Source organism: Psychrobacillus sp. FSL K6-2365 (assembly GCF_038003165.1).
Classification (GTDB): Bacteria; Bacillota; Bacilli; order Bacillales_A; family Planococcaceae; genus Psychrobacillus; species Psychrobacillus psychrodurans.
In genome coordinates this window covers 2,249,187-2,710,559 of the sequence record NZ_JBBOOO010000001.1, presented here as the reverse complement: position 1 = coordinate 2,710,559, position 461,373 = coordinate 2,249,187, and the positions used below count along the sequence as shown (strand labels likewise).

General features: G+C 35.4%; 537 protein-coding genes, 1 other RNA gene, 9 pseudogenes, 1 riboswitch and 4 other annotated features (2 of these 552 running past the window's edge). Of the genes and pseudogenes, 463 read left to right on the top strand and 84 right to left on the bottom strand.

What is annotated here, in order from left to right; translation table 11 throughout:
- A protein-coding gene (locus tag MKY29_RS13535; protein ID WP_340880072.1) for a valine--tRNA ligase crosses the window boundary here: on the top strand, positions 1-214 show its 3' portion. It extends 2,429 nt beyond the left edge of the window; only the last 214 of its 2,643 coding nucleotides appear in the window; its start codon lies off the left edge, out of view; its stop codon occupies positions 212-214.
- Positions 215-403: 189 nt separating this feature from the next.
- Here the strand turns inward: MKY29_RS13535 and MKY29_RS13530 are convergent, their stop codons facing one another.
- Positions 404-1,216, bottom strand: a complete 813-nt coding sequence (locus tag MKY29_RS13530) for an ATP-grasp domain-containing protein (RefSeq protein WP_340880071.1) — start codon at positions 1,214-1,216, stop codon at positions 404-406.
- Complete coding sequence (locus MKY29_RS13525) at positions 1,213-2,091, bottom strand: ATP-grasp domain-containing protein (RefSeq protein ID WP_340880070.1); 879 nt, start codon at positions 2,089-2,091, stop codon at positions 1,213-1,215. Before MKY29_RS13525 ends, MKY29_RS13530 begins: the two co-directional genes overlap by 4 nt.
- A gap of 86 nt (positions 2,092-2,177) precedes the next feature.
- Between MKY29_RS13525 and MKY29_RS13520 the strand changes: the two genes are divergently transcribed.
- The 31 genes from MKY29_RS13520 to pheA all read left to right on the top strand — a co-directional run bounded on the left by MKY29_RS13520 (position 2,178) and on the right by pheA (position 29,928).
- A complete protein-coding gene (locus MKY29_RS13520) occupies positions 2,178-3,401 on the top strand; it encodes a bifunctional folylpolyglutamate synthase/dihydrofolate synthase (protein ID WP_340880069.1) in 1,224 nt (407 codons plus the stop codon).
- Positions 3,402-3,497: 96 nt separating this feature from the next.
- A complete protein-coding gene (locus MKY29_RS13515; protein ID WP_093496513.1) occupies positions 3,498-5,201 on the top strand; it encodes a sensor domain-containing diguanylate cyclase in 1,704 nt (567 codons plus the stop codon).
- A gap of 96 nt (positions 5,202-5,297) precedes the next feature.
- On the top strand, positions 5,298-5,744 hold the full coding sequence (locus MKY29_RS13510) for a type IV pilus modification PilV family protein (protein WP_340880068.1): 447 nt from the start codon (positions 5,298-5,300) through the stop codon (positions 5,742-5,744).
- Positions 5,745-5,747: 3 nt separating this feature from the next.
- Entirely contained in the window at positions 5,748-6,197 is a 450-nt protein-coding gene (locus MKY29_RS13505; protein ID WP_340880067.1) for a PilW family protein, read from the top strand.
- Between the two features lie 2 nt (positions 6,198-6,199).
- The gene (locus MKY29_RS13500; RefSeq protein ID WP_340880066.1) at positions 6,200-7,849 is read left to right on the top strand and encodes a pilus assembly PilX N-terminal domain-containing protein; all 1,650 of its coding nucleotides are present in this window, start codon (positions 6,200-6,202) and stop codon (positions 7,847-7,849) included.
- A 221-nt stretch (positions 7,850-8,070) separates the two neighbouring features.
- Positions 8,071-9,408 (top strand): VanW family protein, encoded by a 1,338-nt coding sequence (locus MKY29_RS13495; protein WP_340880065.1) that lies wholly within the window; start codon positions 8,071-8,073, stop codon positions 9,406-9,408.
- Positions 9,409-9,443: 35 nt separating this feature from the next.
- Positions 9,444-11,108, top strand: coding sequence for a GspE/PulE family protein (locus MKY29_RS13490; protein WP_093496518.1), 1,665 nt, complete (start codon positions 9,444-9,446; stop codon positions 11,106-11,108).
- 10 nt (positions 11,109-11,118) lie between these two features.
- Positions 11,119-12,159 (top strand): type IV pilus twitching motility protein PilT, encoded by a 1,041-nt coding sequence (locus MKY29_RS13485; RefSeq protein ID WP_340880064.1) that lies wholly within the window; start codon positions 11,119-11,121, stop codon positions 12,157-12,159.
- Between the two features lie 83 nt (positions 12,160-12,242).
- Positions 12,243-13,364, top strand: coding sequence for a type II secretion system F family protein (locus MKY29_RS13480; protein WP_340880063.1), 1,122 nt, complete (start codon positions 12,243-12,245; stop codon positions 13,362-13,364).
- A gap of 31 nt (positions 13,365-13,395) precedes the next feature.
- The gene (locus tag MKY29_RS13475) at positions 13,396-13,908 is read left to right on the top strand and encodes a prepilin-type N-terminal cleavage/methylation domain-containing protein (protein WP_340880062.1); all 513 of its coding nucleotides are present in this window, start codon (positions 13,396-13,398) and stop codon (positions 13,906-13,908) included.
- Between the two features lie 117 nt (positions 13,909-14,025).
- The gene (pilM, locus tag MKY29_RS13470; RefSeq protein WP_340880061.1) at positions 14,026-14,994 is read left to right on the top strand and encodes a type IV pilus biogenesis protein PilM; all 969 of its coding nucleotides are present in this window, start codon (positions 14,026-14,028) and stop codon (positions 14,992-14,994) included.
- A gap of 2 nt (positions 14,995-14,996) precedes the next feature.
- Positions 14,997-15,584 (top strand): PilN domain-containing protein, encoded by a 588-nt coding sequence (locus MKY29_RS13465; RefSeq protein WP_340880059.1) that lies wholly within the window; start codon positions 14,997-14,999, stop codon positions 15,582-15,584.
- The gene (locus MKY29_RS13460) at positions 15,581-16,270 is read left to right on the top strand and encodes a potassium transporter (RefSeq protein WP_340880058.1); all 690 of its coding nucleotides are present in this window, start codon (positions 15,581-15,583) and stop codon (positions 16,268-16,270) included. The genes MKY29_RS13465 and MKY29_RS13460 overlap by 4 nt, the downstream gene beginning before the upstream one ends.
- An 18-nt stretch (positions 16,271-16,288) precedes the next feature.
- Positions 16,289-17,044 carry a prepilin peptidase gene (locus MKY29_RS13455; RefSeq protein WP_340880057.1) on the top strand — a complete coding sequence of 252 codons (756 nt, stop codon included), beginning with the start codon at positions 16,289-16,291 and terminating at the stop codon, positions 17,042-17,044.
- 85 nt (positions 17,045-17,129) lie between these two features.
- On the top strand, positions 17,130-17,771 hold the full coding sequence (locus tag MKY29_RS13450) for a hypothetical protein (RefSeq protein WP_093496525.1): 642 nt from the start codon (positions 17,130-17,132) through the stop codon (positions 17,769-17,771).
- Positions 17,772-17,865: 94 nt separating this feature from the next.
- Entirely contained in the window at positions 17,866-18,468 is a 603-nt protein-coding gene (locus MKY29_RS13445; protein WP_093496526.1) for a Maf family protein, read from the top strand.
- A complete protein-coding gene (gene radC, locus MKY29_RS13440; RefSeq protein WP_340880056.1) occupies positions 18,465-19,163 on the top strand; it encodes a RadC family protein in 699 nt (232 codons plus the stop codon). The genes MKY29_RS13445 and radC overlap by 4 nt, the downstream gene beginning before the upstream one ends.
- Before the next feature lie 95 nt (positions 19,164-19,258).
- Positions 19,259-20,278 (top strand): rod shape-determining protein, encoded by a 1,020-nt coding sequence (locus tag MKY29_RS13435; protein WP_241596654.1) that lies wholly within the window; start codon positions 19,259-19,261, stop codon positions 20,276-20,278.
- A 13-nt stretch (positions 20,279-20,291) separates the two neighbouring features.
- Positions 20,292-21,194 (top strand): rod shape-determining protein MreC, encoded by a 903-nt coding sequence (gene mreC, locus MKY29_RS13430; protein WP_090564018.1) that lies wholly within the window; start codon positions 20,292-20,294, stop codon positions 21,192-21,194.
- A complete protein-coding gene (mreD, locus tag MKY29_RS13425; RefSeq protein ID WP_090564016.1) occupies positions 21,191-21,718 on the top strand; it encodes a rod shape-determining protein MreD in 528 nt (175 codons plus the stop codon). Before mreC ends, mreD begins: the two co-directional genes overlap by 4 nt.
- A 35-nt stretch (positions 21,719-21,753) precedes the next feature.
- The gene (gene minC, locus MKY29_RS13420; protein ID WP_090564014.1) at positions 21,754-22,425 is read left to right on the top strand and encodes a septum site-determining protein MinC; all 672 of its coding nucleotides are present in this window, start codon (positions 21,754-21,756) and stop codon (positions 22,423-22,425) included.
- Between the two features lies 1 nt (position 22,426).
- Positions 22,427-23,227, top strand: a complete 801-nt coding sequence (gene minD, locus MKY29_RS13415) for a septum site-determining protein MinD (RefSeq protein ID WP_340880054.1) — start codon at positions 22,427-22,429, stop codon at positions 23,225-23,227.
- Between the two features lie 1,015 nt (positions 23,228-24,242).
- A complete protein-coding gene (locus tag MKY29_RS13410) occupies positions 24,243-24,788 on the top strand; it encodes a peptidoglycan DD-metalloendopeptidase family protein (RefSeq protein ID WP_093496530.1) in 546 nt (181 codons plus the stop codon).
- Positions 24,789-24,813: 25 nt separating this feature from the next.
- Positions 24,814-25,377, top strand: a complete 564-nt coding sequence (locus tag MKY29_RS13405) for a metalloprotease (RefSeq protein ID WP_340880053.1) — start codon at positions 24,814-24,816, stop codon at positions 25,375-25,377.
- Positions 25,378-25,428: 51 nt separating this feature from the next.
- Positions 25,429-25,507: a sequence feature (ribosomal protein L21 leader region), on the top strand.
- A 12-nt stretch (positions 25,508-25,519) separates the two neighbouring features.
- Positions 25,520-25,828 (top strand): 50S ribosomal protein L21, encoded by a 309-nt coding sequence (gene rplU, locus MKY29_RS13400; protein ID WP_090564007.1) that lies wholly within the window; start codon positions 25,520-25,522, stop codon positions 25,826-25,828.
- A 1-nt stretch (position 25,829) separates the two neighbouring features.
- Positions 25,830-26,165 carry a ribosomal-processing cysteine protease Prp gene (locus MKY29_RS13395; RefSeq protein WP_093496532.1) on the top strand — a complete coding sequence of 112 codons (336 nt, stop codon included), beginning with the start codon at positions 25,830-25,832 and terminating at the stop codon, positions 26,163-26,165.
- A 12-nt stretch (positions 26,166-26,177) separates the two neighbouring features.
- Positions 26,178-26,468: a 50S ribosomal protein L27 gene (gene rpmA / locus MKY29_RS13390; RefSeq protein WP_090564003.1), complete on the top strand. Its 291-nt coding sequence runs from the start codon at positions 26,178-26,180 to the stop codon at positions 26,466-26,468.
- A gap of 216 nt (positions 26,469-26,684) precedes the next feature.
- Positions 26,685-27,218, top strand: coding sequence for a Spo0B domain-containing protein (locus MKY29_RS13385; protein WP_093496533.1), 534 nt, complete (start codon positions 26,685-26,687; stop codon positions 27,216-27,218).
- A 5-nt stretch (positions 27,219-27,223) separates the two neighbouring features.
- Complete coding sequence (gene obgE / locus MKY29_RS13380; RefSeq protein ID WP_090563999.1) at positions 27,224-28,513, top strand: GTPase ObgE; 1,290 nt, start codon at positions 27,224-27,226, stop codon at positions 28,511-28,513.
- Between the two features lie 18 nt (positions 28,514-28,531).
- A complete protein-coding gene (locus tag MKY29_RS13375; protein WP_090563997.1) occupies positions 28,532-28,987 on the top strand; it encodes an ACT domain-containing protein in 456 nt (151 codons plus the stop codon).
- Between the two features lie 62 nt (positions 28,988-29,049).
- Positions 29,050-29,928 carry a prephenate dehydratase gene (pheA, locus tag MKY29_RS13370; RefSeq protein ID WP_340880052.1) on the top strand — a complete coding sequence of 293 codons (879 nt, stop codon included), beginning with the start codon at positions 29,050-29,052 and terminating at the stop codon, positions 29,926-29,928.
- A 70-nt stretch (positions 29,929-29,998) separates the two neighbouring features.
- On the opposite strand, the gene MKY29_RS13365 is transcribed toward pheA, so the two are convergent.
- A complete protein-coding gene (locus MKY29_RS13365; protein ID WP_276517579.1) occupies positions 29,999-30,133 on the bottom strand; it encodes a hypothetical protein in 135 nt (44 codons plus the stop codon).
- Positions 30,134-30,522: 389 nt separating this feature from the next.
- Complete coding sequence (locus MKY29_RS13360; protein WP_241596648.1) at positions 30,523-31,053, bottom strand: transcription repressor NadR; 531 nt, start codon at positions 31,051-31,053, stop codon at positions 30,523-30,525.
- A gap of 136 nt (positions 31,054-31,189) precedes the next feature.
- Here MKY29_RS13360 and safA point away from each other — a divergent pair, with 136 nt between their 5' ends.
- The 8 genes from safA to MKY29_RS13320 all read left to right on the top strand — a co-directional run bounded on the left by safA (position 31,190) and on the right by MKY29_RS13320 (position 37,933).
- The gene (gene safA / locus MKY29_RS13355) at positions 31,190-31,933 is read left to right on the top strand and encodes a SafA/ExsA family spore coat assembly protein (RefSeq protein ID WP_340880051.1); all 744 of its coding nucleotides are present in this window, start codon (positions 31,190-31,192) and stop codon (positions 31,931-31,933) included.
- Positions 31,934-31,936: 3 nt separating this feature from the next.
- Positions 31,937-32,785, top strand: a complete 849-nt coding sequence (locus tag MKY29_RS13350) for a hypothetical protein (protein WP_093496537.1) — start codon at positions 31,937-31,939, stop codon at positions 32,783-32,785.
- Between the two features lie 93 nt (positions 32,786-32,878).
- Positions 32,879-33,499: a Holliday junction branch migration protein RuvA gene (ruvA, locus tag MKY29_RS13345; protein WP_093496538.1), complete on the top strand. Its 621-nt coding sequence runs from the start codon at positions 32,879-32,881 to the stop codon at positions 33,497-33,499.
- Positions 33,500-33,522: 23 nt separating this feature from the next.
- Positions 33,523-34,536 (top strand): Holliday junction branch migration DNA helicase RuvB, encoded by a 1,014-nt coding sequence (gene ruvB, locus MKY29_RS13340; protein WP_340880050.1) that lies wholly within the window; start codon positions 33,523-33,525, stop codon positions 34,534-34,536.
- A gap of 14 nt (positions 34,537-34,550) precedes the next feature.
- Entirely contained in the window at positions 34,551-35,591 is a 1,041-nt protein-coding gene (gene queA / locus MKY29_RS13335; RefSeq protein ID WP_093496540.1) for a tRNA preQ1(34) S-adenosylmethionine ribosyltransferase-isomerase QueA, read from the top strand.
- Positions 35,592-36,731 (top strand): tRNA guanosine(34) transglycosylase Tgt, encoded by a 1,140-nt coding sequence (tgt, locus tag MKY29_RS13330; protein WP_090563979.1) that lies wholly within the window; start codon positions 35,592-35,594, stop codon positions 36,729-36,731.
- Positions 36,732-36,775: 44 nt separating this feature from the next.
- Positions 36,776-37,045 carry a preprotein translocase subunit YajC gene (gene yajC / locus MKY29_RS13325; protein WP_090563977.1) on the top strand — a complete coding sequence of 90 codons (270 nt, stop codon included), beginning with the start codon at positions 36,776-36,778 and terminating at the stop codon, positions 37,043-37,045.
- Positions 37,046-37,294: 249 nt separating this feature from the next.
- A complete protein-coding gene (locus MKY29_RS13320; protein ID WP_093496541.1) occupies positions 37,295-37,933 on the top strand; it encodes a DUF421 domain-containing protein in 639 nt (212 codons plus the stop codon).
- Positions 37,934-37,941: 8 nt separating this feature from the next.
- Here MKY29_RS13320 and MKY29_RS13315 read toward each other — a convergent pair whose 3' ends face one another.
- Entirely contained in the window at positions 37,942-39,468 is a 1,527-nt protein-coding gene (locus MKY29_RS13315; protein ID WP_241596624.1) for a putative polysaccharide biosynthesis protein, read from the bottom strand.
- A gap of 92 nt (positions 39,469-39,560) precedes the next feature.
- Between MKY29_RS13315 and MKY29_RS13310 the strand changes: the two genes are divergently transcribed.
- The 7 genes from MKY29_RS13310 to dtd all read left to right on the top strand — a co-directional run bounded on the left by MKY29_RS13310 (position 39,561) and on the right by dtd (position 48,578).
- Positions 39,561-39,875: a post-transcriptional regulator gene (locus MKY29_RS13310; RefSeq protein ID WP_090563970.1), complete on the top strand. Its 315-nt coding sequence runs from the start codon at positions 39,561-39,563 to the stop codon at positions 39,873-39,875.
- 77 nt (positions 39,876-39,952) lie between these two features.
- Positions 39,953-42,229, top strand: a complete 2,277-nt coding sequence (secDF, locus tag MKY29_RS13305; RefSeq protein WP_340880049.1) for a protein translocase subunit SecDF — start codon at positions 39,953-39,955, stop codon at positions 42,227-42,229.
- Positions 42,230-42,314: 85 nt separating this feature from the next.
- Positions 42,315-42,665 (top strand): LapA family protein, encoded by a 351-nt coding sequence (locus MKY29_RS13300; RefSeq protein ID WP_241596618.1) that lies wholly within the window; start codon positions 42,315-42,317, stop codon positions 42,663-42,665.
- Positions 42,666-42,918: 253 nt separating this feature from the next.
- The gene (gene recJ / locus MKY29_RS13295) at positions 42,919-45,273 is read left to right on the top strand and encodes a single-stranded-DNA-specific exonuclease RecJ (RefSeq protein WP_340880048.1); all 2,355 of its coding nucleotides are present in this window, start codon (positions 42,919-42,921) and stop codon (positions 45,271-45,273) included.
- Complete coding sequence (locus MKY29_RS13290) at positions 45,264-45,776, top strand: adenine phosphoribosyltransferase (RefSeq protein ID WP_090563954.1); 513 nt, start codon at positions 45,264-45,266, stop codon at positions 45,774-45,776. Before recJ ends, MKY29_RS13290 begins: the two co-directional genes overlap by 10 nt.
- Before the next feature lie 130 nt (positions 45,777-45,906).
- A complete protein-coding gene (locus MKY29_RS13285) occupies positions 45,907-48,099 on the top strand; it encodes a RelA/SpoT family protein (RefSeq protein WP_093496158.1) in 2,193 nt (730 codons plus the stop codon).
- Positions 48,100-48,140: 41 nt separating this feature from the next.
- Positions 48,141-48,578, top strand: coding sequence for a D-aminoacyl-tRNA deacylase (dtd, locus tag MKY29_RS13280; RefSeq protein WP_340880047.1), 438 nt, complete (start codon positions 48,141-48,143; stop codon positions 48,576-48,578).
- Positions 48,579-49,253: 675 nt separating this feature from the next.
- Here dtd and MKY29_RS13275 read toward each other — a convergent pair.
- Entirely contained in the window at positions 49,254-50,804 is a 1,551-nt protein-coding gene (locus tag MKY29_RS13275) for an SH3 domain-containing protein (RefSeq protein WP_340880046.1), read from the bottom strand.
- A 113-nt stretch (positions 50,805-50,917) separates the two neighbouring features.
- Positions 50,918-51,155, top strand: a binding site (T-box leader).
- Positions 51,156-51,210: 55 nt separating this feature from the next.
- Between MKY29_RS13275 and hisS the strand changes: the two genes are divergently transcribed.
- The 4 genes from hisS to MKY29_RS13255 all read left to right on the top strand — a co-directional run bounded on the left by hisS (position 51,211) and on the right by MKY29_RS13255 (position 55,115).
- Positions 51,211-52,506 (top strand): histidine--tRNA ligase, encoded by a 1,296-nt coding sequence (gene hisS, locus MKY29_RS13270; RefSeq protein WP_241597150.1) that lies wholly within the window; start codon positions 51,211-51,213, stop codon positions 52,504-52,506.
- Positions 52,499-54,274 (top strand): aspartate--tRNA ligase, encoded by a 1,776-nt coding sequence (aspS, locus tag MKY29_RS13265; RefSeq protein ID WP_241596600.1) that lies wholly within the window; start codon positions 52,499-52,501, stop codon positions 54,272-54,274. Before hisS ends, aspS begins: the two co-directional genes overlap by 8 nt.
- A gap of 17 nt (positions 54,275-54,291) precedes the next feature.
- Positions 54,292-54,435, top strand: coding sequence for a hypothetical protein (locus tag MKY29_RS13260; protein WP_241596597.1), 144 nt, complete (start codon positions 54,292-54,294; stop codon positions 54,433-54,435).
- A gap of 407 nt (positions 54,436-54,842) precedes the next feature.
- On the top strand, positions 54,843-55,115 hold the full coding sequence (locus MKY29_RS13255; protein ID WP_340880866.1) for a YqhV family protein: 273 nt from the start codon (positions 54,843-54,845) through the stop codon (positions 55,113-55,115).
- 48 nt (positions 55,116-55,163) lie between these two features.
- Here the strand turns inward: MKY29_RS13255 and MKY29_RS13250 are convergent, their stop codons facing one another.
- On the bottom strand, positions 55,164-56,402 hold the full coding sequence (locus tag MKY29_RS13250; RefSeq protein ID WP_241596594.1) for an MFS transporter: 1,239 nt from the start codon (positions 56,400-56,402) through the stop codon (positions 55,164-55,166).
- A gap of 74 nt (positions 56,403-56,476) precedes the next feature.
- On the bottom strand, positions 56,477-57,103 hold the full coding sequence (locus MKY29_RS13245) for a LysE family transporter (protein WP_093496152.1): 627 nt from the start codon (positions 57,101-57,103) through the stop codon (positions 56,477-56,479).
- A gap of 191 nt (positions 57,104-57,294) precedes the next feature.
- Here MKY29_RS13245 and ssrS point away from each other — a divergent pair.
- From ssrS to MKY29_RS13230, 3 genes are all read left to right on the top strand, one after another.
- Positions 57,295-57,479: non-coding RNA, 6S RNA (ssrS, locus tag MKY29_RS13240), on the top strand.
- An 87-nt stretch (positions 57,480-57,566) separates the two neighbouring features.
- Positions 57,567-58,328, top strand: a complete 762-nt coding sequence (locus tag MKY29_RS13235) for a tRNA threonylcarbamoyladenosine dehydratase (protein ID WP_090563936.1) — start codon at positions 57,567-57,569, stop codon at positions 58,326-58,328.
- Positions 58,329-58,387: 59 nt separating this feature from the next.
- Positions 58,388-58,582, top strand: a complete 195-nt coding sequence (locus MKY29_RS13230) for a hypothetical protein (RefSeq protein WP_090563934.1) — start codon at positions 58,388-58,390, stop codon at positions 58,580-58,582.
- A 705-nt stretch (positions 58,583-59,287) separates the two neighbouring features.
- On the opposite strand, the gene MKY29_RS13225 is transcribed toward MKY29_RS13230, so the two are convergent.
- Positions 59,288-60,574, bottom strand: coding sequence for a replication-associated recombination protein A (locus tag MKY29_RS13225; protein ID WP_241596592.1), 1,287 nt, complete (start codon positions 60,572-60,574; stop codon positions 59,288-59,290).
- A gap of 137 nt (positions 60,575-60,711) precedes the next feature.
- Between MKY29_RS13225 and cymR the strand changes: the two genes are divergently transcribed.
- From cymR to mtnN, 17 genes are all read left to right on the top strand, one after another.
- Positions 60,712-61,134: a cysteine metabolism transcriptional regulator CymR gene (gene cymR / locus MKY29_RS13220; protein WP_093496149.1), complete on the top strand. Its 423-nt coding sequence runs from the start codon at positions 60,712-60,714 to the stop codon at positions 61,132-61,134.
- Between the two features lie 10 nt (positions 61,135-61,144).
- Positions 61,145-62,275: a cysteine desulfurase family protein gene (locus MKY29_RS13215; protein WP_340880045.1), complete on the top strand. Its 1,131-nt coding sequence runs from the start codon at positions 61,145-61,147 to the stop codon at positions 62,273-62,275.
- Between the two features lie 88 nt (positions 62,276-62,363).
- The gene (gene mnmA, locus MKY29_RS13210) at positions 62,364-63,476 is read left to right on the top strand and encodes a tRNA 2-thiouridine(34) synthase MnmA (RefSeq protein ID WP_093496147.1); all 1,113 of its coding nucleotides are present in this window, start codon (positions 62,364-62,366) and stop codon (positions 63,474-63,476) included.
- A 14-nt stretch (positions 63,477-63,490) separates the two neighbouring features.
- Entirely contained in the window at positions 63,491-64,147 is a 657-nt protein-coding gene (locus tag MKY29_RS13205; RefSeq protein WP_093496146.1) for a tetratricopeptide repeat protein, read from the top strand.
- Between the two features lie 21 nt (positions 64,148-64,168).
- The gene (recD2, locus tag MKY29_RS13200) at positions 64,169-66,586 is read left to right on the top strand and encodes an SF1B family DNA helicase RecD2 (protein WP_340880044.1); all 2,418 of its coding nucleotides are present in this window, start codon (positions 64,169-64,171) and stop codon (positions 66,584-66,586) included.
- A gap of 36 nt (positions 66,587-66,622) precedes the next feature.
- Positions 66,623-66,833 (top strand) — a binding site (T-box leader).
- 244 nt (positions 66,834-67,077) lie between these two features.
- A complete protein-coding gene (gene alaS / locus MKY29_RS13195) occupies positions 67,078-69,711 on the top strand; it encodes an alanine--tRNA ligase (protein WP_340880043.1) in 2,634 nt (877 codons plus the stop codon).
- A 78-nt stretch (positions 69,712-69,789) separates the two neighbouring features.
- On the top strand, positions 69,790-70,056 hold the full coding sequence (locus MKY29_RS13190; RefSeq protein WP_090563918.1) for an IreB family regulatory phosphoprotein: 267 nt from the start codon (positions 69,790-69,792) through the stop codon (positions 70,054-70,056).
- 2 nt (positions 70,057-70,058) lie between these two features.
- Entirely contained in the window at positions 70,059-70,478 is a 420-nt protein-coding gene (gene ruvX, locus MKY29_RS13185; protein WP_090563915.1) for a Holliday junction resolvase RuvX, read from the top strand.
- An 11-nt stretch (positions 70,479-70,489) separates the two neighbouring features.
- Positions 70,490-70,786: a DUF1292 domain-containing protein gene (locus MKY29_RS13180; RefSeq protein ID WP_211894702.1), complete on the top strand. Its 297-nt coding sequence runs from the start codon at positions 70,490-70,492 to the stop codon at positions 70,784-70,786.
- A 323-nt stretch (positions 70,787-71,109) separates the two neighbouring features.
- Complete coding sequence (mltG, locus tag MKY29_RS13175) at positions 71,110-72,228, top strand: endolytic transglycosylase MltG (RefSeq protein WP_241596569.1); 1,119 nt, start codon at positions 71,110-71,112, stop codon at positions 72,226-72,228.
- Positions 72,229-72,343: 115 nt separating this feature from the next.
- Entirely contained in the window at positions 72,344-72,979 is a 636-nt protein-coding gene (locus MKY29_RS13170) for an O-methyltransferase (protein ID WP_340880042.1), read from the top strand.
- A gap of 5 nt (positions 72,980-72,984) precedes the next feature.
- A complete protein-coding gene (locus MKY29_RS13165) occupies positions 72,985-73,914 on the top strand; it encodes a peptidase U32 family protein (protein WP_241596563.1) in 930 nt (309 codons plus the stop codon).
- Positions 73,915-74,138: 224 nt separating this feature from the next.
- Positions 74,139-75,413, top strand: coding sequence for a peptidase U32 family protein (locus tag MKY29_RS13160; protein WP_241596560.1), 1,275 nt, complete (start codon positions 74,139-74,141; stop codon positions 75,411-75,413).
- Positions 75,413-76,051 carry a uridine kinase gene (gene udk, locus MKY29_RS13155; RefSeq protein WP_090563900.1) on the top strand — a complete coding sequence of 213 codons (639 nt, stop codon included), beginning with the start codon at positions 75,413-75,415 and terminating at the stop codon, positions 76,049-76,051. Before MKY29_RS13160 ends, udk begins: the two co-directional genes overlap by 1 nt.
- 111 nt (positions 76,052-76,162) lie before the next feature.
- Positions 76,163-76,636: a transcription elongation factor GreA gene (greA, locus tag MKY29_RS13150; protein WP_093496139.1), complete on the top strand. Its 474-nt coding sequence runs from the start codon at positions 76,163-76,165 to the stop codon at positions 76,634-76,636.
- Positions 76,637-76,997: 361 nt separating this feature from the next.
- Positions 76,998-77,684, top strand: coding sequence for a YrrS family protein (locus MKY29_RS13145; RefSeq protein WP_340880041.1), 687 nt, complete (start codon positions 76,998-77,000; stop codon positions 77,682-77,684).
- A gap of 93 nt (positions 77,685-77,777) precedes the next feature.
- Positions 77,778-78,470 carry a 5'-methylthioadenosine/S-adenosylhomocysteine nucleosidase gene (gene mtnN / locus MKY29_RS13140; RefSeq protein ID WP_241596552.1) on the top strand — a complete coding sequence of 231 codons (693 nt, stop codon included), beginning with the start codon at positions 77,778-77,780 and terminating at the stop codon, positions 78,468-78,470.
- A 196-nt stretch (positions 78,471-78,666) separates the two neighbouring features.
- Here the strand turns inward: mtnN and sigK are convergent, their stop codons facing one another.
- Positions 78,667-79,395: an RNA polymerase sporulation sigma factor SigK gene (gene sigK / locus MKY29_RS13135; RefSeq protein ID WP_090564485.1), complete on the bottom strand. Its 729-nt coding sequence runs from the start codon at positions 79,393-79,395 to the stop codon at positions 78,667-78,669.
- Between the two features lie 223 nt (positions 79,396-79,618).
- The gene (gene pssA / locus MKY29_RS13130; RefSeq protein WP_090563892.1) at positions 79,619-80,158 is read right to left on the bottom strand and encodes a CDP-diacylglycerol--serine O-phosphatidyltransferase; all 540 of its coding nucleotides are present in this window, start codon (positions 80,156-80,158) and stop codon (positions 79,619-79,621) included.
- A gap of 91 nt (positions 80,159-80,249) precedes the next feature.
- Here pssA and MKY29_RS13125 point away from each other — a divergent pair, with 91 nt between their 5' ends.
- The 12 genes from MKY29_RS13125 to MKY29_RS13070 all read left to right on the top strand — a co-directional run bounded on the left by MKY29_RS13125 (position 80,250) and on the right by MKY29_RS13070 (position 89,988).
- Positions 80,250-81,032: a phosphatidylserine decarboxylase gene (locus MKY29_RS13125; RefSeq protein WP_093496136.1), complete on the top strand. Its 783-nt coding sequence runs from the start codon at positions 80,250-80,252 to the stop codon at positions 81,030-81,032.
- A gap of 38 nt (positions 81,033-81,070) precedes the next feature.
- Complete coding sequence (locus MKY29_RS13120) at positions 81,071-81,592, top strand: YqeG family HAD IIIA-type phosphatase (RefSeq protein WP_090563888.1); 522 nt, start codon at positions 81,071-81,073, stop codon at positions 81,590-81,592.
- On the top strand, positions 81,589-82,692 hold the full coding sequence (yqeH, locus tag MKY29_RS13115) for a ribosome biogenesis GTPase YqeH (RefSeq protein ID WP_093496135.1): 1,104 nt from the start codon (positions 81,589-81,591) through the stop codon (positions 82,690-82,692). Before MKY29_RS13120 ends, yqeH begins: the two co-directional genes overlap by 4 nt.
- A gap of 10 nt (positions 82,693-82,702) precedes the next feature.
- Entirely contained in the window at positions 82,703-83,533 is an 831-nt protein-coding gene (gene aroE / locus MKY29_RS13110) for a shikimate dehydrogenase (protein WP_241596548.1), read from the top strand.
- Entirely contained in the window at positions 83,520-83,825 is a 306-nt protein-coding gene (gene yhbY, locus MKY29_RS13105) for a ribosome assembly RNA-binding protein YhbY (RefSeq protein ID WP_090563882.1), read from the top strand. The genes aroE and yhbY overlap by 14 nt, the downstream gene beginning before the upstream one ends.
- Positions 83,822-84,394: a nicotinate-nucleotide adenylyltransferase gene (locus MKY29_RS13100; RefSeq protein WP_241596545.1), complete on the top strand. Its 573-nt coding sequence runs from the start codon at positions 83,822-83,824 to the stop codon at positions 84,392-84,394. Before yhbY ends, MKY29_RS13100 begins: the two co-directional genes overlap by 4 nt.
- A complete protein-coding gene (gene yqeK, locus MKY29_RS13095) occupies positions 84,384-84,959 on the top strand; it encodes a bis(5'-nucleosyl)-tetraphosphatase (symmetrical) YqeK (RefSeq protein ID WP_093496132.1) in 576 nt (191 codons plus the stop codon). Before MKY29_RS13100 ends, yqeK begins: the two co-directional genes overlap by 11 nt.
- The gene (gene rsfS, locus MKY29_RS13090; protein WP_090563876.1) at positions 84,956-85,309 is read left to right on the top strand and encodes a ribosome silencing factor; all 354 of its coding nucleotides are present in this window, start codon (positions 84,956-84,958) and stop codon (positions 85,307-85,309) included. The genes yqeK and rsfS overlap by 4 nt, the downstream gene beginning before the upstream one ends.
- Positions 85,309-86,043 carry a class I SAM-dependent DNA methyltransferase gene (locus MKY29_RS13085; protein WP_241596540.1) on the top strand — a complete coding sequence of 245 codons (735 nt, stop codon included), beginning with the start codon at positions 85,309-85,311 and terminating at the stop codon, positions 86,041-86,043. The genes rsfS and MKY29_RS13085 overlap by 1 nt, the downstream gene beginning before the upstream one ends.
- 411 nt (positions 86,044-86,454) lie before the next feature.
- Positions 86,455-87,072: a helix-hairpin-helix domain-containing protein gene (locus MKY29_RS13080; protein ID WP_340880039.1), complete on the top strand. Its 618-nt coding sequence runs from the start codon at positions 86,455-86,457 to the stop codon at positions 87,070-87,072.
- Positions 87,073-87,142: 70 nt separating this feature from the next.
- Positions 87,143-87,724, top strand: coding sequence for a ComE operon protein 2 (locus MKY29_RS13075; protein ID WP_340880038.1), 582 nt, complete (start codon positions 87,143-87,145; stop codon positions 87,722-87,724).
- 173 nt (positions 87,725-87,897) lie between these two features.
- On the top strand, positions 87,898-89,988 hold the full coding sequence (locus MKY29_RS13070) for a DNA internalization-related competence protein ComEC/Rec2 (RefSeq protein WP_340880037.1): 2,091 nt from the start codon (positions 87,898-87,900) through the stop codon (positions 89,986-89,988).
- A 237-nt stretch (positions 89,989-90,225) separates the two neighbouring features.
- Here MKY29_RS13070 and MKY29_RS13065 read toward each other — a convergent pair whose 3' ends face one another.
- A complete protein-coding gene (locus tag MKY29_RS13065; protein ID WP_090563866.1) occupies positions 90,226-90,360 on the bottom strand; it encodes a YqzM family protein in 135 nt (44 codons plus the stop codon).
- 155 nt (positions 90,361-90,515) lie between these two features.
- Here MKY29_RS13065 and holA point away from each other — a divergent pair, with 155 nt between their 5' ends.
- The gene (gene holA / locus MKY29_RS13060; RefSeq protein ID WP_093496127.1) at positions 90,516-91,520 is read left to right on the top strand and encodes a DNA polymerase III subunit delta; all 1,005 of its coding nucleotides are present in this window, start codon (positions 90,516-90,518) and stop codon (positions 91,518-91,520) included.
- A gap of 422 nt (positions 91,521-91,942) precedes the next feature.
- Here the strand turns inward: holA and rpsT are convergent, their stop codons facing one another.
- The gene (gene rpsT / locus MKY29_RS13055) at positions 91,943-92,191 is read right to left on the bottom strand and encodes a 30S ribosomal protein S20 (RefSeq protein WP_090563860.1); all 249 of its coding nucleotides are present in this window, start codon (positions 92,189-92,191) and stop codon (positions 91,943-91,945) included.
- Positions 92,192-92,339: 148 nt separating this feature from the next.
- Here rpsT and gpr point away from each other — a divergent pair, with 148 nt between their 5' ends.
- From gpr to lepA, 3 genes are all read left to right on the top strand, one after another.
- On the top strand, positions 92,340-93,356 hold the full coding sequence (gene gpr, locus MKY29_RS13050) for a GPR endopeptidase (RefSeq protein WP_090563858.1): 1,017 nt from the start codon (positions 92,340-92,342) through the stop codon (positions 93,354-93,356).
- Positions 93,357-93,410: 54 nt separating this feature from the next.
- Positions 93,411-94,229, top strand: coding sequence for a stage II sporulation protein P (gene spoIIP / locus MKY29_RS13045; protein ID WP_241596533.1), 819 nt, complete (start codon positions 93,411-93,413; stop codon positions 94,227-94,229).
- A 309-nt stretch (positions 94,230-94,538) separates the two neighbouring features.
- Positions 94,539-96,368 (top strand): translation elongation factor 4, encoded by a 1,830-nt coding sequence (lepA, locus tag MKY29_RS13040; RefSeq protein WP_090563854.1) that lies wholly within the window; start codon positions 94,539-94,541, stop codon positions 96,366-96,368.
- A 90-nt stretch (positions 96,369-96,458) separates the two neighbouring features.
- Here the strand turns inward: lepA and MKY29_RS13035 are convergent, their stop codons facing one another.
- The 3 genes from MKY29_RS13035 to MKY29_RS13025 all read right to left on the bottom strand — a co-directional run bounded on the left by MKY29_RS13035 (position 96,459) and on the right by MKY29_RS13025 (position 98,607).
- Complete coding sequence (locus MKY29_RS13035) at positions 96,459-97,616, bottom strand: tyrosine-type recombinase/integrase (protein WP_340880036.1); 1,158 nt, start codon at positions 97,614-97,616, stop codon at positions 96,459-96,461.
- Positions 97,617-97,726: 110 nt separating this feature from the next.
- The gene (locus MKY29_RS13030; RefSeq protein ID WP_241596530.1) at positions 97,727-98,161 is read right to left on the bottom strand and encodes an ImmA/IrrE family metallo-endopeptidase; all 435 of its coding nucleotides are present in this window, start codon (positions 98,159-98,161) and stop codon (positions 97,727-97,729) included.
- A 14-nt stretch (positions 98,162-98,175) separates the two neighbouring features.
- On the bottom strand, positions 98,176-98,607 hold the full coding sequence (locus tag MKY29_RS13025) for a helix-turn-helix domain-containing protein (RefSeq protein WP_340880035.1): 432 nt from the start codon (positions 98,605-98,607) through the stop codon (positions 98,176-98,178).
- Positions 98,608-98,946: 339 nt separating this feature from the next.
- Here MKY29_RS13025 and MKY29_RS13020 point away from each other — a divergent pair, with 339 nt between their 5' ends.
- The 19 genes from MKY29_RS13020 (at position 98,947) to MKY29_RS12930 (ending at position 110,924) form a co-directional block, all read left to right on the top strand.
- Entirely contained in the window at positions 98,947-99,129 is a 183-nt protein-coding gene (locus MKY29_RS13020; protein WP_340880034.1) for a helix-turn-helix domain-containing protein, read from the top strand.
- 19 nt (positions 99,130-99,148) lie between these two features.
- Positions 99,149-99,361 carry a helix-turn-helix domain-containing protein gene (locus tag MKY29_RS13015; RefSeq protein ID WP_241596521.1) on the top strand — a complete coding sequence of 71 codons (213 nt, stop codon included), beginning with the start codon at positions 99,149-99,151 and terminating at the stop codon, positions 99,359-99,361.
- 394 nt (positions 99,362-99,755) lie between these two features.
- Positions 99,756-100,544: a Rha family transcriptional regulator gene (locus tag MKY29_RS13010; RefSeq protein ID WP_340880033.1), complete on the top strand. Its 789-nt coding sequence runs from the start codon at positions 99,756-99,758 to the stop codon at positions 100,542-100,544.
- A 208-nt stretch (positions 100,545-100,752) separates the two neighbouring features.
- Complete coding sequence (locus MKY29_RS13005) at positions 100,753-100,914, top strand: DUF6906 family protein (protein WP_241596505.1); 162 nt, start codon at positions 100,753-100,755, stop codon at positions 100,912-100,914.
- A 19-nt stretch (positions 100,915-100,933) separates the two neighbouring features.
- Positions 100,934-101,143 carry a hypothetical protein gene (locus tag MKY29_RS13000; protein WP_340880032.1) on the top strand — a complete coding sequence of 70 codons (210 nt, stop codon included), beginning with the start codon at positions 100,934-100,936 and terminating at the stop codon, positions 101,141-101,143.
- Between the two features lie 93 nt (positions 101,144-101,236).
- Positions 101,237-103,192 (top strand): AAA family ATPase, encoded by a 1,956-nt coding sequence (locus tag MKY29_RS12995; protein WP_340880031.1) that lies wholly within the window; start codon positions 101,237-101,239, stop codon positions 103,190-103,192.
- Complete coding sequence (locus MKY29_RS12990) at positions 103,193-103,447, top strand: hypothetical protein (RefSeq protein ID WP_340880030.1); 255 nt, start codon at positions 103,193-103,195, stop codon at positions 103,445-103,447.
- A 174-nt stretch (positions 103,448-103,621) separates the two neighbouring features.
- Positions 103,622-103,900, top strand: coding sequence for a hypothetical protein (locus tag MKY29_RS12985; protein WP_340880029.1), 279 nt, complete (start codon positions 103,622-103,624; stop codon positions 103,898-103,900).
- Positions 103,900-104,835: a RecT family recombinase gene (locus MKY29_RS12980; RefSeq protein WP_340880028.1), complete on the top strand. Its 936-nt coding sequence runs from the start codon at positions 103,900-103,902 to the stop codon at positions 104,833-104,835. The genes MKY29_RS12985 and MKY29_RS12980 overlap by 1 nt, the downstream gene beginning before the upstream one ends.
- Complete coding sequence (locus tag MKY29_RS12975; RefSeq protein WP_340880027.1) at positions 104,835-105,536, top strand: MBL fold metallo-hydrolase; 702 nt, start codon at positions 104,835-104,837, stop codon at positions 105,534-105,536. The genes MKY29_RS12980 and MKY29_RS12975 overlap by 1 nt, the downstream gene beginning before the upstream one ends.
- Positions 105,537-105,566: 30 nt before the next feature.
- A complete protein-coding gene (locus tag MKY29_RS12970) occupies positions 105,567-106,481 on the top strand; it encodes a replication protein (protein ID WP_340880026.1) in 915 nt (304 codons plus the stop codon).
- Positions 106,474-107,088, top strand: coding sequence for a hypothetical protein (locus tag MKY29_RS12965; protein WP_340880025.1), 615 nt, complete (start codon positions 106,474-106,476; stop codon positions 107,086-107,088). The genes MKY29_RS12970 and MKY29_RS12965 overlap by 8 nt, the downstream gene beginning before the upstream one ends.
- A complete protein-coding gene (locus MKY29_RS12960) occupies positions 107,085-107,345 on the top strand; it encodes a hypothetical protein (protein ID WP_340880024.1) in 261 nt (86 codons plus the stop codon). Before MKY29_RS12965 ends, MKY29_RS12960 begins: the two co-directional genes overlap by 4 nt.
- 2 nt (positions 107,346-107,347) lie before the next feature.
- The gene (locus MKY29_RS12955; protein ID WP_340880023.1) at positions 107,348-108,187 is read left to right on the top strand and encodes a hypothetical protein; all 840 of its coding nucleotides are present in this window, start codon (positions 107,348-107,350) and stop codon (positions 108,185-108,187) included.
- Complete coding sequence (locus MKY29_RS12950) at positions 108,187-108,753, top strand: dUTP diphosphatase (protein WP_340880022.1); 567 nt, start codon at positions 108,187-108,189, stop codon at positions 108,751-108,753. Before MKY29_RS12955 ends, MKY29_RS12950 begins: the two co-directional genes overlap by 1 nt.
- A gap of 180 nt (positions 108,754-108,933) precedes the next feature.
- Entirely contained in the window at positions 108,934-109,329 is a 396-nt protein-coding gene (locus MKY29_RS12945; RefSeq protein ID WP_340878934.1) for a replication terminator protein, read from the top strand.
- A gap of 52 nt (positions 109,330-109,381) precedes the next feature.
- Positions 109,382-110,092 (top strand): hypothetical protein, encoded by a 711-nt coding sequence (locus MKY29_RS12940; RefSeq protein WP_340880021.1) that lies wholly within the window; start codon positions 109,382-109,384, stop codon positions 110,090-110,092.
- 45 nt (positions 110,093-110,137) lie between these two features.
- Positions 110,138-110,584: a DUF1064 domain-containing protein gene (locus tag MKY29_RS12935; RefSeq protein WP_340880020.1), complete on the top strand. Its 447-nt coding sequence runs from the start codon at positions 110,138-110,140 to the stop codon at positions 110,582-110,584.
- Positions 110,585-110,678: 94 nt separating this feature from the next.
- A complete protein-coding gene (locus tag MKY29_RS12930; protein ID WP_340880019.1) occupies positions 110,679-110,924 on the top strand; it encodes a hypothetical protein in 246 nt (81 codons plus the stop codon).
- 116 nt (positions 110,925-111,040) lie between these two features.
- Here the strand turns inward: MKY29_RS12930 and MKY29_RS12925 are convergent, their stop codons facing one another.
- Positions 111,041-111,658 carry a DUF421 domain-containing protein gene (locus MKY29_RS12925; RefSeq protein WP_340880018.1) on the bottom strand — a complete coding sequence of 206 codons (618 nt, stop codon included), beginning with the start codon at positions 111,656-111,658 and terminating at the stop codon, positions 111,041-111,043.
- 669 nt (positions 111,659-112,327) lie between these two features.
- Here MKY29_RS12925 and MKY29_RS12920 point away from each other — a divergent pair.
- The 35 genes from MKY29_RS12920 (at position 112,328) to MKY29_RS12750 (ending at position 136,551) form a co-directional block, all read left to right on the top strand.
- Complete coding sequence (locus tag MKY29_RS12920) at positions 112,328-112,540, top strand: hypothetical protein (protein ID WP_340880017.1); 213 nt, start codon at positions 112,328-112,330, stop codon at positions 112,538-112,540.
- Positions 112,530-112,943: a hypothetical protein gene (locus MKY29_RS12915; RefSeq protein WP_340880016.1), complete on the top strand. Its 414-nt coding sequence runs from the start codon at positions 112,530-112,532 to the stop codon at positions 112,941-112,943. Before MKY29_RS12920 ends, MKY29_RS12915 begins: the two co-directional genes overlap by 11 nt.
- Positions 112,940-113,293 (top strand): hypothetical protein, encoded by a 354-nt coding sequence (locus MKY29_RS12910; RefSeq protein ID WP_340880015.1) that lies wholly within the window; start codon positions 112,940-112,942, stop codon positions 113,291-113,293. Before MKY29_RS12915 ends, MKY29_RS12910 begins: the two co-directional genes overlap by 4 nt.
- Position 113,294: 1 nt before the next feature.
- Positions 113,295-113,696: a hypothetical protein gene (locus MKY29_RS12905; RefSeq protein WP_340880014.1), complete on the top strand. Its 402-nt coding sequence runs from the start codon at positions 113,295-113,297 to the stop codon at positions 113,694-113,696.
- A gap of 16 nt (positions 113,697-113,712) precedes the next feature.
- Positions 113,713-114,105: a hypothetical protein gene (locus MKY29_RS12900; RefSeq protein ID WP_340880013.1), complete on the top strand. Its 393-nt coding sequence runs from the start codon at positions 113,713-113,715 to the stop codon at positions 114,103-114,105.
- Between the two features lie 21 nt (positions 114,106-114,126).
- Positions 114,127-114,288 (top strand): hypothetical protein, encoded by a 162-nt coding sequence (locus MKY29_RS12895; protein WP_340880012.1) that lies wholly within the window; start codon positions 114,127-114,129, stop codon positions 114,286-114,288.
- A 235-nt stretch (positions 114,289-114,523) separates the two neighbouring features.
- Entirely contained in the window at positions 114,524-115,114 is a 591-nt protein-coding gene (locus MKY29_RS12890) for a hypothetical protein (RefSeq protein WP_340880011.1), read from the top strand.
- A gap of 79 nt (positions 115,115-115,193) precedes the next feature.
- Complete coding sequence (locus MKY29_RS12885; RefSeq protein WP_340880010.1) at positions 115,194-115,514, top strand: HNH endonuclease; 321 nt, start codon at positions 115,194-115,196, stop codon at positions 115,512-115,514.
- A gap of 4 nt (positions 115,515-115,518) precedes the next feature.
- Complete coding sequence (locus MKY29_RS12880) at positions 115,519-115,830, top strand: hypothetical protein (protein WP_340880009.1); 312 nt, start codon at positions 115,519-115,521, stop codon at positions 115,828-115,830.
- A gap of 109 nt (positions 115,831-115,939) precedes the next feature.
- Positions 115,940-116,302: a hypothetical protein gene (locus MKY29_RS12875; protein WP_340880008.1), complete on the top strand. Its 363-nt coding sequence runs from the start codon at positions 115,940-115,942 to the stop codon at positions 116,300-116,302.
- A gap of 31 nt (positions 116,303-116,333) precedes the next feature.
- A complete protein-coding gene (locus MKY29_RS12870; protein WP_340880864.1) occupies positions 116,334-117,926 on the top strand; it encodes a terminase TerL endonuclease subunit in 1,593 nt (530 codons plus the stop codon).
- A gap of 14 nt (positions 117,927-117,940) precedes the next feature.
- Positions 117,941-119,083 carry a phage portal protein gene (locus MKY29_RS12865; protein ID WP_340880007.1) on the top strand — a complete coding sequence of 381 codons (1,143 nt, stop codon included), beginning with the start codon at positions 117,941-117,943 and terminating at the stop codon, positions 119,081-119,083.
- Positions 119,084-119,815: a head maturation protease, ClpP-related gene (locus MKY29_RS12860; RefSeq protein ID WP_340880006.1), complete on the top strand. Its 732-nt coding sequence runs from the start codon at positions 119,084-119,086 to the stop codon at positions 119,813-119,815.
- Between the two features lie 44 nt (positions 119,816-119,859).
- Positions 119,860-121,035 carry a phage major capsid protein gene (locus tag MKY29_RS12855; RefSeq protein WP_340880005.1) on the top strand — a complete coding sequence of 392 codons (1,176 nt, stop codon included), beginning with the start codon at positions 119,860-119,862 and terminating at the stop codon, positions 121,033-121,035.
- A 41-nt stretch (positions 121,036-121,076) separates the two neighbouring features.
- Positions 121,077-121,268, top strand: coding sequence for a termination factor Rho (locus MKY29_RS12850; RefSeq protein WP_340880004.1), 192 nt, complete (start codon positions 121,077-121,079; stop codon positions 121,266-121,268).
- Positions 121,269-121,274: 6 nt separating this feature from the next.
- Complete coding sequence (locus tag MKY29_RS12845; protein WP_340880003.1) at positions 121,275-121,589, top strand: phage head-tail connector protein; 315 nt, start codon at positions 121,275-121,277, stop codon at positions 121,587-121,589.
- Positions 121,573-121,923: a phage head-tail adapter protein gene (locus MKY29_RS12840; RefSeq protein ID WP_340880002.1), complete on the top strand. Its 351-nt coding sequence runs from the start codon at positions 121,573-121,575 to the stop codon at positions 121,921-121,923. The genes MKY29_RS12845 and MKY29_RS12840 overlap by 17 nt, the downstream gene beginning before the upstream one ends.
- On the top strand, positions 121,916-122,320 hold the full coding sequence (locus MKY29_RS12835; RefSeq protein WP_340880001.1) for a hypothetical protein: 405 nt from the start codon (positions 121,916-121,918) through the stop codon (positions 122,318-122,320). The genes MKY29_RS12840 and MKY29_RS12835 overlap by 8 nt, the downstream gene beginning before the upstream one ends.
- Positions 122,310-122,726: a hypothetical protein gene (locus MKY29_RS12830; RefSeq protein ID WP_340880000.1), complete on the top strand. Its 417-nt coding sequence runs from the start codon at positions 122,310-122,312 to the stop codon at positions 122,724-122,726. The genes MKY29_RS12835 and MKY29_RS12830 overlap by 11 nt, the downstream gene beginning before the upstream one ends.
- Positions 122,727-123,317 carry a phage tail protein gene (locus MKY29_RS12825; RefSeq protein ID WP_340879999.1) on the top strand — a complete coding sequence of 197 codons (591 nt, stop codon included), beginning with the start codon at positions 122,727-122,729 and terminating at the stop codon, positions 123,315-123,317.
- Between the two features lie 51 nt (positions 123,318-123,368).
- Positions 123,369-123,866 (top strand): hypothetical protein, encoded by a 498-nt coding sequence (locus MKY29_RS12820; RefSeq protein WP_340879998.1) that lies wholly within the window; start codon positions 123,369-123,371, stop codon positions 123,864-123,866.
- A gap of 188 nt (positions 123,867-124,054) precedes the next feature.
- On the top strand, positions 124,055-126,841 hold the full coding sequence (locus tag MKY29_RS12815) for a phage tail tape measure protein (RefSeq protein ID WP_340879997.1): 2,787 nt from the start codon (positions 124,055-124,057) through the stop codon (positions 126,839-126,841).
- Positions 126,842-126,876: 35 nt separating this feature from the next.
- A complete protein-coding gene (locus MKY29_RS12810; RefSeq protein ID WP_340879996.1) occupies positions 126,877-127,605 on the top strand; it encodes a phage tail domain-containing protein in 729 nt (242 codons plus the stop codon).
- A gap of 15 nt (positions 127,606-127,620) precedes the next feature.
- The gene (locus tag MKY29_RS12805; protein ID WP_340879995.1) at positions 127,621-129,855 is read left to right on the top strand and encodes a glycosyl hydrolase family 28-related protein; all 2,235 of its coding nucleotides are present in this window, start codon (positions 127,621-127,623) and stop codon (positions 129,853-129,855) included.
- Positions 129,856-129,981: 126 nt separating this feature from the next.
- Positions 129,982-131,265, top strand: coding sequence for a hypothetical protein (locus MKY29_RS12800; RefSeq protein WP_340879994.1), 1,284 nt, complete (start codon positions 129,982-129,984; stop codon positions 131,263-131,265).
- 65 nt (positions 131,266-131,330) lie between these two features.
- Positions 131,331-133,025, top strand: coding sequence for a phage tail protein (locus MKY29_RS12795; RefSeq protein WP_340879993.1), 1,695 nt, complete (start codon positions 131,331-131,333; stop codon positions 133,023-133,025).
- Positions 133,026-133,037: 12 nt separating this feature from the next.
- A complete protein-coding gene (locus MKY29_RS12790) occupies positions 133,038-133,394 on the top strand; it encodes a hypothetical protein (protein WP_340879992.1) in 357 nt (118 codons plus the stop codon).
- 61 nt (positions 133,395-133,455) lie between these two features.
- The gene (locus tag MKY29_RS12785) at positions 133,456-133,755 is read left to right on the top strand and encodes a hemolysin XhlA family protein (protein WP_340879991.1); all 300 of its coding nucleotides are present in this window, start codon (positions 133,456-133,458) and stop codon (positions 133,753-133,755) included.
- Between the two features lie 12 nt (positions 133,756-133,767).
- Positions 133,768-134,016 (top strand): phage holin, encoded by a 249-nt coding sequence (locus tag MKY29_RS12780; RefSeq protein WP_340879990.1) that lies wholly within the window; start codon positions 133,768-133,770, stop codon positions 134,014-134,016.
- Between the two features lies 1 nt (position 134,017).
- The gene (locus MKY29_RS12775) at positions 134,018-134,812 is read left to right on the top strand and encodes a M15 family metallopeptidase (protein ID WP_340879989.1); all 795 of its coding nucleotides are present in this window, start codon (positions 134,018-134,020) and stop codon (positions 134,810-134,812) included.
- Positions 134,813-134,917: 105 nt separating this feature from the next.
- Positions 134,918-135,244, top strand: coding sequence for a hypothetical protein (locus MKY29_RS12770; protein ID WP_340879988.1), 327 nt, complete (start codon positions 134,918-134,920; stop codon positions 135,242-135,244).
- Between the two features lie 134 nt (positions 135,245-135,378).
- Positions 135,379-135,600, top strand: a complete 222-nt coding sequence (locus tag MKY29_RS12765; RefSeq protein ID WP_340879987.1) for a transcriptional regulator — start codon at positions 135,379-135,381, stop codon at positions 135,598-135,600.
- Positions 135,597-135,971: a YolD-like family protein gene (locus MKY29_RS12760; protein ID WP_340879986.1), complete on the top strand. Its 375-nt coding sequence runs from the start codon at positions 135,597-135,599 to the stop codon at positions 135,969-135,971. Before MKY29_RS12765 ends, MKY29_RS12760 begins: the two co-directional genes overlap by 4 nt.
- 53 nt (positions 135,972-136,024) lie before the next feature.
- A complete protein-coding gene (locus MKY29_RS12755) occupies positions 136,025-136,327 on the top strand; it encodes a hypothetical protein (RefSeq protein WP_340879985.1) in 303 nt (100 codons plus the stop codon).
- A gap of 29 nt (positions 136,328-136,356) precedes the next feature.
- Positions 136,357-136,551, top strand: coding sequence for a hypothetical protein (locus MKY29_RS12750; protein WP_340879984.1), 195 nt, complete (start codon positions 136,357-136,359; stop codon positions 136,549-136,551).
- Positions 136,552-136,576: 25 nt separating this feature from the next.
- Here the strand turns inward: MKY29_RS12750 and MKY29_RS12745 are convergent, their stop codons facing one another.
- Positions 136,577-136,777: a hypothetical protein gene (locus tag MKY29_RS12745; RefSeq protein WP_340879983.1), complete on the bottom strand. Its 201-nt coding sequence runs from the start codon at positions 136,775-136,777 to the stop codon at positions 136,577-136,579.
- Between the two features lie 290 nt (positions 136,778-137,067).
- Between MKY29_RS12745 and hemW the strand changes: the two genes are divergently transcribed.
- The 22 genes from hemW (at position 137,068) to recO (ending at position 158,806) form a co-directional block, all read left to right on the top strand.
- Entirely contained in the window at positions 137,068-138,201 is a 1,134-nt protein-coding gene (gene hemW, locus MKY29_RS12740; RefSeq protein WP_340879982.1) for a radical SAM family heme chaperone HemW, read from the top strand.
- Positions 138,202-138,296: 95 nt separating this feature from the next.
- A complete protein-coding gene (hrcA, locus tag MKY29_RS12735) occupies positions 138,297-139,334 on the top strand; it encodes a heat-inducible transcriptional repressor HrcA (RefSeq protein ID WP_340879981.1) in 1,038 nt (345 codons plus the stop codon).
- Positions 139,335-139,349: 15 nt separating this feature from the next.
- Entirely contained in the window at positions 139,350-139,877 is a 528-nt protein-coding gene (gene grpE / locus MKY29_RS12730; RefSeq protein WP_445677875.1) for a nucleotide exchange factor GrpE, read from the top strand.
- Positions 139,878-139,918: 41 nt separating this feature from the next.
- Positions 139,919-141,745: a molecular chaperone DnaK gene (gene dnaK / locus MKY29_RS12725; protein WP_340879979.1), complete on the top strand. Its 1,827-nt coding sequence runs from the start codon at positions 139,919-139,921 to the stop codon at positions 141,743-141,745.
- Positions 141,746-141,974: 229 nt separating this feature from the next.
- Positions 141,975-143,099, top strand: a complete 1,125-nt coding sequence (gene dnaJ / locus MKY29_RS12720) for a molecular chaperone DnaJ (RefSeq protein WP_093496122.1) — start codon at positions 141,975-141,977, stop codon at positions 143,097-143,099.
- A gap of 14 nt (positions 143,100-143,113) precedes the next feature.
- Positions 143,114-144,058, top strand: a complete 945-nt coding sequence (prmA, locus tag MKY29_RS12715) for a 50S ribosomal protein L11 methyltransferase (protein ID WP_090563842.1) — start codon at positions 143,114-143,116, stop codon at positions 144,056-144,058.
- 11 nt (positions 144,059-144,069) lie between these two features.
- On the top strand, positions 144,070-144,810 hold the full coding sequence (locus MKY29_RS12710; protein WP_093496120.1) for a 16S rRNA (uracil(1498)-N(3))-methyltransferase: 741 nt from the start codon (positions 144,070-144,072) through the stop codon (positions 144,808-144,810).
- A 15-nt stretch (positions 144,811-144,825) separates the two neighbouring features.
- Positions 144,826-146,166: a tRNA (N(6)-L-threonylcarbamoyladenosine(37)-C(2))-methylthiotransferase MtaB gene (mtaB, locus tag MKY29_RS12705; RefSeq protein WP_269922984.1), complete on the top strand. Its 1,341-nt coding sequence runs from the start codon at positions 144,826-144,828 to the stop codon at positions 146,164-146,166.
- A 722-nt stretch (positions 146,167-146,888) separates the two neighbouring features.
- Complete coding sequence (gene deoC, locus MKY29_RS12700) at positions 146,889-147,560, top strand: deoxyribose-phosphate aldolase (protein ID WP_090563837.1); 672 nt, start codon at positions 146,889-146,891, stop codon at positions 147,558-147,560.
- A 294-nt stretch (positions 147,561-147,854) separates the two neighbouring features.
- Positions 147,855-148,028, top strand: coding sequence for a 30S ribosomal protein S21 (rpsU, locus tag MKY29_RS12695; RefSeq protein ID WP_016426884.1), 174 nt, complete (start codon positions 147,855-147,857; stop codon positions 148,026-148,028).
- Positions 148,029-148,288: 260 nt separating this feature from the next.
- A complete protein-coding gene (locus MKY29_RS12690) occupies positions 148,289-149,617 on the top strand; it encodes an NfeD family protein (protein WP_418939822.1) in 1,329 nt (442 codons plus the stop codon).
- On the top strand, positions 149,614-150,612 hold the full coding sequence (floA, locus tag MKY29_RS12685) for a flotillin-like protein FloA (protein WP_090563835.1): 999 nt from the start codon (positions 149,614-149,616) through the stop codon (positions 150,610-150,612). Before MKY29_RS12690 ends, floA begins: the two co-directional genes overlap by 4 nt.
- A 22-nt stretch (positions 150,613-150,634) precedes the next feature.
- The gene (locus tag MKY29_RS12680; RefSeq protein ID WP_093496118.1) at positions 150,635-151,063 is read left to right on the top strand and encodes a hypothetical protein; all 429 of its coding nucleotides are present in this window, start codon (positions 150,635-150,637) and stop codon (positions 151,061-151,063) included.
- A gap of 50 nt (positions 151,064-151,113) precedes the next feature.
- Entirely contained in the window at positions 151,114-151,356 is a 243-nt protein-coding gene (locus MKY29_RS12675) for a hypothetical protein (RefSeq protein ID WP_090563831.1), read from the top strand.
- On the top strand, positions 151,353-152,459 hold the full coding sequence (locus MKY29_RS12670; RefSeq protein ID WP_340879978.1) for a sporulation protein YqfD: 1,107 nt from the start codon (positions 151,353-151,355) through the stop codon (positions 152,457-152,459). Before MKY29_RS12675 ends, MKY29_RS12670 begins: the two co-directional genes overlap by 4 nt.
- The gene (locus tag MKY29_RS12665; RefSeq protein ID WP_090563828.1) at positions 152,456-153,409 is read left to right on the top strand and encodes a PhoH family protein; all 954 of its coding nucleotides are present in this window, start codon (positions 152,456-152,458) and stop codon (positions 153,407-153,409) included. The genes MKY29_RS12670 and MKY29_RS12665 overlap by 4 nt, the downstream gene beginning before the upstream one ends.
- Before the next feature lie 303 nt (positions 153,410-153,712).
- A complete protein-coding gene (locus MKY29_RS12660) occupies positions 153,713-155,815 on the top strand; it encodes an HD family phosphohydrolase (protein ID WP_093496116.1) in 2,103 nt (700 codons plus the stop codon).
- A 20-nt stretch (positions 155,816-155,835) separates the two neighbouring features.
- Positions 155,836-156,321: an rRNA maturation RNase YbeY gene (gene ybeY, locus MKY29_RS12655; protein ID WP_090563824.1), complete on the top strand. Its 486-nt coding sequence runs from the start codon at positions 155,836-155,838 to the stop codon at positions 156,319-156,321.
- Positions 156,308-156,673, top strand: a complete 366-nt coding sequence (locus MKY29_RS12650; RefSeq protein WP_241599991.1) for a diacylglycerol kinase family protein — start codon at positions 156,308-156,310, stop codon at positions 156,671-156,673. The genes ybeY and MKY29_RS12650 overlap by 14 nt, the downstream gene beginning before the upstream one ends.
- A gap of 23 nt (positions 156,674-156,696) precedes the next feature.
- The gene (locus tag MKY29_RS12645) at positions 156,697-157,095 is read left to right on the top strand and encodes a cytidine deaminase (RefSeq protein WP_416235970.1); all 399 of its coding nucleotides are present in this window, start codon (positions 156,697-156,699) and stop codon (positions 157,093-157,095) included.
- Positions 157,079-157,999 (top strand): GTPase Era, encoded by a 921-nt coding sequence (era, locus tag MKY29_RS12640; RefSeq protein WP_090563818.1) that lies wholly within the window; start codon positions 157,079-157,081, stop codon positions 157,997-157,999. Before MKY29_RS12645 ends, era begins: the two co-directional genes overlap by 17 nt.
- Positions 158,000-158,017: 18 nt before the next feature.
- The gene (gene recO / locus MKY29_RS12635; RefSeq protein WP_241599993.1) at positions 158,018-158,806 is read left to right on the top strand and encodes a DNA repair protein RecO; all 789 of its coding nucleotides are present in this window, start codon (positions 158,018-158,020) and stop codon (positions 158,804-158,806) included.
- 1,421 nt (positions 158,807-160,227) lie between these two features.
- Here the strand turns inward: recO and MKY29_RS12630 are convergent.
- A complete protein-coding gene (locus MKY29_RS12630; RefSeq protein WP_241599994.1) occupies positions 160,228-161,610 on the bottom strand; it encodes a glycine--tRNA ligase in 1,383 nt (460 codons plus the stop codon).
- Positions 161,611-161,936: 326 nt separating this feature from the next.
- On the opposite strand from MKY29_RS12630, the gene MKY29_RS12625 reads away from it, so the two are divergent.
- The 9 genes from MKY29_RS12625 to MKY29_RS12585 all read left to right on the top strand — a co-directional run bounded on the left by MKY29_RS12625 (position 161,937) and on the right by MKY29_RS12585 (position 171,106).
- Positions 161,937-162,575 (top strand): helix-turn-helix transcriptional regulator, encoded by a 639-nt coding sequence (locus MKY29_RS12625; protein WP_241599995.1) that lies wholly within the window; start codon positions 161,937-161,939, stop codon positions 162,573-162,575.
- Positions 162,576-162,586: 11 nt separating this feature from the next.
- A complete protein-coding gene (locus tag MKY29_RS12620; RefSeq protein WP_093496110.1) occupies positions 162,587-163,396 on the top strand; it encodes a pyruvate, water dikinase regulatory protein in 810 nt (269 codons plus the stop codon).
- A gap of 215 nt (positions 163,397-163,611) precedes the next feature.
- Positions 163,612-165,441: a DNA primase gene (gene dnaG, locus MKY29_RS12615; protein ID WP_340879977.1), complete on the top strand. Its 1,830-nt coding sequence runs from the start codon at positions 163,612-163,614 to the stop codon at positions 165,439-165,441.
- A 28-nt stretch (positions 165,442-165,469) separates the two neighbouring features.
- Positions 165,470-166,594, top strand: a complete 1,125-nt coding sequence (rpoD, locus tag MKY29_RS12610; protein ID WP_090563807.1) for an RNA polymerase sigma factor RpoD — start codon at positions 165,470-165,472, stop codon at positions 166,592-166,594.
- 86 nt (positions 166,595-166,680) lie between these two features.
- The gene (locus MKY29_RS12605; RefSeq protein ID WP_340879976.1) at positions 166,681-167,238 is read left to right on the top strand and encodes a hypothetical protein; all 558 of its coding nucleotides are present in this window, start codon (positions 166,681-166,683) and stop codon (positions 167,236-167,238) included.
- Between the two features lie 304 nt (positions 167,239-167,542).
- A complete protein-coding gene (locus tag MKY29_RS12600) occupies positions 167,543-168,682 on the top strand; it encodes an acyl-CoA dehydrogenase family protein (protein WP_241599998.1) in 1,140 nt (379 codons plus the stop codon).
- Between the two features lie 151 nt (positions 168,683-168,833).
- Positions 168,834-169,205, top strand: a complete 372-nt coding sequence (cccA, locus tag MKY29_RS12595) for a cytochrome c550 (RefSeq protein WP_340879975.1) — start codon at positions 168,834-168,836, stop codon at positions 169,203-169,205.
- An 89-nt stretch (positions 169,206-169,294) separates the two neighbouring features.
- Positions 169,295-169,984, top strand: coding sequence for a tRNA (adenine(22)-N(1))-methyltransferase (locus MKY29_RS12590; protein WP_090563799.1), 690 nt, complete (start codon positions 169,295-169,297; stop codon positions 169,982-169,984).
- 3 nt (positions 169,985-169,987) lie between these two features.
- Positions 169,988-171,106 (top strand): Nif3-like dinuclear metal center hexameric protein, encoded by a 1,119-nt coding sequence (locus tag MKY29_RS12585; protein ID WP_340879974.1) that lies wholly within the window; start codon positions 169,988-169,990, stop codon positions 171,104-171,106.
- Positions 171,107-171,146: 40 nt separating this feature from the next.
- Here MKY29_RS12585 and MKY29_RS12580 read toward each other — a convergent pair whose 3' ends face one another.
- Positions 171,147-172,124 (bottom strand): 4-hydroxy-3-methylbut-2-enyl diphosphate reductase, encoded by a 978-nt coding sequence (locus MKY29_RS12580; protein WP_340879973.1) that lies wholly within the window; start codon positions 172,122-172,124, stop codon positions 171,147-171,149.
- A 67-nt stretch (positions 172,125-172,191) separates the two neighbouring features.
- Positions 172,192-172,692 (bottom strand): VrrA/YqfQ family protein, encoded by a 501-nt coding sequence (vrrA, locus tag MKY29_RS12575; RefSeq protein WP_093496103.1) that lies wholly within the window; start codon positions 172,690-172,692, stop codon positions 172,192-172,194.
- A gap of 104 nt (positions 172,693-172,796) precedes the next feature.
- Here vrrA and MKY29_RS12570 point away from each other — a divergent pair, with 104 nt between their 5' ends.
- Together MKY29_RS12570 and MKY29_RS12565 are read left to right on the top strand one after the other, a co-directional pair.
- Entirely contained in the window at positions 172,797-174,095 is a 1,299-nt protein-coding gene (locus tag MKY29_RS12570) for a DEAD/DEAH box helicase (RefSeq protein ID WP_093496102.1), read from the top strand.
- A gap of 12 nt (positions 174,096-174,107) precedes the next feature.
- Positions 174,108-174,992: a deoxyribonuclease IV gene (locus MKY29_RS12565; RefSeq protein ID WP_340879972.1), complete on the top strand. Its 885-nt coding sequence runs from the start codon at positions 174,108-174,110 to the stop codon at positions 174,990-174,992.
- A 173-nt stretch (positions 174,993-175,165) separates the two neighbouring features.
- Here MKY29_RS12565 and MKY29_RS12560 read toward each other — a convergent pair whose 3' ends face one another.
- On the bottom strand, positions 175,166-175,327 hold the full coding sequence (locus MKY29_RS12560; RefSeq protein WP_241600005.1) for a hypothetical protein: 162 nt from the start codon (positions 175,325-175,327) through the stop codon (positions 175,166-175,168).
- 201 nt (positions 175,328-175,528) lie between these two features.
- Between MKY29_RS12560 and MKY29_RS12555 the strand changes: the two genes are divergently transcribed.
- From MKY29_RS12555 to MKY29_RS12525, 7 genes and pseudogenes are all read left to right on the top strand, one after another.
- Positions 175,529-176,296, top strand: a complete 768-nt coding sequence (locus MKY29_RS12555; protein WP_090563787.1) for a metal ABC transporter ATP-binding protein — start codon at positions 175,529-175,531, stop codon at positions 176,294-176,296.
- Positions 176,293-177,141 carry a metal ABC transporter permease gene (locus MKY29_RS12550; RefSeq protein WP_090563783.1) on the top strand — a complete coding sequence of 283 codons (849 nt, stop codon included), beginning with the start codon at positions 176,293-176,295 and terminating at the stop codon, positions 177,139-177,141. Before MKY29_RS12555 ends, MKY29_RS12550 begins: the two co-directional genes overlap by 4 nt.
- Positions 177,138-177,548, top strand: coding sequence for a Fur family transcriptional regulator (locus tag MKY29_RS12545; protein WP_090563782.1), 411 nt, complete (start codon positions 177,138-177,140; stop codon positions 177,546-177,548). Before MKY29_RS12550 ends, MKY29_RS12545 begins: the two co-directional genes overlap by 4 nt.
- A gap of 138 nt (positions 177,549-177,686) precedes the next feature.
- Positions 177,687-177,890, top strand: a complete 204-nt coding sequence (locus MKY29_RS12540) for a helix-turn-helix transcriptional regulator (protein WP_093496099.1) — start codon at positions 177,687-177,689, stop codon at positions 177,888-177,890.
- A complete protein-coding gene (locus MKY29_RS12535; protein WP_340879971.1) occupies positions 177,890-178,276 on the top strand; it encodes a hypothetical protein in 387 nt (128 codons plus the stop codon). The genes MKY29_RS12540 and MKY29_RS12535 overlap by 1 nt, the downstream gene beginning before the upstream one ends.
- A 555-nt stretch (positions 178,277-178,831) precedes the next feature.
- Positions 178,832-179,392, top strand: a pseudogene (locus MKY29_RS12530) (sigma-70 family RNA polymerase sigma factor).
- Positions 179,355-180,332, top strand: a complete 978-nt coding sequence (locus MKY29_RS12525; RefSeq protein WP_340879968.1) for a DUF4179 domain-containing protein — start codon at positions 179,355-179,357, stop codon at positions 180,330-180,332. Before MKY29_RS12530 ends, MKY29_RS12525 begins: the two are co-directional and overlap by 38 nt.
- A gap of 183 nt (positions 180,333-180,515) precedes the next feature.
- On the opposite strand, the gene MKY29_RS12520 is transcribed toward MKY29_RS12525, so the two are convergent.
- From MKY29_RS12520 to MKY29_RS12505, 4 genes are all read right to left on the bottom strand, one after another.
- A complete protein-coding gene (locus MKY29_RS12520; protein ID WP_241600013.1) occupies positions 180,516-181,094 on the bottom strand; it encodes a hypothetical protein in 579 nt (192 codons plus the stop codon).
- 12 nt (positions 181,095-181,106) lie between these two features.
- A complete protein-coding gene (ispG, locus tag MKY29_RS12515; protein ID WP_090563774.1) occupies positions 181,107-182,231 on the bottom strand; it encodes a flavodoxin-dependent (E)-4-hydroxy-3-methylbut-2-enyl-diphosphate synthase in 1,125 nt (374 codons plus the stop codon).
- A gap of 93 nt (positions 182,232-182,324) precedes the next feature.
- Positions 182,325-182,645 carry a hypothetical protein gene (locus tag MKY29_RS12510; RefSeq protein ID WP_093496097.1) on the bottom strand — a complete coding sequence of 107 codons (321 nt, stop codon included), beginning with the start codon at positions 182,643-182,645 and terminating at the stop codon, positions 182,325-182,327.
- 49 nt (positions 182,646-182,694) lie between these two features.
- The gene (locus tag MKY29_RS12505; protein ID WP_340879967.1) at positions 182,695-183,195 is read right to left on the bottom strand and encodes a DUF1189 family protein; all 501 of its coding nucleotides are present in this window, start codon (positions 183,193-183,195) and stop codon (positions 182,695-182,697) included.
- Between the two features lie 173 nt (positions 183,196-183,368).
- Here MKY29_RS12505 and MKY29_RS12500 point away from each other — a divergent pair, with 173 nt between their 5' ends.
- The 9 genes from MKY29_RS12500 (at position 183,369) to phoU (ending at position 193,699) form a co-directional block, all read left to right on the top strand.
- Positions 183,369-185,000 (top strand): Na/Pi cotransporter family protein, encoded by a 1,632-nt coding sequence (locus tag MKY29_RS12500; protein WP_241600015.1) that lies wholly within the window; start codon positions 183,369-183,371, stop codon positions 184,998-185,000.
- Positions 185,000-185,479 (top strand): DUF456 domain-containing protein, encoded by a 480-nt coding sequence (locus tag MKY29_RS12495; protein ID WP_241600046.1) that lies wholly within the window; start codon positions 185,000-185,002, stop codon positions 185,477-185,479. Before MKY29_RS12500 ends, MKY29_RS12495 begins: the two co-directional genes overlap by 1 nt.
- A gap of 217 nt (positions 185,480-185,696) precedes the next feature.
- Complete coding sequence (locus tag MKY29_RS12490) at positions 185,697-186,305, top strand: superoxide dismutase (RefSeq protein WP_340879966.1); 609 nt, start codon at positions 185,697-185,699, stop codon at positions 186,303-186,305.
- A gap of 126 nt (positions 186,306-186,431) precedes the next feature.
- Positions 186,432-188,633, top strand: a complete 2,202-nt coding sequence (locus MKY29_RS12485; RefSeq protein WP_340879965.1) for a peptidoglycan D,D-transpeptidase FtsI family protein — start codon at positions 186,432-186,434, stop codon at positions 188,631-188,633.
- A 665-nt stretch (positions 188,634-189,298) separates the two neighbouring features.
- Positions 189,299-190,279: a PstS family phosphate ABC transporter substrate-binding protein gene (locus MKY29_RS12480; protein ID WP_241600018.1), complete on the top strand. Its 981-nt coding sequence runs from the start codon at positions 189,299-189,301 to the stop codon at positions 190,277-190,279.
- A gap of 64 nt (positions 190,280-190,343) precedes the next feature.
- On the top strand, positions 190,344-191,312 hold the full coding sequence (gene pstC / locus MKY29_RS12475) for a phosphate ABC transporter permease subunit PstC (protein WP_420877839.1): 969 nt from the start codon (positions 190,344-190,346) through the stop codon (positions 191,310-191,312).
- 1 nt (position 191,313) lies between these two features.
- Positions 191,314-192,192: a phosphate ABC transporter permease PstA gene (gene pstA / locus MKY29_RS12470; protein WP_241600019.1), complete on the top strand. Its 879-nt coding sequence runs from the start codon at positions 191,314-191,316 to the stop codon at positions 192,190-192,192.
- A 27-nt stretch (positions 192,193-192,219) separates the two neighbouring features.
- Entirely contained in the window at positions 192,220-193,020 is an 801-nt protein-coding gene (pstB, locus tag MKY29_RS12465; RefSeq protein ID WP_090563758.1) for a phosphate ABC transporter ATP-binding protein PstB, read from the top strand.
- A gap of 19 nt (positions 193,021-193,039) precedes the next feature.
- Positions 193,040-193,699 carry a phosphate signaling complex protein PhoU gene (gene phoU, locus MKY29_RS12460; RefSeq protein ID WP_093496844.1) on the top strand — a complete coding sequence of 220 codons (660 nt, stop codon included), beginning with the start codon at positions 193,040-193,042 and terminating at the stop codon, positions 193,697-193,699.
- Between the two features lie 1,046 nt (positions 193,700-194,745).
- Here the strand turns inward: phoU and MKY29_RS12455 are convergent.
- Positions 194,746-195,213, bottom strand: a complete 468-nt coding sequence (locus MKY29_RS12455) for a hypothetical protein (RefSeq protein WP_090563751.1) — start codon at positions 195,211-195,213, stop codon at positions 194,746-194,748.
- Positions 195,213-195,563: a hypothetical protein gene (locus MKY29_RS12450; RefSeq protein WP_090563749.1), complete on the bottom strand. Its 351-nt coding sequence runs from the start codon at positions 195,561-195,563 to the stop codon at positions 195,213-195,215. Before MKY29_RS12450 ends, MKY29_RS12455 begins: the two co-directional genes overlap by 1 nt.
- Before the next feature lie 174 nt (positions 195,564-195,737).
- Here MKY29_RS12450 and rpmG point away from each other — a divergent pair, with 174 nt between their 5' ends.
- From rpmG to MKY29_RS12425, 5 genes are all read left to right on the top strand, one after another.
- The gene (rpmG, locus tag MKY29_RS12445; protein ID WP_090563747.1) at positions 195,738-195,887 is read left to right on the top strand and encodes a 50S ribosomal protein L33; all 150 of its coding nucleotides are present in this window, start codon (positions 195,738-195,740) and stop codon (positions 195,885-195,887) included.
- Positions 195,888-195,950: 63 nt separating this feature from the next.
- The gene (locus MKY29_RS12440; protein ID WP_340879964.1) at positions 195,951-196,535 is read left to right on the top strand and encodes a 5-formyltetrahydrofolate cyclo-ligase; all 585 of its coding nucleotides are present in this window, start codon (positions 195,951-195,953) and stop codon (positions 196,533-196,535) included.
- Between the two features lies 1 nt (position 196,536).
- Positions 196,537-196,731 (top strand): YqgQ family protein, encoded by a 195-nt coding sequence (locus MKY29_RS12435; protein WP_090563743.1) that lies wholly within the window; start codon positions 196,537-196,539, stop codon positions 196,729-196,731.
- A gap of 222 nt (positions 196,732-196,953) precedes the next feature.
- Positions 196,954-198,858 carry an LTA synthase family protein gene (locus MKY29_RS12430; protein WP_090563741.1) on the top strand — a complete coding sequence of 635 codons (1,905 nt, stop codon included), beginning with the start codon at positions 196,954-196,956 and terminating at the stop codon, positions 198,856-198,858.
- Positions 198,859-198,947: 89 nt separating this feature from the next.
- Entirely contained in the window at positions 198,948-200,051 is a 1,104-nt protein-coding gene (locus MKY29_RS12425) for a YqgU-like beta propeller domain-containing protein (protein WP_340879963.1), read from the top strand.
- A 52-nt stretch (positions 200,052-200,103) separates the two neighbouring features.
- Here MKY29_RS12425 and MKY29_RS12420 read toward each other — a convergent pair whose 3' ends face one another.
- Entirely contained in the window at positions 200,104-200,283 is a 180-nt protein-coding gene (locus tag MKY29_RS12420) for a DUF2759 domain-containing protein (protein ID WP_090563737.1), read from the bottom strand.
- Positions 200,284-200,437: 154 nt separating this feature from the next.
- Between MKY29_RS12420 and MKY29_RS12415 the strand changes: the two genes are divergently transcribed.
- Positions 200,438-201,076: an MBL fold metallo-hydrolase gene (locus MKY29_RS12415; protein ID WP_340879962.1), complete on the top strand. Its 639-nt coding sequence runs from the start codon at positions 200,438-200,440 to the stop codon at positions 201,074-201,076.
- A 366-nt stretch (positions 201,077-201,442) separates the two neighbouring features.
- Here MKY29_RS12415 and MKY29_RS12410 read toward each other — a convergent pair whose 3' ends face one another.
- Positions 201,443-201,685, bottom strand: coding sequence for a DUF2626 family protein (locus tag MKY29_RS12410; RefSeq protein WP_090563733.1), 243 nt, complete (start codon positions 201,683-201,685; stop codon positions 201,443-201,445).
- 141 nt (positions 201,686-201,826) lie between these two features.
- The gene (locus tag MKY29_RS12405) at positions 201,827-202,507 is read right to left on the bottom strand and encodes a helix-turn-helix transcriptional regulator (RefSeq protein ID WP_093496629.1); all 681 of its coding nucleotides are present in this window, start codon (positions 202,505-202,507) and stop codon (positions 201,827-201,829) included.
- Positions 202,508-202,682: 175 nt separating this feature from the next.
- On the opposite strand from MKY29_RS12405, the gene comGA reads away from it, so the two are divergent.
- From comGA to MKY29_RS12345, 12 genes are all read left to right on the top strand, one after another.
- Entirely contained in the window at positions 202,683-203,699 is a 1,017-nt protein-coding gene (comGA, locus tag MKY29_RS12400; protein WP_340879961.1) for a competence type IV pilus ATPase ComGA, read from the top strand.
- Complete coding sequence (gene comGB, locus MKY29_RS12395; protein ID WP_340879960.1) at positions 203,686-204,744, top strand: competence type IV pilus assembly protein ComGB; 1,059 nt, start codon at positions 203,686-203,688, stop codon at positions 204,742-204,744. The genes comGA and comGB overlap by 14 nt, the downstream gene beginning before the upstream one ends.
- Positions 204,745-204,754: 10 nt before the next feature.
- Positions 204,755-205,090, top strand: coding sequence for a competence type IV pilus major pilin ComGC (gene comGC, locus MKY29_RS12390; RefSeq protein ID WP_093496632.1), 336 nt, complete (start codon positions 204,755-204,757; stop codon positions 205,088-205,090).
- Positions 205,017-205,517 (top strand): competence type IV pilus minor pilin ComGD, encoded by a 501-nt coding sequence (comGD, locus tag MKY29_RS12385; RefSeq protein ID WP_340879959.1) that lies wholly within the window; start codon positions 205,017-205,019, stop codon positions 205,515-205,517. The genes comGC and comGD overlap by 74 nt, the downstream gene beginning before the upstream one ends.
- A complete protein-coding gene (locus MKY29_RS12380; RefSeq protein WP_093496634.1) occupies positions 205,507-205,815 on the top strand; it encodes a hypothetical protein in 309 nt (102 codons plus the stop codon). The genes comGD and MKY29_RS12380 overlap by 11 nt, the downstream gene beginning before the upstream one ends.
- Entirely contained in the window at positions 205,812-206,246 is a 435-nt protein-coding gene (gene comGF, locus MKY29_RS12375) for a competence type IV pilus minor pilin ComGF (RefSeq protein ID WP_241600027.1), read from the top strand. The genes MKY29_RS12380 and comGF overlap by 4 nt, the downstream gene beginning before the upstream one ends.
- Entirely contained in the window at positions 206,224-206,421 is a 198-nt protein-coding gene (locus tag MKY29_RS12370) for a hypothetical protein (protein WP_090563715.1), read from the top strand. Before comGF ends, MKY29_RS12370 begins: the two co-directional genes overlap by 23 nt.
- Before the next feature lie 116 nt (positions 206,422-206,537).
- Positions 206,538-207,050 carry a shikimate kinase gene (locus tag MKY29_RS12365; RefSeq protein WP_090563713.1) on the top strand — a complete coding sequence of 171 codons (513 nt, stop codon included), beginning with the start codon at positions 206,538-206,540 and terminating at the stop codon, positions 207,048-207,050.
- 115 nt (positions 207,051-207,165) lie between these two features.
- Positions 207,166-207,260, top strand: a riboswitch (glycine riboswitch).
- 157 nt (positions 207,261-207,417) lie between these two features.
- Positions 207,418-208,521, top strand: a complete 1,104-nt coding sequence (gene gcvT, locus MKY29_RS12360) for a glycine cleavage system aminomethyltransferase GcvT (RefSeq protein WP_340879958.1) — start codon at positions 207,418-207,420, stop codon at positions 208,519-208,521.
- A gap of 24 nt (positions 208,522-208,545) precedes the next feature.
- Complete coding sequence (gene gcvPA / locus MKY29_RS12355; RefSeq protein WP_340879957.1) at positions 208,546-209,892, top strand: aminomethyl-transferring glycine dehydrogenase subunit GcvPA; 1,347 nt, start codon at positions 208,546-208,548, stop codon at positions 209,890-209,892.
- A complete protein-coding gene (gene gcvPB, locus MKY29_RS12350; RefSeq protein ID WP_340879956.1) occupies positions 209,885-211,345 on the top strand; it encodes an aminomethyl-transferring glycine dehydrogenase subunit GcvPB in 1,461 nt (486 codons plus the stop codon). Before gcvPA ends, gcvPB begins: the two co-directional genes overlap by 8 nt.
- Before the next feature lie 114 nt (positions 211,346-211,459).
- Entirely contained in the window at positions 211,460-211,984 is a 525-nt protein-coding gene (locus MKY29_RS12345; protein ID WP_340879955.1) for a DinB family protein, read from the top strand.
- Between the two features lie 240 nt (positions 211,985-212,224).
- Here the strand turns inward: MKY29_RS12345 and MKY29_RS12340 are convergent, their stop codons facing one another.
- The 3 genes from MKY29_RS12340 to MKY29_RS12330 all read right to left on the bottom strand — a co-directional run bounded on the left by MKY29_RS12340 (position 212,225) and on the right by MKY29_RS12330 (position 214,373).
- On the bottom strand, positions 212,225-212,629 hold the full coding sequence (locus tag MKY29_RS12340; protein ID WP_340879954.1) for a ribosomal maturation YjgA family protein: 405 nt from the start codon (positions 212,627-212,629) through the stop codon (positions 212,225-212,227).
- An 18-nt stretch (positions 212,630-212,647) separates the two neighbouring features.
- Positions 212,648-213,922 carry an AAA family ATPase gene (locus MKY29_RS12335; RefSeq protein ID WP_241600034.1) on the bottom strand — a complete coding sequence of 425 codons (1,275 nt, stop codon included), beginning with the start codon at positions 213,920-213,922 and terminating at the stop codon, positions 212,648-212,650.
- Between the two features lie 67 nt (positions 213,923-213,989).
- Positions 213,990-214,373 carry a rhodanese-like domain-containing protein gene (locus tag MKY29_RS12330; RefSeq protein ID WP_090563703.1) on the bottom strand — a complete coding sequence of 128 codons (384 nt, stop codon included), beginning with the start codon at positions 214,371-214,373 and terminating at the stop codon, positions 213,990-213,992.
- A gap of 102 nt (positions 214,374-214,475) precedes the next feature.
- Between MKY29_RS12330 and MKY29_RS12325 the strand changes: the two genes are divergently transcribed.
- From MKY29_RS12325 to spo0A, 24 genes are all read left to right on the top strand, one after another.
- Entirely contained in the window at positions 214,476-215,312 is an 837-nt protein-coding gene (locus MKY29_RS12325; RefSeq protein WP_093496640.1) for a lipoate--protein ligase family protein, read from the top strand.
- A gap of 159 nt (positions 215,313-215,471) precedes the next feature.
- Complete coding sequence (locus MKY29_RS12320) at positions 215,472-218,033, top strand: vitamin B12-dependent ribonucleotide reductase (protein WP_340879953.1); 2,562 nt, start codon at positions 215,472-215,474, stop codon at positions 218,031-218,033.
- Positions 218,034-218,397: 364 nt separating this feature from the next.
- A complete protein-coding gene (locus MKY29_RS12315) occupies positions 218,398-218,820 on the top strand; it encodes a hypothetical protein (RefSeq protein WP_093496642.1) in 423 nt (140 codons plus the stop codon).
- A 72-nt stretch (positions 218,821-218,892) separates the two neighbouring features.
- On the top strand, positions 218,893-219,954 hold the full coding sequence (locus tag MKY29_RS12310; RefSeq protein WP_093496643.1) for a M24 family metallopeptidase: 1,062 nt from the start codon (positions 218,893-218,895) through the stop codon (positions 219,952-219,954).
- A 15-nt stretch (positions 219,955-219,969) separates the two neighbouring features.
- The gene (gene efp / locus MKY29_RS12305; RefSeq protein WP_090563694.1) at positions 219,970-220,530 is read left to right on the top strand and encodes an elongation factor P; all 561 of its coding nucleotides are present in this window, start codon (positions 219,970-219,972) and stop codon (positions 220,528-220,530) included.
- Between the two features lie 353 nt (positions 220,531-220,883).
- The gene (locus tag MKY29_RS12300) at positions 220,884-221,093 is read left to right on the top strand and encodes a SpoIIIAC/SpoIIIAD family protein (RefSeq protein WP_090563692.1); all 210 of its coding nucleotides are present in this window, start codon (positions 220,884-220,886) and stop codon (positions 221,091-221,093) included.
- 3 nt (positions 221,094-221,096) lie between these two features.
- Positions 221,097-221,480, top strand: coding sequence for a hypothetical protein (locus MKY29_RS12295; protein ID WP_139219710.1), 384 nt, complete (start codon positions 221,097-221,099; stop codon positions 221,478-221,480).
- Between the two features lie 14 nt (positions 221,481-221,494).
- Positions 221,495-222,406, top strand: coding sequence for a stage III sporulation protein AE (locus tag MKY29_RS12290; protein WP_090563688.1), 912 nt, complete (start codon positions 221,495-221,497; stop codon positions 222,404-222,406).
- Positions 222,407-222,910: 504 nt separating this feature from the next.
- Complete coding sequence (locus MKY29_RS12285) at positions 222,911-223,048, top strand: hypothetical protein (RefSeq protein ID WP_241600037.1); 138 nt, start codon at positions 222,911-222,913, stop codon at positions 223,046-223,048.
- 1 nt (position 223,049) lies between these two features.
- Complete coding sequence (locus tag MKY29_RS12280) at positions 223,050-223,580, top strand: SpoIIIAH-like family protein (protein ID WP_241600038.1); 531 nt, start codon at positions 223,050-223,052, stop codon at positions 223,578-223,580.
- Between the two features lie 640 nt (positions 223,581-224,220).
- Entirely contained in the window at positions 224,221-224,718 is a 498-nt protein-coding gene (gene accB, locus MKY29_RS12275; RefSeq protein ID WP_241600039.1) for an acetyl-CoA carboxylase biotin carboxyl carrier protein, read from the top strand.
- A 13-nt stretch (positions 224,719-224,731) separates the two neighbouring features.
- Positions 224,732-226,084: an acetyl-CoA carboxylase biotin carboxylase subunit gene (gene accC / locus MKY29_RS12270; protein WP_093496647.1), complete on the top strand. Its 1,353-nt coding sequence runs from the start codon at positions 224,732-224,734 to the stop codon at positions 226,082-226,084.
- 15 nt (positions 226,085-226,099) lie between these two features.
- Entirely contained in the window at positions 226,100-226,492 is a 393-nt protein-coding gene (locus tag MKY29_RS12265; RefSeq protein ID WP_093496648.1) for an Asp23/Gls24 family envelope stress response protein, read from the top strand.
- 116 nt (positions 226,493-226,608) lie between these two features.
- Positions 226,609-226,983, top strand: a complete 375-nt coding sequence (nusB, locus tag MKY29_RS12260; protein ID WP_090563681.1) for a transcription antitermination factor NusB — start codon at positions 226,609-226,611, stop codon at positions 226,981-226,983.
- A 30-nt stretch (positions 226,984-227,013) separates the two neighbouring features.
- Complete coding sequence (folD, locus tag MKY29_RS12255; RefSeq protein WP_241600744.1) at positions 227,014-227,871, top strand: bifunctional methylenetetrahydrofolate dehydrogenase/methenyltetrahydrofolate cyclohydrolase FolD; 858 nt, start codon at positions 227,014-227,016, stop codon at positions 227,869-227,871.
- A 569-nt stretch (positions 227,872-228,440) separates the two neighbouring features.
- A complete protein-coding gene (xseA, locus tag MKY29_RS12250; protein WP_241600743.1) occupies positions 228,441-229,799 on the top strand; it encodes an exodeoxyribonuclease VII large subunit in 1,359 nt (452 codons plus the stop codon).
- Between the two features lie 5 nt (positions 229,800-229,804).
- Positions 229,805-230,026 (top strand): exodeoxyribonuclease VII small subunit, encoded by a 222-nt coding sequence (xseB, locus tag MKY29_RS12245; RefSeq protein ID WP_241600742.1) that lies wholly within the window; start codon positions 229,805-229,807, stop codon positions 230,024-230,026.
- Complete coding sequence (locus MKY29_RS12240; RefSeq protein ID WP_340879952.1) at positions 230,019-230,903, top strand: polyprenyl synthetase family protein; 885 nt, start codon at positions 230,019-230,021, stop codon at positions 230,901-230,903. The genes xseB and MKY29_RS12240 overlap by 8 nt, the downstream gene beginning before the upstream one ends.
- An 87-nt stretch (positions 230,904-230,990) precedes the next feature.
- Positions 230,991-232,886 carry a 1-deoxy-D-xylulose-5-phosphate synthase gene (gene dxs / locus MKY29_RS12235; RefSeq protein ID WP_241600745.1) on the top strand — a complete coding sequence of 632 codons (1,896 nt, stop codon included), beginning with the start codon at positions 230,991-230,993 and terminating at the stop codon, positions 232,884-232,886.
- The gene (locus MKY29_RS12230) at positions 232,883-233,701 is read left to right on the top strand and encodes a TlyA family RNA methyltransferase (protein ID WP_340879951.1); all 819 of its coding nucleotides are present in this window, start codon (positions 232,883-232,885) and stop codon (positions 233,699-233,701) included. The genes dxs and MKY29_RS12230 overlap by 4 nt, the downstream gene beginning before the upstream one ends.
- A gap of 102 nt (positions 233,702-233,803) precedes the next feature.
- Positions 233,804-234,253 carry a transcriptional regulator AhrC/ArgR gene (gene ahrC, locus MKY29_RS12225; RefSeq protein WP_093496654.1) on the top strand — a complete coding sequence of 150 codons (450 nt, stop codon included), beginning with the start codon at positions 233,804-233,806 and terminating at the stop codon, positions 234,251-234,253.
- 16 nt (positions 234,254-234,269) lie between these two features.
- Positions 234,270-235,973, top strand: coding sequence for a DNA repair protein RecN (recN, locus tag MKY29_RS12220; protein WP_340879949.1), 1,704 nt, complete (start codon positions 234,270-234,272; stop codon positions 235,971-235,973).
- Positions 235,974-236,159: 186 nt separating this feature from the next.
- Positions 236,160-237,116, top strand: coding sequence for a SpoIVB peptidase S55 domain-containing protein (locus tag MKY29_RS12215; RefSeq protein WP_093496656.1), 957 nt, complete (start codon positions 236,160-236,162; stop codon positions 237,114-237,116).
- Positions 237,117-237,341: 225 nt separating this feature from the next.
- Entirely contained in the window at positions 237,342-238,133 is a 792-nt protein-coding gene (spo0A, locus tag MKY29_RS12210) for a sporulation transcription factor Spo0A (RefSeq protein ID WP_093496806.1), read from the top strand.
- A 386-nt stretch (positions 238,134-238,519) separates the two neighbouring features.
- On the opposite strand, the gene MKY29_RS12205 is transcribed toward spo0A, so the two are convergent.
- Positions 238,520-238,750 carry a helix-turn-helix transcriptional regulator gene (locus MKY29_RS12205; protein WP_340879948.1) on the bottom strand — a complete coding sequence of 77 codons (231 nt, stop codon included), beginning with the start codon at positions 238,748-238,750 and terminating at the stop codon, positions 238,520-238,522.
- 102 nt (positions 238,751-238,852) lie between these two features.
- Entirely contained in the window at positions 238,853-239,212 is a 360-nt protein-coding gene (locus MKY29_RS12200) for a helix-turn-helix domain-containing protein (RefSeq protein WP_340879947.1), read from the bottom strand.
- A gap of 187 nt (positions 239,213-239,399) precedes the next feature.
- On the opposite strand from MKY29_RS12200, the gene MKY29_RS12195 reads away from it, so the two are divergent.
- The 28 genes from MKY29_RS12195 to MKY29_RS12060 all read left to right on the top strand — a co-directional run bounded on the left by MKY29_RS12195 (position 239,400) and on the right by MKY29_RS12060 (position 252,727).
- Positions 239,400-239,588 (top strand): helix-turn-helix transcriptional regulator, encoded by a 189-nt coding sequence (locus tag MKY29_RS12195; RefSeq protein WP_340879946.1) that lies wholly within the window; start codon positions 239,400-239,402, stop codon positions 239,586-239,588.
- Between the two features lie 143 nt (positions 239,589-239,731).
- The gene (locus MKY29_RS12190; protein ID WP_340879945.1) at positions 239,732-240,433 is read left to right on the top strand and encodes a hypothetical protein; all 702 of its coding nucleotides are present in this window, start codon (positions 239,732-239,734) and stop codon (positions 240,431-240,433) included.
- Positions 240,421-240,600, top strand: a complete 180-nt coding sequence (locus tag MKY29_RS12185) for a hypothetical protein (protein ID WP_340879944.1) — start codon at positions 240,421-240,423, stop codon at positions 240,598-240,600. The genes MKY29_RS12190 and MKY29_RS12185 overlap by 13 nt, the downstream gene beginning before the upstream one ends.
- Positions 240,593-240,814, top strand: a complete 222-nt coding sequence (locus MKY29_RS12180) for a hypothetical protein (RefSeq protein WP_340879943.1) — start codon at positions 240,593-240,595, stop codon at positions 240,812-240,814. Before MKY29_RS12185 ends, MKY29_RS12180 begins: the two co-directional genes overlap by 8 nt.
- 13 nt (positions 240,815-240,827) lie before the next feature.
- Positions 240,828-241,049 carry a hypothetical protein gene (locus MKY29_RS12175; RefSeq protein ID WP_340879942.1) on the top strand — a complete coding sequence of 74 codons (222 nt, stop codon included), beginning with the start codon at positions 240,828-240,830 and terminating at the stop codon, positions 241,047-241,049.
- A gap of 2 nt (positions 241,050-241,051) precedes the next feature.
- Complete coding sequence (locus MKY29_RS12170; protein WP_340879941.1) at positions 241,052-241,648, top strand: hypothetical protein; 597 nt, start codon at positions 241,052-241,054, stop codon at positions 241,646-241,648.
- A gap of 6 nt (positions 241,649-241,654) precedes the next feature.
- On the top strand, positions 241,655-241,846 hold the full coding sequence (locus MKY29_RS12165) for a hypothetical protein (protein ID WP_340879940.1): 192 nt from the start codon (positions 241,655-241,657) through the stop codon (positions 241,844-241,846).
- 85 nt (positions 241,847-241,931) lie between these two features.
- Complete coding sequence (locus tag MKY29_RS12160) at positions 241,932-242,405, top strand: siphovirus Gp157 family protein (RefSeq protein ID WP_340879939.1); 474 nt, start codon at positions 241,932-241,934, stop codon at positions 242,403-242,405.
- A 16-nt stretch (positions 242,406-242,421) separates the two neighbouring features.
- Positions 242,422-243,363: an AAA family ATPase gene (locus tag MKY29_RS12155; protein WP_340879938.1), complete on the top strand. Its 942-nt coding sequence runs from the start codon at positions 242,422-242,424 to the stop codon at positions 243,361-243,363.
- Positions 243,356-243,802, top strand: coding sequence for a DUF669 domain-containing protein (locus MKY29_RS12150; RefSeq protein ID WP_340879937.1), 447 nt, complete (start codon positions 243,356-243,358; stop codon positions 243,800-243,802). Before MKY29_RS12155 ends, MKY29_RS12150 begins: the two co-directional genes overlap by 8 nt.
- A 97-nt stretch (positions 243,803-243,899) precedes the next feature.
- On the top strand, positions 243,900-244,151 hold the full coding sequence (locus tag MKY29_RS12145; protein WP_340879936.1) for a hypothetical protein: 252 nt from the start codon (positions 243,900-243,902) through the stop codon (positions 244,149-244,151).
- Positions 244,138-244,932 carry a hypothetical protein gene (locus MKY29_RS12140; RefSeq protein WP_340879935.1) on the top strand — a complete coding sequence of 265 codons (795 nt, stop codon included), beginning with the start codon at positions 244,138-244,140 and terminating at the stop codon, positions 244,930-244,932. The genes MKY29_RS12145 and MKY29_RS12140 overlap by 14 nt, the downstream gene beginning before the upstream one ends.
- Positions 244,929-245,228 carry a hypothetical protein gene (locus tag MKY29_RS12135; RefSeq protein ID WP_340879934.1) on the top strand — a complete coding sequence of 100 codons (300 nt, stop codon included), beginning with the start codon at positions 244,929-244,931 and terminating at the stop codon, positions 245,226-245,228. Before MKY29_RS12140 ends, MKY29_RS12135 begins: the two co-directional genes overlap by 4 nt.
- 143 nt (positions 245,229-245,371) lie before the next feature.
- Positions 245,372-245,677 carry a hypothetical protein gene (locus MKY29_RS12130; protein ID WP_340879933.1) on the top strand — a complete coding sequence of 102 codons (306 nt, stop codon included), beginning with the start codon at positions 245,372-245,374 and terminating at the stop codon, positions 245,675-245,677.
- Positions 245,678-245,719: 42 nt separating this feature from the next.
- Positions 245,720-245,881, top strand: coding sequence for a hypothetical protein (locus MKY29_RS12125; protein WP_340879932.1), 162 nt, complete (start codon positions 245,720-245,722; stop codon positions 245,879-245,881).
- Positions 245,878-246,054: a hypothetical protein gene (locus MKY29_RS12120; protein WP_340879931.1), complete on the top strand. Its 177-nt coding sequence runs from the start codon at positions 245,878-245,880 to the stop codon at positions 246,052-246,054. The genes MKY29_RS12125 and MKY29_RS12120 overlap by 4 nt, the downstream gene beginning before the upstream one ends.
- Positions 246,051-246,221, top strand: coding sequence for a hypothetical protein (locus tag MKY29_RS12115; protein ID WP_340879930.1), 171 nt, complete (start codon positions 246,051-246,053; stop codon positions 246,219-246,221). The genes MKY29_RS12120 and MKY29_RS12115 overlap by 4 nt, the downstream gene beginning before the upstream one ends.
- A 9-nt stretch (positions 246,222-246,230) precedes the next feature.
- Complete coding sequence (locus MKY29_RS12110) at positions 246,231-246,524, top strand: nucleotide modification associated domain-containing protein (RefSeq protein WP_340879929.1); 294 nt, start codon at positions 246,231-246,233, stop codon at positions 246,522-246,524.
- The gene (locus tag MKY29_RS12105) at positions 246,517-246,651 is read left to right on the top strand and encodes a hypothetical protein (protein ID WP_340879928.1); all 135 of its coding nucleotides are present in this window, start codon (positions 246,517-246,519) and stop codon (positions 246,649-246,651) included. Before MKY29_RS12110 ends, MKY29_RS12105 begins: the two co-directional genes overlap by 8 nt.
- 19 nt (positions 246,652-246,670) lie before the next feature.
- On the top strand, positions 246,671-249,055 hold the full coding sequence (locus tag MKY29_RS12100) for a phage/plasmid primase, P4 family (protein WP_340879927.1): 2,385 nt from the start codon (positions 246,671-246,673) through the stop codon (positions 249,053-249,055).
- Positions 249,056-249,330: 275 nt separating this feature from the next.
- A complete protein-coding gene (locus MKY29_RS12095; RefSeq protein WP_340879926.1) occupies positions 249,331-249,759 on the top strand; it encodes a hypothetical protein in 429 nt (142 codons plus the stop codon).
- A 2-nt stretch (positions 249,760-249,761) separates the two neighbouring features.
- Positions 249,762-250,217 carry a YopX family protein gene (locus MKY29_RS12090; protein WP_340879925.1) on the top strand — a complete coding sequence of 152 codons (456 nt, stop codon included), beginning with the start codon at positions 249,762-249,764 and terminating at the stop codon, positions 250,215-250,217.
- Entirely contained in the window at positions 250,214-250,381 is a 168-nt protein-coding gene (locus MKY29_RS12085) for a hypothetical protein (RefSeq protein WP_340879924.1), read from the top strand. The genes MKY29_RS12090 and MKY29_RS12085 overlap by 4 nt, the downstream gene beginning before the upstream one ends.
- Positions 250,378-250,917, top strand: a complete 540-nt coding sequence (locus tag MKY29_RS12080; protein ID WP_340879923.1) for an ERCC4 domain-containing protein — start codon at positions 250,378-250,380, stop codon at positions 250,915-250,917. Before MKY29_RS12085 ends, MKY29_RS12080 begins: the two co-directional genes overlap by 4 nt.
- A gap of 13 nt (positions 250,918-250,930) precedes the next feature.
- Positions 250,931-251,311, top strand: coding sequence for a hypothetical protein (locus MKY29_RS12075; protein ID WP_340879922.1), 381 nt, complete (start codon positions 250,931-250,933; stop codon positions 251,309-251,311).
- Positions 251,312-251,731 carry a transcriptional regulator gene (locus MKY29_RS12070; RefSeq protein WP_340879921.1) on the top strand — a complete coding sequence of 140 codons (420 nt, stop codon included), beginning with the start codon at positions 251,312-251,314 and terminating at the stop codon, positions 251,729-251,731.
- On the top strand, positions 251,731-251,886 hold the full coding sequence (locus MKY29_RS12065) for a hypothetical protein (RefSeq protein WP_340879920.1): 156 nt from the start codon (positions 251,731-251,733) through the stop codon (positions 251,884-251,886). Before MKY29_RS12070 ends, MKY29_RS12065 begins: the two co-directional genes overlap by 1 nt.
- Before the next feature lie 664 nt (positions 251,887-252,550).
- A complete protein-coding gene (locus tag MKY29_RS12060) occupies positions 252,551-252,727 on the top strand; it encodes a hypothetical protein (protein ID WP_340879919.1) in 177 nt (58 codons plus the stop codon).
- 29 nt (positions 252,728-252,756) lie between these two features.
- On the opposite strand, the gene MKY29_RS12055 is transcribed toward MKY29_RS12060, so the two are convergent.
- Positions 252,757-253,281: a site-specific integrase gene (locus MKY29_RS12055; protein WP_340879918.1), complete on the bottom strand. Its 525-nt coding sequence runs from the start codon at positions 253,279-253,281 to the stop codon at positions 252,757-252,759.
- 185 nt (positions 253,282-253,466) lie between these two features.
- Here MKY29_RS12055 and MKY29_RS12050 point away from each other — a divergent pair, with 185 nt between their 5' ends.
- The 30 genes from MKY29_RS12050 (at position 253,467) to MKY29_RS11905 (ending at position 273,690) form a co-directional block, all read left to right on the top strand.
- A complete protein-coding gene (locus tag MKY29_RS12050; protein ID WP_340879917.1) occupies positions 253,467-253,652 on the top strand; it encodes a hypothetical protein in 186 nt (61 codons plus the stop codon).
- A gap of 5 nt (positions 253,653-253,657) precedes the next feature.
- Positions 253,658-254,929, top strand: coding sequence for a hypothetical protein (locus tag MKY29_RS12045; RefSeq protein ID WP_340879916.1), 1,272 nt, complete (start codon positions 253,658-253,660; stop codon positions 254,927-254,929).
- Positions 254,930-254,961: 32 nt separating this feature from the next.
- A complete protein-coding gene (locus tag MKY29_RS12040; RefSeq protein WP_340879915.1) occupies positions 254,962-255,216 on the top strand; it encodes a hypothetical protein in 255 nt (84 codons plus the stop codon).
- A gap of 38 nt (positions 255,217-255,254) precedes the next feature.
- Positions 255,255-257,015, top strand: coding sequence for a hypothetical protein (locus MKY29_RS12035; RefSeq protein WP_340879914.1), 1,761 nt, complete (start codon positions 255,255-255,257; stop codon positions 257,013-257,015).
- Positions 257,016-257,028: 13 nt separating this feature from the next.
- Positions 257,029-257,289, top strand: coding sequence for a hypothetical protein (locus MKY29_RS12030; protein ID WP_340879913.1), 261 nt, complete (start codon positions 257,029-257,031; stop codon positions 257,287-257,289).
- Positions 257,290-257,319: 30 nt separating this feature from the next.
- Positions 257,320-257,781: a phBC6A51 family helix-turn-helix protein gene (locus tag MKY29_RS12025; protein WP_340879912.1), complete on the top strand. Its 462-nt coding sequence runs from the start codon at positions 257,320-257,322 to the stop codon at positions 257,779-257,781.
- A complete protein-coding gene (locus tag MKY29_RS12020) occupies positions 257,782-259,302 on the top strand; it encodes a phage portal protein (RefSeq protein WP_340879911.1) in 1,521 nt (506 codons plus the stop codon). It abuts the gene before it with no gap.
- A 92-nt stretch (positions 259,303-259,394) separates the two neighbouring features.
- Positions 259,395-259,739: a hypothetical protein gene (locus MKY29_RS12015; protein ID WP_340879910.1), complete on the top strand. Its 345-nt coding sequence runs from the start codon at positions 259,395-259,397 to the stop codon at positions 259,737-259,739.
- 15 nt (positions 259,740-259,754) lie between these two features.
- Complete coding sequence (locus MKY29_RS12010) at positions 259,755-260,678, top strand: phage minor capsid protein (RefSeq protein ID WP_340879909.1); 924 nt, start codon at positions 259,755-259,757, stop codon at positions 260,676-260,678.
- 90 nt (positions 260,679-260,768) lie between these two features.
- Positions 260,769-261,362, top strand: coding sequence for a phage scaffolding protein (locus tag MKY29_RS12005; RefSeq protein WP_340879908.1), 594 nt, complete (start codon positions 260,769-260,771; stop codon positions 261,360-261,362).
- 13 nt (positions 261,363-261,375) lie between these two features.
- Positions 261,376-262,188, top strand: coding sequence for a N4-gp56 family major capsid protein (locus tag MKY29_RS12000; RefSeq protein WP_340879907.1), 813 nt, complete (start codon positions 261,376-261,378; stop codon positions 262,186-262,188).
- 57 nt (positions 262,189-262,245) lie between these two features.
- A complete protein-coding gene (locus MKY29_RS11995; protein ID WP_340879906.1) occupies positions 262,246-262,380 on the top strand; it encodes a hypothetical protein in 135 nt (44 codons plus the stop codon).
- 28 nt (positions 262,381-262,408) lie between these two features.
- The gene (locus MKY29_RS11990; protein ID WP_340879905.1) at positions 262,409-262,804 is read left to right on the top strand and encodes a hypothetical protein; all 396 of its coding nucleotides are present in this window, start codon (positions 262,409-262,411) and stop codon (positions 262,802-262,804) included.
- A complete protein-coding gene (locus MKY29_RS11985) occupies positions 262,804-263,148 on the top strand; it encodes a hypothetical protein (RefSeq protein ID WP_340879904.1) in 345 nt (114 codons plus the stop codon). Before MKY29_RS11990 ends, MKY29_RS11985 begins: the two co-directional genes overlap by 1 nt.
- Positions 263,148-263,561: a hypothetical protein gene (locus MKY29_RS11980; protein ID WP_340879903.1), complete on the top strand. Its 414-nt coding sequence runs from the start codon at positions 263,148-263,150 to the stop codon at positions 263,559-263,561. The genes MKY29_RS11985 and MKY29_RS11980 overlap by 1 nt, the downstream gene beginning before the upstream one ends.
- On the top strand, positions 263,558-264,019 hold the full coding sequence (locus tag MKY29_RS11975; RefSeq protein ID WP_340879902.1) for a hypothetical protein: 462 nt from the start codon (positions 263,558-263,560) through the stop codon (positions 264,017-264,019). The genes MKY29_RS11980 and MKY29_RS11975 overlap by 4 nt, the downstream gene beginning before the upstream one ends.
- A gap of 20 nt (positions 264,020-264,039) precedes the next feature.
- Positions 264,040-265,086, top strand: coding sequence for a phage tail sheath subtilisin-like domain-containing protein (locus tag MKY29_RS11970; RefSeq protein ID WP_340879901.1), 1,047 nt, complete (start codon positions 264,040-264,042; stop codon positions 265,084-265,086).
- A gap of 31 nt (positions 265,087-265,117) precedes the next feature.
- Positions 265,118-265,537, top strand: a complete 420-nt coding sequence (locus MKY29_RS11965) for a phage tail tube protein (protein ID WP_340879900.1) — start codon at positions 265,118-265,120, stop codon at positions 265,535-265,537.
- Positions 265,538-265,593: 56 nt separating this feature from the next.
- Entirely contained in the window at positions 265,594-265,995 is a 402-nt protein-coding gene (locus MKY29_RS11960) for a phage tail assembly chaperone (protein ID WP_340879899.1), read from the top strand.
- Between the two features lie 146 nt (positions 265,996-266,141).
- Positions 266,142-267,722 carry a hypothetical protein gene (locus tag MKY29_RS11955; protein WP_340879898.1) on the top strand — a complete coding sequence of 527 codons (1,581 nt, stop codon included), beginning with the start codon at positions 266,142-266,144 and terminating at the stop codon, positions 267,720-267,722.
- Positions 267,719-268,375 carry a LysM peptidoglycan-binding domain-containing protein gene (locus tag MKY29_RS11950; protein WP_340879897.1) on the top strand — a complete coding sequence of 219 codons (657 nt, stop codon included), beginning with the start codon at positions 267,719-267,721 and terminating at the stop codon, positions 268,373-268,375. The genes MKY29_RS11955 and MKY29_RS11950 overlap by 4 nt, the downstream gene beginning before the upstream one ends.
- A complete protein-coding gene (locus MKY29_RS11945) occupies positions 268,372-269,442 on the top strand; it encodes an XkdQ/YqbQ family protein (protein ID WP_340879896.1) in 1,071 nt (356 codons plus the stop codon). The genes MKY29_RS11950 and MKY29_RS11945 overlap by 4 nt, the downstream gene beginning before the upstream one ends.
- Before the next feature lie 15 nt (positions 269,443-269,457).
- Positions 269,458-269,823 (top strand): DUF2577 family protein, encoded by a 366-nt coding sequence (locus tag MKY29_RS11940; RefSeq protein WP_340879895.1) that lies wholly within the window; start codon positions 269,458-269,460, stop codon positions 269,821-269,823.
- On the top strand, positions 269,823-270,236 hold the full coding sequence (locus tag MKY29_RS11935; RefSeq protein WP_340879894.1) for a DUF2634 domain-containing protein: 414 nt from the start codon (positions 269,823-269,825) through the stop codon (positions 270,234-270,236). The genes MKY29_RS11940 and MKY29_RS11935 overlap by 1 nt, the downstream gene beginning before the upstream one ends.
- On the top strand, positions 270,233-271,324 hold the full coding sequence (locus MKY29_RS11930) for a baseplate J/gp47 family protein (RefSeq protein WP_340879893.1): 1,092 nt from the start codon (positions 270,233-270,235) through the stop codon (positions 271,322-271,324). Before MKY29_RS11935 ends, MKY29_RS11930 begins: the two co-directional genes overlap by 4 nt.
- Positions 271,321-271,899, top strand: coding sequence for a putative phage tail protein (locus tag MKY29_RS11925; protein ID WP_340879892.1), 579 nt, complete (start codon positions 271,321-271,323; stop codon positions 271,897-271,899). Before MKY29_RS11930 ends, MKY29_RS11925 begins: the two co-directional genes overlap by 4 nt.
- Before the next feature lie 15 nt (positions 271,900-271,914).
- The gene (locus MKY29_RS11920; protein WP_340879891.1) at positions 271,915-272,967 is read left to right on the top strand and encodes a hypothetical protein; all 1,053 of its coding nucleotides are present in this window, start codon (positions 271,915-271,917) and stop codon (positions 272,965-272,967) included.
- Positions 272,968-272,978: 11 nt separating this feature from the next.
- A complete protein-coding gene (locus tag MKY29_RS11915; RefSeq protein ID WP_340878980.1) occupies positions 272,979-273,365 on the top strand; it encodes a hypothetical protein in 387 nt (128 codons plus the stop codon).
- Positions 273,366-273,503 carry a hypothetical protein gene (locus tag MKY29_RS11910; RefSeq protein ID WP_340879890.1) on the top strand — a complete coding sequence of 46 codons (138 nt, stop codon included), beginning with the start codon at positions 273,366-273,368 and terminating at the stop codon, positions 273,501-273,503. It begins immediately after the preceding gene.
- A gap of 31 nt (positions 273,504-273,534) precedes the next feature.
- Complete coding sequence (locus MKY29_RS11905; protein ID WP_340879889.1) at positions 273,535-273,690, top strand: CD1375 family protein; 156 nt, start codon at positions 273,535-273,537, stop codon at positions 273,688-273,690.
- Positions 273,691-273,743: 53 nt separating this feature from the next.
- Here MKY29_RS11905 and MKY29_RS11900 read toward each other — a convergent pair whose 3' ends face one another.
- A complete protein-coding gene (locus MKY29_RS11900; protein WP_340879888.1) occupies positions 273,744-273,923 on the bottom strand; it encodes a hypothetical protein in 180 nt (59 codons plus the stop codon).
- Positions 273,924-274,087: 164 nt separating this feature from the next.
- Here MKY29_RS11900 and MKY29_RS11895 point away from each other — a divergent pair, with 164 nt between their 5' ends.
- The 5 genes from MKY29_RS11895 (at position 274,088) to MKY29_RS11875 (ending at position 276,214) form a co-directional block, all read left to right on the top strand.
- Complete coding sequence (locus tag MKY29_RS11895) at positions 274,088-274,291, top strand: hypothetical protein (protein WP_340879887.1); 204 nt, start codon at positions 274,088-274,090, stop codon at positions 274,289-274,291.
- 79 nt (positions 274,292-274,370) lie between these two features.
- Complete coding sequence (locus MKY29_RS11890; RefSeq protein WP_340879886.1) at positions 274,371-274,736, top strand: hypothetical protein; 366 nt, start codon at positions 274,371-274,373, stop codon at positions 274,734-274,736.
- Positions 274,737-274,748: 12 nt separating this feature from the next.
- Complete coding sequence (locus tag MKY29_RS11885) at positions 274,749-275,000, top strand: phage holin (protein WP_340879885.1); 252 nt, start codon at positions 274,749-274,751, stop codon at positions 274,998-275,000.
- 1 nt (position 275,001) lies between these two features.
- A complete protein-coding gene (locus MKY29_RS11880; RefSeq protein ID WP_340879884.1) occupies positions 275,002-275,736 on the top strand; it encodes a peptidoglycan recognition protein family protein in 735 nt (244 codons plus the stop codon).
- 127 nt (positions 275,737-275,863) lie between these two features.
- The gene (locus tag MKY29_RS11875; protein ID WP_340879883.1) at positions 275,864-276,214 is read left to right on the top strand and encodes a hypothetical protein; all 351 of its coding nucleotides are present in this window, start codon (positions 275,864-275,866) and stop codon (positions 276,212-276,214) included.
- Between the two features lie 37 nt (positions 276,215-276,251).
- Here MKY29_RS11875 and MKY29_RS11870 read toward each other — a convergent pair whose 3' ends face one another.
- The 6 genes from MKY29_RS11870 to MKY29_RS11845 all read right to left on the bottom strand — a co-directional run bounded on the left by MKY29_RS11870 (position 276,252) and on the right by MKY29_RS11845 (position 280,636).
- Entirely contained in the window at positions 276,252-276,794 is a 543-nt protein-coding gene (locus MKY29_RS11870) for a hypothetical protein (protein ID WP_340879882.1), read from the bottom strand.
- Between the two features lie 14 nt (positions 276,795-276,808).
- Positions 276,809-277,402 carry a replication-relaxation family protein gene (locus MKY29_RS11865; protein WP_340879881.1) on the bottom strand — a complete coding sequence of 198 codons (594 nt, stop codon included), beginning with the start codon at positions 277,400-277,402 and terminating at the stop codon, positions 276,809-276,811.
- Entirely contained in the window at positions 277,341-278,642 is a 1,302-nt protein-coding gene (locus MKY29_RS11860) for an FtsK/SpoIIIE domain-containing protein (RefSeq protein WP_340879880.1), read from the bottom strand. Before MKY29_RS11860 ends, MKY29_RS11865 begins: the two co-directional genes overlap by 62 nt.
- A 161-nt stretch (positions 278,643-278,803) precedes the next feature.
- Positions 278,804-278,965 carry a hypothetical protein gene (locus tag MKY29_RS11855; RefSeq protein ID WP_340879879.1) on the bottom strand — a complete coding sequence of 54 codons (162 nt, stop codon included), beginning with the start codon at positions 278,963-278,965 and terminating at the stop codon, positions 278,804-278,806.
- A 133-nt stretch (positions 278,966-279,098) separates the two neighbouring features.
- Positions 279,099-279,539 carry a hypothetical protein gene (locus MKY29_RS11850; RefSeq protein ID WP_340879878.1) on the bottom strand — a complete coding sequence of 147 codons (441 nt, stop codon included), beginning with the start codon at positions 279,537-279,539 and terminating at the stop codon, positions 279,099-279,101.
- A gap of 62 nt (positions 279,540-279,601) precedes the next feature.
- Positions 279,602-280,636, bottom strand: coding sequence for a tyrosine-type recombinase/integrase (locus MKY29_RS11845; protein ID WP_340879877.1), 1,035 nt, complete (start codon positions 280,634-280,636; stop codon positions 279,602-279,604).
- 118 nt (positions 280,637-280,754) lie between these two features.
- Here MKY29_RS11845 and MKY29_RS11840 point away from each other — a divergent pair.
- From MKY29_RS11840 to MKY29_RS11830, 3 genes and pseudogenes are all read left to right on the top strand, one after another.
- A pseudogene (locus MKY29_RS11840) lies at positions 280,755-280,847 on the top strand (sporulation transcription factor Spo0A); the annotation flags it as partial.
- Positions 280,848-281,552: 705 nt separating this feature from the next.
- A complete protein-coding gene (locus MKY29_RS11835; RefSeq protein WP_340879876.1) occupies positions 281,553-283,124 on the top strand; it encodes a DUF342 domain-containing protein in 1,572 nt (523 codons plus the stop codon).
- Positions 283,117-283,839, top strand: coding sequence for a glycerophosphodiester phosphodiesterase (locus tag MKY29_RS11830; protein WP_340879875.1), 723 nt, complete (start codon positions 283,117-283,119; stop codon positions 283,837-283,839). Before MKY29_RS11835 ends, MKY29_RS11830 begins: the two co-directional genes overlap by 8 nt.
- A 156-nt stretch (positions 283,840-283,995) precedes the next feature.
- Here MKY29_RS11830 and MKY29_RS11825 read toward each other — a convergent pair whose 3' ends face one another.
- On the bottom strand, positions 283,996-284,247 hold the full coding sequence (locus tag MKY29_RS11825; RefSeq protein ID WP_090563660.1) for a DUF2627 domain-containing protein: 252 nt from the start codon (positions 284,245-284,247) through the stop codon (positions 283,996-283,998).
- A gap of 128 nt (positions 284,248-284,375) precedes the next feature.
- Here MKY29_RS11825 and MKY29_RS11820 point away from each other — a divergent pair, with 128 nt between their 5' ends.
- The 9 genes from MKY29_RS11820 to MKY29_RS11780 all read left to right on the top strand — a co-directional run bounded on the left by MKY29_RS11820 (position 284,376) and on the right by MKY29_RS11780 (position 297,518).
- Positions 284,376-286,397, top strand: a complete 2,022-nt coding sequence (locus tag MKY29_RS11820) for a sigma 54-interacting transcriptional regulator (RefSeq protein ID WP_241600641.1) — start codon at positions 284,376-284,378, stop codon at positions 286,395-286,397.
- A gap of 74 nt (positions 286,398-286,471) precedes the next feature.
- Positions 286,472-287,566 (top strand): branched-chain amino acid dehydrogenase, encoded by a 1,095-nt coding sequence (gene bcd / locus MKY29_RS11815; RefSeq protein WP_093496802.1) that lies wholly within the window; start codon positions 286,472-286,474, stop codon positions 287,564-287,566.
- Between the two features lie 95 nt (positions 287,567-287,661).
- The gene (gene lpdA, locus MKY29_RS11810) at positions 287,662-289,092 is read left to right on the top strand and encodes a dihydrolipoyl dehydrogenase (RefSeq protein ID WP_340879874.1); all 1,431 of its coding nucleotides are present in this window, start codon (positions 287,662-287,664) and stop codon (positions 289,090-289,092) included.
- A gap of 170 nt (positions 289,093-289,262) precedes the next feature.
- Positions 289,263-290,273: a thiamine pyrophosphate-dependent dehydrogenase E1 component subunit alpha gene (locus tag MKY29_RS11805; protein WP_241600638.1), complete on the top strand. Its 1,011-nt coding sequence runs from the start codon at positions 289,263-289,265 to the stop codon at positions 290,271-290,273.
- On the top strand, positions 290,273-291,256 hold the full coding sequence (locus MKY29_RS11800; protein ID WP_090563651.1) for an alpha-ketoacid dehydrogenase subunit beta: 984 nt from the start codon (positions 290,273-290,275) through the stop codon (positions 291,254-291,256). The genes MKY29_RS11805 and MKY29_RS11800 overlap by 1 nt, the downstream gene beginning before the upstream one ends.
- A gap of 145 nt (positions 291,257-291,401) precedes the next feature.
- A complete protein-coding gene (locus tag MKY29_RS11795; protein ID WP_241600637.1) occupies positions 291,402-292,709 on the top strand; it encodes a dihydrolipoamide acetyltransferase family protein in 1,308 nt (435 codons plus the stop codon).
- A 1,413-nt stretch (positions 292,710-294,122) separates the two neighbouring features.
- Positions 294,123-296,063: a ribonuclease YeeF family protein gene (locus tag MKY29_RS11790; protein WP_340879873.1), complete on the top strand. Its 1,941-nt coding sequence runs from the start codon at positions 294,123-294,125 to the stop codon at positions 296,061-296,063.
- Positions 296,064-296,075: 12 nt separating this feature from the next.
- Positions 296,076-296,543, top strand: a complete 468-nt coding sequence (locus MKY29_RS11785) for a hypothetical protein (protein WP_340879872.1) — start codon at positions 296,076-296,078, stop codon at positions 296,541-296,543.
- A gap of 651 nt (positions 296,544-297,194) precedes the next feature.
- Entirely contained in the window at positions 297,195-297,518 is a 324-nt protein-coding gene (locus tag MKY29_RS11780; RefSeq protein WP_340879871.1) for an antibiotic biosynthesis monooxygenase family protein, read from the top strand.
- Between the two features lie 246 nt (positions 297,519-297,764).
- On the opposite strand, the gene MKY29_RS11775 is transcribed toward MKY29_RS11780, so the two are convergent.
- Together MKY29_RS11775 and MKY29_RS11770 are read right to left on the bottom strand one after the other, a co-directional pair.
- The gene (locus tag MKY29_RS11775) at positions 297,765-298,433 is read right to left on the bottom strand and encodes a YqeB family protein (protein WP_071220738.1); all 669 of its coding nucleotides are present in this window, start codon (positions 298,431-298,433) and stop codon (positions 297,765-297,767) included.
- 188 nt (positions 298,434-298,621) lie between these two features.
- A complete protein-coding gene (locus tag MKY29_RS11770) occupies positions 298,622-299,218 on the bottom strand; it encodes a TetR/AcrR family transcriptional regulator (RefSeq protein ID WP_071220739.1) in 597 nt (198 codons plus the stop codon).
- Between the two features lie 359 nt (positions 299,219-299,577).
- On the opposite strand from MKY29_RS11770, the gene MKY29_RS11765 reads away from it, so the two are divergent.
- Both MKY29_RS11765 and MKY29_RS11760 read left to right on the top strand, forming a co-directional pair.
- The gene (locus MKY29_RS11765) at positions 299,578-300,147 is read left to right on the top strand and encodes a recombinase family protein (protein WP_076315855.1); all 570 of its coding nucleotides are present in this window, start codon (positions 299,578-299,580) and stop codon (positions 300,145-300,147) included.
- A 1-nt stretch (position 300,148) separates the two neighbouring features.
- Positions 300,149-303,094, top strand: coding sequence for a Tn3 family transposase (locus tag MKY29_RS11760; RefSeq protein ID WP_340879870.1), 2,946 nt, complete (start codon positions 300,149-300,151; stop codon positions 303,092-303,094).
- Positions 303,095-303,261: 167 nt separating this feature from the next.
- Here the strand turns inward: MKY29_RS11760 and MKY29_RS11755 are convergent, their stop codons facing one another.
- Genes MKY29_RS11755 through MKY29_RS11745 form a run of 3 tightly spaced genes read right to left on the bottom strand, consistent with a single transcriptional unit; the run spans position 303,262 to position 306,924 of the window.
- A complete protein-coding gene (locus tag MKY29_RS11755) occupies positions 303,262-304,389 on the bottom strand; it encodes a Ger(x)C family spore germination protein (protein WP_340879869.1) in 1,128 nt (375 codons plus the stop codon).
- The gene (locus MKY29_RS11750) at positions 304,386-305,843 is read right to left on the bottom strand and encodes a spore germination protein (protein WP_340879868.1); all 1,458 of its coding nucleotides are present in this window, start codon (positions 305,841-305,843) and stop codon (positions 304,386-304,388) included. The genes MKY29_RS11755 and MKY29_RS11750 overlap by 4 nt, the downstream gene beginning before the upstream one ends.
- Entirely contained in the window at positions 305,836-306,924 is a 1,089-nt protein-coding gene (locus tag MKY29_RS11745; protein ID WP_340879867.1) for an endospore germination permease, read from the bottom strand. The genes MKY29_RS11750 and MKY29_RS11745 overlap by 8 nt, the downstream gene beginning before the upstream one ends.
- 476 nt (positions 306,925-307,400) lie before the next feature.
- On the opposite strand from MKY29_RS11745, the gene MKY29_RS11740 reads away from it, so the two are divergent.
- A protein-coding gene (locus MKY29_RS11740) for an IS3 family transposase (RefSeq protein ID WP_340878887.1) occupies positions 307,401-308,734 on the top strand; the annotation gives its coding sequence in 2 pieces (ribosomal slippage) (positions 307,401-307,788 and positions 307,788-308,734; 1,335 coding nt in all).
- 258 nt (positions 308,735-308,992) lie between these two features.
- Positions 308,993-310,195, top strand: a complete 1,203-nt coding sequence (locus MKY29_RS11735) for an IS110 family transposase (protein WP_340879856.1) — start codon at positions 308,993-308,995, stop codon at positions 310,193-310,195.
- 286 nt (positions 310,196-310,481) lie between these two features.
- Here MKY29_RS11735 and MKY29_RS11730 read toward each other — a convergent pair whose 3' ends face one another.
- The gene (locus MKY29_RS11730; protein ID WP_340879866.1) at positions 310,482-311,045 is read right to left on the bottom strand and encodes a GNAT family N-acetyltransferase; all 564 of its coding nucleotides are present in this window, start codon (positions 311,043-311,045) and stop codon (positions 310,482-310,484) included.
- 30 nt (positions 311,046-311,075) lie between these two features.
- A complete protein-coding gene (locus MKY29_RS11725; RefSeq protein ID WP_340879865.1) occupies positions 311,076-312,446 on the bottom strand; it encodes an MFS transporter in 1,371 nt (456 codons plus the stop codon).
- A 153-nt stretch (positions 312,447-312,599) separates the two neighbouring features.
- Between MKY29_RS11725 and MKY29_RS11720 the strand changes: the two genes are divergently transcribed.
- Positions 312,600-313,373 carry a MerR family transcriptional regulator gene (locus MKY29_RS11720; protein WP_340879864.1) on the top strand — a complete coding sequence of 258 codons (774 nt, stop codon included), beginning with the start codon at positions 312,600-312,602 and terminating at the stop codon, positions 313,371-313,373.
- A 186-nt stretch (positions 313,374-313,559) separates the two neighbouring features.
- Here the strand turns inward: MKY29_RS11720 and MKY29_RS11715 are convergent, their stop codons facing one another.
- Positions 313,560-314,783, bottom strand: coding sequence for an IS110 family transposase (locus MKY29_RS11715; RefSeq protein WP_340879725.1), 1,224 nt, complete (start codon positions 314,781-314,783; stop codon positions 313,560-313,562).
- Between the two features lie 430 nt (positions 314,784-315,213).
- On the opposite strand from MKY29_RS11715, the gene MKY29_RS11710 reads away from it, so the two are divergent.
- Both MKY29_RS11710 and MKY29_RS11705 read left to right on the top strand, forming a co-directional pair.
- A complete protein-coding gene (locus tag MKY29_RS11710; protein ID WP_241600708.1) occupies positions 315,214-315,480 on the top strand; it encodes a hypothetical protein in 267 nt (88 codons plus the stop codon).
- On the top strand, positions 315,477-315,995 hold the full coding sequence (locus MKY29_RS11705; protein ID WP_241600709.1) for a hypothetical protein: 519 nt from the start codon (positions 315,477-315,479) through the stop codon (positions 315,993-315,995). The genes MKY29_RS11710 and MKY29_RS11705 overlap by 4 nt, the downstream gene beginning before the upstream one ends.
- A gap of 1,187 nt (positions 315,996-317,182) precedes the next feature.
- Here MKY29_RS11705 and MKY29_RS11700 read toward each other — a convergent pair.
- Both MKY29_RS11700 and MKY29_RS11695 read right to left on the bottom strand, forming a co-directional pair.
- Positions 317,183-317,914 carry an SDR family oxidoreductase gene (locus tag MKY29_RS11700; protein ID WP_241600671.1) on the bottom strand — a complete coding sequence of 244 codons (732 nt, stop codon included), beginning with the start codon at positions 317,912-317,914 and terminating at the stop codon, positions 317,183-317,185.
- Positions 317,914-318,183, bottom strand: a complete 270-nt coding sequence (locus tag MKY29_RS11695; RefSeq protein ID WP_340879863.1) for an Atu4866 domain-containing protein — start codon at positions 318,181-318,183, stop codon at positions 317,914-317,916. The genes MKY29_RS11700 and MKY29_RS11695 overlap by 1 nt, the downstream gene beginning before the upstream one ends.
- Positions 318,184-318,435: 252 nt before the next feature.
- On the opposite strand from MKY29_RS11695, the gene MKY29_RS11690 reads away from it, so the two are divergent.
- From MKY29_RS11690 to MKY29_RS11630, 13 genes and pseudogenes are all read left to right on the top strand, one after another.
- The gene (locus MKY29_RS11690; RefSeq protein WP_340879862.1) at positions 318,436-319,317 is read left to right on the top strand and encodes an AraC family transcriptional regulator; all 882 of its coding nucleotides are present in this window, start codon (positions 318,436-318,438) and stop codon (positions 319,315-319,317) included.
- Positions 319,318-320,314: 997 nt separating this feature from the next.
- Positions 320,315-320,692 carry a hypothetical protein gene (locus tag MKY29_RS11685; protein ID WP_340879861.1) on the top strand — a complete coding sequence of 126 codons (378 nt, stop codon included), beginning with the start codon at positions 320,315-320,317 and terminating at the stop codon, positions 320,690-320,692.
- 209 nt (positions 320,693-320,901) lie between these two features.
- Positions 320,902-321,492 (top strand): hypothetical protein, encoded by a 591-nt coding sequence (locus tag MKY29_RS11680; protein ID WP_340879860.1) that lies wholly within the window; start codon positions 320,902-320,904, stop codon positions 321,490-321,492.
- 140 nt (positions 321,493-321,632) lie between these two features.
- Positions 321,633-321,860 (top strand): hypothetical protein, encoded by a 228-nt coding sequence (locus tag MKY29_RS11675; RefSeq protein WP_340879859.1) that lies wholly within the window; start codon positions 321,633-321,635, stop codon positions 321,858-321,860.
- 904 nt (positions 321,861-322,764) lie between these two features.
- Entirely contained in the window at positions 322,765-323,229 is a 465-nt protein-coding gene (locus MKY29_RS11670; protein ID WP_340879858.1) for a tetratricopeptide repeat protein, read from the top strand.
- Between the two features lie 190 nt (positions 323,230-323,419).
- Entirely contained in the window at positions 323,420-323,776 is a 357-nt protein-coding gene (locus MKY29_RS11665; RefSeq protein WP_340879857.1) for a cupin domain-containing protein, read from the top strand.
- Positions 323,777-324,044: 268 nt separating this feature from the next.
- Positions 324,045-325,247 (top strand): IS110 family transposase, encoded by a 1,203-nt coding sequence (locus MKY29_RS11660; protein WP_340879856.1) that lies wholly within the window; start codon positions 324,045-324,047, stop codon positions 325,245-325,247.
- Positions 325,248-325,631: 384 nt separating this feature from the next.
- Positions 325,632-325,926: pseudogene (locus MKY29_RS11655) on the top strand (sigma factor-like helix-turn-helix DNA-binding protein).
- A complete protein-coding gene (locus MKY29_RS11650; RefSeq protein WP_340879855.1) occupies positions 325,923-326,957 on the top strand; it encodes a DUF4179 domain-containing protein in 1,035 nt (344 codons plus the stop codon). The pseudogene MKY29_RS11655 and the gene MKY29_RS11650 overlap by 4 nt, the downstream one beginning before the upstream one ends.
- 596 nt (positions 326,958-327,553) lie before the next feature.
- Complete coding sequence (locus MKY29_RS11645; RefSeq protein ID WP_340879854.1) at positions 327,554-328,219, top strand: HAD family hydrolase; 666 nt, start codon at positions 327,554-327,556, stop codon at positions 328,217-328,219.
- An 84-nt stretch (positions 328,220-328,303) separates the two neighbouring features.
- The gene (locus MKY29_RS11640) at positions 328,304-328,435 is read left to right on the top strand and encodes a hypothetical protein (protein ID WP_269915870.1); all 132 of its coding nucleotides are present in this window, start codon (positions 328,304-328,306) and stop codon (positions 328,433-328,435) included.
- 220 nt (positions 328,436-328,655) lie between these two features.
- A complete protein-coding gene (locus MKY29_RS11635) occupies positions 328,656-328,862 on the top strand; it encodes a helix-turn-helix transcriptional regulator (protein ID WP_093496836.1) in 207 nt (68 codons plus the stop codon).
- On the top strand, positions 328,859-329,341 hold the full coding sequence (locus MKY29_RS11630; RefSeq protein WP_340879853.1) for a hypothetical protein: 483 nt from the start codon (positions 328,859-328,861) through the stop codon (positions 329,339-329,341). The genes MKY29_RS11635 and MKY29_RS11630 overlap by 4 nt, the downstream gene beginning before the upstream one ends.
- A 264-nt stretch (positions 329,342-329,605) precedes the next feature.
- Here the strand turns inward: MKY29_RS11630 and MKY29_RS11625 are convergent, their stop codons facing one another.
- Entirely contained in the window at positions 329,606-330,829 is a 1,224-nt protein-coding gene (locus MKY29_RS11625; RefSeq protein WP_340765914.1) for an IS110 family transposase, read from the bottom strand.
- Between the two features lie 344 nt (positions 330,830-331,173).
- Here MKY29_RS11625 and MKY29_RS11620 point away from each other — a divergent pair, with 344 nt between their 5' ends.
- Entirely contained in the window at positions 331,174-331,740 is a 567-nt protein-coding gene (locus MKY29_RS11620; RefSeq protein WP_340879852.1) for a hypothetical protein, read from the top strand.
- A 333-nt stretch (positions 331,741-332,073) separates the two neighbouring features.
- Here MKY29_RS11620 and MKY29_RS11615 read toward each other — a convergent pair whose 3' ends face one another.
- The 3 genes from MKY29_RS11615 to MKY29_RS11605 form a co-directional block, all read right to left on the bottom strand.
- Complete coding sequence (locus tag MKY29_RS11615; protein ID WP_269915879.1) at positions 332,074-332,202, bottom strand: hypothetical protein; 129 nt, start codon at positions 332,200-332,202, stop codon at positions 332,074-332,076.
- Between the two features lie 123 nt (positions 332,203-332,325).
- Positions 332,326-333,033 carry a polyphosphate kinase gene (locus MKY29_RS11610; RefSeq protein ID WP_340879851.1) on the bottom strand — a complete coding sequence of 236 codons (708 nt, stop codon included), beginning with the start codon at positions 333,031-333,033 and terminating at the stop codon, positions 332,326-332,328.
- Positions 333,026-333,616, bottom strand: a complete 591-nt coding sequence (locus MKY29_RS11605; protein ID WP_241600600.1) for a sigma-70 family RNA polymerase sigma factor — start codon at positions 333,614-333,616, stop codon at positions 333,026-333,028. Before MKY29_RS11605 ends, MKY29_RS11610 begins: the two co-directional genes overlap by 8 nt.
- Positions 333,617-334,159: 543 nt before the next feature.
- Between MKY29_RS11605 and MKY29_RS11600 the strand changes: the two genes are divergently transcribed.
- The 7 genes from MKY29_RS11600 to MKY29_RS11570 all read left to right on the top strand — a co-directional run bounded on the left by MKY29_RS11600 (position 334,160) and on the right by MKY29_RS11570 (position 339,928).
- Positions 334,160-334,603, top strand: a complete 444-nt coding sequence (locus MKY29_RS11600; protein ID WP_241600601.1) for a reverse transcriptase domain-containing protein — start codon at positions 334,160-334,162, stop codon at positions 334,601-334,603.
- A gap of 443 nt (positions 334,604-335,046) precedes the next feature.
- On the top strand, positions 335,047-335,631 hold the full coding sequence (locus MKY29_RS11595) for a hypothetical protein (RefSeq protein WP_340879850.1): 585 nt from the start codon (positions 335,047-335,049) through the stop codon (positions 335,629-335,631).
- 101 nt (positions 335,632-335,732) lie between these two features.
- Positions 335,733-336,002, top strand: coding sequence for a hypothetical protein (locus tag MKY29_RS11590; RefSeq protein WP_241600603.1), 270 nt, complete (start codon positions 335,733-335,735; stop codon positions 336,000-336,002).
- Positions 336,003-336,390: 388 nt separating this feature from the next.
- A complete protein-coding gene (locus tag MKY29_RS11585; RefSeq protein ID WP_241600604.1) occupies positions 336,391-336,990 on the top strand; it encodes a hypothetical protein in 600 nt (199 codons plus the stop codon).
- A gap of 298 nt (positions 336,991-337,288) precedes the next feature.
- Positions 337,289-338,059, top strand: a complete 771-nt coding sequence (locus tag MKY29_RS11580) for a Cof-type HAD-IIB family hydrolase (RefSeq protein WP_340879849.1) — start codon at positions 337,289-337,291, stop codon at positions 338,057-338,059.
- A 530-nt stretch (positions 338,060-338,589) separates the two neighbouring features.
- Positions 338,590-339,393 carry an alpha/beta fold hydrolase gene (locus MKY29_RS11575; RefSeq protein WP_340879848.1) on the top strand — a complete coding sequence of 268 codons (804 nt, stop codon included), beginning with the start codon at positions 338,590-338,592 and terminating at the stop codon, positions 339,391-339,393.
- Between the two features lie 184 nt (positions 339,394-339,577).
- Entirely contained in the window at positions 339,578-339,928 is a 351-nt protein-coding gene (locus MKY29_RS11570; protein WP_093496699.1) for a VOC family protein, read from the top strand.
- Positions 339,929-340,146: 218 nt separating this feature from the next.
- On the opposite strand, the gene MKY29_RS11565 is transcribed toward MKY29_RS11570, so the two are convergent.
- Positions 340,147-340,512, bottom strand: coding sequence for a MerR family transcriptional regulator (locus MKY29_RS11565; protein ID WP_340879847.1), 366 nt, complete (start codon positions 340,510-340,512; stop codon positions 340,147-340,149).
- Positions 340,513-340,629: 117 nt separating this feature from the next.
- On the opposite strand from MKY29_RS11565, the gene MKY29_RS11560 reads away from it, so the two are divergent.
- Positions 340,630-341,280 carry a nitroreductase family protein gene (locus MKY29_RS11560; protein ID WP_241600725.1) on the top strand — a complete coding sequence of 217 codons (651 nt, stop codon included), beginning with the start codon at positions 340,630-340,632 and terminating at the stop codon, positions 341,278-341,280.
- 425 nt (positions 341,281-341,705) lie between these two features.
- Here MKY29_RS11560 and MKY29_RS11555 read toward each other — a convergent pair.
- Positions 341,706-342,300, bottom strand: a pseudogene (locus MKY29_RS11555) (arginase family protein); the annotation flags it as partial.
- Positions 342,301-342,470: 170 nt separating this feature from the next.
- Here MKY29_RS11555 and MKY29_RS11550 point away from each other — a divergent pair.
- From MKY29_RS11550 to tatA, 10 genes and pseudogenes are all read left to right on the top strand, one after another.
- Complete coding sequence (locus MKY29_RS11550) at positions 342,471-343,025, top strand: GNAT family N-acetyltransferase (protein ID WP_241600644.1); 555 nt, start codon at positions 342,471-342,473, stop codon at positions 343,023-343,025.
- A gap of 568 nt (positions 343,026-343,593) precedes the next feature.
- Positions 343,594-343,971, top strand: a complete 378-nt coding sequence (locus MKY29_RS11545; RefSeq protein ID WP_093496702.1) for a CopG family transcriptional regulator — start codon at positions 343,594-343,596, stop codon at positions 343,969-343,971.
- A 123-nt stretch (positions 343,972-344,094) separates the two neighbouring features.
- Positions 344,095-344,835, top strand: coding sequence for a CPBP family intramembrane glutamic endopeptidase (locus MKY29_RS11540; protein WP_340879846.1), 741 nt, complete (start codon positions 344,095-344,097; stop codon positions 344,833-344,835).
- Between the two features lie 352 nt (positions 344,836-345,187).
- Entirely contained in the window at positions 345,188-345,748 is a 561-nt protein-coding gene (locus tag MKY29_RS11535; RefSeq protein WP_241600786.1) for a helix-turn-helix domain-containing protein, read from the top strand.
- A pseudogene (locus MKY29_RS11530) lies at positions 345,709-346,575 on the top strand (IS3 family transposase); the annotation flags it as partial. The gene MKY29_RS11535 and the pseudogene MKY29_RS11530, both read left to right, overlap by 40 nt.
- Positions 346,576-346,963: 388 nt before the next feature.
- Positions 346,964-347,515: a cysteine hydrolase family protein gene (locus tag MKY29_RS11525; RefSeq protein ID WP_340880863.1), complete on the top strand. Its 552-nt coding sequence runs from the start codon at positions 346,964-346,966 to the stop codon at positions 347,513-347,515.
- Positions 347,516-348,033: 518 nt separating this feature from the next.
- Positions 348,034-348,669, top strand: a complete 636-nt coding sequence (locus tag MKY29_RS11520) for a DUF1232 domain-containing protein (protein ID WP_093496705.1) — start codon at positions 348,034-348,036, stop codon at positions 348,667-348,669.
- 37 nt (positions 348,670-348,706) lie between these two features.
- Entirely contained in the window at positions 348,707-349,684 is a 978-nt protein-coding gene (locus tag MKY29_RS11515; protein ID WP_340879845.1) for an LCP family protein, read from the top strand.
- A gap of 359 nt (positions 349,685-350,043) precedes the next feature.
- Complete coding sequence (gene tatC / locus MKY29_RS11510) at positions 350,044-350,799, top strand: twin-arginine translocase subunit TatC (RefSeq protein WP_340879844.1); 756 nt, start codon at positions 350,044-350,046, stop codon at positions 350,797-350,799.
- Between the two features lie 50 nt (positions 350,800-350,849).
- The gene (tatA, locus tag MKY29_RS11505; RefSeq protein ID WP_241600649.1) at positions 350,850-351,053 is read left to right on the top strand and encodes a twin-arginine translocase TatA/TatE family subunit; all 204 of its coding nucleotides are present in this window, start codon (positions 350,850-350,852) and stop codon (positions 351,051-351,053) included.
- Positions 351,054-351,392: 339 nt separating this feature from the next.
- On the opposite strand, the gene MKY29_RS11500 is transcribed toward tatA, so the two are convergent.
- Positions 351,393-352,205: a DUF368 domain-containing protein gene (locus MKY29_RS11500; protein ID WP_340880862.1), complete on the bottom strand. Its 813-nt coding sequence runs from the start codon at positions 352,203-352,205 to the stop codon at positions 351,393-351,395.
- Between the two features lie 489 nt (positions 352,206-352,694).
- Between MKY29_RS11500 and MKY29_RS11495 the strand changes: the two genes are divergently transcribed.
- Positions 352,695-353,117, top strand: coding sequence for an HIT family protein (locus tag MKY29_RS11495; protein ID WP_093496709.1), 423 nt, complete (start codon positions 352,695-352,697; stop codon positions 353,115-353,117).
- Between the two features lie 105 nt (positions 353,118-353,222).
- A complete protein-coding gene (locus tag MKY29_RS11490; RefSeq protein WP_093496710.1) occupies positions 353,223-353,402 on the top strand; it encodes a hypothetical protein in 180 nt (59 codons plus the stop codon).
- Positions 353,403-353,693: 291 nt separating this feature from the next.
- On the opposite strand, the gene MKY29_RS11485 is transcribed toward MKY29_RS11490, so the two are convergent.
- The gene (locus MKY29_RS11485; protein ID WP_241600657.1) at positions 353,694-353,861 is read right to left on the bottom strand and encodes a hypothetical protein; all 168 of its coding nucleotides are present in this window, start codon (positions 353,859-353,861) and stop codon (positions 353,694-353,696) included.
- A 35-nt stretch (positions 353,862-353,896) separates the two neighbouring features.
- Positions 353,897-354,019 (bottom strand): hypothetical protein, encoded by a 123-nt coding sequence (locus MKY29_RS11480; RefSeq protein WP_256363930.1) that lies wholly within the window; start codon positions 354,017-354,019, stop codon positions 353,897-353,899.
- 1,125 nt (positions 354,020-355,144) lie between these two features.
- Between MKY29_RS11480 and MKY29_RS11475 the strand changes: the two genes are divergently transcribed.
- From MKY29_RS11475 to MKY29_RS11405, 15 genes are all read left to right on the top strand, one after another.
- Positions 355,145-355,426: a colicin immunity domain-containing protein gene (locus tag MKY29_RS11475; protein WP_340879843.1), complete on the top strand. Its 282-nt coding sequence runs from the start codon at positions 355,145-355,147 to the stop codon at positions 355,424-355,426.
- A gap of 527 nt (positions 355,427-355,953) precedes the next feature.
- Positions 355,954-356,184 (top strand): hypothetical protein, encoded by a 231-nt coding sequence (locus MKY29_RS11470; RefSeq protein ID WP_241600662.1) that lies wholly within the window; start codon positions 355,954-355,956, stop codon positions 356,182-356,184.
- A 246-nt stretch (positions 356,185-356,430) separates the two neighbouring features.
- Positions 356,431-357,426: a phosphotransferase gene (locus MKY29_RS11465; protein WP_340879842.1), complete on the top strand. Its 996-nt coding sequence runs from the start codon at positions 356,431-356,433 to the stop codon at positions 357,424-357,426.
- 140 nt (positions 357,427-357,566) lie between these two features.
- Positions 357,567-358,871 carry a serine hydrolase domain-containing protein gene (locus tag MKY29_RS11460; protein WP_340879841.1) on the top strand — a complete coding sequence of 435 codons (1,305 nt, stop codon included), beginning with the start codon at positions 357,567-357,569 and terminating at the stop codon, positions 358,869-358,871.
- Between the two features lie 184 nt (positions 358,872-359,055).
- Positions 359,056-359,238: a hypothetical protein gene (locus MKY29_RS11455; RefSeq protein WP_340879840.1), complete on the top strand. Its 183-nt coding sequence runs from the start codon at positions 359,056-359,058 to the stop codon at positions 359,236-359,238.
- A 187-nt stretch (positions 359,239-359,425) separates the two neighbouring features.
- Positions 359,426-359,866, top strand: coding sequence for an NUDIX hydrolase (locus MKY29_RS11450; RefSeq protein ID WP_340879839.1), 441 nt, complete (start codon positions 359,426-359,428; stop codon positions 359,864-359,866).
- Between the two features lie 238 nt (positions 359,867-360,104).
- The gene (locus MKY29_RS11445) at positions 360,105-361,112 is read left to right on the top strand and encodes a DUF2268 domain-containing protein (RefSeq protein WP_340879838.1); all 1,008 of its coding nucleotides are present in this window, start codon (positions 360,105-360,107) and stop codon (positions 361,110-361,112) included.
- Positions 361,113-361,365: 253 nt separating this feature from the next.
- Entirely contained in the window at positions 361,366-361,686 is a 321-nt protein-coding gene (locus MKY29_RS11440) for a hypothetical protein (protein WP_241600664.1), read from the top strand.
- Between the two features lie 173 nt (positions 361,687-361,859).
- The gene (locus tag MKY29_RS11435; protein WP_340879837.1) at positions 361,860-362,294 is read left to right on the top strand and encodes a hypothetical protein; all 435 of its coding nucleotides are present in this window, start codon (positions 361,860-361,862) and stop codon (positions 362,292-362,294) included.
- 295 nt (positions 362,295-362,589) lie between these two features.
- Positions 362,590-362,931, top strand: a complete 342-nt coding sequence (locus tag MKY29_RS11430; protein ID WP_241599802.1) for a hypothetical protein — start codon at positions 362,590-362,592, stop codon at positions 362,929-362,931.
- Positions 362,932-363,135: 204 nt separating this feature from the next.
- The gene (locus MKY29_RS11425) at positions 363,136-363,366 is read left to right on the top strand and encodes a hypothetical protein (RefSeq protein WP_340879836.1); all 231 of its coding nucleotides are present in this window, start codon (positions 363,136-363,138) and stop codon (positions 363,364-363,366) included.
- 110 nt (positions 363,367-363,476) lie between these two features.
- Positions 363,477-363,980: a hypothetical protein gene (locus MKY29_RS11420; RefSeq protein WP_340879835.1), complete on the top strand. Its 504-nt coding sequence runs from the start codon at positions 363,477-363,479 to the stop codon at positions 363,978-363,980.
- A 96-nt stretch (positions 363,981-364,076) separates the two neighbouring features.
- The gene (locus tag MKY29_RS11415; protein ID WP_340879834.1) at positions 364,077-364,313 is read left to right on the top strand and encodes a cold shock domain-containing protein; all 237 of its coding nucleotides are present in this window, start codon (positions 364,077-364,079) and stop codon (positions 364,311-364,313) included.
- Positions 364,314-364,386: 73 nt separating this feature from the next.
- Positions 364,387-365,079, top strand: coding sequence for an aspartate/glutamate racemase family protein (locus MKY29_RS11410; protein ID WP_340879833.1), 693 nt, complete (start codon positions 364,387-364,389; stop codon positions 365,077-365,079).
- An 82-nt stretch (positions 365,080-365,161) separates the two neighbouring features.
- Positions 365,162-366,297 (top strand): IS3 family transposase gene (locus MKY29_RS11405; protein ID WP_340879647.1). Its coding sequence is split into 2 segments (ribosomal slippage): positions 365,162-365,387 and positions 365,387-366,297, totalling 1,137 coding nucleotides; the frame shifts between segments, so codons are not numbered across the junction.
- Positions 366,298-366,975: 678 nt separating this feature from the next.
- Here MKY29_RS11405 and MKY29_RS11400 read toward each other — a convergent pair.
- A complete protein-coding gene (locus tag MKY29_RS11400; RefSeq protein ID WP_269915841.1) occupies positions 366,976-367,128 on the bottom strand; it encodes a hypothetical protein in 153 nt (50 codons plus the stop codon).
- 229 nt (positions 367,129-367,357) lie between these two features.
- Between MKY29_RS11400 and MKY29_RS11395 the strand changes: the two genes are divergently transcribed.
- Both MKY29_RS11395 and MKY29_RS11390 read left to right on the top strand, forming a co-directional pair.
- On the top strand, positions 367,358-367,618 hold the full coding sequence (locus tag MKY29_RS11395) for a hypothetical protein (RefSeq protein ID WP_093496316.1): 261 nt from the start codon (positions 367,358-367,360) through the stop codon (positions 367,616-367,618).
- A gap of 297 nt (positions 367,619-367,915) precedes the next feature.
- Positions 367,916-368,110 (top strand): hypothetical protein, encoded by a 195-nt coding sequence (locus MKY29_RS11390; RefSeq protein ID WP_340879832.1) that lies wholly within the window; start codon positions 367,916-367,918, stop codon positions 368,108-368,110.
- Positions 368,111-368,418: 308 nt separating this feature from the next.
- On the opposite strand, the gene MKY29_RS11385 is transcribed toward MKY29_RS11390, so the two are convergent.
- A protein-coding gene (locus MKY29_RS11385; protein ID WP_340879647.1) for an IS3 family transposase occupies positions 368,419-369,554 on the bottom strand; the annotation gives its coding sequence in 2 pieces (ribosomal slippage) (positions 368,419-369,329 and positions 369,329-369,554; 1,137 coding nt in all).
- A gap of 777 nt (positions 369,555-370,331) precedes the next feature.
- Between MKY29_RS11385 and MKY29_RS11380 the strand changes: the two genes are divergently transcribed.
- From MKY29_RS11380 to MKY29_RS11370, 3 genes are all read left to right on the top strand, one after another.
- Entirely contained in the window at positions 370,332-370,667 is a 336-nt protein-coding gene (locus tag MKY29_RS11380; RefSeq protein WP_093496318.1) for an ArsR/SmtB family transcription factor, read from the top strand.
- A 41-nt stretch (positions 370,668-370,708) separates the two neighbouring features.
- Positions 370,709-371,707 (top strand): NADP-dependent oxidoreductase, encoded by a 999-nt coding sequence (locus MKY29_RS11375; protein ID WP_340879831.1) that lies wholly within the window; start codon positions 370,709-370,711, stop codon positions 371,705-371,707.
- Positions 371,708-372,098: 391 nt separating this feature from the next.
- Entirely contained in the window at positions 372,099-373,340 is a 1,242-nt protein-coding gene (locus tag MKY29_RS11370; RefSeq protein WP_340879830.1) for an MFS transporter, read from the top strand.
- 161 nt (positions 373,341-373,501) lie between these two features.
- Here the strand turns inward: MKY29_RS11370 and MKY29_RS11365 are convergent, their stop codons facing one another.
- Positions 373,502-373,876 (bottom strand): hypothetical protein, encoded by a 375-nt coding sequence (locus MKY29_RS11365; RefSeq protein ID WP_340879829.1) that lies wholly within the window; start codon positions 373,874-373,876, stop codon positions 373,502-373,504.
- Between the two features lie 91 nt (positions 373,877-373,967).
- Here MKY29_RS11365 and MKY29_RS11360 point away from each other — a divergent pair, with 91 nt between their 5' ends.
- The 20 genes from MKY29_RS11360 (at position 373,968) to MKY29_RS11265 (ending at position 387,798) form a co-directional block, all read left to right on the top strand.
- Positions 373,968-374,177, top strand: a complete 210-nt coding sequence (locus MKY29_RS11360) for a hypothetical protein (RefSeq protein WP_340879828.1) — start codon at positions 373,968-373,970, stop codon at positions 374,175-374,177.
- Between the two features lie 128 nt (positions 374,178-374,305).
- Positions 374,306-375,004, top strand: a complete 699-nt coding sequence (locus tag MKY29_RS11355) for a polysaccharide deacetylase family protein (RefSeq protein WP_340879827.1) — start codon at positions 374,306-374,308, stop codon at positions 375,002-375,004.
- Positions 375,005-375,293: 289 nt separating this feature from the next.
- Complete coding sequence (locus tag MKY29_RS11350; RefSeq protein WP_340879826.1) at positions 375,294-375,620, top strand: hypothetical protein; 327 nt, start codon at positions 375,294-375,296, stop codon at positions 375,618-375,620.
- A gap of 205 nt (positions 375,621-375,825) precedes the next feature.
- Positions 375,826-376,365, top strand: coding sequence for a type II toxin-antitoxin system HicB family antitoxin (locus tag MKY29_RS11345; protein ID WP_340879825.1), 540 nt, complete (start codon positions 375,826-375,828; stop codon positions 376,363-376,365).
- 110 nt (positions 376,366-376,475) lie between these two features.
- Positions 376,476-377,069 (top strand): GNAT family N-acetyltransferase, encoded by a 594-nt coding sequence (locus tag MKY29_RS11340; RefSeq protein ID WP_340879824.1) that lies wholly within the window; start codon positions 376,476-376,478, stop codon positions 377,067-377,069.
- A gap of 181 nt (positions 377,070-377,250) precedes the next feature.
- Positions 377,251-377,538 carry a hypothetical protein gene (locus MKY29_RS11335; protein ID WP_093496325.1) on the top strand — a complete coding sequence of 96 codons (288 nt, stop codon included), beginning with the start codon at positions 377,251-377,253 and terminating at the stop codon, positions 377,536-377,538.
- A 164-nt stretch (positions 377,539-377,702) separates the two neighbouring features.
- A complete protein-coding gene (locus tag MKY29_RS11330; protein WP_340879823.1) occupies positions 377,703-378,044 on the top strand; it encodes a hypothetical protein in 342 nt (113 codons plus the stop codon).
- 344 nt (positions 378,045-378,388) lie between these two features.
- Positions 378,389-378,865, top strand: coding sequence for a DUF3888 domain-containing protein (locus MKY29_RS11325; protein ID WP_340879822.1), 477 nt, complete (start codon positions 378,389-378,391; stop codon positions 378,863-378,865).
- 292 nt (positions 378,866-379,157) lie between these two features.
- A complete protein-coding gene (locus MKY29_RS11320) occupies positions 379,158-380,150 on the top strand; it encodes an LLM class flavin-dependent oxidoreductase (protein WP_093496327.1) in 993 nt (330 codons plus the stop codon).
- Positions 380,151-380,262: 112 nt separating this feature from the next.
- Positions 380,263-380,634, top strand: coding sequence for a YolD-like family protein (locus MKY29_RS11315; RefSeq protein ID WP_093496328.1), 372 nt, complete (start codon positions 380,263-380,265; stop codon positions 380,632-380,634).
- 135 nt (positions 380,635-380,769) lie between these two features.
- Positions 380,770-381,429, top strand: coding sequence for a VC0807 family protein (locus MKY29_RS11310; protein ID WP_093496329.1), 660 nt, complete (start codon positions 380,770-380,772; stop codon positions 381,427-381,429).
- Between the two features lie 14 nt (positions 381,430-381,443).
- On the top strand, positions 381,444-382,130 hold the full coding sequence (locus MKY29_RS11305) for an HAD family hydrolase (protein WP_340879820.1): 687 nt from the start codon (positions 381,444-381,446) through the stop codon (positions 382,128-382,130).
- 406 nt (positions 382,131-382,536) lie between these two features.
- Positions 382,537-382,800, top strand: coding sequence for an NAD-dependent epimerase/dehydratase family protein (locus MKY29_RS11300; protein ID WP_340879819.1), 264 nt, complete (start codon positions 382,537-382,539; stop codon positions 382,798-382,800).
- A complete protein-coding gene (locus MKY29_RS11295; RefSeq protein WP_340880860.1) occupies positions 382,779-383,345 on the top strand; it encodes a sugar nucleotide-binding protein in 567 nt (188 codons plus the stop codon). The genes MKY29_RS11300 and MKY29_RS11295 overlap by 22 nt, the downstream gene beginning before the upstream one ends.
- 135 nt (positions 383,346-383,480) lie before the next feature.
- Entirely contained in the window at positions 383,481-384,329 is an 849-nt protein-coding gene (locus MKY29_RS11290; protein ID WP_340879818.1) for a GNAT family N-acetyltransferase, read from the top strand.
- A gap of 122 nt (positions 384,330-384,451) precedes the next feature.
- Complete coding sequence (locus MKY29_RS11285; protein WP_340880858.1) at positions 384,452-384,952, top strand: DUF3267 domain-containing protein; 501 nt, start codon at positions 384,452-384,454, stop codon at positions 384,950-384,952.
- A 28-nt stretch (positions 384,953-384,980) separates the two neighbouring features.
- A complete protein-coding gene (locus MKY29_RS11280; RefSeq protein ID WP_340879817.1) occupies positions 384,981-385,169 on the top strand; it encodes a hypothetical protein in 189 nt (62 codons plus the stop codon).
- The gene (locus MKY29_RS11275) at positions 385,166-386,053 is read left to right on the top strand and encodes an ABC transporter ATP-binding protein (RefSeq protein ID WP_340879816.1); all 888 of its coding nucleotides are present in this window, start codon (positions 385,166-385,168) and stop codon (positions 386,051-386,053) included. Before MKY29_RS11280 ends, MKY29_RS11275 begins: the two co-directional genes overlap by 4 nt.
- Positions 386,050-386,859 (top strand): ABC transporter permease subunit, encoded by an 810-nt coding sequence (locus tag MKY29_RS11270; protein ID WP_241599775.1) that lies wholly within the window; start codon positions 386,050-386,052, stop codon positions 386,857-386,859. Before MKY29_RS11275 ends, MKY29_RS11270 begins: the two co-directional genes overlap by 4 nt.
- An 81-nt stretch (positions 386,860-386,940) precedes the next feature.
- Positions 386,941-387,798 (top strand): alpha/beta fold hydrolase, encoded by an 858-nt coding sequence (locus MKY29_RS11265; RefSeq protein ID WP_340879815.1) that lies wholly within the window; start codon positions 386,941-386,943, stop codon positions 387,796-387,798.
- A gap of 13 nt (positions 387,799-387,811) precedes the next feature.
- On the opposite strand, the gene MKY29_RS11260 is transcribed toward MKY29_RS11265, so the two are convergent.
- A complete protein-coding gene (locus MKY29_RS11260; protein WP_340879814.1) occupies positions 387,812-388,018 on the bottom strand; it encodes a hypothetical protein in 207 nt (68 codons plus the stop codon).
- A 112-nt stretch (positions 388,019-388,130) separates the two neighbouring features.
- Between MKY29_RS11260 and MKY29_RS11255 the strand changes: the two genes are divergently transcribed.
- The 5 genes from MKY29_RS11255 (at position 388,131) to MKY29_RS11235 (ending at position 391,222) form a co-directional block, all read left to right on the top strand.
- The gene (locus MKY29_RS11255; protein WP_340879813.1) at positions 388,131-388,253 is read left to right on the top strand and encodes a hypothetical protein; all 123 of its coding nucleotides are present in this window, start codon (positions 388,131-388,133) and stop codon (positions 388,251-388,253) included.
- Positions 388,254-388,327: 74 nt separating this feature from the next.
- Complete coding sequence (locus MKY29_RS11250) at positions 388,328-388,795, top strand: YjdJ family protein (protein ID WP_340880857.1); 468 nt, start codon at positions 388,328-388,330, stop codon at positions 388,793-388,795.
- 159 nt (positions 388,796-388,954) lie between these two features.
- Positions 388,955-389,947 (top strand): zinc-dependent alcohol dehydrogenase family protein, encoded by a 993-nt coding sequence (locus MKY29_RS11245; protein ID WP_340880855.1) that lies wholly within the window; start codon positions 388,955-388,957, stop codon positions 389,945-389,947.
- Positions 389,948-390,109: 162 nt separating this feature from the next.
- Positions 390,110-390,595: a GNAT family N-acetyltransferase gene (locus tag MKY29_RS11240; RefSeq protein ID WP_340880854.1), complete on the top strand. Its 486-nt coding sequence runs from the start codon at positions 390,110-390,112 to the stop codon at positions 390,593-390,595.
- Between the two features lie 201 nt (positions 390,596-390,796).
- Positions 390,797-391,222 carry a DUF4279 domain-containing protein gene (locus tag MKY29_RS11235; RefSeq protein WP_340879812.1) on the top strand — a complete coding sequence of 142 codons (426 nt, stop codon included), beginning with the start codon at positions 390,797-390,799 and terminating at the stop codon, positions 391,220-391,222.
- An 80-nt stretch (positions 391,223-391,302) separates the two neighbouring features.
- Here the strand turns inward: MKY29_RS11235 and MKY29_RS11230 are convergent, their stop codons facing one another.
- Positions 391,303-392,184 carry a GNAT family N-acetyltransferase gene (locus MKY29_RS11230; RefSeq protein ID WP_340879811.1) on the bottom strand — a complete coding sequence of 294 codons (882 nt, stop codon included), beginning with the start codon at positions 392,182-392,184 and terminating at the stop codon, positions 391,303-391,305.
- Between the two features lie 652 nt (positions 392,185-392,836).
- Here MKY29_RS11230 and MKY29_RS11225 point away from each other — a divergent pair.
- A pseudogene (locus MKY29_RS11225) lies at positions 392,837-393,141 on the top strand (cupin domain-containing protein).
- Between the two features lie 791 nt (positions 393,142-393,932).
- Here the strand turns inward: MKY29_RS11225 and MKY29_RS11220 are convergent.
- Positions 393,933-394,697 (bottom strand): GNAT family N-acetyltransferase, encoded by a 765-nt coding sequence (locus tag MKY29_RS11220; RefSeq protein WP_340879810.1) that lies wholly within the window; start codon positions 394,695-394,697, stop codon positions 393,933-393,935.
- Between the two features lie 113 nt (positions 394,698-394,810).
- On the bottom strand, positions 394,811-395,281 hold the full coding sequence (locus tag MKY29_RS11215) for a DinB family protein (protein ID WP_090570391.1): 471 nt from the start codon (positions 395,279-395,281) through the stop codon (positions 394,811-394,813).
- 413 nt (positions 395,282-395,694) lie between these two features.
- On the opposite strand from MKY29_RS11215, the gene MKY29_RS11210 reads away from it, so the two are divergent.
- The 13 genes from MKY29_RS11210 (at position 395,695) to MKY29_RS11150 (ending at position 405,512) form a co-directional block, all read left to right on the top strand.
- Positions 395,695-396,189 (top strand): DinB family protein, encoded by a 495-nt coding sequence (locus MKY29_RS11210; protein ID WP_241599759.1) that lies wholly within the window; start codon positions 395,695-395,697, stop codon positions 396,187-396,189.
- A 145-nt stretch (positions 396,190-396,334) separates the two neighbouring features.
- Positions 396,335-396,805 (top strand): GNAT family N-acetyltransferase, encoded by a 471-nt coding sequence (locus tag MKY29_RS11205; RefSeq protein ID WP_340879809.1) that lies wholly within the window; start codon positions 396,335-396,337, stop codon positions 396,803-396,805.
- 482 nt (positions 396,806-397,287) lie between these two features.
- Positions 397,288-398,082 (top strand): MerR family transcriptional regulator, encoded by a 795-nt coding sequence (locus MKY29_RS11200; protein WP_340879808.1) that lies wholly within the window; start codon positions 397,288-397,290, stop codon positions 398,080-398,082.
- A 109-nt stretch (positions 398,083-398,191) separates the two neighbouring features.
- Complete coding sequence (locus MKY29_RS11195; protein WP_340879807.1) at positions 398,192-399,019, top strand: CPBP family intramembrane glutamic endopeptidase; 828 nt, start codon at positions 398,192-398,194, stop codon at positions 399,017-399,019.
- A gap of 412 nt (positions 399,020-399,431) precedes the next feature.
- Positions 399,432-399,749, top strand: a complete 318-nt coding sequence (locus tag MKY29_RS11190; protein WP_340879806.1) for a PadR family transcriptional regulator — start codon at positions 399,432-399,434, stop codon at positions 399,747-399,749.
- Positions 399,746-400,462 carry a DUF2812 domain-containing protein gene (locus tag MKY29_RS11185; protein ID WP_340879805.1) on the top strand — a complete coding sequence of 239 codons (717 nt, stop codon included), beginning with the start codon at positions 399,746-399,748 and terminating at the stop codon, positions 400,460-400,462. Before MKY29_RS11190 ends, MKY29_RS11185 begins: the two co-directional genes overlap by 4 nt.
- Positions 400,463-400,628: 166 nt before the next feature.
- On the top strand, positions 400,629-401,282 hold the full coding sequence (locus MKY29_RS11180; protein ID WP_340879804.1) for an HAD hydrolase-like protein: 654 nt from the start codon (positions 400,629-400,631) through the stop codon (positions 401,280-401,282).
- Positions 401,283-401,509: 227 nt separating this feature from the next.
- Positions 401,510-402,049 carry a cysteine hydrolase family protein gene (locus tag MKY29_RS11175; RefSeq protein WP_340879803.1) on the top strand — a complete coding sequence of 180 codons (540 nt, stop codon included), beginning with the start codon at positions 401,510-401,512 and terminating at the stop codon, positions 402,047-402,049.
- A 97-nt stretch (positions 402,050-402,146) separates the two neighbouring features.
- Positions 402,147-402,638: a YxiJ family protein gene (locus MKY29_RS11170; RefSeq protein ID WP_340879802.1), complete on the top strand. Its 492-nt coding sequence runs from the start codon at positions 402,147-402,149 to the stop codon at positions 402,636-402,638.
- Positions 402,639-402,729: 91 nt separating this feature from the next.
- A complete protein-coding gene (locus MKY29_RS11165) occupies positions 402,730-403,068 on the top strand; it encodes an NIPSNAP family protein (protein WP_241599742.1) in 339 nt (112 codons plus the stop codon).
- 344 nt (positions 403,069-403,412) lie between these two features.
- Positions 403,413-403,748: a hypothetical protein gene (locus MKY29_RS11160; RefSeq protein WP_241599740.1), complete on the top strand. Its 336-nt coding sequence runs from the start codon at positions 403,413-403,415 to the stop codon at positions 403,746-403,748.
- Between the two features lie 585 nt (positions 403,749-404,333).
- On the top strand, positions 404,334-404,771 hold the full coding sequence (locus tag MKY29_RS11155) for a hypothetical protein (protein WP_340879801.1): 438 nt from the start codon (positions 404,334-404,336) through the stop codon (positions 404,769-404,771).
- 108 nt (positions 404,772-404,879) lie between these two features.
- A complete protein-coding gene (locus MKY29_RS11150; RefSeq protein WP_340879800.1) occupies positions 404,880-405,512 on the top strand; it encodes a chloramphenicol acetyltransferase in 633 nt (210 codons plus the stop codon).
- Between the two features lie 160 nt (positions 405,513-405,672).
- Here the strand turns inward: MKY29_RS11150 and MKY29_RS11145 are convergent, their stop codons facing one another.
- Positions 405,673-406,044, bottom strand: coding sequence for a DUF5367 family protein (locus MKY29_RS11145; protein ID WP_340879799.1), 372 nt, complete (start codon positions 406,042-406,044; stop codon positions 405,673-405,675).
- A gap of 320 nt (positions 406,045-406,364) precedes the next feature.
- On the opposite strand from MKY29_RS11145, the gene MKY29_RS11140 reads away from it, so the two are divergent.
- Entirely contained in the window at positions 406,365-407,345 is a 981-nt protein-coding gene (locus MKY29_RS11140; RefSeq protein ID WP_340879798.1) for an NAD(P)-dependent alcohol dehydrogenase, read from the top strand.
- A gap of 347 nt (positions 407,346-407,692) precedes the next feature.
- Positions 407,693-408,067, top strand: a pseudogene (locus MKY29_RS11135) (hydrolase); the annotation flags it as partial.
- A gap of 195 nt (positions 408,068-408,262) precedes the next feature.
- Here MKY29_RS11135 and MKY29_RS11130 read toward each other — a convergent pair.
- Positions 408,263-409,398, bottom strand: a protein-coding gene (locus tag MKY29_RS11130; protein WP_340879647.1) for an IS3 family transposase whose coding sequence is annotated in 2 segments (ribosomal slippage) — positions 408,263-409,173 and positions 409,173-409,398 — 1,137 coding nt in all. Because the reading frame shifts where the segments join, the coding sequence is not laid out codon by codon here.
- A 50-nt stretch (positions 409,399-409,448) separates the two neighbouring features.
- Here MKY29_RS11130 and MKY29_RS11125 point away from each other — a divergent pair.
- The 12 genes from MKY29_RS11125 (at position 409,449) to MKY29_RS11070 (ending at position 419,309) form a co-directional block, all read left to right on the top strand.
- Positions 409,449-409,715: a hypothetical protein gene (locus tag MKY29_RS11125; RefSeq protein WP_340879797.1), complete on the top strand. Its 267-nt coding sequence runs from the start codon at positions 409,449-409,451 to the stop codon at positions 409,713-409,715.
- Positions 409,716-409,864: 149 nt separating this feature from the next.
- Entirely contained in the window at positions 409,865-410,401 is a 537-nt protein-coding gene (locus MKY29_RS11120) for a hypothetical protein (RefSeq protein WP_340879796.1), read from the top strand.
- 163 nt (positions 410,402-410,564) lie between these two features.
- Positions 410,565-411,104 carry a GNAT family N-acetyltransferase gene (locus MKY29_RS11115; protein WP_093496364.1) on the top strand — a complete coding sequence of 180 codons (540 nt, stop codon included), beginning with the start codon at positions 410,565-410,567 and terminating at the stop codon, positions 411,102-411,104.
- Positions 411,105-411,264: 160 nt separating this feature from the next.
- Positions 411,265-411,669, top strand: a complete 405-nt coding sequence (locus tag MKY29_RS11110) for a hypothetical protein (protein WP_093496365.1) — start codon at positions 411,265-411,267, stop codon at positions 411,667-411,669.
- Positions 411,670-411,788: 119 nt separating this feature from the next.
- Entirely contained in the window at positions 411,789-413,054 is a 1,266-nt protein-coding gene (locus tag MKY29_RS11105; protein ID WP_340880852.1) for an MFS transporter, read from the top strand.
- 192 nt (positions 413,055-413,246) lie between these two features.
- Complete coding sequence (locus tag MKY29_RS11100; RefSeq protein ID WP_090570356.1) at positions 413,247-413,573, top strand: four-helix bundle copper-binding protein; 327 nt, start codon at positions 413,247-413,249, stop codon at positions 413,571-413,573.
- A gap of 257 nt (positions 413,574-413,830) precedes the next feature.
- On the top strand, positions 413,831-414,163 hold the full coding sequence (locus MKY29_RS11095) for a metal-sensitive transcriptional regulator (RefSeq protein ID WP_090570353.1): 333 nt from the start codon (positions 413,831-413,833) through the stop codon (positions 414,161-414,163).
- Positions 414,164-414,257: 94 nt separating this feature from the next.
- Positions 414,258-414,464 (top strand): copper chaperone CopZ, encoded by a 207-nt coding sequence (gene copZ / locus MKY29_RS11090; protein WP_090570350.1) that lies wholly within the window; start codon positions 414,258-414,260, stop codon positions 414,462-414,464.
- Positions 414,465-414,546: 82 nt separating this feature from the next.
- On the top strand, positions 414,547-416,964 hold the full coding sequence (locus tag MKY29_RS11085; protein ID WP_340879795.1) for a heavy metal translocating P-type ATPase: 2,418 nt from the start codon (positions 414,547-414,549) through the stop codon (positions 416,962-416,964).
- A gap of 180 nt (positions 416,965-417,144) precedes the next feature.
- A complete protein-coding gene (locus MKY29_RS11080) occupies positions 417,145-417,762 on the top strand; it encodes a nitrite reductase (protein WP_241599715.1) in 618 nt (205 codons plus the stop codon).
- A 123-nt stretch (positions 417,763-417,885) separates the two neighbouring features.
- Entirely contained in the window at positions 417,886-418,167 is a 282-nt protein-coding gene (locus MKY29_RS11075; protein ID WP_340879794.1) for an MFS transporter, read from the top strand.
- Between the two features lie 11 nt (positions 418,168-418,178).
- Entirely contained in the window at positions 418,179-419,309 is a 1,131-nt protein-coding gene (locus tag MKY29_RS11070; protein WP_340879793.1) for an MFS transporter, read from the top strand.
- Between the two features lie 145 nt (positions 419,310-419,454).
- Here the strand turns inward: MKY29_RS11070 and MKY29_RS11065 are convergent.
- Positions 419,455-419,605 (bottom strand): annotated as a pseudogene (locus MKY29_RS11065) (MBL fold metallo-hydrolase); the annotation flags it as partial.
- 24 nt (positions 419,606-419,629) lie between these two features.
- On the opposite strand from MKY29_RS11065, the pseudogene MKY29_RS11060 reads away from it, so the two are divergent.
- Positions 419,630-419,761, top strand: a pseudogene (locus MKY29_RS11060) (carbonic anhydrase); the annotation flags it as partial.
- Between the two features lie 86 nt (positions 419,762-419,847).
- On the opposite strand, the gene MKY29_RS11055 reads toward MKY29_RS11060, so the two are convergent.
- The gene (locus MKY29_RS11055; RefSeq protein WP_241599711.1) at positions 419,848-420,399 is read right to left on the bottom strand and encodes a cysteine hydrolase family protein; all 552 of its coding nucleotides are present in this window, start codon (positions 420,397-420,399) and stop codon (positions 419,848-419,850) included.
- Positions 420,400-420,519: 120 nt separating this feature from the next.
- Here MKY29_RS11055 and MKY29_RS11050 point away from each other — a divergent pair, with 120 nt between their 5' ends.
- The gene (locus tag MKY29_RS11050; RefSeq protein ID WP_340879792.1) at positions 420,520-420,960 is read left to right on the top strand and encodes an Lrp/AsnC family transcriptional regulator; all 441 of its coding nucleotides are present in this window, start codon (positions 420,520-420,522) and stop codon (positions 420,958-420,960) included.
- Between the two features lie 144 nt (positions 420,961-421,104).
- Here the strand turns inward: MKY29_RS11050 and MKY29_RS11045 are convergent, their stop codons facing one another.
- Positions 421,105-421,440 carry a winged helix-turn-helix transcriptional regulator gene (locus MKY29_RS11045; RefSeq protein WP_241599706.1) on the bottom strand — a complete coding sequence of 112 codons (336 nt, stop codon included), beginning with the start codon at positions 421,438-421,440 and terminating at the stop codon, positions 421,105-421,107.
- A gap of 96 nt (positions 421,441-421,536) precedes the next feature.
- Between MKY29_RS11045 and MKY29_RS11040 the strand changes: the two genes are divergently transcribed.
- From MKY29_RS11040 to MKY29_RS10975, 13 genes are all read left to right on the top strand, one after another.
- Positions 421,537-421,701 (top strand): hypothetical protein, encoded by a 165-nt coding sequence (locus MKY29_RS11040; RefSeq protein WP_340879791.1) that lies wholly within the window; start codon positions 421,537-421,539, stop codon positions 421,699-421,701.
- A gap of 41 nt (positions 421,702-421,742) precedes the next feature.
- Complete coding sequence (locus MKY29_RS11035) at positions 421,743-422,744, top strand: LLM class flavin-dependent oxidoreductase (protein ID WP_340879790.1); 1,002 nt, start codon at positions 421,743-421,745, stop codon at positions 422,742-422,744.
- A gap of 707 nt (positions 422,745-423,451) precedes the next feature.
- Complete coding sequence (locus MKY29_RS11025; RefSeq protein ID WP_090570339.1) at positions 423,452-423,712, top strand: metal-sensitive transcriptional regulator; 261 nt, start codon at positions 423,452-423,454, stop codon at positions 423,710-423,712.
- A gap of 79 nt (positions 423,713-423,791) precedes the next feature.
- Complete coding sequence (locus MKY29_RS11020) at positions 423,792-424,019, top strand: sulfurtransferase TusA family protein (protein ID WP_340879789.1); 228 nt, start codon at positions 423,792-423,794, stop codon at positions 424,017-424,019.
- A gap of 67 nt (positions 424,020-424,086) precedes the next feature.
- Positions 424,087-424,449 carry a rhodanese-like domain-containing protein gene (locus MKY29_RS11015; RefSeq protein WP_340879788.1) on the top strand — a complete coding sequence of 121 codons (363 nt, stop codon included), beginning with the start codon at positions 424,087-424,089 and terminating at the stop codon, positions 424,447-424,449.
- A gap of 20 nt (positions 424,450-424,469) precedes the next feature.
- Positions 424,470-424,766 (top strand): rhodanese-like domain-containing protein, encoded by a 297-nt coding sequence (locus MKY29_RS11010; RefSeq protein ID WP_340879787.1) that lies wholly within the window; start codon positions 424,470-424,472, stop codon positions 424,764-424,766.
- Between the two features lie 88 nt (positions 424,767-424,854).
- Positions 424,855-425,100, top strand: coding sequence for a glutaredoxin family protein (locus MKY29_RS11005; RefSeq protein WP_269923178.1), 246 nt, complete (start codon positions 424,855-424,857; stop codon positions 425,098-425,100).
- Positions 425,101-425,496, top strand: a complete 396-nt coding sequence (locus MKY29_RS11000; protein ID WP_340879786.1) for a DsrE/DsrF/DrsH-like family protein — start codon at positions 425,101-425,103, stop codon at positions 425,494-425,496.
- A 93-nt stretch (positions 425,497-425,589) separates the two neighbouring features.
- Complete coding sequence (locus MKY29_RS10995) at positions 425,590-426,717, top strand: MBL fold metallo-hydrolase (protein WP_340879785.1); 1,128 nt, start codon at positions 425,590-425,592, stop codon at positions 426,715-426,717.
- Positions 426,718-426,810: 93 nt separating this feature from the next.
- A complete protein-coding gene (locus tag MKY29_RS10990) occupies positions 426,811-427,599 on the top strand; it encodes a sulfite exporter TauE/SafE family protein (protein ID WP_340879784.1) in 789 nt (262 codons plus the stop codon).
- A gap of 190 nt (positions 427,600-427,789) precedes the next feature.
- The gene (gene ytxJ / locus MKY29_RS10985) at positions 427,790-428,116 is read left to right on the top strand and encodes a bacillithiol system redox-active protein YtxJ (protein WP_340879783.1); all 327 of its coding nucleotides are present in this window, start codon (positions 427,790-427,792) and stop codon (positions 428,114-428,116) included.
- A 115-nt stretch (positions 428,117-428,231) separates the two neighbouring features.
- A complete protein-coding gene (locus MKY29_RS10980; RefSeq protein WP_340879782.1) occupies positions 428,232-428,567 on the top strand; it encodes a thioredoxin family protein in 336 nt (111 codons plus the stop codon).
- Between the two features lie 78 nt (positions 428,568-428,645).
- Positions 428,646-429,257 carry an SAM-dependent methyltransferase gene (locus tag MKY29_RS10975; RefSeq protein WP_340880851.1) on the top strand — a complete coding sequence of 204 codons (612 nt, stop codon included), beginning with the start codon at positions 428,646-428,648 and terminating at the stop codon, positions 429,255-429,257.
- A 373-nt stretch (positions 429,258-429,630) separates the two neighbouring features.
- Here MKY29_RS10975 and MKY29_RS10970 read toward each other — a convergent pair whose 3' ends face one another.
- The gene (locus MKY29_RS10970) at positions 429,631-430,518 is read right to left on the bottom strand and encodes a DUF421 domain-containing protein (RefSeq protein ID WP_340879781.1); all 888 of its coding nucleotides are present in this window, start codon (positions 430,516-430,518) and stop codon (positions 429,631-429,633) included.
- Positions 430,519-430,923: 405 nt separating this feature from the next.
- Between MKY29_RS10970 and fosM the strand changes: the two genes are divergently transcribed.
- The 8 genes from fosM to MKY29_RS10930 all read left to right on the top strand — a co-directional run bounded on the left by fosM (position 430,924) and on the right by MKY29_RS10930 (position 436,586).
- Positions 430,924-431,352, top strand: coding sequence for a FosM family fosfomycin resistance protein (fosM, locus tag MKY29_RS10965; RefSeq protein WP_445677874.1), 429 nt, complete (start codon positions 430,924-430,926; stop codon positions 431,350-431,352).
- A gap of 45 nt (positions 431,353-431,397) precedes the next feature.
- Positions 431,398-431,922, top strand: coding sequence for a YfiT family bacillithiol transferase (locus tag MKY29_RS10960; protein ID WP_340879779.1), 525 nt, complete (start codon positions 431,398-431,400; stop codon positions 431,920-431,922).
- A gap of 167 nt (positions 431,923-432,089) precedes the next feature.
- The gene (locus MKY29_RS10955) at positions 432,090-432,548 is read left to right on the top strand and encodes a GNAT family N-acetyltransferase (protein ID WP_241599676.1); all 459 of its coding nucleotides are present in this window, start codon (positions 432,090-432,092) and stop codon (positions 432,546-432,548) included.
- Between the two features lie 514 nt (positions 432,549-433,062).
- Positions 433,063-433,251: a hypothetical protein gene (locus MKY29_RS10950; protein WP_340879778.1), complete on the top strand. Its 189-nt coding sequence runs from the start codon at positions 433,063-433,065 to the stop codon at positions 433,249-433,251.
- A 305-nt stretch (positions 433,252-433,556) separates the two neighbouring features.
- Positions 433,557-434,345 (top strand): lipid II flippase Amj family protein, encoded by a 789-nt coding sequence (locus tag MKY29_RS10945; RefSeq protein ID WP_340880850.1) that lies wholly within the window; start codon positions 433,557-433,559, stop codon positions 434,343-434,345.
- Between the two features lie 173 nt (positions 434,346-434,518).
- The gene (locus MKY29_RS10940) at positions 434,519-434,791 is read left to right on the top strand and encodes a hypothetical protein (protein WP_340879777.1); all 273 of its coding nucleotides are present in this window, start codon (positions 434,519-434,521) and stop codon (positions 434,789-434,791) included.
- Between the two features lie 125 nt (positions 434,792-434,916).
- Positions 434,917-435,879 (top strand): helix-turn-helix transcriptional regulator, encoded by a 963-nt coding sequence (locus tag MKY29_RS10935; protein WP_241599673.1) that lies wholly within the window; start codon positions 434,917-434,919, stop codon positions 435,877-435,879.
- A gap of 74 nt (positions 435,880-435,953) precedes the next feature.
- Complete coding sequence (locus tag MKY29_RS10930) at positions 435,954-436,586, top strand: type 1 glutamine amidotransferase family protein (protein ID WP_340879775.1); 633 nt, start codon at positions 435,954-435,956, stop codon at positions 436,584-436,586.
- 668 nt (positions 436,587-437,254) lie between these two features.
- On the opposite strand, the gene MKY29_RS10925 is transcribed toward MKY29_RS10930, so the two are convergent.
- Positions 437,255-438,967 (bottom strand): methyl-accepting chemotaxis protein, encoded by a 1,713-nt coding sequence (locus tag MKY29_RS10925; protein WP_340879774.1) that lies wholly within the window; start codon positions 438,965-438,967, stop codon positions 437,255-437,257.
- 926 nt (positions 438,968-439,893) lie between these two features.
- Between MKY29_RS10925 and MKY29_RS10915 the strand changes: the two genes are divergently transcribed.
- The 9 genes from MKY29_RS10915 to glpK all read left to right on the top strand — a co-directional run bounded on the left by MKY29_RS10915 (position 439,894) and on the right by glpK (position 448,317).
- Positions 439,894-440,709 (top strand): undecaprenyl-diphosphate phosphatase, encoded by an 816-nt coding sequence (locus tag MKY29_RS10915; RefSeq protein ID WP_340879773.1) that lies wholly within the window; start codon positions 439,894-439,896, stop codon positions 440,707-440,709.
- Between the two features lie 266 nt (positions 440,710-440,975).
- Positions 440,976-441,392 (top strand): hypothetical protein, encoded by a 417-nt coding sequence (locus tag MKY29_RS10910; RefSeq protein ID WP_340879772.1) that lies wholly within the window; start codon positions 440,976-440,978, stop codon positions 441,390-441,392.
- Positions 441,393-441,517: 125 nt separating this feature from the next.
- Positions 441,518-441,787 (top strand): HIT family protein, encoded by a 270-nt coding sequence (locus tag MKY29_RS10905; RefSeq protein ID WP_340879771.1) that lies wholly within the window; start codon positions 441,518-441,520, stop codon positions 441,785-441,787.
- A 178-nt stretch (positions 441,788-441,965) separates the two neighbouring features.
- Positions 441,966-442,439 (top strand): 8-oxo-dGTP diphosphatase, encoded by a 474-nt coding sequence (locus tag MKY29_RS10900; RefSeq protein ID WP_340879770.1) that lies wholly within the window; start codon positions 441,966-441,968, stop codon positions 442,437-442,439.
- A 12-nt stretch (positions 442,440-442,451) separates the two neighbouring features.
- Entirely contained in the window at positions 442,452-443,009 is a 558-nt protein-coding gene (locus MKY29_RS10895; protein WP_340879768.1) for a GNAT family N-acetyltransferase, read from the top strand.
- Positions 443,010-443,317: 308 nt separating this feature from the next.
- Complete coding sequence (locus MKY29_RS10890; protein WP_340879767.1) at positions 443,318-444,976, top strand: glycerol-3-phosphate dehydrogenase/oxidase; 1,659 nt, start codon at positions 443,318-443,320, stop codon at positions 444,974-444,976.
- A 215-nt stretch (positions 444,977-445,191) separates the two neighbouring features.
- Positions 445,192-445,746, top strand: a complete 555-nt coding sequence (locus MKY29_RS10885; protein WP_340879766.1) for a glycerol-3-phosphate responsive antiterminator — start codon at positions 445,192-445,194, stop codon at positions 445,744-445,746.
- A gap of 222 nt (positions 445,747-445,968) precedes the next feature.
- Complete coding sequence (locus MKY29_RS10880; RefSeq protein ID WP_241599659.1) at positions 445,969-446,799, top strand: MIP/aquaporin family protein; 831 nt, start codon at positions 445,969-445,971, stop codon at positions 446,797-446,799.
- A gap of 27 nt (positions 446,800-446,826) precedes the next feature.
- Complete coding sequence (glpK, locus tag MKY29_RS10875) at positions 446,827-448,317, top strand: glycerol kinase GlpK (protein WP_340879765.1); 1,491 nt, start codon at positions 446,827-446,829, stop codon at positions 448,315-448,317.
- Between the two features lie 90 nt (positions 448,318-448,407).
- Here the strand turns inward: glpK and MKY29_RS10870 are convergent, their stop codons facing one another.
- Complete coding sequence (locus MKY29_RS10870; protein WP_340879764.1) at positions 448,408-449,289, bottom strand: LysR family transcriptional regulator; 882 nt, start codon at positions 449,287-449,289, stop codon at positions 448,408-448,410.
- A gap of 102 nt (positions 449,290-449,391) precedes the next feature.
- Between MKY29_RS10870 and MKY29_RS10865 the strand changes: the two genes are divergently transcribed.
- The 5 genes from MKY29_RS10865 (at position 449,392) to MKY29_RS10845 (ending at position 452,745) form a co-directional block, all read left to right on the top strand.
- A complete protein-coding gene (locus MKY29_RS10865; RefSeq protein WP_241599653.1) occupies positions 449,392-450,462 on the top strand; it encodes a citrate/2-methylcitrate synthase in 1,071 nt (356 codons plus the stop codon).
- 116 nt (positions 450,463-450,578) lie between these two features.
- Positions 450,579-450,806, top strand: coding sequence for a hypothetical protein (locus tag MKY29_RS10860; RefSeq protein ID WP_340879763.1), 228 nt, complete (start codon positions 450,579-450,581; stop codon positions 450,804-450,806).
- Positions 450,807-450,893: 87 nt separating this feature from the next.
- Entirely contained in the window at positions 450,894-451,079 is a 186-nt protein-coding gene (locus tag MKY29_RS10855; protein ID WP_340879762.1) for a hypothetical protein, read from the top strand.
- Positions 451,072-451,830 (top strand): class I SAM-dependent methyltransferase, encoded by a 759-nt coding sequence (locus MKY29_RS10850; RefSeq protein ID WP_340879761.1) that lies wholly within the window; start codon positions 451,072-451,074, stop codon positions 451,828-451,830. Before MKY29_RS10855 ends, MKY29_RS10850 begins: the two co-directional genes overlap by 8 nt.
- Before the next feature lie 363 nt (positions 451,831-452,193).
- The gene (locus MKY29_RS10845; protein WP_340879760.1) at positions 452,194-452,745 is read left to right on the top strand and encodes a biotin transporter BioY; all 552 of its coding nucleotides are present in this window, start codon (positions 452,194-452,196) and stop codon (positions 452,743-452,745) included.
- Positions 452,746-453,064: 319 nt separating this feature from the next.
- Here MKY29_RS10845 and MKY29_RS10840 read toward each other — a convergent pair whose 3' ends face one another.
- A complete protein-coding gene (locus MKY29_RS10840; RefSeq protein ID WP_269915672.1) occupies positions 453,065-453,208 on the bottom strand; it encodes a hypothetical protein in 144 nt (47 codons plus the stop codon).
- A 101-nt stretch (positions 453,209-453,309) separates the two neighbouring features.
- Positions 453,310-453,570: a binding site (T-box leader), on the top strand.
- Between the two features lie 55 nt (positions 453,571-453,625).
- Here MKY29_RS10840 and metG point away from each other — a divergent pair.
- Positions 453,626-455,269: a methionine--tRNA ligase gene (metG, locus tag MKY29_RS10835; RefSeq protein WP_340879759.1), complete on the top strand. Its 1,644-nt coding sequence runs from the start codon at positions 453,626-453,628 to the stop codon at positions 455,267-455,269.
- Between the two features lie 52 nt (positions 455,270-455,321).
- Here the strand turns inward: metG and MKY29_RS10830 are convergent, their stop codons facing one another.
- The 4 genes from MKY29_RS10830 to MKY29_RS10815 form a co-directional block, all read right to left on the bottom strand.
- Positions 455,322-456,890 carry a YndJ family protein gene (locus MKY29_RS10830; RefSeq protein WP_340879758.1) on the bottom strand — a complete coding sequence of 523 codons (1,569 nt, stop codon included), beginning with the start codon at positions 456,888-456,890 and terminating at the stop codon, positions 455,322-455,324.
- A complete protein-coding gene (locus tag MKY29_RS10825) occupies positions 456,880-457,491 on the bottom strand; it encodes a DUF4166 domain-containing protein (protein WP_340879757.1) in 612 nt (203 codons plus the stop codon). The genes MKY29_RS10830 and MKY29_RS10825 overlap by 11 nt, the downstream gene beginning before the upstream one ends.
- Before the next feature lie 11 nt (positions 457,492-457,502).
- Positions 457,503-458,405, bottom strand: coding sequence for a DoxX-like family protein (locus MKY29_RS10820; RefSeq protein WP_340879756.1), 903 nt, complete (start codon positions 458,403-458,405; stop codon positions 457,503-457,505).
- 64 nt (positions 458,406-458,469) lie between these two features.
- Positions 458,470-458,970, bottom strand: coding sequence for a GNAT family N-acetyltransferase (locus tag MKY29_RS10815; RefSeq protein WP_340879755.1), 501 nt, complete (start codon positions 458,968-458,970; stop codon positions 458,470-458,472).
- 81 nt (positions 458,971-459,051) lie between these two features.
- Between MKY29_RS10815 and MKY29_RS10810 the strand changes: the two genes are divergently transcribed.
- The 4 genes in view from MKY29_RS10810 to MKY29_RS10795 are tightly spaced (at most 54 nt apart) and all read left to right on the top strand, a layout consistent with a single transcriptional unit that may run on beyond the window.
- Complete coding sequence (locus MKY29_RS10810; protein ID WP_241599630.1) at positions 459,052-459,498, top strand: MarR family winged helix-turn-helix transcriptional regulator; 447 nt, start codon at positions 459,052-459,054, stop codon at positions 459,496-459,498.
- A 54-nt stretch (positions 459,499-459,552) separates the two neighbouring features.
- A complete protein-coding gene (locus tag MKY29_RS10805) occupies positions 459,553-460,875 on the top strand; it encodes an NAD(P)-binding domain-containing protein (protein ID WP_340880848.1) in 1,323 nt (440 codons plus the stop codon).
- A gap of 14 nt (positions 460,876-460,889) precedes the next feature.
- A complete protein-coding gene (locus MKY29_RS10800) occupies positions 460,890-461,090 on the top strand; it encodes a hypothetical protein (protein ID WP_241599629.1) in 201 nt (66 codons plus the stop codon).
- 24 nt (positions 461,091-461,114) lie between these two features.
- A protein-coding gene (locus MKY29_RS10795) for an arsenic transporter (RefSeq protein ID WP_340879754.1) crosses the window boundary here: on the top strand, positions 461,115-461,373 show its start. It continues 1,037 nt past the right edge of the window; 259 of the gene's 1,296 nt are visible here — the first part of the coding sequence; its start codon is at positions 461,115-461,117; its stop codon lies off the right edge, out of view.

The following is a 461,373-nucleotide window of genomic DNA, read 5'->3' as shown; positions in this document are numbered from 1 at the left end:
ATTAATTGATATAGATGCTGAGAAAGCTCGCTTAACAAAAGAGTTAGAGAAATGGGCAAAAGAAGTAAAGTTAGTACAAGGAAAACTTTCTAATGAGCGCTTCGTTTCAAAAGCACCTGAAGCAGTAGTTGCAGAGGAACGTGCAAAAGAAGCGGACTATCTAGAAAAACACGCTGCTGTGTTGAAGCGTATGGAAGAATTGAATAGTCTATAAGAATGGAGCGCACACTCGTTAATCTGAGTGTGCGCTTATTTATATGGTGAAAAGTTTCTTCAGATTCTAGTGATTCTTCATTTCATTCTAGCGATTCTCATTTGTATTCTAGTGATTTTTCTCTACATTCGAGTGATTCTCGGAAACATTCTAGTGATTCTTATCATATGCCAAAAAAGAGAGGACGATTTAAATCTCGTCTCTCTCATTTTTTGTAAGTTTATTATTGATATATTCCATAATAGGTTCTGCAATATTTTGCTTAGTAGTTTCAAAATAGGACCTTGCACCAACGGGATCTTCTATTTCATTGAAAAGCCAACTCTCATCAGGTAAGAGTAAAAAATCGATACCAATATAATCACTTTTTAAAGCTTTAGCAATTTTCTCTACCTCTGTGCGTTGTTGTGAGTTAAGTGTATATTTTTCAACCGTTCCACCTAATGTGAAATTAGATTTAAAGCTATCTTTTGGACCGGTTCTTTTTACTGCACCCACTACTTCTTCACCAAGCATGAATATTCGAACATCGGTAGCATTTGTTTCTATATAATGTTGTGCGATAATCGTATTCTCGGAAAATGTATTAAAAAAAGTAGATGCCTCTTTTTCTGTGTGTACTAATTCGACTTGTTTTCCACCGTGACCATTTATCGTTTTTAGTACTACAGGATATTCTTTTATTTCAGAAACAGTTGTTATCTTTTTAGTTGGAACAGTTGCGATTCCTAGAAGTTGAACGAGCTGTATTGCTTTTAATTTGTCATTAGCAATAACATTCACTTCTGCACGATTGAACATTGGTATATTTCGTTGTTCTAATTTCTTTGATAATTGTGGATTTCTTGTACGGAAAAATATAAAATCTGCTTGTGGAATGGGCTCCTTGTCATCTACTACTGTTAAGGTATGCGAAAAAGTACTTGCAGCCTTTATTAATCGGTCGATAAAGCTACGATTTCGTTCTATTTCTGCCCTCTCGTATATGAGTAACCCTTTCATACAACAGCAGCTCCAATTTTTGATTGAATATAATCGATCATAGCATCTCCAACATTTATTCCTGTTACATTATAGATATTTCTAATATGGGCAACCCCATTTACTTCACAAACTAGAGGTTCTTCATTTTCCCCAAACAACAAATCGACTCCCGCGAACTCTGCGCCTAAAGCTTCCGCAGCTTGAATCGCCACATCTTTTTGTCTCTGTGTGAGAATAATAGGAGAGGCAGAGCCGCCATTTGTTATATTGGCACGGAAATCTGTTTGTGATTCACGGAGCATACATGCAACGACTTGCCCGCCCACTACATTTACACGGATATCTCTACCTTTACTATTTTCGATAAATTGTTGGAAGACATATTCAATACCTGCTAACTCCTCTACTTTTGCAAAGAACTGTTCCCTAGTTTCAATTAAATATACTTTCATACCAAATGAGCCGTGTGCCTCTTTAATAATCATAGGTAAAGGAAGTATTTGGAGTACCTGCTCGTAATAGCCCGATTCTTTAATAGAAAACCCTGGATACACTTTAGGTGCAACAATTGTTGTTGGCATTGGCACTTGAACATTTGCTAACATCATGTATTGCCTTGCTTTATTATCACAAATTTCAATTACGTTTGGATCATTAAATACTGGTATACCTTCGTTTTTCAAATACTGGGCAAGCAAAATATCTTTGTCAAGAAACACGACAAAATCTGGTTTGGCATGTAACTTTTGCTGGACATTCATTAGCAATTCATAATTTTTCACTAGAATGGCATGAATATCATGTCTGTCCGCAGCTTCTTTCAATAGAAGTGCTTGATCGATAAATTTATCATGTGTAAGACTACCGTTATAAACGATCCAACATGTTTGCATAATGAATGACCTCCACTAGTACGTGTTATAATGTGTTCACAAGAAGTTTAGCACGAAATTTAATCAGACGGAATAGGGTGAACTACGTGGAAATAAAAAATTTTAATAAATACAAAATAAAATGGAATATAGAAAGTGAAACGGTTATAAAACCAGGTCTTGAAACGATACAAGCTGCACTACAAAAACTTGGAAATCCCCAGGACAAGCATAAAGTGATTCATGTAGCTGGAACAAATGGTAAAGGATCTACTATTGCTTTTTTATCGGCGCTAGCAAAGGAACATAGCTTGTCCTACGCCTCGTTTACTAGCCCGAGTATCTTTGATGTCCATGATCAAATTCAGATAAATAGTATACCTGTTACAGAAAAACAAATGGATAAAGCATTTTTACATATGCAAAAACGTGGAATTAGTGGAATGTTAACAGATTTTGAATTACTAACCGTTACAGCCTTTGTTGTCTTTGAAGCGCTAGAATTAGATATTGTATTCATAGAGGCAGGTATGGGTGGAAGATTAGATAGTACAAATGTTATGAAAAAATCAGTGGCTGTTATACCTAGCATCTCCATAGATCATACAAATTTCTTAGGAGATACAATTGAAAAAATTAGTTGGCATAAAGCAGGAATCTTAAAGAATAATAGCCAATTAGTTATAGGGTCCTTTTTAGATTCAGCAAAAACTGTCGTGTATAAAGAAGTGGAAGATAAAAAAGCTGATGTCATTGAGTACAGTGAAAATTTTCATATAAAAAATCATCAATATACTTATAAAGAATATTCATTTTCTAATTTAAGTCCTCAAATGATAGGAATGCACCAACAATCAAATATGGCTATAGCCATTACAGCATTATTAATAAGTGGTTTTAAACTAGTAGAACCTAATGTGCAAGCAGCTGTGAAAAAAGCAAGATTGCCAGGTAGAATGGAGAAAATAAGGGATAACCTTTATTTGGACGGTGCTCATAATCTAGCGAGTATTGATGCATTGGTGAAAACTATTAATGAAAATTTCTTTAACAAAAATATACATTTTATAGTAGGGATTTTAAAAGATAAGGATTATGTCTATATGTTAAGGAAGTTAGAGGAAATTGCTAGTTCTTTTGAATTTGTAAACTTCCAACACGAAAGAGCTTTAAATGCTAATATTTTGTATAAACACTGTACGCATAGTGTAAAGAGTATAACTTTAGATGCATATGAAGTTGATTTGCTTAAGGATTTTGAAAATGATGTTACAATAGTCACTGGCTCTTTTTATTTCATCGCTGAATTGAAGGAAAAAACAGGAATTTAGTATTTGAAACTTTCAGAGAACTTAGTGATATAATAATTTAAGTAAAAATATGTATATAGTAGTAGTTATTTAGATAGAAAGGAGATTAATAGTCAGATGAATTTTACAAAAAAAGCACAAAGAATTATGTTTGCTTTGTGGCTATTATTTGTTCCGCCTGGAACTCTCTTAATGTATTTATATTCTCCCACTAGACCTGGTGAATGGGAAGGTTACGGAGCTTTTTTACTGTTAGCGTTACTTTCAAGTATTTTTCCATTTTTTATAGCTGGAACTACTTTTGTTTTGGTCATATGGGTTCAAATTGCAATCTTTTTAAAGTATGGAATTTTAGCGGAGCTTATCTCTATGCAAATTTGTATGATACCGCTTTCATATCATTTGAAAATTTCCAGAGACTCCTTATATAAATATTTTTTTAATTCGTTTATGTTTTTTTCCCTTTCTGTCATATGCGGTACTTTAATAGTCTTATTAGGCTATGAAATAGGTAGTGTAAGAATAAGGGATGTAATTATGTATGGTTCTATTTTTGCGATATCTTATTTAATAATCAATCATCTGTTCCTTTATATGAGGGAATATTTATGTAATATGAAAGTTATATTTTTCTCGAAAGATTTCTACTGGGAATTTGCATGTCTGTTTATAACATTACCGTTTGGTTTAGGTTTATATCTATTTGAACACTCCACGGGTAATACTGCCTTGTGGTTATTAGGACTACCCTTAATATCGATCACATTGTTAATACGTATGTATAGTGATTCCGAAAAAGTAAATGCCGATTTAAATGAGGCAAGTGAATTTGGACATCAGCTTGCGGAGCGCATGACTTCGACAGAAATATTGGATATGTTCTTGAAAAGATTATCTGATATGTTCCCATTCAATGCGGGGTACATTGTAGATAATGTTGAAAATAATTTTTTTGTTTTACGAGCAAGGGAAGACGGAGAAAATAAAGAACTAGAATATGTACATGATGATATAAAATATAGCCTTGCTGGTAAAGGATATGAAAAAGGAGAACCAATTCTTTACAATAAGCAGACAGAATGGACACATATGAAACCGCCTTTTTTAGCAGATGATATGCAAAGTGTCATGTGTGTGCCTATCTATAGAAATCAAAGAATTGAAGGTGTTCTTGTTTTGGCTGCAAGAGAGAAGTTTGCATTTGAATCGTATCAACTAAAAATTGTCCATCTTCTTTGCTCCTATTTTGCTGTTTCATTAGAAAAAGCTAGGTATGTAAAAGAAGCAGTAGAGAAAAGTGAAATTTGCGATCTAACGAAGATTTATAATTATAGGTATTTAGACAAGCAATTGAAGTTAGATATCTCAAGATTGAATAATGGAGCTTTTAGAACAGTTTCCCTAATCATGATGGATATCGATAAATTTAAAGCTGTCAATGATACGTATGGCCACCATAGTGGAAATATTATCTTACAGGAATTTGCAAATATTATTAAAGAGGAAATTGGTTCCAGTGGGACGGTTGGAAGATACGGCGGAGAAGAATTCGTTATTATCTTACCTAATTATTCAAAATTGCAGGCGATGAATGTAGCAGAGCAACTTCGAAGAAAAATTGAGCAAACTCCATTTATGGTACCTCTCGATTTAGGAGAAATATCACGAGAAGAAATAATATTCATTACCGCAAGTATTGGTGTTTCTACGGCACCAGAAGACAGTGACGAAGGACTGTCTTTACTTCGAAATGCAGACCGTGCCTTGTATATTGGAGCGAAGCAAGCGGGTAGGAATCGAGTTGCGGAGTATGTGAGATAGATGTTATAGTGATAGTGAATTAGGACCAATTAGATTAAGCTAATTGGTTTTTTTTTATTAGAAATAACAAACTGATAGGCAAAGGGAATGAAAAAAATGATAAATAAAGTAAGTAAACATTTCAATAATAAAGGCTTAACACTAGTCGAAGTTCTAGTATCCATCATTCTAATCTCGTTAGTTTTGTTTACATTTTTTTCATTTTTAATTCAATCTGCAAAAACTGGGAAAACTTCAGAAGAAGTAGTGGATGGAACATACTTAGCGCAACTAGAAATGGAAAAATTATATGAGGTAAGTAGAAAAGGAGATTTCAACTCTGGTATCGATGAAATAGTAGATAGTTTAAAATATAAACAAATTACTTCAACTACACAGGATGAATATGTATTTGAAAAGAGTATTGATGGTAAATACATTAAGTTGAAATTAAAAGAACATTCATATCCAGGAATGTCGTATTTAGTTATAGAAGTTTTTGACCAGGAAAATGGAACAAGGCCTAGAGCTAAAATGGAAACTATTTTAGAATGGGGGTCATAATTGATGTGGAAACAATGGAATAACGAGAAGGGTATCACGCTCGTTGAACTTCTTGCAGCTGTTGTACTTGCTAGTATAGTAATGTTATTAGTTTTCAGTGTGCTGATGTCGGGTACCAAACAATACAAAGGTCAACTTGAAAAAAACAACCAACTAACGGATATTTCTTATGCATTAAAAATGATTACAAAAGATATTAGAAAGACAAAGGAACCTCAAATAATAAGTGTTAGTGAAATAGAGCTGAACGGCATTAATTATTCAAAAGTTGGCAATACGATTACTAGAAATGGTGATGTTATTGCTCGCAACATTGAAATATTTAAAGTTAAGGATAATTATGGCACAGAACATTATGATGAAAAAAATATTAAATGGTTTATTGAAGTAAAGAGTTTAGACCAGAAAGAAACCAAAAAGACTGAAATTTATCTAAGGAAAGGAGATGAATAAGTTTGAAGTCCAATAACGAGGGAAATCTCAGACTATTAAATGCTAGAGGTTTTACGCTCTTAAGTGTATTAATGTTAGTAGTTCTAATTACTGTTCTAGGAGTAAGTATACTAGCAGTAACGAGTAATAGCTTGAAATTATCTGCAAATGAACGGACTGATCAATCTACGTTTTATATAGCCGAAGCTGGTATTGTTGTTGCTAGAAAAGATACGGAGAATAAATTGCAACAAGCCTATAGTAATGCTTATAATGAGACGCTTAAGGATTATAAGAAAGCAGAAGAAGATTACTTTCGGAAACCTATTAAAGAGCAAACAGGGTTTATATTTCATTTTGCAGGTGTATTAGAAAAGTATTACGCAGAATATGTGGGAAAAGTTCTACCTGAATCATGGAGTATACATTCTGATAGTGAAAGTTACAAAAGCAGATTTAAATTTGAATCTAATTATAGTGAGGGTAATTCAAAAATTACTCCGATTGCAAGAGTACTAGTCACTAGAGAGAGTGAAAGTGATGAGGAAGTAGAATATAATCTGACTTCAATTGGTACGATTGGCAACAAGGAGCGTACCGTATCCCAGAAACTAATCGTCAATCTAAAAGTAGGAAACTTGGGGGAACCAGGAACACCAGGAACTCCGGGAACTCCAGGGACACCTGGTCATGGCGGAGGGCCAGTAGAAGGTTTGCCAGAAGATACAGCTATAATTGTGAAGAATGGAATAAAAATAAAAAGTTCAACGGTTATAGGGAATATTGGTACTTTGAAATCAGGTACTGGAAGTATAGTTATAGATTGGGGGGTACCAACTGTAAATGGGGAGTTTTATGTACCAAGTGGCTCGGAAACGACAGCATTAACAAAACCAGGACAAATGGGGTTTACCACTAAAGTAAATGGAGGAGCGGCAGGAACTATTCCAGAACTACCTTCATTCCCTTCTCCACCAATCTATACTTCTTTAGGTAACTATACACCTCTTGACTATGGATCTTCTTCCTTAAGAGTGCAAAATAATGCATCAATAGGAAATTTGAAAGTTTCTGGGAGTCATACTTTAACAATAGATATAGGAGACGAGGATAAAGAACTTGTTCTAGACAACTTAGAAATAAGTGGTGATGCACAAGTAATTATTAAAGGAACTGGGAAGTTAACACTACATGTAAAAAATAAACTTTATATTACAGGCAGCGGGAAGTTTAATGTACAATCCTCTAACAAAAATGCAGAAATCTTTTATTCAGGAAATGAAGTTCTTGGTAAGAACTTTGGTGGAGGGGCAGAAATACATGCTTCTATATATGCCATGAGAGCAAATGTAGATATCTCCTCAAGTACGAAAGTATATGGGAATATTCTTTCTGGTGGTAGTTCATTTATTGTACGTGGGGAGGGAAAGGTAGGTCCTTCCTTATACTTTGCTCCTAATGCACATTTTGAAGTTAGAAATAGTGGGAAAGTAACCGGAACAATTATTGGTAATTCTATTAGTATGGAGGGAGAGGGATTAGTTCGTTATGGAGAACCTCAATTTACTACTTGGGTTCCTGGAATTCCTAGTACACCAGGTACGCCTGGGACACCTCCAACAGAATCCAAAAATCCTGAATTAACAAAAACAGAACCATTAATTGAAATCTAGTATCCCTGCCTAGGTCGGAATCATCACCATAAATAATTCTAAAGACTTATCTTTATTTTCGATTAATAAAACTAAAGTTTTAGTTTTATTTTGGTGATTTGTTAATTTTAAATGAACTTATGAAAAAAGTCATATACAATAGGTGGCGCTATATTGTATTATGATTACAATAAATATTAAACTTAAACTAAATAGAGTAAGTATTAATCGGAGGAATGATTATGAAAATACTCACAAAAAACTTCATCTTTATATGTTTCATTACATTGTTTATCTATGTATTGTTACCAAATAATAATCTAACATTCTTATCCGTAGACGCTGAATCAATAAGTTCAACTATAGGTGGGGTAGAAATAGGAGATTTAGAGGGAGAAGAAATAACTAATCACCTGAAAAAAGCTATAGAAAATTGGAAGAGAGATAGCGAGATTTTGATAGAAGGTGTGGGTGTACATTTACCTATAGATTCTACTTTTTTTGTTTTTGATGTGGAAGCTTCTGTAAATGAATATATAAATATTACTGAAAAGCCATGGTATGCTTTTTGGAAATCAGATTCAATCGTACATATACCTCTCCAACTTACATTAGAGCCTGAACTGATAACTACTATAGAAGAGAATTCACAATTGGATACGGAAAAGACAATAAATAACATCAAGCAGCAAGTAAGCATGTTATCAGAGGAACCTATCGAAGCTGTTTTAATGGACTTGTCAGCTCTGGAATCTGAGCGTATTGCTTTTTCAATTGAAGAAGTTTCTGTAAATCTAGCAGGTTTATCAGAGGTTACAGAAGCGTTGAATGACCAGGTCATTTCTACTGGAGAAGTTTTTTCTTTTTTAAATCAAACTAGTGAAATAAGCAATTCTTTTAGTGATGAGACTGCAGATTTTATTGGTTCAATGTTATACAGCCTCATTCTACAAACAGATTTTGATATTGTGGAAAGGCATTCCCAAGGAGTAATTCCACCTTACTTAGAACCGGGAATAGAAGCAGATATTGACCTCTCGCTTAACAAAGATATAAAGTTTGTAAATAATAATAGTCCTGCACTATTAAAAGTAAGTTTAAAAGATTCGAGCTTGTTAATCGAACTATATTCACTTTCTAATAAAACAATTAGTAAGTATGAGGTTCGTGATAGCCAAGTTGTTAAACCAAGAACAATTTATCGCTACTCTCCAGATTTAAAACCGGATGAGGAAAGCCTCATACAAGAAGGTTCTACTGGATTGAGGGTGACCATTTATCGTGTTGTTTCAGATAAAAAAGGACCGTTTAATAAAGAAGAGAATATCGGTGAGGACTACTATCCACCGACACATCGAATTATATTAAAATCATCTATCGCTTCTGAAGCTGTTACGAAGGACCCTGACTTGGAAATAGATTTGAATGGGGACGGATTAGCAGATATGAATGCAAATGAATCTACTAACTTTACGAAACCTGAAAAAGATTCTGAGAATCCAACCATAGAAGAGGATTCGGATACGTTGCCAGAGGGTAGTTATTATGATAAGGCAGGAAATATTATTTCAACAAAGTAGTAATAATGAATTATAGAGTTAAGGGTGGGAGTGTATTGAAAAAAAACACACGTAAACTACTTGGAGATTTATTAGTAGAATCAAGCGTAATAGGATATGAACAACTTGAATATGCCTTAACTCATAAAAACAAAAATGAGAAATTAGGTGATTATTTAATAAGTGAAAATTTAATCACTGAACAACAACTCATAGAAGTATTAGAATTCCAATTAGGTATTCCGCATGTAAATCTAAATCAATACTCAATTGATCCTGAACTTATCCAATTAGTACCTAAGGAATTAGCGAAAAGAACAAATATAATGCCTCTGAAAAAAACTAAAAATAGGTTGTTAATAGCTATGGCTGATCCTATGGATTATTTCGCTATCGAAGAAGTACGCATGGCGACAGGATGTCAAATTGAGACAAGTATTGCTGCGAAAGATGATTTATATCGAACAATAACTAAGTACTATGATTTACAAGAATCAATGGATCAAGCTTTAATAGACATGACACCGACAGAAATAGAAAAAGACAACCAAATTCTGGATGAAGATTCCCCCATTGTTCGGTTAGTGAATCAGATTATCGTAAATGGAGTGGCGCAACGTTCTAGTGATATACATTTTGATCCACAAGAGACAGAGCTTAGAGTTAGATATCGTATTGATGGAATGTTAAAAACAGAGCGGGCACTTCCTAAATATATGCAAAATGTTATTTTGGCTCGCATTAAAATTATGGGTAACCTCAATATTACAGAGAACAGAGTACCACAAGATGGACGTATTAAAATGACGGTTAATATGAGGGCAATAGATATTCGACTTTCTACATTACCAACCATCTATGGTGAAAAAGTTGTTATGCGAATTCTAGACATGGGTAATGCGTTAAATGACTTAAACAAATTAGGCTTCAATGATAAAAACTTAACGGCATTTACTAAAATGATTGAACATCCGAATGGAATTGTTCTACTTACGGGACCAACTGGATCAGGAAAATCCTCCACGTTGTATGCGGCTTTAAATAAACTCAATGATGAAAATGTAAATATCATCACTGTGGAAGATCCGGTTGAGTATCAATTAGAAGGTATCAACCAAATACAAGTACGAGATGAGGTTGATCTTACTTTTGCGGTCGGACTTCGGTCCATATTACGCCAAGATCCAGATATTGTAATGGTCGGAGAAATAAGAGACTTAGAAACCGCTCAAATTGCTGTTAGAGCCTCTTTAACAGGACATTTGGTATTAAGTACACTTCATACAAATAGTGCAGTTGAGTCCGTTTCAAGATTAAGAGACATGGGTATTGAGCCGTTTTTACTGTCATCATCATTGGTAGGTATAGTGGCGCAACGTCTAGTAAGAAAAGTTTGTAGAGATTGTGGAGTATATATTGAACCAAACGGAAGGGAAATAGAAATTTTCTCAGAACATGGAATGACGGTGGAAAAAGTCCGTCGAGGAAAAGGGTGTCCGGCTTGTAATCAGACGGGATATCGAGGAAGACTTGCAATCCACGAAGTATTAATAGTAGATTCTCTTGTAAAAGATATAATCCTAACAGGAAAAAGCCCAGCTCATTTGAGAAATCATATGAAGAATACTGGATATTTAAGTTTACTAGAAGATGGATTGTTGAAAGTAAAAGAAGGTCTTACAACAACAGAAGAAGTTCTTCGTGTAGCTATAGTTAACTGAGGTGAGTTAAATGGAATTCGATATCATTCAATTATTAGAAAAAACCTTTCAAGATAAAGCTTCAGATTTACATTTAACAGTAGGAGTAACTCCAGTTTTTCGTGTGAATGGAAAACTAAAATCTTATGGAGATTATTTATTAAAAAAATTGGATACGAAAAGAATGTTAGAAGAGTTGTTATCTCCAGACAAGATGATAGAGTTCGAATTAAAGGGAGAAATAGATTTCAGTTATGCTTTACCTGAACAATGTCGCTTTCGTATTAATGCATACCGCCAACAAAACCATATAGCTATTGCCATAAGAATGATTGAATCTCAGATTCCCTCAATAGAATCTTTAGGTATGCCCAATATACTTTATACACTTGCCGATAAACCTCAAGGGCTTATTTTAGTGACAGGTCCTACTGGTTCTGGTAAATCTACTACTTTAGCTTCAATGATAGACTATATAAATTCTACTACATCTAAGCATATAATCACTCTAGAAGATCCAATTGAATATGTGCATAAACACAAAAAATCTATTATCAATCAGAGAGAAATAGGGTCTGATACTCAAAGTTTTTCGAATGGATTAAGAGCTGCTTTACGACAAGACCCAGACGTGATTCTTGTAGGAGAAATGCGAGATTTAGAAACGATATCTACTGCAATAACAGCTGCAGAGACAGGGCATTTAGTCATGGCGACTCTTCATACTAGCAGTGCACCAACAACCATTGATCGAATTATTGATGTATTTCCCCCTCATCAACAAGGTCAAATTAGAATACAACTAGCAAACGTACTGCAAGGAATTGTTTCGCAGAGATTATTTATTAGTAAAAATGAAACTAGCCGTGTAGCTGCTACTGAAATTCTCATGCAAACACCATCCGTTGCGAATCTAATACGTAATGAAAAAGTGCATCAAATACAAAATGTTATGCAAACAAGTCGCGCTCTCGGTATGCACACACTAGAAACATCTATACAGCAATTAATCACAGCTGGCAAGATTTCTATAGATGTTGCACGACCCTATTTGAACGTTGGTGATTTCTAATGGTAGTTTATAAGTATATTGGTAGGACTTCCAGGGGGACCGTAAAAAAAGGTGTTGTGGATGCTTCTAATAAGCAGATGGCTATGACAAAATTACGGACTCAAGGAATAAATCCTCGGGAAATAGAGGAATCAAAAAGTATTTTTCATAAGGAACTGTCTTTAGGTGGTAAAGTGCGCAATCAGGACTTTGTAGTATACAGTCGACAATTTGCCACTCTCATTAGAGCTGGGGTATCCATTTTAGAATCTACTAAAATTTTAGCAGAACAAACTTCAAGTAAGCCATTGAAAAAAGGTTTACAGGCTGTGGAAGAGGATGTACGTTCAGGTGTGTCTTTTTCGGACGCAGCGGCTAAAAATTCAAAAGTGTTCCCTGCTTTGTTTGTAAATATGATTCGAGCAGGTGAAGCTACTGGAAATCTAGATGAATCCCTGGAACGGTTGGCATTTTCTTATGAAAAACAGTTTAATTTGAAAAAAAAGGTTCAATCTACGTTGGCATATCCTGTGGTTTTATTATTTCTCACGCTAGTTGTTTCGGTATTTTTAATGCTTACAATAGTTCCGCAGTTTGTATCAATGTTTGAAGATATGGGAGCAGAATTACCTATGATAACAAGATTGGTTATGGGGGTAAGTGAATCCCTTCAATCTTTCTGGTATATATTCTTGATATTTTTCTTAATTATAGCTATTATTTTTAACTTTTTATTTAAGAAAAATGAACAATTCAATTATTCAGTTCATTTACTATTACTGAAAGTACCTATATTTGGTAAGTTACTTCAAAAGTCTGCGATTGCTCGTATGACCAGAACACTATCTTCACTTTTCAGCAGTTCAGTGCCTATCTTGCAAGCATTAACAATTGTTGAAAAAGTAATGGGAAATCCAGTCGTTGGTAAGGTTGTAAGAGAATCGAGGACAAGCCTTGAACAAGGGAGTACATTATCAGCCCCTCTAGCAAAGAGTTGGATATTTCCACCGTTAGTTACTCAAATGACATCGATAGGGGAATCCACAGGGTCTCTTGACTATATGCTTGAAAAAATAGCAGACTTTTACGAGGATGATGTCGACCGTACTGTAGATACGCTGAAGGCACTAATAGAACCGCTAATGATTGTGTTTTTAGCTGCCATTATAGGGACAATCGTCATGGCCATTATGATACCAATGTTCAGTATGTATGAACAAATTTAATATATTGCTATTTGAAGGAGGTGAAAAATGCATGATGAACGAAATGAATGAACTAAATGAATCAAATGAAATAACAAATAAAGGAGCTAATCATATGAAAAAAATGAAGCAATTATTAAAAAATCAAAAAGGTATGACACTTATCGAGCTTTTAGCCGTAATCGTTATCCTTGCTATTGTAGCTGCAATTGCAGTGCCGGCTATTGGGAATATTATTGAGAATAGCAGATATAATGCTGTTAAAGCAGATGCCACTAATGTACTAAGTTCGGCTCAATTATATTTTACGGATAATTCATCTGAAACTGAAGTAAATATAGAAGAATTAATAGATCAAAATTTCTTAGAATCTGAAGGTAAAATACCAACTGATGCTGTAGTAAAAAAAGCTAGCCCTAATACTTTAACAACTAATGCTATTGATTATTCAGGTAGTAAAAAAGTAACATTTAATAATGCTACTTTAAAACAAATAAATGATGATGATAATAAAGGAAGCGAAGAAGGACCATTTACAATTGGTACAGCTACTACAACACCTTAATTAATTCGCTACAGCAGCCCACCGCTGCTGTAGTCCCTTAGTTTTATCTTTGAGCAAATGAATACTTCATTTCCTGAACCATAAAACTAATTACAGCTATGTATAGGGGAGAAGAAAATGTTTAAAAAGAAAACAAAGCGCTATGTGGCTTTAGATTTGAATGAATATATAGTAAGAGCCATAGTGATGGCTGGTTCTGATATCGAGCAAGCAGCCGTTTATGAGTACCCTTTAAATAAAGATATTTTTGAAAACGATATATTAGTAGATGAAATGGCACTATATGAGACTCTGAAGACAATTATAGAATTATGGGGTATCAAGCGTTATAATGTACGATTCTTTGTCCCGGACAGTACAGTTATGATGAAAACGTTTGAGCATCCTTCCGATGTGACATCCGCAAAATTAAAAGGCTATGTGGAGATGGAGCTAGGGCAAACTATACATTTGCCTTTCTCTCAACCACTTATAGATGTATATGATTTCAAACCGGATGACGGAGAGGCGGTCTTGTTTGCAGCGCCTTCTGAAGAAGTAAATAAAATTGCAGGCTTATTAGACGATTTGCATCTAAACCCGACAACTGCAGATGTTAGGTCATTAGCAACAATTCGTTTTTTAGAGAAGACAATCGGTTTGGAAGAAAGATTGAGTTATTTAATCGCAGAATGGTCTATCTCTGGTGTTTCTATTAGTATTTACACTGGAGGAAAAGTAGAATTCCTACGCTATCAAACAATCGATACATTTAAAGAGAAGTGGCAAAGTAAAGAAGAAAATAATGAAACTAGTTTTAGTTATGAGGGACAAATGGAAGAATACCAGTCTCAATTGATCGATCAAATTGCTGAGATAGATCGAATTCTTAACTTTTATCGATTCTCTCTATATAAAGGAGAGAAAGCAGTAGACGAGATAATTATTTTAGGTGATTCACCTGAAATGGATTATATTGCGTCAGAAATGATTGCAAATTTTGTTACACCAGTAAAACACATAGATGATTCTCAAGTACAGGTCTATCATCCAAATTTGAAATCTAAGCATATTCCACTTATTGGACTTGTGTATAGGGAGGCATGATGATGGTTCCAGAAATAAATTTATTGCCTAAAATGGAACGACAAAAGTCCAATTCTATTTTAATTACTGCTATTGGTTTAATTTTATTTATAACGGTAATTCTTTTGTTTTTTGTCCAATATTTTTCTATTAAAGGAGATATAGATACTCTTACAGCTGAAGAAACATACTCAGTAGCTGAAAGAGAAGATTTGACACAATTGCTGAACGATATAAATATGTCCGGGCAAGGGAATATACAGACTTCTGTTTCTTTTGCTGAAAGTGTTTCAAAACCTGTGAGCCCTTTACTAATAGAAATGAATTCTTTATTGGAAGAACATACATATCTTCGGGAATATGAATTTACGAACCAGAGTATAAATATAACAATAGATGTAGAAACGATGATGACTTTGTCTAAATTCGTAGACAAGTTATTAGTAAGTGAATATTTTTCGGATGTGAAGGTAGAGAGTGTCACTCACTTTGAACTCTCTAATTCTACAGAAAGTATAGGAGAAAGGTTTGAGATTATTCCGCGCTACTCAGCAATAATAAATTTAGATGTAAATCAATCTTATTTGGAAAATGGAGGTGTCACTCCATGAACGAATTAGTTAGTGACAAAAAAACTGCATATATATTAATATCTGCTCTTGTAGTAGTTTTGTTGGGGGCAGTTTACTATTTTGTTCTACATCCTCTCAAAAATGAAAAGGAGTCCAAGGAAGTAAGTATAGAAGTTTTACAAGGAGAAGTTGCTGCTTTGAAGGAAGAATATTCTTCTTCTCGATTACAGGACGATTCTACAGAGAATGCATTCTATTTAAAAACGCAAGTTCCATTGACTCGTGAGTTGAATGAACTTATTCGTTCAATAGAAGAAGTTGAATTACTTAGTGAATCTAAAATTCTTTCTGTCGAGTTTAATAATTATGATGGTACGATAGAGGATGCGCAGTTATTACCTGAGACGAGTGAGGAAAATACAGAAACTGAAACGCAAAGTGAGGATGTGTTAACTGATGAACTATCAGAAGAACCACCAGTTTCACCTGTTGCTGAAGCGAGTCTTCCGGAAAAATTAAAATTAATCACTTTCAATATTTCTATTTTAACAAAAAACTACGACTCACTAGTTCTGTTTGTGGAAGAAATTGAGCATTTAAAACGAATATATCGTGTCGATCAAATTACTTTGTCAGCTCCAGGCGAGGAGCAACTTTTGGACGAGGAAGTAGTAAATGACATTGCTGCTAAGATACAACTGACTACATTCTATCATGACGAATAGAAGTAATGGAGAGTTAAAATGACTATTATCTATATGTTCTTATTTTTTTTATACGGTTTAATTTTCGGTTCCTTCTTCAATGTAGTTGGCTTGCGTATTCCGAAAAAGGAATCGATCGTTTGTCCGCCTTCACATTGTACGGTTTGTGATCGTCGCTTAACGATTAAAGACTTAGTGCCTGTCTTTTCCTACGTATTTTTAAAGGGGAAATGTCGAGGGTGTGGGACGAAGATACATTGGGTTTATCCAGTGATGGAATTAGTCACAGGTCTTCTATTTGCGTTTGCTTACTATCAATTAGGTTTCACTTTGGAACTAGCAGTGGCACTATTGTTTATATCACTCTTAGTCATTATTACGGTGTCGGATATTGCATATATGCTAATTCCTGATAAAATCCTAATATTCTTTTTGACTCCTTTAATAGTATTAAGAGTATTTATACCACTTAGCCCTTGGTGGGATAGTATTATCGGGGCGTTTGTTGGTTTTGGTGTTTTATTCCTGATTGCCGTTGTGTCTAAGGGTGGCATGGGTGGAGGGGATATTAAATTATTCTTTGTTATCGGTTTGGTTTTGGGCTGGATTCCGACTTTGTTGACTCTATTTTTAGCTTCTATTATTGGTACGGTTGTCGGTATTATTTCTTTAAGAAGAACTAAACAAGGCAGAAAAACGCCTATTCCTTTTGGACCATCGATTGCTATAGCGGCTATTATTTCTTATTTTTACGGTGAGATGCTTGTCGATTGGTATGTGAATTTGTTTTTTTAACTCGATAACTTTTTTGGACGAGCCGACATAGGTCTCGTCTTTTTTTATAATCTTCGTGATAAGGTTATGAAAAAGAGGTGATTCTATGCCAATTGGTAGACGCAATAATACGAGAAAAAAAGTAATATTAGCTGGTATACAAGGATTGATCATTGGAGTTGTCGGAGTGCTATTGTTCGGATTATTATTAAATTTAGCTAATGATAAAAAGGCTGAAAGTGAAGAGACTGAAATAACAAAACCAAAAGATGAAGACAAAAAGGTAGAGGTCACAGGGGAAGTTGAGGAAAAATCTCTACCTTTTCAAGCAAAACAATACGGCATGTTCACTTCCAAAGAAAGTGCGATGGCTTTTATTGGATCACAGCCTTCCCTTGCAAAAGCGAGCATTTTCCAAGTGGAAAACCAGTTTTTTGTTTGGAGTGATCTATATGTTACAACTATTCCTACACAAGAAGCAGAAGTACTACCTACCTTTATAAAGAGTTTGTATGTTTCGACGGACAGTTGTGATGATCCTAAAGTAATAAAAGTTATGGAGTTAATACAACAAGAGAATTTAAGTAAAAAATTTTTCGAGTCTATCGAAAAAAAGGAAGATTATCCGGATGATTTAATGGAAATAGTTCAAGCTATATCAGCATTTTCGGAAGTTCCTTCTGTCATGAGATCACATATTTTTTCGCATTATGTTGCGACGAACAATTGTCTAAAATTGAATTTTTAACGCTTATTTGTGGTGAAAATTCAATTGTTGTTTTTTATACACAATTCCCTTATTTTCAATTGTTTTGTATGCTATTGAAAAGGAGGAATAGAAATTGAAACTAACAACTAATCATCGCTTTATCTTAGCTAGTGAGTCGCCTAGAAGAAAGGAACTCTTTAGTAAACTCGGTATCCCATTTGAAGTGAAAGCTTCAGGAGCTGCAGAAATAGTGGAAGAAAATCTTAGTGTAGAAAAAGTAGCGATGAACATCGCTATTGGCAAAACAACCTCTATAATAAATGAAAATCCTTCAGCAATTGTCATTGCCGCAGATACAATTGTGAGTTTTGGGGATGAATTATTGATGAAACCGATAGATAATGCTGAAGCGAAGAAGTATCTACAAAAACTTTCTGGAAATACACACCAAGTGACTACTGGTGTTGCTATTTATGGCGAGGGCTGTTCGATTAGTTTTGCGGAAACTACTTCGGTAAAGTTTTTTGATCTCCCTGAAGATCAAATTGATGCTTATGTAGCAACAGGAGATTCTTTAGATAAAGCTGGCGCTTATGGAATTCAAACGATGGGTGGGTTATTCGTCGAGAGTATTCAGGGAGATTATAATAATGTCATTGGACTTCCAATCAGTCGTTTGTTTAAAGCATTATTGTCACTGCGTTTGATAGAAATTGAGCGAGTGGTGAATTCATGAATTCTAAGTTACCGGACTCCCTTATGATTCGCGATGTTCATGTGTCTGATCGACCTAGAGAACGACTACTCAGACAAGGTGCCTCAAGTTTATCAAATCAAGAACTGATTGCAATCCTGCTTCGTACTGGTACGAAGCAGGAGTCTGTTCTCCATCTCGCAAACAGTGTCCTCAATTACTTTGAACAAATTCAAGAACTAAAAAATGCTTCAATCGAAGAAATAACAGCAGTTAAAGGAATTGGACAAGCGAAAGCCGTTCAATTGCTTGCAGCAGTTGAGTTAGGGAAAAGACTTTCTCAGCAAAAGACAGATGACAAATTTACGATTCGTTCTCCGAAAGATGCCGCTACATACTTAATGCATGATATGACCTCACTGAAACAAGAACATTTTGTTGTCCTTTTTTTGAATGTCAAAAACCAAATACTTCATAAGCAAATAATTTTTATTGGATCTCTTAATGCTTCTATAGTTCATCCAAGAGAAATTTTCCGCGAAGCTGTAAAGCGTTCAGCTGCCTCGATAATTTGTGCTCATAATCATCCCTCCGGCAATCCGACACCATCAACAGAAGATATTGATGTGACTAAAAGACTATATGAAGCAGGTATACTCATGGGCATAGAATTGCTCGATCACGTTATTATTGGTGATCATCAGTTTATTAGCCTAAAAGAAAAAGGGTATATGTGACACTGTGCATTTTCCGTTCTATCAGTTATAATGAGAGTTATGACTTTATGACAACGAAGTAAAACTTGTTTGAGATAGAAAGGGAGTAAATAATTGTGTTTGGATTTGGATCAAGAGATTTGGGTATAGACTTAGGGACAGCGAATACGCTAGTTTTCATTAAAGGAAAAGGGATTGTACTTAGAGAGCCGTCAGTTGTAGCAAAAAATGTACAAAACGGTGCTATTGTTGCTGTAGGGAACGATGCGAAAAATATGATCGGCCGTACGCCAGGTTCAATAGTTGCGATTCGCCCTATGAAGGATGGAGTTATCGCAGATTTTGATACAACTTCTGCAATGATTGAATATTATTTAAAAAATGCGATGAAGGCATCTGGAATGTCATGGAGCAAACCAAATGTGATGATTTGTGTGCCATTTGGTATTACTTCTGTGGAGCAACGAGCAGTAATTGACGCTGCTAAGCAAGCAGGCGCACGTGATGCCCTAACTATAGAGGAGCCTTTTGCGGCTGCAATTGGTGCAAATTTACCTGTGTGGGAACCTACTGGAAGTATGGTCGTTGATATAGGTGGAGGTACTACAGAAGTTGCGGTAATATCATTAGGCGGTATTGTTACAAGTGAATCAGTTCGTGTTGCAGGGGATTCAATGGACCATGCAATTACTGCATATATACGAAAAACGTATAACTTAACGATTGGTGAACGAACAGCTGAAGCGATTAAAATTGAAATTGGTTCTGCGAGAGTAACCGATCAAATCGATAAAATGGATATTCGCGGACGTGATTTAGTTACTGGATTGCCGAAAACAATTGAAATTACCTCAAAAGAAATTTCAAATGCGTTACGTGAGTCAATTTCTTCCATTATTGATGGAGTGAAAAAGACATTAGAGCAAACTCCCCCTGAACTATCTGCGGATGTAATGGAGAGAGGTATCATGTTAACCGGCGGTGGTGCTTTACTGAAAAACCTAGATAAAGTTATCAGTGAACAAACGAATATGCCTGTATTTATTGCGGAAGATCCTCTAGATTGTGTCGCAATTGGTACTGGGAAAGCGTTAGATCATATGAATATATTGAAACGTCAACAAACGAAACACTAAGGAGAAGTGTGATATGCCACAATTTTTTTCGAATAAGCGATTAATATTGCTGCTTGTAGGGATGATTTTTCTTGTGGCGCTCATCAGCTTTTCTTTGCGAGATCGAAATCATGCATCCCTGCCTGAACAGCTGATAAAAGATGTGGTCGGTTTTGGACAATCTATGTTTTCCAAACCGACCCAATATATAACGGGTGTTTTTGATAATGTAGAATCTTTACTTAATACATATGATGAAAATAAACGATTAAAAGTAAGATTAGAAGATTATGTAACACTACAAGCCTCCGTAAATGATCTACGTCTTGAAAATGATGAGCTTCGCAAAATTGTCGATAAGGAAGAGAATCTTCGTGCTTATAATCCTATCCAATCGACTGTAATCGCTAGAAACCCCGATCAATGGGAAGAAAAAATTATAGTTGATAAAGGCGAGATTCATGGAGTAATGGAAAATATGGCAGTAATGACTGCTCAAGGGTTAATTGGGAAAGTAATATTAACCACACCTTATACTTCTACTGTGGAACTTTTATCTACACAAAATCCAAACTATCGGGTTTCTGCTGTAATTGCTGAAGGTGAAGAAGTTTTTGGACTTATTGAAGGATATGATGAAAAGCGTAAAGAATTAATACTAAAAAGAATCGATTCCGAATATGAAGTGAAAGTAGGTCAAAAAGTAACTACTTCTGGCCTAGGTGGTATCTTCCCGAAAGGTATTCTGATTGGGGAGGTAACAGAAATCACAACGGATGATTATGGCTTAACTAAATTAGCATATGTCAAACCTGCTGCTAGCTTTTCTATTTTAGATCATGTGATTATTTCTAAACGTACAATTACTAATGTGGATGGTACAGATGGAGGAAATACAGGTGCTGATTTATTAGAAGGTGAAGGGGACGGCTCATGATTCGTTTTCTAGTTATTGCAATTTCGGTTCTATTGTTTTATTTAGAACCGATTTTTGGTCTTTTTTCTCCCGTTGAATTGAATAGTGATTTTTATGTATTAGTTCCACGTTTTCTTATCATTTATCTGATCTTTGTAGCCATCTATTATGACCGAAAACGCGCAATGCTCTATGGATTGTTTTTTGGGCTCTTGTATGATGTCTTTTTCATTGATATTATTGGATTATATTCTTTTATTTATCCTCTAATGTGTTTGGTTGCTAGTTATACTGTTAAATACATTCACCAACATCTATTGGTTTCTACTATTCTAACCTTGCTTCTAGTAGCAGGGGTAGAGTTATTATTGTTCTTATTTTATACTTTCATCGGTATTAAAACGATGACCTTTACTTATTTTTATCAACATAATCTCATTCCTACAATGATTGCAAATGCAGTATTTTTATTGATGTTCGGATGGGCTTTTAAATATATTCTTCTAAATAGGTTTAATCAAAAAGCCTTATTGCTTCAAAAATAGCTTGTTGATTTAACAGTAAATCTGAGGTGACTTGATTGACAAAAAAGCAGTTAATATTTATTAAAGGAACGAAAGAGGGCCTTGTATTACGCCTAGACGATCAGTGTTCATATGCAGAGCTTTTAGATGAATTAACAAAAAAGGTTTCTGATGAAGGTTTTGAAGGTCAAGCGGAAGTACTTTTACATTTAGGTTATCGTTATTGTAACGATGAACAGACGAAAGAAATTATATCTTGCGTCCAACAAACTGAACATCTACGGGTGACTAAAATCCAAAGTGAAGTTATGACAGTAGAAGATTGTAATAGAAGATTACTAGAAAATCAGTCAGAAACTTATGTAGGGATTGTTCGGTCAGGACAAGTCATTACTGCTTTGGGGGATTTGGTTGTTGTCGGTGATGTGAATCCAAATGGAAGAGTCGTTGCTGGAGGGAATATTTTCGTCCTTGGTCGTCTGAAAGGAATAGCCCATGCAGGATCATCTGGTAACAAAGATGCAGTTATAGCTGCTTCTTGGCTAGAAGCCACGCATTTAATCATCGATAGTGTGGTTGAAACAATGACGGATGAGCTGACTGTTCTATCGGAACAACCCGAAATGGAATGTGCTTATTTACATACTAATGGTTCAATCGCAATTGATCGATTACAGGATCTTCGTCTGTTAAGACCAAATTTATCAACATTTAAAGGAGGAAGCTAATGTGGGAGAAGCAATCGTTATAACTTCAGGTAAAGGTGGGGTCGGTAAAACGACAACAACAGCTAACCTTGGAACTGCATTGGCCCTGCAAGGGAAAAAAGTTTGTTTAATGGATACGGATATTGGATTACGTAACTTGGATGTTGTTCTTGGTCTTGAAAATAGAATTATCTATGATCTAGTAGACGTTATAGAAGGCAGATGTAAGATTCATCAAGCGCTAGTGAAAGATAAGCGCTTTGAGGATAGACTTTATCTTCTTCCTGCAGCTCAAACTGTGGACAAAAACGCCGTAAATCCAGAACAAATGAAAGAACTTGTTTTAGAGTTAAAACGTGAATATGATTATGTCTTAATTGATTGTCCAGCTGGAATTGAACAAGGCTATAAAAATGCGATTGCAGGTGCGGATAAAGCAATTGTAGTTACTACACCGGAAATTTCGGCAGTACGTGATGCAGATCGTATTATTGGGTTACTTGAGCAAGAAGAAACAATCGATCCACCAAAGCTAATCATCAATCGAATTCGTCAGCATTTGATGAATAAAGGAGATGCACTGGATATAAATGAGATTACTACTCACTTATCCATTGATTTATTAGGAATTATAGCGGACGATGAAAGTGTTATTACTTCATCTAACAAAGGTGAACCAATCGTTATGAATCCGGCAAATAGAGCTGCTCTTGGGTACCGTAATATCGCTCGTCGTATTTTAGGTGAATCGGTGCCATTAATGTCCATGGACCTTCCTAAAACAGGTGTTCTTACTAAAATTAAATCTATTTTTTCTAAATAATATAGAAGACCGACTGCAGAACTTTGATGCAGTCGGTTTGTTTTTAGTATACAAATATGTATCGTGAAAACTGGGTTATTGATTATTAAAAAATGATTACCCCCGCTGGAGTCGCCGTCTTGCGCTCTAATCAATTATGTGGGTAGCTACTATCCATTCATTAAAATCACGCTATTATGGAAAACACGGTGAATATGCAGGGTCATATAAAGTCACTAACCATTGCTCTCGACTCAGTGAGTAGAAAGCAACTTTTAGTAATTCGATTCTATATATTTAGGCTGTGCATTAGTAGTGTAATTTAGTAAAATTACCCATTACGCAAGTAAAAGGTAATTGTTCGCAAGTAAATATAGGCATAGAGCGAATAAAACGTTTAAGACCGCAAGTAAGCAGCGAGTAGGAGCAAGTAAAGATAAACTAAGAATAAATCATCATTAAATATATGTATATGCTTCTTGAGTATTTAAAACAGTATTTCCGGTATTTTGAATGATATAGAATAAAAGGATTGCATGCAAAGTAGAGGTTCTGGATTTGTTATCAAGCATCTTAAAAGGCATTTCTTATCTATTTCTCACCTAGTAAAACAGTATATGACTTAAAGTATCTATAGAGTAACGTTAGAGCTCCCGAAATTGTATCTTCGGGAGGCTATCTCTATGAATAGGAAAGTATCTTTTCTCTAGTTATACAAAATCGCTCTTACCTGTTTCTAATCGTTGTAGAAGGGCGACGTACAGATAAACACCATAAGCTTACCGAAAAAAGGATGCTGGTTGGTTGTAACGAACGCTACAACCAACCAGCATCACTAAAAATTCACTCGGTAATCATATAGAAAAAACGTCTGTCCAAAGCGCTTCGGAAACGCTAGAAACTGGTTTTGACCTTAAAGAGCGAACTGTACTTTTTTTATAAAGAAAATATCAACTATTTCCTCAGAAACTCTTAATTAAAGGATGTATTCATTAAATAACCTCGTCCTTCATATATTCTTCTTAGGGGGAATGTTATGCTTACGAAAAGAAAATGGGTACTTTCATTTGTATTTGTATTATCATTTATTTTATTAGCAAAGTTAGAGGGAAATAGTACCTTATCAACCAATTATGCAAGCCTATTATTAGAACCACAAAAACCAACAGAAATATATAAACAAGCAGTTGCTTGGATTACACGCTCAGATGAATTAATCAGTGTTAGTGCACCTGTATCTAATCCTCCATTAATCGAATATAAATCGATTCAGCCTTTAGAAGACGGTGCAGTTCTATCGATTGATAAATCGCAAGATCTGTATGCGTCTGAGGATGGACTAATTGTCTTTACTGGTTATAGAAAGAAGACTGGTAAAACGTTGTCTATTTTATATGATACAGGAGAAACTGCCACATACGGTTTTGTAGATGAGTTTAGTCAATTGCCATATACGACTGTAAATGCGGGAGACATCTTTGGGACTATTGAAAATGAAATTCTATATGTTCAGGTGGAGAAAGAAGGAGAGATGTTGGAAACGGATGAGCTTATTGAGTGGCTTGCCGTAACCTATGAATAAACAACTATTTCGTGTCCACCCTATAATGATTCCTTTTTTTCTTTTCTTTTATCTATCCGGTGAAATAGCTATGTATGCACTCGTGTTTAGCTCGTTGTTGGTTCATGAGCTTGGGCATCTATTCGTTGCAGTATGTATGGGTGCAAAAGTTCAATCTTGCACTATCTTACCATATGGCGGCGAAATAAAGATGGAGCAATTCTCTAAGCACTCGAAAACAATGCAGGTTTGTGTAATCTTGGGTGGACCATTTTTTACGCTTCTTTTGCTCTTGTTTGGTATGCTTGTAGATTTTCCGCAGGCTAATATATTTATCATGACTCAAATTCTTATTTTAGGCTTAAATCTCTTGCCAATCTTTCCTTTAGATGGAGGGCGAATCATACATTCTATTTTTCCTGATAGGTATGAGGGGCTGATTGGCTTTTCAGGATGTATTTGTGTTGTCATTTTTACGATAAGTTGTTTTTATTTTCCGAAAGGTTTGGTTTTTACGCTTATATTTTTGTTTCTTGCCTTTCAAAACTTATCTTATTGGAGATTTCGTAAGTACAAGCTTGCATTTGATTGGATAACGAAAAGTGCTTGACTAAGAATTTTATGTGTGATAATATTTTAATGTTATTGTTTGTAGCAGCACCCGTTGCTACAACCGCTCTGAAAAGGTTCAAGTATTCGAGTTTCGAATCACCTTTTGGAAGGCGAGTCTTAGTCTAAGAGGAGGTGCAAGTATGTACGCAATTATTGAAACTGGTGGTAAACAAATCAAAGTTGAACAAGGGCAAGAAATCTACATTGAAAAATTAGATGCTAATGCTGATGAAGTTGTAACTTTTGAAAAAGTTTTATTCGTAGGTGGAGAAGATGTTAAAGTTGGCGCTCCATTCGTGGAAGGTGCTAAAGTTACAGCGAAAGTTGTAAAAAATGGCAAAGCTAAAAAAATTACAGTCTTCAAATACAAAGCGAAAAAGAACTATCACAAAAAACAAGGTCACAGACAGCCATACACTAAATTAGTAGTAGAATCTATTAGTTTATAAGATGATTAAAGTGACTATAACAAAAGACCAATCGGGTCATATTCATTCTTTCGAGATGAAAGGCCATGCTGATTTTGCGGAACACGGAAAAGATTTAGTATGTGCAGGAGCTTCTGCTGTATCCTTTGGTGCAGTTAATGCTGTAATCGCACTTACGGAAATCACGCCCATTATTAAGCAAAAAGGGGACGGAGGCTATTTATATGTCGAGGTTCCAAGCATATCAAATTTAGAAAAGGCTGCTCAAATACAGCTAATTCTAGAAGCGATGATTGTTTCTTTACAAACGATTGAGCAAGATTATGCCAAGTATATAAAAATAACCTTCAAAAAGTAGGAGGTGGAACATATGTTAAAATTAAATCTTCAGTTTTTCGCATCCAAAAAAGGAGTAGGTTCGACTCGTAACGGTCGTGACTCTCAATCGAAACGTCTAGGCGCTAAACGTGCTGACGGACAATTCGTATCAGGTGGATCAATTTTATACCGTCAACGCGGGACTAAAATTCATCCAGGTGAAAACGTTGGACGTGGTGGAGATGACACACTTTTTGCGAAAGTTGACGGTGTAGTGCGCTTTGAGCGTTTCGGCCGCGACAAGAAAAAAGTAAGTGTATATCCTGTAGCTCAAGAAGCTTAATGAATAATAAAAGGACTGCATTTATGCAGTCCTTTTTGATTTCTTAGGAAATTTTAATTTATGGCATATAGATAACTTTTCACATGTGATTCTCTGTCTAGACTCCAGTGCTTTTGTTATTTCAAAAATTTCATATAAGTAAGATATACTCTAAAAGCAAAATAGAACTATTCCTGTTATACTAGTAAAGATAGTAAATGTTGGGATGTGTCTAATATGGATCATAACGAAATTACTTTAAATGAAGTACTTCGGCATACAATGCATGATTTTTTAAATAATATGCATATATTACAGATGAACATAGATATGGGAAAGCCAGAGGAAGCTAGGGCTTTAATACAAAAGTATTCCCAAAAATGCAATCAATTTTTTGATATAAATAATATTGGCTTATATAAAACCAATGAATGGTTACAAACGTTTGGTATTAAATATAATCAATTAACTTTAGATGTTCAAACATCTCTTCTAAATAGAAAAGCAGAAAAATACGATGATGCTTTAAAAGATTATCTAAATAGATTTGTACAAGCTATTTACCCACATTTTAGAGGATATCAAGAGCAGTTACTGAAAGTTCATATCATTTCAGATGAATTTTTGGAAATACTAATAGATATTCGGGGAGATTGGTCTAATAATAAGTGGCAGGATGAATTAACAGGAGAGTTATTTCAACTGCAAGTATTAGAAACTACCGACAATTCGATAAAAGTAAAACTAATTGCAAGTGGAAGATTGGAGTGAGGTAAATGTTTGTTGATCACGTGAAAGTATATGTCAAAGGTGGCGACGGCGGAGATGGTATGGTTGGATTCCGACGTGAAAAGTATGTTCCTTTAGGAGGCCCAGCAGGTGGGGACGGAGGAAATGGTGGCGACGTTATCTTCGAGGTAGAAGAAGGTCTTCGTACATTAATGGATTTCCGCTATAAGAGAATTTTTAAAGCTGATAGAGGAGTACATGGCGGTAGTAAGAATATGCATGGTGCCAATGCGGATGATTTAATCATTAAAGTACCACCTGGAACAGTAGTTAAAAATGAAGAAACTGGAGAAGTAATTGCAGATTTAGTTGAGCATGGCCAAAAAGCTGTAATTGCAAGAGGTGGACGTGGTGGTAGAGGGAACTCTCGTTTCGCAACACCCGCTAATCCGGCTCCAGAGCTATCTGAAAAAGGAGAGCCAGGTTTCGAGTTAAATGTGGAGTTAGAGCTAAAAGTATTAGCGGACGTCGGTTTAGTTGGATTCCCAAGTGTCGGAAAATCAACGTTATTATCCGTTGTATCAGCAGCTAAACCTAAAATTGCTCCATACCATTTTACTACAATTGTACCGAACCTTGGAATGGTAGAAACTGAAGATCATCGTAGTTTTGCGATGGCGGATCTACCAGGATTAATCGAAGGTGCACATGAAGGAGTAGGGCTTGGTCACCAATTCTTACGCCATATTGAGCGTACGCGTGTAATTGTACATGTCATCGATATGTCTGGTATGGAAGGTCGTGATCCTTACGAGGATTATTTGACTATTAACGAGGAGTTAAAACAATATAATCTACGTTTAACGGAAAGACCTCAAATTATTGTAGCCAATAAAATGGACATGCCAGATTCTGAAGAAAATTTAAAAGCTTTTAAAGAAAAAGTCGGATCTGATATGAAAGTATTCCCGATTTCAGCAATTTCTCGTCAAGGTTTACAAGAGTTATTATTTGCTGTAGCCGATATGTTAGAGGTTGCGCCTGAATTCCCACTAGAGGAATTGATGGAAGAAGAAACAGAAACATCTGTAATGTACAAGTATCAAGCTAAACAAGAAGATTTCACAATTTCAAGAGATGATGATGGAGCCTTCGTACTTGCTGGAGGATCAGTTGAAAGATTATTTAAAATGACTGACTTTAGCAGAGAGGATTCTATCCGTAGATTCTCTAGACAGCTACGTGGAATGGGAATTGATGATGCCCTTCGTCAGCGTGGAGCTAAAGATGGGGATACAGTACGATTATTGAAATTTGAATTTGAATTTATCGAATAGTAGAAAGTAGGGAACCGCATGAAAGATGTGACAAGCCAGAGATTTTTTTTAGTCCGGGAGGATGTGCTAACAGAGGCGATGCAAAAAACCTTGGAAGCAAAACACCTCTTGCAATCTGGGAAGGCATCTTCGATATGGGATGCAGTAAAAGAAGTAGACCTATCTAGAAGTGCTTTTTATAAATATCGTGATGCGGTTTTTCCTTTTCATTCGATTGTTCAAGAACGGATTTTAACTGTATTTTTACAATTAGAGGATAGAGAAGGGACACTTGCTAGACTATTGCAATTAGTTGCTGAATCTACTTGTAATGTATTGACGATCCATCAAACGATACCAATTCAAGGTAGAGCTAGTGTTACTTTGTCACTCGATGTAACAGCGATGAACAAGGAATTAGAAGAATTTATAAATGAAATGAAGCGACTGGACTTTGTGGAATCTGCAGAAGTAATTAGCTCTGGTGCTTTATAAGAAAAGTTCCAGCGCCTGCGAGGGAGAATTTGCTGGAGCTAGACAATGGGGAGGTATTTCTAATGAAAACCAAACAGGTTGCTTTTCTAGGGCCAGAAGCTTCTTTTACACATTTAGCAACTAAGTCATTATTTCAACAAGAAGTGTTAGTGCCAATTCGTACTATACCTGAATGCATTGAAGCTGTTGCAAATGGTGAAGTAGATATAGCGGTAGTTCCTTTGGAAAATGCTTTAGAGGGCACAGTTCCGTTAACGATAGATTATTTATTCCACGAGGCAGAGCTGTACGTTATTGCAGAGCTATTATCTCCAATCGAACAGCATTTGATGGTCCATCCAAATAATGCGGGTCGATGGGAAAACATGACAACCGTTTACTCCCATCCGCATGCTTTGGCACAATGCCACAAATATTTGTTTTACCGATTTGGTAAAGTACCGTTAGAGCAATCATCTTCTACCGCTGCAGCAGCAAAATATGTTTCTGAAAACGAAGACTTATGTATAGCTGCGATTGGAAATACTTCTGCTGCATCAGAATATGGTTTGAAAATTGTGGAACAAAACATACATGATTTTCAATTTAATCACACACGATTTTTTGTGATTTCTAAAAAGAATTATTGTATCGAGCAAGAAGGTCATACAGATCAAGTGAAAACAACTGTCATGATCACCTTACCTAAAGATGATCGTTCCGGAGCCTTACATCAGGTGCTTTCCGTTTTTGCATGGAGACAGCTCAATTTAAGTAAAATTGAGTCACGACCATTAAAAACAGGTCTAGGGCATTATTTCTTTATCATGGATGTTCTAGAGAACGAAAAGATGCCAATGATGGTTGGTGCAATGGAAGAGTTAAAGGCACTGGGCTGTGGTGTGAAATCATTAGGCTCGTATTATACATACGAAACAAAAAAAGAAGCAATCCGTTCATAAATGGATTCGCTTCGTTTTTTGTTTGAAAAAAGTATATAAAAAGTTCCCGTGAATACTGTTTCATGTGACTTTAAATAATAGTAGTGATTTCGGGTTCAGGTGCACCTTCCGCAGGGTGCGATGAGCTATCGCCGTTGCTAATGCATCGTTGTGTTAGGATCAAATTATTTGTAACCTCTTTTGAATTATATATGCTATTATCCATTAATAGATGAAGACAGCAGACCTCCATTTCCACTCGTGGAAATAAAGAGAGACAGAAAGTGTTTTTACCATAATGAAGCCTTATTGCGAACGAAAATAGTATCTTCGAGATCTTGCTCATTATATAGAATAGTGTATTTTCCCTAGTTATCCAAAAACGCAATGACCTGTTTCTTAGTGTTATAGAAAGGGGAAGGAAAGACAAACGCCATAAGATTACCGAAAAAAGTGATAAAGGTTGTGATTGACGTCACAACCTTTATCACTAAAAATTTACTTGGTAATAATATAGCACACACGTCTATCCAAAGCCCTTCGAAAACAATAGAAACAGGTTTATTTTCTTAAAGGATTTTTTATCTTTTCTTTTTACGATAGTACATGAAGAAATTATCCTTCCATCAAATAACCCTTTTCCCTAATTGCACTAATACCCCTATTTAAAATTTCTTCAGTTGGCGCGGACAATAAATGCAAATGAATTCCAGCAGTAAGTTCCAATAAAAATGGAGCATCCGTATCTCGGACCTTCTTTAAAAACATTTCAACGTCGTGTCGATTGGCAACCATGATAGAGGACGTGATTTCTCCATAAACAGGGTGTTCAATGGTAACGTTTTCTACAGTGACTCCAGCATCAACTAAGGTTAGAAGCTCGTCCTCAGAGTGAATGGATTGATGATTGCAAGCGACTCGTCTTTGAATATATGAAGTACCTTCTTTATCAGACAGTACAATATAGCCTTGACTGGTGGACATAATTGAGGCATTCATTGCTTTTAATAATGTTATATCATTAACAATAACCTGCCTGCTAACATTAGTAAGTTTTGCTAACTCAGTGCCAGTCACAGGTGCCTGTTGCTGCTTTAAATAGGAAAAAATCCAATCCCTACGATCCCCGCCTTTTAACTTTTTCAAGATTAACCCCTCCGAACTTGCATAATGACTTGGTTCCTATTCATAAGTTTAACATGAAGGGGTGGTTGTTTGTTTAAAATCTGTGACCATTTTAAGATACTACACATAATTTAAAGGAGAAGGAAGGAGGAAGACCGTGCAAACTCATATTGTTGTTAAAGGGGACACTTTGTGGAAAATTTCCAGGAATTATGGTGTTTCTTTTGAGGAATTAAAGAAAGTAAATGCGCATCTAGCTAATCCGGAATATATTGTGCCAGGTATGAAAATCTTTATTCCGAATTCGAAAAAAATGGAGTCGACAACACATCCATACAGTGACAATAGACCAGTGAAGAAAGAGATGGTCAAAAATGAAATGGTGAAAAAGGAGGAAGTAAAAATCCCGCAACCAATCGACAAAACGAAAACAAAACCAGCGCCACCAGTAATGCCAACACCACCACCACCAGCACCACCTACGTATCAGCAGCCAAAACAACCTGTGCAACCATCACCATCCTATACATTCCCATTTCATATGATGCCTGTCCCTGATATTGATACGACCCCATCACCACAAGGTTGGAGATTAATGGAGTCCACTTCTATTCACATTCATAACCATATCGAGAATTATGATATAAATGTGGATAAAACACCAGTTGCACAACCAACACCACCACCCGTACAACCACAACCAATTCAGCCAACACCGCAGCTAACTAGTCCGATAACTGAGGATGCTTCACCTACATTCCCGACAATGTATCCGTGTCCACCACCAGTTCACCAGTTTCCATACATGCAGCACCAAGCAGATTTCGGAGGATGTCCTTGTATACAGATATGTTATGTTCCTGTATATCCATGTCCTCCATATCCCTATCCACATTATTAAAACGTGAGTACGTATATACGACAAATTAAGAAAAATGTATGGAAATGGAAAAATGAAAACGGCATATTCTCTGTAAAAAAGTATCCAACCGTTGAACAGGCGGAAAAAATTCGCCTAATTCATAAAGAATTAGAATACATCGATAAACCTTTTATACTTCCAATTATTGAATCGACACAAGAAGATTTTATTATTCAACCGTGGTATAAGGGGACTCACACAGTTTCCTATCGTTTTAAAGAAGATAGAAAAGCAGTCTACTCTCTTCTAAGTCAGATTCATGAGACCAATAATATAGTTGACTGGGAAGATAGTAATTTATTTTATTCTTTTAATCTTATTTCTAAATGGCAGAATCGGAAATGGAAGATGAATGAAATTTCTTTTTTCATCGAGTCGCATATAGGATGTAATCAGACAAAATTATTATTACTTTGTGGTGATGTTGCATTACGTAATATGAAACCATTTAATATGGAGAAACGTACCCTGCTGCATGGAGATGTTGTTCACCATAACTTTTTATCGGATAGTTCTGATTATAAAATAATTGATTTTGATTTGGCTGTGATCGGTCCAAGAGAAATGGAAAATATTCTATGGATGCACCGAGTACTTCCGGAAATTGATTATGATATTTTGTTGCTTATCTCAGAATTTCCACATCTTGAAAAAGTAGTTCGGCGATACAAAGAAGCGATGATGTATCCAAATGAGCTATACCGAGAGTGGCTGTACGCGTACTCATTACCAAAAGAGCGTAAACAAAAATTTATCGATCAGTTAATACCCTATACGAATAAAGCACTAACAGAATGGCCCAATTTATGCTATACTTTAAGTAAATTATAATCGTACTTTTAAGGAGTTGGTCGCTCGTGCTTTGAGCGGCCATCTTTGTTTGTTATGCTATAATAATAGTATGAATTGCGAGGGATTTAAAGGATGTATGATTACATAAAAGGACAAGTAACTCGAGTAACACCAGAATACGTAGTAGTAGAACAGCAGGGGATTGGTTATCAACTATTTACACCAAATCCATTTGCCTTCAGAAAAAGTGAGGAAATGGTCCAAGTATATACGCATTTTCATGTACGTGAGGATGCACAACAGCTAATGGGATTTCCAACGCTTTCACAGAGGGAGTTATTTCGAAAGCTCATTTTAGTTTCCGGAATCGGTCCCAAAGGTGCTTTGGCTATATTAGCAAGTGGTGAGCCGACTCATGTTATTCAAGCAATTGAGAGAGAAGACGAAACATTTTTAGTGAAATTTCCTGGGGTAGGAAAGAAAACTGCTCGTCAAATGATATTAGATTTAAAAGGAAAACTAAATGATTTAATAGATTTTGAAGAACTGGAATTCGAAGACGATGGACCTAACTTATTTGACAATGGGGAATCCGATCATGAACTAGAAGAGGCAATGCTAGCATTAACAGCTTTAGGCTATTCAGAAAGAGAATTAGCTAAAATTCGTCCATTACTTAAAGCAGATGCTGGACTTCAAACAACCGATCAATTTATGAAAAAAGCCTTACAGTTATTATTTTTAGGTAAATAAACATAAGAAAGGAGGTTCTAGCTATGGATGAACGTGTCATTTCAAGCGGAATTTCCAATTTTGACGAACCTTTCGAACAATCTCTTCGTCCTCAGTTTTTACAGCAATATATTGGGCAAGATAAAATTAAACATAATTTAGAGATATTCATCGAAGCAGCTAAAATGAGAAGTGAAAGTTTAGATCACTGTCTTTTGTACGGACCTCCTGGACTTGGAAAAACAACACTTGCTGCTGTAATTGCAAATGAAATGGACGTACAAATTCGAATGACAAGTGGCCCTGCTATCGAGCGTCCAGGTGACCTAGCTGCAATTGTTAGTTCTTTGGAGCCTGGAGATGTATTGTTTATAGACGAAATTCATCGGTTGAATCGATCCATCGAGGAAGTACTTTATCCTGCTATGGAAGACTTTTGCTTGGATATCGTAGTAGGAAAAGGTCCTGCTGCCAGAAGTGTGCGTCTTGACCTCCCACCGTTTACCTTAATAGGTGCGACTACTAGGGCAGGTGCATTATCTGCACCTTTACGTGATCGCTTTGGAGTATTACTGCGACTAGATTATTATGATGAAGATGCATTAACCTCCATTGTGGCACGTAGTTCAGAGTTATTTAATGCATCCATTGACCACGAATCTGCTGGAGAAATCGCTAGAAGATCTAGAGGTACTCCACGTATTGCTAACCGTTTGTTAAAAAGAGTACGTGATTATGCACAGGTTCGTGGAAATGGGCATATCTCTCTTGATATTGCTAATGAAGCATTGGAGTTGCTTCAAGTAGATCCACGTGGATTAGATCATATAGACCATAAACTAATTTTGTCCATGATTGAACGATTTAGAGGTGGCCCTGTTGGATTAGATACCATTGCAGCTAGTATTGGAGAAGAATCTACTACAATTGAAGATGTGTATGAACCGTACCTGCTGCAAATTGGATTTATCCAACGTTCGCCTAGAGGAAGAATTGTTACCCCACTTGCTTATGAACATTTCGGTATTCCATTGCCAGTGGAAAGAAAAGAATTATAAAGGATGTCCTATATATGAGAGTAGAAGATTTTGATTTTGAATTACCAGAAGAACTAATTGCACAAACTCCGCTGTTAGACAGAACGAGTAGCAAACTATTGATAGCAGATTTTGAAAAACAGTCGTATACACATACTCACTTTAAGGAAATACTAAATGAATTAAATGAAGGAGATTGCCTTGTATTGAACGATACGAAGGTAATGCCTGCTCGCTTAATGGGTATTAAAGAGGAAACAGGAGCTAATGTAGAAGTTCTTTTATTGACACAAATAGAAGGGGATCATTGGGAAACACTTGTGAAACCTGCAAAACGGGTCAAAATAGGCACTGAAATTACATTTGGTGAAGGTTTGTTGAAAGCTGTCTGTACAGGCATCAAAGACCATGGTGGACGAATTTTCCGTTTTGAATATACGGGAGTGTTTTTTGAAGTATTAGACCAATTAGGAGAAATGCCACTTCCCCCATACATTCACGAGAAGTTGGAAAACAAGGATCGCTATCAAACGGTCTATGCAAAAGAGCAGGGTTCTGCTGCAGCTCCAACAGCAGGCCTACATTTTACAGATGCATTATTAGATGAAATTCGCTTAAAAGGTGTTAAAATAGCATTTGTAACATTACATGTAGGACTTGGAACTTTTCGTCCGGTTAGTGTAGATTCTATCGATGACCATGAAATGCATTCTGAATTTTATCGGATTACACAAGAAACAGCAGATGTAATTAACAAAGTGAAAGCCATTGGAGGAAAAGTTGTAGCAGTTGGGACCACTTCTACTAGAACATTGGAAACAGTGGCAACTAAATTTGATGGACAACTTCAAGCAGATAGTGGATGGACTTCGATATTTATCTATCCAGGTTATGAATTTAAATGTATAGATGGAATGATTACGAATTTCCACTTACCTAAATCTACTTTAGTAATGCTTGTTAGTGCACTTACTTCAAGAGATTTTATTTTGAGTGCCTATAAAGAAGCAGTTGACTTAAAGTATCGCTTTTTCAGTTTTGGCGATGCAATGTTTATAAAAGGAAGGAATTATTAAATGACAGCAATTACGTATGAACTTATAAAAAAAGATAAACAAACAGGTGCTAGGTTGGGTATTGTACACACTCCTCACGGTTCCTTTGAAACACCAGCATTTATGCCAGTAGGTACACAAGCTACTGTAAAAACAATGGCTCCAGAAGAAATAAAAGAGATGAATGCTGGTATTATTCTTAGCAACACGTATCACTTGTGGCTTCGTCCTGGAAATGAAATTATTCGTGAAGCAGGCGGACTTCATAAGTTTATGAACTGGGATCGTGCAATTCTTACAGATTCTGGCGGATTCCAAGTTTTTAGTTTAAGTGATATGCGTAAAATTGAAGAGGAGGGTGTTCATTTTCGCAATCATCTCAATGGGGATAAACTATTCCTAAGTCCTGAAAAATCAATGGAGATTCAAAACGATTTAGGTTCTGATATTATGATGGCCTTTGATGAATGCCCACCTTATCCTGCATCTTTTGAGTATATGAAAGCGTCTGTAGAACGTACATCACGTTGGGCAGAACGTTGTTTAAATGCTCATACGAATACAGATAAGCAAGGGCTATTTGGAATCATCCAAGGTGGAGAGTATGAGGAATTACGTCGTCAATCTGCACAAGATTTAGTTTCTTTAGATTTCCCTGGATATGCAATTGGAGGGTTATCGGTTGGTGAGCCAAAAGATGTAATGAACCGTGTACTTGATTTTACTACTCCAATGATGCCTGACAACAAGCCGCGTTATTTGATGGGTGTTGGATCGCCTGATTCATTAATAGATGGTTCTATTAGAGGCGTAGATATGTTTGACTGTGTATTACCAACACGTATTGCGCGTAATGGTACATTCTTTACTCATCAAGGTCGCCTAGTTATTAAAGGAGCAAAATATGCTCGCGATTTTGGTCCTATCGATGAAAAATGCGATTGTTACACATGTAAAAATTATTCACGTGCTTATATTCGCCATTTATTCAGAGCTGATGAAACGTTTGGCTTACGCCTAGCATCCTATCATAACCTACATTTCCTAATGAAATTAATGGAAAATGTACGACAAGCTATACGTGAAGATCGTCTGCTTGATTTTAAAGAAGAATTTTTTGAAGAATATGGGTATAACAAACCAAATGCAAAAAACTTCTGATTCTTGTATACTAGATAAAGAGGTAAAGGAGGGGAAATAAAAATATGGGTAATTTAGCAGGTTTGTTGCCAATTGTTGCTATGTTCGCTGTAATGTGGTTCTTCATCATTCGACCAGCACAAAAGCGTCAAAAAACAACTTCACAAATGCAAAGCAATCTTAAGCGTGGAGACGATATCATAACTGTTGGTGGTTTACACGCCAAGGTAGATGCAGTAGATGATCAAACAATCTTTGTTACTGTTGCAGACGGAACTCGCTTACAATTCGAGCGCGTAGCAGTAGGACGAGTAGTTTCAGAGTCAAAGTTATAATAAAAAGTGAATGGGTCTATGATAGTCATGTTAGGCACTGGAAGGATTTTGAGTAAAAGTGTAACTTGTTTACTCAAAATCCTGAAGCACTAAATAAGTGCTTCAAATGCCTGGACAAAACACATAAATTCGCAGTATTCTAGGTTTAGATACATAATATTTTATCTTTACTAAAATACATAAAAAAGAACTTGCTCAATATATGAGTAAGTTCTTTTTCTTTGGGCATGGTAATTATGAGGTGATTATGTGCAGGACATACTCATAATAATAATTCGGACATTTATTTTGTACTGGTTTATTTTACTGATTTTTCGTTTGATGGGAAAACGAGAAGTGGGTGAGTTAAGTATTTTTGACTTGGTTGTTTTTCTTTTAATAGCCGAGGTTGCAGGCTTTTCATTGGATGATCCTCAAAGTAGTTTTATCAATGCAATTGTCCCAGTTCTTATGCTATTTTTCATCCAGATGGGCGTTTCCTACTTTTCATTAAAAAGCAAAAAGTTTCGGGATGTCATGGAAGGTGAACCTTCTATACTAATAAGAGATGGAATAATCGTTGAAAAAGAGATGAGAAAACAACGTTATAATTTAGATGACTTGCTTCAACAATTACGTGAACAACAGATTGGTTCTATTCAATCAGTCTCTTATGCTTTTTTGGAGTCATCAGGTAACTTATCTGTTTTTAAAAAAGAAGAAGAACAATATGTATTTCCTCTCATTATCGATGGCGAAATACAACATAGACATTTAGAGCATATTGGTAAAAATGAAAAATGGTTGATACAAGAACTAGAGCAAAAGCAAATTTTGAACTATAAAAAAATATTTTACTGTAGTTATGAGAATGAGAATCTCTATATTCAACTAAAGACATCATTTTAGTTCTTACATTAAAACCTATTTTTTGATGATTTGGCAATCTTGAAAATGACACTAATCTCTTTGCGTTTAATCTGTCTAAAAAGTACCAGAGCGACTGTTAAATATACCAAGGTGAGTAGACAATCGATTAGTAATGGTTGACTTCCAATAGAAATAACCAATGGTCTTGAGATAATTGTTATTAAGAATACTGCATAGGGAATTACAAAAAAAGAGAAGCCAATTTGTGCTTCTTTTTTTTCTTTCAAAGAAGCGATATGTAAAAAAGAAGTAATCAATACTCCAAATCCAATCGCAACGACAGCACCTTTTTCTTGAATAGTAGCTTGGGAAGCAAGAAAAAATAGTAACAATAGTTTTCCTACGCCACCATATAAGGAATTGAGAAATGCAGCCTTTGAATTATTTAATGCCTGCAAAATAGAAAATAAAGGGCTTTGAATATAATAAAAGAAAAAAATCGGTGACAGAATTTTCATATAAACCGTTGCGTTTTCAACATGAAATAGTGACTCAACTAGTTCCCCACCGTGTAAATAAAATAACGTTGCTGCATAACAGCCCGTTAAGGTAGAAAACTTTAGAGATAGGTGAATTCTTTCTTTTAATAGCGTTAAATTTTTTCGTGCAAATGCATCACTAACTGCAGGTATTAGGACGATAGAAAGTGCGTACGGTATGAATGAAGGAAACAATAACAAAGGAACTAACACACCTGAAATAACTCCATAAAGAGTAGTAGCTGCAACTGCAGTAATTCCAGTAATAGCTAAAGCTTTGATAAAAATGATTGGCTCCAAAAACCATGTAAATGATCCGAATAACCGACTTCCTGAAGATGGTAGAGCAATTGCGAAGAGAGGTGATAATGGATATGCTTTAGATTTTTTATTATAGGTTTGCTTAGTTTTCCATCTGTCATATTTCCATTTTAAGTAAAGCAAAGCGATAAGTTCAGCGACAAGAGCTAAAATCATTGCATAAGCAGCGGCTTCTTGTGGAGAAGCAGATGTAAGAAAAAATGGAAGTAAAAAGGTAATTAATAAAATACGCACAATTTGTTCCATTAATTGGGCTACTGCGGTTTCTTCTAATCTTGCTATACCTTGAAAAAATCCTTTTAATATTCCTCCAGCTGCAGCAATTGGAACGATTGCGATGGAAACATACAAAGTCATAGTGATTGCATCATTTTTTAATAGACTACCCGAGATATAAGGAGTTACGAAGATAAATAATGGTGTGAATATTAAAATCGAAATAACTGTAACAATAACAGAGGTTCGCATAACAGAAAAATAATCCGATGTGGCACTTCTTGCGCGTAACTCTGCAATAATTTTAGCCATTGCAATTGGAATACCAAGTTGTACCAAAGAAAGGAAAAAGATGAAAGCTGGATAAGCAGTCATATAAATCCCAACTGTTTCTTCACCTGTTAAACGAACAAACTGCATACGATAAATAAATCCTAAAAACTTAGACAAAAAAATAGAAATCATTAACACAATGGACCCTTTTAAAAATGTTGACAACTAAACACTTCCTTCTCAAATACAGGAACTTCGTATACAATAACAATATGCATATTGCTTAGTACATTATTCTTTAAAAGAGGTGCGATATTATGGAAAATAATTATGAAGATATTTTTACGCACGTACTACCAGCTATAGAAAGTAAGAGAAATGAGTTTGTCGTTTATCAATACAATACAGTTACAGAAATGGATATTTGGAAATTTTGTGTGACAAAAAAATGGAGAAAAAAAGAAATATCTTCGTTGCCTCTTTATCAAATCATAAATGATATTTTAACTATTTCTCCCGCTGAATTTATGACATTTGAGCAAATTGAAAATCAAAGAACATCTAATTGGTTTTCTGAGATTAATCAAGACGAATTGCAATTGTTATTAAATCCCATTTCTGAAGAACATTAAATGCATCGTTATTTGACAGTGAGCGCAACGTGTTTCATAATAAACTTGTTGCTTTTTTTTGAGGAGGAAATCTACATATGAAAACTAGAGGACGCATAGTTGCGTTTTTATTGTTACTCGTTATTTTTGCAGGAACAATCAGTCCCACTGCTACAGGCGTACTGAACAATATTAAACTCGGTCTAGATCTTCAAGGTGGTTTTGAGGTTCTTTATCAAGTAAATGAATTAAAGGATGGACAGAAAATAACGGAAGACGTTGTAGCAGATACCGCTTCAGCACTTACGAGCCGTATTGACGTATTGGGTGTAAGTGAGCCTAGTATTCAAATTGAAGATGGCAACCGTATTCGAGTACAGCTTGCTGGTGTGGATGATCAGAATTCTGCCAGAGAGTTACTTTCAACACAAGCGAATTTAACATTCAGAGATTCCGATGATAATATAATGCTAGACGGGATGGACTTGAAAGAAGGCGGTGCTAAGGGAGCTTTTGATCAACAAGGACAACCTATCGTAACATTAGAATTAAAAGATGCGAATAAATTTGCAGAAATTACTTCAGAGATTGCTGCTAAACCAGCGCCAGACAATGTGCTAGTTATTTGGTTAGACTTTGAAGAAGGTGTGGATTCATACAAAGAGGAAGTTTTGAAGCCTGAAAAAGAGCAAAAATTCACTTCAGCTCCACGAGTTTCTCAGCGTATTAACTCAGATAGCGTTGAAATTTCCGGTGCATTTACAGTAGATGAAACAAAAAATCTATCGGGAATTTTAAATGCTGGTGCTCTTCCAGTTGAGTTAGAAGAAATCTACTCCACCTCAGTAGGTGCACAATTCGGAGAAGAAGCATTAAACAGTACAATTTTGGCTAGTATTATAGGTGTTGCGGCAATTTTCATATTTATGATTGCATATTATAGATTGCCTGGTATTATTGCAGTTATTTCATTGGTTGTGTATATTTTCTTGATCTTAGTAATTTTTGATTGGATTAATGGTGTACTAACACTTCCAGGAATTGCAGCAATTGTTCTTGGGGTAGGGATGGCAGTAGATGCAAACATCCTAACTTATGAGCGAGTACGAGAAGAGTTACGTGTAGGTAAGTCGGTGAAGAAAGCATTTGATGCTGGAGCGAAAGAATCCTTTACTGCTATTTTCGATGCAAATATTACTACTTTATTAGCAGCTGCGGTATTATTCTTCTTCGGCACAAGTTCTGTAAAAGGATTTGCTACACTGTTAATCATTAGTATTTTAGTTATATTCATTACAGCAGTATGGGCTTCGCGTATTTTACTTGGACTACTTGTTCATAGTGGCTACTTTGATAACAAACCAGGTTGGTTTGGTATTCCGAAGAAAAGAATGCATGCTCCAGAAGAAGAAACGGATACGTTAGATTTAACAACAAAATTTGATCGATTTGATTTTGTTCGTAGTCGTAAAGTTTTCTACATCGCATCTATAACACTAACGATTGCAGGAATTATAATTTTAAGTGTGTTCAAGTTAAATCTTGGTATTGATTTTTCTTCTGGGACACGTGTTCAAATTAATTCCACTCAGCCATTAACAAATGCACTTGTTACGGAGAAAATAGAAAGTATCGGCTTGCCTTCAGATGATATTGTAATTTCTGGTGATAACGGAGATAGTGCAGTCGTACGCTATAAAGACGACTTTACACAAGAAGAAATTAAAACATTAAAAACAGAAATGAATGAGCAGTTTGGGAAGGAACCATCTGTGAGTACGGTTTCACCAACTGTAGGACAAGAACTTGTCAAAAATGCATTAAAAGCATTGGCGTTTGCTGCTCTTGGAATAATCATTTATGTCGCATTCCGATTTGAGTGGAGAATGGGGCTAGCATCGATCGTTTCGCTACTTCATGATGCATTCTTAATGGTTACTATATTCAGTATACTGCGGTTAGAAGTAGATATTACATTTATCGCAGCAGTCTTAACGATAGTCGGTTATTCTATAAACGATACGATTGTAACATTTGACCGTATTCGAGAAAACCTACATCGTAGTGCTAAAATTACATCCGAAGATGAGCTTGCAACGATTGTAAATAAATCATTACGACAAACGCTAGGTCGTTCTGTAAATACGGTTCTTACAGTAATTTTAGTTGTTGTAGCACTATTGATATTCGGTGCAGAAGGTATACGTAACTTCTCTATTGCTTTATTAATTGGGTTAATAGCCGGAACGTATTCTTCCATTTACATTGGAGCACAAATTTGGTTTGACTTGAAAGTGAAAGAAATGCGTAAAAATGGCGGTATTGATGTGAAAAAAGAAGAGAAAAAATGGGGTTCTGATGAGCCAGTCGTATAATGTTTAAGTATAATATGGAGCAGGGTATAACTTTTATATACTCTGTTCCATATTTTTCTATACTACAAAGTAAAGGAGTGCCACTATGAAATTTCAATGGTCATTATTATTTGGATTGCTTTTTGCTATTATTATTGCTTTATTTGCCATTTACAATGTAGACACGGTTCCGGTCAATTATGTATTTGGAACTGCACAATGGCCACTTATCCTCGTTATCTTGGGCTCAGCTTTATTAGGAGCGCTCCTAAGTGGGTCTGTTGCAATTTATCGATCATTTATATTATCAAGGAAAGTTAAGCACTTAGAGAAAGACCTTGAAAAGAAAGAGGCTACCATTAATGTTCTACAAAACGAGGTAGTAGCCCACAAAGAAAAACCAGTAGATTTTTTTGAAGAACCAGTTACTGTAAAAGATGAAAATTCAACTATTTAAAGAGAAAACCTTCTGACGAAAGTCAGAAGGTTTTTTTAAAATAATATATAAAAATGTATCGTGTACACTCGATTCAAGATACTTTTTAGCATGAGATATACTGCTGATTGATTTTAAAGTTTTGATCTTAAGAGACCGAGCATTTTTTTTCACAGTTTTTCTTATTGAGAGGGTATTCGTACATAGATGTACTGCTTTTTCACAACGTTACAACTACAGATAAGGTATAATAGATTACAAGGAAGTGAATAAAATGATTAAATCTCAAAAAAAATGGCAAGTTTCAAGGCCTAATATAAATGTAGTAGAAATGTTAGAAAAGGAGCTTTCAATTCCGAGAGTTTGTGCAAAGGTATTAGCTTCTAGGGGATTTGAGCGCGTTGAGGATGCAAAATCATTTTTACATGTAACAGCAGACCAATTACATAATCCGTTTTTATTTCCAGGTATGGAGGCGTTGGTTGCTCGTGTGCATCAAGCAATAGATGCAGAAGAACGTATTATGGTTTATGGAGATTATGATGCGGATGGCATTACAAGCACAACTATCATGGTGAAGACGTTAGAGTCACTAGGTGCTGATGTCATCTATAAGATTCCAAATAGATTTATAGATGGCTATGGTCCGAGTGAGCGCTTGTTTCAAGAAGCTTTTGATGAAGGGGTTAAACTAATAATAACTGTTGATAACGGTATTTCTGGTTTAAAGCCTATTGAGTTTGCGAAAGGGTTAGGGATGGACGTTATTGTAACAGATCATCATGAGCCTGGTGAAAATCTCCCAATGGCGGATATTATTATTCATCCGAATTTAAGGGATTCTACCTATCCTTTTCCGCACCTAGCAGGAGTAGGTGTTGCTTTTAAAGTAGCTCATGCATTATTAGAGGAAATTCCAAAGGAGTTCTTTTATCTAGTTGCAATCGGTACAATCGCGGATCTTGTTTCTTTAACAGGGGAGAATCGTTATTTAGTTCAACAAGGTTTAAAACAAATGCAGCAGACAGATTCTGTAGCGATAGAAGCACTAGCAAACATAAGTGGAGTAGAGCTAAGTTCTATTGATGAAGAGACAGTTGGATTTATGTTTGGTCCACGCATTAATGCGGTAGGAAGACTAGGAGAAGCTGCGCCTGGTGTAGATTTGTTCTTAACGGAAAACCCTAACCACGCACTAGCATTGGCTAATATGCTAAATGAAAAAAATAAAGAACGACAAGCAATCGTTAAGCAAATTACAGATGAAGCAATGGAACAACTAGAGCAATTTTCTCCAACGGAAGGACCAAGTGTCATAGTAGTAGGGAAGGTCGGTTGGAATCCAGGAGTGCTTGGTATTGTTGCATCTAAGCTGGTAGAAAAATACTATAGACCAGCTATTGTTTTAGGATTTGATGAAGAAAAAAATATTGCAAAAGGTTCCGCTCGTAGTATTGAAGGATTCCATATGTATAAAGAGCTTGCCAAGAATCAGGATATTGTCCCGCATTTTGGTGGGCATCCTATGGCTGCTGGTATGACATTACCTTTAGAAAATGTGGATGAGTTGCGGGCAAGACTAAATGATCAAGCCAAAACAAGTTTAACAGAGGAACAGCTAATACCGATTGTATCTATAGACGTTCCATTAGAGATGGATGAAATATCTACAGAATCTATTGAATCCCTAAAAAAACTAGCTCCGTTTGGTATGGACTTTGCAAAACCTGTTTACTGCATAGAAAACGTAGAGGTTTCATCCATTCGAAAAATTGGCTCTGCACAAAATCACTTGAAAATGGAATTAAAACAAGATGCCGTCTTATTAGATGCAATTGGATTTGGAAAAGGACAACTAGCAGATGAAATTGCACCAACGACCAAATTGTCATTTATTGGAGATTTGCAAATAAATGAATGGAATGGACGAAAAAAAGCCCAATTGATGATACAGGATGTAAAAACTGATGAATGGCAGCTTTTTGATATTAGAGGAATCCGCCAAGTGAATCGCTGGAAACCACTAATTCCTGTAGAGGATACAGTATATATTGCTTTTAATGAACAAACGATTAAGCATTTTAGTTCTACCATCGACAGCAAGCTCTATTTGGTAAATGAATTACTAGAACAGCCGATTCAAGCTCAATTTGCCGTACTATTGGATTTACCAGAAGATGAGCAAACTTTGGTTAAACTAATGCAATATCTTTCTTTTAAACGAATATACGCACACTTTTATACAAATGAATCTTCTTATTTTGAGGGATTACCTACAAGAGAACAGTTTAAATGGTATTTCTCTCTACTAACAAAAAGAAAATCATTTGCATTGAAACAGCATGTACACGAATTATCCAAACATACAGGTTGGAGCCAAAATACATTTAATTTTATGTCGAAGGTGTTTTTTGAACTAAATTTTGTTAGAATAGACAATGGGATGTTAGTGCTTAATGAAAATCTAGCTAAAAAAGATTTATCCGAGGCACCATCATATAAGAATAGAGAGAAACAGATGGAACTTGAACAGAAGTTATTATATGCCCCGTATATAGAGCTGAAACAATGGTTTGAAGAGCGTAGAGCAGTACAAACCGTTCCTGAGGAGGAGCAAATATGGATTTAAAGCAGTATGTAACAACAGTAGAAGATTGGCCAAAACCAGGTATTAGTTTTAAAGATATTACAACAATTATGGATAATGGAGAAGCATATAAATATGCAACTGACCAAATTGTAGAATATGCAAAAAAAGTGGATGCTGAGCTAATTGTAGGACCAGAAGCACGTGGATTTATCACTGGATGTCCAGTTGCATATGCGCTAGGTATTGGTTTTGCTCCAGTTCGTAAAGAAGGTAAACTACCTCGTGAAGTAGTTCGTGCTGAATACGGCTTAGAATATGGAAAAGATGTTTTAACGATGCACAAAGATGCTGTTAAACCAGGTCAACGTGTATTAATCGTCGATGATCTATTAGCGACAGGTGGTACTATTGATGCTACAATTCGATTAGTAGAAGAAATGGGCGGAGTAGTTGTAGGTTGTGCATTTTTAATAGAACTTACTTATCTAGAAGGACGTAACAAACTAGATAACTATGATATTTGTACATTGATGCAGTATTGATCATTCTGTGGACAATTGTTCTCAGGTAAGAAAGCTTATTTAGGGTGGACTTTACAAGTCCCTCTTTTTTTTTATACAATATAGCTTATATACTATTTTAGAAATATAAAACGAAATCAGGTGGGTTAGCATGGCTAAAGATCAAGTGAAGACGGCAGAAGATGTGTTTGAAACACTCTTTACTTATATGAATGAAGAACATGTGAACTTTGTGAAAAAAGCCTATGAGCTAGCAGAGCACGCGCATAGAGAACAATTCCGTAATTCGGGTGAACCATATATTCTACATCCTATTCAAGTAGCTGGTATTCTTGCTGACCTTCAAATGGATCCAGAAACCGTTGCTGCTGGTTTTTTACATGATGTCGTAGAAGATACAGAATATACCCGTGAAGATATAGTAGAGCAATTTAACGAAGAAGTGGCTTTATTAGTAGAGGGAGTTACTAAACTAGGTAAGATTAAGTACATGTCAAAAGAAGAACAACAAGCAGAAAATCATCGGAAAATGTTTATAGCAATGGCGCAGGACATACGAATTATACTCATTAAACTAGCAGATCGCCTACATAATATGCGCACATTGAAACATCTTCCAGAAGAAAAGCAACGTAGAATCTCCAATGAAACCTTAGAAATATTCGCACCACTTGCTCATCGACTTGGTATTTCTGCAGTGAAATGGGAGCTAGAAGATACTGCATTACGATACCTGAATCCTCAACAATATTATCGAATTGTTAATTTTATGAAGAAAAAACGTACAGAACGTGAATCCTATTTAAATAATGTTATGGAAGATATTCGCAAACAGTTAGTTGAAATGGAAGTTGACGCCGATATATCAGGTCGTCCAAAGCATATTTATAGTATTTATCGTAAAATGGTCGTACAGAATAAACAATTCAACGAAATTTATGATTTACTTGCGATGCGAATTATCGTGGATAGCATAAAAGATTGTTATGCCGTTCTAGGAGTTATTCATACGCTTTGGAAACCAATGCCTGGTCGTTTCAAAGATTATATAGCTATGCCTAAACAAAATTTATATCAATCATTGCATACTACTGTTATAGGTCCAAATGGTGAGCCTTTAGAAGTCCAAATCCGTACTGAAGAAATGCATAATATTGCAGAATTCGGTGTAGCTGCTCACTGGGCTTATAAAGAAGGTAAAAAAGTAGAAGCCGATAAAAAAACGGTTGACTCTCAGTTGAATTGGTTTAGAGAAATCTTAGAATATCAGCATGAATCTTCGAATGCGGAAGAGTTCATGGAGTCGTTAAAGTTTGATTTGTTTTCCGATATGGTATATGTTTTCACACCTAAAGGGGATGTTGTAGAACTTCCTGCTAGCTCAGTTCCAATAGACTTTGCTTACCGAGTGCATTCGGAGGTCGGTAACAAAACAATTGGTGCGAAAGTCAACGGTAAAATGGTTCCACTTGACACAAAACTAAAAACCGGTGATATTATCGAAGTATTGACTTCCAAACAATCATTTGGCCCTAGTAGAGATTGGATTAAAATAGCTCAATCATCCCAAGCGAAAAATAAGATCAAGCAATTCTTTAAGAAACAGTTGCGTGATGAGAATGTTATCAAAGGAAAAGAACAAGTAGAGAAAGAAATTAGATCCCAAGAGTTTGATCTAAAAGAAGTACTTACTCCAGAAAATATAAAACGCGTATGTGATAAATATGCTTTTGCAGGTGAGGAAGACTTATACGCAGCTGTAGGATTTAATGGTATTACCGCACAGCAAGTGGTTAATCGACTAGCTGAAAAAATGCGGAAAATCCGTGATCAGGAAGAAGCATTAGAGAAAATAACAACCGAAATGCAAACTCCTACGGTTAACAAAACAACAGAATCAGGAGTTATCGTTAAGGGAATTGAGAATATGCTCATCCGTTTATCGCGTTGCTGTAGCCCGGTTCCAGGAGATGATATAGTTGGATTTATAACAAAAGGTCGAGGAGTTTCAGTCCATCGTGCTGATTGTCCGAATGTACACAACGATGATACGAATTCCCGGATTATAGAAGTAGAATGGGTAAAACATGATTCTCCAACGAAAAAAGAGTATCAGGTTGACATTGAGGTTTCAGCATATGATCGATCAGGCTTATTGAATGAAGTTTTACAAGTGGTAAATGAATCTAAAACCAATATCGCTGCAGTGAGTGGAAAATCAGAAAATGATATTGCTATCATTCATTTAACTATTCTAATTTCAAATACAGCACACTTAAACAGGATAGCAGATCGAATAAAGCAATTGCCTGATATATATTCTGTTCAACGGATTATCAATTAATAAGTTTTTCTATGTTTTCAGTTAAAAGGAGTTAATTTTATATGAAGGTTTTGTTGCAACGATGCAAAAATGCTAGTGTGACCGTGGATGGACAAGTCACTGGAAAGATAGACAAAGGCTATTTATTATTAGTTGGTATTACTACAACTGATACCGAGAATGAACTAAATTACCTAGTAGAGAAAGTTGCAGGGTTACGCTTATTTGAGGACGCTGAAGGCAAAATGAATCACTCTATCGAAGAAGTTGGTGGGAGTATTTTATCGGTTTCTCAGTTTACTCTGTATGCTGATACGAGAAGAGGTAGAAGACCAAGCTTTACCGATGCAGCCAGACCAGAAATTGCAAAGCCTTTATGGGAACTTTTCAATGAAAAACTACAAGCAAAAGGTCTGCTAGTAGAAACAGGTGTATTTGGTTCTATGATGGACGTTACCTTTACGAACGATGGTCCAGTAACGATTATGTTAGAAGCTTAAAAAAGTTGTATAAATTACTCAAATTTGGAGTAATTTGTACAACTTTTTTTTATATGGAATAATCCTGTAAGTTTCTGCTATATATAGACGTTTTCCATAGGCTTTGAATAAAGTATTTTGGAAAAAGTATCCATTTCACAAGTAAAAGCCATCCGACCGCAAGTAAATATAAAGTTAGAGCAAGTAAACTTTTCATGGCCGCAAGTAAGCCGGGGATAGAAGCAAGTAAACAATAGGCGAGAGCAAGTAAAGATAAAATACAATCCAATGTTAGTAGAAGAAAGTAGATTTTCTTTTACACTAGTGGAAATAAAGAGAAATAGTGAGTATTGGCACTATAAAGAAGTGAATAGCGGACGATATTGCACCTTCGGGGGCTAACTCTAGGAATGAAAAGTAGCTTTTCTCTAGTAATCAAACAGTGTAATAACTTTTTTCAAAAGTTGTAGAAGGGAGACGGACAGACAAATTCAATAAGATTACAGAGAAAAAGAGCAGCTGGTCGTGATTTTAGTCACGACCAACTGCTCTAAAAAACATTTGGTGATTATATAGCGCCAAGTCTGTCCAGAGCAATTCGAAAACATTAATGGTTTTGAACTATAAAGACTGGGCGATTTTTGTACAGTCTTTCATATTATGTTAGAAGATTAGGAACATGGATTTTTAGTTAATTTAATCTAATTGAGCATTAAAGTAATTAATAATACCATTATAAATACCGTGTGTAGCTTGTTCTCGGTAGTTTTGAGTAGTCACATTCCTTTCTTCGGAAGGATTACTTAAATAACCTAATTCTATTAAAATAGCTTTCTGTTTATTTTCTCGGAGTACTAAATAATCCCCTGGTTGAGTTCCTCTATCCTTTAAAGAAATCATATTTCCAAGCCCATTATGGACATACTTAGCCAATTCTTTTTGGTAACCATGCATGTAGTAGGTCGTGAAACCTCTAACTGAACTATTATCAATTGCATCATAATGTAGGCTAATGAACGCATCAGCATCAACCTGGTGCCCAATTGATACTCGTTTGCGAAGATCTACATACTCGTCTGATTCTCTTGTCATAATTACATTGGCACCAGCGGCTTGCAATTTGGATGATAGTAATTCTGAAGTAATTAATGTGATATCTTTTTCATCTGTTCCAAGAGCACCAGTTGTCCCACGGTCATTCCCACCATGCCCAGCATCGATGACAATAGTTAGTCCTTTTAAAGTGCCTTTTTTACGAGCGACATCCTTCTTATCCTGTTTTTCCACCTTAGTTTTATCGCCTGATTGCTCAGTTTCATTTGAAGTGGTGGACGAAGCAGAAACTACCCAACTAGCAACATATGCAGCTTGTCCATCATCTAATATGATTTTATACCAATCTTCTACTTTTTCAGCTATTGGAAATGTAGTGCCAGCATCAGCTCTTGAAACTACATCGCTACTCGTTGTGCTATTAGAACGAAGGTTTGTTCCATTATAGAGAATGGTGATGGTTTCATTTGTTTGGGTAGATGTTATTGATGAAGAACTAGTAGTAAATGTTCCATAGAAGCTGTACAACCATCCCTTTTCTCCGTTTTCTAGTTCTACTTGCACCCAATTATGATCGGAGTCAATAATTGAAAATTGATCACCCTTATTTACTAGTCCAATTTTTTTAGAAGTTAAATCAGCTTTTGAACGAACATTTAGTGCATCGACGGATACTTCAAATATATTTTCAGTAGTATTTGTATTTTTACTTACTGTTTGCTCAGTCAAAGTGATATACGATTCATTGATCCATCCTTTTCGACCTTGGAAATCTATTTCAATCCAATCTCCTTGAGATTTGTAAGCATCTGCAGAATCACCCTCTTGTAATTGGCCAATAACTGCTGAAGAAGTTGTAGGTTCGGTTCGAACGTTTAATTGATTTACTTTTGAAACAATCTGTTTGTTTGTTAACTCAAGAGATTCTGTTGTTGTGTACCAACTAGCTACCCAACCAGTAGAATTCCCAAAATTAACTTGTAGCCAATCTTTTTCTTTGCTAATTACGTCTAGTTTGTCATTTTTTGTAACAGCACCGATAATGTTGTATGTAAGACCGGGACCTGATCGGACTTTTAATGAATTAACATTTACAGTAACTTCATTCCCCTGTGCATCTACCTGCAAGTATGGTATTAGTAAACATACAGACAAAAAAATAATGGTTATTTTATGTATAATTTTAGCGTTCATTGAATCACTCCTATCTCTATTGTAAATAGTCTGATAAAAAAATTCTACCTTTTATTCAAAAGGGTTGACTTATTTGTCTTGCGTCATTAAGATAAAGTATAATCAAAAACTAAAACAAACCGATGACCGAAAAAGTAGCTGTTTAAAACGGATGACAAGAGAAGGAAAGACGTGGCTGAAATCTTTCCTACATACGCACTCAGTGAACAACATTCGAGAGGATTTTTGTCGAAAGGGATTTTTCTCTAGTAGGCAGAAACGGAACTGGTCGTTATCCAGAATTGAGAGGGTCAATATTTTTGACCAACTAGGGTGGAACCGCGGAAGCTTATATAAGCTCTCGTCCCTTGCTATTTATAGCAGGGGATGAGGGCTTTTTTATATGCAATGGAAAGGGGCAATTGCCATGGATATTAAAGTACCTAGAGGAACACAAGACATTTTGCCAACGGAAACTGGTAAATGGCAAGCTGTAGAAGAACTAATAAGAGAACAATGTCGTATGTATCAATACAAAGAGATTAGAACTCCTGTTTTTGAGCATACTGAATTATTTACTAGAAGTGTTGGAGACACTACAGATATAGTTCAAAAAGAAATGTATACATTCCAAGACAGAGGAAATCGTTCTCTCACGTTGCGACCAGAAGGCACTGCATCAGCGGTAAGAGCATTTGTAGAGCATAAAATGTTTGGTTACCCTGATCAACCTGTGAAGCTTTACTATATGGGACCAATGTTCCGATATGAACGTCAACAGGCAGGTCGATACCGTCAATTCGTTCAATTTGGTATTGAAGCAATAGGTAGTGCTGACCCAGCAATCGATGCGGAAGTTATCTCATTAGCAATGTCAGTCTATCAAAATGCAGGACTGAAAAAGCTTAAGCTTGTTATAAATTCGCTTGGAGATAAGGAAAGTCGAGTTTCTCATAAAACAGCTTTAGTTAGTCACTTTGAACCGCATATTGAAGAGTTTTGCTCGGATTGTCAAAATAGATTACAAAAAAATCCACTTCGTATTTTAGATTGCAAGGTAGATCGTAACCATCCGTTAATGGAAACAGCACCTTCCTTAGCAGATTTTTTAAATGAAGAATCAGCTGCTTACTTCGAAAAAGTAAAAGAATATTTAACAATATTAAATATTCCATTTGAGGTAGATCATAATCTAGTCCGTGGATTAGATTATTATAACCACACTGCTTTTGAAATTATGAGTGCTGCAGAAGGCTTTGGAGCAATCACAACGCTAGCAGGTGGAGGGAGATACAACGGGCTGGTAGAAGAGCTTGGTGGGCCAGATGCTCCTGGAATTGGATTTGCAATGAGTATTGAAAGACTATTGTTAGCTATTGAAGCAGAAAACAATGTCTGGTCTGATAAGTCGACATTAGATGTCTATGTAATTGGACTTGGTGAAGCAGCTAAGAAAAAAGCAGTTGAACTTACCTATCAACTTAGACAGGAAAAAATTACAGCAGAGATGGATTATTTAGATCGTAAAATGAAAACTCAAATGAAATCAGCCGATCGCCTAAAAGCAAAATTTGTATTAGTAATTGGCGATGACGAATTAGAAAAAGAAAGTGCTATGTTAAAGGAGTTAGCAACAGGTACTCAAAACTTAGTTCCATTTAGTTCATTAATAGATCAAATAAAGACGAGTTCAACACAGTTGGAGGCAGAGGAAAATGAGTAGAACACACACAAGTGGACAATTAAATGAACAGCAAATCGGTGAATCAATCCAATTAATCGGCTGGGTACAAAAACGTAGAGATTTAGGAGGATTAATATTTGTTGATGTACGTGATCGCACAGGGCTAGTTCAAGTAGTTTTCAACCCTGAAATTTCGGAATCAGCTATTCAAATAGCAGATAAATTACGAAATGAATACATCATAGAGGTAAAAGGTACAGTAGTTGCACGTGCAGCGAACCAAGTGAACAAAAATATATCATCTGGCGCGATTGAAGTACATGCTAGTGAAGCTCGTATTATTAACGAAGCTAAAAACCCGCCTTTTGCGATTGAAAACCAAACGGATGTAGGGGAAGATATTCGTTTAAAATATCGCTACCTAGATTTAAGAAGACCGGTAATGTATGATACATTCAAAATGCGTTCAGATATTACTAAAACAGTAAGACGTTTCTTAGATGATGAAGGATTTTTAGAAGTAGAAACTCCGATATTAACTAAATCTACACCTGAAGGAGCACGCGACTATTTAGTGCCAAGTCGTGTCCATGACGGAGAATTCTATGCACTTCCTCAATCTCCACAGTTGTTCAAGCAACTTTTAATGGTTGGTGGATTTGAAAAATATTATCAAATAGCTCGATGCTTCCGTGATGAAGATTTACGTGCAGACCGTCAACCAGAATTTACTCAAATTGATATGGAAATGAGCTTCCTATCGATGGATGAAATTTTGGAAATGAATGAACGTATGATGAAAAAGGTTATGAAGGACGTTAAAGGCGTAGATGTCAACATTCCTTTCAACCGTATGAATTACGATGAGGCTATGAACCGCTTTGGGTCAGATAAGCCGGATGTTCGTTTCGGATTAGAACTTGTTGATCTTTCGGAAATTGTAAAAGACAGTTCATTTAAAGTTTTTGCTTCGGCTGTAGAATCTGGAGGACAAGTAAAAGCAATTAATGTTAAAGGAGCAGCAGCTAATTATTCTCGTAAGGATATTGATGCACTGGGGGAATTCGCTGGAGTTTATGGTGCTAAAGGACTTGCATGGTTGAAAGTAGATGAAGAAGGTTTAAAAGGACCGATAGCTAAGTTCTTCGAAGGCGAAGCAGCTACAAGCCTTATACAAACATTAGATGCATCAGATGGTGATTTATTATTATTTGTTGCTGACAAATCTTCTGTAGTGGCTGATACTTTAGGTGCATTACGCTTAAAACTTGGTAAAGAACTTGAGTTAATAGATGAATCACGCTTTGAATTCTTATGGGTAGTTAACTGGCCATTATTCGAATACGATGAAAAAGAAGGGCGTTATTACGCTGCTCATCATCCTTTCACAAGACCTTTTGATGAAGACCTTGCGTTAATGGATTCTGATCCAAGTAAAGTACGTGCGCAAGCATATGATTTAGTATTGAATGGTTATGAATTGGGTGGAGGATCTCTACGTATTTATTCTAGAGAAGTTCAAGAAAAAATGTTCGCTATACTTGGCTTTACTGATGAAGAAGCCAAAGCACAATTTGGTTTCCTTATGGAAGCATTTGAATATGGAACGCCTCCACATGGTGGTGTTGCATTCGGATTAGATAGATTAGTAATGCTTCTTTCTGGTAGTACGAATCTTCGTGATACGATTGCATTCCCAAAAACTGCAAGTGCTAGTGATTTATTAACTTCTGCACCTAGCCCAGTAGCAGAAGCTCAGTTAGATGAGTTGAGTTTGAGCTTGAAATTGAAAACGAAAACGAAGTAAATTTAGGAGGATTTGTCATGACAGTTGTCGTGATGAATCCTCTTTTAAAGAAAGTATATAAAATGTCCCGTAAAACTTGGTTCACGGGAATTGAAAGAATGAATAATACTACTGATTTCCGTTTCTGCTGGAGTCGCTACCTTCCATTTCAATCAATATAGAGTGTTGTTCTATACACCGAGATAGGGTAAAGCATATCCCTAAGATAATAAGAGTAATCAAAGTTAATCTAGTGATAAAACCGTCTGCACGATTAGTATTTTTTCTTTACTTATTTTAAGATAAAACATGTATATCTAGGTGGTTTTATATTCAATTATCCCATTATTTAAAGTGGACCTAGTTGATTGGAGCACAGAGTCCTGGACTGAGCGTAAGCAAAAGAAGCGGCTGAAGCTGTGCCCACGGAAAGCGTCCGCTCTTCGCTACAATCAATGTCGTATCCACGTTCTTGTTTTTAGAGGACTGGGAGTCTTTTTGCAAGGTTTTTTAAACTATCCAAATAATACTTAAGACGTTTACATATAATCTCAATAGTACATATTCTTTTATTAAAGAAAGGTAGAAGATACTGATTATTGAGAAGGCGTTATTATTTATTATCATACTAAGATTACTCTCAGGTAGTATCGAGTTATCTGCAGCAATGCTCATGATTAAATTTAATGATTTAGAAAAAGCTTTTTATATTAACTCTTTACTAGCTTTAGTAGGTCCTGTTGTTTTAATAGTCACAACTGGCATAGGTTTAACGGGTTTATCGGAAAAGATATCCTTAACAAGAATGGTTTGTTTATTCTCTGGAATATTACTCATTCTTTATAGTTTAAAATCAAATTGAATAATACAAAATGGACTGGTTAGCATTTAGCTTTCCAGTCCATTTTATTTACACCTTCTGATTTTGTCCCTCAATTTCCTCGACTTTAATAAGTTTCATCGCAAGGAAAAAGAGGACAATTCCAATTACTCCAGCAACGATATAACTAATATTAAGATAATTTTTCATGACTAGCGACATGATTGGTGGACCAGCCGCAACACCGATGAATCTGGCGGAACTATAAAAAGAAGAGATAGTTCCTCGCTCTTCTTTTTTTATATTTTCCGTAATAAGTGCATCTAGTACTGGTAACAAGGCACCAATTGCTATTCCCATCACACTTGTGATAGTTAACAAAAGAATTAGTTTTTCTTTTGTAAAGCCTATAAATACAACACTAATTGACATAGCAATTAAACAAATCATCGTCATTTTTTTCATAGCAGAAACGTTTCCTTTTATATTTCGGCCAGTTATATAAGAGGCAATACAGAGCATAAGTAGTGGAATAGCTAGAACAAAACCTTTTTTAATTCCTTTTATATCATGTGTTTTTTCCAACATTTCAGATAGGAAAAACAAAACACCGAATAATATGAGCATAACAAAAGCACCATTTATAAAAACAGTTAAAAGCCATTTTCCTTCTTTTTTAAATGTCTTTTTTGTATTACTCAAAAAGTCTTTCAATTTTGGAGGTTCATCTTTCTCCTTAGGTACTTTAACAAAGAAGAATATCATCACGATGGAAATTAAACTAAAAATCGAAATTGAAAAGAACGGTAAAAACCATAATACTGCAGCTAAAACAGATCCGAGAATCGGACTTAAAACTTTGCCGAAGGTGTTTGAGGTTTCAATAATGCCAAGACAAGAACTAGTTTTCTCATCATCATCCTTATATAAATCGCCGACAAGTGGCAATACTATTGGCATGGCACCAGCCGCACCTATTCCTTGAAGAATTCTTCCTATAATAATCCAAAAAAAGGGGTCGTCTATTTTCCAAGAAGCAAAACCAGCAATAATACCTCCGATGAGTGCCAGTATCAAACTTGGTAAAATGACAATTTTTCTTCCGAAACGATCAGAAAGGTAACCAGCTACTGGTATTAGAAAAATGGCTGCGATTGAATAACTGGTAATAATCATACTTGACTGGAACGAACTGATTCCTACCTTTTTTTCTAAAATAGGTAAAATTGGAATCAGCATGGAGTTACCAAGTGTCATGACCAGTGGGATAGAGGCCATACTAATAACGCACCATATACTTACATTGTCATTCTGATTATTATTTTTCATAATCTGCACACCTCAACTAATGTCTTTAAGGTATGTTCTCCCTGGTACCTTACAATATACGTTTCAATAAATTACTAAAAAAGTGCATTAAAAGCTTGGATGCCAAAATAGATACCAAAACCAATCATACATAAGGAAGAAATAAAAGAAATAGCTTTTAAAAGAGGGGTGGACAGTAAATTTCTTGAACTACTCGATAAGAAGGCCATTATAAAATCTACAAGCCCAATACCAACTAATATTGCTAGACTAATGATTATGGTTTCAATACCAGATATTTCACTACCACCACTTACCAAAATAGAACCATAAATACCTAACCAAAATAGAATTGTTAAAGGATTCAAAAAAGCCATTAACGAGCCAGCTAACATTGAGTGCCGAAATCGAACAATTTTTCGGAATTTAGGATCAATAGAAATATTATTTAAAGTCAATAAATTTTCAATCCCTGTATACATGAGCACAAAAAATCCGAAGCACCATAAAAATATTCGCATATATGGAGAATCGATAAATTGACCCACTCCAAAGTAAACCATCAGCATATATATTATGTCTGTTACTATAGCCCCGAGCCCGAAAAACCACGCATGGAAAAACCCATTTTTTATACCGGTATTTAGAAGTGTTGCTTTAACAGGTCCAATTGGCGCTGCTAAGGAAATACCTAACAAGAAATATGTACTTAAAGAATTCATTCATGTCCCCCATTTTTGTTATATGATGCATCATATTCATGAAGGACTAACCATACAACTTAAGAGGCTAAATATTATAAAGGAATGGTTAAACTGGAATAATTCTATGTACCTATTATTCAGAATAGTTAGTAAAGTTGGTATTAAAATGATTGAAGTTTCATGATTCATATGCTATTATACAAATAACACGAATCCTGATGTGTTCGCAATTTGCCAATCAGTTTTGACCGAACAATTATATCGTTGGGAGTCTAACTTTTATTATAAATGACATGCCTTTAATCGGGACGCCAGGATTAATAAAGAGGACACCCACCTGCTTCTTGCGGGTTCAAAACGATACGCTTTATTTGTCGGCACGATTGGGATTCGTATCATTTGTTAAATATCCTCTGGCGAATTTGCTAGAGGTTTTTTCTTGGGATTTTATCAACTAATCTGATTTAAATGGAGTGTTTTTATGTTACATCAATTTTCTAGAAATGAACTTGCAATAGGTGAAGAAGGAATAGAACTATTGAAAGGTACTACTGTTGCTATATTGGGTGTAGGTGGAGTCGGATCTTTCGCAGCTGAAGCTTGTGCAAGAAGTGGTGTTGGTCGAATTATTTTAGTAGATAAAGATAATGTAGACATTACTAATATAAACCGTCAGTTAGTAGCTTATATATCAACGATTGGACGTTCAAAATCAGAAGTGATGAAAGAACGAATTGCCGACATTAATCCTGAATGTGAAGTAATAGATATGCATATGTTTTATACGGAAGAAACATATGAGCAATTTTTTGCGATGAATATAGATTATGTTATCGATGCATCTGATACAATCATTTATAAAATTCATTTAATGAAAGAATGCTTAAAACGTAATATAAAAATTATTTCAAGTATGGGTGCTGCAAATAAAACAGATCCAACTCGTTTTAAGATTGTTGATATATCTAAAACACATACGGATCCGATTGCAAAAGTTATACGTACAAAGCTACGCAAGGAAGACCGCATTACCAAAGGAATTCCAGTTGTATTTTCAGACGAGAGCCCAATTGTAGTTAGAGAGGACGTAGTTGGAACGGTTGGTAAACCAGAAGCAGCTATTAGAAAAGCTAAAATGCCACCTTCTTCAAACGCATTTGTTCCCTCAACAGTTGGTTTAATATGTGCTAGCTGGGTTATAAACGACATCTCGAAGGATATTCATATTAATCGAGTACAGTAATTACTTGAAGTTTTTTCCTGATGATTTATACTAAATTTATAAGCGAGGAGGGGATTACAATGACTGAAACAAATAACCAAGAAGCACCTAAAAAGAAAATGACACTTCAAGAAGCTGTTAAGCAAAAGCTTGAAGAGAAAAAGAATCAATCTGCAGGTGGTAAAACTTCCCTTAACGGTTCTACTGGAAATCAGAAAATGAAAAGCCAACAGACTAAAAAAGTGAGTAACACAAGACGTAAGATGGGTGTTTAAACCATAAAAAATCCAGTCCCTTTTCAAGGGTGCTGGATTTTTTTAATAGACAGAAAGTATATTAAAATGTACCGTGAACACGTGGTTCATGGGACTTTTAAGAATGAATAATAGTACTTATTTCCGTTACATGTGGAAGGCTTTCCGCGGGCGAGACCGAGCCTCCTCAGTCAGGCGCTACTCTTCTTTCCTACGGGGTCTCGACTTTCTCGCTAATCCGGCTGGAGTCGCCACATTTCACTACAATCAATTAAGTGAGTAGTACTGCATGATAAAATTTAGAATAGCCTCTCGCCTAGATGATAAGAGTAGTCCCAGTTAGTGTAGGGATAGAATCGTCTTTTTATTTAGAGATATTATTCTGGATGGAAGGAAGAAAAAAGTAGATTTTCTATGATCTGATTCCTTATCAGCGTTACCTATTTTAGAATAAAACACTTATACTTAGGCGGTTTTAAATTAAATTATCCGCTATATAAAGTGGATCTAATTGATTGGAGCGCAGAGCGGCGACTCCGGTGGGAACAGCGCGAGCTGAAGACCCTGGACTGAGCGTAGCGAAAATCTTTTTTGCGACGAGCTTGCGCAGGAGCAAGGGAAGCGGCTGAAGCCGTGCCCACGGAAAGCGTCCACTCGGAGCGGAAATCAACGGCATATCTACAATTTTTTTAGAGGACCGGGCTTTTTTTTACCTGGTTTTTCTTATTACTTTTCTTTTTTAAAATTCTCTAATCGCGTGTAGATAGCTGCCAATCTTTTTTCTTCGCCAGCTTCAATCGGTTTATAGAAAATAGAACCCACAAGATTATCTGGCAAGTAGGTTTGATTGACCCAGCCACCAAATGTGCCGATTTTATAGTCATGTGGATATATATAACCACCATGACCTAAATCAGCTGCTCCTGCATAATGCGTGTCCTTTAAATGACTTGGAATATCACCAGTTTTCCCCTGGTGTATACTTGCAATTGCAGCATCTAAAGCGGAGTATGCAGAATTGGACTTCTCCGATAAACACATAAGGACTACAGCGTTGGCTAAAGGTATTCGTGCTTCCGGTAATCCTAATCGTTCTGCGGATTGAATAGCTGCTAGTACTTGTGGACCAACAGATGGGTTAGCTAACCCTATATCCTCATAACTCATTACCAGTAACCTTCTAGAAACAGCTACCAAGTCGCCGTTTTCCAAAAGGTGCGCCAAATAATATAGTGCCGCATCTGTATCACTGCCACGGACTGATTTCTGTAATGCTGAAAGTAAGTTGTAAAAGTGAGATCCTTTTTTATCCCCAAAAACCCCGACCCTATCAACGAGACTTTTTAAGATTGAATCCTCTACAATAGTGATCCCGTTTTCTTCAAAACTTGCAAAAATAGTAGACTCTAATAGGGTTAGAGCTTTTCGTGCATCCCCATTAGCTGCATCTGCTATTAATTTTCTTTGATCCTCGCTAATTTGAATTTTCATCTGACCAAGACCTTTTATTTCATCTTCTAACGCTCTTATTAAAAGTAAATCTATGTCATCAGTCGTTAGTCTTTTAAGTTGTTTGATTTCACCACAACGTGATCTTATTGCTGGGTTTACATCATGATAGGGATTTTCAGTTGTTGCTCCGATTAATATAATCGATCCATTTTCTACATGGGGGAGCAATGTATCCTGCTGTAACTTGTTGAAACGATGAATCTCATCTAGAAATAGAATGACTTTCCCGCTGATACGTGCATCGGCTACTACATCTTCCACATCTTTCTTCCCAGCTTTAGTGGCATTCAATGCAACAAAGGGTAGCTTTGTGGTACCCGCTATGGCAAATGCAAGAGAGGTTTTGCCAACTCCTGGATCGCCATATAATAGCATTGATGGTACATGTCCGTTTTTTATCATTTTATACAATGCGGTGTTTTCTCCGATAACATGCTGTTGTCCAGCTAGTTCATCTATAGTTTGAGGTCTCATCCGATATGCTAAAGGTTCATTTTGCAAAATGATCACTCCTTATTTCGTACATCTGTTCTTTTATTATATAGAAGATTGCCTGAAAAGTCATTTTGAAGTCGATATAGTATGTAATTATGCTATACTAGGGAAAGAATTTTTTTAATCTTATGAGGTGAATTATTTTGAAATTTTCAACAAAAGGAAGATACGGTTTAACGATAATAGTGGCTTTAGGGAAGCAATATGGGGAAGGACCGATTGCCCTCCGTCAAATTGCTGCGGAATATAATTTGTCTGAAGCTTATCTAGAGCAGATTGTTTCTCCTCTAAGAAATGCAGGGCTTGTAAAGAGTGTAAGAGGTGCTTACGGTGGTTATATGCTATCAAAAACACCAGACGAAATTACTGCAGGTGATGTTATTCGAGTTTTAGAGGGTCCTATTCAAATCGTTGAAGGGATTGAAGACGAAGCACCGTCGCAGCGTGAACTTTGGATGCGTATTAGAGATGCTGTCAAAAATGTATTAGACACCACTACGATAGAAGACCTTGCAAAATATACAGAAGAAGATCCAGAGAACACTGGGTATATGTTTTATATATAAGGAGTTTAAAATGACTAGAATATATTTGGATCATGCAGCCACAACACCTATGTCCGAAGAAGTAATCCAAGTCTATACAGCTGAAATGAAAGAAGAGTTCGGAAACCCATCTAGCATCCATCAGACAGGAAGAAAAGCAAGAAAGAAAGTGGATGATGCAAGAACAATTTTAGCTAAAAGTATTGGGGCACATGAAACGGAAATTACTATTACTAGCGGAGGTACGGAAGCAGATAATTATGCTATTTTTGGAACTGCTTATGCTAGGAAGAATGAAGGTAAGCATGTAATTACAACTCAGATTGAACATCATGCTGTACTACATGCTTGTGAGCAACTTGAAAAAGATGGTTTTGAAGTAACTTATCTTCCGGTAGATAAAAATGGATTGATCAGTATCAATGACTTGAAAAATTCACTAAGAGAAGATACTATTTTAGTTTCTATTATGTATGCTAACAATGAGGTTGGGGTTATTCAACCCATCGTTGAAATTGGAGAATTTTTGAAAGATCACCCAGCCTATTTCCACACGGATGCTGTTCAAGCATTTGGTAGCTTATCAATAGACGTCACAACAGCTTATATCGATTTACTAAGTGTTTCAAGCCATAAGATAAACGGCCCTAAAGGGATTGGTTTTTTATATCAACGTAAAGGTGTTAACCTTAAGCCGATTTTTTACGGAGGACAGCAGGAGCGAAAAAAACGTGCAGGTACTGAAAACGTGCCTGCTATTGTTGCTTTTGCAAAGGCGGTTCAATTGAAACAAACAGTTATTACTGAGGGCATTCTAACTTATAATCAGTTAAAGCAAGTTTTCTTAACCGAATTAGAGAGACTTCGTGTTCCTTTTAAAGTTAATGGTTCGCATGAATCTGTTCTTCCACATGTTATAAATATAAGTATCCCTAATACAGATGTGGAAACTTTTTTAGTGCAATTAGATTTAGCAGGAATTGATGCATCTAGTGGATCTGCGTGCACTGCTGGTTCAATTGATCCGTCTCATGTACTCGTAGCAATGTATGGAGAAAACACACCAGAGTTACGAAATTCGGTTCGATTTAGCTTTGGATTAAACAATACAAAAGAGCAAGTGATTGAAGCGGCTTATAAAATAAGCAAAATAGTATTATAGTTCAAACTCGCTAAAGGTTTAACTTCATTGGCCAGAGTTTGAAATCATTACGGTGAAGTTAAAGATCTAAGTGAAAAGAGTGATAAGGATGAAAAAAATAGAAGATACAAGAGTAGTTGTTGGCATGTCCGGAGGGGTAGACTCCTCTGTTGCAGCTTATTTACTAAAAGAACAAGGTTATGATGTGATAGGCATTTTCATGAAAAACTGGGATGACACTGACGAATTTGGTTTGTGTACTGCCACAGAAGATTATGAGGACGTTATAAAAGTTTGCAATCAAATAGGAATTCCATATTACGCTGTAAACTTCGAAAAACAATATTGGGATAAGGTTTTCACATATTTTTTAGATGAGTATAAAGCTGGACGAACTCCTAATCCAGATGTTATGTGTAATAAGGAAATTAAATTTAAAGCATTTTTAGAGCATGCTTTAGCATTAGGAGCAGATTACTTGGCAACTGGTCACTATGCACAGGTAGAAGTTCGTGATGGACAAACTCGTATGCTGCGTGGAAGAGACAATAATAAAGATCAAACTTATTTCTTGAATCAATTAAATCAAGAACAATTAGAAAAAGTAATGTTTCCAATTGGGCATTTAGAAAAGAAAAAAGTTCGTGAAATTGCATTAGAGCAAGGACTTGCTACTGCGACGAAAAAAGATTCTACCGGTATTTGTTTCATTGGTGAAAGAAACTTTAAAGAATTTTTGAGTCAGTACCTTCCTGCGCAACAAGGTGCTATGGAAACAATGGATGGAATAGTTATGGGACAGCATGATGGACTGATGTACTATACAATTGGTCAACGACATGGTCTTGGAATTGGAGGTTCAGGTGATCCTTGGTTCGTTATCGGGAAGGACTTGGACAGAAATGTACTTCTAGTTGGGCAAAATATAAACAATGATGCATTGTTTTCGACTAGCCTAACTGCAACCGATTTATCTTTTACAACAACAATAGAAAAACCACAAACTTTCCAAGCAACAGCAAAGTTTCGTTATCGCCAAGAGGACGTTGGTGTACTTGTGGAGTTAATAGATACAAATCGAGTTAGAGTAATATTTGACGAGCCAGTGCGTGCTATTACACCAGGACAAGCAGTTGTATTCTACCAAGGTGATGAATGTTTAGGTGGAGCTACAATTGATGAAGTTTTCAAAGATGGGCTTAAACTGGATTATGTTGGATAACTGGAGGTAATAACATGAACTACAATGAATTAGGAATTCAAGCTATACAAGAAGAAGATTACGAAAAAGCAGTAGAGCTTTTTACGAAAGCAATTGAAGAAAATCCGGATGAGGCAATCGGTTATATTAATTTTGGAAATCTTTTGTCGTCAATGAATGAAGATGAGCGGGCAGAGAAGTTTTTCCAAAAAGCAATTACATTAGACGAGGGTGCAGCAACAGCTTATTATAGTCTTGCAAATTTATACTATAATGCTGAGAGATTTGAGGAAGCTGCAAAGTTATATGAAAAAGCAATCGCTAGTGGTATTGAAGGTCCAGACGCATTTTATATGCTTGGGAAGAGTCTTGAAAAAGAAAATTTAACAAAGCTTTCACTTCCATATTTTCAAAGAGCTTATGAACTGGCTCCTGAGGATAACCAGGTAAAATTGTCCTATGGAATTGCCCTCGCAAGCTTAGAAATGTTCGAACAAGCAGAACCAGTATTCAAAGAAATAGTAGATGCAGATGCAGAAAATGCAGATGCACACTACAATCTAGGTGTTTTATATGCTGTTTCTACATCTAATACAGAGGCTGCATTATCTCATTTAAAAGAAGCCTTTACGCTTCAACCTAATTATGATCAGGCACGCTATGTGTACGACATGATTTCTCTACGCAATTAATGAAACTTTGGAGGCGGTAGTATGACCAACGATATAAATAATGAAAAACAATTTATTACAGGTCGTCCTATCGTTTCCATTTTTCATAATCCTCAAAACTTATTTTCTATCATAAAATTAAAAATCAAATCCACAAACACTACATACATAGACAAAGAAATAATTGTATCTGGTTACTTCCCTCCTTTAGTACTAGAAGAGGCGTATAAATTTATTGGGTATATTAAAAACCATCCGAAATATGGTGTTCAATTTCAAGTGGAAACGTTCCAAAAAGAAGTGCCAGCGACGGAGCAAGGAATTATTCATTATCTTTCGAGCGATATGTTTACAGGTATTGGTCGCAAAACTGCAGAACAAATTGTAAAAAAACTTGGACCAAATGCTATTAACAAAATTTTGGATGATCCCGAAGCGTTAGATGTAGTTCCACGTCTTGCTGAAGAAAAAAAACAAACATTACGAGCGGTTTTAGAACAAAATTTAGGCTTAGAAAAAGTGATGATTCAACTTAATGAGTGGGGATTTGGACCTCAAATCGCTATGAAAATCTATCAAGCTTATAGAGAAGAAACACTCAACGTACTTACTAAAAACCCATTCCGTCTTATTGAAGAAGTAGAGGGGGTAGGTTTTGTTCGAGCTGATGAGCTTGGCTATAAATTAGGTATTCAAGGAAACCACCCCGATCGTATCAAGGCAGCGATATATCACCTCCTTCAAACTGCTTCGTTAGGAGAAGGTCATGTATTTTTATATGCAGAGCAATTATTAGAATCAGTTAAAAAGCTATTAGAAACTGCTCAGCGTGAGGAAATTCCGTATGAGGCAATTAGTAAATGCTGCATTGAACTTGCAGAAGAAAGTCGGATAGTCGGGGAAGTGAATCGTTTTTATATTCCTTCTCTATATTATTCCGAAGTTGGAATTGGCTCTAAAATAGAAACTCTCCTAGCTGAAAATGATACACATCATCAATTTCCATTAGCTGAGATGAAAAAGCATCTTGGAAGTATTGAAGAACGCTTAGGAGTGCAATATGCCCCGACACAAATTAATGCAATTGAGACAGCGTTAAATGCAAGCGTTACATTACTTACTGGCGGTCCTGGTACGGGTAAAACAACCGTAGTACGAGGGATTGTCGAACTATATGCAGAACTACATGGACTTTCGTTAGATCCGAAGGAATGGATAAAGGACAAGAAACCATTCCCTGTAGTATTAGCCGCACCTACTGGTAGAGCTGCTAAACGCCTAAGTGAATCGACAGAATTACCTGCTATGACTATTCATAGATTATTAGGATTTACTGGTCAAGAAGATGCAGACGTTGAAGGTAAAGAAATCGAAGGCAAACTAATTATAATTGATGAAACATCTATGTTAGATACATGGTTAGGACACCAACTATTAAAAGCTATTCCGAAAGATGCGCAAGTGATCTTTGTTGGAGATCAAGATCAACTTCCGCCAGTAGGACCTGGGCAAGTATTAAAGGACTTACTCGCCTCTAAACGAATTCCAACTGTTGAACTAAAGGATATTTATCGCCAAGCAGAGGGATCCTCGATTATAGAACTTGCCCATGAGATGAAGCAAGGGACGGTTCCGGCATCTCTATTAGACAAGACAAAGGATCGTTCATTCATTAAGGCTTCTACCGAACAAATTCCGAAAGTAGTAGAACAAGTATTAAAAAGTGCTTTATCCAAAGGACTATCCATTCGTGATATGCAAGTTTTAGCACCTATGTATAGAGGCCCGGCCGGTATTGATGCGCTTAACAAAATGATTCAAGAAATGGTTAATCCGAATACAGATGGAAAGCGAAAAGAAATGGTATTTGGTGAAACTATTTATCGTATTGGGGATAAAGTTCTTCAACTAGTCAATCAACCAGAGAGCCACGTGTTTAATGGAGATATGGGGGAAGTCATTAGTATTTTCAGAGCTGCTGAAACAGTCGAGAAAAAAGAAATGTTAATAGTTTCTTTTGATGGAAATGAAGTAACATACGAAAAAAATGATTTGAATCAGCTTACTTTAGCTTATTGCTGTTCAGTTCATAAATCACAAGGTAGTGAATTTCAAACGGTTATTATGCCTATAACAAGAAGTTATATGAAGATGTTAAGAAGAAATTTACTTTATACAGGAATAACACGAGCTAAAAACTTTCTAATATTATGTGGGGATCCAGAAGTATTTAAGTTTGGAGTAGAAAGAACTGATGATCTTCAAAGATTGACTACTTTAAAAGAACGTTTATCCAATGTAGAAGAATCAGGGCAACAAGAGGGAAAAGAAATAGTTAAAGAATCGGAAGTGACTCAAAAGGACGTCACCTATCTAACTGCTGAAAATTATCATATGATAGATCCTTTAGTAGGTATGAATGGTGTCAATCCGTATCAATTTATGGATACAGACAATTGACACAAAGCAATTTGTTTTTTATAATCAATTGCATATAGTAAAATGTTGACGGAGAAAGTACTAATTGTTAGCTGACTAGAGATGGATTCCTTGGCTGAAAGAATTCACTGATCTAACATATAGGAAAGCTACTCTTGAATGCAGTTAAAACCTGTCGTCTGGCCGCGTTAAGGCTTCTTGAGAGACATAGTAGAATTCTACTGTGTAACTAGGGTGGTACCGCGAAACAACAGCTTTCGTCCCTTTTTTAGGGATGAGGGCTTTTTTTATTTGTTTTGGCTTTAGTGAAGTAAAGTAATGCTGTTGATTTCCGTTACAACGCACTTCTATGTTTAGAAGCTAGCGTAGCGTCCGGCTGCTCATATTCGTATAGAAATTTCTATCTAGGCTCCCTTTAACGGAACAAAATCTTTATTACCGAAAGCCGATCCGAATATTAAAATTATCAACGTCTACCAATCACAAATACAAATCATTAGGAGGAACTAAACATGAAACAATTAACAGGTGCTCAAATTAGACAAATGTATTTAGACTTTTTTATGGAAAAAGGACATTCACAGGAACCTTCAGCTCCACTTGTACCAATCAACGACCCATCATTACTTTGGATCAACAGTGGTGTAGCAACATTAAAAAAATATTTTGACGGACGTGTTGTTCCTGAAAATCCTCGTATTACGAATGCACAAAAATCTATTCGCACAAACGATATTGAAAATGTTGGAAAAACAGCTAGACATCATACTTTCTTTGAAATGCTAGGGAACTTTTCTATTGGCGACTACTTTAAAAAAGAAGCGATCCATTATGCTTGGGAGTTTTTAACAGATTCTAAATGGATTGCTTTTGAACCAGAAAAATTATCTATTACAATTCATCCAGAGGACGAAGAAGCATATAATATTTGGAAGGATGAAATCGGAATTCCAGAAGAGAGACTTATTCGTTTAGAAGGTAATTTCTGGGATATTGGAGAAGGTCCAAGTGGTCCGAACTCGGAGATTTTTTATGATCGTGGAGAAAGCTACGGAAATGATATGAACGACCCTGAGTTATATCCAGGTGGAGAGAATGAACGATATTTAGAAATTTGGAATTTAGTGTTCTCAGAATTTAATCATAATCCAGATAATACGTACACACCGTTACCAAAACAAAATATTGATACTGGCATGGGTCTGGAGCGTATGGCTAGTGTGGTACAAGATGTTCCAACAAATTTTGATACTGATTTATTCATACCAATTATTCGCCAAACAGAACAGATTTCTGGAAAGTCGTATCGTGCAAATGAAGTCGATGATACTGCATTTAAAGTAATTGCTGACCACGTTCGTACAGTTGCATTTGCAATTGGAGATGGTGCATTACCGTCAAACGAAGGAAGAGGGTATGTCCTTAGAAGATTACTTCGTAGAGCAGTTCGTTTTGCAAAACAATTAGGAATTGAAAAGCCATTTTTACATGAACTTGTTCCAGTTGTAGGGAAAATTATGCAAGACTTCTATCCAGAAGTAACAGAAAAACAGGATTTCATCATGCGTGTTATTAAAACTGAAGAAGAACGATTCCATGAAACATTACATGATGGTTTAGCTATATTAGAAAAGGTTATTGAAGAACAACAAGCTAAAGGTGAATCTTACATCCCCGGAACTACAACATTCACACTATATGATACGTATGGTTTCCCAATTGAATTAACGGAAGAATATGCAGAAGAAGCAAACATGACTGTTGACCATGATGGCTTTAAGTCGGAAATGGAAGCACAACGTTCGCGCGCTCGTGCCGCAAGACAAAATATAGATTCTATGCAGGTGCAATCCGAAGTATTTGGAAATCTACATGATGAAAGTGAATTTATCGGATATGACACGATGAGTATATCTACTAAAGTTACGTCAATAGTTCGTGATCAAGTATTAGTTAAATCAGCTCATGAAGGAGAAGAAGTGAAAGTAGTATTAACTAAAACACCTTTCTACGCTGAAAGTGGTGGGCAAATTGCCGATCATGGTGTAATTGAAAATGATACATTTAAAGGATATGTAAAAGATGTCCAAAAAGCTCCAAATGGACAAAATCTGCACACAGTAGTTATTGAGTCAGGTGAGATTATTACAGATGCTGAAGTAGTGGCAACTGTCGACAATTCACTTCGCGGACATACGATTAAAAATCACTCAGCTACACATATTTTGCATCAAGCCTTGAAAGATGTATTAGGGACACATGTAAACCAAGCTGGTTCTTATGTTGGCCCTGATCGTTTACGTTTTGACTTTTCTCATTTTGGACAAGTTACAACAGAAGAACTTGAACAAATAGAGCGTATAGTTAATGAAAAAGTGTGGGATAATATCCCGGTAGTTACTGGTTTTCATAATATTGACGAAGCAAAACAAATGGGAGCAATGGCATTATTCGGCGAAAAATATGGTGATATTGTAAGGGTAGTAAAAATGGGAGATTTCTCATTAGAGCTATGCGGCGGTATTCACGTTCAGAACACTTCAGAAATTGGATTCTTTAAAATCCTTTCAGAAAGTGGAATCGGGGCAGGTACTAGACGTATTGAAGCTGTAACTGGTAAAGGCGCTTATGAAATAGTCAAAGAAGAAGAACATATATTAAGCGAAGCAGCAAACTTATTGAAGGCACAGCCAAAAGATTTAGTGAATAAGGTCTCTCAAACATTACAAGAGCTAAAAAATGTTCTAAAAGACAATGAGTCACTTTCTGCAAAAATAGCAAATAGCCAAGCTTCTTCTGTCCTATCATCAGCACAAAAAGTAAATGATGTAACTGTGTTATCTGTAAAAGTAGATGCGAAAGATAATAACCAATTACGTCAAATGATGGACGATTTAAAACAAAAGCTTGAAAAAGCAGTCATTGTTTTAGGTGCAGTTGATGGGGATAAAGTAATGATTTCTGCAGGAGTAACAAAGGATATAGTTGGTGGGAACTATCATGCTGGAAATATCGTCAAACTAGTAGCAGAGCAATGCGGAGGTAAAGGTGGAGGACGACCGGACTTTGCCATGGCTGGTGCTAAAGATGCAAGTAAACTAGAAAATGCATTAAGTTCTGTGTTGGAATATATTAAATCTGTTTAAATTATTTCCAAAATAGGGTATACTAATACAATAGATACATTAGTTTATTCATTAAAAATGGAAAGCGAGGTGCTGATCATGAGCTCTTTTGATAAAACGATGAAATTTAATTTCCCTGAAGAATCGATGGAACAAGAAGTAAAACATGTTATGATCCAAGTTCACTCTGCACTAGAAGAAAAAGGGTATAATTCTATCAATCAAATTGTAGGCTATCTATTGTCAGGTGATCCAGCTTATATTCCTCGCCATCAAGATGCACGAAATATGATTCGAAAGCTTGAACGAGATGAAATATTAGAAGAACTAGTGAAGTTTTATATTAAAAAAAATAATGAGGCTTAACGATGCGAATTATGGGTTTAGATGTTGGTTCTCGTACCGTTGGAGTGGCAATTAGTGATGCACTAGGTTGGACTGCTCAAGGTATTGAAACAATAAAGATACATGAAGAAAGTTTTGAGTTTGGTCTAGAACGAATTGATGAACTCGTGAAAGAGCATAATGTAACAGAGTTTGTTGTTGGATTTCCGAAAAACATGAATAATTCTATTGGTCCACGTGCTGAAGCTTCTGAACAATATGCTAAGCTATTAACCGAGAAATATCATTTCCCAGTCACATTATGGGATGAACGATTGACAACGATGGCTGCAGAACGTATGTTAATAGATGCTGATGTAAGTCGTAAGAAACGTAAGTTAGTGATCGACAAGATGGCTGCTGTAATGATTTTACAAGGCTATCTTGATAGAAAAAATAGATGAGGTGACTGCAAATGGACCACGGTCAAGAAAATATTACAATTGTAGATGAGAATGGAAATGAACAACTTTGTAACGTGCTATTCACATTTGAATCAGACGAATATGGAAAATCCTATGTACTTTATTATCCAATAGGAGCAGAAGAAGATGAAAATGAAGAAATCGAAATTCATGCATCATCTTTCACTCCTAATGAAGATGGAGAAGACGGAGAATTACTTCCTGTTGAATCTGATGCTGAATGGGATATGATCGAAGAAATGTTAAGTACATTTTTAGATGAGCAAGAAGACGAAGACGAAGAATAAGATTATCTATTCAAGGTGGATGAGGGAAGCCTCATTCACCTTTTTCTTTGCTTAGTTCTTTTTTACATAGTTCCAATTATCAAGGTATATTGATGACCAAAGAAGCGACTTACCGATAGAAAAGTATTAGTTATCCAAAAGCGTACTTTCCTGTTTCTAAGAATTGCAGGAGAGTAATCAGCATCATCGGTAATAATATCGCAAAAAGTCTGTCCAAGACTCATCGAAAACAATAGAAATTGGTTTCTGTTTAGAGAGTACTTGGGCTTTTGTTCTTTTATATGTTTTCTTGTATAATGAGATGGAGATAAGGGGGAGAACCCGTGGGAAATGAAACAAAAAAAGATATTATGTTTAATAAAATGAAAAATAAGAAAAAAGAAGTGAAACTTGTTAGAAAAATTGTTTTAATTATTACTTTTCTTATAATTGTCGTTGGGGGAATAGGTGGTTTAATTGTCTATAACTATGTAGAATCAGCTCTACTCCCATTAGATCCTAACTCTGAAGAGACCATAACTGTGGACATCCCAATTGGATCAGGATTAGATTCTATATCCAGTGAGTTGGAAAAAAGCGGAATTATTAAAAACGCTAAAATCTTCAAGTATTATGCAAAGTTCAACAATGAATCTCAATTTCAGGCTGGAGAGTATAGTTTGACAAAGGCAATGACTTTAGACGAAATTATTGAAAGCTTAAAATCTGGTAAAGTATACAGAGAACCAGTTTTCTCGTTGACTATTCCTGAAGGATTAACGATCGAGCAAATTGGACAAGTAGTTGAAAAAAACACAAAGCATTCTGCAGATGATTTCTTTAAGCTCGTAACGAGCGAGGAATTTGTTGATAGAATGATGATTAAATATCCAAATGTTTTAGGAGCAGAGATTAAAGGAGAAAATGTGCGCTATGCATTAGAAGGATATCTTTTCCCTGCCACCTATCCATTTTTTGAGGAAAATCCTTCTATAGAGTCAATCGTTGATACAATGCTTGCTAATACTGATAAAGTTGTAACGTCGTACGTAGACCTTTTGCAAGCAGAAGAGAAATCAGTTCATTGGTTACTAACTTTTGCATCTTTGTTAGAGGAAGAAGCAACAGCCCAAACAGATCGAGCAACCATAGCAAGTGTCTTTTACAATCGTATAGAAGAAGGTATGCCTTTACAAACAGATCCAACTGTCCTTTATGCAAAAGGTACGCATAAAGATCGTGTTTTGTTTGAAGATTTAGAGTTTGATAATCCGTACAATACGTATCAAAATACAGGGTTACCACCTGGACCTATTGCAAATGCAGGTAAATCATCTATTGAGGCAGCACTTGATCCAAGTGATACAGATTATTTTTATTTCTTAGCAGATAAAGAGGGTACTAATCACTTTTCTGTAACATATGATGAACATCTTCAAAAAATAGACGAATTTTTAAAATAATTAGGCTGCAGGAGAGGGAGTGATGTCGCATTCCTTCTCCTGCTATGTTATTATAAGAGTTGTTTTTTTACATAATAGGGAGTACTATTTTAATGACCTAAAGGGGTTAGTTTAGATGAATATAAGCGATAATTTTTTGAAGGATCTGATTAAGCCTAGATCCGCTATTTTTTTGGAAATGGAACAATATGCAAAAGATAATCATGTACCTATTATGCAACTAATGGGGATGGAATCGTTATTGCAACTTCTTTCCTTACAAAAGCCCAAGTCTGTTTTAGAACTAGGAACTGCTATTGGTTACTCTTCCATACGCATGGCAACTAAACTAGGGCAAACATCCATTGTGACCATCGAGCGGGATGAAACAAAGGCTGAGCTTGCTAAAACATATATAGAACGTGCGAATTTGCAACATCGAATTCGAGTAATTGTTGGAGACGCTTTAGAAATTTCAGCAAAAGACCTTGGAGAACTCCAATTTGATGCTATTTTTATTGATGCAGCTAAAGGTCAATACAAAAATTTCTTCGAAAAATATGCCCCATTTTTGAATGATGGTGGCGTTATTTATTGTGATAATTTATTGTTAAATGGATTGTCCGAGTTACCGATGAGTGAAGTGCCAAGAAGAAAAAGAACAATGGTCCGAAACCAACATCAATTTATGGAGTGGTTGATGAATCATCCGGATTATGACACGGCATTCTTACCAGTTGGAGATGGAATGTTAGTAAGTATTAAGAGGTGAAAGATATGAACAAAACTGAGCTATTAGTAACGCCTACAAGTATTAGTCACTTAGAAGATTTAATCGTGGCTGGTGCTGATGCCTTTTTAGTCGGTGAACAATTTTTTGGTCTAAGACTTCCTGGAGAATTTACGTTAGAAGAAATTACAATAGCAAGAAACATCACTTCCAAACAAAACAAAAAGTTATATATTGCGATGAATGCACTTTTCCATAACGATAAAATGGAAGCACTTGCACCTTATATGAAAAAGCTTCAAGAAATCGGTGTTGATGGAATTGTTTTCGGTGATCCAGCTGTCATTATAGCTAGACGTGAAGCTGAAGTAACTATTCCCTTACACTGGAATACGGAACAAACAGCAACCAATTATTTCACAGCGAATTATTGGGGGAAACGTGGTTCAACTAGAGCTGTTTTAGCAAGAGAACTTAGCCTAGACGAAGTAGTGGAAATAAAAGAAAATGCTGAAGTTCAAATTGAAGTGCAAGTCCACGGAATGACATGTATTTTTCAGTCGAAGCGTTCACTTTTAGGTAATTACTTCTTGTTTCAAGACAAAGCAATGGAAGTAGAGAATCGTTCTAAAAATAAAAATATGTTTTTACATGACAAAGAGCGTTCCAATAAATATCCGATTTATGAAGATGGTAACGGAACACATATTTTTAGTCCAAATGATATGTGTATGATAGATGAACTTGATGAGTTATTAGATGCTGAAATTGATAGTTTGAAAATAGATGGAATCCTTCAAGATCCATCTTATATTACTGCTATAACGAGCTACTACCGTAAAGCTATCGATGCTTATTTTGAATCGAAAGAAGCTTATAAAGCTTGTAAAAAAGATCTCTTTAACAAAATTGAAGAAATCCAACCAGCATTAAGACCATTAGATACTGGCTTTTTCTTTAAGGAAACTGTGTATTAAAGGAATATATGAGTCAATTTCATAATTACTGTTTCAATAAAAGAATGTATACGGCAGATCACTCTTTTTTTAAAAGTTTGTTGCGTTAATTGGTGTGGAAGGCGTCGGCCTGGAACGGAAATCAACTTTGTTGGAATTCACTATTTAGTATGCTTTTTATGAAATTAATAACATATAACTGAAAGTTTAAATGGTATTAATCAGTTAGGAAAGGGTAGGTTTATTTGCTTAATACTAAAATAGATAAAATAAGTGAGCTAATTGATGGTAAACGAGTTATTACGAAAAAACCTGAGTTATTAGCGCCTGCTGGAAGTTTAGAAAAGTTAAAAATTGCTGTGCATTATGGAGCAGATGCCGTTTTTATAGGTGGAAGAGAATTTGGCCTTCGATCAAATGCGGGAAACTTTTCAATAGATGAAATGCGGGAAGGAGTAGAATTTGCAAAACGATACGGAGCTAAAGTGTATGTGACTACTAATATATTCGCCCATAATGAAAATATGGATGGATTAGAAGAGTACCTACAAGCAGTTGAAGCAGCTGGTGTAACTGGTATTATTGTTGCAGATCCATTAATAATTGAGACATGTCGAACTGTAGCACCCAAACTAGAGCTTCACTTGAGCACACAACAATCCTTATCCAATTGGAAAGCGGTTCAATATTGGAAAGAAGAAGGGCTTGATCGTGTTGTACTTGCTCGAGAAACTAGTGGTGACGAGATTCAACTGATGAAAGAGAAAGTTGATATTGAAATTGAAACATTTATCCATGGGGCAATGTGTATAGCTTACAGTGGAAGATGTACACTATCCAATCATATGACTGCTCGTGACTCGAATAGAGGAGGATGCTGTCAGTCTTGTCGCTGGGATTATGATTTGTATGAGCAAAATGATGGGCTAGAACAGGCATTATTCACAGATAATGATGTTCCATTTGCCATGAGTCCAAAAGATTTAAAATTATTGGAATCAATACCGCGTTTGATAGAACTAGGAATCGACTCTTTAAAAGTGGAAGGACGTATGAAGTCAATACACTATATAGCTACAGTTGTAAGTGTTTACCGTAAAGTGATTGATGCATATTGTGCAGATCCTGAAAACTTTCAAATGCAGCTTAGCTGGATAGAAGAACTGGAAAAATGTGCAAATCGTGAAGCGGACACAGCATTTTTTGAGGATGAACCGAGCTTTGAACAACAAATGTACGGAGTCCATGATAAAAAATTAGGGTACGATTTTGTGGGACTTGTGTTAGAGTATAACGAAGAAACACAGATAGTTACACTACAACAACGAAATTATTTTAAGCCAGGAGACATAGTAGAGTTTTTTGGCCCAGAAATAGAAAACGTTGAAGTAGTTATAAAAGAAATTTTAGACGAAAAAGGACAAGTGTTGGATGCGGCGAGACATCCATTACAAGTTGTCCAATTTAAATGTCAGGAAAAATTATATCCAAATAATATGATGAGAAAAGGGATGAAATAATGACGAAGAAAACTCCTCTTATCATTGGGATCACAGGTGGATCAGGATCAGGTAAAACGAGTGTAACGAACGCAATAAGTGAAGTATTTAAGGATCATTCAGTAGTAGTAATACAACAAGATTTTTATTATAAAGATCAAAGTCATTTGAAGTTTGAGGAAAGACTTAATACAAATTATGATCATCCACTAGCTTTTGATAATGACTTATTACTTGAACATATTCACAATTTGTTAGACAATAAGGCAATTGAAAAGCCTGTATACGATTATGCAAAACATACTCGCTCTTCAGAAACGATTAAGATAGAGCCTAAAGATGTAATTATTTTAGAGGGTATTCTAGTATTAGAAGATGAGCGTCTTCGAAATATGATGAATATCAAATTATTCGTGGACACAGATGCAGATTTACGTATTATTCGTCGTATATTACGTGATATTAACGAAAGAGGACGTACAGTAGACTCAGTTGTGGATCAATACCTTAATGTAGTTCGTCCAATGCACAATCAGTTCATTGAGCCAACTAAAAGATATGCAGATGTAATCATTCCAGAAGGTGGCCAAAATGAAGTAGCTATCGATTTAATGGTAACAAAAATAAAAACTATTCTTGAAACGGATGTTATTGTATAATATGATGATTGAGATTGACAATAATTTCATGATATTCATAACATTGTGATTAGATGCATATGAATAATCCATGATAGAGTTTTAAGTGTGTATTTAAAGGAGTGTATGGGAGTGTCAACAGAGAAACAATATCCAATGACCGTTGCTGGTAAACAAAAGTTACAAGATGAATTAACGCATTTAATAACGGTAAAACGTAAAGAGGTAGTAGAGCGTATTAAAATTGCAAGAAGTTTTGGTGATTTATCAGAAAACTCTGAGTATGATTCAGCTAAAGAAGACCAAGCGTTTGTAGAAGGTAGAATCTCAACCTTAGAGTCAATGATTCGCAATGCAGTAATCATCGAAGGAGAAGGAAATAACGACACTGTTACACTTGGTAAAACTGTAACATTTGTAGAGATTCCAGATGGTGATGAAGAAACTTACACAATCGTAGGTTCTGCAGAAGCAGATCCAATAGAAGGTCTTATCTCGAATGATTCTCCAATTGCAAAAGGATTGATTGGCAAATCTACAGGAGATCGAGTGAAAATCCTAACTCCAGGTGGAGAGATGGACGTAGAAATAAAAACTATATCTTAAAGCGAAGAGGTAAACGAAACCGTTTACCTCTTTTTTTGAAAAGAAATATATAATATTGTACCGTATACAGTGTGTTTAAGGTAAAAGAACGAATAAATAACATTAAAGATTTCCGTTTCAGGTGGACGCTTTCCACAGAAAGCGTCCGCTCGGAGTGGAAATAACGGCATGTTCATGTTCCTTAATAGAAAAGAATGAATAGAATCATATACCTAAAATACTGGTCAAGCATTTGTGTAAAAATGGTCTACCGAGATTTGATGATGACTATCAATCGAACTATTTTTGAGATTGTTGAAACAAAACCCTATCATTGTCGTCTATTTGTAGTATATTCTCTTATATTGAAGGAGGAATTTACATGCCAGAAAAGAATACGAAATTTGACACGCGTTTGGATCAACGAAATCATAAGAGAAAAAAGAATAACATTTTAAATATACTTATAGGAATAGTAATTCTCCTTATCATCATAGTGACTGTAAATCTTGTTACAGGTGATGACGAGAAAGAAAGTGCTACAACTAACATAAAAAATGAACAAGAAGAAAATACTGAGAATGAATCGAAAGAGCAAGAGAAAGACAAAGAATCTGAAGAAGTAGTGGGGAATAGTACTGGCTCCACTGATTCTACTTCGTCAAGTGAAGAAACAACATCAGAAACAGAAGAGAATGAAAGCACTGAAACGGAAGAAACTGAGGGTGGTACTGTAACTACAGAACCATCAGACGAAACCAATGTCGATTCTGTTGTAATAGATTCAGGATGGCAGCCTGTAGGGACTGAGCAATCAGGAAATCATGTTTCTAGTTACGACAATTCATCTGTTGACTGGGATGAAAAAGTTAAGGCATTAGCGTATGCTGCTAATTTAGATACGTCCAATATGTATGTAAAGTTTATCGGTAATGGTGGAAGCCCGCAAAAATCCATTGGAACTGTCACTTCAAAGGATGGAAGTGAAATTTATCGTATCTCCCTAGAATGGATCGATGGTGAAGGCTGGAAACCAACTAAAAAAGAAATACTTAAAACATTAGAATAGAGCTCTGAATATATGTAAAAAAAAAGCTTCTTGACTTAAGAAGCTTTTTTCCTTATTTTTAAAGAAGTGCATTTTAGAGAGGGGCAATAAACAATGAAAATAGCAGTCATTGGTGCAATGGAAGAAGAAGTAGAGCTTCTGAGAAAAGAAATAGAAAATCCTGAAACAAAGACAATCGCAAACAGTGAATTTACAAGTGGGACATACAAGAATCATGAAATTGTTTTATTGAAAAGTGGAATTGGGAAAGTGAATGCAGCAATGACCACTTCCATATTATTAAGTGAATACAAACCAGATTATGTCATTAACACTGGTTCAGCAGGTGGCTATGATCCAAATCTAGAAGTTGGGGCCATCGTAATTTCACATGAAGTAAGATACCATGATGTGGATGTAACCGCTTTTGGCTATGAAATTGGTCAAGTACCACAGCTCCCAGCATCATTTAAAGCAGACGAGCAATTAATGAAATTAGCAGAGGATGCTGTACTTGAAATTGGCGAACACCAAGCTGCAACTGGTTTAATCGCTACGGGTGATATCTTTATGCATGATCCTGCAAAAGTAGAACAGGTACGTATTCATTTTCCACAAATGAAAGCTTGTGAAATGGAAGCAGCTGCAGTAGCACAAGTCTGCCATCAATTTGAGGTTCCTTTTGTTGTAATCCGAGCACTTTCTGATATTGCTGGTAAAGAGTCTTCTATCAGTTTCGATGAGTTTTTGCCAATTGCTGCAAAACATTCAACACAAGTAGTCTTAAATGTAATTGAAAAACTATAGGTTTGTCATTAAATTGCCATACTGAGTAGTTTGACACATATTAATAATTCTCCTATTATGTGCTATGATAATGTCATCAAGCGCTTTCAATGTTAGAGGGGGAGATCCAATGTTATTTTTAATGGCGATGTCAGTTTTAGTTACAGCGGTTTTAGCATTTATCATGATCGCAGAGACAAGTGAAGATTGATCCTACCTAAGCTCTTTTGGTGTTTGATACATCAAAAGAGTTTTTTTCATGTATATAGGATTGATACAGTTTTACTAATGCGCGTTTTTCAATCCGAGAAACGTAACTTCTAGATATTTTTAGTTGCTTAGAAATATCTTTTTGAGTCATTGGTTCATGACCAAGTAATCCATATCTTCGGATGATAATTTCGAGTTCTCTGCTTTCAAGTTGTGACAAATGTCTATATAAGTTATTTGTATCCTCTTCCTCTACTAGCTGTTCATCTGTGCTTTTATCGATACCTGGAAGCAGGTCTGTAATCTCTAAAGAGTGACCATCCTTATCCATACCAATTGGCTCATGTAGTGAAACATCTTTTTGTACCTTCTTTAATGATCGTAAATACATTAATATTTCATTTTCAATGCATCTGGCAGCATAAGTGGCTAGTTTAGTTTTCTTCGTCGGGGTATAGCTGTTGACAGCCTTCATCAGACCAATTGTACCGATAGAGATATAATCATCTAATAGTTCATGTTTTGGGTGGAATTTCTTTACAACATGAGCAACCAATCGCATATTTCGTTCAATTAGTTCGTCGCGAGCAGATAAATCGCCTCCTAAAAAACGATCTATCATGACTTTTTCTTCTTCCGGACTGAAGGGTTGATGAAATGCCTGGCCTTTCAAATAACCAAGCACGAGAGGGAATTCTACAAAGATGCTTATAAAGGCAGTCATTATACCTGTAATGAGGTTCACCTCCATCTAGTTGTTAGTCTAATGTATGTCGAAAGCTGGCGAAATATGAAAAAAGCGACCGCAAATTCGCAGCCGCTTTCTTTAAATTTAACACGTATACACTTTTTAAGTCATTTGCTGTCTAGCTCCAGCGCCTAGCTCTTCGAGTCGCTCCAGAATTTCGGGCGCAGAAGAACGTTGTCAGGGCTAACATAAGCGCTTGAGCATTCTGTCATTAAACTTTTCTTAGTGTAAATGTACTGATCATTAGCAATGCGAGAATTATGAACAAAAACATATACGAAACAGATGGTATATATTCTATCGCAAAATAAGACAGGGTTAAAATCACACCAGCAACAGTAATTGGTAGACCTGTAAAAAAACCATTCGGTTCAGATATATTAAATCGTGCAAGCCTGAAAGCACCACATGCTATATAGATGACAGTTATAATCATTCCAGTAACACTAAACTCTTGTAGTACCAATGAATACATCAGTAATGCAGGAGCTATCCCGAATGAAATAATATCGCTCATGGAATCTAGTTGTTTGCCTAATTCGGATTCAAGGTGAAATTTTCTTGCTACAATTCCATCAAATCTGTCTAAAAGGCCAGCTATAAATATAAATAATACACTGAACGTGTAATTTTCATTCATCGTTGCCATGATGGCTGCACCACCAAATGCAAGGTTGCCAATGGTGACCATATTCGCCGCATGTGATTTCAATTTTTTTACTGTTTGATACATCGCATTTAGTAAAAACATTGCAAATCACTCCTTTACAAATAACATATTTGTTCATTATACTTCGATTAAGTAAAAATAGTAAGTTTAATTTTTTCTAGGGAGCTAAAAAATGAGAGAAAGATTATATCAAACCATGATTGAATTAACCAATGGAAAATGGTCATCGTCACTAATCCGAAGCTTTACACAGTCCAAAATAAGCAAACATATGATTCCCTCTTATATAAAATATTTTAATATATCAACTCAAGATACTATACAAAAAAGCAATGATTTTCCTACTTTACATGACTTTTTTGTTCGAAAGGTTAAAGAGGATAGCCGTCCGATTGATAAGGGAACTACTAGCATTATAAGCCCTGTCGATGCTACAATAGAAACTTTTGGGGATATTACAGAGGATGGACTCTTTTATGTAAAACAGAAAACCTACACTTTACAGGATATGCTAGGTTCAGAAAAAATAGCTTCATCCTTTCAAAATGGAAAATATATTGTTTTATATTTAAGTCCAGCAGAATATCATCGAATCCATTCCCCAGTTGATGGGAAAGTACTCCAACAATATATTCTTGGTGAAAAATCGTATCCAGTCAATAAATGGGGTCTTCAATTTGGAAAACAAACAATAAGTGGTAACTACCGAATGCTTACGGAACTAGAAATGCCAAATGAAAAAAAATGTATACATATAAAAGTAGGAGCGATGTTTGTAAATTCGATTGAGCTTACGAATAATTCTACTGTATGGAATAAAGGGGAAGAGGTCGGGTATTTCTCCTTTGGATCGACTGTCGTCATGCTATTCGAAGCGGATAGTGTGGAGTTCTCAAGTGAAGTTCACCCTGGTAAATTTGTCCGAATGGGTGAGAATGTAGCAAATATGCTATAATCATAAATAGAAAATGCCTCGAATTGGAGTGTTCGTCTTTGTATTCAAATTTTATACCTAGTGAATTTGTAAGAAGTGTCTATCATATAACACCTGAATTGCTAAAAGATAAAGGGATTAAGGCAATTATTACAGATTTAGATAACACATTAGTTGAATGGGATCGACCAGATGCTACCCCTAAATTAATCGAGTGGTTTGCAAGTATTAAAGCTGCTGGGATCCAAGTAACCATTGTTTCTAATAACAATGAACTACGAGTTAAATCCTTTGCAGACCCTCTTGGAATTCCATTCATATTTAAAGCGCGTAAACCACTTGGAAAAGCATTTCTCCAAGCTTTAAGCATTATGTCAGTAAAACGGGAAGAAGTAGTAGTGATTGGTGATCAGCTATTAACCGATGTATTTGGCGGTAACAGATTAAAACTTCATACGATTTTAGTCATTCCAGTTGCAAAATCAGATGGATTTGTGACCAAATTTAATCGTATGGTGGAACGAAGAATTTTTAGTTACTTGGACAAAAAAGGACAAGTTACATGGGAGGAAGAAGCGTGACAGAAGCACCAAAATGTATCGGTTGTGGTACAACAATACAAACAGAAAAAGTTGGAGAGCCAGGTTATGCGCCAATTTCCTCTTTAGAAAAAGAAGATATTATATGTCAGCGTTGTTTCCGCTTGAAGAATTACAATGAATTACAACCAGTTTCATTGACAGATGATGATTTTCTACGAATTTTAAATAGCTTAGGCACGCAAAAAGGGTTAATCGTTAAAATAGTTGATATCTTTGATTTTAATGGTAGTTGGTTACCTGGTTTGCATCGTTTTGTCGGCAACAACCCTATTTTGTTGATTGCTAATAAAGCAGACTTACTACCAAAATCAGTGAAAAAAAATAAAGTCATTAATTGGATGAAGCAAGAAGCTAAAAAACTTGGTTTGTCTCCAATAGACGTATTATTTGTTAGTGCACATAAAGGGACAGGCATGCCAGAAGCGATGGAAGCAATTGAGCATTATAGAAAAGGCGAAAACGTTTATGTCGTTGGTTGTACAAATGTTGGAAAGTCCACATTTATTAACCGTATTATTAAACAAGCAACTGGAGAAGATGCGATTATTACTACTTCACATTTCCCTGGTACTACATTAGATATGATTGAAATTCCATTAGACGATAAAAAATCATTATTTGACACTCCTGGGATTATTAATCACCATCAAATGGCGCATTATTTAGATCCAACGGAATTGAAATATATTACACCAAAAAAAGAAATTAAACCGAAAGTATTTCAGTTAAATAGTGAACAAACATTATATCTTGGTGGTTTATCTCGTTTTGACTTTATTAAAGGTGAACGTGCAGCTTTTACTTGTCATATAGCAAATGATATTCCAATTCATCGCACAAAATTAGAGAATGCGGATAATTTATATAAAGAACATAAAGGTAAATTATTATCTCCACCTAGCGAAGAGTTTGCGGATCTATTACCACCTTTAGTTCGTCATGAATTTAAAATTAAAGATGATAAAACAGATATCGTATTTTCTGGATTAGGGTGGATTACTGTACAGCGTGGAGGAGTAATTGTAGCAGCTCATGCTCCAGCGGGTGTAGAAATTTCAATTCGTCCATCGTTAATATAGGAGGGATATATTGAAAAAATGGTTTGCTGTGATAGGAAATCCAATATCCCATTCCTTATCACCTGAAATGCACGAGACATGGTTAAAACAATTGAATGTTGATGCAACTTATATCCCTATACATGTTGAACTAGATCATCTTGAGCAAGCAGTAGAATCGTTAAAACTTCTAGGATGCAGTGGCTGGAATGTGACTGTTCCTTTTAAAGAAGCGATTATTCCTTATCTTGATGAAGTGGACGATTCTGCAAAAGGAATTGGAGCAGTAAATACAGTTGTAAAAACATTGGACAACAAATATGTTGGGTATAATACCGATGGATTGGGTTTTATCAACTCCCTTGGCCGTATTTTACCTGAATACAACATATTGATAATTGGTGCAGGAGGAGCTGCACGTGGTATAGCTCATGCTCTCAAAACACAAGGTTTTACGCATCTGACAATAGCGAATAGAACAGTAGAAAAGGCAAGAGTATTAGTGGAGGAACTAAAGGCAGGACAGGCAGTTACTCTTGAGGTAGCTGAAAATACATTAATCAAGTTTGATGTCATCGTCCAAACAACGCCATTAGGTATGAAAAATAGCGATGCATCATTGCCAATTCAGTTACATCAGTTAAAAGAGAATGCAATTGTTGCAGATATCGTATATAATCCTTTAGTCACCCCTTTAATAGAGGAAGCGAAGAAATACAATGTTCGAACAATTAATGGTCTAGGGATGCTTGTACATCAAGGCGCACTAGCCTTTTCATATTGGAATGGAGTTAATCCCGATACTGATGGGATGATCCAACAATTGATAGATCAATTAGGAGGAAATTATGTTAACAGGTAAACAAAAAAGATTTTTACGTAGTCAAGCACACAATCTATCTCCGATTTTCCAAGTCGGTAAAGGTGGAGTAAATGATGCGATGATTAAACAAATCGGAGAAGCACTTGAAGTTCGAGAATTAATCAAAATTAGTATTTTACAAAATTGTGAAGACGATAAGCATGAAGTTGCAGAGGCCCTTGCAAAAGGTACGAGATCAGAGTTAGTGCAACTAATCGGTTTAACAGTAGTACTGTACAAACCGTCTAAAAATAATAAACGAATCGAGCTTCCAAAAGCGAGTCGTGCATGAGAAAAAAAGTAGGGATTTTAGGTGGGACTTTTAACCCGCCGCATATTGGTCATTTGATAATTGCAAATGAAGTACTACATGCGTTGAAATTAGACGAAGTGCGTTTAATGCCAAATGCTAACCCTCCTCATAAAGAAATAAAAAATAGAGTTACAGCTGCACAACGACTGACTATGGTGGAAATATCTATAAGAGAGATTCCCATGTTGAAAATAGAAAAGATTGAAATTGAGCAGGGAGGAACTTCTTACACTTTTGATACGATGGAGCTACTTAGAAAACGTGAACCGCTAACTGATTTTTACTTTATTATCGGTGGAGATCAGGTAGAAGATCTACCTAAGTGGTATAGAATCGAAGAACTTATACAAAATGTGCATTTAGTAGGAGTTCCTAGACCAAATAAATTGCTCAAAACTGCATATCCTATAGTAACTTTAGATATACCTCAAATCGATTTATCTTCTACTACCATTCGAAATCGAATAACAAATGGAGAAACTACTCAGTTTCTTATTAGTGATGGTGTTCGGGACTTTATCCGAAAGGAGAAGCTATATGAAACATGAACATTTACTTGCGCAGATGAAAAATCGGATGCCCGAAAAGCGATTTATACATACAAAAGGTGTAGCTGAAACAGCTATTACACTGGCTAAAATGTATGGAGAAGATTTTGAAAAAGCAGAGATTGCGGGAATTTTGCATGACAGTGTAAAGTATGCCAATCAAGAATGGCTAAGATCCATAATTGTTTCAGAAAAAATGAATCCATTATTATTAAATTTTAATCATGAATTATGGCATGCTCCTGTTGGTAGTTATGTAGCGAGAACAGAATTTCAAATCTCGGATCAGGATATTTTGCAAGCTATCGAGTTTCATACAACGGGGCGGGCTGGCATGTCGAAACTTGAAAAGATCATTTATGTTTCTGATATGATAGAGCCTAGTCGGAAATTTTCAGGAGTCGAACTTTTACGTGAAAAAGCAAAGGTCGATTTAGAAGATGCAATGACAAGTTGTATAAGGCATAGTATTTCATTTTTAATAGAAAAAAAACAACCGGTATTTCCGGATTCATTTCATTGTTACAATGATATGATACAACAGAGAGGAACAGTGAAAGAATGACATCTTCAAATTCATTAGTAGAAATCGCTTATAAAGCAGCGGACGATAAAAGAGCAGAGGATATTGTAGTATTAAATATGCAGGGGGTTTCATTACTTGCTGATTACTTTTTAATCTGCCATGCAAACTCGGATCGCCAGGTTCAAGCAATTGCAAAAGAACTAGAGGACCAAGCCTTCAAAGCAGGTTTTAATGTGAAAAGATTAGAAGGTTTTGATGAAGCAAGATGGATTTTAGTTGATATGGGTGACGTCGTAGCACATGTATTCCATAAGGATGAGCGTGCTTATTATAATTTAGAGAGACTTTGGGGAGACGCACCAATGATTCAAGTTGGGCTAGATGCTTAATGTCCACGTATGAACAATTTGCTTATATTTATGATTCATTAATGTCAGACATACCATATAACAAATATGCGGAATGGGTACAACAGTATGCACCTGTGACTACATCAAAAAAACTAGTCGATATTGGCTGTGGTACAGGAGTTCTTAGCAACCATTTTGCAAAAGCGGGGTATGAGGTAACAGGTGTAGATTTATCCGATTCTATGCTTACAGTAGCTCAAAATCGAAGCTTTGAAAATGGAACGAATATTTCTTTTATATGTCAATCAATGGCAGAACTTGAAGGTGTAAATGAGGTAGATGTAGCGGTTATTGCTATAGATTCTATAAACTATCTAGAGACGTTAGAAGAAGTAGAGCAGACATTCAAACGCTTGTTTGAAGCTTTAAATCCAAGTGGACAGTTATTTTTTGATGTCCATTCTCTTTATAAGATGGATGTTATATACCCAAATGGACCTTTTACGTATGAAGATGAGGAAGTTGCTTATATTTGGCATACAGAACCAGGTGAAGAAAATCATTCAATTTACCACGATATAACTTTTTTTGTACGTGATGAATCAGGTTATTATGAACGATTTGAAGAATCCCATTACCAACGTACGTATTCTGTGGAAACATTCAAGACTCTTCTAGAAACAGTAGGCTTTTCTTCCGTGAATGTCCGTGATGATATTTTTGGAAAGCCTATAGGAGAAGTGGATAGATGGTTTATCCATGCTGTAAAATAAGGTATACTGGGTGAGAGACGTATCAATCATCTAGGGTCCAAACCTGTTTCTATCGTTTAGAAGATGTGTGGACATACATTTTGCTATATTTATATCGAGTGAATTTTTAGGGATGCTTGTTAGTGTGACGACTGTCACAACCAACAAGCATCTTTTTTAGTCGTCTTGCTACTCTAAGATACTTGTAGGTGTTTTTGTAGAGGAAACTCTTGAAAATGCAATTTCTTTAGTTATTTAACTTCTCTATTTCCACTCGCTAAATCTTCCTTCTTCGTTAGTGACAGATCTTTCTTTCCCTAGTTATTGGTAATTTTTTACCGTTATGACTTTTAAAATAACCCTTTTCATCTACACGTAAATTTAGTATAGTTTTTATAACTCCATATAATTTACCTCTTATGAAAGAGGCTGATGATTCTGATTCAACAGTTCGTCCAGAAATATAAGAAAATGCTATTACTCCCAGTAGTAGTAATAGGAATAATACTGTTCATCAGTATTCAATCCTTTCTAAAATCGGCTACCCCCAAAGCTGATTCAATCCCAACTATCCCATTAAAAGAAAATTTTCCAGAAGAAGAAATAATTGAATATGTAGAAACTCCCCTTGTTTTTGTGGAAGTAAAAGGTGCTGTAATGAAACCGGGTGTTTATGAACTTTTAGAAGGAGATCGTGTATTAAATGCGATTGAAATGGCTGGTGGCTATTTAGAGTCTAGTAACTCAAAACATATTAATCATGCAGAGCGTGTGAAAGATGAGATGGTAATCTATGTTCCTGAAGAGGGCGAAGAAGTAGAAGAAGTGCTGTTACCTACTAGCAGTTCACAATCGTCGTTAGTAAATATAAATAATGCTGATTCTACAGTTTTGTCTACTTTACCAGGCATTGGAGCAGCTAAAGCCGAGGCAATTATTTCTCATCGCGAGCAATCTGGAGCCTTCAAGGAAAAACAGGATTTAAAGAAAGTAACTGGTATTGGACAAAAAACATATGAGAAACTGGAACCATTAATATCCGTAAAATAACAAACGAATTATTGAAGTTTCTTACACAAACTACTACACTTAGATAAACGTATATTTTGGAGGTAATTATATGGAGAGAATAACATGGGATCAATTTTTCTTGGCTCAGAGCCATTTACTTGCACTTAGAAGCACATGTACACGTCTTGCAGTTGGCGCTTCGATTGTGCGTGATCGCCGAATTATGGCAGGAGGATATAATGGATCTATCTCAGGTGGTGACCATTGTATTGATCATGGATGTTATGTCGTGGATAACCATTGTGTGAGAACTATACATGCAGAGATGAATGCTCTTTTACAATGTGCTAAATACGGGATTACAGTGAGTGGTGCTGACCTATATGTAACTCATTTCCCATGCTTACCGTGTACGAAATCAATCATTCAAGCTGGGATTAGTCGTCTGTACTATGCTCAAGACTATAAAAACAACTCTTATGCCATTGAATTGTTAAATAAGGCGGGAGTCGAAGTTATTCATGTGCCTTTCGATGAACGAAAGATAGATTTCTTGAGTGATGAAAAAGTTGCGTTGTACACAGAACTAATATCAAAGCTGAAAGAAAAAGGAGCAAGTGTTGAAGAATTAGCACCATATGAAATGAAGGTGGCAGAACTATTTGGATTAACAACATCCGCGGAAATTTAATATATATCGCTATAGCAGTTATAGTAGGTGTAATAGCAGCTTACGAATCTATCATTATCCTGTTCTTCTTGTTTGTAATTCTTTTTTTGCTTTTATATAAACAGTTTTCAGTGTCATTTATAGTAATTATTTTATGTTTAGGAATAAGTTGCTATTTTTATACTTTGCAGAGAATGCCTATTCCTTCACTAGCTCAAAATGTCACCCAAATTACTTGGACAGACACATATCGCATTAATGGAAGCACTCTACGTGGTTTTGCTATATCAGAGAACAAGGATAAGTGGTATGTTCAATTAAAACTGGAAAGTGAACAATATAAGGAAGCGTTCAAAAAACATTCCCTTGCAGGAATAACTATGAATATACGCTCGGAAGAAACTTCTAATGGACCAAAATCACATATGTATGCATTTAATATGGAAAATTATTTAAAAAGTAATGGCTCTGTCGGACAACTTCAAGTTACTCAGTATGAGCTCATTGGAAAAAATACAGATTTTATAACTTTTATGGCAGGGCAGCGTTTTAAGGTGAAACAGCATATACGGGATCGCTTTCCATTATCGCTCCAAGCAGAGGCAGAAGCACTTTTAATAGGTAGTAGGGAGCAAATGCCTTCCGATATGCAAAGTGCCTACCAGACACTCGGTATAACGCATCTATTTGCTATTTCTGGTCTACATGTTGCGCTCATCGTTTGGTTAATTTTTGAAATAATGATTCGTTTAGGTGTAAGAAGGGAAACCGCAAACTGGTTGTTAATAATTGCACTACCTTTATATGCTTTGCTTGCTGGAGGGGCGCCTTCCGTATGGAGATCTGTTTCTGTAACAGAGATTGTTTTAATCTCAGTACTTTTTCAAAGAAAAATAGCAATAGAAGACGCTTTTTCATTAAGTTTTATGGGATTTGTCTTTCTAACACCTTGGATTATATTCCAAATTGGTTTTCAACTCTCCTATTTAGCTGCATTTTCACTTATTTATTCCTCGATTTTATTAAAATCAACTCATTCCTATTTATTACAATCGTTTATTCTAACTGCAGTTTGTCAAGTTATCGTTTATCCTATTCTTCTCTATCACTTTTATGAAATTTCTATTTCTTCTTTCCTCGCAAATTTAATATTTGTTCCCTTATTTACGTTTCTCGTTTTACCTCTTAATCTTTTGTTTCTGTTGCTAACATTTGTAGTGCCTTCTATCTCTGAAGCTTTGTTTCTCGTGTATGAACCTATTCGAGGCTTAATTGATATTCTCATTCTAAAGTTAGGTACATTACCATACCAGATGTGGAATCCTATGAGGCCGGAGAACTGGATGATACTTCTTGCCTACACTAGCGTGATTGCAATACTTATCTCCATAGAAAGAAAAAAGAAGGTATTTGGATGTACCCTTTATTTCTTAATCACTCTATTAGTTATTCAATTAGCTCCTCTTACGGATTCAACAACTCGAATTACCTTTGTAAATGTTGGACAAGGTGATTGTATACTAATTGAAATGCCTTACCGAAAACAAGTAATAATGATAGATACAGGTGGATTACTAAGGTTCGATCAAGAAACTTGGAAACAAACAAATGAACCTTACGAAATTGGTAGACAGGTTGTTTTGCCTTTGTTAAAAGGAAAGGGTATAAATGCAATCGATATACTTATCATTACCCATGCAGATGCTGATCATATGGAAGGTGCAGAAGAAGTTCTAAGAGGAGTAAAAGTAAAGGAGATTCATATTACTCCTGGTTCTTGGGAGAAAGAAGTAATGGATGATTTAAGGGTGGAGATTGATAAGCAACGAATCCCGGTTTATGAAAAGATTGCTGGGGACATTATCTTTTCAGATTACTATCATTTTCAATACTTATATCCAATGGATGAAATATATGAGGGGAATGATGATTCTCTTGTATTATCAATGAGAAATAATAATTTTCATGGATTATTCATTGGAGATTTAGAGGAACGAGGTGAGTTAGATCTAGTGGAGTATTATTCACGAGCAATACAACAAATTGATGTATTGAAAGTAGGTCATCATGGCAGTAAAACCTCTAGCACTGAGCAGTTTTTGAATTTGGTTCAGCCTAGTGTAGCGATAATACAAGCAGGCTTTGAAAATCGCTATGGTCATCCACATCCAGAGGTGGTCGAGCGTCTAGAAGAATTGCGAATTCCTTATTTACAGACAGGGACGGACGGTACTATTGAAGTCGAGATTAATAAAAGTGGGGATATGACTGTTACAATTCCATAAGTATTTAAAGGACAAAGGCTTAATAAGCCATATTGTGTGGCCACGTCTGACTAACATCCTGTGGCAAAAGGAGAATGAAGCTGTGCCCCAGATGCTTAGAATGTTTCCGCTTGCTATATTATATTAGCTTCGAAATATGAAAGTGCAGTGAAAAAAGGGTTTTACCTCCACGAGGCAAAACCCTTTTAGTTTTCAATCAGTACGATTGAAGAATATCTCACTAATTGAATTTTCATTTTATCGAGCTACGAACTCAATAACGGTTGCAATGACAAACATTATTGCAAAAAAACCAAAGGAGACTACAAAACCTACACCAGAGTCGATCGCGTCGTTACGTTTCGACTGGACATTTTGTTCAAACTCATTCATTGTTACCCCTCCTATTTCCACCTAATTATAAAGGATTGCCTATAAAAAATCTATATACAAACTTTTCTTTTTCTAGTAAGGCATATAATGTCACAATTTATACACGTATTTACGATATAATGAAATATAACTATACATAGCAAGGAGCACTTAACATGATTTCAGAAAAGTGGATGCAGATATCTAATAATAACATTTCTTCTGTGTATTTATTATATGGAAATGAAGCATATTTTATCGAAGAAACATTAAAAAGAATTAAAAGACAATTAAATGATCAAGGGGAATTAGAAGTTATCACCTTCGATATGGAGGAAAGTAAAGTAGACGAGGTTATGTATGAGGCAGATACTATTCCTTTTTTTTCAGATAAGAAACTGGTTATAGCAAAAAATGCATTCTTTCTAAAAGCGACTGAAAAGGGAAAAGAAAAAATAGTCCATGATACGGTTAGTCTAGAAGAGTGGTTGAAATCTCCTTCACCATCAGCAATCACTGTTTTTATAGCACCTTATGAAAAACTAGACGAACGTAAGAAAATTACAAAAGCTATGAAACAGACAGCCAATGTTATTGAGTCAGTTAGCTTACAGGTCCATGATTTAAAGGGATGGATTTTACATGAACTTTCTACACATGGGAAAACGATGTCTGATGAGTCTATAGATTGCCTTATTGAACTTGGTGGAACGGATCTTGTTCATCTGCAGACAGAGTTAGCGAAAATAGCAACTTTCGTTGGCGAAGAGCAAGAGATCGATAGTGACACAATAAAGAAGTTGCTTGTACGTACTCTAGAGCAGGATGTTTTTACATTAGGAAATGCTTATCTTTCGGGGCATAAAAGTGAAGCGATTGAAATTTATCACGATTTATTGAAGAGAAAAGAGGATCCATTAAAGCTAAATGCTTTAATAGCAACACAAGTTAGATTAATGGTCCAGGTAAGCCACTTAAAGAAAAAAGGCTATCATGCTCAGCAAATTGCCAATCAGCTTAAGGTCCATCCATACCGAGTAAAGTTATTAATAGATCACCCTATGCTTCACAATGAACAAAAACTGCTGCAAACATTGAATGATCTTGCGACAGTCGATTTACAGTTAAAAACACTAAATATAAATCGAGATAGAATTTTAGAGATGTTTTTGCTGAAGTAAGGGGCTTAATCGTTATTAAGTTCACTCTATAATCTTTGGATTTAAGTATGTTAATCCACCAATAAATACGTGATTAAAGATGGTTTTTCCAAGTTATAGTCTGTTAAGCAGAAATTGCTAGTCACTTCATTTTGTGATGGTGTTTTTACGGGCATTTATGTTAATAACAGAATTCCAAGATATGTTCATGATTCTTTCTTTAAATCCTACTCTTTAGGGGGGATAGCGCGATTTGATATTCTATATTAGAACCTAAAAGTAATAATCAACGAGAAACCTTTTGTGCAATGTTTTTTTAAAAAATAGTTTCTTTTATGTGAAGTCAAAAATGCTTTTACAGAATTTTCACCGTGCACTTAAGGGGAAAACTATTTTTTGAAAAAAATAAAGACTATCCGAAATAATCGGATAGTCTTTTTTTATTACGCTTTTTTCATTAATTGAGACTTCTTACGAGAAGCTGCGTTTTTATGAATTAATCCTTTTGAAGCTGCTTTTTCAAGTTGTTGAATAGCAGTTTTAATTAGATCTTTTGCGTTTTCGTCGTTATTAAGAGCAGCAGTATCAGCTTTTTTCACAGCAGTACGCATTGCTGATTTTGCTTTTGCGTTTTGAGTGTTTAATCTCTCATTTGTCTTAACACGTTTAATAGCAGATTTAATGTTTGGCATACCTTTCACCTCCTAATAAGGTCTGAGATGATACATTTCTTTCTAATACAACAAGCATTATTTTAACAAACACAAAAACAAATTGCAATATATAAATGCAAAGAATATTTACTTGACACATCGACCACACTAAATAAGAGGTGATATTATGTGGGGAAGAACTGATTTATTAGATGAATCAGATGAAATGGTAAAGCATCGTACAGGCGAGGAGAAAAATAAACTTAAAAACTCCGAAGGAATTACATTCGAAGAAAATCGTGAAGGTGCAGTACTTGTGACATCAATTGAAGTCAATGAAGAAGGAGAAAAGAAATTAGGAAAGAAAAAAGGTAAATATATTACTTTAACGGATTTGACGGTGAGTCCGGACCAAGAGGATAGTTTCAAACCCTTAGAAAAAATATTTATCGAAAAACTTAGAGAGATGCATCATGATTTAAATCTATCGAAGGACTCAAAAATATTAATCATTGGATTAGGTAATGCAACTATAACTCCTGATGCCATTGGTCCAAAGGCAATTGAGTATTTACAAAGTTCTTCATTGACTGAAAGTGCTGAACGGGTAAAAGTAGTGATGTATGCTCCAGGGGTAACTGGACAAACAGGTTTTGAGACAAGTGATTTTGTAGAAGCAATTAGTAAAGCATATAAACCAGATCTAATCATTGTGTTAGATGCTTTAGCAGCTAGAAATAGCGAACGCCTATGTAAAACTATTCAGCTGACAAATACAGGAATACATCCAGGATCAGGTGTAGGAAATCAACGAAAAGAAATATCGGAAGAAGTATATGGGGTGCCAGTAACAGCTATAGGTATTCCGATGGTTGTGGATGGACCAGTTTTATATGCTGATGCAATGGAGCAAGTCATTCATTATATTGCTTCTAAGGTGGAGGAAAAAGGGCGACCTTCCTCTGCATTAGCGGTAACGCCGATGGTTTCTAATAAAAAACCGAACATCGACAAATCTGTACTTCAACCAATTTTTGGAGAATGGGTTACGTGGTCTACGGAAGAAAAAAGAAAGTTGTTTGAAGAAGTATTTGTCGGTAAAAACCCATCCCTATTTGTAACCCCTAAAGAAACGGATGCTTGGGTTGAACACTATGCATATATATTGTCTAATGGGATAGAAAGTTGGATTACAACTAGATAAAGTGTTCTAAAATTGCCGCTCTCTTCATACGATTGTGTGAGGAGAGTGGAAATTATGGCTAAGTCCTTAAAGAATGTAGTTAGCATTTTATTACTTTTATTTTTAGCACCAATTATTATTGCAACCGTCCAAACGCCTCTTTTCCCGCAACAAAAGCAACAAACCGCAACAAAAGAAGTAACACCAAAAGAGGAGAGTACTACTGCAGTCGTCTACGCCGCGCAGTTAGAAACAAAAACTGCTGCTCCCGAAATTTTAGAACCTAAAAAAGCATTTGTTTATTTTACCCATTCTCAAGAAGCCTATAAGCCTATACTAGCTGCTAAGGGTGAGAAAATTGCAACGTACCATTCAGAAAACAATATTACGTCCTTCCAAGAGCAGATAACTGCTCAATTTGCAGTTCATCAATTAGAAACCGATATTTTGGGACCAGAGAGTACAGGAGATGCGAAACAATATGATTCAATAAGACCTTTTGTTCAACAAGCAATTGGGCAGAAAGAATATGATATTATTTTAGATATTCATAGGGATTCCGCAAAAGCAAATGTGACGACGCTTATAAATGGAGAAGAACGCTATGCTAAATTTATATTTGTTATTGGCCGAGAGCACCCCAATTATAAATGGAATGAACAACTCGCACAAAATCTCTCTGATCAACTTAATAAATTAGTTCCTGGAATTTCACGAGGAATTCTACCACGAGAAGGAAAGGGAGTAGACGGTGTATACAATCAAGACCTTTCCAAAATTTTACTCAATGTAGAATTGGGTGGCATCGATAATAATGAACAGGAATTAAATCGTTCTATTGCAGTTTTAGCAAAAGCAATATCTAATATGTTAAATGAAGATTTACCAATATAAGTAAACAATAAGAGATGAAGCAATTATGCTTCATCTCTTTTCATAAGGAATATATACTCGTAGATTGTGTTATTAAGAGGTTTTTGATAAGATTAAAGTCTGGCGAAAAATTATATATTTTAAAATACATAAAAGTATATTAAATAGTGAAACCCGAACAACGTTGATATCCACTCAGCACGACATCAATTAATTATGGGTTCAACTCAATTTAAACAATCTAGAATGTACATACAATGATACAGTAATATTTTTTAAACAATCCTTTATCTGTTATAATGCAAGTAGTTTAATTAGGAGTGAACAAGTATGAATAATGATGAGAGACTGGCACGACAGAAGAAAATACGTAATTTTTCGATTATTGCCCATATTGATCATGGGAAATCGACACTTGCGGATCGTATCTTAGAAAAAACGCAAACGGTAACATCTCGAGAAATGCAGAGCCAATTACTCGATTCAATGGATCTTGAACGTGAACGTGGTATTACTATAAAATTGAATGCTGTTCAATTGACTTATAATGCAAAAGACGGTGAAGAGTACATCTTCCATCTTATTGATACTCCAGGTCATGTCGATTTCACCTATGAGGTGTCTCGTAGCTTAGCTGCCTGTGAAGGTGCTATTTTAGTTGTAGATGCAGCACAGGGAATTGAAGCACAGACACTTGCAAATGTTTATTTGGCTTTAGATAATGATCTTGAAATACTTCCAGTTATCAATAAAATAGATCTTCCAGCTGCAGATCCAGAGCGTGTAAGAGCAGAAGTTGAAGACGTTATTGGTTTGGATGCCTCAGAAGCTGTTTTAGCATCTGCAAAAGCTGGTATTGGTATCGAAGAAATCCTAGAACAAATTGTAGAAAAAGTACCTGCACCATCTGGAGATCCAAATGCCCCTTTAAAGGCTTTGATATTTGACTCATTATTTGATCCTTATCGTGGGGTAATTGTTTATATTCGTATTGTGGAAGGTACAGTTAAACCAGGCGATACGATTAAAATGATGTCTTCTGGCAAGGAATTCGAAGTAGTAGAAACTGGAGTATTTACTCCTAGAACGACACAGCGTTCTGAATTAACTGTTGGTGACGTTGGATTTTTAACAGCTTCGATGAAAAACGTAGGTGACTCAAGTGTCGGTGATACGATTACTTTAGCTAACAATCCTGCTTTGGAACCTTTAGCTGGATATAAAAAAATGAATCCAATGGTTTTCTGTGGGTTATATCCAATTGATAATACGAAATACGTTGATTTACGTGAGGCTCTAGAGAAACTTCAACTGAATGATTCAGCATTAGAGTTCGAACCGGAAACTTCCCAAGCATTAGGTTTTGGATATCGTTGTGGTTTCCTTGGATTATTACATATGGAGATAATTCAGGAGCGTATAGAACGTGAATTTAAGATTGATTTAATTACTACGGCACCTAGTGTTATATATGATGTAAAGCTTACAAACGGAGATACTCTAAAAGTGGACAACCCATCAATGATGCCGGACGTCCAAAAAGTAGATACAATCGAAGAACCATATGTAAAAGCATCTATTATGGTTCCAGAAGATTATGTCGGTTCAGTTATGGAACTTTGTCAACGTAAACGAGGGAACTTTATCACGATGGATTTCTTATCGAAATCACGTGTTAATATTATTTATGAAATTCCTTTATCAGAAGTTGTTTATGACTTCTTTGATGCTTTAAAGTCGAGTACAAAAGGCTATGCTTCTTTTGATTACGACTTAATTGGATATAAGGAATCTAAGTTAGTGAAAATGGATATTTTACTTAACAGTGAGAAAGTGGATGCTCTTAGCTTTATTGTTCACCGTGATTTCGCGTACGAACGTGGGAAGGTTATAGTTGAAAAGCTAAAAGCTCTAATCCCTAGACAACAATTTGAAGTTCCAGTACAAGCTGCTATTGGACAAAAAATTGTCGCTAGGTCTACTATTAAGTCTATCGGTAAAAATGTCTTGGCGAAATGTTACGGTGGAGATATATCTCGTAAACGCAAACTTCTTGATAAACAAAAAGAAGGAAAAAAACGCATGAAGCAAGTAGGTTCTGTAGAAGTTCCTCAGGAAGCATTTATGGCTGTTCTTAAAATGGATGAGCCAAATAAGTAAGTGGTATCAATGGTTAGGGGATATTAAGGTTTTACAAAATGGTGGCATTTCCACCGTCTTGCCACCGCTTTTATATTTGGGTGGCAAAGTTTATAATTCTTTTGTGAACATATCCATGACATCAGCGGCATTTCGTTGCATCTTTTCTGTAAGATGAACATAACGATCTTCTGTGATTGAAGCACGACTGTGACCAAGAATTTTTTGCACAGTTTTAGTCGGTAGACCATTTTCAATTAATTTGGTTGCTAATGTATGACGTAATGAATGATAATTAAATTTGAGATTTAATTTTTGAGATATAATGCGAGTGTGATATTTGATTATGGACGGTGTCAAGGGCTGTCCATTTTCTTTCACACATACTCTATCACTTTTTATATAATATTCTCCATATTTTAATCTGTTTTGTTTTTGGCGTATCTTTTCTTTACGTAATAGATCAAGAAGATTATCACCAACAGCAATTGTTCGATAACCTGCTTTTGATTTTAGACTCGCTGGGATCCATTCAGTTCTTCCGTTGTCTTTCTTTTCACCGATTAGCTGTTGATCAACCTCGATGGTCTTTTCTTCAAAATCAATCTTTGACCATTCAAGTCCACAGGTTTCACCAACACGCAATCCAATATTCATTCCAATATGGAAGGGTACATAAAAGTCACTATCTACGCTAATGTGATTATTGAGTAATCTTAAGTTCTCATTTGATTGTATCTTTAAATCCTCTCTAGTTTGCTTTTTAAGCGTATCCATCATTAGTTCGACATATTGCATAGGATTTTCATTAATGTACTTGTAAGGGTAAACTGCATGTCGTAGAGCCTTATTTAAAATACCCATCATGATCTCAACTGTTTTCCTCGCAAAACCTTCACGAACTTTATCATTCACAAATTTTTGTAGTACTTCAGGTGTTAATGCTTTTAGTTTATACTTACCTAACGCAGGAGATATGTGTATACGTATCGTAGTTTCGTAATTATACTGTGTATTCAACTTCAATTTTAATTCGACATATTCTTGCATCCAATAATTTAAATAGTCGTGTAGAGTAATTTCAGATGGTTTAAATACCATTCCTACATTCTCATATTCTATTATTTTTCTTCTTAATACGGTTTGTGCTTCAGATTTTGTTGAAGCTCCTTCAGCTAATCTTTCAATCTTCTTGCGTTTACCTTCTACAATTCCATAATCAAAGTAGTAATACCATGAGTTACCTCTTTTACGTACTCCACCTTTCATATTGTTCACTCCTTTTAATAAAATATTTGATCTGTATGCTATTTTCATAAATTTAGATTAGCAACGCCTCCTTTTATGGGCACAAATGTTCTTTTATAGGTTAAATTTTTTTAATGATGCAGACTTTTCAGAGTTAATAGTTCCTCTGGAACTCCTTTTTCGTTTACAGCATCACAGAGGCTAAAGCCCGAGTCATTACTTTTAAATAATTCATCAGGTAATAAAAGTTCGATTGCGAACGTATTAGCTTCTATTTCGAATCTATCTGTAGTAAATAGAGTATTCTTTCTCAGAAATGAAGTATTGGTATCTGGATGCTGCACAGCATGTCCAAGTTCATGGGCGCAAATGAAAAATTGCTTTTCTTTTGTTTCATTTTGGTTGATATGAATAATAGGTACTCTAAAGTGCTTATCATAATAACCTAATGCTGAACCCAAAGACTCGAATTTAATAATAATCCCCATTAGCTCGGCGATTTTGAAAGGATCATTCGTGCCATGTTTTTGGACTAAATGGCTGACTAAAGACTTGACGGAAGACACAAGCAACACTCCTACTATTTTCTATATTTTTTAGGGGTGAATTTCTGTTTAGCAACCCGTTTAGCTAGTCTTATTGAACTTTCTAAACTTGCTTTTAATAATTCTCTATCTTCTAATTCTTCCTCGCTTAATTCGTCAATAGTTCTACCGTCAAATGCAGCATGTCCACTTGTAGACAAACCATCTAGCATTTTTTGAAGTTCTTTTTGAATGTCTTGTTCATCTTTTTCAGTTAAATCATAGTATCTCTTTTTGTCAGTGCGACCAAGAAGATAGTCTGTACTAACATCAAAGTAGTCTGCAATTGTAGCTAGTTTATCTGAACCAGGTATTTGTGTTTTTAAACGGTAAAGTGTGTTTTTGGAATAACCTAATGACTTTTCCAAGTCGTTAATAGAAATCTTTCTTTCTTCACATAATCTTTTTACTACCTCAAACGTTGTCATATCAACCATCCTTAGTTGCCTGTCAAAAATAATTAAACTTTTAGCATAAAAACAGTTGATTATTTTATGCATATAGTTTAATATTACTGACATAAGCTAATTGGTTAGCTAAAAATAAGTATAAAAAATACGACCTATTAAAACACATTTGGCGTTGGGGAACGGATTAAATGTAGTATTTCAGGCTTTTCATAAGTCTTATTTAGCTATGCTTCTATATTAAACTATACGCATAAAACAAGTCAACACTATTAGTTAATTATTTAGCTTATTTTTTCTAATGCGCTGTGATACCGAGCCAATGACGGTATGAAATAAATGAAATGAGGAGGTTATTTTATGTCAGAAGACCTTGGAGTACAAGTAAGAAGTGAACTATTTAAGAGAAAAATGAAACAGAAAGATCTTGCTGATTTAGTAGGTATTTCAAATGCCTATCTATCTGATATCATCCGTGGACGCAAAGATGGTCCTAAAGCACAAGAACATATAAAACATATTCAAAAAATTTTAAATATTTAATGGGGAGGTTAAAAATCTAATGCCAGAACTACTCGAAGTTTCACAAGTAGCAAAACTTCTTAAATGCAATAAAAACAAAGTGTACGAACTAATTAAATCAGGACATTTACAAGGTTTAAAACTTGGAAGAATGAAAGTATCTACAATTGAAATTGAAAATTTCATGAGGCAATACGTTGGAATGGATTTAACTGATTTGCAAGAAGTAAAAGCTCTTGAGGTTAGTAAATGAATATTTACAGGAAACTCAACTTCTATTTCTTTGGATCCTCAAGAATCCATCTAACAGATGCCTGCTTGTTTTATGGCACTTTTTTAGGTCTTATGGTTTTCGTTTCCGCTTTATTCATTTGGAGTTTATAAGTAAATAGTTTTAAAAGCATTACTTCACACCCGGCATTAAATATTCGAAGAGCGGAGTACGCCACGACGGACCGATTAAATCCCGAGCGACAGCAATAGCCAACGCCATGACCCCGAATCTTTACTGGTGGGTGTGATGTTAAAAGAGAGGTGAAAGAAATGAAAACAACTGCAAGAGATTGGTTATCCAAACCATCTGTTGAACGCCACATGTTACTCCACCAGGCATTTGTTAAAACACAAACGAAAGGACGGGAGAAAAAATGAATCAATTAAAAGTAGTTTCATTGGATGGACAACTTGTAACTGAAAGTCGTGACGTAGCAGAAATGGTTGCGAAAGAACATAAAAATTTACTCCGTGATATTAAAGGGTACGAACAAATTTTACTCGGCTCAACTTTGAGCGCAGCAAAAGCTGGAGAATTCTTCATTCAATCGAGTTACAAAGATTCTACGGGTAGAGAATTACCTTGTTATTTACTCACCAAAAAAGGTTGCGACATGGTAGCAAACAAAATGACTGGTGAAAAAGGTGTTCTCTTTACCGCTGCATATGTCACTATGTTTGAAGAAATGGAACAGCAGCTTAATAAACCAAAATCACAACTTGAAATCATGCAAATGCAAATTGAACAAATGGTAAAACAAGAACAACGATTGAATGAACAAGATAACCGAATCGGCAAAATAGAAACGGAACAACAAAACATAACTGAAATCATTGGACTATCGGTTGTTGAATGGCGCAAGAAAGTCACGAACATTCTAAATCATATCGCCAAAAATAATGGTGGGTTTCAAATGTATCAAGATATTCGAAACGAGAGCTACAAAATGCTTGAGGAAAGAGCTAAGTGTAAATTGAGCATTCGTGTAACGAATAAACAAAAAGTGATGGCGTTAAATGGTGTACCAAAATCGACGGTAAATAAAGTTTCTAAATTGGATGCTATTTCAGAGGATGCTAGGTTAACAGAAATATATCTGGCGATTGTGAAAGAACTTGCTATAAAATACCGTGTTTCTATTACGGATTTAGAGGTGATCTGATTGGCTGAAAGTAAAACAAAAAAACTTAACAGGTTCAAAGTCAAACGGCATCAAATTCAAATGATAATTATTGACCTCTGTGTAAAAAGCTCATTTATAACAAGTTTAAGCATCGAACAATCAACTTCAATAAACAACCAGATTAAGAAGCTTGGGAAAAAGAAGGAGTTGTATGATCGCAAAATCAAAGAATTGGAGGTAGTGATATATGAAAAACGGCAAGAAGCTAACGCTGGCACAACGTAAATATTTGGATTCAATCGGCTTGCAATCTAGTGATTGGTTACTAGTTAAGAAGCAATCGGAAATGTGGACTCTAGCACATCGACTTACTGGACAAGCCAAAGAAGTATATGCACCAACTAATTAATTTGAGGGAGATGAAAAGGATGGAAAAATTACTAATTAAACTATCACAGTGGTTTTCGGATGAACAAGAAATACTGGCTCAACTAGCTCATGATGTAGCAACTTCAGACACTGTAGAGGATATGGTTACTGCAAAACAAGTTTACATGGTTCAAGAAGTGAAAGTAAATGCAATTCAAGAAGCAATACGCTTTGCAGAATTTGAACAAGAAGAAAATGAACAAAATTAAAACCCGTTGTTGGCGCAACGAGTTTGGGTTCTTACACAATAATCTACCTACAGTGTATACGAGGACCCTCTAAAATGTCAAAGGAGGAAAACAATGAAAAAAGTAAAACTGCTATCGCAAAACCTTGAAAACTTCAAGGGATTAAAAAAGTTCTCGTTTGTTTCGAACGGAAAAAGTGTCCGTATTTTGGGGGACAACGCTACTGGCAAGACGACTTTGTTTGATAATTTCAATTGGTTGTTGTTTGACAAAGATTCACAGAACAAAAAAGATTTTGCTATTAAATCGCTCGAATCTACCGGTGAAGAAGTTCATAACCTTAATCACATTGGTGAAGCAACTTTTGATATCGATGGTACAGAAGTGACTTTGAAGAAAGTGTATACAGAGGACTGGGTGCAAAAGCGTGGTGCTGCTAACAAAGAATTTAGTGGTCATAAAACAAAATATTACATCGATGAAGTACCAAAAAAGAAAAAAGAATACGTGGATTTTGTAGCTGGGATTGTTGAGGAAGAGTTATTCAAATTAATCACTAGCCCAACGTATTTTAACGAACAGATTAAATGGCAGGACCGCAGAAAACTGCTTATTGAAATTTGTGGAGATATATCGGATGAAGATGTATTTGCTTCTGACAACCAATTGAAAGGTCTTGAACTGATCCTAAAAGGGCGTTCACTAGAAGATCATCGGAAGGTAGTTGCTGAACGTAGAAAAATCATTAACGAAGATTTAAGAATGATTCCAGTTCGTATTGATGAAGTAAATAAATCATTCCCAGAAGGATCAATAGATGTTGAGGCTGTTCGTAGTGAATTAGCTGATATCGAAACACAAATTGATGATAACAAAACGTTGATCAACAATATTCAAAACGGACAAGCTTTGCAGTCTAAAGAGTTGGAGTTGAAGAAGGTCGAGAACGACCTAGAAACTGTTAAACGTGCATTTGAATCGGATTCAAAAGAAAAGCTATACCAACTACAAGCTAAGCTACAAGAGGAACAAGGGAACTTAAAAATTCTTGATATGAAGGTAGCTGAACAAAAGCGAACTACCGAATTTGCAAATAGCAATATTAAGCGAATCGAAGAGGATTTAGTACAGCTCCGGGATGAGTGGAAGCAAATCAATACTCAACAATTTGATCATGTTGATGAATGTGTTTGTCCAACTTGTGAGCAGGACTTACCAGCTAATCAAATTGAGTCTACACGATTAAAAGCACTCGAGTCATTCAACGCAAAAAAGGCTGCCAATTTAGCGGAAATTGATAGTAAAGGTAAGTCTATTGCACAAAAGAAAAAACAGTTTATTGAAGATATAGAAAAAGCCGCTTCGAATATTGAGAAAATGGAGGGCATCCGAAGCGAAAAAGTAGAGCAAATTGTAAAGCTTACTGGTGAGACAGAGTCTTTAAGTGGTAGCTTAATGGAGGTTTCGGAATCACCAGAATATCTAAAGTTTATGAACATGAAGCTAGCTTTAGTACAAGAAATTGCATTAATTAAAAATCAGTCTGTACAAGCTATTCAAGATATTAAAGATGCAAATATTCAACTGGAAGCAAAGAAGCGTGAGATTAATACAGAAATCGCTAAGTATGCCAACGTTGACAATTTGAAAACTCGTATTAACGAATATGAGGATCAAGAAGAAGCTCTTACAAAAGAGTATCAAAAGTTAGAGCACCAGGTATTTCTAACGGAAGAATTTATCCGCAGAAAAATTGAGCTCTTAACAGAAAAAATCAACTCTAAATTCAAACTGGCTCGCTTCAAATTGTTTGATAACCAAATTAACGGTGGATTGAATGAAGTTTGTGAAACGACTTACAACGGAGTTCCTTACAGTTCATTAAATAACGCAATGCGGATAAATGTTGGCCTAGACATTATCGAAACCCTATCTAATCACTTTGGAATCGTCGCTCCTATCTTCGTGGATAATGCTGAGGCAGTTACAAAGCTAAATGCCATAGATGCACAGATTATTAGTTTGGTAGTTTCAGAGGAAGATAAAACGCTGAGAGTGGAGGGGAAATAAATGCCTGAATACAACATTGCAGAAAGCGTTAAAGCACAGAGTGAATACTGTAAAACGAACGGTGCTCCACATTTTGCTCCAAGAGGTGGTAGCTGTTGGAAATGTAACAAAAATATATACGAACCAATCGAAAGAAAATTTAAAGATTATTTATCCGGAGAAGAAAAAACTCGCACAACCGGAATCACCGTAGAAGAAGCTGGGAGCCAATTAGTTACGGGTTGTCCGCATTGCAATCGAAGTTATTGTGATTGATAGAACGTCTAACTGGAAGTGTATTAACTTAAAAAATAAATGCGGTATTTGTATCCATTACACTCCATTTATCAAAGATGCGAAGTATACCGCTCGCGGTCATTGTGGGCTGAACGGAATTTATAAACAAAGAACAGAATCATGCTTGAAATTCAAAAGAAAGGAGCTAATTGAATGACTCACACTCCAGGTAAATGGAAGTTAGGACAGATTTCAGACACGATAGTCACGGATATTTTGCCTAATACTAGCATCACTGAAATTCACTATTACGGTGGTGGTGTTATAGCAGAAACTGTTCATCCAAGAGACAGACATTTAATTTCTGCAGCGCCAGAAATGTACTTCGCTCTTTGCGAAGTAATGAAATATCAGAACGACGAAATCCATCGATTAGATATTTGGGAACTTGTCGAGAAAGCACTCAAAAAAGCAAAGGGAGAGATTGAATAATGACTAATCAAATACAAGAGCAAAATAATCAACCAGCTGAATCAAATAAACAGAATGCCATAGTGACGCAAGTAGCTAAAAAGGTTCAAAAGATGGTAGAGGACAATCAGATAAATATACCAGGTAATTACTCAATCGTGAACGCAGTACAAGCAGCTTATTTCAAATTAACTGAAGTGGACTTTAAAAAGAAAACAGCAGTGATTGATAGTGCAACAACAGAAAGTGTTGCTTTTTCTTTGCAAGACATGGCGATCCAAGCATTAAGTGTCGCAAAAAATCAAGGTTATTTCATTGTATACGGCGATAAGATGCAATTTGTACGCTCATACCACGGAACACAAGCGGTACTTAAAAGATTATCTGGAGTAAAAGACGTATGGGCAAATGTCATTTGGAAAGGTGAAACGTTCGAAGTTGAATATAACGAACGTGGGCAGTTGGCTTTTAAAGCACATACAGTTGACTGGAAGGCGGCGACTGGCAAAAAAGAAGATATCGAAGGAGCTTATTGCATTATCGAGCGCGAAGATGGTGTTCAGTTCTTAACTGTTATGACTAACGCAGAAATAAAAACATCTTGGTCGCAGTCCTCTATGACATCAGTACAGGACAAGTATCCACAAGAAATGGCGAAACGTACAGTGATTAATCGAGCTGCTAAAGCCTTCATTAATACTTCAGATGATAGCGATTTATTTATCGGTGCTATTAATCGTACTACGGAAAATGAATTTGAAAATGAAAGAAAAGAAATTAACCCAGAAGCGGAAATTAAAAAGAATGCAAATAAAGAAGAATTAGATATTAAACCAGATAAGCCAATCATTGAAATGCCTGTTAAAGAGGTAGTTACAGAACCAGAGCCTATTCCAGTTAAGGAACCAGAACAAGAAGAACCAAAGAAAAATGAAGTTAAAGAGCCTGCTTGGTAATGATTGAAATTCAAACCTTAGCAACAGGAAGTACTGGTAATGCCTACTACGTGACGGATGGGGTAACTCCCATCTTGATCGAGTGCGGTATAACATTCAAACAGATACAACGGAAATTAAACTTTCAAACTACCGATATAGTTGCTTGTTTAGTAACGCATGAACACAAAGATCATTGTGCCGGGTTAAGTGGAGTATTAGGCGCAGGAATCAGAAGTTACATGTCCAAGGGGACAAGAGATGCAATCGGTATTAAACATCATCGAATTAAGACAGTAGAGAACAAGAAACAATTTGTTATTGGTACATGGACCATATTGCCATTTGATGTGCAGCACGATGTAGCTGAACCATTTGGATTCTTGTTAGTTAATCAAGCAGGGGACAAGCTTCTATTTGCTACTGATACCTATTACATCAAATACAAGTTCCAGGGGCTTACACACCTAATGATCGAGTGTAACTATTGTCAATCGGTACTAGATGTTAATGAACAGACCGGCCGTATTCACCCATCAATGAGAAAGCGTGTGATGAAGTCACATTTCAGTATGGAAAATGTGATTGAATTTCTAAAAGCTAATGATCTATCCAAGCTTCAAGAAATTTGGTTGCTGCATCTTTCAGATACGAATAGTAATGAAGAATTAATCAGAAATGAAGTTGCGAAGGTGACGGGGAAGTTGATTCACATTCCATAACAACCTGCAGGAGAAAGGAGGGAAAGCAGTATGGCAGGATGGATTAGTTTACACAGAAAAATGATAGATAACCCCATCTATTCTAATGCCTTCATGCTGAAACTCTGGATCCATTGTTTGCTGAAAGCTACTCATACAGAACACAACCAATTGGTAGGAAATCAGATGATCAAATTGGAACCAGGGCAATTCGTCACTGGTAGAAATGCACTATATGAAGAATTCAACAAAGGGGCAAAGAAAGATGAAATGATTTCAGCAATAACCCTTTGGAGATGGTTGAAGAACTTCGAAGAATGGGAAATGTTGAACATCAAAACAACCACTAAATATAGCGTGGTTACTGTAGTTAATTGGTCTGAACATCAGGGGCATGAACAACAAGTGAACAACAAACGAACAGCAGATGAACAACAGATGAACAGCAAGCGAACAACAGATGAACAACAAGTGAACACAAACAATAATGTTAATAATGTAAACAATGATAATAAAGATAATAATATAAAACCCTCTCGTCAAAAACGAGTTTTCGACAAAGATTCAGATGAAATGAAATTAGTAGAATTCTTTATTCAAGAGATTCGAAAGAATAGTTCTGATTTTAAAGATCCTAATTTACAAAACTGGTGTGATGAATTTAGAAAGATCATTGACCTGGATAAAAGAGATAAAGGTGAAGTATCCAAACTAATTAGATGGGTACAATCAGATGATTTCGAAAAAGCGAATGTTTTATCTCCATCCAAACTTAGAAAGCGATATGACGCTCTCAAAATTAAAATGCTTATTCCGCCAAAGCAAAAACAATCGAGAGAGAAAGTGCCTGATTGGTTTGGAAAGAAGGATGAAACGCAACCAGCACCGGTTAAAGAAGATCCGAATATTGCTGATATGCGAGAAAAATTATTAAAAGACTTAGGGAGGTTGAATAAGAATGACTGAGAAAGTGAAATTGACGCAGGAACAGGCAGAGGCGATTGAGTATTTGAAAAAAGGAAAGTTTTCCGACGAGAGTATTATCGGCGCTCACGCAAGGAACCCGAATGGATGGATTTTAGAAGCGAATGTAAACCTTAACAGAATGCCATTGCTCAAACTAGTGGACGCGCTACGTATCGGTTATGAAGTCGAACAGCAGTTCAAAGTTGGGAATTGGGTTGTCCGAAAAACTAATCAAGAGGATGAACGTTTGCCTTTTAGAACTGGAAGAGTTTTTAAAATAAAAGGTTTTATAAATGGTCATTACCTGGATAATGAAGAATTTCGACACGATTCAGAAGCATTGAGATATGCAACTTCAGAAGAAATTAAAGCTGAAATAGAACGACAGTTGTGGAAATCAATTGGTCGTGAAGTTGGAGAACTAAAAGAAAATGACTTAGTTATTTATGAAAATAAATATTTTCGATTGTTCAAGAATATGGGATGCGAAATTTACGGCTTCCATATGGATCCTGTGTATGCATCAAAATTATATGGCAACGGAAACTTAAAAGGTTTTTACCCAGCTGAATCATTCATCTCATTTGAAAGTGTGGAAGAAGGATGAGTTATCGAGAAGACTATGTCAATACTGCATCCAAGCCAATAGAAGTGATACACAAAGACTTTCGAGTTGTCAACGTGATTGAGTCCTGTGATAACACCTTAAAACAGCCTCACCAAATTGTTTTTGTTGTATCTAAATCAAGAGGATTTGAGGATTACAAAAAAGTGCTGAGACACACTTCTCGTTCAAATAAACCAGATTTTAGATTGACTCCATATAGCGAACACTTATTATCTGCAATGTTTAAGGGGTGGTAAATATGAAGCCAGCTGAACGAAAAAAGCTGAATGAATATAGAGCAAAGGTTAAAGGTTATCGTATTCGCTTGATGGCTTTAGCAAATAAAGTGCCCAACGTAAATGAGTTGTGGCAAAACGAGGACAAGATGGTTCAGTTCTTTGAAAGTAAAGAAGTGGAAAAGTATGAAGCTATGTTGAGTTCTAATGAGAGTCGTGGGAAATCAGCAGAAGTTAAGAAAAAGCCATTAATTAAAACAGAATTAACGGTTGAGAAATTCAAAGAGCTTAAGGCTGCATATGTGAATGATAAAACCATCATGAAGGATTTCGGTATGAATGCTAGTCAATTAAACGCATGGAAGAAAGCAAATGGTGTAATCGGTATGAGTATCCCAAAAGGTGCAGGAGCGTTAGTGAAAAAAGTACAAGAAAAGGAGGCTACAGTCGTGACTACAGCCATTGATTATCAAGCGGAACTAAATATAGCTCTACGACAAATAAAGGCGCTAGAGAGTGATATTGAGAGTTACAAACTACAATCCACTAGTTTGAGAGAAAAAGAAGACATGCTTCAAAAGAAAGGTAGTGCCCTGCAGAGTCAAATCGAGCGTAATAGCCAATTGATGTTGCAATCTGCTGATGCTCAAAAGGGTGAAAGAGAGGCTAGGCAGGAGCTAATCGATTACCAGGATGAATACAGAAAGCTTGAAGTTGATTATCGCAATCAATCTACTGAAATGGCTAGGTACAAAACAATGCTAGACCGTTTGAAACATACAGAACAAATCAACGTTTGGCTTATGAAACAACACATTGGATTCGTTGAGCAAGCAGACGATAGAGCGGAGGCTTTTAGCTAATGAATCTAGCGAAGCTATTTGAAACTCAAAGATTACTTGATGAACACATTTTAGACGAACACCCTGAGCTGAAAGGACAAAACAATTTGGATTGGAAGATACTTGCCCTTCAAGTTGAGCTGGGTGAATGTGCTAATGAATGGCGAGGATTTAAGAAGTGGAGTAATGACCAAGAGCCGAGAACTAGTGGTGGATACGATAACGGCAGAAAATGCACTTGCTCTGAATGTGCAAGTAAAAATCCACTCCTAGAAGAATACGTAGACTGCATACATTTCATCTTGTCGATTGGGTTGGAATTTGATAATTACCCATTGAATTTGAATTACGAGGTTTTAGGGTTCATTGAGGAAGCTTGGAACACAAAAAATACAATTGAACAGTTCCAAGTTGTTTACAAGAATATCACTGATTTTTCATCTACTTGCGATGAATTGGAATATATCGAGTTAGTTTCACAGTTTTTAGGTCTAGGTGAAATGCTAGGCTTCACATGGGAACAAATCGAACAAGCTTATTACGATAAAAATGCAATTAATCACGAACGTCAAGCCACTGGCTACTAGGATGTGATCCACATTGCTAATCACGACACTATTCAAAACTATAGACCGCCGTAATTTTATTATTTGTGGACACTTATCTAAACAAGAGATAGCTAGTTTGAGAGATGAAGGTTGGCGTAAGGAAAAGCCCAGTGTTAATAAAAATGGTATTCAATTAGAAAAACTTAGGAGGAAACATTCATGAAACAAATCATTGATTTAAACACATTCGCAAGCGGAGCTCTATCTGAAAAGGTAAATATAGAGATACAAAAGGCACTTGATAATATAGCAGATCCAAACACGGACCATAAGAAAGCTAGAAAAGTGAATGTAAGCATCACCTTAAAAGCTAACGAAAAACGTAACCTTGCAAATGTGATTGTTGATACTAAATCAACACTAGTTCCAGCAATGGGTGTTGAGACTGAACTAATTATTGATTACACACCAGATGGGAAGATCACAGGTGCAGAACTTAAGAGTGGAATACCTGGGCAATCATATATGAGTGACAATGGAGAGGTTTTGGATGACAAAGGGAAACCACTTCCAGCAGAAGAGCCTATCAACAAAAAAGTAGTTCAATTCAAATAAATTCTAGCAATCTATCAAACAAAAAACCAAAAACCGAAAAGAGGAAATTATAATGTTAAAAGAATTCGTATCGTATTTATTGGAGTTAAAACGTCCGGAAACAATCGAAGCTGCTGGGAAGGTTTATTCTACAAATCAGCTATACCGTTTGGACAAAGAGCAAGAAGTTAGTGCAATCAATGTACGTAGCCTTTCAGGTCTTGTTGATTATGTTAAATCAAATTTTGATCACGACCGTCCTGTGATGATTCATGTTAAATCTCCGACTGAAGTAAATGTATTTGATGCCTTAAACGATATAAATGACCGTAGAACTTACGTTAAAGCAGGAGCTCTACTACCAACAATTACATTTGAGCGTTTCATTGATCGTGAAGAATTCCAAATTATGCTGCAGGCTTGCTTTGTTCAAAATGAGCATAAATCAACCGTTTTAAAAGTTATTAGCTCAATAGTAGAGGATAGCGGAGTAACTACGGTAGATGATGGTATTAGCCAACGTGTAACTGCAAAAACAGGGGTAGCTACAGTAGAAAATATAAACATCCCTAATCCAGTAACGCTAAAACCATTCCGCACATTCGCCGAGGTATCACAACCTGAATCGGAATTTGTATTACGTCTTAAAGAAGGTGGTCGTGTTGGATTGTTTGAAGCTGATGGTGGGGCTTGGGAATTAAATGCGATGGCCAACATTGCGACTTATTTGGAAGAAGCATTAGCAGATGAAATTGGAAATGAAAAAGTTTATATCATCGACTAATTGTGAGGGGCTTTATGCCCCTTTAATTATATAAGGAGTGGCAATATGGCTGAGACTAAAACAAAGTATAACAGTAAAAAGATAGAGCTAGATGGTCATGTATTTGATTCAAAAGCAGAAGCAAGGTATTACGAAGAATTAAAGTTGCAGCAGGAGCAATCAAGGATCTTATTCTTCCGGTTACAACCTAGGTATGAGCTCCAGGAGAGCTTTAAGAAAAGTGGAAAGCTCCATAGAAAAATTGAATATGTAGCAGACTTTGAAATACATCATCTGGATGGATCTATTGAAACAATAGACGTAAAAGGATTCGAAACAACAGACTTTGCAATTAAACGAAAATTATTCGAAAAGAAGTTTCCTCACAAACTTACATTATGGGCATTCTCGCAAGTAGACGGAGGATGGATTGAATTAGATGAGCTGAAGAAGGCAAGAAGATTGAGGAAAAAAACTAAGGCTGCTTTGAAAGCTGAACTGTCTATTAACTAAGTTATCAACAGTGCGGATAAGTTGTGTGAGAATTCAAGAAACATCTCGTTTGTAAGTCGTATTAGACACATTACAAAGTTAAGAAAGGAAATATATGAGTAAATCATTTAAGCATTATCAAGTTATCGAAACAGAAGGTATGACAGCCGAAGAACTACAATTCATTTTAAACAAAGCGACAAGTGATTTCCCTGAAAAACAAATAGACCACGTGATCGGTACAAAAATCATTTTAAGTTTTGAATCGATACTTAACGAAAAGGGACGTATGGAAGCGCAACTTCAGAAAATGTCGAATAGCGTAGTTATTTTAGATTCGAACACAGGGTTAAGAGTATAGGTTGCTAAGACGTATTTGACACAGAAAGCGACATAGAAAGAATGATGGCAATGGAACTTAATAAAAATATATCCAGACCTAGCCACCTAACAGCGAAACAGTAAAATTTAACTGATTTATTGAAGGTGTTCATCTATTTGTTGGGAATGTCCATTTTCAATTTCAGAAAAAATATTAGGGCTTATATTGGTGTCTTGTGTTTTATTTTGAATACTATTCTGATTTAGTTGATTTAAAACAGCGTCTAAAGTATTTTGAATCTTTTTAACATCTTCTTTTGTTGCAAACTTCTTTTTTTCGACAAGGGAATATCCTAATTGACCACTGGGTTCTAAAGTTGCCCACTGTACATCAGAAATACTTTCTATTCCGTTTTGTCGCAATCTCATTTCAAGCTTGTCAACAGTGAGTCGCACCTTATATAAATTTTTTTCTTTTAGTTTTCCATTTTCAATAATTATTTTTGCCTTACCTGTGAAAAACGTCTCTGTAAAGTCCCATTTTGTTTGAATGAATTCGATAATTATTAAAGTTATTATGAGAATGGCTGCAAGCAAAAAAGTAGTCCACACACTTTTATTTGCAATGGGCTGTATTAAGAGTGTCCCGATAGAAATCATAATTACTGTTTGTGATATTGTCATTTGGGAAATAGATCTTCTTCCGGAAAAACGTATTAGCATTATACCAACAACGATAATTAGAATCGATTTCCATATTAAATTAAGGTCCATTTTTATATCCCTCTTTTTTGTTTAAATGTTTGTATGTGCTTGAATTTTATACAAGCTAAAAGTTTAAATTCAGTAAGGGAGTCATTTACGGTATTCCTTTATAAAAACAAAATAAACTAGAGTGCCATATAAAACTGTAGTAGTGGTTATTATTGCGGTTACTTGCAGGATTGCTGTACTTGTTTCCATGAACTCCACCTCGTTTTATATTTAGTAAGGGGAATATAGATAAATATTATCTAACTTTAAAGGTTAGTTTATGATTTGTGTCGACTAACCAACGAAATGATCAAAATAGACAAATAAAACTAAAGAAAAAACTATCAAGATTGTAATGATTAATACAAGCTTTTTATACCTAGAATATGGTCTTAAAATACAGAATGAAAATACTCCTACACAAAGGAATGAGATTGCAATTATTAAATATGCTGTTATGGAACTAGTGCTGTACATGTTGCACGACCTTTTAAAATTTTAAATGAAAAGCAAAGTTGCCATCTAGCCTTCAATAGAAGCATGCAAATTAAAAGGAAGTAGCATGTGCCGGCTACTTCCTGCAGGAGGTGCTACTTACAAAAATAGTATAAGCAACCATGAAAAATTTAATACATGATTTTTGAATATCACAGTTCGGAATAAAAGATGTCGCAAGAAAGGAGCTAACCAATGAACTTTCTTAAAGCAAAATCAATCCTACAAGACGCATTAGACCATCATTCGACAATTAGTATACCAAAACTTAAAAAGCTTATGAGCGCCTTAAATATGAACTTAGAATCGACGGAAACAAAAGAGGTTAAGTATTTGAAGAACGAAGTGAAGAAATTGCATAAACATATTAGGAAATTACAGAAGGAGTTGGCGCAAAATGACGGATAAGGAGCGTTTAAAAATCATTAGAGAAACACCACATTTGATAACTTGTGATGTATTATCAAAAGATTTTAAGTGGCTTATCGAACAAGCCGAAAAAATTGAATCATTACAGAGTCAACTGGATGCAAAATTAATCTTTATCAATAACGGTTGGGAAGAAGAAAGATATGCATTGCAAGATGGAAATATGAAACTACGTGAAGAAATCGAACATTACAAAATGAAATACGAAAATACAGGTTCCATGTTTGGTAGACAAGCTCAACGAACTTTGCTTGATGAAAATAAGCGGTTGAGAGAAGCATTGGATTTTATAGCCAACACGAATAAAGATGCTTTAACTCATCAATGGCATGCAGAAGAGTTTAGACATATAGCGCATCAAGCATTGGAGGAATCCAAATGACCATAGATGAAGAAATCATAGCAAATCCCATTTTACGTGAAGTGTGTCAGTTGCTGACTACTCCGTATCAAAAAGAAATGCTGAGTACTCAAACTGCTAAAGGGATTGCCAAATATCCTAATACTGTGAGTGTGGATGACTATTCAATTATTGGATGGATTGACCATAATGTACAGAAGCTTATTGATTCGACTGTTTACTACAAAGCATTGAAGAAAAAGATAGAAGCTGATATTGAATTACCAAAATGGAAATATTATATGTGGCTTATAGATCGTGGAATTAATAGTAACATTGACAACCTAAACGACTTGGAATTTATCAGAAACTTATATTTGGGCGGTGAGTAAAATGACCATAACCAAAGTGCAACGTACTGATCGCCTTAAACTATTATTCTTACAAAAAAGAATCGAAGAAGAAGTATGTGCCAAATGTCCAAATCATAACAAAGTTTCTCAAAAAGAATGTTTATCGTGTCACTCTTTTGAAGAACTAAACAATATAGGGAACTGGCTATTAATTAATACTGCAAAATCAAGGGATAGAAGCGTTGAAACGATTAATAAGAACAATCCTTCACCTTATGCTCCAATGACGCTAGAAACGATTAAAATCGACGAATACAAGCTAATGAAATCGAGAGGAATGAATGACAAAGAGATTGCTATTCAATTAGGAGTTTCATTTAAATCATTCAGAGTGTGGAAGGATAAGGTTGGATTGGTTAAAAGAAAGGCTATCAATTCATGAAAGGTAAGTGATGCATATGTATGAGTGGCTTAATGACTATCGAAAGCTTGAAGATGAAATTGCATATTTAGAATTTAATCTTGAGCGTTCCGAAAATGAATTGAAGCGATGGACAAGTGGTGACTTATTAGGTGTTAAATTAACCGCTGAATCTAATGGGGCTAAACTCGAAGAAGCCATTGAATCTATTAAAATAGAGTTAGAGCATAAGCGGAGTGATTTAGAAAAACTAGTAAATCTGATTGGAACCTTTAGAGGTTTGGAAAACAATATTCTTTATAAAAAGTATGTGGAAGGCAAAACATTAATATCAATTGCAGATGAACTGGACAAAAGTCCAAACTACATTTATAACAAACACGCTCAAATGATGCGCATGATAGAGTATGCGGAAAGTGTAAATAGTTGAGAGGTGAAAGGAGTTAAATGAATGGACTTCACAATAAAATGTAACAAATGTGGGTACTTAGAAAAAATAGAAGAAAATTTCTTTAAAAAAGATGATATTAGCATTGAAATTGTTGGTGAAGAAGTTGTAAGAATAAAATGCAGTTTTTGTAACAATGAAGTTTATAGTAGCGTTGAAATATAATACGTATTAGGTGAGGTTAACTTAATGTCAAGTTGTGTAGAATCAATATGAAGTATTGTAAAACCCATTTATTATAAGAGTATAAAGAACCGACAAAAAAAGTTCTTTAAAGTTTTCTCCCTTCGAAAAAGCATCTGGACTTAATTGTTCGGGTGCTTTTATTAAATTATCAAAATTCTGTTAGTGACAATCATTTCCATTCACATTATGATTATTGTGAGGGAGGTGATTATAAATGGGACATCCATTTAAAGAGTTTGCTAAGGATTTAGTAAAGCTATTAAAAGAAGACGGAAAAGAATTCCTGGATATCAAAGCAAGTGTGCAAAAAAATCAAATATTAATATTTGATAGTACTCTTCCAATTGAAGAAGGAGATCGTTTAGTACGCATGCTTTCAAATGGTCTAGAAGAAAGTTATATAGTAACAGACAGAGGATTTCGTCAGGGTCTTGATTCCATAGGTCCATATTACAAATGCGAAGTACAAAAGGAATCTTCAATGAAGTATAGAGAATGGTCTTTATCAAACATTACGAATCACTTTTATGGACCTAACTCAAGGATGAATGTGGGTTCTACAGATAATTCTACAAACATCAATAATGTTAATCATGGTAGTGTATTTGATGAACTAAGGGCTGCTATTACTGAAGGTATCCATTCTAAAGATGACTCGAGGGTTCTTTTGGAGTTAGTTGATAGAATGGAAGAAACTCAAGGAACTCCAAGTTTTATTGAAAAATATAAAAACTTTATGGAGACAGCAGCGACTCATATTTCAGTAATATCACCAATTCTTCCAGCGCTAACACAATTACTGTAATAAATAAATTAATATTTATTTCAAAAAGCTTACTAATTAAATAGTAGGCTTTTTATTATACATAAAAGGTGGTGGTGTATTGGAACCAGAACGATTAGAAGAATTACAACAACTAATTCGGAATGATAGTCTCATTAAGTTCTACAAGTCTAGAGAATGGCGAGAACTTAGACAAGAAGCATTACGAAGAGATAACTATGAATGTCAATTGCATAAGAAGAAAGGGAAATATCATAAGGCCGAATGTGTTCACCACATGAAAGAGGTTAAACCATTCCCTCATCTTGCACTTACATTATCTAATCTCATGTGCTTATGTAACGTTTGTCATAATGAAGTACATGGTCGTGTAGGTGGTCAATACAAGGACAAACAATTTACTAATAAAGAATGTTGGTGAGTAGATGATTATCAAAGACAACTCAATCGAATATGATACAGACTTTATTGATGCTGCAATTGTGGATGACAATAGAAACTCTATTCAACGTGATGTACTCAATGCATTTAGTCGGTTAGCTTACTACTATTACGCAAGGGTAAGAGACTGTGTGAACACACGTAAGTGTAAGAAGCTTAGCATTGATGTTGTACGTGAAAGATTAATCAATGGTGATCTATTGGCATTCACTATTCAAAAAACAAAGTTAAACGAAGAACAAATTCATTATTTAATTAATCATGTTGAAAAAATATTTCCTGCTCTCGTCAAATAATACCCCCGGTCAAAAACAAATGACTTTTTCGTTGGGGGACGGAAACGGGAGGGGGAGATCAGTAAAAATATTTTAGATGATTTTCTCACATAAAGGGGGAGGGGTTGAGGTGGCTAAAATAAGCAAAGCAAACCAAAACATATTAATACAAAAAGAAATCGATCGCTTGAATTCTATTTTTATCAATTTGCCGGAGAGAGATAGGGAAGTGGCCAAAGGATTAATCGAGCGAATTGCATTCATGACAGTCCAATTAGAAATATTAGAAGAAACAATTAAAACTAAAGGGCCAACTTATTTGTTTAAGAACGGCTCTCAGCAAATGCTTGTCGAAAACCCAGCGCAAAAAAGTTACAACACAACCATGAATCGATATACGGTAGCTTATGATAAATTGTTTAACCTTCTAAAGAAATTAGAAAATGACGATGGTGACGGAGCTGCTGCAAGTGGAGATTTTGAAGAGGTATAAATATCATGAGTATATCGATGAATACATCCGAATGGTTGAGAAAAATGAAATTGAGACTTGCAAAGAGCAGAAGCAGCTTATCAAATTTTTACGGTGGAAGTTAGACCAACCTGGTGTAGTTATCGATGCAGAAGCTATTGAAAAATCTGTAACGGTTCCAGATAAGTATTTCCCTTTTAGTCTGTTTGCTTGGCAACGTTTTATAAACGCTTTTATATACGGTGTACGCTACGAAGATGGTCAGCTGATGTTTGACCGCTTTTTTATTATGATTGGTCGTGGAGCGGGTAAAAACGGCTATATATCGTGGAATGGCTTCCATATGTCCACTGGGCATCATGGAATTGATGAATATGATATTGATATTGTAGCTACTTCTGAAAAGCAGGCGAAGACAAGCTTTAATGATATTTTTAATGTATTAGATAAGCACTGGACAAAGATGAAGAAAGCATTTTACAAGTCCAAAATGTTGATACAACATCGTGGTACCAAATCCAAAATTGAATACAACACCTCTAACGCTCGTACGAAAGATGGAAAACGTACGGGCGTTGTTATTTTTGATGAAGTACATGAGTATGACAACTATGGCAGCATTAAAGTATTTACATCTGGGTTAGGAAAGAAAAAGGATCCACGTACTTTTTATATCACAACAGATGGTGATGTTCGTGGTGGAGTATTAGATGATTTGAAAGCAGAATCACAAATGGTTTTAAATATGGAACTTCCACACTCTACCCTCTTCCCTTTTATCTGTAAGTTGGACGACATAGAAGAGGTCAAAGATGAATTGAAATGGGAAAAGGCTAACCCATCTTATCGATATAACGTTAATTTACAACGCGAAATGAAAAAGGCCTATCACGATATGGAATTTAATTCTGCTATGCGTATGGAGTTTCTAACCAAACGAATGAACTTACCACAGGACAACACTAGAAAAGAGGTTGCTACTTATGAAGAAAGACTTGCAACTAATCAACCGTTTCCAGAAGACCTAAAAGGAATTGAAGTAATAGGTGGAGTAGACTTTGCTCAAATTAGAGACTTTTGTTCAGTTGGGGTGCTTTTTAGGAAAGATGGTAAACGCCATTGGATGCAACATACCTTTATGCACCATACCGCGCCTAAGCTTCAGGATATTAACAAAGATATCATTCAGTTGGCAATTGAAAAGGGATTACTCACAGTTGTCTATGAAGATTCTATTAGTTCTAAACATGTTGCTGGATGGTTTAAAGATATGAGTAAAAAATTTAGAATCAAGAAAATCAATATGGACCAATATCGTTCTTCAATATTAAAAGAAGAATTAGAAGAGTTAGGTTTTGAAATAAATATTGTGCGTAAAGGTCCAGCAACACACGCTATGTTATCTCCTTTGGTGGAAGAATTATTCGTTAAGAAAAATCTAGTATTTGGTGATGATCCTTTAATGCGCTGGTACGTGGGGAACGTATACAAAGAGGAAAAAGGAAATGGTAATATTGAGTATCTTAAAATTGATAAAGAAAAACGCAAAACAGATGGCTTCTTTGCTTTCTTACACGCTCTTAATAGTGATGGAGAAATAAAAGAACCGAAAAAATTAAAAGTCTACAAAACAATTAACTTTTAAAGGTGGTGAGATGATTGAGTTTTTTCGATTGGTTTCTTAATGGCAATATTGTCAAAAATGGAAGTTTAGAAGTTTGTAATTTTGATATACCAGTTGAACTTTTCTATAAAAAGCTGGCAATAGATAGTAGTGTTAATTTAATAGCAAATGCGATGGTGAAGTCGAGGTTCCGAACACTAGAAAAAGGGAAAATAAAAAAAGGTGAGGTCCATTATTTATTTAATGTGAAACCAAACAAGAATCAAAATGCATCTGAATTCATTCATAATTTCACTTCCAACCTTTTGTATAACAATAAAGTTCTGGCAGTTATGCAAGATAAAGAACTATATATAGCAGATAGTTGGGAAAGAAAAGAATTTGCAATGAAAGAAAACTTATATAACAAGGTAACCATTGGGGACTTTACTTTCGATAAATCTTTTAACGAGAGTGAGGTTTTTTATTTTAAATTAAACAATGAAAATATCACCAAGGTAATTGATGGATTATATAATTCTTACGCTAAACTTTTATCAGCTTCAATGAGTACCTTTAAGAAAAAGAATAGTAAAAAATTCTTTGTCAAAATAGGTTCTGCATTTTCCCAACAAGACGAAGATCAAGAAGATTTATCAGAACTACTTTCCGAGCAGTTTAAAAAGTTCTTTAATTCGGAAGGTGATGCATTATGGCCGTTACAAGAAGGATTGGAATTTGAGGAAGCAGATAAAAACATAACTCCAGCCAATATGACTAGTCGTGATATTAGAGCAATTGTGGATGACATATTTGATTTTGTGGCAATGGCATTCCACATTCCTAAGGGATTGTTAAAAGGAGATGTTGCAGATGTTGGTGAAATGACGGACAACTTTTTGACTTTCTGCATTAATCCAATTGCTGAATTATTGGCAGATGAAATCAATAGCAAAATGTATACAAAGAGTGAATACCTTGAAGGTACTCGTTTGGTAGTCGATACACGATTAATTAAGTCGGTAGATATATCGGTAATGGCAAATGCAGTAGATAAATTCTTATTATCAGGTACACATAATATTGATGAAAATAGAGACATGATGGGAGAAGAACCGCTCAATGAAGATTTTTCTACTAAATATTACGTCACGAAGAACTATGCTTCTAGTGAAGAAATAATGAAGGGAGGTGAGTAAATGGCAAAGAGAAAGTTTAAGAATGAAAAATTTAACGACCAAGTACCAAAGATTAATAAAAAGTTCGAAGCGGTTACTAACGTAGCAACATCTACGACAGAAATTATTGTTTATGGTGACATTGGTGATTCTTGGTGGGGTGACTCCATTTCAGCTAGTGATATTGACCGAGCATTGAAGGATGTGAAAACTGATAACATAACTGTTCGAATTAATAGCCCAGGTGGAAATGCCTTTGACGGTATTACAATCTATAATCGATTAAAGGATCATTCAGCAAAAGTAAAAGTAATTGTGGACGGGTGGGCATGTTCTGCAGCTTCCATTATTGCTATGTCAGCGGATGAATTGGTTATGAATACTGGCTCTATGTTAATGATTCACCAGGCATCTATAGGCATTTATGGAAACAAAGATGAACTTGAAAAAGAAGCGGAACTCTTAGGGAAGTTGGATAGCAATCTTGTTGATATCTATATGACGAAAGCTTTAGTGGACCGTAAAGAAATAGAGCAAATGGTGAAAAATGAGACGTGGTTTACTGCAGAGGAAGCTATTGCTATAGGATTTGCTACATCTGTGGAAGACGCCCATGAAGGTACTACTAACCAAGATGCTGAGGCATTCAAAAATAGTGTGTTAGCTAGATTTAAGAAGGAGCCGCAACAACCAGCTGCATCTGCTACAACAAATAATATACTGGCAAATTTCAAGCGCAACTCAAACGAGTAGGCGTTTTTATTTTGTACAAAAATTAGATAACGGAGGTCATTTACATGACAGGAATTAAAAATCCAGATCGCAAAACATTAGTGAAAGATAAAGACGAACAAATCAATGCAATGAAAGCGGCTTTTGAAAGTGGAGATCCACATGAAGTTGCTCAACGCATTGTCGAAAACTATGAAAGTAATGCAGCACATTTCGAAGATTTAATGAATACAACGATTCGTGAAGCCAATCGTGCCAATGAACAACAATGGGATGCAAGCGTGTTAGCTTCTCGTGGAGTTAGAGTATTAACAACTGAAGAGAAGAAATTCTATAATGCTGCCATTGATGTTCAATCATTTGACGGAGTTTCTGCATTAGTTCCTCCAACCGTATACGAGCGTGTATTTGAGGATTTAGCACTTGACCACCCATTACTATCCAAAGTTAATTTCCAACGTGTAGGAGCTACCACACAATGGGTAGTGCGCAAGGATGGAACAACAACGGCATTCTGGGGCGATGTATGTGACGATATTAAAGAAATGGTCGATCACGGTTTTACGACAATTGACCAAGGAATGTACAAACTTAGCGGTTTCTTAGTTGTATGTAAAGCTATGTTTGAACTTGGTCCTGAATGGTTGGATCGTTACGTTCGTGCTTTTTTAACCGAAATCATTGCTGCTGAATTAGAAAATGTAATTATAAATGGTACTGGTAACAAACAACCAATTGGAATGATTAAAGATTTAAATGGAGCTGTAACGGCTGGTGTATATCCAGATAAAGCCACAGTTGCATTAGTTGACTTCAAACCTTCTACAATTGGAACAGAGATCCTTGCTCCAACTACTAAAGGTGGTACTCGTCGTTATACAGGAGTTACTTTAATTGTGAATCCACTTGACTATGCTTCAAAATTCTTTGCATTAGGTGCTAAACAAGCAAACGATGGTACATGGACATACGACAACTTCTCTGTACCAGGATTAGAAATCGTTCAATCTCCTGCGGTACCAGTAAATAAATTAATTTCCGGTAATCCAAAAGATTACTTCATGGGCGTAGCTGGTGAATCAAAATTAGAATCTACAGACGTATTACGCATGGTTGAAGACCAGCGTCTATACTTGGTTCGTCAATTAGCAAACGGACGTCCGCTCGATGCAGATTCATTCACTGTGTTTGACATTACTAATACGGAATTTGTTCCAGTAGAAGTTGTTCCTACTCCATAATCGGAGTAGGTTCTTTCATTAAAAAATGGGAAGGTCGTGAAATGATGGCTCACAAAGTGATTGTGCGTTTCAAAGAAAATAAACATGATGGCCATATTTATAAAATCGGTGATGAATACCCGGTTAAAGGAAAGAAAGCGACAAAAACACGTATTGATGAATTATCTACTACTGACAATTCATACAAACAAATTTTCATTGAAGAAGTAGCTCCTGTAAAAGAAAAGGAGTGATAGCTAATGGCTTTAACTTCGGAACAAACTAATTCGATACTTTCTGATGTGAAAAACTTTTTGAGGGTAACTTGGAATGAGGAAGATGAAGAGCTAACGAGAATGATTCGACGATCGATGGCTTATTTTAAGTCTATTACAGGAGCAGAGTTAGATTATGTTGTGGATGAACGAGCAAAAGACCTTCTTTTAGAGCGATGTCGCTATGTCTACAATCGTTCTGCTGAAGAGTTTGAAAATAATTTCCGTCACGAATTATTAAATCTTCAATTTCGCGTGGCAGTAGATGAAAGGCGTGAACGTCTTGAATCAGAAACATGATCCGTTTAATGATGGGTTTTTATTTTATGGTCATAATAAAACTCGACTGTCCCCTACAAAGAAAGCTATAGGAAAAGATTTTACTCAGGAAGGTTTTCTTGCTTTTACAGAAATGAGCGCAAGAGATCAAGACTACTCCTTGGTAGATGCTTTAGGAAGTACGCTTGATTTGAAGCTTAAAACGATGTATCCGATTCATCTTGAAAAGAAGTTGCTTAATAAGTTTATTGTGCGAATTAGTGGGATTGAATATGAAACGATTAAAATTGATCGTGATAGAAATAAAGATACTTTGTTTTGGTATTTACAGAAGGTGGGGGAAGTTATTGAATGAAATAGTTAAAACACATATTCAAGAAATAAAAAGCGAAATTGTTGCAGCTTTAGAAACTAACTTCCCTCTCGTCCCCTTGTTTGAAGACGAAGTGCCTGAAGAAGAAACAAAGAAATATGATGAAGGTGCCCCATATTATCTAATAGTCATGAAAATGGGGGCATTTGAAAAACAGGACAATAAAAAGTTTTTGTCCCAACCTATTTCTATTGATTACTATTCAGAGAACCGAGATGATGTGGATGAAACTACCCTTGATATCATCTCAGTTTTAAAAACAATTAAGACTGTTTCCTTCACTGATTCTGACAAGTTCCGAGCACGTCACGCCAATTCAAATAGATTCGTAGATGTAGTTAGTATTAATTTTTCAAGGATGACGAAACTTGAGTGTTAGATTTGAATTTGACTTTGAATCCTTCGTAGAAATGAGGCAACGAATCGAACAAGTTGGCAGTGATATTGAAACAGAATTAAATCAGATATTAAAAAGTGAAGGTAAGAAATCAATCGAACCATCTATTACTAACTTAATACCGATTTCTTCTAAGCCGCTTGGAAGGCATGCTCGCTCTAGTAAGTGGTCCTCTCAGAAACTGGGAAATTTAGAGGTAACTATTAAAGCCAAAGGTTCTGCTAAAAAGCCTGGAACATTTGGTTATTTAGTATTTCCGAATGAAGGACGAGGTCCGAGAAACCATGTTGAACAGAGGTTTATGGAAAAAGGTAGAGATTTAGCAATACCTTCATTAATTGAAGTTACGCAACAAAAACTAGTAGAAAGAATAGAGGAGGCGCTATAAATGGTTCAAGTGGTAACAGAGTTTGATACTACTAACATTAAAGATGCAGCTATACAGTTTAAAGAAAGTGATGGAACATATGCACCAGGTACATCATTTGGCTGTTTAGGTACATTAGAGGGCGAAGCAGAAACAACGCTTATAGAGAAAAAATGCGGAGCTGTAACGATAAAATCGAAAACAAAAACACTTCGTTTGAATATGACAGTATCAGGACACATTCCACTAGCTGTAGCACGTGATTATTTTGGTTTATCAAATGTTGACCTCAAACCAGGTATCTGGGCAGCAGGTACGAAGACTATTGGCAAAGACTTCAAATTAACTGTAACTGCAGTAGATGAATTTGAAGATAATGAAAAGTTAATGGCATTCCCAAATTCTTCGAATACGGTTGGTTTTAAAATTCAACCAATTGAATCAGGAACAGAGGAAATTGCTATGTTGGAGTTGGAATTTGTTTCACTACCAGATGAATTGAGTAATTTCTATTACGAAGCAATTGTTGCAGAGTTGGACGATCCGACTATTGCTGATTCGTGGCATACAGAATTTACAACAGCACTTGTGGAAGCAGTACCAACACCATAATGAAAGCTCACTTAAGTGGGCTTTTTTTATTTGTACAAGGGAGGAAATAAGGTGACGAAATTACAATCAGTTGAATTAAAAGAATATGAGATCGTTGAAGTTGATGGTGAATTCGAAAGAAAAGAAATAAGTTCTGAAAAACATCCTCTTTATTTTACTAATAGATCGTTGTTAGTAGGTAAGCAATATGGAATTTTAGAAAAAGGGTTAGAACAAGAATTATTTTCATTTTTAGCTGTAATAGATCCAAATTCTATTAAAGAAATAACAAAAGGTGGAGAAATAGAAACAGATCAATTGGTATCTATCACTAAGCTTATTTCATTGGACCACATGAAAGATATCATATGGCTTGCGTATGTAGGGGCTAAGACAGGCGAATGTTTGGATAATGAAGAGTTTAAAGAACTTTATGACGAAGACTTTCAAACAATTATGTCTGTGTATATGAGTATATTGACAAGCAACTTTGAAAATCAGAACAAACAAAACAAATTTAAAGAGGATTTAAATAAATCCCTTGGCAAGATAAACGGTTTAAAAAAGTAAAACCTCCACAGCTCACTATTGAGTGTGTGGAGGATCTATACGCTTGGTGTACGGTGACTACGGGAATTTCACATGAAATATTTTGGAATGAACCTCTCCCTACATTCAACCGAATCTATGAAGGTCTTATAGCTGTGGAGTCATGGAAGAATAACCCGAAAACTTCGGGGTAGATGTGAGGTGAGAAAATGGCGAATAATCCAGAAGCAAGAGTTACTGTCAAGATGTTTGCAGATGACTTTAAAAAGGGTGCCGCAGAACTAAAAAACGAAACCAATACGCTCAACAGAGAATTCAAATTACAACAAGAGCAAATGCGTTTGACTGCAACGGAAACTGAAAAGCTAGAAGCTAAAATAACATATCTCTCTCAAAAACAAGATATTGCGAGAAGAAGCGTTGAACAAAGTCAACTAGCGTATGAAGAAGCTGTAAGGTTGTTCGGAGAGAACTCTCAAGCAGCTCAAAATATGGCGAGGAATTTAGACAACGCTCGTATTGATGAACAAAGGTTAAGTAATGAAATAGAGATAGCAAACAGGGCGTTGCAAAACCAAAGCGGTGAGGTTGAGGAAACTGCTGCAGAAATAGAGGAATTAGGGGCAACATTAGAAAGCACAGGACAAAGAGCCAAAGACTTCGGTGATAACCTAACAGATGCCGGTTCTAAAATGACTGTAGGTGTAACCGCGCCAATTGTTGCCGCAGGTGGTGCTGCTATAGCTTCTGCTATCCAGTTTGAAAACGCTTCGGCTAGAATTCAAAATGCATTAGGTATTACCGCTGATGAAGCTGAAGCATTAAGTGAGTCTGCTAAAAACATTTGGAAGGAAGGCTTTGGAGAAAGTTTAGACGAAGTTACTGAAGCATTGGTTCGAGTGAAACAAAACATGAAGGATATTGGAGATGGCGATGAGCTAGAACGAGTTGCCAGGGATACAATATTACTAGCTCAGACATTCGATGCAGATTTAAATGAAGTAACAAGAGCTGGAAATAACCTAATGCATAACTTTGGGGTTACTTCTGAAGAAGCATTTGATTTGATGGCATATGGTGCTCAAAACGGCTTGAACTTTAGTAATGAATTATTTGATAATGTGGCAGAATACTCAGGGTTATTTAGTACATTAGGATTTGAAGCGGAAGAATATTTTCAAATACTTCAAAAGGGTTCCGAATCAGGAATTTATAATCTAGACTATTTAAACGATGTCATTAAAGAATTTGGTATTCGCATTAAGGATGGCAGTAAAGCAACAGGTGAAGCGTTAAGTTATTTATTTCGTTCTGACGAATTCGATAATTTCATGATCAATTTGCAAAATGGCGGTACTAAAACAAAAGAATTTATGGAATTGGTAGCAAGAGAAGGTCAAAAAGATGCCGAACAACTAGTAAAGGATTTAGAAAAAGGCGGCGCAGCGGGTGTAAAAGCTTATGATTATTTAGAATATCAAATGGGTAAATCAGGCGAGTTGATACAAGGTTTATCAGATGGTTCAATTCGCGGGGCAGATGCCATGCAAACGATACTAGAAAAAATCAAAGAAATTGATGACCCAATGACCAGAGCGCAAATAGGAGTTTCTTTATTCGGTACCAAGTGGGAAGATTTAGAGGAAGATGCAATGTTCTCCTTAATCGGTATAAATGGAGAAATTGAAAACTTAGAAGGTACGATGGAAGGTATAGCAGATGCTCAAGAACAAACCTTTGGGCAAAGGTTTCAAGCTATATTCAGACAAGCACAAGCAGCGTTATTACCGCTTGGTACAATTCTTTTGGATATGGCTGAACAATGGCTTCCAAAAATATCGGCAGCTATACAATCAATGGTTACTTGGTTTACGAATCTTTCACCTGCTATTCAAAACGTAATTGTTATACTTGCTGGAGTTGCAGCGGTAATAGGACCAATACTCGTAGTGATTGGGACAATGGTAAGCGCCTTTGGTTCAATAGCAATGGCAGTTGGTAAAGTAATCTCTATACTCTCAAAGCTAGGGCCAATATTTAATGCTATTAAATTAGGGATTGCAGTAATGAGTGGCCCGATAGCCTTGGTAGTTGCAATAGTAGTTGGGTTAGCGGTAGTAATATTTAGAAACTGGGATGCGATAAAAAATAAAACTGTAGAAATTTTCAACTCAGTGAAAAATTATTTGACGACTACATGGACAAGTATTAAAGCATTCTTATCTGTTTTATTTGCAGCTATTTCCGCTATTGCAAAAACTGTTTTTAATGGTTTGAAATCTTACTTCACAACAGTGTTTAATTTTTATAAAACAATCATTACCGGTGTTTGGAATGCTATTAAATCATTTATAACCACAACATTTAATGCTATTAAATCAGTTGCTACAAGCGTATGGAATGGAATCAAATCTACAATTACTAATGTCACTAATGGATTAAAAACTAGCATAATAGGAGCTTGGGATAGCATTAAAAGTACCACTACAAGCGTGTGGAATGGAATTAAAAATGCTATAACAAATCCGATAGAAACGGCTAAGAAAACACTGTTAGGTATCATTGATACTATTAAAAGTGCTTTTAGTAAAATGAAAATCACTATACCTAAGCCAAAGTTGCCTAAGATAGATATAAGTATGGGGAAGAAGACGATTGCAGGTGTTGAAGTTCCATATCCGAAATTTGATATTTCTTGGTTTAAAACAGGTGGTGTATTCACTCGTCCAGTGGTTGCAGGAAATGCAGGATTTGGAGATGTAGCAGAAGCAATCGTTCCATTCGAAGGTTCTCATGCTGCTAGGATAGCTGGATTAATTGCAGTACAACAAAAGAAACTAGAAAGTGCTAGTAACACTATTTCCACACAACAACCAATCTATATTAGAGTTGTTTCAGAGCTAGACGGTCAAGAAGTGGCAAACAATCAATATCAATACTTAGATGGTATGACCACATCAAATTACAACATGACTAAGGTGGTGAAAGGGTATTGATCAGTTGCAAAAACTTTAAACTTTACAACAAAGATATGACTCGATCTATCGATATGTCACGTGAAGGGATTTGGGTAGAAGATGTGAAAATACCAGCTGTCGTACCCGAACACTATTCTGAAAAAGTGGAGGACCTGGACGGCTCCATTTATTTATCCACTTATTTAAAAGAACGCCCAATAACAGCGTACTTACAATTTGAAATTTTAGATGGTACATCAATAACGACCTATAATAGACATTTAAGTGGGTTGTTTAATCCGAAGGAACAATATTACTTAGTAATAGATGAAGACCCTTCTATACGTTACAGTGTGCGTATATCAAACGGATATGAAATTGATGAGCTTTCATGGGAAGATGGTAAATTTGAAATTGAGTTTATTATGTTCAATCCTTTAAGAGAATCAATAAATTTAGTTAAAAAGAGTTTCACTATATCGTCATTCAACTTTAAAAATGGTGGCAATCAGTTAATCGATATGACGAAGCAAAATGAAACTGAAATTACATTCAAGGGTGCTTCAACTAATCTAACAATTACTAATGAAACTACTGGAGATGTGTGGCGATATAATGGTTCTACAACAGAACTCGAAATCATCAAATTAAAGGGGGTACAAGCCTTCAAAAATGAATCTAGTATATTTGGTCAAACTAACAAGAAACTACTCTCTTTTGAAGTAGGAAATAATGAATTTACGGTAAGCGGTGCTAGTGGGGAATTTGAACTCACAATCAGCACACGCTTTTATTTTTTGTAGAAAGGAGTTGTCTAAATGCCATTACAAAATACATTCACTCTTGATGTCGATTTTAAAGTAAGAAATTTAATTAATGAACCTATCGTAACTCAAAATGATGAAGTAACTTTCATACTAAATGTTTATGACGATGGGCAAGAATTTGCTCTATCCAGTGTATCTACATTTACCCTAGTAAGTGTACGAACTGATAAACAATCAGTTATGACGCTTGGAAATAAAACAGGTATTAATCAAATAACCTTTGCATTAGGTTCTACTGAAATTTCTGTTGTTGGGAAAATAAACGCAGTAATTCAGTTATATGATGTGGACGGTCGTGTATCAACATTGCCATTCACATACCAGGTACTTAAAGACCCTGCGACAAATTATGTGCCATCCACAGATGAACAGACGTTAATAGAGTTAGTTCTTGGACAAGGTCCTGCAATTTTAGCAGATGCAAAACAAGCAACAGTTGATGCTAATGCAGCAGCACAGAGTGTAGAGCAAATTAAAAATGAAACTATGGCAGTAAAAGATGCGACTGAGCAAGTAAGAATAGATACTCTTGCTGTTAAGAATGCTACGGAAATCATTAAAGATGAAACTATTGACGTTAAGGATGCTACGGATATTGTTAAAAATGAAACTGAAATATTAAAAGTATCTACCGAAAAGGCAAAAGATGATGCTATAGATGCTACGAATGCTATTAATCTAGTTTTGCCAAATGTATTGAATTTAGGGTATATAGAACCTTATGATGCGACTACTCAATATGAGAAAAACAATATTGTAAGGCATGGCAAAAATTCATATATTGCTTTACAACCAACATTAGGAAATGAACCTACTGGAACAATCGACTCTCCTTATTGGGGTGTACTTGCGGTTGGTGGTATAGATGGACTGGGTTCAGTTATTTCTGTTAATGGTGTTGGTCCTAATGCTAACGGAGATGTTATTTTAACGATACCTGACCCGGATTTGAGTGGACTTGCGACTAAGGTAGAATTGCAGGCGTTGGACGACGAGGTTACCAGTTTGCAAGAAGAATTAGTTAGCTTTGACCAACGATTAACTGATATCAGGGTAAATGTTAAAGATTTTGGAGCATTAGGTGATGGTTCCGATGATACACAAGCTTTTATTGACGCATTACTCTCTTTGAAACAGAAAAGAGATAGTTATAGATTAATAAATGGATTTCAATCTAATACAGGAACTACATTAACGCTAGATATACCATCCGGATTTTATAAAATCACTCAAACTATAGGAATACCAAAAGGAATTACTTTAATTGGTGTAAATAATGGTGCTGCGGTATTTACTGAAACAAATATTACAATCTTCGATGTATTAGATGACATTCCTGAAAGAGTGGTGGAGGGTGCTTTACAAGACGAAGATTTATATACGGAGATTAAAGGATTGTCTGTATTTGGTCCTCTGTATGGTACTAATCCCTTTGCTGCTTACACAGGCGGTTCTGCTACTTCTTGTGGGATTGTTGTAAATACACACCGAGTGAGAATTAGAGGTTGTAATATTGTTGGTTTTAGAAATTCAGGTATTGTAGTGAATAAAAAATACTACATTACAATTAAAGATAATAAATTGACACATAGTGGTAAAGGTATATTCTTAGACGGAGGAACATCCGATTTCGTTACGGCAACAAAAGTAACACATAATGAAATACGGTTAAATGGGCAGGGTGTAAGTTTAAATAGAGCTTTTGGTAATTCAATTAATGACAATACAATTGAAAGTAACATTGCTAATTATCTTCCTGGTACAGATACACAACCAGTGACACACCTTTCGAAAGGGAAAGCTATTGTATTAAGAAGTTCGCATGAGAATACATTTAAAAATAATTATGTTGAAAATCACATTGCTAATATACTGTTTTACAATAGTTATTCCAATAATATAAGTGATAACTATCTAGTAGCAGGGAACGATGCTACTAACCACCACCAAATCATTTTTGATGGTAATAATAATTTTAATAACCTACTCTCATTTAACGAAATGCGAGGTGGAGTAGGAACAGTTTCTTCGCTAATAACGGTATACGATTACAACTCAGTGCAAGGTACTGTTTTCTACACTTTTAACCTAGATGATATACTCTCTCAAAATAGTATATGGAATAACGGTTTTATTGGAGTAGAAACAAAGGCACCGATAATAATTGAGCCGAAGTCAAACAGAATTTATAAAAATAAAGTGGTTAAGAATATTACCCTTTCATAATGGTTTATTTTTGTAGAAAACCAATCATAAGTAAAATTTCCAAAATTTATATACACTATAGAATTAAATTGTTATCATTAATTAAATAATACAAATTAAATTTGATAACAAAGGATGTTTTAATAAATGGCAAACGTGGTAGTTATGGCTGGCTATTACTATCCATATTTCAGTCCCAATGGGAATATAATGAAAAACATTTTAGATGAATTAAAAAAAGAACATGTTGTAAAAGTTATTGCTGTTAAGAATCATTTCGGGTTGAGTAAAACCGAGGAATACGATGGATACGAGATAGTTAGAATTAACGAATTTTCAACTTGTTTCCATAACTATTTCGAAAAGAAAAAACAAAATGCTAATTTCCTTGAGAGGAATTCATATAATTTTCTATTACAAGTTAAAAGAATCTCCCTTCTATTGAGGAAGATTTCCCGTTCAACAAGTCTAGATGATTCTATTATAAAAAAACATCTAAACGCATTAGAAAAAATAAACGGCTATTTCCCGATTGATGTTGTATTACCAGTTTCTTTGCCATACGAAAGTTTTATAGCAGCTAAAGAGTTTAAAAATGCCAATTCAAATGTAAAAGTAATTCCTTTTCAATTAGATCATTTTACGGATTCTCAAACTTTGCATAACTTCGATTTTATTAAAAGATTCAGGTATAGAAAGCATATCGAAATTGAAAAAGATTGTATTAATAAATCTGACCATTACTTCATTCTTCCACAGTTGAAAGAACATTTTAATGATAAAACATTTGAGGAATTAAAAAATAAGATAACAGTATGCGAGCATCCACTATTAAAGGATATAGAAATTAAAAAAAATACTGACATGGGTTTTTCTGATAGGCACATAAATTTAGTTTATGCAGGTGCTTTGTATAAAGAAATTAGAAATCCTAAATACATGCTTGATATGTTGAAGTGCATTCCATCTGAGGAAAATATTTGTTTCAATGTATATCATTTTGGTGATTGCGATGACATTATAAATGAGTATAAGAAAGAACTTGAAGAAGGGTTACAAAATAATGGTAAGGTCACAACAGAAGAATCATTTGCGGCGATTAATAACTCCGAAGTATTAATTAGCATAGGTAATAGTATTAGCAATCAAGTGCCGAGTAAAATCTTTGAATATTTTTCTTTTGGAAAGGCAATTGTACATCTATATAATAATGACGACGATCCTTATTTGGAATTGTTAAGTAACTACCCATTGTCTTTGTGTATAAAGATGGATGAGAATAATTTAAAAGAAAACTCTAAAAGACTTCTAGAGTTTTGTAAAACGAATGCTGGTAAAACCGTTGATTTTGAAAAAGTAGAAGAGATATATTATGATGCAACTCCAAAATTTGTCGGAGCAAAGTATTCTGAGATAATTAATAGAAAATAGCAAAAATGTGTATAAGAGCGCCTAAAATGGCGTTCTTTTTTATTCACGAAAGTAGGTGATGTTATGTGTTAACCGTCACAAAAGATAATCAGACAGAAATGCTCAATCAAATACAAGGCTTTGAAATGGATGAAGAAGTGAACGGATCCCTAGTGGTGAAGTTTACTTCTTTTTCTGTTAAGAATAATCCAGGGTACGAATTAGCGAAAGAAGAGTCTATAACTAGCGTGGAAGGTTATGACTTTCGTGTTAAACAATTAAAAGAAGTTCGTACTCGTAAAGATATTACTGCAATGTCAACATTCTATGATTTAGTTGGTGTACGACAAGAAGATATTTACGGAGGTACTCGAACATTTAATGAGTTCGCAGCATTCGTATTTACTAATACAGGTTGGACGTTTTCATCCACTGATGTAAGTGGCAGTATGTTCATTGCTAACTTCGGAAATGACAATGTAATTAAACTGGTTCAAGCATTATGTGCAGCATACGAATGTGAATATAAAATAATGCCTAATAATCACATTGTATTTTCAAAGCAAATAGGCGGTGATTATGACGCTCAATACCGATTTGGTCACAATGTACAAGCACTATCTAAATCAGTAGATACCATTAATTTACGTACTAGAATTACTGGATATGGTGGTAATGGATTAAAGGTAACTTACACATCTCCAAACCATACAACTTTCGGTATTATCGATGCAGAACCAATTCATGATGATAGGTACACTACATCAGAATCTATGTTAGAACATTTGAAAAGAAACCTAATTGATTATCCAGAAGCCACATTTGAATTGGATAGTGTGGAATTGACCGATAAAGAACTAGGTGAACGTGTATGGCTTATTTACGAGCCTATGGGTATCGAGTTTCAAACAAGAGTGCTCTCGAAAAAGTCTGTCATTAGAGGGGAAAAATTAATTACTAAATCAGTGGTATTAGGTAATACAATACCACGTACTTTAGGGGATATATTAACTTCACAAAAGATTGAGATTGACGAGAATGCTAAGGAATACAGATCACGAATTGAACAGACTAACGAGCGTATTACGCTAGAGGTTGAGGCTGTTAATTCATCTATTGCAACATTGGAAATAAAAGCAGACAACATTACTCTTTCTGTTACTCAACTGGATGGAAGAATGGGGAATGCAGAGTCGTCTATTAACATTCAAGCTGGACAGATAACACAGAAGGTAGAGTTAAGTGATTTTAACGGACAAACTATTACCTCAAAAGTAGTCCAAGACCCTTATGCTATTTCTATGATGGCTCAAAACTTAAATCTGCAAGGCTTAGTTACATTCACAAATCTTAATACTCCAGGCAGTGCAGTTATCGATGGAGGAAATATTTACGGAAGTTCATTCGTGGTCGGTCGTGGTACAGGTTCCACATTAACAATGACTGCTATTGCCGGTTCTCACGTATTTAAGTCAATAGATGCTGCAGGGCTAAGAATCGAATCGAACGGATCCATGGGTTTACGTGCAAGTGGATATAATGGAGTATATGTCCCTGTTTCAGCGCTTGTTGCTCAAGCAGGATTTCGTGTAGAAGGTGGCATAAGTCAGTTCAATACAGAAGTTACAGTGAATAGTAGACTAACAGTTGCAAGTGAAATCCTAATTGGTACTAGTCCAGTTCCAAATAACACAGTTATGAATGCATCGATAAACTCGGCAATAACGCAATTAGAAAGAGACATAGTAGCATGGGCAAACGGTAAATTTGCACTTAAATAGGAGGAGATTATTATGAATTTCAACATATTAACTTACGATGGTTCTACAATAAATATACAGGGTGGTCCAGATTTAGCAGAGTTTTGTAAGCAGTTAAACAATCCTGGATTATTAACACTTTCCTTAGGAGGAGAAGTACTGTCAAAAGATTTATTTAAGATTGTTATTCCAGAAGGTGAATTAACAGGAGAGTATGAAGTCTATACAAAAGATGGAGCTGTCTACCTAACAGATATAGAAAGCTATAATGCTGATGAGATATCGGCTCAAACTAATACGATTCATGGACCGTTTATATTAATCGGAAGTGTTTTGATACAAAGGGCAAATATTAAAAGGATTAAATTAGCAACAGTACCAACAACGTAAGAGCGTTCCAATAGGAGCGTTCTTTTTTAGTACAGAGAAATAAGTGTTCAGGGGGGTAGTCATGGAGGAGATGGATAATATGGAAGTGTGGAAGAACCAAGTCCAACAGGATATTAGCGAATTAAAGAACAGTCAAGTTCATCTTAAAAATGAACAAGAAAGATTGAAGCAAGACATCCACAAACTTCAACTTTCCGATACTTTGCAAAATCAAGAAATCACGACAATTAAAGCAACTTTATCTGAAATTAAAGAAGATACAAATTGGATTAGACGGAAGATTACTGGCGCATTAATCACAGCTATTATTACTGCAGTTGTTGGTGGCATTGTGGGGATAGCAATAGCAAATATATTTTAGGAGGAAATAATAATGAATACAACTAAAAAGATGGACACAGGCACGAAGGTTCGTTCTATCGTGCTTTTTCTTGCGCTCTTAAATCAGTTCCTAGTATCAACAGGATTGAATCCAATACCTGGTTCAGAAGAATTGTGGGGAGAAGTAATATCATGGATATTCGTAGCTGTCGCTTCAATTTGGGCTTGGTTTATGAATAACTATCTTACTTGGAAAGGGAAACGTCAAAAAGAAGCATTAGAGAAACAGAGGTTGATATAATATGACTGTATCACTCGATGAATTAATCAGACGCTCAGTAAATCGCATTGGAGCCGTTCATCCTTCATTGAAGGAATATACTATTGAATTAATTAAGAGATGTTATAAAGAAGGTATTTTAGTACAAATATCATCTGGTTTCCGTTCCAATGAAGACCAGGCCTACATTTATGGTCAAGGTAGACCGAGTTATATTTGGAAGGGTAAAGTATACGGCTCAAAAGGGAGTATCGTTTCTAACGCTCCACCAGGAACGTCCATCCACAATTATGGACTAGCTATCGATTATTTCTTAGTTAGTGAAGATGGCAATAAATCATTGTGGACGGTCAATGATAAATGGAAACGTGTTGCAGCTATTGCTAAATCCATGGGCTTTGAATGGGGTGGAGATTGGAAAAGTTTGAAAGATTATCCTCATTTACAGTATAATAAAGGACTAACTATTGCCCAATTGAAGGCTGGACATAGACCTATTTTTACACCACTTAAAGCAGTTGAAAGTGTTAGTAATGATAAAATCATGTGGGGTAAGACAGAATTAAAGCCTGGTCAAATCGGCAAAGTAACGATTCTGAAACGTATTAACTTATGGCAAGATAATCCACATGAGAGCGGTAAGCTTCAAATGGTTCGTGTCCTTAATCCTGGTGAAGAATATCGTGTGTACCGATATCGTGAAGATCATGGTGGTCAATATAATGTTGGTGGCGGAATGTGGGTTACTAAGATGGACGGACATATTAAGTATGAAACTCCTTCTAAAGCTATGCTTGCTAAATTAAATAGTAAATAATATCAAGCCCTGCTCATTAAATTGAGTGGGGCTTTTTTTATTTTTAATTTAATGTACAATGTTAATAAATGTAAGTGTTTTGAAACTATAATAAGGGGGAAAATTATGGATGCAGTAGAAGCGTGGAGTATGATAATCAGTAAGTTAAAAGAGAATCAAATGGAGTTTCCAACAGTTCCAAAAACAAAAAAGGTCCCTGTTTGGTTTTTGGCGACTACAAAGGGAGATACTATCTATATAGATAAAGCAATACATCATCAGCCCTCAAGTCAAATATCAACACCTAGAAAATTAAATTATAAGGTGTTTAAAAATATATACCCTTTGTATTTAAGAAGAGAAAATGGTGACTCAATTAGTAAAGAAGCAAGGGCTATTACTGTTAATCAAGTTTACTATTTTTCACTCATTAAACATTTATGTATTATTTGATAGTACAACAAAATAATTTTTAAAATATTTATAAAAGCACTTATATTTAGGTGCTTTTTTTATTTGTCCAAAAATTACTAGTTGTAAAACGGAACAATTGTTCGTATACTAATCAAAAGAAGGAGGGAACAGATGTGCGTATAAATATTTTAAAATCCATGCAACTCAATCAAATTATTGAAATGATTTACATGAAAAATAACGGTGAAATCAGTAAGCGAAGAGTGAAGGTGTTATCTGTGGAGGGCAATACATTTAAAGCGTATTGTTTTTTACGAAATACCAAAAGGACTTTTAAAGTTGAAAATGTACTAGCATTTGTTCCCATCATACATAAGGAGCGTGCGGTGGTATGAATCACGGTTTTTATGAGGATGAGCCGATATTTGATTTGTCACGTTTACAAGACAGAGGAAGTAAGAAATGGGTAGCTATGATGCTTCCAGAACACGTAGCTTTATTAAGACAATATAGTGAAGAAATTAAAAGAGAACCTAAACCAGAATTAGACGAATGGGATTATGATGCCATTCAACATACTTTGGATGCAGCCATTAAAAGTAAAGCTGATACAAAAATTAAAAGATGGATAAATGGAGGATTTATATACAACAGAGGAACGGTAGAAAGTGTGAATTTGCAGAAGCGAGAAATCGAATTGAAAGATCCTTTTTATTTATTATCATTAAAGCTTGATGAAATAGTAGACGTAACTATAATGGACTAAAAGAAGGACTTCCCCTTTAAATGTGGAATAAGAAATAAAAGGGGGAAGAAGCAATGTTAAATATAAATTTACCGGTAGAGCTTGAATCAATGGAATTAATTCAATTAATAGAAAGTCCTGTAGTTGAAAATTTAGGGATACTAATTATGGGAGAAGGCATGAATGGTATTCCTAACATTAGATTTTATGAATTAGAGAATATTGAGAATGTTTTTGAAGTTAAAAAGGAACTACAAACATTTACTTTTCGTAGTTCAGCTGATGCAATGACATTTGTGGATCATTTACCAGATATGTCAGCACTAGAATTAATATTGATGATGCGTACAGATAATAAAAATAAAATCTTGCAGTAAAGTTTAAATGTTGTAATGGAGTGAGTAATTTGGAAAAAATAAAAGAAATAGAACTAGATAAGAAACTTGATATGATGATTGAAAAATACTCTAAAGAATCTGTTAGGGAATTCTTGGAGTGGTTACTAAACATGCCAGAAGCAGAGCTAAATGCAACGGCTGAACTATGTGAGTTAATTGATCGCGTTGAAGTGAATAAGAAATATGAAAACCACCAACCATAAAATCATGGATGGTGGTTGTTTGTTCTTAATACCAACTACCTTTATTTGTGTAGTGGTACCATTCGTGTTTATAGTAAACCTTTAGATATTTATTCTTATGATTTACTACGACTTTTACTATGTTCTCCAGCGAATGTTTTTCCTTTTCTTCTGGTGACATTGTTTTAATATGTTTACCGTGTACAGTTAATAGAAGTAATTTCATATTTGCTGATAGTTTTTTCATTAATTACGCTCCTTTTTAAGGTTGCCACCATCTTGCCACCGATTTCGGTGGCAACAACAGATATATTCTAGATTATATAGAGATACAACAAGTTAAAAATACTCTTATAAACGCATATTTCTTAAAGGTTTGTTAGATTCAATAAAATAAGATACAATACATTAGGATAATGCAAACCCATATGAAGCATTCATGGCCGTTCTAAAGATGGACGAGCCAAATAAATAAAAGTAAAAGAGGGGGCACTAGTAGCCTCCTTTTTCCTTTATGGAAAGAAAGTAGGGATAGTTATGGTACGAGGCGTATATATACATATTCCTTTTTGTCATCAAATATGTAATTACTGCGATTTCAATAAATTTTTCTTTCAAAATCAACCTGTAGATGAATATATTGAGTCTCTTGGAAAAGAAATGTCGTTATGGCAAAACGATGCAGAACCAGCTAAAATTGATACAATATTTATTGGTGGTGGAACTCCGACTTCTTTAACGGTAGAGCAATTAGATCGATTACTATCATTAATTCATAAACATATACCAATGGAACATGTAACGGAGTTTACGTCTGAGGCAAATCCGGATGAATTAACACTTGAAAAAATGCAGTTAATGCGTAAATATGGCGTAAATCGTTTAAGTATGGGTGTTCAAACCTTTGATCAAGATCTATTAAAAGTTTTAGGAAGAACTCATTCTAATGATCATGTTTATGAAGTTATAGAATATGCCAAACAAACTGAATTCCCATCAATTAGTATTGATTTGATGTATGGTCTTCCCAACCAAACGATGGAACAATGGAAAGCATCCTTACAGGAAGCGTTCCGCTTAAAAATACCCCATATATCTGCCTATTCACTTTTAGTAGAACCAAAAACGATTTTTTATAATTTACTATCCAAAGGTAAGCTATCTCTTCCTGGTGAAGACTTAGAGGCAGAAATGTATAGCTATTTATTAGAAGAAATGAAAAATCATGGTTATACTCAATATGAAATTAGTAACTTCGCATATGAGGGGAAAGAATCGAAGCATAATTTACTGTATTGGAACAATGATGAATATATAGGTTTAGGTGCTGGTGCTCATGGATATGTGAACGGTGTAAGATATTCAAATCATGGACCGTTAAAAAAGTATATGCAAACAATCGATTTAGGGGAAAAACCTCTTATGATGCAAAAAGAAGTAACAAAAGTGGAAAAAATGGAAGAAGAAATGTTTCTTGGTTTAAGAAAGAATGAGGGAGTATCACTAGAAAAGTTTGAGGGAAGATATGGTATCACACTTCATGATATTTACGGAAAAGAACTAGATGAATTACTTCAAAAGGAATTAATAATCATTCAAGATAATTTTGTGAGGCTTACTACACGGGGAAGATTTATTGGAAATGAAGTGTTTCAATATTTCCTGAGATAATTAAAGCTAAATCGTTGACAGTTTTCTGTAGATTTGATAAGTTTTATATGAGTATTAGCACTCTCTTTGAGTGAGTGCTAACAGAGGTGATAATCATGCTAACAAACAGGCAATTATTAATATTGCAAGTAACGGTAGATGATTTTATCGAAACCGCTCAACCAGTTGGATCTCGTCAGCTTTCGAAAAAGGAGGAAGTACCATTTAGTCCTGCTACTATTCGAAACGAAATGGCAGATTTAGAAGAAATGGGCTTTTTAGAAAAAACGCATACTTCGTCTGGTCGCGTGCCTTCACAAAAAGGCTACCGTTATTATGTCGATAATATGTTAACTCCACAAAGAATTTCGCAAAATGAGATAAAACAAATTCGTTCTATTTTTGAAGAACGAAAGGTGGAGACGGAGCAAATAATTCGTAAATCCGCTGAAATAATATCGGAACTAACGAATTATACCTCTATTATGTTAGGTTTAGATGTGAGGAAACATCGTGTTAAACGTTTTTCCATTGTACCACTATCAAGCGATTCTGCAGTAGCTATAATTGTTACTGACAGTGGTCATGTAGAAAATCGTATATTTTCTATTCCTGAAAATTTTCATGCATCAGATATCGAACGTATGATCAATTTGATCAACGAACGGTTGGTTGGCGTATATTTGCATGAGCTACCTGCAATGCTTGAGACAGTCACCACGACAGTTTTGCATCAAAACAACGGTCGTCTAAATCATCTTTTTGGATCGCTTAACCAAGCATTGACTATTGAGCATGAAGACAAAGTGTATTATGGTGGTAAGCTGCAAATATTAAACCAACCAGAATTCAATGATGTAGAAAAAGCACGAAGTATTATGAATTGGATGGATCATGTAAACCAAATTCCAGATATTTTTCATTTAGATAAAAAAGGCATTCAAATTAGGATTGGCTCAGAAAATAATGACCTTGCCATGGAAGGTTGTAGTGTTATTACTGCATCATATGGCATCGGTAAAGAACAGATGGGTTCGATTGCAATTATTGGTCCAACCCGGATGGACTATCGGAGAGTCGTATCATTGCTAGATATTATGAGTGGTGATTTATCTAGAGAATTATCTAGGATATTACATGGACATCATGGATAAGGAGAGTTGCATACCGTGTCGGAAATCAAAGATGAAAAATTAGAAGAGCAAGAAGTAGAAAATACCTCTGAAGAGCCTGAACAGGTTGAAGAAGTAGACGAACTAACACTTGCTAAACAGCAAGTAGAAGAAGAACAAGATAAACTAATTCGATTGAGAGCAGACTTCGAGAATTATAAACGTCGAGTACAGTTAGATAAAGCATCTGATCACAAATACAGAGCACAATCTGTTTTAATGGATATATTACCAGTGCTTGATAACTTTGAAAGAGCTCTTGCAGTTGAAACAACTTCAGAGGAAGCAACTTCATTAGTTAAAGGAGTGGATATGGTTTACCGCACTTTACTAGAGGCTGTTAAAAAAGAAGGTTTGGAACAAATTGAAGCAGAAGGTGTTGCATTTGACCCGAACTTCCACCAAGCAGTTATGCAAGAACAAGATGACTCAAAAGAATCAGGAATTGTGCTTCAAGAGTTGCAAAAAGGGTACAAGTTAAAAGATCGCGTATTAAGACCTTCAATGGTCAAAGTAAATGAATAAATGATATAAATATTCCAGTTATTTATTAGGAGGAAAACTAAATGTCTAAAATTATTGGTATTGACTTAGGAACAACAAACTCATGTGTATCTGTATTAGAAGGTGGAGAACCAAAAGTAATTCCAAATCCAGAAGGTAATCGTACTACTCCATCAGTAGTTGCCTTTAAAAATGGCGAAAAACAAGTAGGGGAAGTTGCAAAACGTCAATCTATTACAAATGCTAATACAATTGCATCTGTTAAGCGTTTAATGGGTACAAACGAAAAAGTTAGCGCTGAAGGAAAAGAATATACACCACAAGAAGTTTCAGCAATGATTCTTCAATACTTAAAAGGTTTTGCAGAAGAATACTTAGGTGAAAAAGTAACGAAAGCAGTAATTACAGTTCCTGCTTACTTTAATGATGCAGAACGTCAAGCTACTAAAGATGCTGGTCGTATCGCTGGTCTTGAAGTAGAACGTATTATCAACGAACCAACTGCTGCTGCACTTGCATATGGTTTAGATAAAATGGACCACGATGAAAAAATTCTAGTTTATGATCTTGGTGGAGGTACATTTGACGTATCTATCCTTGAACTAGGAGATGGCGTATTTGAAGTACTAGCAACTGCTGGTGATAACCGTCTTGGTGGAGATGACTTTGACCAAGTATTAATGGATTATTTAGTACAAGAATTCAAAAAAGAAAATGGTATCGACTTATCTAAAGATAAGATGGCAGTTCAACGTCTAAAGGATGCTGCTGAAAAAGCGAAAAAAGATTTGTCTGGTGTAACATCAACTCAAATCTCACTTCCGTTCATCACTGCAGGAGAAGCTGGACCACTTCACTTAGAAGTTACAATGACTCGTGCAAAATTTGACGATTTAACTGCTTCATTAGTTGAACGTACAATGGTACCTACTCGTCAAGCGATGAAAGATGCTGGATTATCTGCTTCTCAAATCGATAAAGTAATCCTTGTTGGTGGATCTACTCGTATCCCAGCAGTACAAGACGCTATTAAAAAAGAAACTGGCAAAGAACCACATAAAGGTGTAAACCCAGATGAAGTAGTAGCTATGGGAGCTGCTGTACAAGGTGGAGTATTAACTGGAGATGTAAAAGACGTTGTACTTCTTGACGTAACACCACTTTCTTTAGGTATTGAAACAATGGGTGGCGTATTTACTAAACTAATTGAACGTAATACAACAATCCCTACTTCAAAATCACAAACATTCTCAACAGCGGCAGATAACCAGCCTGCAGTAGATATTCATGTACTTCAAGGTGAACGCCCGATGTCAGCGGACAATAAAACACTTGGACGCTTCCAGCTAGCGGATATTCCACCAGCACCACGTGGTGTTCCACAAATTGAAGTAACATTTGATATCGATAAAAATGGTATTGTAAATGTTAAAGCAAAAGATCTAGGGACACAAAAAGAACAAAATATCACAATCCAATCTAACTCTTCACTTTCTGACGAAGAAATCGAGCGTATGGTAAAAGAAGCAGAAGCTAATGCAGAAGCGGATAAAGTACGTAAAGAAGAAGCAGAAGTGAAAAATGAAGCGGATCAATTAGTATTCATGACTGAAAAAACATTAAAAGATCTAGAAGATAAAGTATCAGTAGAAGAGAAAAAATCTGCTGAAGATGCAAAAGAAGAGTTAAAAGCTGCTTTAGAAGCTGGAAACTTAGAAGATATCAAAACGAAAAAAGATAAACTAAATGAAATTGTTCAACAGCTTACAATGAAATTGTATGAACAAGCGCAAGCGGATGCTGCAGCTAATGCAGAACAAGCTGGTCCTTCTGATGACGGTGTAGTAGATGCAGAATTTGAAGAAGTAAACGACGATAAAGACAAGTAAGATTGTTTAAGTGTCGGTAAGCAAAAAGTCAAAGACCGGTTCCGGCTTTGGCTTTTCTTACTGTATAGGAAAAATGAATGCTGCGCTAACTTCGAAAAATGAAAGTGCATTGAAGTAGAAATAAACATAAATTAATTTGAATGATTAAATTTTCAAAGTTTTGCTATTAGGAATTTGAACATGGTACAATTATTTCTATGTGCAAGTTAACAGAGCAGGAGAGTGAAAGATGAATAAACGTGATTATTATGAGGTTCTTGGTATTTCTAAGAGCGCAACTCAAGACGAGATAAAAAAAGCATATCGTAAGCTTTCGAAACAATTTCACCCAGATATTAACAAAGAAGCTGGTGCAGAGGATAAGTTTAAAGAAATTTCCGAAGCATATGAAGTACTAAGTGATGAGCAAAAACGTTCATCTTATGATCAGTTTGGTCATGCTGGTCCTAACCAAGGGTTTGGCGGCTTCGGTGGAAGTGCTGATGGATTCGGATTTGAAGATATCTTTAGTTCATTCTTTGGTGGTGGCGGAGGTTCTAGGCGACGTGATCCTAACGCCCCAAGAAAAGGGAATGATCTTCAGTATTCGATGACTATTGAGTTTGAAGAAGCAGTGTTTGGAAAAGAAAAAGAAATTGAAGTTTCTAAAGAAGAAAATTGTGAAACATGTTCTGGATCAGGTGCAAAACCTGGTACAAAACCAGAAAAATGTTCACATTGTAACGGACTTGGTCAAGTGAATGTTACCCAAGATACTCCATTTGGTCGAGTACAAACAAAACGGGCATGTAATCACTGTCAAGGAACAGGTAACATTATTAAAGATAAATGTGCTACTTGTCACGGTAAAGGGACAGTTAATAAACGCAAAAAAATTAAAGTTACAATTCCAGCTGGTGTTGATGATGGTCAACAGCTACGTGTAAGCGGCCAAGGTGAACCTGGAGTAAACGGTGGACCAGCAGGTGATTTATATATCGTCTTCCGTGTAAAAGCAGATCCACGTTTTGAACGCGACGGCGACGATATTTATTACGAATTACCTTTAACATACGCCCAAGCAGCTCTAGGTGATGAAATTGAAGTTCCAACAGTACAAGGTAAAGTAAAACTTAAGATCCCAGCTGGAACTCAATCGCAAGCGAATTTCCGTTTAAAAGGAAAGGGTATAAAAAATGTTCATGGCTATGGTGTTGGAGATCAGCATGTAATAGTTAAAGTGGTTACTCCGAAAAAGTTAACAGAAAAACAAAAGCAATTATTACGTGAATTTGCTGAAATTAGTGGAGATATTCCAGAAGAGCAAGGCAGTTCATTATTTGATAAGATCAAAAAGACATTAAAAGGCGAATAAAGGAGTTGGCGCAAGTGAAATGGTCTGAACTATCCATCCATACTACAAATGAAGCGGTTGAAGCGGTAAGTAATATTTTGCATGAAGCTGGTGCAAGTGGTGTAGTTATCGAAGACTCGGAAGAATTAGGAAGAGAACGAGAAGATGTATTTGGTGAAATTTACAGCTTAAACCCAAATGATTTTCCGGTAGATGGCGTACGCGTAAAAGCTTATTTAGCTGAAACGAGTTTTTTATTAGAAACAATGGAAGAGATCAAACTTGCTATCAACAATTTAACAAAATTCAATATAGATCTAGGTCATAACGTTATAACAGTTCAAGAAGTCGACGAAGAGGATTGGGCTACTGCTTGGAAAAAGTATTACCATCCTGTTAAAATTTCTAATCGATTTACTATTGTGCCGACTTGGGAAGATTATGAACGGGTGACCACTGACGAATTGATCATCGAACTTGATCCTGGAATGGCGTTTGGAACAGGAACTCATCCAACAACAGTTATGTGTCTTCAAGCATTAGAGAAAACTGTCCAGACAGCATCAAGTGTTATCGATGTAGGAACAGGCTCTGGAGTTCTTTCTATTGGTGCTGCGAAACTAGGAGCTTCTAAGATTCATGCCCTAGATTTAGATGAAGTGGCTGTTAGATCTGCTATTGAAAATATTGCCTTAAACAAAGTAGACGACATTGTTCAAGTAACACATGGCAATCTTTTAGATAATGTGAATGAACAAGCGGACATTGTAGTGGCAAATATATTAGCAGAAATCATCATGACATTTACCGATGATGCATTTACGATTGTAAAAGAAGGTGGATTATTTATTACTTCCGGAATTATAGCGACGAAAAAGGAAGATGTAAAAGATTCTTTACAACAAGCGGGATTTGAAATCGAGGAAGTTATGATGATGGAAGATTGGGTTACAATCATTTCTAGAAAACCTGTTAACTAAAGGAGATTGTCATGCAACGTTATTTTACAAATGAACCTATAAGTGAGAATAATACGGTGACAATTACCGGAGATGACGCGCATCATATGATTCAGGTGATGCGCATGTCACCGGGTGATCAAGTTTTTGTTGTTACAAATAACCAAACGTATACGATGGAAATTATAGAAGGCACTTCAAAATCAGTCCATCTAACAGTAAAAGAAATGTTAGCCAATACCAATGAAATGCCAAAGAAAGTATCACTTGTTTGCGGTCTTCCAAAAGGAGACAAGCTAGAATTGATTACTCAAAAGGCAACGGAACTGGGTATGTATGAATTATTTCCATATGAAGCAAAAAGATCTATCGTAAAATGGGATAAGTCCAAAAACGAGAAGAAGGTAGCGAGATTACAAAAGATTGCGAAGGAAGCAGCTGAGCAATCTCATCGTTCTACTATTCCACAAATACATAATCCAATCTCTTTAAAAGAGTTGGTAGAAATATCTAAAACATTCGATGTAAAATTTGTAGCGGATGAAGAAGATGCAAAAATTCAGGAACGACAAAAGTTTGCTGAACAATTAAAAAAAGTGTATGATAAACAATCGATACTTATCGTATTTGGTCCGGAAGGTGGACTAGATCGAGCAGAGATAAAGCTATTATTAGAAAATGATTTTCAGACAATTGCGCTAGGACCTAGGATTCTTCGAACTGAAACTGCACCGTTATATGCGCTGTCAGCAATTTCTTATGAATTTGAATGAAAGAGGTGTGAGAACTTGTCATCCGTTGCATTCCATACGTTAGGTTGTAAAGTAAATCACTATGAAACTGAAGCTATTTGGCAATTATTTAAAGAAAATGGGTATAGTCGTACTGAATTTGAAAAACAATCAGATGTCTATGTTATAAATACGTGTACTGTAACGAATACTGGAGACAAAAAAAGTCGTCAAGTGATTCGTCGTGCCGTTCGCCAAAACCCAGATGCAGTTATTTGTGTAACTGGTTGTTATGCACAAACCTCTCCTGCAGAAATAATGGCAATACCAGGAGTAGATATTGTCGTGGGAACACAGGAACGCACCAAAATGTTAGATTATATTGAACAGTATAAAACTGAACGTAAACCGATCAATGCTGTAGGAAATATTATGAAAAATCGAGTTTATGAAGAATTAGATGTACCAACTTTCACAGACAGAACTCGTGCATCCTTAAAAATTCAAGAAGGCTGTAATAATTTCTGTACTTTTTGTATTATCCCTTGGGCTCGTGGTCTTATGCGTTCAAGAGATCCTGAAGAAGTAGTTAGACAGGCACAACAATTAGTTGATGCAGGTTATTTGGAAATAGTTCTAACTGGTATCCATACTGGTGGATACGGTGAAGATTTAAAGGATTATAATCTAGCTCAACTATTAAGAGATATTGAAAACAACGTCAAAGGTTTAAAAAGACTTCGCATTAGTTCGATTGAAGCAAGCCAATTATCTGACGAAGTAATCGATGTCTTAAGAGATTCTAAAATTGTAGTAAGACATTTGCATATTCCTATTCAATCTGGTTCAGATACCGTGTTGAAAAGAATGCGTAGAAAATATACTATGGAGTTTTTTGCGAATCGATTAGATCGTTTAAGAGAGGCGTTGCCAGATCTTGCTATTACTTCGGATGTTATTGTTGGCTTCCCAGGTGAAACAGAGGAAGAATTTATGGAGACGTTTAACTTTATTCGTGACCAAAAATTCTCCGAGCTACATGTATTTCCATACTCTAAACGTACTGGAACACCAGCTGCAAGAATGGATAACCAAGTAGATGAGGACGTAAAGAATGAACGTGTCCATCGTTTAATCACTTTAAATGATCAATTAGCTGTAGAGTATGCTTCTAAATTTGAAGGCGAAGTACTTGAAATTATTCCTGAAGAATCTTATAAGCTAGATTCAGCATCTAATATGGTAGAAGGTTATTCAGACAATTACTTAAAGGTTGTTATCCCAGGTTCAGAGGATTTAATCGGAAAGTTAGTACGCGTGAAAATCACAAAAGCTGGATATCCATACAATGAAGGACAATTCGTAAGGATACTAGATGAAGTAGCAGAATTAGTATAAAGCTGAAACCGGTGAAATTATTTCACCGGTTTTTTTTGAAAAAAAAAAGAAGAAAAAGTGTTAATAATTCTCACTTGATTACTGGTTTCTTGATAATTAAACAAATCATACCGCTGAGATTTCCGCAAGCTTTGCTTCAGCCTCCTCGTCGCTTCGAAAACATATGCTCCTGTGATTACTCGTCGGGAAGACATTGGCCAAAGAAAGTTCGACCAATGTCTTTCCTGCGGGTTCTTCAGCTCAAGCTATTTCCGGCTGGAGTCGCCGCCTTGCGCTCCAATCAATTTAGTGAGTAGTTATTAACTATAAGATTGGGCATAATTAGTATTCTAAACATTATGAAATAAAATAGGTAAATAATGCGAGATATCATAATCATTTACTTGCAGAAAGGAAACTTATTACAAATATGCATCTAGTCCAAAATGCAAATGATCCGTAATTTTAGAAAGGTATTTTTTCGAATCAGCAGTCACTAGGATGTGCGCCTTCCAAGCCGCAAGAGCGCGAAGAATGAGATTCAAAAAGGATGAAGAGCGATAGCGACACATCCTAGAAGGCTCATGCGTAGCGTGCGGCAAGCTCACATCCGTCTAGAGAATACCATTATTAATAATTACTTTATCTTGAATTTCTTGCTTAAAAAATGTAATCTACTTGCGCTTTTCATCTTATTAAGAGTATTATTAAGAGGTACGTACATCTTGAAAGGGGAATAACAAATGACTGAAAATATTGCAGCATTAATAGATCATACTTTACTTAAACAAGACGCAACTAAAAACCAAATCGAAAAATTATGTGAGGAAGCTAAAACGTATAATTTTGCATCGGTATGTGTTAACCCTACTTGGGTAAATTTAAGTGCATCGCTACTAAAAGAAAGTCCAGTAAAGGTTTGTACTGTTATCGGATTCCCTTTAGGTGCAAGTACATCAGCAGTTAAAGCGTTTGAAACTACTAATGCTATTGAAAATGGTGCAGATGAAATTGATATGGTATTAAATGTTGGTGCATTGAAAGACCAAGATTATAACTTAGTACAAAAAGATATCGAAGCCGTAGTAACTGCAGCAAAAGACAAGGCAATTGTTAAAGTTATTTTAGAAACTTGTTTATTAACAAATGAAGAAATTATTAAAGCTAGTGAATTATCTAAAGCTGCAGGTGCAGACTTTGTGAAAACATCAACCGGTTTTTCAACTGGAGGAGCAACAATAGAAGCGGTAAAACTAATGCGCGAAACTGTTGGGCCAAACTTAGGAGTGAAAGCTTCTGGTGGTGTTCGAAATCTAGCTGATGTTGAGGCGATGGTTAAAGTGGGAGCGACAAGAATTGGTGCAAGTTCTGGAGTAGAAATTGTAAAAGGATTAGAAAGTAAATCTGATTATTAATTAACTCCTTGCTGTATTGCTTGAAGATTTTTAACTGAGCTTTAACCAGAGTTATGAGGGTCTGGTAGCTATTGGCGGATAAGATACGACCTACCTAGGGCTAACATCTTTAGTTATAAAACCTTTCAGATCTTCTGAAGGATTTAGTTGAATTAGCCGGAAGTTTTAACATTCAGCTAAATTAAGTTAAATTTATATCAAAGTATTGACCAAGTCTCTTCAATACGGTATAATTTTTTAGTACATAACACTTGGTTATGTACTTGACGTGTGTTCGGAGGGAGGGAAAAAGAGATGTCAAAAACTGTCGTTCGTAAAAACGAATCGCTTGAAGATGCTCTTCGCCGCTTCAAACGTACTGTATCTAAAAGTGGTACAATTCAAGAGGTAAGAAAGCGCGAGTTTTATGAAAAACCAAGCGTAAAGCGTAAAAAGAAATCTGAAGCTGCCCGTAAACGTAAATTCTAATAAATTTAAATTTACAAAGCTTCGAAGCTATGGTTTCTAAAACCTGAGCGGAAACGTAAAAAGAAATCAGAAGCTGCACGTTAACGTAAGTGGTATATTATCCCAACCATCCCTACGTTCAAAACACGTACTTTATGATTAAAATTTACAATTATGTAAACCGAGAAAATTTATTTTCTCGGTTTATTTTTATTTTATGAAACTTTTTGATAACTCCATCGTAAATAGGAGTATACATATAGAAGAAAGGAGGTTAAGTGGTGAAATTTTCTCGTTATGCCATTTCTCTTTGTTTGTTAATCCTATCATTTGGAATGATAATCCCTACTTTTACTGCAAATTCTACAGAAGTTTATAAAATACCTGTGTACAAAGAAGTGGAAAAAGGGTTATATGCATTTCTGAAACGTTCTATCCATGATGCAGAAGAGGCTGGAGCAGAAGCAATTATTTTAGAAATCAATACCCCTGGTGGCTTTGTAGATTCTGCAGAAGATATTGCTAACTTATTGGACTCTACATCCATTCGTACAATTTCATACATTAATTCAGAAGCATTATCTGCAGGAGCATATTTAGCGCTTCATACGGATGAAATTTATATGTCCCCGAGTGGAACAATCGGTGCAGCTGCAGTTATTGACAGTAGTGGAAACACTGCTGATGAAAAGGCGAACAGTGCGTGGAAAGCTAAAATGAAAAATGCTGCTGAGTTAGCAAGAAAAAATCCTTTATTTGCTCAAGCAATGGCAGACGATTCAATTGACTTACCTGAATACAGAGCCCCTATTGGCAAATTATTGACTCTTACTTCAGCAGAGGCTTTAGAGGTAGGATATTCAGAAGGAACTGTTAGTTCATTTGATGAACTACTTAAAGCAACTAACCTTGCTGGAGCAAAAGTGATAGAAACAGAAGAAACCTTTATGGAATCCCTTGCTCGTTTTATAACAAATCCAATCGTAGTACCAATTTTATTATCTATAGCAAGTTTGGGTTTAATCGTCGAGCTTTATTCACCTGGGTTTGGTGTTGCAGGTACAATGGGGCTTATCTCGTTAGTTCTTTTCTTTTTTGGACATTTAGTTGCAGGTCTAGCTGGGTATGAAACAATAATTATTTTTGTTATTGGAGTCTTACTTATTATTGGAGAGTTCTTCCTGCCCGGAGGAATTAGTGGTATATTAGGGGCGGCAGCTATTATTGCTAGTATAATATTAGCTGGTGGCGATATTGAGCAAATGATTATCGCTGTTATTATTGCTTTATCAGTAGCTATAGTGGGAATGGTGATTATTATGAGGTTCTTTGGTAAAGAATTAAAAGTGTTGAATAAAGTGATTTTGTCGGATGCGACAACAACAGAAAAAGGATATGTTTCCAATAAAAATCGAGTGGAACTAGTCGGGAAGGTTGCTGTAACTATGACACCACTTAGACCTGCTGGAACTATACGTATCGATAATGAAAGAATTGATGCAGTTTCAGATGGAAGTTTTATAGGAAAAGACAAACATGTTAAAATTATTAAAGTAGAAGGCTCTCGTATAGTTGTACGAGAAGCAGTAGAAGGGGAGGCAACAGAATGATTACAGGTTCAACAATTACATTAATCGTCGTTATCGTACTTGCATTTATAGTACTGTCAGTATTTTTCACATTTTTCCCAATTACGCTATGGATTTCCGCACTAGCAGCAGGGGTAAAAATTAGTATATTTACATTAGTAGGGATGAGGTTACGTCGAGTTATTCCTTCTCGTATCGTTAATCCGTTGATCAAAGCACATAAAGCAGGACTTGAAGTTGCTATTAACCAATTGGAAAGTCATTACTTGGCTGGTGGTAATGTAGACCGTGTTGTTAACGCATTAATTGCTGCACACCGTGCTAATATCGAACTAACATTTGAAAGAGCAGCAGCAATCGATCTTGCTGGTCGTGACGTTTTAGAAGCGGTTCAGATGTCCGTAAATCCAAAAGTTATTGAAACACCATTCATTGCAGGTGTTGCGATGAATGGGATTGAAGTTAAAGCCAAAGCACGTATTACAGTTCGTGCTAATATTGACCGATTAGTCGGTGGTGCTGGTGAAGAAACAATTGTAGCCCGAGTAGGGGAAGGGATCATTTCAACAATTGGTTCTAGTGTAAGTCATGAACGAGTATTAGAAAATCCAGATTTAATTTCTCAAACAGTTTTAGGTAAAGGATTAGATTCCGGAACTGCATTTGAAATTCTATCGATTGATATTGCGGATGTTGATATCGGTAAAAACATCGGAGCAGAATTACAAACAGAGCAAGCAGAGGCAGATAAGAAAATTGCCCAAGCAAAAGCAGAAGAACGTCGTGCAATGGCTGTAGCATCTGAACAAGAAATGAAAGCAAAAGTTGTAGAGATGCGTTCGAAAGTTGTGGAAGCGGAAGCGGCTGTTCCATTAGCAATGGCTGAAGCACTTCGTGATGGTAATATCGGTGTTATGGATTACATGAATTATAATAATATCAAAGCAGATACTGGTATGAGAGATTCTATTAGTAAGGTCGGCGGAGATAAACCTTCAACCGACGAGCTAAAATAATAGCGGAAAGGAGCCGATCTCCTTGGAAGCTTTCATTCCTTTAATCATCGCAGCGATTTTTAGTCTTTTTTTCAAAAATAATAAAGAATCCGACAAAAAATCTGTTGAAAAACCAGTAAATAGCACACCAATGCGTAAAACTGTTTCAGAAAATCCATTTAAAGAATTGGGTGATTTTGCTAAACAGTTTACGAGTGAAAGACAGCAGGAGATGAAAACTAAGCCTCCTATAGTAAAAGAAGTACCTGTAAAAGTAGAAAAAATGGAGCGGGAAGTTAAACGTGATCAAGGAGTAGCTAGGAGCTCAGGTAGATTAAGTGCACACCAGAAAAATGTACCTGTAACTATACCTACTCCAGTAGTTGACAGTTTAATACCTAGTAGTCAGGACGACTTAATCAAAGGAATAATTTTTTCTGAAATACTTGCCCCACCAAAATCCAAAAGATAACTCATGAACACCCCTTTACATGCATAAATTCATGTAAAGGGGTGTTTTTTGTGAAGCAATTATTTCCACTCCACGCGAGTATTATGGTAGATAGCTTTGATGATATTATATTGGATTATGAATTTTCATTAGTTCGTTTAAAAGAAAACAGTATAGTCTGTACGTATGACCACTTTCTTTTAGAAATTCATGCCGAAAGCTTGCACATAAAATCCATGTCTAGCGATAGGCTGCATCTTCATGTGCACAATCTTCAGTTTTTTAATCTAACTAGGAAGGAAAAAACGGTATGAGGCGACTTATTAAAATACAAGCACCAATTACTACAGACCAATTTACTCTCTATAAAAGTTTAAAGGAACAAAATATCGAAGTGTACCAGCTTCATACAAACGAGAATCATGTAAACTTTTCTATTCAAGCAAAAGATTTGAAAGCATTTCGGAAAGTAAGAAAAAAACTAAAACTCTCGATAAATCTTGAAAATGAACTAAAAGAGAGTACTATCTCTATTTACTCAGCATCAGTAATAGGGGTCTTCTTTTTTTTAATAATCCCAGTATTATTAGCTCAATTTATCTGGTCTATTCAAATTGATTCAGATTCTCCTGAAAGTAATATTTTGTTGACTGAACAATTAAAAGAAATGGGCATTAAAACAAGAATGATTGCATCTAAACTGCCAGAGGAGCAAGAAATACGTCAAAATATATTACTAGAACATAAAGAGTATTCTTGGGTTCATTTTTCAAAATCTGGTTCTACCTTTACAGTGTCTCCGATGCTAGCACCTCCGCAAACAGAAAAAGAGCTTAAGGATGCACCTGCTGTCAATCTAATAGCAAAGAGAAGTGGAGTAATAACAGATTTTACACTAACAAAAGGTGTGCGAGCCGTTGAAAAAAACATTGCTGTGAAAAAAGGAGATGTCCTAGTAAATGGGTTTGTAACCCAAGGGAACAAAAGGATTATTACGAGTGCAGAAGGAAAAGTGTATGCCAACTATTGGATAGAGTTATCATTTGAACTTCCAACACAGGTTGCTGTCATTAATCCGAACTCAACAGAATTGATAATACAAAAAAAAGTGGGCGATAAACAGATGTTTTGGAAGGAAATACAGCTACCTGCTTTTATCCAAAAATACGTTCAGGCAGGCTATGTACAAAAGAAACATCAAATAACCTATTCCCTGACTGAGGAATCCATTGAACATCTCATACGGCCGCTCCTATTTCAAAAAATTATTAAAGAATTACCAACAGGAACACAATTATTAGAGGATAAAGTTTTACAGGTATCAATACAAGATGATAAAGTAAAAGGGAAGATACTTTTACTAATAAATGAAAATATTGCAATACCACATGTTATACCCCAAGGAGACGAAGCATGAGCGAAACTAAACAATTAGATATTAATTTGCAAGATCCAGCCGAAGCGGTAATGCTGCTTGGCATTTCGGATAAAAATGTAAAACTTATTGAAGCGGAGCTAAAAGTTCAACTCATTACAAGAGGTGAACAAATTCAGATTATTGGTGAAGAAAAAAATGTAGAAGACGCTAGACAGCTAATGATACAACTATTAGCAGTAATTCGAAAAGGTATTAATATTAACCTGCGTGATGTTTCTTCTGCAATTGAGATGAGCTTGAATGGTACAATTGAATATTTTTCTAGCTTATACGATGAGGAAATTGCACGAAATACAAAAGGTAAAGCTATTCGAGCTAAAACTATAGGGCAACGAGAGTATATCCAAGGAATAAGACACACTGATCTTACTTTTGGTATTGGACCTGCTGGTACTGGAAAAACGTACTTAGCGGTAGTGATGGCGACACAGGCACTTAAAAATGCACATGTGAAAAAAATCATTTTAACACGTCCAGCAGTCGAGGCGGGAGAAAGCTTAGGTTTTCTACCGGGTGACTTAAAAGAAAAGGTAGACCCATATTTAAGACCGTTATACGATGCGCTACATGATGTATTGGGTACAGAACAGACAGATCGTCTTATGGAACGAGGGACGATTGAAATTGCACCCTTAGCCTATATGCGTGGTCGTACATTAGATGATGCTTTTGTTATTTTAGATGAAGCTCAAAATACCACGAAAGCTCAAATGAAAATGTTCTTAACGCGATTAGGATTTGGTTCTAAAATGGTGATTACTGGTGACAAAACTCAAATTGACTTACCAAAGGGTGCGGAATCAGGTTTAATCGTTACGGAAAAAATATTAAAAAATGTTGCCGGAATTCATTTTCAATATTTAGAGCAAGGAGATGTAGTCCGTCATCCACTAGTTGCAAAAATTATACAAGCATATGAAGAACAATAATAACCGAAATCCAAAAGAAGCAACGGTCTATGTTTAGACAGTTGCTTCTTTGTTGCATTTGGAAATTATAAAATCTTTGGCAATTGGATAACTTTTTACAAGTGGTTCCCTGTCAAGAATCCAGCGACCAGCCCCTCGAATAGCTCTTATGAATAAAGGTTAAAAACGCCTTTATTCCAATTCCTCCAACGATTGTCAGGGCTGAGATAGGCGCTTGCGCTTTTGTTTATTAGGGAAACATTAGTGAATTGTGAAAAAAATAAGGTATAATGGAATAACTAGTTGGTGGGGGGATGAGAATAAATGAAAAATATCCTAAAAAAGTGGAGAGAATGGAGAAATCATAAGTATCTCCCTTTCATCGTCATTATTATTACAGCCATATGCTTGTTTTTTTTGTTAATCGGCAATGTAAAGGAAAGTAAGTATGATTTTGAGTTGTTCCAGCTTTCACCTGATACGATAAGAGCAGTTAAAACCATGGAAGACTCCGTGAAAACAGAGGAAGAACGCAAAAAAACGGAGCAGGAAGTTCCAGCTGTTTACCAATTCCAAGACGAGACCGCTGCTAACCAAGCGGCAATAACAGAGTCTATTTTTGATAGTGTCTTGCATGTAAAAGAAAATGCAAATGCAGAAGATACAACTGCTACTTTAGTAGACAAGCTAAAAAAAGATATGGAAGAATTGGCAGAGAACGCAAGCTATGTACCACTTAATGACGATATGTTAATCATACTTTTAAATCAGAATAATATTATTTTGGACGATTCAAAGACGAAATTATCCGAGCTAGTGGAGTCAACATTAAGTGAACCAATTCGAATGGAAAATGTATCTATTTCAAGAGAGAAAATTGGTCAGCAAATAAATAACAATTTTGTTTATTCCCAGGATTATAAAAATGTACTCTCTAGTATTGCAAAAACCTCCATTGTCGCAACAGAGGTGGTAAATGAGAGTTTAACCGAGGAACGAATAGAACAGGCGAAAGCAAGCGTAGAGCCGACTCGCATACTTCAAGGGCAAATACTCGTTCAAAAGGGTGAAATTATTGATAGAGAGGTCTATCGACAACTTGAGTTGCTGGGTATGTTGACGAATAAAGCATCCTATAGACCATATCTGGGAGTAGTTTTATTTGTTGGACTAACGATGTGGGTGTTATTTGGACAAACAATTATTAGAAAAGAGCAAACTATAAACAACTCGAAGAATTTGATTGTTGTAGCTTTCAGTGTCATTTTATCTGTATTAATGATGAAGGTGATACAGTCTGTCGCATATAATTTTGATGTAATTATAGCATTTTTATTCCCTACAGCGATGGTTGCAATGCTTGTTTATTTATTGGTAAATGAACGTGCAGCTTATATTTCTAATTTTGTGTCTGCTGCATATGCAGGTATCATTTTTCAAGAAGGCTATACAAATGTATTTCAAATGGAAGCCTCGTTATACATATTATTTGGTGGAGTTGCAGGTATTTTTGCGATGCAAAGGATGCATACTAATTCACAAATATTGCGCTCCAGTTTAATTGTTTCTTCTATTAATATTGTGTTTATTTTATTTTATTTATTAATGACGAAGGCTTCCTATGAATTTACAGATATTTTATTTTATGTAGGAGCAGCTATGCTGTCTGGGGTACTATCTGGTGCTATGACAATTGGGATACTACCTTTCTTTGAATCTTTCTTTGGCATATTATCAACTATGAGACTCATTGAATTATCCAATCCTAACCATCCTTTGTTGAAGAAAATATTAACCGAGACACCCGGCACTTATCATCACAGTTTAATGGTGGCCAATTTAGCAGAAGCTGCTTGTGAAGCGATTGGAGCTAATGGATTGCTTGCACGAGTTGGTTGTTATTATCATGATATAGGGAAAACAAATCGACCTGGATTTTTTATCGAAAATCAAGTAAACGGTTATAATCCGCATGATAATTTGTCTCCAGAGGCAAGCAGAGATATTATTATTGCACATGCGGTGGATGGAGCGAAGATTTTGCGGAAACATAAATTACCGACAGAAATTGTAGATGTAGCGGCGCAACATCATGGTACAAGTTTGTTGAAATTCTTTTATTTTAAAGAAAAAGAAACAAATAGTAATGTGAAAGAAGAGGATTACCGTTATCCTGGTCCAAAACCTCAAACAAAAGAAATCGCAATTATTTCTGTAGCCGATAGTGTAGAAGCAGCTGTTCGGTCGATGAAAGAACCAGATGCTGATAAGATTCAAAAATTAATACAGTCTATTATTAAAGATAAATTATTAGATGGGCAATTCAATGAATGCGATCTGTCTTTAAAGGAAATAAAGAAAATGGAAGAGAGTTTTTGTACAACTATGAATGGAACATTTCATTCGCGGATTGAATATCCCAAATAATAATGCAAGGAGCTAATAATATGTTAGAACTAGATTTAATGGATGAGACAAACACAGTATCAGAGGAGACCTTAGCTCTTGTAGGAAAGGTATTGCAGTCAGCAGGTGAACAACTTTCTGTTAAAGAAGGCAGTGAGGTTAGTGTAACATTTGTAACGAATGATGCTATCCAAGAAATTAATAAAACTTATCGAAACAAAGATGTGGCAACCGATGTAATCTCCTTTGCAATGGAAGAAATGGGAGAAGGAGAAATAGAAATTATGAATGCAGATATTCCGACGATGTTAGGAGATATTATCATTTCAGTACAACGTGCAACGGAACAAGCGGAATCCTATATGCATTCTTTTGAGCGGGAGTTATGCTTCTTAGCAGTTCATGGTTTTCTACATTTATTAGGGTATGATCATGAAACGGAAGAACAAGAAAAAGAGATGTTTGGTTTACAAGAATCTATTCTACAAGCTTTTGGGTTGAAACGTGAAGGCCATGAACTTTCGTAAATTTTTTCGTTCCTTTATATATGCTGCAAATGGAATTTGCCATGTTTTAAAAAGTGAACAAAATTTTCGATTTCATTTATTTGCAGCAATAGTTGTTACGATAGTTGGAATGTTGACAGGTTTATCGCAAATAGAATGGATAATCATTGTTCTATCGATTTTTGGTATGTTCATGATAGAATTAGTAAATGCGTCCATAGAACGTATCGTCGATTTGGTAACTCCGGAATTACACCCGTTAGCTAAACAGGCTAAAGATTTAGCAGCGGGAGCATGTTTAATATATGCTATTTGTACTGTAATTGTTGGTTTAATCATATTTATCCCGAAATGGTCGGGTATCATATTATAGAGGTGAGTCATTTGAATAAAGAAATGTTACTAGAAGCATCCATTACAGCAAGAGAGAAAGCGTATGTCCCATATTCGAAATTTCCAGTAGGGGCAGCACTTTTAACAAAAGACGGCGAAGTGATTCTTGGCTGCAATATTGAAAATGCATCATTTGGGTTAACGAATTGTGCAGAGCGCACTGCAATTTTTAAGGCAGTGTCAGAAGGGAAAAAAGAGTTCACTGCAATTGCTGTTTCAGGCGATACAGAAGGACCTATTTCTCCTTGTGGTGCTTGTAGACAAGTATTAGTGGAGTTTTGTGATAAGGATATGCCTGTTTATTTAACAAATTTAAAGGGAAATGTATTAGAAACAACGGTTGCAGAATTATTGCCTGGGGCCTTTACAACGGAGGATATGGATTATGCTGCAAAACAATGAGAATTATAAATCAGGATTTATATCGATAATAGGTCGACCAAATGTAGGGAAGTCTACATTTTTGAATCGAGTAATAGGACAAAAAATTGCTATTATGAGCGATAAACCTCAAACTACTCGTAACAAAGTACAAGGTGTTCTAACTTTGGAAAATAGTCAAATGATTTTCATCGATACACCTGGGATTCATATACCCAAACATAAGCTTGGGGACTTTATGCTTAAAGTTGCTAAAAATACACTACGTGAAGTAGATGTAATTATGTTCATGGTAAACGCAGTGGAACCAAGAGGGAAGATTGATGAGTACATCATGGAAATGCTTGAAAAAAATGAAACACCGGTATTTCTAGTAATTAATAAAATTGACCAAGTTCATCCCGAAAAATTAGTCGATATTATTGAATCCTATACAAAGAAGTATGACTTCGCAGAAATCCTTCCAATTTCTGCTTTACAAGGTAATAACGTTGATAAATTACTTGAAACAATTCAGTCGTATTTACCACAGGGACCACAGTACTATCCTGCCGATCAGGTAACGGATCACCCGGAAAGATTTATTATATCTGAGCTAATTCGTGAAAAGGTTTTACATTTGACGAGGGAAGAAATTCCACATTCGATAGCAGTTGTAATAGATAAAATTAAAAAAGAAGAAGATACGGAAAAAGATATGATTCGTGTTTCTGCAACAATCGTAGTGGAAAGAGATTCCCAAAAAGGTATAGTCATCGGTAAAAAAGGTGCCTTACTCAAAGAGGTAGGGACAAGAGCACGTAAAGATATCGAAATGCTTTTAGGAACAAATGTATACTTAGAGCTATGGGTAAAGGTACAAAAAGATTGGCGAAATAAATCAGCTCATTTGAAAGATTATGGTTTTAGAGACGACGAGTATTAAAGAAAGAAGGTGAGGCAATTGCTACAAAAAGTAGAGGGTATTGTCTTACGAGCTTCTTCTTATGGAGAATCTAATAAAATCGTTACCATTTTTTCACGTGAATTGGGGAAGCGAGCAGCTATGGCTCGGGGGGCAAAAAAACCAACTAGCCGTTTAGCTTCTATCTCTCAGCCTTTTACGTATGGCTATTTTTTGATACAGCAAGGAAGAGGAATGGGGACTTTGCAGCAAGGTGAAATTATTGACTCTATGAGATCTGTTCGAGAAGATATATTTGCTACTGCATACGCAAGTTTTATAATGGAATTAGTGGACAAATTAATTGATGATGAAGCACCTAAGCCACAGCTATTTGAAATTTTACAACAGGCATTACATGCTATATCAGAAGAATATGATCCAGAGGCAATTAGTTTATTTGTGGAATGGAAGCTTCTTCCGACAGCAGGTATTTATCCAACACTTCATCAATGTACCAATTGCGGAGCAACAGATGGAGAATTTGCTTTTTCTTTTTCACAAATAGGATTTCTTTGCCATCGATGTTTTTCGATTGACCCTTATATTATCAGACTCTCTCCTTCTCAAGTGAAGCTTATTCGGACCTTTTATACAGTTCCTATTGATCAAGTAGGTAAGCTGACACTCAAAAAAGAGACAAAAGGCTTTATTAAAAAAATTGTCCGAACGATTTATAGTGAACAAGTCGGAATACGATTAAAGTCGCAACACTTTTTAGATCAAATGGAGAAAACCCCAGAGTTTTTCACACCGCGTAAAGAAGATCCAAGTTCCGAAGAAGACTAATTCTTTGGACTTGGATTTTTTTGTTGTACTAAAAATGCAATATGGTGTCTCAGAGGAGAATTGACACTAAGATTTCCGTTTCACGCGGACGCTTTCCGCGGGCGAGGCCGAGCCTCCTCGTTCGCACGCTCCCTGTGGGGTCTCGACTTTCTCGCTGTTCCAGCTGGAGTCGCCGCGTTACACTTCCATCAATAGACGAGTAAATTTAAACTTTAAGATTTATCGAGATAATTATTAAAGGGATGATGATTGCAGAAGGTATTTTAAGTGATAGTAATACTGTGATTTCCGTTTCACGCGGACGCTTTCCGCGGGCGAGGCCGAGCCTCCTCGTTCGCTACGCTCTCTGTGGGGTCTCGACTTTCTCGCTGTTCCCGCTGGAGTCGCCGCGTTACACTTCCATCAATAGACGAGTAAATTTAAACTTTAAGATTTATCGAGATAATTATTAAAGGGATGATGATTGCAGAAGGTATTTTTAAGTGATAGTAATACTAAGATTTCCGTTTCACGCGGACGCTTTCCGCGGGCGAGGCCGAGCCTCCTCGTTCGCACGCTCCCTGTGGGGTCTCGACTTTCTCGCTGTTCCAGCTGGAGTCGCCGCGTTACACTTCCATCAATAGACGAGTAAATTTAAACTTTAAGATTTATCGAGATAATTATTAAAGGGATGATGATTGCAGAAGGTATTTTAAGTGATAGTAATACTGTGATTTCCGTTTCACGCGGACGCTTTCCGCGGGCGAGGCCGAGCCTCCTCGTTCGCTACGCTCTCTGTGGGGTCTCGACTTTCTCGCTGTTCCCGCTGGAGTCGCCGCGTTACATTACAATCAATAGGCGAGTTAATCTTAACTTTAAGATAGAGCAAAGTAAGTGTTTTAAGTACTATGAAATAAATCAAAAGTTATGCAACACAAAATAGATGAATAAATCATAGCTTAAGCAGCAGCAAACAGACGTGTAGAAGGCATCTCTTAATTGACAGTTACTTGCTTTGAATCGGTAGATACTTGCGTTCATGTGGATTTTACTTGCGCTGCCAAACAGGTTACTTGCGATTATTAGTTAGTTAGTTGCGCTTAGAGATGATTTACTTGCGGAATGGAAAACTTGACCATTAATTTTAAAGGTTTTATATATTTCAAATGCATTATCGTGTCATTTTAGAATCTGATTTCTGAATTACCACTGATAGCTAGGATGTGAGCTTTCCAAGCCGCATGAGCGCGAAGAATGAGACTTCAAAAAGGATGAAGGAGCGTCAGCGACCATCCTTGAGGGCTCATGCGTAGTGTGCAGCAGCATCTACATGTATTCATTACTCGTTTTTAAATTGGCAAAGCAAAACGCAAGAATATTGTTCAAGGGGCGAACAACATTCTTGCGTTTATTTTTAACAATCACTCAATAGTGACTTAATATCAAAATTGCAAATGATTTTCGATGTATTCTTTTACATCTGCAATTGGCATTCTAGTTTGTTCCATCGAATCACGGTGACGTACAGTAACTTGGCCATCTGTTTCTGAATCGAAATCATATGTGATGCAGAAAGGAGTACCGATTTCATCTTGTCGACGGTAACGTTTACCAATAGATTGGGATTCATCATACTCCACCATGAAGTGCTTGCTTAAATCTGAAAACAAAGAAGTTGCTCCTTCAGACAATTTTTTAGAAAGTGGTAAAATTGCTGCTTTAACTGGTGCTAATGCAGGGTGGAAGCGTAATACAGTACGTACATCGCCACCTTCTAATTCTTCCTCATCAAATGCTTCACAAAGGAATGCTAATGTTACACGGTCAGCTCCTAGAGAAGGTTCGATACAATACGGTACATAACGTTCGTTTGTTACTGGGTCAATATAATTGAAATCTTCTCCAGAATGCTCCATATGCTGTTTTAAATCAAAATCAGTTCTATCTGCAATACCCCACAGCTCACCCCAACCGAATGGGAATTTATATTCGATATCTGTTGTTGCGTTAGAGTAATGAGAAAGTTCATCTTCTGAATGGTCACGTAAACGAATTGTATCCTCAGACACACCTAAGTTTAATAACCATTCTTTACAATAATTACGCCAGAATTCAAACCATTCCATATCTTCGCCGGGCTTGCAGAAGAATTCTAGTTCCATTTGTTCGAACTCTCTTGTACGGAATGTGAAATTTCCTGGTGTAATTTCGTTACGGAAACTTTTACCTACCTGTGCAATACCGAAAGGCATTTTTTTGCGCATAGAGCGTTGAACGTTTTTATAATTTACGAAAATACCTTGTGCAGTCTCAGGGCGTAAGAAGATTTCATTTGTAGAAGCTTCAGTTACACCTTGGAACGTTTTGAACATTAAGTTGAATTGGCGAATCTCTGTGTAATCAAAAGCACCACATGACGGACAAACAACATTGTGCTCTTTCATGATTTCTTCCATCTTCTCAAATGAAAGGCCGTCTATTACCATTTCAATACCTTTTTTGTCTAGTGCATCTTCAATGATTTTATCTACTCGATGACGAGATTTACATTTCTTACAGTCAATCATTGGATCATTAAAGTTACCTATATGACCAGATGCAACCCAAGTTTTAGGATTCATCAAAATAGCTGCATCTAAACCTACGTTATAAGGTGATTCTTGAACAAATTTTTTCCACCAAGCTTTTTTGACGTTATTTTTTAGTTCCACACCAAGGGGGCCGTAATCCCATGTATTAGCTAAACCACCATAAATTTCAGATCCAGGAAATACAAAACCTCTTTGTTTTGCTAAACTAACTACGTTTTCCATTGTAATTGTCATTTGATAACCTCCATTAAATTTTGTCACTTTATCCCGGAACACAAAAAAACTCGTCTCCGGGCAATAAGTGCCCGGGGACGAGTTATTAACCCGCGGTTCCACCCCGATTGATTGTTAAAAAACAATCCTCTTTAAAAGCATAAGCTCCAAGCTGCCGTTTTCCTACAATGTGGGCTTTCACTGACCCCACTCGCTTAGGATGTAGTACTTATAATGCTCTTCAACGCTTTATCATTTGTTGCTATTGTATCATGAGCAACTTTACTTCGCAATAACCTAGAAAGTAGTATATAATTATTTAGTATTAAGTATAACACTTTGAGGCGGTGAGTCCAATCGAACTCAACAAACGGCAAAATGAAATTTTGGACATAGTAAAAGGAAACGGTCCTATCACTGGCGAACAAATTGCGGAGAGACTGAAATTAACTAGATCCACGCTACGTCCAGATCTAGCTATATTAACGATGGCAGGCTTTTTAGATGCTCGTCCACGTGTGGGGTACTTTTATTCTGGCAAAAAAACAAGCCAAGCAATATCAGATAATATAGCACAAATGACAGTGAAAGATTTTCAATCAATTCCAGTAGTTGTTGATGAAAGTATGACGGTATATGATGCTATATGTCATATGTTTTTAGAGGATGTTGGGTCATTATTTGTCCTTGATAAAAATTCGTTGCTTTCAGGAGTTCTTTCAAGAAAAGACTTTTTGCGAACAAGTATTGGCAACCAAGATTTAAACAAAATTCCAGTACATATGATTATGACAAGGATGCCTAACATAACGTATTGTTTGAAAGAGGATACACTTATTGAAGTGGCCAAAAAATTAATGAGTCGACAAATTGATTCCCTACCTGTTGTAAAAGAAGGGAAAAATGGGTTAGAAGTGATTGGTAGAATTACAAAGACTAATATTACTCGAGCCTTTTTATCATTAGCCGATGACCATGATCTATAAGGAGTGAAACGATGAAAATGCTAAACCTGTTTATAGTCTCGGATTCTATAGGAGAAACGGGCGAACTAGTAGCAAAAGCGGCAATAAGTCAATTTAGACCTGGTCTACAGCATACTAAATTTAAGAGATTTACTCATATTGATTCTTTAGACCATATTAAAGAAATTACAGAACTTGCTAAAGAGCAAGGTGCTATAATCTTGTATACACTTGTACAAACAAAAATGCGTCAAGCATTAATAGAATACTGTAATTTATATAATTTAGAGTCTGTCGATTTAATAGGACCGGTTATTAATCTATTTGAAAAAGAATTAGATGAAAAACCTTTTGAAGAACCTGGTTTAGTAAGAAAGTTAGATGAAGACTATTTTAAAAAAATTGAAGCAATAGAATTTGCAGTAAAATATGACGATGGAAGAGATCCAAGAGGGTTACTTCAAGCGGATATAGTACTTATAGGGGTATCTAGAACTTCTAAAACTCCATTATCACAGTATTTGGCGAACAAAAGATTCAAAGTAGCAAACGTTCCACTTGTACCAGAAGTAGACCCACCGGAGCAACTTTTCCAAGTTGATCCAGCAAAATGTGTAGGATTAGTCATTACTCCAGAAAAACTAAATTCTATTAGAAAAGAAAGATTGAAAGCAATTGGTTTAAATGATGATGCAAGTTATGCTAAAATAGAAAGAATCAATGAAGAAATTGATCACTTTGAGAAAATCGCTAAAAAAATTGGTTGTATTGTAATTGATGTGACGAACAGAGCGGTGGAAGAGACTGCTAATGTAGTAATTAATCACATACAACAAAAATAATTTGGAAGATTTTAAACCGATTCACGATAGTGAAAAGGTTTTTTCTATTGTCTATCGAATAGATAATAATAGATTATTAGTTTAAAATGTTTTATAATAGTTATTTGTGGAAAATAATTATTATAAAATTATTTATATGATTTTTTTGTCGATTCTTGCAGGATTTTTCTTTCATTTAACGAATTATTAAAGTAGCAAGTAAAGATGGTGAAAAAGTGTCGGGTCGTATAGAAGAAGAGGTAATCGAACAAGTTAGAAATAACAATGATATTGTCGACGTCATAAGCGAATATGTTCAACTAACCAAAAGAGGTCGAAACTATTTTGGTTTATGTCCTTTTCATGGTGAACAGACACCATCTTTTTCAGTAACACATGAAAAGCAAATTTTTCATTGCTTTGGTTGTGGAGCTGGTGGAAATGTAATTACATTTTTAATGGATATTGAAAATCTTTCTTTTCAAGATGCTGTTAGTAAACTTGGTAGTCGAATTGGATTGACTATTGAAGAGAGTTCTTCTGGGGATACAGAGTCGAAAGCACCTGTTTCAAAAGAGGTTTCCATGATGAGAAAAGCTCATGAGTTTGCTAGTGACTATTTCCATCATTTACTGCTTCATACCGAGGAAGGAGAAAATGCATTACATTACCTCGAAGAAAGAGGGTTTTCTAAGGAGATTATCGAAAAGTATAAGATAGGGTGGTCCCTTCCTAAATGGGATGCTTTAACTACGTTACTTGAACGTAAAGGTATGGATTTACAAGAAATTGAGAAAACTGGTCTCATTATCCGAAAAGAAAATGAATTAAAGTATTTCGATCGGTTTCGAGGAAGAATTATGTTTCCGGTATTTGATGAAACCGGGTATGTTATTGCCTTTTCTGGTAGAATACTGGAAAAGAACGAAAATGAGGCCAAGTACCTAAATAGTCCAGAATCGCCTATATTCCAAAAGAGCCATGTACTTTATAATTTAGACAAAGCAAGATTAGATATTCGGAAACAACGTAATGTAATTGTTTTTGAAGGTTTTCTCGATGTTATTGCTGCATCTAAGGCAGGTATTGGCAATGGAATTGCAACTATGGGTACAGCATTGACGTCAACTCATATAACCAAACTAAATAGACTCACTTCAAATGTCACGCTTTGTTTTGATGGTGATCGTGCAGGTATGGAAGCAGCTAAAAAGGCTTCTACTGCTTTACAAGCCCATCAAATACAAACGGAGATTGCAATTATTCCAGATGCTATGGATCCCGATGATTACATTAAAAATTATGGGGAAGAAGCATTTCGAACAAAGATTATTGAAAAGCCACATTCATATTTATCATTTATGATGATTGTTTCAAAGAGAGATAAAAATTTTAACAATGAAAATGATACTTTACAGTATATCCAAGAAATATTGGAAATACTGAGTGATAGAAGTTCATCAGTTGAACGTGATTTGTATATTCGTCAGCTTTCACAAGAAACTAATGTATCAGAAGAAGCTATTTACCAACATTTACGTAAAATTCAAGGAAAGCAAGCAAAACAATCTAAGCAGGAATCATCCCTTCCTTTAACAATTAAACCGGAAATGACGAAGATAAAGAAAGCAATATCTGCAGACGAAAGAGCAGAGCGAATATTACTTTCCCATATGCTTCACAATCCTAGTGTAATTGATATTGCAAGAAGGAATTTGGATGATCAATGTTTTATCAGAGATGCTTATGAAGTGGTGTTTGTTCGATTAACTGGATTTTACGAAGAGTATCCAGATGGTGATTTTCAACGTTTTTTAGAAGTATTAAATGATGCACAGTTAAGAAAAATAGTAATGGAAGCAGCGCTCTCAGAACGTGATCCAGAGCATGAAACAGAGGAAGTCATGGACTGTTTGCGCCATATACGAAAATACCGGATTGAACTACGTATTTCACGTAAGTTACATGAAGCAAAAGAAGCAGAAAAAATGAGTGATATTTCCAAGGCATTGGAACTGGCCCAAGAAGCTATTCAGTTGAAAAAGTCTTTGGAAACTTTAGAGTAACTATCCGGTAGTAAAAGGAGGAATTCTTATGGCGGACAAGTCCGAACGTACAAAAGAAACAGATATTGAATTATCATTAGAAGAGGCAAAAAAACAATTAATCGAATTAGGTAAAAAAAATGGTGAGTTAACATATCATGATATTGCAGAAAAATTAGCTCATTTTGAACTTGAATCTGATCAAATCGAAGAGTTCATTGATAATCTTGAAGGTAGAAATATTGAGCTTAGTCGTAAAGATGGTGATGAAGAAGATTTGGATCGCTTAATGAAAGGTAAAGAAGAAACCTTTGATTTAAATGATTTAAGTGTTCCACCTGGCGTCAAGATCAATGACCCTGTTCGTATGTACTTAAAGGAAATAGGGAGAGTAGACTTACTAAAAGCTTCTGAAGAGGTTGCTCTAGCAGAACGTATTGAGCAAGGCGATGAAGAAGCTAGAAAACGTTTAGCTGAAGCAAACCTGCGATTAGTTGTAAGTATTGCAAAACGTTATGTTGGGCGTGGTATGCTATTTTTAGACCTTATTCAAGAAGGTAATATGGGGCTTATCAAAGCTGTAGAGAAATTTGATCATCGTAAAGGGTTTAAATTTAGTACTTACGCTACATGGTGGATACGTCAAGCAATAACACGTGCAATTGCTGACCAAGCTAGAACAATTCGTATTCCTGTGCATATGGTAGAAACTATAAATAAGTTAATTCGTGTTCAACGTCAATTATTGCAAGATTTAGGTCGTGAACCTTCTCCTGAAGAAATTGGGGAAGAAATGGACTTGCCTGCAGAAAAAGTACGTGAAATATTGAAAATTGCCCAAGAACCGGTTTCTTTAGAAACACCTATTGGTGAAGAGGATGATTCTCATTTAGGTGATTTTATTGAAGATGCAGATGCGCAGTCTCCTTCTGACCACGCTGCTTATGAGCTTCTTAAAGAACAATTGGAAGATGTCTTGGATACACTAACAGACAGAGAAGAAAATGTATTACGCCTGCGTTTCGGTCTGGATGATGGTCGTACGAGAACACTTGAAGAGGTTGGAAAAGTATTTGGAGTTACGCGTGAGCGTATTCGTCAGATAGAGGCAAAAGCATTACGAAAACTGCGTCACCCTTCTAGAAGTAAACGTCTTAAAGACTTTTTAGAATAGAATGGAAGACATCCACTATGGGTGTCTTTTTCTAAGTTCTATGAATCTTACAATACTGGTTTTACCAGATGAAAAGAGGACTAGATATGTCGCTGCAACGTAAGCAAATTATAATGAATGAAATTTCATTTTGGAAAAAAAACAAGTTATTACCCGAGCATTATTGTGATTTTCTTCTCGCTTTATACGCCCAAGGTGAAAATAATGGGGACGAACAAACGGAGAATGCCTCTAAGGCAGTATTAGCTAAAAAACAAAAAACTAAAGTAATCTTGTATACTATAGTCGGTTTATTAACCGCAATATTATTAGCTTCCTTGTTTGTTGCTTCAACCGCAATCTTTATACCCATTATTCTTGTTGCAATTGCTATTCTTTCTTTTTTATACATAGCTATTAAACTAGTAAAAAATAAATCAGTGATGGCACCGCTCCTGTTTGTATTTTCTGCTTTATTATTATTAGCATTATCTTTTAAAGTATGGGATATTTACTTTGGAGATAACCCATTATTATTAATTGGTTTAATATTTGGTAATTGTTTGTTATGGCTATTCTCTGGATTACTGATGAAGTTAATATATTTTAGTATTTCTGGTATTTTAGGGATTTTATTAATTATTGGTTATTTTATATTCAGCTAATTACTATTACATATAACGATAGAATACCAACAATCATTCACTAAAAGTGAATGATTGTTGGTATTTTTTATAGAGTAGAAAGTATATAGTCTAGTGCCTTGAACTCAACGAGCTACGAATTTTGAAGAATAAAATCTCTAATAGTACTGTGAATTTCCGTTTCATGTAGACGCGTTTCCAGTTGGCGCACTTAGCCTTTGTCTTAAAGTTGCTTGTGCTTTACTAATAATAAATCTTTGAATTTCTAATATTTTTAGTATAATAGTAATTGTAAGCGTTTTTATTTACAAAGGGGATGGAAGAAATGAATTTTGATTTAACTCAGGAACATAACATGATCCGTAAAACAATTCGTGAGTTTTCGGATGAAGTTGTTGCACCAGGAGCAATTGAGCGCGATAAAACGAAAGCGTTCCCAAAAGAAATCTTTAAACAGTTAGCCGACATGGGGATGATGGGCTTACCGTTTTCAGAAGAGTATGGTGGAGCAGGAGCAGATACAGTTAGTTTTGCAATAGTTACAGAAGAATTGAGTAGAGCATGTGCTTCCACAGGAATTACCTATTCTGCACATATATCTCTTGGCGGTGCTCCACTTAACCTATTTGGTACAGAAGAACAAAAACAAAAATACTTGGTTCCAGTATGTACAGGAGAATCATTCGGTGCCTTTGGTTTAACCGAGCCTAACGCAGGGTCAGATGCAGGTGGTACGCAGACAACTGCAAAAGTTGATGGGAATGATTTTGTTATTAATGGAAACAAAGCTTTTATAACGAATGCTAGCTATGCAAAACACTTAGCGTTAACAGCAATTACGGATGTGAAGGATGGAAAAAAAGAAATTTCTGCGATTATTGTTCCTACGGATTCAGAAGGTTTCTCTATTATTGATAACTACGAGAAAATGGGTTTGAATGCATCTAACACAACTGAGCTAGTATTAGAAAATGTACGTGTGCCTCAGGAAAACTTGTTAGGTGAGAAAGGAAATGGATTCAAACAATTCCTTGTAACGCTTGACGGTGGTCGAATTGGTATAGGAGCAATGGCAGTAGGGATTGCGCAAGCTGCTTTTGACAGAGCTCTCCGTTATTCTAAAGAGCGCAAACAGTTTGGAAAGACACTTTCCGAGTTCCAGGTAACACAATTTAAATTGGCAGATATGGCAATGAAAATTGAGCTTGCACGCACAATGGTACACAAAGCAGCATGGTTGAAAGATCAGGGACGGCCATTTGGAAAAGAAGCGTCTATGTGTAAACTATATGCATCTGAAATTGCAATGGAAGTAGCAGATCAAGCTATTCAAATACATGGTGGTTATGGGTATATGAAAGAGTATGAAGTAGAAAGATATATGCGAGATGCTAAATTACTTGAAATTGGTGAAGGAACTTCCGAAGTACAGAGAATGGTAATAGCTCGACATATTGGTTGCTAAATGTAGAAAAAACACGAAAAATTATGTCCAAATTGTCACAATGTAAGAAAACTTATCCCATAAGACTTTTCGTTTTAACTAGAATGCAGTACAATGTAAATGTTGACTAATTCTATATTAGAAAAGATTGTATTAAAAGGGAGGGTTAACTATGCAAAGAAATCCAATAATTCCATTTATCTTAATTATGGCTTTTGGTATTGGTTTAATTTTCTTCTTGTCTATGGATGGCGTAGGTAACAAAGAAGAAATGGCTGCAACTGAAGAACATGGAGAAGGAACAGAAGGCGGAGAAGATGCGTCAGCTGGAGAATTCGATCCGGAAGCTCTTGCTCAAGGTAAATGTATCGGTTGTCACGGTAATAGTTATGAAGGTGGCATGGGCCCATCATTAGTTGGAACTTCATTATCTGAAGACGAAATTAAAGATGTATTAGCAAATGGTAAAGGTGCAATGCCAGCTGATTTAGTGCCTGAAGAAAATCTAGACGCTATGGCGGCATGGATAACATCGTTAGAATAGTAATACAATAAGAAGGCCTTCGATTTCGTAAAAGAATCGAGGTCTTTTTTCTTTTTTGCTATAATAGTTAATGAAGAGGTGTTGAAATAATGAATGCAAAAAAATTATCGGAAAGACTGAAAACAGTTGCTTCCTTTGTCAAAGAAAATACTATTTTAGCGGATATCGGTAGTGATCACGCATACTTGCCATGTTTTTTAGTACATGAAGGTGTTATAACGAAAGCTATTGCTGGAGAGGTTGTAAAAGGTCCATTCGAATCTGCGAAAAAACAAGTAATAAGTGAAGGCTTACAAAATAATATTGATGTCCGTTTCGGTAACGGGTTAGAGGTATTCTCGGATGTAGACAATGTTCAGACAGTTACTATAGCTGGAATGGGTGGTCCACTTATAGCCTCAATCCTAGAATCAGGGAAAGACAAGCTTTCTAAGGTGGATACTCTAATATTACAACCAAATATACATGCCAAAGCAATACGAGAATGGGCTATTCAAGAACAATGGAAAATAGAACAGGAAGTAATTCTGGAAGAACACGATAAAATTTATGAGATTCTTGTGTTAAAAAAAGGAATTATGAAGTTATCAGAAAAGGAGTTGCTAGTTGGTCCAATTCTAAGTAAAGAAAAATCTCCTATCTATCAAAAGAAGTGGAACAATGAATTAAATGAATGGCTACGAATAGTGAATGAGTTAAACAAAATACCAGGAACTGAGGTACATCAAAAGAAAGAAGAACTAGAATACAAAATTGCCTTAGTGAAGGAGACTTTATAAACGATGAAGGAAACAAATGGACAACATCTTATTTCCCTTTTCGAACAATGGGCACCAAAATCTTTGGCAGTCGATGGAGATACAGTAGGCTTACAAATTGGTACTCTCAATAAAACTATTACAAAAGTTTTGGTTACCTTAGACGTGAATCTCGATACAGTAGAAGAAGCGATTAAAAATGGCTGCGAGCTTATTATTGCTCATCATCCTCCTATTTATAGAGGAATGAAAAATATGCGTACAGATTTACCTCAAGGAATTTTAATCGAGAAATTGATAAAAAATGATATTGCCGTATATGCTGCACATACGAATTTAGATATCGCCACAGGTGGAGTTAATGATTTACTAGCTAATGCTTTGCAGTTAGAAAATATAGAAATCCTTGAGCAAACTTACTCAGAACAACTGATGAAGTTAGCAGTTTTTACACCAAAAGAGTCTACAAATGTGGTAAGAACTGCATTAGATATTGCTGGTGCAGGCCAAATTGGAGAATATCATTCATGTAGCTTTACATCAGCGGGGGAAGGAAGGTTTAAACCTTCAGACTTAGCAAACCCCTATATTGGACAAGCGAATGAATTAGAAGTAGTAGAAGAGGATAAAATCGAAGTAGTTTTTCCAGTTTCTATGAAAAATAAAGTGTTAAAAGCATTGTTAACAAATCATCCATATGAAGAGCCCGCATATGATTTAATATTGTTGGAATCAGAAGTAAATAAAAAAGGCCTCGGAAGAATAGGGAAGTTGCCTGAAAAACTAACATTATCTGCATATGCTCAAATAGTAAAAAAGCAGTTAAATGTACCTTTCGTTAGAGTTGTAGGGGATTTAACGCAAGAAGTTCAGAAAGTTGCTGTACTTGGTGGAGACGGTAACAAATATATACAATCAGCAAAAAGTGCTGGAGCAGATGTATTTATAACAGGCGATTTGTACTTCCATGTTGCGCAAGATGCAGAGGCTATTGGATTATCGGTTATTGATCCAGGGCATCATGTAGAACAAATCATGAAGCACGGAGTTGCGGAGTATATGACAGAGGTTTGCATTCAGAACAATCTCTTAGTTGAATTCATTTCCTCAAAAATTTCAACTGATCCCTTTCAATTAATTTAATAGGAAGTATATAAAAAAGCTGCCCATTTGAGCAGCTTTTTTATTTAACTGTATAAGGTTCAATCCGGTTTACCGGTTTTGGTATTTTGATTTTAGGAAGAATCTTTTCTGGTACTGTTTTTTTCGAAATATCGTGAGTTGTAGGATCGTTTGGATCGTACTTTTCTAAAAAGTGAATAACTTCTTTTACGATAGGAGTAGGTGTGGAGGCACCTGCAGTTACAGCTACATGTGAAATATTATTCAACCATTCCAATTTTAAATCAGAGATGTCTCCAATTCTATAAGAAGGCGTCCCAGCGATTTCCTCTGAAACTTGTGTCAGTCTATTAGAATTATTACTCATCGGATCGCCTACTACTATTAAAAGTTCTGCTTCTCCAGCCTGTTCAGCTACTGCTTCTTGACGAACTTGAGTAGCCAAGCAAATTTCTTTATGAACTTCAATGTGAGGGAATTTCTCTTCTAATTTTTTCATTAAATCCACAACATCCCACTGAGACATTGTTGTTTGGTTGGTAACAAGAAGTTTTTCAACCGAGATTGTTAAATTTTCAACATCCTCTAATGTTTGAACTAGATGAACTTTGTCAGGAGCTACCCCAATTGCACCTTCTGGCTCAGGATGTCCTTTTTTGCCGATATAAATTATATCATAGCCTTCAGCTGTTTTTTCTCTAATAAGGTCATGAGTAACTGTAACATCTGGACATGTTGCATCTATTGAAACAAGCCCTTTTTTACGAGCTAACTCTTTTACCTCTGGAGAAACGCCGTGAGCAGTGAAAATTACTGTACCTGTTTCAACTTTCGATAATATATCTAAACGATTTTCACCGTCTAAAGTAATTATTCCGTCCATTTCAAATGCATCAGTTACATGTTTATTATGGACTATCATTCCTAAAATATATATAGGCCTTGGAAGAGAGGTGTCTAGTGCAGCATTACGAGCAATAACCATTGCATCTACTACACCGTAACAGTATCCTCTAGGCGAAATTTTTTGTACAATCATTTTACGTAACTCCCTTCAATACGAGCATACTCATATTATAACGGAGCACATGGATGATTACAAAATTTTAAATTGGAGGCTGAAATATTCTAGGTATCGAGGCTCCGTTAGTTACAGATGTTGCAGTACTAGCTGCTCTTGCGGCAGACGAGGCAGCAGAAGCAGTTACATTACCTGCAGCAGCGGCAGTTGTAGCAGCTGGGACGGATTGAAAACCACGGTATAGTTTTAACAAAGCTGGAACATTTTGTATCATAGGAGCAAATTGTCTAACCATAGGCGTAAGCTGCTGAGCTGTATTTAAGAATTTGTCTGCTGTTTGTAAATAACTCATTGTTTTGGTCATTGGTTGACCTTGTTGAATGCCTCCTGTGGGAGCTGATTGAAACTGATTAAAAAAATTAGTAGCCGGTCCTGCAGGGGGAGGTGGTGGAGAAGCCTGTTCTCCTCCAAAAAAGCCAAAGGGATTATTATTCGGAACATTTTGGGGGTTAGGGCTAGGATTGGACATGCCAAAAAAATCATTTCCCCGATTTTGAGCAAATGGATAAAAAGATTGGTAGCGCATTTTTTCATCTCCTTTCGAACAACAAAGACTATTCTATTCTATGCAAATTATACGTTTTATGTACAATCGTGGTACAATAAAGAAATGTGAGGGAGTGACGTAGGATGTCCAAATATACAGATTATAGTTTTCAGCCTTTTTTACTAGACGCAATAGAAAAATTAGGCTTCCAAGAACCAACGCCAATTCAAAGAGAAATGATTCCACTTGTTTTAAAGGGGAAAAGTGCGATTGGCCAAGCACATACTGGAACAGGAAAAACACATAGTTTTTTGATCCCAATTGTTGAAAAAATAGATGCTAGTAAAATAGAAGTACAAGCAGTTATTACATCACCAACAAGAGAGCTTGCAACACAAATTTATAATGAGTTGAACAAGCTAGTAGAAGGAACAGAAATCCAAACAAAATTATTTATTGGTGGAACGGACAAAGCCCGTTCAATCGAAAAACTTAAAACACAACCACAAATTGTTGTTGGAACACCAGGTAGACTACGTGATCTTACAGTAGAGCAAGCATTACTTGTTCATACCTCTAATGTTTTAGTTGTTGATGAAGCTGACTTAGCTTTCGATCTAGGTTTTATCAATGAGATCGATCAGTTTGCATCTCGCATGCCTGAGAAACTAGAAATGTTTGTATTTTCTGCTACAATTCCAGAGAAATTACAACCTTTCTTAAAAAAATATATGGATTCACCTGTTCATATTAAAATAGGCGAGAAACGTCGAGTAGCAGAGGGTATTGAATTTATTGTAACTCCAGTTCGAAGCAAATCTAGGAAGAAACGTTTACTTGATGTAATGGAAGGTATTAATCCATACCTAGCAATTATATTTGCAAATACGAAACAACATGCAGATGAAGTAGCTAACTATTTACAAGGAAATGGTGTAAAAGTTGGTATAGTTCATGGGGATATTTCGCCACGTGACCGTAAACGAGTGATGAAACAAATACATGACCTAGAATTTCAGTATATTGTAGCAACAGACTTAGCTGCACGCGGAATTGATATTCCTGGTGTCAGCCATGTTATTAACTATGAACTTCCAGACGATTTAGAGTTTTTCGTTCATCGTGTAGGAAGAACAGCACGTGCTGGAATGACAGGCATTGCAATTTCATTATATGAACCATCGGACGAAGATGCGCTAGTACGTCTTGAAAAAATGGGTATTCCTCTGGAGCATAAAGATGTGATTGATGGAGAATGGTCAGAGCTTAAGGAGCGCCACGCACGAAAAAACCGTACAAAAAATGAAAATGAGATAGATGCAAAAGCTAAGTCCCTAGTACGTAAGCCTAAAAAAGTTAAACCTGGCTACAAGCGTAATATGAAATGGGAAATGGATAAAGTAAAGAAAAGAGAGAGACGTATTAAAAACCGTAAGAAATAAGGAGCTGCTGTCATGTTATTAGGTTCACATGTTTCTATGAGTGGAAAAGAAATGCTGCTGGGTTCAAGTAAGGAAGCTGCATCATATGGTGCAAATACCTTTATGATTTACACTGGTGCTCCACAAAATACTAGAAGAAAACCAATTGAAGAATTGAATATTGAAGCTGGTATTGCACATATGAAAGAAAATGGGATATCCAATATAGTTGTACATGCTCCTTATATTATCAATTTAGGAAATACGACAAAACCGGAGACTTTCGCCCTTGGTGTAGAGTTTCTACAAAAAGAAATAGAACGAACTGCAAATATTGGTGCGACTCAAATTGTCTTGCATCCAGGAGCCCATGTGGGAGCTGGAGCAGATGCTGGTATTGCTAGAATTATTGAAGGTTTAAATGAAGTACTAGCAACCGACTTCCCAGTTCAAATAGCTTTAGAGACTATGGCAGGAAAAGGGTCAGAATGTGGTCGCTCTTTTGATGAGCTTGCACAGATCATAAACGGAGTTGTGAACAATCATCGATTATCCATTTGCATGGACACATGTCATATTCATGATGCTGGTTATAATATTGTAGACGATTTTGATGGAGTCCTAAATGAGTTTGATAAAATAATTGGTATTGATCGTTTAAAAGTAATTCACATTAATGATAGTAAAAATGTATGTGGAGCAGCAAAAGATAGACATGAAAATATTGGTTTTGGTGAAATTGGATTTGAAACATTACAATACATCGTTCACCATCCTCAATTGATGGAGCTTCCAAAAATTTTAGAAACACCATTTGTTGGTGTAGACGCTAAATCGAAGGAAGCCCCATATAAGTATGAGATTGAAATGCTTCGAAACAAACAGTTTAATCCAGAAGCTATCGATGCGTTACGCTAAGAAAAATGTAAGTGTAAGCGTATATGTAAGCCCGGACAAGTGCCGGAAGTATTTCACGTGTAAAGGTATTCTTTGCCTTTGCTGAAATACCGAAGCGACTCATAGGGCTAGGCGCTTAACCTAAACAAATATATACTTTGTTATTAGCAGAAACTGAAAGGTATTATCTTCTTTTAACCAAAGGAAGATGGTGCCTTTTCTTTTATTTCTTTATAAAGATCCATAGCACGTTGTTCCCCAAGTATTTGTATCAATTTTTGTTGAATAGCGAGTGGTACCCCGAAAACAACCCAGGAAAGTGAAATTTCTTTTAATAGTGGATGCACACTTTTCAATTCTTTATCTGATATTTGAATATCAAAACCTTTTACAATTGTTTTAAATTCCTTTACTGTACATGTTTGAAGCTGCTGAATAAATTTATGGATATCCAGAAAAACATCCTTTCAAGCAATTTTATTTACACATGGCGCGTTTTGGATTATACTTTAACTTTGTAAATCGTAATCATTCTTAATTAGAATCGAGGAATTATAATGGGAACCCCATTGATCAACCTACATAATATTTCGTATCAATACGAACAAACCAAAGCTTTAACAGATATAAATTTAACCATAGCAGAAGGTGACTTTTTAGCTATTATTGGACCAAATGGTTCTGGCAAATCTACATTATTAAAAATAATCCTAGGGCTTTTAAAACCGACAAAAGGGGAAGTACTTCTTTTTGGGAAACCAGTAACTCAGTTTAAAGATAAAGAACGCATTGGTTATGTTTCACAAAAGTCAAATTCGTTTAATACTGGTTTTCCTGCTACTGTAACTGAGGTTGTAAGAAGCGGTTTAGTTAAGAAAACTGGATTATTTCACCGATACCCAGCAAACGTAGATAAACTAGTAAAGCAAGCATTAAAATCAGTAGGTATGGACGAATTCTCTATGAAGAATATAGGTGACCTTTCTGGAGGGCAACAACAGCGTGTATTTATCGCCAGAGCATTAATTAGTAATCCCAATATATTGATACTAGACGAGCCAACAGTAGGAGTAGATAGCAAAAATGTAAAATCTTTTTATAATATGTTAAGCCATTTAAATCGGGAACATAATATTACGATTGTTTTAGTTACACATGACGTTGATGCAGTATCAAAGAGTATTAGCCACGTGGCTTGTTTGAATCAGCGCATTCATTTTCATGGCTTTAAAAATGATATGGATCAGATGAGTGACGAACAATTGGAAGCGTGGTATGGACATGCAGTACGTAAAGTCGATCACCAAAGTGAGGTGAAATCATGATTGAGTCTATTTTTCAGTATGAGTTTTTACAAAATGCCTTTGCCTCGGGCTTAATCATCGGTTTCATTGCTCCACTATTAGGTGTATTTATCGTCGTGCGAAGGCTTTCGTTAATAGCAGATGCATTGAGCCATGTTACGTTAGCAGGTATCGCTGGTAGCCTATATTTAAGTCAATCTATTGGGGCACTTGCTTTATTAAACCCATTATATTTGGGGATTGTAGCATCTGTAACTGGTTCATTGTTTATTGAGAGATTAAGAAGATTGTATAAACACTATGAAGAGCTTGCTATCCCAATTATCATGTCAGCTGGTCTTGGATTTGGTGCGATTTTTATCTCATTAGCAGAGGGATTTAGTTCTGATCTATTTAGTTATTTATTTGGTTCTGTATCTGCAGTAAGTCGTCAGGATCTTTGGATAATTATTGGTATTGCTTTGATTGTGGTAATATTTTTAAGTTTATTTTTTAAAGAACTATTTGTTCTTTCTTTTGACGAAGAATATGCCAAAGCATCGGGTCTTCCCGCTAAATGGATTCATGTTTTGTTTATGATTGTGACCGCATTAGTTATTGCAGGATCCATGCGAATTGTTGGTATCCTACTTGTATCGTCACTTATGACATTGCCGGTAGCTGCAGCTATGCGTATATCCAAAAGCTTTAAACAAGCGATTTTGCTATCTGTAATATTCGGCGAGTTGTCTGTTGTTATCGGTCTTGTTAGTGCATTCTATTTAGATTTAGCACCAGGTGGAACAATTGTTGTTACATCGATTATTATTTTACTTCTAACTATTTTATCGAAAAAGATAGGAAGCAAGGGAGCTGTTTCAGGGTGAACATAGAAAAAGCATGGGACATTCTAAAAAATAAAGGTTTCAAAAAAACAGATAAACGTGAACAAATTCTAAGTATTTTTTCAGAGACTGAAAAATATATAACTGCCAAAGACATTCTTAATGTGATGAAAAAAGAACATCCTGGGATGAGCTATGATACGATTTATAGAAATTTAAGTACATTTGTGGATCTGGGGATTTTGGAAGAGACTGAGTTAACTGGAGAAAAACATTTTAGAATGCAGTGTGAGGCTGATCATCATCATCACCATTTTATCTGCATGTCCTGTGGCAATATTAAAGAAATTCCGTTTTGCCCTATGGAAGTGCTTCAAAATGCAATACCTGGCTATGAGATTGAAAATCACAAGTTTGAAATCTACGGCAATTGTCCTTCATGTCATTAATAAAAGTAGTGTGAACCATCATATGGTTTGCACTATTTTTTTGTATATAAAAAATGTGTAAAACATATTTGACATTTTTAGTGGTATTTTTTATAATATAAATGTCAAACATATTTGACATGATGTGAGGTGTTTTCGGTGGAAAATATAATAAAAAGAGCACGTAAGGATAAAAAAGTTTCCCAAGATGAGTTAGCAAAACTGTGTGGAGTTTCGAGACAGACGATTAATGCAATAGAAAATAACAAGTATGATCCGAGTCTAGTTTTAGCCTTTCAGCTGGCGAAAAATTTAAGTTTAACTGTCGATGAATTATTTACTTTTAACGGAGGGGATAAATAATGAGTAAAAAAGAGGTTGTAAGTCTTATTCTAATGTTAATTGTTACTTTATATTTTGGTGCTACTTTAATTAGTTACGTTGTAATGCGGAATGTTGAATTTGGGGTTACAGAGATTTTATTAATTATCGTCATAGTTGTTGGATGGGCACAGTTTTTTACTTGGCATGCACGAAAAGATGTTAGAAAGGACGAATTAGGCAAAAAAATAGTTCGGGAAAGTGCCTATCTAAGTCATCAAATTGTATTTGGTTCTTTACTTTTATTGTGGATAATTGACTTCTTTTTTATAAATAAAGGGCAAAATTTTGCTTTGTTTATTGCGCTGGCTATTTCATATATTACGTTTCCTATAGTGCAATTTGTACAAGTAAAAAAGTATCTATGAATTTTTATAAACAAGAAAAATATGCCGATAACAAATTAACTACCAACTACAAATTACCTCAAGACGAATTAATTTCATAAGAGTGTATTAAATAGTGGAATTCGCACAATATTGATTTCTGCGCCAGGCGGACGCGTTCCGCTTAGCGAGGATTTAATCTTCTCGTCCCTACGTGCCTACAGGTCTTTCAACTCGCATTGTTCCCGAATCGTTCCCTTCTGCTTCAATCAACGAAATCTCCTTATAGAAAAACGAATGGAATTCCTCGATTGCTTTATTCTCTTTTTGAAAAGTGATAACCCTTGTTATTTCAATTTGATTCTAAATAATTTCTGACGAACAAAGACATTTTTAAGCTTTTTATTAAAGACGCAAGAAATGAATCTTTTTATGAGCAAATTTCAAAATTAACACTTTCTACAACACCATTACTAATAGATAAGAACATTTAATGAAAGAATCCATTGAATTTATAAGTTCTTGGATTAAGAAATAAAGTTGAAACGAAATTTGCCGGTCGTTTATCTAACAGATAGTAAAGAAGGAGGGACGATAGTGGAGGAGAAATTGAAGTTAATAGTCAGAGCTAAAAGAGGGGATGCAATTGCTTTTCAACAATTGATCCATTTAGAGAAAGAAAAACTATATAAAATGGCTTATGTTTATATGCGGAATGAGGACGAGGCTTTGGAGGTTTTCCAGGAAACCGTTTATCTCGCTTTTAAATCAATCACAAAGCTGAAAAATGATCTGTATTTTTCGACATGGATTATTAGGATTCTAATTAATACATCAATTTCAACCCTGCGAAAGAAGAAGCGATTCGTATTGATAAACGAAGAGATGTGGGACAATATGCCTGGTAAAGAAATGGTGGAAACTGACGTCCAAATAGATTTAATGAATGCTTTAAACGAGATGGATGAGAAATATAAGACTGTCTTGTTACTAAGATATTATCAGGATTATACAATTTAGCAGATTGCAGTAATCTTGGGCTGCCCAGAAGGCACTGTTAAGACGAATATTAGAAGGGGAATTACTGTACTCAAAGAAAAAATGAAGGGGGTATACAAGGATGACAGACAAAATTCCATCATTCAAGGAAGAGTTTGATTTGATACATGTTCCAACAGAGAAGTTAGATGAAATCATTACTAAAATTGGCACAGAGAAGAAGTTAAAGAGAAAAAGAACTGTTTGGAGTAAAGCAGTTCTTGGTGTTGGAGCAGCAGTATTTGCTTGTGGAATTCTAATCGGATCCGCATCTGTATCACCTACAATGGCTCAAGTAGTCTCCTCTATACCAGTAATTGGTCAAATATATAAAAACTTAGGAGATATCGGATTGAAAAATGTTTCGGAAGCAGGCTTGAGTGAGTTTTCCGGGGAATCTAAAACAATCAACGGGATTACAGTAACGCTCGGGGAAATCTATTACGATGATGCACGGGTAACAGCCAGCTTTTCCATCAATTCTGAAAAACCGATAACGTCTGATTATTTTAACATTCATCATAATTATAAAGGTGGAATGCCGTTATCGAATTATGGACTTACAACGGATGAAACTTCACCGACAAATTTGACAGGCATTTTAAAAATTAATTATTATAGTTTTAACCCTGACACTCTTGAATTAGGCATGACTTTCGAAGGTAAGCAAGGGGAGTTATTTGAGTTTAGGAAGGAAATAGTAAAAGCACAGTATGAAAATAAGATTGATATTGCAAAATTTCAACAAATAGATAACTTGAATTACAAGATAAATGATATTAAGTGGGGCACTCCTGGCTTTCTCATTTCGTATGATGCCCAGTATAAGGAAGAAAATTATGGAAGAGAGGTTAACCTTGAATTTGAGGTGGTCGACTCTTCGAAAAAACGGTTAAAGGAGATTAGTTGGAAGTACGGTAAACAATTATTTGAACCGCTCGAAAATGATGTGACTGAATTGACAATCACTCCTTATGCTAAATTCGATATTCAAAGGGGAGATGGTCATTTAGAATGGAAGGAACATAAGTTAGAGCCCTTTAAAATAAAGATTCCATAGTATGCTGGACAGTCAGCTTAGGCTGTGTCGTTAGGCCACGCTTTTGGAAAGAGTCCAACTGTAGCAGAAATAACAAGTATTATTCTTTTATTAAAGTCCAATGAACTCAATGTTCATTGGACTTTTTTGTATACATGTACATGTCTATTAAAAAAAGCTAACCTTAAAAGGTTAGCTTTTAATTTATTTTATGGACATTGAAAATTCCTTTTCAATCCAGTTATTTGCTTCAATCCAATTATTTACTCGGATAACGCGTGAAGGGACTGGCAACTGATTATACGGGGTATTAAATAATATCACTGGAATATCAAGTTCCTCACTAATTTCAACCGCATTGTCATGTTTGTCTTCAAAAAAAGCGTGAACACCATGTCTACGAGCAGTTTCGATTTTGTTATGTGTGCCTATTAACTCTATGTGATCGTATAACAGTTCTTGCTGCTTGAACCAATCTAACGTAACATCCATCACGTTATCTCCACGAGCTGAAATGAAATACAGTTCGTATTTTTCTTTCCAAGCAGATAATACTGCATGTGCATCAGGTTGAATAGGGGATGTAGCATAAATGATAGGCTCCGCTTTCTTAAACCATTCATAGAAATCCTTTTCACTTACCGGAAACGCCTTCGTTAAATCGTATTCTTTAATATCTTCTAACTGTAAATTACATTTAAATGCTTCGTTAATATGAGGAAGCAAAGAAGTAGGGGAGGTTACCGTCCCGTCTATATCGATACCAAATCGTATATTCGTCAATTGCACCAGTCCTTACGCTTGTTGTTTTTCTTGATCCTGCTGTTTTTCTAGTTCTTTTTGAGCAAAATATTCTGCTGCAATTTTATCTATTTCTACTTTAAGTTCTTCGACCATTGTTTCCTCAGGAACTTTACGAACCGTTTTACCTTTCATGAATAACAAACCTTCGCCACGTGCTCCTGCGATTCCTATATCAGCCTCTCGAGCTTCACCAGGACCATTTACAGCACAGCCAAGTACTGCCACTTTAATAGGAGCTTTAATATGTGAAATATACTCTTCTACTTCATTTGCAATTGTTATTAAGTCAATTTCAATACGTCCACATGTAGGACAAGAGATTAATGTAGCTGCATTAGAAGATAGACCGAAAACTTTTAATAGTTCTCGAGCAACTTTAATCTCTTCAACTGGGTCAGCACTTAAAGACACACGCATTGTGTTACCGATTCCCATACTTAAAAGTGTCCCTAAACCAGCGGCACTTTTGATAGAACCTGAGAACAGTGTACCGGATTCGGTAATCCCTAAGTGAAGAGGGTAGTCAAATGCCTCTGACGCTTTACGGTAAGCCTCAACAGCTAGTGTAACATCCGATGCTTTCATAGATACGATGATGTCATGAAAGTCTAAATCTTCTAGTATTTTAATATGATGCAACGCACTTTCAACCATTCCATCTGCAGTCGGGTAACCATATTTTTCTAGAATTTTTCTTTCTAGAGAACCAGCATTAACCCCAATTCGGATTGGAATACCTTTTGCTTTAGCTGCATTTACAACAGCTTCCACTTTTTCTTTACGACCGATATTACCCGGATTAATACGTATTTTATCGGCACCTTGCTCTATTGCAATAAGCGCTAACTTATAGTCAAAGTGTATATCTACTACTAATGGGATATTAATACGTTTTTTTATTTCTCCTATAGAATAAGCTGCGCGTTCATCAGGGCACGCGACACGTACGATTTGACAACCTGCTTCTTCTAATCGTAGGATCTCAGCAACTGTTGCCTCTACGTCATGTGTTTTTGTTGTTGTCATACTTTGTATAAATAGTTCATTGCTACCACCTATTGTTAAGTCTCCAACTCGTACTGGACGAGTTTTAGAACGATGAATTATTCCGCTCATGAAATTCTCTCCTTCTTGAGGCATATGCCATCACTATCCTACATTTTATCAGTCTTATGAATGAAATGACAAGAAAGAAAGCTCTTCTTTACATTATTTACATTCTTCAGACAGTGTATAAACTGGTAATAATACATTTTCTCCTACTTTGAAGGACTGATTAATAAAATGTGGATTTAGATTATAAAAGTCAGTGAGTCTTTCTGTATAAGTGATAGACTCAGCAGAAGGATATAGAGAGAATAGTGAATGTAGTGTATCTCCCGCCATAACTTCTACTGTAATGTAATCTAGTTTTTTTTCACATTCAATTTGCTGGGAAGAGTAGGCAAGTGGTATGGTTCCTTCGATTAAATCTACTTTTACGATATAAAAAGAGATAAGTAATAGAATTGTTGCTACGAATATTTTCATATAAAAACCCCCTTAACCTACTCTATGCAGGATAAAGGGGTGCTATGTATTATCTTTTGATTGGATAGTATTTAGTTGCTAAAACAATAATTACGAAACTCAAGATGTAGATTACAGCTTGAATATAATTATTTGAAAACTGCAATATAGCAACAATAATAGATAGTAACATTGGAATCGTGCTTGCAAATAGAGCAGTCCTCCAAATATGACGATATTCACCTTTTCTTTTACTAATAAGAAGGAAGAAACTTCCTATGTATGCAAAAATACTAATCCGAACAAATATAAACAAAGTATTCAATACAAATAAGAACAAAAAGGAGAATGGGTATAAAAGCCATTGGATCTGAGAAAAGTACTCCAGTAAACCCTCCATAGATTCTTGTTGACTAGAAATCCCGTTGACAAAATAAATAAAAGAAATAATGGACATAATAAATATGTAAGTAAATATATATTGCATCACTTTACCAATCGGAATAAGCCTAAATGCTGCCATTTTTTTAGGACTATGTAAACTAGATTTAAATAATTGAAATAAACTCAAATGGTGTCACCCTCTCATCTGTATTCTATCATCAAAGGAACTGGGAAAACAGAAGGAGATTTTACTTTGTTAAGAAATTGTAAAGAATGTCCGAATCTATTTACAATGACTTCATAATTAATGAATAATAGAAGTGTATGTGAAAATTGTCGAAAACGGGAGTTGAGTATAGAGTGGAATTAAATTGGCAGGAAATGCTCTTTCAATTTTTTGGTGGACTGGGTATTTTCTTATTCGCCATCAAATTTATGGGTGATGGACTTCAAAAAGCAGCAGGAGATAGACTTCGTGACATATTAGATAAGTACACGACCAATCCTTTTATGGGTGTTTTAGTCGGTATTATCGTTACAGTCCTTATTCAATCTAGTTCAGGTACGACGGTTATAACAGTTGGATTAGTTAGTGCAGGATTTATGAAGCTTAGACAAGCAATTGGCGTAATTATGGGTGCCAATATCGGAACAACTATCACTGCTTTTATCATTGGTATTGATGTTGGTGCATATGCATTACCGATTATGGCAATTGGAGCATTTCTTTTGTTCTTCTTTAAGAAAAACAAAGTTCAAAATTTAGGAGAAGTAATATTTGGTTTTGGAGGATTATTCCTGGGGCTCGAGCTAATGAGTGGTGGGATGAAGCCGCTAAGAGAAATGACTGCTTTTACTGACTTTACGCTTAGTATGAGTGATAGTCCTATTCTTGGAGTAATTGCTGGAACAATTTTCACATTAATCGTTCAAAGTTCAAGTGCAACTGTTGCAATACTGCAAGGACTTTATGCGGAAAACCTACTTTCCCTCCATGGTTCTCTTCCAGTTCTATTTGGAGATAATATCGGTACTACTATTACTGCAATACTTGCTTCTTTAGGAGCTTCAGTTGCAGCTAAACGTGCAGCAGCTACTCATGTATTGTTTAACGTAATTGGTTCCATCGTATTTTTGATACTATTAACACCTTTTACGATGTATATCGAATGGATTTCTGGTGTACTTGATTTGGAGAGTAAAATGCAAATTGCATTTGCTCACGGTTCATTTAATGTAGCGAACACAATTATTCAATTCCCACTTATTGGAGCATGGGCATATCTGGTAACTAAACTTATCCCTGGGGAAGATGTGTCGATCGAGTATAAACCAAAACATTTAGATGTTCACTTTATTGAGCAATCACCATCTATTGCAATTGGACAAGCTAAAGAGGAAATATTGCGAATGGGTGCATTAAGTGTTCAAGGACTAGAAACGACTTACTCCTATTTAAAAACGAATAACAAAAAAGAAGCAGATTTAGGCTATCAAATAGAAGATGCTTTAAATAATTTAGACCATAAGATTACAGATTACCTAGTAAAAATCTCTTCTCAATCTTTGTCTGCTCAAGACTCTGCAAGACATAATATTTTAATGGATACAGTACGGGATGTAGAAAGAATTGGGGATCATTTTGAAAATATAATTGAATTAATCGAGTATAGAGAAGTGAATCGTTTAATTCTTACAGAAGATGCTTTAAAAGATGTTTCGGAGATGTTTGAGCTTACAATAACAACAGTTTCGAAAGCATTAGAAGCATTAGATACGAACAATGTCGAATTAGCGCAAAACGTGTCTGAACAAGAAAATGTGATTGATAAAATGGAACGTCAGTTTAGAAAAAATCATATACTTCGCGTGAATGAAGGACGATGCTCGGGACAAGCTGGAATAATGTTCGTAGATATTTTAAGTAACTTAGAACGTATTGGTGATCACGCATCAAATATAGCGGAAGCAGTTTTAGGTAAAAGAATATGATAGAAACTATTGGTTGGATATTAATCGTCTTATGTTTCATCGTTGCCTTTGTTGGAACGTTTTATCCAATCATCCCATCAGTAGTGTTTATGCTCTTAGGGTATGTGATTTATGGATTATTTTTCTCCTTTACAGAGTTAACCTTACTATTTTGGGTAATCCAAATTCTATTTGTTATTCTATTGTTTAGTGCAGATATGGCGGCAAATGCATTTGGTGTGAAAAAGTTCGGCGGTACTAAAGCAGGGATGTGGGGAAGTACAATTGGTTTGCTTTTTGGTCCCTTTGTTATTCCGGTAGCGGGTATTCTAATAGGACCTTTTATTGGGGCTGTAATTGCGGAATTATTCGTTACACGTCATGGTTTAAAACAAGCAATTAAGTCAGGTGTAGGATCTTTAATAGGATTTTTAACATCATCTGTAGTAAAAGTGATAGTTTTAGTTATTATGCTCATTGTGTTTGTTTTCTTCGTATAAAATGAAACTCAATCAGTGGGGCGTTGATCTAAACCATCTGCTCAATTCTTGAGCAAAGTGTTAATGTGGAGTCATTATTGCCCGTTGGTGCGGGATAAATTCAGTCAAAAGTATGATAATAAATATTTTAGTCGATTTTAATTGAACGATTGTTCATAGTTTGATACGCTAATACATGGAAAGAATTTTCTAAAATATTCTTTAGGAGGAAACAATAATGGCATACGAATTACCAGAATTACCTTATGCTTATGATGCACTAGAACCACATATCGACAAAGAAACGATGAATATTCATCACACTAAACACCACAATACTTACGTGACAAACGTAAATAATGCGCTTGCAGATTATTCTGATTTACAAGGCAAATCAGTGGAAGAGTTAATCGCTAATTTAGATGCTGTTCCTGAAGCAATCCGTACGGCAGTTCGCAACAATGGTGGCGGACATGCTAACCACTCACTATTTTGGCAAATCTTATCACCAAACGGTGGCGGAAATCCAACAGGTGAACTAGCTACTGCAATCGATGCTAAATTCGGTAGCTTTGATGCATTCAAAGAAGAGTTTGCTAAAGCAGCTACAACTCGCTTTGGTTCAGGTTGGGCTTGGTTATCAGTAGCTAATGGAGAAATAGAAGTTTCTTCTACAGCAAATCAAGATTCACCAATTATGGAAGGTAAAACTCCATTATTAGGTTTAGATGTTTGGGAACATGCTTACTACCTAAACTATCAAAACCGTCGTCCAGACTACATCGGTTCATTCTGGAATGTAGTAAACTGGGATGAAGTATCAAAACGTTTCGCTGCTTCAAAATAATTATTTTGGTTTAGCAGTATATTTTGTATAATAATTGAAACTTAGCACACACTTTTTCGTCTAAAAGTGTGTGCTTTTTATGTTACACTGTATATAAGTAAATTATTTAATAAAGAAGGTGATCTCATGCGAAAAATTCCAAATAAACGTGCACAAAGTATGAAGGCTAAACAACGAGCAAATATTACTTTTCGTATGAACATATTGTTTTTCTCGATTTTTGTACTTTTTACAATGCTAATTCTTCGTTTAGGCTATTTACAAATAGTAAAGGGAGAAGAATATACAAGTTATTTAGCCCGTAAAGAAGAAGTTCCTGTAAATACTAGTGTACCGAGGGGGCGAATTTTCGATAGCGAAGGTCGAATAATGGTCGATAATCTTCCTCAACGAGCTATAACATATACAAAAATGCAAACAACGAAATCTAAAGAGATGTATGAAATTGCGGAAGAGTTAAGTCTTTTAATAGAAAAGGAACCAGACGACATCACCAAGAGTGATTTGCAGGATTTCTGGTTAAAAAAGTATCCCGAAGAAGCACTTGAATTAGTAACAGATAAAGAGCGTAAAGCAATAGAAGCAGATGAAGACTTAGAAAAAAAGGATAGAAGTAGAGCAATTGACCGCTTGACTAGAGACAGAATAACAGAGGAACAATTGAACTCCTTTACACAAGAAGAACTAGAAGTTATAGCGATTTATCGAGTAATGGCCTCTGGGTATGCATTATCTCCTCAAATTATTAAAGGAGATGATGTGAAAGAGGAAGTTACAGTTGAAGAATTTGCACGAGTCTCTGAAAGACTAGGTGAATTAGAAGGTGTAAATACTACAACTGATTGGAGAAGAATAAAAACTTCTTCACTAGCGATATTAGGCTCAACAACATTACCAAAAGTAGGTATTCCAAAAGATCGATTAGATTATTTTCTTTCTCGGGACTATTCTCGTAATGATCGTGTAGGTACAAGTTATATTGAACAACAGTATGAGGAAGTACTACAGGGTCAAAAGAGTGTCGTCAAAAATATAACGGATGGAAAAGGAAGAGTTTTCGATATTCAGACAGTTTATGAAGGAGAACCTGGCAAAGATTTAGTGTTAACAATGGATAGTGAAATTCAATTAGCACAAGAAGAAATTCTTGCAGAAGAACTACTTAAATATAGTAAAAGCTATGGTGGAAAATATTTAGAACACGCTTATTTTATTATGATGGATCCCTATTCGGGTGAAGTACTTTCATTAGTAGGTAAACGGGTTGGAAAAAATGAAGATACAGGGGCAAAAGAAATACAAGACTACGCATTTGGTGCATTTACGAATGCATATGAAGTTGGATCCACTGTGAAACCAGCTACAATACTTACTGGTTATCGCGAGGGAGTCTTACAAATCGGAACCTCCCTTGTGGATGAACCAATCCGTATAAAGGATTCGAAGCCTAAAAGCTCTGTATTTAACCGATCCGGAAGTATACGGATGACTGATTTACAAGCACTAGAGCGTTCTTCCAACGTGTATATGTTTAAAACAGCTTATGGTATTGCAGGCAGTACTTATCGAGCAAATCAGTCTATTAACTTTGGTACAGATGCCTTTCTTAAAATGAGAAGTGGTTATGCTCAACTTGGACTCGGTACTTTAACAGGAATTGATCTGCCGGGGGAAGTAAATGGGAGCACGGGTGGATTTGAAGATGGTAAGCTACTTGACCTAAGTATTGGACAGTTTGATACGTACACTACATTGCAACTTGCTCAGTTCGCTAGTACTCTTGCAAATGGGGGCAGTAGAATTCAACCTCATGTAGTTAAGGAAATTAGGGAGCCTTCTGGGGATGGTATCCAACTAGGGAAAGTTGTAAAAGAAATGACTCCTACTATATTAAACACTGTAGATAATTCACGTGAAGAAATCGAACGTGTTCGTCAAGGGATGAAACTTGTGTATTTTGGTAGTAAAGGAACGGCTAGAAGCGCATTTGGAAACGCTCCATTCACTGGGGGAGGAAAAACTGGTACTGCTCAAGCTAGCCACTTCGATGCAGATTTATGGCAAACATTTAATACTGTTAACTTAACGCATATCGGATTTATACCTTATGATAATCCGGAAATAGCGTACGCGCTTGTTATTCCAGATGCTTCATTGGAATCAACATACAAAACTAATTTTTCTACTCCAATAGCAAAAAGACTTGTCGATAAATATTTTGAGATTAAGCAAAAAAATAATGCAACATCTGTAAGTGATTCTACTTCATCCTCACTTATTAAACCGGCATTCACAAATGCTAAAATAGATGAAGAAGAAACAGAATAATTACGTTGGTAATAGAGTACAAAAGGGAAGTGAGTCGATCACTTCTCTTTTTTATTTGTTGAAAAGCTAACTCAGCCAAGAAATCCCTCTATACTTGCAGGGGTTTTTAAGTGCAGTGGTATTCTACTTCAATCAAAAAAGTGAGCAGATAAATTTATCGAATTCGCTATAACGAAACGATGATTAAGAATAGCATTAATACAGGTTCTAGTTAATATAAATTATGGATTACCATGCTTTGGAAAGTGTTTTCCCCCTCAGCTACAATCACAAGGATATGCCGCTGAGCACATCCTTGTAGAATCCCCCCTCATCGGGTAGGTATATTTATACTGAAAGCTATTTATTTGCTGCGCCATGTCGTTTACTTGCCCTAAGTGCAACTCACTTAGTAAATGGTGATATTTCAACCAATTTCATACGAAGCATACAGAAGCGCACATTCTTGAGGACAGGATTTCTATTATATGGATACTTTGAGCTTCTTGATTAGATACTTTTTTCTGTATAAATAGTTTTAACTGCATAAACTTCACTAATATTTCCGACCGCGCTCCGATTCTATTTACAAAAGCTTTACACTCCATTCATACCGACTAAACATAAACCCTTTAAAGTAAAGCTTGTAAGACAAAGAAAACAAAACATATAGGGGGATTTACCTGATGAAAAGCTGGAAGTATTTTATGATGACAACAATGGTTGGTTCTGCACTTGCACTAGGAGCTTGTGGAGATGATTCAACTACAGACGAAGTTGAAAACGAAACTGGTACAGAAGAAGCTGCAACAGGTGATACTCAAGATGAAGAGGCAGTTTTAGAAGGACAAGTATCTGGTGACGGTTCAAGTACAGTAGCACCAATTATGGAAGCTCTTGTTGAAGAATATGCAGCAGTACAAAATAAAGTTCAAGTAACTGTAGGTGTATCTGGAACTGGTGGAGGATTTGAAAAATTCATCGCTGGTACAACTGATTTCTCAAATGCATCTCGTCCTATTAAAGATGAAGAGAAAGCAGAATTAGAAGCAGCGGGAATTGATTTTACAGAATTTAAACTTGCAAACGATGGTTTAACAGTAGTAGTAAGTAAAGATAATGACTGGGTTGAAGATGTAACAGTAGAAGATTTAAAGAAAATGTGGATTGAAGATGGAACGACAAAAAAATGGTCTGATATCAATCCAGATTGGCCAGCAGAAGAAATTGTCTTCTACTCTCCTGGTACAGATTCCGGAACTTATGACTATTTTGACGAAGTAATTCTTGATGAAGCAGATCTTGTGAAATCTGCAACGCTATCTGAGGATGATAATGTATTAGTTCAAGGTGTCCAAGCGGACAAAAATGCAATTGGTTTCTTCGGTTACGCTTACTACTTAGCAAACCAAGATACTTTAAAAGCAGTTAAAATTGGCGGGGTTGAGCCAAATAACGAAACAATTGAATCGGGTGAATATACACCACTTTCACGTCCACTATTCACTTACGTTAGTAACAAAGCACTTGCAGAAAATGCTGCATTATATGACTTCATTCAATATTCTTTAGAAAATGCAGGAGATATGGCTGAAGCAGTAGGGTACGTTCGTTTAGAAGATGCAGAGTATGATAAGGGTCTATCTACTCTAGAAGGCTTAAAATAAGTTGCTATATAGGTAAACGGAAAAGGTGAGGAATGGGTAGCTCATGCTACTCATTTCTTGCGTTATGGTAAAAGGGGGATTCACCGTGGGTCAAAAACATAGTGCCCAAAAGCTTTCAGTACAAGAGCTTATCCAGAAATCTAGTGGCAAAAAAAAGAAGAAATTAATAGAAAAGATGATTCCGATTATCCTTTTATTGATAGCTTCTGTCTCTGTCCTAACGACATTTGGGATTGTTGGAACATTGATTGTTGAAACGGTTATATTTTTTAAAGAAGTAAAAGTTACAGAATTTATATTCGGTACAGAATGGTTTCCTTTTGCAAATACAGAACAATTATTTGGAATCCTCCCATTAATAACAGGGACATTAAAGGTTACAGCTATTGCCGTCGTAGTTGCTGTTCCATTTGGAATTGCATCAGCAATTTTCTTGAGCGAGTATGCTTCTGATAAATCAAGAAGGATTATTAAACCGATTTTAGAAGTGCTAGCGGGAGTTCCTACTATTGTATATGGCTTCTTTGCACTAACATTTGTTACGCCTTTACTTCAACAGTTTATACCGGATTTAAAAATCTTTAATGCTCTAAGTCCTGGGATTGTTGTAGGTGTTATGATTTTACCGATGATTGCATCATTATCTGAAGATGCAATGTCATCTGTACCTAATTCAATACGCGAAGGTGCTTTAGCAATGGGTTCTACTAAATTAGAAGTCGCATTGAAGGTAGTTTTACCAGCAGCACTTTCTGGAATTATGGCATCTATCGTATTAGCAGTTTCTCGTGCAATTGGTGAAACTATGATTGTTTCTCTAGCAGGTGGATCTACACCAAAGTTCGATTTTAATGTTACAGAATCTATTCAAACAATGACTGCGTATATCGTTCAAGTTTCATCAGGTGATGCAGGTTACGGAACAACTATATATTATTCTATTTATGCGGTCGGATTTACGTTATTCCTCTTTACATTGTTAATGAACTATCTTGCTCATGTTATTTCCAAAAAGTATCGGGAGGAATATTGATATGAGATATGTAAATCATGAAGCGGTTGTAAAGAAAATGAACAAACGATTAATTGTAAACCGCATTTTCAAAACTATATTTTTTGCTGCAACTTTATTTGCTTTATTGGTTTTAGGAGTACTTTTCTACCGTATTATCTCTCAGGGAGTTGGTTACTTAACACCTGAATTCTTCCAAAACTTCGGGTCACGTATGCCGGAAAAAGCAGGTATTAAAGCAGCGTTAATTGGTTCGATATGGTTGATGTGTGTAGTTGCACCAGTATCCATTATTCTAGGTGTTGGGACAGCTATTTATCTTGAAGAATATGCAACAAAAAATAAATTAAATGATTTTATACGAATGAATATTTCCAACCTAGCTGGTGTTCCATCTGTAGTGTTTGGTTTATTGGGTTTAACGATTTTTGTTCGGGCTTTGGCGCTAGGGAATAGTATTTTAGCAGCAGGTTTTACAATGAGTTTGTTAATATTACCAGTCATTATTGTGGGGGCACAGGAGGCAATAAGAGCAGTTCCACAAGATGTTCGTGAGGCTTCTTATGGGATGGGAGCAACAAAATGGCAAACTATTATTAATATTGTATTGCCTTCAGCTATACCAGGTATTTTAACTGGAGCAATATTGGCACTTTCTCGTGCAGTTGGGGAGACGGCACCTTTAGTAGTAATTGGTATTCCGGTAATTGTACACTTTCTGCCGGATAATTTACTTAGTCAGTTTACAGCCCTCCCGATGCAAATTTATGATTGGGCAAAAAGGCCGCAAGAGGCATTCCAATACGTTTCTTCAGCGGGAATCCTTGTTCTTATGATTTTCTTGCTCATTATGAACTCTATCGCTATCTTTATCCGAAATAAATTCCAAAAACGCTATTAAACATGATGAATATTAGGAGGAACTAAAATGGTACAATTGTTGGAAAAAGGGTCAGCAAGTAAAATGGAAACTTCAAGTATTGTATACGATACACAAAAATTAAATTTGTGGTATGGAAATCATCACGCACTGAAAAATATTGATCTACAAATTAAAGAAAATGAAGTTACTGCTATAATTGGACCTTCTGGCTGCGGTAAGTCAACATATATTAAAACTTTAAATCGTATGGTAGAACTAGTACCAACTGTCAAAACGTCTGGGGAAATCCTTTATCGCGAACGAAATATCTTTGATGCAAATTACGGGGTAGAAGAACTTCGCACAAAAGTAGGGATGGTTTTTCAAAAACCTAATCCATTTCCAAAGTCTATTTATGACAATATTGCTTATGGTCCGAGAATACATGGTATAAGAAATAAAAAGGTTTTAGACGAGATTGTAGAAAAAAGTTTGCGTGGAGCAGCTATATGGGATGAAGTGAAAGATCGTTTAACAACGAATGCTTATAGTTTATCTGGTGGTCAGCAGCAACGTATATGTATTGCAAGATGTCTTGCGATAGAACCAGATGTTATATTAATGGATGAACCTACATCGGCACTCGATCCAATTTCGACTCTTAAAGTAGAGGAATTAATACAAGAACTAAAAGAAGACTATTCAATTATTATCGTGACACATAATATGCAACAAGCTGCTCGTATTTCTGATAAGACAGCATTTTTCTTGAATGGAGAAGTTGTAGAATTTGATGCAACAGATGTTATTTTTTCAACGCCTGAAGATAAACGGACAGAGGATTATATATCAGGTCGCTTTGGATGATAGAGGGGGTTATTCTAACATGGTAGGAAGAGAGAAATTCGATGCGGATCTAAACCAAGTTCAGTCATTGTTACTGGAGCTAAGCAATACAGCTATCGACACTTTAGATAATTCTATGAGTTATCTTTTTGAGAAAGATATTGAAGGTGCACTTGCTATACTTGATAATGATGAACATATTAACCATTTGGAAGAAGAAGTGAATGATCGAGTAATTTTGTTAATAGCAAAACAACAACCTGTTGCAACCGATCTACGTAGATTAATGGTGCTAGTCAAAATTGCTGCAGACATGGAGCGAATTGGTGATTATGCATGTAATATTGCAAAGGAAACAATTCGTATTGGGAAAGATGAGCATATTGAGACAATTGCTTTGCTTGAAGAAATGCGCAGTAAAACGATTAAAATGCTTAAACAGGTTCTCGATGCATTCACGAACGAGAATATGGAAGAAGCTAAAAGTATAGCAAAATTGGATGATGAAGTAGATGAAATGTATGGGCATATTATTCGTACACTTCTCAATACAGGCGTAAATAATCCAGCTCAGCTAAGTCAGGTCACTCAATTATCATTTGTGTGTCGTTATTTAGAGAGATCTGCCGACCACGCTACAAATATCGCAGAACGTCTATTATATTTATTAAAAGGAAAGCATTACGAATTAAATAATTAATACGTGAATCAATTTTATAAAGAATATTATATAGTTAAATCCGAACAACGCTGATTTCCGCTCTAGGCGGACGCTTTCCGCGGGCACGGCTTCAATCGCCTCGTCGCTATACTGATGGCACTGAAAAAATTACATTATATTTAATGATTTCTTTTTCAAGATTAAAATAGGGCACTTTTTGTTCAATATGAACAAAAAGCGCCCTATTTTATTGTCAAGTTCTTACTCTGATTTGGCGAAGCGTATTGTCTTTTGGGATTATTAAATCGTATATCGCCATGTATGTAATTAAGTTCAGTATTTTTTGGTTTGAATTCATTCGAAACATCACCTACATTTACTTTCCTTTAGTATACTAAGAAAATAATTTTGGAGGAGTGAGTGCAAGTTACAAAATTGGATTGGAGTGAAGAGTGGCGACTCCTAGGAGATTAGCAGCCACGGCGAGCACCCGGACTGAGCGCAACGAGGTAGAAGGCTTGCCGGGCCGCCCCCTGGAAAGCGTCCGCTCGGAACGGAAAGCCATGCCTTCATACCGTTAAAACTGGATTTTTTCAGTGCCATCGCTAAGTTCCTGCGGGGTCTTCAGCTCAAGCTATCCCGTAGGAGTCGTCACCTTGCGCGACAATCAATATGATGTGTAGTACTCTACTATAAGTTTTGACCAAGCATATCGCTAAGCAGATAAAGTAGTCAAGGTTAGTATAGTGATAAAACCATCTGCTCGATTAGGTATCTTTTATATAATGAAAGAAGAAAGTGGATTTTCTTCTATTGGTGTCCATTTCATCTTTACTTATTTTCAGATAACAATCGTATCCTTAGGCGGTTTTAAATACACTTATTCGTTTATATAAAGTGGACCTAGTTGATTGGAGCGCAGAGCGGCGACTCCAGTGGGAACAGCGCGAGCTGAAGACCCTGGACTGAGCATGCGAAGGAAGCGGCTGAAGCCGTGCCCACGGAAAGCGTCCGCTCGAAGCGGGAATTAACGCATATCTTCATCTCTATTAATGAAGACCGATAGTCTTTTTGCATGTTATTTCTTAACGAGTAATCGTTTCGGCAATTTGTTTTAAAGACATGGAGGAGTTTAGTTCATAATTCCCTATTTGGATGCGTTCTGCTAAACCTTGATCTGATAAATAATTATCCATATCGACTTTATTTAAAATGATACCAGCTTCTGCTAGCTGTGCACTTATTTCTGATGAAGCCATCCCTACTTCAACAGAGAGAGTCATCGACGCAACAGTTGGGGTTTGTTCAGTAGTTGCGGTTTCGACAACTTTATCTGTTGCATTTGTTTGGTCTTGTTGTGCAGTATTTAAATCTAGTTGCAGTTCAGCGAGTTGTTTTTTTACTTCAGTAAGTTCCTGTTGAGCCTGCTCATAATCATCCTCAGTAATAGTACTAGTAGAAGTTATTTCCTCTTTTTCGACAATTTCTTCTATTTGAAATGCAGCACCAGCAAGAAATAATCCGATTCCTATATTTCGAATGGTTTTATTCATCACTTTCCACCACCAATTACGTATTTTATTTCATCAATGGTTAAAGAGGAACGGGTACCAATTTCTTTTAATGAATAACCTTGTTTATGCAATTCTAAGACTTGGTTTTTTATAATGTCATGAATGACAGGTTTGTTTTGTTTTTTTAATGGTGCAGTTACTTTTGTAGATTCGATTAGCAGTTCTTCCTCTACTACTTTAAGTCTGCGCTTTATAGTGCTTGTTTCTTGATAAACCGTGAATGAAAGATCTTCTAATTCTGATTCCATTTTTTTGGAGGAATCCTTGAAGAAAAAAGAAATTGCTATTAATACAACACCAATAATCATTATAATGATGGAAAAGTCCATTGTATTCACCTCTATTGTTATATTCCTATACTCATACTACCATATTCAAAAAAACTTTGAATAAATTCTTGTATAAATAGTAGATTTTATTTGGATCTATGCTATAATTGGTTAGTCGTATAAATCATGCTCAAGTTTTATATTTAATCCTGACAAAGAGTGGGAGGGACAACCATGCGCGTTAATATTACATTAGCTTGTACAGATTGCGGAGAGCGCAACTATATTTCTAAGAAAAACAAGCGTAACAATCCAGAACGTCTTGAACTTAAAAAGTATTGCTCACGTGATAAGAAAATGACTCTTCATAGAGAAACTAAATAATAACCTAAACCAAAACCAAGTATGGTTTTGGTTTTTTTCTATTGTAAGGAGGAATGACTTACTTTGACAAAGAAAATTGCAAGAAGTGCGATGAGAGATCGATTAACTTCTTTAGATGAAGTAACATATAATAATTATTCAAAACAAATTGAAGCAAAGTTTTTGAGACATATAATGGATTTAGACGTTTCCACTATTGGATTAACGATTTCTAACTTTCCTGAAGTCGATACATGGAGTATAATAAAACAATTATGGAGCATGGGAAAAAATGTTGTAGTTCCTAAGTGTTCACCTTCGGATAAATCTATGGTATTTTATCAAATACTAAATTTTGATCAATTAGAACGTGTTTATATGCACTTACTCGAACCTAATCCACTGAAGTCTAAAGCAATTATCCCGCAAGAGATCGATATACTAGTCGTACCTGGAATTGTATATAGTGAAACAGGATACCGTATTGGTTATGGCGGGGGCTATTATGACCGTTTTCTAACGAATTTTAGTGGAGATACAATATCATTGGCCTTTGATATTCAAGTAGTGGAATTCGTTGAATATGACGTGTTTGATATTCCTGTAGATAAAATTATTACACCGAACCAAACTTTTCTGTGCAAACAGATTCGACAAAAGGATGAATAGTATGAATTCAGTATACGACGTTATGCAACTTTTGAAACGATTTGGAATATATGTATATACGAAAGATCGTCTAGCAGATTTAGAAATAATGGAAGATGAAATTCGAGAGCTATATAAAATGCAAATGATTGAGTCAAAAGAATTTCAAATAGCCATTTTATTATTGAGAAAAGAACAGAGTAATTGTAAAGTTTAGGACACGTCAGAGTTGATTTTGCTCTGACGTTTTATATTTTTATAAAAAAATGAAACTTTTTACTGGTTGAATCCGTCTAATATAGGGTATGGTATGTAAGACTTGTACAATTGTATCAAAATCCTTATTCTTTTATGTTGATTTATTGTAAAGAAAGGATTAAGATAAGTTTTGTTGCTTTTAACATATTAAATTAAAGAGTAAAAAGGGGAGGGTGTAGGCATGAATAAAAAAAATTGGCCAACACATTCTATTCTGATTCTTGCTATTGTGGCAACATGGATAAAAACATATATCGTTTACCACACGAGCTTTGACATGGATATTGAAAATTTGATGCAACAACTGATACTTTTTATCAATCCGCTAAGTTTTTTACTATTTATCTACGGACTTTCCTTATTTTTTAAGAGTCCTAAAGCTAGAAATAGATATATAGTAATTGCTAGTATAATACTTTCAGCTGTTGTATATGCAAACGCTGTATTTTACCGTTTTTTCACAGATTTCATTACAATACCGGTACTATTTCAAACAAGTAATTTTGGCGATTTGGGTTCCTCTGCAGCAGAAAGTATCTTTTTAACTGATATTTTCTATTTCACAGATGTTGCCATCATCATTATTGCATTGAAGTGGTTGAAAATCGGGGACAAAGTTACACTTGTAAAGCCTGCTGTAAGAAGAGCTTATTTTGTAATGACTGCAGCAATTCTATTTTTAAACTTAGGTTTATCTGAAATTGAGCGACCACAGCTACTAACACGAAGCTTTGATCGGGAAATGCTTGTAAAGAATATCGGACCGTATAACTATCATTTATATGATATATATATCCAATCTAAATCACATGCTCAAAGAGCACTTGCTGATGGTAGTGAATTAGTAGAAGTTAATAACTATGTGCGATCAAACCAATTAGATGCTAACGAAAAAATGTTTGGAGTTGCAGAAGATCGTAATTTAATCGTAGTTTCTATGGAATCCTTACAATCATTCGTTATTAACAATGATATGAATGGTCATGTAGTGACGCCATTTTTAAATTCTCTTACGCAAGATAAAGACACATATTATTTCTCTAATTTTTACCATCAAACAGGGTTAGGGAAAACGTCTGATTCTGAGTTTTTGTTAGAAAATTCTTTATACCCATTAGGTGGAGGAGCAGTATTCTTTACTCATAGTGGGAACACATTCCATTCGATGGCAGAAAGCTTAAATGAAGAAGGATACTATACAAATGTATTACATCCTAATAATAAAAGTTTCTGGAATAGAGATATAATGTATCGCGCATTGGATATTCAAAAGTATTATGATGAACAAAGTTTTGTAGTGAACGAAGAGGATTCTGTTAACTGGGGTATGAAAGATATTCCATTCTTAGAGCAATCAGTTGATTTAATGGCAGATATGCCTCAGCCATTCTATTCACGTCTAATTACATTAACAAATCATCATCCTTTTACTTTGGATGAAGAAGATATGCTTATTCCGGAGTATAATTCTAACTCTAATACACTCAATAGATATTTCCAATCTGTTCGATATATGGACGAAGCATTGAAACTATTCTTTGAGGACCTGAAAGAACAAGGGTTATATGATAACTCTATTATCGTTATGTACGGAGATCACTACGGAATTTCCGAAAATCATAACAAAGCAATGGAGCAATATTTAGGGAAAGAAATAACTCCATATGAATCGGCTAAACTTCAACGTGTTCCATTATTCGTTCATATTCCGAATAGTGGAGAAGGTAAAGAAGTTACCGAGACGTCTGGTCAAATTGATTTGCGTCCAACAATTTTACATGCATTGGGTGTTGACACATCTAAAGATATGCAGCTTGGAGCAGATTTGTTCTCAGAAGAACATGAAGAATTTGTTGTATTCCGAGATGGCGGTTTTGTAACTGATAAACTTGTTTATGCAGGCAATGCTTGTTATGATAATGCAACAGGTTTACAGATTGAGATGGAAAGCTGTCAGCCTTATATAGATAGAGCCACTCAAGAACTTGGATATTCCGATCAAATTATTAACGGTGATTTACTGCGTTTTTATGATTTGAAAACTGGGAACTTGCTTATAGATGAGGCAATAAAAGAAGATGAATAAGAAAAAGCACGGACATTTTATTGTCTGTGCTTTTTTATGAAACAAAATCGCTTTACATTCGTCTATTAAGATAAGAAGGGGGGAGTATGTTGAAAAAAGCTTTTATATTATTATTTTGTGCCATCTTCCTCCAAGCATGTGCAGACATTGAAACAAACATTCCTAAAAACGAGGTTGAAAAACCATCCGATATTGATATAGTAGAAGTCGATAAACCAACTGATAAAGAAATACCATCAATCTTGTTGGATAACAATGCCTTTCATAGTGTGGTAGGGTGGATGTCTAATGAAGAAATAGTTTTTATTATTGCGGAAAAGGGACAATGGTTGGTTAGATCATATAATGTTTCAACGAATAGTTGGCGAACAATTTATACTACGACTACTCCTATTATTCAGGGTACCATTCATCCTTCTAAAGAAATGATTTTATTACATACTTCCAAAGACTCTTCAACAGCAGAAATTCAATTTTTACATAAAAATGGGTATGTTTCTCAAAGCCTATCGTTCGAATCCGCTGAAATTTACATGGATTGGCATCCAACAAATCCAAACTTAGTTGTTTTTTCTACCTTCTATGAGGATTGGTCTTATAGTACATTCGTATATGACGGTGTTACACAAGAGTTAACTTCTATTGAAGTAGAAAATCCTTTTGTGAAATGGTATGACGAGGAAAAATTAATGGTTTTTAGATGGTCTGACTCTGGATTAGATGGTAGTGAACTTTTGCTTTACTCAATCTTAGATGGAACAATAAAGAGTACTGGTGAAGAAAAAATATTAGACGTAACAAACATAGGAGAAGCAATTGTTTACGTTCAAATTAACGAAGAGAAAAAGCAATTTGAGTACCGTCTAGAAGAGTTAAATGGTACTAAAAAATATGAGTGGGTAACACCTGCAGTTTCAAATTATTCCGAATGGGTCACCTCGTCTATGTCTATTATTTCACCAACAGAATTTATCTTACTAAACGCAAAAGAGTTTCGTAATCAGGATGATGATAACCAACAGAGTGTATTGTCAAAGATATCTTTAGACGGCCAACAGATATTGGGAGAAACAAATGAACAACCTATATCTTGCTCTCCTAACGCAGAAAATTGCCTGGGAGGATTTGCAAAGGAAAATTGGATTATTACGAATCCGATGGTCGAAAAGAAATGGATTCATTTAAATGAATAGAAAAAAGCTGCTGTACATATATGAAATGTACAGCAGCTTTTTTAATTACGTTTTAGTGTAAGCTTGGTGGGAAGCCTTGGTTCACAATAGTCATGACTGTAAAGAAGCCAAAAACAGCGAATGTACCAAAGTTAAATAGAACACCTAACACATTCTTTTCTTTAAAAGCTTGATAAGTGCCAACTACAGCTAAAAGTGTAACTAGACCAAAGATAACCATTAATAAGTTCATGAAAAGACACTCCTTTCGACATCAGAAAATGAATGTCGCATTTGCATATTCCTCTTCTATTGTAATTCTAATTGTAAGTTTTGTCGAGTAGAAAAGTGGTGAATAATTGAACAAAAGATGGTATTTCGTTTATGATAGGTAAGAGGTGATTATTATGTTAAATGTTCGAACTTATCCACTAGGTTATATTCAAACAAATTGTTATTTGGTTTCTAATAACATGAAGCAATGCTTAATTTTTGATCCAGGAGGAGAAGGAGAAAGAATAATTAGTGAACTTCATCGTTTAAAGATGAAACCGCTAGCTATTTTATTAACTCATGCACATTTTGACCATATCGGAGCAGTAGAACAAGTGAGAGAGTGCTTTGATATTCCAGTATATATCCATACTTCAGAGAAAAAATGGTTGGCAGAACCTTCAAAAAACGGCTCATCCAAATATGCTGAAATCCCTTCTATTATTTGTAAAGAGGCGGATTATTTAATAAATAATGAGTCAGAGCTAAAAATTGGAGAATTCCACATGGAACTACTACATACACCAGGACATTCACCTGGTAGTTTAACCTACTATTTTCAAGAAGAGAATTTTGCTATTGTGGGGGATACACTTTTCCAAAACAGTATCGGGAGGACAGATCTCCCTGGAGGTAACCAATCTGATCTAATGAAAGCCATTCATACAAAACTGCTAACACTACCGGAAACAACCCTTGTTTATCCAGGTCATGGTCCATCCACAACTATTGAAGCAGAAACGGAGTCGAATCCATTTTTAAATGGATTTTAATAGATGTGCTCCTCCTAAATTAAATTATATTTTGGGTTCACGGGACAAATAGAATGTTTCAGGTAGACGCTTTAGGAGGCGTTACCTCAGCTTAACATGATAGATGGTCATGAAGGTGTCGCGATCGCGAGGGGGACGTCTCAGCCTTCTTATTATAGTGTGCTACGTTGTTCAGCATAATATGTATTTACCCAGCTATAAGATATTTACTTAGTTGATGAAAATGGTCAATATCACTAAAAACCACTTGGGAAAAATAATACAAAACGTCTGTCCAATGGTCTTCGAGAACAATAGAAAGAGGTTTATCCTAAATAAGCAAAAAAGCAACTCAATAAATGAGCTGCTTTTTTGGGGAATGAATTATTAATGTCCCGCGCCTGGTACGTGCATGAATGTCGTGTAATATGTAAATCCTGCGAAGAAGAACATTAAGTAAGCTCCGAAGATGTACATATACATACGCTCTGAAAGGTTTAAAAACCCTAAAAGAAGGAATAATCCCGTATTTGCTAAAAATAGTAAAGAAGCTTCTGTCATATCACCTAAATAAAACATAACTGCAAAAATCCCTGTCCAGAAAGCCATTACTTTATACATATTGCCCATTTGTAGTCCCTCCTTTTACAACCATACAAATAATTCTCATATTTATTATAAATGAAAGTGTTGATACATGTAAACTGATTATTAGTTTTCTTTACACATTATACTCTGCATTGTCACAAATATGTATTATCTATGCACTCATTATAGAACTTCTATTTGATATACGCAATTGCTACAGTGATTTTGTTTGCTTTCTAGCTGAACAAATTCATTATTTGGAAACAAAGCATCAAACTGTCCTTTTAAAAATGATTCATGGATACTACAAATAATGTGTGGATGATTAGACAGTTGTCCTTTATAGGGACAATTATAAATAGAAAATGTAATAATTTGTTTATCATCTTTATTCGTGATATTTGGAATATAGCCAACAGAGAGAGCGGCGGCGGATAGTAGCTCTATTTTCTGATCGAAGCTCTGCTCAGCTAATAATGACTGTTGGATAGAATTGTGCCCAGAAGTATAGCTGATATTTTTGGCTTTTTCAAGCGCTTCAATACCCATAGTTTCTACTAACTCTAATAACCACTCTAACAGTAAATGATTTTCCTGTTTAGGAAAACTCAAGTATATTGGTTGATCTGCAAGTGAATATATACGTGCAGGGCGACCGCCTTTTTTGTTATTAAGTAACTCAGAAGTAATTAACTTAGATTCATTAAGTTTGGTTAAATGGAGTCGAGCAACATTTGGATGGATGCCGAATTGATCTGCAATTTGTTGCACATTTACTGATTGGACTTGTTTAACAATATATTGATAAATCGAATACCTAGTTTCGTCTGCTAATGCATTTGTTAGCTTTAAAGTATTTGACATACAATTACCTTCTTTCTAATATTAGTTACTATTATAATCAAGAACGATAGATTAACAAAATAATTATAATATAACAGAAAATTTAAAAAACTACTTCCATTTCTCAATGAAACCAAGTATAATACTTAGTACAAGCTGTTTGCGGTCGCAACTTGTATCTGGGGAAAGGAAAATTATGCAACAAGTAGAAAATATGATTGAACAAAAGTGTTTTCGCTTACTTAGTAAAGCCCATAAATTCGGTGCAACAGACTTACACATGATTCCTAATGAAGAAAACTACATTTATTACTTTAAAAAAAATTCTCAGATGTTTGAAGCAGGCAAGCTCCCTTTGAATTTAGGTGAGCGTATCATTTCATTCTTCAAGTTTTTATCCTCTCTTGATATCAGCGAAAAAAGAAAACCACAAAGTGGTTCCTTTCAACAAGTATTCAATTCTCATAAATTCTCATTTCGTGTCTCTACGCTTCCTTCCATTTTTAGAAAGGAAAGTATGGTAATTCGCCTCCAACTGCATGACAACGCTAAAATTATTCATTCCCTCTCCCTATTTAGAGATGCAACTGAAAAAATTGTAGATCTTGCGAATAATCGCCAAGGATTGATTTTATTCGTTGGCCCCACTGGCTCAGGAAAGTCCACCACTATGTATTCACTTACCAAATATTGTGCAGAAAATTTAAATCGACATGTAATTTCGTTAGAAGACCCAGTCGAGAATAGTCAGTCTCACTTACTTCAAATACAAGTAAATGAACGTTCCGGAGTGACCTATTCTGCAGGATTAAAGGCTATATTACGCCATTCACCAGATGTAATTATGATAGGGGAGATTCGAGATGAGTCCACTGCGAAAGCAGCTATACAAGCAGCGCTCACTGGCCATCTTGTCGTTTCAACCATCCATGCAAAAGACGGCGTAGGATCTCTATATCGTCTATTAGATTTAGGTGTCACTACAGAGGAGTTAAAGCAAACGATTATCGGTATCGTTACTCAAAGACTAGTCGTAGCTTCAGCCGAGATAGACTCTGAATTATCTGCAGTGTTTGAAATTCTTTCAGATGATTTGTTAGAGGAAGCATTTCACTCTATGTTAATAGGTAAAACTTACCGTATTCCGTATCCTCTTTCTTTATCCTATCAAATTGAGAGAGGTGTAAAAGAAGGTGTTATTGAAAAAGGTTAAAAGTTATTTGGAAAGGAAGCAGCAAACTATCCCGCCAAATATGCATTCCTCTTTTTTGAGTAGGCTTAGTGATCTTTTAAAAGAAGGTTACACATTTCACGAATCAGTGACTATGCTACTGCCATTTCATGTGAAAGATTCAGAGACTGTTAGCAAACAAATAACGGATGTGCAAAGAAGTGGATTATCCGCAGTTGATGTCTTTAAGTTATTAGGGTTTCCGAGCAGATTATTGTTGCCTTTGAATCTTGCTTCAGTACATGGCAAATTACAACAAACAATTGCTGTATTAGGGGTGAATACTGCATTTTTTGAAGGCGCGAAAAAACGCTTAAATAACTTATTGTTGTATCCAATATTTTTATTTTTGATACTTTTTTTATTGTTTACGATGTTTAGAGTTTATTTCTTACCAAATATGGAATCTTTAATTGGTTCTAGAGTAAATATGTCGTCGGATAATTCTTTAAGTTGGACAGGTTATCTCTTGCAAATGCCAAATATATTTTTTGTAACGGTGATAATTTGCTCCTGTCTAATTATTTTGTCCAATACGATTGTGAAACGGCTGCCCATAGAGAATCAGCTCTTGATTTATTTAAATTTACCAATAGTTAGAAGTTGGTACCGTTTGTTATTGACGAGAGTATTTGCAAGAGAGATGGGAGTGCTCTTGGAAAGTGGTATGCCATTACAACAATCATTTGAAGCATTGATTGCTCAAAATGAACATAAAGTGCTGCAGTTTATCGGTGATCAGATGAAAGAGAAGGTTATACATGGTGAATCGTTTTCCAGTGCGGCTCTGCTATTAGGCACGTTTACAAACGAATTATTTCATTTTGTTGTGCACGGTGAGAATAGTGGTTATTTGGGTAGAGAGCTATCTCTCTACAGTGAGTTTCTCAGTCAAGAAATTGAAAGAAAGCTTTCTCGATATATAAGTATAGTTCAACCAACTTTATTTTTAATATTAGCTGTTTTTATCATTGGTGCTTATTTAGCAATATTATTGCCTATTTATAACATGATTAACATTGTGTAAAGGAGATATTATGAAGAGACTACTGAAAAATAACAGAGGTTTTACTCTAGTTGAGATGATGATTGTTTTGCTTATCATATCTGTACTAATTCTCATATCAATTCCTAATGTGACAAAGCATTCTGCAAATATTGATGAAAAAAGCTGTCAAGCATTTGTGAAAATGTTGGAAGGTCAAGTTGCTGCATACAAAATTGAGCATAAAAAAATCCCTAGTTTAGCTGAACTTGAAGAAGGTGGTTATTTGCCGGGTATTGACACAACATGTCCGAATGGAGATCCAGTTAGTATTGATGCTTCAACGGGTAAGGTCAATAGTAATAATAACAAAAATGGAAAGAAATAAGTTGAACGAGAAGGGGTTCACAATGATTGAGATGTTACTTGTTTTATCGATTGTGATTGTAGTATCTTCTTCGGTTCTTCTATTAACATCTACTAAGATGAAGGAAATGGAGGAAGAAAGATTCTATAGACAACTTCATTTGGATATTCAGCGGCTTCAGGCGATTTCTATTACAGATTACAGATATACGCACTTAACATTTCCTGCGAATAGAACTAAATATCAGGGAAAGATCGCTGATAAGCTTTTGTTTGAAAAAGAGTTACCAAAGCATATGCGTTTAAGTGTTGATAGCACTTTAAAAGGTATTGCATTTCATCCAGGTGGAAATGTAAATGATTTCGGTAACTTTTTGTTTGAAACAGATAAAGGCGAGAAGCGAATAACGATTTATATAGGTAGAGGTGTCGTAAATTATGAAAAATAGTAATGGTTTTTCTTGGCCGGAGACAATTTTATCATTAAGTGTCACTTTTCTAATTGCTACGACAATATTGCCGTTACTAAGTAATATGATGGTTCAATTAGAGGATCAAAAGAGGAGGTATCATACATCATTGGTCTTGTATGAAGTTGCAAAGACTTATACTTTTGAAAGTATTTCGACTGGTGTGATGTATATAGAAAAGGTTCCATATTCTTATGAAATAGATAACGAAAATATTTGTATTAACTACGAAGGGATGCGAGAGGTGCAGCATAAATGTGTACCATTAATAAAATGAAAATCAGTAATCAATTAGGTTACACTTTACTAGAAGGGGTTCTTCATCTAGCAGCGTTTATGCTGTTTGCTCAAGTGCTAGTTGCTTCTATGTGGTGGTTATCAAACACGGAAGCAAGCGTGACTGATAGTACTGAAATAGAATGGGCGTTGTTCATACAATATGTAGATTCCTATCTAACCGAAGTGGACTCCATTGAGATAGAGAATTTAAACAACCTTACGATAAGAAACGATAAAACAACTTATAAAGTGGGATTATACAAAAATCTGATACGGAAACAAAAAAACGGAGATGGTCATGAGCAGATGTTGATAAATGTTGAGTCCTTATTTGTTAAGATGGAGGATAAGATACTTCAGATTAAAGTTAATTTCTTGAACGGTATAGAGAAGGAGCATGCGTTTTATGTTACATTTAGTACAGAATGAAAGAGGGGTTTTCTTTCCAGCTGTAGTTATTTTGTTGCTAGTTGTAACTGTATTCTTACTGACAATTACCGCAGCATATCAATCCAAATATCAAACGTACGATGCCTTGGAGAAGTTTTATACAAATGCAACAGTTGAAAGGTTAGAGATATTTCATCGACAAAATATGCGATAGTTGTTATTGAATCCATTTTTTTATAGTTGTAATAAAAAAAGCCACTCTCTATAATAAAGATTAACTTGTTGGAATTATGGCACCGAGAAAATTGGAGTTTAGTGAGTTGGTGAATCATGTATAAAGTATATTTAGTTGGATTTATGGGCAGTGGTAAAAGCGCGATTGGTAGGAGATTGAGCTTTTTCTTAAAAATGCCCTACTATGATATGGATAAGGAAATTGTGAGATTACAAAATAGAACAATTCCTGAAATTTTTGAGCAGGAGGGAGAAGCTTACTTTCGGAAAGTAGAGACTGACTTCCTAGAAAATTTCCGGAACGAATCGTGCATTATTTCTACAGGTGGTGGGGTTGCCATGAATGAAAAAAATATTGAAGTGATGCGAAGAACTGGACTTGTACTTTATTTAGATGCAACTTTTGAAGATATATGGATGAGAATTAAAAGTGACAAAAACAGACCAATTGTGCAAAATAGTACAAAGGAAGAATTAGAACAATTGTATAAAACGAGGAAGTGGTTTTATAAAAAGGCTGCACATATAACAATTCGGACAGAACATCGACCATTAAGACAGATTACGGAGTATGCTGGATACCAAGTGAATCGTCTAAAAGGCGAATGATTTTATTTATTTTTATTTAAATGTTCGTGTTTTACTAATTTTATTAAAAAGTATTGCTTCTGATTTACTTGAATGTTAGGATATAGACAAAGAGTGAGTTATACAGATATCGCGAATGATTATACGGGGAGAGAACGCATTAGCTGCGTCGCCGAAGGAGCAAGTAATGAAAATTATGAATCTCTCAGGCAAAAGAACTCGTATAGGACGCAACTCTGGAGAGCGCTTTCGTTTATACATACGTGAAGCCACCAAAGAGGAAAGCCATTTTTGGTAAACTTTCAGGTCCCAGGACAGAGAACCCTTGTTTTTTCAAAGGGGTTAATCTGTCCTTTTTTGTATGGAAATAGTGAAGGAGGAGATTATTTTGGCAGAACAGTTGAAACGAACACCTTTATTTGATGTATATGCAAATTACGGAGGAAAGACCATTGACTTTGGAGGTTGGGAGCTTCCAGTACAATTCTCAAGTATCAAGGCTGAGCATGAAGCAGTAAGAACGAAAGCTGGTTTGTTTGATGTTTCTCATATGGGAGAGATAATCCTGACAGGAACAGATAGTGAGGAATATCTTCAAAAACTTATGACGAATAATGTCTCGAAATTAGTAAATGGTCAAGCACAATACACAGCCATGTGTTATAAGGATGGCGGTATCGTTGATGATTTATTAATTTACAAAATTGAAGATAATCATTATCTTCTTGTTGTTAACGCTGGAAATATCGAAAAAGATTTTAACTGGATGCAGGAAAATATTACTGGAGATGTAACACTAGTAAATAAATCAGAAGATTATGGTTTACTTGCTTTACAAGGACCGTTAGCGCAAGTCATTTTACAGAAGCTGACTACCAAAAATTTAGGTGAGATTGGATTTTTCCGTTTTGCAAATAATATCGATGTTGCTGGTAAAGATGTCATTATCTCTCGAACTGGTTATACAGGGGAAGATGGATTTGAAATATATGCATCTGCAAATGATGTAACAGAGCTGTGGAGCAGCATATTAGAAGCAGGTAAAGAAGAGGGTATTATTCCATGTGGTCTTGGTGCTCGAGATACATTACGTTTTGAAGCTTGTTTACCACTATATGGACAGGAACTAACAAAAGATATTACTCCTCTTGAAGCTAATATTGGATTTGTCGTAAAACTTAACAAAGACCAAGATTTTAATGGTAAAGCTATCTTGCTTGAACAAAAAGAGAATGGTGTACCAAGAAAAAGTATTGGTATCGAAATGATTGATAAAGGAATTCCTCGTACGGGCTATCCGGTATTTGTAGATAATAAGCAAATTGGTCATGTTACATCGGGTACACAATCTCCTACTCTTAAGAAAAATATTGGTTTAGCTTTAATTGACACAACATTTGCAGAACTTGGGCAAGAGGTGGAAATTGAGATAAGAAATAAACGATTAAAAGCAATAACAGTAGCAACTCCGTTTTATAAAAGAGAAAAATAAGACATAGAAAGAGGTTGTCCATTGATGAAGCATCGTTATTTACCAATGACTGAACAAGATCAAAAAGAAATGCTAGATGTAATTGGCATTTCTGCGATTGATGAATTGTTTGCAGACATTCCTGAAAAAGTTCGTTTTAAAGGTGAGTACAATATTAAACCTGCAAAAGCGGAATCAGCTCTTCTTAAAGAATTGAGCCAGCTAGCTGCAAAAAATGCTGACAGTAAACAATACGCGTCATTTTTAGGTGCTGGGGTATATGATCATTTCAAACCAATTATTGTAGATCATGTTATCTCTAGATCTGAATTTTATACAGCTTACACTCCTTATCAACCAGAAATTTCACAAGGTGAGCTTCAAGCAATTTTTGAATTTCAAACAATGATATGTGAACTTACGGGAATGGACCTAGCGAATTCATCTATGTATGACGGTGGTACGGCATTAGCAGAAGCAGGGAATCTTGCTGCAGGTCATACACGTCGTAAAAAGCTAATTGTTTCTGAGGCTGTTCATCCTGAATATATCGATGTAGTGAAGGTATATGCACAAGGTCAAAATATTGAAGTAGTAACTGTGCCAATGAAAGACGGCGTAACGGATTTAGTGAAATTAGAAGGGTTAGTAGATGAAGATACTGCGGCAGTAATGGTCCAATATCCTAATTTCTTTGGACAAATAGAGGATTTAGCGGCAGTGGAACAACTGACACATGCGCAAAATGCGCTATTCGTTGTATCCGCTAATCCACTTGCACTTGGTGTGTTGACACCTCCAGGTAAATTTGGAGCAGATATTACAGTAGGAGATGCGCAAGTCTTTGGAATATCTGAAGCATTTGGTGGGCCACATTGTGGATTCTTTGCAGTAAATTCTAAGCTTATGCGTAAAGTACCAGGTCGTTTAGTTGGTGAAACTACGGATGAAGAGGGCCGTCGTGGCTATGTGTTAACGTTGCAGGCTCGTGAACAGCATATCCGTCGAGATAAAGCTACTTCGAACATCTGTTCAAATCAGGCATTAAATGCACTTGCTGCTTCTGTTGCGATGACTGCACTTGGCAAAAAAGGTGTAAAAGAAATGGCAACCCAAAATATCGTAAAAACACATTATGCAAAACAATCCTTTGAAAAAGCAGGATTTGAAGTGGTGTATCAAGGAGCTCATTTTAACGAAATCGTTGTAAAAGTAAACGGTTCAGTTGCAGATGCAAATAAAGGACTTCTTGAAAAAGGAATTATCGGTGGTTTTGACTTAGGTCGCGTAAATGCTGATCTGAAAAATCATGTATTAATCGCTGTAACAGAACAGCGAACAAAAGAGGAAATAGATGCACTCGTGCAAGAAATGGGGGCTCTTTATGCATAAGGATAATCAACCACTAATTTTTGAAATAACAAAAGAAGGTCGTGTAGGATATAATCTACCTGAACTAGATGTGCCTGCAGTAGATTTATCAACTCTATTACCAGAAGGTATGCAACGTGCTGAGGAAGCTGAATTACCAGAAGTATCTGAACTAGATATTATGCGTCACTATACAGCTTTATCTAATCGTAACCATGGTGTGGATACAGGATTTTATCCACTTGGATCATGTACGATGAAATACAATCCGAAAATTAATGAATCAGTTGCACGTTTCCCTGGCTTTGCTAATATTCATCCATTACAAGATGAAAGCTCTGTTCAAGGAGCAATGGAATTAATGTATGATCTTCAAGAGCATTTAATCGAGATAACTGGAATGGATGAAGTGACACTTCAACCTGCTGCAGGTGCACATGGTGAATGGACAGCTTTAATGATGATTCGAGCTTTCCATGAAGCAAATGGGGATACACAACGTACAAAAGTAATCGTTCCTGACTCTGCACATGGAACTAATCCTGCTTCTGCTACAGTTGCAGGCTTTGAAACGATTACAGTTAAATCCAATGAGGAAGGCTTAGTAGACTTGGAGGATTTACGTCGTGTTGTTGGCCAAGATACTGCTGCGTTGATGCTAACTAATCCAAATACTTTAGGTTTATTTGAAGAAACTATTTTGGAATTAGCTGAGATTATCCACGGTGTGGGTGGTAAATTGTATTATGACGGTGCAAATTTAAATGCTGTTATGTCAAAAGCACGTCCTGGAGATATGGGCTTTGACTGTGTTCACTTGAACTTGCATAAAACATTTACAGGTCCACATGGCGGCGGAGGTCCCGGTTCAGGTCCAGTTGGAGTTAAGGCTGATTTGATACCGTTTTTACCAAGTCCAGTTCTTGTAAAAGAGGAAGACAAATATACATTCGATTATAATCGACCGCAAACAATTGGAAGAGTAAAACCATTCTACGGTAACTTCGGTATTAATGTACGTGCATACACGTATATTCGTTCGATGGGTCCAGATGGTCTTAAAGCGGTAACAGAGTATGCTGTATTAAATGCAAACTACATGATGAGACGTTTAGAGGAACATTTTGATCTACCTTATAATCGTCATTGTAAGCATGAATTTGTACTAAGTGGTCGTCGTCAAAAGAAACTTGGTGTTCGTACGCTAGATATGGCAAAACGCTTGCTTGACTTTGGTTATCATCCACCTACGATCTACTTCCCATTGAATGTAGAAGAGGGCATGATGATCGAACCAACAGAAACTGAGTCAAAAGAAACTTTAGATGCTTTCTGTGATGCGATGATTCAAATTGCGAAAGAAGTAGAAGAAAACCCAGAAATCGTTCAAGATGCACCGCACACTACGGTGATAAACCGTTTAGATGAAACAAAAGCTGCACGTAAGCCGGTATTACGATATACAAAAGCATAATAGCAATCGTGCGATTCTTCCTAGGATCGCACTTTTTGCCATTCATTTCTAATTTAAAGGAATTATTGAACTTCCAATAGAATAAATACTTTATAAAGTATAGGAGGGGTTATAGTGCAAAAAATACTAGGAAAAGCTGAATATGCTCCGTATTATCAAAGTTATGTTGAACTTGTTTCTGAAGGGGATTTTGTTAATCTATTAGAAGAGGGTATTGATAAAACTACTAGGCTCGTTTCCCAATTATCTGAGGAACAGGGAATGTTCCGTTATGCGGCTGAGAAATGGACCGTTAAAGAATTGTTAGGGCATATGGCAGATACAGAACGAATTATGGCTCACAGACTATTGTCTGTTGTTAGAGGGGATGCAGTATCACTTCCAGGCTTTGATGAGGAGGTATATGTAAAAGCAGCGTCATTCAATGAGCAATCGATAAATGATTTGTTACAAAACCTCCAAGCTGTTCGTAGTTCAACTATTCATCTCGTGAAGAGTATAGATGCGGAGAGTATGCAAAAAAGTGGAACTGCGAATAATTATAATGTAACTGCAAGGGCACTGGTTGTGATAATTCTAGGTCATGAGCTACATCATTGCAATATTTTGAGAGACCGTTATTTAGCAAATGAGCAATAAAAAATAGTTTTCCAGATGAGTGCTTTCTTCCCTTCTTCGGACGGCGAAGGACAGTTAATCCCCATATGGGTACCGAGAAAAGAGAGATTGTTCGTAACGTCAGCTACGAATAATCTCTCTTTAATCTGTCGTTTGTAATATAGCTACAAGTCTGATCAAAACCTACTGAAGACGTTAGAGGCAGATTTTGACTTTAAGATGGGCTTACGACATTCATAACAAGTAAAAACATATATAATTCTAATGATAGTTACACCACTTAGTAGAAATCCATTTATCCAGCAAATAAGCTAATACAATACCAATAGAATATCGTATCAAATCTTCAGGAAGGAATCCTTTGCCAAGTATTAGAGAACCGAGCAAAGAACCTCTTATTGTATTTATCCAGTCTGCCTGATATAGCTGACTTAATTCGATGCAAAAACAAAAAACAAAGCTTAAATAAATCGCCAAATGCAGACTTTTGTGTACAAAGATAATTCGAAATAGAAAATACACCATAATTGCCCAAAATGTATCACCAGCATGATTTATTATAATCATAGGTAAAGCACTGATATATCTACTAGCTAGGCCAAAAACTATGGAGATTAGAATAGCGATTACATAGTAAAATCTTTTCGATTCTTTAGTAACATGCAAATTATATCACTCAGTTCATTAATAGTTAAACCCGATTGAATTTTCATCATTTTCCCATTTGTTCTTATTGGTACGGTTATTTTGCTTCGTTAATTCTTCAATTCGCTTCTCGAAGTCTAATTTTCCATCATAGTGCCAGTTCAGAGCTACGGACATATATAATTCGTTTAATTGAGACATTGAAAGGCCTTTTGAGAGCTTTGCCATTTTTTTTACTTGATCGTCAGAGAAGATTTCTTTGATATCAAGTCTTCGTAAATAATTTTGTCGTACCGTTTCTGTTGGAGAAGGAATTTCATATGCCCGATCAAATCGACCGGCACGATTAATAAGTGCTGGATCTATTTTTTCAGGGTAGTTGGTTGTTCCTATGATAAATAGTCCTTCTCTGGATTGCGCACCGTCTAGGGTATTTAAAAAGACCGAGCGAGTATATTCAGGCATGGAGTCTATATCCTCAATAACTAGAATGGCTGGAGCTAGCCTCGTAACAATACCAAATACTTCTTGAATAGAATGACTGCCAGTGAACTCTGTAATCTGCCAATAGACAACAGGTGCTTTAGTAGAGCCTGTTATCGACTTTACTAATGTTGTCTTTCCATTACCTGGAGCCCCATATAGCAGAATTCCACGTTTGTACGGAAGTCCGTAATCCTTGAAAAAATAGCCATCTTTTTTAAAAAACTCATCAATCGAGCGGAAAATATCCTGTTTAATACTTTCTGCTAGAAGGACATCCTCCCTATTAACTGCAGCTTGCTCTCCGTAATTTCTACGCTGGACACCATTTTCCGTATCCACAAGATATGTAACGGCCTGCATTAACAATTGTCTCAGCTTTTCGTTAATTTCTTGTAAAAAATTTAACGCCTGTTCAACAGATGTTGAATAAAGTTGATATTCCGGCCATGTATTTCCGCCAGAATAATTGAATGCTAAGGTCAATGCAACATTATATTGTGGAAATAAAATCAAATTGTTCTCAAATGTCTCTACAACCTCTAGTTTATTTTCGAAGGATAATTGAGACTTGCTGGAAATTTTGCCCTGAGATTTTGCTTCGAAAATGGAGCAAAGCACCTCATATTTTAGCAAGTTTTTTTCCATCATTTCTAACAAGTTCCCATCTAGTTGGAGGATGGATTCACCAATATCGATAGATTGCCAACTTTCATTCGTCCGTTCGTTCAATAAAGCAATAATTCGTCTAGAAACTATCGCAAAATCTTCATAATGTGGGTGAGTCTTTCTAAAATCTTCTGAATGGGAAAATAATATATGTTTTTGCATCTAAACCCTCCAAAATAATATGGATGAAAGAAAAAAGGTTCCTCTTAAATTAGAAGAACCTTATGTATTACTTAGATTTAACTTTACCTGTCCAAGCTTTGAATCCACCTTGGAGTTGGAATAATTGTGTATATCCTTTTTTCTTTAAAAACATCGCTGAACGAGAACTTCTTGCGCCACTTTGATCATACAAATACACTGGCTTGTCTGGTCGAATTTCTTTGTATCGTTGACGGAATTGAGATGAAGGGATATTTCTTGCTCCCAAAATATGTCCACCATCAAATTCTTTCGGTTCACGAACATCAATCAGTTGGGCTTTACGATAGCCTTCAATGAATTGCTCTTGCGTGAGGTTAGTAACAATTTTTTTTAAACGGTATGCCGAGATTCCAGCATAGACTAAAAGTACAACGAGTATAGCAATGACAAAATACAATAATTCTAACACGGTCTTTCCCCTTTCTATGTTTCCTATTCATTATAAAAGAAGTGCTAGATACAATTCAATCTATTTGATAAAATGATACTCGTTGTGAAGGGAGAGATTAAGGTGGAAAAGGCAAAATGGTACTTCATAAATTCTGGACCCTGTAGTCCATCTTATAACATGGCGATGGATGAAGCATTACTTGATTGGCATAGTGAAGGGCTTATTCCGCCAGTTATTAGATTTTACGAATGGAATCCAGCTACATTATCAATTGGTTATTTTCAAACCGTAGAAAAAGAGATTGATATGGATGCAGTGAAAAGATTAGGACTAGGTTTTGTTCGTAGACCTACTGGAGGAAGAGGGGTGCTTCACGAACACGAACTTACATACAGTGTGATCGTTACAGAGAGTTACCCAAGTATGCCTGCTACTGTAACAGAAGCTTATCGTGTTATTAGTGAAGGTTTACTATTAGGATTTCAAAACCTTGGTTTAAACGCTTATTTTTCTATTCCAAATACAGATGAACAAAAAGAAAATTTAAAAAAACCAAAATCCGCAGTATGTTTTGATGCACCGAGTTGGTATGAACTTGTGGTAGAAGGAAAAAAAGTGGCTGGAAGTGCTCAAACAAGGCAAAAAGGTGTTATTCTACAACATGGTGCGATTTTACTTGACCTCGATGAAGATAAGTTAATTGAAACGTTTAAATTTACTTCTGACGAGGTAAGAAATAGAGTGAGGAAAGGCCTATCTCAAAAAGCTGTCTCTATTAACAAAATAATATCAAAACCGATAACGATTGAAGAATGTAAAGTTGCCTTTAAAAAAGGATTTGCTGATGCTTTGGAGATTGAATTGGTTGAATATACATTAACAGAAGAACAACAAACTTACGTAAAAGAACTAGAAGCGACAAGGTATGACAATGATGAATGGAATTTTAAAAAATAAAAGTAACAATGTCTTATAGCAAAAATGAAATATAGGAAATTAGTTCTTATATTTAAAATCCCTAATCAATTTGCTTTACCTTCTACATATTGTGTCGTATTATTATTAAAACCACTACATATTGTGTCAATCGCAATTTGTAGAAAGGAGGAAGAGTAAATGGTGACAGCCAAAAATGAAACCAAACTTACTTTAAATGTCGAAGCACTAAACAAAGATATTCAATTATTTCCACAAGTTCATCCTATTACGCAAGATATGACACTTACACATAAAGGTGTGTCGAGACTTGTCATGATTGATCGCTATTCTTTTAAGGATACAGAAAAGAAAACGTTAAAAGAGGGCGATTTTGTCGTTCTAACCGTGAAAGAAGATCCTAAATTCCCAGCACGTGGACTGGGCTATATCGTCTCTATTAACGAACAAGCAAAAACAGCTGAGGTGCAAATAGAGGAAGATTACCGAAGTGCAATTGACGATGCTGCTAAAATCGAGTCTGGAATTATTACTCGTCCTTTAAGTGTCATTGAAAAACCTCTTGAAGTTTATTACGAGCAAATTGCCAAAAGAAATGCAACAGGACTCGCATCTGTAGAAGAAACAGAAGAAAAACGTGGAGAATGGTTTGAGAAATTCTATCAACAACTAGTTTCTTTGAAATTTATCCCAGCCGGACGAGTACTGTACGGTGCAGGAACAGGAACAGATGTAACTTATTTCAACTGCTATGTAATGCCATTCGTTGCAGATTCTCGTGAAGGAATCAGTGATCACCGTAAGCAAGTAATGGAAATTATGAGCCGTGGTGGTGGAGTTGGTACAAATGGTTCTACTCTAAGACCTAGAAATACTTTAGCTCGCGGAGTGAACGGAAAATCATCTGGTTCTGTTTCATGGTTAGATGATATTGCTAAACTGACTCATCTTGTTGAACAAGGTGGATCACGGAGAGGCGCACAAATGATAATGCTAGCAGATTGGCATCCTGATATTGCAGAATTTATAATTTCGAAAATGCAAAATCCTCGTATTCTGCGTTTCTTGATTGAAAATACGAATGATGAAACGATTAAACAACTAGCGAAGGACAAGCTTAAATTCAAACCCCTAACAATTCAGGAAGAAGCTATGTATCAAGGAATTATAAATTATAAAGCAATTCCAGGTTTAGGTGGATTTAATAGTGAGATAATTCGTGATGCGGAAACAAAATTACGTGATGGCGGAACTTATTCTGTTCATAATTCCGAGTTTTTGACTGGTGCAAACATCTCCGTTACGCTTACGGATGACTTTATGAAGGCTGTAGAGGAAGACGGCGACTTTGAATTGCGTTTCCCAGCAACCGAAGCTTATTCTCCAGAAGAGATGAAATTCTACAATGAAAATTGGCATAAAATTGGTGATGTTCGTGAATGGGAAAGAATGGGCTACGAAGTTCGTACTTATCGCACTGTAAAAGCGAAAGAGCTATGGAATTTGATTAACATTTGTGCAACTTATTCAGCTGAACCAGGTGTTTTCTTCATTGACAATGCTAATGAAAAAACGAATGCAACAGCATACGGACAAAAAGTCGTCGCAACTAATCCTTGTGGCGAACAACCGCTTGCTCCATATTCTGTATGTAACTTGGCTGCTGTGAATTTAGCACAATTTGCAAATAAAGACACAAAAACAGTCGATTATGAAGCATTAAAAGAAACAGTCCGTGTGGGCGTACGCATGCAAGATAACGTAATTGATGCTACTCCATATTTCTTAGAAGAAAACAAAGTACAAGCACTTGGTGAAAGACGTGTAGGTTTAGGTGTGATGGGTCTTGCCGATTTGTTAATTTATTGTGAAAAAGAATATGGTTCTGATGAAGGTAATGTTTTAGTGGACGAAATCTTTAAAACAATTGCGATTGCTGCTTATGAAACATCAGCAGAACTTGCTGTAGAGCGTGGAAGCTTCCCATTCCTAACTGGTGAAACAGAAGAGGAAACGAATCGTTTACGTAAAGCATTTACGGAAACTGGATTTATGAGTTCAATGCCAGAAGACATTCGAAACTCTATTTTAGAAAATGGTATTCGAAATTCTCATTTATTAACAGTTGCACCTACTGGTTCTACTGGAACAATGGTAGGCGTTTCTACTGGACTTGAGCCTTATTATTCATTCACTTATTACAGAAGTGGACGTCTAGGTAAATTCATCGAGGTAAAAGCAGATATTGTACAAGAATATTTAGAGAGCAATGAAACAGCAGAAGAAGAAAATCTTCCAAATTGGTTCGTTACTGCTATGGAACTTGCTCCAGAAGCACACGCAGACGTACAATGTATAATTCAGCGCTGGATTGATAGTTCTATTTCTAAGACGGTCAACGCGCCACGTGGTTATACAGTTGAACAGGTAGAGGGTGTTTACGAGCGTTTATATCGCGGAGGAGCTAAGGGTGGTACTGTGTATGTCGATGGAAGTCGTGACTCGCAAGTTTTAACCTTAAAAGCAGAGGAAAATACATTAGAAGATCATCCAAAGGAAGAAAAAGTAGAAAAAAGACATGTAGTTTTAATAGATACCATTCAAGATTTACGTTCAACTAATGTAACAATTGGTTCAGAGGTTGGAAATACATGCCCTGTTTGTCGTAAAGGTACTGTAGAAGAAATGGGTGGATGTAATACATGCACCAATTGTAATGCCCAACTAAAATGTGGGTTGTAATCCGATAAGTTCAAAAGCTTAAGCGCTTTAAAGTGAAATCTGATTCTATCTTTTTTCGGAGAGCCTTGGACAGAATCAATTTTAAGAGAGGATGATCGTGATTAACGTCACAATCATCTTCTCTTTTTTCAAAAAATTAATCGAGATTACTTGTCTGTCTTTCTCTTATAAATACCTCAAATTTAGGGTTCATTTGATTCATTCTAGTACTTGAATGTTGGATACACAATATGATCTGCCATATAAATTCTTTATAATGATAAAGCACAAGCTGATAAGCCCTTATCACTTGTGCTTTTATTTTATTCCTACGTTTAATAACTAGTCCATTCGCTTAAACTATGGAAAAACAAAGGAGATTTACATGAAAGGATTATCAATTAGTACTAGTCTCGTTGCAGCAATTTTCACGACCATTCTATTTAAATTTCTGGATTATTTCCAATTTATTAAATGGGATCCTATAGGATATACAAAGACGTTTCAATTTTTAAAAGGGAGCAACGTATATGTTAAATGGATAATTTTGTTTTTAGTCATATGGGGGATTTGTTTTCTTTTATATTATGTTTGTTTATTGTTTGCCAAAATTCCAGTGTCCATAACTAGTATTGCTTTGGGTCTCCTAATCGCCATAGCACTTGAATGGATTATTTTAGATGCAGATTCAATAGAGAAAACAATAAAAAAATTATCTATACCATTTATATGTATAGTTATTGTTGCTGTTCGTTTCATCATGGAATCAGCGATATTTCACTCCCAGGACACCCCACTTGGAAAATGAAAAATTTACCGCCCCCACTTACTGTGATAAAATATATAAATAGGATATTTTAAAATGAGAAGAGGGCTAAAAATGAAACTTGGTAAATTACGTGCAGCACTTGAAGAAAACGGAGTAGATGCTTTATTAATAACAAATGGTCATAGCATACGATATATGACAGGATTTACTGGAACAGCTGGTGTAGCAATCATTTCTAAAAATGACGCTATGTTTATAACGGATTTCCGTTACACAGAGCAAGCAGCGAGTCAAATCAAAGATTTTCGTATAGTACAACATAAGAAAACAATAATCGAAGAAATTGCTACTCAAGTTACAGATATGGGGATAAACTCATTAGGATTTGAAAAAAATGATGTCACTTATAGCGACTTTGAACTATACAAACAAGCAATACAAGCCGATTTAGTACCACTATCAGGACTTGTTGAAAAAATTCGCTTGATTAAGACGGACGAAGAGATTAGTATAATAAAGGCAGCTTGTCGTATTGCTGATGAAGCATATGAATATATCTTAACTTACATAAAACCAGGTATGACCGAGCTTGATGTATCCAATGAATTGGAATTTTTCATGCGTAAAAAAGGAGCAACTTCCTCTTCCTTTGATATAATAGTTGCTTCTGGAACACGTTCAGCACTTCCGCACGGGGTTGCTACTGATAAGGTCATTGAAAATGGAGATTTTGTAACATTAGATTTCGGTGCATTATACAATGGGTATATTTCAGATACTACACGTACGTTAGCTGTTGGAGAACCAAGTGATAAATTGAAAGAGATTTATCAAGTAGTCCTCGACTCACAGCTACTGGCTTTAGAAAAAGTTAAACCTGGAATGACTGGGAAAGAAGCAGATGCTATTGCTAGGGATTATATAGCTTCAAAAGGTTACGGTGAAGCATTCGGTCACTCATTAGGTCATGGGATCGGATTAGAAGTACATGAGGGTCCGGGATTATCATTCCGTTCTGATATTGTTTTGGAGCCAGGTATGGTTATTACGATAGAACCAGGTATTTATCTTCCGAACATTGGTGGAGTGCGAATCGAAGATGATGCTCTTGTTACGGAGAATGGTTTAGAAAAGTTAACGCATTCGACAAAAGAATTACTAATTTTATCTTAATTTGGAGGGAAAATAATGATTTCAGTAAATGATTTTAAAACAGGCTTAACAATACTAGTTGATGGGGTACTATACAGAGTATTGGATTTCCAACATGTTAAACCTGGTAAAGGCGCAGCATTCGTACGCTCTAAATTGAGAAATTTACGTAACGGTTCAGTAAATGAAAAAACTTTCCGTGCTGGAGAAAAAGTAGAAAAAGCACAAATTGATAACCGTAAAATGCAATATCTATATGCTAGTGGAGATCAACATGTATTCATGGATACAGATTCTTACGAACAAATCGAATTAGGTGAAAACCAAATTGAATACGAACTAAAATTCTTACGCGAAAATATGGAAATACATGTAATTCAATTCCAAGGAGAAACATTGGGAGTAGAATTACCAAAAACGGTTATTCTTGAGGTAACAGAAACAGAGCCAGGTATCAAAGGAGATACTTCAGGTGGCGGTTCTAAAACTGCTAGTCTTGAAACTGGTTTAGTAGTAACGGTTCCATTGTTTATAAATGTTGGTGATAAACTAATCATCAATACAGATGAAGGCTCATACGTATCAAGAGCTCAATAATTTAATGTATACAATGTAGAGTCTCACATTTGTGAGGCTTTTTTTTAACGAAGAATTACTTAGAAGTCCTAGTATTTAAAAGAATAATATCTATAAGAGAGGGACGTTTTCGCTGCAATCAAAATATGTAGTAGTTAAAACCGCCAGGAAGCTTACGAACGCCCAGGACACTGGTGTATACGCCCTCGCCCCTCAGCGATTTGCCTAATGAACTGCTATATCCACCTGATCCCGATTTAGGAAAGACTTGTCGATCTAAAGACAATCAGAAACGAATTAAAAGTGGTTTAGTACTTTCTTTCATAATCCATCTAAATCCATCATATGTTGTTTGTATGGAAGGGGGAGGCATTGTGGAACTTCACGATGTACTTCGAGTTGCGGGTATTGGTTTATTAATAGCAATACTTCACTTGTTTTTTGAATCCACTGGTAAAAAGGAGTTTGCATTTTTTTTGTTTTTTGTTGGTTATATATATATGACAATTGAATTATTGCGACTGTTGAAACTATTTTTTTACGAAATATCTACATTTTTAGAATGGCTTATGATGACGAGTTAGCTAATGGTCATTTACATTACAATTATTCTAGCATTTGTTTTGCTGCAATTAGTAAAAGAAACATACCCTCGCATTCATTCAATTGTATATACGATTTACATTTTTCTCTTTTTAACTTATATATTCACGGTACTTATCATTCCTTATGTCTCCCAGTACATCTCCGTCATTCCAGCAAATCTACTACCGGTCTTTAAACTACTTTTATTTTCAGTCGTATTATTATTTCTTTCACAGATCATCGAAGAACTTTTTTTGGACTATGAATATACAAGCCTTGCCTCGCTATTCACTTTTACGACAAAAGCTATTTTGCTCATTGTCTGGCTAAATCATATGCAGCAATTCTATGACAAGTTTTTATCAATTTTGGGACTACTCTCTTGAAGGAATGAACAGCAATGGAAGAAATACTAATGTCTTTACTGCAGCCTATAAAAGAGGTAGCACAAACATTTTCGTACATTCTATTATTTGGATTTGTCTTTATATGTCTAGAGTGGTTTATTCCGTCGAGTAAAAGATTGTTTAAATTATTATTTATGCTCATAGTATGCATCTACTGTTTGGAACCCGCTATTCGAGCATTAGAAATGATACAGGCTATGACGAGTGAACTAGTTACTCTCTTCCTTGGTATATATCCCATTTTAACACTCGGGATTGCTGCTTCAGGAGGAGCATTTCTAATTACATCATGGAATCCAGCTGTTATGTTATTTGCTTCCTTCACTACAGTATTAGCTGGGAAAATTTTAATACCTGCCATTATGGCTGCTTTTATATTTGACTTAATAAGTAGAATTCATCCTCCTACTTCATTTTCCAAAATGTCTGATCTCATCCGTTTAACTTTAATAGGATCTACTTCTATTATTCTTCTCTTATATAGTATTTTCATGTCAGTGAACGGTGTGATTACGTGGTCTGTAAGTGGGACCGTTAATGAGACTGTAAAGCGGTTAATTCAAAATAATATTCCGTTTGTCGGATCTTTATTGACGGAAAGTATTAGTACGATGAAGAACTTTTCCTCCTCTGCTTCAGTTATAACTGGAAACGCAGTTATTCTATCTGTGCTAATGTTGGTATCTATTCCAACCATACAAACAATTCTTATTGCTTTTTTATACCGTTTACTAGGTGCTATTTTAGAGCCTTTTGTTGACGGCAATATAAGTGGACTACTAGATGATATTGGTAAGACGCTGTTCGTACTTTCTATAATTTCAGTGCTAATTGCGTTTACGTTTTTCTTTACAATTATTTTAACGATGTTATTTGCAAAACTATTAATAAGTGGGAAAGGATAGTAACCATCGTCGTTACGACACTTCTCTTAGGTATTTTAATGATTGTTCTAATTGGAGAGTTAATCTCTATATTATTGGAGCATACCGATAAAGAAAGGAACGGATTTCTTGTGAAAATTGCAATTATCTATTGGATTCTTTCCTTTCTCTTCATATAAACAGGTTGTCTTGCATAAAGTATTGTAACCATCATGAAAAGAAGGGTGATTCACAATTTCATTCAAACAAAAACCCACTTTTCGTTTTGTTGTCATTTGTATAGCTGTTCTTTTCATTAGTCTACTTTTTTCTGACCTACTTACTCGTGATGAAGGGAGCAATATTGAAACCGAAGTTCCAGCCTATCAAGACTCAGAAAATCTAATATCTATTTTAGAAAAGATTAATGGGGTAGGTAAGGTTGCAGTTTATTTTCATTACGATGTTAGTTCTGAAAACACTTCGGAAAGTGATGATCTTTCATTATTCCAGTGGACAAGTGACAGTAAAAAGGACAAAGAGGAATTGATTGGAATACTAGTAGTTGCGGAAGGGGCGAACGATAAACGTATACAAAATAGTTTAATAAAGACACTTTCATCTGTACTGCAAATATCTCCACATCGAATTGTGATAGAAGAAATGGAATTGGAGGATAAATAATATGAATAGAAAAAGATCTGTATGGTTTTTAACATTATTTAGTTTAGTAGCAGTAGTGACGGTTTTCTATGTATCGGATCGACCATCTCCATTCGATGGGATTCAACTATTTTCCGATGATACGTTAGATGAGGTAGGGTTAGTAGAAACTTCGTCGACAAATGAAGAATCATTTGCTTCTAAAAGTAATGCATTTGAAGAAATGAGAATGGAAGTAACTGAAAAACGCAGTCAACTTCGTGATCAATTAACTACAAAAGTAGGTTCCAATGAATTTACTGCGGAACAAAAAGACGAGGCATATAACCAAATTGAGGAACTAGTTAAAATTGATTCCACTGAAGCGATGCTGGAATTAATCATCAAGTCATTAGGTTATGATGACGCATTAGTTCGTATAGAAGAAAGTGATGTTTTTATAGATGTTGTATCAAATGAACAATCGACTAAAAAAGCATCAGAAATTATTTATCAGGTTAAACGTGAGTGGCCAGAAGCTTATAATGTTGAAGTAAGTTTTGATGGTCAGTAATCTATAAAAAGATTAAAATACTTAGTATATAGTAATTTAGAAGAGTGCCTGAATAGGCGCTTTTTTTTTTTAGTATATAAAATAGTAAGTGAGCACTGGTTTCATGATCCTTAAAGGATGAATGACCGAGCCCATATTCATTTGCAGTGAACCTTCCGCTTTTCATTAGTAGTGCTCAATAATATATTTTACATAGCAATTGATGTTATAAGAAGCAGGGACATCTCATCCGTAAATTCCGGTAGGTAATTGTTAAACGTAGTTAACTCACTAAACAAAAAGTAATTTAAACTATTGAGATAAGGAGTAATTTCATTATAAGAGTATTGGACGACAAAGATCTAGTTGGAGTCCAGCTGACAGACAAAAGACATAAGTTACCGAGAAAAGATAGACCAGTCTTGACCATACTTATTAAGAGCTTCTAAAAATCAATGACAATAATATAACGAACAGTACTCATTCCGAAGCCTAATGAAAAGCTTAAAAACAGTTTTTGAACTATAAAGACGAAGCTTCTTTTTGTCCGGTTTTATTTATTATTTCAGAATAATTAACCCTATCTATTTCAAATTTGCAGGAAAACGTCTAAAATAGAAAATGGAGCAATTAATAATGTAGATTAAAGGGGAATAGCTAAATGAAGATTCAAGAAATAAGAGAAATTATTAAACTAGTCGATCAGTCGTCATTAGATGAATTTTTATACGAATCAGAAGGTACAAAAATTAAACTGAAAAAAAATGCAAAAGGTACTGTAAATTCTAATAGTGAAACATTTGATAGTTCATCAATTGTAGAACAACCAAAACAAGTAGAGGTAAAAGCCCCTATCGTTCAAGAAATACCAAAAGAACCTGTTGTAGTAGAAACTGCCGAAGATGTAGCGGATAGCTCATTACATACCATTATTTCACCAATGGTTGGTACGTTTTATCAATCCTCTTCTCCAGATGCAGCCGCATACGTTGAAGTTGGTACGAAAGTATCGTCTGATTCTATTGTCTGCATCGTAGAAGCAATGAAGCTGTTCAATGAAATTGAAGCGGAAATTGATGGAGAAGTAGTAGAGATTCTTGTGAAAGACGGACAACTAGTTGAATATGGTCAACCTCTGTTCCTCGTTAAAGGAAACTAAGAAAGGAGCAAGGATGATGAAAAAAGTACTAATTGCGAATCGCGGAGAAATAGCTGTCCGTATAATACGTGCATGTAAAGAATTAGATATTGAAACTGTTGCTGTGTATTCAGAAGCAGATCGTGAAGCACTTCATGTTCAAATTGCTGATGAAGCTTACTGTATTGGTCCGAGACTTTCAAAGGATTCCTATTTAAACTTCTCGAATATTATAACTGTAGCAAAACTAACTGGCTGTGAGGGAATTCATCCTGGTTATGGATTCCTAGCAGAGAATGCCGAGTTTGCTGAGCTATGTGAAGAGTGTGATATTAAATTTATCGGACCAACTTCTTCTGCTATTAAAAGTATGGGGATTAAAGATGTTGCTAAAGAAACAATGCAAAAAGCAGGAGTTCCAACAGTGCCAGGATCTAAAGGCATTGTAGAAACCGATGAGGATGCTTTGAAGGTTGCGAATGAAATTGGTTTTCCAGTAATTATTAAAGCTACTGCTGGTGGCGGTGGTAAAGGAATCCGTGTAGCTAAAGATGAAGAAGATCTCCTAAAAGGAATTAAAATAACTCAAAAAGAAGCGGCAGCAGCATTTGGCAACCCTGGCGTTTACTTAGAGAAATATATTGAAGTATTCCGTCACGTAGAAATTCAAGTGTTAGCTGATGGCCACGGAAACGCGGTCCACTTAGGAGAGCGCGATTGTACTGTTCAGCGTCGCATGCAAAAACTAGTGGAAGAAGCACCATCACCAGCATTGTCCGAAGAGCTTCGCGCTGAAATGGGAGAAGCTGCTGTGAAGGCAGCGCTTGCTGTTGGTTATGAAAGTGCAGGTACAGTAGAATTTATCTTTGATCATATTGAACAAAAATTCTACTTTATGGAAATGAACACACGTATTCAAGTGGAGCATCCTGTCACAGAAATGATTACAGGTGTAGATTTGATCAAACAAATGCTTTTAGTTGCAGCTGGTGAAAAATTGCCTTTCGAACAAAAAGATATTAAACTTAATGGATGGTCAATTGAATGTCGTATTAATGCAGAGAACCCTGCGAAAAACTTTATGCCTTCTCCAGGACTAGTTGAGTTTTATTTACCTCCAGGTGGGTTAGGAGTTCGAGTAGATTCAGCTGTATACCCAGGTTATACGATACCACCATTCTATGATTCGATGGTTGCTAAGCTTATAGTACATGCTGCAACTCGAGAAGAAGCAATCGCTAAAATGAAACGTGCACTAAGCGAATTTGCTGTTGAAGGGGTCGAAACTACGATTGGATTTCATTCGAAGCTCATGAATCATGAAGTATTTGTGTCAGGGGATTTTGACACGAAATTCTTAGAAAAATATGATGTAATGAATTCATAATAAGGAGTGAAGGATATGACAGAAACTACTGAACAAAAATATGTTCAAATGACTCCTGAAGGAAAAGAGTATTTAGGGACAATAGAAATTGCTCCCGAAGTAATTACAGTAATTGCTGGAATTGCTACAAATGAAGTAGAAGGTATAGCTGGTACACGAGGAAACTTTGCAGCAGGAGTAGTAGAACGCTTAGGGAAAAAAGTACATGGCAAGGGGATTAAAACGGAGATAAACAATGAAGGATTATTTATCGACGTATATTGCCTTGTGAAATATGGCTCATCTGTTCCTATCGTTGCAAGAGAAGTCCAATCCCAAATTCGCCAATCAATCGAGAATATGACGAGTTTGACACCTAAAGAAGTGAATGTACATATAACAGGTGTTCAATTCGATACAGTAGAATAAAAGAGAAAGAGCTATCCGTTAGATGGCTCTTTCTTTTTTTTGCCTTTCTAATACACATACTACAAAAAAATATGCTATGATTGTCTAGATAGTTACATTTAAAGGAGAACTAAATAATGAAACGAAGACAAGCGAGAGAATTAGCATTACAAGCATTATTTCAATTAGACAATCATGAAATTTCCATAGAAGAAGCTATTGGACATGTTACGGAAGAAAAAGATTCCTTCCTAACTCAAGTAGTGTCTGGAGTCGTGAATCACAAAGAGGAAATAGATGCTTCTTTAACAGATAAACTAGAAAACTGGTCGCTTTCCAGACTTCCGAAAATTGAACGTACAGTGCTAAGAATAGCAGTATTTGAGTTACTATACACTGAAGAAACACCAGCAAAAGTTGTAATTAATGAAGCACTAGAAATTTGTAAAGTATTTGGAGACGAGAAATCAAGTCGTTTCGTAAATGGTGTTTTATCTAAATACGCAGAGTAATAATCTACATTGACTTAAGGAGCGTTTGAAGTGTCTACTAATAAAATTGATGGAAAACAAATTGCAGGATTAGTTACAGAAAAAGTGAAAGAACGTGTTGAAAACCTAAAATCTAAAGATATCGTTCCAGGACTAGCGGTTGTTTTAGTAGGGAGCAATCCAGCATCACAAACTTATGTAAACAATAAAGCAAAGACATGTGAACGTTTAGGCATGTATTCCGTATTAATTGAGCTAGACGAAAATATTTCTGAATCGGAGCTTCTTAAAAATGTAGAGGCACTTAACCAAGATGATAAAATTCATGGTATTTTAGTTCAATTACCATTGCCTTCACAAATTGATGAAGACCGAGTAATAGCAGCTATTTCTCCATTAAAAGACGTGGATGGTTTCCACCCAGAAAATGTTGGGAAAATGATGATTGGCCAACAATCTTTCCTTCCTTGTACACCTTTTGGCGTGATGAAATTACTTGAATATAGTGATGTAGGAATTGCAGGAAAACATGCTGTTATTATTGGTCGAAGCAATATTGTTGGTAAACCGATGGGGCAATTATTATTACAAAAAGATGCGACAGTTACCTACTGTCATTCTAGAACAAAAGATTTACATTCATTTACTAAGCAAGCTGATATTTTAGTTGTAGCAACTGGTCGAACTAAAATGATTGATGCTAGTTATATTAAAGAAGGTGCAGTTGTTATTGATGTAGGCATCAACCGTGACGAGAACAATAAGCTTTGCGGAGATGTAGATTTTGATTCCGCACAGGAGGTAGCTTCGCTGATTACCCCAGTACCTGGTGGAGTAGGTCCAATGACAATCGCGATGCTTATGGAAAATACTTGTTTAGCAGCTGAAAATACATTAACTAATAAATAATTGGTGAGCTGTTTTTCTATGAAAGACAGCTTTTACCATGAAGGATAAACCTACTTTTTTATGTAATCCGTTAACGCTACTGATTTCCGTTACATGTGGACGCTTTCCATGGGCGAGGCCGAGCCTCCTCGGTAGCTACGCTCCCTGCGGGGTCTCGACTTTCTCGCTTATCCCGCTGGAGTCGCCACATTTCACTCCAATCAATAAATTGAGTTTAACTGCAATTAGATTTTGTAAAGCCTATCGCTAGGTAGAAATAGATTAAGATTTAGCATAGATAAATTGGACTTCTAAAAGCTGTTGAAATTAGAGATGCTACTAATTTTATCTGATATTTTATTTAATTATCCTTTCAAAGTGGATTTCGTTGATTGAAGCGCAAAGAGGGACTCCAGTGGGAACAGCGCGAGCTAAAAGCCCCGCAGGAACGAAGTGACGAGGAGATTGAAGCCGTGCCAACGGAAAGCGTCCGCCTGAAGCGAAAATCAACGGTGTCTCTATAGTTACTTTTCTTTAAAGGAATGGGGCGCCTGACGCTTTTCTAATTATACTAATGGAGTTGTATTTTTGTGACTACAGAACCGAGTAAGTACTTAACTGTAAAAGCCCTAACTAAATACATAAAGCGAAAATTTGATGCTGATACGCATCTACGAGATGTGTACGTAAAAGGAGAACTTTCCAATGTGAAAGTTCATTCTAGCGGACATATCTATTTTACGCTTAAAGACGATGCTGCTCGACTTACTTCTGTCATGTTCGCGATGAATGCCAAATCATTAAAATTTGTACCTGAAAGTGGCATGAATGTACTCGTTCGAGGAGATATAAATGTATTCGAAGTAGCTGGTCAATATCAATTATACGCTGCTACTATACAGCCAGACGGTATAGGGGAGCTTTTTTTAGCATTTGAACAATTAAAAAAGAAATTGCAGCAAGAAGGGCTTTTTCATCCGAGTCGTAAAAAACCAATTCCAACATTCCCTAAAAAAATTGGTGTAGTCACCTCTAAAACTGGAGCAGCTATACGGGATATCTTAACAACATTAGAACGTCGGTACCCTATTTCCGAAGTGATTGTATTTCCTAGTATTGTTCAAGGACCTCAAGCTGCGCCTTCCATTGTTAAGTCTATTGAAAGAGCAAACCAAAACAATGATATGGACGTTTTAATCGTTGGACGAGGTGGCGGTTCCATTGAGGATCTATGGGCTTTCAACGAGGAAGTAGTAGCAAGAGCAATTGCAAATAGTAGAGTTCCAATCATAAGTGCTATTGGTCATGAAACAGATACAACTATCGCTGATTTTGTTTCAGATTTAAGAGCCCCGACCCCAACAGCAGCTGCTGAAATGGCAGTGCCAAGCAAAGAAAACCTTATGCAAAATATTTTATCATTTGAATCGGCAAGCTTACATTTTATCACTAAGCGGATAACAGATGAAAAAAACAGATATAAACGAGCAATGGAATCACCGATAATGGCAACTCCCGAGAAATTATATCGTCCTTTTATTGAAAGGTTTATTCGTACAGAGCAACAGTTACAAAGAGAAACAAACCTTCTTTATAACAGTAAGCATCGAGATTTCTTGCAGGTTCAAAATAGATTTTCTCAATTATCTCCACAAAAATTAATCGATCAACATCATAAATCTGTCCAGTCAATAACTAACCAATTGAACCAAGCATCACTATCCACGTTTGAAAAATATCGTCAGCAATTTGTTGGCTCTATACGTACTTTAGAAGCGTTAAATCCGTTGAAGATTATGGACCGTGGATACAGTATTATATTTAAAGAGGGTAAACTAGTTAAATCCGTGGAAAATGTAAAGAAAGATGATTCAATATTTATTACATTACAAGATGGTCAATTAGAAGCTATCGTTAGGCAAGTTGAAGTGAAAGAAAGTGGGGACTAATACTAATGACTAAGAAGGAAATTCTATTCGACGAAGCAATGCTGCAATTAGAAAATATAGTTCGCCAGCTAGAACAAGGTGATGTACCTTTAGAAAGTGCTATAGAACTATACCAAAAAGGTATGGAGCTTTCCAAAGTATGTAGTGACAAGTTGCAAAAAGCGGAAAAACAACTAGTAACATTTATAGATGAAAACAAAGAAGACGTTGGTGCGGACAATGAGTAATCTATTAACTTCATTTATACAAACCAATCAGCCGCTTATTGAAGAAACATTACATGATCTTATAAAAGATATAAAGGCGCCACAGCCTCTAAAAGATGCTATGCTGTATTCACTTCAAGCAGGTGGGAAAAGAATTAGACCATTATATACACTTGCAGTTTTAAAAGAGCTAGATATTCAGAATGAGGACGCACTTATTGTTGCAAGTACGATTGAAATGATTCACACGTATTCACTCATTCATGATGATTTACCTGCGATGGATAATGATGATTTACGACGTGGAAAACCAACCAATCATATTGTATTTGGCGAAGCACTTGCTATATTAGCAGGAGATGCACTTGTAACGATTGCTTTTGGTATTATTGCTAGACTTCAAAATATTTCCCCTCAGCTAAAAGTAGATTTAATCGAAAAGTTAAGCTGTTCTGCGGGTGCAGAAGGAATGGTTGGCGGTCAAGTATTAGATATGCTAGGTGAAGGTCAAAATTTAACATTAGAGCAATTGGAAGAGATTCATGTAAATAAAACAGGGGCCCTATTATCCTACAGTATTTTAGCAGGAGCTATCATTGCAAATGTTCCAGGAGAAGTAATGAGTGCATTAAAAAAATATGCATTTCATATTGGTCTTGCTTTCCAGATTCAAGATGACATTCTAGATGTAGAAGGTACATCGGAACAGTTGGGTAAAACTGCTGGTAAAGACTTAAAAAGCGAAAAAAATACATACCCTTCAATTTTGACTATTGAAGGTGCAAAAAGAGAACTTCAAAATCAGTATAACCAAGCTTTCCATGCCTTAGAGAATGTTCAAATGCACAATGGTTTACTAGTAGAGTTTGCCAATTACATTACGAAAAGATCAAAATAGTAGCGAATAATTTGTTTTTTATACAATTATTGCTATGATATTAACTAGTTGTAAAGAAGGAAATCTAATAGAAGGTGTGTGATGGCAATGGATTTAACTTCAATTTCTAGCCCATCCTTTTTAAAAAGTTTAGATAATGAACAATTAAAGGAACTTAGTGAAGATATTCGATCGTTTTTAATAGAAAATTTAGCCGTAACAGGTGGGCATATTGGGCCGAACTTAGGAGTAGTAGAACTAACAATTGCTTTGCATAAATCATTCAATAGCCCAGAAGACAAATTTCTGTGGGATGTTGGACATCAAGCATATGTCCATAAGATTTTAACAGGGCGAGCGAGTCAATTTGATACACTGCGTCAATTTAAGGGATTATGTGGGTTTCCAAAGCGTATTGAAAGTGAACATGATGTATGGGAAGCAGGGCATAGCTCAACTTCACTTTCTGCAGCAATGGGGATGGCAAAGGCTAGGGATATTCAAAACAAGAAAAATTATGTTGTACCAATAATTGGAGATGGTGCTCTTACTGGAGGTATGGCATTAGAGGCTTTAAATCATATTGGACATGAAAAAACCGATATGACAGTTATTTTAAATGACAACGAAATGTCTATCGCACCTAATGTAGGGGCTCTCCATAATGTGTTAGGTAGATTACGTACTCATGGAACTTATAACAAGGCAAAAGATGAGTTAGAATCATTGTTGAAAAAAATCCCAGCAGTTGGTGGAAAACTTGCAGTTACAGCAGAGCGGGTGAAAGATAGTCTAAAGTATTTACTAGTTTCAGGAGCATTTTTTGAAGAACTAGGATTTACCTATCTCGGTCCAATCGATGGTCACGACTTTGTAGCATTAGAAGAAAACTTACAATATGCAAAGAAAATGAAAGGTCCAGTAATTCTACATGTTATAACGAAAAAAGGAAAAGGTTATAAACCTGCGGAGCTTGATAAAATAGGTACATGGCATGGAACAGGTCCATATAAAATGGAAACTGGTGATTTTGTCAAATCAACTTCAAAAGGACCTTCATGGAGTGCATTAGTTGCCGAAACTGCGAGGAAGCTTGCGCGAACAGACAAACGTATTGTAGCAATTACTCCTGCAATGCCAGTAGGTTCCAAGTTAGAAGGGTTTGCTTCTGAGTTTCCAAATCGCATGTTCGATGTAGGTATTGCAGAACAGCATGCTACTACAATGGCTGCAGGTATGGCTGCAGATGGTATGAAACCGATGCTTGTCATTTACTCGACGTTTCTTCAACGTGCTTACGATCAAATTCTTCATGATATCTGTCGACAAAACCTAAATGTTGTCATTGGTATTGACCGTTCTGGCTTAGTCGGAGCAGACGGAGAAACGCATCAAGGGGTATTTGATATTTCCTTCTTACGTCATATGCCGAATATGGTCATTATGATGCCCAAGGATGAAAATGAAGGACAGCATATGGTTAAGACTGCCTTCGATTATTCGGATGGACCAATAGCACTTCGTTATCCAAGAGGAAATGGTCTTGGCGTTCCTATGGATGAAGAATTGAAAACTATTCCAATTGGTTCTTGGGAAGTACTAAAAGAAGGTACACAGGCAGCTATTCTTACATTTGGAACAACTATACCAATGGCTATGAAGGCTGCGGAAATTCTTTCAAAAAATAATGTTTCAGTAGAAGTTATTAATGCGCGTTTTATAAAACCATTAGATGGAGAAATGCTTCGAGACCTACAGGCTCGTAATATTCCTATCGTTACATTGGAAGAGAGTGTTCTTCAAGGTGGTTTCGGTAGTGCAGTAATAGAGTTTTATAATGAACATAACATACATGCAAATGTTCACCGAATGGGTATTCCAGACATCTTTATCGAACATGGTGAGGTAAATCAATTGCTGGAAGAAATTCATATTACTTCAGATGAGATTGTAAAGGTAGTGACCAGCAAAGTAAGTGAATCTTCAAGGTATATCTCATCATGACTAAAATACCGAAAGAAAGAGTAGACGTATTATTAGTCGAACAAGGATTATTCGAAACAAGAGAAAAGGCTAAACGTGCGATAATGGCAGGACTTATTTATAAAAACGAAGAGCGAATTGATAAACCTGGAGAAAAGGTGGAAAATACCTCTGTTTTAACTGTAAAAGGTCAGGTATTAAAGTATGTAAGCCGTGGTGGATTAAAGCTAGAAAAAGCATTGGATCAATTTAACTTAAGTATAAAAGACAGAATTATGCTTGATATCGGTTCTTCTACTGGTGGCTTTACAGATTGTGGTTTGCAAAATGGTGTTAAGCATGCCTATGCGTTAGATGTGGGAAGCAACCAATTAGCATGGAAAATAAGGCAAGATGCTCGTGTAACTGTAATGGAAAAAACGAATTTTAGATACTCAACTCCTGCAGACTTTTTAGAGGGTTTACCATCATTTGCATCAATTGACGTATCATTTATTTCCTTAAAACTTATCTTTCCGACATTAAAAACAATTTTAGTACCTAATGGAGATGTAATTGCTCTTGTAAAGCCTCAATTCGAGGCAGGCAAGGATCGCGTAGGGAAAAAAGGAGTAATAAGAGATAAGGCAGTCCATGTTGATGTTTTGAATGACATAGCTAATTTTGCGGAAAGTCAGCGTTTTCGATTAAAAAACGCTTCTTTCTCACCTATAACTGGCGGAGAGGGAAACATAGAATTTCTATTTCATCTCACGAATATTCTAGGTGAAGAATTTCCACCGCATCAGATAGATTTTGCAAAACTAGTAGACGAAGCACATCAACTACTTAAATAACTTGCGGCTCTTGTGAAAGAGTCGCTTTTTTCTTGTTACTTTTCCAATCCAATGCTATTGTATAAAGTAAACAGTATAAATATACAATGAGGTGAACCCAATATGAATAAGGGACAACGACATATTCGCATAAGAGATATTATTGGAAAGCACGAAATTGAAACACAGGATGATTTAGTCGATTTTCTAAAAAATGCGGGATATAATGTCACTCAGGCAACAGTATCGAGAGATATTAAAGAACTTCATTTAGTTAAAGTGCCATTGCCAAATGGTAATTATAAATATAGTTTACCTGCAGACCAACGCTTTAATCCTATACAAAAACTACGAAGAGCATTATCTGATGCGTTCGTTAGTATTGATGGAGCTAGCCATTTCTTAGTAATGAAAACATTACCTGGTAATGCACATGCAATAGGGTCCTTGATAGATTACTTAGATTGGCCAGAAATTTTAGGAACTATTTGCGGTGACGATACTTGTTTGATCCTATGTAGGCAGGAACAAGATAGTCAAACTATTAAAGATCGCTTACTCGAAATGCTCTAAAATGAGGTGAAAACAATTGCTGAAGGAACTAACGATAAAAAACTTTGCGATTATTGATGAATTGACCGTCAGTTTTGAAGAAGGACTTACTGTGCTTACCGGGGAAACTGGAGCAGGAAAGTCTATTATAATTGATGCTGTGCATTTGTTATGTGGTGGTAGAGGCTCACATGAATTCATTAGACATGAAGCTAAAAAAGCTGAGTTAGAAGGCTTGTTTATTATTTCCAATCCCCATCATGGTGTTGTGAGAAAACTGGCAGACGTTGGTATTGATATTGAAGATGAATCTATCATTTTAAGAAGAGATATCAACCAGTCAGGCAAAAGTGTCTGCAGAGTCAATGGGAAACTTGTAACAATTGGTATTTTAAGAGAAATTGGTGCTTCATTAATAGATATTCATGGGCAGCATGAGAGTCAGGAATTAATGGATGATAAAGCACATATTCATTTATTGGATCAATTTGCTGGAGAAAATCTAAAAGAAGTGAAAGAATCTTATCAAGAACTTTATAAGCAATACAAAAAGTGGAAAAAAGAACTAGATAAATTATCGGAGAACGAACAACAGATTGCTCATAAAATTGATTTATACACGTTTCAGGTAGAAGAAATAGTCGATTCAAATTTAGTCATTGGAGAAGAGGAGCAACTACAGGAACAGAAAAAGAAATTACAAAATTTCCATAAGGTTTTCGACAAAATGAGTACTGCGTATGATGCTATTTTGGCGGAATCCAAAGGTTTAGATTATATAGGAACGGCAATGGCTGATCTTCAGGATATAGCAGATGTCGATAAAAATATGATGGAGCTAAGCGAAAACGTATCATCAGCTTTTTACATATTGCAAGATGCAGCCTATCAACTAAAAAATGAATTAGATGAAATGGAATTTGATAACAATCAGTTACAAATCGTAGAAGAACGTTTAGCTGCTATCCAAACCTTGAAAAGAAAATATGGTTCAACTATTGAAGAAATTTTACAATACAAAGACCAAATTCAACACAGTTTAGATCAGTTAGTGAATCGTGATGAGCAAATTCAAAAAATGACTGAAAAAATACGTCAAATTGAAATTGATTTAGAACTAGAGGCAAATGACTTAACGGATAAACGTAAAAATGCTGCTAAACATTTAAGCGTTGCCATCATGGAGCAATTACAGGAACTATACATGGAAAAGGCAACTTTCTCGGTTATGTTTCATGAATCAGTTAAACCAGTTTACAATGAAAATGGGTTAGACGATTTATCGTTTTATATTTCAACGAATGTAGGAGAACCTCTGAAGTCATTAACTAAAATTGCTTCCGGTGGGGAACTATCACGTATGATGCTTGCTCTTAAAAGTATTTTCTCCGAGCATCAAGGCATTACATCTATTATTTTCGATGAGGTTGATACAGGAGTAAGTGGACGTGTTGCGCAATCAATAGCAGAGAAAATTTCAGGAATTGCTTCGAATTCACAAGTACTTTGTATTTCTCATTTACCACAAGTTGCTGCAATGGCAGATCAGCATTTAATGATTAAAAAAGAAGTCAGTGGTAATCGGACATTTACTGTATTAGAAGAAGTCCAAAATGAAAAACGAGCAGAAGAGCTTAGTCGGATGATGTCTGGTGCGGAAATTACAAGCACCACTTTACAGCATTCGAAAGAGCTTTTAAAATTAGCGAAAAATAGAAAAAAAATTATAAGAAATCTTTAAAGACCTTGTGATCAAGGTCTTTTTTTTACCATGTTTTAAAAGATCCCAACATTCCCACTTCAATGTTTGAGCCAAAACAAAATCTTTAGGGTAAAAAAACCATTGATTTCAGTTTTATTTTATCAATTATTTACCTTTCATAGCCGACATTTTGTAGGACATAGTATCAATATAGGGAGGTGAAATATGAAGAAAAACTATCGTAAATGGTCGCTAATTCCACTACTCTTCTTTACTTTATTCTTCGCGAACAATTCAGCTTTTGCAGAGGAAACTTCAGTAGTACCACTAGGACAGTCCATTCAAATTGATTTACAATATGGTTCTGTTTTTGTAAGCAGTGATGTTTTACTTTCAGATGATGAATGGTTGCGAACTGGTGATTTGATTCATCTGATCAATGATAAGCCAGTGACAAATCTGATGGACGTAAAAAGTAATATAAAAGATAGTACACAAATTATTATCCAGTATGAGCATAAAAAAGAAAAGTATACGAAAAGTATAAGTTCAGTTCAAATGGTGAAATTGCTTCCTTTTTTGAAAGATGCTACAGAAGGTATTGGTACTTTAACCTATTTTGACCCCATTACGAAAGAATTTGGTGCGTTAGGTCACCAAATAGTGGACCAACAATCCGGAATAACTCCGAATTTTTCGGAGGGATCCATATATTTATCTTCGATCGAACAGATAAAGAAAAGTACGCCTGGAAAACCTGGCTATAAAATAACCTCCCATAACTCAAATACTTTACCAATCGGTGGAGTAAATGAAAATAATGTATACGGTGTTTTTGGAAAATTGGACAATAGTGCATTAGAAAATATATCCATGCAACAAGTAGAAATTGTAGATCAAGAAGAAATAAACACAGGTAAAGCAGTTATGAGGACCTCAATCGATGGTGAAAAAGTACAAGATTTTGCAATAGAAATTTCTTCAGTAGAAGGCCATATTTTTCAATTTACAGTAACCGATAAGAAGTTGCTTCAAAAGACGGGCGGTATTCTACAAGGTATGAGTGGAAGTCCAATCATGCAAAAAGATAAACTAGTCGGAGTCGTAACTCACATGTATGTAGATAAACCAGAAAATGGTGCAGCATTAGCAATAACAGAAATGATGAAAAAGAATCCATGATAAAATAAAAAGGATAGACTCCGTTTTTTTTGGGTCTATCCTTTTTATTGTTTTAGATATAAGATGAAATAAAGATAATTCGACATTGTTGTTGTAATATTCAAAAATTTGTCGCAATATAACGAAAATGTATTATAAAAGCCTTATTTTTAATAAGAATAAAGGATATTAGGAAATTAAAGAGAATAGTATCTGAGTGAAAAATTACAAAAGGTGGATGAGAAAATGGAAAAGGTAAAAATTGCAATTGTAGATGACAATAAAGACTTAATTCGTACGATGGAATCCTACTTTGATCAGCATCCTGAAATCGAGATAATAGGGACTGCAGCAAATGGGAAACTTTGTTTAGAACTTTTAGAGAATATTCAGCCGGATGTATTACTACTCGACATTATAATGCCACATTTAGATGGAATTGCTGTTTTAGATAATCTACAAAAAGACAATAAACTTAAAGATATCCAAGTAATCATGCTCACCGCGTTTGGACAAGAGGATGTCATGAAACAAGCTGTAGATTTGGGAGCATCCTATTTTATGCTGAAGCCTTTTGAATTCGAACGCTTAGTAACTCAAATTAAACAAGTAGCAGCCAAAAAAGGTTTTGTTCAAGAAGCGCCTGTAAAAACTAGTCCCGAGAAAGAAGCATTACAAAATAAGCGTATGATTGACAATACAATAACGAATGTTATTAAAGAGATTGGTGTTCCTGCACATATTAAAGGATACTCCTACCTACGAGAGGCTATCCAAATGGTTTATAGTGATATTGAATTGCTAGGCTCCATTACAAAGGTTTTATATCCAGAAATAGCTAAAAAATTTCAAACGACACCATCTCGTGTAGAACGAGCAATTAGACATGCTATAGAGGTAGCGTGGAACCGTGGAAACTATGAAACTATTTCTAAATTGTTCGGCTACACTGTCCATCATTTAAAATCAAAACCTACTAATTCAGAGTTTATAGCAATGATCGCAGATAAAATTCGTATGGAGAATATGGCTAGTTAAGGTAGTGGTGTCAAGGGTTTGTCCATCATTTCTGTGGATGATACTGCAATGAATTTTCGCCATCATTCCGATAAATTTTAAGAAAACATAGCAACAAAGATTTTATAAAATAATAATATTAAGCGACCTATATTTATTATTGTGGTCGCTTTTTTGTTGCGCAAAACTTATTATGTGTAACCCACTCCTTTAAAGGTTTTATTCGAAAACAAAAATAATTTTCCTAAAACAGAACAGTCGTTCGCATTTATTGTAAATTTCATGTTATACTAGACCCATAAAATAAAAATATGATAAACAAATGGACAGTAGACTGAATAATTGTGATAATTAGAATGTAAGTCAAATGACAGACTCTTGGCGATGAGTAGACCTAAATCTACTCATTATTGTCTCTTTTTCCGCTCATCTACGTAAATCCATTCGTACAAGTCATCTATATCGCAACCTAAAATGGTTGCAACATTTTTGGCAATCGGTAATGACATAATACGACGACCAAATACATAATGATTGACTTGTTGCTTGGTAACGTTCAGCTTATACGCTAATTCTTGTTGAGTCATGTTAGCTTGTTTAAGCTTGTCGGATAAGAGACATTTGCCGACATCATGCAATTACTAGCCTACCACCTAACTGGGAGATGTTTCGTTATGAAAAAGAAGGAAACCATCGATTTAAAACACTTGATAGAAGAATTAAAAAAGTTGCTTGCCAATTCAAAGTGATTTGTTTTTTAGCATGCGGATCAGTCGAACCGCTTCCTTAATTTCATCTTCTGTAGCTTCTAAACCGTCCACAGTGATATCGTATTTTTGCGCCAGAGTAGAAGGGGATAAATCTTCTTCAACAAGAATATTCCCTTCTGCATCTGTGAAACCGTCACCAAAGAAATAATTAGGGTTTACTTGATATACTTCCGAAATACTTTTTATTAATTCTACAGATGCTCCGTATTTTCCACGCTCGACTTTTGATAAATTACTATAATCATAATTAACCTTTTCCGCTAAATCTTTTAGGGTATCTTTGTTTTCCATTCTTATTTTTTTAATTTTTATTCCAATATGTTCCTTCAAGTGCACCAACTCCCCCATCACATTATACCGAATTGGTCAGACAAACCAAATGTAAATACATCAATTTCATAGCTAATTTGTTAAATTGACCAATTTTGTTGTTGACATGGTTAGATTAACCAATTATACTAAGGTTAATACATTGGTTAATACAACCAATTCAGTGTATGACAGGGGTGAGATTAATATGCGAAACAATATTGCTAATATTCGAAAGGAGAAAGGGATTTCAAAAGATAACTTAGCTAAGATGGTTGGTATAACTGCAAACTGGTTGCATCACATTGAAAGTGGTAAACGTAAACCAAGTGTTGGAATGCTAGAAAAAATAGCTAAAAATCTAGGAGTACCGATTAAGGATATTTTTTTGGACTAGAATTGGTTAAATGAACCAATAAGGAGGATGGAAGATGACAGCAAGCGCATTAACCACATTTGTTGTAGTTTGCAGTATTACTCTTTATTTATTCGTCGTTAGACCGATTTGGAAATCACTTTAAACGGAATGGGGAGAATCACATGAAGAATAAATTTAGAAATTTAAATGAAAAAGCAAAATTCCATTTAGATCAATTAATACAGGAAATACATCACGTTGCTTATAACGAAGGGTATGAAGCAGGGAAGTTAGTTGGAGCTATTGATAGTGCGGAAGAAATTAACGACAAGTGGTTAGCAGAAAGAAAAGTAAAATCAGCTAATCAACAACGTGCGGAATTGATTGAGATGGCTAAGAAGTTTGTGAAAGATGCAAAGGATAAAATCTGGGGCGGTATTTTAGTAACGATGCCGAATAATGAAGTGAAAATATGCAATGCAGAATTCATAAAAAAAGGGAACAGAACCACTTGCTTATTGAAGGGACAACATACAAATACAGTATTTGCAGTAGGACGAGCAAATTGTGTGAAGGGTGATGTTTATAACGAAAGCATTGGCGAAGTCATTTCTCTATTTAAAGCATTGAAGAAAGATATTCCAGTAGAGTTTTTGGAAGCTGTTCAACCGAGTGAGGTTGTGGAGGGGATGATTGTTGAAGGTATTTATAGAACGACTAGTTACGAGGTAGAACGATTTTATAATGAGCCTAAGTTAAACGGTGAATATGGTAGAGCCTTCTTTGCTAAAGGTTTCGTACAAAACCAGTGGGTAGGTGAGAAACAAGTGAAAGTTATAGACGACACAAACGCACAATACGAGGTTTCCACATGCAAGAACTAACGGGTTATATGTGGGAAATCACAACGGAAAACGGCAAACAATACCGTATCACCGCAGAAGGTTGGAGCCTTGAAGAAGGACTAGCTAACTTCAGAAGGATTCAAGGGTATTCGCAAGAGATCGTTACCATGAATCGTGTAATGAAATTAGGTGAACAAGATGCCTGATATCGAAAATCCAATCGTTAGTAGTCATTATCATCCACAGGAAGAACTAATAGAACCTTCGTACATCTGTGATTGCACGAACACCAAATGCAATGAAGAAGTATATCGGAATTTAGGCAAGGAACATGAAGGTTTCCTATATTGCAGTCATCATTGCATCGGTGAACATTTGGAAAGTGAAGGGATTGTAACGGATCTAAGTATGAGGTATTGAGGGGGGAATTGGAATGAAAACAGTAAATGTAAATTACTTCAAACCAAGCGGTAAATGGTACACAAAAGAAACGATTGAGATTTCTGAGGAATTAAATGGTTACGAAGCATTGTTCAAAGAGATACCAAAACATCATCGAATTAAAAAAATGTTTATGTTGGTGCAAGATAGTGGCGATGACAAAGAACCGTATATTGTACCGCATTTATTTCAACCAACTGAACAGGAGGGATAAAAATGGGACAAGCAAATATAACTGCCAGTTCGTTAATGTCCGAAAAACTACTAAGTTATCTTTATACACAATCTAACAAGACAGATAGAGAGATTGCCGAGTTCTTCAACATTGACCGAACGTACATTGTCAAAGCAAGAAGCGAATTTGGAGTTAATACTCGAATTTCCACAGGGGATATAGGTGAACAAAAGGCAATTAGAAAGTTACGTGCAAAAGGTTTTCGAGTGAAGGATATGAACTTGAAAAACAAGCTAAGTCCATTTGATTTACTGGTGAATGGCAAGGTGAGGGTTGAAATTAAATCAGCTAAGTTTTCAACGAAATTAAAACGTTATTGCTTCGCTTTATCCGAACAGGCAAAACGTAATTGTGTGGAAAGTAATGAACGAATTACATTGCGTAATGGCAGAACGAAAAAGCTATTTTCTAAAACGTGCGATTTCATCATATTTGTTTGTATCGGTAATGGTGAAGACGTGTTCTATGTACTTCCTTCTAATATACTGCCGGATGATATGTCAGCACTCAATATTCGTGTGGACGATGTGAAGTATGCGAGGTTTAAGAATAATTGGGAGTTGCTTAGGAAGGGGTGATACAAAATGATGTTTCCGCTATTAGTCGAAAAGGCTGATTTAGATGAACTTGCAGTAGAAATTGGACCGAATGGAAAGTATCTAGCAAAAGATGGATTGAGCTGGGTTGCATTAAATAAAAATGATGATAAACCTTTCATCGAAACTGTACAAGCATTTGAAACATTTGAATTGGCTTTAAAATGGCTACAAAAATAACCCACCTACTCATTGCAGTGAGTAAAATGGGCGGATTTAAAACAATCGTTAACACCATTATACACGATTAGGAGTGAAAATATACATGAATTTGTTCAATTTAACTGACCAAGAGCTCCAACTCCTTCAAATGTTAGAAGAAGGTCAAGATACAAGCGATACGCTCGAAGCCGTTCAAGAGTTGTCTACGGACAAGCTAGAGGGTTATGCAAAAGTTATTAAAACGCTAGAAGGAAATATAGCAGTGATCCAGTTGGAAACAAAACGACTACAAGCATTACAAACTACACAACAAAATGGTGTAAATCGAATGAAAGAAACGATTTTCAACCACATGCAAGATACAGGTAAGCGAAAAGTGGATGGACAATTATTCAAGTTTTCGATTGCAAAAAATCCTTCCTCATTAGAGATATTGGACGAACAATCTATTCCTAAAGATTACTACGTTACTCCACAACCTGTATTGGATAAAGCAGCAATTAAAGAAGAGTTGAAGTTAGGTCATGAAGTGCCGGGAGTACAACTTAAACAAGGTGAATCATTACGCATTAAATAATAAAGGGGGAATAACCTTGCAAATCAAAAAAGCAAGACGTGAGAAACAGAAAGCCATTATAGGATTCATCGGGCCGAGTGGAAGTGGGAAAACAGTAAGTGCTTTATTAACTGCCTATGGAATGGTAGCAGAAAAGTTTCCAGATGCATCAGATGCAGAACGATGGGAAAAGGTCGGTGTAATCGATACAGAACACTCACGTTCTCAACTATATGTAAATGAAGCGTTTGGGTCTTCCACAATAGGAGAGTTCCTACATTTAGATTTAGCTCCACCATATTCAACGGATCGTTATCAACAAGCAATTGAAATGATGGTCAATGAAGGTGTGGAAGTAGTCGTTATCGATTCACTTTCTCATAACTGGCAAGGTGAAGGCGGTATTGTGGACACTCATGCCAACATGACAGGCAACAGTTTTCAAAACTGGGGTAAATTAGCCGGAGAAACGAACAATTTGGTGAAAACATTAACACGAAATAACATCCACATCTTATGTACGTTACGAACAAAAACGGAATATGTACTGGAACTAAACGATAAAGGCAAACAATCACCTAAAAAAATCGGTACCAAGCCCATGCAGAAAGATGAAATGGAATATGAATTTATGATTAACTTCAACGTTGGTATTGACCACATAGTCGAAACGACTAAAGATAACACACGCCTATTTGAAGGTACTCAATTCATTGTGGATGAAAGCGTTGGTCGTAAGTTATTCAGATGGTTGGAATTGGGACAAGACGTAATGGCGGAGGAACGTGCTGCACGTGAAGCTGAAGATTTAGAACGTAAAACATTGATTGCAAAGATTCTTGCAAAGTCGGCCACAGATGAAGAAGTACAGACGGTCATTACAAATTGTGAATTTAAGTCTAGCAAGAAATTAGCAGAATTTGATATGAAGCTCGTTCAACGAGTAATACAACTAATTGGAGGAATTGACAATGATTGAAATTAACTATGATGAAACTAGCACTAATAAAGGGTTCGAACCTATCTCTAAAGGTGATTATGAAGTGACGATTGTAAATTACGAAATAAAAAAAGCGAATACAGGAAATACAGTTGTCACATTAGATTATGAAATTCGTTCAGATGTCCAACAAGCACATCAAGGAATAAAAGTGCAGTATGACAACTTTACGATAACTGAAAATGCTATGTGGAAAATCAAAAATATTTCCAAAGCACTTGGATTTCCTAATAAATTGAAAGTCTCAGAAAAAGAATGGGGTGATTTGTTGCTAAACAAAAACCTGATTATTACGGTTGGTCATAAGCCAGCTAATGCTGATGGGAAAATATATCCAAAAGTAGATGCTTACAAAGAAACTGCAACATCAGCACCTTCAACAACTGTGATTGTAAATGAATCAGAACTTCCTTTCTAATAATAAAACATCAAGGGGATTAATTTCCCCTTTTCTTTTTACCAACTTTGACTGGTGTATTAAGGAATAACAAACAAATATTAGGGGTGAATATCATATGAACGTTACCAAGAATGGAATACTTGTTGATTGCAAGCCTAGGGGGTTTAACGCTATTACCTTCCACAGAAATGAATATAACCCATACAAACATTTTGCCACTCTCTATCGTGTGGAAGATCATACACCTGTCTGGTTAGTAATGCCTTTCAAAAAGAAGGAAATCAACCAACTCAAACGTGAAGGTTGGAAGGTAATTGAAGTGTGGGAGCCTACGAAAAAGGGAGTGCGAAATTATGGCAAAAGTTAATGATGAAATAAGTATAGAAGAGCGTGATGAAGCTATCCTCCACATGTTCAATGCAGGTAAAAATGTAGAATTCATTTCAGATAAATTAGGTGTACCGGTAGGCATTGTGGTTGATATGCAAAAACAATGGATGAAAGGGGAACTATCCATGCCAGTTCAAGCGGATATATCGAAAGAGGAACGCAATGAATTAATTGTGTCGTATCGAAATGAAGGGATGAAATTAAAAAGTATTGCCGAAAAGCTGAACATTCCTTATCACATCGTGAATAACATCGTGCAGAAAAGTAAGAAGAAAGTAGTTAAAAAGCCTTTAAAAACACCAAAAGTTAAATCAATCAAACCGTTACGAGAAAAAGATATTGATATTAAACCTGTAGTAGTTGAAAAAGTGCCAAAACAAGCGATTGTAAAGCCTGTGGAAGAAGAGATGGTAAATACTTCACAAACCGGAGATAACGGCTTTAAAACGCAAATTTTAGACCTAAATAAACAACTTGATAGATTCAGAGAAAACGAGAAGAATATGCAACTGAAATTAATTGATCAAAAGCAATCTTATGAAAAAGTAATAAAACACTTTGAGGAATCATTAGCTGCTGAACGCGATGAAAAAGAAAAAGCATACGCTGATTATTTGGCAGAAGTCGAGAACAACAAACGATTTCGCAAACAAGTAGAGGATTTACTAATGGTAGATGGATTGAATGTGGGATTGATGCAACAAAATCTGATGTTTCGTGAACGATTTGGGATGTTGCAGGAGGGGGAACGGTTATGACTGATAAAGAACGTCTGAAAATTATAAGAGAAACACCGCACTATTTTACTTGTGATGTAATGCGAAAAGACTTTTTATACCTATTTAATCAAGCCGAGCAAATAGAAATAATTAAGGACACGGGCAGAAATTTTGAACAAGCTGCTTTAAATTATGCAGAAGAAAACAAAAAACTACGTGAAGCGTTAGACTTTTATGCAGCCGAAATATCATGGCGACCAGACGAAACAAATTACAGTGATATTCAAAAATATAGATGGGAAATCGCTAGAAAAGCATTGGAGGAAATCAAATGATCACTAACCTTAGCATTCTAGTAATCGCAATTGCGGTTTCTGTTAACAGTATTGCGCTTATAAAAGTATTGAAGCGTGTTAAACGATTGGAGAAGTAACTGTGTAGTTGACACAAAATGTGCAATATCGAAAGGAGTTAAACAATGGAATTATACCGAATAGAAAGAACAGATATTATGGGTTTTCGCATTAGCGAGGTATTCTTTACTGATTTAGATAAAGCTAGAGCCGAGTATGCAACGTTACTTATGCAATACCGTGGCAGAGAAGAATTAGTTAAACGTGGTGACGGAGAACATCTTTCAAAGCCAATAGTTAGAAGTGAATCTCTAAGAGAGAAGATCATCAAAGAACATATGATTGAGGTTTGGTATAAGTGTAGTTACGAGTATGACGAGTGGGATACAACAGTTGAACATCTAAGCATGGAAAAAATAAATGTAGCTTAAAGAACAGTTCGACCATACAACGAAATAAGAAAGGAACGCAAAATGAGAAAAATCCGAGAAAGTTCATTGTTTAGTGTAGAGGAACAAAAAATCATGCGTAAACATGGCATTACTTTGGAAAAAGCTAGAGCTCGATATAATAGCGGTAATTTTACGAAAGAAGAAGCTATCACAAAGCCTGTTAGAAAGTGGGTGGAGAAGTGAATAAACGTCAACACAAAAAGATAGCAACTTCGCTTGCAGCTAAGATTATCGCGAAAATAAAACAACCTAATATTTTTATAGGTATAACGAAACCAGAAATTAAGTTATGGAAAAATGAAGAACCTTTCATCAGGTACCTTGTAATTCAAACGGCTTTGGAGGACAACCAATGATACCAATCATCTACTTCGTAGCAGTAATAAAAGACGGCATCATGTACTGGCAAGACGACCGTCTATATCGTACTGAAGAAGGGGCTAGGAAACGCAAAGAAAAGTTACTTGCCAATCATCCAAAAGAGCTAACAATACTGTATGCGGATGAATTTAAGCAGATTTAGGAGGACATTATGACAAACCCAGACCATCAAATAGCAAAACAAATCCTAGACAATGTTTTCGATATGTACAAGCGTAAAAATGCTGATTACGGTAACAGTTTTGCTGAACAATATGGAAAGTATGGCGATTTATCATACATGATCCGTAAAGATGATAAGTCCAGACGTTTTGAACAATTATGTAAACAAGAAGCACAGGTTGTGAGTGAATCGAAAGAAGATACAGTAATGGATTCAATTGGCTATGACCTTCTGTGGTTGATTGAACAGGAGAAGTTGAAGCGAGCGGCTGTAAATGAGTAGAGAAGAACGTGAATATCTCATAAATTTACTAGTCATGTTCACGAATAAAACAGAATCATATTTCTTCCACATGGATGATGAGGAATTGGAAAGTGAATATGCGAGGGTTACGGAAGTCCGAACATAGCAAGACAAGGAGGGCAGACATGCAGAAAAATTACAACTTTAACGATATACCAGCAGAACTAAAAAATCTCTCTCAATGGATTGTGTGGAAGATGGAGACTCGAAGCGGTAAATCAACAAAAGTACCTTACCAAATTAACGGAGAAAACGCACAATCCAACAACAGGCGTACATGGTCAACCTTCCAGACGGCAGTAAAAGCATATTGGGACAAAGGATATGACGGAATTGGCTTCATGTTTAGTCGTCAAGATACGTATATCGGCATTGATATTGATAAGTGTGTTGTGGACGATATGCCAAATCAATTTGCGAGTGAAGTTATTGATTTAATGGATAGTTACACCGAATTTTCACCATCTGGTAAAGGTGTTCACATCATCGTGAAGGGTAATCTTCCACAGAATATACTAGGGACAGGTAAGAAATCTACTAAATATGGATTGGAAGTTTATTCATATGGAAGATACTTTACCTTTACTGGTAATCGTGAAAATAGCAATGATGTATTTGAACGAACAGACGAACTTGCAGAACTGTTTGAGAAATACTTCCCAGACGAACCGTCATTACCGTCCACAGATGATGTAGAGGACATTAAAAGTCAACATTTCTCTAACGATGAACTGTGGGAGAAAATGTTCAGAAGTGTTAGTGGCGACCAAATCAAATCAATGCATGATGGCAATTTAATTGATAACGACCATTCGTCCACAGATATAGCATTATGCAATCATCTCGCTTTCTGGACTGCTAAAAATTCCACACAAATGGATGCAATGTTCCGCGAAACAGGTCTTATGCGTGATAAATGGGACAAGGTTCATCATTCAAGTGGTGAAACATACGGAGAACGCACGATAAACATGGCTATTGCCGGCACATCTTCCACAATTCTTGATGGATTCGATGATGGTTATTCCATTTCCATATCACCTTCCACAGATGATGTATTCCAGGATAAACGTCGAACATTTATGTGTACCGAATTAGGAAATGCTGAACGTATCGCCAACGATTACGGTAATGTTATTCGACATGTGGGAGATGCAGGATGGTATGTGTGGGATGGCAAGCGATGGAAAGAAGATCGCAAACGTGAGATTGAAAAGATTACAGCCAAAGTACTACGCAAACTATTCAAAAGTGAAAATGAACATGAACAAAAATGGGCGAAACAATGCGAAAAGAGGGCGATCCGTATGAATAGCATTAAAGATATGATTCCACTTGTTCCAGCTGAACGTGAAGAGTTTGATAATCATCCATTCCTGTTCAATGTGTCGAATGGAGTTATTGATTTGAAGAGTGGGGATTTATTGCAGCACGACCGCAACTACATGATTACCAAAATATCAAATGTCGAGTATGACAAGAATGCAAAATGTCCAGAGTGGGAGAAATTCCTTGAAAGTATATTCAAAACACCTTCTGGTGAAACAGATCATGAAGTAATTGATTTTATGCAACGAGTAATTGGACATTCCATGACAGGTGATATATCCGAACAGTTAATGTTCTTCCTGTTTGGTAGTGGTAGAAATGGTAAGTCTACATTCATAAATACTATTCAAAAACTACTAGGTGACTATGGCCGTCAAACTAACAGTGAAACGTTCATTAAGAAGAACAATGATGGTGGAATTAACAATGACATTGCTAGATTAGTAGGTTCACGATTTGTGAGTGCCATTGAGAGTGAAGAAGGGCAACAATTGAGTGAATCCCTAGTAAAACAAATAACAGGTGGAGAACGCATATCTGCACGATTCCTAAGACAAGAGTTTTTCGAGTTCACACCAGAGTTTAAAGTGTTCTTTACAACCAACCACAAACCAATCATAAAAGGTATTGATGAAGGTATTTGGAGACGTATTAAGCTGATTCCGTTCAGTGTGACTATACCAAAACATGAAATTGATAAGAAATTACCAGAAAAACTAACGTTTGAAGCCGCAGGAATCCTTAACTGGATGATTGAGGGGTGCTTGAAGTGGCAGAAGTTGGGGTTGAATAATCCTTCCACAATTTTAGCAGCAACTGATGGATATCGAGGTGAAATGGACATTATCGAACCGTTCATTTTTGATACCTGTCTAGTCAATCCACTAGCAAAAGTGGAAGCGAAAACACTCTTTTCTGTGTATGAAAAATGGTGTGTGGAAAATGGTGAATTCGCATTAAAAAACAGAACATTTTATCGTCTGTTGGAGACGCGAGGATTCAAAAAAGAACGCGGAACGGCTAATAAAACATTTGTCATGGGTATCAGATTGAATGACGAAACAGGGAAATACTACCAAATGGGAGTTACTGAATATGATGAAAAGTTACCTAAAAAAGTTGAAAAAGGTGCTTCAGTAACTAACAATTTTGATTCAGTAACTCCATACAAATTGCTTTGAGACTTAGAGCCATATGGCTTTCTTATTATTATATTTATTAATAGTTATTTAAGTTACTTAGTTTCCCTATAACCAAAAATAATAAAATATATAAATATATATACTATTATATTCCGTCATAGGGAAAATTGGTAACTGAAAGTAACTCGTTAACTTTTATGGTGGTTGAAGTGTTGGTATTACTCACTTTTCAAGAGTTACTGAATGAACCCTTTAGTAACTTTCGTAAATTTTAGCTAACTATTTTCATTTTTAAGTAATTCGGAGGTGTTTGGGTGCATCCAGCGAAAATTATCGAAGAAATTGCCACTTATTCTGCTGAAATAAAAATGACAAATGAAGGGTTAATTTTAACAAATCATGATAACGTTCCGAATGAATTTGTGGAATTGATCCAGGAGTTCAAACCGAGGTTGATAGATTATTTGAATGGTGACTATTCCAAATCACAATATGCTATCGACATAACCATAAATAAAGCATTATTGCATTGGTGTGATAAAGAAACAAACGAGTCCATTCATCTGTGGATGACCAATGTTCCAGATGTGTGTGATTTGCTTTATGATTTGACCTCTGAATTAGCAGAGAATGGATGGAATGATATTAATAATGCTTATTATTCGTATGAAACAGAACGGTCTAAAAAATTAGCAGATGAATTATATAAAAGCGCAGTAGCATTTGCAAAGAAAGGGGCATGACGATGAGAGAGGTTAAGTTTAGAGGTAGAAGAATAAACGATGGTGAATGGGTTTACGGGTTTCCTCACACTATTGATACAGTCGATGAAGGTTATACAGGTCGAGCTATTCAAACTCATTTTTTAAGTGGAAGACCAATTTCATATCAAATTGACAAAGAAACATTAAGTGAGTTCACAGGCTTAAAAGATAAAAACGGAACAGAAATTTTTGAGGGAGATATTGTTCTAGTTGAAAACTTTGTGGTAGAAACGATAAAACCTTTTAAAGCAGTAATTGAATGGGATAAAACAAGGTTTGCTCTAAACGAATTAGGTAGTTTAAACATTTCTAATTATCCTGCTATTACACCTAATGGAGTATTTGGACCATTTAATAACTTATCAGATTTCGGGCAATCATTTGAAGTTATAGGAAACATATACGAGCATCCAGAACTGTTAGGTGATTCACAATGAAAGCTTTAATAGAAATTGAAATCACAGGAGATTTTGAAGAACCGCTTACGAATGATAGCGTTATTGATATTTTAAACTTTGTTATTTGTGAAGGTGCAGAATCTGGGAACTTAGATGGCAGTTACAAAATCATTCGAGTGTATAAAGAAGGTGATTCCAATTGATTCACTACCATTACACAGAAACAGAAATTAATAAGATTCTCAAGACATTAACTATTGTGGTGGATACAAGGGAAAACAAAAACCAACACATCCTAGACTATTTACGCAAAAAGGACATACCTATCAAAAACAAAACATTAAAGACTGGTGATTATTCAGCTTACATTCCTAAAAATGAAGAATTAGGCATCACACGCGATTTGTACCTTAATGGGTGCTTAGAGCGTAAGAACAGTATTGATGAACTAACAGGCAACTTAGGTAAAGATAAGCGCTCAGCGTTCGAAAATGAGCTAATAAGGGCATCACAGAATCCATTTGTACTTATTGTGGAGGATAAGGATGGTTACGAGAAAATTTTAAAAGGTGATTATCGCAGTCAGTATGATCCAAAAGCGTTGTTAGGCAGTCTCAAAACTTTCGAAATACGCTATCGATTCAGCATGGTTTATATAGACAAGCTATGCACAGGGAATTATATATATCACCATTTTTATTACATGGCCAAGGAATATTTGAAAAAAGGGATGTTATGAGGGGTGAGTGTGGATGGAAATACTGAGAGAACGCAAAAGAGCAATATACAAAGCTTTGATTAGAGAATATGGTAAACCAGACTCTTACGATATGTATGGAGAATTTATAAACTATCCTAAACCGAGATGTTCAATATGTGGCTCATTTATAAGGGACTATAGCGAATGGTCAGACACTGGTTATGAGATTAGGGAATGTTTGAACGGTTGCTTTAGTCATACAGTTTATTCAATGACACACGTTTTGGAAACTAAAGGTTTTAGTTATCGTGGAGTGTGGACTAAAAAAGTGGAAGATGACTTTGAAACGCAAATTGATAAAAACGCTAAAAGCACAAAGAAAAACATGAAATTGTTCTGGAAGAAAAAGAAGTCGCAAAAAGGGGTGAAATGAATGACCACACTAACAAGAATAGATATTCAAAAAATAGAAGAGTATTGGATGAATCACGAAGCGAATAAAAAGCAGCTAAAGTTTCGGGAATGGGAATTGTTAAATCCGCATAAAGAAACAGAAGTAGATACTGGCATATCTGGTGGGGGCATATCGAACACTACACAACAAAAGGCATTTCTTCTTGTGGAGGATAAGTTGTATCAGAATTTGAAGCATATCATAAATGTGATTGATGGCATGTATCATGAATTGGACACTGAAACAAAAACCATTGTGGAAATGCGTTATCGAGATAAAGAAGGTAATTGTTATGAGTGGGAGGAGATCGCGGATAAGTTATTTCTAAGCAGAAGTAAGGTATTGCGTAAACGTAACATGTTGATTGATGAGACGGCTAAACGGATTGGGTGGGTGTAATGGATAATACAGGGAAGGTTGTAAAAAGTGGAATAAGTATCGGCTCAGCATTAGCTATCACAATTTCATGGAGCATTAATAAATCAATATTATGGGCGACAATACATGGTTTATTGAGTTGGTTTTATGTGATTTACTATGCGATTCAAAAGTGAACTTCTTAACACTAGCGAAGTTCACAACATAACCTGTTAATGTAATATCATGGGTTACTTGGTAATTAACTCATGTGATATTTCCCCTTCGCAAGAACACCTAGGCTTAGAGTTTGCTACTTCGTTAGTAATCTGGCTTGGGTGTTTTTATTATGAGTGATATTCAATTAGTTAAAGAAGAACAGACGATAGATGAATGGTTGGGATTATTGTATATGCGTTCAATTATCTGAGTTAACCTGAGTTAATAAAATGAGAATGTCCTGTGGTCGACACCATCTACTGCACACTTCCAGAGCGAATACACCTGTCAAACTCAGGGGGTCAATGTATGAATGACTACCATCTTTATGCAGTATCTTATACATTCAAACTTACATACAACTTTATAACAATCGCACAATGACAACGTTTAAAGGTGATGTATAAAAGAATGCATAAGCTGATTTATATAGCGACTTAATATCCCTAGTGTTTTCAAGGGAAAACTTCAATCAATAATGTAACAGAACAGGATTGTGTTACATTTTGTATACAGTGTTATGCATGGGAATGGGTGAATAAAAGTTGGGAAAGTTTTTACCCCCAAGCCTATCGTTTCAAAAAGCCTACAACTGCCCAAAAAAATTACGCAGTAAAATTTCTAACTCAGGGAGTCGATATCATGAAACACATTAAAAGAATAATGGTTGCATTACTAACATTCATACTGGCTACTGCGCTAATGCTTTCGGCATTTGCTACATTCCCAAATATGAATGACATTACTGTTTATATTGTAATAGGTATTTATCTAGTAGTTTCTCAAATTGGATTTGATCTAGCCAAACAAAAAGGCTAAGCAACCATAACAGTCGCCTAACCTTACATTTATAAGTTTACATTAATGTATACATCGTCAATTTGTTCAGATTCAATCCCAATATACCGTAAAGTCTCTTTCTGACTACTATGATTCAACACTCGCATCAATAACGCTAAGTCAGTGCCATTCATGTATGCGTGATAGGCAAATGTTTTACGTAGGGTATGTGTTCCAAATGCAATAGTCAATCCAACACGTTTAGCAGCATCGTTTAATATGCGCCATGCTTGAACGCGACTTATCGGTTTGTCACCTTTCTGTGAAGTAAATAAATAACCTGTGGGCGGTGCTAATTCAGCAATCGCTTTTTTTAATGCATCGTTTATACGAATGTTTTTAAACTTTTTTGTTTTTATCTCATAAAGGGAAAGATGATCGCCAGTAAAGTCTTCACGTTTTAAATTGAGGATGTCACTAATACGAAGGCTAGTATTAATACCCACAATAAATAGCAATAAATTACGTCCAGACAATGCTTTTTTCATCAATTCGATATCCGTTTTATTCTTAATCGGTTGGACTTCATTCATGATTGATTCCTCCGTTCGATAATCTCGTTATGTTACATTTATTATAAGGTATTAATAATACCAATGTCAATTTATATATTGAAAACTGCTTACGAACCGTCGACAAACTCGAGTGACGACACCTCAACCTAGGGCGCTGAATCGTGGCAGTTTTGAGTATATAAAATAGAAAAGGGTGAATACGCATGAACGAAACTACCATAACAATGCCATTAAGAGAATATGAACGTATGAAAAAAGAAGCTAAAGATTATCACGTAAGCAATTTTATCAAAACAGACTATTCAGATTTTGTTAAAAACGAATATACAGTAGTTCCTAACCAAGAAGCCGTTGAAAGATATTTCGGTAAACAATTAACGCTCAAATAAAAGAAGTGTCCACATCATCATCTGTGGAAGATAACACAAATATAAGCAACAAAGGGGAAAGAGTAATGGAGAAGCATGACAAATGGTTATCTGGAGAACATGAGTATCTTCTCCAACTTATCAAGGAGTACCCGGAAAGTAGAAATCAGTTTTATGCAGATAAATTAACGGAGAAGTTTGGATTTCTATTTACTGATACGGCTGTTCGATTCTATATAGCAAGAAAAATTAAACAAACAATGCAATCGCTCGCACCAACTATTCCGAGTTATGGCGAGAAGCATGAAATCAACAAAGATGGTTCGCAATCATCGGATAAATTGATTGCCATGACGGAGAATGATACGAAAAGTGTAGATTTCCTGTTACAAGCACATGGTTTTGATTTAAACGAATGGGAATTAGTAAGTGCGAGAAATAACATTTGGAATACAAACGATAAGGATAACGGAATTCAAACGTTATATTCATCAAAAATAACAGTCAAACCAAAATTGACCGGTATGGATTGGGACAGGCTTCTTTCTGTGGTTGAAAATGCGCCATCTGTGTTTGTAAAACCTAAATATATACCTGGGAACGAACATTATCTAAACATTCCATTGTTTGATATGCATTTTGGGATAAGTGATTATAACCATTACAAACCAACACAAGCGAAAGTATTGAATTTGTTGAAGAAGTCATACAAAGAAACTTTGTTTATCATCGGTAGCGACCTATTCCACCACAACGACCATCGAAACCGTACTGCATCTGGTCGTGAAATCGAACATGCTGATATGTCAGTAGCATGGGAAGAAGCAGTTAAGTTTTACGAGCCAATATTACATGAAGCATTGAAGTGTTCGGAAAAGGTTACTGGAATTTTTATTAAGGGTAATCATTCTGAAAGTTTGGAATGGGCATTCACTAAATACCTATCAGCACGTTTTCCACAAATAACATTTGATACGGATTTTAAAGAACGTAAAGTCCACATGCTTGGAAATGTCATGGTTGCTGCAACCCATGGTGACAAAGCTAGAAAACGATTGAACGAAGTGTTCCCAGCTGAATTTCCTTTGGAATGGAGCAGAGCCAAAACAAGAGAGTTGTTTATTGGTCATTTACATACGGAGGAAGTTATTGATAAAGGTGGTATGGTTCAACGTGCGTTAAGTACACGTAATAAAACGGATTCATGGCATGAAAATATGGGATATACAACAAGTCATAAACGATTCCAAGTGTTTGAATATAGTCGTGATGAGATTGAGAATATTCATTTTGTGTGATTAATTAGTTGAACTATTAAGGGGATGAGTATATGACAGATAACGAGTTAGAAAGAGCTAACAAACTCAAATTAGAAATAAAAGAGTTGGAAAGCTTCCTTTTTTCTGCTGAGAGAGTGTGGACGGGAAAAATAGTAAAACAAACATCAAAATTTCTAATAAAGTCAAATCCTTATGGAGTTTTTAACGAAGCAGAATACAACATGAATACGGAAATGAAAAACAAAGTATTAGACGTGTTGAAAGAACGATTAACTGATTTAAAAAATCAATTAAAATCTATCTAACTAATTTAACATCTTAATCAGAAAGGAGATACCCATACATGGCATACGTAGCTGATAATTGGCTAGACCGTACGGAACGAACGGTAAGAATCAACCTCATCACCAATCGTTTGAAAAAACTAGTCACATTGCATAAAAATGGTCGTGCATCAGATTACCATTACGACATGATAGAAAATGACAAGCATGAACTGATACGACTAAAACGTATTCATCGTGCAGAACAAGACGTTGCGTATTTCACGTATGCGTATCTCAGTGATAAAGATAATCCGAATAACGATGACAATATTATTCGTCATGCACCAGACGGAACACAACACGATCCGTTTGAAAAACTAGCTCCCATACATCGGGAGTTTTTTGATTTATGCGATTTTGTAAATCATGTGAAGCGAGATGCAAGGTTAGGGATAGCAGCGGCACGTGGTCATAATAAGTCGGGTACGTTTTCAAACGCATTTCCACTTCATCAATTAGTGTTTAGAAAACGTAAATATATTCTTGTCGTTACAGAAACAGATACATTATCAAAAAAATTAGTTGGTTGGGTAAACAAACAACTTAAATTTAATGACTTACTTCGTCAAGATTTCGGCGAATTACTACATGAAAAACAATCAATGAATGAAAAAGATAACGAAGAAGTGTTTATCACATCTGAAAACTCTATTGTGGAAGCTTCATCATCTGGTAAACGACTTCGTGGATCTCGTCATGGGGCATTACGTCCAGACCTGGTAATTATAGATGATGCCAGTTCGCAACATAACGAAAATACAAAAGAAGCACGCGAAAAAATGCTTCATTGGTTCAATACTGAAGTTGTGCCATTAGGAGCGCGAGGAACAGCGATTGTATTAGTTGGAACAATGGTATCAGCCACAGGGTTACTTAACCATGTACTTAAACGTAAGGACTTTAAAGCCAGTTTTCATGGAGCGGTTAATTCAGAACCTACTCATCCAGAATTGTGGGAGAAATATTGCGAGACTTATGCGAAATCCGAAGAGATGGATGAAGTAGATGAGTTCTATGAAGCTAACAAAGAAAAACTAGAAGATGGTGTGGAAGTTGCGTGGCCATGGCGGTGGTCTTACAGACAATTAATGCATGAAAAAGTGAATATGGGTACACGCGCATATAACTCCGAGTATCGAAATCTAGCATTTTCCGAAGATGAACAGTTCTTCTTCCCAGATGCTTATGCGAAATACCATTATCGTATTGAAAATGATAAAACGTTTGTGCAGTATGAGGATTTACTCATTCCTGTGGACGAACTCACCATCAGCGGTTTTTGGGATATTGCATTGGGCAAAAATTCACGTTCTTGTTATAACGCAGTAATTACAGTCGGTAAACACGAACCAACAGGCTTGATGTTCATTCTGGACGAGTATGCAAGTAAAGAACCGGCACACGTCTACATCGACATTATTGTGAAAAAGATTCGCCAATTCAAACATCATGTATTTTCGGTTGAGACGATTAATGCCCAACATGAATTTTATCGCCAATTACTAGAAGCAGTGAGGATTGCTGGATTGTCCACCACGCGAATTAATGACGTGCGTAGTTATAAGTCATCGAAAGAACAGCGTATGGAATCATTAGAGCCACTCTTCCACAATAAAACACTGATATTAAATGAACGTCATAAAATATTGCTTGACCAACTAGCACAATATCCATTTGGCGATTATGTCGATAGTATCGATGCTTTACAGGGCGCAGTGGAAAATGTGTTTAGAAGAAAGCCTAGAATTATTGAAAAACCGGATTTTATGTATGCGTGAGGAGTGTAAAATTATGATTCTAGCAAAGAAAAGATGTTCAAACTGTAAAGAAGTTAACGAAGTAACATGGATTCCGAACGATATGTTGAATGAGTCATTTAATTGTCCTGTTTGCAATAAAGGAATAGTGAATTACTCGTCCGATTCTGAGAAATTCAAGAATTCTAAGTTGATAGTTATACAAGCTATAAATGAATCCATATCAAGGGGAGAAATACCATTTGATATAGGTAATCGAGCAATTCAAACAATTACAGAGTTACCAAATGTATAAAAAACATCCATCGAAAGGCGGTGAGAGGAAATGGCATTACACCCCAAGCAAACGAAACAAATGAAAGAGTTAGAAGCAAAGATTGGTCCGTTGAGAGTTAAAGGCGCTTACATGTTACTTGCTTTAGAACTAAGGGAAACTGCAGAAGGCGGCCCGACTACAGTAGCTCAAGTGGCCGAAGAATTAAAAGTTTCGACAGTTACTTTATGGAATTGGAAGAATAACAGAGACTTCATCACCTACAAAAATCTCATCGCTGATACTTTTTTGGAAGAAAAACGAGCGATCGTAAATCAAAAATTAATGTCATTAATTGATAGTTCACAACCATCAGTAAAAGCAATCGACTTATATTTCCGTCGATTCGGATTATTAACAGAACGTCAAATTGTCGAACAGGTTGAATCACAAGATGTAAATACAAGTAACGAAAAGATTGAAGAATCAATGGCTGAAATTGATGAGTTATTAGAAAAAAAGGAGGGGGAATAATTGAGCTTATTTTATCCAGGTGCAACCTTCCCCCCAGAGGACCATCTTGAACGTTTGGCAAAGTATTACAAAATGAAATCTTACTTTGATGGTCAACACAAACAGGTATATGACCGCATGGCTGATTTGTTAAGACGTTCGCCACAGTATGATCAATTAGAAAAACTGTACATCGCTATTAACCTACCTTACATTTTGACATTAAAGCCTGCTGATTTATTAGTTGGTGATAGACCGACATATGTAAGTGGCGAACCAGATGATACGAAAGAACAAAAGTTATTAAATGAGATTGTGGAAGAAAACGACCTCAACACACTCATTTATGAAAGTGCAGTAGGCGGTGGGTATCGTGGGGACAGTTTTTTATTGGTTCGTTATGGCAATCGTCATGATAATTCAGAGTTGAAGAAATATAGACTAAAAGAAATCGGTAAATCCCAAGCAATCATCGAACATGCTGCAGCTGATACTGTTTTTCCAGAATCATCTGATGGGAATATTAAAAAGATAAAAGCGTATAACGTCACTTCAATAGTGTGGGTGAAAACGGAGAAGAAAGAAATTCCATACCTAAATGTTGCGAAACATATACCTGGTTACATCATCTACGAACGTTATCGAATGGATGAGATACCGGAAGTTGGAGTTAATTCACAATATGGTTATCCAATTACGACATATAAGATTGTCGAAAAAGTTGATACAGGTCGTGGTGAAGGTAAGGATATAGTCAAAACAGGCGCAACATATCCATTGGTCTTCCACATTCCTTATTCATCTGTGGACGATAATTGGCAAGGTAAAGGATTTGTCGAAACTGTAGAACATGCCGTTCAAGCATTAGAAGATAGACTTACACAATTAGATTATATCTTACTCAAACATAGTGACCCTGTTATGTATGGGCCAGAATTACAACCTAATCCTGGTCAACCACAAGGGGTGACAGTTGGCGGTAAATACATTCCATTACGTAAAGAAGATGCCACACCAGGAGCAATTACATGGGATGGTAAGTTGGAAGCAGTATTCAAGGAAATTGATTATCTCATCAGCTACATTTTCCAAATGTCCGAAACACCTCAATGGTTGTTTGGTACAACTATTAGTGGGGGAGGGAATGCAGGCGGTAGTGGTACAAGCCATTCAGATGGAGCAGCTATTAAAGCTAGGTTCATGCCTATCTTATCTAAGGTGAAACGTATTCGTAATGGATATGATAAAGCTATTCGTGATGCAATATGGGCATGTTTTGAGTTAGAAAAGAAACATGGCAGTTATACTGGCAAAAACATTTATCCGAAAATCCATTGGAAAGATGGAATTCCGAAGAATGAAAAAGAAGAAGCTGAAATTATGGCTATTCGTACAGGTGATAAACCTACCATTGACCAAAGGACAGCAATCAAACGTATGGATGAATTAGATGATATGCAAGCAGATGATATCTTGAGTAATATTTCTGTGGATGATAAGCGTAATCAGCCTGTAGACCCTAATGTATTTAATTTGGAGTAGTTTTTCTAAACGGTGATATACCGAGAAGGGAAATGGTGATCTTCTATCTGTGAGCTATCACTTAAATAGCAATAAGAAGGGAGCAAATACACATGAGTAAATTAAAAGTAAATGATATCCCATACAGTCAAGAAATAATTGATTATATAAATGCTATTCTCGATATTAAATTAGATAATAAGATTAGATATAGATTCAGATTCAACGCACGCGATATCCGTCATATGACTTTTCAACTACTAAGACAGGATTCTTTTGCAAAAGCTGACTCTTGGTCAAGTATTCACCTAGATTACGACACGGCTCAAAACCTGGTACAACAACTTTGTAACAGATATGGTTTTGATTGGAAGCGAATAATATCTTTTGAAATTGACCTAGATATTAATTCAGTTCCTATCTTTGATTTAAGTGTGTATCCTATTTTCGAAAAGTAAAAGTGAGGTGCAATCATGACAATCAGAGAAGTACCAACACCAAACTTTGAAGATGATATTACTAAACTGGTAAGCGAGTATGAGAAAGCATTAGGCAATATCCAAAAAGAATTAGACAATCTATTTCTTTCTGATTTCCAACGGGCTCAATTTCTAACCACACAAGCCAACATCGAATCAATCATACTTCAACTAAATAATGAAATAACTGCATGGTCTTCCACGGCGATGACCAAAGCAGTTTCCGAGGGAATAGCATCTACGCTATTCTCTTTATTTTTGGCTGAAAGCATGGCAGAAGCACGAAAGATTGTGCAGTTTTCCGAGTTAAACGACTTGCTTATTCGTTCGATTGTAGCCGATACCCAAACAGACTTACTTAACACCACGAATAACGTATCTAGGAAGGTCAGAAACGCTATTCAAAAGGGAACAGGAAGAGTTATGAGGGAAAACGTTACAAGAGGTATAAACGGTACGCAAACGTTAAAACGGGACTTACAGAAACAATGGCGAAAAGATATTGGCGATGCACTCGACACAGGTCTTATTGATTCAGCAGGGCGAGTGTGGAAGCCATCAACTTATGCTGAAACAGTAGCACGAACAAAAATGCTAAATGCCCATATCGATTCAACCACAAATGAAGCATTAGAACGTGGCGCACAATATGGAATTATTTCCACACATAATGCAATTGATGCCTGTCGTTTCCATGAAGGACGAATTGTGAAGTTAGATCCTAACGCTGAAGGTGACTACCCCACTGTGGAAGAATTGCGGTCAACTTTACAAATATTCCATCCTAGATGTAGGCATGTGGTTTCGCCCATGAAAAATTTAGATATGATGTCGGATTCACGCAGACAAAAAGCAGATAGCCAAGGGGAACTTGGTAAACGTGCTATTAGTGTGGGCGGTAGGAATCCGAAGATTTAAACCTCGTCTTTTTAGTCATTATTGCAGACGTAAAACAACAAATACGACTAACTCTATCGTGTCGCACACGTTAAAAACGTAGGAGGATATATGAATAAAGAACAATTAATCGAATTAGGTTTAACAGAAGAGCAGGCAGATAAAGTGGTAACAGGATTTGGTGCAATGGTTCCGAAAGCTAGACTTGATGAAAAAATCAAAGAAGCAAAAGAATATAAAGACCAAGTTGCTGAACGTGATACGCAATTAACTGACTTGCAAAGTAAAGCTGCAGGTAATGAATCACTGCAAACCGAAATTACTAGATTGCAAAATGCTAACAAAGATGCACAAACGAAATATGAAAATGATTTAAAAGACATCAAACTTTCTGCAGCTATTAAACTAGCACTTAACGGAAATGTTCAAGATGTTGATATTGTTTCTAACTTGCTTGACAAGTCGAAGGTTGAACTGAATGAAGATGGAACTGTCAAAGACGGTTTAGAAAGTCAAATCAGTTCATTAAAAGAAGCAAAACCATTCTTATTTGTGGACGCAAATACAGAAATCGGTGATTCTTCTAATCCAGGCGGTCAAGACAAGGCTCTTACCCAGGAACAATTTAGCAAGATGAATTATCTGGAACGAGTACAGTTATACGAAAAGAACCCCGGGTTGTATACACAACTCAATACAAAATAGGAGAGTGACTTAAATGCCACAAACAAAATTAGCGAATTTAATCAATCCACAAGTACTAAAAGATATGATCTCAGCAGAACTACCAAATGCAATTCGATTTGCCCCACTTGCTCGTGTGGACAACACACTAGTAGGACAAGCAGGTAATACAGTAACGGTTCCACGCTTCGAATACATCGGAGATGCAGAAGATGTTGCTGAGGGTGTGGCAATGGGAACAACTACTCTTACAACTTCTACTCAACAAGCTACTGTTAAAAAAGCAGGTAAAGCAGTTGAACTTACAGATGAAGCTGTTTTGTCTGGTTTTGGAGATCCGGTTGGAGAAGCTAAAAAACAATTAGTAATGTCAATTGCGAATAAAGTAGATAATGATGCGCTGGTTTCACTTGCAACAACAACCCTAATTCACACGACTGCAGCTGCAGGTAAACTAGACGTCGCAACAGTAGAAGCTGCACAAGCTGTCTTTGATGACGAAGATGATACTCAAATGGTGTTGATTGCTAACCCTAAAGATGCAGCTGTTCTTCGTAATAGCGCAGGTGGTAACTGGACTCGTGCTTCTGATTTAGGTGATAGAGTTTTGGTTTCCGGTGCATACGGTGAAGTATTAGGCGCTGAGGTTATTCGTTCTCGTAAAGTTAGTGAAGGAACTGCTTATTTAGTAAAAGCAGGCGCACTTGCAATTTACATGAAACGTCAAGTGGCAGTAGAAACTGATCGTGATATTCTCGCTTCCACAACAGTTATCAAAGCCGATGAACATTACGGAACAGTACTGGAAGATGAATCTAAAGCAGTAAAAATTGTAATCACTGCATAATAAAAACTAATCGAGAGGGCTTATGCCTTCTCATTTTTTATATAAGGAGGAATTCGGATGCTATTAAACCGTCATAAAGATAAACGTAAGCAAAAGACAACTGTGGAAGATGTGTCACCCACAGAAACAAAAAATGATACAAAGAAAGCACCTACTAAAAAGGTGCAGACGAAAAAAGACGATCCTAAATAGTGACTCCTAAAGAAAAGGAGGAATTAATATGCCACTAACAATCACAGAAGCAGACGACTATATCAATCTTAACGTTATTGACATTGACGATTGGGTAGATTCTGAAACTACTAAAAAACAAAGAGTATTAAACGTTGCAAGTCGTATTCTAGTTTATAAATTCAAAGATTTAGTCATCCCCAACAATGCAGTTTATGAATTCGCAAGTGTTCTCGCAACTGCCACAAACGACACTAACCGAATGCAAATGCAAGGGATTGAATCATTCTCTATTACGGATGTTGGTAGTTTTAAATTCAATCGTGCAATCAGTGATTATGCCGATTTAATTCCACAATCAGCATTAGACATAATTGGAATAGAAAACGATATTGATATGCCAACTGATTTTGCAAGAACCCCTATGTGGACGGTGGTAGGCTGATGGCAATAATTCCATTAAAACAAACCATTACAGTTACGCGTTCAAACGGTGAAGATGATTATGGAGAACCACTTGACCCAACAACATTCACACTAAAATGCAGATTTGTCGAAAAGTCAGAGCTTATCAAACGCTATACAAGCGGCACAGGAGCTAATCAGACGATGAGTGCAGAAGTAGTGGCAAATGGTCAGATATTCTTGAATGGGTATGCTGACATCCTATATACAGATACGATTGAATATACAGATGAGAGTGGAAGATTACGAACGTATTCACCATTAAAGATTGAACCTAAACGTAATTTTGGCGGTAAAGCCATATTAACGGCGGTGTATGTCTAATGAGTTTTGAATTAGATTTATCTGAATTGGATAGAGCGTTTTTACGTTCCCCTCAAATTGTAGGCGAAACAACGGAAGAAGTATTGGATGAAATCAAAGACGATTGGGTTATGGAAGCAAGAGATATAGCACCATTGAAAAGTGGTAACTTGCGCCAACAAATTAAAGGTACCGTTCAAGAATCGGGAATGAATAGTTCTGTTATGGTGACAGGTAATGCTACCAACCGAACGGGAAATGGTGATTTCAATTATGGTTACTACATTCACGAACTTGATGCAGGTGGCGATAGTTTACGTACACCAGGCACAGAAAAGAAGTTTTTAGAGAAATCTGTGGACGAAACAAAATGGCAGCGCATGTTGGTTCAGAGAGTATTAAATAAATTACGTGGATTGGGGTGGGATGGATGACCAAGATTACATTGGATAATGAATATCGTGCATTGGAAAGTTTGATTGAGGGCAAATATCCCACATTAAAGGTGTTATCCTACAATCCAGTTGAACCAAATGTAAATGACGTCGTTTTTGAATTACTCCCATCTTCCACAGAAGAAAAGAATAGAGCCATTGTCGAGAGGTTGAGAACTTATCAGCTTCTTTTTTATTTTGATAAAACAACAACAGCTATGACATTTCACTCAAATATTGACGCTCTCTTTGAAGAAACTTCTGCGTTTCCTTGTCAAGATAGATTTATCAAAGTGCTACGCCATTCAATGTCCCGGATATTCGCCACAACAGGCGGTAAACAGGCTTTTTTCTGTATTGTGGAAGCTAGTTACCACTCTGGAAGAACATTCACACAGGCTCCAAAAATGCAAGTAATCACTCACAAAATGAATGGTATTGAAACCATCATTAATTAGCAACAAAAGGAGGAACACAAATGCCAATTGAACAATGGGATCCAACTGCATTGCCAGTCAGACCCGGTTTATATACGAATTTTAAAAATGCAGCTATAGCACAAATAACGGGCGGTGAACGTGGAATTGTAGCGATGCCCCTCCACACTTTCAGTGGTACTGCAATTGCTGACTCTTTCTATACTGTGGAAGATGAAGCGCAAGCATTAGAACTGTTTGGTTTAGCGAATATTGGAGTTATTAAACTAGTCCTACAAGGTGGAGCGAAACAAGTATTGGTTTATACAGTACCTTCCACACCAACATCTGCAACCTATATCACAATGCGTGAGAAATTTGAAGCGTATGATTTCAATATTTTTGTGTGGGATATTGAACCGCCAACGGATGAAGATGCAAACACAAAATCTTGGATTGAACAAAATATTAAAGAGAAAAAATTATTCATGTATGTAACTGGCGGAAGTGAGTTAGACGATGAAACACCATCCACAGGTGATGCACGAAGCGTTTCATTAAATCATGATTTCATAGTGAATCTAACGGTAGGAGGAACAATTGGAGCAGTCGATTATTCTTCAGCTGAATATGCACCATACATCGCCGGACTAGTTGCAGGTACACCAATTAACCGTTCTATCACTTATCTACAAGTTTCATTGGATGATGTGAACAGACGTTATCGTAATAGCGAAGTTGTAACTGCACTTGGCAAAGGTTCACTTGTCCTCATCCATGATGGCGAGAAAGTAAAAATTGAATCTGGTATCACTACTAGTGGTTTGAAAATACGTTCAGCACGCGCACGAATTGCAATTGCGACAGATATCGAAAAAACTGCACGTGATAACTACATCGGACGAATCAACAACGATGAAGACGGTCAATTTGCGCTTATTTCGGCTATTAAGGTGTATTTGGAGACGTTAGAACAGAATGGAGTATTAACTGACATTGTTGTTACTCTCGACCCTATACGTCCATCTGTAGGCGACCAAGTATTCTTAGCAATCAGCTACAGAGAACTTGATTCTATGGAACGAATCTTCCTATCAATTACAGTCTGAAAAATAAAAGGATGGTGAAACGAAAATGGTTATGCAAGCAGAAAAAGTTATGTCTGGTTCTTTCGGATTTATGTATCACGAAGGAGAATGGATGACAAATGTTACACAAGCACAGGCAAGTGTAGCGATAAATAAAGAGGAAGTACCTCGTTCTGGAACACGTTGGATTGGTGATAAAGCAATGTCCGTTAAAGGGACAGGCTCTATGACCGGTTATAAAATGACACCAATTCTTAATAAACGTATCGGTAAATTTACAGACGATAAATCACCAATGTTTGTGACTGAATTGATTATGAAATTAGACGATCCAGACAGTGCTGAATCAAAACAACGAGTACGTCTGAAGGGTGTACAGTTCGATGTGATTAATTTGATTGGATATGAAGCCAACTCCATCGTCACAGAAGAAACACCATTTACATTCTCGGGTTATGAATACTTAGATTAATAAACTACTTTAAGAGTCGGTGAGATACTGGCTCTTTTTCCTTAGGAGGAAATTACATGAACTTATTAAAAAAATTATTATCAACTGATTTGAACGTAACAAAACAAGTGTATATCAAACGACTGGATGCAGTATTGACTGTAAAAGGAATTACTAGCTCTGAGTTCGAAGAGATACAAGAACGCGCTACTTACTACCAAGGTAAAGGCAACAAGAAAACGAAAAAATTTGAAGCACTACAAGCTTCTCATATGACAATTGCTAAATGTTTAATTGAACCAAATTTAAACAATAAGGAAGTGTTAGATGCAAAATCTGTGGAAGAGGGATGGCAAGCTGTTTCTAAGTTATTTCTTCCAGGTGAACAAGAATTATTAGAGACAGCTATTGGTGAATGTAGTGGATTTGTGGACGGGGAAGTAAATACAGAAGAGGGCGTAGAAGAAATAAAAAACTAATAAAAGCGGGCGGTGAAGCCTATTTATTATTTGAAGCCTACTGTAGACACAACATATTGCCTGGCACAATCTATAACATGCCGGATGGGGAAAAAGCGTTTACCCTCATTTGCCAAGCATTAGAACTAGAATCGGAGGCGAAATAAATGGATTTAGTCGCTCGCTTAACTTTACGTGACCAGTTTTCAGCACCTATGAGACAAGCTCGACGTGAGATGCGAAACGCTCAACGAGAAGCTGACCGTTTGAGTAGAATAATGGATGATAATAGTCGTATTTTCGGTAGGTTTGGAAGACATACAGGAAATGTCACAAATGGAGTAAGAGCATTATCTAGTGGATTTGGAAGTCTGGTCGGTAGACTCAATCCTGTAGCATTAGGATTTGGGGCGATAACGACTGCTGCCGTTGGTGCATATGGTGCGGTAAAAGTTTTCAATGCAACCGTTGGAGAAGCCATGAAAATGCAACAATCCCAAGTAGTAATCGGTGCAATGTTTGATGATGAAGCATTGTCTAAACAGTACATGAAAATGATGGATGAAATAGCGATAAAATCTCCTATTTTAGATAGTCAACAAATGTACGGAAATTCTAAATCTTTCATTACAGCATCTAAAGACCTTGGCGAGTTAGAAAAGATGTGGTCATTAGCTGAACGTTTAAGTGCATCTGACCCAGCGCAAGGATTAGAGGGTGCGGTATATGCTTTGCGTGAATTATTCAGTGGTGATTCCAAATCAATCGTAGAACGATTTGAGTTACCTAGAAGTGTCATGAAGGATATTAAAAACCTACCACTCGACCAACAGTTAACTAAACTTGATGAGTATTTTAACAAAATCGGTTTGACTACCAAACTTATTGATGAAATGGGTGGAACTGCACTAGGTATGTGGGCGCAAGTAAAAGAGCGTTTTCAACTCGTCATGAGAGACATGGGTGAACCTTCATTAAAAGCAGTTAGCACGTTCTTAGGTGGTTTAATAGACCGTTTAGAAGGAGAAGACATGCAGAAGTTCGCCGACTGGGGCGGTAGGGTTATCAATAACATGGTAACTGGTCTTTCTAATAGCGCTATTAAACTGTATGACTGGTTTGCAACCTTAGCGAATGACCCAGAATTTCAAAGCAAGTCCACACTAACAGGTAAGATTAACTTCATTGTGGATGATATAGCTTCTAAATTACAAGCTTGGTATGACGGTGGAGGTAAAGATAAAATTGTCCAATTTGGTTCAGACGTAGCACAAGTTTTAATAGCTGCAATGGACGCGACAGACGAAGTATTTGCATTAGGTGCAAAAATGGGTTCTTCCATCTGGACAGGTGTTATTGATGGAGTAAAAAAATCAGCTGCAGAATCACCTATCGGTAAAGTTGTGAATTGGTCATATAGCTATACACCACAAGAAATAATAAAAACAGGTGTTAAGAATGCTAAAAAATCTTTTTGGTACCCAAAAGAAGATAAGAAAAAATCTAAGAATTCACATAGTGGTGGATTAGACAGAGTACCATATTCCGGTTATCAAGCTACCCTCCACAAAGATGAAAAGGTATTGACTGCCCAACAAGCTAGAGAACATCGTGATGGGAATGGTGGAAGTGGTGGAGTTAATATCAACATTCAAAACATGAGTGTTCGTAATGATTCGGATATTAAATCAATAGCGTTAGAACTAGCACGTTACATCGAAGTTGAGGGAGGTCAGATGACAACATGACAAACCCAATACAATTTTGGTTTAAAGATCGCGAAGGTTTGTATTTACGTTTGCCTGTCAATCCTGCTGAATTTACCGTTACTTCTCCGTTCGGGTTTAATCGTATATCGGTTGCCCATTTGGGTGAGGTAACAATACCAGGAGAACGTAGCTTGAAAGATGTTTCATTTGAGACTTTCTTTCCACGTGATTACAACCCTAACTATTGTGAATACAGTGGTTTTATGAATCCTAGAAAATGGGTTCTACAAATGGAAACATGGAGAGATACCAGAAAAAGTATTCGTTTACTTATTACAGGTACAAACGTCAGCCTTCCAGTATTAATTGAGTCATTTGATATTAAACCGGAACGTGCAGGTCATGTGGGAGATATATATTTCAGTATCTCTTGTGTGGAATATAAAGAACCTTCTGTAAAAAAAGTTGAGAAAAAGGGTAACAAAGTAAAGGCTGCATCTTCAATTAGATCTTCCGCAGGAAAGACTTCCGGAAAAACGTATGTAGTGAAAAAGGGAGATTGTTTGTGGGCGATAGCTAAGCGTACTTATGGTAATGGTAGTGATTATCAAAAAATATACCAAGCTAATAAATCTGTTGTAGGTAAGAATCCTAATCTGATTTATCCTGGTCAAAAGTTGGTATTACCATGACTATTCGGTTTTTGATTCGTGATATAGATGTTGCAGATTTTATTGAATCAATCGTATGGGAAGGGCATAGCGAAAAGCCTAACCGCTCATTGACAGTCAGTTTTAAGAATACTGTGGATGGCCGCAATAAAGCGTTCGCTATTTCTACAGGTGAAGCAGTTCAATGTTTTATCGACAATAGAAGAATATTTATTGGAGTTGTATTTTCCACAGATATTGATGTAAGTGGAAATATGAATGTTAACTGTTTTGATCGCAATTATTACACACTTAAATCAAACACAACACGTCAGTTTAAAGGCAAAAAAGCATCCGACATTGTTAGATTGCTAGCGAAAGACTTTAATATTCCAATCGGAACTATCGAAAATACTGGTTATGTCATTCCTAAATTAATTCTACGTAATCATTCTTTATACGACATGATGATGAAAGCGCTAGTTTTAACCTACAAACAAACTGGTAAACGATTTTTCTTTGGAAATGAAGACGGAAAATTAACTCTTCGTCAACACAAAAATAATGTAACCCCTTGGATTCTTGCTGCAGGTTCTAATTTAACAAGCGCAAGTTATTCATTGTCAATTGAAGATACAAAAACACAGGTACAAGTAGTTGGTGGTAAGGATAACAAATTCACTCATACCGCTAAGTCTGTTAGTTCTCAAAAATTATACGGAGTTATGCAACATTATGAAGAAATAGATGAAGATGCTACTAAATCACAGGTAAAGCAACGTGCAGAGACATTGCTAAAAGAACTGAACGTCATAAACGACCAAGCTAGTATCAGCGCCATTGGAATACTCGATGTAATTACTGGTGTTGGGGTATATGTTAGAGAGCCTATGACAGGTTTAGCAGGTGGATATTACGTCACTTCTGATACTCATACTATTAGAAATGGTATACATGAAATGCAATTAGAAATTAGTAAGTCTTTAGAAATGCCTGTAATCGAAATCAGTGATGAAGAACTTGGTATCGAAAAGGTTAAACCTAAAAAGGCAGCCAAAAAAGTTACAAAGAAAAAAACTGAAACCAAAGAAACCACAACTACGAAATAGACGGAGGGGAATACAATGGGACGACAAGAAGGAAGCGGTGGTGCTCGATTAATTAAGATGATGGAGCAGTTTGGTCACAATACAGATATGCGAACCCATATTGCAAAAGTTACTAGTATCGACCCCTTCGCTATTCGTATTGAAGGTGACAATGATGATATCGAAGGAGATTCACTTTCCGTTATGCAATCTATTCTTCCACACGAAAGAAAAATAGATATTAATGGAACAGTCACTTTTAATGGTGTAACAGATTCGATGGTTGGTACTGATGTAAAAATCACTTTCAAAGAAGGATATATAAAAATTGGTGACGAAGTATGGGTGTTAGAAACAAATGACGAACAAAAATACCACGTCATAGACAAGGTGGTTAGTTAATGGCCATTATTCCACAAAGTTTAGAAGAAGCAGAATTAGAAGTTGTTGAAATCGAAGTTCAAATTGAACCTTCGTTAACATATTCACTATTACCTAACAGTATTGGTGGCAAAATAGATGGACTTGAAGCGATTCGACAGTTTATTGCAAAGGCAATTAAAACTGCTAGGGATCGCTTTTTAATTTACGATGACCAGTATGGTTGTGATTTAGAAAGTTTAATAGGCGCAAACGTTACGAGGGAATTGCTTGATGAAGAAATTCCGAGAGTTATAACAGAAGCGCTTATTTATGATGATCGTATCAGTGATGTGGTTGACTTCGTAATCACAAACGAAGATGACAAGGTATTTGTTAGCTTTACCGTATTACTCGTAAATGGTGAACAGGTGGAAAGTGAGGTGGAATTATGATAGAAAAACAGTTTGCTAGTGAAACGGAAGATGTGATTTTAGAACGGCTAAAGAGTCGTGTGGACGATAACATCGACAAACGTCAAGGTTCGGTTACTCATGACATGACAGCCCCTGCATCATTTGAATTTGCACAGGCTTATATTTCTTTGGATGACGTAATCGCATTAGGTTTAAACGTCACAGAAGACAGTCCAGATGAGTTTGTGGATTTAAAGGTGCAATGGAGTGGATTGACAAGAAAGCCTGCCATACAGTCGATTGGAACACTTACCTTTACAGGAGAAGATGGAACAATCATCCCTGTGGACACACAAGCAAGAACTGACCAAACGAATCCAGTGTTGTTCCACACGATAGAAGAAGGTGTTATTTTAGGTGGCACGGTCACTGTAAATGCTATTGCTGAAATTGGTGGGATTGATGGAAATGTTGAAGCTAATCGAATTATTATTAGTCTTGGTAATTTGACTGGTGTGACTGCAGTTACAAATACTTTACCTTTCACTGGTGGGGTTGATAGAGAAACTAATCTATCTCTTTTGGAACGATTCTATGAAAAAGTAAGAAAGCCTGCAACAAGTGGGAATGTCTATCAATACGAACAATGGGCGAAAGAAGTATCTGGTGTGGGAGATGTAAAAGTCAAACCAGTCTGGAATGGTCCAGGAACAGTTAAGTTAATTTTACTTAGCGATGAAAAGAAAAGTCCAGACCCGTCGGTTATAAGTGCTACAGAAACATATGTAGAATCAGTTCGACCTATTGGGGCAGATGTTACATATGTAGGTGCTACTGAAATACCTATAAATGTTACTGCAACTTTAACGTTAGCACCTGGTGCTGATATTAATTTAGTAGAAGCGCAATTTACAGAAGGATTAAAAACATATCTTCAATCAATTGCATTTGTGGACAATGAATTGACCAGTCAACCAGAATTGATTCGTTATACAAGAATCGCAAACGTTTTACTCGACATTCCACCTATCATTGACTATGTTGATTTGCTTGTAAATGGTGGTACATCAAACATACAACCTACTGATGAGCAAATTGGAATTGTCGGGACGGTGACATTCACATGAAGTATTTAGGCACGACTGTTGAACGAGATATCAAACGATCTATGTTTGATTATGGTCCAAAAGAATATGAGGAATTAAATGAATCTGTGGCAATTATCGATACAGAAGCTACAGAGTTTGAATTATTGCATACTCGTATTGCTGATGTGTTAAATCAATTCAACGTTGAATCTTCCACATGGGGATTGAAAGCATATGAGTTTGATGTGGGAGTAACAACCAATCCAAACAAGCCTATCGACCAACGGAAATCGGTTGTTGTTTCAAAGTTGCGTGGTGCAGGTGTTACAACCAGAGAATTAATTGAAAACGTGTCAGAAGCATATGCCAATGCTGATGTTGAAGTTGTGGAAGATAATCCAAACTATAACGTTATTGTGAAATTTGTGGGTGTTTTAGGAATCCCTCCAAATATGGATGATTTAGAACGTTCATTACGTGAAATTATCCCTGCACATATGATTTATACACTTGTATTCTTGTATGTCACTTACGACATGTTACTAGGTAAATATGCTGATTATGATGCTTTGTCGTCCACAGGATTCACTTACGAAGAAATATTAGTCAATTAAAAGGAGGCTGAATAAATGCCTACAACAAATTTAGGTTTACCATTAATTGCAGGAAATATGACTGCTGATGTTGTTCGAGATATGAATGCATTGGCGAAAGAATTAGATTTCAAAGTAGCTAGTAAACAAACACTTGAGACGCATTTGGAAGATTATTTGAAACATACGGGCTACGCAGTAGCAACAGGTACAGCAAACAATTATGTGGCTACTTTAAATCCAGCGCTCTCAGCGTATGTAGAGGGTGTTTCTTTGCGTTTAAAAATAAATATAGCTAATACGGGAGCGTCAACAGTAAATATCAACGGACTTGGAGCTAAGGCCATTAAGAAATCTAATGGAAGCGCAGTTTCAGCCGGAAATCTTAAAGCAGGAAGTATATACACATTAGCATATGATGGCACGTCTTTTATCTTACAGGGTGAAGGGGGGGAGTATGGAACGGCTACAGTAGTCGATGTAATAGCTGGGAAAACGATAGGCACAGAAGAAGGTTTGAAAACTGGTACCATCCCTAACTACTCTGGTATAAGTCCAGGTGCAAACGGTATACCATCAAACGGTGGTATTTACGCTGATAGATTTGAGTACGATGTTTTACCTCCGAAGTCTGGCTATTATGACACGGCATCAAAAGTACATCAGATATTAACAAACCTTATTTCGTCTAATATTAGGGCCGGGGTTGTTATACCAGAAATAGGTATCACAGGTACACTAACCGCCGAACAGTTAGGCGCATTTATGGCTGCAACAGGGACGGTTGTAGCTAATACTTCTAATAATTATACAGATGGTAGTGGTAATAATGTGCAATTGGGAACAGTAGTGGTAAACGTATTAAACTTCAAACCTACTTTAGTAGTTCTTTATAACATTTCAGATGGTATTTATACTACTATTTATCATCCTTTACTGGCTTATGGCACAAATTCGACTGCTAATATTAACGTTAGTGGATTGAGGGGCATTAAACTTATGGGCATAGCATCGGTGGACGCTACAGGGTTTGTAATGCCTGTATCCGTACAAGGTGGAACATACAGGTACTTTGCATTAAAAATATAGGGGTGAATTAATTGAACTTAGGAAGAAGGATTTATTTTGACAAAGCAACTGGCAACATACTTGTTGATAAAGGTGAACATGAAGGAATATTGAGAGTGCCGACAGTTGATCAAGATATTGAATCTTATATATCATTGAGTGAACGAAATAGAGAAACGTTTGATTACATTGAATTAAATTACGGAGAATTTTCACAAGATTTTGCTGAATCTAATGGTGTAAGAGTGAATCCTAATACTAAAGAATTAGAGTTTAGCTATCCAGATCCTAACGAACCTGAAGCTCCACAAATTTTTCGAAAACCTCTTAGTGAAGAAGTGGAACGTTTGAAAGCAGAAGACTTAAACAACAAAGAAGCAATAGCAGAACTCTACCTCCTGTCGATGGGAGGTTTTTAAATGCCCGAAATTAAACCGATTCACAAAATCTTTGCGGCGTTAATAGCAGCAGAGCCACCCAGAAAAACTATGGAAGATGTTCCAGAACAAGATCGCGAGGGTGTTCAATATGTATTGGATACAGTGTATAGCAATTAAAATACTAATGAAAATAATTGGAGGTAATATTATGTTTATGGTAGCAATTTTTAGTGGATTAATCGCAGGGAAACGAAGAACGATTGAGGACGTGCCAGAACATTTAAAAGAACCAGTGTTGGCTGATTTAGCGACGTTAGGTTTAGATGGGTATGGTAATCCTGTTGTAAACGAACAGACTGCATAAGCTAGCGTTATTTTTATTGACAGAAATAAAAAAGACCTCGAAAGGTCCATAAGTTACGAAATTTTTTCATAACCAATTCTAATCACATCGATTAAATTTTCTTTCTTGATTAAATAGAATTGTTCGTAGTTTTCAGTTACCACATTCTCATTATCTTTTTGATAGTTAATAGCTTCTTCTCTTGATTCAAACGGCACAGCATAAATATCTTCGCCATTGATGTTAATTGTCATATTCTCACATCCTTTTTAGTTAATGTGATTATATAGGCATTTCCTAAATAGTCAAGGTTAATTTTATGAACATGAGGAATATAAAGCTTCCTAACAAATATTCAATAGTTAAGAAGGATTCCTTACCTCTTTTGTCGAATTGTGGATGAAAGAGGGGGGATTTTATGTATCCTGTTAGACGTTATTTTGTACCTATTGATGAAGGTAACTTTATGGTAGATGTATGGAAAATGGCAGGTGGTTACAGAGCAAGTGCTCAGCAATTAGATGTGGACGAGTACCGCACCAGAATAACAAAAAGCCAAAACACTGAAACAATTGCGGTTCATACAGCCGTAAACATGCTTATTAAAGATTATAATTTATAAAAAAATGAAGGGTATCCAATTGGGTACTCTTTTTATTTTTCCAAAAAGGGGTGAGAAGGTGACAGTGGGAGTTGGTTCTATGCAAGAAACATTTGAAAAAGTAGGAGAACATGAAACATTAATACATCAAGACATTCTTCCACAATTGAAAGAGATAAAGAAAGAACAGGAAGTACTTGCAAAGGAAATGGGCAAGATAGCTTTATCTCAATCAAGTTTAGAATTAACAGTCATGAAAGATGGTCAACAAACGAGAGAACTACTCGGACGATTTGTTGACCATTACTTTGGAACTGATGACAAAAAACTTGTTATGAAAGAAAAAATTACTTTAAAACAACTTAGTTTAAGAACAAAAATAATACTTGGTTTAATAGCGGTGTTAGGTGGTTCTGGTGGTATATTAGCAGGAGTTGCGGCAGTAATTGATATCATAAAAAATTAGGAGGAATTTACAATGACAGCAGACAAATTAAAACAATATGTAGCAATGGTTGGCGGTGTCCTTGGGGCGCTGCTTTTATTTTTCCGTTCGGTAGATCACGAGATATCTTGGTTCAATGAAATAACAATTGAAGCGTTTATCGGTCTATTAGTTGCGTTTATTCCTTTGGTATTAGTACTTTATGGAGTGTGGAAGAACACGTATCTTGTAACTCCAAAAGCAAAAGACCAGGAAGAAACACTAAAACGAAATGGGTTGAAGTAATATGAAACTTCTCCAACACGGTTCTAAAATAGGTAATGCTACTGTAATTGTGGATATTATCGGAACAGGCAATCCCGAAATTCGTCCACAGACAAAGATGAATCCTAAAAAAGTAACGACTCATAACACAGGAAATAGCGGACGTGGCGCAGATGCAGAAATGCATAATCGTTATATTCACAACCTAGCAAGTTATCATCCAAAAGATACTTCACATGTTTCTTGGCACCTAACTGTGGACGACAAATTTATTTATCAACACATTCCTTTTGATGAAGCAGCCTATCATTGTGGTGATGGTTGGGGTGTGAATAGTGGAAATAGGACTTCAATAGGTATAGAAATCTGTGAAAACCCAGAAACAAACACACAAAAAGCGGAAGAAAACGCTATTGCATTGACTGTTTTACTATTAAAAGAGTTCAAACTAAATGTAAATGATGTTCATCCACACCAACACTGGAGTGGCAAATACTGTCCACGAGTAATTCTAAAACGTGACGGTTCGTTCAATCTTTATCGTAAACGTATTGAAAACGTAATAAATAAAAAAGGGGTGGCAGGAGTGTCAGAACAAAAACTAAATGCAGACCAAACAAAATTATTAGCCGAAGCTAAACGATTAAAATTAACTGATGGTAAAGAACCTTTCGGTGAAGTAAATCGACTTTATTTATTCAGCGTGATTGTAGGATTGGCGCAACAAGTTGAAGAATTGAATAAAAAAGTTAAGTAGAATATAATTGAAGTATGCAGGGCATCAAAACGCCTAGATTGAGACTATCTAATTGGGTAGTCTTTTTTCTTTTTCTTGTAAATGGAACGAATGTTCCCTATAATATTCTTAAAGGAGCGTGTGAGGAATGCCAACTATAACAAAGAATGATTTGGTTTACTTTGAAAATAAACTGTTCCTGTCCATGTTAATGAAAATACTTGAAACTGACTTAGAATTGTTTTCTAAATTACCATTCAAATTACCAAGACCATATACGAAACGAATAGAAAGTGCTTTAAAACAAGCAAAATTTGATTTGAAACGTACAGAAACTTATATGTTACGAAACAATATGCGTGCAGTTCGATGGGATAAAAGAGATAGTGAAGTTGAATATGCTTTTATTTCCGCAGGAGTTGAAGAGCATGTTACATATACCAGTGAAGAACTGAAAAATAGAACAGAAGAATTGTTAGAGAAATATTTACACAGTTAAAAACCACTAACCTGTATGGAAAGTGGCTTTCAAATTATTATACCGCTTCACCAACTTTACGAAGTATATCTAAGAATAAAGGTGACATTTGAATGATGACGTAGCCGATGCCCGCGTTGAATATGGTTTGCCATGCCTTTTCGGAGTTGCCTAGCATGAAAAAGAAAGCTCCGCCTATCATAATGACACTAGCAATTGGAAAGCTTATTGCAACCATTATTTGTACTAGCGGATCTAATACAGTTGCTAACATTTCTAAAGAAGCATCTGCGAAATATCCTGTTGGAATCATTTCTGGTGTGGAAGATATGTCTACTGGAAGAGTTGGAGTTTGAGTAATAACATTCACTGGTTCGATTTGAGGTGTGGGTACTGGTGCCGTTACAGGAATAATTGTGGATGATTGTGATTCAGATAAACGATGCGCGATAAGTCCAACACTTGTAGCAGCTGGAATAAGGGCAGCGCCAACCATATATTTTTTAGATGCATATTTATCACCTTCAGCTTTCAAACGAGATGAAAAATCTGTATATTCACTTTCGGGAACAACCTCTATTTTGTGTTTCCGTTTAAACAATTATTTTCCTCCTTTTAATTGATGTCCGATAAGGTGTAGACTTTCGTTTTTAAACCATTGGATTCCTTCTCTAATTGCTTTCTACGGTGTTCGGTTGTAGTTAACCATACAAGTGTTGGGTGATAGCCATATTGCTTTACAAGGCTTTCTGAAAGGTTTTTATAACGTGTTATTTTCGCTCTATTTTCTTTCATGGATTGTAAATTATCGACTTCTAAAAAATGATAAAACCCATTTCGTGTGAATACTGCATCAGCAACCACAGAATGATTACCATTTGAAATTTTGACTTCGTTTTTCCAGTCTCTAGGACATTTATAGAACAACCAAAATTCATTCCGCATGATGATATGACGAACATGATTACCTTTCTTGCGTATCTTCTGACATTCTACATAATCTCTACCGAGTTTACTAAGGTAGTAGATAGATTGGTAACCTTCACGAACAGTCATGAGGTAGTCAGAAATGTTATACAAAACCATATTAGTATTTCGTATGGATCCTAACTTGAAGTATTTATTTATCTGGTCACGTGAAAGAAAATCATACTTCTTCAAAAGTAACAATATTTGTTCTTGACGTTGGCTCAATTGTTTTCTTTTCAAGAATGATTCCCTCCTTTTTGACAAGGTGAGGGGAGATAGTTTGGTGGATGATTTCGGGTGTGATTAGTGGTGTTTGTAGGATTTCACGTTGGTCAGCGGTTTGGTATATGGCTCTTCCCTTAATCTGTGGAAGACATTCAGCTCCGGTTTCATCCAGGACTACACGTGATGCAGTTGCGGATTGTACACGAAAAGATAGTTTAGCATCGCTATTTTGCTTACATTGTCTAGGTATTACATCACCAGTAGGGTATTGAGTAGCTAATATTTGTCTAAAGCCTAACCCAGCGCCTAACCTTGCTATTTGGCTCATTAATGTTTGGCACTCTTGTTTTAGCTTTTTTTCTTCTTTGGTTACAGCTTCTAGTGGATTCAATTCCCCAACTTCATCAATGATGATGAAATATCGTTCTTTTATATCGGCTTCCTGTACGTTCTTTTTCCCCATAAATCGCAATTTACTTTGTACAGCTCTCATTTGGTCGTATGCATCTTGAAGGGTAGTCAACGCTTCTTCTGGTTCATAGGCGATGGAGACTGTTTGTTTTATGTTTTCATAGTCACATAACTCCACTCCACCTTTTAAATCCACCAAAAACAACTTCACATTTTCGGAGTTACTTCCTATTAAACTGGCAATCATGGAATTGATAAAATTACTTTTACCATACCGAGTTGCTCCGCCTAATACCATGTGGGGGATTTTCTCGAAATCATGATACTTATAGACGTTTTTTCCTCTCGTCATACCAACAGGCACACTCCACTTTTCGCCCAGTTGAAACTCAACCAAAGAGGGCATAGGTTGATTGTATACTCGCATGATTAACAACCCATCGAAAGATAATTCTAATTCCTTCGTTTCGGTCAGCTTTGTCTTCCACAGGGATTGAATGTTGTGGATGATATTTGCATCTAAAGGAAGGGAAGTTAAATCATTAATGGTAATGCGTTTCTTCCTATTATTAAGTCCATCTTCTAAAATCCTTTGTTTGTTTAGATAATCATCAAAACTTCTGCCCAATGGAATACGGTATTTATACTCCATGCCCCAATCGTGCTTAGTCTTTTTAATAAGTTGTGTGGTCAAGGTATCTTTTCCATCCTTCACATTCAATCCACTTAGTGAAATAATGCGTTGAATTTTACCACTATCGTTTGATGCTAATCCTTTCTTTTTAATAAGTGCATTTAATGCAATTCCTCCCATGACCGATGAAGTTAAAATTTCAAACAACATTCTAATCATCCTCCTTGATTCCAAATCGCCACAGGGGTTCTCTTATGTAATAAGAGTTGCAGCAATCTGGAAGGGTAGTTTTTATCGTCCACACTTAGGTGTATCTGTATTGAGTCTCTTCCTATTAAATATGATGGGGTGGAAATCAATCTGGAAGGGTATTATTCTTCCAATTCCTCACGTTTTTTAAAGTATTCTTCTAAAGCTTCACGATAAGTTCTACTACGATCTCGTCTAGGGATTTTTCTAATTGCTTCAATGATGTACGCATCATACTCGGGGTTTAGTTTTGCGGATATTTGTGTGATTTTTTCTTCGGTCATTATGTGAGCCTCCTTTATGACTATTTCTAACTTCTTCACACTATATGTGCGAAGTCATAAAAACATGCATGTCCGTCATAAAAAGTTAGAAATAAAAAATACCCAACCACTATTTCTGTGGAAGGGCATGTGTTTACTCATTTAATGTAATTATCTGTTCTTCTATTCCAAAACTTTTAGTAATTATTATTTTTGTGTCATCTGATTTCAACACATCTTCAGGCATTTTAAAATCTACTTCTATTGTAGTGCTCATATCAGGATTCACGTCATAATCAGATGGAATATAAAGTTCTGATTTGTACGTATTACCATCACTTTCAATTTGAAATTTATAATCAATACCAATAGGCTCTTTAGAGGTGTTCTTAGCATTAAAAATAAATGTCTGCTTATTTGTGGATGATTTAATATCCTCTAAGGCTATATCGGAATCTTCAAATGAAACCCATTCCGCATTAACTTTGCTAATATCCTCTTGTTTTTTCTCAATAAAGCTATTAATTAGAATGAAACCAGCGACCAATATAAAACAACCAAGCATAATCAAGTTATATCTTTTCTTCTTTTCCACTATTTTACTCACCCTTTTTAGTTTTATTATAACTTACTTCTGGCGAGTGGAAATAGTTTCATTTATTTAAACTTAACTTTACCTTTAGTTTTCTGATTGCTTTTAATTACCGATTCAGCAGGGGAAACTCTATCATGTACCTCCTGTAAATGCACACTTGCATATCTTACATACTTATTGGTCATGGAATAGTCGGTATGGCCAAGTATTTTCATCAAAGCAAACGGATCCCCACCATTACGTAAAAACTTGATTGCAAAATAATGTCGAAATGTGTGAGGACTTACTCGAGCGTTAATAGTCATGCCTGCCCGTTTAGCATATTGTTTTAGCATTTTAGCAAAGGTGTCACCATAATAACGTTCTCCGTACTGGGTTAGGAATACAAATTCTTCTGTTTCTTCTTCCACAATGTTGGTGTAATCGAATAGGTCTTGTAGTAGGTTCGCTGTTGTTCTACTAATTGGAACCGAACGTGAACGTTTACTTTTGGATATTTCAGCACGTATATTAATGTGACGATACGTTAAATCAAAATCACCACGCACTAGGTTAGTTAATTCGCCCACACGAAGACCGGTATCTATCATTAATACCATCATGGTGTAATCGCGCATACCTGTGTATGAACGTCTTCTAGGACTGTTTAACAATGATTCAATTTCATCATCCGTGAAAATTTCAAATGATTCTTGGTTTTCCTTTTGCAGACCCACATCTTGTGCAGGGTTATGACTGATGTACTTTTTAGATACAGCCCAGTTGTAAAATACTCGTATAAATCGTATCGCATTATTAATAGAACGAGGGGACACTCCAACTGTGGTTGATATGTTGGTGGGGTGGTCATCCCATTTAACCTTTTCAAACGTCATATAATGGATGTATTGACGTACACAATCCTGTTCATTTCCATTTAAGTCATGTTCATTACAATATTTCGTATAATGCGCCAAAGCATTTTTATATGTCTTGATAGTTTTATCGCTTCGCTTTTGTAATTTCTTATCATCCAAGAATAAGATAATTGTTTTATGTATATCAAAGTTACGTGTAATATTGTTATTTGTTCGTGCTAGAAATTCGAATTTTGCCATGATTAATCTTCCCTTTCGTTGCAATGAATTAGTAGTGTATATGTGCAATGAAGTTGATATAAAAATATAGAATCTTTATTGGAATGATTAATTCAAAAACATGGCAAACCCTTGAAGCTACACTGTCCATCATTTAAAATCAAAACCTACTAATTCAGAGTTTATAGCAATGATCGCAGATAAAATTCGTATGGAGAATATGGCTAGTTAAATGTTCCTGTTACCGGACTAATCATAAATTATAATCCTTCCAATTTATTAAATAACTAGATTTTAATTTAAAAGCATATAAACTTGCCACCAATAAAGCCAACGAATTTATAATTCGCTGGTTTTTTTGATGAATAAGTTGTTCACTAGTTATTCAAAAGCACACTTAGTTTTTCTAAAAAGTAAATAGGTGAATCAATCTCATAAAGAATTTTATATAGTTAAATCCGAACTACGCTAATTTCCGCTCTAGGCGGACGCTTTCCGCGGGCACGGCTTCATCTCTTCGTCACTACGAAAACATATGCTCCTGCGGGGCTTTCAGCTCGGGCTGTTCCCGTTGATTGGAGTCGCCGCCTTGCCACACCAATCAACGGGATTACTTTTAAAAAACGAATATTATATTACGATATTAAACAAACATTCATATTTTTAAAGTTAGGTTTAGGTGCTTTATTCACAGTTTTACTTATTTACAAAAGGAAGAATGAGGACTTTTTATATTGGTAAGAATTATTATTCGTATTACTTTGTACCCTTTAATAGAGTTTTTCTATAAGTCTAAATATCTGTATTGGTTGTAGTGGAATTAATTAATAATAATTAAAATTAGGTATTAATAGCGATATTTTTAGCAAATTCAAAATTTTTAGCACTCTATTTTTAATAGTGAGTATAATAATGATGAGAGGAAGTGTTCGGAGTTATGATAATCATTGAGAATGATGAAATAATGCTTTCTGCAGATAATGGACGAGTATTTATGACTATTAAAAAAGATCATTACAATCTTAAGAAAGTTGATGAATTAACTAGAAATCATCCAAGGCTGAAGATTTCTAACTTTATGGCCGTAAAAAAAGCTGTAGAAAGTGGTTCACACGATCCTATTGAGGTAGGAAGCTGGATCGATAGTATGGAGTTAGAGATAAGTATTGATAAAATGGAAGCGTTAATCACTATCTACGAGTCTCAGAACTTTATACAAGAAAACTTAGAAAGTCTACAAAAGAATATACAAAAATTACTTCAGGACAATGAAATTGTATTCGGTCAGCAACCATTAGATTTAAATTCGATTAAAACGGGTAAATCATACATAATTGCAAAAGGAGTTCCACCTGAAAAAGGTGCTAATGCCAAAATATCTTATTTACAGCAAGCAGAAAAAACACCAGTTATCAATGAAGATGGAAAAGCGGATTACTTTGATATGAACTTCATTGTAGAGATTGATGAGGGATCATGGCTTGGTGAAAAAATTCCTGCTCAGCAAGGATCAGCGGGTAAGAATATTCTTGGAGAATCCGTACCTGCATTGATGGGTGATGATTTACCACTAAAATATGACACTAAATCCGCGTATGAAGTGGAAGAGGAAGGTAAGACAGTTTTACGTTCTAAAACAAAAGGAGTAATTGGAGAAGTAAATGGAGTACTTACGGTTCAAAAGCATCTGGTCATCGATGGTGATGTGGGATTGGAGACAGGTAATTTGAAATTTGACGGCTCTATTCAAGTTAGAGGAACTGTAATGGCTGGTTATTCAATAGTCTCTTCCGGTGATATCTCCATTGAATCTAATGAAGGCGTACATTCAGCAGAACTTATAAAATCGACAGAAGGAGACGTGTTCATAAAAGGTGGCATATTTGGCAGAGGAATCACAAAAGTAGAGGCACATCATAATATATTTGTTAAACATGCTAATGAATGTACTTTAGAGGCAAAGGATACTATTCACATTGGATTTTATTCTTTAGGGTCTAAGATTTTCTGTAATGAATTGAAATTAGATGAGCGTAAAGGGAAGATTATTGGTGGTAAAGCTATTGCTATCAATTCAATCACATCTGCATATACGGGAAACAATTCAGAAAGGAAAACGGAATTGGTAGTCCAAGGAATAGACCGAAAAATTCTAACGGAAAATGCGAAAACAAAAGCACAAGAGATGATGAAGTTACAGGAAGAAACGACTAAGCTCAATTTTAGTTTAAGTCAATTAAATCAATTTAAGAGTTCAATGTCTGTTCAACAAGTAGCTGTATATGAACAAACGAAGCAAAAATATAATGAAATTCAACGTGAAGTGAAAGAGTTAGATGAGGAGATTCAGCGGATTTTGAAAATGTTAAGACACACGTCAGATTATTTTATCGATATTAAAAGAGAAGCAAATCCAGGTACGGTTATTCAAATTGGAAACAAATCATCTTATCTAACAAAACAAACCCAAGGGAAATTCAAATTGGAAAATGGGGAGTTAAATGTCTAATATACCTGTGTATGCTCACCGTGGTGCTGCAGCAAAAACAGTTGAAAATTCTATGAAAGCGTTTAAAAGAGCTGTAAAGCTAGGAGTAGATGGGATTGAATTAGATTTACAGCTTTCAGCAGACGGCGTACCTTTTGTTACGCATGATATTGATTTTTTTCGATTAGCGGGAAATAAACGAAGAATTACTGATATGCTTGCAGAGGAAGTATTGCAGCTAAAACTCGGTCGGGTGTTCTACCGTAAGTTTTTCTATTCTAAAGTAGTGACCTTTGATGAATTCATTCACTATGTGACCCCATTAGGAATAAAATTAAATGTAGAATTGAAGGAATCTTTTCTTGGGAAAAATGAAAAAATTCGAGAGGTCGTAGAAAAAGCTTCACACATTTCAGATGTTCACTTTTCTTCCTTCGAATTTAGTATCCTGCAAACAATACATGCGATGAGAAGAGAAGTCCAAACAGCTTTTATTGGCAAAAAAAATTCAGATTGGGATTATGTGTTGTCTATTAAAGAAATAGATGCAATTCACTTCAATAAAAAATTTTACGATACTAATTTAATGAAGAGAGTATGGGATGCTGGTTTTCCAATGCGCTTTTATAACATAAAGGGCAACGAAAAGTATATTCAGAATCCACATGAATCTGTAATTGGATGGATCACTGATTACCCAGAAAAAGTAATTCAACAACAAAAAAGACCAGGTTAAAGACGCCCGGTCCACTAAAAATAAATACGTAGATATACCTGATTTCCACTCTGAGAGTTCGCATGAAACGGATGTTAGTAGTATTATTCATTCTTTTAAGTGCCATAAATCCAGTGTTCACGGAATTTTGTCTTTCAAAAAAGACGTAGACTTTTATTATAAGTCTACGTCTTTTTTCTTTTGAAATCGTGGAGCTACTTTCCCATTTTTACGGTCACGGTTCAATAAGAACCCTGCAAAGAAGCCTAATCCTAGAACCGTAAATATTAATCCGCTTATAAATTGTATGACCAAGCCACCAATAGGGAGGATTTGTAATCCGAAAAATGTATCTCTCATTAATTTAATCCCAAATGCTGCTAAAATTCCAGGAATTAATAACACGATTAAAGCCGCTAAACGAGCCATTTTTTTCACTCCTGTTCTTACTAATTTAATTTTACTATCAACAATATGATTGTCAACGAAAGAAACTTGCGTTATGATAAATGAGAAGTGCAATAAGTTGCAGATGATTAATGGGGGTGTGCATATTCTTGCAAAACATACTTATAGTAGGTGCTGGTAATGGAGGATGTGCACTTTTGAAATTGATACAACAGGCTGAATATCTTCAAGTCAAAGCTATTGTAGACATTGATGAAAAAGCTCCCGGGCTAAAACTTGCAAAAGAGACTAATATTCCTACGTTTAAAGATTGGAAACCTCTCCTAAATGATGATATTCAGATCATCATTGATGTTACGGGAAACAAAGAGGTATTTCATGAGCTTCTTGCAAATAGGCCAGCCACTGCGGTATTAATACCGGGCGAGATTGCCAACTTAATTGTTTCACTTTTAGAAGAGAAAAATAAGTATATAAACATTATTGATCACAAAACGATGATGCAGGAGTTAATCTTCAGTTCTGTTGAAGAAGGTATGATTGGAATTGATGATCAAGGCATCGTAAATTTATTTAACAAAAGTGCAGAAAGAATGACACAAATATCTGTCGAAAATGCCATTGGAAAACATGTTCATGAAGTAATTTCCTTAAGTGAATTACCTAAAGTGTTCGATACGGGTCGTGTCGAACTAAACAAAGAACTCATTCTTGAAAGCGGTACCAAAATTGTCACCTCGCGTTATCCAATGATAAATGAAGAAGGAAAACAAGTCGGGGCATTTGCTGTTTTCAAGGATATTTCGGAAGTAGTTCGACTAGCTGAAGAAATTACAAACCTAACAGAAATTCAAAAAATGCTAGAGGCAATTATCTATTCAAGTGAAGATGCTATTTCCGTTGTGGATGAAGAAGGTAAAGGTATTCTTATTAACCCTGCTTACACAAGAATAACTGGATTTAGCGAAGCAGAAGTAATTGGGCAACCCGCAACAGCTGATATTTCAGAAGGGGAAAGTATTCACCTAAAAGTGTTGCAAACTCGAAAGCCTGTTCGTGGTGTTAATCTACGAGTAGGGAAACTGAAAAAAGATGTTATCGTCAATGTAGCGCCTATCATCGTTAACCAACAGTTAAAAGGTAGTGTTGGAGTAATACACGATATGACTGAAATGCGCGGGCTAATGAAAGAATTAGATCATGCTCGCACGCTAATCAGAACGTTAGGGGCAACATATAGCTTTGAAGATATTGTCGGTACATCAAACGAAATAAACTTCACGATTGAGCAAGCAAAGCTAGCAGCAAGCGTTTCAGTAACCGTTCTTTTAAGGGGAGAGGTTGGTGCTGGAAAAGACTTATTCGCTCTTGCAATACACAGTGAAAGTAATCGATCGCATTATCCGTTCCTTCGTGTAAACTGTAGCTCAACGGAAGAACATTTGCTAGAAACAGAGTTGTTTGGGTCTGAAAAAGATGGGTTTATACAACCTGGGATTTTTGAACAAGCAATAAATGGTACAATTTTCTTAGACGAAGTTGGGGAACTTACGAAAAAGACACAGGCAAAGCTGCTACGTGTTCTGAGAGAAAATGCAATCATTCGAGTAGAGGGAACGACATCAATACCTGTAGATGTGAGAATCATCGCATCAAGTAGTTTGAACCTCGAAAAAGCAATGCTAGAAGGTACTTTTAGAGAAGATTTTTATTATCAATTGAATCGGATGCCAATACATATTCCTTCCTTACGTAATCGTAAACAGGATATTCCGGCAATAGCAGAGCATTTGCTCGTGAAGTTAAATCAAGAATTTGGTCGGAATGTTGAAGGTTTTTCTGAAGAAGCAATGGAGAGTTTACTTCTATATGACTGGCCGGGGAATGTTCGAGAGTTGGAAAATGTCATCAGTCGTTCGATGATATTTTTGCAGCCAAATGATCGAACGGTAGAAGAATACCATCTACCAAAGTCAATGTTGGTTATACCAAGTGAGGACAAGGGAGAGACTTCACTTGGTACGTTAGCAGAACAAATGGATGAAATGGAAAAGAAAGTATTGGCACAAGCATTAAAACTTTCTGGGGGAAATAAATCACGAACCGCCAAACAACTTAACATTTCACTCCGCACGCTTTATTACAAATTAGAAAAATATCATTTAGCATAAATGGGAGACACTTCAAACAATAGGGGTATTGAATATATAAGTAAGGCCCATTTAACTACTAGGAGGAACTACACATGGAAATCTTTAAATATATGGAAACTTATGATTACGAACAATTGGTATTCTGCCAAGATAAAACTTCAGGGTTAAAAGCGATAATTGCAATTCATGATACTACTTTAGGTCCTGCACTTGGTGGGACACGTATGTGGAATTATGCAACTGAAGAAGAAGCGATTGAGGATGCATTACGCCTTGCAAAAGGTATGACTTATAAAAATGCAGCAGCTGGATTAAATCTTGGTGGTGGAAAAACTGTAATTATTGGAGATCCATTAAAGGATAAAAATGAAGAAATGTTCCGTGCTTTTGGTCGCTTCATCCAGGGGTTAAATGGTCGTTATATTACAGCTGAAGACGTTGGAACAACTGTAGCGGATATGGACTTAATCCATGAGGAGACTAATTATGTAACTGGTATTTCAGAAGCATTTGGTTCTTCAGGTAATCCATCGCCTGTAACAGCTTACGGTGTTTATGTAGGGATGAAAGCAGCAGCTAAAGAAGCATTTGGCTCAGATTCTTTAGAGGGTAAAACTGTAGCAGTACAGGGTGTTGGTAATGTTGCATACACGCTTTGCGAATACTTACACAAAGAAGGCGCAAAACTAATTGTTGCAGATATTAACCAAGCATCGGTTGACCGTGCAGTGAATGCATTTGGAGCAGTTCAAGTTGATGTTAATGATATCTATTCGCAAGAAGCGGATATTTTTGCTCCATGTGCTTTAGGTGCGATTATTAATGACAATACAATTCCACAACTAAAAGCGAAAGTAATTGCTGGTTCAGCAAACAACCAATTACGTGATACAACGCATGGAGATACAATTCATGAGATGGGCATTGTCTATGCACCAGACTATGTTATTAATTCAGGTGGCGTTATCAATGTAGCGGATGAATTATATGGCTACAATGCGGAGCGTGCGATGAAACGTGTAGCTACAATTTACGATAAAATTGAACGCATTTTTGAAATCTCAAAACGCGATGGCGTGCCATCATATGTTGCTGCTGACCGTTTGGCGGAAGAACGTATTGCACGTGTAAGCAAATCACGTAGTCAATTCTTACAAAATGGTAAACATATCTTAAACGGACGTTAATACAACAACTAATTTCATCTATTGAACTAAAGTAGGCCGTCTTTCTTTTAAAGTAAAGCGGCCTTCTTAGATGGATATTAAAGGAGATGGTAAAGTTGGCAAAAGATTATGATGTAGTAATTATTGGTGGTGGTACGGGCGGATATGTTGCTGCTATACGTTCGGCTCAACTTGGATTAAAAACAGCAATCGTTGAAAAAGGAAATTTAGGTGGTACTTGTTTACATAAAGGGTGTATTCCTAGTAAAGCTTTGCTTCGTAGTGCGGAAGTATATGCAACTACTAAAAATCATGCAGCTGACTTCGGTGTAAATACTGGAGAGGTAACACTCAATTTTAGTCGCGTACAGGCACGAAAGGAATCGATTGTTAACCAATTACATCAAGGTGTGCAAGGGTTGATGAAAAAAGGCAAAATAGATGTATATGAAGGTACAGGAAGAATGTTAGGACCTTCTATCTTTTCACCTTCTCCAGGTGGAACTATATCTATAGAAATGAATAATGGCGACGAAAATGAAATGCTTATACCTAAAAATGTAGTAATCGCCACTGGCTCTAGACCACGTACTTTACCAGGATTAACAATTGACGGCGAATTTGTCATGAGCTCTGATGAAGCCTTAGCAATGACAGAGTTACCAAAAACTATGTTAATCGTAGGTGGCGGAGTTATTGGAATAGAATGGGCATCTATGCTTAATGATTTTGGAGTAGAGGTAACGGTGGTCGAGTATGCAGATCGTATTATACCGACTGAAGACAAGGATATCTCGAAAGAAATGCAAAAGCTACTTGCTAAAAAGGGTATAACATTTGTTACAAGTGCAAAAGTACTTCCAGAGACATTAGAAACAAAAGAAAAAGAAGTACAAATTTCTGCAGAGATAAATGGTGAAATGAAAACCTTTATAGCAGAAAAAATGTTAGTTTCTGTTGGCAGACAAGCAAATGTAGAAGGTATTGGCATTGAAAATACAGATATCGTTGTAGAAAAAGGATTTATCCAAGTGTCAGAAACATTCCAAACAAAAGAATCTCATATATATGCGATTGGAGATGTAATCGGTGGACTTCAATTAGCACATGTGGCCAGCCATGAAGGAATTACTGCGATTGAACATATCGCGGGTAACGACATCTCGCCAATTGACTATACATTAGTTTCACGTTGTATTTATTCGAATCCTGAAGCTTCAAGTGTTGGTATTACGGAACAACAAGCAAAAGAACAAGGATTTGATGTAAAGGTTGGTAAATTCTCATTTAAAGCGATTGGAAAAGCACTTGTTTACGGCGAATCTGATGGATTTGTGAAAATCGTTGCAGATAAAAAGACAAATGATATTCTAGGGGTTCATATGATAGGGCCACATGTAACTGATATGATTTCAGAAGCTGGTTTAGCAATGGTTCTTGACGCAACACCATGGGAAATTGCACATACAATTCACCCACATCCTACACTAAGTGAAGTAATAGGCGAAGCAGCATTAGCTGTAGATGGTAAAGCTATTCATATGTAGAGAAGTGGCAAATGCCGACCAGCAGCAAAAAGCGCTGGAGGACTTGAAGTAAGAAGCGTCCTTTGTCTTTCTCTGTCATTCTGAAACGACTAAAGAGGGTGCGCTCGGAGCTAGAGAAATACTGAAATGAGAAGCAATTTGCTTGTATATTAATAGAGGGGGAGTTCTATATGACAACAAACCGTCATGAAGAATTAGGTTTAACAAATGAAGATGTGTTAACAATGTTTGAAACGATGTTAATGGCACGTCGTATCGATGAACGTATGTGGTTATTAAACCGTGCTGGGAAAATTCCTTTTGTAATTTCCTGTCAAGGTCAAGAAGCCGCTCAAGTAGGAGCAGCTTTTGCACTGGATAACACAAAGGATTATATTGCTCCTTATTACCGTGATATGGGAGTTGTTTTACACTTTGGCATGACTGCCAAAGATTTAATGCTTTCCGCTTTTGCAAAAGCAGAAGATCCAAACTCTGGTGGTCGTCAAATGCCAGGTCATTTTGGACAAAAGAAAAATAGAATCTTAACTGGTTCTTCACCCGTTACAACTCAGCTGCCGCATGCTGTAGGAGTAGCTTTGGCTGCGAAAATTGAGAAAAAAGATTTTATTACCTTTGTTACTCTTGGGGAGGGTTCCTCTAACCAAGGAGATTTCCATGAAGGATTAAACTTTGCAGGAGTTCACCAATTACCATGTATTACAATGGTTGAAAACAATAATTATGCTATTTCTGTACCATTTGAGCGTCAGGTTGCGAGTAAAACGGTTGCAGACCGTGCTTCCAGTTATGGTATGCCTGGTGTAACTGTTGACGGGAAAGATCCAATCGAGGTATACAGAGTAGTGAAGGAAGCTGCAGATCGTGCTCGTAATGGCGAAGGACCAAGCTTAATAGAAGCTGTGACGTACCGTTTGACAGCTCACTCTTCCGATGACGATGATAGACAATACCGTACTGCGGAAGATATTGCAGAAGGAAAAGCGTTAGATCCTCTTATTACATTTGCAAAGTATTTGCGTGATTTAGATATTTTATCTACAGATTTAGAAAAAGAGATTAATGATCGTATTATGAAGGAAGTAAATGAAGCAACGGACTATGCAGAAAATGCTCCATATGCTGCTCCTGAAGATGCCTTGAAGCACGTCTATGCTGAACAAGAAGGAGGGAATGCATAATGGCAATCATGTCTTATATTGATGCAATCACACTTGCAATGAAAGAAGAAATGACTCGCGATGAACGCGTTTTCGTACTTGGAGAAGATGTTGGTCGTAAAGGTGGAGTGTTCAAAGCGACAAACGGTCTATATGATGAATTTGGAGAATATCGCGTGCTAGATACACCTCTTGCAGAATCTGCTATAGCTGGTGTTGGGATCGGAGCTGCGATGTATGGGCTACGTCCCATTGCGGAAATGCAGTTTGCTGACTTTATCATGCCTGCGGTAAACCAAATTATTTCCGAAGCATCACGTATTCGTTACCGTTCTAACAATGATTGGACTTGTCCGATCGTTTTCCGTGCTCCATTCGGTGGAGGAATTCACGGAGCACTCTATCATTCCCAATCGGTAGAAGCAATTTTTGCTAACCAGCCTGGTCTAAAAATCGTTATTCCATCTACACCTTATGATGCTAAAGGTTTATTAAAAGCTGCAATTCGCGATGAAGATCCTGTTATGTTCTTTGAGCATAAACGTGCGTATCGTCTTATTAAGGGTGAAGTTCCTGAAGAAGATTACACAATCGAAATCGGGAAAGCGGATGTGAAACGTGAAGGGGAAGATATCACGGTTATTACGTACGGTCTTGCTGTGCATTTTGCACTACAGGCTGCTGAACGTTTAGAAAAAGACGGTATTTCAGCACATATTTTAGATTTACGTACAATTTATCCTTTAGATAAAGAAGGAATTATTGAAGCTGCATCTAAAACAGGTAAAGTTCTGCTAGTAACAGAAGATAACAAAGAAGGTAGTATTATTGGGGAAGTTGCTGCAATCATTGCAGAAAACTGCTTATTTGACCTAGATGCACCGATTATGCGTCTTGCTGGTCCTGATATTCCAGCTATGCCATATGCACCAACGATGGAAAAATTCTTTATGATCAATCCAGATAAAGTCGAAAAAGCGATGCGTGAGCTAGCGGAATACTAACTTCTTTCAGCAAAAAAAAGACTTTGCCAAATGAAGTTAATGCCTCCGGCGGATGTTACAGATTTTTTTAAGGAATTTATCGAGCAAGCTCGATAAAAATCTGGACCCAAATACGCCAAGGCGAATTTGATAAGGAGGAAAACGAATGGCAATCGAACAAATAAAAATGCCCCAGCTAGGGGAAAGTGTAACTGAAGGAACGATTGAAAAATGGTTAGTAAAACCAGGTGATCATGTTAACAAATATGATGCGCTAGCTGAAGTTAACACGGACAAAGTAACTGCTGAAGTGCCATCTTCCTTTACAGGAATTATTAAAGAACTGATCGCAAACGAAGGAGATACACTAGCTGTTGGTGAAATTGTTTGTACAATAGAAACAGAAGGTGGAGCTTCTGAGGAAATAGTGGAGGTAAAAGAGGCTGCTCCTGAAGAGCCTACTGCAGAAACTGTTAAACCTACGGAAGTACAAAAGCATGCTGCTCCTGTAGAACGTGATAAAGGAGCTAAAGCTCGCTATTCACCAGCAGTGTTAAAAATTTCACAAGAACATGGTATCGACCTTTCTTTAGTTACTGGTACTGGTAACGAAGGACGTATAACTCGTAAGGATCTTCTGAAAATTGTGGAGAGTGGAGAAATTCCAGTAGCAGCAAAAGCAGAGCCTAAAGCGGTATCAACTCCTTCTACGCCTACTGCAGCTAGTGCACCAGCTCCAAAGCCAACATCTGCTAATGTTCCAGTAGCGGTTGGAGATATCGAAATTCCTGTGACTGGTGTTCGTAAAGCAATTGCAGCAAATATGCTACGCAGTAAACACGAAGCTCCTCATGCATGGACTATGATTGAAGTGGACGTTACGAATATGGTTCAATATCGTGACTCTATCAAAAATGAATTCAAACAAAAAGAAGGATTTAATGTTACATACTTCGCTTTCTTCGTGAAAGCTGTATCGCAGGCATTAAAAGAATTCCCGATGATGAATTCCATGTGGGCTGGGGACAAAATAGTTCAGAAAAAAGACATTAATATTTCTATAGCGGTAGCGACAGAAGATGCGCTATATGTTCCAGTTATTAAAAATGCTGATGAAAAAACGATTAAAGGTATTGGTCGTGAAGTAAATGAGCTAGCATCAAAAGTTCGTTCTGGCAAATTAAAATCAGACGAAATGCAAGGTGGTACATTCACTGTAAACAACACAGGGTCATTTGGTTCTATTCAGTCAATGGGAATTATCAACTACCCTCAAGCAGCTATTTTACAAGTAGAATCTATCGTGAAACGTCCAGTCATCATGGACGGCGGAATGATTGCTGCGCGTGATATGGTAAATCTATGTCTTTCACTAGACCACCGTGTATTAGACGGCTTAGTTGCCGGTCGCTTCCTAGCACGTGTGAAAGAAATTCTAGAAAACATAACAAAAGAAAATACATCTGTTTATTAATGAAACGATAAAAAGGTAGAGCATTCTTGCTCTGCCTTTTTGTTGTTTATGGGCTAAATACTGTGTGCTGTGGATATAAACACTAACTAACGTTTTGAGACAGGAATAAGCACACTATAATGTAGCCAATTGACGGTATTGACTATCGATTGACTGTTTGGTTTCATTTGAATCATGGATTAAGTGAGTGATATTGTTGAGCTGCCTTATTTAAATCAGTTCAATTTTATTAATGTATAATAGCGAGGTTTTTAAACTATGATGGGGTTGCTACAAGAAGGATTAACGCAAAAACGACGAGAAATCAAGCAAATAGGATGGAATTAAGGAAGAAAAGGTTATTTTCAATCGAGTTGGAGACAATGAGATCAGGAGATCCGATCTTATTTTTTAAAAATAATGGGATCAAGTTGGATGATTATGTTAATGTTTGAAGAAGAATGTGAAGGTTTTCACTTAAACTAAAGCGGTAGGTTTGTTGAATAAGAATAGTTACCCCTTCAAATAATATTAACGTCGACTGTAAATAAAGGTGTTAGTGCAATTAAAAAGCAGATACTTTTCACCAGTCGCTTCAACTTCAGAATAACTATTACAGTGAAAATACAGCGGACAAACAATACCACTCTACTAAGGGAGAAGATAAGTGATTTTGGCTAAAAGAAAAATCCTGAAACATTGATATATCAGCGTCTACAGGCTTATCTAAAAGATGGTCCCGACTGGTCTCGAACCAGCGACCCCCACCTTGTCGAATTTGTAACCCTTGAAAAACCTGGTAAAATTGAATTCGATTTAGTTAAATAAGTCTGATTTAATAAGGTTTTCATGACTGTGAAAATCATTTAAGTAAAATAAGATCGGTACAAAAAATTAATTATGCGGACAAATTGCGGACAAAAGAGTAAACAGGTGGTCTGTATTACTCATTTGATGAAAACAGGTTACTACAGTTTTGGTAAAAGCTAATCAGTAAAATATGTTAATTACAATATTGCCTTTGTCTCATAAGTCTTATAGACTTTTCAAAATAGAATCCCCCTTTAATCCATAACATTCTTTAGTTGCCTGCGTTTTAAATAGCCACTTTTACTTTCATCATAGCAAGCTTGCTCATAAAAGTTGCTTTTATTAATGATGATAGTGCTAAATGATACTCCATATGCATTTCTATCTATATAACCGCCTTTGGTAGTAGTGTAAGAGTCACGGGTTAAATTTTTTGTATTAATTCCTAAGCATTGTTTTCTTGAAAATGGTAACTTCTCTCTTTACCTTCTTGTGTAAAAATGGAATATTATAACTATTGGTAGTTTACTAGAGGGGGAGAAGAATGTTCACCTGTGGGGTATTATTGTATAATAAAGAATATTGCGAAGTGGTTATTTCCAAAAGCTTAATGGGGAAAAGCCTATGAAAGTATTAGATGTAGATTTATTTCAAGAAGGGCTACATCGAAACATTACTATGTTAACCAGGTTAAGTACTGAGATAGAAGCAATCCACCGAGCAGTGGAGGGTTTAGTTCAGATGGAGGATCAATTAAAAGGAGAAGGAGGAAATGCCATTCGCTCCTTTTATGAGGAATGTCATGTACCATTTCTTCAATTTTTCCAGCTGTTTTCCGAACACTATCAAGAAGTACTTCGTCAAATGGAAGCAGCTCTTTACTCACTAGAACCTGATCCTTCCGGTTACATTCTCGAAACATTTCTAGAGGGAGAACTGGAGCAAGGGCTTACAGAAATCGGCCTACTGACGGCTAATTTGACGGATGAGGCAAACAGTATTATGGATCAGGTGAGCGATATTGTTGGTCTGCCCCATTTAGATGATAGCGGAGTGCAGGAGGGAGTCATTAGTTCTAAGAGAAAACGGGATGATACTATCTCTCAACTTTATGAATTTGATGCAACTCAAACGAATGCATTACAAACCATTGAACAGGATATGCAGACAATGGAAAATTGGCTCTCGGATTTAGAGGGTATGTTTGAATCTGGACTAACAGATATTCATTTCCAAACAGAAAATTGGGGAGTTTTGACTTCTAAAAATAATTTGAAGACAGAATTGGCGTATCGTACCTCTCCGATAGCTGGACTTTCCAACCTATCAAATAGAGAGAATCAGTTGACGACTATGCTTCAGGCATTTATAGCTGGTACTGGTCCAATACGATTTGGTTATGGGGGTTTAATTAGCATACACCATCCTTTTGTAGGTACAGATATGATTGCCTTATCTTGTCCTAGACCAGAGGTCAATGGGACAGAACAGGAAGATATTAATCAAAACCCATTCGTAAAATCCTTCCATAGTTTCAAGGGCATTAATGAAGACTTTTGGAATGGGGTAGGTTTACGACGTGATAAGGCACTAGATTCTCCATATGATTTTGTAAACTATTGGACTTTCGGGGTTTCTGATGGAATTTTGTCAGGAGCAAATGAAAGAAGTGCCAAGATGTTTGATTCGAAACTTGATTTTTTAGATTATGCTACATTCGGTTTTAGTGGCATGGTTAAAGAAGCAGTCTCTCCGGAAGAATCTTTTTCAAAGGAACATTGGCTAAATAGCTTTGGATTAGCAGGGAGCATTTTTGGAGTTGGAAAATTGGTGACATCGCCAGTTAAGAAATCTGGAAATGTAGCAGTGAACGGTAACGCAATAAATGAAGTGAAAGCTACCAGTAAGACTGAATCTAATATTGAAACAGTTAAAACAAGTGAATCTATACAAACTGTTCTAAAAAAGAATGATTATACCATTGATGAATTTTTAAAATTATTACATCCCGATAGGTTATTGAGAGAAGAAGAATTAAGGAAAGTAAACATTATAAGAGATCAAATAGGTATTCCTCCAAAGGGAACTATGATGGCTAAAGTAATACCTCAAAGAGATTTATATAATTATCTATATAATAAAGACTATAGTGGTGTTAGAGGGTTCACTGCTATGAAGGAACATTCTGCAAAACTAGAAAACCTAGAAATGAATTTTGAGGGAGCCCGTTTAGATTACAACAATACGACATTTAAAATAACTAATGGTGTTGATGGAATATCACAATCTGTTGGTGGTCCGGATAGATTTTATGGAACAATTGAATATAATTTATGGGATTCCAATCAATTATCGATACCTAGGTGGGAACCTAATTCTGATTCATATCCATATACAGGAAGGGGATTTACAGGGAGTAAAGAAATCGTTTTACCAGAATATTACCAAGAAGCTAGAAAGTTTGTGGAAGGAGATATGATGCAAATTAGAGACAGTAAAACAGGAAAACCATTATTTGAATTTATTTACGATGGAGATTTAGAATCTTGGGTAGAAATTAATTAGGGAGGAGTTAATATGAGTAAATATGCTACATACAATAAAAAAAATTATCCAGTAAATATTCGTAGAGATAAGTTCAGATTAAAGAGTAAAGAGCATGAAAGTGGATTTAAAGAACTAATTGATTTAGGGGGAAACATACACCCTGATATTTTTATTAAAGAAGTAACCTTAGATGAGATTGAATTATTATTTGAGTTGAAATATAAGATAATTTACAAAGGAAAAGAATATGATACTTTTTCGATTGGAGAACTGGTAATTGATAGAGGGGAAATTACTATATTTAGTAGTGATTACGAGGATTATGAAAGTAACGGTTTTATAAAAGTAGAACAGTTTGTTTTTCAGAAAAAAGTTATTATAGATGAGATTGATGCAATAGTTGAGTTTATAGAACCAATATTGGAATTTAACAAATTTCCAAAAGAAAGAAAAGTAATACCGAGAAATCAAATTGAAATATATTTTAGCCAATTTTAGTCCAATAATGAAAATCTCTATTTTAGCATTTTGTTCTTGTAATTGATGAAATGCTAATAAGATGATATCTAGAGTTAATAATTGATTTAAGCGTCCATTAAATCTACTTTCAATTTTGTCTTACTAGAAGATAAAACCTAGAAATATATGGCACTGACAACCCTTTTTGAGACGAATAAAAAAACCTATTATGCAGCCAATTGACGGTATTGAACCGGTGATTGGCTGTTTGGTTTCATTTGAATCATTGATTACGTGAGTGATATTGTTGCTCTGTCCCATTTAGGTCAGTACAATTTTATTTATGAAGAATAGTGAGGTTTTTAAACTACAGAAGGGTTGCTACAAGAAGGATTAACGCAAGAAGGGCTGAAAATCAGGCTAAAATAATTGAGTCAGATTGAAAAGGCTCTTATTGTAATTACTTCATTATTTTTAAAAGCTAAAGTATTTAAGTTAACTTTCTTTTAAAATTAAATCCTCTCTATGTTGTTTCAGGTAGGGTTTAAATACCACTTAACATGTCTATAATATATAAGCTAGAATAGATTTCTTTTTGGGAAAAATCTGAATATCTTAGCTCTAGTTATGTTCAAATATCAAAACGTACTCAGCGATATTTTCAGACTAAATGTAAGGAGGAATTACTTTATGTTTATAGCAAATACGGCTACCCCATATTATGCAGTTATTTTTACCTCTCAAAGAACCGAAGAGGATAAAAAAAATTACATGAAAGCAGCTGAATTGATGATTGAATTTGCCTCAAAACAAGAGGGGTTTCTAGGAGTAGATAGGACCTGCGATTTAGAGGGACTAGAAATAACCGTATCCTACTGGGTCTCTTTAGAAGCCATTAAGGAATGGAAAGAAAATGATTCTCACAGAAAGGTTAAAGAAAAAGGTAAACAAGATTGGTACTCTTCTTACTCAACTAGGATTTGTAAAGTTGAAAAAGAATATTCAAACATTTAAAAGGATTTGCTTCATGTATAAACATGAAGCTTTTTTTGTAGGTATGATTTGTCTATAATGGTAAAGAGTAAAATCGTTATTTGTAATTAATAATGGAAATTTAATAATGAAACGTCTTAGAATATATGACTGTAATTAGGGGTCATGTCGACAAAACGCATATATTATACGCTAAGCAAATTGCAACCTAAAAAGTCGAATTCCTATACGCTAAGGAACCGACTTTTTTAAATTTGGCTTGTTTAGTTAAATCTTTCGTACATATTGATCCTTACCCTGATCTTTCACAACTACCCCTAGCTCATTTAAATCCATTTTTAAATTTTTTGCCTTTTTCTTATCTCCTTCTCTAATTGCATTTCTACGTTCATATAAGATTGAATTGGTGTTCTCCCCAAGTAAATGATCTTCTAGGGCCCAAAGTTTGAATTCATCTACATAAGGGTCCTGTTCACACCAAAGGTAATGATGATACAGAAAGATTTCTCGTATTTTTTCCTTCTTAATATCCGTCTTTTCACTCAAAAGTTCTTGACCTTTATTTCCAGTAATTACGACATTATTATCTTCCATAAAGATTTCTTTTACCTCAGATTTTCTAATTATCTTTTCTTTATCATCTTTATTGATCAATATTTCTTGATCGCTTATGCTCATTTTTAGTGCTTCACTATAAACTGTTAGTGATAAAAGAACACCTATAACTACACCTACGAACATCAAGATAATAGACACCCAAAAAGGGTTGAATGCATCCAAAAGTTCAATGACTTTTGAATCAGAAAAGAAAGATATTCTTTTTACGAATTCCAACAACTTTGGAAGAAACCAACCTATCGTTCCTAAAACAATAGGAAATAATACTGCAATCAATTTTTCCAAGAAACCCATACCAATTGTGGATGTATTTTTCATTGGGATTGTTACCTCCGAGACTTTATAGTTAAAAATAGTTGAATTAAGATGTTTAGAGTATCTTGAAATTCTGACAAAAATATTCAATACAAATGAAAATAATAATTATCAAACAACAAATACGCATAAATATATATCCTTATTCAACCATCAATTATTCTAATTAAAGGGAAATAGACCTTTTGATGTTACATAACTATTTTTGTTATTACTCTAGTTAAATCATCCCTATACTTCTCAAGACTAAAGGAAGCCCTATTTTTAAGCATACTTTCTTCTATTGCACCTTGAATCAGAACACAGATCATTTCTACATCAAATTCATTAGAAAACTCTTGTTTCTTTTGTCCCTCTAATAAAATCTCTTTGAGCAATACATTTAACAGATCTTCCTCGTCATCATCAGCTTTATAGTAAGGCACTCCTTCTTCGTCTTTAGCGTTAAAGACAATTTCAATCAATGCGATATTATTTTTATAATTAGCCACTTGGTAAGCCAAACTAGCTTCAATATATGCTTTTAATTGTGAAATAGCCGTTTCTTCTCGAACAACCTTCCCACTAATAAAATCCAATTTTTTGTTAAATAAATGCACTAAGGTTTGATTGATTAAATCCATTTTGCCAGAAAAATGATACGAAATTAATCCTGTACTCACTTTTGCCTTTTTAGCGACTTTAGTTAAACTGACATTTGTATAGCCAAGTTCATCGAGTGTATCAATACAAGCTTGAATAATCTGTTCTCTTCGTGCTTCAGCAATAAAAGATTGTTTGTTTTCCATCAGGGTCTTCCTCTCGTTTATATTGGTTATTCAATTTTTAAATTGGTCTTTCAATCAATTTTTATTTTAATACAAACTTCTTATTCCTGTCAACACTAAGAATTCGACTATCCTGCCTAGTTAGTTTAAATACACCTTTTTCACATTCTCTTATCTATTTTTAACAGAAATATCTATTTTCTTGTTAAAAAACAACAACCATAAACGACCGTTTATGGTTATGGTGAGTGAGCGTCTTTAAAAGTCTCAAATAGTGCTAAAATACATACCCAAAACTATAACCAAAAACAGAATACCAATACATCAGCCTTAACCCCCTTTTTGGTATAATTAATTTGTATGGAAAGGGGAGTTTCAAATTGAAATTTGGTTATGCACGTGTGAGTACGCAAGATCAGTCATTATCATTACAACTTGATGCATTGGATCGTCATGGAGTGGACGAAACTTTTGAAGAAAAAGAATCTGGTAAAAGGAAAAATCGCCCGCAGTTGGAGGAGCTTCTTAAAGTATTACGTAAGGGTGACACAGTAGTTGTCTATAAATTAGATCGTATCAGTCGGAGTACCAAACATTTAATCGAACTCATGGAACAGTTTGAAGCAAAAGGAATCCATTTCGCGTCTATTCAGGATAAAATTGACACAACAACAGCTATGGGGCGATTCTTTTTCAGAATGTTGGCTAGCATAGCTGAATTAGAACGGGATATCATTAGTGAACGAACGAAAGATGGGTTGGTGGCAGCTAGATCTAGGGGAAGAAATGGAGGTAGACCGAAGGTTGAATCAAAAAAAATTATGCTTGCCATGAAGATGTATGAAAGTAAAGACTACTCCTTATCTCAAATTAAAGAAGCCACAGGAATAGGAGCAACAACGCTATATCGTTACTTGGGAAAGAAAGGGCTATCCAGCGAGGAGGTGTAACATGAGAGGGAAAGAACTATTAACCCTTGATCAGCGAAATATGTTTATGTCTATTCCTGATGATATGACTGAGCATGATATGGAAATGCACTATACTTTTACCACAGAAGATCTTGCATTTATTAATAAGCATCGAAGAGACCATAATCGCTTAGGGATTGCCTTACAACTTGCAGTTCTTCGGTATCCGGGTTGGACTTTATTTCAGATTAAAGACATTCCCAACCAAATACTCGATTATATTGCGAAACAAATTGATGTCTCCCCACAAGAATATACACAGTATGCAAAACGGGTAGCAACTCGAAATGAACACCTAGAGGAACTTCGACAGCATTATGGCTACCAAAATTTATCCTTTGGGATGTATCGAATAATTGCACAATATACTCTTCAACACGCTCTTGGGAACGGGAATACAGATTACTTGATTCGCTCAACAATTAAGGAATTGCGAAGACAAAAAGTAATTTTGCCAGCTATGACAACAATAGAAAGAATTGTATGGGAGGCTCGTCAACGGGCAGAAGAACGAATTTTTAAATCTATCAGCTCTACATTAAATGAATCTCAAAAACCAAAGTTAGATCACTTACTTGATGTAAGTTCCACCTATTCAAAGACACCCCTTGCTTGGTTACGAGAAGTTCCCGGTCAATCTTCTCCAGATGCCTTCTTAAAGGTTATAAAACGTCTTCAAGTCATACGAACTTTGCAACTTAATGTGGATATTAAAGAAATTCATCCAAATAGGGTCTTACAGTTAGCACGATTGGGTTCCAAATATGAACCCCGTTCATTCCGTAGATTTAAAGAGAATAAGAAATTTACACTTTTAATTTTACATCTCCTACAACTTAGCCAAAACCTTACTGATCATGCCTTTGAGATACATGATCGGCAAATCAGCTTATTGTTATCAAAGGGACGTAAAGCTCAAGAAGAGATTCAGAGGTTAAATGGTAAATCAGTTAATGAAAAGGCTATTCACTTTGCAGATTTGGGATCAGCATTGATTCAAGCAAAAGAACAAGGGAAGGACCCATTTGAAGCATTAGAAGCTATTATGCCTTGGGAGGACTTCGTAAACTCAATAGAAGAGGCGAAGCAATTGTCACGCCCAATGGATTACGATTACTTAGACTTACTAAAATTTCGCTTTAACTACTTACGTAAATATACCCCAACATTGTTAGAAGCCTTGGAATTCACTTCTACAAAATCAGGAGAGCCATTGCTTCAAGCTATTGAGACCATTAAAGAGATGAACAGAAATAATAAACGAAAGGTTCCAGAAGGTGCTCCTTTGGACTTTATCTCGAATCGCTGGCAAAAGCACGTTTATGATGATGACGGGAATATAAATCGCCAATACTATGAGATGTCTGTTCTTACCGAGTTAAGAAATCTTGTACGCTCAGGTAACGTTTCTATTAAAGGAAGTCGTCAGCATCAAGATTTTGATAATTATTTAGTGACAAAAGAAACATGGGAGCAAAACAAGCAGCTTAATGAACTTACCGCACCACCTTCTGTTGATGAATACTTAAAAGGAAAAATGGATGTATTACATAATCGGCTTGAATGGATTAAAGCGAATATCACAGAATTAGATGGGGTTAATTTTGAGGATGGACGGCTGCATGTCTATCGTTTGGAGAAAAACGTTCCAGAAAAAGCACGAGAATATAGTTTATCTCTATATCAACTGATACCTCGTGTGAAGCTGACAGATTTGCTTATGGAAGTAGCAAGTTGGACGGGATTCGACAAGCAGTTTCTTCATGCTTCTACACTGCATCCTCCAAAAGAAGAAGAAAAGCCAGCGATCATGGCAGCGATTATGGCTATGGGAACAAATATCGGTCTTACTAAGATGGCAGAAGCGACACAAGGAGTTTCATACCGGCAAATGTCCACAGCCTCACAGTGGCGTTTATATGAAGATGCCATGAATAAAGCACAAGCCATTATGGTGAATTTTCAGCATCAGTTAAGCTTGTCGTCGTACTGGGGAGATGGTACATCTTCTTCTTCAGATGGAATGCGTGTTCAAGTAGGAGTTTCATCCTTACACGCTGATGCAAATCCACATTATGGAACGGGAAAAGGAGCAACCATTTATCGCTTTGTTAGTGACCAATTTTCTAGCTTCTATACGAAAGTGATTAATACAAACGCAAGAGACGCTGTTCATGTTATAGATGGTTTATTGCATCATGAAACCGACTTGCATATTAAAGAACATTATACAGACACAGCCGGTTATACAGATCAAGTATTCGGACTAACTAATTTGTTAGGGTTTCGGTTTGCCCCAAGATTACGAGACCTTGCAGATTCAAAACTTTACTCATTTGAAAAGCCCGACCAATATCCAGAAATGGAGAAGTTGCTACGTGGAAGAATTAACACCAAGATCATTCAGGAAAATTATGATGATGTATTAAGGTTGGCACATTCCATTCGTAAAGGAACGGTATCTGCCTCTCTCATTATGGGGAAATTAGGTTCTTATTCTCGTCAAAATAGCCTTGCTACTACACTAAGAGAGATGGGACGTATTGATAAAACTTTGTTTATATTAGACTACATTTCTAGCGAAACATTACGTCGGAGAATCCAACGTGGATTAAATAAAGGTGAAGCCATGAATGCCTTGGCACGAGCTATTTTCTTTGGGAAACATGGGGAACTTAGAGAAAGAGCACTACAAGATCAGTTGCAGCGTGCCAGCGCCTTAAACCTCATTATTAATGCTATTAGTATTTGGAATACCGTGTATCTATCACAAGCAATTGAACATTTTAAAACTACAGGAAAATATCAAGAGAAATTGCTTCCACACATATCACCATTAGGATGGAAACACATAAACTTTCTAGGTGAATATTCATTTAAACCTGAGATTTCGACCTTTCATTCCCTACGTCCACTCAGAACATAAATAAAACCCTGATTTTTCTGCTTAGCGTAGAAAAATCAGGGTTTTACCTTCTGAAAAGTTCCTTATCGTATAATATCTGCGTTTTGTCGGCAGGACCCCAATTAGAAGTGGTTTTTTTAACTTTATTATATATTTTAAATACATTCGGTGTTTCTTAGCATCCATTTTTATTCATATGCCCCCTTGCTCTTCAAAATGAAGTTGACAGTAATTTTGCTTAAGGAATCTGCAGTTAATGGATAGTCTTTTAATTTTTCGGGTTTTATCCTATCATGAAAAAGTATATTTTTCAGATTATAGACATCTGCATCTTTATCAATACCTTTTAGATAGGTTGTTCTAATTTCTTTTTCTATCTGTTTTGATACTAACTCTTGAATTTCTTTTAGAGATAATTGGTCTTCCGAATCTATTAAAGTACCTTCAGCTTCAACATTTATATTAAAGTGAAAATCATTTCCTTTTCTAACCAAATCAATTTTTGCAGATGGTTTCATTATTCTTACTGTACCTTTTATTTCATCCCCTATGACAATATCAACCGGTGTGCTTTGAGTTTGAGTTTGTGTCCATCTGAGACCAGCAATCTCCTCATAAGATAACCACTCCTTATATGTTCCATGGCTAACTGGAAACGCACCATTTATTTGTAATACTTTTTTCGTTTCTGGTTCTTCAACCGATTGCTTCCAGTCTGTTTCATTAATAGTTAGAGAAGGTAGCAAGGCAGTTCCCCCTGGTTCTTTATAAACAGAGATAAACCTATGCATACGCATCGGTTCAATATATGAATACATTTTATACATATCGGTTGGTTTATACAAAATCGTATATAATGGAGGCAATTGAAAGAAACCTGTAGTACTAAGTATTTCTTCGATGGATTCCGTTGTTCCAAACATCCATGGAGTATAACGAAAATCACCGTGTTTTATTAAGGATTGTTCCACGTTCTCTATTCCTTTTTTTAAAACGGACTCTGAATAGATAATTGCTCCTACATGTGACCAGTTCACCTGTTGTTGTGTTGTTAGATATAAATTATAGACAGCATCATTTATATTTTTACCTGATGATTTACCGATGTATAAAGGAGCGGGTTGTGAGACTTTACTGACTTCTTGCTTAGCTACATTAGAAAAATCAAGCATTTGTACATAAATAATATAGTTTTCATCTTTATAGTCAATTCCTAATGTAGTAATATAATCTACTTCACCAATTTCTTTCTCATCCCAACATCCTGTTTGGAATAATAAGATGAAGCATATTATTAAAATTTTTGATTGTTTCAATTTTTTCCTTCCCCCTGTCTGTCCTTATCAATAGGGTTAAGTATTGATGCACGTTCATTCTGTTTTACTACAGGCCGCTTAAGAACTGATTTAAAGAAATCTCTTTTCACAAACGGAGATACTGGACTTAAATAAGGCAAGCCAAATGATTCGAGTTTAGCGAGATAACCAAGAACAGCATAAAGGCTTATGAAAAACCCAAACATTCCAAAGACTGATGAAAGAAGTATAGAAGAAAATCTCAAAATGGAAACAGTTCCATATAACGCCTGGTTCCCAAGGGTAAAAGTTGCAACTGCCGTAAGCGAAGAGATTACCAACATGGTTGGAGAAGTGATTCCAGCTTGAATTGCAGCATTACCCACGATCAGCCCACCAACAACCGCAACAGTTTGTCCAACTGCTTTAGGCAGTCGAACACCCGCTTCACGAAACAGTTCAAATAATATGAGCATTAATAGCATTTCAAAGGTTGCATTAAACGGGATACCTAGTCTAGATGAAGCTACTGAAGCTAGTAATGGAAATGGAATTTGATCTGCATTAAAAGATGATAAAGCCACCCAGAAAGATGGAAGAAAAAGAGCTATTATAAGTCCAAACAATCTAAGAATCAATTCAAAGGTTCCATAGTAATAAGGAGTATGTTCATCCTCAGCAGTTTTAAGTAATAATCCGAGATTAGCTGGACCTAAAAGCACATTCGGAGAATTATCCATAAAAATAGCAAATCTTCCTACAGCTAAACTACTGACAACACCATCAGGACGAGATGTTGCTTTTAACAAAGGAAAAAGTGAATAATTGTTGTCACCAAGAATCCCTAATAATTGATTGTCACCATTTAAGAAATCGATATCAATATTATTCAATCGCTCAGTAACTTCTTTAATCATTTTTTTATTTTGTATATCCACCAGATAGACTAGTTTTACTTGCGTTTGACTTCTTTCACCTATAACAAAGGTAGTCGTAACAAGGGAATTCGATTTAATTCGTTTCCGAACTAATGCAATGTTTGTACCTATGTCTTCGACAAATGCATCCCTCGGTCCTCGTACGGATACTTCTGAATTGGATTCTTCTGGAGAACGCTTTGGTGGATTGGATGTATTAAAGAAATAGATGGTTTCCGCTATTACAATTGCTGTAAATCCATTAAATACTTTTTCTAGCAGAGTTAAACCAACCTTCTCTTCCTTTTTAGACCAATGCATTTGCTTTGAAGAATTTAAGTATGCAATCCCTTTAAGACCATTGTTATAGTACTTATTTTGAATATCTGGGAGGATATTTTCTAATAAAACATTATTATCAATTAAACCATTGCAGTATATAACTAGCATAGCTTGCTTCTCTTTAGAACTAAATAGATATTGCTTCTCGATGGTTATATCCGACGAATTATTGAAGAGACTCGTTAAATATTCTTCATCTGTTTGTTCATTATTCAACCTGGGTACTCCTCCTGTTCTTGGAAAATTTAATTAATAATGCAATAAAGAGAGTAATAAACACCCCAATTACACTGGAGATAATATAATAATAACGACTTAAAAAGATTAAAAAATCCTCATTTGATATAGGAGCTATAATGACCAGTAGATAAATGATACAAATAAATACTTGTATATTAACGCGCTGCTTTTTCTTTTTAATGTCAAAGACTTCTGTAATTAAATACAAAATAATTGCTAAATGAATAAAATTACCAGATGTCCATTGATAAATCGATAGAAAATCTAGATGATTAAAATATGTTCCAATCCCCAAGATTCTCCATTGAAAAAAGGAGGGATATCTAAGTTTTGATGCTTCTTCTACACCAAATATTGCAATTGTGCCAAGCAGTGGTCCAACCGTCAATATGGCCAAAAATGTAATAAGAACAATAAAATGTTTGAATTTCAATTTTTGTGTAACTTGGTGCTGTAGAATTATTATTAAAAAAATTTCGATTATTGAACTAAAGACAATGAATGCACCATGAAATACCTCTTGCCATCCATTCTCCACAAGTACCGGGGTAACAAGATGGTAATTTTTATCAGGAATAGTGCCAATTGCTACAAATATGCCAAATATTAAAACCAATGGAAGTAAGACACCTGCACAAATGGCAATGACATTTAGTTTTTCATATGAAATGTAGAGGGAGCAAGCTAACAAAAACAGAGCTATAAAAATAGTAGGTGTATTGAACAAAAATGTTTCTTCAGTCCACATAACTGTTTCTTTTAAGGTAATCCAACCTGTTATTAGGAGGTAAACTACTATAAAAATAGCTATAATCCGACTTAGCGATTGAGAATACTTGGATGATAACCATTCAAATAGAGATACCGATTGGAAGTGCCTTGTTACGTAGAGCAATAACAGTGAAAAGACAAGGATAAATGCATAACCAATAATAACGCTGATCCATGCATCACGACCTGAAGCGTTAATTAATATAGGAGTAACGATTACATGATTGCTTAAACCAGTACCTAACAGGATGATAGTGAAGAGCTGTGAAATGGTGATCTTTGTCATTTGATATCCTCCAGTAGGGTAATATTATCATGCTACTACTATCGCCAAACTTTCTTTATTCTAAAAGTAAACTCTACGAAGTTATTGTGAAGCAGAGTTGGCTGAGAAGATCAATTTAGTGCATTAGCTGTGATGGAATTATTAAAAATAAATCAAAATCCATTGGATAGCCACCTAATATATGAGATGAATGGTACGGATTGGTGAATCTAACAATTTTGTAGTATTAAACTTAAAGCGAATGAGATTACATTAGATTAGAATGGAATGAATTCACAGACGATGTTTAGTTTATTGGAGGGGAGAATCAGGATTAACATACTTTCTAAAACTTCATACTCAACTAACGGGTGCTTCGTATTATAAGGTTAACCAGTTTTTTAAACTGTACCCTATAAGATAGACACTTTAAAAAAGGTCATCTTATAGGGTCTTTTTGTTTATAATGAAAAAAACAGTATTCGGAGCGATAAATTATGACTAAAAATTATTTAACACCTAACCAACAAAAAGAACTAAAAAAGAATCCATATGTAAAAGCTGTAAGCAATAAAGCGATTACGTACACAGATGAATTTAAACGATTATTTATTACTGAAAATGAATTTGGGAAGTTTCCGCGTGAAATTTTTGAAGATGCAGGATTTGATATCGAAATGATAGGGATGACACGCATTCATAAAGCGGCAGCTCGATGGAAAACAGCATACCAAAACCAAGGAATTACTGGGTTAGAAGATTCTCGGAAATATAGTTCTGGTCGCCCACTTGAACGAGAACTAAGTCTCGAGGAAAAGTATGCACGATTAGAAGCGAAGACTCGATTACTTGAGGCAGAGAACGAACTCCTAAAAAAGCTCGATTTACTCGAAAGGCAGATGGTGAAGAAGAAATAAAAATTGCGCCAGAATTAAAATTCGAACTCATTAACCAGATTATTAAAAAGTATGAGTTAAAGCGTATGGTAAGTTATCTTTGCGAGGTAATGGATGTATCTCGATCAGGTTTCTACAATTACTTTGATGAAAAATCCATTCAAAAACGTGCAATTAGAGGCGGTTCGGACGAGGTGGTGAAAAACATCATTTTAAAGGCGTATCATTTCCGAGGACGCAAAAAAGGAGCACGCCAAATTAAAATGACACTCCAAAACCAGTACCAGATTACATATAACTTAAAACGTATTCGCCGCATTATGAAGAAATTTGAGATTGTTTGTCCAATTCGAAAAGCGAATCCCTATCGCCGCATGGCGAAAGCAACAAAAGAACATCGCACATGCCCGAACGAATTGCAGCGCAACTTTAAACAAGGGTTGGCTGGAAAAGTGTTATTAACGGATATCACATATTTAAACTACAGAAGCGGAAAGCGTGCTTATTTATCCACGATTAAAGACGCAGAGACGAATGAAATTTTAGCGTATGAAGTCTCAGATAAAATTACATTAGACATCGCATTAGATACACTTCACCAATTAAGACGTCGTCATTCACATATTCGAAATGATGCCTTTATTCATTCGGATCAGGGATTTCATTACACAAATCCGACCTATCAAAAATTAGTGAAAAAGATGAATCTTGGACAGTCAATGTCACGCCGTGGAAACTGTTGGGACAATGCTCCACAAGAATCATTCTTTGGGCATTTTAAAGATGAAACAAATATAAAAGAATGCGAAACATTAGAAGAAGTAAAACAAGAAGTGAAGTGTTATATGATATATTACAATTATTATAGAGGCCAATGGAATTTAAAAAAGCTGCCGCCTGCAAAATACAGACAGCAGCTTCAACAAGTTGCCTAACCTTTTTCAAAATGTCCTTTACAAAGGGTACAGTTTATTTACTGGTTGACCTTATTTTTATAGGATTTAATATATCAGTAGCCAGGGTAGGACGTACGGGTGCGTGGGACAATGATCCCGTGAACTAAACTGTCCACCCCCTACTTGTAGAAACATGTTTGAGGCTGGTTGGGACATAGATCTCGTATAACAAGCGAAGCTATGATACTACATGGAGGAATAGGGGTACTGGTGAGAGAAGTCAGAGGAGGAAGCTAAATGAACCCAGTAGTTGGTCTGGATGTGGCTAAAGGAGAGAGCCAAGTTCAGGCGTTTTTAGATAAATCGAAGCCGTTTGGAAAGAGTTATTCTATGAAGCATACAAAAGAGGAGTTAGACCGTTTTATAGGCTTTTTAAAGGAGATTGAAGGGATGACTGGGCAAATGCCTATGGTCATTTTAGAATCTACAGGTCATTATCATTCTCCTGTTATTCAATACTTGGAGGACCATGAAGTTTTATATATTTTGCTTAACCCGATCATTTCTTATCAGGCGAAGAGATCTAGTTTAAGAAAGGTAAAAACAGACGCGATTGATGCGTATCAGTTGTGTGTGCTTTATTACAAAGAAGATTTTGAACCTCATAAAAACAGAGGAATCCAATTATTAAACCTTAGAAATCTTTCCAGACAACAAGAGATTGTGACGAATATGTATGTAGAAGCGAAACTGCAGTTTCACACTATTTTAGATCAAGTGTTTCCTGAATACCGCAAGGTTTTTGGAGATCTTTATTCGAAGGTTTCTTTAATGATGTTAAAGAAATATCCTACTTCAGAAGATATACTAGCGGCTGGAGAAAGTAAGTTAGCGGAATGTGTGATGGAGTTTTGTCCAAGACGGTCTAGTCTATGGGCATTGGATAAGGCCAAAAAATTAATGGATTCCGCATCTCGAAATCCATTTCAAAAAGTCGTGTATCACAGTCATTTGATCAATCTTCAAATGTATATTGAAATGCTTTTTCAGTACCAAGAACATCTTTCCGAGTTGGAAATTCGTATAGTGACCTTGGCAAATGAATTAGAAGATTACGAGATTGTTCAATCAATTCCAGGGATCGGAGAAAAAATCGCTGCAACGATTATCTCCGAAGTTGGTGAAATCGATCGGTTTAGTCATCCGAAAAAACTGGTTGCCTTTGCGGGAGTGGATCCCAGTGTTCACTCATCAGGAAAGTTCACCGCCACAACCAATCGGATTACTAAACGAGGTTCGAGTAGATTGCGCCATGCTTTGTATCTTGCCGTATTGTGCGGTATCAGAAGCTCAAGAAACAAAAAGCTGAAAGAATTCTATGACAAGAAGAAATCAGAAGGAAAGCCTTCCAAAGTGGCAATAGTAGCCTGCATAAACAAACTGCTTCATTGGGTTTATGCTTTATTAAATAGAAAAGAATCTTTCCAGGATATAGCGTAATTACTGGTTACAAGTGATTAAGTAAAAACCTTCCATAAGGTTTTTGGAGGGCTATTTGTCATGCACAAAATAGTATAACATAAGATTAATAGTAATTTTAAAGAAAGATATTGACATCCTATTAGCTGGTTTACTTCAAGAAGGGTAAAGCACTTTTTCTTATTGAACTAAAGGGGCAGTTTAGTTTAATAAGAGAAGGAGATTTTTTATCTCGCATATGAACCGAACACATCATATAAAAATAAGAAATCCACTCATAATTGAAATGAGTGGATATAAAGATTGTCTAATGATTATTATGAATAGAAGGTAAGTCATTCGGATTTATTATCGCTAACATCTGATGATCTTCCCATGAGGCACTAATTTTAACATTCTTTTTAGCTATTCCTTCTTTATGGAAACCAACTTTTTCTAATACTCGAATGGAACCAACATTATCTGGCATCACTCCAGCTTCAATTCGGTGTAAGTTAAGAATTTCGAAAGCGTGATTAACAACCAAATTCGCTGCTTCAGTAGTGTAACCTTTTCCATTATGTTCCTGATCTAAGGAATAGCCTAAAAGGGCACTTTCACGAGGTCCACGGAAAACTTGAAATAAGCCGATGGTACCTATAAGAATATCACCATTTATTTTAAAAATGCCAAATCGATATTCTATATCTTTTTTTGTATTTTGTTCCCATTTTTTGATTAATTCTTTTTGAGTTTCTAAAGTCCAGTAATTTTCTGGATGAGTAATGGAGTATTTTTCAAAAAAAGCTCGATTTCTCATTTCTAAATTTAGTAATTCGGCAGCATCTGAGAGGGTGAGCGGACGTATATATACATGTGATATTTTGGACATCTAATCTTCCTTTCTGTATGTATTGGATTATTAAGATTTCTTAGACTTATAACTTAAAGAAAAAAAGGTCAAAGTTAGTACCCCTATTATTGTAAATGACATATATATATTGCTGAAAATTAAATTCTCCCCTATAAGGGAAAAAGGATTAAGTCGTAATGAGCCGTTTTCATTTTCAAGTAACTTCCCAAACAAGGCACTACTTAAAGCTCCTGCAAAAAAATTCAACAGATTGAAAAGACCCATGCCTACTCCATTTTGTTTCTCAGACAAATTCGAGCTAATTAAATCAGCGGTGCCGCTCTGAATAAACGGGAAACCAAGGTAGGCGATCAATAATCCTAGTGTGATCAGTGCCGTGTTTGAGCCGGCAAATGTCGAGATAAATAGAGCGCCACAGGAAATGAACAACAGTCCGTATCTAATGATGGACTGTCCTCCCCGAGTGGAGATTATTCTTCCAATCCTTTGTCCAATAAGCCCAGAGGCTATTGCGCCAGGGAAAAGAATGAATCCAATTTCCAGCATGGTCAACCCATAAAGTTCCCTTAACATAATAGGCAGCAAGAAAATCAATCCAAACACTATTAAGTTACCTAGAAAACTTGTCACCATCGTAACCGTGTACTTTCTCATCTTCAGTATACCTGGATCAATAAAGGGATATGAAATGGAGTTTATCCGCCAAATTAAAAGTATAAAAAAGAGGGTGAAAAATAGGAAGGCTAACCAACTGACGTTCGTGATCATGAATAATAGGCTGGTAACCAATACCCCCAATAGTGTAGCCCCGATAAAATCAATTTTTCCATTCTGCTTGGCTTCATGAGGAAACCATTTCCTAAAGAAGGGAATGGAGAAGGCACTGGCTACGGAAATGAGGAAAATATAGCGCCAATCCAGTATACTACCGATAGTACCGCCGACAATAGGACCAATTCCCGAAGAAAAAGCAATCGTCGAGGCCAGGTATCCAAACATTTTTCCTTTTTCATTTTGAAAAAATCGAATCGGGACGAGAAAAGAGAGGGGGGGCACCGAGGCGGCTCCCATTGCTTGAAGAACTCGTCCGACAATGAGCGTTTCGTAATTTGGAGATAAAAAGCCAACTAAAGATCCTAATGAAAACAAGCTTAATCCAATCGTATAGAGACTTCGAATTGGAAAGAAATCAGACAGTTTACCATAAATCAGTGTTCCTATAGCAAAAATTGTGGTGAAACTAGTAATGACCCAGCTGACTTGTGACGGAGTTAAATTGAATGAGTCTGATATATCTGGTATTGCGACATTGAACATGGTACCATTCATCACTGCAAAAGCGAGGATGGTACAAGTTAAGACTATTATTTTCTTGGACTGAGGAGTGGAAGCGAGTAAAGTGTTTTTTGGGAATTTCATTAAAAGTCTCCTTTTGTTTTACTTAGGAAAGTGTTGGTACAGCAACAGAACAAGAAAATTGTATTTATCCTTATATCCCCATCTTGTTTTCCTCCTCCTTTTACTGATAGTATAAAAGTAAAGTATCCACCTACGGGATACTCAAGGAGAAATATGAAAAAACAAAAATTATCTTCAGGCGAAATCGCACGAATATGTAACCTTAACAAAAAAACGTTATTTTACTATGATCAAATAAATTTACTGAAACCTGCAATCGTCGAGGCTAACGGCTATCGTTACTATACGCTTGACCAAATCGATCAATTAAGTAAAATCAAAGCTTTACAGAGTGTGGGGTTCTCTTTAGCAGAAATAAAACAGCAATTGTATGTGAATGATATTTCGGAAGGCATAGCAACTCTGAATCGACAAAAGCAGATAATTGAGGAAAAAGCCAACGAATTAGTAGCAGTAAAGAATACAATGGATCTAAAAATTCTGGAGTTAGAACATTATGATCAAATCGGTATCAATCAGGTCTATATTAAAGATTTTAATGAAGAATGGCTGTACGTCGACAATCCTTCTCCACAAGAAGAAATAATATCTAATTATCTATTTGATGGGTATCATTTTGGCATTATGTTGGGTATCAAAGACTATCCAGATGAGAAAATAGAAATCACGAAGTATAAACATATGGATAATGCCAAAAAGGCTAACTTCAAGAAAGAAAAAGGGCGATATGTAGGGATTTATTTTATTTCAGGAGAAGATCATATTATTGCTGATGCTCTAAAGGCAATGACACGAATACAGCAAAGTGGATATTCTATGGAGGGGCAGGCTTTTGTCAAAGACATAGCAAGTGACTTTGTTAATTTTGAACATGGGAATATTCCCTTTCAAATGACATTGAAATTGACTGATTGCAAAGTTAAATAAGCCAATACAATAGGATGTACTTGCTCAAACGGACGCGATTGGTGAAGAAGTAGGTCTCTGCTCTTATTAAGCTCCCATGAAAATTAAAATCTTCGATTTATAGAAAAAGGCAATACGAAATCGGACGCAGCTCAATAATTTTTTAAAAAGTGCAGCGCCTAAATGAGAATTAAATTATGGGTTGGACTAGGAGGCATTTGGTTCAGTGATTGTAACGTTGTAACCTAAGTTTTCAAGTCTTCGAACAGAATATCGTACAATCGATTGTTCTTTTTGTTTGTCAAAGTAATCTTCCCCTAAGTCTACGTACATTTCTTTGCGTGTTAGGAGATAATAGCAGATTCTTAAAATGGCATGAGCGACTGATATCCCTGCACGCTTTTTACCCTTTCTTGATGCAGTACGCCTATACAGGGCTCCCAAGTAGGTTTTGGATCCTCTAACAGAATGAGCCGCTTCAATTAATGCCGATTTCAAGTACTTGTTTCCTTTTTTCATGTTGGTTGATTTCCTCTTGCCCGCACTTTCATTATGTCCAGGTACTATTCCTGCCCAGGAACATAAGTGCGCTGAACTGGGAAATTGCTTCTCCACATCTGTACCGACTTCGGCTAAGATTTGTTCAGCCATTCGAGTGGCGATGCCAGGAATGGAATCCAATCGTTCTATATCTTCTTGATGGGATGATAACCTAGTAGCCACCTCTTCGTTTAATAGCTCAATCTGCTCAGTTAGAAATTCTATATGGACCAGAATGGTTTTCAACATGAGACGTTGATGTGGATTGATATACCCTCGAAGAGCTAGTTCTAGTTCACTCTTTTTCTTCTTCATTGATCGGCGGGCAAAGCTGGCTAATTTCTTAGGATCATTTTCGCCATCGGCGATAGCACGAAGCATATCAAGCGACGAAACACCCATGATGTCGGAGACAACGGAACCGAGTTTGATATTCGCTCCTTCTAAAACCTTTTGAATCCGATTATGTTGTCTCGCACGCTCTTCAATAATACTTCGACGGTATCGAACTAACTCTCTTAATTCCCGCTGATTTCGGTCTGGAATAAAACTTGCTTTAAGTAGACCGTGACGAAGAAGTTTGGCAATCCATTCTGCATCTTTTACATCGGTCTTACGACCTGGTACTGCTTTCATATGTTGAGCGTTCACTACTAAAAACTCAATGCTCTCGGCTTCTAGCAAGTTAACAATAGGCTTCCAAAATACACCTGTACTTTCCATTGCTACGTGAGTACAATCATGCTCCTTAATCCAGTCAATTAACTGTAATAGAAATACAGTTTTAGTGGAAAACGTTTGAATCTCCTTTCCTTTTGGGGTAATAATACAAGCAGTAATGGAATCCTTATGGACATCCATTCCACAAGCACGTTCAATGATTACTTCCATTGTAATCATCCTTTCTACGGCAAATAGTATTGGAGGCTGGTGCAATAACCAGAGTAGGATTAATCTCCCATGAGTGCTTCCCGTAAGGGAGCGACAGTCTGTGATGCACCGTGGTCGTTGGAGTCAGACTAACGGATGGGCTCTATGGCACCATAGTTCATCGACCTTCCTCTCCCAGCCGTAGTATCCTATACCCAGGTTTTCACATTTTCATTCTCTGTGGTGTAGCGCTGATTTTGCGCTACATGGATGGCTAACGGGTGCTTTACTTCAAGAAGGAGTAAAGCACTTTTTTCTTATTGAACTAAAGGGGCAGTTTAGTTGAAGAAGCTAAGATGGAGTCTTTTTAAATGGGTAAATTATTTATATTTGGAACCTCTATCTATTTCAAACGTAAAATTAGGCAGTGTTAATGATAAGGAGTGATGGAATGGTTAGAAGAAGAGGGACATATCAAATAAAAATTCGTGACAAGCAGCTCGTTTGTTTTTTTTGTCAGCAAGATGAATTTTTGCATCGTGAAGTTTATACGGATTTATATTCTTTAGGTGAAACGGTAACAGACCAGCTCACATTGCAATCATTTTGTTGCAAGTCATGTGGTGAAATCCGAATGTTTCAAGAAAAAAACCGATTTGATCATATGTTACAAAAACATGTATCTATTATTGAATACACGGAAGTGACAAAAGAATGAGCGGGATGGATGAACCCCTACGCCCCCAAAAAAGTCGTATCACGATTTTTGATGAGCCTGTTATTTGTAGTTTTTGTTCACGTGATGTGTTTATTCCCTATGAAGTTTTTGTGAATGTTGAACAACCGGGTGTAAATAGGATGTATGTTAGGTATATAGCTATTTGTCAATATTGTGGTCAAGCCAAACATTTTTTAGATCCAAGCCATTATGATAACGAAAAAGATGATTATATTTGGGCCTTGAATCAGTATTTAATTTCCATTAGAAGTTATAAGATTAAGATTATATTTTATGTTGGAAAGAAAGGTAACGGCAAAATAAAAAATTTTACAAATAAGCTTATTCAAGATTTTGGTATAGAAAAAGAGAATATAAATATCAGTAATTTAAAAGGATTAGCAGAACTTCAAATAAAGATTTCTAATTTAAATGAAATTGAAAATATCAGAGCTGATATAATGAATTCCGCGAGACGACTTTATATAACGATTAAGGATTTAACCATTAAATAAATTATCTATGTAATGTAATTATTTGTAAGACATTATTATAGGTACAATTAGCAGTGTTTTTCTTCAAACAAAACCCTCAATTTTCGTTTGGGATGGCTATATTTATCAAATAAGCGATGAGTATGTAGATGAAATAAATGAAGAGATTGGTGAAGTAACAAAGTATTCGGATAGGGAAGGAACGCACTCTGGAAACTTTTCGAATGAATACAAAAAAGGGACTAAATATTACTCAATAGAAGGAATTAGTACGGATGATGCAATAGCTATTGAAGAAGACGATGATAAATATAGAAAAGCTATTAGGAATGGGAAATACGGAGAATAGTAATTATTCTTGTTCAACTCCCATGAAAATTAAAAAATGCTCAAAATCAACAAAAATGCATAACAAAAGAGACTCAGAAATAGCTTTTTTAAAAAAAGGCTGAGCCTTTAGAGTGGTTATATTAAGTTGCAAGGTAAATCAAGAATCAACTCCATTCTTGTAAGAATAAAGGGTGGCTGGTGCAATAACCAGAGTAGGATTAATCTCCCATGAGTGCTACTCGTATAGAGTGCGACAGTCTGTGATGCACCGTGGTCGTCGGAGTCAGACTAACGGATGGGCTCAATGGCACCATAGTTGATCGACCTTCTTCGCCAGCCGTAGTATCCTATACCCGATTTTCACATTTTCATTCTCTGTGGTGAAGCGCTGATTTTGCGCTTCATGGATGGCTAACGGGTGCTTTAGTAAAATGTAGGGCTGATAATACAGTTCACTTTTCTGATTGAACTAATGCTGCAGTTTAGTTGAATAACATACTTTTCGAAAAACTCCCAAAACCAAGCTTACTGGTTCTAGATGTGTATAATTAACCAAATGTGTTCATACACTTTCAAACCTTGTGAAGCGATTGCTTGGTTGGAGTTAGTTTATTTAAACTTTAAACGTTTTCCTATAAAATGAACTTGTGTTCAACAATCGGATCATATTTTGGAGTAACTAACCTAAAGTGATGAATGAATGTACTTTAAAAGAAGTATAATTAGGAAAAGGAATACCCTCAAGTCCATGTAATGTAAGGATTTGAGGGTATTTTACTACATACAATTATTCTCTGTGATGAAATGGAGTCAGAAAAACGATGAATCCTCAGAAAGCTAAATTTTCTATTTGCATTCCTAATATCTCTTTGTTTCATTTACATTGAAGGTTTAATGACCAGTTCACTTACATCCACATGAACAGGCTGTTCAAGTGCATAGACGATCGCACGGGCAATAGCCTTAGTTGGCAGAGCGTTCCGTCGGTATTCCTTCATGAATTCTCTAGCCTGGTTGTCAGTAATGCTCTCAGCTAGTTCTGATTCCGTTACTCCTGGCGATACAAGGGTCACACGTATCCCTAGACCTACAGTCTCTTGCCGCAATCCATCTGTTATTGCACGTACGGCATATTTGGTCGCACAGTAGACAGCTGCTGTCGGGGTCACTTCGTAGGCACCGGTGGATGCGATGTTGATGAAATGTCCAAAACCTTGTTTCTTCATGACCGGAAGACCTGTGGCAATGCCATGGAGGACACCGCGTATGTTGACATCAATCATCCGGTTCCATTCCTCAATTTTTAGTGCGTCCAGCGAAGAGAGGGGCATCACCCCTGCATTGTTAATAATAGCGTCAACTCTTCCAAAACTACTTTGGGCTGCACCTATAATTGCCTGCATCTGTTCTAGTTCTGTCACGTCGAGCTGTTGAATGAGTACAGAACCGCCATCCCCTTGAATGTCAGATGCCAATGACTCTAGTCTCTCCACACGTCTTGCCCCGATCACAACATGAGCTCCAAGGCTTGCGAGCAGTCGGGCTGTTGTTTCACCAATTCCGCTGCTTGCCCCTGTAATCACAACAACTTTTCCATTAAGTTCGGACATTATTCCTTGCTCCCTTCTTCCAGATATAGCACCATACCTGCATGGTAAAGAACCCCATTGATAAAATCACCATTGGCAGTAAAGCCTGTATCATCGACATATTCGATATGATTGTCTTTGATGATATAGCTGCCTTGATATGCGCTTTCGCGGTTGCCGCGGGCTTCATCGTAACGGTCGTTTGGAAGCAGCTCGTGCCGAATATAGCCGTCCGCGGTCACCCACATCCCCACATAGGGATGAGAATTTTTTATAAGTTCTTTTTTCATTTATATTCTCCTCTCATATTTAAAAGATGGAGGGGCACTCAAATCTTGGCAGAAAGTGATCCAAAGAACGTAACAGAAACTTGATCAAATCCATACAATCTAATTGAAGTGTCTAACCATAAACTAATTATGAACTTTTGAACCAAAGAGGGGGTAGTCGGAAAATATACAATTGTTGCCTAATACTCCAATAAATTATAGTATAATGAGCAAGAGAACCATATATGTAACTGGAAAGGAGAGGAATGGTTCATGGATCGAATTAAGGAATTAGTGGAGTTGATCGAGAGAAATGTAGCGGTGGATGGGACGCATGACACATCTATATCAGGATTGAGATTTGTTCGTACCACACAGATTTCTGAACCCGTTTCCTCTGTTTATGAACCTTCCCTATGTGTTGTGGCCCAGGGATCAAAATTAGTCATGCTTGGGGAAGAAAGCTATCAGTACGATTCTGCAAGTTATCTGACAGCTTCCGTTCATTTGCCGATTACGGGACAGATCATAAAGGCCTCGCCTAAAAACCCTTATTTATGCGTTAATATACAGCTTGATATGAATCAGATTTTCGAAGTCGTTCAGTCATCGAAACAAGTAATTTCTAATGACTCTCCGGGACGAGGTCTGGTAATCAGCCTAATAAATGATTCGCTTCTTGAAGCGGTATTACGGCTTACTAGGTTACTGGAGACTCCACAGGATATACCAATCCTTGCCGATGGTATAAAACGTGAAATCATCTACAGGATTCTACAGAATGACCAGAATGATTCCTTGAAGCATTCTGCACTTGTAGGGAGTCAGGCCCAACGTATTGCAAAGGTAATCGGGGTGTTAAACCGTGAATTTGCACAGCCCTTAATGGTAAACAGATTGGCTAAAGAAGCCAGAATGAGCCTTTCATCCTTCTACAGCCATTTCAAGGAAGTCACGGGTATGAGCCCAATCCAGTTTCAGAAACAGCTTCGGTTGCAGGAAGCACGCCGATTGCTTTTAACGGAAAACCTGGAAGCGGCTGAGGCAGCGTTTCAGGTAGGTTATGAAAGTCCATCTCATTTCAGCCGGGAATACAGCCGTAAATTTGGCCTGTCCCCAATGAAAGATATACGACGTCTGCGGAAAATGCTGTAATAAAAGAAGTGCACGTTTATCGAGACTAAATATTCTATGTAAGTGGAAGGGCATAGGAAAAGTGAATCCAATGAGGTAAATAGGGAATTATTTTAAATATAAAAAGAAAAAATGCTTGGATACCTTATTAAGGATTTGACAGTGCTTGTAAAATATTACTGCTGGCAAATAGTGTTTTTAGAAACAAACACATAATTAAATAAAAGATATAAAAATAAGTTGAATTGAGCACTTAACTAGAGAGGACATACATAGAACAAAAATGAGTAATCGCCATTTAAAACTACTAGCCTGAGCTTGCAAGGAGGATGGAAGTGTCATTCTAGATGTAACTCCATGTGAATTTAATGAAGTGCATCCATTATTTTATGACAATCGGGCGCGATTGTGGAATAAGCGCCTATTTTTCTTCTTCAACTCCCACGAAAATTAAAAAATGCTCAAAATCAATAAAAATACATAACAAAAGAGACTCAGAAATAGCTTTTTTAAAAAAAGGCTGAGCCTTTAGAGTGGTTATATTGAGTTGCAAGGTAAATCAAGAATCAACTCCATTCTTGTAAGAATAAAGGCAGGCTGGTGCAATAACCAGAGTAGGATTAATCTCCCATGAGTGCTACTCGTATAGAGTGCGACAGTCTGTGATGCACCGTGGTCGTCGGAGTCAGACTAACGGATGGGCTCAATGGCACCATAGTTGATGGACCTTCTTCGCGAGCCGTAGTATCCTATACCCGTTTTTCACATTTTCATTCTCTGTGGTGTAGCGCTGATTTTGCGCTACATGGATGGCTAACGGGTGCTTTACTTCAAGAAGGAGTAAAGCATTTTTCTTATTGAACTAACGAAGCAGATTAGTTGAACAAGGATTATTTACAAAAAGAGATTTATTAAGATGGAAATGTTAACTCTGTTGAAATTGATTATTGAAACTTATCACTTTTTATTATCGTACTAGTATTGGGCATTAGGTAAAGAGGAAGGGCGGATAATAGCGATGAAAAAGGGGCTACTATTGTTTCTATTGGTAGTGAGTGTTCTCTTAAACGTGTACCATTTCGGAAAAGATTTTTGGGTAGGAATGTACACACCGAATGAAAAAGATCAGGTTATTTTGAGCGAGATGGTGCAGCTCGTTGTGGAAAGTGAAGAGTATCAAAAGCTAGCAGATACGGAGAAGATTCGTGCCATTGAAGTGGGTGTGGACCGCAATAAGGGTGGGGTTTATCCGTTTCATTATGGGGTGTCAGTACGAACAGATAAGCGGACTTATCTCTTTAGTTGTCAGGATAAAACATGTTCGGAGATGGGAATTGGGGGTTCGACATACTCAAGATACAGTGAGAATGAACCCGTATTACCGCTAAAGGAATAGGTAGAGCTGAGGATGACTTTCTTAGTTATTGAACTAACGTCGTGCTTTAGTAAAATGTATGGCCGATAATACAGCTCACTTTTCTTATTGAACTAACACTGCAGGTTAGTTGAAGAGTATTGTTTAACTTGAGTTCAACAATCGGGCCAGATTGTTATATAACCATCTGAATAAACAAGCGGATTAGTCTGAAGGTAAAGGGGATTTATATGAATACAAAACGTAAAAGGAAGGTCTGGGGGATAGGTTCAGGAGTTATTGTACTTGTTATAGCTTTCATATCTTGGTATTATCCATTATCGCCTTTTAGCATCCATCAAAGCTTTACATATCATCCTGGTTCGGAAACCCATAATGGCAAAACCTACGAAGAAGAGATTGGCGAGTTTAAAGTTGCCTATGAGAAGGATCTAAAAAAGGTTTTAGAAAGTGATAATTACAATCCTACGGTAAATCGGACTCAATTTATTCTTCCCATTTTTGAACAAGACTGGCTGATCGGCACGGACTCCAAAACAATTGATAAAGATAAACTGGATAGAATGCTTTTCGATGTACAACAGGCAAGAAATACCCTGTTAGATCTTGTTTCTGAAGGAGATTATTCCAGAGAAGAAAGAGTATACCTGGTTGACAGCATAAACAATTTCCTTAACTTAGAAGAAAGTATTAGATTTATAAGAAACGGAAAAAATTTTTCGAGAAGTGATTTGCAAAGGATGTTAGGTAATTTACAAGGAGATTTCTGGGCAGGTTTTGATTACTATACCACCGTTTTTTATGATGTATCTCATAAATAAAAGTTTGAAGCAATCGGGCGCGATTGTTTAATAAGCGTTCCTGTTCTAATTCAACTAACGGTGTGCTTTACTTCAAGAAGGAGTATAGTCTATTTCTATTGAACTAATGCAACAGATTCATTAATTTTATGGAGGTTTATATGATAATAAAAGAAGTAGATAGCAAAGTGATAATAGATGGCTTTGAATTTTATGGTCAAATTGAACAAGACAAAAATTGTTCTAAATGCAAGTTTAATATAGTTTATTATGATGATTTTGATACGTATTTTTGTCCTAAATGTAATAGTTGGATTGAAACTAAATGTATTGACCCTAATTGCAAATATTGTCCTAATAGACCAGAAAAACCTTTATCTCACAAGTAGTGTTATTCAACTAACAAGGTGCTTGTGCGGCCGAGCCTAGGTCGTATCATATAGCGGGTGGGATTCCCGTCGAGAAAGAACTAGCCATTCACTCGTAGCGAGTCTTGGAGGGCTAATGGTAACATTAGCCTTTAAGCGTAGACAGTTAGGTGGCGGGCCGAAAGCCAACTGGTTGAAGGGATTGAGCTCCATAATGTTAGTAAATCGAGAGGGCTGATGTTTTAAGCACGGCAGAAAGCTATATTTTATCCATCGTTAAAGGCAAGAAGGATAAAACCTCTCTGGAGTCAGAGACCTTGGCACGTCACACATCGATATGATACGGCAACTCGGGAGGCCCTACCGGTCTTTTCTTCTTATAGAAGAGTATGGTGTACAAGCGATAATAAGCGAGGAAACCAAATGCCGTTGTAGGGAGTCGGATAGCAGCGTAGTACCAATGAAGTTGGGTAATGCCGATGGAGGAAAGGCTGCTACCAAATGATCACTCTCACTAGGGACACATTTACTACACACAGCGGTAGAAATAATAAATGTAAACTAAACTATTGAGGATAGCAGAATCACCATTTTGTGAAGGATGATTTGGAGGAGCCGTGTGCGTAAATAGCGCAAGCACGGTTCTGTGAGGGGGGTGGAACACAATCTACCGTAAGGTAGAGAGGTTCCCTTCTACTCGACTACTTCAAGAAGGAGTAAAGCCTTTTTTCTTATTGAACTAAAGCAGCAGTTTAGTTGAATAAGGATTTTTTATAGAACATCGGGAAAATACTGTTCTTCTCTCTTCATAAACTAGATGGAAGATTACTTTGATAGAAACATTATAATTACAATTGTGAACATTCTAATTATTAGGTACAATAAGGTTGCCTGGAGTGAAAAAGATAGAATAGAGGAGAATATTATGAAAAAGAGAAATTTCATCTTTATTTTTGTAACTTTAATTTCTGTTGTTGGTTTGTATCTTCTATTAGATTTGGAAAAGGATTATAGCCAGCTTTCATTTGAAGAGTTACACGATTTGGCACAAAAAGAAGACGCAGAAGCACAAGGAATATTAGCCTACTATTATCAAGAAGGAATAAATGTAAATATTAACTATGATGAAAGTTTAAATTGGTATTTAGAAAGTGTTAAAAATGGAAATACAACAGCTATGGTCAACTTAGGTTATCTTTATGGTAATGGAATAGGGGTAGAACAAGATTTAACAAAAGCCTTTGAATTAAATTTAAAGGCTGCTAATAGTGGAGATTCAAGTGCGATGTTTAACGTTGGCAAGAAATATGAAATGGGTATTGGGATAGCTAAAGATACTTCGAAAGCTAATTATTGGCTGGAGAAATCCGAATCATCAAAGGAGATATAATATAATAATCCTGTTGTAAATTCGGAACGTGATTCTTTCTTATTCAACTAACGAGTGCTTTACTTCAAGAACGAGTAAAGCCTTTTTTCTTATTGAACTAAAGCGGCAGTTTAGTTGTAGAAGAATTAAAGGATTATCGTTCAACGTGGTTGAATAAGTATTATGTATACTAATTCTTTGGGGGTACATAATGGAGTTTTATAATTTTAGTAAAGATAGTGGTAAGAAAGTTTCAGGGTTTGATTCAAATTTTATTATGTCTCGTGTTATTCAAACAGATAACGTAACTAATATAGGATGTATGCACTTAGACGAAAATGGCATTGTAGGGTACCATCAAGCGGTAGTGCCTCAACTTTTGGTAGTAATAACAGGAGAAGGGTATGTTCGCAATGATAGAGAAGAATATTTTAGAGTTCAGTCTGGAGATGCTGTATTTTGGGAAAAAGATGAATGGCATGAAACGAAATCAGATAATGGATTAACTGCTATTGTAATTGAAAGTGCTGAGTTAAATCCTTCCTTATTTATGCCATTAAAGAAATAGATATTATTCTACTAACGGGTGCTTTCGTATTATAAGGTTAACCAGTTTTTACTGGTTGACCTTATTTTTATAGGATTTAATATATCAGTAGCCAGGGTAGGACGTACGGGTGCGTGGGACAATGATCCCGTGAACTAAACTGTCCACCCCCTACTTGTAGAAACATGTTTGAGGCTGGTTGGGACATAGATCTCGTATAACAAGCGAAGCTATGATACTACATGGAGGAATAGGGGTACTGGTGAGAGAAGTCAGAGGAGGAAGCTAAATGAACCCAGTAGTTGGTCTGGATGTGGCTAAAGGAGAGAGCCAAGTTCAGGCGTTTTTAGATAAATCGAAGCCGTTTGGAAAGAGTTATTCTATGAAGCATACAAAAGAGGAGTTAGACCGTTTTATAGGCTTTTTAAAGGAGATTGAAGGGATGACTGGGCAAATGCCTATGGTCATTTTAGAATCTACAGGTCATTATCATTCTCCTGTTATTCAATACTTGGAGGACCATGAAGTTTTATATATTTTGCTTAACCCGATCATTTCTTATCAGGCGAAGAGATCTAGTTTAAGAAAGGTAAAAACAGACGCGATTGATGCGTATCAGTTGTGTGTGCTTTATTACAAAGAAGATTTTGAACCTCATAAAAACAGAGGAATCCAATTATTAAACCTTAGAAATCTTTCCAGACAACAAGAGATTGTGACGAATATGTATGTAGAAGCGAAACTGCAGTTTCACACTATTTTAGATCAAGTGTTTCCTGAATACCGCAAGGTTTTTGGAGATCTTTATTCGAAGGTTTCTTTAATGATGTTAAAGAAATATCCTACTTCAGAAGATATACTAGCGGCTGGAGAAAGTAAGTTAGCGGAATGTGTGATGGAGTTTTGTCCAAGACGGTCTAGTCTATGGGCATTGGATAAGGCCAAAAAATTAATGGATTCCGCATCTCGAAATCCATTTCAAAAAGTCGTGTATCACAGTCATTTGATCAATCTTCAAATGTATATTGAAATGCTTTTTCAGTACCAAGAACATCTTTCCGAGTTGGAAATTCGTATAGTGACCTTGGCAAATGAATTAGAAGATTACGAGATTGTTCAATCAATTCCAGGGATCGGAGAAAAAATCGCTGCAACGATTATCTCCGAAGTTGGTGAAATCGATCGGTTTAGTCATCCGAAAAAACTGGTTGCCTTTGCGGGAGTGGATCCCAGTGTTCACTCATCAGGAAAGTTCACCGCCACAACCAATCGGATTACTAAACGAGGTTCGAGTAGATTGCGCCATGCTTTGTATCTTGCCGTATTGTGCGGTATCAGAAGCTCAAGAAACAAAAAGCTGAAAGAATTCTATGACAAGAAGAAATCAGAAGGAAAGCCTTCCAAAGTGGCAATAGTAGCCTGCATAAACAAACTGCTTCATTGGGTTTATGCTTTATTAAATAGAAAAGAATCTTTCCAGGATATAGCGTAATTACTGGTTACAAGTGATTAAGTAAAAACCTTCCATAAGGTTTTTGGAGGGCTATTTGTCATGCACAAAATAGTATAACATAAGATTAATAGTAATTTTAAAGAAAGATATTGACATCCTATTAGCTGGTTTAGTAAAATGCAGAGCTGATAATACAGCTCTCTTTTCTTGTTCAACTAAAGCGGCAGTTTAGTTCAATAAGAATTTTCTAATGAACTGCAATATAATTTAGGTTTTTGAAACCGAAAAGACCTGTCTTTGGCAGGTCTTTTTGTTGTAGTTTAAGAAACAGAAATTAAATTTTATTAAATGTGAGAAAAAAATTGTATTTATTACGTTGTATATAGTGTGAGGGATTTTACAAAAAGTAAGGAGACAAATCTTATGAAATCTACCGACCATAATTTTATAAAGCGGCTTAAACGTCAAAAAGAAGATGCTCTAGAATATGCAGTTGATAAATATTTACCGTTAGTTAAGGGCATTACCTATAATGTGTGGGTTTGAAGTGATTGACCGAGATATTTTTATGATGAAGTTTTTCTTAGACATGACAAGTGAAGAAATTGCAAAAAATATTGGTTTAACGAAAGCTGCAGTCGATAATCGCATTTACCGCGGAAAAAGAAGACTAAAACAACAACGGACTAATAATAACTTAGGGGGGACTTTTGCATGAAAGATATCTTTGAGCATTTAATTAATCTCAAACTGGATGATGAAGATTTTAAAGAGATGGAAGTAAGCGAAGTCGAAAAGGCAAGAGTAAAGACAAAATTAAAGCAATCAATAGGCAAGAAACAGTCACATAACATGAGTAAACAATCAACTCGAAAAAAGTGGGGTTATGGCATCGGGGCAGCAGTTTTGGCTTTTGGATTATTAGTAGCTTCTTCAATGGTGTCTCCAGCAATGGCTACGGTTTTGTCTTCTATTCCCGGGATAAGCTCTATTTTTAGCTATCTAGGTGATTCGGGACAAAAAAATGTATCTGAACTGGACCTAACAGAAGTTGTAGAACAATCAAAAACGGTCAATGGGATTACCATTAGTCTAGGGGAAATATTCTATGATGGGACAAGGTTTAATATTAGCTATTCGATTGTTTCCGAAAAACCAATCCCTGAGCGATACATTGAGATAGCTGGATACACAATAGATAAGCAAATGGTACAAGGTGGAATTGGAATAAAGGATATTATCGAAACTCCAACAGAAAGAGTAGGGTTCTTACAGTTCGACCAATTTTGGAAGGAGAAGCCACAACCTGAAGACCTAAATTTGGAATTAGCCTTTAAAGGGCAGTCAGGTGAACAATGGAGTTTTACTACTGCAGTTACGAAACAGAATAATAAAGAAATCGATATTGGTCATTCAGAAAAAAGAGGGGACTTTAGATTCACGGTAAACAAAGTAATACTTGGTCCAAGTGGTCTGCTACTCAGCTATGAGGCTAGAAGTTGGGAAATAGGTCATTTGGAGATGTTTCTACAATTCCGAGTGGTGGATTCATCAGGTAAGGAACTAAAAATACTCGAAGGAGGCGTGACTGACGGAGATGGAAAAATCGTTTATGAGCCTATTAATGATACGGTAGATGAATTGACCATAACACCGTTTATTGAACTTCCGAAGGAAAAAGCAGATATGAAAATTTACGAGAATAAGAACTACAAATTCAACAGCTTTAATGTTAAAATTCCACGATAAATTAAGTCAAACTGTAGAACGTTAACCTTAACAGATTAACGTTCTTTTATTTAAGCATCGCATCTTCCACTCCCATGAAAATTAAAAAATGCTCAAAATCAACAAAAATGCATAACAAAAGAGACTCAGAAATAGCTTTTTTAAAAAAAGGCTGAGCCTTTAGAGTGGTTATATTAAGTTGCAAGGTAAATCAAGAATCAACTCCATTCTTGTAAGAATAAAGGGTGGCTGGTGCAATAACCAGAGTAGGATTAATCTCCCATGAGTGCTACTCGTATAGAGTGCGACAGTCTGTGATGCACCGTGGTCGTCGGAGTCAGACTAACGGATGGGCTCAATGGCACCATAGTTGATCGACCTTCTTCGCCAGCCGTAGTATCCTATACCCGATTTTCACATTTTCATTCTCTGTGGTGAAGCGCTGATTTTGCGCTTCATGGATGGCTAACGGGTGCTTTAGGTAAAAAAGTGGCTGCCTGTAAGGGTAGCTTTTTCTTATTGACCTAAAGCAGCAGGTTAGTTCAATAAGTGCTTGATTTTTTTAAAGATTCTTATGATAAAGTTAAGTTGGAATATGATACAAAGGGGAGTTTAATATGGACAAATACAAAATAATATTATTTGATTTAGACGGAACGCTTTCAGACCCTAAAGTAGGTATAACAAAGTCTGTTCAATATGCATTGCAGAAAATGCATATTATTGAGTCTGATATTGATAAACTTGAATGTTTTATTGGTCCACCACTTCAAGATTCTTTTGCTGAATACTACAATTTCAATGAGGAAAATACGCAAAAAGCCATTGATTTTTATAGGGAAAGATTTAAAGAGATGGGGATGTTTGAAAATGAATTATATTCAAATATATCGTTACTATTGAAATCATTGAAAGACCTAAATTTCACTTTAGTAGTTGCAACTTCAAAGCCTACTGTATTTTCTGAACAAATACTAATTCATTTTAATGTTGACCAATATTTCGACCTTGTTGTTGGAAGTAATCTTGATGGAACCAGAACAGCCAAAACAGAGGTTATTAAATACATACTCGATATGTACAATGGGCATAAGCTAGATGACTTTATTATGATTGGTGACAAGAAGCACGATATCATTGGTGCAAATAATAACGGTATTGACTCTATTGGAGTAACTTATGGATATGGTTCATATGAAGAACTAAGTCATTCTAACCCTACTTATATTGTCAAAAGTGTTGACCAGTTAAAAGACATTTTGATTGGAAGTCAAGTCAAATAAGTGATATAAATTCTTTCACTAACGGGTGCTTTACTTCAAGAAGGGGTAAAGCATTTTTCTTATTGAACTAACGAAGCAGTTTAGTTGAATAACGGAGTATTTGAATCTAAAAGAGAGCTGTCGGAATTGAAACGAGATATAAAGCAATTTTCAGAAGAATTAAAGGAGACAAAGCAAGAAGTTTATCCTGCTGAAGAAACAGAAAAAACCGCTTAATATTTTGGGCTTAATGGAGTAGAACTCCATTCTGTGAAATGCCTGAGGTTTCATATTTGGAAGCAAGCTAGTGAAACTCAGATGTTGAATAAACTTTTGGGCAAAAAGATGTGTAAGAACGGTTTTTCCCTTTCATTTTCCCAACTATTAAAAGTAAGAAATACTTGACTTTTTGTCCGGAGTTTTTTACATTTGAGATAGCAATCTGGGGAGGGAAAATATGGAGATAAAGAATCGATTAAAAGAACTGAGGGCAAGATCCAACCTTACGCAAAAGGACTTGTCAGAAAAAGTAGGCGTAACACGTCAGACCATTGTCTCGTTGGAGAAAGGAACCTATGTGCCATCGCTGTTACTCGCGATGAATATAGCGGAAGTGTTTCAGGAGCCAATCGAAAAAATATTTTTCAAGGGGGATGGCAAGTGAAGACTGTTCTATTTGAAAGTATCAGCAAAATCATTATTATAGGCGTGTTCGCATATGCAGTGGGATTTGCTTATGAAAACATCTGGTTGATGGATGAATTTAATCGAGGGTTGGCGAATGGTGAAATCCTTTTAGTTGATGTAAAATTTAATTTATGGCCATTCATCGTCAGTATCCTGTTAATGCTGCTTCAAATCATTTTGTCTGTAAAATTGAAACCAAGAAAGCGGGCCGACATCCTGTTGAAATTCGGAGAATTCCAAGAAGCGGATGAACGGGAGCTGATCATCACCAATAAAGCAACTAGGGCTTCTCATGTTACGTTTACATTGGCTGTGATGATAGCAATGTTGATTATGGTTCTTTCTACAAATTACATTTATCTTTATCCTGCATTTTCTATCTATTTATTTGCGTCAACAATAGTGGCATCAAGCATTGCTTACGCTATAGCATGGTGCATTGAGTATAATAAATAACTAAAAATGCACCGAGAGATTTCTTTGGCAGCACATCTCAAAGTCAAGTATACGCGTTAATAAAAGAACAAGATGTTTGGATGATGGATAATTATCATTTAATCGTGTCAGCAAAAAAGATGAGAAAATAACTAATATCGTTCTTGTACTCCCATGAAAATTAAAATCTTCGATTTATAGAAAAAGGCAATACGAAATCGGACGCAGCTCAATAATTTTAAAAAAAAGTGCAGCGCCTAAATGAGAATTAAATTATGGGTTGGACTAGGAGGCATTTGGTTCAGTGATTGTAACGTTGTAACCTAAGTTTTCAAGTCTTCGAACAGAATATCGTACAATCGATTGTTCTTTTTGTTTGTCAAAGTAATCTTCCCCTAAGTCTACGTACATTTCTTTGCGTGTTAGGAGATAATAGCTGATTCTTAAAATGGCATGAGCGACTGATATCCCTGCACGCTTTTTACCCTTTCTTGATGCAGTACGCCTATACAGGGCTCCCAAGTAGGTTTTGGATCCTCTAACAGAATGAGCTGCTTCAATTAATGCCGATTTCAAGTACTTGTTTCCTTTTTTCATGTTGGTTGATTTCCTCTTGCCCGCACTTTCATTATGTCCAGGTACTAATCCTGCCCAGGAACATAAGTGCGCCGAACTGGGAAATTGCTTCTCCACATCTGTACCGACTTCGGCTAAGATTTGTTCGGCCATTCGAGTGGCGATGCCAGGAATGGAATCCAATCGTTCTATATCTTCTTGATGGGAGGATAACCTAGTAGCAACCTCTTCGTTTAATAGCTCAATCTGCTCAGTTAGAAATTCTATATGGACCAGAATGGTTTTTAACATGAGACGTTGATGTGGATTGATATACCCTCGAAGAGCTAGCTCCAGTTCACTCTTTTTCTTCTTCATTGATCGGCGGGCAAAGCTAGCTAATTTCTCAGGATCATTTTCGCCATCGGCGATAGCACGGAGCATATCAAGAGACGAAACACCCATGATGTCGGAGACAACGGAACCGAGTTTGATATTCGCTCCTTCTAAAACCTTTTGAATCCGATTATGTTGTCTCGCACGCTCTTCAATAATACTTCGACGGTATCGAACTAACTCTCTTAATTCCCGCTGATTTCGGTCTGGAATAAAACTTGCTTTAAGTAGACCGTGACGAAGAAGTTTGGCAATCCATTCTGCATCTTTTACATCGGTCTTACGACCTGGTACTGCTTTCATATGTTGAGCGTTCACTACTAAAAACTCAATGCTCTCGGCTTCTAGCAAGTTAACAATAGGCTTCCAAAATACACCTGTACTTTCCATTGCTACGTGAGTACAATCATGCTCCTTAATCCAGTCAATTAACTGTAATAGAAATACAGTTTTAGTGGAAAACGTTTGAATCTCCTTTCCTTTTGGGGTAATAATACAAGCAGTAATGGAATCCTTATGGACATCCATTCCACAAGCACGTTCAATGATTACTTCCATTGTAATCATCCTTTCTACGGCAAATAGTATTGGAGGCTGGTGCAATAACCAGAGTAGGATTAATCTCCCATGAGTGCTTCCCGTAAGGGAGCGACAGTCTGTGATGCACCGTGGTCGTTGGAGTCAGACTAACGGATGGGCTCTATGGCACCATAGTTCATCGACCTTCCTCTCCCAGCCGTAGTATCCTATACCCAGGTTTTCACATTTTCATTCTCTGTGGTGTAGCGCTGATTTTGCGCTACATGGATGGCTAACGGTACAGTTTAGTTGAAGAAATAAAGAGCCTTTGAATTTGAAACAATTATATATTCGGAACGTAATACCGTTAAGGGGGTATTGTAATGGTAAAGAGTAATAATAAAGCAAAATTCATTACTTTATTTAGCTTAGTGTTGTACATGTCAGGGTTTATGTTAGCTGCTTGTTCTCAGGAAGAGACAGAAGACGCAAATAAAGAAGTGATTAAAAAAGTTCTTGAGCATCAATTTACTGGTCCTGATGAGAAGTTTGTGGAGCTAGTATGGAATCCTGAATATAGGACTGTTGTGAATAATAAAGAAGAGAACAAAGAGTTAGATAAGTATGTAGAAGAGGTATACGGTCCTTACTTTATAGATTCTTATATTAGCTCTTTCCTAGCTGCGTCTGGGACCACATATCCAATTGTTGCTCACCTCTCAGAACACAAGTTAAGCCTTAAGGATATCATGATTGAGCAAACTGAGAAAATGTCCAATAGATATACCTTCTTAGTAGTGGTTGGTTATCAGAAAAATGGTGAGGAAGAAAGAACGGCAAATGTATCGGGTGAAGTCATCTTCTCTACAAAAGAAGAAGGGAAAATCGGTCGATTCCAATATAGAGATGAAGACGGTTTAGTGAATAAAATGAATGACAGGAACAATTGAAATATGCTCTTGTTATTCAAGTAACGGGTGCTTTACTTCAAGAAGGGGTAAAGCCTTTTCTTATTGTACTAACGAAGCAGTTTAGTTGAAGAAGGACTTTTTGATTGGATAAAGAATATTACTTTAGAAAAACAGAATTCGGGAGAGACTATTATGGTATTTTCATTTCGGTATAATGGAAAATTTTATGGTGCATAAAGATATTAATTATGTTTTTGGTAAAGAGGTAGAGAAATGATATCCCAAAAATATAAGCCTTTATTGCTGAATGATTTAATCGAATTATTTATACAACAGAAATATAATTGCGATGAAAACAAACATTTTTATAAGCTACTTTATCGATAAAGACCTTGTAAATGAAAAGTTAGGGAAGTAGTTTTCTTCATCAAAGGCAACATCCACATCAAAGCGTTCTAATATCTGTTCAAAGTCTGCAAATAACGTGAAACCCCCACACATAATTCATTACACCTTTCTCACAAATGTAGTAAAAACCTAAAATCTATAGATTTAATGTTAGTACCTATTTAAATCTAGGTTTACTCCATGTCAAAATATCTATGGAGATGTCATCATAAGAATTTATTTTACTATGATGCCATTCTCAGTTGTTATGTGATCTTGAAATGCTTCTGCATTATAATATTCATCTAACTCGTGTAGAATCATATGCAAGTCATCTAAAATTGGATCACCTTTTTCTACCTCATTGTCAATAGCTTGCTCAGCTAATTGAACAGCCATTTGAAATTCCTCTATTTTTTCTTTGCCAGGCACAATTTCATTTAAATAAAATAATATACTATCTAGATATCTCCTATAGGTAAAATAATCCATACGACCTGGTAGAAATATTGCATTATCGGTAATTAGTGCAGCTCTTAGGTGAGCGACATAGAGATTGTAGTTTGAGTCGGAATAATCATAATCATCATGCGTATCAAGACTCTCAGGCGACCAGAAATAATCAAAGTATGCACCAACTTCTAATTCTTCTTTTTCCTTCTCGTTATCTTCAGTTGCTATAATTTCCGTTGGTTCTTCTCGATTTTGATTCAAAATTAATTCATTTTCTTTTGTACCTTCTATATTATTAGAGACAAAATTAAATCCGAAGATTAGTAGTCCAACCGAAAATGCTAACGTAAGACCGTTCGCAAAAATGCTATGTTTCTTATTGCTTTTTTTTTCGATTTCATTGATTTTTCCTAATACATTCTGTTTATTTTCTTCTGTAAAGGTTGAGTTTATGTTTTCTTCAAAATTAAATTCTTTTAAATGTTTATCCAAGAATAATACCCCCTTCATTTATTAAATCTCTTAATTTACTTCTTGCTCGCGACAAACGTGATTGCAATGTCGGTTCCTTCACGTTTAATATGAAGCTGATCTCTTTGATAGATAATTCTTTGAAGTAATAAAGAATAACGACTTCTCTATATTTAATAGGTAATTCCATTATCTTCTCAAAAAGCCCTTCCTTTATGGTGCTTTGTTGGTACTCTTCTGGTACTTCATTTAACTGAGGGGATATTGGTTGCCAAGTAATTCTCTCGATTAATTTACTTTGACGTAAACGATGACCTCTCAAATGATCTCTACACTTGTTTGCAGCAATTGAATAAATCCAACTTTTAAGTGATGATTTACCTTTAAATGTACTAAGTCTCAAATATACAGTCACAAAAACTTCTTGCGTTATATCATCTGTATCCGCTTCATTATGTAGGTAGGTATAAACAAATCTTTTTACTTCGTTACCATATGTATTCATGATAATTTCTACAGCTTTAATTGGATTAGCTTTTAGTACATCTAATCCATCTATTCCATCCATCTTAAAGTGCATTGGTATTATTCCGTTACTTTCCATTAAAATCGCCTCCTCTCATCCCTTTATATATTAGACGTAAGCTATGATGAATATATTGCATTATTATAAAAATTAAAATTAGTAATGTATTTTATATATTAAAAAGGGAGTACTTTTGTAATGTTAATACAAAAGTACCCCCTAATTAAAAGTTAAATAATTTATTTTTCTTCAATTTGTGAAGAGGGGGCTATACATACTCCCGTACAAGTATCCGTTAAAGTATATTGAAGGGGGATATGGTTGCGAACCATGCCAATCCACTGTTTCTACTTACTTCCCTTGAAACCCGTAAGGAGAATGTATATTCCTAAGTTAAACTTCAACAAGAAAAGACCATTGAGGATACCGGAACACGAAGATAAGATTGTACAGAAAGGCATTACCAAAATACTGAATGCCAAAAGAAAACAGTAAATTATATAGTAGATGTAGATATCAAAGGATTCTTTGACAACGTTGACCACATATGGATGATGGAGTTCTTAAATTTGCGAATTGAAGACCCTAACCTACTAACAATAATAGGTAGGTTTCTTAAAGGTGGATACATGGAAGAAGGAAAGAAATACAAGACAGATAAAGGCACTGCAAGGTGGAGTCATATCTCCGATCCTAGCCAATCTGTACCTCCACTATGACCTAGACCTATGGTATGAGAAGAAGGTCAGAAAACAGTGTAAAGGGCAAGCATACATAGTTAGATACGCAGACGATTTTGTTTGTTGCTTCCAATATAAGAGCGAAGCTCAGGAATTCTTTCAATCATTGAAGTTGAGATTACAGAAGTTTAATTTAAAAGTAGCGGAGGATAAGATCAAAATTATTCCCTTCGGGAGATTTGCGGAGAAAGATGCAAAACTAAAGGGAAATGGAAAACCTGACACCTTTGATTTTCTAGGTTTTACACACTATTGTGGAAAGAGTAAATCTGGAAACTTTCGTTTGAAACGGAAATCAAGAGGAAAAAGCTGCAAGGTAAACTAATGGAATTGAAGGAATGGATAAAGAATAACCGAAATAATGATATTCATATGATTATGGATAGATTTAAACTCTCTCTTATAGGTTATTACAAATACTATTGCATCACGGATAACACTCAAAGTGTTCAACGCTTTAAAGGCAAAATCCAATATTTACTGTTTAGATAGCTTAACAGAAGAAGTCAAAGAAATTCCTTTACTTGGGATAAATTCAATCTCTTTCTTCATAAATGCCTGTTACCTTCACCACTAATTAAGGTGAATATATACGATTTAAGAAAAGAAATTAGCTATATTTTGTGAATGATGACTAGGAGGAGCCGTATGCGTAAATAGCGCAAGCACGGTTCTGTGAGGGGGGAGGAACACAATCTACCGAAAGGTAGAGAGGTTCTCTTCTACTCGACTAGTTTAATAAGAAAAATGAATTTATGTTGATTAAAAATGGGGAAATTATTTAAAATTGGAACCTCTATTTGTTACAAACGTATTAAAATAAAGAAGCAGTTTATTTATAGAAAGGGAAAGAAAAAAGTGAAAAAAATACTGAAATACATAATAATCGGCATTGTTTCTTTTTTTCTGTTATTTTTCGTATTTTCCAACTTATTGAGATGGACTCATCAAGGAGAGTTCTTAAAATATGATAATGGTGTGACAATTGAAGTTTATAATTCAAGTAAAGAAGTAATAACGGGATTAAATTTCTATTTTGCGTTCGATGGTGATCATGTATATCAGGATTTAGGTACTATCACTCAATTAGGACCTGAAGAAACCTCTAGTTTCTATAATCATAAAATAAAAGACACAGGTAATGATAGAAGTTTATATTTACAATATCCAATTAACAAAACTGAGACAGAATTTGAAAGTCTAGTTTATTTACACTCTAATAAACCAAGTAAAGTAGTACTTATTTTAGAAATAACCGGAACTGATAATAAGGGGAAACTTTTATTTAGGGCAAGAGGGTATGAAGATTTTTCTGGACAATATGAAATAGATTTTACTTCCGATAGAGAGTGATTAAACGGGTGCTTAGTTAAAAAAGTGCCTGCCTATAAGGGGTGCTTTTTCTTATTGAAATTAAAGCAACAGGTTAGTAAAAGTAGATATTGGAGGGAGAAATGACAAAGGATAAATTAAAAGGTTTAATTTCTTTAGGTTTATTAATTACTGTAATTGGTTTTATCTTGCTATTTTTCAGTGTTAATTTTGGGTTATCACTTGCTGAAAATTGGATATTAAATCGAGGTGGTGGGGCAGACACTTCAACATATCTAATTGTAATTGAAGGTTCTATAAGTAAAATATTAGCTATTGGAAGTATACTTTTTGGGATTGGTCTTGCCACTATTATTGTTACTTATTACAAGATACTTAATATCAATGATTAGAAGTATAAATATTGTTTTCTTATTCCACTAACGGTGTGCTTTACTTCAAGAAGGAGTAAAGCCTTTTTCTTATTGAACTAATCACAAGAAACGGTTGCTATAAGCGATATGGCGAAATACATTTGACCTTACGATGGATACAAGGATTGTAAAATAGTCAAGGTAAAATAGGAAATCAGCTATTTTATGGGTTGAAAATTCTCGGCGTTGTTAAATCGCATTTTTCGGGCTCTACTCCATCTAGTAGGGATTCCAAAAGTAATAATGCATACTATAGGATAGACTTTCGTTGGGAGAAGGGAGGTTATGTAAAGACTGTATTAAAAACTATTATCTAACTCCGATATATTTACTGAGAAATAGAAAATATAATATCTTGGAGGAGAAAATGGACATACGGAAAATTAAAGGTGCTTTGAATAGTTATGAATTAACTTCAACGAGTAGTTTAAATAAGGATACAAATACAAGAAACTCAATCCCAAATAGCAAAAAAGAAATGGTGGAAATATCTAATACAGCAATTGCAATGACGGGATCACTTGATAAAGGTACTGCTGCCCATACAACACTTTATGTAGACAATTCTACATTTCAACAAATAGCAAACTACACTACAAATAATTCTGAATGTCAATGGAGTGAAATTGGAGTTGATGGGGAAAAAAGATGGATAGTAGTTAATGGGCAAAGGTTTGAATCACCATTGAGTGAAGCAGAAAAAGAAAGAAGACAAGAAAGACTGGAAGAGCCATCCATGACACTAATAGACTATTTAGAAGAATACGAGGATAATAAAGCAACAGAGAAAGATAAATCTAAAGATGTGACTACAGTAGAAATTGATTTTAATGAAAGTCCACCAAGTATGAATAAGCAAATTGAAAATGATAAACTAACTAATTTATTTGGAAATGAAAAGGTAATGGAGATGCTCAAAGATATATCCAAAAAAAGAGGTGGAAAAATATCTTTGACTACTTCATGAGGTATCAGGTTTGTAAGGTTTATTTTTTTGGAAAAAAGCTGTTTATGCAATTTTTTAAAATATAATGGTAGCGCTATTAGTCTAAGATGAACCTTTCACAATCTCAATAGAGTAAGCTAATTGGTACATAATCTATTTAGCTTTGTGATAGGCTTTTTATGTCTTGTCTCGTAGGACTTGAGTTTAACTGTGAAAATCTGCATTTTACTGACAATATCGATGTTCAATCATATCTGTTGTAAAGAGTGTATTATCAAAGATATTGAATAAAAATAATAGCAGAATGTGGTGAAAGAAAATGAACAATAAATTTGTTGTCTTTGACATTGATGGAACATTGTTAACGACAGAAATGAAGGTTCTCGACAGTACAAAACAAGCTTTGGTGTCTCTTAAAGAAAAAGGACATGACATCGGCATCGCGACAGGAAGGGACTATGCTTCAGCAAAATCAATCGTTGACGAGCTTGAAATTGATACATATGTTTTATGTAATGGTTCAGTCGGGTATGTCCGACATGAATTAGCTTATGAGGTCACATTATCAAGAGAATCTATTATGAAACTAATTGAAATTGCAACGGAATACAATGGCCAAATTGTGTTCCAATCAACGAACGGATTAAAAAGACATTTCGAAGAACCTGGAGAGTCATTAACTAATGCTTACGAAAGTCTAGGGTGGACCATCCCTGACTTTGATGAAATGTATTGGCAACAAAGCCAGATTATACAAGCCATGCTTTTCTGCAAGCAAGAAGACCTTCAAAAATACGCTATCAATGAATTTAGATATGTGAGTTGGCACAAATTTGGTGTAGATGTCATCCCTAGAGAAGGGTCAAAAGCAAAAACAATTTTGAAAATCGCCAAACAAAATGGATTTAAGCGCGAAGATATCATATTTTTCGGAGATGGAATGAACGATATTGAAATAATGGAAATTGCAGGATTTGGTGTTGCGATGGGAAATGCTGAAACAGAAGTTAAGGAGAAAGCCGATTTAATCACAGATAGTTGCAACGAACACGGAATTTACAATGCTCTTAAAAGCATATCTTTAATATAAAAAAAGAGTAACCCTATAAAAAATCAAAGAAATTAATTTTGAAGTTTTTAATTACGAGAATTAATTTTACCAACAATTCAAAGTGCTTCTCAAGTAACCTTTTAACGCAACTTAACCTTAAAACAGTCAAACCCCTTATATGACAAGGGGTTTGACTGTTTTAATTTTCACATGAGGTTATGGCAAAGAACAAGAAATAAATGAAGAAAAAGTTGTTTTTAACGAGTAGAAATTAAAAAAGAGTTTGGAGAGAATGGATAAAATAAGTAGGGTTGTTGATTCTGGAATGAAGGGATTAACGATCTTTTTGTTGAACTTATTATACTAATAGAGCAAAATACTATGAAATTGATTTTTGAAAGACCTATAAAAGGGTAATCAGAAACTATTCGTTATGAAAGTTTGTGAAACATTAACTTAAACCAACGCAGTAGTTTAGTTGAACATGGAAGTTTGTTAAAATTGTAATATATGTATGGGAGGATTAAATGTTCATACATCTGGTTTACAGGGAAAGGGGAAACAAATACATGTCAATTTACCATAAAGTAATTGGAGAAGGATATCCCATCGTTATGTTGCATGGTTGGACACTTGACCATCAAGTGATGTTACATGCAATGGAACCGTTATTCGAGAAACGAAGCGGTTGGAAGAGAATATACATAGACTTACCAGGGATGGGGAATTCCGAGTCACAACCATCTATCCAGAACTCTGATGATATTTTAGAAACGATATTACGTCTTTTAGACGAGATTATCCCTGGTCAACCGTTTATTATTTGTGGTAATTCATATGGAGGGTACATTGCCAGAGGTATAGTCCGTTCACGGCAGGACACAGTTCGTGGATTACTGTTGATGGCACCATTGACTATACCTGAATTCGATGAAAGGATAGTACCACAGCAGACCGTTCTAAAAAGAGACAGCAACTTGATATCACATTTATCACCAGAGGATGCTGATGAATTTTGCTCCATGGGAGTAGTGCAAGGTCAAACTGAATGGGAGAGGTTTCGAAATGAAATTTTACTTCCTTCTAAACAAACAAATTATGAATTCTTAAACAACATTCGTCAAAACGGATATGGCTTTACCTTCGATATTTCTTCTAAACTTGAGTATCCCACGCTAATTATCACAGGGCGTCAAGACAATCTAGTCGGATACCACGATGCGTGGCGACTAATTGAAGATTACCCAAGGGCAACTTTTGCAGTACTTGATATGGCTGGTCACAACCTACAAATCGAACAAATCGATGTATTTAACGCATTAGTTCATAACTGGTTAAACAGGCTTGAGTCGGAAAACTTTCAACTGGTATAACTGTTCATAAATTTGGGTTTATGTTGCACTAACGTCGTGCTGTAGTAATGTTCATAGGGTCGCTTCGGCAACTCTTTTTTCACCTTAAACTAAAGCGGCCGCAGTTTAATTTAATAAGAAGGAGAATATATAAATTGTAGCGAATAAATCTTGTATAATCGAAGTTGATTTTTGGAGGTAGTTTATGAATCCTATATTAAATAAAATCGGAACAGTTTTTATTCCTGTAAGTAATATTGAAGAAGCGCGCAATTGGTATTGTGACATATTAGGGTTACCAGTAGATGGTGAGGTTTTATATGGTCATTTATATATAGTGCCTATGAATGGTCCAGGAATTGTATTAGATAGCAAAATCTATTCAGAGGATAATATCTTCAAAACTCCACCTTTTCATTTAAACACTAATAATATAGAACAAGCATATGAGCATATGAGAAGTAAGAATGTTGAATTAACAACAAAAATTAAGCATAACCATTGGTTTAATTTTAAAGATCCTTATGGGAACCAATTGATGGTCTGCGAGTGTTGAACCGTGTTCAACTAACGGTGTGCTTTAGTTAAATATTCGCTTTCCGAAATAATCAATCTTTTTTATATATACCAAACTAAAATCTGCTGGATAAGAACCCATTTTGATATCAAAATGGGTTCTTATTAATTCTTAAAATGTGGTTTGTGAGGTGTCTAGGTATTCCCTAAAAGAAAAAGAAAACTATCTTTTGAACAATCTTTATTCCAAACCAAGACTTAATATTTTCCAAACCCATCCTCGCATGTAATATTCAATTCAAGAATGTCGTATAAGTTCTTTTTGGAAGTATCTAATTTTTTTTGAGCGGCTTCTATTTCTAATATTTTTTCTTTAATAATGCGTGTTTGTTCATCATTTGACATTCCATTTTTCAAGATCATAGCTTTAATGTCATTAATTGAAAAACCAACAGCTAAACATTTTTTTACAACTTCTAAATGTTGAGTAACCTCTAAAGCATAATCTCTGTAATTATTCAATTCTCTCCGTATGAAATCGTCAGTAATAATGCCTATTTTCTCATAATAACGGATAGTTGATATAGGAAGGTCAACCATTTTTGCGACTTCACTTATCTTCATATTAATCACCTCAATGTTTACTATTGCTATAAAGTATACTTCATAGTTTACACTATTCTGAGTGAGATCAAACGAACAGAAGCTCACAACTAATATAGATGAAGGAGAGAACATTACATGAACACTATCGTCGGAGAATTCCACAAAACCAACAATTTTAATGAAATCGTCCTGGAGCGCCGTTCGGTTAAAGTCTACGAACCAGAAGTGAAAATTAGCCGGGAAGAAATGACCGAAATATTAGCGGAAGCTTCCCGCGCCCCTTCTGCCATTAACATGCAGCCATGGCGTTTCTTGGTCATAGACAGTGCTGAAGGCAAAGAAAAACTTGCGCCGCTGGCTTCCTTCAACCAGACGCAAACAATGACATCCTCGGCTGTCATTGCGGTATTTTACGATGCTAACAACATTGATTATATTGACGAGATTTTTGGTAAAGCAGTGGAACATGGGTACATGTCACAGGACATTATGGACATGCAGTTGCAACAAGCGAAACCCTATTATGCGAATATGTCCACATCCGAGCTACGAGACGTAAACCTGATTGACTCGGGTCTTGTATCTATGCAAATCATGCTAGTTGCACGCGCCCATGGATATGACACTAATCCGATGGCAGGATATGATAAAGAACGGATTGCTGAAGCTTTTGGTCTTAATAAAGACCGGTTCCAACCAGTTATGTTGATTTCAATCGGAAAAGCTGCCAAAGAAGGCTATCCTTCCTACCGCCTGCCCGTTGAAACGATTACTACTTGGGCATAATCATCTAATGCTAAAAAAAGCCGCAATGAAGCTTCCGATTGGTGCCGGCAACTTCATTGCGGTTTTATTCAACTATCTTTCCCCATCGCATTATGAGATCACCCAGTTTTTACTGGGTGACCATTTTTGTTTGTATCTGTTCCCCTCCTAATTCCCGGTACAGGGGGGATTTTTTCGTTTTGGAGAAAGTTTAACGTTTTAAGCATATCAAAATAAATATAATACCGTTATAATATTTTTGATCAAACTTTTTAGTCGAACTTTATTCCTCCATTTAGTACCAAGATAAATTATAAGAATCTCAACTTAGAATACTGGAACTTATTTAATCGTTCTTAACCTACACTACTAGATTAATGCAACTCTCTGGTTAAGTATGGCATTAACTAGAACATGTAACTAACTGCTAATTACCCTAAAAGAAATTAACTTATTAAAATTGGTAATTCCTTAAGCATATTTTTTATGCCATGGCAAATGCTCTGTTATACTTAGCCCTACTACATCTGTTTTTTCAGACAGTTCTTTAATTAAATTAATTAGTTGAGGGAATTGCATAATTCCAGTAGGGAAACCTAAATCTTCTTTTAAATCCGGGTTAGCAAATAACAAAGAGCGAAATGCCTTTGGATCCAGTACATCTAAATCAAGGTGAATGGCTAGGTGTTTAATTTCATTTTCTATTATCTATTTATTTATTGATTCCGTACCTGTCTCTAACTCTAACTCTTTAGTACTAGCAGTTCTTATTCCTAATCTTTGAATCATTTCAATTTCTTTTTCTGTTGTTTCTTCTATACCTGCTAAAAAGACATTGTCGGGGTTCAAAGGAATTTTTACTTCTTTTGTGAACTCATTATCTCCTTCTCCTAAGAGATTCCCTAGAGGTAATGAATGAGCGTTATCATATCCATCATGTTTTACTAAATCACTATGAGCATCGACCCAAATTAAACCTAATTCTCCACCAAACATGATAATGCGATCCGGTTTGTTAGCCTCAATTATATCGTTCCGTGCAGAGTAGGGGAAAGCTTGAGATAACTTCAAACGCTTACCTATTACTATCTTGAGTTAAAGATCGCAGATGCTCAGACCAGCTCTTTTTATTGGATTATTGGGGCAGCTTAGTTAGATAAGAAATACTTTAAATTTGGTATGATTAATTGTACATAAAAGTGGGGTGCGTTATGAAAAAGTATGAAAATGTTGATATAAGAAGACCCAGAACTGAGGACATGAAAGAGTTTAATCAATTTATTAGAACTGTGATAACTGATACATTTATTAAAGAAGGAATAGGGGATAAGTTGCAAGATATAGAAGATGAAATTGAAGCTAAGAAAACCTATTTAGAAAGTGACTTTGTAAGTGATGGTGAAAAACGATATTTTTTGATTGCTTTAGATAGGGATAAAATAATTGGTTCAATCGAATATGGTCCAGCAAGCGAACTCATAAGTAATTGTACAGATAATGCTTTAAAAGACCTAAATGAAGTAGGCACAGTATTTGTGCATCCAGATTTCCAAAGCAAGGGAGTAGGTAATTTACTATTAAATAAAATGTATTTGACTTTGCAGAGTAAGGGCATAGAAGAATTTTGTTTGGATAGTGGATATATTAGTGCACAAAAAATATGGAAAAAGAAATTTGGAAATCCTAATTATTTGTTAAAGGATTATTGGGACGAAGGTTTTCATCATATGATTTGGAGAGTCAAGGTCGATGATTTATTAAAATAAATTTTTCAGTATTTTACCGATTTGTGACATCTTGATATTAGAAGTGGATTAAGAAGTAATTGAGACAATTTACTGCTCCACTTGGTGCTAGCGGGCTGCCTTTTCCATGGCAGTCTTTTTTTAATGAACCTAATTGTATACTTCCCAATCAACCTTGAGTGCATGCGTGATCGTTTCCCTACTTTGGGTTCTTTAATATTGGAAGTTGGATTCTTACTCAAGTAGCCTTCTTCATGGGACCAACAAAAAAATGATTTCATAAAGCGGATCGGTGTGCAAGACTGACCGGTTTTAAATGCTTGCCGGATATAGCGAGATACTCTTTCAGTTTATTTGTATACAGTAATTCCATCTCTACATCCTTAAAATAATCAATTAGTAGCAAAGACTGTAACAGGTAGGCATTTAACGTTTGTGGCGAAAAGCCCTTTATTCGCTTGTCAACGTAGCAGTTTAGTTTAATAAATATTTTATAATTAACCATCTGTGTGGATGCTTTACAGATGGTTGTTTTTATTGTTATAATAATCTCGTAATTATATTTAGATGGTGAAGGGATGGTAATCAGATGGCTGAAACTGAAAAAATAACGATAAATATTAACGTTGTGGATTTGGGAAAGGTTGATTTATTGGTTGAACAGGGGTTCTATTCAAATCGTACTGACTTTATTAAAACATCAATCCGTAATCAACTATCGGTTCATGCAAATGTTGTTGATAATATCATTACTGACAAGTCATATGTAATTGGAGTATGTCTTTACAATAGGGAATCGCTTGAAACGGTATTGGAGCAAAATAAAATATTAGATATTAAAGTAGTTGGAATGTTGATCTTTGCAGATGACATAGACGAAGAATTAGTGATTAAAACAGTTAAATCGCTAAAAGTATTTGGCGTACTTAAAGCATCTCCAGAAATAAAAAAAGTTTTGAAACAATAATGGTTGACTGCTTTAGTTAAGGGGCTTTTCTGTAAGGAACTTTTTTCGTATTGAATTAAGGCACATTAGAGTGTTTGGACTTCAATATTAGTTTCAATAAAAAGAGAAAAGAGGTAGTTTATTTTGGAAATAGGATTTTGGATAATCATCGTGTTTCTATTACTATACGAACCGATACTAGGGTATTTTCATTATCAAAAATTTAAAAAGAATGTTGAAGTGAATGAGAATGAGAGAATAAAGTATTATACCAATACAATTATCGAATTATGGGTTCCTGCTGCATTTATATTGCTATTAGTTGGTATTACCGACCTCACTTTAAAACAAATTGGATTAGCGATACCAAAAATAAATACAGAGGTGCTTGGTTCATGGGTAACATATATAGGGCTTGGCTTAGGTTTGCTATATTTAATTTTAGTTTTGTACTACATCATCGGCTATAAGTTTAGCGATAAGATTAAACAAGAATTATTAAAGAAGAAGGAAGAAGAATTAGAAAAATCTGATGTATCACCAATATTACCTATTACTAAAAAAGAAAGAAAACTCTGGACTTATGTTTCTTTAACTGCAGGAGTCACGGAGGAAATAATTTATAGAGGTTTTTTAATATTTGGACTAGGGTATCTTTTTCCGAACCTACAAATAATGATAGTTGTACTAATTTCTTCAGTATTGTTTGGACTTGCTCACACCTATCAAGGTTTTACAAAGGGAGTTTTTAGAACTACAATTTTTGGAATATTATTCTCTATTCTTTATATCTCTTTAGGCTCAATTATACCTCTTATCCTGTTCCATTTCTTGTTAGATTATATCGTCAAGTTTGGGGAAGAAAATCCAAAAGAACAGTGCTAACTGTTTAGTTTATAAGTAGTTTTATTTGGTTTTATAAGGAACTATCGCAAGTGAGGAATTTTCTACATTTTTTTCAGCTTATTTTTCTGAAAATGTGTTCCTTATCATTTTCGATATTATGTGAATGTAATATAAACGTATAATAGAGCTTCAATAACACATTTATTTGAGCTCTAAACATGTGATTTTGCTTCTTGAACTACTATGGGGTGTTATGTAAGGGTGTCATTTAAAGAGGTTTAAATTAAAATGAAAAAGATTACCTTTATAATTATACTTTAAATGACTTGCCTAAGTGGGTGCTGCACCCCAAAAGTTAGAGTAATAAATCTAACTTTTGGGGTGTTTTTATATGGCGAAATATAACCAAGGTTTTAAATTAAAGGTTGTTCAAGAGTATTTAAACGGGCACCTGGGATACTTACTCTTAGCGCAAAAATATGGTATTCCATCTTCAACGGCAATCAAACATTGGGTTAGGGCTTATAAAGCTTTTGGAGAAGAAGGCTTACAACGGAAAACCAAGCATGAAGAATATCCTGTTCAATTCAAATTAGATGTATTAAACTTTATGAAACAAACAGGTGCTTCTTACCAAGACACAGCGATTCGATTTAACATGAATCAGCCTAGTATAATCGCGACTTGGAATAGTAAGTTTTTAAAAGAAGGAGTAGAGGGCCTGACAAATGTGAAGGGAAGGCCATCTATGCCTAAAAAAACAAAAGATACGCCGACTAAAGTAGAAAAAGCAATGTCTCGTGAGGAACAGTTAGAACGTGAAAATGAACTGCTTCGTCTGGAGGTTGCGTATTTAAAAAAGTTGAAGGCTTTTCGAGAGAACCCGGATGCCTTCCTCGAAAAGCACAAGCAGAGATTGCCTTTGAACTTAAAGAAGAAGGATTCCGATTAAAAGACATCTTTAAACAAGTTGATATTCCCGAAGCAACTTATCATTATCATATCAAGCAAATGAAGCAGGAAGACCCAGATCAAGCTTGGAAAACGTTGATTATAGAAATATTTGAGCAACATGAAGGTCGATATGGGTATCGTCGAATTCATGCGGAATTAAAAGTACAAGGACATAAAATCAATCATAAAAAGGTGCAGCGAATCATGAATGCATTGAATTTAAAGTGTGTAAAATTCGTACGTAAATCTCGCTATAAATCGTACAAAGGGACTGTTGGCAAAGTAGCGAAGAATCGTTTAAACCGTCGTTTCAACACACCTTATGCCTTACAAAAACTGGTGACTGATGTAACAGAATTCAAGTGCACAAATAATGAGAAACTATATTTAAGCGCGATTATGGATTTATATAACAGTGAAATACTCGGTTTCAGTATGTCTAAACGACCTACACTGGAATTTGTGATGGATTCACTGAAACAAGCGCTCCCAATCATTCATGAACGTGCAGAATATCGTACAACCATTCATTCGGATCAAGGCTGGCACTACCAACATAATTCGTGGGTGAAAACCTTAAAGCAAAACAAGATTTTCCAAAGCATGTCTCGTAAAGCAACATGTGCGGACAATGCGGTAATGGAGAACTTCTTTGGCTTACTCAAACAAGAAATGTATTACGGGGAGGAATTGATGAACTACGAAGTGTTACAGAAGAAAATCGAGAAGTATATCGATTACTATAACAACGATCGAATTAAACAAAAACTGGCCGGCATGAGTCCGGTAAAATACCGAACTCATGCCAGCCAATTAGCTGCATAAATAAAACTCTAACTTTAAGGGGTCACTACCGTGTAAGTCATTTTATTATAGAGAAGTATAACAAATGGAAGAATTAGATTAAGAACAGTAGAGTTACAGGGAAGTCCTTTAAAAGGGTTTAAAGCAAGGTTAGGAATTTTAAATCGACGTAGTTTTTAAAACAACATAGACTTGACTTCTAATTTGAACTCTATAGGCTTTGTTGTTCACCTTTTTCGAGCATCCCCAGTCAACAAGGTTTATAGTAAAAGAAAAAGAAGTATTATCTGCATTTAAAATTGAGTTTGTATCGCCATCATTTATAAATGAAGCATACAAATATTTTGTAGGTGTTAATTCAGAATCAGAAAGACTGCTTAGCATAGGTGAGAGGGGAATTATATTGGATATTAAAAATAATGCTTTAATTATACTAGATGTACAAAAAGCTTTTGATGATAAAAAATGGGGAGAACGCAACAACCTAAGTGCGGAAGATAATATTAGAAAGTTACTAACATTGTGGAGGAAGAAAGGGTGGCAAGTAATATATATTCAACATATGTCCGATAATCCTAGTTCTGTGTTCCATCCAAAGAATGAGGGGTTTGCTATTAAAGAATTGGTCGAACCTATTGAAGAAGAGATAATTATAACAAAGAAAGTGAATAGTAGTTTTATTGGTACAAATTTAGAAGAGTTTTTACTGTTAAACGATATAAGAACATTAATAATAACGGGTTTAACTACGCCCCATTGTGTATCTACGACTACAAGAATGAGTGGGAATTTAGGTTTTAATACATATCTTATTTCAGATGCAACAGCAGCCTTTGGTATGACAGACCATAATGATAACTATTATGATGCCGATACTATACATGATACTTCTCTAGCTACTTTAAATGAAGAATTCGCTACTATACTTACAACAGAACAACTAATAAATGTTATAGAATAATCTTATTCAATTAACGGGTACTTTACTTCAATAAGGAGTAAAGTCTTTTTTTTTGAACTAATGCAGCAGTTTAGTTGAATTTTAAAGTATAGAAAGAGCTCGAATTTCGTAATAAATAGAGCTCCTTTATATTTGTTATTTAATTGTTTTTGCCATTTAAACTACTACGGTGAACCCTATTTATAAGTAAATGAGGTATTTTAAAACTTTTGTAGATCTCTATCTCTAGGTGGTGAAGCTCTCAGTTTCAAACTATGGAAAAATTAGTGTTGCGGGCAATCTGTCACACAAGATGTACAGTCCATTCCCATTGGTCTGTACGACTTGCTCCTTATTTGGCTGGATAGCGTATTGCAAGGGTAAAAAAGTTAAGAACAATTGTTTATGAAGCAAAAAGCAGGCTGGAATTTGTTAGTTAAAAACATTGGGTCTTTTTAGCAGATCAAAATCAAACAATGTTGACAAAATGTCAACATTGTTTGTATATTGGTAGAAGATTGATCTAGTTAGGAAGGAAAATGAATATGGAACAAAAAAGCAATGAAATAGGCCAACTACTGAAGGACTTACTTAAGGAGCGGTCTTTATCCATGAGGAAATTAAGCAAGATGACTGGAATCGATACAGCCATTATCTCAAAAATTATTAATGGGAAACGCAAAGCGACTCCTGAGCATTTGGAGAGGTTTGCGGACCACCTTGGAGTTTCTATTTCCCTATTATATGAGGCAGCAGGGTATTCGGTTGATCGAAAGCCGACGGAGCTGAATGAGTCGATTGCCCAAATTCAAGTTATCCTTGAATCTACTCAATTAGTAGATAAAGAGTTTCGGATGGAAGATGTGAGGAAGGAATTAGATAAATACGAACAGCTTTCGCAAAAGGAGGAAGGGGAAGAAATCATCAGGAACGAGTTTGAGGAGAAGATAGAAAAAGTTGGAAGTATTGGCCCTTTTATTCATTACTTAAAGGACATGTACGAAAAATTTTCCCTTAAAAGGGGGACAAAATGGGAGATTGCCCTAATGGGCGGTGCCCTCCTCTACTTTATCTCGGCTGTTGACTGTATTCCGGATTATATCTTTCCGATCGGTTATATAGACGATGCACTGGTCATCAATTGGGTCATGATTGAAATGGCACTGAAAAAATAAATACATACAGTGGCAAATAAAAAGGATTGAAGAAAATATGAGCAGAAAAAAACGCTATAAAAGAAAAAGTAATGTTATTAAAGTTGCAGCAGCTTTACTGGTTGTGTGTGTGGCTGCGATAGGATATTTTGTCTATCAATACCAAGCGGGTGTGCGTATGGCAGAATCTGTGGAGCATCAGGAATATGAATTCAATGGGGAGAAAAGTCTCGATGACAAAGTCAATGTCCTGTTGCTGGGAGTTGATGCACGGTCAGTTGAGGGAAAATCCCGTACGGACTCCATTATGGTTGCACAATATGATCCGAAGGAAGGGACGGCTAAGATCATCTCTATCATGCGGGATATTTACACAGAAATCCCCGGGTATAAGAACTACAAAATCAATACGGCCTTCTATCTGGGCGGGCCGGAATTGCTACGTGAAACGCTAAAAAACAATTTTGACTTGGATATTGAATACTATACACTGATTGATTTTACAGGCTTTGAAAAAATGGTGGATGCTCTTGCTCCAATGGGAATTGAAATCGATGTTGAGAAAAAGATGTCTGCAAATATCGGGGTTTCTCTGGAGCCTGGATTGCATAGGCTTAATGGGAAGGAATTATTGGGGTATGCCCGCTTCAGGAAGGATGCAGAGGCAGATTTTGGTCGAGTAAGGCGCCAACAGCAGGTCATTAGTGCGTTAAAGGACGAATTACTGAGTACAAATGGTGTGGTAAAGCTGCCCAAACTGATTGGAACTGCCCAGCCATATATTCAGACGAATCTTCAAACCTCAGAACTTCTCACCATTATAAAGAGTGTTTACATGGACCTGCCTGAAGAGGTTGAAACACTGACCATCCCAATCCAGAATTCTTATACAGATGTAAGGTATGAAGGGGTAGGTCAGGCGCTGGATATCAATTTTGAGAAAAATAAAGAGGCGATTCACTCTTTTTTGGAAGGGGATTCCGCGAATCAGGAGCCAGGTCCCTTATCAGTGAGTCAAGAAAAGGGTAATGGCTGATTTTGTTAGGAGAACTTCAATATGGGTTATACATTTTTGAAATGGCTGGATAAATAGGTTTTATTAATTATTTGTACATTTAGCATCCTGAAGATCCTTTCTATTTACAGCAGCCAGGGGTCCCGCTAATACGGAGACCAGGAGTTAGCTATATAATCGGGTTTATCCTGCTGATTACTAATGCTAATCTTGATATAGACCAAATTGAACTGACTAAACTTTCATTTACAACTGCCTCGTAAAGAGTATAATGTGGAGTCGGTACAAAAGAACATTTACTGGGTTTTATGGGGTGTAGAGACATACAGCATTGTATGAACAAGCCCCCCTTTATTTGAGAAAATGAGGTGATATCAAACATGAATCAAGAACAACAACTGACACTTGTTGAACATTTAACAGAACTTAGGAAAAGACTTATTATTGTTATATCGATATTTATTCTCTCACTTGCCTTAGGTTTTTGGCTAGCTCCAAAAACTCTTATGTTTATAAAACAGCAACCAACATCTATTAATGTGGAATGGAATGTTTTTGGTTATACAGATGGCTTAATGATCTATGTTAAATGCGCATTAGTATTAGCTATCTTAGTTACTCTTCCAATTGCATTACATCAAATATGGTTATTTGTAAGACCAGGATTAAATGAAAACGAGGCAAAAGGAACGGCCTATTACATTCCAGTGGCATTCCTTCTTTTTTTGCTCGGGATTAGTTTTAGTTATTACATACTATTACCTCTGATGCTAAATTTTATGTCAAATATTAATAGTTCAATTGGGGCTTTGGAAACATACGGGATGAAACAATATTTCACTTTTATGTTTAACTTAGTAATTCCCGTTGGAATAGTATTTGAATTACCGGTTGTTATACTTTTCCTAACTAAATTGGGTATTATAACCCCCGATTGGTTGAGAAAAATGAGAAAAATAGCTTACCTTGTACTAGTAGTGGTAGGGGCAACCATTACCCCTCCAGAATTCATCTCTGAAATTATCATTATCATTCCGTTGTTATTGCTGTTTGAAATAAGTATTCTAGTTTCCAGCTGGTGTTATAAAAAACAATTAGCAAAACAAGAGCTTGAGAATCATAGTTTAGAGCAGTAGTTAAAGGAACAAGCAACTATAATTTATAGGATAAAAGAGGAGGAACCTTCATGCAAAACATTGGTATGCCAGGACTAATAATCATTTTAATCCTTGCTTTAATCGTCTTTGGACCATCTAAATTACCTCAATTAGGTAAAGCAGTCGGACAAACATTAAAAGAATTTAAAAATTCTACAAAAGATATCATGGATGATGTAACTGAAGAGTTTAAACTAGATGACAAAGAAGCAAGCCCAAAAAAGAAAGCGTAGGATCCTATAAAGACAGGTGCTGAAATTAACTCTGTAACCCAAAAACCAACTATTCCATTTGGATAGTTGGTTTTTTGATTAATTAAAATCAGATTCTTTTGGCCATCAAAGCCTTCTCTTTCTACAACTTCTGCTAAACGAATAGACCCAATTTCTATTACTTCCTTTATGCAATAGTCTTTTTTGTGTGAATAAGTAGAGGTAGTTTATCGGAATAAGGAAGATACTTGAAGTGAAATCTCGGAGTCCCAGACGAACCAGTAGTACATGGACTACTATAAACAAGGAAATCGTAGAATTTTACAAGCGTAAAAAATAGTTTTAAGCAAATAGTCGGTTTTATCCTTTATTTCCAAGCAAAATAGCTATAACAAGGCCAATAAAAAAAGCGCCTAAGCTTAGTAAAATATTACTTAATATAAGTGTTAACCCTGGAAAGACAACAAAGAGTGAACCGAATACCAATCCCAGGATTAAGGCGTACATTAAGAGAGGGAAGCGGGATAGTAAAAATCTAATTCCTTTACTACTAAAAATAAATCCGAATGCAATTCCTGATCCAATTATAAATATAATAGGAAGGTTCAGGGTGGTAATGGCGTTTATGGCAGTATGATAGACACCGATAATCAATAAAATAAATGAACCACTGATTCCTGGTAGCAACATAGCCATACTTGCACAAGCACCTGCTAAGAATAACCCAATGATGGACAGCGGTGTTAGAGTTTCTATCGAATTGCCGGTTTCAATTGGTTTGAAGAATGCCATACTTGCGATTAAAACGGCACCGATTAAAAAAACGACTATATGTTTTGTTTTAAACATCCCATGGGAACTTGCTTCCTTCAACAAAAAAGGAAGAATTCCAGCAATTAGACCAAGAAAAAAGAAGTTCGTTGGTTCTGGATATTCTTCAAGTAACCATTCAACTGCATGACTAAGTATAAGAATTGCTGAAATCATCCCAACCCCAAGAGTGAATAAAAATGGAATATGCTTTTTCCATTCTCTTGTAGTTATTCCACTAATGGCATTAATAAACTGATCGTAAATTCCTAAAAGAACCGCAATGGTTCCTCCACTGACACCAGGGATTAAATCGCTTATTCCCATGGCCATTCCTCGAAAAACATTTCTCCAATCAAACATATGTAGCTCAGCTCCTCTTTCAACAAAACTTGAGTATTTAATATTCCGGTATGTTTTCATTATACTTCAAAATGTTTTTTCCAACATGATATTCACAGAGAAAGTGGGCAGAAGAAACCAGAAAAGAGTACTCAAGAAGTAACATCCGTTACGACTAGCCATTCTATAGTTAAAAATATGCTTAAAGATAAGGAAAGCTAAACTAACGGTAACAGATGGGCTCTTTGGCACCAAAGTTCATCGACCATCCTCTACCAGCAGTAGTATCCTATACCCAGGTTTCACATTTCCATTCTCTGACGTGTAGCGTTGATATTGCGCTGCATGGATGGCTAACGGATGCTTTAACGAAATAGGGACATCATATCGATGGTCTATTTTATGTCTAAAATATTTAGTTATTCTCAGATATGTATTGTGAAATGTTACACTTAAACTAAAGAAGTAGTTTAGTTGAAGAGAAAAATAAACGAAAGGGAGTATTTTTAAGTGGAATGTTTCGGATGTAATTTAGCGAATAAACAGGAACCAGTTAATGTAGTGTGGGAGGATGACTATGTTAGTTGTTTCTTGGACCATGATCCATATAACGAAGGGCATATCTTAATATTACCTAAAAAACATGTAAGGTATTTTGATGAACTGGATGAAAATACTGCTAATTCAATAATGAAGGCTGCAAAGCTTCTCTCAAAGGTAATTAAGGAATTGTTTAATCCTGATGGTATTACTATTTGTCAAAATGGAGGTCATTTTGATGAGTTAACTCACTTTCATATGCACGTTGTTCCGAGATATGAAGGACAAAATTTTGCGAACTTTTATACCGAAAAATCTGAACAAGTTGTAGTAGATGAAGTTGGATTATCTAATACCAAAAGGAAAATAATCAATGCGATAAACAGGATTTAGAGTAGTAATGGCTTATTAAGTAACGGGTGTTGAATGCTTAATATGGGTTTTTACCTTCCTTGTTGACTTAGTAATACCAGTAATAAACTCAATAGGAGGTTACATATGCTCAAAAATGCTTCGAAATGGCAAATATACACTGCCTACTTCACCGTAATGCTAACGCTATTGCAATCATATAACTGGTGGGGAGAAAAACAAGCTCTCTCATTATACTTTTTAATAGGAGGCATTGTTCTTTTATTAATGACCATTGTCAGTACGATTTACTATAAAAAAATCTGATATCAGCAAGAAAAATGAACAATAAGTTTCTCTATAATCCAATTTGTGAAAATGTATACTAAAACTAGAGGTGCTTTACTTCAAGAAGGAGTAAAGCCTTTTTTCTTATTGAACTAAATAGTCTTAAAGCTGGTAGAAAACATAAAAAAAAAAGGCACTGCATCTAGCAGTGCTTTTCTTTGTTTATTTCAGTAAATTAAGATAAAGTATTTTTTTATTTTAATACATGCATTATTAAGTAATATATTAAAGTTTCACTTTATGACAACTTATCATTACCAATTCTGAAGATTATTTTGAATTTACGCGTGTAAAATAACTGAAGAATCTTTTCAAAAAAGATTTTTGGATTTTCTTTTTTCTAGATAGATAGTTATGTCCTAATTTATATCGTCTTGCTTCCTTTTCCAAGTCAGCCATCCGTTGCTTTGCATATTCTATATCGTTAATCGTTAACATTATTTTTCTCCTTAAGGAGAAGTCCAATTATATTGTTAAGGTGTGGCTAGAACCATTCCTGTTAGCCACTTTTCACCCAAATAGTGTGTTGGCGACTCCAATTTATTTTTACCTACAAATTTATTAATCTGCTTACCACTCATTTTTGGTATCATCATTTTTTTCTCCTCCTTCATTTATTATTTTTCCGATTAAGCCAATTGCATCATTTTAATCAACCGGGGTTTTTCTTTCCCCAACCGACGCTACCCACTTTCGAGAGATTCCTTTTTTAATAACTTTCTTCGCTGTTTCATGATTATCATCACCAACACTCCTTTTCTTATTATTTTGTTTATATATGCAACACGCAATGCGTGAAAACACCAAATTTTATAAAAATGCACATAAAAGAGCACACGCTTCTTTACATAAGCGTGTGCTCATAGAAAAGAACGGCATAACATGCCGTCCGTATTAATTATTTACAAAAAAATTATTTGCGGTTGGGCACGGAATCACTATACGATTATTTTTTAAAGTTCTAAATGTAGTCATTTTCCGTACCTCCATTTCTAATTTGAATATCCAACTACTATAGGATATCATTGCCTATTTCTGAATGTCAACACTTTTCTAAATATTGTGTGTTATATTTAGGGTATCAGTTTCCATAGATAAGTCGCTTCCGCATTGGAAAGAAAAAAGTATAGATCCTTTGAATTTAAAATGCACTATATGAAATACACTATACCGAACAATGACGGTATCCACTTCATAGGCTTAAAGGAAGCACCTACGTATAGAACGTATAGCTACGTTGTAAGGTACTTGGAAAATAAAGAACGTTGACTCAAGTGTTGTCACCCGAAACTGATGCTATAAGCTATATGTGGAAATACACCCCCAAGTCTAGCGAAATGGAATGATTATTTACCAAAAGTTCATCGCACCGAACTGATAAGAATGTGCGATTTCCACAGTGTGAGCTCTTAGGATAAAATTTGTCTATGGGTAAAGAGGAACTTATAGTCTGGTACAAATCGGTAGATGGAACGCAGAATGACGGGAAACTGTTTTCTTCGCCAGCCATACTAAACTATACCCGTTCTGCAACAATCTTCATCCTCTGTGGTGCAGCGTTTTTTTTTTGCTGCATGTATGGCTAACGGATGCTTTACTTCAAGTAGCAGTAAAGCATTTTTCTAATTGAACTCATGTGGCAGGTTAGTACAATAATAAAGCAAGTAAAGCAGTAGAGAGAAGAAAATAAAAGTTGCTTATTTTGAGGGGGAAAATGGAAAATGGACATAAACAAATACAAAAAATTGATGGTGGATTTTTTAGAAGAGAAGATGTCAGCAGATGAATTTCAAACACAATATTTTAAAGTGTTTAAAGAATCGGATGATATAATGGGCAAGCCCTTATTTGAAATTTTGAATGGGGTATTTGAATCAGCAGATTGTTACTGGCATGAGTGTCTTCCTGGACAAGAGACTCCATTCGAAATATCAGAACAACAACTAAGAAAAGAAATAAATGAAGCATTAATTAAATTAAATAACCTGTTACATAGTCGTTAGAGCTCCTTCAACTCCCATGAAAATTAAAATCTTCGATTTATAGAAAAAGGCAATACGAAATCGGACGCAGCTCAATAGTATTGGAGGCTGGTGCAATAACCAGAGTAGGATTAATCTCCCATGAGTGCTTCCCATAATGGAGCGACAGTCTGTGATGCACCGTGGTCGTTGGAGTCAGACTAACGGATGGGCTTTATGGCACCATAGTTCATCGACCTTCCTCTCCCAGCCGTAGTATCCTATACCCAGGTTTTCACATTTTCATTCTCTGTGGTGTAGCGCTGATTTTGCGCTACATGGATGGCTAACGGATGCTTTACTTCAAGAAGGAGTAAAGCATTTTTTCTTATTGAACTAACGAAGCAGTTTAGTTCAATAAGCTATATAGATTTTTACTTATTATAAATGGAAGATTTATATAAAATTGGAACATCTATTTGTTTCAAACGTATTAAAGTAAAGCAGCAGATTAAATGAATAAAGAAGATTGAAAGGAAAGTAATTCATAAAAAAAGGAGGTATAGAAGGTGGACTTATTACTCTGGATAACTACTGGTTTCATGCTAATCGGATTAGTTGTTCTCGTTTCTATGAAAAAAGGTATGGAAAGTAAGGTCGCTTTTATAAAAGCAAATATGGAAGACGAGGAAAATTTATCAAAAGCTAAATCTGTAATTTGGTGGATATGGGGTACCACTGCTTGGGGAGTAGGGGCTATATCTCTTGTTGGTTGGTGGTTTCATAATTATTTTGGATAACTGTCGGTTTCGAATGTACTTAAAGTAACGGTGTGCTTTACCTCCAGAAGAGTAAAGCCTTTTTTCTTATTGAACTCACGGAGCATTTAGTTGAAGAAGGTTTTTCTGCGACTATGTTGAATAAGTTAATATATGTAAATTGTCGGGCAAAAGGGATGCTTTACTTCAGGGCAGGGTGTTGCACTTTTTTTTTGAACTAACAGTGGAGTTTAGTTGAAAAAGAATATTCGGGAGGAGAGAATTTATATGATTGTAAAGAAGTTACCTAATGATATTTTTGTGGAATTAAGAGAAACAACCGAGTGTTTGTTCGGTATACATTTAAAGAACCCTATTCCAATTAATCTAGGATTTTTAAATTTAAAATGGAAAGTTCAAACGGAAAAAGGATTACTTTTAATTAAGCAGATAAGTAAAGAACGGTATGTTTCATACAATTATGAGGAAATTATTTTGGAACAAGATCTTGCTTTGCGTGAACAGTTAAGACAGTTCGAAAATGGAACTCTATGTCCAAGAGTATTAGAATACAAAGATAATGTCATACATAAAAGCTCAAGTGGGGAAAGATTTATTATCATGGAGTATGTAGATGGAAAAAATCTTCTACCTGGTACTTTAAATGAGAAACAGATGTATAGTCTAGGTAAAATGACTGCTCATATGCACAATGTTTCAAATGATGGGACTTACAACAATGATAGAAATCCGAAATTTATTCCTCCAAGTGTTGAACAACGTTTAGACTATTGGATATCGTTTAATAAAACGGGCGAAAACAACGATATCTTTTTAAAGTTGGTGGAAATACAAATTAAAGCAACTAAACAATTTAATTTAGACATGATTAGCTCCTGTGAGACAGGTTGGTCACACCGTGATTTATGGGTTGATAATATTCTATTTATTGGTGATCAGTTATCCTCAATTCTTGACTTTGACCGTTTTGCTTTTGATTACCCTGAATTAGACATCGCAAGGGCAATTATGTCAGGGGCATTGAATGGTAATGCTTTTAATTCAAATAGTGCTAAAGCTTTTTTGGAAGGGTATAAAACAAAGAGAAACCTTGAAAAAGGGGTATTTGTTCGATCTCTTTATTTGTTGTGGTACTTAGAAAGTGTTTGGTGGATATGTCCTAATCTCAATCAAGATAGGTATCAAGAAGTACAATTTCGAAATGAGATGATTTGGTTAGGGGAAAATCTTTCTGAGTTAAGAACAATGTTTGGATCTTGGTAAACATTTTTACTGGAATCATAGGGAATTTCTTATTAAACTAACGGAGTGCTTTACTTCGATGGGAAAAGGGCATCTCATGTTCAATTATCGTAGTGGGTTGGTTAGTAATATTAAATTTGTTAAGGGGAAGGGGGAATTACATGATAGCGGAGGAACGGCTAGGTAAATGGATAGAAAGATACGAAGAAAATGGTTATTTGAATGGTTCAATTTTAATAGCTTCTAACGAAAATATTCTTTTGAACAAAGGTTTTGGTATGGCAAATTGGGAGCATGCTGTACCCAATAAACCTACTACTAAGTTTAAAATCGGCTCACTTACTAAGGCTTTTACAGCTATGAGTATATTTCAATTACACGAAAAAGGGAAATTAAGTATAGATGATTGTATAGGGAAGTATCTTCCTAATTATCCACAAGGTAAAAAAATTACAATTTATCATTGTTTAACAAATACAACAGGAATTCCAAATTTCACGAGCTTTCCCGATTTTTGGCCAAAAACAATGAGACTTCCGATGACTTTACATCAACTGATTGATTCATTTAAACAGCTTGAATTGAACTTCGAACCTGGAAAAAAATTCGAATATTCAAGCTCAGGATACACATTACTAACAGCAATTATTGAACAAGTTTCAGGTATGTCATATGCAGAGTACATACAAGAACAAATATGTCGCCCCTTAGGTATGATTAATACAGGCTGTGATGATGGGATCGAGATAGTTGTAGATTTAGCTTCTGGTTATACATTCTGGGGAAATCCAATTCACTCAGCATACGCAGATTTATCATTCCCTTTAGGAGCCTATGGTTTATATTCTACAACAGAAGATTTATTCCTTTGGGACCAGGCATTAAAATCATCTCAACTCCTTAACAAAGAATTAATGGAAAAAATGTTTACAGCAAACCTTAGTTCATACGCTTCTGGTTGGGTAGTATCTGAAATGTTGGGTAGAAAATGTATGCACCATTTTGGAGATATTAGTGGTTTTTATAGCGATTTTCTTAGATTTGCTGATGAACAAGTTACGATAATCTTTTTAAGCAACATGAACGTTACACCTGTAACACATTTAACTCAAGAGTTGGCGAAGGTAATATTTGATGAACATGTATCAATACCTCCCCCTATCCAACCAATCAACTTTTCGAACACAGAACTTATTGCTGGGAAGTATTTTATTGAAAATGAAGAGAGCAAAATTTTAGACATCTCTATAAATAATGGTGAAATGTATTTAACAGTTCCTAAAATGTACGGGGTATTATATAAATTTAAACTTGTGCCAGTCAGTCACAATAAATCAAAAACAACTTTTTTAACCGAAATGGTTAATGAGCAACTCATATTCCATTATTCATTTTCAGGTGAAATAGTAGGTGTAGAGTATAAAGATTTTAATGAAAAAAAATATATAGCTTATAAACACTTATAGTTACTAAATGTATTCAAGTAACGGGTGCTTTACTTCAAGAAGGAGTACAGCATTTTTCTTATTGAAGTAGCTCAGCGGGTTAGTTTTATAGTGTTATTTAACGTGTGTTCAACAAACGGAGAATTTTTAACTGAATAATACGTGTAATAATTTAAGCGAAATATAAATCAAGGGGGTATTAAGTATGTCTAAAGATGTTATTGCCATTGTAGCCATAGTTTCTTTTGTGATTTGGATTGCGGTTTCCCGAGAAGCTGCAAAACCTTCAAAAGAAATAAAATGGCCAATAATGATAACCTTACTGTCCGCAGGAACTTTATCGGCATTAGTTTTAACCATTTCGCTTTTTCAAAGCCTGCCGTTTTAATTCCGTTAGCGGGTGATATTGTTGAATAAGCTCACTTTTCTTCTTCAACTAACGGTGTGCTATACTTCACGATGGGGTAAAGCCTTTTTTCTCATTGAACTAAAGCAGTAGTTTAGTTGAACAAGCATCTAAGCATTTTTTTCGAATTATAGAAATACACTTTAGTTTTATTTTTGGAGGGAATATTGTGTTTATTGTTAATGTAGAAGGTGCAATCTACAAGAGTGAAAAATGGTTGTTAATAAGACGTAGTGAAAAAGAAGAACATGCTGGAGGTTTACTGTCTCTTGTTGGTGGAAAGGTAGAAAAAGAAGGAACCTCATCAGACATTTTAGAAAAGACACTAAAAAGAGAAATCACTGAAGAAGTTGGGATAGAGGTTTCAAATCTTAGGTATGTTAATAGCTCATCATTCGTTACTGATTCAGGCATAAATGTGGTTGACATTGTTTTTCTCTGCGACCACGAATTAGGCGAAGCATTTGCTAAGAGTACTGATGAAGTTGACGAGGTTATTTGGATGACTACTCAGCAGATTCTAAATAATTCAGATTTACCTATTTATTTAAAGGAAAATATTAAACTTGCTGAAAAACTGTTAAAAAATAATACAGTAGTTATTAAGTAAAAAGTAAATTTTAAGAGACTCACATGTTCAACTAACGGATGCTTTACTTCAATAAGAAGGTTTTATTGCGATTGTGTTGAATAAGTTAATATATGTAAATTTCGGACAAGAGGGGTGCTTTAGTATAAGTCTGGCAGCACTTTTTTCTTGAATTAACGAAGCGGTTTAGTGGAAGAAGAGTTTCATTGATATATATAAATCCTTTTCTGCATCTTAGAAAAGGACATGGAGGGATAGAATGAGATGTTTGATAAACTTATCAATTTTACTGTTACTTGTTTTTTTTATATCGGGTTGTATAGATGGTGAAAAACAAAACAAAGGAATACAAGAAGAGAAACATGAGATGTTGGATGATAACAATACTTCTACGGAAAATACTTACCATTTTTCATATAAAGGGCAGGAGTTTAAAATTATTTCATTTTCCGATGAAGTGTTGAAATATGTAAGAACAATTAGTGAGAATCCTGAGCTTGATAAAAAGGATATCTATACAAAGTATGTATTAGAACCATTTAAAGAGCAATCCTCCCTTAGTGATATCAAATTAGGTGACCCCCTTACACCATCGTGGGAAATAGAACAGTTAGAAAAAAAGACTAATGAACTACTTGAAAATCAAGAACAAATTAATAAATGGATAGAGGAAGCCATATTGAAATCGGCTGAACTGTTGCCAGGTGAGGATACAAATGTTTATATTTTTCCAGTTAATCCTGAAGAATGGCATGTCATTAATACTACTGGAGGATTGAGTGGGCTAACTTATTCAGAAAATGATATTTTACTTAGGATCGACCCATCCGTTTCAGAAGAGATGGTTAAATATGCGGCGGCTCACGAATATCATCACACAGTTAATTTTTTGCATGATAGCATACCAATCGAGTATAACATTTTAGATTTGATCATGACAGAAGGTAAAGCAGAATTCTTCACTACTATTGTATACCCTGAAATTAGAGTCGGACCCTTTTGGACAGAGCCTTTATCAAATGATGCCGAGGCTAAGGTGTTAGAAGATTTAAGCATAAATGGACAATCCATGGATTTTATTATTTACAATAATTTGATTTACGGCAATTCACGTAAAGATATTCCTAGATGGTCGAATTATAAGATTGGTTATTTGATCACTGAAAGTTTCATTGAAAACAATCCCGATATGTCCATTTTGGAATGGACAAAAGTGACTGCAAAGGAAATCGTTAAGGGAAGTAAATATAGTAATTTGCTCCAGTAGAATAAATGTTGTAAGGTGAAAATTATTTTGAGGGAGCTTATATAACTAAGGGAAATAGTAGTTTTATTCCCTTGTTCATTTAGCAGGTGCTTTACTTCAAGTAAGAGTAAAGTCTTTTTCTTATTGAACTAAAGCAACAGTTTTGTTGAACAAAAAGTTCTACACATTTTAGAAACCAAGTGGTTATTTAACCGTATAAATTATTAAAATATTCAAGTAAATGGTACTTGAATCTAAAGGGGGATAAATTAAAATGAAACGAAAATTACTAACCATCATTATCACTTTATTATTTTTGTTTGGTTTGAGTTTAGGTATAACATACTTCACCCACGCTGAATTCACTGACTATTCATTTTTCATTGGATTAGCAGCTACCATTATTATTGGCTTTTTTACTTCAAAGGGTGGTTTTGGTACTCGACGCTTGGATATGACCATTCAAGGTTCCACTGGTATTAAAATGGAAAGTCAAAAGTTTAGTTTTTCGCCTAATATGGTTTTTATCACATCGTTGGCATACACCATCGTAACACTAGTAGCAATGCTTTTTCATTACAGAAGTTATTTCTAAGAGAGTTGAAAATAAAAATATGAAGTCGTTGTGAAAGTTTTCACTTAAACTAATGAGGTGCTTTACTTCAAGAAGGAGTAAAGCCTTTTTCCTTATTGAACTAACGCGGCAGCTTAGTTGAACAAGCTTAGGCAATAATTGAGGAAGATAGAATAGCTAAAGAGGTGATTTTATTGATACTCCCTAAAGGCATTACTGGATTTATTGATAATATGGAGGAAATGATAGACGGACAACAATTTAAAAAAATTTGTTATGAAGTATTGAGAGAGGCAAAAGGAGAAGTTCTTAATTTCGATGGTCCTCTCTATCCACATAATTACTTTAAAGTTCATATTCGTATAAAAGGAGAGTTATTTTATATCCTTTTAAATGAATACTACCCCTATCTTGCCTTCGCTAATAAATGGGAAGATATTGTGATTGAATTTACGGATTTGCCAACATTAAGTATAGCCTTCGGAGAATATTATACTGTCCTCACAAAAAAAGAATTAAATTTACCATTCTCCAAAATGGAACATAATTTAGAAGAAGTTGAGTTGAAACAAGCAGCCTATTGGCAACCACGTTCAATCGGTGAAGTAATTTTCAACTGTTGGGATTAAAGAAAACACGAAAAGCGGCTCTTTTAGCTTGTTCTACTAAAGCAGCAGTTTAGTTGAAGAAGAAAATCCTTTAAAATGATTGTAGGTTTTAAAGGTTAACTGGGTTTCAATAATAGATGGAGGTTGTTGCACTAACGGATGCTGTACTTCAAGAAGGGTTAAAGCCTTTTTCTTATTGAACTAAAGAAGCAGTTTAGTCGAATAAATAAAATTAGAAAAAAGCGGAATTTTAGTTTGTTTATATTCGTATATTATTATGAGTTGATTATTATGACACTTGAAAGGTGGATTTTTTATGTACAAAGTGAATGGTATAGAAGCTTATGAAGCACATAATCGAACTGAGTTATTAGCAGGTTTAGAGGCAAAATCTGAATATATCTTTATTAAAGGAGACTATTATAAAGAAGTAAGAAAGATTATGGATACTCATCTTCCAGAGAACGAAAGTATAGGAGTGGCATTAGGAAGTGCAGGTGTGTTATCAATTCTTATTTATGCAATAGATGCAGTAAGAAATTCATTCAGTGATGCAGATAAAATGGATAAAAAAATTGACAGAAAGTTAAATTCATTCGAAGTTAAAAAGATTACAGATGATGGTTTATTATTGAGCTTAAAGCAGTTAGATTATTAGAACTTGCATACATAGAACTATTTTGGATAGTTCTATGTGAATAAATACACTTAACAAACGGGAGCTTTACTTCAAAAAGAAGTAAAGCTCTTTTCTAATTGAACTAAAGAAGCATTAGTTGAAGAAGGAAATTCAATATAAAAAGGTTTTTTTAAATGTTGAGTTGAATAAATATAAAGGATCTTACTAAATCTTGTAATGATTTTGTTAAATACTATACAAGCTGTATTCATTGATAGAGATGGATCAATTGGTGGAAATGGGCATTTTGTTCACCCTAGAGACTTCACGCCTTATACTTTTAGCCAACATGCTTTAGAAATGTTAAAAGAAAAGGGTCTTAAACTGTTTGCGTTTACTAATCAGCATAGAATTAGATCAGCTGAAGCTTCTATCAGTCAAAAAGGGGTAAGGCCTTTTTTCTTATTGAACTAATGCAGTAGGTTAGTTCAATAAGCAGGAACTATTGGTTGATTGTCGAAACTGTAATGATAAAGGTAATTTAGGCAATTTAAAGAAAAAGACTTGATGAAAGGAGTGAGTTTATGAAAAAAAGAATTTACCTGTTTAGCATAGTAGTCGTAGCACTTCTTATTGGAATATCTGCTTTGACCATAGTGTTAGTCAACAAGGACACTTCTGAAAAAGAAGCAGAAGAAATAACTGAAGTTGTAATTGACGATGAATTTCTAAACGGCTGGAATAAAATTAACATTACATTGAAAGAGAAATCCCAAAATAACTATAATTTTGAAGATATGGATTTGCACAATGGTGATATTTTCTTATTAAATGGAGAAAGTAAGGGGTTGGAATTAAAAGAAGGTGATAATGTATTGGTGGATTTAACCATAATCCCCGATGGTTTAAGTCATACTGGAGTTGGATACATTTTAGATGGTAAATATACAGAGATTTATTTTGCTCCCGTTTTTGATAAACTGATAACCTCTTTTGATGTAAAGGTGGATGGAGATTATATAATTTGTATTATCGGTGGTAACGCAAACTTTATAACAATTAAAGGTGGCGTAATTTCAATTGATTAAATTTAATAATGTCTGTTAGGTGGGGGCCGAAAGCCAACTGATTGAAGGGATTGAGTTCCATAATGTTAGTAAATCGAGAGGATTGGGGGCTTTATAATGAAATATAACATTAAAGGAATATGTAAAATTTATCATAAAGAAGAGGGATGGGGTTGGATTTCAATTGATGGAGAGGATGATGTTTGGGTACATTTCAGTAGTATTCAAATGGATGGGTTTAAATCGCTTATCAAAGGTGAGGCAGTATTGTTTGACCTTGAAGAAAATTCAAGTTTAAAAGAACAATCACGTCGAGCTGTAAATGTTAAGAAACTCGTAAATAAGTTCAACTAACATATGTTTTACTTCAAGAAGGGTCTAGCAATTCTATTATATAAATAACAATTTATTAGGAGGGATTAGTACGTTGAAAACAATAGGTTTAATAGGTGGGATGAGTTGGGAATCATCAAGTGAATATTACCGTTTAATAAATGAAGAAATAAAGAATAAATTAGGTGGATTACATTCAGCCAAATGCATTTTATATAGCGTTGACTTTGACGAAATTGAACGTTATCAAGCAAATGGCGATTGGGAAAATGCTGGACACACTTTGGGGGGTGTGGCAATCTCTTTAGAAAAAGCAGGAGCAGATTTTATTGTTATTTGTACAAACACAATGCACAAGGTAATAAACTATATTGAAGAAAAAATAAATATTCCAATTCTACATATTGCTGATGCGACAGCAAATGAAATAAAGAAAAATAATGTAAATTCAGTTGGGTTACTTGGAACTAAATATACGATGATACAAGACTTTTACAAATCGAGAATTGAAGCTAATGATATCAAGGTATTAATTCCAGATAATGAGGATATAGAACATATAAATGAAGTGATTTATGAAGAATTATGTTTAGGTAAAATCAATCAAACGTCAAAAGAATATTTTAAAAAAGCTATAAAGAGTTTAATTGATAAAGGTGCCGAAGGGATTATATTGGGATGTACAGAGATTGGATTATTAATAAAACAAGAGGATTCTGCAGTTCCAATATTTGATACTACAGTAATTCACGCTATTGAATCAGTTAAAAAGGCAATTGATAAGTAAGGATACTGAATGTAGTATAGATGTATGGACACATCTTGGTTAAGTCAATAAAATTGAACTAACGAAAGGTCGTGTCTGTATTATGAGTCAAAAACGTTATAACCAAGAATTTAAACAAACAGTAGTGGAGCTTCACAGCTCAGGTACCCCGGTCAGCCAACTATCTAGCGAATATGGTGTTTCAGAAGTAACTATCTATAAATGGATTAAACAACTCTCTACAATCGAAGGGACAAAGGAATTAACTGTATCCGATGTAGAAATGATTCAAAAAGAAAACCTACGGTTAAAACAGGAACTTGAAATCCTAAAAAAGGCTATGACCATATTCGCGAGAAAATAGAGGATGAAGAACTGATCGACTACATTACAAATGAAAGCGGGCATCATCCAGTACAAGTGATGTGTCGCATTTTAAAGATGCCTAAAAGTACCTATTATCAATCATTTCATAAGAAACCGAACAGCTACCACGTGGCCAATGAGGCAATATTGGATCGTATAATAGCCATTCATAAAGTAAGTAAAGGTATCTATGGCGCCCCCAAAATACATCGAGTACTTTTAAAAGAAGGCTATTCTTGCAGTATAAAAAGAGTCCAACGTCTGATGAAACAAGCAGGCATCCAGTCAAACATTGTGAAGAAATACCGTCCAGCAAGCACACAGGCACTAGTAGAAGAACGAGAAAATGTGTTGAAGCAAGATTTTACAACAACCACAATCAATGAAAAATGGGTGGCAGATATCACGTATATCCATACGCTTCGAGATGGCTGGTGTTATCTAGCGTCTGTCCTCGATTTGCATTCAAAGAAAATAGTAGGCTACAAGTTTTCCCGTACGATGACCACAGAAATCGTGTTGGATGCTTTAAAATGTGCCGTCGAATTCCAAAATCCTTCACCGGGATTGATCATGCATACGGATCTGGGTACTCAATATACAAGTGAGGCATTTCAAGAACAGTTAAAAAAATATGGAATGATTGCATCATTCAGTCGTAAAGGATGCCCTTATGACAATGCATGCATCGAGTCCTTTCATGCGACACTCAAAAAAGAAGAAGTCTATCAAAAACGATATGAATACTTTGAGAATGCGAGAATCTCGCTATTTCAATATATAGAAGGTTGGTATAATCGCAAACGAATTCATGGAAGCATCGGCTTTGTAACGCCAGAGGCGTATGAAATAATGTGTCGCGCAGCAGCCTGAGTCTTAGGGGTAAAAGCCAATCCCCCCTCCACATTTTTCAGGCACAACATCCATGGGTTAATCTCTCCACGTCCCGAGTAGATTGTCAAAGGCTCTTTTCACTTTGACGATTTACTTGGGATGTGGAACACTTCCTGAATGGTGGTTGTGCAGAAAAAAACTTAATCTTTTTGTGTCCAGAATCTTGACGTAGATCCATACTTTATTCAAATGCTATAGAAATATATAAACGTCACTTACCAAAGAGTTTATAGTTGTTTCACTAACGTGGTGTATTAGCAAAATATGGCCATCATGGTGCAGCACCCCATTAGATGGTCTATTTTTATGTCCAAAACATTAAGTTGATCTCAGATATGCATTGTGAAATGTTATAGCTAAACTAACTTAGCAGTTTAGTTGAAGAAAGTTGGATTTAATAATTTGGGGTGTTTCTATTGAGACTAAGTAGTCAGGATGTTTTGAGGAAATTGACTAACAGTGTGCTTTACTTCAGTAAGGTGTAAAGCTCTTTCTTATTGAATCAATGAAGAAGTTTACTGGAAGAATAGTGGATTTTATATTGCCCCTTATTTAATAAGCATTAAGTGAGAAAATCTGAGTTTGTTGAGAACATAAATATGTATAACATCTGACATTGAAGAGTTCTTAGATAATGGAAACAATAATTTGTATATCTTATAGATTTTTAGCTTCATTCTCTTCGATTAATAGCTCCAGTGCCTCGCGAAGGAGATTTATATCTTGAAGAATTTGTTGTTTTATTAATTCATTAGGACATTTCTTATAGTCAAATACCAATTGATTGAGTTCCTTTGTAAAGAGTTCCATAAGTTATTCTCCTTCTAACTAGGTCTAATTAGTATTATGAACCATTTTTCTAATAAGTAAAAGTAAAATGTATTTTAAATACTACTTTAAATTAAGGCAATATTAAAGGGAAATGGTGATTATCGTAAAATGGTATCATAACGTCTACCTACATTCTCCACAATTAACAAGTATTAATTTCTAGAATTGAGAAAAAGTAAATAGACATATAAAGCGGGGAGGAGAAAAATTGGAAGAAAACGATAGAGGCACTTTATATTTTAATATGTCCATTGGTACACTAGGACTCCTCATTATTGCGGTAGGATTATTCAAATATGTTGAAACAGTTGGAGGGGATTCTTCGTATACATTGTTAGGTTTTCCTTTAACAATGATTTACTTAAATTATCTTGAAGGGAAAGCCGGTATAAGTAAAAAAATATTATGGATTAAATCTATCATAGCGATTTCTTTACTGATTATAATTTATATCTTCTTATTAAACTAACAGGTGCCTTACTTGAACAACGAGTCCTAAGACGTATCCGACCCAAATAAACAATTTTCTTATCAACTCCCATGAAATTAATTCTTCAAGAAATGTCAATTCGTTTAAAAAAAGAGGGGTGCGTAAATAAGTCTATGGACTATGGCCGACTGGATTAAAGTCAGTATCAGTTTTGACACATCCTAACCATTTTCATACTCTGTGGTTCAGCATGGATGGCTAAAGGGTGCTTAGATAAAAATGTGTTCAAATATCTGTTTAGATAATAATATTTCGTTTTGAAAGGGTAATTATAAAATGAAAAAAATTAGAGCGATATTTATTGGTGATGTTAGATATGATCAATGTCCTGTTTTTGAACTAAATAATGAAACAAACTACTTTGAAATGCTGATTGATAAAGAAATGAAATATGAAAAAGAAGTTGTTGAGAAAGATGATGATTTTTTAATTTTTGAAATAGAAAAAGATATTGCAACATTAATGGAGTAATAAAGCACATTCTTTATAAGAAATATAGGAGAAAGCAGAGGTTTACTTAAGCATTTAGATGAGATTGTTTAATAATTGTCTTTGTTATTATTTTACTAACGCGGCTGCTTTGGATCTACGTCAAGATTCTGGACACAAAAAGATTAAGTTTTTTTCTGCACAACCACCATTCAGGAAGTGTTCCACATCCCAAGTAAATCGTCAAAGTGAAAAGAGCCTTTGACAATCTACTCGGGACGTGGAGAGATTAACCCATGGATGTTGTGCCTGAAAAATGTGGAGGGGGGATTGGCTTTTACCCCTAAGACTCAGGCTGCTGCGCGACACATTATTTCATACGCCTCTGGCGTTACAAAGCCGATGCTTCCATGAATTCGTTTGCGATTATACCAACCTTCTATATATTGAAATAGCGAGATTCTCGCATTCTCAAAGTATTCATATCGTTTTTGATAGACTTCTTCTTTTTTGAGTGTCGCATGAAAGGACTCGATGCATGCATTGTCATAAGGGCATCCTTTACGACTGAATGATGCAATCATTCCATATTTTTTTAACTGTTCTTGAAATGCCTCACTTGTATATTGAGTACCCAGATCCGTATGCATGATCAATCCCGGTGAAGGATTTTGGAATTCGACGGCACATTTTAAAGCATCCAACACGATTTCTGTGGTCATCGTACGGGAAAACTTGTAGCCTACTATTTTCTTTGAATGCAAATCGAGGACAGACGCTAGATAACACCAGCCATCTCGAAGCGTATGGATATACGTGATATCTGCCACCCATTTTTCATTGATTGTGGTTGTTGTAAAATCTTGCTTCAACACATTTTCTCGTTCTTCTACTAGTGCCTGTGTGCTTGCTGGACGGTATTTCTTCACAATGTTTGACTGGATGCCTGCTTGTTTCATCAGACGTTGGACTCTTTTTATACTGCAAGAATAGCCTTCTTTTAAAAGTACTCGATGTATTTTGGGGGCGCCATAGATACCTTTACTTACTTTATGAATGGCTATTATACGATCCAATATTGCCTCATTGGCCACGTGGTAGCTGTTCGGTTTCTTATGAAATGATTGATAATAGGTACTTTTAGGCATCTTTAAAATGCGACACATCACTTGTACTGGATGATGCCCGCTTTCATTTGTAATGTAGTCGATCAGTTCTTCATCCTCTATTTTCTCGCGAATATGGTCATAGCCTTTTTTAGGATTTCAAGTTCCTGTTTTAACCGTAGGTTTTCTTTTTGAATCATTTCTACATCGGATACAGTTAATTCCTTTGTCCCTTCGATTGTAGAGAGTTGTTTAATCCATTTATAGATAGTTACTTCTGAAACACCATATTCGCTAGATAGTTGGCTGACCGGGGTACCTGAGCTGTGAAGCTCCACTACTGTTTGTTTAAATTCTTGGTTATAACGTTTTTGACTCATAATACAGACACGACCTTTCGTTAGTTCAATTTTATTGACTTAACCAAGATGTGTCCATACATCTATACTACATTCACTTAGTTGATTAAAAGGAATATTAAAACTAATAACGAATTAATAAAATACAAGGACACTAATTCGATATCTCATGGGAGTTGTAAAATTAGAATAATAAGTTCTTTACTTGGTTGTTTTCTAATAATTTTTGTTGGTTATTGTTTTTAAGTACCACCATTTTAAATGAACCTAATAAAAACGTAATGGTTGAAATAGTAAGAATAATGATGCTTGTTTGGGGATTTTTGTTTTGAAAAAAATGCTAATTTTGGAAAATAAATGCCATCTTGAACTCGTAGGTTAGTTGAAGTTTCCATTGCTATGTGAGTACAACCATGCTCCTCAATCTAGTCAATTAACTTGTAATAGAAATACAGTGTTAGTTTCACATTTTCATTCTCTGTGGTGTACCGCTGATTATGTGTTACATAGATGGCTAACAGGGCAGGCTCGTTCATGTGGTAACAGTATATAGTGTATACATTAAGAGAAATCCACTTGAATCTTAATAAATGAACTATATGATTTAGGGCTTTCTCTTTTTTAGTTTACTATTTTAAGTTGCAGAAATTAAGTTAAGGGCTTTTCTCCTCTAAGATATATCCGTCTCGATTTTCTTTCTCAATGTTGAAACTAACATAACAATCATATATTGTTGTATTCAGTCATATGGTTCATCAACTTAAACCATTAAACAGTTTATTGGAGGCGTTTTACAGAATGAATAAACAAGATCAGCTAAAAATGATCAAAGAGGATTTTATTAATAGTCAAAAAGTTCTGTTGGCAATTGGTGATGAAACCCGTCAATCGATTTTGTTAGTCCTAATGGGTACGGATTGTCAAACGGGTTTACGTGTTGGTGAAATCACGGAACAAACACATCTCTCACGACCTGCTGTGTCCCATCATCTTAAGATTCTACGAGATTCCGGTGTTATTTTAATGCGTAAAGAAGGAACAAAAAACTATTATTATATTAATGTACGTACAGAATTAGGCTTATTAAGAACACTTGTGTCAGATATTGATAAGTTCATGCAGAACTTTTATTGAAATGATGGAATTTAAACAGACATTATTTGGAGGTGTAGGCTATGAGAGCAATGGTTATTGAAAGGTATGGGGAAAATTCAATGAGTTTGGTAGAAATGCCCACACCTGAAATTGGGGAATATGAGGTACTCGCAGAAATTCATGCAGCTAGTATTAATCCAATTGATTTTAAGATACGCGATGGTAAGGTGAAATTGTTAGTTAAATATCAAATGCCACTTATCTTAGGGAATGACTTTGCTGGTGTCATTACACAGGTTGGCGCAAAAGTGACTCGTTTTAAAGTTGGTGATGAAATATATGCACGTCCTCGTAAGAGTAAAATCGGTACTTTTGCTGAATATATCGCTATTCATGAAGATGACATCGCCTTAAAACCTAAAAATTTGAGCTTTGAAGAAGCGGCGTCTATCCCACTGGTTGGATTAACCACCTATCAAGCTTTAACAGACATTTTGCAATTACAAAAGGGACAAAAGATTTTAATTCAAGCTGGGGCTGGTGGTGTCGGCACCTTTGCTATTCAACTGGCCAAATTAATGGGTGCCACTGTTGCAACCACTGCCAGTGAAGCTGGTGCGAATCTAGTAAAATCTCTTGGTGCTGATGAAATTATAAACTACAAGACAGAAAAATTTGAAGAGATACTGAAAAACTATGATGCCGTATTTGATACTCTTGGGGGCGAGATACTCGAAAAATCATTCGAAGTGATAAAAAGCGGTGGAAAAATTGTTTCCGTTTCAGGATTACCGAATGCTCGTTTTGGCAAAGAATATGGTTCAGGATTTTTTAAAACGTTGTTGTTTTTTGCAGCAAGTCATAAACTTGTTGCGCTTGAAAAAAAACATAATGCTCAATATACGTTTCTGTTTATGAAGCCAAGTGGAGAGCAATTACGTATAATTGCGAATTTAATAGAGACTGGCAAAATCAATCCAGTTATTGATAGAGTTTTTCCTTTTGAAAATGCTCAAAAAGCGATGGAATATGCAGAGTCTGGTAGGGCTAAAGGGAAAATAATAGTTAAAATCAAATAGTTATGAAACAAAGAAAAAAAGTACTGAAAAAATATTTTAGGAGTAGTCTTAACGTTTGTTTTTATCTTTACTCTAATTTACTGCTATGTTGGAACCCTCTAAATAAAATAGATTGTGAACTATTGTTTTTAAACTCCTATGAGTGCTTCCCCGTCTGTGGTGCACCGTGGTTGGAGTCAGACTAACGGAAGGGCTCTATAGCACCAGTTCATCGACCTTCTTCTCCCAGTAGTAGAATCAGTATAGACGGTTTTTCACCATTTGGATTCTCTGGGGTGAAGCGCTGATTTAGTGCGTCGTGGATGGCTAACGGGTACTTTACTTTAAGAAGAAAAAATTCGAAGTAGATTGGATAAATTTACCGATAATAAGCTTAAGAGGTGAACCCCAGATGAAATTAAGAGAGCATAAAAGCTTTGTTCGTTTTTGGACTGCATCCACAACTTCAAACTTTGGCACCTATATTACGACTATTGCTCTACAAGTATTGGTAGTGGTTAATATGGGGGGTAGTGCTGTTGATGTAGGATGGGTATCAGCATCTAGATGGCTTCCATATGTATTATTGGGATTAATAGCTGGGGTTTTTGTTGATCGTTTTCACCTAAAGACTGTATTGGTAGTAACAGATATGGGGCGCGGCATAATATTTGCTTTTATTTGCTTATTAGCTGTCACAGGAGTACTTAGTATTGGTTGGCTAATGATCCTGTTGTTGCTCTTTGGAGCCATGTCACTTTTTAATGATGCTGCCCACCAGTCCTTTGTGCCACAATTAGTCCCTCGCCCTTTATTAACACGTGCATATGCACGGCTAGAACAAAGCTCAGCTGTTGCGGAAACGAGCGGTCCAGCCATTGGAGGGGGGCTTGTCTTATGGATTGGTGCACCTTTTGCCCTTCTTATAGATGCCGTCTCGTATCTGTTTTCAGGTGTTTTAATGGCGAATGTTAAACACCAACCCTCAGATAAAGTAAAGCCTGGTCCACTTGGTCGGCAAATCAAGGAAGGCTTGCAATGGGTTTATCAACACCAATACCTCCGTACACTCGCGTTAAACACGCATGTTTGGTTTCTCTTCCACAGCATGACGATGACGGTCCTAGTATCCTTCTTTTTAATCGAGCTTGGATTCGATGCTTCGCTACTTGGGTTTGCCTTCACAGCTGCAGGTGTCGGTGCGATCGCTGGAACTTCTCTATCTTCTCGAGCCGGTGAGCGCTTTGGTGTCGGCCGTGCAATGGCTTTTTCTCGTATTCTCTATGCTCCGTCAGTAATTCTGATTGCTTTAGCTCCATCAGCTATCAACTCTGAACCGCAGAACATAGCTATCATTTTTGCGGTAGTAGGGCAGCTCCTGTACGGCTTTTCCATGGGAATCGAAGGTCCTCTCGAAATGGGTTATCGTCAGTTTGTCACGCCTTCCCATCTGCAAGGTCGTATGAATGCGACGCTACGATCTATTAACCGTAGTGCGGTCGTTATCGGCGCCCCGCTAGGAGGTGCCATAGCCGACGGGCAAGGATTCTCGACGGCTTTATGGATATCGATAGCTGGTCTAGCTTTATGTGGACTATGGTTCAGTCTTTCATCGATGAGAAAAGCTCAAATAAAAGAAGTAGAAGAAATCTAAACCTCATTAAAATAATAAGACTCTGACGACCTAGCTAATAAAGTATTATTTAAATTTAGAATCTAGCATAGAAACTAGTAGTGTATTAACGGTGTTCAGTTAAAAAGAATAAATAAAAGTCGATTCCTTAATACTGGAATCGGCTTTTTAAAGGTTGTTAATCACAACACCTTTTCTGCTATTTTTTGATTTAGAAATCCATATCTATATAAACCTAGCAAAAGAGGAAACATGATAATAAAGGTAAAAACAGCAAGAAATATAATTCCTTCTGTTCCTAGTTCAGCATCTTGAAACCCATAATAAAGTATAGATACTACTACATCTATTACAGTAACTATGAATATAATTTTCCAAAAAGATTGAGAATAGAATTGTTTCTTATATACATAACCATAAAATCCTAATGTGTTAATAATGGCAATAATCGTACTCACTATTCTTAATACAGTTTCTCCCCGACCATATTCATTCTCCAAAAACATTGACACTATCAACAAAACTAACATTATCCAAAAATAGATTTTCCAAAGCATCCTTATACCTCCAATTTCCTATATATCATATTGGCAGGTATTACTATAATAATCTACATACAATATTTTCCAAAGTACTGATTGATGTACGTTGGCAACCTCGTTAGAAATAAGACGCATTGTATTGCAATTACCGACTGCAACATCCGTTGAAAAATTAGCTATATTGATACATGCGGTCTTTGATAAACTGTTTTCGGTGAGTAAAAAACATACGATTAATAATTGTTATCCAACTGCATTAAAAATTTGGAACAAAATTAATAACAGTGAATTTCCAAATGAAATAAAACGACAATAATTAAAAGGAATATTATTAAGCTAAAGACTTAATTCAAGAAGAAGTAAAATATTTTTCTTTATTGAACTAAGGCGGGAGGTTATTTCATAAAGAGTTATATAATAGCTTTTGAAAGAAAGGAAACACAGATGAAAAAGAAAATTAAATTTTTAGGAATTGGATTTCTATCAATGGCTCTTTTATTCGCAGGAACGTTTAAAGTTACAAAATTAAGGACATTTCAAATATTTGGAGGATTAACATACCAAATTGAAACAGAAAACAAGGTTATTGCTTTAACATTCGATGACGGTCCGACAAAAAACGTGGATCAAATTCTGCCTTTATTACAAAAATACGAGGCAAAAGCTACTTTTTTCCTTATCGGAAATGATATTGAAAAACACCCTGAAGAAGCAAAAAAGTTGGTAGAAGCAGGGCATCAAATTGGAAATCATACCTATTCACACAATAGAATGGTTTTAAAATTGCCTTCATTTATTAAAGAGGAGATAGAAAAAACTGATGAGTTGATCAGAAAGTCTGGATATAAGAGCGAAATTGACTTTCGACCTCCCTATGGAAAAAAACTTGTGGGATTACCTTATTATTTAAATAAGCACAACAGAGAAACTATTATGTGGTCTTTAGAACCTGATAAATATTACACAATTGCTGAAGAAAAAGTAAATTATGTAGTAGAAAACATTAAACCCGGCTCGATAATCTTGCTACATCCAATGTACGATCAAACGGGTGGAGAAATCCAAGTGATTGAAGATATTTTACGACAACTTACGAACGATGGGTATAAATTTGTGACTGTGGATGAACTTCAGGAATTCTGAAGGAATAAAATTAATCCAACTTTAGCATTCGTTTGGAGAGATACAGTTGGTTAGTCAAGTTTGCTTGTCCCATAGTTAAGTTTCGCTTCATCTTTATTGAATTAAAAGTTGATAGAAAGCCAACAGAGATAAATCATTTGTTAGATAAGTTTGTGAGACAGTTCACTTAAACTAACGAAGCAATTTAGGTTAAGATGAGATACTGGAAATATTGAAAAAAATGGAACTATTTAAGTTTTTATACGTAAAAGCAATAAAAAGCAATGCATGTTGAGAGGAGTGAATCGCGTTGAAAAAGAGGGGTCTATTATTTATAAACATTGCGTTCATTTTTTTATTGACAGCGTGTTCGGAAGAAGTTATTCAATACGAAGCAAAAGCAACTGATTTTGAAGAAAGCGGTTTTAAAAATAAGTATTCACAGATTATTTCAATTCATGATGAAGAACTACTGATTTTTACTACTTATGACCATACCGAAAAGAAAACCAGTATAGATAAAATTTTTGAATTAGAGGATTCTACTGAAAAACCTCTTCAAAAAATCTATAAGAATGTAAAAATTAAAACAAAAAAGATAGATATTATATTACAGCGGAAGATGGTTTGTCATTAGAGTTTAGAAAAATTGGAGAACGAATTATAGTTGATGAAGAGGGTGTGGAGTATTACACTTCAAAATACCCTGAATAAGGATAATTCTTATTAAACTAACACGGGTTGCTGAGGCAGCCCTTTTTTCTTATTGAAATAACAGCGCAGATTGGTTGAAGAAGAAAACTCTAAGTTTTACTAATAAATAAAGGGGAGGTGTAGATGATATGGCATTTGGAAATGTAGTATATCCAGCATTTATTAAGCAAGAAGAAGGTTTCGGCATTCATTTCCCAACATTGCTCCCAAAGTACGGGTGGGAGACTCCGCTAAGCTCTGGTCCCACGAAAAAAGAGGCAATTCAAAATGCAAAGAAGGCCTTAGCTTATTTGTTAGCTGGTGCTCTATATGATAATGAAGATTTACCAAGTCAAGCACACATTCCTGCTAATCTTGTGACAGAAGAGATGGAACTTATTTTTATTAAAACATCATATAGTGATTATGTAAAGGAAATTGAAGAGCATTTACACTTCCGCCATTGGCATATCTATTTTAACAGAGATGAGAAAAGTGATTTTCAAGCTGTTGCGTATAAGAATAGGCAAGGACTTTGGGATGTAAAGGTAGATGGTGATTTACCTATCGAAATGGCACAGGAGAAGTTGATACAACTTTGTCCTACATATCCTGTGATTTGTACTGTACGACGTCGAGATGAGGCGGAAGAAGCGTTCGACAGTTTAGTACTCAGAGTAAAAAGATAAAAAAGCAATTGTAGATTATATTGGGGGAAGCTAATCTTGGAATATGGCAAATTAGTTATTTATATAATTATAAAAAAATTCTGTTTATTCGTTAAAGGAGATAAATCACTATGAAAATTGATACCAATATAATATTAGAAGGAGATACAGTCACTCTTTTTCCTCTTGAGTTGAAATATAAGGAACAAGTATATGAAGCTATAAAAAACCCTGATATATGGAAATATACTTGGAGAGAAGTTAAAACATTTGATGATATAGAACAAATATTATTGATAGCTGTACAAAACAAAGATGATGGAAAGCAATTACCTTTTATAATAAAGGATAAATTATCAGGTGAAATAATAGGGACAACTCGTATTGGTGACATAGATACAGCCAATCGTAATGTTGAAATAGGATGGACTTGGCTTACTCCATCAGCTTGGAGAACGAAAGTAAACACAGAATGTAAATTTTTAATGCTTCAATATTGTTTTGAGGAACTGAAGGTACTACGTGTTCAATTTTCAATTAGTGGACAAAATATCCGCTCTCAAAGAGCAGTTGAACGAATAGGGGCAGTAAAAGAAGGAACATTTCGTAAACATAGGATTAAGGCAGATGGGACTATTCACGACAATATATTTTACAGTATCGTGGATACCGAATGGATTGATGTAAAGGGAAAATTAATTAAATTATTGGAGAAGAAATACTGATTTCATTCACATCCAATAGACTGATTTCTGTTTTAATAAATAATTTTTTATTCAACTAACGCGGTAGCAGGTGTTTGTTTAATAAAAATCACAAAAGGAATGAGCAGTTACTGTAAAAAACTGAGATGATACACATTAGTATAATTACACGACAAAAATAAAATTATATTGGAGGTTAATAATGTTATTTATGATATTTGGGGTTATTGCAATAGTAGCAACATTTATAAATCTTTATTTGTATAGAGCAGGAAAGGATTATAAGCTTGCTATGGCGATAGGATTATCATTTACAGCATTAACACTCTGTGCAGAATACAGTCTTGTATCGGTCTGGGTAGAAGTGGAAGATTGGACAGCTTTAATGGATGTAGTACCTGGTATGGAAAGGGCATTATGGTTTTTGACAATTGTTTCTATCTTACTAAATATAGCACCTATACTTTTAGAACGAAAAGGGAAGAAATAATGATTTATTGTCACAAAATTTATATAATATGCAATTATTGTGTAAGTCTTTATATATTTAACGAGAGCTTTACTTCAAGAAGGGGTAAAGCTTTTTTTCTTGAATTAACGAGGCAGTTTTGTTCTATAAGCTGTGAAAAAAACCGTGTAAATTAGGAGGGGAAAATGATATCTATAATAAAAAAAATTGTTAGTTATTATATATTTAAGATTGGACTGAAATCAAAACAAAATTCGGCGGGATGGACAACCTTTGCACAATTAAGAATCGTACCCGAGTATACAAATATAGACATAGAGAAAAAACAAGTCACAGGGGTTGTGAAATATAACAGTGAAGTATATTTAACTGTAATTGTGGATGTTCAAAACAATAAAACAAAGACCAAAGGAAGTTTAAGAAGGATCGCTAAAATAACAAAACCTTTTAAAAAAGGTAACTACATTGAAATAATTGAATCTGAAGCAAAATATTTAATTGAACATGGAATAACAAATCCAAAATAATATTGATTCTTGGTTCGTTTCTTCTTTAGATTCTTTAGCAGGCTGATAATAATCCGGTTCAGGTTCTGCATAAGTTAATCTTGCTTGCATTAGAAACATCAGTAATATAGAAATGGCGATAATAATTTTTTTATTTTCCCCACCACCTTTTCATGTTTATTTTGTTCAGTAATGATTAACTTATCTCAACCAAATATTTCTTGTAAAATGGAGAAAACATACGAGTGCCTTATTTCAGTTGAAGTAATGCCTTTTTCGTATTCAAGTAATGAAGTAGCATAAAGTGACTATTTATTCCCTTTTAACTCAAACTACCCTTAGTTGAAATTAAAAGGAGTTTTTTTATGAAGAGATTTCTTATACTTTGTATTCTTATTTTCTTTTTATATAAAGGACTTGCTTACGAAAATAATGCAATTCATACCAATGCACAGTTTGTAGAGGTTCAACCGATTAAAAATGAGTTATATAATGAATTAACGGTACGCTTCATCAGTCCGTACGTTCATGAAGCCGTCAATAGCCACTATCAAGCAGCAGATTCTTTAACACAAAATTTAAATACTGCACCTTCATTAATGCGTATTATGGAAGTAGAAAGGGTCGGTGAAGCTGTCAATTTTGAATTTATGATAACTGTTGAAGCAACAAGTTTTGTAGGGGAAAATGTGCCTGTTGCAGATGGACTATTGACCTTTAATTTAAAAGGTCCAGTATCAGGGGCAGGTGAAAACAGTGTATTTTTTGGGGGATATAAACAACTAAAAACATATGCACTGCCACAAGAGTGGAAACATATCATCAAGAAACCTTTAGAATAGTGTGTATCTATGAATTATGATTTTTAGACATTGAAGTATGACTTCGAACACAGCTTCAAAATTTTTCTCAGTTAAAAAAGTGTTAAGCTTGCGAGAAAATATGAAGAGTACAATACGTATTTTAATTCAACCTTTAACATAGCCCAAAATTAAAAGAAGAATAACAAGAGTCGTCCTAACAAATCTTTATTTTACTATTATCAAGTCCCTTTCGTTTACTTTTTATCTTTTAATCGATAGCATTTGAATAGTGAAGTATTCAATGAGCATTTGTGGAAGGGAAGATATATAGATGAAATTAAGTGTACTAGACCAAGCGCCAGTCACAACTGGCAATACAGCAGCGGAAGCATTAAAAAAAGCAGAAGAACTGGCTATTTTAGCAGATGAACTAGGCTATCACCGTATGTGGATGGCCGAGCATCATGGAACCGATGCGTTTGCAAGTTCGGCACCGGAAGTAATTGCAGCTCACTTAGCTGCAAAAACCAAAAATTTACGTATCGGTACAGGTGGCGTAATGATGATGCACTATTCACCACTAAAGCTAGCCGAAGTATTTAAAACACTGAGTGCACTTTCTCCAGGTCGTATCGACTTCGGTGTTGGACGTGCTCCAGGTGGAGATAATCATGCGATGTACGCCCTTTCGGAAGGACGTCCTCCAATGGTCAATAATATGTATGAAAAACTAGCGATTGCTCTGCAACTGATTAATGACGAAGTTCCAGAAGAAAGCCTATATAACAGAACGCTTGCGACACCTTCTAAAATCGTGTTACCAGAAGCTTGGTTACTTGGTTCTACTGGTAATAGTGCTGTACAAGCTGGCAGAATGGGTCTCGGATATTCCTTTGCGCAATTTTTCCAAGGTGGTATGACACCAGCTATATTAGATACGTACCGCAAAAACTTTACGCCATCTGCTTTAATGGAGAAGCCAGAGATTAATGTTACCTATCTTGTCACTGCTGCAGAAACAAATGAAGAAGCTGAGTTTCAAGCATTACCGCAGGATATCTCTCGTTTGTCTCTTATGAAAGGGCAAATTCGTCCATTGATGACACCAGAGGAAGCGCAGGAATACCCATTGACGGAAATGGATCGAATGATGATACAAGAAAATCGTAAAATTCATCTGGTCGGTTCTGCTAAAGAAGTGGCTCAGACTTTACAGGAAGAGCAAGATATTTATGGCTTCGATGAAGTAATGATTTGTAGTATTCCGCATTCACAAGAAAAACGTTTGAATGTCTATCGTTTACTCGCAAAAGAATTGATGTAACTAGCAATTGGGCGCACTTGTCATGGGTGCGTCTTTTTTGTAGCCATTTATCCCCTCTTGAAATGAGAACGAATGTTCTGTATTATAAGTGTAAAAGAAAGAACGTGATAACATGGCTAAATTTGAAGATGATTGGAACCAATTAGATTTATCTCGATTACAGGATCGTGGGTCAAAGAAATGGGTAGCAATGATGTTGCCTGAGCATGTGAAATTGCTTCGTGAGTACAGTGAGGAGATAAAAAAAGAGCCTTGCCCAAGCTTAAACGAGTTTGATTATGAAGCTATTCAGGATCAAATCGCACTTGCAATGCAAAGAAATGTTGAAATTAAAATAAAACGGTGGAAAGAGGGAGAGTTTATCTATAACCGCGGTACGATACAATGGATTGATTTGAGGAAAAGAACAATCGAACTAGAGGATCCTTTCCGCTCATTTGAGCTATATATTGATGAAATCGTAGACGTCACCATATTGGAATAGCAATTACCTAAAACATCATCCTTTCAATGTGGATGATGTTTTTATGTATGAAGTAAAAAGAAGGAGTTTGTCAGGAAGATGTGGAAGATTATTCAAGGAGAATTGATTAGGTAAAAAATTAGAAGGAGAATATGAATGAAAAAGTACACTGTCTTATTCGATCTCATATTCTATATGGTGCTACCGTTTGCAATCTGGACATATGGAAGAGAAAGTCTAGGTGATTACTGGGCGATGCTTTTATCGACAGCACCTGGTTTTATTTATACGATCATAAATTTTGTTAGAGATCGTCAGTATAATATAACGGGCATTTTTATATTACTAAGTCTACTTGTTGGAACAGTTGTTGATATACTGTCAGGAACTGCAGAGCGGATGCTATGGAATCAAGTATTCGTGGGAGTTTCATTTAGCAGCGTATTCTTAGTATCAATGCTTATTAAAAAGCCGCTTCCCTTATACTTTATGATGGATATGGCATATTTACAAGGATATCCGCGAGAAAGTAGTAGAGTGATTTATTTCAAAAAAGAGATATTACGGTGGTTCCAAGTACTTACATTAATTTTTGTACTGAGAGGTATTACTCTAGCATTAATAAAATCCTGGTTGCTAAACAAACATGGAGTAGACGCATATGGCTCCATGCTTATATATTTAAGGGTTACTAGCTGGGTATTCGGTGGTGTAATGATCATAGGGTATATTTTTATTGGAAACGAAATAAAAAAAGTAGTTAGTAAGCTGACAATTCCAAAGAAAGAGATAGAGTTAGTGACAGAATCTAAATAAAAGGGTGAATAATAATGATAAAAGCAGTACTGTTTGATTTGGATGGTACGCTACTGAATAGAGATGAGTCGTTAAAGGTTTTCATCGATAAGCAATATGAGAGATTGTTTGATTTTATAGGTCATATACCAAAAGATACGTATACAGCAAGGTTTATACAACTAGATAGTAGAGGGTACGTTTGGAAGGATAAAGTATATCGGCAATTAGTAGAGGAGTTTAGATTAACTAAAGTTACTTGGGAAGAGCTGCTTGAAGATTATGTGAATGAGTTTAAGTTTTGTTGTGTTCCTTTTGATAATCTTTTGTTAATGCTAGAGGAATTAAAGAAAAGAAAGTTGCTAATTGGGATGATAACGAATGGATATGGCCGGTTTCAAATGGATAATATAAAGGCTTTAGGAATAGAAGATTATTTTCAAGTCATTTTGGTTTCAGAATGGGAAGATATTAAAAAGCCAGATCCCCATATATTTTTACGGGCTGTGGAGAAGCTTGGCGTGCTGCCAAACGAATGCGTTTTTATCGGTGATCATCCAGAAAATGATGTGCAAGGTGGTAAAAATGTAGGAATGATAGGTATCTGGAAGAAAGATATTCACTGGCCAGACGCTCAGGCTGACTACGTAGTAAATGATTTAATGGAAATTCCAGCTTTAGTAGATGGTGCTATGGAAGAGGGAAATATGAATAGGAAATAATTTAAAATATATCACTAACGTCGCACTAGTTTGGAATAGGTATTAACAAGCTTAAAATATTCACTATTTTAATCGTCCAATCTAGTGACTCGCTGAAGGAGGGGGGAAAAGACGCATCAAAATGTGAATGCAATGCTATTCGGAAGTGTAAAATTGGTGGTTGTTGCATGTTTTTTTATACAGTTATATGTTTATTTTGCAAAAAAGAATTTAAGCTTTATGATAATGAACCACAGTACCAAAAATATAAACGTAATATGCAGGGGAAATTTTCTTGTCCTACATGTAAAGAACGAATTGAAAGCGATGCTAGAAAAATGAGGCTTTAACCATACGGCTATGAGTATATTTATGTATGAAACTCTTGAAGAAAAAGAGACTTTATTTGAGTGGAGATTGAGGATTAATGAAAATGCTCATTTTGGGAGCGACTGGTTATTTAGGTTCAATGATATTTGGATTAGCTTTAAAATTACAAGATACATTCGTACAAGGAATTTCACGTTATGCAAATGAAAATAGAAATATTGTTCAAGTAGATGTAACAGATAAAATATCCTTAGAAAAAGTTATCAAACATTTAGAACCTGAAGTTGTTATATGGTCTCTTATGAATGGAGAAAAAGAGGATGTACTAATTGATAAGTTATTAAGAAGGAAACAAAACTAATTTTCCTATCAACGGATGCCCTTTTCGTAGATGGTGCTGGTAATTACATGGAGTCTGACCAAATAGGTTTGCTTCCAAAGGATACACCTTTACATACATATGTGAATGCAAAAAGAAATGCTGAAAACATCATAAAAACTAAACATTTAAATCACGTAATCCTTCGAACTGGTCCTTTGTATGGAGAGGATTACAATCGAAATATAGAGCAGAGAACCGAAAGGATGCTCAAACTACTCAAAAATGGTGAACAACCTAAAGCAGCTTCAAACCTGTATAAGACTTTTGTTCACGTTGAAGATCTATCAAAAGCAATACTTGAAATCTCAAGAAATGAATTTACAGGAATATTACATATGGGACCTCTGCAGAAAGAGAGCTATTACTCCTTTTATGTGAAGTGGTTGTTGCAGCTTGGATTCGATAATCATACTATACGGGCGTATTTAATTGAAGAAGGTGATAATTCATATTTACCTCTTGATACCTCATTAAATACACAAAAGGCAAACTATATACTAGAAACTAAATTTCGTAATGTTTAGCTGGTCAAATATAGGTAGAAAGTTCACTGATTAATTATAGGGAGCATTGCAATGAGCATAAATAGAACGTGGAGTTATCCTATATAATACCGAGTAAAATATTATCTCCAAATTGCTCGATAGGGGGAATTGTAAATGTGTAATTCTAACATAAATTTTACGAATAGAATGCTAAGTATATTGAGGGATGCAGAAAATGAAGCACATTTTCAAAAATTAGAAGTATTACAGCCTATACATCTCCTAATAGCCTGTTTGAATGAGAAGACAGGAGTTCTAGGAGAGATATCTCTGAAAATTGACTTAGATAGGACTACATTGAAAGCTAAGATGAAGGATACTTCGTATCAGCATTCGACAAAGAGTGTTTTTTTCAACATCAGGGTTACAAAAGAAGTAATTAATGTTATGGAAATTGCTATTAATTATATGAAAAGATATAACCAAGTTTATGTAAATGAAGGTCATTTGCTTAAAGCCTTATTAACAACTAATGTAGTTGACAGTTTTTTATCAGATGAAAATAGAAAAATAATTTTATCCCTCGGTACTACTTCACGAGATATGATAACGCATCTTGGAAATTATATAGTCCCAGAAATTAACACGCATCTCATCCGTAAAGTAAATAAAAATGAATTTACCGAACTTGTTCATTTTATTGAAAAAAATTTTTCTAATGAATGGTCTAAGACTATAAGAGAGGCATTCTTATTAAGTAAACCACCGATATACATTGCTTTAGATAATAATGGAGATATTGTTGGGTTTGCTGCTTATGATATTTATAAGAATAAGAAATGTTATTTTGGTCCTATGGGGGTAGCATTATCCAACAGAGTTAACGGGATAGGATATTCTTTACTACATCACTGTTTAAAAGACATGAGTGATATTGGTTATGAGTATGCAATTATTGGTGATGCAGGGCCAATAGAGTTTTATGAAAAAGCATGTAATGCCGTTGTAATACCTTCAGTATAGTTTAAGGGACTTCTTTGAGTAAATTAGACAAAGTAAGAGCAGATTAGTTAGTCGTTGGAACAAGCAAAAGAAGGGAGAGGACGCTTTTGATAATATGGTTTCGACACTTACCTCAAATAAGTATGGATTTGAAAGACTGGACCCCTTTCATAGAGAATAATTGGTTTAGAAAGCACTATATGAAGTTTGTTTATTTATTTCAGGTCACCATTTTTCTAATGTCACGCTTCTTTGATGTATGGTTCATTCCTATTGATACATTCGTTCTTATCTTAATATTTATCGTTGTCTTCATCATTCATGAATTCCTTCACATTCTTGTGATAAACAAAAAAGGCGATATTAGCTTAACATTTCGCGGAACATTTTTTTGGCTACATACAAATGCAGTCTTATCCAAAATTAGATTTTGGATCTTTATGAGTCTACCCCTCATTGCATTATCCGTAGTGCCTGCCATTGTTTCATTGTATGTATCAGGAAATGTTAAATCAGTATTATTATTTATAAGTTGGATTAACTTATGGATTTCTGCCTCTGATATCATAAATTCATTTTTAATTGTAATTAAACCAAAGAACTCAGTATTTTGCAGAGGTTATTACCAGGTGGAAAAAAACTAATAGCATTTCTACTTGAAAGTTATACCATATGAGAGATTATGTTATTCAATTACATATGAACCCTCTAGCGGTTTGGGCTGGTAAATATATATCATTGAAAGAATTATGGGAGAAAGTAAATGGCACAAAAACGTTCGTTTATACACCTAGTTCTATTCTAATTGTTTTAAAAAATAAATCTTTAAAAATATATCATTTTTGGGGAGAGGTTATATGATACAAATTCAAGGTCTAACCCAACAATTTTCAAATGGAAGGGGAATATTTGATGTAACCTTCGAGGTGGAAAAAGGAGAGGTGTTCGGATTTCTAGGACCGAATGGTGCAGGAAAATCCACAACGATTCGTCATTTAATGGGCTACATGAAGCCACAAAAAGGAACTGCTACAATCCATGGGTTTAACACTTGGGAACAACAAGAGAAGGCAAGAGAAAAAGTAGGATATTTACCGGGAGAAATTTCTTTTTTGGATGGAATGAACGGATTAGAATTTATTAATCTAATGGCAGGTATGCAAGGATTAAAAGATAAGAAAAGGAGGAATGAATTAATTGAACGGCTTCAATTTGAACCTAAAACACCATTTCGTAAAATGTCAAAAGGGATGAAACAGAAAGTAGGTATTGTTGTTACATTCATGCACAATCCTGAAATATATATATTAGATGAACCAACGTCAGGATTAGATCCTTTAATGCAAAAAGTCTTTATCGATCTTGTTTTAGAAGAAAAAGCAAAAGGGAAAACATTTATTATGTCTTCTCACAGTTTTGCAGAAATAGAGAGAACCTGTGATAGAGCTGCCATTATTAAGGATGGAAGGATTGTGACTGTTAAAAACATCAATGACCTGCAATATATGCAACGAAAAATCTATGAAATTACTCTTGAGAATAAAAATGATGTAGAAAAAATTAAAGAATCTAATTTAATCATTGAAAACACTAATGACAATGTTGTTAGCATTGTGGTCCAAGGTGATTACAATGAGTTAATAGAGGAATTATCTAAATTTAACGTTATAAATATAAGTATTATTAGTCAAAGCTTAGAAGATATTTTTATGAACTACTATGATACGAAGGTGGTTGTAAAATGAATATTTCTTTATTCAATCAAATGATAAAACTAAATATGAAGAACTTTCTTAGTTTTGGGTTTGGTTCGGCCCTCTATGTAGTTCTAATGACATCTTTATATCCGATGTTTGCAGAAAATGCCGAGGCAATTAACGAATTAATAAAAATAATCCCTGAAACACTGAAAAACGCACTTGGCTTTGATTCTCTTACTAGTTATGGTGGATTTATTTCTGCTGAATATTTCGGTCTGTTTTTCCCTATTATTTTAGGTGTTTTTAGTGTAATGACAGCAACTCAATTGTTAGCACATTTAGTTGATAAGGGATCTATGGCTTATTTACTTTCTACAAAGGTTTCTCGTACTCAAATAGCTTTTACTCAAGCTTTAGTCTTGATTAGCGGATTACTTTTTATAGTATTATTAACATTTTTAGGTGGTATCGTTGCTGGAGAAATGTTAATTGATGATCAAACCTCGCTTGAATTTAATACATTTTTCCAGATATGCTTGGTTGGATTTTTATTGTTTTTTGTTGTTGGTGGGTACTCTTTTCTAGTTTCATCTTTATGCAATGACGAAAAAAAGTCGCTTGGTATAGCTGCTGCTTTAACTTTTATTTTCTATGGATTAGATATGGCAGGAAAAATCAGCTCGGATTTTGAATGGCTAAGGAACATAACACCGTTCTCATTATACAATCCTAGTGGAATTGCGAGTGGTGATTCTCAGATATTCATTCCTTCTCTTATTCTCTTAGGAATTGGATTTTTTAATTATTCAGCGGCTGTTGTCGTTTTTAAACTTCGTAATTTACCACTATAAATACACCTAAATAATAAAATGTTAGAATTTACGAAACATTTTAGTCAATGAACACGTAGAATCGATATAGGAGATGATTATATGGAACGAACTGTCGAGAAATATTCTAGAGAAGGAATAACAATTGAATATTCATTGGTCGGTAAAGGGGAACCTATTTTAATTTTCCACGGTGGACACTCAAATTGTAATGAAGAATTTGGATACAAATCATTGTTAGACAATGGTTACTCTATAATTACACCTTCAAGAGCAGGGTATGGAAGTACATCTAAAGAGGCAGGTGAAAGTTTAACAAAGGCTTGTGGACATTATGTTAATTTACTGAAACACCTAAAAATAGATCAAGTCCATGTTATAGCAATTTCAGCAGGCGGTCCAACTGGAATACGTTTTGCGTCTTTGTATCCAGAAAAAGTAAAAAGTCTTGTCTTAGAGTGTGCAGTTTCAAAGGAATGGTTGACAAACAAAGACATAGAGTATAAAGCAGCTCATATTATTTTTCGGCCTTCTATTGAAGGGGTTACATGGAAGATGCTTAGTAAACTTAGCCACCTATTTCCAAATACTCTTTTTAAGATGATGGCTCCACAGTTTAGTTCTCTTAACAAAAAAGAGCTCCAACTAAAATCTGACGTTAGTGATGTAGTAGAATTTACAAAAATGAATGCACGTCAACGTTCTGGTCATGGTTTCCTTATTGATCTAAAGCAATCTAAAGAAATAAAGGGCCAAGATTTAAAGTCTATCAGTAGTCCAACTCTTATCATTCATAGTGAAAATGACGGTTTTATTTCTCTTGAACATCCACAGAATGCTCACGAAAAAATAGCCAAATCAGAGTTATATGTAGTGGATACATGGGGACATTTAATTTGGATTGGAAAATCAGCAAAAAAAATTAACCAAAAACTGATTTCCTTTCTCAAATCGGTTTGAAACTCGACCTTTCTCACCCAGCCGTAAAGATGTATGGACGGTTTTCACCAATTTTGATGAAGCTCTGTTTTTGCGCGTCATGGATTAAAGCACCGAACCAATAGATGGACTCATCTTCCGACAAATCAAAGTTAGTAATGAAATGGCCACCATATAAACGAACGAATACTTCACTGGCAAGTCCCCATTTTAACGTAACTACCGCTATGCTAACTAGCAAAGTCTTTCAGCAAATCTGTGATAGTCCAACCTTAATGGTGTTAACCATATGTGTGATGCCCGAGACACCTTTTTCACGGGTTACTTTGACAAATTTGGTTTCGGGCAGCTTAATGAAAGCCCAGACTGCAAGAGCATTTAGCATGACACCTGCAAATATAATCGCCGTCTGTACAGACCAAAAAGCTGCAATCGCCCCACTGGCCAAATATGCTCAACGTCTGTTATTCAGCTAATGCGGGAAGTTAGTATTTTAAGGTGCCTTGGCAATGACAAAAATTTACTAGGAGGACGAAAAATGTTTTAGTACATAATACAATTTGTCGTTGGTTTCTTTACTTTAATAGTATCAACATTTATAGCTTGGTATGAAGGAAGTACAATAGTCAACAACTCTTTTGAATGGGAGTATTCAACACCATTTTCCAAATTACTTAACATTGAGATTACAAATGGTCGTGATATTAGTCAACTCGATTATTTTGTTTATGCAGCTAAATTTCATCCGCTATTTCCCACTATTATGATAGTTAGTACATTCTATATTTTGAGTGTAGTTGGTTATCTTTTAATACAGAATAAGTCTAAATGGACAATTGGATTTTGGGAATTAATAAGTTGTATGATGATATTACTTAGTGGGATAATTTTTAATTCACCTACAACTGGTGGAAAGATTTTATTCTGGGTTGCTTTAGTAAGTGGACTTATTTGCATAGCTGTTGCTATCTTAGTGGGCTTAAGAAATTTCAAGAAAAAGGTGACGGTTGATTTATAACAATGTGATGACAGTGCGAAATAGGGTTAAAAAGGAGTAAGCATCATATTTAGTGTGTTATAGCTGGGGTAAAGCCTTTTTCTTGTTGATTAACCTATCAGTGAAGTTGGAGATGATATAATTAAATAAATCTGATTTATTTTAAGGAGAAGTATAGTGTTGGATGCAAAATGTATTAAATTCTATGAATTCGGTAGCCCTAGAGATGTATTAAAAGTTGAATATAAAAGTATTGAATCACCAATAGAATACGAAGTGCTTGTTCGAATGTTAACACGTCCTATAAATCCTTCTGATTTAATACCAATTAGGGGGGCCTATTCACATCGGATAACTTTACCTAATATTCCGGGTTATGAAGGGGTTGGTATTGTAGAAGAGGTAGGTCCATTAGTTTCTCGACACCTTATTGGTAAAAGAGTTTTACCCTTGAGAGGGGAAGGTACATGGCAGGAATTTGTTAAAACATCATCAGAATTTGCAGTTCCAATACCAGATTCTATTGATAATTTTACGGCATCACAGATGTATATAAATCCAATTACAGCATGGGTAGTTTGTACGGAAGTTTTGAAATTAAAACCATATGATGTTTTACTGGTTAACGCATGTGGTTCTTCTATTGGGCATATTTTTGCTCAATTATCAAAGCTTTTAGGTTTTCGATTGATAGCAATTACTAGAAATAATAAGCATACAGAAAAATTAATTAATCTAGGTGCTTCTTTTGTAATTGATACATCTAAAAGTCCACTTTATGAAACGGTTATGGAATTGACAAGTGGGATTGGTGCTGATGCTGCTATTGATTCTATTGGAGGTTCATCTGGAAACGACTTGGCATTTTGTGTGCACCCTAATGGCAATTTTTTAACTATCGGTCTTTTATCAGGAATACAAGTAAATTGGTCAGATATTGTAAATAAGGCTAAGGTTAATGCTAGTATCTTTCATTTGCGGAAATGGAATAAAAATGTCTCGGCAGATAAATGGCAAAATACATTTAACCATTTGATAACTCTAATTGATAATAAAAGATTAAGCTTGATGATGGTAGATTCCCAATACGACTTATCGAACGTAAAAAAAGCTGTTGAAGAACTTGAAACATTAAAAGAGACCAAAGGGAAAGTATTTTTAACAAGTTACTGAGTTAACTCTTGTTCAACTATCGCGGCAATTAGTTGAATAAGCGAAATGGATCTATTGTAATTTAAAATGGAACATTAATTATTCTCAAACATATTAATGTAAAATAGCAAGAATACATAAACAGACAGTGGGGGGCATGGTTAATAAATGAATAGTGATACATTGCATTCACTAAATTTACTGAAGTTTAAAGAGGTTGACTTTAATGCTTATTTCAGCCTTGTATCTAATGAAAAAGTTATGGCGCAAATTACCGAATACGCTATCCCTTTAAAAGAAGCTCAATTCAATTTTCAAAGATTAATAAAACGTAATGAAAAACATGAACACTTTGGTACATATAAAATCTATGATAATTTAATTAATGAATTTATAGGACTTGGACACTTAACTATTGATGAAAATAATAATGAAGAAGCTGAAATTGGCTATATGTTAAAGCCAGAGCATTGGGGCAAAGGATACGGCGGTCAGATAGCGAAGGTATTGATTGAACGGGCTTTGAAATTAGAACTAAAGACTCTTAAAGCGATTATTGACCCAGATAATATTGCCTCTAGGAAAATTCTAATTAAAAGAGGATTTGTCTCTGAAAAGATCTGCGAATTTGACGGCTTACCCGGAGAAATATTAAGTAAAAAATTATAAACAAAATCGACAATAATAGTGTATTTCATATTAATCCCCCAATAAAATGTTGGAAATCTATAATATTGCATAAAAAATTGAGACTCAGAAAAGCTACTTTAAAACAGACTGAGCCATCAATACGTCTATCTTGAGATAAAATGTAAAACAGACGAACATGTTGGTGAATACTAATTTTTTAAACTTTTAGGGGGATTAATATTGGAAAAAACAAAAGTGCAAGCATACTTTAGTCTAAGTAATGATGATGATTTTCCATTAGATGAGTTAACTAAAAGATTGAAAATACATCCGTCTAGGACAACAAAGGTTGGGGAACCATTACTTTTAAATTCAGCTAGACATTATTTCTCTACCACTTGGCAATATGGTTTAGGATATAAAGAAACACTTGATGTGAATGAAGTATTAATGCCTGTTATTTATAAATTGGAATCAAAAGTCAATGATATTTTACTTTTGAAAAAAGATTATAATTTAGTAGCAAAATTCTACATTGTAATTCAAATACATAACGGGCGTTCTCCAGGTCTTGCCATTAACACGAGGGCTAGTAAGCTAGCTACTGAAATTGAAGCAGTTTTTGATATTGATTTGTATGCATATCCTTATAGTGAACTAGAGTAAATGTTCCAAATATTTTTGGAGAAGTGGATAGATGATATTTAATTAGACTGCCAATTCATTGTGTTAGCTGTGTTTTTTAGTTATTCCATAAGTTGTTTTGTCATAAATACTTGTGAAATATCAGTATTTTTAAATCCATTATTTTTTAAAAACGGAAGGAAATTTTGCATTTTGTCTTCCAAATTATAAGTATTTCTTTTAATGGAACGATTAAAATGAAGCCCTTCCTGTAGTGCGGCTTGAAGAGCGCGTATTCCATCTGGATGTTCATTGTTAGTAGAAGCTTGAAATAATGTGACACCTTCAGCTTCGCTACCAAATTTTTGTTTTGTTCTTACTAAGCAAGCTGCAAGTACTTCACTATCCTTCATTGCAATAATTGCCTCTCCACCAGCCTTTGGTGTAATAGAAGGATCTACTTGCCATGGTACTAAAGCTGGGAAAATAATTGAATTTACTGCTTGCAGTGCAGGTATTCTTTTCAATTCAAATTCACTAGCAATTTTTTCATCATAGTTTAATACACCTTCTGCCTCCCAAAAATGTAGCGTATCAACTACTTTATACCCAACTTTCTCATATAGTTTAATAGCTGGTTGATTAATTGACAGAGCCTCTAATGTAGCAATATTTACTTTTTGCTGACTTAACAATTCAAGAGCCTTTTCAATTAGGATTGTCCCTAGTTTTTTTCCTCTGTATTCTGGAATAATTCCAGTACCACCATTCCAAGCAATTTTCTCACCATTCACTTCGCGAATGCCTTGTAATACAAATCCTACCGGTCTATCCTCATCAAACATAACAATAGATATACCTGCTGATAGATTATCATTTCCAAAGCGAGCTATAAAAGCATCCAATGGCATCTTCATCGGAGTAAAATATCCTTCAAACCCATTTATAAAAAGTTCGTGTGCTTCCTTAAAAGTTAAATGCTCCATTGTCTTAAATGTAATCATTTCAAAACACCCCTTGTTAAAATGTAGTATACATTTATTTTTAGATTTCCTAATAAGGAAATGTTAGCTGCTAAACAGTAGCATGAAGAACTTCAATAAATCCCCAAAAGAATTTTAAGCGTGTTTAGTATTTAATTCTTTTGAGAACTCAGCCTTCTCATGACCATCTTATAAAATAGCTCACAATGATTCATAGAATTTTTCGATTTGTCTACTCTGAAATCAGCCTTCCTATGCTAGTTGAATTTTTATATTGAATATTTTCGCATCTTTAACCACTCAACTGAAGGAGGGAAGTGAGATAATAGATACTATTTCTTCCTTGCTCGTGGAACTGAGAAGGCGTTTAGAACGATATCTAGGGGAAAAAGACCGCTATTTCGAAAGGAGATTTTATCATTCAGTAAAGGTATTTGTTATCGGTAGTATAGCACACGCTATTTTGAAATATAAGACTATTAAAATTATTTCACACTCCTTACCATAATGTGGAATAATACATGAAAACTTAATAGAATTAATGCAGCTAGTTTAGTTATGAATGAATTATTCTATTTTTTATTGACGGAAAATTCAGAGCTGCCATCAATGTTGCGGATATTTTATTGAAATCGTAAAATAGTGATAAGATTAAAAAAACAGGAGGGCTAATATGAATTATCATTCTATTACCTTAAGAGAGAAATTGTCCAAATTCAGTGAACATTGGTCACCCAAAGTAGTTGGTGAAATGAATGACTACCAGTTTAAGCTAGTCAAAATTTTGGGGGATTTTGTTTGGCTGATCATAAAGACACCGATGAGGTGTTCATCGTGATAGACGGAGAGATGTCCATCGCATTCCGCGATGGAGAGGTCAAACTCTCCAAAGGGGAAATGTATGTAATACCTAAAGGTGTGGTAAATACTGGTGAAATTAGTTCTGAAATAACTGCTGAAAACAATGTATGGATTTAAACTAATTATTAGTTATTTTTTGAAACAATATAACCTTTTGCAGGTGCTCTAGCATAAGCGTCTACCTAAAAGGATGCTTTTGTTATTCAACTATCGCACAGTTTAGATCAATAAGAGCATAGATTTATTACCACCAGCAAAATCTGTTGAAAAATTAGCTGTAGTGATACATGAGGTCTTTGTAAAAGTATTACCGATTTATGAAGTATATTCGATTAATATTTGATATCCAAGTGCATTAAAAATTTGGTGCCAAATCAATAACAGTAAATTTCAAAGAAAAATGTATATTAATCAAATCAATCTAGTTTAACACCCATGAAATTAAAAAACACTTGAAATTTACATTGTCGAACCAAATCTCAAGTGGATAGAAAAAGGCCACTCTAATCTTGGCTGTACCACCTAACTTAGACAATTGACATTAGCATTAACGATAAACGAGGTTCATTTACATATTTTACTTGAGGGCAGAGAAACGTGGGGATTAAAAGGTACGTTTTTGTGATTTATTATGAAAAAATATATAACTATGATCGTGGAGGGTGTATTAAAGCAAAAGCAGAATTTGTCAATTATATTCTTAAATCTTAGTTGCGAACTTAATTATGAGCTTGTGAAAAAATGTATTTTAAAATTGAAGCTTCATTCTTTGGTTAAAAAATTTGGCTTTCTCAATTAAAGTGCTTTATTTTCATGTTCAATTCAAATTAGGAGCATAACCTTGATAAAAAGTTGTTTAAATACTGCTCTCCCCAATAGTTCATGTTTTTGAAGAGAACATATCCCAATTACAAATCTTTATCTAACATCATTGTTATTAGTTTTTCAAATTTGTTTGCGCTCATCATTTCATGTGTAATAAATTTCCCATCATAAAACAGTCCAAAAGTTGTCCAAATGGTAGGAGCATTTTGTGCTTCTTCTTTGGTGGTTAATTGATGAGTGGTAAATGTAACTCCATGGTTTTCTGCAACCTTTTTTAGATCTTCCAAAATACCTACAGCAAAGGGACATTGAGCAGTATAATAAATCGCTACTCCTTGTTGTGGAACTGATAGTTTTCTATCCCGCTTAAAAGAAGGCCTAACAGCTTGGTCATTCCATGATAATGAAACCAGATCAAAATAAGGATCTATTTGATCTACTAACTTAAATCCCATATATTCAAAAAAATTTTTTTCACTCAAGTAAGGCTTATTTTTCTTTCCCACTATATGTACAATTCCATCCATCCCTCGAGCCATAGCGTCTTCTTTACACTTATCCAGTAATTGTTTTCCAAGTCCATTGTTTTTATATTTTCCAGAAACCCATAAACAATTGATATACATATAATTAGTTGCTTGAATAGGAATCCATGCCATCTCAGCAGGTAAATATTCAATAAATACTTTTGCACGTTCATTTAAACGGTAAAAAACTAAGCCTTCATCCATACGTTCTGTTAACCATTTCTTCTTCTCGTTTACTGCTTTCTCATATTGTTTTGCACCTAAAGCACAACAGATGTGTTCATTTTCAATATTCTTTTTTGTTATTTGAATGAATCCCATTTCTCCTTCACTCCTCTACAAAATTATACAATTATCATATTATATTCTAAAAGAACCCCATACTTCTTAAAAAGAAAAGGCGTATCACTTAAGTGATTACACCTGTATGATAATTAATCCCAAACACGTACTCTTGGAACCTCAGCCATTCTTAAGTAATCCAGCAATTGACCGGTGTGTACAGATTCATGATAGGCGACTCTTAGCAACATGTCTCCCAAACTTCTTATGTAGCCTGATTCTGAGCGATCAATTTTAATATTTGTTAAATCTTCTTCAGAATATGACTTAATAGTTTCTATGAACTCATTTCTAAATGGTTCTGCAACTTTCAATTCTGCATTTACAGTGGAAAAAGGTAGTTTTTCGAAAGGAGAATCAAAGACTGTCAGACTGCCTTGGTTTTGGATAGCTAGATGGTAATAATGTTCACTTTCTAAAACATGCCTAACCATCTCTATACAAGTCATTGCTTCTTTATCAGGTTTCCAATGTAGTTTTTCTTGAGGAATAGATGTCCAAACCTTTGTACTTCTTCTTCGTACTTCGTTTAAATTTAAAAGAATTAAATCAATTGAGTTCATAACATATTCTCCTTTATTTGGTATGTTTTAAATATACACGAATGCACGTTCGAATAAAAGAGAGGATTTTGGTTATAAGATTATGTCACAGTTTGACCGGACTAAAGAGGAGGGGATATACGAGTTAAATTAATGCGTTGGATTATTATATTAAGGTCACAAACAGTTAAAAAACAATCTAGATTCTAGTGCAATTAAAGTGGCTGAAAGTGATGATGGACAGATTGGTAATTAGGTTCTTATTCAACTAACATATGCTTAGTTAAGTATATGGCTGTCTGCAAGGGTTGCTTTTACCGCAGCAGGTTTGCTCAATAAGAGCAGGAGAATCAATATTTTAGGTAGAAATATAATAAGATGACATTGTTTAGAGGTTTTGAAACTCTATTATATTTATATGAGGAGTGTTAGTTATGGTCCATGCAAAGGATGTTATATCGGATCAATTGTTGGCAAATGCAAATGACCCTAGTTGGTACCTACCATTTTCAGATTCAATAAGAGGACTGACTGAGGATCAAGCATTTTGGAAACCAAATGAGGAAAGTAATAGTATTGCTGAGATCGTACAGCATCTACTATATTGGAATCAAACATGGCAAACAAGATACAAAAAATCTCACGTTGATGCCGTTCCTTCCATTGGAAATAATAATAACAGCTTTATTATTCCTGAAAATCATTCATTTGCTAACTTAAAAAAACAACTATTAGAGGTGCTTTTACTTTGGCAAGAGTTATTGTCTGAAGAAAAAGTTGAGAGTGAAGTGAATGGCTTTTCTGAACATGTAAAATGGTGGGAAGTTCTCGGAAATGTGTCAACTCATAATGCGTATCACATAGGTCAGATTATTTATATCCGAAAGTTGCAAAAAAGCTGGAAAATAAATGTTGGAGAAGATGAATAAATAGAATGTATACAAGTGATTTCTTGAACTAAGGCGCGCTTATTTCAAGTAGGAGATAAGCATTTTTCTTTGAACTAAGCAGTTTAGTTGAAGAAGAATTTTCCTCTAAAATTATGGAATTGCTACATGAGAAAGGATGTAGAATATGAAGTTATTTATAGAAAATATGAATGAAGAAATAGCAAAAGATATACTTAGCTGGGAGTATGAAAAACCATATGATTTCTATAATAATGAATTAACAGATCAAGAAATAAAGGAAAGACTCGATGGTTCATATTATGCGATTGTAAATGATAAGAAAGAAATATATGGATTTTTTTGTGCTGGAGAGAATGCACAAGTTCCAGTCGGGAAAAAAATTGGTGTTTATTCAGACGACTCTATAAATATGGGACTAGGAATGAACCCTAAAATGGTAGGGAAAGGTAACGGTTTTGAATTATGTTCTTTTATTCTTCGATACATTGAAAAAAACTATATAGGTAGTCCAATTCGATTAACTGTGGCAAAGTTCAATCAAAGAGCTATTCATTTATATGAAAAACTTGGTTTTGTTAAGAAAGACGAATTTACCACGGATTTTGCAGAATTTATGACGATGATCAAATTATAACAGCGCTCGAAGATACTTGAAGATACTTTAAGGAGGTTAATATTAATAAAGAAAACGTTTAAGTTATGTACGATGGTCACCATATTCAAGTGGTGAACTGGTTTACAGGAGAAAAGTTAAATGTAAACAGACAATTACAAGATGAAAATATTGGATTTGCTTTAAGAGTGGTGAACTAAAAAGTAGTGACAATATACAGTTCATACCAACTTTTGATTTTAAAAAAGAGAGGAAATAAAAAATAAAAGGGTAGAAATACGGTCATTCCAGCTTTTAGAAGCAAAAGGGTGCTAAAACGTTTCTCGTTGTTGTCTGAAAAAACTTTCAAATGAGATAGAAATTCTTTTCACTTTGAGGTTGTAATTGAATGTTAGTTGTTTACTTTTCGATACATAGCTTTGTTATTATAGCAAAATATTTATAGAAGTATTTATAGTATGAAATAACATGAAAAATATGTACCTAAGATAAAGGAGAGTAAAATGTATACAATTGGACATGTTGCTAAATTTTTAGGTGTATCTAGAGATACCTTAAAATTTTATGAAGAAAAGGGATTAGTTAAACCTAAACAAAATAAGGAGAATGGGTATAGAAAATATAATCGATTTGATATATATGATATAGCCACAGTAAATTTCTATAGAGAAATGGATATTGAAATAAAAAAAATTAAAGAACTAAGAAAAAGCAAGACTATAGAGGGAATAAAATCTTTATTAGAAGAAAAAGAACAAAAGGTTTTAGAAGAAATAGAATATAAGAAGCTTCTTTTAAAAAAGATTCAGATCGTAAAAGAAGATTGCGAAAAAATAAAACAATTCTTAGGAGAATACACAGTAAAAGAAATGAAGCCTTTAGAAATAAAAGGAGAAATAGAGCATTTCACTGCGTTTGATGAATATGAAACTCTTAAAGAGAACACGGACAGCTTGAAAAATGCCATTACTCTAACGTCATTAAGAAGAGTCATAAGATTCAATGACGAAGGTATTCTTGAAGTTAAGTTTATCATTGTAAGAAAAGTAAATGACACTCATGAAGAAAATGAAGGTGAGATTTTATCTCATCCAAAATGTATGTATACCATTATTGAAGATGGAAGGTGGTCAACTGGTGGAAAAAATATTGACCATAATGTGGAAGCGAGTTTAAGAAGAGTAGCAATAGAAAAAGGATATGAACTTTTGGGGCTTGTTTATATCAATCTATTACTTACTACTTATGAAGAAGGACTTGAACGTGTATTTTTAGAAATGTATGTACCTATAAAATAATGCAGACATGTATTGACCTGTGAGTAACCCCTAGGTTTAAGCTGAAGGTATTCGTAAGTAGAAGCGATAATAAATTTACGAAATACTTACTTTGAAGAGGGGATTATACATGAATGGTGAAAAGAAACTAAAAAATCCAGTCACTAGTTTTATTTTGTTAACCAATATCATTTTTTTACCGCTTTTTATTCTTGTAGGAGTCATAAGGATGTTAGAATTTCCTGTATGGGTCTTTGATGTCATGCTCTGTATATCAGCTTGGTCCTCAACCTTTGCTTTTGGAGTGTTATTTAAAAGAATCTATCCTGGGCAGAGTTTTATTCAATTTGCAAAAGATAGGTTCAAGAATAAACTCAAATTTTCTGTAATTCTTACGGTAAGTATGATTCAAGCTTTCATATTTTTAGTGATTTTGTTTATCGTATCTAATAATAGTGAAGCAGACTCTATTTTCACTAAAACTTCATGGGGAATGCTGGTTTATTTCTTTTTTAAAAATCTTCTGTCAGGTCCACTAGGAGAAGAAATAGGGTGGAGAGGATTCGCTCAAATTGAGCTTCAAAAAAAGCATTCGCCATTAAAAGCTTCGATAATCTTGGGATTTTGGTGGGGGATATGGCATTTACCTATATGGTTTACTACAGGGTATGTGGGCATTGATTTAATCAAATATATGCTGTTCTTTATGATTTCAATTCAGTCCACTACAATCATCATGACCGTATTCTATAACTTGAATCAAAATTTGATTGTTCCCATTATCATCCACCAATTCTTTAATTTTTTTATTGGCATAATAAATGGAAACTTAATCGATTTAATCATGTATAACGCATTGTTTTATTTAGTAGTTGCCGTTTTGATAATCGTTATAAATCCAAAGAAAGTATTGTATGGAAAGAAGATACATACATTAATAATGGATAACAATACATGATTTGTATAATAAGTTAATATAGTTAAATTGTTGAATAAAAGGGTGCTCTACTTCAATCTAAGGCACTTTTTTCTTTAACTAAATGTAACAAGATTGTTTCGGCTGCAATTATATTACTTAATGACCAAAAGGAAATATTACGAATTAAGATCTTTTGAGAGGTTGGGAAATGTCAGGTGGAGTAGTTGGGCAAGGTGAATCTCTGAAAGGCGTAATGTTAAATGCAATGCGAGTAGTACATATTATTGATTTCTAAGAAGAGCCCATTGGATGGGTTCTTTTTGGTATAAAAGAAAAAATCGATGTATCAGATTATGATATAAAAGAGTAGACATATGTATCACTTAATGATATATTATTTTTAGATGTATCACTTTAAGATATATCAAAAAAAGATATAGAAGGTGATTAGTTGAAGAAAACTGAGCAATTAACAGACTCAATGTTTTATATTATGGCTGCTCTAACCAAACCAAAGCATGGTTACTCAATTATGAACTTAATTGAACAAACAACAAAAGGGGCAATTACTATAGGTCCTGCTTCGATGTACACTATTATTAAAAAATTATTAAAACAAGAGTGGATTTATTTGCATGATGGATCGGATTCAAGACGTAAAACATATCTGCTTACTGAAAAAGGTAGAGAAGTGTTAGAAGAAGATGTGAAGCTAAGAAAACTGATGATTCAATTAGCTGAAACTGGATTGAAGGAGGTTGAAGAATGAAACAAACAAAGTTTATTACGTCAGGTGGGTTAGCTTTTTCAGAGGATAAAGACATGGAAAAATTACGCAGATTTTCTTTGAAGGGTTGGCATGTCAGTGATTTTAAGTTTATGGGCTATACACTTGAAAAAGGGGAACTCGAAGATTATATTTACAGTGTAGATTATCGCTCATTAAAAGAGGATGAAGAAGAGGAATACTTTGGCTTTTTTTCATCTTCTGGATGGTCGCATATTGCTTCTGAAGGATATATTCATTTATTTCGAGCATATTCTGGTACGCAACCGATTTACAGTGACCGAGAAACATCGATTGAGAAGCATGATAATTCAATTACCTCGATGAAACTCTTAGCAATTCCGTTAGTTTTAATAACGATACTCGCATGGGTTGGAGCAATGTTAAGTTCGGATACTTTAAAATTATTACTACAGGTAATAGCTGTTATTTCCACTGTAATTGCCATCCCAACTGTTTGGACTGTTATCGCAACATACAATAACAAATGGAAGGTAAAAGAAAAAAAGGGATTAGTTAATCTATTGAAAATTATACCTATCCTTCTATTCATAATTGCTGTTAATATTTTGTTATTTGTCGATGGTAGTGAACTCTACCTCATAGCGTCTATGGTAATTGGAGCAATCGCACTTCCAACTGCAATTTGGGTCATCATGTCTCTTTACCACAAAATAGGTGGGAAGAGAGTTTAGTAGAAGAATCAAATGATTCAGTTTTTAGACATTATGGAGCTAATGAGTAACTTTTGTTAAACAAGTGGCTACCTGTAAGGGTAGCTTTTTCATTTCAGTTGAATAAGTATTAAACAGTTTTTTAAATCTTAGAAGCTATTCAGTTATGAACAAGGGAGAGAAAACAATGCTACAATCACTGATTTTTGATATGGATGGAACTCTATTTCAAACAGATAAAATTTTAGAATTATCACTCGAGGATACTTTTAACCATTTACGAACATTAAATAAGTGGGATACAGTAGCTCCTATTGACAAATATCGTGAAATTATGGGAGTCCCTTTACCAAAAGTATGGGAAGTTTTATTGCCTAATCATTCCGATGAAGTAAGAAAACAAACTGATGCTTATTTTCTGGAAAGATTAGTTGAAAATATTAGAAGTGGGAAGGGTGCATTATATCCTAATGTAAAGGAAGTTTTTAGTTATTTAAAAGCGAATAATTGCTCCATTTACATAGCGAGTAATGGGTTAACGGAGTACTTAAACGCAATTGTGAGTTATTATAATTTAGATAAATGGGTTACAGAAACATTTAGTATTCAACAAATACAAACGCTGGATAAAGGGGATTTAGTTAAAACTATTTTAAAGAAGTATGATATAAAAAAAGCAGCAGTAGTCGGAGACCGTCTATCTGATATATATGCGGCTAAAGATAATGGATTAACAGCAATTGGATGTAATTTTGATTTTGCACAAGAAGATGAACTCACACAGGCAGATTTGGTAATAGATGACTTAATTGAACTAACCACTTTATTACCTAAACTGTAAAATAACTTCGTCGACATGTGAGAGTAAATCGTTTTGTCTTATTGAAATAAAGCAAATATTCATTGAGGGGATGTTAAAATAATTAACGTAACTGGTGCTTTGCTTCAAGAAGAAGTAAAGCTTTTTTTATTGAACTAACCCAGCAGTTTAAGTAAAAAAGCAGGAGTTTAAGGATTTATGTTGAATTGGCTTTTATAAGACAATCAAATTAAAGAGAAGGTGGAGTCATGAAAGCACTATTAGTAATTGATGCACAAGATATAATTGTGGAATTTAAAGATTTTCAGCAAGAACTAAACAAAATTGAAAGTATTATTCAAGACTTTAAAGAAAATGATGAACCTGTAATATTTATAAGAAATATAGATGATGATGAAACAAGCCCTTTCTATAAAGAATTGCCAAGCTCAGAACTGCATCACTCTCTAAAGGGATATGCAGATATTGTAATTGAGAAGAAGTCACCAAGTGCTTTCTTGCATACAGAACTTAGTGATAAGTTAGATCAACTCGGTGTAGAACATCTTTTTATAACAGGATTTAATACTGAGTTTTGTTGCCAGTTTACTGCAATCGCAGCATATGACAGAGGTTATCAAGTCACATTTATTGAAGATGCTACAGGCACTGTTAATGACGAAGCCACATATGAAATGAAAGAACTAGATGTAAGGGGTTTCGTAGGGACAGTTTTACATTGGTCTAATGTTATTGAGGTAATGGATATAGAGGAATATATAGAAGAGTATAAATCAAGGAGAGTTTAAATAATTTATACGTGAAGTGTTATTGTACTTTCGATGCAAGAGTAAGCTTAAGAACAAATGTTATGATTATTTAAAATAAATATGATAGGTGATTTTGATGAGCGAAAGTTTAAGATTGTTAACGTTAAGCGGGTTAGATCAAGCACAAAATGCGAAAGTAAAATCTCTTCACTCTGAACTAGTACCTTTTTTTGAATATATCTTAGAGTTGGTTTACCGTGAGAAAAATCCATATATGTTAAATAAGCTACTAGCATTAGATTTATGTAAACCTTTCCCTTATACCGATACGTCCAAAATAAAGAGTGATTTTAAAGAATTGATCTTGGAAGACGACTGTATAAATGCTGATTTGAATACATACTGGATGAACATTAATGGGAATTTAAGTTATATTCTTAGGGGACGTTCTCAAAACATACCACAATGTCAGATAGATTGGCTTCAAATGTCATTCTTTAATCTCTTCCAACAATATAGTTTTTTGGAAGAACATATCGGTTTATATCCAGGTTTTTATGAAGAATATATTAAATATGAAAAAGCACGAAATTTAATATTCTGTTACCTGTTTCTTGAAGCTTTATAAAACAAACGGAATCATAGTTCAATAAGAGGAATATGTTGGGGGCTTATCGATATAAGTACACGGACCAAGAAAGTCATAGGAGGGAAACTGTATGTTTTATAGGAGGAAATTTTATATTGTAAAAAATGATTTCGTTGAAAAGTTTAATGAACATTTCGACAAAACTAATTTACCTAATCAACTAAAGTACGGAGCAAGATTGGTTGGACGATGGTTGAAGGATAATAAGGATAATACTACAGAAATTTTTGCTATTTGGGAATATGACAGTTATGACAATTATATAGAAATAGAGAATAATGTAAAAGGTGACAATGCTCACGTCAAACGAATTAAAGAGTGGTACGAGAAAAATGGTGGTAGGGAACACATTTTCACTGAATATATATTGGAAGTGAAGAATGAAGAGTTAGTATCTACCCTACGATAAAAAACTAATAATGTTCAAGAGATGGAATAATTAGACAACCATATTGAAGCCCATTGTGCTATGACAGGTTACTTGAGTTTATGATTTTATCTGCTTTAATTTTGGTTATTTCTATAGGAGTATATGGTTGAATGACTTAGAGGATTTACCTTTTACCTTTTACCTTTACTTATTGTGGTAGGCCTTACATTCTGACACTACCAATTACAGCGATATTATATTCAAGAAACTTTAATATTATAACTTATCGATGGTGATACCCCATCTACAAGTTAAAGGGTGTCGAAATAGACTATAGAAGAGTAAAGAGGAGTGGCAGCATGAAAAATAAGTATAATAAATTATTGATTTACTTATTTTCAATTGGGGTAATAATAATTTTTTCTTTTGGTATTTATCAATATTTGACTCACTTTTCAACTCGTGATGAAGCAATTGAAAAATATATCACAGAAATGTTTGATATTGATTCTACACAGTTAATAGATGTTGTTGAAACGGATATATCTAATGCTTATTATTTGTTATTACGAACAAATGGTTCAGATGTTATTAATACGACATCAAACGTGAAGATCCAAGAAAACATGTTTGGTTGGAAAGTTACAGCTGGATATGAAAGATCCTATGCAGATTTAGGTAAACATCTTATAGATAGAGAAACTAACACATTAAAATAATTCATATCACTGATTGGCAAGTTCTTATTGTGCTAAAGGCTGCTTTAGTTAAACAGTTTTTGTTTATGGAACTAACGCAGATGGTTTGTTGATAAGGAATTTTTTTTATTGAGTTAAATTCAGGTTGAGTATAATAGAAACTAGAAGTTTTACCATAGCTATTTTGAAAGGAGCTAATTGGTTTGTATTTATTTGAAGAGATTGTCATTAATGGTGTTGAACAAAATCCACTAGTTGAAATTAGGGATAATAATAATGAACAGCCAAAGAAATATACAAATGGGGAATAATACGCTTATTTTATAGAAAATATTCAACTAAAGTAGAAGAATTAGAAGATAAATCAAGAGCTAATACTTAAGTATAGTTATGTTATAGAGGAGACAACAGTCTGTTTCTGAATTGGTATACTTAAACCAAAGATAGCTTTAGTTAAACAAGACCATCACTTCGATGGTTTATTTTTTTATCAGAAACATTAAATTGTGATATATACACCTAATTAAAGTAACGGTTTAGTATAACAAATGGTATAAGTTTTGATTGAAAGAGAAATTTTAAAAAAATTGAAAGGAGGATGTTGTAATGATAAAAGTGTATTTATTGATGTTAATTGTAATAATTCTAACTGGTTGTAATGGGATTCCAGTTAGAGGCACTTTTATACAACCAGAGGGTAAAGTTATCTTAGAAAATAACGATTATTCGATGACTATAGGTGACTTCGAATGGAAAGAACGTGATTTCGAAGTAAGTAATATTAGTACTTCAGATAAATATGAATTAGCTGGTGAATTCACTACATTAGAAGGAAGTGGAGATGGGAAATTAGAAATTGAAATAGATCAAAACCCTACTTCAATAGACGCTAATCAGTGGAATACAGATTTTACAAGTACTACGATAGAAGTTAAAGGGAACAAAATAACCCTTCCATCAGAAAAAGGATATTATATTTATGAAGTTATTGTTGAATGGCCGCAGGGAAAAGCAACTTATATTTTTGATATTGATATATTATAACCAAAAATTGTTATAGAAAAGCTATTGCATATATTAACTCCTAGAACGTAAAAAGGATAGTTCACTATATAAATTCTCAGAAATAGAATATGTAGTAGGGGTGATAATATGTCATTGATTTGTATAGAAGGAGCAAGTGCCGTAGGAAAAACAACAACATCTCATGAATTTGCAAAAAGAACCAATGCTTTTATAATTCCGGAAGTAAATTTTTTATTCGAGCGCCCGAAAGTAGAGTCAAAAACCTGGTATATAGAACGTCAAATAGAACGTTGGTTAATTGCTCAAGAAAAACTTAAAACTTATGATACTGTTATTCTTGATGGCGATATTTTTCAACTACTAAGTTATAACTGGTGTTTCGATTTTAAATTATATAATCATAGTTTAGATTTTATTTCTGGATTTTACCGAAATGAAATTAAAGAGGGGAGAATTAGATTCCCTGATAAGTATTTCTATCTATATACCGACAAAGAAAATTTGAAAAGTCGTAAGGAGATAGATATTACAAGAAAAAGAGGTAATTTTGAAAAACATTTAGAAATAGTGGAACCTCATCAACGTTATTATGAGACATTAAACTATTTTATTCCTGAATATGTTGAACTAATAAATGCAGAGAGCATACAAGGAAATATTACATCTATATCAGATAATGTTTGTTCTTATCCTGTAAGTTTCCATTCAGTAGATTTACTTGATAATATCACAAAATGGTTAGCAAATAACAAGGCATAGTCTTGCTCCTATTTAAACTAACGAAAGTTTAATTTCAAGAAGGGAATTGATACAAAATATGAATAGTTCTGCTGCATGACCGGCTAAAAGGGTGCGTTTAGTTAGATGATAATGGAGTTTTCATGTTGAATACGAAGGGAAGATTCATATAATAAAAGCATTAGTTGGATTTAATCTTTATCGAAAAACCTGAACTTAATATTAAGCTATACGCCCACAGTAACCATGCAGCGAAAAAAGGTAATGAATCAGTATGTAAGTTTAAAAAGACTTTATCAAAAAAAATAACGCTAAATATATCCAAAATCATTCCTGGGAGAGCAATTTGGACTGATGTCATTAGACGCTTTGATTCAGGTATTTTTCTCAAATAATAATAAGCATACGTTGCAATTATTATTAAAGGTATGGTCAGAATAAAGGTAATAATCAATAAAGACACATTCCCAGGTATCAGAAATAGTTGTCCGTAAAAACGGAAAAGTAATGTCGCTAAAACCCACAATAAAATGCCCCAGCTTACATTTATCATAAAATTCACCTCTAATAAAGATTTAATATATATTATTCTACATAGATTATTAATCTCCTCGTATCTTCGGTAAATTTTATGTAAAGATGAGGTGCCGAAGCTAAGTTACGGATAAAAGTGTAAAACAAGATTTATAACTAATTGGGAGAGTTATCCAAAAAGTGTGCCGAATTCTGATAGCTCTTTAAAACTGCTTGAGTGGGAACAATAATAACTGATCAGGAGTGTGGAAGAAGGAATTTAATATAAAAGTGTAGAAAATATAATATTCAACATATATTTTAGTATTGGCAACTATTAAATGTAAGGGAGCAATCACCATGAAGGCGATGATATACGATAGGTACGGAATGACAGACGTTCTTATGCTCAAAGAAGTAAAAATACCAGTTATACAGGACAATGAAGTACTGGTAAAAGTTCATGCTGTATCTGTGAATTCATGGGACTGGGATCTCCTAAGAGGTAAACCCTTCTTAACTCGTATTGGAGGATTGCTAAAACCAAAATACAAAATCCTAGGAGCGGACATAGCGGGGCGGGTTGAAACGGTTGGAAGCGATGTAAAACACCTTCTTCCAGGAGATGAAGTATTCGGGGATATTTCCTGGTGTGGCTGGGGTGGGTATGCAGAGTATGTATGTGTGCATGAAGACGCATTATCCTTAAAACCACCAAGTATGACATTTGAACAAGCGGCAGCCATTCCACAAGCTGCTGTTCTAGCCTTGCAAGGTCTTCGCGATAAAGGACATATTCAGGAAGGGCAAACGGTTTTAATTAACGGTGCAGGCGGAGGTGTGGGCACGTTCGGGTTGCAGATTGCCAAATTACATGGTGCTGAAGTAACCTGTGTAGATAGCACGGATAAGTTGGAAATGCTGAAGACAATGGGAGCGGACCATGTTATTGATTACACTCAAGAAGATTTCGTGCAAAAAGGTATATTGTATGATCTTATTCTTGATGTAGTAGGAAACCGGTCTATTTTCAATTATAAGGATTTATTAAAAACTAAGGGCACGTACGTCATGGTCGGTGGTCCAATGTCACTAATCTCTCAAGTATTGTTTCTGGGACCTATAATTTCTAAAATGGAAAAAAAGAACATGAAATTACTTGTCCATAAACCCAATAAATCTGATCAAAACATCCTACTGGATCTTTTTGTACAAGGAACAGTACAACCTGTAATAGATAAAAGTTATCCGTTAAGCCAGGTTGCAGACGCTATAGAGTATCTTAGTGAAGGAAACGCACAGGGGAAAGTTGTCATCAGTTTGGAACAAAAAATACTTTAAAGAATTGTACTTCAAAAAGATTTTAATTATATTATTAATCTGTTTATGGTGCTGGAGTAACTATTCGTTTAGTTTTTTGTTCAACTGGGTTTTTGACTCTTGATATAGGGAGGAGAATGAAGAAATTCCCCTAAAATAGTTAATAAATGCATAGACTCTTTCAGTCGAAACACTCAACTTTCCCTAATAGTCTGGGTGTTTTTTATTAGTTAAATTATGTATTTATTATAAAGGTATTCTCACTTACCGGTGCTTTACTTCAAGAGGGGTATTGCATTTTTTATTGAAATAGCGCGGAAGTTATAAGAGTATCTATCAATTTTAAAATAAGTAAAGGGTGAGTTATATTGGGTTCAAGAATAATGCACTTGATTATTACTAATAGAATTGCAGAGAGTCTATTGATAGAAGATAGAACCTCATTTTTACTTGGAGGCATTGCAGCAGATGCTGTTTCCACTAAAGACTTAACACATTTCTTTAAAGGTGATGTACAAGATTATACAAGAAGCATTAGTTATAAAGGATTCTTACATAAATATAAATCACAAATAGAAGACCTTTATATATTAGGGTATTTTACACATTTAATCGCCGATGATATTTGGTTAAAAGGTTTTTATCTTCCTTGGTTGAGAAACAGGATGGAAGAAAATAACGTAATACTTCATTTGTATCATAATGATTTCCGATTATTAAATGGTAAATTATTAGTATACTGGATCTACGTCAAGATTCTGGACACAAAAAGATTAAGTTTTTTTCTGCACAACCACCATTCAGGAAGTGTTCCACATCCCAAGTAAATCGTCAAAGTGAAAAGAGCCTTTGACAATCTACTCGGGACGTGGAGAGATTAACCCATGGATGTTGTGCCTGAAAAATGTGGAGGGGGGATTGGCTTTTACCCCTAAGACTCAGGCTGCTGCGCGACACATTATTTCATACGCCTCTGGCGTTACAAAGCCGATGCTTCCATGAATTCGTTTGCGATTATACCAACCTTCTATATATTGAAATAGCGAGATTCTCGCATTCTCAAAGTATTCATATCGTTTTTGATAGACTTCTTCTTTTTTGAGTGTCGCATGAAAGGACTCGATGCATGCATTGTCATAAGGGCATCCTTTACGACTGAATGATGCAATCATTCCATATTTTTTTAACTGTTCTTGAAATGCCTCACTTGTATATTGAGTACCCAGATCCGTATGCATGATCAATCCCGGTGAAGGATTTTGGAATTCGACGGCACATTTTAAAGCATCCAACACGATTTCTGTGGTCATCGTACGGGAAAACTTGTAGCCTACTATTTTCTTTGAATGCAAATCGAGGACAGACGCTAGATAACACCAGCCATCTCGAAGCGTATGGATATACGTGATATCTGCCACCCATTTTTCATTGATTGTGGTTGTTGTAAAATCTTGCTTCAACACATTTTCTCGTTCTTCTACTAGTGCCTGTGTGCTTGCTGGACGGTATTTCTTCACAATGTTTGACTGGATGCCTGCTTGTTTCATCAGACGTTGGACTCTTTTTATACTGCAAGAATAGCCTTCTTTTAAAAGTACTCGATGTATTTTGGGGGCGCCATAGATACCTTTACTTACTTTATGAATGGCTATTATACGATCCAATATTGCCTCATTGGCCACGTGGTAGCTGTTCGGTTTCTTATGAAATGATTGATAATAGGTACTTTTAGGCATCTTTAAAATGCGACACATCACTTGTACTGGATGATGCCCGCTTTCATTTGTAATGTAGTCGATCAGTTCTTCATCCTCTATTTTCTCGCGAATATGGTCATAGCCTTTTTTAGGATTTCAAGTTCCTGTTTTAACCGTAGGTTTTCTTTTTGAATCATTTCTACATCGGATACAGTTAATTCCTTTGTCCCTTCGATTGTAGAGAGTTGTTTAATCCATTTATAGATAGTTACTTCTGAAACACCATATTCGCTAGATAGTTGGCTGACCGGGGTACCTGAGCTGTGAAGCTCCACTACTGTTTGTTTAAATTCTTGGTTATAACGTTTTTGACTCATAATACAGACACGACCTTTCGTTAGTTCAATTTTATTGACTTAACCAAGATGTGTCCATACATCTATACTACATTCAATACTATGGCTTAAAAAATGATTTAAGTAGAAGGTTAAGTAAGTTTCCTACAATTTTAGATTTGGAAGAGGGACAGTCTGAAGAGGTAAAAAATTTCCTTCCTTTTCTTTTAAATGAGATGGAATACGATAAAGAAGTTTTGAATGAAAAACTTGATGTTTTTACGTTTAATCAGATAATTGGTTATATAGAGACATCAGTTAATATGGGATTATTAAATATCAAACTTTTATCACGATAAGAAGTTATACTAGCTGGTGCTTTAATTCAAACAGTGGAAAAGCTGGTGAAAGAAGGTTAAGTATTAGCTTTGGTTCCTTAACATCAAGTGGTAAGAAAGGAGTTATTCATTTGAAATTAAGTATTTCTCTGTTTGTAACTCTGTCTTTCTTGTTAATGATAACTGGTTGTACGCATAGAAATTATTTAGAACAAGATGAATTAAAAAAGGAAGATGTTATCGATATAGAAGAAGAAAAAGTATTATTAATTGATGACTCAGAAGAAGAGTTTTCATATTTATCCGACCTGTCGGAAGAAGAATTAAAGTCATATGAACTATTTACAAGGGAGTATGACACAAATTACTTAAAAGGTTTTTCACCAGAAAAGACTATACTTATATATATTCATTCAGCAGTTATCGACGATATAGAAGCAATCTATTCATTGGCTTATTTGGATGGTGAGCTACCTGGTTATGATTCTTTTAAAGAAAAATATTATGAAAATCTGAACATATCCAATTTAGAGATAGCCTTAGATTTTAGATATTATGATTCAATCAAAATAAAACAAGAGAATAGTAATGGCCTATTAGTCGAATTAATGGTTAGCTATGGGAGTTTCACGGCTACTACATTAATGGGATTAAAAAAAGAAAATGAAACATGGAAAATTGAATTACCAGACTTACTTCAAAATTGAGCTTTTCAGTATTTAGCCTTATTTAACTAGGGGGGCTTTATATGAAGAGCTTTTAATAACACATTAAAAAGATTGATATCATTTGTTTAAATTTAATAGAGTTAACGTGAAGATTAAAACAAGTAGCTAATAATAGAATACAAACGACGGGGGAGAAAAGTCCATGGGATTTCCAAATTTGGAAACAACACGGTTGAACTTAGTTCAAGTTGAAAAGGAACATGCTCAAAGCTTTTACGAAATTATGTCAAGAAACGAAGTGACCAAGTACTATGGAATGGAGAGTTTGAAAAGTCTAGAAGATGCTCTAAAAATAGTCGAGTCTTTCCAAAACACATACAAGAGCAAAAGAGGTATAAGATGGGGAATCGTATTAAGGGATACTGGCGAGTTTGTAGGTACATTGGGATTAAACAATCTTAGCACCAGGAGTAAAAAAGCTGAGATTGGTTTTGAGCTGCATCCTTCACATTGGAACAAAGGGATTATGACTGAAGCTGTAAGGGAAATATTACGTTATTCATTTGAGGATTTAGAAATATATAGAATTGGTGCTATAACTTATCCACAGAATGAGCCATCTATACAGTTATTAAAACGGTTGGGTTTTACTGAGGAGGGATTATTAAGGGGTTACCTCTATCAAAATAATCAGTCTCATCATGCTTTAGTTTTTTCATTGTTAAGAACAGAATGGCAATAAATATTATTGAACCAGTATAGTTAAACAAGTGGTACATGTCCATCTAAGGCGGAGATACAAGGGTGATTGCACAAAAATTGCAATCGCTATTTTGGCAGAAAATATTCTTTAATGATATCGATCTATATACATTCCTTAAAAGAAAGGAGAAATTATAAATTTGATTAATTATTTTGAACGTAAAATAAGATTAAAAGACTTCGAAGTTTGGGATTTACGAATTGCCAAACGAAACTTATCATTATTCATATTAGATGAACATCGACCTGCTACCTTAGAGGATTTTGAAATGCCAGAGCTAATTTATGAAGAAGGTGACCAACGTGTGAATTATGTATCTGCTAAGTATTACTCAAAAGAAGTTGTTTTAGAAGAACATAAAGAAATACTTGGTGAATTTGCAAGAATGCTAACAGAACATTTAGCATTGGCACATTGTGAAGTTATTATAAAATTTTATCAAGAAAACCCTAAAAAAGCACTAGACCGAATTATGTTAGCTAAATATGGTTTCAAAGAGTCTGAAATTCCTTTAAAAAAACTATGGCACTTTAATCAAGAATAGAAGTTAAGTTTTTTCCCTAAAGTTTGAAAATTAAAAATGATAAAAGGTTATGTAGGACTGTAGAATGACTATGAAATAGTTGATTTAAATAGATACATATGGGGAAAGAAGGTATAAATATGCCTGGTGAGCTGAATAACTTTGAACAAGGATACATAGAAAATCCAGAGAGAATTAAAAAGTTATATAAACGAACATTAATCATAATCGTTATTTCTCAAATGTTTGGAGGAGCAGGATTAGCAGCTGGAGTAACAGTTGGAGCATTACTTGCAGAACAAATGCTTGGAACAAATGCATTTGCAGGGCTTCCAGCAGCTTTTTTGACTTTAGGATCAGCAGGAGCTGCTTTTTCAGTAGGAAGACTTTCTAACCGTCTTGGTAGACGCATGGGTCTTGCAACAGGCTTTATAACAGGCGGCCTCGGAGCAATAGGCGTTGTTTTTGCGACTGTTTTTAATACTGTGCCTATATTATTTGCTTCCTTATTTGTATACGGTGCAGGAACTGCAACAAATTTACAAGCTCGCTATGCCGGTACAGATCTAGCAACTAATAAACAGCGGGGCACTGCTGTAAGTATAGCAATGGTTTCCACGACATTTGGAGCAGTTGCTGGTCCAAACCTAGTGGATGTAATGGGGAATTTCGCACTTTCAATTGGTGTTCCTGAATTAGCAGGTCCGTTTATTTTATCCGCAGCAGCATTTATATTAGCAGGAATTGTGATATTTACTTTTTTACGTCCTGATCCACTCATTATTGCGTTAAACATAAATACAAATAAAAAAAACACGATACTTAACGAGACTCTCGAAAAGAAACAAAGTAATAAAAAAGGAATTACAATTGGAGCTACCATTATGGTTCTTAGTCAAATTGTGATGCTTGCTATTATGACAATGACACCGATTCATATGGGACATCATGGTTACAGTTTAAGGGAAATCGGACTTGTTATCGGGTTTCATATAGGTGCAATGTATCTGCCTTCACTCTTCACGGGGATTCTTGTTGATAAGTTTGGTCGAACTGCCATGGCGATTGCTTCTGGAATCACATTGCTGCTTGCAGGAGTTGTAGCTGCAATTGCACCCGCTGACTCTTTATTCCTTCTTGTTGTTGCATTATCGTTACTTGGAATAGGATGGAATTTGGGGTTAATAAGCGGTACAGCCTTAATTGTTGATTCAACAGAACCTTCAACACGTGCCAAAACTCAAGGAACTGTGGATGTTTTTATTGCATTAGCAGGTGCAACCGGAGGTATCATGTCAGGACTGGTTGTTGCTGGTACAAGTTACGAAACGTTATCACTTGCCGGAGGGATTTTGTCTTTAATACTCATTCCAGTTGTAATATGGTCCCGCAGTGGAAAAGAATGATGGTACAAACGAAAATATTTCTTGTTTAACAAACGAGTGCGATTGTTGAACAAGATTATCAGTTATTAACAACTCTCCACTCTTAAGAGTTTGGAATAATAATGATTTTATATTGGTTTTTACTCTTAGTTTGAATTTAGACCTCCAGGGTACAATAGTACAGAGGACAAATTGTAGGTAGGAGGTGTTTACATGAATCAGAAATATGAAGAGTGTCTTAAAGCTTGCAACGAATGTCTAGAGGCTTGTAACAAATGTTATGATGCTTGTTTAAGGGAAGATCATGTAAAAATGATGGTCGAGTGCATTAGATTAGATCGAGCTTGTGCGGATGCTTGTGCATTTGCTATACAAGCAATGACTTCTAATAGCCCTTTTATGAAAGAGATTTGTCAACTTTGTGCGGAAATTTGTGAACGTTGCGCGGATGAATGTGCTAAGCACGACCATGAACATTGTCAAAGATGTGCTGAATCTTGCCGAAAATGTGCAAAAGCATGTCGTGAAATGAGTATGTAAGTTAAAATTACTAGGAATTTAATTTTGATTATTAAAAGGCTACTGCAAAAAGTAAGCAATATACTTTTTGTGGTAGCCTTAAATTTCTCTAAAAGAAAAAATGAAAGTGATGTTCCATCTTGCTGTGACATAAATGTAGAAACTCGTCAGAATGAGTCTCTTTAATATATAGACATTAAATAATAGCTCTGAAATTTTCTACTTTACATACCACACCGTGGTATGGTAATATGAAACCAAGTTAGGAGGTTGAGCTGATGGAAAACGTATTGAAAGATACTATTTACGATAAAGAGTTTGTCACATCCTGCCGGAAAAGCCATCATCCAGAACGTGTAAAAAAGGATTTAACAACTCGATTAAATCGTATAGAAGGGCAAATACGAGGGATCAAAGGCATGATAGATAAAGACGTTTACTGTGACGATGTAATTACACAACTGTCTGCGACACAATCTGCTTTAAATAGTGTAGCCAAAATTCTTTTGGAAGGTCATCTAAAAGGCTGTGTAGTTGATCGCCTTTCAGAAGGTGATGAAGAGGTATTAGACGAACTACTTGTGACGATTCAAAAGCTCATGAAAAAATAAAAAGATATAACTAGCATAATGCAAAAATTTTAATTAAAATATACCCCAGTGGTGTATGTGGGTTATATATACTTCAATTAAGGAGAGAAAAAATATGCAAAATTTAACATTAAATGTACAAGGAATGTCTTGTGGACATTGCGTGAACGCAATCGAAAAAAGCGTTGGTCAATTAACTGGAGTAGAACTAGTAAAAGTAAACTTAACGGACGCGCAAGTAAATCTAGCATTCAATGAAGTGCAAGTATCACTCGATAAAATTAAAGAAACGATTGAAGATCAAGGTTATGAGGTAGAATAAAAATTGATGGAGTGCTTCCATAGCACTCTCTTATTTTCAAAATCAGATACCCCTAGATGGTATGAAAGAGGTGGAAAGTAACATGAATACAGAAGTTAAAGAAGCTAACTTGCAAATTACAGGAATGACATGCGCAGCGTGTGCAATTCGTATAGAAAAAGGGTTAAATAAAATGGATGGTGTCGAACAAGCAAGTGTGAACTTGGCACTTGAAAAGTCATCGATTAAATATGATCCGTCCAAACTGAGTGCAGCCGATTTTGAAAAAAAAATCGAAGCACTTGGTTACGGTGTTGTTAAACAAAAAGCGGAATTTGATATTACAGGAATGACTTGTGCCGCATGTTCTACTCGCATTGAAAAAGGGTTAAATAAAATAGAAGGTGTTGCAATTGCGAACGTCAATCTAGCGCTTGAAAAAGCAACAATCGAATTTAATCCATCAGAAGTAACAGTTGCGGACATTATTGCCAAGGTAGAGAAGCTCGGTTATGGTGCACATCAAAAGCAAGAGGATACAGAACAAGTGGACCACAGAGAAAAGGCAATAAAAGATCAGAAACGTAAATTCATTATTTCGGCCATTTTATCGTTACCTTTACTATGGACGATGGTAGGGCACTTTACATTTACATCATTCCTATATGTACCGGATTTTTTAATGAATCCATGGATACAACTGATTTTGGCAACACCAGTCCAATTTATTATCGGGAAACAGTTTTATGTGGGTGCTTATAAAGCACTTCGTAATGGTAGTGCAAACATGGATGTACTTGTTGTCATGGGTACTTCCGCAGCCTATTTTTATAGTGTATATCAAGCAGTTGTTACAGCTGGAACACATCACGGTCCACACCTATATTTTGAAACAAGTGCGGTACTGATTACACTTATTATTTTAGGTAAATTATTTGAGGCAAAAGCTAAAGGACGTTCGTCTGAAGCTATAAAAAAATTAATGGGGCTTCAAGCTAAAACAGCCATAGTCGTTCGTGATGGAGTTGAAAAAGAAGTACCCTTAGAAGAAGTAGTGATAGGTGACACAATTTTAGTGAAACCAGGTGAAAAAATCCCAGTTGATGGGGAGGTTTTAGAAGGAATTACAGCAGTGGATGAATCCATGTTAACAGGTGAAAGTTTACCTGTGGATAAAAATACAGGCGATGTATTATATGGATCAACCATTAACAAAAATGGTTTCATCAAAATGAAAGCAACAAAAGTTGGTCGTGACACTACATTAGCTCAAATTATTAAAGTAGTAGAAGATGCACAAGGGTCAAAAGCTCCGATCCAACGAATGGCAGATCAAATTTCGGGTATTTTTGTACCAATAGTAATAGGGATTGCTATCCTTACCTTCCTAGTATGGATTATCTGGGTGCAACCAGGTGAATTTACAGCCGCACTTGAAGTGTTGATAGCGGTACTGGTTATTGCTTGTCCATGTGCTCTTGGTTTAGCGACACCAACTTCCATTATGGCTGGTTCGGGTAGAGCTGCAGAATTTGGTATTCTGTTCAAAGGCGGCGAGCATTTAGAACAAACACAAAGCATTGACACAGTGGTAGTGGATAAAACAGGTACTGTTACACATGGTAAACCGGTATTAACAGATGTTTTAATAGCAGATGGTCAAGACGAAGAAAGACTTTTATCATTGATCGGTGCCGCAGAAAAACAATCCGAACACCCATTAGCAGAAGCAATCGTTGAAGGAATTCAAGAAAAAGATATCGAACTTGGTGTCGTCCAATTCTTCGAAGCAATTCCAGGTTATGGAGTGCAAGCAACAGTTTCAGGTCAAGGGGTTGTCATTGGAACTCGGAAACTCATGCAACAATATGGAATTGATATTACATCTGTACTCCCAGCAATGGAAGAATTAGAGCGTGATGGGAAAACAGCAATGCTAGCTGGTATTAATGGACAATATGCAGGACTAGTTGCAGTAGCAGATACAATTAAAGATACCTCTCGGGAAGCTGTACACCGATTACAACAAATGGGCATCAAGGTGATCATGATGACAGGTGATAATGAACGTACAGCCCAAGCAATTGGAAAAGAGGTAGGCGTTGATGCAGTTATTGCAGAAGTGCTTCCCGAAGGTAAAGCAGAAGAAGTGAAAAAGCTACAACAACAGGGCAAAAAGGTTGCAATGGTTGGTGACGGTATTAATGATGCCCCAGCACTAGCAACAGCTAATATAGGGATGGCTATTGGTACAGGTACGGACGTAGCGATGGAAGCCGCTGATGTGACATTAATTCGCGGCGATTTAAACAGCATTGCTGATGCGATTATAATGAGTCGTAAAACAATGCGCAATATTAAACAAAACTTATTCTGGGCATTTGGCTATAATACACTTGGTATTCCAATTGCGGCAATAGGATTACTTGCACCTTGGGTTGCAGGCGCAGCGATGGCATTTAGTTCGGTGTCCGTTGTACTGAACGCTTTACGTTTACAAAGAGTGAAATTAGAAAAATAAAAACTATTATCTATAGAGTGAACTACGTTATACACTGTTTACTCTATAGATTACATGTTATTAGTATCAATAAAGAAGCATTTACCAAAAAATATAAAAATTTTTTGAAACTCAATAATACCTAACCTAGGTATGGTAATTAGAATAAAGAATATTATTTGGAAAAGGGTGGAAATGAATATGGATAGCGATGTTAAAAAAATTAAAATTGCGATAAATGGCGGAATAGGGTTTGGAGCAAAGTTAGATGCAAAACAACTTATGACAATCTCTAAATATATGTATGAAGATGATCAACTTGAGTTAACCACTTTTCAACAACTCTATATAGAAATTCCAGAGAATAGAAAAGTAGAAATCATAGATGAATTTGAACGTGTTGGGTTGGCGTGTTATCCAGTAGGAAACTACGTAAAGAGTTTAAGAACATGCAATTTTTGCAAAGGAGAAGAAGAAGAAGGAATGCCAGTAGCAAAAGAGTTAAATAGACGCTTTGCTGGAAAACCTGTACCGTTCACTCTAAAGTTTGCTTATACAGGTTGCCCAATCGGCTGCGGTGAACCAATGTTAAGTGACATAGGAGTAATGAAATTTAAAGATAATTACAATTTATATGTTGGAGGAAAAGCAAAAGGAAAAGACGCCGAGGTTGGTTTCTTGCTGAAGGAGAACTTAACACCAGAAGAATTGTACGATACCGTAGATGAAGTAATTGCTTCCTATTCACAAATGGGCAAAAAACGGGAGACATTTTTTAATTTCTGGAAGAGGCTTGGTAAGGACCAATTAATAAGTTAATGAAAATTGCTTTATTTGTTGTGAATTAATAAATAGGTAAGGGAAAATAATTCATCTTATTCTAGACGGTCCATTATTTAATATCAAATCAAAATAAACTGTAATATTGGAGGTAATATCATTATGACTACACAAGCACAGTCAATTTCGCAGCCAGATCCGAAGCGTTGGAAAGCACTCTTTTTGTTGTGCTTTGCGAATTTCCTTGTCATGATGGATTCTGCAATTATTCAGATTGCCCTACCATCTATCAGAGAAACGCTAGGTTACAGTCAAGAAAACTTACAATGGGTAATGAGTGCTTTTCTGATTTTCTTCGGAGGATTTCTACTATTGGGCGGAAGGTTAGCGGATTTATTCGGAAATCGAGGAATTTTTAATTTGGGTGTTCTCATTTTAATTTAATTGTGTCATCAATGTTTGCAGGTTTAGCTTGGAGTGAAATGAGTTTAAACGTGTTCCGGGGAATTCAAGGATTGGGCTCTGCTTTCATTGCACCAGCTGCACTGTCCGTGATTATGCTCTTGTTTTCTTCTAATGGTAAAGAAATGGGTAAAGCACTTGCTTTTTGGGGGCTTTCCGGGGCAGCAGGTGGAGCTTTGGGGATCGTTTTAGGAGGTGTCATTACAGAAGTTCTAGGTTGGCGCTGGACATTATTGATCTATGTTCCATTTGGTATTATCGTACTTATCTTGTCTCCAAAGCTTTTACAAAAGGCAGGACCTAAAGCAACGGGTAGTGTTGATTATATCGGTGCCATTTTAGTTACTGTTTCTTCCATGTTAATTGTGTATGGAATTGTAACAGCAGAGCATAGTGGTTGGCAGTCATTCAATACAATAGTTGCCTTAGCTGTTGGTGCTGTCTTGCTTATTATTTTTCTTTTGGTACAGTCCAAGAAAAAAGAACCACTTTTACCGCTCAATATATTCAAGACACCTAATTTAGCTATAGGAAATATTTCGGTTTTCTTAATAGCAGCATCCTGGTTTCCGCTTGTATATATACTTGTTTTATACTTGCAACAGGTTTTACAGCTTTCTCCATTTGTTGGAGCAATGGCACTACTTCCCATGCCGATATTTATGGCGATTTTCATGATCGTTTTAGCAGAAAAGGTAATGGAGAAATTCGGAATAAAAAAGACATTGATCACTGGATTTATCATACTAGGAGGAGGCGCCATTTTATTTTCACAAACAGCTACAGTAAATGGAAACTATTGGACAAATGTGTTGCTAGCTGGATTACTAGCATCTCTAGGTAATGCACTTGCCTATTTACCTGCTACCACGGCATCTGTGTCAGAAGTAGAATCAGAAAGGTCAGGTATTGCATCTGGTTTATACAATACCTTTTACCAAATTGGTTCTGCGGTTGGTCTAGCTTTAATAGTAGCTATTGCAGGCGCAACCACTGCTTCTAGCACAGCCGGGTCATCAGTAGTTGCATTGAACGAAGGTTTTCAGCAGGCATTTTTCTGGTCAGGTATAATAGCATTTCTAGGTGCTCTATTAGTGCTTCTATTTGCCCGCTCACCGAAATAAGGAGAGTCATTTCCATTTGTAAAGTCCCGGATTTTTTGTTCTGGGGCTTTTTTTAATATGTTTTAACTATGAAATATGAAAAAAACAGACAAAAATGTATTTTTTCAGTCTGTCTTTACGCTTAAAATGAGTATGATTCGCCGTGGTCTGGTGCAGCCTTATCCCCTTCATAGATATCTTCTTCCCTCATAACGAGCGAACCGCCTTCTATTTTATATATTGCGATTACTTCTTTGACCACCTTCATACCAAACAGTATCTCCAGCTAGATATAAAGTTTTTTCATTTGGTTGTTTGATTGAAGACAACATGTGTATAATATGTCTTCGCTAAAAGATATTTTAAAATTTAATGGTAGATTCGTTGAAGAAAAATGGTATGATCCCTACATCACAATAAAATATCCGAATAAAAAGCTAGTTGTATTATCTTGTATGGATTCACGTCTTGTTAACTAAGTAAAGTGTAATGAAAAAAGACTATCCAGAAAAAATTACATCTGAACAGCCTTTTACTTTTAAATGTTCTTTATGATTTGTTAATTTTTTTGTAGGAAATCTTCGGTGGATTCTACAGCGCAATACATACCGTTAAGCGCACCGACAAACGCATAATGAACTTGATCAGCTGGAACAACCTTACCTTCATATGACAAGTCTCGTGTTGCACATGCATCTTCAATAAGTGTAGTTTCATAGCCAAGATCTACTGCAGCTCTGACTGTGGCATCAATACACATATGTGTCATCATACCCACAACCACTACCTTAGTTATTCCTTTTTCTTTTAGTTGGCTTTCTAATTCAGTCTTTAAAAAGCTGTTAGGGAAATGTTTGATAATAATGCTTTCATTTTCCAATGGTTGAACAGTTTCATGTATTTCAGCCCCTACGGTATCAGAAATAAAGAAGCCTAGTGCTGGGTCAGCTGCGATATGTTGAATATGAAAAATGTTCTCTTTGTTATTCTTTCTAAACCATTCAAGCACTTTCGCAGCATTAGCAGCCGCTTTTTCAGGGTTACTTAATTCCATATTTCCTTTTGGAAAATAGTCGTTTTGAATATCTACAATAATTAGAGCTGTGCTCATTTTCTCCACCTCATTCAAATTATTTTGTTACACTATAATCATAGAACGTTTAGTAGTTTATATCGATAGGTTGACGAAACACTTTTATCTCTAAAAATTTCATGGTGAAAGGAATTTATAATGGAACTTGATAATATTGATTTTCAAATTCTTCGGTTATTATCCGAAAACTCTCGTGTGCAATGGAAAGACTTAGGTGAACAAATTCATATGACGGGACAAGCAGTAGGGAATCGTATAAAAAAACTGGAGGAAAATGGGGTTATTAAAGCTTACTCATTAATAGTTGATGAAATGAAATTAGGACTTATTTATACTGCGTTTGTCATTATCTATATGAAAACAGTCAATCATGATTCGTTTATAAGATTGATGCATGATCGAAAAGAAGTGGTAGAGGTTCACCGCGTATCGGGAGAAGCCTGTTATCATATAAAAATAAAAGTGAGTTCTCAAGAACAATTGAATCTTTTTTTGGATAAAATTCTTGAGTACGGGAACTATACTGTACATTTATCTATCCAGGAGATTAAACTACAGAATCCGTTGACTGCTACATGAATAAAAACGCTTTTCTTTTCTAGGTGCATCGTTTCTATATTATTCGGGTGCTACGATTAGATTAAAATAAAAAAGGCAACTTTCTGTTAAAAACTAGAAGTTGCTTTTTTTGTGTTGGTTTTTAAATTAGCATTTTCTAATCTGTTATTTTTCTTTATTATTCTCTCCCCATTGACACATTTCTTGAATAAGAGGCCAGAGAGTTTGTCCTTTTTCAGTAAGGCTATATTCGACCTTTGGCGGAATTTGAGGATATTCCTCACGATGAACTAAGCCATCATTCTCCATTTCTTTTAATGTCGAACTTAGCGTTCTATAGGTTACAGTGCCTATCATACGTTGAAGTTCATTATATCGTACGGCACCATTTTTGGATAAATAGTAAATAACGAGCAGTTTCCATTTGCCGTTGATAATAGAAAGTGTGTAGCCGAAAAAAGTCTCTTCGTTGTCTGCGACTATAACTTTGGATTTTTTCATAATTACACTATCCTCCTTGATAGTATGCGTCTAAAAAGTGCATACTTGTTTCAGTAACTATACGTACTATATAATACATTTAGATTCCAGTAAAGCATGTATCCAACATACAAAATGGATACATTCCACGAAGAAAATGCCACCTATATTACCATCAGTAAAGGGAGAGAGCTTTATATTCCAGATGCAATTGCTGCTAAATCTATTGGAATCGACGGTGATATTGCGGAAGTGTTAGAGCATTTAGTGCAAATGAGATAAGCTAATACAAAAGAAGGATAAATTATTTTAGAGGTGAAATTATGAAAAAATTTGATATATCTGTTTTATCAGTTGCACCGTTAAGACAAGGAGAAACAATGAAGCAAGGAATTGATACTGCAGTATTATTAGCCAAAGCTGTAGATAAAATGGGTTATAACCGAATTTGGTTTGCGGAGCATCATAATCACGATGCTTATGCAAGTGCTGCCACCGTTTCGATTGTACAACATATACTAGCAAATACAAAAAACATTCGCGTAGGTTCAGGTGGCGTTATGCTCCCAAATCATTCCCCATTAGTAGTAGCCGAGCAGTTTGGAACACTAGAAACATTGTATCCAAATCGTGTAGATTTAGCACTTGGGCGTGCGCCTGGAACAGATCAAAAAACTGCCGATGTGATTCGTCGTTCGAATCATAATGGGGTATTTTTCTTTGAAAGAGAGGTACAAGATATTTTGCGTTTTGTAGGGGAAGTGAGTGTGCAAGGAGAGGTGCGAGCTTATCCAGGTGTTGGAACTAATGTACCAGTTTTTATATTAGGCTCCTCCACGGGTTCAGCTAAAATCGCTGCAAAACTTGGGCTACCTTATGTATTTGGTGCTCAATTTACTCCTCATGCGATGGCAGAAACGATCACTATATATCGAGAAAATTTCAAACCTTCTGCTTATCTACAAGAGCCTTATGTGATAGCTTGTATTAATGTGATTGCAGCAGACTCAATGGAAGAGGCAACATTTATTTCTGCAAGTCATTTGCAGGTATATATTGATATTTACACAAATAATTTAAGACAGCTGATTCCACCAACTAAAAACTTCCTTGAATCGTTATCACAAGATGAACTAGAGATTCTTCATCATCGGTTAGGCTATACAATCATGGGTGATGCAAAAACAATTCGTCGTGATTTAATTAAATTTCAACAGACGTATCAAGTAGATGAAATCATCGTGATTTCTAATATTTACGAATCGAAAAAGGAAATTCATTCTTATGAGATATTAAAAAAAGTAGTGGATGAGCTATTTGAATGAACAATAGAGCTGCATTAGAATATTACACAGTTGAAGTCACCTACCAATGCTGAAAGCACATCAATGTTTTTATTGATGTGCTTTTTCAAATTATTTGAAAAGTGTAAAACAAGTGTTTCCCCACAAATTTTTTCCACTTTATCAAAGAACCTTCATCTTCGAATTTTTAGGTTTGATAAAACAATAGATACCAAATATATTGTGTTTAAGATGTGCAATCACAGTGGCTTGAGTTCGTATACAACCTTGGATTTAATGAGCCCTTAATACATACCACTATAGTTTTGGATATTGGCAAAGTTTGTTTGACTGGAAAAACCCTTCAGATAGGGATGCAAAATTAGAGGATAACGGAGTTATTGATGGTATACAATCAAAGTAAATCAAGTTAAATTAAGATATTATATATTTGCTTTTATTACCTTTCTTAAACAATGCACTTATCATCAATCTTATTTTTCGTTATAAAAACTCAAGAAACATACATAATTCATAACTATAAAATGAGTGGTGACGGTTGTTATCTTCTCGGATACAAATTTCTATTTTATTATATATTAGATAGATTTCTGTAAGACTTAAACGAACATGCAAATTATCCATTGTCATCAATAGAGTAGGCTCATTTTTCAATATTGACAATATACCAGAGAGGGTATATCATACAGCTTGTCAGTAGTTTTGTGATAAATAGGGAGGAGAATTCCATGGAATACAATGATCAAATGAAAAACAGAGTGAAGCGTATGGAAGGTCAACTTCGGGGAATCTTGAAAATGATGGAAGAAAACAAAGATTGTAAAGAAGTCATTACGCAGTTGTCAGCTGTTCGCTCAGCAGTAGACAGAACAATTGGAGTGATAGTGAGTTCAAACTTAGTTGAATGTGTCCAAGAAGCCGGAGTAAATGGAGAAAAAACAGATGAAATGATTAAAGAAGCTGTCAACTTGCTTGTAAAAAGCAGATGAAACTCAAGGGTTGACATCTTTTTTTTCTTTCGTTATTATACCCGTAGGGGTAATTGTGAAAAGAAAAGGAGGAATAAAAATGAATGCTGATAAAGTATTAAATGCAAAAGGATTAGCATGCCCAATGCCAATCGTAAAAAGTAGAATGTCCATAAATGAACTTGAAGGGGGTCAAATACTAGAGGTTCATACAACAGATAAGGGAGCTAAAAACGACTTTCCTGCCTGGGCTAAATCTGGTGGGCACGAGCTTCTGAAACATGAGGAAGAAAATGATGTATTAAAGTTTTGGATTAAAAAGGGCTAATTCTATTGTTTTATACAAATTTATACCCTAGGGGGTAAATAAATATGTCTATAAAGGTGGTAAAGATTTGGAATACGTAACTTACATCGTTATTGGTCTTATATTGCTTTTCATCTTACAACGCGTTCTACCAACAAAAGGTGTTAGGCATATTTCAACAACTGATTTAAAAGAGGAGTTAAATAACAAAAATAAACAATTTGTTGATGTACGAACACTTGGAGAATTTAAAGGAAATCACATTAAAGGCTTTAAAAATATTCCTCTCCATCAACTCTCTAAGAAAGCGGAGAAGGAGCTTTCAAAGGAAAAAGAAGTGATTATCATTTGCCAAAGTGGAATGAGGAGCCAAAAAGCCAGTAAGATGCTCCAAAAAATAGGCTTTACAAAAGTGACAAATGTAAAAGGCGGCATGAGCAACTGGAGATAGTAGAATAAGGGGGACTTACAATGAAAGAAATGACTGCAAAAGAAGTAGAGGCTTTCATTAATGAAGTAAAGCTATTAAATATCATCGATGTGCGTGAGGTAGATGAAGTAGCAGAAGGGAAAATTCCTGGAGCAATAAACATTCCATTAGGATTAGTCGAATTTCGTATGCATGAATTAGATAAATCAAAAGAATATATCATAGTTTGCCGTTCAGGAGGAAGAAGTGGCCGTGCAACACAATTCCTTGAAGACCAAGGTCACAAAGTGATCAATATGCAAGGTGGCATGCTTTCTTGGGAGGGCAAGATAGAGTAAAATTTTTTAATAATTTTAATACCCATGCCCGTATTAAAGTTGAGGTATGAAAAGGATTTATAAATAATGAGTGAGGAGAGATTTGAAAATGAATTCAGTAACAGTTTACACAACAACACAATGCCCGTATTGTGTCATGTTAAAGAACTTTTTATCAGAACAAAACATCTCTTTCAATGAAGTGAATGTTGAAACACAACCTGAAGTTATGCAAAGACTTGTTAAAACGACGGGGCAAATGGGCGTACCTCAAACTGAAGTGAATGGTCAATGGATTATAGGCTTTGATCCAAATAATATCATGATCGCATTAAGAAATCGGGGTGAAAAATAAATGAATAAAAAAGTAGCAATTATCGCAAGCAATGGTGGATTATTTGATGCATACAAAGTGTTTAATATCGCAACTGCAGCTGCAGCAACAGATCAAGAAGTAGCTATTTTCTTCACATTCGAAGGCCTAAACTTAATCCACAAAGAGGCTAATCAGCAACTTCCGATGCCGGAAGGAAAAGAGCATTTTGCTGAAGGATTTACGAAAGCTAATGTTCCAGCCATCCCAGATTTGCTTGCTATGGCAAAAGAAATGGGTGTTAGATTCATTGGCTGTCAAATGACAATGGATGTTATGGGTTTAGATGAAGAGGATTTTATAGATGGAATTGAAGTAGGAGGTGCTGTCACATTTTTAGAATTTGCTAAAGACGCGGATGTAACATTGACATTTTAACTTCATTCTAAAGAGGTAAAGTTGAAGTAATGACTCAGTTATAACTTGAATATTTTATTTTTTTGAAAATTATATACCCTAGGAGGTAAAGGTATGGATATAAAAGCTATGGATTCAATAGAAGTAACTAAAAAAATAGTTAACAAAGAAGAACTATTTATTTTAGATGTTCGAAATACTACTGATTTCGCAGACTGGAAAATCGAAGGTGAAAAATTTGTTTATCTAAATGTTCCATACTTCGATTTAATGGATGGTGTGGAAGGAATCCTGGATGAGATTCCTGCTGATAAAGATGTACTAGTCGTTTGTGCAAAAGGGCGCTCATCTATTATGGTTGCAGAGATGCTAACTGAGGCGGGACTTTCTGTTTCATCCCTAGACGGTGGAATGAAAGCATGGAGTGAACATTTATCACCTGTTAAAGTGGGGGATCTAAAAGATGGTGGAGAGATTTATCAGTTTGTACGTATTGGTAAGGGGTGCTTGTCTTACATGATCGTCTCAAACGGTGAGGCAGCTATTATCGATTCGGCAAGAACTACGGACATCTATCTTGAATTTGCAGAACGTATTGGTGTAAAAGTTACCCATGTATTTGATACACATCTACATGCCGATCATATTTCTGGTGGAAGAAAACTTGCTAAGAAAACAAACGCAACCTACTGGCTCCCACCGAAAGATGCCGTAAATATAACATTTGAATATGAACCATTAGAAGATGGAAATGAAGTGACAATTGGTAATACTTCTATAAATATTCATGCCTTATATTCTCCAGGTCACACAATTGGGTCAACATCCTTTGTTGTGGATGAAAAGTTCTTATTGTCTGGGGATATTTTATTTATCGATTCAATTGGTAGACCAGACCTTGCCGGTTTAGTAGATGACTGGGTCTCAGATTTAAGAGAAAGTCTCTACGCAATATATAGAGGATTATCTGGGGAGCTAATCGTTTTACCAGCACACTTTATGATCATCGATGAATTAAATGCAGATGGAAGTGTATCTGAAAAGTTAAGTACGCTCTACGAAACAAATCATGGGCTAAATATAGAAGATGAAAATGAATTTAGAAAGCTTGTGACTGAAAATTTACCGCCCCAACCAAATGCATATCAAGAGATTCGAGAAACGAATATGGGGATATTGAACCCTGATGAAGAAAAACAACGTGATATGGAAATTGGACCAAATCGTTGTTCGGTTCGTTAAAAATAATCAGATGCTGATAAGGTTGTTTCAAAAGAATTTCAAGGGATCAAAGAGGGAGCCGAAACAGGTTCCCTTTTTAAAAGGAGGAGGAAAATGGATATAGGTTTTATTGTTACCATCTTCTTCATTGGATTGATAGGCTCGTTTATTTCTGGAATGTTAGGAATAGGTGGATCCATTATTAATTATCCGTTGCTGTTGTATATCCCTTCTGTACTTGGTGTTGCCCAGTTTACAGCCCATGAAGTGTCAGGAATAACTGCCATCCAAGTATTTTTTGCTACGATTGGTGGAGTCTATACTTATCGAAAAGGTGAATTTTTAAATAAGAAATTGATTGTTTACATGGGTACTAGTATTATAATCGGTAGTTTCTTTGGGGGATTAGGTTCTACGCAAATGCCTGAAAGTGGAATCAATTTCGTATATGGAATTTTGGCAATTATTGCGGTCATCATGATGTTAATACCTAAAAAAGGACTTGATGACATACCCATTGGTCAAATCAGGTTTAACAAATGGCTTGCTGCATTGCTAGCATTAATCGTTGGAGTCGGGGCAGGTATTGTTGGTGCAGGCGGAGCATTTTTGTTAGTACCAATCATGCTAACCGTTTTAAAAATACCTACAAGAATGACAATTGCTTCTTCCTTAGCGATAACACTTATTTCGTCAATAGGTTCCATCGCTGGAAAAGTATCGACTGGCCAAGTGGAACTCTTACCATCACTTATCATGGTGGTTGCTAGCTTACTTGCCGCACCACTTGGGGCTATGGTTGGAAAAAAGGCAAATACAAAAGTGTTACAAATGATTTTAGCAATATTAATATTTGTAACGGCAATTAAAATTTGGTTAGATATATTATTTTTTAACAATTAATAAGCTGTGTTATGGAAAAGACATTAATTGAAAGGCATAATTTCCTTATACTAACAAGGCACCTAATGATATAAAAAAAGAAATTCAGCAATGGTGATTAAATGAGCACAGTGTCTAAACTAGCTGCTTAGGCGGCACTTTGCACGCAGTCCATTCGCCGCTAAATGGAATGTTGGAGGTTAAACCACATATGAAACGGATTAAATCAATAGAAGCTTGGCGAGAGTTATTGGAAAAGTCAAAAGAACAGCCTTTTCTTCTATTTAAATTTAGCAAGACATGCCAAAGCAGTTTATCAGCTATGAAGGTAGTACAAGCGCTTGAAACAGAACTTCCTAAATACATAGTTATTGTACAGGAGGACAGTACTGTTTCAAATTCGATAGAAAAAGATCTCAGGGTGAAGCATGAATCCCCTCAACTTCTAATCTTGAAAGATGGAAAAGGAGTTTGGCAGGCTACTCACTACAAAATAAAGAAGTTACTATTAAACGAGGCAATTAATACGTATGTTTGATTACTAGCCCCTACGACTGTTCAAGAATTAGGTCAGCTCTTTTATGGGGGGTGAACAAAATATTACTAGTGACTGAGAATCACAAAATTAATCCTCTGAGAAGAAAGGAGAAGATATGGTTACATTAACATCGGTCACCGCAGTTGAAAAGTTTATGGAGGATCATCAGTTTAGTTTCTTATATGTATCAAGAACTAATTGTGGAGTATGTCACGCTATACTGCCTCAGCTTAAGGATTTACTGAAAGAATTTCCACTAATACATTTAGGGCATATAAATGCAGATCATGTCGAAGAAATAGCTGGACGTCTTTCAGTTCTTACTGTACCTGCACTAATTTTATTTGTAGAAGGTAAAGAAATTATAAGGGAAACACGGTTTGTTCAAATGCAATCTTTGCATGATAAGATAAGTAAAGTTTATAACATGATTGTTGAGAAATCAGATTGATTTTGGTTCATTCAGTTTTATAGAAAATATTTCTCTTAGCAGTTATGGATTCAAAGCATATGAAAGAGTGATTAAATGATGAATCATTGGAATATACGTTTTCAAACAGAGGATTATGTTTATGGTAAGGAACCGAATGCTTTTTTGAAGGAATTTCAGAAGAAAATAAAAATTTCGGGCGAGGCTCTGGCCATAGCAGAAGGGGAAGGGCGTAATGCGGTTTACTTAGCGGAGCAGGGAATGAAAGTCACGGCATGGGATTATGCGGAATCAGGGCTAGCAAAAACAAATAAACTCGCAGATGAACGTGGGGTAGTGGTTAAGACTGAGCTTGTAGATTTAAACGAAGCAAACTGGAGTGAAACTAAATGGGATGAAATTGTTTGTATTTTTGGTCACTTCCCTGCAGAGCTACGACAAAAAACTCTTCTAGGTGTGAAAGAGGTTATAAAGCCTGGAGGCTATTTCCTGACAGAGGTGTATTCACATCATCAGCTTCCTTATAAGAGTGGTGGACCGCAAGATCTAGATTTTCTATACAAACCGGATGAGTTTTTGAAAATTTTTGCTGAATGGCGTATTGTTCACTTTTTCATGGGAGAGGTTGTGCGTCAAGAAGGAGAACTTCATAATGGCGTGTCGCATGTTATCCAATTTGTTGGACAAAAGCCGGGGAAGTTACAGAATTAGTGAATAAGATAACGTGCTGTCTCAAATGAATATAAGGCTATGGCTTATCTAACTGCCTTTATGATTGACACTAATGGTCGCATTCAATTTAACACGATGGGTGCAATGAATTACGACTTCATGGTGCAGCAGTTTGAAATGATGCAATAGGTCACTTATATCAGGAATAGACATAGTTCTTATGAAATAATTAGTTATATTGTAAACAACACTGTTCATAAATAGAACAGTGTTGTTTACCTTTGAAATATTCTAGATCAATTCTAATATTAACACTTGGCATTTTTTTCACAAGAGGAAGAAGGTGAACAAAAAATGACTGAAAAACGAGGTAGATATAGTTTCCTATACAAAGATGATTGTTTCTACCATTTTAATTTCCTTTTCGTATATCGTCATTGTTATCCCTATAGACTTTGACGAAAAACCCCTCTGTTTCAGACCATTCCGCATACAGAATATCGTGAATGCTAGTATATCCTTCCTGATGCAGTTCCTCATAGAGCCATTCCTTTGACTTGCCCGTGTATCTTAGAATTTCTTCATTAATTTCCCCTTCATCTATAAATAGAAAATTGAGGGACTCTTCTTCGGGCTTTAAATTGAGCATAGTTGGAGTGACCATATCAAATTTAGCGAATTTTTTTAAGCTGACCGTACCTCCAGGTTCCAAGTACAAATCGCAAACTTCCCTAAGAGAGAAGACTCCTTGCTGTCGTAGCATGATTCGTAATTGCTCCATTTCTAAATGATTTGCTTCCAATTCTTTTACGTTGAATTCGCCATTTCTGATTAATATTGAAGTTTCTCCTTTTAGAAGAACCCTTATTTTGTCAAAGCGCTTCGACAGTTTTTCAATGATAAACAACAACACTCCCCATACCGCGACGGCGAACCATACTTGAAGAGCTGAAACTTTGTCATCATAGATACTTTCTTCTAATATCCCACCAAGTACAAGAGAATAAATAAAATCAAAGGGGGTAAGCTGTGACATTTCTTTTTTCCCCAATAAACGCGTCACAATTAATAGAGCAATCAACCCAAAAAACAACTTCAATCCAATATCCACATATGTCATCAATTCCACTCCTCTGCTTTTCTTACTTCTAATATTTTCTCGTGCTAATTGACAATATAGTGTCGTAAACACTCCAGTAATATTAATGTTCATTAATTGAGAACCTGTAGAAGGACGCTCCTTAAAATCATTAGGATCTTCCATCAACCGTTCTCTTTTGCTATATAATCCTATACCCATTCTGTGAAAATTTTCACCATTTTTGCTGTAGTTCACGTTACCTCTTATTAAAATAATAGGAAGAGTGTGATATAGAGAATTATTTGTTGTAATAAACACTTCGACATTTGAAATCTATGTAAAAATATAAACTAGAAATGAGTGAAAACATAAAGCCTATCTTACTTTTCATTTAAGGAAGTATTGTCTTGGATTTTTAATTAAAGGCTTTTAAATACGAAATAAAAAAAACAGAAAATGCAGAAAAGCACAGGTAATATATTTGTAGTTTGATTATTAGTAGCTTGCTTTATTTGAAATGATATCTCACTTTTTTTCACTTAATATCTCCAATTTTTAAATTGTCTAGTGACAGTCATATTAACTTATATGATAATGTGAATATTAAGAAAAAACTATGAGGTGATGAACGTGTCTGTAAAAGGTCTCAATCATTTTTTATTTTCAGTTTCAAATTTAGACAATTCTATTGCGTTCTATCAAAATGTATTTGATGCAAAGTTGTTAGTTAAAGGTAGAAGTACTGCTTATTTTGACTTAAATGGAATATGGCTAGCACTAAATGAAGAGAAAGATATTCCTCGTAATGAAATAAGCCAATCTTACACTCATATCGCATTTTCAATAAATGAAACAGAATTCGATAATATGTTTGAGAGACTAGAGAATTTGAATGTAAATATCCTACCAGGTCGTCAACGAGTGGAAAAAGACAAAAAGTCTATTTATTTTACTGATCCAGATGGTCATAAGTTTGAATTCCATACAGGTACTTTACAAGATAGGCTAGATTACTATAAACAGGATAAGAAACAAATGGATTTTTTTGATTGAAGTGCTATTTTGTTAAAATTAAAGGGTTCGATATAGGAGGAATTGTTGATGGATACGAAATACCCTATAGGCATTTTTCAGTTTGATGGTGAAATTACTAATAGCGTTACTAGTGAATGGATAAATGATATTGAAGACTTGCCCAGATTATTAAGAGATACTGTAAAAGACTTAGATAGTGAACAGCTTGATACAGCCTATCGTTCTGGAGGATGGACTGTTCGTCAAGTAATACATCACATTGCAGATAGCCATATGAATGCCTACGTTCGTTTTAAATTGGCACTTACGGAAGAAAATCCCGTAATTAAACCATATATTGAAACGAAATGGGCGGAACTAGCTGATTATAAAATGCCAATCGATACTTCACTTTTACTTCTAGAAACGTTGCATAAACGTTGGACCAACCTATTACGTAATTTAACTTCTGCCGATTTGGATAGGACATTTATTCATCCAGATTCAGGTGAAGTAACATTAGGTAAGAGTATAGGAATCTATGCTTGGCATGGGAAACACCATCTAGCACAAATTACTACTTTGTGTAATCGTAAAGGGTGGCATTGAATTTTATAATAAAATTCTGGTGATTTACTACAAAAAGGAGTAATACCTTTCATTAAGAACTAAAGCAGCAGTTTGGTTGCAATACGAAAATGATTATTTAATTTATTGGTAGAGTTACGCTTGAATATATTGTTTTTAAAAATAACAGCAGAGGATGGTATATAATATTGAAAATTAAACTAGATGACTTGACTGATAAAAGAACTATTGAACTAATTAGCACACACTTAGCAGGTATGGCTGAAAACTCACCTTCTGAAAGTATACATGCGTTAAATGTGGCAGGGCTCAAGCAAAATGAAATTACTTTTTATAGTGCCTGGGAAAATGACGAAATTATGGGGTGTGGTGCTTTAAAAGAACTAACGTTCAAACATGGAGAAGTAAAGTCCATGCGAACAGCAGAGATACATTTAAAAAAGGGCGTTGCTAGAGCCATATTAAAGCATATCATTAATGAAGCTAAAATGCGTGGCTATTCAAGATTGAGCCTTGAAACAGGATCTATGGAGGCATTCCAACCAGCTCGCAAGCTATATGAAAGCTTCGGCTTTACATACTGTGAGCCTTTTGATAAATATACAGATGACCCAAATAGTCTGTTTATGACATTGAATTTACTTTAGAGAATTCTCCCCTATTAGAAATGAATTATTAAACAATCTACAAAGTTATTATGAAATAATGAAGTACTCAAAATTTTTAATTTTACTCGTGTACTATTGTATTTAAAAAGTAATATTTACTTACTATTCAATAGAAAGTCTTTACATCAAGAAGAGTAAAGACTTTTTTCTTTCTAATAACTAAGAAGTTGTGATGATTAAAAAGTTATAAAAAGTGAAAAGGTAAAAGTATATGTGCTATTCGATTATTATTCTCGTTCAAAACTATAGTTCCTGTTAGAGGTAACCCGCCATTAAATTAGTGAACTAAAGTAGCGAGTTATTTGAATAAGTTCCTAAGAAATTCAAAAAGTGTTATAGACTTTAAATCGAATTGGCAATAAAATAAAATATTAATTCAGAAAAGTGGAATTATTGAAACTTATTTAATCCAAGACCGTATTATAATGTATTGCACTTCTCAACGAAAAAGGGAGATGGAAGCGATGGCTGAAATGAAATGGACTGAAAATTCATGCATTGGGTGATGTGGATTTTTTGGACCTCAATTGGAGCATTAATAATAGGCAGTTATCTTGTGGATGTTTTGACTGGGCGGAAATATAATTTAAAAGAACAAGAAAAGTCTTCAAACCAAAACATTGCTGAAGCAGATTCTCTACGAGAAGTTGATCGGTATAACCATCAAAATGGACCGTTTTAAATTCGCGAACTCTGATATGAGATTAAAGATCGTTGGGTTGCTTATGCAGCTCTTTTTTTGTTCGACTAAAGTTGTCATATAGATCTTATTAAAATTGGATGGGAATTTACGGAAAAAGACACTGCAAAAAAGAATTATTTTATAAAATGTTGAGTATTGTACGATATAAAAAAATTGAAACAATATTTAATTCTAATCGTTTCTATAAAGTAAGTGGGAAATAGGAACACGAAATCGGAATCTAATTAATACAATTAAAAGTAGAGTAGGTAGTGTACTTGGAATTTTTCACAGCGCAATTAGTAATGATTGCATTATTTATCTTAGTTATTCATTCAATCGAAACGTTAGCTTATTCAGTACGTTTGTCAGGGGCAAGAGTGAAACTTTTAGCATCTGCACTTTCCTTATTTAATGTGATGGTAATGGTTTCAAGGCTAGCAAATATGATGCAACAACCTTTTACGGGAAGTTTAATTGATAATGCACCAAAAGTAAATTCTTTGGAATTTGTGGAGAGCCAGTATCGAATTCTAATTGGTTCTGCAACATTAGGGACAGTAATAGGTTTACTTTTGTTACCGACGTTTATTGCTGTTTTTTCGAGGGCAATCATTCACTTAGCAGAAGAACGAGGTTCAATTCCAGCGTTATTGAAAAAAGGATTTACGTTATCATATTTTAAACGTGCAAAAAAGCATATTCACTTACCGAGATATACTTATTTGAAAGATATGAATTGGCGAGATATACCTATTAAATTGTTTTGCATTAATATATTAATTACAGCAATTTATACTATCGGAGTATTATCAGCACTATATGCAGCTTTGCTGACACCTGAACGAGCAACAACTGCCGTTATGGCGTCGGGTTTAATAAATGGTATAGCTACAATCTTGCTGATTGTATTTATTGACCCTAAAATTTCGATCCTCGCGGATGATGTGATCAACAAAAAAGGGAACTATGTAACATTAAAAAGCGCCTCTATTATGATGGTTACCTCAAGACTGTTAGGTACATTGTTAGCGCAGGTCTTATTCATACCTGGTGCAAAGTATATAGCATGGTTTACGCAGTTCCTTATGTAGTTTAAGAAAAATATTTTAGGATGAGTAAAGCTATTTTTTTAATAATGAAGAAATCTGAAAATCAAATAATAATAGATCAGGAAAACCTATATTCCCTTTCCAATTCACACACGATGGGGAATAAATCATAAAGAATTAAGAAGCGGAGTCCAAATCTGGTAAAGCACCTATGTATGGAAGAATCGCTAGAATGTGTGGAAGAATCACTAGAATGTATGGAAGAATCACTAGAATGTGTGGAACAATCGCTAGAATGTGGAGAAGAATCGCTAGAATGTGTGGAAGAATCGCTAGAATGTATGGAAGAATCACTAGAATGTGTGGAACAATCGCTAGAATGTATGGAAGAATCGCTAGAATGTAGAACAGAATCACTAGAATGTGTGGAAGAATCGCTAGAATGTGGAGAAGAATCACTAGAATGTAGAACAGAATCACTAGAATGAACAAAAGTAACAAATCTAGATGTAAATATTATATAGAAATCTATCGGAAAGGAACAATTGATGAGTTTATACCAAAAACCGGAAATATATAATAGAAAATAAATCTCATATAGAGGTGGAATTATATGCCTAAAATTGACAATATGTTAGCAATTCTATGGATGCTTCGTTCAGGTGAAAAAATTACTGCAAAACAAATTTCAGAAAAGTTAGAGATGAATATAAGGACTGTGTATCGTTATATTGATACAATTTCAACAAGTGGCGTACCTATAATTTCGGAACCAGGACATAACGGTGGATACACTTTATTGAACAATTTTATTGAGGCTCCTCTTTTTTTTGATTTTGAGGAGCAAACTTCACTATTTCACGCTGCTGTTTTTGCAGAAGAAGCCGGATATTATGGAGGTGAAGCACTAAATAGGGCCATTTCAAAACTAAGTAAATACTCAAATCAAGAGCAGGAAACAAAGATAAACCAACATCTAACTAGTCTTGAAGTAATAAGTCGATTAAGTTCACTCTCTATGGAACCATTTTTGAAGGAGTTGGAGCAGGCCGTAGCTGACGGGTTCTCAGTAAAAATTCTTTATCATAAAAGTGGCGAAAAGCGATTAAATTATCGATTGGTCGATCCGTACAGAATTATCTATTGGAATAATAAGTGGTATGTGATTGGATTTTGTCATCTAAGGAATGATATCCGTAGTTTTAGAGTAGATCGAATTGAAAGTCTAATGCTAACTGAAAATAAGTTTAACCGACCAGAAAATTTTTCAGCACGTGACTTTTTTATAAAAAATCTTATTCCAACTATAGAGGATAAGGAAGGGATTATTTCTTTGGTTATTAGTGGGGATAAAAGTGTATTGGCTGATATTTGCCAACATTGGTTTTTAGGACATTATTTACAAGAAAGGACTTCAAATCAAGCAGTTTTTCTTCTTGAAAAAGATATGATACATACATATGTACCTTTTTTACTTTTACCGTACAATAAATCTATTAAAGTTATTGAGCCAATAAGTCTAAAGAATAGACTTATTGAAGTTCTGTCGGATTTAATAAAATTTCATCAAGTATGAAAACTTCCCTGACGTTAACTGTCAGGGAAGTTTTATTATAATAGCTATATCAATTGTGATTGGAGTGTTATTGGATGCAAAAAATAAAAGTTTTTCTATATGTATTTAATACAATGTCGGACTGGGAATATGGATATTTAATTGCTGAACTAAACTCAGGAAGATATTTCAAAAAAGATTTAGCACCTTTAAAAGTAATTACAGTAGGAGCTAATAATGAAATGATTACTACTATGGGAGGACTGTGCATAAAACCAGATATTTCCCTTGATGAATGTACTCTTGAGTGTAAAGATCTTTTAATTTTACCAGGAGGGACTACTTGGAGTGAAGAAATTCATCAACCTATTTTGGAAAGAATTGGGCAAGCTTTAAAGCTTGGCACTATTGTTGCTGCAATTTGTGGTGCAACTGATGGCCTCGCGAATATGGGATACTTAGATACTAGAAAGCATACAAGTAATAACTTAGAATACACTAAAATGGTATGTCCTAACTATAAAGGAGAAAAGTTCTATGAGTTGGAATCAGCAGTATCTGATGTGAATTTAGTTACTGCATCAGGAATAGCTCCTCTGGAATTTGCAATGGAGGTACTGAAAAAAATAGATGTATTTACACCAGATACATTACATTCATGGTATAACCTAAATAAGACTCATAAACCTGAATACTTCTTCCAGTTAATGGATTCAATAAATAGATGATCTAAAAAAAGCAACTTAGCTAATTTATATTACTTTAGACAATGACAAAGTATGGATTATGAATATAACTTAAAAATGCTTATGAAGTAATGAAAAAGCCCAATTTCACTATTAATTAAAATTCCTTAACGTTGTAAAATCGCATTTTCCTGACTGTACCCCAAGTATAAATAAATTGTGCGCCTTTTATATATTTAGGTTCTCTTTTCAAATCGTTAGAAATGAGGCATTTACGAAGGTATAAAAAGTGGTTAGAAACTGAGAGTCCATAAGTGAAAAAGAAAGGTGAAGTTTTCGCCAGCTACTTTAGATCGCAAAACGACTATTATTAAATCGTTCTTTTCATATCTTCACCAACAAGGTTAATTACAGGAACTAATATAGTGTTATTCTGTTATGTGATAGTTAGTACTGAAAGTCTTTTTTATAAATAGAGAATAGATTGGGGAGCAGGGTTGAAAGGTATTTCTTAAACCTGGATGAATCGATTGGTGGAACTGGAGGGAGAGGTATCAATTTGATTTTCAATGTATAATATTACTCCAAAACTCTCTTAATTATATGCTAATAACATAGATTAACTCTAATTGAATTACATTTCATTAGAGTTAATCTAACTAGCATGGAGATTTTAAATAATGATTTAGTTTCTTATAAAAACAAGTTCACTAAATTTTAAATTGGTTGATAATAACCTGTAGATCATCAGCTAATTTGGCAAGAGCCATTGATGATGATGTTATTTCTTCCATCGATGCAAGTTGTTCTTGTGTTGCTGCTGATATATTCTGGGTAATCGCAGAAGTCTCTTGGGCAACATTACTCACATTTTCAATGGAGTCGTTAACCGAAATTGTTCCATTTGACAATTTCTTGAGTGAATGTGAAATATCTTCTATTTGTGAAACAACCCCGTTAACAGCTTTTTCAATTTTCTCAAAAGAACTTCCTGCCACATTAACTACATTAAGACCGGATTGAACTTCTTCAGCTGCTTTTTCCATTGTTTTTAAAGTTAAATTAGTATCATTTTGAATTAATTGAATAAGGTTCGAAATTTGTTCAGTAGAATTTGTGGATTCTTCAGCTAGTTTTCTTACTTCATCGGCAACAACCGCGAATCCTTTGCCATGTTCACCAGCTCTGGCAGCTTCAATAGCAGCATTTAATGCTAACAAATTAGTTTGAGCTGATATTCCTGTTATCACATTAGTAATCTGACTGATTTCATTAGATCTTGCATCGAGGTTTCCAACTGCCTTAGATAAGCTATTTACATTTTCATAAATAGAATTCATCTGTTCATTTACTTTTTGAATAGCCTTATTTCCTTCAGTAGAAAGTGTTGATGCTTGAAGGGCGTCTTTTGTAATTTCCTCTGTATGTTTGGAAATTGTTTTTGTGTAATTAGTAATGTCTTTCATAACTCTAAAACTATTTTCGACTGTATCCAACTGTTTATCTGATCCCGAAGCTAGTTCTTGGACAGTTAGGGTAATATGTTCGCTTGCATTGCTATTTTGCTCTGCACTCGCACTTAATTGTTCAGAAGCAGATGCCACTTGTTGTGAAGAGTCTTGGACAGTAATGAATACAGCTTGGAGTGAATTTGTCATATTGTTATAGGAAGCGGTAAGTTCTCCAATTTCATCCTTAGATTCATAGTTACCTTTACCTGTAAAGTCTCCATTTTCAGCTTCTATTAGTAATCCTTTAACTTCTTTGATTGGTCGAACTATCATACGGGTAATTATAATGCTTAAAGTAACTAAAATTAGTAATACTACAATAGCAATACCAGCGACAAAAACTAGTACTTCTTGTTTTTTATCGTTATTGTCGTTATTTATTAAATCTGCATGTTCTAAGTTATATTTCTGCATTTCTTTCAAAATGTCATTAACAGCAGCCCGATTTTCCTCAACTGCACCCATGTACAATGAATATGCCTCTTCATTTTTATTGCTTGCTGCAAGCTCCATTACTTTATCTCTATTGTTAGCAAGTTCTTGTGCACGCTGTTTGTATTGTTCATTTAAATTTATTTCCTCTTTCGTTAGATCCGTTTTTTCAATTTCAGTGATGATTGAATCAATCTCTTCCCATGCGGATGAGATCTCATTGTTTAACTCTTTGGTTCTTTCAGGGTTCTTTGTTACTAGAGCTTCTAATGTGTAGGCATCACTCGCTCTGGCATTTACTCTGATTTGCATTATTTTATTTAGATGTAGTAAGTTATCTTTATACATAACATTAGAACCTTTTGCCATTTCGTTTATATAGCTGATTCCAAGGGTTCCTATTGAGCAAAGCCCTAACGCACTAGCTATAATAATAATTAATAATTTTTTGCTAATACTTAAATTTCTTAAAAACTTCAAATTGAATACTCCTCTGCATTTAATTTTATCTACATTTAACTATCGGTTAGAAAGTATATATTTCCAATTGAAATTATAATCCAATAGATTAATATTCATTAATGATTATGATACCTCATCAAAATTACTATTTAAATATAATGATTGATATCCTTGGAGAAGCAAATAATTCCATTTAAAATTTCATCGACGTGAGAAAAATACTATGATATTGCTAACGAAATAATATAGAAAATTTCAGAAACCGAGTTCTAATAAAGTAGATGATGATATTTTGATATAAAAATTTCTATAATTACTTATTTTTTATAAAACTTGTCGACGTGCATATAGTCTCGGCTATAATGTCACATCTGTCAAAGATGCTCACCGAACATGGAATTCAAAACCCTTAAGTGCACAACAAATCATTGATCATCATAATGAAATATTGAGTAATGCATTCGCTTCCCTTTTGAACACGAAGCAAATTCAATTTTAGGAGTAGTTGAAATTATAGTATGTAAAAGGAGCTTAACTTCAGGGTGAAGTTAAATCTGTTCCCGATAGAAATAATTTAAGCAGATCAGTATAATCATAAATAGTGTATTTTTTGTGGAATAAATTACAGATAGAAAACATTTAATATGAGAGGTTTATAGATATTAAGCAGCTTTAACATTTCGAAATTGCAAGTATTATTAGCATTTATTTTACATTCAGTTGTCGGTATTCTACCGGTAACTGGCTATTTAGTTTCTTTGAATAAAAGATTCGAGGAAAGACTAATTTCTCTACCTAAAGACTAAAATTACTAAATTGTAATACTTGTCCTTAAAACTGTTAGGTTAATCGATGGTTTTTATGATTTTATTTTAATATATTTAAAATTACCAATAGGTGGTCAAATTGGCATTGTGCTAAAAAGAATTAATAAGGAGATAATAATGTTAGAATTCGATATTGTATTAATAGTAAAAATGATAATAATTGGGCTAGTTCAAGGTTTTACAGAACCAATACCTGTGTCATCTAGTGGACATGTAATGATTGCAAGTGAAATCTTGGGGTTAGGTGAACAAGGATTTACTTTTGCTATATTAACAAATACAGCTTCACTTTTTGCAGTACTTTATATTTACAGAAAAGATATCGTAAGACTTGCAGTCAATTCAATTCTTTACTTGAAAACAAAAAAGCTACGTTATAAGAGTGACTTCCGTTTTGTTTTCTTTATTATAATCGGCACAATTCCAGCAGGTGTTCTTGGGATATTATTAAGCGATTATATAGCTGAGAGTATTAGTATGACAACAATTGCAGTGATGCTCTTCGTTACAGGGATTGCTTTGTGGTTAATTCGAAATATTAAAGGTACTAAAGGCGAGGGCAATTTAAGTATTATAGATGCTTTCATTGTAGGTTTAGGGCAAGCTGTTGCATTGACACCAGGGATTAGTCGTTCAGGTGCAACGATTATTTCAGCAGTGGCAGTTGGTATGAAACAAGATACAGCACTTCGATTTTCATTTATGTTGTATATTCCCGTTAGTCTAGGAGGGGTTATTCTTGGCCTTTCAGATTTTCTGAATGAACCGAGTAAAGCAGAGTTAGCAATTCCGTATTTAGCGGCATTTTTTGCAACACTTGTAATGACCTATTTTGGAATGAAGTGGTTTATGGGAATTATGAAAAATGGAAAGCTAGGTTATTTTACTTATTATTGTTTCTTCGTAGGTACATTGCTTCTGATTTTCTTCTAAGGGATATTTGTTTTTGTACTTACGAGTGCATTACTTCAAGAAGTAATGCACTTTTTTCTTATTGATAAAGAATCTTATTTCTTGTTAACTAAATACAACATTTTATATTTAAGCAAATTAAAGGATTTTTGTTCCACATAGTTGAATTAGTATTGTATTTACGAATATTTTGAAGGTACATAATGGAATAGTTTAAATCAATAAGAAAGGAGTTTCTTATTGATTTTTTAGTAAGTAGTGAAATAAAAATAATAGGTGGGAGATTTTTGAAGATAATAACATTAGTCTTTTTATTGATTATTTTAGTTTCATCTTCTTCCCAAGCTTTAAGTTGGGCTTATCCCTTTGTTGTATGGAGTGGAAATGTATATGAAGTGACCACCGAAGAGGTTAAAGAAAGTGTACTTAGTAAACGTATTGGAGAAGTAAAAACAAAACCTAACGATATGACTGGTAAATATTATGGTAATGCTTCTAATGAGTATCCGAAAGGTACACAATATTTTCAAATTATTAATATCTCAACAGATACAGCTATTGCTGTTCAAGTTAACAGAGAAAAATATTTAAAAGCAGTGTTTGTGAATAAGGCAACTTCTCAATGGCATCCTTTCTATTATTTTATTTTATTCGTAATCGCTGTTGTACTGTTTAGTGTATTAGGAAAGAAGAAGGTATATTAACCTAAAAAGAGTCTTTCACTCTCATTAAAAACCTCAGTTTAGAGATAAAGACAATACTAGTAAGATCTTGAATTATATATTTGCAAAGATTCAAATTTAAGCTGTTACTGACTTGGAAGGTAAATATGGAAAATTATATATTCTGTAAACCTCAACGAGATGTTAAACAAAATATAGTGTTTGAAAATAATACTTGTTATTTTTTGAAACATGATAACGAAAAGCAAATATTAGTGGGATGTGGCGTTGTTGTTCCAAAGGTACTTCATATCAACGTATTTGAATTGACTAAAGAGGTATGGAACGATACATATGAAATGCTTCATAAGGCTAAGGAGTACCTTGGTAACATTCATTCACCAGATGGATATACAATTGGTTGGAATGTTGCGTAGTTTCCAATTAAACTGTTCAGCATTGTCATTTACATATAGTACTTAGATATAATGATGAACCTTTGGCTGGAAAAGGATTACGTTATTGGTTGAAACAGCCTAAAAATAAACGAAAGAGAATTTAAGCCTTACCCGGAATTGAGTGTTTACATAGAATGGAAAGAAGGGGACTACGGTAATGACTGATTGTATAAATTATAAGATTTGGACAGTCTGCATGGTTCAACATGGAGACAAGATTTTACTTTTAGATAGACAGCATGACGATTTCAAAGGGTTTATTCCTCCTGGTGGGAAAGTAGAGTTTCCTGAAAGTATTGTCGATAGTGCTATTAGAGAGGTAAAAGAAGAAACCGGATTAGAAGTTAGCAATCTAATTTTTAAAGGATTATATGAGTACGTTAATCCAGCCACTAAGGATAGATATATGATATTTAATTACTTAACATATGACTTTAAGGGGGAACTTTTAGTGGATTCCCCAGAAGGAAAAGCAACATGGGTAAATATTAAGGATGCTTACAATCTTCCTATGCAAAAATCAATTCGAAGAAGATTTCCTTTATTCTTTGAAGATGGAACATTTGAAATACATGTGGAATGGAACAATGAAGAAAACAAAGAAGGTCAGGTGCTGATAAGAAATATGTGAGAAGGTGGAGAATTGGAATTTTCAAAATTAGTTATAAATACCGAAAGATTAATCATACGTCCCTTTAAAAAAGATGATTATAGCGATTGGTACAAGCAGTTCGATAGTAGAATGCCCTCGAAATATAAATATGATGACGGTCGTCCTTCAAGCATGTCTACTTATACGGAAGAATGGTTTATAGACTGGATTAATGGTTTCAATGAGTTAGCAAAAAAAGATAAAATGTACAACTTGGGAATATTTCGCAAAGAAGATGGAGTAAATGTAGGGAAAGTAGAACTTATAACTATCTTGCGGATGGATTACCAATGGGCGATGATGGGCTACTCAATTCACAATCAGCACTGGAAACAAGGTTATGGATTGGAAAGTGTATTAGCAGCAACAGAAGCTTTCTTTTCAACTTTAAATTTTCATCGAATCGAATTACATATAAATGCGGATAATTATCCCTCGATCCGACTAGCGGAAAAAGTTGGTTTTATGTTCGAATGTGTAAGGGAAGAATTTTCACTTGATAATGATAAATGGACGGATTTTTTAATTTACTATAAAAATAGTATATAAGTTTTGAGGCAATTGTTAAGCAAAAGAATGGGTAGGAAGAAATACGGTATGTACTCATAAAAAAACTTCTAACTAACTTAGCTTTAGAAACTGGATAACTAATTGATTCAGTGCTAAAAATGGAAATAGTACTAAGGGCATAATATTTATTAATTCACAACTTATATTGGTTGTGATAGAATACAAATAAGTTAATAAAATGGTTTGAGCTATTGAGAGACCTAACAACATTTTTGCAGGTATGCATGAATGTGTGTTTAGGTCTCTTTTTTTGTGTTGTTAAAACCGATAGAGAGGGGAAAAGAATAATGGGACAATTATCAGCAATTGATAGAAGTGAAACACTTGAGAAAATGGGGAAGGAGCATTTTGATCTACTTGTAATTGGAGGTGGAATTACTGGCGCAGGTATTGCTTTGGATGCGGTGACTCGTGGATTGAAGGTAGCGTTAGTTGAAATGCAAGACTTTGCTTCTGGAACGTCTAGTCGATCTACGAAGCTTGTTCACGGGGGGTTACGCTATTTAAAACAATTTGAAATTAAAGAAGTAGCAGAGCTTGGAAAAGAAAGAGCGATTGTTTATGAAAATGGTCCACATGTTACAACTCCTGAGTGGATGCTTTTACCATTCCATAAAGGTGGTACGTTTGGCAAATTCTCAACTTCATTTGGATTGAGAGTTTATGACTTTTTAGCTGGGGTCAAGAAGAAGGAAAGAAGAAGAATGTTATCTAAAGAAGAGACTCTTGAAAAAGCACCGCTTATAAAGAAGGAAGGTTTACAAGGTGGGGGCTTATATGTTGAATACCGGACAGATGATGCACGTTTAACTATAGAAGTGATTAAAGCAGCAGCTGAAAAGGGAGCATTTATCGTAAATTATGCAAAAGCTAATAGTTTTGTATATAGTGAGCAAGGAAAAATAACTGGTGTATTCGTAGAAGATGTTATAACAGGTAAAGTTATTGAAGTTCAAGCGAGTAAAGTAATTAATGCAACAGGTCCTTGGGTAGATGAGTTAAGAAAAGAAGATGGTTCTAAAACAAAGAAAGGTCTAATTTTATCTAAAGGAATTCACCTTGTTTTTGACCAAACAGTATTTCCACTGCATCAAGCAGTTTATTTTGATACTCCAGATGGAAGAATGGTATTTGCAATCCCGAGAGACGGTAAAGCTTATGTAGGTACGACAGATACATTTTACAAAGGTGATCCTAAAGATATGAGTATTTCAAAAGAGGATAGACAGTATATTTTAAATGCGATTCAATACATGTTTCCAGAGATAAATGTGACTGATAAAGAAATTGAATCTAGTTGGGCGGGAGTTCGTCCATTAATACATGAGGATGGAAAAAATCCTTCTGAAATATCAAGAAAAGATGAAATTTGGGAATCGGAAAGTGCACTTATTACTATTGCTGGAGGTAAGTTAACTGGTTATCGTAAAATGGCAGAAACCGCTGTAGATATGGTTGTGAAAAAGTTAGATGGAGAACAAAAATTCGGTGAATGTCTAACAAAGAACTTACCTATTTCTGGGGGGAATGTTGGTGGCTCTTCGAAAATGCAGGACTTTCTAAAAGAAAAAGTAAAACAAGGTAAAAGTCTTGGTTTAGAAGAACTAGAAGCAACTCTACTCACAAAACTATATGGATCTAATGTAGACATTGTTTTTTCTTATTTGCAAGAGGAGAATCAAAATATACCACGTGTTTTATATGCGCAGTTAATGTATGCAATTCACCACGAAATGGCTATTAAACCAGTAGATTTTTTTATAAGAAGAACTGGTCAATTATTATTTAACATTTCTAATGTTTATAAATGGAAGGACCAAGTACAAACAGAAATGTCGTCCATTTTTAGTTGGACTGAGGAGCAAGAAAAATATTTTAATCATGAATTAGAGAAAGAAATACAAAACGCTACTACTGTACATGAAACTACTCATGAAATTTATTGAACATACTAATTTGATAAAATCCATTTTATAAATATTATTATGGCGAGGATTTATTATTTGGTATGAACTATAGTTCAAGGTGAGTCTCTTTCCTACTTTGTTTATAAAACTATGATGGAAATGTTTCAAGTTTACAAACGGAAGTCTATGAATAATTCACTTTGTACTATAGTATAATAGAGCACTTATCCAAATATAAAGAGAGGGAAGATAATATGCCTTTTCATAATCAAAAGATACTTCCAGCAATGCGTAGTCTAAAACAGTTAGAAGAGTTGTTAGAAAGCAAGTATGAATATATCGTCTTGTTAGAAGTTCATATAAGTAATCTAAAGACTATTAAATTAGAAGCTAATAAGTATGGAAAAAAATTAATCATTCATGCGGATTTAATACAAGGCTTGAAAACAGATGATTATGCGGCTGAGTTTCTTTGTAATGATATACGTCCCGCAGGTATTATATCCACCCGAGCAAATATGATTTTGAAAGCAAAGTCAAAAGGAATCATCTCCATACAACGGATGTTTTTATTGGATACTATTGCTTTAGAAAAAAGCTATTCATTAATAGAGAGAACACAACCAGATTATATAGAAATATTGCCTGGAGTAATTCCTCAATTAATAAGTGAGGTACATACAAGAACTGGAATACCGGTAATTAGTGGTGGATTAATCCGTTCGGAAGAACATGTTCAAGATGCATTAAATGCTGGTTCTAAGGCAGTTACTACGTCAAATAAGGAGCTTTGGACTGTTTTTAAGTAACAAAACAACAATCAAAATTCCAAAAGTAATTCCACCATAAAAAATTTATTGTTTCAAATACCATTGACAATAGTTTGAATTATTTATAAAATGTGGGTAGGTTAACAAAAAGTGGTTGAGTTTTGAGCCCCACATTTACGCGTTCTGCCAAAAGGCAGATGTTTAAATGTGGGGTTTTTCATGTTTTTTTCGAAACCGCTTACAAAAAAAGGGGGAAATGGAATGACAGCATTTTTAGGAGAATTGATTGGTACTATGATTTTAATCGTCTTTGGAGCAGGAGTTGTTGGTGGCGTCCTGTTAAAAAAATCCAAAGCGGAAGGTTCTGGATGGATTGTGATCACAGTCGGATGGGGTCTAGGAGTTGCAATGGGTGCTTATGCGGTAGGGACTTTTAGTGGGGCACATCTAAATCCAGCTTTAACGATTGCCTTAGCAACTATTGGTGATTTCCCGTGGGCAGATGTTCCGGGATATATATTAGCTCAATTGTTGGGAGCGATGATTGGTGCAACTATCGTATACTTTCAATATTTACCGCATTGGAAAGAAACTGAGGATGCTGGTGCAAAACTTGGTGTGTTTGCAACAGCCCCTGCAATTCGTCATCCACTATCAAATCTAACAAGTGAAATAATTGGTACGTTTATATTAGTCCTAGGAATTCTAATGATCGGAGCTAACGAGTTTACAGAAGGCTTAAATCCATTAATTGTTGGTGCACTAATCATAGCGATTGGTCTATCACTTGGTGGAACAACGGGCTATGCTATTAACCCCGCACGTGATTTAGGACCAAGAATAGCTCATTTTCTACTTCCTATTTCTGGTAAAGGGTCATCTGATTGGAGTTATGCATGGGTACCGATAGTCGGACCAATTGTTGGGGGAGTATTCGGAGCACTTTTTTATCAGCAATTTTTTACAGGAACTAACAGTATCGCATTTTGGATAGTGGGAGCTGTAATAATCGCAATTTTCTTAGGGGCACAATTAACATTAAAGCAAGATTCCAAGGTAAATGTGAAACAAGGAAATATTAATAGAGCATAATTAAAAATTAAATCGGGGGAGATAAATATGGAAAAGTATATTTTAGCATTAGATCAAGGAACAACTAGCTCAAGAGCAATATTATTTGATAAAGAGGGAACTATTTTTCATACTTCACAACAAGAATTCACGCAATATTTTCCAAAGCCAGGTTGGGTTGAACATAATGCAGATGAAATTTGGAGTTCTATCTTAGCAGTTATTGCTGGTGTTTTATCCGAGAAAAATATTAAAGCAGAGCAAATTGAAGGGATAGGAATTACCAATCAACGAGAAACAACAGTTGTATGGGATAAAACAACTGGTGAACCTATTTATAACGCAATTGTTTGGCAGTCTCGTCAAACTGCTGGGATTTGTGAACAATTAAAATCACAGGGTTTTGAAGAAAAGTTCAGAAATAAAACTGGGCTATTAATAGATGCTTATTTTTCAGGTACGAAGGTAAAGTGGATATTGGATAATGTTGAAGGAGCTCGAGAAAAAGCAGACAATGGTGATCTATTGTTTGGGACGATTGACACTTGGCTAATTTGGAAGTTGTCAGGTGGAGAAAGACATGTGACAGATTATTCGAATGCTTCTAGAACGCTCATGTATAATATCTATGATTTAAAATGGGATAATGAATTATTAGAGATCTTAGGGGTACCAACAACGATGTTACCAGAAGTGTGTCCATCTTCAGAAATATATGCGCACACAACAGGGGAAAGTTTCTTTGGGCATAAAACGCCAATTGCTGGGATTGCAGGAGATCAACAAGCAGCGTTATTCGGTCAAGCATGTTTTGAAAGTGGAATGGTGAAAAACACGTATGGTACCGGCTGCTTTATGTTAATGAACACCGGTGAGAAAGCTGTAAAATCAGAACATGGATTATTAACAACAATTGCTTGGGGAATTGATGGTAAAGTAGAATATGCACTTGAAGGAAGTATATTTGTTGCAGGATCTGCAGTTCAATGGTTACGTGATGGTTTAAGAATGTTTAGAGACTCTGCTGAGAGTGAGCGATACGCAGATAGAGTAGATTCAACAGATGGTGTTTATGTAGTTCCAGCATTTGTAGGTTTAGGAGCACCTTATTGGGATAGTGATGTAAGAGGTGCTGTGTTTGGATTGACTCGAGGTACGTCGAAAGAACATTTTGTACGTGCAACTTTGGAATCGCTTGCATATCAAACGAAAGATGTACTCGATGCAATGGAAGCAGATTCCGGTATATCATTGAAATCGTTGAGAGTAGATGGTGGGGCTGTAAAAAATGACTTCTTAATGCAATTCCAAAGTGACATACTTGACGTTGAAGTAGATCGTCCTGTTATTAATGAAACAACTGCTTTAGGAGCAGCGTATTTAGCAGGATTAGCAGTTGGTTATTGGAAAGACAGAAGTGAAATCTCTGAGAGATGGAAAAATGACATGTCATTCCAACCAAAAATGGAAGAAGAAAAAAGAAATAATTTATATGGTGGATGGCAAAAGGCTGTAAAAGCTGCAAAGATATTTAAATAATAGTTTATCAAATTAAGTAAATACAATCAGAAATCAGCCTCTATAGATGGGGCTGATTTTTGGTTGGTTTGACGAAATATTGGTTAAGAATCAGCCAAAATAAAACTTGGATATTTGTTCAATAAATAATTTTTCTAAATCTCCTTTCTTTTTCAAGATGATGAAAGTGGAAACAGTAGGTAAATCGAATAAATCGAAATGGGGCTGCATTATTTTGCCCTCCAATAGCTCACGGCGAACGATTGAGTGTGGCAAAAAGGATACTCCTAGATCATCTTGTACAAAACGTTTGGCAATATGGGCCTGTGTTACTTTCATTGTTCTAATTCCACTGATCTTCTTATGTAGTTTCACAAGAAGATCATCCCAAAAAACAGGATGATGATGGGTAAACAAATAATTGTTCTGCAAAACTCCCTTAATATCAATGGGAGGACCGCTTTCTTCATCGAAAATGTCTACCGGCATAACGAATAAAATTGGTTCCTCATAAATAGTAATGGATTCTATGCCTTTTGTTTGTGCGTCAAGTGCCGAGATGCCGATATTTACTACTCCTGAATCTACTAGACCTTCGATAAGATAGGATTCCTCCACTCGAATAGTAATTTCCAAGTCAGGTTGTAGCTTCATAAACGAACGTAAAAAATATGGAAGAATCGTTTCAGCCATAAGTGGTGAAATCGCAATTGTCCACGTTCGACGATATCCTTGTTTAAAAGCATGCATTTTGTGAATAGTGCTTTCTGTACTGTTCACAAGCTTTTGTGCTTCGGGTAGAAAGTATCTTCCTGCTTCCGACAAGGTTACTCGATTATTTTGCCTATCAAAAAGAGTGGATCCCAAATGTTCCTCTAGTAATCGTATATGAACGGTGACACTTGGTTGAGACATCAACAATTTTTCAGAAGCCTTTCGAAAGTTAAGTGTCTCTGCAGCAATACAAAACGTTTTCAGCCATTGATATTCCATATAGTCATCACCTTTAATTAATAATAGTAATTAATATGATTATATATATTTAATTTTTTTTATCAAGTTCTTCTCTTATACTAAAGAAAAGGAGTGGTATATATGTTCCAAAAGGGATTAAAAGATGTTGTAGCAGTTCATACAAAAATTGCTTCAGTGGATGGGGAAGTTGGGGAACTAAGATATAGAGGGATACTAGTAGATGAGCTAGTTGCATCTAGTACATTTGAACAATTGGCTGGCTTTTTATGGACTGGGGAAAGTGGCACTGAAAAAGAGCTCGAATTGAATCATTGTCGAGAATTGCCTGCACATATAATAGCGATTATTGATGCACTTCCAACCGAAATATCTTTAATGGATGCTATGAGAACGGCTATTTCTGCATACTCACAATCAGCATTTAAAGAAAAATTAATAGAAGAGCAGGCAGTCATATTAACAGCTGCACTTCCGATGATTGTGGCTAGACATTATCGAAATCAGCAAGGACTTCCTATTATAGAATCGAATAAGGACCTTTCCTACACAGCAAATTATTTGTGGATGCTAACTGGAGTAATTCCTAGTGATGTACAAGTAGAAGCGCTAGAAACGTACTTGAAACTTACAATGGAGCACGGTCTGAATGCATCGACCTTTGCTGCACGTGTAACGATTTCAACCGAGTCAGATTTAACAGCAGCGATTACTTCAGCAATTGGAACAATGAAAGGACCCCTACATGGAGGGGCTCCATCAGGTGTTATTTCTATGTTAAATGAATTCGAAGATCCTACACAAATCCGTACGATTGTTAAAAATAAAATAGAAACCGGAGAAAAGATAATGGGCTTTGGTCATCGAATTTACAAGACAGAGGATCCTCGTTCAATTATACTGCGAGAGAAATGTTTAGAGCTTCAAGGAAAAGATGCATGGCTAGATATTGCAACAATCGCAGAAAAAGAAATCATCGAGTTATTAGCGGAGTATAAACCGGGTAGGAAGTTATATACGAATGTAGAGTATTATGCGGCAGCTATTATGCGCTCAATTAACATGCCGTCGGAATTGTTTACTCCGACCTTCAGTGTCGCTAGAATGGTTGGTTGGACAGCCCATGCAATTGAACAGTTGGAAGACAATACAATTTTCCGTCCACAGTCTATATACGTAGGGCAAATAAAATAATTCTTATAAGATACCGTTTCAGTAACAAGAAACGGTATCTTTTTTGCATTGAAAAGGAAATCGATACGTCAAGGCGAATATATATATAGTGAGATGTAAATGAAAGGGGAATGTATATGAAATTTATAATAATGGGAGCAACTGCAATTCTTTCAGGAATCATGTTATTTGGGATGACATGGATTGCAGCTGCTATATATACAACTAGAGAAGGGGGATATGGCAGATTTTCTGATGCTATAGATGTGATAGGGTATTTTCCGATAATTATAAGTATTATTTTGGTTATAATTGGTATATCTTTTTTTGGAACTGCTTTTAATAAACATTTAGAAGACAAGTAAACTGTGATGAATTACTAAACGTCAGTGAAAAGTGTTGGTTAAATTTAAGAATTTTTCTGTGATTTTCTAGAAGTATTTTAATCGACATTGCAAGGATACGGAGGAAAGACACATGGTTATAGTAGATTAGCTTACTTTCTAGGTAATCGGTTTGTCCTTGAATATATGGAGAAGCATGGTGAACAAGCCACCATTATTGCTTGGAGGGAAGAAAATTTTGAAGCGAAAATAGCGCAATGGCTATCTCAAGAAGGAGCAGATAAAAGTGAATAATTTTGAAGAATATAATGATCCAATTTCCTACGATATTGAAAACGATGCCTATACTAGTGAACTTAATTTACTTACAGAATGGGCTATCAAACAGGGAGGTCCAATTATAGATCTGGCATGTGGGACCGGTAGAATGACGATCCCTTTAGCTAAAAAGGGCTTTGAATTGATAGGGGTAGATTTACATAGAGGTATGCTTGAACATGCGAAGAGGAAAGCGGAAAATTTAAAAATACAAATTAAATGGTTAGTTCAAGATTGCACAGTGCTTCAACTAGAAGAAAAAAGCCCGTTAATGTTTATGGTTGGGAACTCCTTTCAACATTTTCATACAAATAAACAACAAAATCTTGTTTTAAGGTCTATACATAGCTATCTAGCAACAGATGGAATTTTGGTATTTGGGATTAGGTTTCCAACGGCGGAAGAATTGCTCCAACCAAATACAGAAGAGTATTGGAAAACATATATAGATACAATTGAGAATAAAGAAGTAAAAGTATATACGATTAGTAATTATAATCCTTTAGAACAAATACAGCATTATACAACAATCAGAAAATATATGGATAAAGGTAATGTTGTAAAGGAAAGAAGAACGAACATTAGTTTAAGATACACATATCCTAAAGAAATGGAACGGTTACTATTTGAAAACGGACTAGATATTTTACATGTCTATGAAGATTGGAATAAATCATTATTAAGTAAAGATAGTGATGAGATGATTTATGTTTGTAAAAAAAGATAAAATTGCACTAAGCACTATCCGACGTGGATTATTTACTAATAAGCGTGATATATGTTAGGTAAAGTATAATAAGGATCATTTATGTCTAAAAGTGTTTAGGAAGACACTCATAGTCTTGGTAAATTAAACGGTCAAGATGAGTATTTAAAATACCTAATGTTTCTAAACGCAGTGCTGATTTAAGAGTGAGGATTATTCCTCACTCTTTTTTATAGGACGATATAGTTAGGTTTTCTATATTATACCTTTACTATTTGATTCAACTTTTCAAAAAAGTTTATTGACAGTATCAGTAAAATGTTTTATCTTTGTGTTAACCTTAAAAAATAAATTAGGTTAACACATCGGGGGAGGTTTTATATTTTGGAAAAAAGTAATATTTATCAATACTTATTAGCGGCAATTGGGGCTGCTATTATAGCAATACTCGCGCAGGTGACGATTCCTCTGCCACTTGTACCAATTACAGGGCAAACTTTTGCAATCGGTTTAGTAGTTACCATTTTAGGTATGAGATTAGGTGTATTATCGGTGATGGTATATATATTAATCGGAGCGGTAGGAATGCCAGTATTTAGTGGGATGTCAGGAGGATTAGGAATTGTAGTTGGACCAACAGGTGGCTATATTGTTGGTTTCTTGCCATCTGCATTACTTATGGGACTTTATATGAGAAAATTTGGTGTCACAATTTCACATGCTATTATAGCTAATTTAATTGGTATGGTTGTTACATTGGTATTCGGGACGGTTTGGTTAAAAATAATAGCTGATTTGACGTGGACTGCAGCATTTATGGGTGGCGTTGCTCCATTTATTATCGTAGGTGTAATAAAAGCAGTACTAGCTGCATGGTTTGGAGTTGTCGTTCGTCGTCGATTAGAAACAGCACGTTTAATCGTAGCTAATACATAAAACAAAATGTTTTTTGTTTAAATAACTTCCAGGGTAGTTTTAAATGATGACGGGTAACTTTGAAAACATTTGTAGTGGACCTTTTTTATGTCGGAAAGAGGAGGTAGCAAGTGGAATAGATAGCTTGCTGTCCACTTGCCACCTGAATTCATATACAAGTAATTAGTTTTCTGTAGAATGGGCAGTGAGTCAGGGAATGATTTTGGATTTGTTCGATTCATTGATTGGGAAAAAGACAGATAAATTATACTTTGCTCATAATCTTTCACTTGTTGACAAATTTTAATAATGAATGATTTATGTATTTAGATGGAAGTTATTAGAAGGTAGTAGAAATCCATTTAAATAAAAGTGCTATAAGATAAAGAGGTACACCGACAATGATCAGCCCTGCTATAAAGTAAGATACATAATACAAAATATCATGTATAGCACCAGCAAAATCATCAATAAAACTTTTCATGATATATCACAACTCCTTCACTATTTACTATTTTAACATAAATAAATTAAACTTCTTGTGAAGTTCAGAATTTTATGTATAATTATCTTAACAAATATAAAATAGTAGCGATGAAGAGGAAAAGTAAAGTGATGATGTTATAAAGAGAGCTTCTGCTGGTGGGAACGAGGCAAACTAGTCATTTGAACATGATCTCTGAGCTTCGTACTGAACGTTATGTGACTAGTAGGATACGACAAGGTTTGGCACTTGTTATCCCTGTCAAAGTATAAAGGCTAATTGCCATGTACTTATAAAGTCAAACGATGTGAGTTGTTTGAAAATTAAGGTGGTACCACGAGTATAATAACCTCGTCCTTATCGGAAATTTTCCGGTAAGGACGAGGTTTTTTGTTTATTAATAAGGAGGAATAGGAAATGAGTATTTTTATTGGAGGGGCTTGGCCTTATGCAAATGGCTCTTTGCATTTAGGACATATTGCAGCATTATTGCCAGGGGATATACTGGCAAGGTATTTTAGACTAAAGGGAGAGGATGTACTATATGTTTCGGGAAGTGACTGTAATGGAACACCTATTTCTATAAGAGCTAATAAGGAAGGGATTCCGGTAAGGGAGGTAGCCGATAGATACCACGATGAGTTTGAAGATTCATTCCGTCGTCTAGGGTTTTCTTATGACCTCTATACGCGAACAGACAGTGAGAATCATCACCAAGTCGTAAAGGAACTATTTTTAAAGCTATTAGATAGTGGGTTTATTTATAAAAAAGAAATAGAACAGACCTATTGTGAGATAGACAAACAATTTTTACCAGATAGATATGTAGAAGGGAAATGTCCAAATTGTGGTAGCAGTGCTCGTGGAGATCAATGTGATAATTGTTCCAAGATATTAGATCCATTAGATTTAATCGACCGAAAGTGTAAGCTTTGTGGAAGTGAACCGACAACCCGTAAAACGGAGCATTTTTATTTTGAGTTAAGTGCTTTTCAAAAACAATTAGAGAAATATGTTCACGAAGCTAAGATTATTGAGTTATGGAGAGATAATGCAATTCAATTAACGGAGCGGTATTTAAAGGAAGGACTGTTAGATCGAGCAGCCTCTAGAGATTTGCCAAATGGAGTTAGTATTCCTGTAAAAGGTTATGAGGAAAAGAAAGTTTATGTTTGGATAGAAGCAGTAGCAGGATATTATTCAGCAAGTAAAGAGTGGGCAAAGAATTCTAAAAAAGAAGATATAGCATATTGGTCAGAAGAGACGATCTCATACTATGTGCATGGAAAAGATAATATCCCATTTCATACACTAATTTGGCCAGCAATCTTATTAGGGATAAATAACCAGGCATTACCTACACATATTATTTCAAATGAGTATTTGACGCTTGAGAAAAGAAAACTATCTACAAGTCAAAATTATGCGGTTTGGATACCTGATATTTTAAAAAAATATCATCCTGATTCCATTCGTTACTTTTTAACGATCAATGCTCCAGAGAATCGTGACACTGATTTCTCTTGGAGAGAATTCATCTACAGCCATAACTCCGAGTTGCTTGGTGCATATGGAAATCTGGTGAACCGAACATTTAAATTCGTAGAGAAGTTTTATGAAGGTAATATACCTGTAAACAATATAAATGAAACAATAATAATACAAACAGAAAGATTATATGAAGAAGTAGGAGAGCTAATAGAAAAAGGTCATTTTAAATTAGCATTAGAAAAAATATTTCTATATATTCGTAATGGTAACAAATATTTTGATGCTCAAAAACCATGGATTCAACTAAAAGAAGAGGAATTAGAATGTAAAGGTACGATTGCTACTTGTGTATACATTATTGGCAATATAGCGCAAATATTATCACCATTTCTACCCTTTTCAAGCGAAGAAGTAAAGGCAAATCTACAAATAGATAAATTCTCTTGGCAGCCTTTTAATCCGGCACCAATTCAGTTGCAAACGGTTAGACCTTTATTTGAAAGAATAGATATTAGTGTAATACAAGATGAACTAGATAAACTAATGGAAAGTGCAAATTGGCAAACATAACCAGGTAAAAGGAGTGGAATTCCATGGCATTTTATGAAATTCCACTCAAGTTCTACTTTTCTTTTTTCACAATAGTATAGTCAATACTCAAAAAAGGAATGGAGAAGATTTTCATCCGATGTTTAGCAAAAAGCTCCCCATTTAGTTCTTCATCTATAAAAAACTGCTCTTGAAGAGGAAGCTTAAAGACAATGTTGCGAAACGTCAAGTAAATTCCAGCATCAGAATTGCCGTTTCCGCTACTTGTCAATAGTAGGTTTCCATTGTTTTGCTCATGCAGTTCAAGTATGCCGATCATGGATGTGAAAGGGAGTGGCAGTGCAATATTCATATAAGTTTTCTCGCCCTTTACATATGAAGAGTATAAGGCGACAAAAATAACGTCAGATTCTATTTTTCGAAGCCATGCCCTAGTTCTAATACGACCGTCGTTAACAGCAATAATGTCGCCAGTCATTTCCGTTTTCTTAGAAGAGTAGGGTAAATTCAACTGTTGGATTTTTTGACTAATAACTCCATAGACAGCCGCAATTGGTTTAAACCACGGATACCAATGTACTTCTGAAAACAAATGGTATTGTTTAGTATTTTCGTAGAATTCTATAATTTTAGGCTTCACATTATCCCTGTTAATATAAACCCCCATATCATCTACGAGTCCAGTGTAGCTTTCGTTACCTTTGTTTGGCTCTAGTATTTGTTCACCAATAACAAGTTTCCCTCGTATAACACTAATTGGAAAGGTCAATTCTTTATAGAGAGTAGGAGGTGTTGAAATAGACCAACCGATAATACCAACTAATCCAAATAACAAACAGTTAAAAAATCCGTGAAACTTTAACATAAACTCAATACTGACATGGAATACTCCAAAAGCATTTCCAAGTGCATATAGTAAAGAGAATATAATAGTAATTCCTAATGCACTAAACGAAATTAAAATCAGCGTTTTTTGTACATTCCCTTTAAATGGAATTTTAAACGCTAGAACGATAAAACCATAAATCCCGATAATATATAGTAGTACAGATACTAACTCAAGCCAAGGGGAGAATGTAATCCCTGCTGCAACTATTAATGGCGATACTAAAATTATCGTAGCAAAGAATGGGTAACTCTTAGGTTTATAAAGTCTACCAGCAAAACCTATAAAAATAGGTAATAGAAAAGAGGAATAATGGAAATGGATTGCCGTAAGCCAAGTTAACATAGGGGAGAACCCAGTATCAAACCCTATTTCGTAAATAAAAAACCATATCCCTCCCAAGAATAAATACATAAGGCCAGTATCTATGGAAAACTCCTCTATATGAGTAAATCCTCTTTTAGCAAAACGTATAAATCCGCATATAGCAACGGCAAAGGTAAACAGTAAATAGATGAAAGCAAGGATAAAGTCAAAACTAGTTTTTTCTGTTATTTGAAGTACAATAACCGAAAAAACAGCAGGAAGAACAAAATAATACATTCGTATTTTTAGTTTTAGAATGAGTTGCAAAGTTAGCGGGACAAATAAGAGTTGTGCTATTGTCAGCATTAAAAAGTACCAAGGATTCACAGTGAACAATGCAGTAAAAGTAAATAAAATTATATGTATACTAGCAAGAATCTTATAGGTCATCAGCTCGGAATTCCCCCTTATATTCAAATAAAGTACCAATTAGCGGGTTCGTAATCCATACATGTATACAAAAACTATCATTTTCCTTCACATAACTTTCCTTGACTAAAACATTTCCTTGAAACAATTTTGGAATAGGCAATTCAAATTTTCCAAGTAAGATGCGTTGTTTTTGTGATTCGATTCTTATATGTCCTTGATCTGTAACTTCAAAAGTCAACTCAGAGTAAAATAGACTAGGTTCACCCAGATAGTCCTTCACTAATTGCTTATCAATATCTAAGGTCATGAGAGCATTAAAATCCCGGTTAATATTTGGGAAATAAAATCTTCTTTCCCAGTGAACCTGTTGCTCACCGTTAGATCCAATTTGTTGTTTATTGATAATATGAAAAGGTATATTATTCCCATGTTCAGGGAACAAGAATTTTCTGCGTGCAGCAAATAGTTTGAATAGATACAGCCACTTTGGACCACTAGTTATTTTATGCATAACTCCAGTTGCTTTAAAGGTTTTATCATCTTTAAACCCATACCTTTTTTGAAGCATTGGGTGCATTTTATAAAATTGTTTACCAAGAATTTCTTTATAAATGGACATGTTTGAGCTCCTTACCTTACGCGTTTACATCTTCTAGCTGTAGGGATATTCTTACTTAAAAACAAGCCAATGATCGTTAGGACGATTAACGATAAGTTAAATGTTATCGGATTGAATGGATGTGAAAGTACCGAAGAGTCGGCAACTATTGCAGAAACGGTTAATAATGGAAGTATTGCAAGTTGTAATACTAGTAATCTTTTTTTATTTCGATAAAGAATCCAAATCAAACCAAAAATTATCTCTATGACACCAATGATTGCTACCATATTATGAGCTTGACTTGGCTTAAGAGGTAAGAGTGCAAAAGTCAAAGCAACTTCCTCTGGATGCATCATGATTAGTTTGGGTATCAATCCTTGATAAATCCAAACGAAAAAGAATAGTAGTGTAATTATCCAATGTGTAAAAAATCGGAGATACTGCGCTGATGGGGCATCGCCTTTTTCCAGCCATCTTTTTAATACATCAAAACTAAGTGCTGTGGCCCAACCCATTAAAGGTCTGAAAACGATTTTATCTATCAGCTTGCCTAAAGTGCCAAATTGCACATCATAATCGAATTGTGTAAAAAACTTAGTAGTATTTTGTTCCGGAACATACTTCCAGTAACCTTTTCCTTCCTTAATAGGAGATAGAAGATTATCTGTTCCAAAATGTAGAGAAGATGTTCTTGAATTATCCTTTGCATGAAAGGTACCGACGTTTTTTCCCCAACCTGCTATAGCTATACCGAATCCTATATTCGTTTTATATTCAAATAATTGAACTTCATTTTCTTCATTCGGCAAGTAAGTAATAGAAGAAAAACGTAAATCCCATTGCTCATGCAATGTGGGATTTTGGGAAGCCTCCCAAACACGTTCTACATTATCTTCAATCAGAATTTCAACATATATTGGTTTGTTTTTCATTATTGCCCCCTTCCTGAGAATACCACAATGGTATGATCTTTTGCCTATTCGTTATCATTAAAGTTCAATTTATTCCGTTTAATTTACTTCTTCTTTCAAAGAGTAAATTATCTCTCCATACTCCATTGACTTTCCCAATTCGTTCACGATATCCGACATCTCTAAAACCATGGTTTAAATGTAGATGAATACTAGCAGTATTTTCCGGGAAAATAGATGACTGCAAGGTCCAAAATCCATTTTCTTCAGATGTTTTTATTAAATGATCTAAAAGCATATGTCCCACGCCCTTTCCTTTTGCTTTCGGATGGACATAAATACTAACCTCGCCGACCCCACCATAAACCATTCTGTTAGAAACAGGAGAAAGTTTATACCAACCTAATAATAGATCCCCATCTTTAATAACATTGCTACATTTTTTGAAACTGTTAGATATCCACGTGTCAAAAGTTATAGGTGCTTCCGTTTCGAAAGTAGCATTATTTGTTTGAATGCCACATTCATAAATATATTTAATTTGCTCCCAATCTTTACTAGAAGCTTTCTCGAATTTTAAAAGCATAGTGTTTGCTCCTTCAAAAAGTTATTTTATACTTGCATTATACAAGTAATTATAATATAAATAAATAAGGGAGTGAATTCGATGGAAAACAAACGAGAATTATTTCAGCTTTTAACAAGAAGATTTGGACTACTCAATAAAAACTGCTGTTCCATTGGTGCAGTAGAAATATCAACTGTTCAAAGTCACATTATATATGAAATCGATAAACAGCCTGAATCCTCTATGCAACAAGTAGCAGAATTATTAGCGATGGATATTACTACCTTTAGTAGGCAAATTCAAAACCTCATTAAAATGGAGCTCGTCACAAAATCAGCTTCTGCCCAAGATAAAAGGGTATCCTTATTAGCTCTAACCGTACAAGGTAAGTTTGTTGCCACTACAATTGATGAATCGATGAATACTTATTTGGAAGAAGTGTTCTCCCACATGAATGAATTCGAACGTGACACAGTTTTACGTTCAATAGAACTATTAAATAAAGCTATGTCCAAATCTAGTGTCTGCTGTAATACGGTATGCTAACATAAAATTTAATTGTAAAATACAAGCATTTAAAGAAGGGAATCCTTTATTATGATGAATTTTAATATTATTGAAAAGTCTTTATGTTGTATACCTAATAATGACATAGATCATTTGCCTGTCGCAATTATCGGTGCAGGGCCAATAGGACTTGCGGCTGCAGCTCATTTAGCCGATCGAGGCGAACCTTTTATCCTAGTGGAATCGGGAGAAAAAGTTGGTTCTAACATTCGTCACTGGGACCACGTTCGATTATTCTCTCCATGGCAATATAATATTGATAAAATTGCCAGTAAGCTCCTAGAACATAATAATTGGATCGCACCACCAGCTGAGGAATTACCTAATGGTAAGGAATTAGTTGAACTATATTTAGAACCACTTTCAGAATTACCTCAAATACAACCACATATTTTATTTAATTCTATTGTTACTGCAGTAAGTAAAAAGGGATTAGATAAAATGAAGACCGATGAACGGGAAAATGCATCTTTTGTTATATATTTGGAGCAAGATGGAACTACAAGCCGTATAGAAGCAAAAGCAGTAATAGACGCCTCTGGTACTTGGTCACATCCTAATCCTATAAACACCGATAATGTTTGGACACTAGAAGAAAAAGTCTTACAAGAGCATATTTATTATGGCATTCCTAATATTGCTACAAACAGGGATAAATACAGTGATAAACGAGTTGCAGTAATTGGGGGAGGGCATTCTGCTATTAACACTATTCTTGAACTTACAGAGTCAGGTAGTCAAGAACTTTACTGGATTATGAGGAAGAAAAAAGTAGAGGATGCTTATGGTGGAGAGGAAAAGGATGCACTAGAAGCAAGAGGTGAGCTTGGTAGTAGAATTCATCAATTAGTGGATAATGGAACAGTAAAACCAATTACTCCATTCTATATACAGCAACTAAAGGACGCACCAACAGGAATTCAAATAATTGGTCAATTAAACGGAAAACCTTTTGAACTAGAAGTAGATGAGATTATTGCCAATACAGGTAGTCGACCAGATTTTTCTTTCTTGAGAGAAATCAGATTAAGTGTAGATGCTGGCACAGAAAGTGTAGAAGCTCTTTCCACTTTAATAGATCCCAATTTGCATAGTTGTGGGACAGTTCGTCCTCATGGTGAAGAAATTTTGCGTCAACCAGAAAAGAACTTTTACATTGTCGGGATGAAGAGCTATGGCCGTGCTCCTACATTTTTAATGGCAACTGGTTATGAACAGGTTAGATCGGTAGTTGCCTATCTATCTGGAGATTTTACATCATCGAAGGCAGTAGAATTGGATTTACCGGAAACTGGAGTGTGCAACACGAATATTAAAGCATCTCAAGCAGGTTCATCCTGCTGTGGAGGATGCTAAAGGAGTAAATAATTATGCCTGTTAATAATGGTGGCAAATTATCAATAGAGTATTTTATATCCTATTTAAAACTAATTATGGCTACTAAAACGTGTTCACTGGAAGAAGCAAGAGAATATATGTTCGAGCATTTTTTTAAGGGTAACAAGGATACATTTGGAGAGTACAGTTACTATCACTTTTTACAGGCAGCAGATATATATAATCAAAAATAGTTTAGCAACAAGGGAGAGTATAAATTGACAGATGCAATATTAGCATCACTGATATTCCTAATTACACTTGCATTTGTTATTTGGCAGCCGAAGAATTTATCAATAGGCTGGACAGCATGTGGCGGAGCTTTAGTAGCTTTGTTAGTGGGAGTAGTTGGTATTCAGGATGTTCAGGAAGTAATAGGAATAACATGGAATGCAACGTTGTCTTTTGTTGCAATTATACTTATTTCATTGATATTAGATGAAATTGGATTGTTTGAATGGGCGGCACTCCATATGG

Coding starts and splice junctions, on each gene's coding strand:
- MKY29_RS11325 (WP_340879822.1), top strand. CDS start 378,389: ATGAAGAGATTTCTTATACTTTGTATTCTTATTTTCTTTTTATATAAA.
- era (WP_090563818.1), top strand. CDS start 157,079: ATGCTGCAAAACAATGAGAATTATAAATCAGGATTTATATCGATAATA.
- MKY29_RS11480 (WP_256363930.1), bottom strand. CDS start 354,019: ATGATGATACCAAAAATGAGTGGTAAGCAGATTAATAAATTTGTAGGT.
- MKY29_RS11975 (WP_340879902.1), top strand. CDS start 263,558: ATGACCAAGATTACATTGGATAATGAATATCGTGCATTGGAAAGTTTG.
- MKY29_RS11720 (WP_340879864.1), top strand. CDS start 312,600: ATGAAAAAACAAAAATTATCTTCAGGCGAAATCGCACGAATATGTAAC.
- MKY29_RS11565 (WP_340879847.1), bottom strand. CDS start 340,512: ATGAAGATAAGTGAAGTCGCAAAAATGGTTGACCTTCCTATATCAACT.
- MKY29_RS12240 (WP_340879952.1), top strand. CDS start 230,019: ATGAGTAATCTATTAACTTCATTTATACAAACCAATCAGCCGCTTATT.
- MKY29_RS11440 (WP_241600664.1), top strand. CDS start 361,366: ATGAAACGAAAATTACTAACCATCATTATCACTTTATTATTTTTGTTT.
- MKY29_RS11475 (WP_340879843.1), top strand. CDS start 355,145: ATGGACATAAACAAATACAAAAAATTGATGGTGGATTTTTTAGAAGAG.
- MKY29_RS10930 (WP_340879775.1), top strand. CDS start 435,954: ATGCAAAAAATAAAAGTTTTTCTATATGTATTTAATACAATGTCGGAC.
- queA (WP_093496540.1), top strand. CDS start 34,551: ATGAGAGTAGAAGATTTTGATTTTGAATTACCAGAAGAACTAATTGCA.
- MKY29_RS12880 (WP_340880009.1), top strand. CDS start 115,519: ATGATTATCAAAGACAACTCAATCGAATATGATACAGACTTTATTGAT.
- MKY29_RS11745 (WP_340879867.1), bottom strand. CDS start 306,924: ATGACAAAGATCACCATTTCACAGCTCTTCACTATCATCCTGTTAGGT.
- MKY29_RS12525 (WP_340879968.1), top strand. CDS start 179,355: ATGACAGACAAAATTCCATCATTCAAGGAAGAGTTTGATTTGATACAT.
- MKY29_RS11845 (WP_340879877.1), bottom strand. CDS start 280,636: ATGGCAAAATTCGAATTTCTAGCACGAACAAATAACAATATTACACGT.
- MKY29_RS12480 (WP_241600018.1), top strand. CDS start 189,299: ATGAAAAGCTGGAAGTATTTTATGATGACAACAATGGTTGGTTCTGCA.
- MKY29_RS12940 (WP_340880021.1), top strand. CDS start 109,382: ATGTTAAAAGAATTCGTATCGTATTTATTGGAGTTAAAACGTCCGGAA.
- MKY29_RS11800 (WP_090563651.1), top strand. CDS start 290,273: ATGGCAATCATGTCTTATATTGATGCAATCACACTTGCAATGAAAGAA.
- MKY29_RS13410 (WP_093496530.1), top strand. CDS start 24,243: ATGCTTACGAAAAGAAAATGGGTACTTTCATTTGTATTTGTATTATCA.
- MKY29_RS11770 (WP_071220739.1), bottom strand. CDS start 299,218: ATGGAAAACAAACAATCTTTTATTGCTGAAGCACGAAGAGAACAGATT.
- MKY29_RS10860 (WP_340879763.1), top strand. CDS start 450,579: ATGAAATTTATAATAATGGGAGCAACTGCAATTCTTTCAGGAATCATG.
- MKY29_RS11420 (WP_340879835.1), top strand. CDS start 363,477: ATGAAAAAAAGAATTTACCTGTTTAGCATAGTAGTCGTAGCACTTCTT.
- MKY29_RS11400 (WP_269915841.1), bottom strand. CDS start 367,128: ATGGAACTCTTTACAAAGGAACTCAATCAATTGGTATTTGACTATAAG.
- MKY29_RS11205 (WP_340879809.1), top strand. CDS start 396,335: ATGAAGTTATTTATAGAAAATATGAATGAAGAAATAGCAAAAGATATA.
- MKY29_RS10815 (WP_340879755.1), bottom strand. CDS start 458,970: ATGCTTTTAAAATTCGAGAAAGCTTCTAGTAAAGATTGGGAGCAAATT.
- MKY29_RS11690 (WP_340879862.1), top strand. CDS start 318,436: ATGGATCGAATTAAGGAATTAGTGGAGTTGATCGAGAGAAATGTAGCG.
- MKY29_RS12215 (WP_093496656.1), top strand. CDS start 236,160: ATGAAGAAAAACTATCGTAAATGGTCGCTAATTCCACTACTCTTCTTT.
- accB (WP_241600039.1), top strand. CDS start 224,221: ATGAAGATTCAAGAAATAAGAGAAATTATTAAACTAGTCGATCAGTCG.
- MKY29_RS11055 (WP_241599711.1), bottom strand. CDS start 420,399: ATGAGCACAGCTCTAATTATTGTAGATATTCAAAACGACTATTTTCCA.
- rpsT (WP_090563860.1), bottom strand. CDS start 92,191: ATGCCAAACATTAAATCTGCTATTAAACGTGTTAAGACAAATGAGAGA.
- MKY29_RS12665 (WP_090563828.1), top strand. CDS start 152,456: ATGAGCGAAACTAAACAATTAGATATTAATTTGCAAGATCCAGCCGAA.
- MKY29_RS11940 (WP_340879895.1), top strand. CDS start 269,458: ATGGGACGACAAGAAGGAAGCGGTGGTGCTCGATTAATTAAGATGATG.
- MKY29_RS11625 (WP_340765914.1), bottom strand. CDS start 330,829: ATGGAAGTAATCATTGAACGTGCTTGTGGAATGGATGTCCATAAGGAT.
- MKY29_RS13365 (WP_276517579.1), bottom strand. CDS start 30,133: ATGGATAATAGCATATATAATTCAAAAGAGGTTACAAATAATTTGATC.
- MKY29_RS12915 (WP_340880016.1), top strand. CDS start 112,530: ATGACGGATAAGGAGCGTTTAAAAATCATTAGAGAAACACCACATTTG.
- MKY29_RS12195 (WP_340879946.1), top strand. CDS start 239,400: ATGCGAAACAATATTGCTAATATTCGAAAGGAGAAAGGGATTTCAAAA.
- MKY29_RS12050 (WP_340879917.1), top strand. CDS start 253,467: ATGAACGAAACTACCATAACAATGCCATTAAGAGAATATGAACGTATG.
- MKY29_RS13075 (WP_340880038.1), top strand. CDS start 87,143: ATGGAGAGAATAACATGGGATCAATTTTTCTTGGCTCAGAGCCATTTA.
- gpr (WP_090563858.1), top strand. CDS start 92,340: ATGTGGGGAAGAACTGATTTATTAGATGAATCAGATGAAATGGTAAAG.
- MKY29_RS10805 (WP_340880848.1), top strand. CDS start 459,553: ATGAATTTTAATATTATTGAAAAGTCTTTATGTTGTATACCTAATAAT.
- MKY29_RS12960 (WP_340880024.1), top strand. CDS start 107,085: ATGAGTTATCGAGAAGACTATGTCAATACTGCATCCAAGCCAATAGAA.
- MKY29_RS13465 (WP_340880059.1), top strand. CDS start 14,997: ATGGTTCCAGAAATAAATTTATTGCCTAAAATGGAACGACAAAAGTCC.
- MKY29_RS11875 (WP_340879883.1), top strand. CDS start 275,864: ATGCCAACTATAACAAAGAATGATTTGGTTTACTTTGAAAATAAACTG.
- MKY29_RS13285 (WP_093496158.1), top strand. CDS start 45,907: ATGGCTAAAGATCAAGTGAAGACGGCAGAAGATGTGTTTGAAACACTC.
- MKY29_RS12815 (WP_340879997.1), top strand. CDS start 124,055: ATGGCGAATAATCCAGAAGCAAGAGTTACTGTCAAGATGTTTGCAGAT.
- MKY29_RS12920 (WP_340880017.1), top strand. CDS start 112,328: ATGAACTTTCTTAAAGCAAAATCAATCCTACAAGACGCATTAGACCAT.
- MKY29_RS11415 (WP_340879834.1), top strand. CDS start 364,077: ATGAAATATAACATTAAAGGAATATGTAAAATTTATCATAAAGAAGAG.
- gcvPA (WP_340879957.1), top strand. CDS start 208,546: ATGAAGCATCGTTATTTACCAATGACTGAACAAGATCAAAAAGAAATG.
- MKY29_RS11080 (WP_241599715.1), top strand. CDS start 417,145: ATGGATAGCGATGTTAAAAAAATTAAAATTGCGATAAATGGCGGAATA.
- MKY29_RS13165 (WP_241596563.1), top strand. CDS start 72,985: ATGAACAAAACTGAGCTATTAGTAACGCCTACAAGTATTAGTCACTTA.
- MKY29_RS11660 (WP_340879856.1), top strand. CDS start 324,045: ATGAACCCAGTAGTTGGTCTGGATGTGGCTAAAGGAGAGAGCCAAGTT.
- MKY29_RS13515 (WP_093496513.1), top strand. CDS start 3,498: ATGAATTTTACAAAAAAAGCACAAAGAATTATGTTTGCTTTGTGGCTA.
- MKY29_RS12165 (WP_340879940.1), top strand. CDS start 241,655: ATGATGTTTCCGCTATTAGTCGAAAAGGCTGATTTAGATGAACTTGCA.
- MKY29_RS13205 (WP_093496146.1), top strand. CDS start 63,491: ATGAACTACAATGAATTAGGAATTCAAGCTATACAAGAAGAAGATTAC.
- comGF (WP_241600027.1), top strand. CDS start 205,812: ATGAAAATCAGTAATCAATTAGGTTACACTTTACTAGAAGGGGTTCTT.
- MKY29_RS11965 (WP_340879900.1), top strand. CDS start 265,118: ATGCAAGCAGAAAAAGTTATGTCTGGTTCTTTCGGATTTATGTATCAC.
- MKY29_RS11945 (WP_340879896.1), top strand. CDS start 268,372: ATGACTATTCGGTTTTTGATTCGTGATATAGATGTTGCAGATTTTATT.
- MKY29_RS11825 (WP_090563660.1), bottom strand. CDS start 284,247: ATGGCTCGTTTAGCGGCTTTAATCGTGTTATTAATTCCTGGAATTTTA.
- bcd (WP_093496802.1), top strand. CDS start 286,472: ATGGAAATCTTTAAATATATGGAAACTTATGATTACGAACAATTGGTA.
- MKY29_RS12905 (WP_340880014.1), top strand. CDS start 113,295: ATGACCATAACCAAAGTGCAACGTACTGATCGCCTTAAACTATTATTC.
- MKY29_RS11315 (WP_093496328.1), top strand. CDS start 380,263: ATGGCTAAATTTGAAGATGATTGGAACCAATTAGATTTATCTCGATTA.
- MKY29_RS11990 (WP_340879905.1), top strand. CDS start 262,409: ATGCCACTAACAATCACAGAAGCAGACGACTATATCAATCTTAACGTT.
- MKY29_RS12295 (WP_139219710.1), top strand. CDS start 221,097: ATGGTCATTTACATTACAATTATTCTAGCATTTGTTTTGCTGCAATTA.
- MKY29_RS11375 (WP_340879831.1), top strand. CDS start 370,709: ATGAGAGCAATGGTTATTGAAAGGTATGGGGAAAATTCAATGAGTTTG.
- MKY29_RS11170 (WP_340879802.1), top strand. CDS start 402,147: ATGAGCGAAAGTTTAAGATTGTTAACGTTAAGCGGGTTAGATCAAGCA.
- MKY29_RS13475 (WP_340880062.1), top strand. CDS start 13,396: ATGATGAACGAAATGAATGAACTAAATGAATCAAATGAAATAACAAAT.
- MKY29_RS13375 (WP_090563997.1), top strand. CDS start 28,532: ATGAAAGATGTGACAAGCCAGAGATTTTTTTTAGTCCGGGAGGATGTG.
- MKY29_RS13170 (WP_340880042.1), top strand. CDS start 72,344: ATGAATATAAGCGATAATTTTTTGAAGGATCTGATTAAGCCTAGATCC.
- MKY29_RS11570 (WP_093496699.1), top strand. CDS start 339,578: ATGAATCCTATATTAAATAAAATCGGAACAGTTTTTATTCCTGTAAGT.
- MKY29_RS12860 (WP_340880006.1), top strand. CDS start 119,084: ATGGCAAAGAGAAAGTTTAAGAATGAAAAATTTAACGACCAAGTACCA.
- MKY29_RS11380 (WP_093496318.1), top strand. CDS start 370,332: ATGAATAAACAAGATCAGCTAAAAATGATCAAAGAGGATTTTATTAAT.
- MKY29_RS10915 (WP_340879773.1), top strand. CDS start 439,894: ATGTTAGAATTCGATATTGTATTAATAGTAAAAATGATAATAATTGGG.
- MKY29_RS11905 (WP_340879889.1), top strand. CDS start 273,535: ATGTTTATGGTAGCAATTTTTAGTGGATTAATCGCAGGGAAACGAAGA.
- MKY29_RS12785 (WP_340879991.1), top strand. CDS start 133,456: ATGGAGGAGATGGATAATATGGAAGTGTGGAAGAACCAAGTCCAACAG.
- comGA (WP_340879961.1), top strand. CDS start 202,683: ATGCAACAAGTAGAAAATATGATTGAACAAAAGTGTTTTCGCTTACTT.
- MKY29_RS11390 (WP_340879832.1), top strand. CDS start 367,916: ATGAAAAAAATTAGAGCGATATTTATTGGTGATGTTAGATATGATCAA.
- MKY29_RS12565 (WP_340879972.1), top strand. CDS start 174,108: ATGTTATTAGGTTCACATGTTTCTATGAGTGGAAAAGAAATGCTGCTG.
- MKY29_RS12580 (WP_340879973.1), bottom strand. CDS start 172,124: ATGATTGTACAAAAAATTTCGCCTAGAGGATACTGTTACGGTGTAGTA.
- pssA (WP_090563892.1), bottom strand. CDS start 80,158: ATGTTTTTACTAAATGCGATGTATCAAACAGTAAAAAAATTGAAATCA.
- MKY29_RS11535 (WP_241600786.1), top strand. CDS start 345,188: ATGGCGAAATATAACCAAGGTTTTAAATTAAAGGTTGTTCAAGAGTAT.
- MKY29_RS13085 (WP_241596540.1), top strand. CDS start 85,309: ATGTCCACGTATGAACAATTTGCTTATATTTATGATTCATTAATGTCA.
- MKY29_RS12985 (WP_340880029.1), top strand. CDS start 103,622: ATGACTCACACTCCAGGTAAATGGAAGTTAGGACAGATTTCAGACACG.
- udk (WP_090563900.1), top strand. CDS start 75,413: ATGACGAAGAAAACTCCTCTTATCATTGGGATCACAGGTGGATCAGGA.
- MKY29_RS11310 (WP_093496329.1), top strand. CDS start 380,770: ATGAAAAAGTACACTGTCTTATTCGATCTCATATTCTATATGGTGCTA.
- MKY29_RS12175 (WP_340879942.1), top strand. CDS start 240,828: ATGAAAACAGTAAATGTAAATTACTTCAAACCAAGCGGTAAATGGTAC.
- MKY29_RS12605 (WP_340879976.1), top strand. CDS start 166,681: ATGTCGCTGCAACGTAAGCAAATTATAATGAATGAAATTTCATTTTGG.
- MKY29_RS13025 (WP_340880035.1), bottom strand. CDS start 98,607: ATGACAACGTTTGAGGTAGTAAAAAGATTATGTGAAGAAAGAAAGATT.
- MKY29_RS11140 (WP_340879798.1), top strand. CDS start 406,365: ATGAAGGCGATGATATACGATAGGTACGGAATGACAGACGTTCTTATG.
- MKY29_RS12125 (WP_340879932.1), top strand. CDS start 245,720: ATGAGAAAAATCCGAGAAAGTTCATTGTTTAGTGTAGAGGAACAAAAA.
- MKY29_RS13290 (WP_090563954.1), top strand. CDS start 45,264: ATGGATTTAAAGCAGTATGTAACAACAGTAGAAGATTGGCCAAAACCA.
- secDF (WP_340880049.1), top strand. CDS start 39,953: ATGAAAACTAGAGGACGCATAGTTGCGTTTTTATTGTTACTCGTTATT.
- MKY29_RS12585 (WP_340879974.1), top strand. CDS start 169,988: ATGAAGGAAACAAATGGACAACATCTTATTTCCCTTTTCGAACAATGG.
- MKY29_RS11220 (WP_340879810.1), bottom strand. CDS start 394,697: ATGGGATTCATTCAAATAACAAAAAAGAATATTGAAAATGAACACATC.
- MKY29_RS12845 (WP_340880003.1), top strand. CDS start 121,275: ATGGCTTTAACTTCGGAACAAACTAATTCGATACTTTCTGATGTGAAA.
- MKY29_RS12995 (WP_340880031.1), top strand. CDS start 101,237: ATGAAAAAAGTAAAACTGCTATCGCAAAACCTTGAAAACTTCAAGGGA.
- MKY29_RS11890 (WP_340879886.1), top strand. CDS start 274,371: ATGCAAGAAACATTTGAAAAAGTAGGAGAACATGAAACATTAATACAT.
- MKY29_RS13070 (WP_340880037.1), top strand. CDS start 87,898: ATGCCTATTCCTTCACTAGCTCAAAATGTCACCCAAATTACTTGGACA.
- MKY29_RS12955 (WP_340880023.1), top strand. CDS start 107,348: ATGAAGCCAGCTGAACGAAAAAAGCTGAATGAATATAGAGCAAAGGTT.
- MKY29_RS11340 (WP_340879824.1), top strand. CDS start 376,476: ATGAAAATTGATACCAATATAATATTAGAAGGAGATACAGTCACTCTT.
- MKY29_RS10975 (WP_340880851.1), top strand. CDS start 428,646: ATGAATCATTGGAATATACGTTTTCAAACAGAGGATTATGTTTATGGT.
- MKY29_RS11680 (WP_340879860.1), top strand. CDS start 320,902: ATGAATACAAAACGTAAAAGGAAGGTCTGGGGGATAGGTTCAGGAGTT.
- MKY29_RS12855 (WP_340880005.1), top strand. CDS start 119,860: ATGACAGGAATTAAAAATCCAGATCGCAAAACATTAGTGAAAGATAAA.
- copZ (WP_090570350.1), top strand. CDS start 414,258: ATGCAAAATTTAACATTAAATGTACAAGGAATGTCTTGTGGACATTGC.
- MKY29_RS11010 (WP_340879787.1), top strand. CDS start 424,470: ATGAAAGAAATGACTGCAAAAGAAGTAGAGGCTTTCATTAATGAAGTA.
- MKY29_RS11195 (WP_340879807.1), top strand. CDS start 398,192: ATGAATGGTGAAAAGAAACTAAAAAATCCAGTCACTAGTTTTATTTTG.
- MKY29_RS12420 (WP_090563737.1), bottom strand. CDS start 200,283: ATGAACTTATTAATGGTTATCTTTGGTCTAGTTACACTTTTAGCTGTA.
- MKY29_RS11040 (WP_340879791.1), top strand. CDS start 421,537: ATGTATCCAACATACAAAATGGATACATTCCACGAAGAAAATGCCACC.
- MKY29_RS11545 (WP_093496702.1), top strand. CDS start 343,594: ATGGCTGAAACTGAAAAAATAACGATAAATATTAACGTTGTGGATTTG.
- MKY29_RS13125 (WP_093496136.1), top strand. CDS start 80,250: ATGAGAGAAAGATTATATCAAACCATGATTGAATTAACCAATGGAAAA.
- MKY29_RS11550 (WP_241600644.1), top strand. CDS start 342,471: ATGAAAAAGTATGAAAATGTTGATATAAGAAGACCCAGAACTGAGGAC.
- MKY29_RS11955 (WP_340879898.1), top strand. CDS start 266,142: ATGGATTTAGTCGCTCGCTTAACTTTACGTGACCAGTTTTCAGCACCT.
- MKY29_RS13230 (WP_090563934.1), top strand. CDS start 58,388: ATGACTGAAACAAATAACCAAGAAGCACCTAAAAAGAAAATGACACTT.
- MKY29_RS11025 (WP_090570339.1), top strand. CDS start 423,452: ATGGAATACAATGATCAAATGAAAAACAGAGTGAAGCGTATGGAAGGT.
- MKY29_RS11715 (WP_340879725.1), bottom strand. CDS start 314,783: ATGGAAGTAATCATTGAACGTGCTTGTGGAATGGATGTCCATAAGGAT.
- MKY29_RS12930 (WP_340880019.1), top strand. CDS start 110,679: ATGAGTAAATCATTTAAGCATTATCAAGTTATCGAAACAGAAGGTATG.
- MKY29_RS12555 (WP_090563787.1), top strand. CDS start 175,529: ATGGGAACCCCATTGATCAACCTACATAATATTTCGTATCAATACGAA.
- MKY29_RS11300 (WP_340879819.1), top strand. CDS start 382,537: ATGAAAATGCTCATTTTGGGAGCGACTGGTTATTTAGGTTCAATGATA.
- MKY29_RS12140 (WP_340879935.1), top strand. CDS start 244,138: ATGGCAAAAGTTAATGATGAAATAAGTATAGAAGAGCGTGATGAAGCT.
- MKY29_RS12800 (WP_340879994.1), top strand. CDS start 129,982: ATGGCAAACGTGGTAGTTATGGCTGGCTATTACTATCCATATTTCAGT.
- MKY29_RS12415 (WP_340879962.1), top strand. CDS start 200,438: ATGTTAAATGTTCGAACTTATCCACTAGGTTATATTCAAACAAATTGT.
- tatA (WP_241600649.1), top strand. CDS start 350,850: ATGCAAAACATTGGTATGCCAGGACTAATAATCATTTTAATCCTTGCT.
- MKY29_RS12945 (WP_340878934.1), top strand. CDS start 108,934: ATGAAACAAATCATTGATTTAAACACATTCGCAAGCGGAGCTCTATCT.
- MKY29_RS10890 (WP_340879767.1), top strand. CDS start 443,318: ATGGGACAATTATCAGCAATTGATAGAAGTGAAACACTTGAGAAAATG.
- nusB (WP_090563681.1), top strand. CDS start 226,609: ATGAAACGAAGACAAGCGAGAGAATTAGCATTACAAGCATTATTTCAA.
- MKY29_RS12790 (WP_340879992.1), top strand. CDS start 133,038: ATGAATTTCAACATATTAACTTACGATGGTTCTACAATAAATATACAG.
- MKY29_RS13460 (WP_340880058.1), top strand. CDS start 15,581: ATGAACGAATTAGTTAGTGACAAAAAAACTGCATATATATTAATATCT.
- pheA (WP_340880052.1), top strand. CDS start 29,050: ATGAAAACCAAACAGGTTGCTTTTCTAGGGCCAGAAGCTTCTTTTACA.
- MKY29_RS11485 (WP_241600657.1), bottom strand. CDS start 353,861: ATGTTAACGATTAACGATATAGAATATGCAAAGCAACGGATGGCTGAC.
- MKY29_RS12630 (WP_241599994.1), bottom strand. CDS start 161,610: ATGACAATTACAATGGAAAACGTAGTTAGTTTAGCAAAACAAAGAGGT.
- MKY29_RS12005 (WP_340879908.1), top strand. CDS start 260,769: ATGAATAAAGAACAATTAATCGAATTAGGTTTAACAGAAGAGCAGGCA.
- MKY29_RS11270 (WP_241599775.1), top strand. CDS start 386,050: ATGAATATTTCTTTATTCAATCAAATGATAAAACTAAATATGAAGAAC.
- MKY29_RS10935 (WP_241599673.1), top strand. CDS start 434,917: ATGCCTAAAATTGACAATATGTTAGCAATTCTATGGATGCTTCGTTCA.
- ruvB (WP_340880050.1), top strand. CDS start 33,523: ATGGATGAACGTGTCATTTCAAGCGGAATTTCCAATTTTGACGAACCT.
- MKY29_RS11365 (WP_340879829.1), bottom strand. CDS start 373,876: ATGCTTTGGAAAATCTATTTTTGGATAATGTTAGTTTTGTTGATAGTG.
- MKY29_RS11290 (WP_340879818.1), top strand. CDS start 383,481: ATGTGTAATTCTAACATAAATTTTACGAATAGAATGCTAAGTATATTG.
- MKY29_RS11665 (WP_340879857.1), top strand. CDS start 323,420: ATGGAGTTTTATAATTTTAGTAAAGATAGTGGTAAGAAAGTTTCAGGG.
- MKY29_RS10830 (WP_340879758.1), bottom strand. CDS start 456,890: ATGACCTATAAGATTCTTGCTAGTATACATATAATTTTATTTACTTTT.
- MKY29_RS12150 (WP_340879937.1), top strand. CDS start 243,356: ATGATTGAAATTAACTATGATGAAACTAGCACTAATAAAGGGTTCGAA.
- MKY29_RS12590 (WP_090563799.1), top strand. CDS start 169,295: ATGAATGCAAAAAAATTATCGGAAAGACTGAAAACAGTTGCTTCCTTT.
- MKY29_RS13505 (WP_340880067.1), top strand. CDS start 5,748: ATGTGGAAACAATGGAATAACGAGAAGGGTATCACGCTCGTTGAACTT.
- efp (WP_090563694.1), top strand. CDS start 219,970: ATGATTTCAGTAAATGATTTTAAAACAGGCTTAACAATACTAGTTGAT.
- MKY29_RS12755 (WP_340879985.1), top strand. CDS start 136,025: ATGTTAAATATAAATTTACCGGTAGAGCTTGAATCAATGGAATTAATT.
- MKY29_RS12070 (WP_340879921.1), top strand. CDS start 251,312: ATGACCACACTAACAAGAATAGATATTCAAAAAATAGAAGAGTATTGG.
- MKY29_RS12645 (WP_416235970.1), top strand. CDS start 156,697: ATGTTACTAGAAGCATCCATTACAGCAAGAGAGAAAGCGTATGTCCCA.
- MKY29_RS12975 (WP_340880027.1), top strand. CDS start 104,835: ATGATTGAAATTCAAACCTTAGCAACAGGAAGTACTGGTAATGCCTAC.
- MKY29_RS13495 (WP_340880065.1), top strand. CDS start 8,071: ATGAAAATACTCACAAAAAACTTCATCTTTATATGTTTCATTACATTG.
- MKY29_RS11835 (WP_340879876.1), top strand. CDS start 281,553: ATGATAATCATTGAGAATGATGAAATAATGCTTTCTGCAGATAATGGA.
- MKY29_RS13145 (WP_340880041.1), top strand. CDS start 76,998: ATGCCAGAAAAGAATACGAAATTTGACACGCGTTTGGATCAACGAAAT.
- MKY29_RS11930 (WP_340879893.1), top strand. CDS start 270,233: ATGATAGAAAAACAGTTTGCTAGTGAAACGGAAGATGTGATTTTAGAA.
- MKY29_RS12935 (WP_340880020.1), top strand. CDS start 110,138: ATGGCTGAGACTAAAACAAAGTATAACAGTAAAAAGATAGAGCTAGAT.
- MKY29_RS11895 (WP_340879887.1), top strand. CDS start 274,088: ATGTATCCTGTTAGACGTTATTTTGTACCTATTGATGAAGGTAACTTT.
- xseB (WP_241600742.1), top strand. CDS start 229,805: ATGACTAAGAAGGAAATTCTATTCGACGAAGCAATGCTGCAATTAGAA.
- MKY29_RS11775 (WP_071220738.1), bottom strand. CDS start 298,433: ATGAAAAATACATCCACAATTGGTATGGGTTTCTTGGAAAAATTGATT.
- MKY29_RS11145 (WP_340879799.1), bottom strand. CDS start 406,044: ATGATAAATGTAAGCTGGGGCATTTTATTGTGGGTTTTAGCGACATTA.
- MKY29_RS12380 (WP_093496634.1), top strand. CDS start 205,507: ATGAAAAATAGTAATGGTTTTTCTTGGCCGGAGACAATTTTATCATTA.
- rpoD (WP_090563807.1), top strand. CDS start 165,470: ATGGCGGACAAGTCCGAACGTACAAAAGAAACAGATATTGAATTATCA.
- MKY29_RS12490 (WP_340879966.1), top strand. CDS start 185,697: ATGGCATACGAATTACCAGAATTACCTTATGCTTATGATGCACTAGAA.
- MKY29_RS11675 (WP_340879859.1), top strand. CDS start 321,633: ATGATAATAAAAGAAGTAGATAGCAAAGTGATAATAGATGGCTTTGAA.
- MKY29_RS11995 (WP_340879906.1), top strand. CDS start 262,246: ATGCTATTAAACCGTCATAAAGATAAACGTAAGCAAAAGACAACTGTG.
- MKY29_RS13250 (WP_241596594.1), bottom strand. CDS start 56,402: ATGAAAAATAATAATCAGAATGACAATGTAAGTATATGGTGCGTTATT.
- MKY29_RS11320 (WP_093496327.1), top strand. CDS start 379,158: ATGAAATTAAGTGTACTAGACCAAGCGCCAGTCACAACTGGCAATACA.
- recD2 (WP_340880044.1), top strand. CDS start 64,169: ATGACCAACGATATAAATAATGAAAAACAATTTATTACAGGTCGTCCT.
- MKY29_RS12170 (WP_340879941.1), top strand. CDS start 241,052: ATGGGACAAGCAAATATAACTGCCAGTTCGTTAATGTCCGAAAAACTA.
- MKY29_RS11280 (WP_340879817.1), top strand. CDS start 384,981: ATGAGAGATTATGTTATTCAATTACATATGAACCCTCTAGCGGTTTGG.
- MKY29_RS12085 (WP_340879924.1), top strand. CDS start 250,214: ATGAAAGCTTTAATAGAAATTGAAATCACAGGAGATTTTGAAGAACCG.
- MKY29_RS10945 (WP_340880850.1), top strand. CDS start 433,557: ATGATTGCATTATTTATCTTAGTTATTCATTCAATCGAAACGTTAGCT.
- vrrA (WP_093496103.1), bottom strand. CDS start 172,692: ATGCGCTACCAATCTTTTTATCCATTTGCTCAAAATCGGGGAAATGAT.
- MKY29_RS12455 (WP_090563751.1), bottom strand. CDS start 195,213: ATGAATAAAACCATTCGAAATATAGGAATCGGATTATTTCTTGCTGGT.
- MKY29_RS11095 (WP_090570353.1), top strand. CDS start 413,831: ATGGAAAACGTATTGAAAGATACTATTTACGATAAAGAGTTTGTCACA.
- MKY29_RS13180 (WP_211894702.1), top strand. CDS start 70,490: ATGGACCACGGTCAAGAAAATATTACAATTGTAGATGAGAATGGAAAT.
- rpmG (WP_090563747.1), top strand. CDS start 195,738: ATGCGCGTTAATATTACATTAGCTTGTACAGATTGCGGAGAGCGCAAC.
- MKY29_RS11005 (WP_269923178.1), top strand. CDS start 424,855: ATGAATTCAGTAACAGTTTACACAACAACACAATGCCCGTATTGTGTC.
- MKY29_RS11760 (WP_340879870.1), top strand. CDS start 300,149: ATGAGAGGGAAAGAACTATTAACCCTTGATCAGCGAAATATGTTTATG.
- MKY29_RS11960 (WP_340879899.1), top strand. CDS start 265,594: ATGAACTTATTAAAAAAATTATTATCAACTGATTTGAACGTAACAAAA.
- tgt (WP_090563979.1), top strand. CDS start 35,592: ATGACAGCAATTACGTATGAACTTATAAAAAAAGATAAACAAACAGGT.
- MKY29_RS11650 (WP_340879855.1), top strand. CDS start 325,923: ATGAAAGATATCTTTGAGCATTTAATTAATCTCAAACTGGATGATGAA.
- MKY29_RS12280 (WP_241600038.1), top strand. CDS start 223,050: ATGAATAGAAAAAGATCTGTATGGTTTTTAACATTATTTAGTTTAGTA.
- MKY29_RS11580 (WP_340879849.1), top strand. CDS start 337,289: ATGAACAATAAATTTGTTGTCTTTGACATTGATGGAACATTGTTAACG.
- MKY29_RS11705 (WP_241600709.1), top strand. CDS start 315,477: ATGAGCGGGATGGATGAACCCCTACGCCCCCAAAAAAGTCGTATCACG.
- MKY29_RS10870 (WP_340879764.1), bottom strand. CDS start 449,289: ATGGAATATCAATGGCTGAAAACGTTTTGTATTGCTGCAGAGACACTT.
- pilM (WP_340880061.1), top strand. CDS start 14,026: ATGTTTAAAAAGAAAACAAAGCGCTATGTGGCTTTAGATTTGAATGAA.
- dnaK (WP_340879979.1), top strand. CDS start 139,919: ATGTCTAAAATTATTGGTATTGACTTAGGAACAACAAACTCATGTGTA.
- MKY29_RS12775 (WP_340879989.1), top strand. CDS start 134,018: ATGACTGTATCACTCGATGAATTAATCAGACGCTCAGTAAATCGCATT.
- MKY29_RS11685 (WP_340879861.1), top strand. CDS start 320,315: ATGAAAAAGGGGCTACTATTGTTTCTATTGGTAGTGAGTGTTCTCTTA.
- MKY29_RS12770 (WP_340879988.1), top strand. CDS start 134,918: ATGGATGCAGTAGAAGCGTGGAGTATGATAATCAGTAAGTTAAAAGAG.
- MKY29_RS11635 (WP_093496836.1), top strand. CDS start 328,656: ATGGAGATAAAGAATCGATTAAAAGAACTGAGGGCAAGATCCAACCTT.
- MKY29_RS12130 (WP_340879933.1), top strand. CDS start 245,372: ATGGAATTATACCGAATAGAAAGAACAGATATTATGGGTTTTCGCATT.
- MKY29_RS11490 (WP_093496710.1), top strand. CDS start 353,223: ATGCTCAAAAATGCTTCGAAATGGCAAATATACACTGCCTACTTCACC.
- MKY29_RS11175 (WP_340879803.1), top strand. CDS start 401,510: ATGAAAGCACTATTAGTAATTGATGCACAAGATATAATTGTGGAATTT.
- MKY29_RS12670 (WP_340879978.1), top strand. CDS start 151,353: ATGAGGCGACTTATTAAAATACAAGCACCAATTACTACAGACCAATTT.
- MKY29_RS11305 (WP_340879820.1), top strand. CDS start 381,444: ATGATAAAAGCAGTACTGTTTGATTTGGATGGTACGCTACTGAATAGA.
- MKY29_RS12980 (WP_340880028.1), top strand. CDS start 103,900: ATGACTAATCAAATACAAGAGCAAAATAATCAACCAGCTGAATCAAAT.
- MKY29_RS11730 (WP_340879866.1), bottom strand. CDS start 311,045: ATGTCCAAAATATCACATGTATATATACGTCCGCTCACCCTCTCAGAT.
- MKY29_RS13245 (WP_093496152.1), bottom strand. CDS start 57,103: ATGAATTCTTTAAGTACATATTTCTTGTTAGGTATTTCCTTAGCAGCG.
- MKY29_RS11700 (WP_241600671.1), bottom strand. CDS start 317,914: ATGTCCGAACTTAATGGAAAAGTTGTTGTGATTACAGGGGCAAGCAGC.
- MKY29_RS12160 (WP_340879939.1), top strand. CDS start 241,932: ATGAATTTGTTCAATTTAACTGACCAAGAGCTCCAACTCCTTCAAATG.
- ahrC (WP_093496654.1), top strand. CDS start 233,804: ATGAATAAGGGACAACGACATATTCGCATAAGAGATATTATTGGAAAG.
- MKY29_RS11585 (WP_241600604.1), top strand. CDS start 336,391: ATGGACATACGGAAAATTAAAGGTGCTTTGAATAGTTATGAATTAACT.
- fosM (WP_445677874.1), top strand. CDS start 430,924: ATGAACGTGTCTGTAAAAGGTCTCAATCATTTTTTATTTTCAGTTTCA.
- rpsU (WP_016426884.1), top strand. CDS start 147,855: ATGTCAAAAACTGTCGTTCGTAAAAACGAATCGCTTGAAGATGCTCTT.
- MKY29_RS12060 (WP_340879919.1), top strand. CDS start 252,551: ATGAAACACATTAAAAGAATAATGGTTGCATTACTAACATTCATACTG.
- MKY29_RS11345 (WP_340879825.1), top strand. CDS start 375,826: ATGGCATTTGGAAATGTAGTATATCCAGCATTTATTAAGCAAGAAGAA.
- MKY29_RS13395 (WP_093496532.1), top strand. CDS start 25,830: ATGATTAAAGTGACTATAACAAAAGACCAATCGGGTCATATTCATTCT.
- MKY29_RS13510 (WP_340880068.1), top strand. CDS start 5,298: ATGATAAATAAAGTAAGTAAACATTTCAATAATAAAGGCTTAACACTA.
- MKY29_RS12015 (WP_340879910.1), top strand. CDS start 259,395: ATGAGTAAATTAAAAGTAAATGATATCCCATACAGTCAAGAAATAATT.
- MKY29_RS11045 (WP_241599706.1), bottom strand. CDS start 421,440: ATGAAAAAATCCAAAGTTATAGTCGCAGACAACGAAGAGACTTTTTTC.
- MKY29_RS11445 (WP_340879838.1), top strand. CDS start 360,105: ATGAGATGTTTGATAAACTTATCAATTTTACTGTTACTTGTTTTTTTT.
- MKY29_RS12315 (WP_093496642.1), top strand. CDS start 218,398: ATGAAAGGATTATCAATTAGTACTAGTCTCGTTGCAGCAATTTTCACG.
- MKY29_RS12075 (WP_340879922.1), top strand. CDS start 250,931: ATGGAAATACTGAGAGAACGCAAAAGAGCAATATACAAAGCTTTGATT.
- MKY29_RS11785 (WP_340879872.1), top strand. CDS start 296,076: ATGAGTAAATATGCTACATACAATAAAAAAAATTATCCAGTAAATATT.
- spoIIP (WP_241596533.1), top strand. CDS start 93,411: ATGGCTAAGTCCTTAAAGAATGTAGTTAGCATTTTATTACTTTTATTT.
- MKY29_RS13080 (WP_340880039.1), top strand. CDS start 86,455: ATGATTCTGATTCAACAGTTCGTCCAGAAATATAAGAAAATGCTATTA.
- MKY29_RS13035 (WP_340880036.1), bottom strand. CDS start 97,616: ATGAAAGGTGGAGTACGTAAAAGAGGTAACTCATGGTATTACTACTTT.
- MKY29_RS11370 (WP_340879830.1), top strand. CDS start 372,099: ATGAAATTAAGAGAGCATAAAAGCTTTGTTCGTTTTTGGACTGCATCC.
- yqeK (WP_093496132.1), top strand. CDS start 84,384: ATGAAACATGAACATTTACTTGCGCAGATGAAAAATCGGATGCCCGAA.
- MKY29_RS10940 (WP_340879777.1), top strand. CDS start 434,519: ATGGAAGAATCGCTAGAATGTGTGGAAGAATCACTAGAATGTATGGAA.
- MKY29_RS13000 (WP_340880032.1), top strand. CDS start 100,934: ATGGAAAAATTACTAATTAAACTATCACAGTGGTTTTCGGATGAACAA.
- MKY29_RS12410 (WP_090563733.1), bottom strand. CDS start 201,685: ATGGGCAATATGTATAAAGTAATGGCTTTCTGGACAGGGATTTTTGCA.
- MKY29_RS12890 (WP_340880011.1), top strand. CDS start 114,524: ATGGGACATCCATTTAAAGAGTTTGCTAAGGATTTAGTAAAGCTATTA.
- MKY29_RS12910 (WP_340880015.1), top strand. CDS start 112,940: ATGACCATAGATGAAGAAATCATAGCAAATCCCATTTTACGTGAAGTG.
- MKY29_RS12230 (WP_340879951.1), top strand. CDS start 232,883: ATGACTAAAATACCGAAAGAAAGAGTAGACGTATTATTAGTCGAACAA.
- MKY29_RS12025 (WP_340879912.1), top strand. CDS start 257,320: ATGGCATTACACCCCAAGCAAACGAAACAAATGAAAGAGTTAGAAGCA.
- MKY29_RS12450 (WP_090563749.1), bottom strand. CDS start 195,563: ATGGACTTTTCCATCATTATAATGATTATTGGTGTTGTATTAATAGCA.
- MKY29_RS11165 (WP_241599742.1), top strand. CDS start 402,730: ATGTTTTATAGGAGGAAATTTTATATTGTAAAAAATGATTTCGTTGAA.
- MKY29_RS13015 (WP_241596521.1), top strand. CDS start 99,149: ATGCCAGAACTACTCGAAGTTTCACAAGTAGCAAAACTTCTTAAATGC.
- obgE (WP_090563999.1), top strand. CDS start 27,224: ATGTTTGTTGATCACGTGAAAGTATATGTCAAAGGTGGCGACGGCGGA.
- MKY29_RS11430 (WP_241599802.1), top strand. CDS start 362,590: ATGTACAAAGTGAATGGTATAGAAGCTTATGAAGCACATAATCGAACT.
- MKY29_RS10990 (WP_340879784.1), top strand. CDS start 426,811: ATGGATATAGGTTTTATTGTTACCATCTTCTTCATTGGATTGATAGGC.
- accC (WP_093496647.1), top strand. CDS start 224,732: ATGATGAAAAAAGTACTAATTGCGAATCGCGGAGAAATAGCTGTCCGT.
- MKY29_RS11020 (WP_340879789.1), top strand. CDS start 423,792: ATGAATGCTGATAAAGTATTAAATGCAAAAGGATTAGCATGCCCAATG.
- MKY29_RS11500 (WP_340880862.1), bottom strand. CDS start 352,205: ATGTTTGATTGGAGAAATGTTTTTCGAGGAATGGCCATGGGAATAAGC.
- MKY29_RS12550 (WP_090563783.1), top strand. CDS start 176,293: ATGATTGAGTCTATTTTTCAGTATGAGTTTTTACAAAATGCCTTTGCC.
- MKY29_RS11885 (WP_340879885.1), top strand. CDS start 274,749: ATGACAGCAGACAAATTAAAACAATATGTAGCAATGGTTGGCGGTGTC.
- MKY29_RS12810 (WP_340879996.1), top strand. CDS start 126,877: ATGACTCGATCTATCGATATGTCACGTGAAGGGATTTGGGTAGAAGAT.
- MKY29_RS12485 (WP_340879965.1), top strand. CDS start 186,432: ATGCGAAAAATTCCAAATAAACGTGCACAAAGTATGAAGGCTAAACAA.
- MKY29_RS11615 (WP_269915879.1), bottom strand. CDS start 332,202: ATGTGTGGGGGTTTCACGTTATTTGCAGACTTTGAACAGATATTAGAA.
- deoC (WP_090563837.1), top strand. CDS start 146,889: ATGACTGAAAATATTGCAGCATTAATAGATCATACTTTACTTAAACAA.
- MKY29_RS12035 (WP_340879914.1), top strand. CDS start 255,255: ATGGCATACGTAGCTGATAATTGGCTAGACCGTACGGAACGAACGGTA.
- MKY29_RS11935 (WP_340879894.1), top strand. CDS start 269,823: ATGGCCATTATTCCACAAAGTTTAGAAGAAGCAGAATTAGAAGTTGTT.
- MKY29_RS11520 (WP_093496705.1), top strand. CDS start 348,034: ATGAATATGGAACAAAAAAGCAATGAAATAGGCCAACTACTGAAGGAC.
- MKY29_RS11515 (WP_340879845.1), top strand. CDS start 348,707: ATGAGCAGAAAAAAACGCTATAAAAGAAAAAGTAATGTTATTAAAGTT.
- recJ (WP_340880048.1), top strand. CDS start 42,919: ATGATTAAATCTCAAAAAAAATGGCAAGTTTCAAGGCCTAATATAAAT.
- MKY29_RS12040 (WP_340879915.1), top strand. CDS start 254,962: ATGACAGATAACGAGTTAGAAAGAGCTAACAAACTCAAATTAGAAATA.
- MKY29_RS11605 (WP_241600600.1), bottom strand. CDS start 333,616: ATGGAAAGTAACGGAATAATACCAATGCACTTTAAGATGGATGGAATA.
- MKY29_RS13405 (WP_340880053.1), top strand. CDS start 24,814: ATGATTCCTTTTTTTCTTTTCTTTTATCTATCCGGTGAAATAGCTATG.
- cccA (WP_340879975.1), top strand. CDS start 168,834: ATGCAAAGAAATCCAATAATTCCATTTATCTTAATTATGGCTTTTGGT.
- MKY29_RS13190 (WP_090563918.1), top strand. CDS start 69,790: ATGAGCTCTTTTGATAAAACGATGAAATTTAATTTCCCTGAAGAATCG.
- MKY29_RS11200 (WP_340879808.1), top strand. CDS start 397,288: ATGTATACAATTGGACATGTTGCTAAATTTTTAGGTGTATCTAGAGAT.
- MKY29_RS11465 (WP_340879842.1), top strand. CDS start 356,431: ATGATTGTAAAGAAGTTACCTAATGATATTTTTGTGGAATTAAGAGAA.
- MKY29_RS12055 (WP_340879918.1), bottom strand. CDS start 253,281: ATGAATGAAGTCCAACCGATTAAGAATAAAACGGATATCGAATTGATG.
- MKY29_RS11285 (WP_340880858.1), top strand. CDS start 384,452: ATGGATTTGAAAGACTGGACCCCTTTCATAGAGAATAATTGGTTTAGA.
- MKY29_RS12100 (WP_340879927.1), top strand. CDS start 246,671: ATGCAGAAAAATTACAACTTTAACGATATACCAGCAGAACTAAAAAAT.
- MKY29_RS12850 (WP_340880004.1), top strand. CDS start 121,077: ATGATGGCTCACAAAGTGATTGTGCGTTTCAAAGAAAATAAACATGAT.
- MKY29_RS12090 (WP_340879925.1), top strand. CDS start 249,762: ATGAGAGAGGTTAAGTTTAGAGGTAGAAGAATAAACGATGGTGAATGG.
- MKY29_RS10905 (WP_340879771.1), top strand. CDS start 441,518: ATGGAAAATTATATATTCTGTAAACCTCAACGAGATGTTAAACAAAAT.
- MKY29_RS11075 (WP_340879794.1), top strand. CDS start 417,886: ATGACTACACAAGCACAGTCAATTTCGCAGCCAGATCCGAAGCGTTGG.
- MKY29_RS12310 (WP_093496643.1), top strand. CDS start 218,893: ATGAAACTTGGTAAATTACGTGCAGCACTTGAAGAAAACGGAGTAGAT.
- MKY29_RS11920 (WP_340879891.1), top strand. CDS start 271,915: ATGCCTACAACAAATTTAGGTTTACCATTAATTGCAGGAAATATGACT.
- MKY29_RS11645 (WP_340879854.1), top strand. CDS start 327,554: ATGGACAAATACAAAATAATATTATTTGATTTAGACGGAACGCTTTCA.
- MKY29_RS10825 (WP_340879757.1), bottom strand. CDS start 457,491: ATGTCCATTTATAAAGAAATTCTTGGTAAACAATTTTATAAAATGCAC.
- pstA (WP_241600019.1), top strand. CDS start 191,314: ATGAGATATGTAAATCATGAAGCGGTTGTAAAGAAAATGAACAAACGA.
- MKY29_RS11855 (WP_340879879.1), bottom strand. CDS start 278,965: ATGACCGAAGAAAAAATCACACAAATATCCGCAAAACTAAACCCCGAG.
- MKY29_RS10950 (WP_340879778.1), top strand. CDS start 433,063: ATGCATTGGGTGATGTGGATTTTTTGGACCTCAATTGGAGCATTAATA.
- MKY29_RS10865 (WP_241599653.1), top strand. CDS start 449,392: ATGTTCCAAAAGGGATTAAAAGATGTTGTAGCAGTTCATACAAAAATT.
- MKY29_RS12105 (WP_340879928.1), top strand. CDS start 246,517: ATGAGTAGAGAAGAACGTGAATATCTCATAAATTTACTAGTCATGTTC.
- MKY29_RS12365 (WP_090563713.1), top strand. CDS start 206,538: ATGTATAAAGTATATTTAGTTGGATTTATGGGCAGTGGTAAAAGCGCG.
- gcvPB (WP_340879956.1), top strand. CDS start 209,885: ATGCATAAGGATAATCAACCACTAATTTTTGAAATAACAAAAGAAGGT.
- MKY29_RS12335 (WP_241600034.1), bottom strand. CDS start 213,922: ATGCAAAAACATATATTATTTTCCCATTCAGAAGATTTTAGAAAGACT.
- MKY29_RS10840 (WP_269915672.1), bottom strand. CDS start 453,208: ATGAAAAGTTTTATTGATGATTTTGCTGGTGCTATACATGATATTTTG.
- MKY29_RS12970 (WP_340880026.1), top strand. CDS start 105,567: ATGGCAGGATGGATTAGTTTACACAGAAAAATGATAGATAACCCCATC.
- MKY29_RS13485 (WP_340880064.1), top strand. CDS start 11,119: ATGGAATTCGATATCATTCAATTATTAGAAAAAACCTTTCAAGATAAA.
- MKY29_RS11560 (WP_241600725.1), top strand. CDS start 340,630: ATGAACACTATCGTCGGAGAATTCCACAAAACCAACAATTTTAATGAA.
- MKY29_RS12620 (WP_093496110.1), top strand. CDS start 162,587: ATGAAAATGCTAAACCTGTTTATAGTCTCGGATTCTATAGGAGAAACG.
- rsfS (WP_090563876.1), top strand. CDS start 84,956: ATGACATCTTCAAATTCATTAGTAGAAATCGCTTATAAAGCAGCGGAC.
- holA (WP_093496127.1), top strand. CDS start 90,516: ATGATTTCAGAAAAGTGGATGCAGATATCTAATAATAACATTTCTTCT.
- comGC (WP_093496632.1), top strand. CDS start 204,755: ATGAAGAGACTACTGAAAAATAACAGAGGTTTTACTCTAGTTGAGATG.
- MKY29_RS11185 (WP_340879805.1), top strand. CDS start 399,746: ATGAAACAAACAAAGTTTATTACGTCAGGTGGGTTAGCTTTTTCAGAG.
- MKY29_RS11860 (WP_340879880.1), bottom strand. CDS start 278,642: ATGTTGTTTGAAATTTTAACTTCATCGGTCATGGGAGGAATTGCATTA.
- MKY29_RS11100 (WP_090570356.1), top strand. CDS start 413,247: ATGAATCAGAAATATGAAGAGTGTCTTAAAGCTTGCAACGAATGTCTA.
- MKY29_RS13525 (WP_340880070.1), bottom strand. CDS start 2,091: ATGCAAACATGTTGGATCGTTTATAACGGTAGTCTTACACATGATAAA.
- MKY29_RS11275 (WP_340879816.1), top strand. CDS start 385,166: ATGATACAAATTCAAGGTCTAACCCAACAATTTTCAAATGGAAGGGGA.
- MKY29_RS12180 (WP_340879943.1), top strand. CDS start 240,593: ATGCCTGATATCGAAAATCCAATCGTTAGTAGTCATTATCATCCACAG.
- MKY29_RS11215 (WP_090570391.1), bottom strand. CDS start 395,281: ATGAACTCAATTGATTTAATTCTTTTAAATTTAAACGAAGTACGAAGA.
- MKY29_RS12710 (WP_093496120.1), top strand. CDS start 144,070: ATGCAACGTTATTTTACAAATGAACCTATAAGTGAGAATAATACGGTG.
- MKY29_RS11880 (WP_340879884.1), top strand. CDS start 275,002: ATGAAACTTCTCCAACACGGTTCTAAAATAGGTAATGCTACTGTAATT.
- MKY29_RS12065 (WP_340879920.1), top strand. CDS start 251,731: ATGGATAATACAGGGAAGGTTGTAAAAAGTGGAATAAGTATCGGCTCA.
- MKY29_RS11575 (WP_340879848.1), top strand. CDS start 338,590: ATGTCAATTTACCATAAAGTAATTGGAGAAGGATATCCCATCGTTATG.
- MKY29_RS13450 (WP_093496525.1), top strand. CDS start 17,130: ATGCCAATTGGTAGACGCAATAATACGAGAAAAAAAGTAATATTAGCT.
- MKY29_RS11150 (WP_340879800.1), top strand. CDS start 404,880: ATGTCATTGATTTGTATAGAAGGAGCAAGTGCCGTAGGAAAAACAACA.
- ispG (WP_090563774.1), bottom strand. CDS start 182,231: ATGAGCGGAATAATTCATCGTTCTAAAACTCGTCCAGTACGAGTTGGA.
- MKY29_RS12965 (WP_340880025.1), top strand. CDS start 106,474: ATGACTGAGAAAGTGAAATTGACGCAGGAACAGGCAGAGGCGATTGAG.
- lepA (WP_090563854.1), top strand. CDS start 94,539: ATGAATAATGATGAGAGACTGGCACGACAGAAGAAAATACGTAATTTT.
- MKY29_RS11695 (WP_340879863.1), bottom strand. CDS start 318,183: ATGAAAAAAGAACTTATAAAAAATTCTCATCCCTATGTGGGGATGTGG.
- alaS (WP_340880043.1), top strand. CDS start 67,078: ATGAAACAATTAACAGGTGCTCAAATTAGACAAATGTATTTAGACTTT.
- MKY29_RS11910 (WP_340879890.1), top strand. CDS start 273,366: ATGCCCGAAATTAAACCGATTCACAAAATCTTTGCGGCGTTAATAGCA.
- phoU (WP_093496844.1), top strand. CDS start 193,040: ATGGTAGGAAGAGAGAAATTCGATGCGGATCTAAACCAAGTTCAGTCA.
- MKY29_RS12900 (WP_340880013.1), top strand. CDS start 113,713: ATGTATGAGTGGCTTAATGACTATCGAAAGCTTGAAGATGAAATTGCA.
- comGD (WP_340879959.1), top strand. CDS start 205,017: ATGGAGATCCAGTTAGTATTGATGCTTCAACGGGTAAGGTCAATAGTA.
- MKY29_RS10970 (WP_340879781.1), bottom strand. CDS start 430,518: ATGGGTATAGGATTATATAGCAAAAGAGAACGGTTGATGGAAGATCCT.
- MKY29_RS11155 (WP_340879801.1), top strand. CDS start 404,334: ATGATAAAAGTGTATTTATTGATGTTAATTGTAATAATTCTAACTGGT.
- MKY29_RS12895 (WP_340880012.1), top strand. CDS start 114,127: ATGGACTTCACAATAAAATGTAACAAATGTGGGTACTTAGAAAAAATA.
- MKY29_RS11795 (WP_241600637.1), top strand. CDS start 291,402: ATGGCAATCGAACAAATAAAAATGCCCCAGCTAGGGGAAAGTGTAACT.
- MKY29_RS13480 (WP_340880063.1), top strand. CDS start 12,243: ATGACAAAATTACGGACTCAAGGAATAAATCCTCGGGAAATAGAGGAA.
- MKY29_RS10820 (WP_340879756.1), bottom strand. CDS start 458,405: ATGAAAAACAAACCAATATATGTTGAAATTCTGATTGAAGATAATGTA.
- aspS (WP_241596600.1), top strand. CDS start 52,499: ATGAGTAGAACACACACAAGTGGACAATTAAATGAACAGCAAATCGGT.
- MKY29_RS11780 (WP_340879871.1), top strand. CDS start 297,195: ATGTTTATAGCAAATACGGCTACCCCATATTATGCAGTTATTTTTACC.
- dnaJ (WP_093496122.1), top strand. CDS start 141,975: ATGAATAAACGTGATTATTATGAGGTTCTTGGTATTTCTAAGAGCGCA.
- hrcA (WP_340879981.1), top strand. CDS start 138,297: ATGCTAACAAACAGGCAATTATTAATATTGCAAGTAACGGTAGATGAT.
- hisS (WP_241597150.1), top strand. CDS start 51,211: ATGGATATTAAAGTACCTAGAGGAACACAAGACATTTTGCCAACGGAA.
- MKY29_RS12870 (WP_340880864.1), top strand. CDS start 116,334: ATGGTTGAGAAAAATGAAATTGAGACTTGCAAAGAGCAGAAGCAGCTT.
- MKY29_RS12135 (WP_340879934.1), top strand. CDS start 244,929: ATGACTGATAAAGAACGTCTGAAAATTATAAGAGAAACACCGCACTAT.
- MKY29_RS11790 (WP_340879873.1), top strand. CDS start 294,123: ATGAAAGTATTAGATGTAGATTTATTTCAAGAAGGGCTACATCGAAAC.
- MKY29_RS13530 (WP_340880071.1), bottom strand. CDS start 1,216: ATGAAAGGGTTACTCATATACGAGAGGGCAGAAATAGAACGAAATCGT.
- MKY29_RS11805 (WP_241600638.1), top strand. CDS start 289,263: ATGACAACAAACCGTCATGAAGAATTAGGTTTAACAAATGAAGATGTG.
- MKY29_RS11085 (WP_340879795.1), top strand. CDS start 414,547: ATGAATACAGAAGTTAAAGAAGCTAACTTGCAAATTACAGGAATGACA.
- MKY29_RS13010 (WP_340880033.1), top strand. CDS start 99,756: ATGAATCAATTAAAAGTAGTTTCATTGGATGGACAACTTGTAACTGAA.
- MKY29_RS12115 (WP_340879930.1), top strand. CDS start 246,051: ATGATACCAATCATCTACTTCGTAGCAGTAATAAAAGACGGCATCATG.
- MKY29_RS11980 (WP_340879903.1), top strand. CDS start 263,148: ATGAGTTTTGAATTAGATTTATCTGAATTGGATAGAGCGTTTTTACGT.
- MKY29_RS12535 (WP_340879971.1), top strand. CDS start 177,890: ATGAGTAAAAAAGAGGTTGTAAGTCTTATTCTAATGTTAATTGTTACT.
- MKY29_RS12145 (WP_340879936.1), top strand. CDS start 243,900: ATGAACGTTACCAAGAATGGAATACTTGTTGATTGCAAGCCTAGGGGG.
- MKY29_RS11180 (WP_340879804.1), top strand. CDS start 400,629: ATGCTACAATCACTGATTTTTGATATGGATGGAACTCTATTTCAAACA.
- MKY29_RS12925 (WP_340880018.1), bottom strand. CDS start 111,658: ATGGACCTTAATTTAATATGGAAATCGATTCTAATTATCGTTGTTGGT.
- MKY29_RS13260 (WP_241596597.1), top strand. CDS start 54,292: ATGACAGTTGTCGTGATGAATCCTCTTTTAAAGAAAGTATATAAAATG.
- MKY29_RS11970 (WP_340879901.1), top strand. CDS start 264,040: ATGCCAATTGAACAATGGGATCCAACTGCATTGCCAGTCAGACCCGGT.
- dxs (WP_241600745.1), top strand. CDS start 230,991: ATGGATTTAACTTCAATTTCTAGCCCATCCTTTTTAAAAAGTTTAGAT.
- mreD (WP_090564016.1), top strand. CDS start 21,191: ATGATTCGTTTTCTAGTTATTGCAATTTCGGTTCTATTGTTTTATTTA.
- MKY29_RS11230 (WP_340879811.1), bottom strand. CDS start 392,184: ATGATTACATTTAAGACAATGGAGCATTTAACTTTTAAGGAAGCACAC.
- MKY29_RS12430 (WP_090563741.1), top strand. CDS start 196,954: ATGAATAAAAAAAATTGGCCAACACATTCTATTCTGATTCTTGCTATT.
- MKY29_RS11620 (WP_340879852.1), top strand. CDS start 331,174: ATGGTAAAGAGTAATAATAAAGCAAAATTCATTACTTTATTTAGCTTA.
- MKY29_RS11255 (WP_340879813.1), top strand. CDS start 388,131: ATGAAAGCCCAGACTGCAAGAGCATTTAGCATGACACCTGCAAATATA.
- ruvA (WP_093496538.1), top strand. CDS start 32,879: ATGTATGATTACATAAAAGGACAAGTAACTCGAGTAACACCAGAATAC.
- MKY29_RS12290 (WP_090563688.1), top strand. CDS start 221,495: ATGGAAGAAATACTAATGTCTTTACTGCAGCCTATAAAAGAGGTAGCA.
- MKY29_RS12570 (WP_093496102.1), top strand. CDS start 172,797: ATGTCCAAATATACAGATTATAGTTTTCAGCCTTTTTTACTAGACGCA.
- ybeY (WP_090563824.1), top strand. CDS start 155,836: ATGTTAGAACTAGATTTAATGGATGAGACAAACACAGTATCAGAGGAG.
- MKY29_RS12185 (WP_340879944.1), top strand. CDS start 240,421: ATGCAAGAACTAACGGGTTATATGTGGGAAATCACAACGGAAAACGGC.
- mtnN (WP_241596552.1), top strand. CDS start 77,778: ATGAAAATAGCAGTCATTGGTGCAATGGAAGAAGAAGTAGAGCTTCTG.
- MKY29_RS10980 (WP_340879782.1), top strand. CDS start 428,232: ATGGTTACATTAACATCGGTCACCGCAGTTGAAAAGTTTATGGAGGAT.
- spo0A (WP_093496806.1), top strand. CDS start 237,342: ATGGAAAAGGTAAAAATTGCAATTGTAGATGACAATAAAGACTTAATT.
- MKY29_RS10800 (WP_241599629.1), top strand. CDS start 460,890: ATGCCTGTTAATAATGGTGGCAAATTATCAATAGAGTATTTTATATCC.
- dtd (WP_340880047.1), top strand. CDS start 48,141: ATGAAGGTTTTGTTGCAACGATGCAAAAATGCTAGTGTGACCGTGGAT.
- MKY29_RS13455 (WP_340880057.1), top strand. CDS start 16,289: ATGACTATTATCTATATGTTCTTATTTTTTTTATACGGTTTAATTTTC.
- MKY29_RS12760 (WP_340879986.1), top strand. CDS start 135,597: ATGAATCACGGTTTTTATGAGGATGAGCCGATATTTGATTTGTCACGT.
- metG (WP_340879759.1), top strand. CDS start 453,626: ATGAGTATTTTTATTGGAGGGGCTTGGCCTTATGCAAATGGCTCTTTG.
- MKY29_RS11925 (WP_340879892.1), top strand. CDS start 271,321: ATGAAGTATTTAGGCACGACTGTTGAACGAGATATCAAACGATCTATG.
- MKY29_RS11455 (WP_340879840.1), top strand. CDS start 359,056: ATGTCTAAAGATGTTATTGCCATTGTAGCCATAGTTTCTTTTGTGATT.
- MKY29_RS11355 (WP_340879827.1), top strand. CDS start 374,306: ATGAAAAAGAAAATTAAATTTTTAGGAATTGGATTTCTATCAATGGCT.
- MKY29_RS11950 (WP_340879897.1), top strand. CDS start 267,719: ATGACAAACCCAATACAATTTTGGTTTAAAGATCGCGAAGGTTTGTAT.
- MKY29_RS12780 (WP_340879990.1), top strand. CDS start 133,768: ATGAATACAACTAAAAAGATGGACACAGGCACGAAGGTTCGTTCTATC.
- MKY29_RS11900 (WP_340879888.1), bottom strand. CDS start 273,923: ATGACAATTAACATCAATGGCGAAGATATTTATGCTGTGCCGTTTGAA.
- mnmA (WP_093496147.1), top strand. CDS start 62,364: ATGAAAAAAATAGAAGATACAAGAGTAGTTGTTGGCATGTCCGGAGGG.
- MKY29_RS11330 (WP_340879823.1), top strand. CDS start 377,703: ATGATATCTATAATAAAAAAAATTGTTAGTTATTATATATTTAAGATT.
- pstC (WP_420877839.1), top strand. CDS start 190,344: ATGGTAAAAGGGGGATTCACCGTGGGTCAAAAACATAGTGCCCAAAAG.
- MKY29_RS10900 (WP_340879770.1), top strand. CDS start 441,966: ATGACTGATTGTATAAATTATAAGATTTGGACAGTCTGCATGGTTCAA.
- MKY29_RS12010 (WP_340879909.1), top strand. CDS start 259,755: ATGACAATCAGAGAAGTACCAACACCAAACTTTGAAGATGATATTACT.
- rplU (WP_090564007.1), top strand. CDS start 25,520: ATGTACGCAATTATTGAAACTGGTGGTAAACAAATCAAAGTTGAACAA.
- MKY29_RS13235 (WP_090563936.1), top strand. CDS start 57,567: ATGTTACATCAATTTTCTAGAAATGAACTTGCAATAGGTGAAGAAGGA.
- MKY29_RS13020 (WP_340880034.1), top strand. CDS start 98,947: ATGTCAGAAGACCTTGGAGTACAAGTAAGAAGTGAACTATTTAAGAGA.
- MKY29_RS13385 (WP_093496533.1), top strand. CDS start 26,685: ATGGATCATAACGAAATTACTTTAAATGAAGTACTTCGGCATACAATG.
- MKY29_RS10995 (WP_340879785.1), top strand. CDS start 425,590: ATGGATATAAAAGCTATGGATTCAATAGAAGTAACTAAAAAAATAGTT.
- MKY29_RS12510 (WP_093496097.1), bottom strand. CDS start 182,645: ATGAAAATATTCGTAGCAACAATTCTATTACTTATCTCTTTTTATATC.
- MKY29_RS12805 (WP_340879995.1), top strand. CDS start 127,621: ATGCCATTACAAAATACATTCACTCTTGATGTCGATTTTAAAGTAAGA.
- MKY29_RS11830 (WP_340879875.1), top strand. CDS start 283,117: ATGTCTAATATACCTGTGTATGCTCACCGTGGTGCTGCAGCAAAAACA.
- radC (WP_340880056.1), top strand. CDS start 18,465: ATGAATTCTAAGTTACCGGACTCCCTTATGATTCGCGATGTTCATGTG.
- MKY29_RS12825 (WP_340879999.1), top strand. CDS start 122,727: ATGGTTCAAGTGGTAACAGAGTTTGATACTACTAACATTAAAGATGCA.
- MKY29_RS11460 (WP_340879841.1), top strand. CDS start 357,567: ATGATAGCGGAGGAACGGCTAGGTAAATGGATAGAAAGATACGAAGAA.
- MKY29_RS11735 (WP_340879856.1), top strand. CDS start 308,993: ATGAACCCAGTAGTTGGTCTGGATGTGGCTAAAGGAGAGAGCCAAGTT.
- tatC (WP_340879844.1), top strand. CDS start 350,044: ATGAATCAAGAACAACAACTGACACTTGTTGAACATTTAACAGAACTT.
- MKY29_RS11070 (WP_340879793.1), top strand. CDS start 418,179: ATGTTTGCAGGTTTAGCTTGGAGTGAAATGAGTTTAAACGTGTTCCGG.
- MKY29_RS11590 (WP_241600603.1), top strand. CDS start 335,733: ATGACAAAGGATAAATTAAAAGGTTTAATTTCTTTAGGTTTATTAATT.
- MKY29_RS12110 (WP_340879929.1), top strand. CDS start 246,231: ATGACAAACCCAGACCATCAAATAGCAAAACAAATCCTAGACAATGTT.
- MKY29_RS13310 (WP_090563970.1), top strand. CDS start 39,561: ATGGAAAATAATTATGAAGATATTTTTACGCACGTACTACCAGCTATA.
- MKY29_RS13300 (WP_241596618.1), top strand. CDS start 42,315: ATGAAATTTCAATGGTCATTATTATTTGGATTGCTTTTTGCTATTATT.
- MKY29_RS11595 (WP_340879850.1), top strand. CDS start 335,047: ATGGGGAAATTATTTAAAATTGGAACCTCTATTTGTTACAAACGTATT.
- ruvX (WP_090563915.1), top strand. CDS start 70,059: ATGCGAATTATGGGTTTAGATGTTGGTTCTCGTACCGTTGGAGTGGCA.
- rpmA (WP_090564003.1), top strand. CDS start 26,178: ATGTTAAAATTAAATCTTCAGTTTTTCGCATCCAAAAAAGGAGTAGGT.
- MKY29_RS12030 (WP_340879913.1), top strand. CDS start 257,029: ATGATTCTAGCAAAGAAAAGATGTTCAAACTGTAAAGAAGTTAACGAA.
- MKY29_RS12320 (WP_340879953.1), top strand. CDS start 215,472: ATGGTGACAGCCAAAAATGAAACCAAACTTACTTTAAATGTCGAAGCA.
- MKY29_RS12190 (WP_340879945.1), top strand. CDS start 239,732: ATGAAGAATAAATTTAGAAATTTAAATGAAAAAGCAAAATTCCATTTA.
- yhbY (WP_090563882.1), top strand. CDS start 83,520: ATGTTAACAGGTAAACAAAAAAGATTTTTACGTAGTCAAGCACACAAT.
- MKY29_RS12405 (WP_093496629.1), bottom strand. CDS start 202,507: ATGTCAAATACTTTAAAGCTAACAAATGCATTAGCAGACGAAACTAGG.
- MKY29_RS12660 (WP_093496116.1), top strand. CDS start 153,713: ATGAAAAATATCCTAAAAAAGTGGAGAGAATGGAGAAATCATAAGTAT.
- pstB (WP_090563758.1), top strand. CDS start 192,220: ATGGTACAATTGTTGGAAAAAGGGTCAGCAAGTAAAATGGAAACTTCA.
- MKY29_RS11265 (WP_340879815.1), top strand. CDS start 386,941: ATGGAACGAACTGTCGAGAAATATTCTAGAGAAGGAATAACAATTGAA.
- MKY29_RS11000 (WP_340879786.1), top strand. CDS start 425,101: ATGAATAAAAAAGTAGCAATTATCGCAAGCAATGGTGGATTATTTGAT.
- MKY29_RS12650 (WP_241599991.1), top strand. CDS start 156,308: ATGAACTTTCGTAAATTTTTTCGTTCCTTTATATATGCTGCAAATGGA.
- floA (WP_090563835.1), top strand. CDS start 149,614: ATGATTACAGGTTCAACAATTACATTAATCGTCGTTATCGTACTTGCA.
- MKY29_RS10885 (WP_340879766.1), top strand. CDS start 445,192: ATGCCTTTTCATAATCAAAAGATACTTCCAGCAATGCGTAGTCTAAAA.
- MKY29_RS10810 (WP_241599630.1), top strand. CDS start 459,052: ATGGAAAACAAACGAGAATTATTTCAGCTTTTAACAAGAAGATTTGGA.
- MKY29_RS10880 (WP_241599659.1), top strand. CDS start 445,969: ATGACAGCATTTTTAGGAGAATTGATTGGTACTATGATTTTAATCGTC.
- MKY29_RS11670 (WP_340879858.1), top strand. CDS start 322,765: ATGAAAAAGAGAAATTTCATCTTTATTTTTGTAACTTTAATTTCTGTT.
- MKY29_RS11725 (WP_340879865.1), bottom strand. CDS start 312,446: ATGAAATTCCCAAAAAACACTTTACTCGCTTCCACTCCTCAGTCCAAG.
- MKY29_RS12990 (WP_340880030.1), top strand. CDS start 103,193: ATGCCTGAATACAACATTGCAGAAAGCGTTAAAGCACAGAGTGAATAC.
- MKY29_RS12600 (WP_241599998.1), top strand. CDS start 167,543: ATGAATTTTGATTTAACTCAGGAACATAACATGATCCGTAAAACAATT.
- MKY29_RS12435 (WP_090563743.1), top strand. CDS start 196,537: ATGAATTCAGTATACGACGTTATGCAACTTTTGAAACGATTTGGAATA.
- MKY29_RS11210 (WP_241599759.1), top strand. CDS start 395,695: ATGGTCCATGCAAAGGATGTTATATCGGATCAATTGTTGGCAAATGCA.
- MKY29_RS11035 (WP_340879790.1), top strand. CDS start 421,743: ATGAAAAAATTTGATATATCTGTTTTATCAGTTGCACCGTTAAGACAA.
- MKY29_RS11050 (WP_340879792.1), top strand. CDS start 420,520: ATGGAACTTGATAATATTGATTTTCAAATTCTTCGGTTATTATCCGAA.
- MKY29_RS11710 (WP_241600708.1), top strand. CDS start 315,214: ATGGTTAGAAGAAGAGGGACATATCAAATAAAAATTCGTGACAAGCAG.
- MKY29_RS13065 (WP_090563866.1), bottom strand. CDS start 90,360: ATGAATGAGTTTGAACAAAATGTCCAGTCGAAACGTAACGACGCGATC.
- hemW (WP_340879982.1), top strand. CDS start 137,068: ATGGTACGAGGCGTATATATACATATTCCTTTTTGTCATCAAATATGT.
- MKY29_RS12265 (WP_093496648.1), top strand. CDS start 226,100: ATGACAGAAACTACTGAACAAAAATATGTTCAAATGACTCCTGAAGGA.
- yajC (WP_090563977.1), top strand. CDS start 36,776: ATGGGTAATTTAGCAGGTTTGTTGCCAATTGTTGCTATGTTCGCTGTA.
- glpK (WP_340879765.1), top strand. CDS start 446,827: ATGGAAAAGTATATTTTAGCATTAGATCAAGGAACAACTAGCTCAAGA.
- MKY29_RS13100 (WP_241596545.1), top strand. CDS start 83,822: ATGAGAAAAAAAGTAGGGATTTTAGGTGGGACTTTTAACCCGCCGCAT.
- MKY29_RS12000 (WP_340879907.1), top strand. CDS start 261,376: ATGCCACAAACAAAATTAGCGAATTTAATCAATCCACAAGTACTAAAA.
- MKY29_RS12950 (WP_340880022.1), top strand. CDS start 108,187: ATGAATCTAGCGAAGCTATTTGAAACTCAAAGATTACTTGATGAACAC.
- ytxJ (WP_340879783.1), top strand. CDS start 427,790: ATGAAACGGATTAAATCAATAGAAGCTTGGCGAGAGTTATTGGAAAAG.
- MKY29_RS12370 (WP_090563715.1), top strand. CDS start 206,224: ATGTTACATTTAGTACAGAATGAAAGAGGGGTTTTCTTTCCAGCTGTA.
- MKY29_RS11335 (WP_093496325.1), top strand. CDS start 377,251: ATGTTATTTATGATATTTGGGGTTATTGCAATAGTAGCAACATTTATA.
- MKY29_RS12745 (WP_340879983.1), bottom strand. CDS start 136,777: ATGAAAAAACTATCAGCAAATATGAAATTACTTCTATTAACTGTACAC.
- MKY29_RS13275 (WP_340880046.1), bottom strand. CDS start 50,804: ATGAACGCTAAAATTATACATAAAATAACCATTATTTTTTTGTCTGTA.
- MKY29_RS11115 (WP_093496364.1), top strand. CDS start 410,565: ATGGGATTTCCAAATTTGGAAACAACACGGTTGAACTTAGTTCAAGTT.
- MKY29_RS13005 (WP_241596505.1), top strand. CDS start 100,753: ATGAAAAACGGCAAGAAGCTAACGCTGGCACAACGTAAATATTTGGAT.
- MKY29_RS13215 (WP_340880045.1), top strand. CDS start 61,145: ATGACTAGAATATATTTGGATCATGCAGCCACAACACCTATGTCCGAA.
- MKY29_RS11985 (WP_340879904.1), top strand. CDS start 262,804: ATGGCAATAATTCCATTAAAACAAACCATTACAGTTACGCGTTCAAAC.
- mreC (WP_090564018.1), top strand. CDS start 20,292: ATGCCACAATTTTTTTCGAATAAGCGATTAATATTGCTGCTTGTAGGG.
- MKY29_RS11105 (WP_340880852.1), top strand. CDS start 411,789: ATGCCTGGTGAGCTGAATAACTTTGAACAAGGATACATAGAAAATCCA.